At 72.1% G+C, this 347,961-nt stretch carries 329 protein-coding genes, 4 tRNA genes, 3 pseudogenes and 2 riboswitches (1 of these 338 running past the window's edge); of the genes and pseudogenes, 154 read left to right on the top strand and 182 right to left on the bottom strand.

Annotated features, from left to right (window positions below; all coding sequences use genetic code 11):
• Positions 1-100, top strand: a 100-nt coding sequence (locus tag LZG04_RS07085) for an integrase core domain-containing protein (RefSeq protein ID WP_233814429.1), incomplete at its 5' end; no start/stop codon positions are given.
• A 33-nt stretch (positions 101-133) separates the two neighbouring features.
• On the opposite strand, the gene LZG04_RS07080 is transcribed toward LZG04_RS07085, so the two are convergent.
• The 4 genes from LZG04_RS07080 to LZG04_RS07065 form a co-directional block, all read right to left on the bottom strand.
• Positions 134-295 carry a hypothetical protein gene (locus tag LZG04_RS07080; RefSeq protein ID WP_156077169.1) on the bottom strand — a complete coding sequence of 54 codons (162 nt, stop codon included), beginning with the start codon at positions 293-295 and terminating at the stop codon, positions 134-136.
• 98 nt (positions 296-393) lie between these two features.
• Positions 394-1,056, bottom strand: a complete 663-nt coding sequence (locus LZG04_RS07075) for a DUF4276 family protein (RefSeq protein ID WP_233814392.1) — start codon at positions 1,054-1,056, stop codon at positions 394-396.
• Positions 1,053-2,135 (bottom strand): AAA family ATPase, encoded by a 1,083-nt coding sequence (locus LZG04_RS07070; protein WP_233814390.1) that lies wholly within the window; start codon positions 2,133-2,135, stop codon positions 1,053-1,055. The genes LZG04_RS07075 and LZG04_RS07070 overlap by 4 nt, the downstream gene beginning before the upstream one ends.
• A 43-nt stretch (positions 2,136-2,178) precedes the next feature.
• Positions 2,179-3,138: a CoA ester lyase gene (locus tag LZG04_RS07065; RefSeq protein WP_233814388.1), complete on the bottom strand. Its 960-nt coding sequence runs from the start codon at positions 3,136-3,138 to the stop codon at positions 2,179-2,181.
• 115 nt (positions 3,139-3,253) lie between these two features.
• Here LZG04_RS07065 and LZG04_RS07060 point away from each other — a divergent pair, with 115 nt between their 5' ends.
• The 4 genes from LZG04_RS07060 to LZG04_RS07045 all read left to right on the top strand — a co-directional run bounded on the left by LZG04_RS07060 (position 3,254) and on the right by LZG04_RS07045 (position 6,245).
• Positions 3,254-3,589: a hypothetical protein gene (locus LZG04_RS07060; protein WP_233814386.1), complete on the top strand. Its 336-nt coding sequence runs from the start codon at positions 3,254-3,256 to the stop codon at positions 3,587-3,589.
• Positions 3,586-4,443, top strand: a complete 858-nt coding sequence (locus tag LZG04_RS07055; RefSeq protein WP_233814384.1) for an aminoglycoside phosphotransferase family protein — start codon at positions 3,586-3,588, stop codon at positions 4,441-4,443. Before LZG04_RS07060 ends, LZG04_RS07055 begins: the two co-directional genes overlap by 4 nt.
• Positions 4,444-4,507: 64 nt before the next feature.
• Entirely contained in the window at positions 4,508-5,761 is a 1,254-nt protein-coding gene (locus LZG04_RS07050) for a magnesium transporter MgtE N-terminal domain-containing protein (protein WP_233814382.1), read from the top strand.
• A complete protein-coding gene (locus LZG04_RS07045; protein WP_233814380.1) occupies positions 5,754-6,245 on the top strand; it encodes a DUF1003 domain-containing protein in 492 nt (163 codons plus the stop codon). Before LZG04_RS07050 ends, LZG04_RS07045 begins: the two co-directional genes overlap by 8 nt.
• 9 nt (positions 6,246-6,254) lie before the next feature.
• Here LZG04_RS07045 and LZG04_RS07040 read toward each other — a convergent pair whose 3' ends face one another.
• Complete coding sequence (locus LZG04_RS07040) at positions 6,255-6,716, bottom strand: MarR family winged helix-turn-helix transcriptional regulator (RefSeq protein ID WP_233814378.1); 462 nt, start codon at positions 6,714-6,716, stop codon at positions 6,255-6,257.
• A gap of 97 nt (positions 6,717-6,813) precedes the next feature.
• Here LZG04_RS07040 and LZG04_RS07035 point away from each other — a divergent pair, with 97 nt between their 5' ends.
• Positions 6,814-7,983 (top strand): P-loop NTPase, encoded by a 1,170-nt coding sequence (locus tag LZG04_RS07035; protein ID WP_233814376.1) that lies wholly within the window; start codon positions 6,814-6,816, stop codon positions 7,981-7,983.
• A gap of 248 nt (positions 7,984-8,231) precedes the next feature.
• Here LZG04_RS07035 and tatB read toward each other — a convergent pair whose 3' ends face one another.
• The 4 genes from tatB to sigE all read right to left on the bottom strand — a co-directional run bounded on the left by tatB (position 8,232) and on the right by sigE (position 11,462).
• Positions 8,232-8,612, bottom strand: a complete 381-nt coding sequence (tatB, locus tag LZG04_RS07030) for a Sec-independent protein translocase protein TatB (protein ID WP_233814374.1) — start codon at positions 8,610-8,612, stop codon at positions 8,232-8,234.
• Between the two features lie 49 nt (positions 8,613-8,661).
• Positions 8,662-10,188 carry a S1C family serine protease gene (locus LZG04_RS07025; protein ID WP_233814372.1) on the bottom strand — a complete coding sequence of 509 codons (1,527 nt, stop codon included), beginning with the start codon at positions 10,186-10,188 and terminating at the stop codon, positions 8,662-8,664.
• Between the two features lie 81 nt (positions 10,189-10,269).
• Entirely contained in the window at positions 10,270-10,893 is a 624-nt protein-coding gene (locus tag LZG04_RS07020) for a zf-HC2 domain-containing protein (protein ID WP_233814371.1), read from the bottom strand.
• Positions 10,890-11,462: an RNA polymerase sigma factor SigE gene (gene sigE / locus LZG04_RS07015; protein WP_141979082.1), complete on the bottom strand. Its 573-nt coding sequence runs from the start codon at positions 11,460-11,462 to the stop codon at positions 10,890-10,892. The genes LZG04_RS07020 and sigE overlap by 4 nt, the downstream gene beginning before the upstream one ends.
• A gap of 217 nt (positions 11,463-11,679) precedes the next feature.
• On the opposite strand from sigE, the gene LZG04_RS07010 reads away from it, so the two are divergent.
• Positions 11,680-12,306: an O-methyltransferase gene (locus tag LZG04_RS07010; protein WP_233814369.1), complete on the top strand. Its 627-nt coding sequence runs from the start codon at positions 11,680-11,682 to the stop codon at positions 12,304-12,306.
• Between the two features lie 383 nt (positions 12,307-12,689).
• Here LZG04_RS07010 and LZG04_RS07005 read toward each other — a convergent pair whose 3' ends face one another.
• Positions 12,690-13,721 carry a helix-turn-helix domain-containing protein gene (locus tag LZG04_RS07005; protein WP_233814367.1) on the bottom strand — a complete coding sequence of 344 codons (1,032 nt, stop codon included), beginning with the start codon at positions 13,719-13,721 and terminating at the stop codon, positions 12,690-12,692.
• Positions 13,722-13,774: 53 nt separating this feature from the next.
• Here LZG04_RS07005 and LZG04_RS07000 point away from each other — a divergent pair, with 53 nt between their 5' ends.
• Positions 13,775-14,155, top strand: a complete 381-nt coding sequence (locus LZG04_RS07000) for a cupin domain-containing protein (RefSeq protein ID WP_233814365.1) — start codon at positions 13,775-13,777, stop codon at positions 14,153-14,155.
• Here the strand turns inward: LZG04_RS07000 and glgC are convergent.
• Positions 14,142-15,356: a glucose-1-phosphate adenylyltransferase gene (glgC, locus tag LZG04_RS06995; RefSeq protein WP_233814363.1), complete on the bottom strand. Its 1,215-nt coding sequence runs from the start codon at positions 15,354-15,356 to the stop codon at positions 14,142-14,144. The genes LZG04_RS07000 and glgC overlap by 14 nt on opposite strands.
• A gap of 104 nt (positions 15,357-15,460) precedes the next feature.
• On the opposite strand from glgC, the gene glgA reads away from it, so the two are divergent.
• Positions 15,461-16,624, top strand: coding sequence for a glycogen synthase (gene glgA / locus LZG04_RS06990; RefSeq protein ID WP_233814361.1), 1,164 nt, complete (start codon positions 15,461-15,463; stop codon positions 16,622-16,624).
• A 1,305-nt stretch (positions 16,625-17,929) separates the two neighbouring features.
• Here glgA and LZG04_RS06985 read toward each other — a convergent pair.
• Positions 17,930-19,204, bottom strand: a complete 1,275-nt coding sequence (locus tag LZG04_RS06985) for an MFS transporter (RefSeq protein WP_233814359.1) — start codon at positions 19,202-19,204, stop codon at positions 17,930-17,932.
• A 56-nt stretch (positions 19,205-19,260) separates the two neighbouring features.
• On the opposite strand from LZG04_RS06985, the gene LZG04_RS06980 reads away from it, so the two are divergent.
• Entirely contained in the window at positions 19,261-20,127 is an 867-nt protein-coding gene (locus LZG04_RS06980) for a LysR family transcriptional regulator (RefSeq protein WP_233814357.1), read from the top strand.
• Between the two features lie 364 nt (positions 20,128-20,491).
• Here the strand turns inward: LZG04_RS06980 and LZG04_RS06975 are convergent, their stop codons facing one another.
• Complete coding sequence (locus tag LZG04_RS06975) at positions 20,492-21,943, bottom strand: M17 family metallopeptidase (RefSeq protein WP_233814354.1); 1,452 nt, start codon at positions 21,941-21,943, stop codon at positions 20,492-20,494.
• A 154-nt stretch (positions 21,944-22,097) separates the two neighbouring features.
• Entirely contained in the window at positions 22,098-22,265 is a 168-nt protein-coding gene (locus LZG04_RS06970) for a DUF3117 domain-containing protein (RefSeq protein ID WP_012783412.1), read from the bottom strand.
• Between the two features lie 263 nt (positions 22,266-22,528).
• Between LZG04_RS06970 and LZG04_RS06965 the strand changes: the two genes are divergently transcribed.
• A complete protein-coding gene (locus LZG04_RS06965; RefSeq protein ID WP_233814352.1) occupies positions 22,529-23,308 on the top strand; it encodes a PaaX family transcriptional regulator C-terminal domain-containing protein in 780 nt (259 codons plus the stop codon).
• 14 nt (positions 23,309-23,322) lie between these two features.
• Positions 23,323-24,102: an enoyl-CoA hydratase-related protein gene (locus tag LZG04_RS06960; protein WP_233814350.1), complete on the top strand. Its 780-nt coding sequence runs from the start codon at positions 23,323-23,325 to the stop codon at positions 24,100-24,102.
• Here the strand turns inward: LZG04_RS06960 and LZG04_RS06955 are convergent.
• From LZG04_RS06955 to LZG04_RS06940, 4 genes and pseudogenes are all read right to left on the bottom strand, one after another.
• On the bottom strand, positions 24,089-24,652 hold the full coding sequence (locus LZG04_RS06955) for a DNA-3-methyladenine glycosylase I (RefSeq protein WP_233814348.1): 564 nt from the start codon (positions 24,650-24,652) through the stop codon (positions 24,089-24,091). The two genes, LZG04_RS06960 and LZG04_RS06955, sit on opposite strands and share 14 nt — an antisense overlap.
• A gap of 188 nt (positions 24,653-24,840) precedes the next feature.
• Positions 24,841-25,125, bottom strand: a pseudogene (locus LZG04_RS06950) (DivIVA domain-containing protein); the annotation flags it as partial.
• A gap of 28 nt (positions 25,126-25,153) precedes the next feature.
• Positions 25,154-25,831: a permease prefix domain 1-containing protein gene (locus LZG04_RS06945; protein WP_233814346.1), complete on the bottom strand. Its 678-nt coding sequence runs from the start codon at positions 25,829-25,831 to the stop codon at positions 25,154-25,156.
• Positions 25,813-26,151, bottom strand: coding sequence for a PadR family transcriptional regulator (locus LZG04_RS06940; protein WP_233814344.1), 339 nt, complete (start codon positions 26,149-26,151; stop codon positions 25,813-25,815). The genes LZG04_RS06945 and LZG04_RS06940 overlap by 19 nt, the downstream gene beginning before the upstream one ends.
• 89 nt (positions 26,152-26,240) lie before the next feature.
• Here LZG04_RS06940 and LZG04_RS06935 point away from each other — a divergent pair, with 89 nt between their 5' ends.
• The 4 genes and pseudogenes from LZG04_RS06935 to LZG04_RS06920 form a co-directional block, all read left to right on the top strand.
• Positions 26,241-27,407, top strand: a complete 1,167-nt coding sequence (locus LZG04_RS06935; protein ID WP_233814342.1) for a cytochrome ubiquinol oxidase subunit I — start codon at positions 26,241-26,243, stop codon at positions 27,405-27,407.
• Positions 27,408-27,417: 10 nt separating this feature from the next.
• On the top strand, positions 27,418-28,263 hold the full coding sequence (locus LZG04_RS06930) for a cytochrome d ubiquinol oxidase subunit II (protein WP_233814340.1): 846 nt from the start codon (positions 27,418-27,420) through the stop codon (positions 28,261-28,263).
• Positions 28,250-30,034 (top strand): ABC transporter ATP-binding protein/permease, encoded by a 1,785-nt coding sequence (locus tag LZG04_RS06925; RefSeq protein ID WP_233814338.1) that lies wholly within the window; start codon positions 28,250-28,252, stop codon positions 30,032-30,034. Before LZG04_RS06930 ends, LZG04_RS06925 begins: the two co-directional genes overlap by 14 nt.
• Positions 30,031-31,218, top strand: a pseudogene (locus LZG04_RS06920) (ATP-binding cassette domain-containing protein); the annotation flags it as partial. The gene LZG04_RS06925 and the pseudogene LZG04_RS06920, both read left to right, overlap by 4 nt.
• A 197-nt stretch (positions 31,219-31,415) precedes the next feature.
• On the opposite strand, the gene LZG04_RS06915 reads toward LZG04_RS06920, so the two are convergent.
• Together LZG04_RS06915 and folP are read right to left on the bottom strand one after the other, a co-directional pair.
• Positions 31,416-32,318, bottom strand: a complete 903-nt coding sequence (locus LZG04_RS06915; protein ID WP_233814336.1) for a glucosyl-3-phosphoglycerate synthase — start codon at positions 32,316-32,318, stop codon at positions 31,416-31,418.
• On the bottom strand, positions 32,318-33,187 hold the full coding sequence (gene folP, locus LZG04_RS06910) for a dihydropteroate synthase (RefSeq protein ID WP_233814334.1): 870 nt from the start codon (positions 33,185-33,187) through the stop codon (positions 32,318-32,320). The genes LZG04_RS06915 and folP overlap by 1 nt, the downstream gene beginning before the upstream one ends.
• Positions 33,188-33,306: 119 nt before the next feature.
• Between folP and LZG04_RS06905 the strand changes: the two genes are divergently transcribed.
• The 3 genes from LZG04_RS06905 to LZG04_RS06895 are packed head-to-tail and all read left to right on the top strand — an operon-like array spanning position 33,307 to position 36,251.
• Entirely contained in the window at positions 33,307-34,797 is a 1,491-nt protein-coding gene (locus tag LZG04_RS06905) for a CocE/NonD family hydrolase (protein ID WP_233814332.1), read from the top strand.
• Positions 34,798-34,843: 46 nt separating this feature from the next.
• On the top strand, positions 34,844-35,215 hold the full coding sequence (locus LZG04_RS06900; protein WP_233814331.1) for a DUF3224 domain-containing protein: 372 nt from the start codon (positions 34,844-34,846) through the stop codon (positions 35,213-35,215).
• Positions 35,208-36,251, top strand: coding sequence for a DNA glycosylase AlkZ-like family protein (locus LZG04_RS06895; RefSeq protein WP_233814330.1), 1,044 nt, complete (start codon positions 35,208-35,210; stop codon positions 36,249-36,251). Before LZG04_RS06900 ends, LZG04_RS06895 begins: the two co-directional genes overlap by 8 nt.
• On the opposite strand, the gene LZG04_RS06890 is transcribed toward LZG04_RS06895, so the two are convergent.
• From LZG04_RS06890 to dapE, 3 genes are read right to left on the bottom strand one after another with little or no spacing between them, the layout of a single operon-like run.
• Positions 36,244-36,780: a TIGR00730 family Rossman fold protein gene (locus LZG04_RS06890; protein WP_233814329.1), complete on the bottom strand. Its 537-nt coding sequence runs from the start codon at positions 36,778-36,780 to the stop codon at positions 36,244-36,246. The genes LZG04_RS06895 and LZG04_RS06890 overlap by 8 nt on opposite strands.
• A complete protein-coding gene (locus tag LZG04_RS06885; protein ID WP_233814328.1) occupies positions 36,777-37,541 on the bottom strand; it encodes a TIGR00730 family Rossman fold protein in 765 nt (254 codons plus the stop codon). Before LZG04_RS06885 ends, LZG04_RS06890 begins: the two co-directional genes overlap by 4 nt.
• Before the next feature lie 10 nt (positions 37,542-37,551).
• Positions 37,552-38,631 (bottom strand): succinyl-diaminopimelate desuccinylase, encoded by a 1,080-nt coding sequence (dapE, locus tag LZG04_RS06880; RefSeq protein ID WP_233814327.1) that lies wholly within the window; start codon positions 38,629-38,631, stop codon positions 37,552-37,554.
• Between the two features lie 25 nt (positions 38,632-38,656).
• On the opposite strand from dapE, the gene dapD reads away from it, so the two are divergent.
• Positions 38,657-39,628 (top strand): 2,3,4,5-tetrahydropyridine-2,6-dicarboxylate N-succinyltransferase, encoded by a 972-nt coding sequence (dapD, locus tag LZG04_RS06875; protein WP_233814326.1) that lies wholly within the window; start codon positions 38,657-38,659, stop codon positions 39,626-39,628.
• A gap of 145 nt (positions 39,629-39,773) precedes the next feature.
• Here dapD and dapC read toward each other — a convergent pair whose 3' ends face one another.
• Together dapC and fdxA are read right to left on the bottom strand one after the other, a co-directional pair.
• On the bottom strand, positions 39,774-40,862 hold the full coding sequence (gene dapC, locus LZG04_RS06870; RefSeq protein WP_233814325.1) for a succinyldiaminopimelate transaminase: 1,089 nt from the start codon (positions 40,860-40,862) through the stop codon (positions 39,774-39,776).
• A 2-nt stretch (positions 40,863-40,864) separates the two neighbouring features.
• On the bottom strand, positions 40,865-41,191 hold the full coding sequence (gene fdxA, locus LZG04_RS06865) for a ferredoxin (RefSeq protein WP_233814324.1): 327 nt from the start codon (positions 41,189-41,191) through the stop codon (positions 40,865-40,867).
• 146 nt (positions 41,192-41,337) lie between these two features.
• On the opposite strand from fdxA, the gene LZG04_RS06860 reads away from it, so the two are divergent.
• The gene (locus LZG04_RS06860; protein ID WP_233814323.1) at positions 41,338-42,075 is read left to right on the top strand and encodes a GNAT family N-acetyltransferase; all 738 of its coding nucleotides are present in this window, start codon (positions 41,338-41,340) and stop codon (positions 42,073-42,075) included.
• On the opposite strand, the gene LZG04_RS06855 is transcribed toward LZG04_RS06860, so the two are convergent.
• The 10 genes from LZG04_RS06855 to typA all read right to left on the bottom strand — a co-directional run bounded on the left by LZG04_RS06855 (position 42,051) and on the right by typA (position 54,647).
• Positions 42,051-42,779: a hypothetical protein gene (locus tag LZG04_RS06855; protein WP_233814322.1), complete on the bottom strand. Its 729-nt coding sequence runs from the start codon at positions 42,777-42,779 to the stop codon at positions 42,051-42,053. The two genes, LZG04_RS06860 and LZG04_RS06855, sit on opposite strands and share 25 nt — an antisense overlap.
• Positions 42,760-43,152, bottom strand: coding sequence for a hypothetical protein (locus tag LZG04_RS06850; protein WP_233814321.1), 393 nt, complete (start codon positions 43,150-43,152; stop codon positions 42,760-42,762). Before LZG04_RS06850 ends, LZG04_RS06855 begins: the two co-directional genes overlap by 20 nt.
• Positions 43,149-43,988, bottom strand: a complete 840-nt coding sequence (gene mshB / locus LZG04_RS06845; protein ID WP_233814320.1) for an N-acetyl-1-D-myo-inositol-2-amino-2-deoxy-alpha-D-glucopyranoside deacetylase — start codon at positions 43,986-43,988, stop codon at positions 43,149-43,151. The genes LZG04_RS06850 and mshB overlap by 4 nt, the downstream gene beginning before the upstream one ends.
• A gap of 72 nt (positions 43,989-44,060) precedes the next feature.
• Positions 44,061-45,128, bottom strand: coding sequence for an ABC transporter ATP-binding protein (locus LZG04_RS06840; RefSeq protein WP_233814319.1), 1,068 nt, complete (start codon positions 45,126-45,128; stop codon positions 44,061-44,063).
• The gene (locus LZG04_RS06835) at positions 45,125-46,312 is read right to left on the bottom strand and encodes an ABC transporter ATP-binding protein (RefSeq protein WP_233814318.1); all 1,188 of its coding nucleotides are present in this window, start codon (positions 46,310-46,312) and stop codon (positions 45,125-45,127) included. Before LZG04_RS06835 ends, LZG04_RS06840 begins: the two co-directional genes overlap by 4 nt.
• A complete protein-coding gene (locus LZG04_RS06830) occupies positions 46,309-47,268 on the bottom strand; it encodes an ABC transporter permease (RefSeq protein ID WP_233814317.1) in 960 nt (319 codons plus the stop codon). The genes LZG04_RS06835 and LZG04_RS06830 overlap by 4 nt, the downstream gene beginning before the upstream one ends.
• Positions 47,261-48,259, bottom strand: a complete 999-nt coding sequence (locus LZG04_RS06825) for an ABC transporter permease (RefSeq protein WP_233814316.1) — start codon at positions 48,257-48,259, stop codon at positions 47,261-47,263. Before LZG04_RS06825 ends, LZG04_RS06830 begins: the two co-directional genes overlap by 8 nt.
• A gap of 151 nt (positions 48,260-48,410) precedes the next feature.
• A complete protein-coding gene (locus LZG04_RS06820; protein WP_233814314.1) occupies positions 48,411-50,234 on the bottom strand; it encodes an ABC transporter family substrate-binding protein in 1,824 nt (607 codons plus the stop codon).
• Positions 50,235-50,525: 291 nt separating this feature from the next.
• On the bottom strand, positions 50,526-52,196 hold the full coding sequence (locus LZG04_RS06815) for an ABC transporter family substrate-binding protein (RefSeq protein WP_233814312.1): 1,671 nt from the start codon (positions 52,194-52,196) through the stop codon (positions 50,526-50,528).
• 549 nt (positions 52,197-52,745) lie between these two features.
• On the bottom strand, positions 52,746-54,647 hold the full coding sequence (gene typA, locus LZG04_RS06810) for a translational GTPase TypA (RefSeq protein WP_233814310.1): 1,902 nt from the start codon (positions 54,645-54,647) through the stop codon (positions 52,746-52,748).
• A gap of 150 nt (positions 54,648-54,797) precedes the next feature.
• Between typA and LZG04_RS06805 the strand changes: the two genes are divergently transcribed.
• Positions 54,798-54,977: a hypothetical protein gene (locus LZG04_RS06805; RefSeq protein WP_233814308.1), complete on the top strand. Its 180-nt coding sequence runs from the start codon at positions 54,798-54,800 to the stop codon at positions 54,975-54,977.
• A gap of 49 nt (positions 54,978-55,026) precedes the next feature.
• On the opposite strand, the gene LZG04_RS06800 is transcribed toward LZG04_RS06805, so the two are convergent.
• The gene (locus LZG04_RS06800; protein ID WP_233814306.1) at positions 55,027-55,326 is read right to left on the bottom strand and encodes a YciI family protein; all 300 of its coding nucleotides are present in this window, start codon (positions 55,324-55,326) and stop codon (positions 55,027-55,029) included.
• 194 nt (positions 55,327-55,520) lie between these two features.
• On the opposite strand from LZG04_RS06800, the gene trpS reads away from it, so the two are divergent.
• Entirely contained in the window at positions 55,521-56,486 is a 966-nt protein-coding gene (gene trpS, locus LZG04_RS06795) for a tryptophan--tRNA ligase (protein WP_233814304.1), read from the top strand.
• Positions 56,487-56,662: 176 nt separating this feature from the next.
• Here trpS and LZG04_RS06790 read toward each other — a convergent pair whose 3' ends face one another.
• The 3 genes from LZG04_RS06790 to LZG04_RS06780 are packed head-to-tail and all read right to left on the bottom strand — an operon-like array spanning position 56,663 to position 59,530.
• A complete protein-coding gene (locus LZG04_RS06790; RefSeq protein WP_233814302.1) occupies positions 56,663-57,478 on the bottom strand; it encodes an NUDIX domain-containing protein in 816 nt (271 codons plus the stop codon).
• Between the two features lie 25 nt (positions 57,479-57,503).
• The gene (locus LZG04_RS06785; RefSeq protein ID WP_233814299.1) at positions 57,504-58,778 is read right to left on the bottom strand and encodes a cell wall metabolism sensor histidine kinase WalK; all 1,275 of its coding nucleotides are present in this window, start codon (positions 58,776-58,778) and stop codon (positions 57,504-57,506) included.
• Between the two features lie 5 nt (positions 58,779-58,783).
• The gene (locus tag LZG04_RS06780) at positions 58,784-59,530 is read right to left on the bottom strand and encodes a response regulator transcription factor (RefSeq protein WP_233814297.1); all 747 of its coding nucleotides are present in this window, start codon (positions 59,528-59,530) and stop codon (positions 58,784-58,786) included.
• A gap of 138 nt (positions 59,531-59,668) precedes the next feature.
• Here LZG04_RS06780 and LZG04_RS06775 point away from each other — a divergent pair, with 138 nt between their 5' ends.
• The 4 genes from LZG04_RS06775 to LZG04_RS06760 are packed head-to-tail and all read left to right on the top strand — an operon-like array spanning position 59,669 to position 63,154.
• Positions 59,669-60,805 carry a DUF2092 domain-containing protein gene (locus tag LZG04_RS06775; protein ID WP_233814295.1) on the top strand — a complete coding sequence of 379 codons (1,137 nt, stop codon included), beginning with the start codon at positions 59,669-59,671 and terminating at the stop codon, positions 60,803-60,805.
• Positions 60,802-61,815, top strand: coding sequence for an ABC transporter ATP-binding protein (locus LZG04_RS06770; protein ID WP_233814293.1), 1,014 nt, complete (start codon positions 60,802-60,804; stop codon positions 61,813-61,815). Before LZG04_RS06775 ends, LZG04_RS06770 begins: the two co-directional genes overlap by 4 nt.
• A complete protein-coding gene (locus tag LZG04_RS06765; RefSeq protein WP_233814291.1) occupies positions 61,812-62,645 on the top strand; it encodes an ABC transporter permease in 834 nt (277 codons plus the stop codon). The genes LZG04_RS06770 and LZG04_RS06765 overlap by 4 nt, the downstream gene beginning before the upstream one ends.
• A gap of 14 nt (positions 62,646-62,659) precedes the next feature.
• The gene (locus LZG04_RS06760) at positions 62,660-63,154 is read left to right on the top strand and encodes a GNAT family N-acetyltransferase (RefSeq protein WP_233814289.1); all 495 of its coding nucleotides are present in this window, start codon (positions 62,660-62,662) and stop codon (positions 63,152-63,154) included.
• A gap of 10 nt (positions 63,155-63,164) precedes the next feature.
• Here LZG04_RS06760 and LZG04_RS06755 read toward each other — a convergent pair whose 3' ends face one another.
• The 3 genes from LZG04_RS06755 to LZG04_RS06745 form a co-directional block, all read right to left on the bottom strand.
• Complete coding sequence (locus tag LZG04_RS06755; protein ID WP_233814287.1) at positions 63,165-64,136, bottom strand: ABC transporter ATP-binding protein; 972 nt, start codon at positions 64,134-64,136, stop codon at positions 63,165-63,167.
• On the bottom strand, positions 64,136-65,749 hold the full coding sequence (locus LZG04_RS06750) for an iron ABC transporter permease (protein WP_233814285.1): 1,614 nt from the start codon (positions 65,747-65,749) through the stop codon (positions 64,136-64,138). The genes LZG04_RS06755 and LZG04_RS06750 overlap by 1 nt, the downstream gene beginning before the upstream one ends.
• The gene (locus LZG04_RS06745; protein WP_233814282.1) at positions 65,725-66,759 is read right to left on the bottom strand and encodes a thiamine ABC transporter substrate binding subunit; all 1,035 of its coding nucleotides are present in this window, start codon (positions 66,757-66,759) and stop codon (positions 65,725-65,727) included. Before LZG04_RS06745 ends, LZG04_RS06750 begins: the two co-directional genes overlap by 25 nt.
• Positions 66,750-66,859: riboswitch (TPP riboswitch) on the bottom strand. Its footprint overlaps the gene before it by 10 nt.
• Before the next feature lie 33 nt (positions 66,860-66,892).
• Between LZG04_RS06745 and LZG04_RS06740 the strand changes: the two genes are divergently transcribed.
• Positions 66,893-67,186 (top strand): 4a-hydroxytetrahydrobiopterin dehydratase, encoded by a 294-nt coding sequence (locus tag LZG04_RS06740; RefSeq protein WP_233814280.1) that lies wholly within the window; start codon positions 66,893-66,895, stop codon positions 67,184-67,186.
• Here LZG04_RS06740 and LZG04_RS06735 read toward each other — a convergent pair.
• Positions 67,142-68,356 carry a mannosyltransferase gene (locus LZG04_RS06735; protein WP_233814277.1) on the bottom strand — a complete coding sequence of 405 codons (1,215 nt, stop codon included), beginning with the start codon at positions 68,354-68,356 and terminating at the stop codon, positions 67,142-67,144. The two genes, LZG04_RS06740 and LZG04_RS06735, sit on opposite strands and share 45 nt — an antisense overlap.
• Before the next feature lie 345 nt (positions 68,357-68,701).
• Between LZG04_RS06735 and LZG04_RS06730 the strand changes: the two genes are divergently transcribed.
• The gene (locus LZG04_RS06730; protein ID WP_233814275.1) at positions 68,702-69,346 is read left to right on the top strand and encodes a Uma2 family endonuclease; all 645 of its coding nucleotides are present in this window, start codon (positions 68,702-68,704) and stop codon (positions 69,344-69,346) included.
• A gap of 6 nt (positions 69,347-69,352) precedes the next feature.
• Here LZG04_RS06730 and ychF read toward each other — a convergent pair whose 3' ends face one another.
• The gene (gene ychF / locus LZG04_RS06725) at positions 69,353-70,432 is read right to left on the bottom strand and encodes a redox-regulated ATPase YchF (RefSeq protein ID WP_233814273.1); all 1,080 of its coding nucleotides are present in this window, start codon (positions 70,430-70,432) and stop codon (positions 69,353-69,355) included.
• Positions 70,433-70,512: 80 nt separating this feature from the next.
• Between ychF and LZG04_RS06720 the strand changes: the two genes are divergently transcribed.
• Both LZG04_RS06720 and LZG04_RS06715 read left to right on the top strand, forming a co-directional pair.
• Entirely contained in the window at positions 70,513-71,781 is a 1,269-nt protein-coding gene (locus LZG04_RS06720) for an AlkA N-terminal domain-containing protein (RefSeq protein WP_233814271.1), read from the top strand.
• The gene (locus tag LZG04_RS06715; protein ID WP_233814269.1) at positions 71,778-72,278 is read left to right on the top strand and encodes a methylated-DNA--[protein]-cysteine S-methyltransferase; all 501 of its coding nucleotides are present in this window, start codon (positions 71,778-71,780) and stop codon (positions 72,276-72,278) included. Before LZG04_RS06720 ends, LZG04_RS06715 begins: the two co-directional genes overlap by 4 nt.
• A 12-nt stretch (positions 72,279-72,290) precedes the next feature.
• Here the strand turns inward: LZG04_RS06715 and LZG04_RS06710 are convergent, their stop codons facing one another.
• The gene (locus tag LZG04_RS06710) at positions 72,291-73,115 is read right to left on the bottom strand and encodes a DUF6542 domain-containing protein (RefSeq protein ID WP_233814266.1); all 825 of its coding nucleotides are present in this window, start codon (positions 73,113-73,115) and stop codon (positions 72,291-72,293) included.
• A gap of 39 nt (positions 73,116-73,154) precedes the next feature.
• Positions 73,155-74,093, bottom strand: a complete 939-nt coding sequence (locus LZG04_RS06705; protein ID WP_233814264.1) for a DNA recombination protein RmuC — start codon at positions 74,091-74,093, stop codon at positions 73,155-73,157.
• A gap of 97 nt (positions 74,094-74,190) precedes the next feature.
• On the opposite strand from LZG04_RS06705, the gene LZG04_RS06700 reads away from it, so the two are divergent.
• From LZG04_RS06700 to LZG04_RS06690, 3 genes are all read left to right on the top strand, one after another.
• A complete protein-coding gene (locus tag LZG04_RS06700) occupies positions 74,191-75,333 on the top strand; it encodes an exonuclease SbcCD subunit D (protein WP_233814262.1) in 1,143 nt (380 codons plus the stop codon).
• A complete protein-coding gene (locus LZG04_RS06695) occupies positions 75,330-78,209 on the top strand; it encodes an AAA family ATPase (protein WP_233814260.1) in 2,880 nt (959 codons plus the stop codon). The genes LZG04_RS06700 and LZG04_RS06695 overlap by 4 nt, the downstream gene beginning before the upstream one ends.
• A gap of 240 nt (positions 78,210-78,449) precedes the next feature.
• The gene (locus tag LZG04_RS06690; protein WP_233814258.1) at positions 78,450-79,349 is read left to right on the top strand and encodes a carbohydrate-binding protein; all 900 of its coding nucleotides are present in this window, start codon (positions 78,450-78,452) and stop codon (positions 79,347-79,349) included.
• A 75-nt stretch (positions 79,350-79,424) separates the two neighbouring features.
• Here the strand turns inward: LZG04_RS06690 and LZG04_RS06685 are convergent, their stop codons facing one another.
• The 3 genes from LZG04_RS06685 to LZG04_RS06675 all read right to left on the bottom strand — a co-directional run bounded on the left by LZG04_RS06685 (position 79,425) and on the right by LZG04_RS06675 (position 86,166).
• Complete coding sequence (locus tag LZG04_RS06685) at positions 79,425-82,277, bottom strand: BTAD domain-containing putative transcriptional regulator (protein ID WP_233814256.1); 2,853 nt, start codon at positions 82,275-82,277, stop codon at positions 79,425-79,427.
• Between the two features lie 260 nt (positions 82,278-82,537).
• Positions 82,538-84,421 carry an ABC transporter ATP-binding protein gene (locus LZG04_RS06680; protein ID WP_233814254.1) on the bottom strand — a complete coding sequence of 628 codons (1,884 nt, stop codon included), beginning with the start codon at positions 84,419-84,421 and terminating at the stop codon, positions 82,538-82,540.
• A gap of 800 nt (positions 84,422-85,221) precedes the next feature.
• On the bottom strand, positions 85,222-86,166 hold the full coding sequence (locus LZG04_RS06675; protein ID WP_233814252.1) for a 4-hydroxy-3-methylbut-2-enyl diphosphate reductase: 945 nt from the start codon (positions 86,164-86,166) through the stop codon (positions 85,222-85,224).
• Positions 86,167-86,230: 64 nt separating this feature from the next.
• Between LZG04_RS06675 and LZG04_RS06670 the strand changes: the two genes are divergently transcribed.
• From LZG04_RS06670 to LZG04_RS06635, 8 genes are all read left to right on the top strand, one after another.
• Positions 86,231-86,716 carry a lipid droplet-associated protein gene (locus tag LZG04_RS06670; RefSeq protein WP_233814250.1) on the top strand — a complete coding sequence of 162 codons (486 nt, stop codon included), beginning with the start codon at positions 86,231-86,233 and terminating at the stop codon, positions 86,714-86,716.
• Positions 86,713-88,014: an exodeoxyribonuclease VII large subunit gene (gene xseA, locus LZG04_RS06665; protein WP_233814248.1), complete on the top strand. Its 1,302-nt coding sequence runs from the start codon at positions 86,713-86,715 to the stop codon at positions 88,012-88,014. The genes LZG04_RS06670 and xseA overlap by 4 nt, the downstream gene beginning before the upstream one ends.
• Entirely contained in the window at positions 87,995-88,402 is a 408-nt protein-coding gene (locus tag LZG04_RS06660; protein ID WP_233814246.1) for a sugar ABC transporter substrate-binding protein, read from the top strand. The genes xseA and LZG04_RS06660 overlap by 20 nt, the downstream gene beginning before the upstream one ends.
• On the top strand, positions 88,399-88,608 hold the full coding sequence (locus LZG04_RS06655; RefSeq protein WP_106617365.1) for an exodeoxyribonuclease VII small subunit: 210 nt from the start codon (positions 88,399-88,401) through the stop codon (positions 88,606-88,608). Before LZG04_RS06660 ends, LZG04_RS06655 begins: the two co-directional genes overlap by 4 nt.
• Positions 88,609-88,663: 55 nt before the next feature.
• Positions 88,664-89,719 carry a class II fructose-bisphosphatase gene (glpX, locus tag LZG04_RS06650; protein WP_233814244.1) on the top strand — a complete coding sequence of 352 codons (1,056 nt, stop codon included), beginning with the start codon at positions 88,664-88,666 and terminating at the stop codon, positions 89,717-89,719.
• 126 nt (positions 89,720-89,845) lie between these two features.
• Positions 89,846-90,613 (top strand): trypsin-like serine protease, encoded by a 768-nt coding sequence (locus LZG04_RS06645; RefSeq protein ID WP_233814241.1) that lies wholly within the window; start codon positions 89,846-89,848, stop codon positions 90,611-90,613.
• Positions 90,614-91,012: 399 nt separating this feature from the next.
• A complete protein-coding gene (locus LZG04_RS06640; protein WP_233814239.1) occupies positions 91,013-91,378 on the top strand; it encodes a L,D-transpeptidase in 366 nt (121 codons plus the stop codon).
• Positions 91,379-91,434: 56 nt separating this feature from the next.
• Positions 91,435-91,866, top strand: a complete 432-nt coding sequence (locus LZG04_RS06635) for a L,D-transpeptidase (protein WP_233814237.1) — start codon at positions 91,435-91,437, stop codon at positions 91,864-91,866.
• A gap of 55 nt (positions 91,867-91,921) precedes the next feature.
• On the opposite strand, the gene LZG04_RS06630 is transcribed toward LZG04_RS06635, so the two are convergent.
• On the bottom strand, positions 91,922-92,893 hold the full coding sequence (locus tag LZG04_RS06630; RefSeq protein ID WP_233814234.1) for an NAD(P)/FAD-dependent oxidoreductase: 972 nt from the start codon (positions 92,891-92,893) through the stop codon (positions 91,922-91,924).
• 64 nt (positions 92,894-92,957) lie between these two features.
• Between LZG04_RS06630 and LZG04_RS06625 the strand changes: the two genes are divergently transcribed.
• Entirely contained in the window at positions 92,958-94,349 is a 1,392-nt protein-coding gene (locus LZG04_RS06625) for a class II fumarate hydratase (protein ID WP_233814232.1), read from the top strand.
• A 99-nt stretch (positions 94,350-94,448) separates the two neighbouring features.
• Here LZG04_RS06625 and LZG04_RS06620 read toward each other — a convergent pair whose 3' ends face one another.
• Positions 94,449-95,363: a DMT family transporter gene (locus LZG04_RS06620; RefSeq protein ID WP_267935205.1), complete on the bottom strand. Its 915-nt coding sequence runs from the start codon at positions 95,361-95,363 to the stop codon at positions 94,449-94,451.
• Positions 95,364-95,410: 47 nt separating this feature from the next.
• Between LZG04_RS06620 and LZG04_RS06615 the strand changes: the two genes are divergently transcribed.
• The 3 genes from LZG04_RS06615 (at position 95,411) to LZG04_RS06605 (ending at position 100,194) form a co-directional block, all read left to right on the top strand.
• Complete coding sequence (locus LZG04_RS06615) at positions 95,411-96,778, top strand: PLP-dependent aminotransferase family protein (RefSeq protein WP_233814228.1); 1,368 nt, start codon at positions 95,411-95,413, stop codon at positions 96,776-96,778.
• A gap of 37 nt (positions 96,779-96,815) precedes the next feature.
• A complete protein-coding gene (locus LZG04_RS06610) occupies positions 96,816-98,342 on the top strand; it encodes an ATP-dependent DNA ligase (RefSeq protein WP_233814226.1) in 1,527 nt (508 codons plus the stop codon).
• A 412-nt stretch (positions 98,343-98,754) separates the two neighbouring features.
• Complete coding sequence (locus LZG04_RS06605; RefSeq protein WP_233814223.1) at positions 98,755-100,194, top strand: GuaB1 family IMP dehydrogenase-related protein; 1,440 nt, start codon at positions 98,755-98,757, stop codon at positions 100,192-100,194.
• Between the two features lie 80 nt (positions 100,195-100,274).
• Here LZG04_RS06605 and LZG04_RS06600 read toward each other — a convergent pair whose 3' ends face one another.
• Together LZG04_RS06600 and LZG04_RS06595 are read right to left on the bottom strand one after the other, a co-directional pair.
• The gene (locus LZG04_RS06600) at positions 100,275-101,564 is read right to left on the bottom strand and encodes a PhoH family protein (RefSeq protein ID WP_233814221.1); all 1,290 of its coding nucleotides are present in this window, start codon (positions 101,562-101,564) and stop codon (positions 100,275-100,277) included.
• A gap of 462 nt (positions 101,565-102,026) precedes the next feature.
• Positions 102,027-103,265, bottom strand: coding sequence for a DUF885 domain-containing protein (locus LZG04_RS06595; protein ID WP_233814219.1), 1,239 nt, complete (start codon positions 103,263-103,265; stop codon positions 102,027-102,029).
• A 232-nt stretch (positions 103,266-103,497) separates the two neighbouring features.
• On the opposite strand from LZG04_RS06595, the gene LZG04_RS06590 reads away from it, so the two are divergent.
• Together LZG04_RS06590 and LZG04_RS06585 are read left to right on the top strand one after the other, a co-directional pair.
• Complete coding sequence (locus tag LZG04_RS06590) at positions 103,498-103,881, top strand: hypothetical protein (protein WP_233814217.1); 384 nt, start codon at positions 103,498-103,500, stop codon at positions 103,879-103,881.
• A 320-nt stretch (positions 103,882-104,201) separates the two neighbouring features.
• Positions 104,202-104,558, top strand: coding sequence for a hypothetical protein (locus tag LZG04_RS06585; RefSeq protein WP_233814215.1), 357 nt, complete (start codon positions 104,202-104,204; stop codon positions 104,556-104,558).
• 76 nt (positions 104,559-104,634) lie between these two features.
• On the opposite strand, the gene LZG04_RS06580 is transcribed toward LZG04_RS06585, so the two are convergent.
• Positions 104,635-105,381: an isoprenyl transferase gene (locus LZG04_RS06580; RefSeq protein WP_267935425.1), complete on the bottom strand. Its 747-nt coding sequence runs from the start codon at positions 105,379-105,381 to the stop codon at positions 104,635-104,637.
• A gap of 117 nt (positions 105,382-105,498) precedes the next feature.
• Here LZG04_RS06580 and LZG04_RS06575 point away from each other — a divergent pair, with 117 nt between their 5' ends.
• Complete coding sequence (locus tag LZG04_RS06575; protein WP_233814210.1) at positions 105,499-106,170, top strand: hemolysin III family protein; 672 nt, start codon at positions 105,499-105,501, stop codon at positions 106,168-106,170.
• Between the two features lie 39 nt (positions 106,171-106,209).
• Here the strand turns inward: LZG04_RS06575 and xerC are convergent, their stop codons facing one another.
• The 8 genes from xerC to LZG04_RS06535 form a co-directional block, all read right to left on the bottom strand.
• Positions 106,210-107,433 carry a tyrosine recombinase XerC gene (gene xerC / locus LZG04_RS06570; RefSeq protein ID WP_233814208.1) on the bottom strand — a complete coding sequence of 408 codons (1,224 nt, stop codon included), beginning with the start codon at positions 107,431-107,433 and terminating at the stop codon, positions 106,210-106,212.
• Positions 107,434-107,469: 36 nt separating this feature from the next.
• Positions 107,470-107,649 (bottom strand): AlpA family transcriptional regulator, encoded by a 180-nt coding sequence (locus LZG04_RS06565; RefSeq protein ID WP_073895785.1) that lies wholly within the window; start codon positions 107,647-107,649, stop codon positions 107,470-107,472.
• 12 nt (positions 107,650-107,661) lie between these two features.
• Complete coding sequence (locus LZG04_RS06560; protein ID WP_233814207.1) at positions 107,662-109,299, bottom strand: replication initiator; 1,638 nt, start codon at positions 109,297-109,299, stop codon at positions 107,662-107,664.
• Complete coding sequence (locus LZG04_RS06555; protein ID WP_233814205.1) at positions 109,296-110,768, bottom strand: FtsK/SpoIIIE domain-containing protein; 1,473 nt, start codon at positions 110,766-110,768, stop codon at positions 109,296-109,298. The genes LZG04_RS06560 and LZG04_RS06555 overlap by 4 nt, the downstream gene beginning before the upstream one ends.
• 346 nt (positions 110,769-111,114) lie before the next feature.
• A complete protein-coding gene (locus LZG04_RS06550; RefSeq protein ID WP_233814203.1) occupies positions 111,115-111,369 on the bottom strand; it encodes a transcriptional regulator in 255 nt (84 codons plus the stop codon).
• Positions 111,366-111,671, bottom strand: a complete 306-nt coding sequence (locus LZG04_RS06545; RefSeq protein ID WP_233814201.1) for a hypothetical protein — start codon at positions 111,669-111,671, stop codon at positions 111,366-111,368. Before LZG04_RS06545 ends, LZG04_RS06550 begins: the two co-directional genes overlap by 4 nt.
• Before the next feature lie 13 nt (positions 111,672-111,684).
• On the bottom strand, positions 111,685-112,116 hold the full coding sequence (locus LZG04_RS06540; protein WP_141980707.1) for a hypothetical protein: 432 nt from the start codon (positions 112,114-112,116) through the stop codon (positions 111,685-111,687).
• Positions 112,117-112,255: 139 nt separating this feature from the next.
• Positions 112,256-113,005 carry a GntR family transcriptional regulator gene (locus LZG04_RS06535; protein WP_233814199.1) on the bottom strand — a complete coding sequence of 250 codons (750 nt, stop codon included), beginning with the start codon at positions 113,003-113,005 and terminating at the stop codon, positions 112,256-112,258.
• A 102-nt stretch (positions 113,006-113,107) separates the two neighbouring features.
• Here LZG04_RS06535 and LZG04_RS06530 point away from each other — a divergent pair, with 102 nt between their 5' ends.
• Both LZG04_RS06530 and LZG04_RS06525 read left to right on the top strand, forming a co-directional pair.
• Positions 113,108-113,545, top strand: coding sequence for an NUDIX hydrolase (locus tag LZG04_RS06530; RefSeq protein WP_233814197.1), 438 nt, complete (start codon positions 113,108-113,110; stop codon positions 113,543-113,545).
• 62 nt (positions 113,546-113,607) lie between these two features.
• On the top strand, positions 113,608-114,285 hold the full coding sequence (locus LZG04_RS06525) for a hypothetical protein (RefSeq protein WP_233814195.1): 678 nt from the start codon (positions 113,608-113,610) through the stop codon (positions 114,283-114,285).
• Positions 114,286-114,836: 551 nt separating this feature from the next.
• On the opposite strand, the gene LZG04_RS06520 is transcribed toward LZG04_RS06525, so the two are convergent.
• The 5 genes from LZG04_RS06520 to mca form a co-directional block, all read right to left on the bottom strand.
• A complete protein-coding gene (locus LZG04_RS06520) occupies positions 114,837-115,016 on the bottom strand; it encodes a hypothetical protein (RefSeq protein WP_233814193.1) in 180 nt (59 codons plus the stop codon).
• Positions 115,017-115,062: 46 nt separating this feature from the next.
• Complete coding sequence (locus tag LZG04_RS06515) at positions 115,063-115,620, bottom strand: hypothetical protein (RefSeq protein WP_233814191.1); 558 nt, start codon at positions 115,618-115,620, stop codon at positions 115,063-115,065.
• A gap of 75 nt (positions 115,621-115,695) precedes the next feature.
• Positions 115,696-117,663 carry a thioredoxin domain-containing protein gene (locus LZG04_RS06510; RefSeq protein WP_233814188.1) on the bottom strand — a complete coding sequence of 656 codons (1,968 nt, stop codon included), beginning with the start codon at positions 117,661-117,663 and terminating at the stop codon, positions 115,696-115,698.
• A 65-nt stretch (positions 117,664-117,728) separates the two neighbouring features.
• Positions 117,729-118,013: a hypothetical protein gene (locus LZG04_RS06505; protein WP_233814186.1), complete on the bottom strand. Its 285-nt coding sequence runs from the start codon at positions 118,011-118,013 to the stop codon at positions 117,729-117,731.
• A complete protein-coding gene (gene mca, locus LZG04_RS06500; protein ID WP_233814183.1) occupies positions 118,010-118,891 on the bottom strand; it encodes a mycothiol conjugate amidase Mca in 882 nt (293 codons plus the stop codon). The genes LZG04_RS06505 and mca overlap by 4 nt, the downstream gene beginning before the upstream one ends.
• 109 nt (positions 118,892-119,000) lie before the next feature.
• Between mca and LZG04_RS06495 the strand changes: the two genes are divergently transcribed.
• On the top strand, positions 119,001-119,411 hold the full coding sequence (locus tag LZG04_RS06495; RefSeq protein WP_233814181.1) for a DUF4307 domain-containing protein: 411 nt from the start codon (positions 119,001-119,003) through the stop codon (positions 119,409-119,411).
• 185 nt (positions 119,412-119,596) lie between these two features.
• Positions 119,597-120,091: a transcription elongation factor GreA gene (greA, locus tag LZG04_RS06490; protein WP_233814179.1), complete on the top strand. Its 495-nt coding sequence runs from the start codon at positions 119,597-119,599 to the stop codon at positions 120,089-120,091.
• Positions 120,092-120,149: 58 nt separating this feature from the next.
• Here greA and LZG04_RS06485 read toward each other — a convergent pair whose 3' ends face one another.
• Positions 120,150-120,644, bottom strand: coding sequence for an Lrp/AsnC family transcriptional regulator (locus LZG04_RS06485; RefSeq protein ID WP_233814176.1), 495 nt, complete (start codon positions 120,642-120,644; stop codon positions 120,150-120,152).
• 75 nt (positions 120,645-120,719) lie between these two features.
• On the opposite strand from LZG04_RS06485, the gene hppD reads away from it, so the two are divergent.
• The 3 genes from hppD (at position 120,720) to LZG04_RS06470 (ending at position 122,609) form a co-directional block, all read left to right on the top strand.
• Positions 120,720-121,901 (top strand): 4-hydroxyphenylpyruvate dioxygenase, encoded by a 1,182-nt coding sequence (gene hppD / locus LZG04_RS06480; protein WP_233814174.1) that lies wholly within the window; start codon positions 120,720-120,722, stop codon positions 121,899-121,901.
• 173 nt (positions 121,902-122,074) lie between these two features.
• Positions 122,075-122,305: a hypothetical protein gene (locus LZG04_RS06475; protein WP_233814172.1), complete on the top strand. Its 231-nt coding sequence runs from the start codon at positions 122,075-122,077 to the stop codon at positions 122,303-122,305.
• Between the two features lie 31 nt (positions 122,306-122,336).
• Positions 122,337-122,609, top strand: coding sequence for a DUF2277 domain-containing protein (locus LZG04_RS06470; protein ID WP_233814170.1), 273 nt, complete (start codon positions 122,337-122,339; stop codon positions 122,607-122,609).
• A gap of 288 nt (positions 122,610-122,897) precedes the next feature.
• On the opposite strand, the gene LZG04_RS06465 is transcribed toward LZG04_RS06470, so the two are convergent.
• The 3 genes from LZG04_RS06465 to LZG04_RS06455 form a co-directional block, all read right to left on the bottom strand.
• The gene (locus LZG04_RS06465; protein ID WP_233814168.1) at positions 122,898-124,049 is read right to left on the bottom strand and encodes a cystathionine gamma-synthase; all 1,152 of its coding nucleotides are present in this window, start codon (positions 124,047-124,049) and stop codon (positions 122,898-122,900) included.
• Between the two features lie 97 nt (positions 124,050-124,146).
• Complete coding sequence (locus LZG04_RS42375) at positions 124,147-125,211, bottom strand: RDD family protein (protein WP_308198976.1); 1,065 nt, start codon at positions 125,209-125,211, stop codon at positions 124,147-124,149.
• 150 nt (positions 125,212-125,361) lie between these two features.
• Positions 125,362-126,732 carry a cystathionine beta-synthase gene (locus LZG04_RS06455; RefSeq protein WP_233814166.1) on the bottom strand — a complete coding sequence of 457 codons (1,371 nt, stop codon included), beginning with the start codon at positions 126,730-126,732 and terminating at the stop codon, positions 125,362-125,364.
• 97 nt (positions 126,733-126,829) lie between these two features.
• On the opposite strand from LZG04_RS06455, the gene LZG04_RS06450 reads away from it, so the two are divergent.
• The 3 genes from LZG04_RS06450 to LZG04_RS06440 are packed head-to-tail and all read left to right on the top strand — an operon-like array spanning position 126,830 to position 129,156.
• Complete coding sequence (locus LZG04_RS06450; protein WP_233814164.1) at positions 126,830-127,609, top strand: SGNH/GDSL hydrolase family protein; 780 nt, start codon at positions 126,830-126,832, stop codon at positions 127,607-127,609.
• 56 nt (positions 127,610-127,665) lie between these two features.
• Positions 127,666-128,886, top strand: coding sequence for an acetyl-CoA C-acetyltransferase (locus LZG04_RS06445; RefSeq protein ID WP_233814162.1), 1,221 nt, complete (start codon positions 127,666-127,668; stop codon positions 128,884-128,886).
• Positions 128,887-128,946: 60 nt separating this feature from the next.
• A complete protein-coding gene (locus tag LZG04_RS06440; RefSeq protein WP_233814160.1) occupies positions 128,947-129,156 on the top strand; it encodes a hypothetical protein in 210 nt (69 codons plus the stop codon).
• A gap of 192 nt (positions 129,157-129,348) precedes the next feature.
• Here LZG04_RS06440 and LZG04_RS06435 read toward each other — a convergent pair whose 3' ends face one another.
• Positions 129,349-130,167, bottom strand: coding sequence for a Bax inhibitor-1/YccA family protein (locus tag LZG04_RS06435; RefSeq protein ID WP_233814158.1), 819 nt, complete (start codon positions 130,165-130,167; stop codon positions 129,349-129,351).
• Positions 130,168-130,416: 249 nt separating this feature from the next.
• Between LZG04_RS06435 and LZG04_RS06430 the strand changes: the two genes are divergently transcribed.
• From LZG04_RS06430 to LZG04_RS06380, 11 genes are all read left to right on the top strand, one after another.
• Complete coding sequence (locus LZG04_RS06430) at positions 130,417-131,838, top strand: collagen binding domain-containing protein (protein ID WP_233814155.1); 1,422 nt, start codon at positions 130,417-130,419, stop codon at positions 131,836-131,838.
• The gene (locus LZG04_RS06425; protein ID WP_233814153.1) at positions 131,835-132,536 is read left to right on the top strand and encodes a class F sortase; all 702 of its coding nucleotides are present in this window, start codon (positions 131,835-131,837) and stop codon (positions 132,534-132,536) included. Before LZG04_RS06430 ends, LZG04_RS06425 begins: the two co-directional genes overlap by 4 nt.
• A 61-nt stretch (positions 132,537-132,597) precedes the next feature.
• Positions 132,598-133,761 carry a polysaccharide deacetylase gene (locus tag LZG04_RS06420; protein WP_233814151.1) on the top strand — a complete coding sequence of 388 codons (1,164 nt, stop codon included), beginning with the start codon at positions 132,598-132,600 and terminating at the stop codon, positions 133,759-133,761.
• A 76-nt stretch (positions 133,762-133,837) separates the two neighbouring features.
• Positions 133,838-133,933 carry a pyrroloquinoline quinone precursor peptide PqqA gene (gene pqqA / locus LZG04_RS06415; RefSeq protein WP_233814149.1) on the top strand — a complete coding sequence of 32 codons (96 nt, stop codon included), beginning with the start codon at positions 133,838-133,840 and terminating at the stop codon, positions 133,931-133,933.
• Between the two features lie 69 nt (positions 133,934-134,002).
• Entirely contained in the window at positions 134,003-134,776 is a 774-nt protein-coding gene (pqqC, locus tag LZG04_RS06410; RefSeq protein ID WP_233814147.1) for a pyrroloquinoline-quinone synthase PqqC, read from the top strand.
• On the top strand, positions 134,773-135,042 hold the full coding sequence (gene pqqD, locus LZG04_RS06405; protein ID WP_233814144.1) for a pyrroloquinoline quinone biosynthesis peptide chaperone PqqD: 270 nt from the start codon (positions 134,773-134,775) through the stop codon (positions 135,040-135,042). The genes pqqC and pqqD overlap by 4 nt, the downstream gene beginning before the upstream one ends.
• The gene (gene pqqE, locus LZG04_RS06400) at positions 135,035-136,108 is read left to right on the top strand and encodes a pyrroloquinoline quinone biosynthesis protein PqqE (RefSeq protein ID WP_233814142.1); all 1,074 of its coding nucleotides are present in this window, start codon (positions 135,035-135,037) and stop codon (positions 136,106-136,108) included. Before pqqD ends, pqqE begins: the two co-directional genes overlap by 8 nt.
• A complete protein-coding gene (gene pqqB / locus LZG04_RS06395; protein WP_233814140.1) occupies positions 136,105-136,980 on the top strand; it encodes a pyrroloquinoline quinone biosynthesis protein PqqB in 876 nt (291 codons plus the stop codon). The genes pqqE and pqqB overlap by 4 nt, the downstream gene beginning before the upstream one ends.
• 60 nt (positions 136,981-137,040) lie before the next feature.
• Entirely contained in the window at positions 137,041-138,318 is a 1,278-nt protein-coding gene (locus tag LZG04_RS06390; RefSeq protein ID WP_233814137.1) for a sensor histidine kinase, read from the top strand.
• Positions 138,270-138,917 (top strand): response regulator transcription factor, encoded by a 648-nt coding sequence (locus LZG04_RS06385; RefSeq protein ID WP_233814135.1) that lies wholly within the window; start codon positions 138,270-138,272, stop codon positions 138,915-138,917. The genes LZG04_RS06390 and LZG04_RS06385 overlap by 49 nt, the downstream gene beginning before the upstream one ends.
• 54 nt (positions 138,918-138,971) lie before the next feature.
• Entirely contained in the window at positions 138,972-140,600 is a 1,629-nt protein-coding gene (locus LZG04_RS06380) for a DUF885 family protein (protein WP_233814133.1), read from the top strand.
• 119 nt (positions 140,601-140,719) lie between these two features.
• Here the strand turns inward: LZG04_RS06380 and LZG04_RS06375 are convergent.
• The 13 genes from LZG04_RS06375 to LZG04_RS06320 form a co-directional block, all read right to left on the bottom strand.
• Positions 140,720-140,793 (bottom strand) — tRNA-Leu (locus LZG04_RS06375).
• 87 nt (positions 140,794-140,880) lie between these two features.
• Positions 140,881-141,951, bottom strand: coding sequence for a SagB/ThcOx family dehydrogenase (locus tag LZG04_RS06370; RefSeq protein ID WP_233814131.1), 1,071 nt, complete (start codon positions 141,949-141,951; stop codon positions 140,881-140,883).
• Positions 141,932-142,993, bottom strand: a complete 1,062-nt coding sequence (locus tag LZG04_RS06365) for a RimK family alpha-L-glutamate ligase (RefSeq protein WP_233814129.1) — start codon at positions 142,991-142,993, stop codon at positions 141,932-141,934. The genes LZG04_RS06370 and LZG04_RS06365 overlap by 20 nt, the downstream gene beginning before the upstream one ends.
• Positions 142,994-143,053: 60 nt before the next feature.
• Entirely contained in the window at positions 143,054-143,176 is a 123-nt protein-coding gene (locus LZG04_RS41520) for a hypothetical protein (protein WP_267935188.1), read from the bottom strand.
• A 193-nt stretch (positions 143,177-143,369) separates the two neighbouring features.
• A complete protein-coding gene (locus LZG04_RS06360) occupies positions 143,370-144,695 on the bottom strand; it encodes an NAD(P)/FAD-dependent oxidoreductase (protein ID WP_233814126.1) in 1,326 nt (441 codons plus the stop codon).
• 170 nt (positions 144,696-144,865) lie between these two features.
• The gene (locus LZG04_RS06355) at positions 144,866-145,402 is read right to left on the bottom strand and encodes a hypothetical protein (RefSeq protein ID WP_233814124.1); all 537 of its coding nucleotides are present in this window, start codon (positions 145,400-145,402) and stop codon (positions 144,866-144,868) included.
• A gap of 174 nt (positions 145,403-145,576) precedes the next feature.
• Positions 145,577-146,977, bottom strand: a complete 1,401-nt coding sequence (locus LZG04_RS06350; RefSeq protein ID WP_233814122.1) for a DUF58 domain-containing protein — start codon at positions 146,975-146,977, stop codon at positions 145,577-145,579.
• 13 nt (positions 146,978-146,990) lie between these two features.
• Positions 146,991-147,968 (bottom strand): MoxR family ATPase, encoded by a 978-nt coding sequence (locus LZG04_RS06345; protein WP_233814120.1) that lies wholly within the window; start codon positions 147,966-147,968, stop codon positions 146,991-146,993.
• Positions 147,965-148,432, bottom strand: coding sequence for a hypothetical protein (locus LZG04_RS06340; protein ID WP_233814118.1), 468 nt, complete (start codon positions 148,430-148,432; stop codon positions 147,965-147,967). Before LZG04_RS06340 ends, LZG04_RS06345 begins: the two co-directional genes overlap by 4 nt.
• The gene (locus LZG04_RS06335; protein ID WP_233814116.1) at positions 148,429-149,088 is read right to left on the bottom strand and encodes a DUF4129 domain-containing protein; all 660 of its coding nucleotides are present in this window, start codon (positions 149,086-149,088) and stop codon (positions 148,429-148,431) included. Before LZG04_RS06335 ends, LZG04_RS06340 begins: the two co-directional genes overlap by 4 nt.
• Before the next feature lie 84 nt (positions 149,089-149,172).
• Positions 149,173-149,994 carry a GSU2403 family nucleotidyltransferase fold protein gene (locus LZG04_RS06330; protein ID WP_233814114.1) on the bottom strand — a complete coding sequence of 274 codons (822 nt, stop codon included), beginning with the start codon at positions 149,992-149,994 and terminating at the stop codon, positions 149,173-149,175.
• On the bottom strand, positions 149,991-151,085 hold the full coding sequence (locus tag LZG04_RS06325) for a type IV toxin-antitoxin system AbiEi family antitoxin (protein WP_233814112.1): 1,095 nt from the start codon (positions 151,083-151,085) through the stop codon (positions 149,991-149,993). The genes LZG04_RS06330 and LZG04_RS06325 overlap by 4 nt, the downstream gene beginning before the upstream one ends.
• A gap of 86 nt (positions 151,086-151,171) precedes the next feature.
• On the bottom strand, positions 151,172-151,882 hold the full coding sequence (locus LZG04_RS06320) for a uracil-DNA glycosylase (protein WP_233814110.1): 711 nt from the start codon (positions 151,880-151,882) through the stop codon (positions 151,172-151,174).
• 30 nt (positions 151,883-151,912) lie between these two features.
• On the opposite strand from LZG04_RS06320, the gene LZG04_RS06315 reads away from it, so the two are divergent.
• On the top strand, positions 151,913-153,394 hold the full coding sequence (locus LZG04_RS06315; RefSeq protein ID WP_233814107.1) for a S10 family peptidase: 1,482 nt from the start codon (positions 151,913-151,915) through the stop codon (positions 153,392-153,394).
• Positions 153,395-153,532: 138 nt separating this feature from the next.
• On the top strand, positions 153,533-153,772 hold the full coding sequence (locus LZG04_RS06310) for a hypothetical protein (RefSeq protein ID WP_233814104.1): 240 nt from the start codon (positions 153,533-153,535) through the stop codon (positions 153,770-153,772).
• Between the two features lie 69 nt (positions 153,773-153,841).
• On the opposite strand, the gene LZG04_RS06305 is transcribed toward LZG04_RS06310, so the two are convergent.
• From LZG04_RS06305 to eno, 10 genes are all read right to left on the bottom strand, one after another.
• The gene (locus LZG04_RS06305) at positions 153,842-154,834 is read right to left on the bottom strand and encodes an ABC transporter ATP-binding protein (RefSeq protein WP_233814102.1); all 993 of its coding nucleotides are present in this window, start codon (positions 154,832-154,834) and stop codon (positions 153,842-153,844) included.
• On the bottom strand, positions 154,827-155,801 hold the full coding sequence (locus LZG04_RS06300) for an ABC transporter ATP-binding protein (protein ID WP_233814100.1): 975 nt from the start codon (positions 155,799-155,801) through the stop codon (positions 154,827-154,829). Before LZG04_RS06300 ends, LZG04_RS06305 begins: the two co-directional genes overlap by 8 nt.
• Before the next feature lie 10 nt (positions 155,802-155,811).
• Complete coding sequence (locus LZG04_RS06295; protein ID WP_233814097.1) at positions 155,812-156,714, bottom strand: ABC transporter permease; 903 nt, start codon at positions 156,712-156,714, stop codon at positions 155,812-155,814.
• Positions 156,707-157,630 (bottom strand): ABC transporter permease, encoded by a 924-nt coding sequence (locus LZG04_RS06290; RefSeq protein WP_233814095.1) that lies wholly within the window; start codon positions 157,628-157,630, stop codon positions 156,707-156,709. The genes LZG04_RS06295 and LZG04_RS06290 overlap by 8 nt, the downstream gene beginning before the upstream one ends.
• Positions 157,631-157,686: 56 nt before the next feature.
• Positions 157,687-159,321, bottom strand: a complete 1,635-nt coding sequence (locus LZG04_RS06285) for an ABC transporter substrate-binding protein (RefSeq protein WP_233814093.1) — start codon at positions 159,319-159,321, stop codon at positions 157,687-157,689.
• A 168-nt stretch (positions 159,322-159,489) separates the two neighbouring features.
• Complete coding sequence (locus LZG04_RS06280; RefSeq protein ID WP_233814091.1) at positions 159,490-160,440, bottom strand: Ppx/GppA phosphatase family protein; 951 nt, start codon at positions 160,438-160,440, stop codon at positions 159,490-159,492.
• Between the two features lie 184 nt (positions 160,441-160,624).
• Positions 160,625-161,908: a lytic transglycosylase domain-containing protein gene (locus tag LZG04_RS41515; RefSeq protein WP_267935182.1), complete on the bottom strand. Its 1,284-nt coding sequence runs from the start codon at positions 161,906-161,908 to the stop codon at positions 160,625-160,627.
• Positions 161,909-162,074: 166 nt separating this feature from the next.
• The gene (locus tag LZG04_RS06270) at positions 162,075-162,566 is read right to left on the bottom strand and encodes a DUF501 domain-containing protein (RefSeq protein WP_233814425.1); all 492 of its coding nucleotides are present in this window, start codon (positions 162,564-162,566) and stop codon (positions 162,075-162,077) included.
• Positions 162,563-163,120 (bottom strand): septum formation initiator family protein, encoded by a 558-nt coding sequence (locus LZG04_RS06265; protein WP_233814089.1) that lies wholly within the window; start codon positions 163,118-163,120, stop codon positions 162,563-162,565. The genes LZG04_RS06270 and LZG04_RS06265 overlap by 4 nt, the downstream gene beginning before the upstream one ends.
• Positions 163,120-164,406, bottom strand: coding sequence for a phosphopyruvate hydratase (gene eno / locus LZG04_RS06260; RefSeq protein ID WP_141979206.1), 1,287 nt, complete (start codon positions 164,404-164,406; stop codon positions 163,120-163,122). The genes LZG04_RS06265 and eno overlap by 1 nt, the downstream gene beginning before the upstream one ends.
• A gap of 109 nt (positions 164,407-164,515) precedes the next feature.
• Between eno and LZG04_RS06255 the strand changes: the two genes are divergently transcribed.
• The 3 genes from LZG04_RS06255 (at position 164,516) to LZG04_RS06245 (ending at position 166,010) form a co-directional block, all read left to right on the top strand.
• Complete coding sequence (locus LZG04_RS06255) at positions 164,516-165,229, top strand: alpha/beta fold hydrolase (protein ID WP_233814087.1); 714 nt, start codon at positions 164,516-164,518, stop codon at positions 165,227-165,229.
• Between the two features lie 68 nt (positions 165,230-165,297).
• Complete coding sequence (locus LZG04_RS06250) at positions 165,298-165,675, top strand: tetratricopeptide repeat protein (protein ID WP_233814084.1); 378 nt, start codon at positions 165,298-165,300, stop codon at positions 165,673-165,675.
• The gene (locus LZG04_RS06245) at positions 165,672-166,010 is read left to right on the top strand and encodes a hypothetical protein (RefSeq protein ID WP_233814082.1); all 339 of its coding nucleotides are present in this window, start codon (positions 165,672-165,674) and stop codon (positions 166,008-166,010) included. The genes LZG04_RS06250 and LZG04_RS06245 overlap by 4 nt, the downstream gene beginning before the upstream one ends.
• On the opposite strand, the gene LZG04_RS42370 is transcribed toward LZG04_RS06245, so the two are convergent.
• A complete protein-coding gene (locus LZG04_RS42370; RefSeq protein WP_233814080.1) occupies positions 166,007-166,849 on the bottom strand; it encodes a lytic murein transglycosylase in 843 nt (280 codons plus the stop codon). The two genes, LZG04_RS06245 and LZG04_RS42370, sit on opposite strands and share 4 nt — an antisense overlap.
• A 165-nt stretch (positions 166,850-167,014) precedes the next feature.
• On the opposite strand from LZG04_RS42370, the gene efeU reads away from it, so the two are divergent.
• From efeU to efeB, 3 genes are read left to right on the top strand one after another with little or no spacing between them, the layout of a single operon-like run.
• The gene (gene efeU, locus LZG04_RS06235) at positions 167,015-167,830 is read left to right on the top strand and encodes an iron uptake transporter permease EfeU (RefSeq protein ID WP_233814077.1); all 816 of its coding nucleotides are present in this window, start codon (positions 167,015-167,017) and stop codon (positions 167,828-167,830) included.
• Between the two features lie 16 nt (positions 167,831-167,846).
• A complete protein-coding gene (efeO, locus tag LZG04_RS06230) occupies positions 167,847-168,974 on the top strand; it encodes an iron uptake system protein EfeO (protein ID WP_233814074.1) in 1,128 nt (375 codons plus the stop codon).
• Positions 168,971-170,221 (top strand): iron uptake transporter deferrochelatase/peroxidase subunit, encoded by a 1,251-nt coding sequence (gene efeB / locus LZG04_RS06225; RefSeq protein WP_233814072.1) that lies wholly within the window; start codon positions 168,971-168,973, stop codon positions 170,219-170,221. Before efeO ends, efeB begins: the two co-directional genes overlap by 4 nt.
• Before the next feature lie 6 nt (positions 170,222-170,227).
• Here the strand turns inward: efeB and LZG04_RS06220 are convergent, their stop codons facing one another.
• The 5 genes from LZG04_RS06220 to mfd form a co-directional block, all read right to left on the bottom strand.
• Positions 170,228-170,707 (bottom strand): hypothetical protein, encoded by a 480-nt coding sequence (locus LZG04_RS06220; RefSeq protein ID WP_233814070.1) that lies wholly within the window; start codon positions 170,705-170,707, stop codon positions 170,228-170,230.
• A 98-nt stretch (positions 170,708-170,805) separates the two neighbouring features.
• Positions 170,806-173,778, bottom strand: a complete 2,973-nt coding sequence (locus tag LZG04_RS06215; protein ID WP_233814068.1) for a S41 family peptidase — start codon at positions 173,776-173,778, stop codon at positions 170,806-170,808.
• Between the two features lie 456 nt (positions 173,779-174,234).
• Positions 174,235-175,158: a MazG family protein gene (locus tag LZG04_RS06210; protein ID WP_233814065.1), complete on the bottom strand. Its 924-nt coding sequence runs from the start codon at positions 175,156-175,158 to the stop codon at positions 174,235-174,237.
• Positions 175,155-176,102, bottom strand: coding sequence for a SurA N-terminal domain-containing protein (locus LZG04_RS06205; protein WP_233814063.1), 948 nt, complete (start codon positions 176,100-176,102; stop codon positions 175,155-175,157). The genes LZG04_RS06210 and LZG04_RS06205 overlap by 4 nt, the downstream gene beginning before the upstream one ends.
• Positions 176,103-176,115: 13 nt before the next feature.
• Positions 176,116-179,679: a transcription-repair coupling factor gene (gene mfd / locus LZG04_RS06200; protein ID WP_233814061.1), complete on the bottom strand. Its 3,564-nt coding sequence runs from the start codon at positions 179,677-179,679 to the stop codon at positions 176,116-176,118.
• Between the two features lie 153 nt (positions 179,680-179,832).
• Between mfd and LZG04_RS06195 the strand changes: the two genes are divergently transcribed.
• Both LZG04_RS06195 and LZG04_RS06190 read left to right on the top strand, forming a co-directional pair.
• Positions 179,833-180,363: a DUF4291 domain-containing protein gene (locus LZG04_RS06195; RefSeq protein ID WP_233814059.1), complete on the top strand. Its 531-nt coding sequence runs from the start codon at positions 179,833-179,835 to the stop codon at positions 180,361-180,363.
• A 37-nt stretch (positions 180,364-180,400) separates the two neighbouring features.
• Complete coding sequence (locus tag LZG04_RS06190) at positions 180,401-181,519, top strand: sorbosone dehydrogenase family protein (RefSeq protein WP_233814057.1); 1,119 nt, start codon at positions 180,401-180,403, stop codon at positions 181,517-181,519.
• Between the two features lie 150 nt (positions 181,520-181,669).
• Here LZG04_RS06190 and LZG04_RS06185 read toward each other — a convergent pair whose 3' ends face one another.
• Both LZG04_RS06185 and LZG04_RS06180 read right to left on the bottom strand, forming a co-directional pair.
• Complete coding sequence (locus tag LZG04_RS06185) at positions 181,670-182,263, bottom strand: TetR/AcrR family transcriptional regulator (RefSeq protein WP_053719425.1); 594 nt, start codon at positions 182,261-182,263, stop codon at positions 181,670-181,672.
• 111 nt (positions 182,264-182,374) lie between these two features.
• Positions 182,375-183,334 (bottom strand): acyl-CoA desaturase, encoded by a 960-nt coding sequence (locus LZG04_RS06180; RefSeq protein ID WP_233814055.1) that lies wholly within the window; start codon positions 183,332-183,334, stop codon positions 182,375-182,377.
• A gap of 154 nt (positions 183,335-183,488) precedes the next feature.
• Between LZG04_RS06180 and LZG04_RS06175 the strand changes: the two genes are divergently transcribed.
• The 5 genes from LZG04_RS06175 to LZG04_RS06155 all read left to right on the top strand — a co-directional run bounded on the left by LZG04_RS06175 (position 183,489) and on the right by LZG04_RS06155 (position 189,283).
• The gene (locus LZG04_RS06175) at positions 183,489-184,634 is read left to right on the top strand and encodes a S9 family peptidase (RefSeq protein ID WP_233814053.1); all 1,146 of its coding nucleotides are present in this window, start codon (positions 183,489-183,491) and stop codon (positions 184,632-184,634) included.
• Between the two features lie 308 nt (positions 184,635-184,942).
• Positions 184,943-185,013: transfer RNA gene (locus LZG04_RS06170), tRNA-Gln, on the top strand.
• 92 nt (positions 185,014-185,105) lie between these two features.
• Positions 185,106-186,752, top strand: a complete 1,647-nt coding sequence (locus tag LZG04_RS06165; RefSeq protein ID WP_233814051.1) for a GGDEF domain-containing protein — start codon at positions 185,106-185,108, stop codon at positions 186,750-186,752.
• Between the two features lie 67 nt (positions 186,753-186,819).
• On the top strand, positions 186,820-188,298 hold the full coding sequence (gene glmU / locus LZG04_RS06160) for a bifunctional UDP-N-acetylglucosamine diphosphorylase/glucosamine-1-phosphate N-acetyltransferase GlmU (RefSeq protein WP_233814049.1): 1,479 nt from the start codon (positions 186,820-186,822) through the stop codon (positions 188,296-188,298).
• 13 nt (positions 188,299-188,311) lie between these two features.
• On the top strand, positions 188,312-189,283 hold the full coding sequence (locus LZG04_RS06155) for a ribose-phosphate diphosphokinase (RefSeq protein WP_233814423.1): 972 nt from the start codon (positions 188,312-188,314) through the stop codon (positions 189,281-189,283).
• Positions 189,284-189,599: 316 nt separating this feature from the next.
• On the opposite strand, the gene LZG04_RS06150 is transcribed toward LZG04_RS06155, so the two are convergent.
• Positions 189,600-190,115: a hypothetical protein gene (locus LZG04_RS06150; RefSeq protein ID WP_233814047.1), complete on the bottom strand. Its 516-nt coding sequence runs from the start codon at positions 190,113-190,115 to the stop codon at positions 189,600-189,602.
• Between LZG04_RS06150 and LZG04_RS06145 the strand changes: the two genes are divergently transcribed.
• From LZG04_RS06145 to pth, 4 genes are all read left to right on the top strand, one after another.
• The gene (locus LZG04_RS06145; protein WP_233814045.1) at positions 190,086-193,652 is read left to right on the top strand and encodes a hypothetical protein; all 3,567 of its coding nucleotides are present in this window, start codon (positions 190,086-190,088) and stop codon (positions 193,650-193,652) included. The two genes, LZG04_RS06150 and LZG04_RS06145, sit on opposite strands and share 30 nt — an antisense overlap.
• A 229-nt stretch (positions 193,653-193,881) precedes the next feature.
• Positions 193,882-194,487 (top strand): 50S ribosomal protein L25/general stress protein Ctc, encoded by a 606-nt coding sequence (locus LZG04_RS06140; RefSeq protein ID WP_233814043.1) that lies wholly within the window; start codon positions 193,882-193,884, stop codon positions 194,485-194,487.
• On the top strand, positions 194,450-195,058 hold the full coding sequence (locus tag LZG04_RS06135) for a DivIVA domain-containing protein (protein WP_233814041.1): 609 nt from the start codon (positions 194,450-194,452) through the stop codon (positions 195,056-195,058). Before LZG04_RS06140 ends, LZG04_RS06135 begins: the two co-directional genes overlap by 38 nt.
• Positions 195,048-195,617, top strand: a complete 570-nt coding sequence (pth, locus tag LZG04_RS06130) for an aminoacyl-tRNA hydrolase (RefSeq protein ID WP_233814038.1) — start codon at positions 195,048-195,050, stop codon at positions 195,615-195,617. The genes LZG04_RS06135 and pth overlap by 11 nt, the downstream gene beginning before the upstream one ends.
• Positions 195,618-195,658: 41 nt before the next feature.
• On the opposite strand, the gene LZG04_RS06125 is transcribed toward pth, so the two are convergent.
• Positions 195,659-197,308 (bottom strand): fatty acyl-AMP ligase, encoded by a 1,650-nt coding sequence (locus tag LZG04_RS06125; RefSeq protein ID WP_233814036.1) that lies wholly within the window; start codon positions 197,306-197,308, stop codon positions 195,659-195,661.
• A 107-nt stretch (positions 197,309-197,415) separates the two neighbouring features.
• Between LZG04_RS06125 and LZG04_RS42365 the strand changes: the two genes are divergently transcribed.
• Positions 197,416-198,639 carry a DivIVA domain-containing protein gene (locus tag LZG04_RS42365; RefSeq protein WP_308198971.1) on the top strand — a complete coding sequence of 408 codons (1,224 nt, stop codon included), beginning with the start codon at positions 197,416-197,418 and terminating at the stop codon, positions 198,637-198,639.
• 179 nt (positions 198,640-198,818) lie between these two features.
• Here the strand turns inward: LZG04_RS42365 and LZG04_RS06095 are convergent, their stop codons facing one another.
• From LZG04_RS06095 to rsmI, 10 genes are all read right to left on the bottom strand, one after another.
• Positions 198,819-200,588, bottom strand: a complete 1,770-nt coding sequence (locus LZG04_RS06095; RefSeq protein WP_233814033.1) for an ABC-F family ATP-binding cassette domain-containing protein — start codon at positions 200,586-200,588, stop codon at positions 198,819-198,821.
• Between the two features lie 67 nt (positions 200,589-200,655).
• Positions 200,656-201,621, bottom strand: coding sequence for a 4-(cytidine 5'-diphospho)-2-C-methyl-D-erythritol kinase (locus LZG04_RS06090; protein ID WP_233814031.1), 966 nt, complete (start codon positions 201,619-201,621; stop codon positions 200,656-200,658).
• A gap of 220 nt (positions 201,622-201,841) precedes the next feature.
• Entirely contained in the window at positions 201,842-202,651 is an 810-nt protein-coding gene (locus tag LZG04_RS06085; protein ID WP_233814029.1) for a MetQ/NlpA family ABC transporter substrate-binding protein, read from the bottom strand.
• 64 nt (positions 202,652-202,715) lie between these two features.
• On the bottom strand, positions 202,716-203,399 hold the full coding sequence (locus LZG04_RS06080) for a methionine ABC transporter permease (protein WP_233814027.1): 684 nt from the start codon (positions 203,397-203,399) through the stop codon (positions 202,716-202,718).
• The gene (locus tag LZG04_RS06075; protein ID WP_233814025.1) at positions 203,396-204,406 is read right to left on the bottom strand and encodes a methionine ABC transporter ATP-binding protein; all 1,011 of its coding nucleotides are present in this window, start codon (positions 204,404-204,406) and stop codon (positions 203,396-203,398) included. The genes LZG04_RS06080 and LZG04_RS06075 overlap by 4 nt, the downstream gene beginning before the upstream one ends.
• 206 nt (positions 204,407-204,612) lie before the next feature.
• Positions 204,613-204,705: riboswitch (SAM riboswitch) on the bottom strand.
• Between the two features lie 86 nt (positions 204,706-204,791).
• Positions 204,792-205,670 carry a 16S rRNA (adenine(1518)-N(6)/adenine(1519)-N(6))-dimethyltransferase RsmA gene (gene rsmA / locus LZG04_RS06070; RefSeq protein WP_233814023.1) on the bottom strand — a complete coding sequence of 293 codons (879 nt, stop codon included), beginning with the start codon at positions 205,668-205,670 and terminating at the stop codon, positions 204,792-204,794.
• Between the two features lie 10 nt (positions 205,671-205,680).
• Complete coding sequence (locus LZG04_RS06065; RefSeq protein ID WP_233814020.1) at positions 205,681-207,114, bottom strand: resuscitation-promoting factor; 1,434 nt, start codon at positions 207,112-207,114, stop codon at positions 205,681-205,683.
• Positions 207,115-207,394: 280 nt separating this feature from the next.
• Positions 207,395-208,231, bottom strand: a complete 837-nt coding sequence (locus LZG04_RS06060; RefSeq protein ID WP_233814018.1) for a TatD family hydrolase — start codon at positions 208,229-208,231, stop codon at positions 207,395-207,397.
• Complete coding sequence (metG, locus tag LZG04_RS06055; protein WP_233814015.1) at positions 208,228-210,018, bottom strand: methionine--tRNA ligase; 1,791 nt, start codon at positions 210,016-210,018, stop codon at positions 208,228-208,230. The genes LZG04_RS06060 and metG overlap by 4 nt, the downstream gene beginning before the upstream one ends.
• Before the next feature lie 233 nt (positions 210,019-210,251).
• Entirely contained in the window at positions 210,252-211,097 is an 846-nt protein-coding gene (rsmI, locus tag LZG04_RS06050) for a 16S rRNA (cytidine(1402)-2'-O)-methyltransferase (RefSeq protein ID WP_233814013.1), read from the bottom strand.
• Between the two features lie 24 nt (positions 211,098-211,121).
• On the opposite strand from rsmI, the gene LZG04_RS06045 reads away from it, so the two are divergent.
• A complete protein-coding gene (locus LZG04_RS06045) occupies positions 211,122-212,693 on the top strand; it encodes a dolichyl-phosphate-mannose--protein mannosyltransferase (protein WP_374202791.1) in 1,572 nt (523 codons plus the stop codon).
• A gap of 4 nt (positions 212,694-212,697) precedes the next feature.
• Here LZG04_RS06045 and LZG04_RS06040 read toward each other — a convergent pair whose 3' ends face one another.
• Positions 212,698-213,156, bottom strand: a complete 459-nt coding sequence (locus LZG04_RS06040; RefSeq protein WP_233814011.1) for an Lrp/AsnC family transcriptional regulator — start codon at positions 213,154-213,156, stop codon at positions 212,698-212,700.
• Between the two features lie 103 nt (positions 213,157-213,259).
• Here LZG04_RS06040 and LZG04_RS06035 point away from each other — a divergent pair, with 103 nt between their 5' ends.
• Together LZG04_RS06035 and LZG04_RS06030 are read left to right on the top strand one after the other, a co-directional pair.
• Positions 213,260-213,652 (top strand): DUF2000 domain-containing protein, encoded by a 393-nt coding sequence (locus LZG04_RS06035; RefSeq protein WP_233814009.1) that lies wholly within the window; start codon positions 213,260-213,262, stop codon positions 213,650-213,652.
• 69 nt (positions 213,653-213,721) lie between these two features.
• Positions 213,722-213,952 carry a hypothetical protein gene (locus LZG04_RS06030; protein ID WP_233814006.1) on the top strand — a complete coding sequence of 77 codons (231 nt, stop codon included), beginning with the start codon at positions 213,722-213,724 and terminating at the stop codon, positions 213,950-213,952.
• Here the strand turns inward: LZG04_RS06030 and LZG04_RS06025 are convergent.
• From LZG04_RS06025 to LZG04_RS42930, 4 genes and pseudogenes are all read right to left on the bottom strand, one after another.
• Positions 213,903-215,837, bottom strand: coding sequence for a serine/threonine-protein kinase (locus LZG04_RS06025; protein WP_233814004.1), 1,935 nt, complete (start codon positions 215,835-215,837; stop codon positions 213,903-213,905). The genes LZG04_RS06030 and LZG04_RS06025 overlap by 50 nt on opposite strands.
• Positions 215,838-216,079: 242 nt before the next feature.
• A complete protein-coding gene (locus tag LZG04_RS06020; protein ID WP_233814002.1) occupies positions 216,080-217,393 on the bottom strand; it encodes an alpha-lytic protease prodomain-containing protein in 1,314 nt (437 codons plus the stop codon).
• A gap of 968 nt (positions 217,394-218,361) precedes the next feature.
• Entirely contained in the window at positions 218,362-218,694 is a 333-nt protein-coding gene (locus LZG04_RS42935) for a 3'-5' exonuclease (RefSeq protein ID WP_374202792.1), read from the bottom strand.
• Between the two features lie 177 nt (positions 218,695-218,871).
• Positions 218,872-220,716, bottom strand: a pseudogene (locus LZG04_RS42930) (UvrD-helicase domain-containing protein); the annotation flags it as partial.
• Positions 220,717-221,552: 836 nt separating this feature from the next.
• On the opposite strand from LZG04_RS42930, the gene LZG04_RS06010 reads away from it, so the two are divergent.
• From LZG04_RS06010 to LZG04_RS42360, 4 genes are all read left to right on the top strand, one after another.
• Positions 221,553-228,254, top strand: coding sequence for a LamG domain-containing protein (locus LZG04_RS06010; protein WP_233814000.1), 6,702 nt, complete (start codon positions 221,553-221,555; stop codon positions 228,252-228,254).
• A gap of 101 nt (positions 228,255-228,355) precedes the next feature.
• Entirely contained in the window at positions 228,356-234,451 is a 6,096-nt protein-coding gene (locus tag LZG04_RS06005; RefSeq protein ID WP_233813997.1) for an RHS repeat-associated core domain-containing protein, read from the top strand.
• A gap of 5 nt (positions 234,452-234,456) precedes the next feature.
• Positions 234,457-234,882 (top strand): hypothetical protein, encoded by a 426-nt coding sequence (locus LZG04_RS06000; protein WP_233813994.1) that lies wholly within the window; start codon positions 234,457-234,459, stop codon positions 234,880-234,882.
• Between the two features lie 255 nt (positions 234,883-235,137).
• Entirely contained in the window at positions 235,138-236,049 is a 912-nt protein-coding gene (locus LZG04_RS42360) for an excalibur calcium-binding domain-containing protein (RefSeq protein WP_233813992.1), read from the top strand.
• Positions 236,050-236,257: 208 nt separating this feature from the next.
• On the opposite strand, the gene LZG04_RS05990 is transcribed toward LZG04_RS42360, so the two are convergent.
• From LZG04_RS05990 to LZG04_RS05970, 5 genes are all read right to left on the bottom strand, one after another.
• A tRNA-Ala gene (locus LZG04_RS05990) sits at positions 236,258-236,330 on the bottom strand.
• Positions 236,331-236,392: 62 nt separating this feature from the next.
• Positions 236,393-237,076 carry a gephyrin-like molybdotransferase receptor GlpR gene (gene glpR, locus LZG04_RS05985; protein WP_233813990.1) on the bottom strand — a complete coding sequence of 228 codons (684 nt, stop codon included), beginning with the start codon at positions 237,074-237,076 and terminating at the stop codon, positions 236,393-236,395.
• A gap of 161 nt (positions 237,077-237,237) precedes the next feature.
• Complete coding sequence (locus LZG04_RS05980) at positions 237,238-237,894, bottom strand: GNAT family N-acetyltransferase (protein WP_233813988.1); 657 nt, start codon at positions 237,892-237,894, stop codon at positions 237,238-237,240.
• 33 nt (positions 237,895-237,927) lie between these two features.
• Positions 237,928-239,166 carry a gephyrin-like molybdotransferase Glp gene (glp, locus tag LZG04_RS05975; protein ID WP_233813986.1) on the bottom strand — a complete coding sequence of 413 codons (1,239 nt, stop codon included), beginning with the start codon at positions 239,164-239,166 and terminating at the stop codon, positions 237,928-237,930.
• A 15-nt stretch (positions 239,167-239,181) separates the two neighbouring features.
• Entirely contained in the window at positions 239,182-240,063 is an 882-nt protein-coding gene (locus LZG04_RS05970) for a UTP--glucose-1-phosphate uridylyltransferase (RefSeq protein ID WP_233813984.1), read from the bottom strand.
• 38 nt (positions 240,064-240,101) lie between these two features.
• On the opposite strand from LZG04_RS05970, the gene LZG04_RS05965 reads away from it, so the two are divergent.
• From LZG04_RS05965 to mscL, 4 genes are all read left to right on the top strand, one after another.
• A complete protein-coding gene (locus LZG04_RS05965) occupies positions 240,102-240,668 on the top strand; it encodes a 5-formyltetrahydrofolate cyclo-ligase (RefSeq protein ID WP_233813982.1) in 567 nt (188 codons plus the stop codon).
• 99 nt (positions 240,669-240,767) lie between these two features.
• Entirely contained in the window at positions 240,768-241,058 is a 291-nt protein-coding gene (locus tag LZG04_RS05960) for an FmdB family zinc ribbon protein (protein ID WP_233813980.1), read from the top strand.
• Between the two features lie 87 nt (positions 241,059-241,145).
• Positions 241,146-241,655: an SAF domain-containing protein gene (locus tag LZG04_RS05955; protein WP_233813978.1), complete on the top strand. Its 510-nt coding sequence runs from the start codon at positions 241,146-241,148 to the stop codon at positions 241,653-241,655.
• Positions 241,656-242,863: 1,208 nt separating this feature from the next.
• Positions 242,864-243,265 carry a large-conductance mechanosensitive channel protein MscL gene (gene mscL, locus LZG04_RS05950; RefSeq protein WP_233813976.1) on the top strand — a complete coding sequence of 134 codons (402 nt, stop codon included), beginning with the start codon at positions 242,864-242,866 and terminating at the stop codon, positions 243,263-243,265.
• 74 nt (positions 243,266-243,339) lie between these two features.
• Here mscL and LZG04_RS05945 read toward each other — a convergent pair whose 3' ends face one another.
• Entirely contained in the window at positions 243,340-243,528 is a 189-nt protein-coding gene (locus tag LZG04_RS05945; RefSeq protein WP_233813974.1) for a hypothetical protein, read from the bottom strand.
• Positions 243,525-244,025 carry a molybdenum cofactor biosynthesis protein B gene (locus tag LZG04_RS05940; protein ID WP_233813972.1) on the bottom strand — a complete coding sequence of 167 codons (501 nt, stop codon included), beginning with the start codon at positions 244,023-244,025 and terminating at the stop codon, positions 243,525-243,527. Before LZG04_RS05940 ends, LZG04_RS05945 begins: the two co-directional genes overlap by 4 nt.
• 95 nt (positions 244,026-244,120) lie before the next feature.
• On the opposite strand from LZG04_RS05940, the gene LZG04_RS05935 reads away from it, so the two are divergent.
• Entirely contained in the window at positions 244,121-245,140 is a 1,020-nt protein-coding gene (locus LZG04_RS05935) for an NAD(P)-dependent oxidoreductase (protein WP_233813970.1), read from the top strand.
• Here the strand turns inward: LZG04_RS05935 and LZG04_RS05930 are convergent.
• Genes LZG04_RS05930 through LZG04_RS05920 form a run of 3 tightly spaced genes read right to left on the bottom strand, consistent with a single transcriptional unit; the run spans position 245,109 to position 248,104 of the window.
• Positions 245,109-246,128: a sensor histidine kinase KdpD gene (locus tag LZG04_RS05930; RefSeq protein ID WP_233813968.1), complete on the bottom strand. Its 1,020-nt coding sequence runs from the start codon at positions 246,126-246,128 to the stop codon at positions 245,109-245,111. The genes LZG04_RS05935 and LZG04_RS05930 overlap by 32 nt on opposite strands.
• Positions 246,128-246,823 (bottom strand): response regulator transcription factor, encoded by a 696-nt coding sequence (locus LZG04_RS05925; RefSeq protein WP_233813965.1) that lies wholly within the window; start codon positions 246,821-246,823, stop codon positions 246,128-246,130. The genes LZG04_RS05930 and LZG04_RS05925 overlap by 1 nt, the downstream gene beginning before the upstream one ends.
• 9 nt (positions 246,824-246,832) lie before the next feature.
• The gene (locus tag LZG04_RS05920) at positions 246,833-248,104 is read right to left on the bottom strand and encodes a hypothetical protein (RefSeq protein ID WP_233813963.1); all 1,272 of its coding nucleotides are present in this window, start codon (positions 248,102-248,104) and stop codon (positions 246,833-246,835) included.
• A gap of 102 nt (positions 248,105-248,206) precedes the next feature.
• On the opposite strand from LZG04_RS05920, the gene LZG04_RS05915 reads away from it, so the two are divergent.
• From LZG04_RS05915 to LZG04_RS05895, 5 genes are read left to right on the top strand one after another with little or no spacing between them, the layout of a single operon-like run.
• Positions 248,207-248,872, top strand: a complete 666-nt coding sequence (locus tag LZG04_RS05915) for a glycosyltransferase family 2 protein (RefSeq protein WP_233814416.1) — start codon at positions 248,207-248,209, stop codon at positions 248,870-248,872.
• The gene (locus LZG04_RS05910; RefSeq protein ID WP_233813961.1) at positions 248,869-249,525 is read left to right on the top strand and encodes a DUF2064 domain-containing protein; all 657 of its coding nucleotides are present in this window, start codon (positions 248,869-248,871) and stop codon (positions 249,523-249,525) included. The genes LZG04_RS05915 and LZG04_RS05910 overlap by 4 nt, the downstream gene beginning before the upstream one ends.
• Complete coding sequence (locus LZG04_RS05905) at positions 249,522-250,124, top strand: SAM-dependent methyltransferase (protein WP_233813959.1); 603 nt, start codon at positions 249,522-249,524, stop codon at positions 250,122-250,124. The genes LZG04_RS05910 and LZG04_RS05905 overlap by 4 nt, the downstream gene beginning before the upstream one ends.
• The gene (locus LZG04_RS05900; protein WP_233813957.1) at positions 250,121-251,167 is read left to right on the top strand and encodes a molybdopterin-dependent oxidoreductase; all 1,047 of its coding nucleotides are present in this window, start codon (positions 250,121-250,123) and stop codon (positions 251,165-251,167) included. Before LZG04_RS05905 ends, LZG04_RS05900 begins: the two co-directional genes overlap by 4 nt.
• A complete protein-coding gene (locus LZG04_RS05895; protein ID WP_233813954.1) occupies positions 251,164-251,559 on the top strand; it encodes a hypothetical protein in 396 nt (131 codons plus the stop codon). Before LZG04_RS05900 ends, LZG04_RS05895 begins: the two co-directional genes overlap by 4 nt.
• 64 nt (positions 251,560-251,623) lie before the next feature.
• On the opposite strand, the gene LZG04_RS05890 is transcribed toward LZG04_RS05895, so the two are convergent.
• The 4 genes from LZG04_RS05890 to LZG04_RS05875 all read right to left on the bottom strand — a co-directional run bounded on the left by LZG04_RS05890 (position 251,624) and on the right by LZG04_RS05875 (position 257,452).
• Entirely contained in the window at positions 251,624-253,489 is a 1,866-nt protein-coding gene (locus LZG04_RS05890; RefSeq protein ID WP_308198969.1) for a trypsin-like peptidase domain-containing protein, read from the bottom strand.
• Between the two features lie 90 nt (positions 253,490-253,579).
• Positions 253,580-254,659, bottom strand: coding sequence for a galactose-1-phosphate uridylyltransferase (gene galT / locus LZG04_RS05885; protein WP_233813952.1), 1,080 nt, complete (start codon positions 254,657-254,659; stop codon positions 253,580-253,582).
• Positions 254,656-255,453 (bottom strand): DeoR/GlpR family DNA-binding transcription regulator, encoded by a 798-nt coding sequence (locus tag LZG04_RS05880; RefSeq protein ID WP_233813950.1) that lies wholly within the window; start codon positions 255,451-255,453, stop codon positions 254,656-254,658. Before LZG04_RS05880 ends, galT begins: the two co-directional genes overlap by 4 nt.
• A gap of 1 nt (position 255,454) precedes the next feature.
• Positions 255,455-257,452 (bottom strand): beta-galactosidase, encoded by a 1,998-nt coding sequence (locus LZG04_RS05875; RefSeq protein WP_233813948.1) that lies wholly within the window; start codon positions 257,450-257,452, stop codon positions 255,455-255,457.
• A 156-nt stretch (positions 257,453-257,608) separates the two neighbouring features.
• On the opposite strand from LZG04_RS05875, the gene LZG04_RS05870 reads away from it, so the two are divergent.
• The 4 genes from LZG04_RS05870 (at position 257,609) to LZG04_RS05855 (ending at position 261,616) form a co-directional block, all read left to right on the top strand.
• Positions 257,609-258,907 carry an ABC transporter substrate-binding protein gene (locus LZG04_RS05870; protein ID WP_233813946.1) on the top strand — a complete coding sequence of 433 codons (1,299 nt, stop codon included), beginning with the start codon at positions 257,609-257,611 and terminating at the stop codon, positions 258,905-258,907.
• Between the two features lie 4 nt (positions 258,908-258,911).
• Positions 258,912-259,880 carry a carbohydrate ABC transporter permease gene (locus LZG04_RS05865; protein ID WP_233813944.1) on the top strand — a complete coding sequence of 323 codons (969 nt, stop codon included), beginning with the start codon at positions 258,912-258,914 and terminating at the stop codon, positions 259,878-259,880.
• Entirely contained in the window at positions 259,877-260,740 is an 864-nt protein-coding gene (locus tag LZG04_RS05860; protein ID WP_233813942.1) for a carbohydrate ABC transporter permease, read from the top strand. The genes LZG04_RS05865 and LZG04_RS05860 overlap by 4 nt, the downstream gene beginning before the upstream one ends.
• An 84-nt stretch (positions 260,741-260,824) precedes the next feature.
• A complete protein-coding gene (locus tag LZG04_RS05855; protein WP_233813940.1) occupies positions 260,825-261,616 on the top strand; it encodes a hypothetical protein in 792 nt (263 codons plus the stop codon).
• 138 nt (positions 261,617-261,754) lie between these two features.
• On the opposite strand, the gene LZG04_RS05850 is transcribed toward LZG04_RS05855, so the two are convergent.
• Genes LZG04_RS05850 through LZG04_RS05825 form a run of 6 tightly spaced genes read right to left on the bottom strand, consistent with a single transcriptional unit; the run spans position 261,755 to position 266,747 of the window.
• A complete protein-coding gene (locus LZG04_RS05850; protein WP_233813938.1) occupies positions 261,755-263,131 on the bottom strand; it encodes a cell wall metabolism sensor histidine kinase WalK in 1,377 nt (458 codons plus the stop codon).
• Positions 263,128-263,817 (bottom strand): response regulator transcription factor, encoded by a 690-nt coding sequence (locus tag LZG04_RS05845; RefSeq protein ID WP_233813936.1) that lies wholly within the window; start codon positions 263,815-263,817, stop codon positions 263,128-263,130. The genes LZG04_RS05850 and LZG04_RS05845 overlap by 4 nt, the downstream gene beginning before the upstream one ends.
• A gap of 52 nt (positions 263,818-263,869) precedes the next feature.
• Positions 263,870-264,481, bottom strand: a complete 612-nt coding sequence (locus LZG04_RS05840; protein WP_233813934.1) for a trimeric intracellular cation channel family protein — start codon at positions 264,479-264,481, stop codon at positions 263,870-263,872.
• Positions 264,482-264,492: 11 nt separating this feature from the next.
• Positions 264,493-265,587 (bottom strand): enhanced intracellular survival protein Eis, encoded by a 1,095-nt coding sequence (eis, locus tag LZG04_RS05835; protein ID WP_233813932.1) that lies wholly within the window; start codon positions 265,585-265,587, stop codon positions 264,493-264,495.
• A gap of 9 nt (positions 265,588-265,596) precedes the next feature.
• Positions 265,597-266,430, bottom strand: coding sequence for a 3-hydroxyacyl-CoA dehydrogenase family protein (locus LZG04_RS05830; protein ID WP_233813930.1), 834 nt, complete (start codon positions 266,428-266,430; stop codon positions 265,597-265,599).
• Positions 266,427-266,747, bottom strand: coding sequence for an EthD family reductase (locus LZG04_RS05825; RefSeq protein WP_233813928.1), 321 nt, complete (start codon positions 266,745-266,747; stop codon positions 266,427-266,429). Before LZG04_RS05825 ends, LZG04_RS05830 begins: the two co-directional genes overlap by 4 nt.
• 54 nt (positions 266,748-266,801) lie before the next feature.
• Between LZG04_RS05825 and LZG04_RS05820 the strand changes: the two genes are divergently transcribed.
• Positions 266,802-267,455 carry a histidine phosphatase family protein gene (locus LZG04_RS05820; protein ID WP_233813926.1) on the top strand — a complete coding sequence of 218 codons (654 nt, stop codon included), beginning with the start codon at positions 266,802-266,804 and terminating at the stop codon, positions 267,453-267,455.
• Here LZG04_RS05820 and LZG04_RS05815 read toward each other — a convergent pair.
• Complete coding sequence (locus LZG04_RS05815) at positions 267,452-268,504, bottom strand: MerR family transcriptional regulator (protein WP_233813924.1); 1,053 nt, start codon at positions 268,502-268,504, stop codon at positions 267,452-267,454. The two genes, LZG04_RS05820 and LZG04_RS05815, sit on opposite strands and share 4 nt — an antisense overlap.
• Before the next feature lie 68 nt (positions 268,505-268,572).
• Entirely contained in the window at positions 268,573-268,893 is a 321-nt protein-coding gene (locus tag LZG04_RS05810; protein WP_233813922.1) for a hypothetical protein, read from the bottom strand.
• A gap of 85 nt (positions 268,894-268,978) precedes the next feature.
• Here LZG04_RS05810 and bluB point away from each other — a divergent pair, with 85 nt between their 5' ends.
• The 3 genes from bluB to LZG04_RS05795 all read left to right on the top strand — a co-directional run bounded on the left by bluB (position 268,979) and on the right by LZG04_RS05795 (position 272,438).
• Positions 268,979-269,611 carry a 5,6-dimethylbenzimidazole synthase gene (gene bluB, locus LZG04_RS05805; protein WP_233813920.1) on the top strand — a complete coding sequence of 211 codons (633 nt, stop codon included), beginning with the start codon at positions 268,979-268,981 and terminating at the stop codon, positions 269,609-269,611.
• A gap of 137 nt (positions 269,612-269,748) precedes the next feature.
• Positions 269,749-271,200, top strand: a complete 1,452-nt coding sequence (locus tag LZG04_RS05800; RefSeq protein ID WP_267935161.1) for a diguanylate cyclase — start codon at positions 269,749-269,751, stop codon at positions 271,198-271,200.
• An 86-nt stretch (positions 271,201-271,286) separates the two neighbouring features.
• On the top strand, positions 271,287-272,438 hold the full coding sequence (locus tag LZG04_RS05795) for a serine hydrolase (RefSeq protein WP_233813916.1): 1,152 nt from the start codon (positions 271,287-271,289) through the stop codon (positions 272,436-272,438).
• Between the two features lie 40 nt (positions 272,439-272,478).
• Here the strand turns inward: LZG04_RS05795 and LZG04_RS05790 are convergent, their stop codons facing one another.
• Together LZG04_RS05790 and LZG04_RS05785 are read right to left on the bottom strand one after the other, a co-directional pair.
• Complete coding sequence (locus tag LZG04_RS05790; protein WP_233813914.1) at positions 272,479-273,126, bottom strand: response regulator transcription factor; 648 nt, start codon at positions 273,124-273,126, stop codon at positions 272,479-272,481.
• 146 nt (positions 273,127-273,272) lie between these two features.
• Complete coding sequence (locus LZG04_RS05785) at positions 273,273-273,908, bottom strand: peptidoglycan recognition family protein (RefSeq protein WP_233813912.1); 636 nt, start codon at positions 273,906-273,908, stop codon at positions 273,273-273,275.
• Between the two features lie 166 nt (positions 273,909-274,074).
• Between LZG04_RS05785 and LZG04_RS05780 the strand changes: the two genes are divergently transcribed.
• Positions 274,075-277,278, top strand: a complete 3,204-nt coding sequence (locus LZG04_RS05780; protein ID WP_233813909.1) for a penicillin acylase family protein — start codon at positions 274,075-274,077, stop codon at positions 277,276-277,278.
• Between the two features lie 88 nt (positions 277,279-277,366).
• Here the strand turns inward: LZG04_RS05780 and LZG04_RS05775 are convergent, their stop codons facing one another.
• Positions 277,367-278,113: an FkbM family methyltransferase gene (locus tag LZG04_RS05775; RefSeq protein ID WP_233813907.1), complete on the bottom strand. Its 747-nt coding sequence runs from the start codon at positions 278,111-278,113 to the stop codon at positions 277,367-277,369.
• A gap of 18 nt (positions 278,114-278,131) precedes the next feature.
• Positions 278,132-278,986 (bottom strand): hypothetical protein, encoded by an 855-nt coding sequence (locus tag LZG04_RS05770; protein ID WP_233813905.1) that lies wholly within the window; start codon positions 278,984-278,986, stop codon positions 278,132-278,134.
• Positions 278,987-279,184: 198 nt separating this feature from the next.
• On the opposite strand from LZG04_RS05770, the gene LZG04_RS05765 reads away from it, so the two are divergent.
• Positions 279,185-279,257: transfer RNA gene (locus LZG04_RS05765), tRNA-Arg, on the top strand.
• A gap of 179 nt (positions 279,258-279,436) precedes the next feature.
• Here the strand turns inward: LZG04_RS05765 and LZG04_RS05760 are convergent.
• The 6 genes from LZG04_RS05760 to LZG04_RS05735 all read right to left on the bottom strand — a co-directional run bounded on the left by LZG04_RS05760 (position 279,437) and on the right by LZG04_RS05735 (position 283,781).
• A complete protein-coding gene (locus tag LZG04_RS05760) occupies positions 279,437-279,814 on the bottom strand; it encodes a hypothetical protein (RefSeq protein ID WP_233813903.1) in 378 nt (125 codons plus the stop codon).
• Between the two features lie 143 nt (positions 279,815-279,957).
• Complete coding sequence (locus LZG04_RS05755; RefSeq protein ID WP_233813901.1) at positions 279,958-280,224, bottom strand: DUF4258 domain-containing protein; 267 nt, start codon at positions 280,222-280,224, stop codon at positions 279,958-279,960.
• Positions 280,225-280,294: 70 nt separating this feature from the next.
• Positions 280,295-281,689 (bottom strand): tyrosine-type recombinase/integrase, encoded by a 1,395-nt coding sequence (locus LZG04_RS05750; protein ID WP_233813899.1) that lies wholly within the window; start codon positions 281,687-281,689, stop codon positions 280,295-280,297.
• Positions 281,686-281,883: an AlpA family transcriptional regulator gene (locus tag LZG04_RS05745; RefSeq protein ID WP_233813897.1), complete on the bottom strand. Its 198-nt coding sequence runs from the start codon at positions 281,881-281,883 to the stop codon at positions 281,686-281,688. The genes LZG04_RS05750 and LZG04_RS05745 overlap by 4 nt, the downstream gene beginning before the upstream one ends.
• 26 nt (positions 281,884-281,909) lie before the next feature.
• Positions 281,910-283,379 (bottom strand): replication initiator, encoded by a 1,470-nt coding sequence (locus LZG04_RS05740; RefSeq protein ID WP_308198968.1) that lies wholly within the window; start codon positions 283,377-283,379, stop codon positions 281,910-281,912.
• Between the two features lie 69 nt (positions 283,380-283,448).
• Positions 283,449-283,781, bottom strand: coding sequence for a helix-turn-helix transcriptional regulator (locus LZG04_RS05735; RefSeq protein ID WP_233813895.1), 333 nt, complete (start codon positions 283,779-283,781; stop codon positions 283,449-283,451).
• Positions 283,782-283,944: 163 nt separating this feature from the next.
• Here LZG04_RS05735 and LZG04_RS05730 point away from each other — a divergent pair, with 163 nt between their 5' ends.
• Positions 283,945-284,175, top strand: coding sequence for a transcriptional regulator (locus LZG04_RS05730; RefSeq protein ID WP_233813893.1), 231 nt, complete (start codon positions 283,945-283,947; stop codon positions 284,173-284,175).
• A 174-nt stretch (positions 284,176-284,349) separates the two neighbouring features.
• Positions 284,350-285,201, top strand: a complete 852-nt coding sequence (locus tag LZG04_RS42355) for a tetratricopeptide repeat protein (RefSeq protein WP_233813890.1) — start codon at positions 284,350-284,352, stop codon at positions 285,199-285,201.
• A gap of 108 nt (positions 285,202-285,309) precedes the next feature.
• Here LZG04_RS42355 and LZG04_RS05720 read toward each other — a convergent pair whose 3' ends face one another.
• Positions 285,310-286,488 carry a Fic family protein gene (locus LZG04_RS05720; RefSeq protein WP_233813889.1) on the bottom strand — a complete coding sequence of 393 codons (1,179 nt, stop codon included), beginning with the start codon at positions 286,486-286,488 and terminating at the stop codon, positions 285,310-285,312.
• A 432-nt stretch (positions 286,489-286,920) separates the two neighbouring features.
• Between LZG04_RS05720 and LZG04_RS05715 the strand changes: the two genes are divergently transcribed.
• The 4 genes from LZG04_RS05715 (at position 286,921) to LZG04_RS05700 (ending at position 290,056) form a co-directional block, all read left to right on the top strand.
• Positions 286,921-287,409 (top strand): toxin-antitoxin system HicB family antitoxin, encoded by a 489-nt coding sequence (locus tag LZG04_RS05715; protein WP_233813886.1) that lies wholly within the window; start codon positions 286,921-286,923, stop codon positions 287,407-287,409.
• A gap of 40 nt (positions 287,410-287,449) precedes the next feature.
• Complete coding sequence (locus tag LZG04_RS05710) at positions 287,450-288,289, top strand: DUF4097 family beta strand repeat-containing protein (RefSeq protein ID WP_233813884.1); 840 nt, start codon at positions 287,450-287,452, stop codon at positions 288,287-288,289.
• Between the two features lie 70 nt (positions 288,290-288,359).
• Positions 288,360-289,286 carry an ATP-binding cassette domain-containing protein gene (locus LZG04_RS05705; RefSeq protein ID WP_233813882.1) on the top strand — a complete coding sequence of 309 codons (927 nt, stop codon included), beginning with the start codon at positions 288,360-288,362 and terminating at the stop codon, positions 289,284-289,286.
• Complete coding sequence (locus LZG04_RS05700) at positions 289,283-290,056, top strand: ABC transporter permease (protein ID WP_233813880.1); 774 nt, start codon at positions 289,283-289,285, stop codon at positions 290,054-290,056. The genes LZG04_RS05705 and LZG04_RS05700 overlap by 4 nt, the downstream gene beginning before the upstream one ends.
• Before the next feature lie 108 nt (positions 290,057-290,164).
• Here LZG04_RS05700 and LZG04_RS05695 read toward each other — a convergent pair whose 3' ends face one another.
• Positions 290,165-290,707 carry a peroxiredoxin-like family protein gene (locus LZG04_RS05695; protein WP_233813878.1) on the bottom strand — a complete coding sequence of 181 codons (543 nt, stop codon included), beginning with the start codon at positions 290,705-290,707 and terminating at the stop codon, positions 290,165-290,167.
• Positions 290,708-290,785: 78 nt separating this feature from the next.
• Here LZG04_RS05695 and LZG04_RS05690 point away from each other — a divergent pair, with 78 nt between their 5' ends.
• Positions 290,786-291,394 carry a TetR/AcrR family transcriptional regulator gene (locus LZG04_RS05690; protein WP_233813876.1) on the top strand — a complete coding sequence of 203 codons (609 nt, stop codon included), beginning with the start codon at positions 290,786-290,788 and terminating at the stop codon, positions 291,392-291,394.
• 203 nt (positions 291,395-291,597) lie between these two features.
• Here the strand turns inward: LZG04_RS05690 and LZG04_RS05685 are convergent, their stop codons facing one another.
• The 3 genes from LZG04_RS05685 to LZG04_RS05675 form a co-directional block, all read right to left on the bottom strand.
• Positions 291,598-291,906, bottom strand: a complete 309-nt coding sequence (locus LZG04_RS05685; protein WP_233813874.1) for a hypothetical protein — start codon at positions 291,904-291,906, stop codon at positions 291,598-291,600.
• Positions 291,890-292,129, bottom strand: coding sequence for a DUF397 domain-containing protein (locus LZG04_RS05680; RefSeq protein WP_233813872.1), 240 nt, complete (start codon positions 292,127-292,129; stop codon positions 291,890-291,892). Before LZG04_RS05680 ends, LZG04_RS05685 begins: the two co-directional genes overlap by 17 nt.
• 128 nt (positions 292,130-292,257) lie before the next feature.
• On the bottom strand, positions 292,258-293,133 hold the full coding sequence (locus tag LZG04_RS05675; protein WP_233813870.1) for a helix-turn-helix transcriptional regulator: 876 nt from the start codon (positions 293,131-293,133) through the stop codon (positions 292,258-292,260).
• Between the two features lie 213 nt (positions 293,134-293,346).
• Here LZG04_RS05675 and LZG04_RS05670 point away from each other — a divergent pair, with 213 nt between their 5' ends.
• Positions 293,347-294,180: an SAM-dependent methyltransferase gene (locus LZG04_RS05670; RefSeq protein WP_233813868.1), complete on the top strand. Its 834-nt coding sequence runs from the start codon at positions 293,347-293,349 to the stop codon at positions 294,178-294,180.
• A gap of 73 nt (positions 294,181-294,253) precedes the next feature.
• On the opposite strand, the gene LZG04_RS05665 is transcribed toward LZG04_RS05670, so the two are convergent.
• From LZG04_RS05665 to LZG04_RS05650, 4 genes are read right to left on the bottom strand one after another with little or no spacing between them, the layout of a single operon-like run.
• Complete coding sequence (locus tag LZG04_RS05665) at positions 294,254-295,057, bottom strand: alpha/beta fold hydrolase (protein WP_233813866.1); 804 nt, start codon at positions 295,055-295,057, stop codon at positions 294,254-294,256.
• Between the two features lie 14 nt (positions 295,058-295,071).
• Positions 295,072-295,704, bottom strand: a complete 633-nt coding sequence (locus LZG04_RS05660) for a DUF998 domain-containing protein (protein WP_233813864.1) — start codon at positions 295,702-295,704, stop codon at positions 295,072-295,074.
• A complete protein-coding gene (locus LZG04_RS05655; protein ID WP_233813862.1) occupies positions 295,701-296,420 on the bottom strand; it encodes an SRPBCC domain-containing protein in 720 nt (239 codons plus the stop codon). The genes LZG04_RS05660 and LZG04_RS05655 overlap by 4 nt, the downstream gene beginning before the upstream one ends.
• A gap of 2 nt (positions 296,421-296,422) precedes the next feature.
• Positions 296,423-297,007, bottom strand: a complete 585-nt coding sequence (locus LZG04_RS05650; RefSeq protein ID WP_233813860.1) for a helix-turn-helix domain-containing protein — start codon at positions 297,005-297,007, stop codon at positions 296,423-296,425.
• 338 nt (positions 297,008-297,345) lie between these two features.
• On the opposite strand from LZG04_RS05650, the gene LZG04_RS05645 reads away from it, so the two are divergent.
• A complete protein-coding gene (locus tag LZG04_RS05645; RefSeq protein WP_233813858.1) occupies positions 297,346-298,017 on the top strand; it encodes a DUF2306 domain-containing protein in 672 nt (223 codons plus the stop codon).
• Here LZG04_RS05645 and LZG04_RS05640 read toward each other — a convergent pair.
• The 3 genes from LZG04_RS05640 to LZG04_RS05630 all read right to left on the bottom strand — a co-directional run bounded on the left by LZG04_RS05640 (position 297,991) and on the right by LZG04_RS05630 (position 300,275).
• Entirely contained in the window at positions 297,991-298,482 is a 492-nt protein-coding gene (locus LZG04_RS05640; RefSeq protein WP_233813856.1) for a methylated-DNA--[protein]-cysteine S-methyltransferase, read from the bottom strand. The genes LZG04_RS05645 and LZG04_RS05640 overlap by 27 nt on opposite strands.
• Positions 298,483-298,496: 14 nt before the next feature.
• Entirely contained in the window at positions 298,497-299,954 is a 1,458-nt protein-coding gene (locus LZG04_RS05635; protein ID WP_233813854.1) for a DNA-3-methyladenine glycosylase 2, read from the bottom strand.
• 135 nt (positions 299,955-300,089) lie between these two features.
• Positions 300,090-300,275, bottom strand: coding sequence for a hypothetical protein (locus LZG04_RS05630; RefSeq protein WP_233813852.1), 186 nt, complete (start codon positions 300,273-300,275; stop codon positions 300,090-300,092).
• A 297-nt stretch (positions 300,276-300,572) separates the two neighbouring features.
• Between LZG04_RS05630 and LZG04_RS05625 the strand changes: the two genes are divergently transcribed.
• Together LZG04_RS05625 and LZG04_RS05620 are read left to right on the top strand one after the other, a co-directional pair.
• Positions 300,573-304,631 (top strand): AAA family ATPase, encoded by a 4,059-nt coding sequence (locus LZG04_RS05625; RefSeq protein WP_233813850.1) that lies wholly within the window; start codon positions 300,573-300,575, stop codon positions 304,629-304,631.
• A 159-nt stretch (positions 304,632-304,790) separates the two neighbouring features.
• Positions 304,791-305,282 carry a DUF2165 domain-containing protein gene (locus tag LZG04_RS05620; protein ID WP_233813848.1) on the top strand — a complete coding sequence of 164 codons (492 nt, stop codon included), beginning with the start codon at positions 304,791-304,793 and terminating at the stop codon, positions 305,280-305,282.
• A 55-nt stretch (positions 305,283-305,337) separates the two neighbouring features.
• On the opposite strand, the gene LZG04_RS05615 is transcribed toward LZG04_RS05620, so the two are convergent.
• Both LZG04_RS05615 and LZG04_RS05610 read right to left on the bottom strand, forming a co-directional pair.
• A complete protein-coding gene (locus LZG04_RS05615) occupies positions 305,338-306,783 on the bottom strand; it encodes a carboxylesterase/lipase family protein (RefSeq protein ID WP_233813845.1) in 1,446 nt (481 codons plus the stop codon).
• Positions 306,784-306,855: 72 nt separating this feature from the next.
• Positions 306,856-307,431 carry a TetR/AcrR family transcriptional regulator gene (locus LZG04_RS05610; protein ID WP_233813843.1) on the bottom strand — a complete coding sequence of 192 codons (576 nt, stop codon included), beginning with the start codon at positions 307,429-307,431 and terminating at the stop codon, positions 306,856-306,858.
• Positions 307,432-307,523: 92 nt separating this feature from the next.
• On the opposite strand from LZG04_RS05610, the gene LZG04_RS05605 reads away from it, so the two are divergent.
• Both LZG04_RS05605 and LZG04_RS05600 read left to right on the top strand, forming a co-directional pair.
• The gene (locus LZG04_RS05605; RefSeq protein ID WP_233813841.1) at positions 307,524-308,039 is read left to right on the top strand and encodes an RNA polymerase sigma factor; all 516 of its coding nucleotides are present in this window, start codon (positions 307,524-307,526) and stop codon (positions 308,037-308,039) included.
• Entirely contained in the window at positions 308,032-308,898 is an 867-nt protein-coding gene (locus LZG04_RS05600) for a VOC family protein (RefSeq protein WP_233813839.1), read from the top strand. The genes LZG04_RS05605 and LZG04_RS05600 overlap by 8 nt, the downstream gene beginning before the upstream one ends.
• A 58-nt stretch (positions 308,899-308,956) precedes the next feature.
• On the opposite strand, the gene LZG04_RS05595 is transcribed toward LZG04_RS05600, so the two are convergent.
• Both LZG04_RS05595 and LZG04_RS05590 read right to left on the bottom strand, forming a co-directional pair.
• Entirely contained in the window at positions 308,957-311,350 is a 2,394-nt protein-coding gene (locus LZG04_RS05595; protein WP_233813837.1) for a LuxR family transcriptional regulator, read from the bottom strand.
• Positions 311,347-312,639: an Hsp70 family protein gene (locus LZG04_RS05590; RefSeq protein WP_233813835.1), complete on the bottom strand. Its 1,293-nt coding sequence runs from the start codon at positions 312,637-312,639 to the stop codon at positions 311,347-311,349. The genes LZG04_RS05595 and LZG04_RS05590 overlap by 4 nt, the downstream gene beginning before the upstream one ends.
• Before the next feature lie 225 nt (positions 312,640-312,864).
• Between LZG04_RS05590 and LZG04_RS05585 the strand changes: the two genes are divergently transcribed.
• From LZG04_RS05585 to LZG04_RS05575, 3 genes are all read left to right on the top strand, one after another.
• Positions 312,865-313,785, top strand: coding sequence for an IniB N-terminal domain-containing protein (locus LZG04_RS05585; protein ID WP_233813833.1), 921 nt, complete (start codon positions 312,865-312,867; stop codon positions 313,783-313,785).
• A 108-nt stretch (positions 313,786-313,893) separates the two neighbouring features.
• Entirely contained in the window at positions 313,894-315,705 is a 1,812-nt protein-coding gene (locus tag LZG04_RS05580) for a dynamin family protein (protein WP_233813831.1), read from the top strand.
• Positions 315,705-317,105: a hypothetical protein gene (locus LZG04_RS05575; protein ID WP_233813829.1), complete on the top strand. Its 1,401-nt coding sequence runs from the start codon at positions 315,705-315,707 to the stop codon at positions 317,103-317,105. The genes LZG04_RS05580 and LZG04_RS05575 overlap by 1 nt, the downstream gene beginning before the upstream one ends.
• A 27-nt stretch (positions 317,106-317,132) precedes the next feature.
• On the opposite strand, the gene LZG04_RS05570 is transcribed toward LZG04_RS05575, so the two are convergent.
• Complete coding sequence (locus LZG04_RS05570) at positions 317,133-317,948, bottom strand: LysR family transcriptional regulator (RefSeq protein WP_233813827.1); 816 nt, start codon at positions 317,946-317,948, stop codon at positions 317,133-317,135.
• 76 nt (positions 317,949-318,024) lie between these two features.
• Here LZG04_RS05570 and LZG04_RS05565 point away from each other — a divergent pair, with 76 nt between their 5' ends.
• On the top strand, positions 318,025-318,876 hold the full coding sequence (locus LZG04_RS05565; protein ID WP_233813825.1) for a PhzF family phenazine biosynthesis protein: 852 nt from the start codon (positions 318,025-318,027) through the stop codon (positions 318,874-318,876).
• Positions 318,877-318,894: 18 nt separating this feature from the next.
• On the opposite strand, the gene LZG04_RS05560 is transcribed toward LZG04_RS05565, so the two are convergent.
• Positions 318,895-319,326 (bottom strand): nitroreductase family deazaflavin-dependent oxidoreductase, encoded by a 432-nt coding sequence (locus LZG04_RS05560; protein WP_233813822.1) that lies wholly within the window; start codon positions 319,324-319,326, stop codon positions 318,895-318,897.
• A 356-nt stretch (positions 319,327-319,682) separates the two neighbouring features.
• Between LZG04_RS05560 and LZG04_RS05555 the strand changes: the two genes are divergently transcribed.
• The gene (locus tag LZG04_RS05555; protein ID WP_233813820.1) at positions 319,683-320,669 is read left to right on the top strand and encodes a LysR family transcriptional regulator; all 987 of its coding nucleotides are present in this window, start codon (positions 319,683-319,685) and stop codon (positions 320,667-320,669) included.
• 12 nt (positions 320,670-320,681) lie between these two features.
• Here LZG04_RS05555 and LZG04_RS05550 read toward each other — a convergent pair whose 3' ends face one another.
• Complete coding sequence (locus tag LZG04_RS05550; RefSeq protein ID WP_233813817.1) at positions 320,682-321,482, bottom strand: SDR family oxidoreductase; 801 nt, start codon at positions 321,480-321,482, stop codon at positions 320,682-320,684.
• 95 nt (positions 321,483-321,577) lie between these two features.
• Between LZG04_RS05550 and LZG04_RS05545 the strand changes: the two genes are divergently transcribed.
• The gene (locus LZG04_RS05545) at positions 321,578-321,952 is read left to right on the top strand and encodes a helix-turn-helix domain-containing protein (protein ID WP_233813815.1); all 375 of its coding nucleotides are present in this window, start codon (positions 321,578-321,580) and stop codon (positions 321,950-321,952) included.
• A 222-nt stretch (positions 321,953-322,174) separates the two neighbouring features.
• Positions 322,175-323,176 (top strand): gamma-glutamylcyclotransferase, encoded by a 1,002-nt coding sequence (locus tag LZG04_RS42350; RefSeq protein WP_308198966.1) that lies wholly within the window; start codon positions 322,175-322,177, stop codon positions 323,174-323,176.
• Between the two features lie 400 nt (positions 323,177-323,576).
• Here the strand turns inward: LZG04_RS42350 and LZG04_RS42345 are convergent, their stop codons facing one another.
• On the bottom strand, positions 323,577-323,795 hold the full coding sequence (locus LZG04_RS42345) for a hypothetical protein (protein ID WP_233814432.1): 219 nt from the start codon (positions 323,793-323,795) through the stop codon (positions 323,577-323,579).
• Between LZG04_RS42345 and LZG04_RS05520 the strand changes: the two genes are divergently transcribed.
• Both LZG04_RS05520 and LZG04_RS05515 read left to right on the top strand, forming a co-directional pair.
• Positions 323,704-324,102: a DUF4232 domain-containing protein gene (locus LZG04_RS05520; RefSeq protein ID WP_233814412.1), complete on the top strand. Its 399-nt coding sequence runs from the start codon at positions 323,704-323,706 to the stop codon at positions 324,100-324,102. The two genes, LZG04_RS42345 and LZG04_RS05520, sit on opposite strands and share 92 nt — an antisense overlap.
• Positions 324,103-324,885, top strand: coding sequence for an alpha/beta fold hydrolase (locus LZG04_RS05515; protein WP_233813813.1), 783 nt, complete (start codon positions 324,103-324,105; stop codon positions 324,883-324,885). It begins immediately after the preceding gene.
• Positions 324,886-324,938: 53 nt separating this feature from the next.
• On the opposite strand, the gene LZG04_RS05510 is transcribed toward LZG04_RS05515, so the two are convergent.
• Complete coding sequence (locus LZG04_RS05510) at positions 324,939-325,367, bottom strand: hypothetical protein (RefSeq protein WP_233813811.1); 429 nt, start codon at positions 325,365-325,367, stop codon at positions 324,939-324,941.
• Between the two features lie 218 nt (positions 325,368-325,585).
• Between LZG04_RS05510 and LZG04_RS05505 the strand changes: the two genes are divergently transcribed.
• The 5 genes from LZG04_RS05505 to LZG04_RS05485 all read left to right on the top strand — a co-directional run bounded on the left by LZG04_RS05505 (position 325,586) and on the right by LZG04_RS05485 (position 330,240).
• Positions 325,586-326,401 (top strand): hypothetical protein, encoded by an 816-nt coding sequence (locus tag LZG04_RS05505; protein WP_233813809.1) that lies wholly within the window; start codon positions 325,586-325,588, stop codon positions 326,399-326,401.
• 139 nt (positions 326,402-326,540) lie between these two features.
• Positions 326,541-326,801 carry a hypothetical protein gene (locus LZG04_RS05500; protein WP_033441123.1) on the top strand — a complete coding sequence of 87 codons (261 nt, stop codon included), beginning with the start codon at positions 326,541-326,543 and terminating at the stop codon, positions 326,799-326,801.
• A gap of 1 nt (position 326,802) precedes the next feature.
• Positions 326,803-327,054: a hypothetical protein gene (locus tag LZG04_RS05495; RefSeq protein ID WP_233813807.1), complete on the top strand. Its 252-nt coding sequence runs from the start codon at positions 326,803-326,805 to the stop codon at positions 327,052-327,054.
• Between the two features lies 1 nt (position 327,055).
• Positions 327,056-329,824, top strand: coding sequence for an FtsK/SpoIIIE domain-containing protein (locus LZG04_RS42340; protein WP_308198965.1), 2,769 nt, complete (start codon positions 327,056-327,058; stop codon positions 329,822-329,824).
• Positions 329,821-330,240 carry a hypothetical protein gene (locus LZG04_RS05485; RefSeq protein WP_233813805.1) on the top strand — a complete coding sequence of 140 codons (420 nt, stop codon included), beginning with the start codon at positions 329,821-329,823 and terminating at the stop codon, positions 330,238-330,240. The genes LZG04_RS42340 and LZG04_RS05485 overlap by 4 nt, the downstream gene beginning before the upstream one ends.
• Here the strand turns inward: LZG04_RS05485 and LZG04_RS05480 are convergent.
• Positions 330,237-330,644 carry a GNAT family N-acetyltransferase gene (locus LZG04_RS05480; RefSeq protein ID WP_233813803.1) on the bottom strand — a complete coding sequence of 136 codons (408 nt, stop codon included), beginning with the start codon at positions 330,642-330,644 and terminating at the stop codon, positions 330,237-330,239. The genes LZG04_RS05485 and LZG04_RS05480 overlap by 4 nt on opposite strands.
• A 35-nt stretch (positions 330,645-330,679) precedes the next feature.
• On the opposite strand from LZG04_RS05480, the gene LZG04_RS05475 reads away from it, so the two are divergent.
• The 3 genes from LZG04_RS05475 to erm all read left to right on the top strand — a co-directional run bounded on the left by LZG04_RS05475 (position 330,680) and on the right by erm (position 333,386).
• A complete protein-coding gene (locus tag LZG04_RS05475) occupies positions 330,680-331,390 on the top strand; it encodes a GNAT family N-acetyltransferase (RefSeq protein WP_233813800.1) in 711 nt (236 codons plus the stop codon).
• Positions 331,391-331,431: 41 nt separating this feature from the next.
• Complete coding sequence (locus LZG04_RS05470; RefSeq protein WP_233813798.1) at positions 331,432-332,436, top strand: NADP-dependent oxidoreductase; 1,005 nt, start codon at positions 331,432-331,434, stop codon at positions 332,434-332,436.
• Between the two features lie 182 nt (positions 332,437-332,618).
• Positions 332,619-333,386, top strand: coding sequence for a 23S ribosomal RNA methyltransferase Erm (gene erm, locus LZG04_RS05465; RefSeq protein ID WP_233813796.1), 768 nt, complete (start codon positions 332,619-332,621; stop codon positions 333,384-333,386).
• Here erm and LZG04_RS05460 read toward each other — a convergent pair.
• Genes LZG04_RS05460 through LZG04_RS05450 form a run of 3 tightly spaced genes read right to left on the bottom strand, consistent with a single transcriptional unit; the run spans position 333,367 to position 336,754 of the window.
• Positions 333,367-333,888 carry a hypothetical protein gene (locus LZG04_RS05460; RefSeq protein WP_233813794.1) on the bottom strand — a complete coding sequence of 174 codons (522 nt, stop codon included), beginning with the start codon at positions 333,886-333,888 and terminating at the stop codon, positions 333,367-333,369. The two genes, erm and LZG04_RS05460, sit on opposite strands and share 20 nt — an antisense overlap.
• Positions 333,889-333,930: 42 nt before the next feature.
• Positions 333,931-335,127, bottom strand: coding sequence for an amidohydrolase (locus LZG04_RS05455; RefSeq protein ID WP_233813792.1), 1,197 nt, complete (start codon positions 335,125-335,127; stop codon positions 333,931-333,933).
• Positions 335,117-336,754, bottom strand: a complete 1,638-nt coding sequence (locus LZG04_RS05450; protein WP_233813790.1) for an FAD-binding oxidoreductase — start codon at positions 336,752-336,754, stop codon at positions 335,117-335,119. The genes LZG04_RS05455 and LZG04_RS05450 overlap by 11 nt, the downstream gene beginning before the upstream one ends.
• Positions 336,755-336,770: 16 nt before the next feature.
• Here LZG04_RS05450 and LZG04_RS05445 point away from each other — a divergent pair, with 16 nt between their 5' ends.
• Together LZG04_RS05445 and LZG04_RS05440 are read left to right on the top strand one after the other, a co-directional pair.
• On the top strand, positions 336,771-337,337 hold the full coding sequence (locus tag LZG04_RS05445) for a TetR/AcrR family transcriptional regulator (RefSeq protein ID WP_233813788.1): 567 nt from the start codon (positions 336,771-336,773) through the stop codon (positions 337,335-337,337).
• Entirely contained in the window at positions 337,334-338,776 is a 1,443-nt protein-coding gene (locus LZG04_RS05440) for a glycerol-3-phosphate dehydrogenase/oxidase (protein WP_233813786.1), read from the top strand. Before LZG04_RS05445 ends, LZG04_RS05440 begins: the two co-directional genes overlap by 4 nt.
• A gap of 181 nt (positions 338,777-338,957) precedes the next feature.
• On the opposite strand, the gene LZG04_RS05435 is transcribed toward LZG04_RS05440, so the two are convergent.
• The 3 genes from LZG04_RS05435 to LZG04_RS05425 are packed head-to-tail and all read right to left on the bottom strand — an operon-like array spanning position 338,958 to position 341,391.
• Positions 338,958-340,625 carry a WXG100 family type VII secretion target gene (locus LZG04_RS05435; protein ID WP_233813784.1) on the bottom strand — a complete coding sequence of 556 codons (1,668 nt, stop codon included), beginning with the start codon at positions 340,623-340,625 and terminating at the stop codon, positions 338,958-338,960.
• Positions 340,622-340,936: a type VII secretion target gene (locus LZG04_RS05430; RefSeq protein WP_233813782.1), complete on the bottom strand. Its 315-nt coding sequence runs from the start codon at positions 340,934-340,936 to the stop codon at positions 340,622-340,624. Before LZG04_RS05430 ends, LZG04_RS05435 begins: the two co-directional genes overlap by 4 nt.
• A gap of 11 nt (positions 340,937-340,947) precedes the next feature.
• Positions 340,948-341,391: a YbaB/EbfC family nucleoid-associated protein gene (locus LZG04_RS05425; protein WP_233813780.1), complete on the bottom strand. Its 444-nt coding sequence runs from the start codon at positions 341,389-341,391 to the stop codon at positions 340,948-340,950.
• Between the two features lie 196 nt (positions 341,392-341,587).
• Here LZG04_RS05425 and LZG04_RS05420 point away from each other — a divergent pair, with 196 nt between their 5' ends.
• From LZG04_RS05420 to LZG04_RS05410, 3 genes are read left to right on the top strand one after another with little or no spacing between them, the layout of a single operon-like run.
• On the top strand, positions 341,588-341,845 hold the full coding sequence (locus LZG04_RS05420; protein WP_233813778.1) for a helix-turn-helix transcriptional regulator: 258 nt from the start codon (positions 341,588-341,590) through the stop codon (positions 341,843-341,845).
• A 28-nt stretch (positions 341,846-341,873) separates the two neighbouring features.
• Positions 341,874-342,785, top strand: coding sequence for an ABC transporter ATP-binding protein (locus LZG04_RS05415; protein WP_233813776.1), 912 nt, complete (start codon positions 341,874-341,876; stop codon positions 342,783-342,785).
• A complete protein-coding gene (locus LZG04_RS05410) occupies positions 342,782-343,969 on the top strand; it encodes an ABC transporter permease (protein ID WP_233813774.1) in 1,188 nt (395 codons plus the stop codon). The genes LZG04_RS05415 and LZG04_RS05410 overlap by 4 nt, the downstream gene beginning before the upstream one ends.
• A 7-nt stretch (positions 343,970-343,976) precedes the next feature.
• On the opposite strand, the gene LZG04_RS05405 is transcribed toward LZG04_RS05410, so the two are convergent.
• Positions 343,977-345,248, bottom strand: coding sequence for a deoxyribodipyrimidine photo-lyase (locus LZG04_RS05405; protein ID WP_233813772.1), 1,272 nt, complete (start codon positions 345,246-345,248; stop codon positions 343,977-343,979).
• Positions 345,249-345,330: 82 nt separating this feature from the next.
• Between LZG04_RS05405 and LZG04_RS05400 the strand changes: the two genes are divergently transcribed.
• Complete coding sequence (locus LZG04_RS05400) at positions 345,331-345,900, top strand: PadR family transcriptional regulator (protein WP_233813770.1); 570 nt, start codon at positions 345,331-345,333, stop codon at positions 345,898-345,900.
• Positions 345,901-345,905: 5 nt separating this feature from the next.
• On the top strand, positions 345,906-346,844 hold the full coding sequence (locus tag LZG04_RS05395; protein ID WP_233813768.1) for a hypothetical protein: 939 nt from the start codon (positions 345,906-345,908) through the stop codon (positions 346,842-346,844).
• Between the two features lie 61 nt (positions 346,845-346,905).
• Here the strand turns inward: LZG04_RS05395 and LZG04_RS05390 are convergent, their stop codons facing one another.
• On the bottom strand, positions 346,906-347,961 hold the 3' portion of the coding sequence (locus tag LZG04_RS05390; protein ID WP_233813766.1) for a citrate synthase. It continues 258 nt past the right edge of the window; 1,056 of the gene's 1,314 nt are visible here — the last part of the coding sequence; its start codon lies off the right edge, out of view; the stop codon is at positions 346,906-346,908.

Here is a 347,961-nt window from a genome sequence, read left to right as displayed (position 1 = left end):
CCGCCTGGCCGCCCTGCCCTACTGGGTCCAGGACTACAACACCCGACGCGCCCACAGCGCCATCGGCGGCCAGCCCCCCATCACCCGACTGACCGCCTAAGCGTCAACAACGTCACGAATCAGTACAGCTAGCTCAGGAGGCGCGCAGCTCCAGCTCGCCACCGCAGTGCCGGCACACGTCGGCGAACACGTGGACGTCGTGCGAGCAGGCGGGGCAGGGTCGGAAGCTGCGCTCGATCAGGTCGTCGCGGCGGCGCTGGAACAACCGCCTGCGCGGGGTGCGATGTCTGGACACGCCGACCACCATGCACAGGCCGCACCCCGTGATCGCCAATCCAGGCCCCGACCTGTGGCGATGCTCACCGGCCACCTCAGCGGTCGGTGAGCCGCCGGTCACTCTTCGAACGCACGGAGCCAACCGTCGAGGTGCGGGCACGCCGCCCGCAGGCGGACCAGCCCGAGGTCTTGGATGGCGAGCGGCCCGTCGACCGTTTTGACGTAACCCGGGCAGTAGTCGAGCAGCCGCTTCGAGGGCGCGGTGGCGGGTCCGTCGTTGACCAGTTCCGGGCCGCCGGCAGCCCGGACGTCGTCACGGAGCCGGTCGGCGAGTCCGGGACCGAGGAACTGCCCCAGCTCGTCGGCGGCGGCGAACACCCAGGCCTCCAGCTCGTGGACCACCAGGTTGGGCCGGAACCGCCGATCGCCGACCGCGGCGGCCAGGCAGCGCTCGACGTGCCCCACCCGCTCGTAGACGTCACCGGACGGCCGGTCGGCCATGCCGGGGCAGTCCACCGGGAACGCGTAGTAGTCGAACACCGTGGTGAGCACGTCGAGGCTGGTGTCGTTCAGCAGGAGCTTGATGTCCCGCTGCACCTGCGCCCAACCGGTGATGCCGCCCTTGTGCGACGGTCCGGCCGCCGGCCGCTTGGTCTTGACCAGCGACAGGCTGGTGACCCACCCGAGCCCTTCGAGGTGGGGCCGGATGACGGCGTCGGCCACCACTTCCTCCGTCTGCCCCTCGACCAGCAGGTGAACTCGCCGGACGACACGGGTCACGCGTGCCCGCCCGGCCTGCCGCCGATCAGGTTCTTCTCCCACAGCTCACCCAGCGAGTACTCCGAGAGCCATCGACCGAGCCGCTCGCGGTCCGGTCGCGTGAACGTCGAGCCGCCGTCGACGCGCTCGACCACGATCAGGTCGTCGAGCTCGAACTGGTTCACCAGCGTCACCGACTGAGTGGCGATGATCACCTGACCGCGTGTCGACGCCTGCCGCAAGAGCCCTGCCAGCTGGACGACCGCGTAGGGGTGCAACCCGAGCTCCGGCTCGTCCAACACCACCAGCGCCGGCGACTGCGGGTGCAGGAGGAGCGTTGCGAGGCAGACGAAGCGCAAGGTGCCGTCCGACATCTGATCGGCCGAGAACACGGCGTCGGAGTCGACCGGCCGCCACCGCAACCGCAACCGATCGCTCTTCTCCGGCCGGAGCACGAAGTCCCGGAAGAACGGTGCGACCTGGCGGATCACGCCGACGATGCGCCGGTATGCCGATTGATCGGCTTGGTCGTCGCTGTCCGAGAGGGCCAGCAGGACGGCGGCGAGGTTGCCCCCGTCGTTGCGCAGCAACAGGTTGTCCGCCGTGGGCACCGATTGCTTGACCGGCGCGTGCCGGCTGGTGTCGTGGAAGTGGTAGACGCGGCAATCCCGCAGCAGGTCGACCATGCCCGCGGCCACCCGGTTGACCCCAGTTCGGGCGGTTTCGTGCAGCCGCGTTTCCCGGTTGCCCCTGCCCACCTCGACCGGCACGGCCCAGCCGACCGATTCGCGGGCGAAGATCACCTCGTCGTCGCGGGCGGGTTCGAGCACGGCTTCGTACTGCCCTGCCGATGTGACGAGCCCGACCCGCAGGTGACCGGCGGTCGAGTTCACCAGCGCCGACGCGCCGCCGTTCAGGCCGACGAAGTAGCCCAGGTCCGACTCGACCAGCCGTCCCAGCAGCTCGAACACGCGGACGAAGTTGCTCTTGCCCGCGCCGTTCGCGCCGATCAGGACGTTCAACCGGCCGAGGTCCACCCGCGCCGATCGGATCGAGGCGTACCCCTCGACCTCGATCGACTTCAGCTCCCGGTCGGCCACGCGATCACTCTACGACCACGCGCCGACCGGGAACCGGCTGAAGTCAGTCCTCCGGCGGCGACCACACGTTCGTGCGGGACATGCCGGCGGCGCGGCCCTTGGAGGAGATGACCAGGGCCATCTTGCGGGAGGCCTCGTCGATCATCTCGTCGCCGAGCATCACCGCGCCGCGCTTGCCGCCCTTCTCGGAGGTGAAGTAGTCGTACGCGTCGAGGATGTTCTCGGCGTGGTCGTAGTCCTCCTGCTTGGGGCTGAACACCTCGTTGGCCGCGTCGATCTGGCCCGGGTGCAGGACCCACTTGCCGTCGAAGCCCAGCGCCGCCGAGCGGCCGGCCACGCGCTTGAAGCCCTCGACGTCGCGGATCTGCAGGTACGGGCCGTCGATGGCCTGCTTGTCGTGCGCGCGGGCCGCCATGAGGATCTGCATCAGGATGTAGTGGTAGGCGTCGCCGACGTCGTAGCCGGGCGGCTGCTCGCCGACGACCAGGGACTTCATGTTGATCGACGCCATGAAGTCGGCCGGGCCGAAGATGATCGTCTCCACCCGCGGCGAGGCGGTGGCGATCGCGTTGACGTTGATCAGGCCCAGGGCGTTCTCGATCTGCGCCTCGATGCCGATGCGCCCGACCTCGTAGCCCATGGTCTTCTCGATCTGGGTGAGCAGCAGGTCCAGCGCGTGCACCTGCTCGGCGGTCTGCACCTTGGGCAGCATGATGCAGTCGAGGTTCGCGCCCGCGCCCTCGACGACCTCGGTGACGTCGCGGTAGGTCCACTCGGTGGTCCAGTCGTTGACCCGGACCACCCGCGTGCGCGAGCCCCAGCCGCCCTCGTTCAACGACGCCACGATGGTCTTGCGCGCGTCCGGCTTGGCCAGCGGCGCGCACGCGTCCTCCAGGTCGAGGAACACCTGGTCCGCGGGCAGCGTGCGGGCCTTGTCGATCATCTTCTGGCTCGACCCGGGCACGGCCAGGCACGAGCGACGGGGACGCTGCTGGTCGACCACTGGGGGGTACCTCCTCGTACCGGCCGGTAACTCCTGTCGTGCGAAGGGTGGCACGCACGTGTGCCGCCCGCTATTTCGTGAGTCCCGGCTCACAGGCCCGTGGCAGGCTGAACCGGTGGAGATCGCACAGGTGCTGGACAACGCGCTGCGCAAGGCCGCGGCGGTGTGGATCCGGCCGGACGGCCACGAGCCGAGGCTGGTGTGGGCGCTGTGGCGCGACGGGACGCTGCTGGTGGCCGTCGGCGGCACGGAGCAGGAGGTGCCGGGGCTGGTCGACGGCGTCGCGTGCACGGTCACCGTCCGCTCCCCCACCACGCACTCGCACCTGGTCGACGCCCGCGCGACCGCCCGCCGCACCGACCTCGACGACGACGCGCGGGCGGCGTTGACCGCGGCCCGGCTCAACGGCCGCCCGGAGTGGGCCGACGTGTACCGGCTGGAGCTCGCGTGATCACCGTCCCCGACGACTTCGGCGCGATCCTGGGCGAGGAGGCGCGGGAGTGGCGCGCCACCCTGCCCGCGCTGGCCACGAAGTTCTGCGCCCGCTGGCAGCTCACCCCCGACGGCGCCCTGCTCAACGGCAACGTCGCCGTCGTCCTGCCGGTGCGCCGCGCCGACGGCCACCCGGCCGTGCTCAAGCTCACCTGGCTGGACGACGAGACGCGTCAGGAGCCGATCGCCCTGCGCGCGTGGGCCGCGCGCGGCGTGGTGGACCTGCTCGACCACGACGACCAGCACGGCGCGTTGCTCCTGGAACGCCTGGACCACACCAGGTCGCTGCTCGACGCGCCGATCGAGGAGGCGCTGGCCGTCACCGGCGGGTTGCTGCGCGGGCTGCGCGTCCCGGCCGGACCGGAGGTGCGCCGCCACGAGTTCCCCGACCTCGTCGCCGAGAACGCGCAGCTGGGCGACCCGCTGCCGGCCGCGCTGGTCGAGCAGGCCCGCGAGCTGGGCCGCGACCTCGCCGAGACCGCCGGGAACACCCTGGTCAACCAGGACCTGCACTACGAGAACGTGCTGCGCGGCGAGCGCGAGCCGTGGCTGATGATCGACCCGAAGCCGCTGGCGGGCGACCGCGAGTTCGGCGTGGTCCCGTTGCTGTGGAACAGGTTCGGCGAGCTGGACGGCGAGCGCGGCGTGCGCGACCGGTTCGCCGCGCTGTGCGACATCGGCGAGCTGGACGTCGACCGGGCCCGCGCCTGGACGTTCTGCCGCGCCGTGGACACCTGGCTGTGGTGCCTGGACCAGGAGCTGGACCGGATGGCCGGCCCCGTCGAGGCCATCGCGCACGCCCTGCGCCCGTAGCCGCGGCCCCCGCCGTCCACAGTGGAACGCAGCGGCGGCGCACCGGGCGGACTAACCTGATCACGTGGCCGCCGTCAACCGCGTCTTCGCCGCCCAACTCGCCGGGCTGCCCGTGTTCGGGCCGGACGGTGAGTCGATCGGCAAGGTCCGCGACCTGGTCATCGGCCTGCGGGTGGACCGGCAGCCGCCCCGCGTGCTCGGCCTGGTGCTGGAGCTCGCGACCCGGCGGCGCATCTTCGTGCCGATGCTGCGGGTCACCTCGATCGAGCCGAACGCCGTGGCGCTGGCCACCGGGTCGGTCAACCTGCGCCAGTTCCACCAGCGCGCCAACGAGGTGCTGGTCGTCGGCGAGCTGCTCGACGCCCGCGTCACGCTCGGCTCGGGCGCGCAGGCCGTGCTGGTGGACGCGGCGATGGAGCCCAGCCGCACCCGGGACTGGCGGATGACGCGGGTGGCGGTGCGGGAGCGCACCGGCCGGCTGGCCCGCCGCGGCCCGGTGCAGGTGCTGCGGTGGGACGAGCTGACCGGCCTGTCGGTGACCGAGCTGGCGGGCCAGCCGCAGGGCGCGCAGCACCTGGTGGCGATCTTCGAGACGATGCGCGCGGCGGACGTGGCGCTGGCCCTGCACAGCCTGCCGTTCAAGCGGCGCTACGAGGTGGCCGAGGCGCTGGACGACGAACGGCTCGCCGACGTGATCGAGGAGATGGCCGAGGAGGACCAGAAGGACCTGCTGGCGCACTTGGACGACGAACGCGCCGCGGACATCCTGGAGGCCATGAACCCCGACGACGCGGCCGACCTGCTGGCCGAGCTGCCCAAGGGCGAGCAGGACCGGCTGCTGGGGTTGATGGAGCCGGAGGAGTCCGCGCCGGTGAAGCGGCTGCTGGAGTACAGCTTCGACACCGCGGGCGGGCTGATGACACCGGAGCCGGTGGTGCTCGCGCCGGACGCGACCGTGGCCGAGGCGCTGGCGCACGTGCGCAACCCGGACCTCACGCCCGCGCTGGCCAGCATGGTGTTCGTGTGCCGGCCGCCGACGGCCACGCCCACCGGCCGCTACCTGGGCTGCGTGCACATCCAGCGGCTGCTGCGCGAACCGCCGTCCGACCTGGTCGCGGGCGTGCTGGACACCGACCTGGCCACGTTGTCGCCGTCGGCGTCGCTGGGTGACGTGACCCGCTACTTCGCCACCTACAACCTGGTGTGCGGGCCGGTCGTGGACGACAGCGACCACCTGCTCGGCGCGGTCACCGTGGACGACGTGCTGGACCACCTGCTGCCGGACAACTGGCGCGAAACGGGGCTGACCCATGCCTGAGCTGCCGCGTCGACGGCTCGACCAGCCGCGCACGGAGGGCCGGTTCCGGCTGTCGCTGGACCCGGAGGCGTTCGGCCGGTTCTCCGAGCGCCTGGCCCGGTTCCTGGGCACCGGCAAGTTCCTGTTCTGGCAGACCCTGACCGTGATCGTGTGGATCACGCTCAACCTCGCCGCGGTGTCGCTGCGCTGGGACCCGTACCCGTTCATCCTGCTCAACCTGGCGTTCTCCACGCAGGCCGCCTACGCCGCGCCGCTGATCCTGCTCGCGCAGAACCGGCAGGACGACCGCGACCGGGTGTCGCTGGAGGAGGACCGGGCTCGCGCCGCGCAGACCAAGGCCGACACCGAGTACCTGGCGCGGGAGCTGGCGGCGCTGCGACTGGCCGTGGGCGAGGTGGTGACCCGCGACTACCTGCGCAGCGAGCTGGAACGCGTGTTCCGCGAGCGCAAGCGGGCCGTCAAGGACGACGTGGCGTCGCCGTAGGGCCGGGGGTCACGGTTCGTCCGCGCCCAGCCGGTCGCACGTGCGGCCGAACGCCTCCAGCTCGGCGTGGTCGAACGCCTCCGCGAAGTGCCGCGCCACCCCCGTCAGGTGCGTGCTCGACGCCACGCGCAGCCGGTCGAGGCCCTGCGACGTGAGCACCGCCACCACGCCGCGGCCGTCACCGTCGGCGCGCTCGCGCAGCACCAGGCCCGCGCGTTCCAGGCGGTCGACGAGCCGGGTGACGCCGGAGCGCGACAGCAGCACCGCGTCGGCCAGCTCCGTCATCCGCAGTCGGTGGTGCGGCGCCTCGGCGAGCTGGACCAGGACGTCGTAGGCCGCGAGCGACAGGCGTTGCTCGGCGATCAGTTCGGCTTCCAGCACCCGTGTGAGCCTCGCGTGCGCCCGGAGGAAGGATCGCCACACCCCCAGCTCGGCACGGGTGGGCAACCGGGCAGATCCGGTTTCCGGCACGGATACCAATGTTACGGAAAGCACGCGACCGGCTGCGCGCTGCCCCCGGAACCGGGGTGACCAACCGGTAGCTTGGAGGTGCACGGTCCGCCGTAGCATGGCGGTCCCACCACCTCTTGGCGAAGGCGTTCCCGTGACTCTTCCTTCCGTTGACGACGTGCAGAAGGCGTTGGCCGGTGTGCAGGACCCGGAGATCCGGCGTCCGATCACCGACCTGGGCATGGTCAAGGGCGTCGTGGTCGGCGACGACGGGGTCGTGCACGTCGCGGTCTACCTGACCGTCGCCGGCTGCCCGTTGCGCGACAAGATCACCGCCGACGTGACGGCCGCGGTGTCCGCGCTCGACGGCGTGACCGGCGTGCGGGTCGAGCTGGACGTGATGAGCGACACCCAGCGCACCGAGCTGCGCAAGTCGCTGCGCGGCGGCGTCGAGGAGCCGGTGATCCCGTTCGCCCAGCCCGGCTCGTTGACGCGGGTGTACTGCGTGGCGTCGGGCAAGGGCGGCGTCGGCAAGTCGTCGGTGACGGTGAACCTGGCCGTGGCGATGGCCGCGCGCGGGCTGTCGGTCGGCGTGGTGGACGCCGACATCTACGGCCACTCGATCCCGCGGATGCTGGGCACGGAGGCGCGGCCCACCCAGGTCGAGAAGATGATCATGCCGCCGCAGTCGCACGGCGTGAAGCTGATCTCGATCGGCATGTTCACGTCGGGCAACACCCCGGTGGTGTGGCGCGGCCCGATGCTGCACCGGGCGTTGCAGCAGTTCCTGGCCGACGTGTTCTGGGGCGACCTGGACGTGCTGCTGCTCGACCTGCCGCCGGGCACCGGCGACATCGCGATCTCGGTGGCGCAGCTCGTGCCGAACGCCGAGATCCTGGTCGTGACGACGCCGCAGCAGGCGGCGGCCGAGGTGGCCGAGCGGGCCGGGTCGATCGCGTTGCAGACGCGGCAGCGGATCGCGGGCGTGATCGAGAACATGTCGTGGCTGGAGCTGCCGGACGGCACGCGGATGGACGTGTTCGGCGCGGGCGGCGGGCAGGCCGTGGCCGACTCGCTGACCCAGGCCGTGGGCGCCGACGTCCCGCTGCTGGGCCAGGTCCCGCTCGACCCGCGGCTGCGCGAGCAGGGTGACGCGGGCACGCCGATCGTGCTGGCCCACCCGGAGTCGGCCGCGGGCCAGGTGCTGACCACCGTGGCGGGCAAGCTGTCGACCCGGTCACGCGGCCTGGCCGGCCGCCTGCTGAACGTCTCACCCGCCGGCCGCTGATCCGCCCAGCCACCCGAACGCCGCGCAGGGGTCCCCGCCAAGGGGACCCCTGTTCTGATTTTACCGGCGGGGTCCGACATTCTCGGCTGCCCGCGACCGCGGTGGGGACAGGAGGAGCGGTCGCGGTGTCGGCAGCGACCTGCGACAGCGCCACGCCGATCGAGCCCGCTGCCGACGCTTCCAGCCGACCAGGATGGTGACGAGCGGCTCGATCCACCGCCGGACGCGGGTGGTGCGCGGTGGAACGGTCAGGTGGCGTCCGGGTCGAACGGGGGGCGCTCGCCGCGTTCCAGCGGACGGTCGCGGCTCGTCGTGTCACGTGCCGGAGGGACGGCCGGGTGGCCGTTCGGCTTCTCGATCGGGTCGTCGTCCCACAGGTGCTTGGTGATCGCGCGCTTCGGGTCGAAGTTGCGCAGCTCCCGCAAGTCCTCCAAGGGCTTGCGCAGCTGCTCGAACTCCGGCCCCATCTCCTGCTTCAGCTGCTCGCGCGCGCCCGTCGCGTAGTCGCGGACCTTGCGGACCGTCTTGCCGACCCACGCCGCGGCGTCGGGCAGTCGTTCCGGGCCCAGGATGAACAACCCCGCCACGACGATGACGAGGATCTCAAGCCACCCGATGCTGTCGAACACCCGCGTGCCCCACTTTCCGCGCCCCGACCCGTGACCGCCAGCGTAGCCGTCAGTCGGATCGGAGGGTCACCTGCACGGTCAGCTCACGGCCTTGCCTGGCCAGCACGACCGGCACCGTCTCGCCGATTTCATGGTCCCTTACCGCGACGGTCAGCTCCGCGGCGTTGCGCACCATCCGGTCGCCCACGCGCGTGATCACGTCGCCCTCCTCGATGCCGGCCGCGTCGGCCGCACCGCCCTCGGGGACGTTCTGCACCTGCGCGCCCTCCGCCGTCTCCGCCGACGCCGACCGCACGTTGATGTTCATGTCCGCGTGCTTGACCTGGCCGTCGCGGATCAGCGCCTGCGACACCTTGCGCGCGTAGTTGCCGGAGATCGCGAACCCGAGGCCGACCGAACCGCCGGTCTCGGTGCGGATCGACGAGTTGATGCCGACCAGCGCACCGGACGAGTCGACCAGGGCGCCGCCGGAGTTGCCCGGGTTGATGGCCGCGTCGGTCTGGATCGCGTCGTAGGTGACCTGCGGGCCGCCGTTCTCGCCCGCCGCCGTCACCGGGCGGTGCAGGGCGCTGACGATGCCCTCGGTCACGGTGTTCGACAGCGACAGCGGCGAGCCGATGGCCAGCACGGTGTCGCCCACGGCCAGCTCGTCGGAGTCGCCGAACTGCAGCACGGTCGGGTTGTCCACCTCGACCTTGATCACGGCGAGGTCGGTCTTGGAGTCGCGGCCCACGACCTGCGCCACGGCCCGCTTGCCGTCGGTGAAGACCACGGTCAGCTTCGCGGACGTGTCCTGCACGGCCGGGGCGACCACGTGGTCGTTGGTCAGGATGTAGCCGCCGCCGTCGATGACCACGCCGGAGCCGACGCCCGCCACGTTCGCGCCCTTGAACTCGATCGACACGACGCTGGGCGTGACCCGCTTGGCGATGTCGGCGACCGACCCGACGGGCCGCTCCTTGCCCGGCTTGACCTCGGCGAGCGTGACGCCGCCGTCGGTGAGCGGGTTGCCGGCGCGGCCCAGCAGCCAGCCGACCACACCGCCGGCCGCGCCGACCAGCAGCGCGGTCACCATCAGCAGCGCCAGCGCCGTCGGCTTCACGCGCCGCCCGAACAGCAGTTCGGGCACGCTGAGCTGCGGACCGGGCTCGCGTTCGGGCTTGGCACCGGAGTCGGGCTGCTCGGTGACGGCGGGCGGGCCGATGACGGCCGACGCGCCCGGGTCGCGCCACGAGTCGCCCGCCGGCTTGCCCTCCCAGAAGACGGGCTCCACCTCGGGCTCGCCGTCCAGGTCGACGGGCGGGCGCTGCAGGCGGGTGCCCTCCTCGCCGCGCGGGCGGCCGAACGCCGTGGACAGCGCTTCCGGTGGCGGCGGGGCGAGCTGGACGTGGCCGTTGCCGTTGAGGCCCGGCCGGTCGGGCGAGAACGCGCCGGGCACGCCCCGAGGCCGGCCGAACACGGCCTGTTGGCCGGGGTCCACGGGCGGGCGGTGCAGCGGACGGGGTGCGAGCCTGCGGTGCGCCCCGTCGTCCACGCCCGACCTGGGGGTCCCGTTGCCCTGCTCTGGCTCGCTCATCGCTCCCCGCACGTCGTCACACCATGGTTGTCGCGGGGCAATCGTGCCCGGTGACCGGTGAAGTTGCCGTCAGCGGGCTGGTCAGCGGCCCAGCGGGGCGATGGTCGCCGCCGGACGCAGCACGCCGACGGGCTCGCGGTCGTCGATCGACGACGGCGCCACCACGGGCGAGGGAGGAGGGGTGTTGCCCTGGGCGGGTGCGGGCGTGGCGTCCTCGCCGCCCGGTGCGACCAGGGCGAGCGCGCCGAGCATGAGGCCGGACACGACGACGCCCGCGCCTTGGCGGGCGCGCCTACCGCCGAACAGACCTGCTCCGAAGCGGCTGCCGCCGCCGGTTCCGAAAGGGCGGCCGGACCCCAGCACGGGACCGTTGCCGAACGCGACCCGGTCGGGCCGCTGGACCGTGACGAGCTGACCGTCCTCGGTGACCGCGAGGCCGTCCGGGGCGCTGGGCAGCTCCACTTCCTGCGGGATGGCACCCAGCCTGGCGAGCAGGCTCGCGGGGGCGCACGGCGCGTCGGCGGCGCGCACCGCGGAGCGTGCCTGCTGCTGCGCGTACGCCTCGGCCGCGCAGAACGGGCAGCGCTGCAGGTGCGCGGAAGCCCTGCTGTGCGCCGAGGCGGACAGCTCGCCGTCGACGAAGGCGACGACCGCGTCGGGCAGCAGGTGCTGCTCGGGCAGTTGCCAACCTCGCAGGTCGGTCATGCAGAGTCCTCCTGAGCCAGACCCCGGCGGCGTTCCAGTGCGACCCTCAGGGCCTGGCGGCCCCGGTGGATCCTGCTCCTCACGGTACCGAGTTTGACGCCGAGGGTGGCGCCGATCTCCTCGTAGGAGAGTCCTTCCACGTCGCACAGCACGACGGCGGCGCGGAACTCGGGCGGCAACTCGTCCAGGGCGGCCTGCAGCTCCGGGTCGAGGTGCGTGTCGTCGTAGATCTCCTCCGGCGTGGGGTCGTCGCCGGGGATGCGGTCGGTCTCCTCGGGCAGGGCCTCCATCCGCACGCGGGAGCGGCGGCGGGCCATGTCCAGGAAGAGGTTCGTGGTGATGCGGTGCAGCCAGCCCTCGAACGTGCCGGGCTTGTACGACGCCAGCGACCGGAACACCCGGATGAACGTCTCCTGGGTGAGGTCCTCGGCGTCGTGCTGGTTGCCGGTCAGGCGGTAGGCCAACCGGTACACCCGGTCGGCGTGTTCGCGCACGACTTCATCCCACGTGGGCGGGATCCACTCCACGTCGTCGATGGGGGCCGTCAGTGCGGCGGTCTGCTTTGGCATCGGGCGGTTACGCACCTCCACTGGGCTGGCTGCCCTGCTGCACGGGTCAACGCTCGGCTCCCCTGACGTGTTCCCGTTGGTCCTGCTCGTCATGCGTTGGGACCAGCTTGGCGTCCTCCCTTATAACCATCGTGAGAGGCGGCTGAGAGCACGCTGAGAATCCCGGTTGTCGCCGGGAACCACCCGAACCGCCGCCGGCGGCGTTAGCCTTCGTGCTGTGGATGCGCCGACGCGCGAGTACGTGGAGGGCTACCTGCCCGAGGACGCCGTGATCACGGCCGCCAGGGCTCGTGGCGCCGAGTTGGGGTGCGTGCCGATCGGGTCCGGCGGCGGGGCGGCGTTGCGGTTCCTCGCCGCGGCGTTGCAGGCCAAGGCCGTGGTGGAGATCGGCACCGGGGCCGGGGTCGGGGCGTTGTACCTGCTCAGCGGCATGCCGGCGGCCGGGGTGCTGACGTCGATCGACGTGTCGCCGGAGCACCAGCGGGCGGCGCGGGTGGCGTTCGCGGAGGCCGGGATCGCGGTGTCGCGGACCCGGTTGATCATGGGCCGGGCGCTGGACGTGCTGCCGAGGCTGACCGACGGCGCGTACGACCTGGTGTTCGTGGACGCGGCGAAGTCGGAGTACCCGAAGTACCTGGCGGAGGGCGTGCGGCTGCTGCGGCCGGGCGGCGTGATCGCGTTCGACAACGTCCTGTGGCACGGCCGCGTGGTGGACCCGTCCCAGCGCGACCCGGACACGGCGGCGATGCGGGAGGTGGCCCGCGCGGTCCGCGAGGACGACCGCCTGGTGCCCGTGATCCTGCCGCTGGGCGACGGCCTGCTGGTGGCCGCCAAAGCCGGCTGACCCGGCCCGTCGCCCCGACGAACCGCCCCGTTGTCCACACGCGGCCGGCACCAGGCCCACCCGACACGCGCCAAACCCGACCGCACACCACCCGCACGCGCTCGGACGAACCAACCGGCCCCGCAAGGCCGCGAACCGGCGCGGGACCACCACACAGGGCTCGTCTGCCACGGTCACCCGCTGCGGATCGCGACGAGCAGCGGCAACCCACACACCGCCGGCACCACCTTCGACCGCACCCCCGCCCGCCCGCTGCCGCGGACCGGATCGCACGCCACCTGCACGTGCTCGCACGAACCACCCGGTCACGAACCACCCGGTCACCGCGAGGCCCGCGGCGCGGGGATGCTTCGCAGGGGTACCCGCCCAGGGGACCCCTGCTTTTATCCTGCCGGCTCGATTCGACGATCGGCGGTAGTCCGTGGCGGGTTGTGGACAACTGGCGGTGGGGTGGCTGGAGCAGGGCCGAAGCGGGCGCGGTAGGCGCTGGGGGTCAGGCCCGTGCGGCGGTGGAAGTGGGTGCGCAGGGTGGACGGGGAGCCCAGGCCGCTGCGGCGGGCGACGACGTCCAGGCGCGTTTCGCCACGCTCGATGAGGCTTCGGGCGAGGTCCACCCGTTCGGCGGTCAGCCAGGCGAGGGGTGTGGTGCCCAGTTCCGCTTGGAACCGGCGGTGCAGGGTCGCTTGGCTCACGGCCGCGCGAGCCGCCAGCGAAGCCACCGTCACCGGCTCGTCCAGGCGCGCTCGTGCCCAGGTCAGGACGTCGGCCAGCGACTGGTCCGGCACGTCGGGCACGGGGCGGCGCACGAACTGGCGTTGCCCGCCGTCGCGGTGGGCCGCGAACACCAGCCGCCGGGACACCGCGTTGGCCACCTCCGCGCCGTGGTCCTCCCGGATCAGGTGCAGCCCCAGGTCCAGCGCGGCCGCGCTGCCGGCCGCCGTCCAGAACGGGCCGTCCTGCGCGTACAGCACGTCTGGCACCAGCTCCACCTGCGGGAACATCTCCCGGAACAACCCCGCCCACTGCCAGTGCGTGGTCGCCCGACGACCGTCCAGCAGGCCCGCGTGCGCCAGCGTGAACGCCCCGGTGCAGAAGCTGACCAGCCGCGCACCCCGGTCGTGGGCCCGCCGGACGGCCTCCAGCACCGGCTCCGGCGGCCGGATCCAGCTGTCCGGCCGGTTGGACACGATCACGGTGTCCGCGTGCTCCACCTCGCCCAACGAGGGGACACCCGTAAGGGTGAAGAAGCCGTGGTTCATCCGGACTGGCCCGAGCGCGCTCAAGCCGAACGAGTACCAAGGCCGCCCCAGCTCCGGCCGGCGCAGCCCGAACAGCTCCGTCCCCACCCCCAGCTCGAACGGGTTCGAGCCGGAGTCGACGATCATCACCACGCGGTGCGAGGATCCTGGCGGCATGTGCGATTCCTAGCACTCACGCCCGCACGCCCCCGCCGCGCAGCATCGACGCCATGGATCCGATCAACCTGACCGAGGCGCTGGCGAGCTTCGACGCCCTGTGGAGCCCGCGCGTCGTCACCGCGGTCAACGACTACGACATCCGCGTCGCCAAGGTCCGCGGCGAGCACGTCTGGCACGCCCACGACGACACCGACGAGTTCTTCCTCGTCCTCGACGGCGAACTGGACATCGCCCTCGACGACCGCACGGTGCACCTGGAGCCGCACGATGTCTTCGTCGTCCCGAAGGGCACGCGTCACAAGCCGTCGTCCCCCGACGGCGCGCGCATCCTGATGATCGAGCCCAGCGGCACGTCGACCGTCGGGGACCGCCACGAGGAGGTCCCCGAGCACGTCGACGTGACCACCGGCCACCCGCTCAGTGCGCCGTGACGCCCTTGCCCAGCACCGTCACGCCGCCGGACGACACGGTGTAGCGCTGCCGGTCCGTCGCCGGGTCCACGCCGATCAGCGCGCCGTCGGGCACCACGACGTTCTTGTCCAGGATCGCCCGCCGCACCACCGCGCCGCGCCCGATCCGCACGCCCGGCAGCAGCACGCTGCCCTGCACCACCGACCCGGACTCCACGACCACGTCCGAGCTGATCACGGACCCGTGGACGGTGCCGGAGATGATCGACCCCGGCCCCACCATGGAGTCCTCGGCGCTGCCCCCCGCGATGAACTTCGCGGGCGGCAGCGGCGGGGTCGCCGTCCGGATCGGCCACGCCTGGTTGTAGAGGTTGAACACCGGGCGCACCGACACCAGGTCCATGTGCGCCTCGTAGTAGGCGTCGATGGTCCCCACGTCACGCCAGTAGCCGCGGTCGCGGTCGGTCTCCCCCGGCACCTTGTTGTCGGCGAAGTCGTAGACGTGGGCCTGGCCCTGGTCGACGAGCATCGGGATGATGTCGCCGCCCATGTCGTGGTCGGAGTCGGGGTTGGCCGCGTCCGCCCGCAACGCCTCGATCAGCGCCTCCGTGGTGAACACGTAGTTGCCCATCGACGCGAACGTGACCTCGGGGTCGTCCGGCACGTGCGGCGGCTCGGACGGCTTCTCCAGGAACCGCGTGATCAACCCGGACGCGTCGGAGTCGATGCAGCCGAACGCCTTGGCCTCCGCCCGCGGCACCCGGATGCCCGCCACGGTGACGCCCGCACCCGTCTCGACGTGCTGTTCCACCATCTGGCCCGGGTCCATCCGGTAGACGTGGTCCGCGCCGAAGATGATCACGTGCTCGGGCTTCTCGTCGTTGACGAGGTTGAGCGACTGGAAGATCGCGTCCGCGCTGCCGGTGTACCAGCGCGGCCCGAGCCGCTGCTGCGCCGGCACCGGCGTGACGTACTGCCCGAGCACATTGGACAGTCGCCACGTCGTGGAGATGTGCCGGTCCAGGGAATGGGATTTGTACTGGGTGAGCACGCAGAGCTTGACGAACCCCGCGTTCACCAGGTTGGACAGGACGAAGTCCACCAGCCGGTAGTTACCGCCGAAGGGCACCGCCGGTTTTGCCCGGTCGGCGGTCAACGGCCACAACCGTTTGCCTTCGCCACCGGCGAGGACAATTCCTAGAACGTGCGGTTGCCCTTTCACGGCAACGACCCTAACCGGGTGAGCACCGGCCCACCAACGGCGAAGCGGCGCGGACTCCGCTCGTTCACCCGGCTGCCCCCGGCGACCGGGTTACGGTGAGCCCCGTGCGAATTGGACTGCTGACACGGGAGTACCCGCCGGAGGTCTACGGCGGAGCTGGGGTGCACGTCGGTTTCCTGGTGCCGAGGTTGCGCGAACTGGTGGACGTCGACGTGCACGCCTTCGGCGGGCCGCGCGCGGACGCCAGGGCGCACAACCCGGCGCACGGGCTGGAACGGGCGAACGCCGCGCTGGCCACGCTGTCGGTGGACCTGGAGATGGCCGCCGCGCTGGGTGACGTGCAGCTCGCGCACTCCCACACCTGGTACGCCAACATGGCGGGCCACCTGGCCAAGCTGCTGCACGGCATCCCGCACGTGGTGACCGCGCACTCGCTGGAGCCGCGCCGGCCGTGGAAGGCCGAGCAGCTCGGCGGCGGCTACCGGGTGTCGTCCTGGGTCGAGCGGACCGCGTACGAGGCGGCGGACGCGGTGATCGCGGTCAGCGAGGGCATGCGGGCCGACGTGCTGGACTGCTACCCGGCGTTGGACCCGGCGCGGGTGCACGTGGTGCGCAACGGCATCGACACCGCCGCCTACCACCCGGTGTCCGAGACCGACGCGCTGGTCCGGCACGGGATCGACCCGGCACGGCCGATCGTGACGTTCGTCGGGCGGATCACGCGGCAGAAGGGCGTGGGGCACCTGGTCGCCGCCGCGCACCGGATCTCGCCGGACGCGCAGGTCGTGCTGTGCGCGGGCGCGCCGGACACGCCGGAGATCGCCGAGGAGACGCGGCTGGCGGTGGCGGAGCTGGCGGCGTCGCGGCCCGGGGTGTTCTGGATCCAGCAGATGCTCCAGCCGGCCGAGGTGCGGCAGATCCTGAGCCACTCGACGGTGTTCGTGTGCCCGTCGGTGTACGAGCCGCTGGGCATCGTGAACCTGGAGGCCATGGCGTGCGGCACGGCGGTCGTGGCGTCCGACGTCGGCGGCATCCCGGAGGTCGTCGACCACGGGCGGACCGGGCTGCTGGTGCACTACGACGAGAAGGACGTCGAGGCGTACCGGGTGGCGTTGGCCGACGCGGTGAACGAGGTGCTCGGCGACCCGGCGCGGGCGAAGGCGTTCGGTGAGGCCGGCCGGGTGCGGGCGGTCGAGGAGTTCTCGTGGGCGACGGTGGCCGAGCAGACCGTGGCCGTCTACGAAGCGGCGTTGACCAGCGCCAAGTGACCGGATGATGCCCGAGGGTGATGGGGGGTGTGACCTCCATCACCCGAACGGGATGCAACGGTACGGCCCGCCGACCGCCTTCTAACCAGTAGGGGCGACTACTGGGGGCGGTATGCGGTGGCTTGTGCTCCTGCTCGCGCTGGTGGCCGGAGGGTGCGCCACGCCCGCGTTCAGCGCCGAGCAGGTGAGGTTGACCATCCAGGGAGAGGCGGTGCTGGACGCGGCCGGCCTGCAGGCGCGGGGCGAGGCCGAGCTGAGCTACACGTTGTCGTTCGGGTACGTGGCCCGGACCGGCCGTGACGCGGTGAGCTGCTGGTTCGCGCGCACCGGCCAGGCGTTCGAGGTCGACACGCGGCTGTGGTGCGGCCCGGTGCAGGTGCCGGGCACGGCCGCGACCACCGACTGGGTGCCGGTGCCGTTGAAGCAGGTCGAGCGCAGCGCGGCCGGGATCCGGCTGGAGGTGCAGCCGCCGCAGGTGCCGCCGCAGGGCGCGCGCAGCACACCGGTGGGCAAGCTGGTGCGCACCGACGGCCGCGAGACCTCCGCCGACCAGGGCGTCGGCCAGGCGGGGCCGGACTTCCTGGCCGTGCTGCCCGACGACGGCCAGGTGCTGGACGCGGCGTCCGCGATGGTGCGCGACGACCAGCTCGAGGTGCACGTGACGGGGTATGCGTCGCCGGCGGTGTGGCCGACGGCGGAAGGCGACCTGCGGGCCGAGCACGGCGTGGCGCTGCGGGTGCTGCGGGTGCGGGTGACGCGGCACGGCGAGGTCGACTCGGCGTTCGGGCAGACGCCGTGGCGCGGGTGGCTGCCGCAGCCGCCGGAGCTGTCGCTGGACGTGCCCGGCAGGCGGCACCGGCTGCCCGCCGAACGGCTGCCGGACAACGGGTCGGCGCTGATCGTCTACACCGTGCCGGCCGCGGGCGGGCAGGAGTCGCTGGTGCTCGACACCGTGGGGACGAAGTCGTTGCAGCAGCGGGTCGAGGTGCCGTCCGGGCAGGTCGTCGGCGACGCGCCCCGGGCGTTGCGGCGGGCGCCGGGGCCGGAGTCGATCTCGGTGTCGACGCCGGTGGCGGTGGGTGCGGCGGCCGGGTCGCTGGAGGTCGTGCGGGCCCGGTTGGGGCGGCAGCGGCCGGTGTCGTCGGGCGGGCAGTACGAGCTGGTCACGGCCGGTCCCGGGATGGCGCTGGTGGAGCTGCGGCTGATCGGGCACGGGCTGCCGAGCGTGGTCGGCGCGGGGCAGACGTCGGCTCTGCTGACGTTGACCGTGCCCAGCGGGCAGGCGGCGCGGCAGGTCGGCGCGCGTTACGGCGGGGACACGTTCCCGGTGGCGGTGGTGTTCGAGGTGCCGGAGGACGTGCGGGCGGTGACGTTCTCGGTGGCGGCGGGCACGGTGACGTTGCCGCAGGTGGACGCGGTCGCGGTGACCGGCGGGGCGGGGGTCGAGGTGCCGCTGGACTTCTGAGCCGTGACCGCGGCGAGGGCCGCCAGGGCGAGCCAGGCCGCGACCAGGGCGGTCAGGCCCGGCCAGCCGTGCGCCTGGTAGGCGGCACTGCCCGCGGTGCCGCCGGTGCTGCTGCCGACGTAGTACGCGAACAGGTAGACGCCCGACGCCTGGCCCCGCACGTGGGCCGGGGCACGGGCGCCGACCCAGCCGCTCGCGACCGCGTGGGCGGCGAAGAAGCCGCCGGTGAACAGGGTGAGGCCGACGGCGATCACGACGACGTGGTCGGCGAGGGTGAGGGCGGCGCCCGCGGCGGCCAACGCCAGGTCGGCGAGGGTGATGCGGGCGCGGCCGTGGCGGTCGGCCAGGCGGCCCGCGGCGGCGGACGTGGCGCCACCCGCCGCGTAGGTCAGGTAGACCAGCGTGGCGACGGCGGTGGGCAGGCCCAGGTCGGTGGTGAGGCGGAAGCCGATCACGTTGAAGACCGAGATGAACGCCGCCACGGCGAGGATCGCGATCGCGTACTGGCAAAGCAGGACGCGGTCGGTGAGGGCGTCCTTGAGCGCGCTCGGGCGGCGTTCGGCGCGGTGGCCGTTGGGCAGCAAGAGGGCGGCGGTGATCGCGCAGGCCGCGCCGAACGCACCCGCCAGGGCCAGGGCGGTGCGCCACGAGGTGCCGTCGGTGGTGAAGCCGGTGATGAGGCGGCCGACCATGCCGCCCGCGCTGTTGCCCGCGACCAGTGCCCCGATGGCCGCGCCGACGTGGGTCCGGCCGGCTTCCTGGGCGAGGAACGCCATGGCGGTCGCCGGGACGCCCGCGGTGGCGACGCCTTGCAGGGCCCGGGCGGCGAGGAGGGTTTCGTAGGTCGGGGTGAGCGGGAGGAGCAAGCCGAGGGCGGCGGCGGTGAGGACGGACCAGACGATCACGCGGCGTCGGCCGACCCGGTCGGCGAGGGTCGCCAGGGGGATGATCGCGAGGGCGAGCGCGCCGGTGGCGGCGCTGATGGCGAGGGACGCTTCGGCCGGCGTGAGGCGGAAGTCGGCGGCGATGGCGGGCAGGACCGACTGCGGTGCGTAGAGCAGCGCGAACGTGGCCAGGCCGGTGGCGGCGACGGCGGTGGTGAGGCGGCTCGGCACGTCTCCGACGCTAAGCGATACGTCCAATGCGCCGATTTGCCAGAATCCATGCGGTGATGGATGAGTTGGTGGCGCGCCTGACCGTTCTGCGCGCCCTGGGCGCCGACGAGCACGTGACCCACGCCGCCGAGCACGCGGGCGTGCCGCAGCCGACCGTCAGCCGCTGGCTGGCGTCACTGAGCGAGTCGTTGGGCGCACCGGTGATCATTCGATCGGGTCGCCGCGTCCGCCTGACCAGGGCAGGCCGCCTGCTCTGCGAAGCCGCCGACCGAGCCCTGACCACCCTGGAAGCGGGCCACCGCGCCGCCACCGAAGAGGTGTCACCCGAACGTGGCCAAGTGGCGCTCGGCTTCCTCTACCTGCTGGGCCGCTCCGTCGTCCCCGCCCTGGTCGGCACCTTCCGCGAAGATCATCCGTCAGTGCGATTCCGCCTGGTCCAGAACTCGCGCCAGGGCATCCTGGCCGACCTGGGCAACGGCGCGGTCGACCTGGCCTTCGTCTCACCCCCGCCCACCGATCCCGCGTTCACCCACGCGGTGATCTCGGAGGAGGAGCTGGTCCTGGTCGTCCCACCGGGCCACCACCTGGCCGGCCGCGCCGCGGTGGCGGTCGCCGAGCTGGCGGGCGAGGAGTTCGTCGGCCTGGAGCCCGGCTACGGCCTGCGCCAGATCACCGACGACCTCTGCGCCGCGGCCGGGTTCACGCCCACCCTGGCCTTCGAGGGCCAGGAGACCGAAACCGTCCGCGGCCTGGTCGCCGCCGGCCTGGGCGTGGCCCTGCTGCCGCACGCGGACTCGCCGTCCGGCCTGCCGGAAATCCCGCTCACCCCGCGTGCGGCGCGGGAGATCGCGCTGGTCTGGCCCACCGACACCCCGCTCCCGCCCGCCGTCGACGCCTTCCGCGACCACGCGCTCCGCACCTGAGCCCGACCGAGCGCCCCGAGCCAAGCCCTCGAGCCGGACGCCCTCAGCCGAGGCGCAAAGCTGCGGCCCTCGGCCGGAACCCTCAGCTGGGGCCCTCAGCCGGGGATCCTCAGGCCGCAGGTTCTCGGCCGGGGACCCCCAGGCCGTAAGTCCTCAGCTGGGCGGACCGCAGAGGCCGGAGGGGCTGGTGGCCGGCCCACGAGCCCCGAGCCCGGAGGTCAGTGAGCCCGAAGGGCAGGGAGTCGGAGTACGTGGAGGCGGCGGTGCGGGGGGGTTGCTGGGTCGGGGGTCGGGTTGGGGGGTTGCGGTTCCTCGATTCAACCGAGGGGCGGTAACAGTGTTTCCGTACATTTTCCGGCCATGATCACCCGATCGTGTTCGGGCGGGTGTAGGTCGTGGCCAGGGCGATCAGGGTCCTGGCGGCGAAGCCGGTGGCTCCGGGCACGACTTCGTCGTAGACCTTGTCCGCCCGGGCCGGGCCCGCGATGTCCAGGTGAGCCCACGGGACAGTGCCGGTGAACTCCTTGAGGAACAGTGCGGCGGTGATCCCGCCCGGACCCGGTGGGCACTGGCGGACGTCGGCGATGTCGCTGCGGACGTCTTCCGCCAGATCCTCGGGCAGCGGCATCCGCCACCACGACTCCCCCACCCGCGCACCCGAGGCGGCGACGCGGGCGGCCAGGTCGTCGTCGGTGGCGAAGAGGCCGCCCGTGCGCAGGCCGAGGCTCACCTTCATCGCGCCGGTCAGGGTGGCGACGTCCACCAGGCAGTCCGGCGCCAGGTTGCGCACGGCGTAGGCGAGGGCGTCGGCCAAAACCAGGCGGCCTTCCGCGTCCGTGTTCGTCACCTCGGTCGTCGTGCCCCCGTAATGGGTGATGACGTCACCCGGTCGGTAGGCCGAGCCGGACACGTGGTTCTCGGCGGCGGGCACGAGGCCGGTCACCCGGACGGGCAGCCCCTGCCGGGCGATGCCCACCACAGCCGCGATGACGGCCGCGCCGCCGGACATGTCCGTGCGCATCAGGTGCATGCCGTCCGCCGGCTTGATCGAGATGCCGCCGGTGTCGAACGTGATGCCCTTGCCGACCAGGACCAGGTGCGGCTGGTCGTCGCCGGTGCCCGGCCAGGTCAGCTCGATGAACCTCGGCGGACGCACCGAACCGCCGCCCACCGCCAGCACGCCGCCGAAGCCCTCCCGGGCCAACCACCGCTCGTCGCGCACCTCGACCCGCAGCCCCGGCACGCCCCGCGCCGCCTTCACCGCCGCCGCGGCCAACCAGGCCGGGTCCTTCACGTTTGACGGCGTGTTCGCCAGGTCACGCCCCAGCGACGTCGCCGCGGCCAGCACGTTCGCCTCGCGCACCACGTCGGCCATCCCCGGCACGTCCGTGACCAGGCGCAACGACTTCACCCGAGGCGGCGGTTCCTCGGCGGTCACCTTGAACCGGTAGCCGCCGACGGCCGCGCCCAGCGTGAACGCCGACACCGCCTGCGCCGCCACGTCACCGGGCAGCCGCACGTCGAACGTGGTCGCGCCCGACCGCTCGGCGTCGGCGTGCAGCGCCCGCACCAGCGACGCGCCGGCCCGCCGCCAGTCGCCCGCCGTGCCGTCGCCCACGCCGACCACCCACGACCGCCCCTGCCGGGACGTCGCACCGGCCTTGCCGCTCACGTCGGCGGGGTCGACCACGTCCTGCGCACCGGGCCCCACCCGTGCCGGGTCGCCGGGGAACGCGACGAGCACCGCGGGCACACCTCGCCGGAGGGTGTCGGCCACCTCGACGGTGACCAGCGGGGTGGGCAGGGGTGCTCGCACGGGGGGACCTCCGAGGGGGTGAGCAGGCGGGTTCGACGCGACCGGGACTAAAGCCGCAGGTGAACAGGTGCCGCACGGCAGCGCGGCACGACGTGGCGATGCCCCGGTTCCACAGTGGAAACCGGGGCGTCGACGCTGTCTTCGGTCCGGCTGGTCAGCCGGCGGCTGCCTTGAGGGCGTCGCCCAGGGCGTTGGCCTCATCCGCCGACATCTCGACGACGAGGCGCCCACCACCCTCGAGCGGAACGCGCATCACGATGCCGCGCCCCTCCTTGGTCACCTCGAGGGGACCGTCGCCGGTCCGGGGCTTCATGGCCGCCATCGCGTGCTCCCTCCGTCAACATCTTCCCCGTCCGACCAGGGCCGGATACTCCGCCCATTCTCCCCTATGCGGACTCGGCAGCGAAACCGAACCGATCTTTCCGGCCGGTCGGGGACCGGTTGGCGATCTTCACCGAGCCGCAGATCAGGGCCAGGATCGCCGTGCCGCAACGACTTCCGCGCGGGCGGGCGACCGTCACCTGGTCGTGACCGATCGCGGGCGTTGTGGCGTGTCGCGGGGTCGCCCTGACAGACTCGGCACTCGTGCGAGCCCGTTCCGCGCTCTTCGACGTCTACGGCGGCCACCTCCGCGAGCGGGGTGGCGCGGCGACGATCGCCGCGCTCGTCCGGTTGCTGGAGCCGCTGGAGTTCGCCGCGCCCGCCGTGCGCACGGCGGTATCGCGCACGGTGCGGCAGGGCTGGCTGGAGCCGGTCCGCCTGCCGGACGGCCCGGGCTACGCGATGACACCTCGCGCGGAACGGCGGCTGGACGAGGCCGCGGCCCGCATCTACCGCACCCGGCCGTCCACCTGGGACGGTCGGTGGCACGTGGTTGTGCTGGAGGAGTTGCCCGCGCGGGAGGCGCGCGACCGGCTCGCCTCCTCGCTGCAACTGCTCGGTTACGGCGCGCTGGGCCCCGTGACGTGGATCGCCCCGCGCCCGTCGCCGGAGCTGGCGGACGTGCTGAGCTCGGAGAACGTGAGGGGAAGCACGTTTCGCGGCGAGCACGAGGGCGATCCGGCCGAGCTGGCGGGCCGGGCGTGGGACCTGGCCACGCTGGGGCGCGACTACGCGCGGTTCGTGGCCGAGTGGGAGCCGGTGATGTCCGCTGTGGACGGTACGTCGCCGCCGTCGGCGTTCGCCGCGTCGCAGCGGTTCCTGCACGCGTGGCGCAAGTTCCTGTTCCGCGACCCGGGCCTGCCGCGGGAGCTGCTGCCCGCCGGCTGGCCGGGCGCGGAGGCGGCCGAGTTCTTCGACCGGCACACCAACCGCCTCGCGCCCGCGGTGGCCAAGTTCGTCGACGACTGCCTCGCCCACCACTAACCGGAGGTCACCCCGTGTCCGAACTCCTCATCGACGACGCTGACGGCGTTCGCACCTTCACGCTGAACCGGCCCGAGTCGTTCAACTCGTTCACGGTGGCGTTGAAGGAGCGGTTCCTCGACGCCGTGGTCGAGACGGCGGCGGACGACGCCGTGCGGGCGGTCGTCATCACGGGCGCGGGGAAGGCGTTCTGCGCCGGTCAGGACCTCAAGGAGCACGTGGCGCTGCTGGAGGCGGGCGACCCCGCGCCGCTGGAGACGGTGGAGCGGCACTACAACCCGCTGATCAAGGCGATCGTGGGGATGCCGAAGCCGGTGATCGCCGCGGTGAACGGCACGGCGGCGGGCGCGGGGGCGTCGCTGGCGTACGCGTGCGACCTGCGGGTGGCCGGGGCGTCGGCGAAGTTCCTGATGGCGTTCGCGAACGTGGGGTTGACCGCGGACTCGGGCGCGTCGTGGACGTTGCCGCGGCTGATCGGGCACGGCCGGGCGATGGAGATGATGCTGCTCGCGCAGCCGGTGGGCGCGGAGGAGGCGTTGCGGATCGGCATGGTGGGCCAGGTGGTGCCGGACGGCGAGGTGCTGTCGACGGCGCAGGCGCTGGCCCGCCAGCTGGCCGCGGGGCCGACCACCGCCTACGCCAAGATCAAGGAAGCGATGGCGTTCTCCGGCGAGCTGGCGGCCGCGCTGGACGTGGAGGCCCGCACGCAGGCGGAGGCGGGCGCGACGGCCGACCACCGCGAGGCGGTGGCCGCGTTCGTGGCCAAGCGGAAGCCGTCGTTCACCGGGCGGTGACGGCGTCGGCGGCGCGGAAGCAGGCCGCGATGTGGTCGTCGACCATGCCGGTGGCCTGCATCAGCGCGTAGCAGGTGGTGGGGCCGAGGAAGACGAAGCCGCGGCGCTTGAGCTCCTTGGCCATCGCCTTGGACTCGGGCGTGACGGCGGGCACGTCGGCGATCGTGGCGGGACGTTCGTGGTGCTCGGGCGCGAACGACCACAGCAGGTCGTCCAGCGGCACGTCCAGCTCGGCCACCGCGCGGGCGTTGTTGATCGTGGCGGTGATCTTGGCGCGGTTGCGGACGATGCCCGCGTCGGCCATGAGCCGGTCGAAGTCGTCCGGCCCGAACTCGGCGACGACCTCGGGTCGGAAGCCCGCGAACGCGGCGCGGAAGTTCTCGCGCTTGCGCAGGATCGTGATCCACGACAGGCCGGACTGGAACGATTCGAGCGACATCCGCTCGAACATCGCCGCCTCGCCGTGCAGCTCCACGCCCCACTCGGTGTCGTGGTAGTCGACGTAGTCGGGCGTGCTGTCGCCCCACGGGCAGCGGACGAGGTCGGTCATGCGTCGTGCTCCTGAGCTGGGTCGGGCGGTCGAGGCGCTGGTCAGGCCGGGTCGCGCTGGGGCTCCCGGTCGCCCTCCGGCTCCGGCTCGGGCGCGGTCTGCCGTTCGGACGCGGTCCGCGGCTCGGACGTGGCGTCCGGCTCGGTCTCCGGCTCGGGCGCGGTCCCCGGGCGCGCGTCGACGCCCAGCTCGGCCTCCAGCTCGGCGACGCGGTCGCGCAGCCGTTCGACCTCGCCGGCCAGGCGGTCCAGCGCCCAGTCCACCTCGGTCATCTTGTAGCCGCGCAGCACCTGCTGGAACTTCAGGTCGCGCACGTCCTCCGGGGTCACGTCGTCGGACGGCAGGCGGGTCGGCGACGCGCCCGGCGGCAGCGGCGCCAGCTCCTCGCCACGGCCGAACACCAGCGCGGCCAGCAGGAAGACCACGGCCGCCACGAGCGCCATGACGAGGATGTAGAAGAGCGCTGAGGTCACGGGACGATCGTGACACATGCGTGCCGGGTCACACCGAGGAGAACACCACACAGCGCCGGGCGAGGACGGCGAGCCGAAGCGCGACGGCCAGCGAGACCGCGGACGCGGCGGTCACCGGGAGTGACAGGAACAGCCTGGCGGCGTCCAGGTAGGCGGTCGCGGCCAGGATGGCCACGGTGCCGAGCAGGGACACGCCGACCGCGACGACGGCGACGACCCCGGCGAGCCTGGCCAGCGTCACCGTGCTGACCCTGGTGCGGGCCAGTCGCCGCCCGACGAGCAGCGCGAGCACGGCCGCGCCCGCCACGAGCCACGCCGACGCGTCGTTGAAGCGGGCGACGGTGAGGTACCAGTCGGGCGGCGGGGCGTCGAAGTCGTCCCACGCGCCGATCCAGAACGCGCGGTTGAGCTCCCACATCACGTAGGCGAGGGGGAGGACCAGCATCACCGACCGCAGCGTGCGGGTGCCGTAGGCGAGGCCGAGCAGGCCCTGGTACTCGCGGGCGATGGTGGTGACCGGGCCGAACTCGGCGACGGCGCGGCGTTGCGCGTCCTCCTCGGCCAGGCCCCGGTCGCGGTGCGCGGCGGCGGCGTCGTGGAGGCTGTCGCGGGCCTCGGCGAGCAGGTCGTCCTTCACCGGGTCGGGCCCGCGCAGCCGCCGGTCGAGCGCGGTCACGTACTCGTCGATCACGCCTGCGCCGGCCACGGCCCACCTCCCAGCACGCCCTCGATCGCGGCGGTGAACTCGCGCCACGCGGTGCGCTCGGCGTCCAGCGCGCGCTGGCCCGCCTTCGTCAGCCGGTAGGTGCGGCGCTGGCGTCCGCCGACGGTGCTCCACTCGCTGGCCACCAGGCCCGCGGTCTCCAGTCGGCGCAGGGCCGGGTAGACGGTGCCGGTGGGCAGGTCGAGCGCCCCGCCGCTGCGCCGCTGCAACGCCTCGATGATGGCGTAGCCGTGCAGTTGGCCGCCGTCGAGCGTGGCCAGCAGGAGCGCGTCGAGGTGCCCGCGCAACGCGTCGGACTTCATGAGTAGGCACTCTACGGATCGCGGACCGGGGTGGGAATCGGGGACATCCCCGATGTTAAGTAGTTTGCCTACATATAACCTCCCTACTCATGGATGCTCTCGGACTGGCCCGGCTCCAGTTCGCCACCACGACGTCGTTCCACTTCCTGTTCGTGCTGCTGACGCTCGGACTGGTGACGTCGGTGGCGGTGATGCAGACCCGGGCCACGCTGTCCGCCGACCCCGTGCACGCCCGGATGACGCGCTTCTGGGGTCGGCTCTACGTGGTGAACTACGCGCTCGGCATCGCGACCGGCATCGTCATGGAGTTCCAGTTCGGGCTGAACTGGTCGGGCCTGTCGACGGTCGCGGGCGACGTGTTCGGCGCGCCGCTGGCGCTGGAGACGCTGGTCGCGTTCTTCCTGGAGTCGACGTTCCTCGGCCTGTGGATCTTCGGCTGGGACCGGCTGAACAAGTGGGTGCACCTCGCGCTGATCTGGCTGGTCACCCTCACGGCGTTCGCCTCGGCGTTCTGGATCATGATGGCGAACGCCTTCCTCCAGCACCCCGCCGGGCACGAGCTGCGCGACGGCGTGCTGCGGCTGGTCGACTTCTCCGCGCTGGTGGCCAACCCGACGTTCGGCACGGCGTTCCTGCACGTGTGCTTCGCGTCGCTGACCGCGGGCGGGGTGTTCCTGACCGGCGTGAGCGCCTACCACTTCATCCGGCGCACCACCGAGGTCGACTTCTTCCGCCGGTCGCTGCGGCTGGGCGTGGTGCTGACCGCGCTCGCCACGCCGATGCTGATCGGCTTCGGGTTCGGCCAGTTCCCCATCGTGCAGCGCTACCAGCCGGACAAGTTCGACACGGTCGGCGCGGTGGACGGCGCGGGCCTCGGGTTCATGATCCAGATCGGGTTCGTGCTGCTGCTGGTGAGCTGGCTGACCGTGCCGCTGCTGGTGCGCGACTGGGTGGTGCGGCTGCGGTTCCCGCTGTACCTGATGGTCGTCGGCATCCCGCTGCCGTTCGTGGCCGCGATCGGCGGGTGGCTGTTCCGCGAGGTCGGGCGGCAGCCGTGGCTGGTCCAGGGGGTGCTGACCACGCAGGACGCGATGTCGCACGTCAGCCGGGACCAACTGCTCGTGTCGTTCATCGCGTTCACCGGGGTGTTCGCGGTGCTGGCGGTCGCCGACTGGGTGCTGATCGCCCGGCTGGCCCGGCGCGGGCCCGTCTCGTCGGACGCCGCGCCCGTGTCGCCGCTCGTTCCGGCTCTGTGAGGGGTGTGTCGTGGAAGGTGTCTGGGTTGCCCTGCTGGCGTTCCTGACCTGCGGTTACTTCGCGTTGGCCGGGTTCGACTACGGGGTCGGGGTGCTGTTGCGGCTGGTCGGGCGGGACGAGCCCGCGCGGCGGGCCGTGCTGCGGGCGGTGACGCCGTTCTTCCTCGGCAACGAGGTGTGGCTGGTCGCGGCCGTGGGCGTGCTGTTCGGGGCGTTCCCCCGGCTGGAGGGCGAGCTGCTGTCGTCGCAGCACACGGTGTTCGCGGTGCTGCTGGCCGGGCTGGTGTGCTTCACGGTCGCCGTGCAGCTGCGGTCGCCGGGGTGGGACGTGCTGCTGGTCGGTGGCGCGGTGGTGGTCGCGGTGGCGTGGGGTGTGCTGCTGGGACGCGTGCTCGGCGGGCCCCTCGTGCTGTGGGGTGCGGGGATGCCGGTGCTGTTCACCTTGCACGGCGCGGTTTTCCTGGCCTGGCGGCTGTCGGGCGAGTTGCGGGAGCGGGCGCGGCGGATCGCCGGGTACCTCGTGCCGGCCGCGGCGGTGTTCGTGGTGGCGGCGGTCGTGACGGCCGGGTCGGTGTCGGCGCCGGTGTTCGGGGTGACGGCGGTGGCGGCGCTGGGGCTGGTGGGCGCGACTTGGACGGCGTTGCGGGCCGAGCGGTACCGGGCGGCTTTCGGGTGCAGCGCGGTGTTGTGCGCGCTGCCGGTGCTCGGGGTGTTCGGGGCGCGGTCGGTGGTGACGGTGTCGGTGATGGCGGACGTGTCGACGTTGCGAGTGCTGACGTGGGCGGCGGTCGTGGTGGTGCCGTTGGTGCTGGTGTTCCAGTGGGCGACTTGGCGGATGTCCCGTGCGGCACGTTGACCGGCGGTACGCCGTCGTGCTGGCCGTGGCGGCGGTGCTCACGGCGGCGGTGGTGCTCGCGCAGGCCGAGGTGCTGGCGTCCGTGCTGGCCGGCGGGTGGTCGGCGTGGTGGCTGGTGCCGGTCGTCGTGGCGCGTGCGGTGGTGGTGTGGGCCGTGCGATTGGTGACGCAGCGCTGCGCGTCTTCGGTCAAGGCTTCGTTGCGCAAGCGGGTGTTGCGCGACTCGTGCGGGTCGCCCGGCCCGGCGGGGTCGGTGACCACGCTGGTGGTGAAGGGCGTGGACGCGGTGGAGCCGTACTTCGCGGGCTACCTGCCGCAGGTGGCGGTGGCGGCGGTGGTGCCGGTGGCCGTGGTGGCGCGGCTGTCGTTCGCCGACCTGACCTCGGCGGTGGTCGTGCTGGTGACGTTGCCGCTCGTGCCGGTGTTCGCGGCGTTGGTCGGCCTGCACACGCGGGACCGGACGCGGGCGCAGTGGGCGGGGCTCGCCGTCGTGGGCGGCCACTTCCTGGACGTCGTGCGCGGGTTGGGCACGTTGAAGGTGTTCGGCCGGGCGGCGGCGCAGGCGGCGACCGTGCGGGCGATGGCCGGGGCGCACGCGGCGGCCACCATGCGCACGCTGCGGGTGGCGTTCCTGTCAGCGCTGGTGCTGGAGCTGGTGGCGACGCTGTCGGTGGCGCTGGTGGCGGTGCCTGTGGGGCTGCGGCTGCTGCACGGCGGCGTGACGTTGCAGGTGGCGCTGCTGGTGCTGCTGCTCGCGCCCGAGGCCTACCTGCCGCTGCGGGCGGCCGGCTCGCAGTTCCACGCCTCGGCCGAGGGCCTGGCCGTGCTGGAGTCCGTCGCCGCGGTGGCTGCGCAAGCGCCCGCCACCACCGCCACCACACAAGCGCCCGCCACCGTGGCCACGCAGGAATCCGCCACCGCCACCACACAAGCGCCCGCCACCGTGGCCACGCAGGAATCCGCCACCGCCACCACACAAGCGCCCGCCACCGTGGCCGCGCAGGAATCCGCCGCCGTCACCACGCATGAGTCCGCCGCCGTGGCTGCGCAGGCGTCCCCGCCGGGGGGACCCCCGGTTTCGATGCTGCCAGGTGAGGGCGACAAAAAAGCGGCGGAAAGCGCTGCCTGTGGACAACTCGGCGGGAGGGTCGCCGTGGCGGTGCGCGCGCCCGACGCGCGGACGGCGGAGATCGCGTTGGAACGGGTCGTGGTCCGGTATCCCGGGAGGGACGCGGTGGGTCCGGTGTCGTTGCGCGTCGCGGCCGGTGAGCGGGTCGGGTTGGTCGGGCCCAGCGGGGTCGGGAAGAGCACCGTGCTGGCCGCGCTGATGGGGTTCGTGACGCCGGCGGAGGGACGGGTGCTCGTCGGCGGGGTCGACCTGCGGGAGATCGACCGGGAGTCGTGGTTGCGGCAGCTCGCCTGGGTGCCCCAACGCCCCACGCTGTTCCCCGGCACGGTCGGCGAGAACATCGCGCTCGGCTCGTCCGGCGACGTGCGGGCCGCCGCCGCGCAGATGGGGCTGGCGCACCTGGTCGACGCCGAGCACCCGCTGTCCTCCGGCGAGCGGCAGCGGGTGGCGTTGGCGCGGGCGCTGGTCCGGGACGACGCGCGGGTGCTGCTGCTGGACGAGCCGACGTCCCGGCTGGACGGCGGCACGGAGGAGGCGGTGCTGAGGGCCACGCGGCGGCTCGCGTCCGGCCGGACGGCGGTCATCGTGGCGCACCGGCCCGCGGTGCTCGGCGAGGTCGACCGGGTGGTGGCGTTCGGATGAGGCGGCTGGTGCTCGCGGTGGCCGCCGGGGTGGCCGCCGAACTCGCCGGGATCGGGCTCATGACGACCGCCGTGTGGCTCATCGTGCGCGCGGCCGGGCAGCCGCCGCTGTCGGCGTTGACGGTGGCGATCGTGACGGTGCGCACGTTGGCCCTGGCGCGTGGCGGCCTGCGGTACGCGGAGCGGTTGGCCGGGCACTCGGCCGTGCTGCGGCACCTGGCGGAGGTGCGCGGGCGGGTCTACGACGCGTTGCTGCGCCGCCCGCTCGCCCACGGCGACGCGCTCACGCGGCTGGTGTCCGATGTGGACTGCGCGCAGGACGCGCTGCTGCGGTGCGCGTTGCCCGCAGCGGTGGCAGTCGTGGTGGGCGCGGTGGCGGTGGTCGCGACCGGGTTCGCCTGGCCGTTGCTGGTCGGGCTGCTGCTCACCGGGTGCGTCCTGCCGTGGCTCGCCTTCACGTTCGCCGCACGGCACCTGCGCGCGCTCGCGCCGGCACGGGCGGAGCTGGCGCAACGAACCGTCGTGCTGCTGGACGGGGCCGCGGAGCTGACCGCGTTCGGCGCGCTGGACCGCGAGCTGGACGCGACCGGCCGGGTGGTCGACGCCCTGGCCGAACGGGAACGGCGCGGCGGCCACGTCGTGGCGGCGCTGGCGGGGCTGGCGGTGGTCGTGCAGTTCGGCGTGGCGCTGGCGTTGCTGCGGTCCGGCGCGCCGGCGCACGTCGTGCTCGGCTCGATCGCGGTGCTGGAGGTGGTCACGCCGCTGACGTCCGCCGCCCAGCGGTGGGCCGAGGTGCGCGGGTCGGTCGGCCGGGTGCGGGAGGCGTTGCGGGCGGCGGACGTGCCGGTGCCGCACGAGGAGCTGCCGGTGGGTCGGGTCGGGGTGGTCGGCCCCAGCGGGGCGGGCAAGAGCACGTTCCTGCGGGCGTTGGCCGCCGCGCACCCCGGCGTCGCCAAGGGCGTGCTGGACGACGCGCACGTCTTCCACGCCACCGCGGAGGCCAACGTGCGGCTCGCCCGGCCCGGGGCGTCACGGGAGGAGCTGGACCGGGTCGCCGCGCTGGTGGACCTGGACGTGCCGTGGGACACCGTGGTCGGCGAGGACGGCGAGGCGTTGTCCGGCGGTCAGCGGCAACGCCTGCTGCTGGCGCGCGCCCTGCTGGCCGACCCGGACGTGCTGCTGCTGGACGAGCCGGTCGAGGGCCTGGCGGTCGACCACGGCGACGCCGTGCTGCGCCGCGTCCTCGACCACGCCCGCGGCACGGTCGTGCTGGTCACGCACCGGCTCGCGCCCCTGGTCGACTTCGACCGGGTCGTGGTGTTCGAGGACGGCCGCGTCACGCAGGAGGGCACGCACGCGGAGCTGGTGTCGGCGCCTGGCCACTACCGCGACCGCTGGAGCACCGAGCGCATGGCGGGCCGGTCCTCGGCGGGCACGTCCACCGGCGACGGCAGCCACTCGCCGTCGAACGGCACGAACTGCGTCAACGTCGACGAGGCCACCGGCACGCCGCAGCGGCGCAGCGCGGTGACCGCGATCTGAGCCGCCATCGGCCCGAGCTGGCGCAGGTCCCGGTTGCGGTGCTTGCGCACACCCAGGTTGACCTGCGCGATCCCGTCCAGGCCGTACCGGGTGTGCGCGTCGAGCAGCAGGCCGATCTCGACGCCGTAACCGGGCGCGAAGGGCACCGACTCCAGGAACTCGCGCGTGCCCCCGTACTCGCCGCCCAACGGCTGCACGACCCCCGCCAGGTCCGGCCGCAGGGCGTTGAGCAGCGGCCGGGCCGCCAGCTCGGTGACGCGGCCGCCGCCGGTGCTCTCCAGCCGCAGCGGCCGCCGGTAGAAGCCCTTCACCAGGTGCACGCCGGCGCGGGTCAGCAGCGGGCCGAGCAGGGCGGGCACGAAGTCCGGGTCGGGGTCGACCAGGTCGGAGTCGAGGAACACGACCAGGTCGCCGGTGGTGGCGGCGAGCGACCGCCACAGCACCTCGCCCTTGCCTGGCCGGGGTGCCAGCTCGGGCAGCACGTCGGTCCGCTGGACGACCCGCGCGCCGGCCGCCGCGGCACGGGCCGCGGTGTCGTCGGTGGAGCCGGAGTCCATGACGACCAGCTCGTCCACGAGGGTGCCCAGCAGCGGGCGCACGACGGCCACGACGTCGCCCACGGTGGCTTCCTCGTCCAGCGCGGGCAGCACCACGCTGATCGTGCGGTCGCCCTTGTGCGCCACGAGCTCCTCGATGGTCCACTGTGGACTCTGCCAGGTGTTGGCGGCGAACCAGTCGGCCATCAGGCCAACGCCCTCAGCACGCGGGCGGGCGGGCGCGTGCCCGCGATGCTGGCCACCATCTCGACCACCCGCCGGGTCTGCCGCACCTGGTGCGCCCGGAACACCTTCGCGCCGGCCCACGCCGCCACCGACGTCGCGGCCAGCGTGCCGTCGACCCGGTCCTCCAGCTCCGCGCCCAGGGTCTCGCCGACGAAGTCCTTGTTCGACAGCGCCATCAGCACCGGCCACCCCGTGGCCACCAGCTCGTCCAGCCTGCGCAGCAGCTCCAGGCCGTGCCAGGTGTTCTTGCCGAAGTCGTGGGTCGGGTCGATCAGCACGCCCTCGGCGGGCACGCCCAGCGCCACCATCCGCTCGGCCCGCCCGACCAGCTCCGCGGTCACGGACGCGACCACGTCGGCGTAGCGGACGCGGTGCGGGTCGGTGCGCGGCCCGAGGCCGCCGGTGTGCGAGCAGACGATGCCGACGCCGAACTCGGCCGCCACCTCGGCCAGCGCCGGGTCCGCGCCCGCCCACGTGTCGTTGATGAGGTCCGCGCCCGCCTCGCACACCGCGCGGCCCACCTCGTGCCGCCACGTGTCGACGCTGATCACCAGCTCCGGGTGCCGCTCGCGGACCGCCGCGACGAACGGCACGACCCGCCGCGCCTCCTCGGCGGTGTCCACCACCTCGCCCTTGGAGCCCGCCCGGACACCGCCGATGTCGACGATGTCCGCGCCGTCGGCGACCGCCCGGTCCACCGCGGCCATGGCGGCGTCGTCGGAGAACGTCGCGCCGCGGTCGTAGAAGGAGTCGCGCGTCCGGTTGACGATCGCCATCACCAGCGCGCGATCCCCGGCGACCTCACGTGAACCGAACCGCATGAACGGCATCGTGCCACGTCGCCTCGCACGGTGAGCTGCGTCACAGACTCCTGCTACCCGTGAGTAAGGTTCGTGTTTACTCGCCGGTAACACCCTGCGTGATCCCGGTCACGGTCAAGGAGGACCTCGTGCGCCGATCACTTCCCCTGCTGCTCGCCACCGTCCTGGCGGTCCTGCTCGCACCGCCCTCCCAGGCCGCGCCCGGCTTCGCGGTGGCGTACCGGACCATCCCCGGCGAGGGCGGCACGCCGCTGAAGGCCTTCGTCGTCACCCCCACCGGACGGGGCAGCGGGCCGTTCCCGCTGATCGTGCTGCCGTCGAGCTGGGGCGTGAACAACATCGAGTACGTCGGGGCGGCGGCCAAGCTCGCCTACCAGTCCGGCTACTCCGTGATCAGCTACACCTCGCGCGGCTTCCACGACTCGGCGGGCGAGATCGACGTGGCCGGGCCCGACACCGTGGCCGACGTCAGCCGCGTCATCGACTGGGGCCTCGCGCACGCCGGCGGCGACCCGGCCCGCGTCGGCGTCGGCGGCATCTCCTACGGCGCCGGCCAGTCGCTGCTGGCCGCGGCGCGCGACCCGCGGATCAAGGCGGTGACCGCGCTGAGCACGTGGACCGACCTGGCGCGGTCGCTGTACCCGAACGAGACGGTGAGCGCGCAGGCCGTGGAGCTGCTGCTCGCGGCCGGGAAGCTCACCGGGCGGCCGGGGCCCGTGCTGCGCGACGCCGAGGCCGCCTACCGGGAGGGCCGGTTCGCCGACGTGCTGCCGATCTCGCCGCCGCGCTCCCCCGCCACGCACGTGTCGTCGATCAAGGCGGCGGTGATGATCGGCAACGCGTGGAACGACGGGCTGTTCGCGCCCGGCCAGATCACCGACTTCTTCGGCGCGTTGACCGGGCCGAAGCGGCTGATGCTGTCGCCGGGCGACCACGCCACGGCCGAGCTGTTCGGCGCGGCCGGGCTGCCCAACGAGGTCTGGACGTCGGTCGGCCGGTGGTTCGACCACCACCTCAAGGGCGAGGCCAACGGCATCGACCGCGAGCTGCCCGTGCAGGTCAAGCCGAACAACGGCGGCGACTGGCGGGCGTACCCGTCGTGGGCGGCGGCCACCGCGCGGACCCGGACCGTGCCGTTGAGCGCGGACCGCATCGGCGCGGGGTGGCCCACCATCGCCGAGAGCGGCACGGTGCTCGTGTCCGGCGCGTTGCAGGGCTTCCTGAAGCTGCCCGTCGGCGTGTCCACGCCGCTGATCGACCGGGGCGCGGCGGCGGTGTGGCACGGGCCCGTGCAGTGGAGCGCGACGACGGTGAGCGGCACGCCCCGCGCGCACCTGACCGTGACGCCGAGCGCCGCCCGGACCACGCTCTACGCCTACCTGTACGAGGTGAACGCGCTCGGGCTGGGCGCGCTGGTCACGCACAAGCCCGTGACGCTGACCGGGACCGCGACCCGCGCGGTCGACCTCGACCTGGAGCCCGTGGTGTGGCAGGTGGCCGCGGGCAACCGGCTGGTGCTGGTCGTGGACACCGTGGACGCCCGCTACCAGGGCTCCAGCGCGCTCGGCTCGACGGTCGCGTTCGGCGCGGACTCCCGGCTGGACGTGCCCCTGGGCTGAGGGTGCCTGACAGCAGGTGACAGGAACACCTGCGAGTATCGCCCGCATGGAATCGAAGGCGACGTTCAAGATCACCCGATGGGAGCAGACCGTCTACGACGAGGCGGAGCCGCAGCTGGGCCGGGCGCTCGTGGACAAGGCGTACCGCGGGGCCATGGAGGGCACCAGCACCGCCGAGCTGACGATGTGCCAACCGTCGGACGGCTCGGCGGGCTACGTGGGCACGGAGCGGTTCGTCGGCACGCTGGAGGGCCGGTCGGGGACGTTCGTGCTCCAGCACGGCGCGATCATGTCCCCGGCCGGCGAGCAGTTCTGGGGCCACGTCGTGCCCGGCTCCGGCACCGGTGAGCTGGCGGGCATCTCCGGCACCGCCCGGCTGGAGCACGAGCTGATCACCCTGGACGTCGACCTTGGCTGACCGGGAACGGGTGATCGCCTACCGGGTCGCCGCGCACCAGTTCGACCGCACCGTCACCGGGGCGGCCGACCTGCGGGTGTTCGACCTGGGCTTGCAGGACTCGGAGCGGTCGGCGGTGCCCGCGCTCGCCGCGCGGCTGGAGCGGGTGCCCGACCTGGGCGCGTTCACGCTGACGTGGAGCGTGCGGGGCGCACCGCACTGGCACCGGGCCGACGAGGTGCCGTCGCTGGCGGCCCGGCTGTGGCCGTTGAGCGACGCCGACGCGCTCGCCCGGATGAACCGGCCGCCGGTGGCGGACGGCCTGGCGGCGCTGCGCGAGGTCGCGGTGGCGTTGCGGGAGGTGGTGACCCGGCCGATGACGAAGGGCGAGGCGTCGTCCCGGCTCACCGCCAAGGTGCGCCCCGAGCTGACCGCCTGGTGCCGGGGCTGTGAGGCCACGCACGTGCTGGACCCGGTCTTCCGCCTGGCCGTGCTGCCGGCCGGGCTGCGGTTCGACCCCGCGGAGAAGACGGTGACGTTCGTGCCGCTGGAGGGCCGGCGCGACGTGCCGGCACGCAGCGCGGGTTTCGCCGCGCTGATCAGCGACTACCTGCGGCTGCACGGCCCCGCCGGGCCGTCGGAGGTCGCGCACTACTTCGGCGCGCCGGTCCGCGACGTCAAGGACGCGTGGCCGGACGACCTGGTCGCCGTGTCCAAGCGCGCGTGGCTGCCCGCCGACCGGATCGCGGCGTTCGAGGACCCGCCGGAACCCGAGGTGGTGCGGCTGCTGCCGCCGCTGGACCCGTACCTCAACGCCCGCGACCGCGACCTGCTCGTGCCGGACAAGGCGCACCAGAAGCAGGTGTGGCGCATCCTGGGCCGGCGGGGCGCGCTGCTCGTCGACGGCGAGGTCCTCGGCACCTGGCAGGCCAAGGCGGCGGGCTCCCGGCTGGAGGTGAAGGTCTCGCCGTTCGTGCCGCTGGACGTGGACATGTTCGCCGAGGAGGCCGCGCGGCTGGCCGCCGCACGGGGCCTCGACGGCGCACGGGTCAGCTAGCGCAGGCGTCCAGCGCCGTCTCGACGTCGTCGGTCACGACGAGGGAGTCCAGCGCGAACGGGGACACGAACCCGCGTTCGCGCAGCTCCCCCAGCCAGGAGACCAGGCCGCGGTAGTGGCCGTCGACGTCGAGCACGACCACCGGCTTGGCGTGCATCGCCAGCACCCGGGCCGTCCAGACCTCGAACAGCTCCTCGCACGTGCCGATGCCGCCCGGCAGCGCCAGGAACGCGTCGCCGTGCGCCTCCATCAACGCCTTGCGGTCCCGCATGGTCTCCACGACCAGCAGGTCGTCGGAGTCGGTGTCGGCCACCTCGCGGTCCACCAGGCCGCGCGGGATCACGCCGGTGGTGCGGGCGCCGCCCTCGCGGGCCGCCCGCGCCACCGCGCCCATCATCGCCGTGCGGCCGCCGCCCCACACCAGCGACCAGCCGCGGGCCGCGATGCGCCTGCCCACGTCGGCCGCCAGCTCCAGGTAGCTGTCCGGGACCGTCCGCAACGACCCGCAGTACACCGTGACGGCGGTCAATGCGCGTCCGCCCAGGCCTTGTGCGCGTCGTTCACCACGCGCACCGCGTCGTCGATGTCGTCGGTCAGGTGCAGCAGGTCGAGGTCCTTCTCGCCGACCTTGCCGCTGTGCAGCACCGAGTCGCGCACCCAGTCGTACAGGCCCTGCCAGTAGGACTTGCCGAACAGCACCACCGGGAACTTGGTGACCTTCTTCGTCTGCACCAGGGTCAGCGCCTCGAACAGCTCGTCCAGCGTGCCGAACCCGCCCGGCAGGCAGATGAACGCCTGCGAGTACTTGATGAACATGGTCTTGCGCACGAAGAAGTAGCGGAAGTTCACACCCAGGTCGACCCACGGGTTCAGGCCCTGCTCGAACGGCAGCTCGATGCCCAGGCCGACGGAGAACCCGCCCGCCTCCGAGCAGCCCCGGTTGACCGCCTCCATCGCGCCCGGACCGCCGCCGGTGATCACCGCGAACCCGGCCTCGGCCAGCGCGCCGCCCAGCTTGCGGCCGATCTCGTACTCGGGGTGGTCGCGGCCGGTGCGGGCCGAGCCGAACACCGTCACCGCGCTCGGCACCTCGGCCAGCGCGCCGAAGCCCTCCACGAACTCCGCCTGGATGCGCAGCACCCGCCACGGGTCGGTGTGCACCCAGTCGCTGTGGCCGCGCGAGTCCAGCAGCCGCTGGTCGGTGGTGGTCAGCTCGTCGCGGCGGCCGCGGCGCAGGACGACCGGCCCGCGCTGCTTCTCCCTGGGGTGCTCGTCCACGCTGTCCGTCATTGCCGGGAGTCTAGTGGCGGGCCGGGTCGCGGCTGAGGAAGCGGCGCAGGACGTCGACGCACCCGTGGACCTGGTGCACCGGGACGTGCTCCTGCTGCGTGTGCGCCAGCGTCGGGTCGCCCGGCCCGTAGTTCACCGCGGGCATGCCGAGGGCGGCGAAGCGCGCCACGTCGGTCCAGCCGAGCTTGGCCACGGGCGTGCCGCCCGCCGCTTCGACCAGCTCACGGGTGATCGGCGCGGTCAGCCCGGGCGGGGCCGCGGGCGAGCTGTCGGTGACCGTGACGTCGTAGCCCTCGAACACCTCCCGCAGGTGCTGCTCGGCCTGCTCGGGCGTGCGGTCGGGGGCGAAGCGGTGGTTGACCGTGAGCACGGCCTCGTCCGGCACGACGTTGCCCGCCACGCCGCCGTTGATCCGCACCGCCTGGAGGCCCTCGCGGTACAGGCAGCCGTCGATCTCGACCTCGCGCGGCCGGTACGCCTCCAGCCGGCGCAGGACCTCGCCGATGGCGTGGATCGCGTTCACGCCCATCCAACCGCGGGCGGTGTGGGCGCGGACGCCCTTCGTGCGGATGTCGATGCGCATCGTGCCCTGGCAGCCCGCCTCGATCGTGCCGTTGGACGGCTCGCACACGATGGCCAGGTCGCCGTGCAGCCACTCGGGCAGCTCGCGTTCGACGCGGCCCAGGCCGTTGCGGACGGCTTCGACCTCTTCGCAGTCGTAGAAGATGAACGTGAGGTCGTGGCGGGGGTCGGCGACGGTGGCGGCCAGGTGCAGCATCACCGCGTCGCCGCCCTTCATGTCGACGGTGCCGCAGCCGTGCAGGACGCCGTGCTCCAGCCGGGACGGCAGGTTGTCGTTGATCGGCACGGTGTCGAGGTGGCCCGCGAGGACCACGCGGGCCGGGCGCCCCAGGTTCGTGCGGGCCAGCACGGTGTTGCCCGACCGCGTGACCTCCAGCGCGGTCTGCTCCTTCAGGGCCCGTTCGACGAGGTCGGCCAGGTGGGCTTCGTCGCCGGAGACGCTGGGCGTGTCGACCAGCGCGGCGGTCAGCTCGACGGGATCGGCGGCGAGGTGCAAGGTGTCGGCCACCCGGCGCACGTTACCGTTGGCACCCGTGAGCACCGCAAACCCCACCGGCGCGTACGGCGTCGGACTCGCCACCGTCACCCCTACCGGCGCTGTGCTGGACACGTGGTTCCCGTCGCCGTCGCTCGGGACCGCGGAGCCCGGTGTGGCGCTGCTGTCGTCCGCCGAGGTCTCGGCCGAGCTCGGCGAGGCCGCGGCCAAGCAGCTCGGCGCGGACGCCGAGCGTGACGTCGAGGTCGTCGGCGTCCGGGTCGGCATCGGCTCGCTGGCCGACGCGCCCACCTCCACCTACGACGTGTGGCTGCGGCTGCACCTGCTGTCGACGCGGCTCGTGCGGCCGCACGGCGCGAACCTCGACGGCCTGTTCGGGCTGCTCAACAACGTGGTGTGGACGAACTTCGGGCCGTGCGCGGTGGAGGGGTTCGAGCAGACCCGGCTGCGGTTGCGGGCACGGGGGCCGGTGACCGTGTACGGGATCGACAAGTTCCCCCGGATGGTGGACTACGTCGTGCCGACCGGGGTGCGGATCGCCGACGCCGACCGCGTGCGGCTGGGCGCGCACCTGGCGTCCGGCACGACCGTGATGCACGAGGGTTTCGTGAACTTCAACGCGGGCACGCTGGGCACGTCCATGGTGGAGGGCCGCATCTCCGCCGGTGTCGTCGTGGGTGACGGCTCGGACGTCGGCGGCGGCGCGTCGATCATGGGCACGCTGTCGGGCGGCGGCAAGCAGGTCATCTCCATCGGCGAGCGGTGCCTGATCGGCGCGAACGGCGGCGTGGGCATCTCGTTGGGCGACGACTGCGTCGTGGAGGCGGGCCTCTACGTCACCGCGGGCACCAAGGTCACCGCCGCCGACGGCACCGTGGTCAAGGCGGGCCAACTGTCCGGCGTGCCGAACCTGCTGTTCCTGCGCGACTCGACCACCGGCGCGGTCAAGGTCCTCCCCCGCCACGGCCAGACCGTCGCCCTGAACGCCGCCCTCCACACCAACGACTAACCCGAGAGTCCTACGTTCGGAACGCGAGAGTCCTACGTTCAGCACCCCCGAGTTCAACACTCGGCCATACCGGGCGGTCGGTCGAGTGTTGAACTCGGAGGTCGCGAACGTAGGACTCTCGCGGCGTGAACGTAGGACTCTCGGGTCAGGGGGTCAGGCGGGTGGCGGCGGTGGTGATGCGGGAGTCGGTGGCGGTCAGGGCGATGCGCACGTGGCGGTCGCCCGTCGGGCCGTAGAACGTGCCCGGCGCGGCCAGGATGCCCCGGTCGGCCAGCCACGCGATCGTGTCCCACGCGTTCTCGCCGCCCCGCGTCGACCACAGGTAGAGGCCGGCCTCCGAGTGGTCCACGGTGAACCCCGCCGCCGTCAACGCCGGCAGCAGCACCTCGCGCCGCGCCCGGTACCGCTCACGCTGCTCAGCCACGTGCGCGTCGTCGTCCAACGCCGCCGTCATCGCCGCCTGCACGGGCCGCGGCACGATCATCCCGGCGTGCTTGCGCACCTCCAGCAACGACGCCACCAACGCCGGGTCGCCCGTCACGAACCCCGCCCGGTACCCGGCCAGGCTGGACGACTTCGACAACGAGTGCACCGCCAGCACCCCGTCCAACGCACCGCCGTTGACCGACGGCAGCAGCACGGACACCGGCGACGCCGTCCACGACAACGCCAGGTAGCACTCGTCGGACGCGACGACCGCGCCGACCGCCCGCGCGTCCGCCACCGCCCGCGCCACCTGCTCGGCCGACAGCACCCGACCGGTCGGGTTGGACGGCGAGTTCAGCCACACCAGCGACGTCCCGGCGGGCGGCGGCTCACCGTCGGCCAACCGCACCACCGAGGCCCCGGCCAGCCGCGCGCCGACCTCGTAGGTCGGGTACGCCAACGCCGGGATGGCCACCACGTCGCCCGGCCCCAGCCCGAGCAACATCGGCAGCCACGCCACCAGCTCCTTCGACCCGATGGTCGGCAGCACCGCCGCCGGGTCGAGCCCGGTCACGCCGTGCCGCCGCGCCAACGCGCCGACGACCGCCTCCCGCAACGCCGGCGTGCCGTGCGTGGTCGGGTAGCCGGGCTGGTCGGCGACCGTGCCGAGGGCGTGCCGGATCACCTCCGGGACCGGGTCCACCGGGGTGCCGATGGACAGGTCGACCACGCCGTCGGGGTGCGCGCGCGCCTTGGCGGCGTGGTCGGCCAGCGAGTCCCAGGGGAAGTCCGGGAGCCTCCTGCCCAACGTCACTCGTGCGACGCCTGCGGGGGCAGGGCCTTGATGAACGGGGGGTCGGCGCTGACCTTGCCGACCTTCGAGGCGCCGCCGGGGGACCCCAGCTCGTCGAAGAAGTCCACGTTGGCCTTCGTGTACTCCTTCCACTCGTCCGGCACGTCGTCCTCGTAGTAGATGGCCTCGACGGGGCACACCGGCTCGCAAGCGCCGCAGTCCACGCACTCATCGGGGTGGATGTAGAGCATCCGGTCGCCTTCGTAGATGCAGTCGACGGGGCACTCTTCGATGCACGCCTTGTCGAGCACGTCCACGCACGGCTGGGCGATCACATAGGTCACTGCGCTCTCCTGCTCTTGTTCTGGTCCACACCGCGCAAGCCGGAGAGTACGCGGCGGAGTCGATTGTCCAACGCCCAGGCCGGCCTTATCAGCACCGTGCTCCAGCTCACAGACCACCGCCCACGCGCGCGGGGCACGATGCGGGGGTGCAGCGGGTGACCGAGCTGGAGCAGCGGTGCGCCGACGCGTGGCCGGCGCTGGTCGACCGGCCGCTCGGCCAGTGGCGGCTGCGCGCCGCGGGCGGCTTCACCGGACGTGCCAACAGCGCCCTGACCACGGGCGATCCCGGCATCCCGGTCGCGGACGCGCTCCGCGAGGTGATCGACTTCGCCGGCGCCAACGGGATCAAGCCCGCCGCGCACGTGGTGGTCGGCGCGCCCGCGGAGGCCGGCGTCGAGGCAGCCGGCTGGCGGGTCGATGTGGATCACCCGGGCGGCGCGGAGTCGCTCGTGATGACGGGCCTGCTGGATGGGTTCGCCACCCCGAAGGCAGCCGGCGTCGACATTTCGGGCACCCCGGCTCCCGGATGGTGGGAGCTGGCCGCCCAACCCGTTCCCACGCCCGCGCAACGGCACGTGCTGACGTCCGGCGACCGGGTCGGCTTCGGGTCGGTGGTCCGCGACGGCCGGGTGCTCGCCGCCGTGCGCGGGGCCGTCGTCGGCGACCTGCTCCACGTGGCGCGGCTCGCCGTGCGGCCCGAGGCACGCCGGCTCGGCCTGGCACGCCTGCTCATGGGCGGCCTGGCGGCGTGGGGCGTCGAGCGGGGCGCGACGACGTGCGCGTTGCAGGTGGCCGAGCACAACAAGCCCGCGATCACGCTCTACGAGTCGCTGGGCTGCGTCGAGCACCACCGCTACCGCTACTGGGTGTCGAACCACGCGTAGGCGGCCGTGCGGACCCGTTTCAACGCCGAGCGCTCGCCGAAGTAGTCGCCCACCACGCCCACCACGGGCAGCATGCCCAGCGCCTGGTGGTACAGCCTGCCCTGGGGACGCTTGTCCAGCTCGTCCTCCAGCTTCCACAGGACCTTGGCGAGCTTCCAGATGGTCGCGCCGATCGCCCGGAACGTGGACCGCTCCCGCAGCTCCTCGGTCAGCTCGGCGGTCTGCTCGTCCTCCTTCTGCCGGTCCACGGGCAGCCCGTCGACCTCGCGCTGGAACAGCACGTGCGCGAGCAGCCGCACGCGGTCCTCGGTGGAGGTGAACCCGTGCTCGCCCGCGATCGCCGACAGCAGCAGCCCCTGGCCGGCCGCGCCCAGCGCGGACTGGATCGGCAGCCGGTCGGCCAGCACGCCGCCGATGCCGGGCAGCGCCGCCACCAGCGACACCACCCGGCCGACCCGGTTGAGCCAGAACTCGTCGCGCTGGAGCACGTCCATCCGCGCCCACGCGGCCGTGCCGGGCACCTTCACCGCGGCGAGCTGGTCCCACAGCTTGTCCACGAGCGTGCGGTCGGCGTCCCGCTCGACCTCGCGGTCGCGCAGGCCGAGCAGGTTCACGTCGCGCAGGGTGTCCAGCAGCGGACCGGTCGCCCGCACGAACGGGCGCAGCGCCCGCACGACGTCGGAATCAGTGATCGCCTCCGGCACGGGCCGCCCTCCCCATGTGCGCGCCCACCGCGATGGCGCTCGGCAACGCGCCCCCGGCGAACAGCACCAGGGTGCGCCAGTCGTTGAGGAGTACCACGTCGCCGCCCGGTCCGAACAAGCCGAACAGCAGCAACGTGCCCATCCACACCAGCAGCGGCGACACCGCGCCCACCGTGCGGCTCGCGTGCCGCGAGGCGGCCAGCACGAGCAGCGGCGTGGTCACGACCGCGACCACCACCGTGACCGGGAACGGCAGGTCGTCCACCCGCGGCAGCAGCGTGCCGTCCAGCCGCAGCGGCAGGAAGAACAGCTCCAGCACGGCGAGCACGAACGCCGCCGCCGCGATCGCGACGAGCGCCAGGCGATCGCTCAATCCAGCCCCCCGAACAGGTCTGTCTCCGCGCCCTCGGCGGGCCCCTTGGCCAGCACGTAGTACTCGGCCTGCACGACGGGCTGCGCGATGCCGTTGGACAACGCGTAGCAGGCCCGGCCCGCGCCGTCCTGCCACACGCCGACCTGCGTGGAGTGGGCGCGCAACGCCCGCAGCTTGGCGACCAGGTGCTCGGAGATGTCGATCGTGGTGGTGATGTCGGCGTCGTCGGTCACCGGCAGCTCGCCCTCGGCGGGCAGCCGCCACGGCAGGTCGGGGATCTCCGCCAGCGCCGCCGCGCCCGCCTCGGTCGCGGCGCGGGACGTGACGGCGTGGAACACGCGGTCCACGTCCGTCGCCGCCGCCATGGTGATCTGGTGGGCGCGGATGTGGTCGGGGTGGCCGTAGCCGCCGAACGCGTCGTAGGTGACGACGACGTGCGGCTTGACCGACGAGATGATCTCGGCGAGGGCGGCGACCTGCTCGTCGAACGAGCCGTTGACGAACGCGCGCGGGTGGTTGTTCGCCTCGACGCCCGCCATCCCGGAGTCCCGCCAGCGGCCGATGCCGCCGAGGAACCGGTGGTCGGTCACGCCGAGCGCGGCGCACGCCGAGCGCAGCTCCGCGACCCGGTACCCGCCGAGCTGGTCGGCGTTGGCCGCGGTCAGCTCCTGGAGCGCCGGCGGGATGATCTCACCCTCCTCGCCGAGGGTGCAGGTGACCACGGTGACGTGCGCGCCCAACGCCGAGTAGCGGGCGATCGTGCCGCCCGTCCACAGGCTCTCGTCGTCGGGGTGTGCGTGTACCAGGAGCAACCGTGGTGGAGCAGTGAGCGTCACCGGATGAGAGTAATGGGCCGCCGCCGCGCGAAGTGCCACAAGGGTCACGTCACGCGGCGGCGGCCGTTGCGCTCAGCCGACGAGGGAGGGCGCGACCTCGGCGAAGTGGCACGCCGAGAGCGTGCCCGCGCCGTCACCGCGCCGTTCCAGCTTGGGCTCCTCGACCGCGCAGATGTCCTGCGCCTTCCAGCACCGGGTGCGGAAGCGGCAGCCCGACGGCGGGTTCACCGGCGACGGGACGTCACCGGTGAGCACGATCCGCTGGCGCTGCCGTTCGATCTTCGGGTTCGGCACCGGCACCGCGGACAGCAGGGCCTGCGTGTACGGGTGCATCGGCCGGGCGTAGATCTCCTCCCGGTCACCGATCTCGATGATCTTGCCGAGGTACATCACGGCGACCCGGTCGGAGATGTGCCGCACGACCGACAGGTCGTGCGCCACGAACAGGTAGGCCAGGCCCAGGCGCTCCTGCAGCTCCTCGAGCAGGTTCACCACGCCCGCCTGCACCGACACGTCCAGCGCGGACACCGGCTCGTCCAGCACCACGAGCTTCGGGTTGAGCGCGAGCGCGCGGGCGATGCCGATGCGCTGGCGCTGGCCGCCGGAGAACTCGTGCGCGTACCGGTTGCGGTGCTCCGGGTTGAGGCCGACGAGCTCCATCAGCTCGTTGACCCGCGCCTGCACGTCCTTGCCGGAGCCCTCCGGCATGCCGTGGATCTTGAACGGCTCGGAGATCAGCTCGTTGATCTGCCACCGGGGGTTCAGCGACGCGTACGGGTCCTGGAACACGATCTGCATGTCCCGCCGCACGCCCCGCAGGCCCTTGCCGCGCAGCTTGGTCAGCTCGCGGCCCTCGAACTTCACCGAGCCCGACGTGGGCTTGTGCAGCTGGAGGATGGCCCGACCGGTGGTGGACTTGCCGCAGCCGGACTCGCCGACCAGGCCCAGCGTCTCGCCCGGGTAGAGGTCGAAGCTCACCCCGGACACCGCCTGGACCTGCCCCACCGTGCGCGGGATGATGCCGCCGCCGCGCACCGGGAACGACTTGACCAGGTCCTTGACCTCCAGCAACGGCGTCTCGCCCGGACGTCCGCCCGACGCGAGGCCACCGGCCTGGGGGTTGATGTCAGTCGACGTCATGAGGTCGGCTTCTCCTCTTCGTGCAACCGAGCTTCGACCACGTCGAGGTCCTCGCTCACCGGGATGTCCGGGTTCGCCATGGTCAGCGACGCGGGGTTCTCGACCACGCCGATCTCGTCGTGGGCGAACAGCCGCTGCGGGTTCTCGATCGTGGCCAGGTGCGCGGAGCGGTGGCACCGCGCGAAGTGGCCCGGCCGGTCGGTCTCCAGCAGCAGCGGCTCGGTCTGGCGGCACTCGTCGATCGCCAACGGGCAGCGGGGCGAGAAGGAGCAGCCCTGCGGCAGGTTCATCAGCGAGGGAGGGGCGCCCTTGATCGGGGTGAGCCGCTTGCCCAGCATGTTCGGGTTCGGGATCGAGCCGAGCAGGCCCACCGTGTACGGCATGCGCTGCGCCTCGAACACCTCGTCCACGGTGCCCTGCTCGACCACCGTGCCGCCGTACATGACCTGCACGCGGTCCACCATGCCCGCCACCACGCCCAGGTCGTGCGTGATGACCATGATGCCCGCGCTCGTCTCGTCCCGGATGCGCAGCAGCGTGTCCAGGATCTGCGCCTGCACGGTCACGTCCAGCGCCGTGGTCGGCTCGTCCGCGATGATCACGTCCGGGTCGTTGATGATCGCCATGGCGATCATCGCGCGCTGCCGCATGCCGCCGGAGAACTCGTGCGGGTACTGCGACGCGCGCCGGTCCGGCTGCGGGATGCCGACCAGCTCCAGCGCCTCGACGGCCTTGGCCCAGGCGGCCTTCTTCGACACGTCGTGGTGCGCCCGGTGCGCCTCGGCGAGCTGCCAGCCCACCGTGTACACCGGGTTCAGCGACGTCATCGGGTCCTGGAAGATCATCGAGACGCCGTTGCCGCGGATCGGCTGCATCTGCTTGTAGGTCAAGCCGACCAGCTCGCGGTCCTTGAACTTGATCGACCCGCCGACCTTCGCGGTCTTGGGCAGCAGGCCCATGATCGCCATCGACGACACCGACTTGCCGGAACCGGACTCGCCCACGATGCCCAGCACCTCGCCGGGGCCGAGGGTGAACGACACGTCCCGCACCGCGTGCACGGTGCCGTCGTCGGTCGGGAAGTCCACCGACAGGTTCTCCACGCGCAGCAGCTTCTCCGCGCCACCCGTCGTGTTCTGCCAGGCCGAGGACTCGGGAGCACCCATCACGTCCACCTCACTCATGCCTTCACCCTCCTCTGCCGCGGGTCGAAGGCGTCCCGGAGACCGTCGCCGATGAAGTTCACCGCGAGCGAGATCAGCACGATGAACACGAACGGCGTGAAGAACAGCCACGGGTGCAGCGTCAACTCGTTCTTGTTCAGGCTGATCATCAGGCCCAGCGACGTGTCCGGGCTCTGCACGCCGAGGCCGATGAACGACAGCGCGGCCTCCAGCAGCACGGCCTGCGCGATCGCCAGCGTGGCGTTGACGATGATCACGTCCACGGTGTTGGGCAGGATGTGCCGGAACACGATGCGGAACGTGGACGCGCCCAGCGCGCGGGCCGCCTCCACGAACTCCTTCTCGCGCAGCGACAGCACCATGCCGCGGATGACCCGGGCGATCGACAGCCAGCCGATCAGGCCCAGGTAGAGCGCCACGATCAGCCAGTTGCTGCCGCCGCTGCCGCCCGCCACCGACACCACGAAGCTGTTGCGCACCAGCACGGCCGCGATGATCAGGCTGGGGATCACCAGCAGCAGGTCGATGAAGCGGCTGATCAGCGTGTCGACCCAGCCCTTCATGTACCCGGCCACCGCGCCCAGCACCACGCCGATGACGGTGGACAGCACCGCCACCACGATCGCGATCTGCAACGAGAACTGCGTGCCGCGGATGATCAGGGCGACCATGTCGCCACCCAGCCGGTCCGTGCCGAACGGGTGGTCGCCGCTGGGCGGCAGGTACCGCTTGAAGCCCAGGTCGGTGTAGCTGTACTTCCAGAACAGGCCGCCGAAGAAGGCGAACAGCACCAGGACCACGAACAGGACCAGGCCGACCAAAGCCGCCCGGTGCCGGGTGAACCGGCGCAGGATGACCTGCCACTGCTTGCGCGCCGTGGTCGTGTCGAACGTGCTCGCCTCGCCGCCCGACTGGGGCGCGGGCGCCTGCGCCACGGGGGAACCGATCTCAGTCAAGGCGAATCCTCGGGTCCAGGAAGGCGTACAGGATGTCCGCGATCAGGTTGAACACGATGATGAACACGGCCGTGAGCATCATGAAGCCGAGCACCTGGTACGGCTCGATCTTCGTGATGGCCTCGACGATGAACTTGCCCATTCCGGACCAGCTGAAGACCGTTTCGGTGATCACCGCGCCACCGAAACCGGCGCCGATGTTGAGCGAGGAGACCGTGATGATCGGGATGAGCGCGTTGCGGAACGCGTGCCGGAAGATCGACCGCGCTTCCGAGATGCCCTTCGCCTGCGCCGTGCGCACGTAGTCGGCGTTCAACGTCTCCAGCATCGAGGCGCGCTGGAAACGGCTGTAGAGCGCGAACTGGATGACCACCAGCGAAATGGTCGGCAGGATGTACGCGCCGCTGTACTGGAACACCTGCTGGCCGAAGCTGCCGCCGAACCCGTCACCCGGCGGACCCGCCGTGATGATCCAGCGGTCGGCGCCGATGGACTCCAGCCAGTTGTTCAGCTCGATGCCACCGGCCTTGAGCACCAGGGCCACGCAGAACAACGGCATCGAGAACATCGCGAACGATATTCCCGTCGCCGTGTAGTCGAATATCGAGTACTGTCTCACCGCGCCGATGACGCCGACGACGATGCCGAGCAGCAGCGCGATGAGCTCCGCGCCGAGGATGAGCCGCAGCGTCACGCCGAACGCCTTGAGCAGCTCTTCCTTGACCGGTTTGCCCGCGTTGCCGGGGACGACGGACTCGCCCCAGTCGCCGGTCACGAAGTCGCCGGCCCAGTCGACGTAGCGCTCCATGAACGGCTTGTTGTAGCCCGTCCGCTCGTACGCGGCGGCGATCTCCGCCGGTGTCCGGGGCTTCTGGAGCTTCCACTCGCCGAGGGGATCGCCCATGGCGTTGACGAGACCGAAGCAGAGGAATGAAGCGACGATCAACAGCGGAATCGAGATCAACAACCGCCGGATTATGTAACGGAACATGACGAGTCTCTAGTCTCCCTAGGCACCCCCGCGTGCAAGCGTGGGAGCCTACCGGACGCGGACACCGTCCGGGGGGCCGGTGCTTGTGGCACCGACCCCCCGGCGGCTGAGTCGTGCTTTACCTATGCGGACTCACCGAGCCCGGCGGTGACTACTTCTTCTGCCAGGCGTAGAGGTTCCAGGTCACGCCGCCACCGACACCGATGTAGGAGATCGGGCCGATGTCCGCGCTCGACGCCGCGAAGTCGGTGAGCTGGAACAGCGGAACGCTGTGCAGGTCGTCCCGCATGATCTTGTCGGCGTCGTTCATCATGGTGACGCGCTTCTGGTAGTCCAGCTCGCTGTTCGCGGCCGCCCACTTCTCCGTCAACGCGGCGGAGTCGTAGTTGTTGTAGTTGGCCGAACCGCCCTTGTCCTTCTGGGCGTAGTTGCCGTACGCGCCGGCCTTCAGCGGCTGGCCGACCCACGCGAACAGCGCGGCCTCGAACTCGCTGGCCGGGAGGCGCTTGTCGTTGAAGTCCGCCGCCTGGTCGTCGACGATCTCGATGCCGGCCTGCTTGCACTTGTCCTGCAGGATGCGCACGGTGTCCGCACGACGCTGGACGATCTTGTGGCCCAGCTTGAAGGAGGCGCGGAACTCGCCCTTGGCGTAGATGCCGTCGGCGCCCTGCTTCCAGCCGGCGTCCTCGAGCGTCTTCTTGGCCGCCGCGACGTCACCCTTGCCGATGTCGCTGTAGTGGTCCTCGTAGCCGACCTCGTTCGGCATGAACGTCAGGCTGCCCAGCGGCTTGGCGTTGGGGTCCACGTCCGCGACCAGCTTCTCGACCAGCGCGTCGCGGTCGAAGCACTGGGCGATCGCCGTGCGCAGCTCCTTGTTCTGCTTGAACAGGGGCAGCGCCATGTTGAAGTCGACGTGCTCGTAGGTCTGGCCACCGGCCGCGTAGACCTCGAACGCGCTGTCACCGCGCAGCTGCTGCGCCACGGCCGCGTCGGCCTGCGGCGCGATGACCTGGACTTCCTTGTTCTGCAGCTGCTGAGCGGCCGACTGGGCGTCGGTGTTCGTCTTCAGGATGACCTTGGACGGGCCACCGGGGTTGCCCCACCACTTCGGGTTGCGCTCCAGGACCGTCTGGTCCTTGAGGTCCGCCGAGACGATCTGGTACGGGCCGCCGGACAGCGCGACCGCCGGGTCGAAGCCCCGCCAGCCGGTGGTGTAGAACTCGGCGACCTTCTTGACCGTGTCGTCGTTCTGCGAGGGCAGCACCTTGGTGATGTCCGCGACGCCGGTCTTCTGCTCCAGGATGTGCGCCGGCAGCAGGCTGTCGCTGCCCGGCTGCGAGAACAGGGCGCGGTAGTCCGCGAACGCCCGGTCCTTGAAGAACGTGGTGGTGACGGTCTTGCCGTCCTCGGAGCAGTCGAGCTTCTCGATGTCCTTGTAACCCGTGTCGGACGAGTCGAAGATCGACGCTTCCGTGCCGTCGTCACCCTTGACGGTGGCCTTGCTCGTCGCGGCCAGCCACTTCAGGTAGAAGTCGTCGCAGTCGATCGGCTCGCCGTCGGACCAGACGGCCGCCTTCTGGACCTTCCACTCGATGGTCTGCGGGTCGGTCGACGTGACCTTGATGGACTCCATCAGGTCGCCGTCGACCTTGATGATGACCTTGCCGTCGACCAGGTCGGTCACGTACGGCGAGGGCTGCACGTTCGACAGCGCGATGGTGCTCGCGAAGTTGTTCGTGGCGCCGATGTTGTTGTTGTAGTTGCTGAAGCCCTCTTCCACGGCGATCGCGACCTCGCCGATGTCCTCCACCTTCGGACGCTTCAACACCTCGTCCTGGCTACCGATCGCGCCCGGGTCGCTGTCCTGCGGCCCGCCTTGATCGCCACCGCCCGAGCCGCCGCCACCGCACGCGCTCAGCACGAGCGCGGCGCCGGTCAACAGCGCGAGCGCCGAGACAGCCTTTGATCTCCTCATCGACACGTGCCCTCCTAGCACTGGGTTGGAGCGACCGTTTGGGCCGACTTCCACCCATAACCGTGATGTGCCAAACGCGCCCCGAACCGACACACCGTTGCAGCACGATAAGAAGCCGTGCGCGGCACGGTCACTGCCCATCGGCCGATCGTGACCAAAGGGTGACACGTTGGTCGCAGCACGCGACTCCGTCGTTACCGGGCGGGAGCGTTCGTTAACCGGACGACGGGAATACTGTCAATACTGCACCGCGCACGCATCTTGAAGCCAGTGTTTCGTCCGGGTCAACGGTCAACGATCTTGGCGTCGCCACGCGCGGGCGGTGCTCAGCGGACCGGCGAACGGAGCACCGGCGGTCACGTTCTCGGCCTCCGGCAGGACCACCAACAAGTCCGCTACCTGGAACAACGGCAGCGAGACGGCCTGCTGCCACAGCACCGGCTCGATCGTCTTGAGGGCGTCGGCGAGCAGCACCTGGCCGCTGAGGGCCTGTTCGATCACCGGCTGGACCGCCTGGTCGCAGAAACCGGACAGATTCGCCGGAATGGGTGTACCGCCGTCCGCGGGCGTGGGACGGCAGCCGAATGTGGAAGCCAGAACGGCCGCGGAATCGCCGGTGTCCACCTGCGGCACGACGGCAATGTCGACCGGCTCATTGGACGCGGCGGTATCCGACAGATCTTGGCCGAACAACTCATTGGGCTGCGTTGTCAGGATGCGCGCAGCGATTCCGGACAATGACAGTTGACGCTGGACGCGGTTCGCGACGGTCACGTACGGCTCGATCCCGACCGGTGCGGCGATGGTCAACTCCATCGGCTTGTTGTCACGCCCCCACTGCCCACCCTCCGGCCGGGTGTAACCCGCTTCGGTGAGCAGTTGCGCCGGGTCACCGGTCTTGGGGGGCATGGTCGGGGTGTAGCCGGGCTTGCTCGGCGGGATCACCTGGGCGTCCGCGCGGAGGTTCTCGCTGGGGCCGCTGCGGGAGTCGGCGTCGATCAGGTCGTCGCGGTCGAGCAGGTTCATCACGGCGGTGCGGACGCGGACGTCCTGCATCCGCGGCGAGGCGGGGCGGAACAGGAGTTGGACGACTTCCGGGCGCGGGACGACGACGCTGGCCAGCGAGGTGGTCTTGGCCAGCTCGGCGACCTCCTTGGTCGCGATGGCGTCCGCGCGGATGAGCGCGACCTGGTCGTCACCGGTGTTCAACGCCTCGACCGTGTCGTGCTGGCTGGCCCGGCGCAGGACCACGCGGTCCAGGGTGGGCGGCGCTTCCCAGAAGCGGTCGCTGCGCTCGAGGATGATCTCGCCGCGCGGCTGGTCCAGCGTGCGGACCGCGAACGGCCCCGCGGTGGCCGGGAAGCTGTCCGCGAGCGCCGCACCCCACCCGCCGGGCGCGTCTTTGAGCAGGTGGGCGGGCAGGAGGTTGCGGAACAGGCTGCGCCACCCCGGGTAGGGCTTGCCGAACACGACCTCGACCACCTTGCCGCCCTCACGGCTGGTGATGTCGTCGATGAGCCGGTACCCGGCCGGATCGACCACCCCCGGCTCCTCCCGCATCCGCTGCCAGAGGTACACGAAGTCCTCGGCCGCGATCGGGGCCGAGTCCGACCAGCTGGCATCCCGCCGCAACGTGTATGTGACCGTGTACGGCTCCGCCGCGGTCACCTCGGCGCTGACCATGAGGTCCAGGTCGAGCCGCGGGCTGCCGTCCGCGTCGGTCCGGAACGTCGACGGCAGCAACAGCGCCGCGAGCGCCGTCGTGACCGTGCTCTGGCTGGCCAACGTGTGCGGGTTGTAGCCACCCTTGACGTCGTCCACCCCGACCACGACCTCGTTCTGCTTCTCCTTCGGGACGACCGTCATCCCCGGCGTCGAAGGCACCAGGGGCGGCGGTGGCGTAGCCGTGCACCCGGCCAGCGCGAGCGCAGCCACCACCGCAAGAACGTGTCGCGTCCCCATGGGTACGAGCGTGCCAGACGTCGCTGACAGTTGACGCCCAACCCCACTCACCCATCACCCGCTCACCACCAACCCCCACCCGATCCCGATCCCGATCCCGATCCGGCCGTGCACCGAGCCCTGTGACCCACACCACCCGCCGACCCAGGCCCGAGCGCTCCCGGGCCGGCCACCGCCGACGCATGGGGCCCGCGCCGATTCGGCGGCCGGCCGCGGGGCCCGGAGGCGGCGGGTGGCGGTCGGGCGGTCGGGGTGGCGGGCGGTCGGGGTGGCGGGCGGTGGTGGGAGCGGGCGGTGGTGGTGGTGGGGTGGGAGCGGTGGTCGAGGGGTGTGGGTCGGGGTCGGGGGTTGGGGGTGAGGCAGGGGCGGTCGGTCGGTTTCCTCATGTTCCAACCGAGGGGCGGTAACAGTGTTTCCGTACATTTTTGGCCGATGTTCACCCAATCGTGTTTGGCGATGACGGGTGGACGGGGCCGGATACGAGACGGGCACCCCGGTCCGAAGACCGAGGTGCCCGCAGCGGACCCTTATATATAAGGTATGGCGCGCTCAGCCGCGCAGCTTGTTGCGGTTGCGCTCGCGGCCGCGCTGGTTCGCGTCCAGGATCACCTTGCGCACCCGCACGACCTCCGGCGCGACCTCGACGCACTCGTCGGGGGCGCAGAACTCCAGCGCCTCCTCCAACGACAGCTTCCGCGGCCGGGCCAGGGTCTCCATCACGTCGGCGGTCGACGTGCGCATGTTCGTCAGCTTCTTCTCGCGGCACACGTTGACGTCGAGGTCCTCGGCCCGCGGGTTCTCGCCGACGACCATGCCCTCGTAGGCATCGGCACCGGGCTCGACGAAGAACGTGCCCCGGTCGGCCAGCTGGATCATCGCGTACGCGGTGACCTGGCCGGACCGGTCGGCGACGAGCGAGCCGTTGTGCCTGGTCCGGATCTCGCCGGCCCACGGGCCGTAGCCCTCGGACACCGCGTTCGCGATGCCGGTGCCGCGCGTCTCGGTCAGGAACTCGGTGCGGAAGCCGATGAGGCCGCGCGACGGCACGACGTACTCCAGCTTGATCCGCCCGGAGCCGTGGCCGGACATGTTCTCCATCCGGCCCTTGCGGTTGGCCAGCAGCTGGGTGATGGCACCCAGGTGCTCCTCGGGCGCGTCGATCGTCAACCGCTCGAACGGCTCGTGCAGCTTGCCGTCGATGGTCTTGGTGACCACCTGCGGCTTGCCGACGGTCAGCTCGAAGCCCTCCCGCCGCATCTGCTCGACCAGGATGGCCAGCGCCAGCTCACCGCGGCCCTGCACCTCCCAGGTGTCGGGGCGCTCGGTGGGCAGCACGCGCACCGACACGTTGCCGACCAGCTCCGAGTCCAACCGGGCCTTGAGCACGCGAGCAGTCAGCTTGGTGCCGCCGTTGCGGCCGGCCAGCGGCGAGGTGTTGACGCCGATCGTCATCGAGATCGCGGGCTCGTCCACGGTGATGCGCGGCAGCGGCTCGGGGTTGTCCACGTCGGCGAGCGTGTCGCCGATGGTGATCTCCGGGATGCCCGCGATGGCGACGAGGTCACCGGCGCGCGCCTCCTCGGCGGGCACGCGGTCGAGCGCCTCGGTGATCAGCAGCTCGGTGATGCGGACCTTGTGCACGGAGCCGTCCTCGCGGCACCACGCCACCGTCTCGCCCTTGCGGATGCGGCCGGCCTCGATGCGGCACAGCGCGATGCGGCCCAGGAACGACGACGCGTCGAGGTTGGTCACCAGCGCGCGCAGCGGCGCGTCCGCGTCACCCATCGGGGCCGGGATGTGCTTGAACAGGACCTCGAACAGGACGTCGAGGTTCTCCGCGTCGGGCAGGCCGCCGTCCTCGGGCTGGTTGAGCGAGGCCCGGCCGGCGCGCGCCGAGGCGTAGACGACGGGCAGGTCGAGCACCGAGTCGTCGGCCCCGACCTCGGTGGCCAGGTCGAGCAGCAGGTCGTGGGCTTCCTCGACGACCTCGGAGATCCGGGCGTCGGGGCGGTCGACCTTGTTCACCACGAGGATCACCGGCAGGCCGGCGGCCAGCGTCTTGCGCAGCACGAACCGGGTCTGCGGCAGCGGGCCCTCGGAGGCGTCCACCAGCAGCACGACGCCGTCGACCATGGACAGGCCGCGCTCGACCTCGCCGCCGAAGTCGGCGTGGCCGGGGGTGTCGACCACGTTGATCGTGACCGGGCCGTCGGGCGTGTGGCGGCGCACGGCGGTGTTCTTGGCGAGGATCGTGATGCCCTTCTCACGCTCCAGCTCGCCCGAGTCCATGACCCGGTCGACGAGCTCGGCTCGTTCGGAGAAGGCGCCGGACTGCCGCAGCATGGCGTCGACGAGGGTGGTCTTGCCGTGGTCAACGTGCGCGACGATCGCGACGTTGCGCAGGTCGTTGCGGACCAGCGTTTCCTTGATCGACGCGGTGGCCGTGGGCACGCGGAACTCCTACAGATGTCTGTGCGAGGGAAGCCAGGCGCCGGACATGGATCGCGCGCAGCCTGACTACAGCTTACCGGGCGCAGCGCCCTTACCACACAGGGACGGCAGGTGAGGTCAGCCTCACCTACTCTGAGGACACCCGGATGAGTGGAGCACGCGGACGTGGGCAAGGTCAAGGTGAAGAAGAAGTGCTGCCGTTCGACACCGAGGTGCAAGAGCTGTCCGGTGGTCGTGCTGCTCAAGGCCCGGGAGAAAGCCGCGAAGAAGGCGGCGAAGCAGGAGCGCAAGAAGGAGAAGAAGAAAGGCAAGAAGAAGACGGCCGCGTGAGAGCCGCCGCCCGGCCGACGCCGGGTGGGTCGTGGGCCGTGCCCGCCGGCTAGCCCATCACCGCTTCGTTCACCCTGGCGAGCTCCGGCGCGGTCCGGGTGGCCTGGAACTCCACCACCTGGGACTTCGCCAGCTTGTGGATCGCGAACGGGTCGGTGGCCAGCAGCGCGTCCAGCTTCCCGCGCGGCATCGGCCGCGCGATGATCACGCTGCCCACGCGCGGCACCTGGCGGCCCGAGGCCAGGAAGTGCCCGGCCTCGTACTGCTTCTTCAGCCACTCCACGTGGTCCGGGAGGGCGTAGTCGACCTCGTCCAGCGGTGCGGTGTACTCCAGCAGCACGACGTACATAGAAGAAATGTAGACCCGTGACACACCGGCGTAACACGCTAGGATCGCGGCTATGCGCACTCTTTACCCGTTCTGGTGGTCCGCCTTCCGGCGGCCCTGAGAACTGCGCGTCAGACGAACGCAGGCCGCCCGCTGGGGCGGCCTTCGTGCTTTCGGGGGTTCGGGCCGAGCGGGCACACCCCGAAGGGATCACCATGATCAGGCTGTCCGCGATCACCCCGTCCGGCCCGGTCCAGCTGGGCAACTACCTCGGCGCGATCCGGCGGTGGGCCGCCGACGGCACCGAAGAGGACGTCTACTTCATCAGCGACCTGCACGCGATGACGACGTCGCACAACCCGTCACGACTGCGATCGCTGACACGGGAGCAGTTGGCGGTGCTCATCGCCGCCGGCGTCGACCCGCGCTCGGTGGCCGTGCAGTCGGACCTGGTCCGCGAGCTCGGCGCGTTGACGTGGGTGCTGGAGTGCACCTGCACGTACGGCGAAGCGGCGCGGATGATCCAGTTCAAGGAGAAGTCGGCGGGCCGGTCGTCGGTGCGGTTGAGCCTGCTCACGTACCCGGTGCTGATGGCGGCCGACATCCTGTTGCAGGGTGCGCACGAGGTGCCGGTCGGTGACGACCAGCGGCAGCACGTGGAGCTGGCGCGGGTGCTGGCGCGTCGGTTCAACGGCGCTTACGGCGAGGTGTTCGTGGTGCCGCGGTCCGTGGTGCCGCCGACCGCGTCACGGGTGCGCGACCTGGCGGACCCGTCGCGGAAGATGGCCAAGACCGCGAAGGACGCGGCGGGCACGGTGTTCGTGCTGGACCCGCCGGACCTGGTGCGGCGCAAGATCCGGCGTGCGGTGACCGACGACCTGGGCGAGGTGCGTTACGCGCCGGTGGAGCAGCCGGGGGTGGCGAACCTGCTGGAGATCCTGGCCGCGTGCACGCGCAAGGAGCCTGCCGAGCTGGCGTCGTCGTTGTCGGACTACTCGGAGTTGAAGGAGGTCACGGCGGACGCGGTGATCGAGGAGCTGCGTCCCGTGCGCGAGGTCACCCAACGCCTGCTGGACGACCCGGCCGAGCTGGACCGGGCCCGCGCCCACGGCGCGGAGCGCTCCCGTGAGCGCTGCACCCACCGCCTGGACGCCGCCCTCCGCATGTCGGGCCTGTCCTGACCCCCGCGAGAGTCCTACGTTCACGCCGCGAGAGTCCTACGTTCGCGACCCTCGAGTTCAACACTCGGCAGACCGGTCGGTCGGTCTGAGCGTTGAACTCGGGGGTTCTGAACGTAGGACTCTCGTGTTCTGAACGTAGGACTCTCGCGTTCTGAACGTAGGACACGCGCGGGGTTTTAGGGGAGGAGGAGGTGGAGGGTGGGGAGGAGGACGCGGTCGGCGGGGAGCCAGTCGACGGTGTCCAGGGTGGTGGAGGTCAGCCAGCGGGTGGCCTGGTGGTCGGTCGGGGTCGGGGTGCCCGAGGTCAGGGTGGCCGCGTAGGCGCGCAGCAGCAGGTCGGGGCGCAGCGGGATGTCCGGGCCCACCTGGTCGCCCGGGGTGACGGTGATGCCCAGCTCCTCGGCGCACTCGCGGATCACGGCGTCGTGGTCGGTCTCGTCCGGTTCGACGCGGCCGCCCGGGAGCTCCCACTTGCCCGCCGCCTCGGGCGGGTAGCCGCGTTGCTGGGCCAGCAGGCGGCCCTCGTGGATGATCGCGGCGGCTACCACCACGCGCGCGCGAAGCAGCTCGACGCTCCGCGCGGACACGGCGGCGGCACGTGCCTCCAAGACCTTCAAGGCCAGGCCACGGCCCACGAGCACGTCCGCCAGGCGGCCGAACGGCCCGCCGGGGCTGGTCCACTCGACCGAGTCGACCACCATCGTGCCGCCACCGGTGTGCAACAGGTCCGTGACCAGCGTGAACCGCGGCAACGGCCCGCCGACCAGCTCCGCCGACACGCCCGTGGTGTCGGCCCGCGTCACGACCAGCGTCCCGTTCACCGGCCCCACCGACCCGGCCAGCGAAGCGCCCGCGAACAGCACCGGCGCGCCGCCGGTGATCCGCACCCCCAGCCCGCGCACGGCCCGCGCCAGCAGTCGGGCGTCCAGCAACGCGGCGGCGACGGTCCGCAACGGGGCGTCGACCAGGGTGGTGGTCCTCAGCTCGGGCACGGTCGCACATCTTGTCAGCCGCACGTCACCGGTAGAGCGGCCAGCGCACCTCCAGCCGCGCGCCGCCCTCGGGTGACTCACCGGCCCGGATCGTGCCCCGCCGTCGCCGCACGAGGTGCGCCACGAGCGCGAGGCCGAGCCCGAACCCGCCGGTGGCCCGTCCGCGATCGGATTCGACCCGGTAGAAGCGGTCGAACACCTTCTCCCGGTGCTCCTCGGGGATGCCGTGCCCGTCGTCGTCCACCAGCAGCCGCACCTCGCGGGCGGCGGGCAGCACCGAGATCCGGATGAACGTCCGGGCGTACCGGGCCGCGTTGCGCAGCAGGTTGTCCAGCACCAGCTCCACCTCGGTGCGCGCGGCGGAGATCAGGCACGCCGACAGGGGCGCGGCCAACTGCACGAGCAGGTCGGTCTCCCCCATCCGGTCCACCGCGGCCTGCGCTTGCAGCACGAGGTCGACGGGTTCGGCGCGGGGCAGCTCGCCGGTGTCCGCGCGGGCCAGGATCAGCAGCGCGTCGACCAGCGCGGACAGCCGCTCGGACTCCTCGACGACCGATTCCAGCACCTCGATGGAGAAGTCCGGGTCGGGGTGCGCGACCGCCACCTCGGCCTGCGCCCGCACGGACGTCACGGGCGAGCGCAGCTCGTGCGCGGCGTCACCGGTGAACCGGCGCAGCCGTTCGGTGGCCTCGTCACGCCTGGCGAGCAGCGCGTTCAACGCCTCCGCAAGCGCTTGCAGCTCGTCCCGCGCGGCCGGCACGGGCAGGCGTTGCCCGCGCGGCAGCTCCGCCGCGGCCACCCGCATCCGCTCCACGGGCCGCAACGACGACCGCACGGCGAGCCACGTCGCGATCCCCACCAGGCCCGCGACCAGCACCGCGGCCACGGCCAGCCACCGCGTGCCGAGCTGGTTGGCCTCGCGGTAGCCGATCAGGGTGTCGCCGGTGACGTGCAGCTCAGGCGTGCCGTCCGCGGTGAACACGACCCGGCCGATCCACCGGTGCGCGCTGGCCCCGTCGACGCGCAGCACCGGGTCGCCCGCTTTGAGCGCGCGGATCTCCGCCGCGGTCAGGTCGGGTCGCGGCCCGCCGTCCAGCGGGGTGCCCGCGGTGTCGAGCACGCGCACGGTGCCCGCCTTGGTCAGCTCCCGGTCCACCGCGCTGACCTGCACGTACCCGATGAGCTGCGGGGCGAGCAGGGTGAACGCGAGCAGGCACAGCAGCGCCACGCCGGTCGCCACGACGGTGATCCGGAACCGCAGCGTCCGGTGCAGCCACCACCGGCGCGGCCACCACCGCACCAGGTTCACCTGCGCCTGGTCCCCGCCGGGGTTCCCGCCGCACCCAGCGCCGCGTCCAGGTCGGGCGTGGAGGCCAGGTAGCCGTGCCCGCGCACGGTCCGCACGACCTCGCCCGCGCCCATCGCGTCGAGCTTGCGCCGCAGGTAGCCGACGTACACCTCGACCGCGTTGCGGGTGGCGGCCTGCTCGTCGCCCCACACCGTGCGCAGCAGCTCGTCCTTGGTGACCACGGACCCGGCCCGGCTGGCGAGCACGTCGAGCACGGCGTACTCGCGCGGCGACAGCGACACCGGCTCGCCCGCCCAGCTCACCTCGCGCACGGCGCGGTCCACCACCAGCTCGCCCAGCTTGAGCCTGCGCCGCGCGAGGTCCGCGGAGTTGCGCCGCAGCAGGGCCCGCACCTGCGCCACCAGCACCACGAACGAGAACGGCTTCACCAGGTAGCCGTCCGCGCCGAGGTCGAGGCCGTCGGCCTGGTCGACCTCGCCGTCCTTGGCCGACACCATCAGCACGGGCGTGCGCACGCCCTCGGCGCGCATCCGCTGGAGCACCCGGTAGCCGGACAGGCCGGGCAGCATGATGTCCAGCAGCACCACGTCGAACGCGCCGGTCAACGCCACGCGCAGGGCGTTGGGGCCGTCGGCGGCCGTCACCACTTCCATGCCCTCCGCGGACAGGCCGCGTTCCAACGCGCGTCGCACGCCGATCTCGTCGTCGACAACCAGCACCCGTGGTCTCACGTCCCACAGCATGCCCCGTGAGGAGGACAATCGGCGCGGGAGTCTCAGTGCGCTCTCAGCGTGCGGCCCGCTCTCAGCGCGATCTCAGGGCGTGCGGAGGAGCGTCTGTGGCGTCGGGTCGCAAGGGGCTGCCCGGCGGAGGAGGGACACATGAACCGGAGAAGGGTGACCGTCGTGGCGGCGGCGGTGGGGGTGGTCGCCGGCGCGACCGGGCTGGGGCTGCTCGCGATGCCCGCCGGCGCCGGGCCCGCACCGGTGCTGCCGGACGTCAGCGCCGAGGCGCTGGTCGAGTCCGTGCTCAACGCGAAGCCGGCCGCGTTCGGCGGCACCGTGGACGTGGACAACGACCTGGGCATCCCGGCCATCGCGGGTGTGCCGCAGCTGTCCGACGGTGCCAGCAACCTGCGGATCTGGACCGACGGCACGGGCAAGCTGCGGGTGCAGCTGCCCGGCGGCGACTCCGAGCGCACGTTCGTCGACGACGGGCGGACCGCGTGGCTGTGGGACTCCGCGGACCAGACCGTGACCAAGCTGCCGCACGGCTCGTTCGAGCGGGCCGAGCCGGACCTGGGCGGTGAGCCGAAGGCCGCGCCGACCGACCCGGTGACGTTGTCGCGGCAGGTGGTGGCGGCGATCCAGCAGTACAGCGACGTCACCGTCGACGGCACCGCGCGGGTGGCGAACCGGCCGGTGTACGAGCTGGTGCTGACGCCGAAGCCGACCGAGAAGACGGTGCTGCGCGAGGTGCGCGTCGCGGTCGACTCGGAGCTGCGGGTGCCGCTGCGGGTGGCCGTGCTGACCAACGGCACGGACGCGCCCGCCGCGCAGGTCGGGTTCTCCGAGCTGACCGTGGGCCCGCAGGACGCGTCGCTGTTCGCGTTCGCGCCGCCGGCCGGGGCGAAGGTGACCGAGCCGGAGGTCGGCGAGCCGTCGGCGGAGGACAAGGCGGCGGCCGAGAAGGTGTTCACCGAGGCGAACCCGCAGGTCATCGGCGAGGGCTGGGACGTCGTGCTGGCCGCGCGGGTGCCGCGGGACGCCCTGGCCGGGCTCGCGGAGGCGCAGCAGAGGGGTCAGCGCGAGGGCCGCTGGTCCGACCGCGGCCAGGACGCGGACGTCGACGTGCAGGGCCTGGTCAAGCAGCTGGGCAAGCCGGTCAGCGGCGCGTGGGGCTCGGGCACGCTCATCACGACGCGGGTCGGTGGCGTGCTGATCGCCGACGACGGCCGGGTGGCCGCGGGCGCGGTGCCGGAGCAGGTGCTGGTGGACGCGATCGGCCAGGTCAAGTGACCACCTCGACCAGCGCGCGGGTGGAGCCGGCGACCGCCGGCTCCACCCCGGTCCTCGCGGCCCGGACGCGAGGGCTGCGCAAGGTGTACGGGCGCACGGTCGCGGTGGACCGGGTGGACCTCGACGTGCCGCGGGGGGCGGTGCTCGGGATGCTCGGCCCGAACGGGTCGGGCAAGACCACCACGATCCGCATGCTGCTCGGGCTCGTGCGGCCGACCGAGGGGGAGGTCGAGCTGCTGGGGAAGGCGTTGCCCGACGGCGTCGCGCAGGCGTTGCCGCACGTGGGCGCGCTGGTCGAGGGTCCGGGGTTCCACCCGTTCCTGTCGGGTCGGGAGAACCTGCGGCGGGCGGCGGCGTTCGAGCCGCTGCTGGCCACCGGTGACATCAAGCAGGCCGTCGAGGACGCGTTGGAGCGGGTCGGCCTGGCCGCCGCCGCGCACCGGCGCTACCGGGGGTACTCGCTGGGCATGAAGCAGCGGCTGGGGCTGGCCTCGGCGCTGCTGGTGAAGCGGAAGCTGATCGTGCTGGACGAGCCGACCAACGGCCTGGACCCGGCGGGCACGCGCGAGGTGCGCAAGGTGATCGCCGACCTGCACGAGGCGGGCAGCACGGTCGTCGTGTCGTCGCACCTGCTCAGCGAGATCGAGGCGACGTGCACGCACGTGGCCGTGCTGCACCGCGGCACCGTGGTGGCGCAAGGGGAGCTGGCCGAGCTGCTGCACGCCGACAGCAGCTCGCTGCTCGTCGTCACGCCGGACGTGGACGAGGCGCTGAACGCGTTGCGCGCCGGTCGGATCTCGGCGCGGCCGATCGAGGGCGGCGTGCGGGTCGAGCTGATCGGCACGACCGCGCCCGTGGTGGTGCAGGCGCTGGTGAACGCGGGGGTCGCGGTGCACGAGGCGCGTCGCCACCGCACCGGGCTGGAGGACCTGTTCGCGCGGCTCACCGAGGCCGAGGAGTCCGAGCACAACCTGTCCGCGGTGGACACGATCGAGGAGGGTGCGCGATGAGCGCGCTGGTCGCGACGCGCGCTCCGCTGGGCAGGCAACTGCGCTCGGAGCTGCGCTGGATCCTGCGCCGGCCGCGGACGGTGATCGGGCTGGCGTCGCTGTGCCTGGTGCCGGTCCTGGCCGGGATCGGGCTGTGGTTCGCCGTCGACGGCGACGGGCCCGCCGGGCCGGGGCTGGCCGCGATCATCGCGGGCAACGGGCTGGTGCTGCCGGTGTTCACGCTGATGCTGGCCCTGCCGCTGCTGCTGCCGCTGGTGGGTGCGATCTGGGCGGCCGACGGGCTGGCCGGTGAGGCGCAGCACGGCACGCTGCGCGGGTTGATGATCTCGCCGGTGGGGCGGCTGCGGCTGCTGGGCATCAAGGCGTTCGGCGTGGCCACGATGACGTTGTTCGCGGTGACGCTGATCGCGTTCGTGGGCGCGATCACCGGTGTGGTGCTGTTCGGCGGTGAGGGGATGCTGACGCTGTCGGGGTCCACGCTGCCGATCGGCGCGGCGCTGGGGCGGATCGTGCTGACGATCCTGCTGGTCACCGTGCAGGTGTGGGGTGTGGCGGCGATCGCGATGGCGATCTCGGCGTGCACCGAGCACCCGCTGGTGGTGATGGCGGCGACGATGGCCGGCGTGATCGTGTTCGCGGTGCTGGGCATCTTCAGCGCGTTGGACTGGCTGCACCCGTACCTCATCACGTCCGCGTGGGACGGTCTGATCGACGTGATGCGCGACCCGTTGCCGACGGAGGCGTTGTGGCGCGGCACGGCGCTGGCGGGTTGCTACATCCTGATCGGGATGTCGTTGGCGGCAATGCGGTTGGCCACCAAGGACAACTAGCGCAGAATCGGCCCGTGGAGACCGCCCGGCTGCTGCTGCGCCCGCTCGTGGAGTCCGATGTGGACTCGGTCGCCCGGCTGCTGGGCGAGCCGCGGGTCATGCGGTACATCGAGGACGGCAAGCCCGTGTCGCGGGATGACGTGGAGCGGGTCGTGCTGCCCAGGGTGACCGAGGGCGGCTGGTGGGCGGCTCACGTGAAGGAGTCGGGCGCGTTCATCGGCTGGTTCGAGCTGAGCCCGGTGGAACCGGGGGTGGCCGAGCTGGGGTACCGGCTGCACCCGGACCACTGGGGGCGCGGGTACGCGACGGAGGGCGCGGCGGCGCTGGTCGAGCACGCGCGGGCGGTGGGGTTGACGCGGGTCGTGGCGTACGCGATGACGGTGAACACCGGGTCGCGGCGGGTGTTGGCGAAGGTCGGGCTGCGGCGCGTGCGCACGTTCCACGAGCAGTGGCCCGACTACGTCGAGGGCGCGGAGCACGGTGACGTGGAGTACGCCCTCGACCTGTGAGCGAACGCGATCAGCCGATGACCGCGACCCCGTCGTGGTCGACGGTCAGGGTGACGTGGTCGCCGGGTGACGGCGGGTCGGCGACCCCGGCCACGGCCTCGAAGTCCTCGCCGTCCAGCCGCACGAGCAGCCGCACGTGGTCGCGGCGGTGGACGCGGGTCACCACCTCCGCCCGGATCGGCCCGGACGGGTCGACCCGCAGCGCCGTCGCACGCAGGCCGACGCGTTCCCGGACGCCGACCAGGCGCTGCGCCGCTTCGGGGGCCAGGACGCGGCCGCAGCCCAGGAAGCGCGCGGTGTCCACGTCGACCGGGTGCTGCCACACCGCGGACGGCTCGCCGACCTGCACGACCCGGCCCGCCCGCATCACGGCCACCCGGTCGGCCAGCGTGAACGCCTCGTCGTGGTCGTGGGTGACGACGAGGGCCGTCGTGCCCGTCTCGCGCAGCAGCCGTGCCAGGTCGAGCGCCAACTGTTCCCGCAACGCCCGGTCCAGCGCGGACAGCGGCTCGTCCAGCAACAGCAGTTTCGGCCGAGGCGCCAGCGCACGGGCCAGGGCCACCCGCTGCTGCTCGCCGCCCGACAGCTCGGTCACCCGGCGGTCGGCGTACCCGGTGAGGCCGACCAGGTCCAGCAGCTCGGCCACCCGCTCGGCGCGCGCCGCCCGGTCCACCCGGCGCATCCGCAGCCCGAACGCCACGTTGCCCGCCACGTCCCGGTGCGGGAACAACTGGCCGTCCTGGAACACCAGGCCGAACCCGCGCCGGTGCACCGGCGTCCCGGCCAGGTCGACGCCGTCCCACGACACGGTCCCGGCGGTGGGCGGCTCCAGCCCGGCCACGGCGCGCAGCAGCGTCGACTTGCCGCACCCGGACGGCCCGAGCAGCGCCACCACCTCACCGTCCGCGACCGTCAGGTCCACACCGGACACCGCCGCCACGGAGCCGTAGCGGACGTCGAGACCGTCGACCCGCAACGACATCAGAACTCCCCGCCGCTCGGCACGCGCAGCCGCTCGATCACCAGCACGGCCACCGTGGTCACCACCATCAGCACCGCGCACGCCGCGTAGGCCATCTGGCTGTTCAGCTCACCCGGCCGCGACATCAGCCGCGCGATCACCACCGGCAACGTCGGCGCTTCCGGTCGGGCCAGGAAGCTCGTCGCGCCGAACTCGCCCAACGCGACCACGAACCCGAAACCCGCCGCGGCCACCAGCGACCGTGCCGCCAACGGCAGGTCGACCTCGCGCCACACCCGCCACGGGCTCGCGCCCAACGTCGCCGCCGCCTGCCGCAACCGCTCGTCCACCGCGCGCAGCACCGGCAGCACGATCCGCACGATCAACGGCGTCACGACCAGCGCCTGCGCCAACGGCACCAGCAGCGGTGAGGTGCGGAAATCACCGGGCAGGGCGTCCATCGTGACCAGGTAGCCGAAGCCGAGCGTCACCGCCGACACCCCCAGCGGCAGCATCAACGCCGTGTCGAGGGTCTCCGCGAACCACGTCCCGTGCCGCCGCAGCCCCACCAGGACCACCGCCGACGTGACGCCGACCAGCAACGCCACCAGGGTCGCGTCGGTGGCCGCGCGCACCGAGTTCAGCGCCGCGTCCAGCCCGGACACCGCCAGCGTGCCGCGCTCCCCCGTGCCGGCCAGCGCCGCGTAGCCCGCGAAGCTCCAGCCGTCGTCGGTGGCCAGCGACCGCGCGACCAGCCCCACGACCGGCGTGAGCAGCGCCGCCACCACCAGCCACGCCGCCACGACCACGCCCCACTCGCCGCCCGCGGGCCGGCGGGGCGGCTCGACGCGCAGCGGCAGGGACCGCTCGCGCCGCCGCCGCGCCAGACCGCCGAGCACCAGCACCGCGATCACCGCGACGAACTGCAGCAACGACAACGCGGCCGCGCCCGACAGGTCGAACAGCTGCACCGTGCGCAGGTAGATCTCGGTTTCCACGGTGCGGTGACGCGCGCCGCCGAGCACCAGCACCACGCCGAAGCTGGTGGCGCAGAACAGGAACACCACCGACGCGGCCGACCCGATCGCGGGCGCCAGCGACGGCAGCACGACCGAGGTGAACGCGCGCACGCGGGACGCGCCCAGCGCCCGTGCCGCGTCCTCGGCCCGCCGGTCGACGCGCGCCCACAGGCCGCCGACCGTGCGGGCGACCACGGCGACGTTGAAGAACGCGTTCGCCAGCACGATCGGCAGCACGCCGCCGTCGGGCCACAACGCCCGGAACGCCAACCCCACCACCACGGTCGGCAGCACGAACGGCACCATCACCGCCGCCCGCACCAGCCCCGTGCCGCGGACCCGGCAGCGGGCCAGCAGGAACGCCACCGGCATGCCCGTGACCAGCGCCAACACCGTGGCCGCGGCGGCCTGGCCGAGGGTGAACCCGACCAGGTCCCACGTGTCGGCGCGGGCCAGCACCGGCAGCACACCGCCCTCGCCGAGGCCGAGCCCGACGATCGCCAGCACCGGCCACGCGAAGAACACGCCGAGGAACGCCAGCGGCAGCAACGCGGCCAGCGACCAGGCCAGGCGTGGGCTCAGGGTCGGCTTCAGCCCTGCACCGACGTGCGCCACTGCTGCACCCAGCGCTCGCGGTTCGCGTCGACCTCGGCGGCGGGCAGCGACCGGGCGGTGGCGGGCTGGGGTGCGGCCTTCGTCCACGCCTCGGGCAGCGCGACGCCCTCGCGGGACGGGTAGACGTACATCTGGCCGGGCACGTCGGCCTGCACCTGCTCGCCGAGCAGGAAGTCCACGACCTTCTTCGCGTCCTCGGGGTTCTTCGCGCCGTTCAGCACGCCCGCGTACTCGACCTGGCGGTAGCACGTGTCCGGCAGCGCCTTGGTGCGCGGCGTGCCGTCGTCACCGATCTCCGCCGACGGCGACGACGCGTAGGACACCACGACCGGCCGCGGCCCCTTGCCGCTGGAGCCGGAGAAGTCCTGCGTGTAGGCCTCCTCCCAGCCGCTGACGACCTTCACGCCGTTGGCCTTGAGCCGGCCCCAGTAGTCCTGCCAGCCCTGCTCGCCGAACTCGGCGATCGTGCCGAGCAGGAACGCCAGGCCCGGCGAGGACGTGGCCGGATCCTCGACCACGAGCATGTCTCGGTACTTGGGGTCGGTCAGGTCGGCGTACCGCTTGGGCTCGCCGACGTCCTTGAAGGCCGCGACGTCGATGTTGAGGCACACGTCACCGACGTCCACGGCGTGCAGCCGGTTCGGCGGGTCGAGCTGGTAGCGCTGCGCGCCCTGCTGCGCCTCGGGGCTCGCGTACTCGGCGAGCACGCCCTCCTTCAGCGCGCGCGAGGCGAACGTGGAGTCGACGCCGAACACGGCGTCGCCGATCGGGGCGTCCTTGGTCAGCACCAGCTTGTTCGTCAGCTCGCCCGCGCTGCCCGAGGCCAGAGGCTTGATCGTGATGCCGGTGTCGGCCTTGAACTTCTCCAGCAGCTCGGGGCTGATCGCGAACGAGTCGTGCGTCACCAGCGTGACGACCCGCTCCCCCGGCGGCGGCGCGTCGGAGGTGGTGACCGAACAAGCGGTGAGCAGCGCGAACGCGCTCACGACGGGCAGCACTCGACGGAGCATCATCTCTCCCTACACCGGCATGACCCGGATCAGGTTGTACGGTCGAAGGCTCACGCGCCTTCCTCTCAGCCCGGCGCACCGGACTCCCGTGGCGAACGCGCAGCTTACCGCGCGCGGTGGCACGATCGGGGTCATGGCCGAGCTGCTGACCGACGACCAGGTGACCGCCGCCTTGACCTCGCTGCCCTCGTGGCGGGCGCAGGACGCCGCGCTGGTGCGCACGGTGGAGCTGGAGAGCTTCGCCCAGGCGCTCCAGGTGGTGAACCGGGTGGCGGAGATCGCCGAGAACGACAACCACCACCCCGACATCGACATCCGCTGGCGCACGCTGACGTTCCGGTGCAGCACGCACTCCAGCGGCGGGATCACCGCGCTGGACGTGTCACTCGCGGAGGAGATCGACGGGGTGCTCGACGTGTTCGCGTGACGGCGGCGACACCCGCGCCCGCAGCACGACGGCGATCGTGACCAGCGTGAGCACGCCCACCGCCGGGTACACCCAGCCCAGCGCCGAGTAGTACCAGGGGCGCGGGATCACCCAGATCGACGGCTGCGCCTTGAGCAGGAACGAGATCAGGTAGCTGCCGATCGCCAGCAGCCACGCGCCGGCCGTGATCGCCGCCAGCCGGTGCTTCGCCGCGTAGAGCAGCCACATCAGCGCGGGCACCGCCCACACCCAGTGGTGGCTCCACGAGATCGGCGAGACCAGCAGGCCGAGGAACTGCACGGACACGATCATCGCCAACGTGTCCTTGGCCTTGACGCACGCGTGCAGCGCGAAACCGGCCAGCACGGCGGCGACCGCGACGGCGGCCAGGAAGATCGGGCCCGTGCCGATGTCGTAGCCGACCGTGCGGGACAGCGCGCCGCGCAGCGACTGGTTGATCGCCGAGCCGACCGGGCCGACCCGGGACGCGTCGCCCAGCAGGTGGAACCAGTACTCGTCCGACAGGCGGGGCGAGATCGCGTACGCCACCGCGACCGTGCCGAAGAACGCGGCGATCGACCACGCGGCGGCCCGGTAGCGGCGGACGAGCAGGAAGTACAGGCCGGAGATGGCGGGCGTGAGCTTCAACCCGGCCGCGATCCCGACGCCCGCGCCCTGCTTCCAGCTGCGCGCGCTGACCATCGTGCCGAGCAGGAGGGCGGCCAGGACCAGGTTGACCTGCCCGTAGTTCAAGGTGGTGCGGACCGGCTCGACCCAGACGAACAGGCCGGTCCACAGCATCGCGCGGCGCGGGTCGTTGCTGCCGACGAGCTGGAGCGACTTGCGGGTGACGAACCACAGGCAGGCCAGGCAGGCGAGCTGCCAGACCCAGCGGGCCACGCCCCACGGCACCCACGACAGCGGCACGAAGACCAGCGCGGAGAACGGCGGGTAGGTGAACGGCAGCGCGAACTGGTCGGAGAACTCCTTGAGCCGCCAGTCGTAGAGGAAACCGGTGAACAGCTCCGGGGAGGCGTTGCGGTAGACCATCAGGTCGACCATGGTCATCTTCGTCTGGAACGCGACCATCGCCAGGTGCCCGAGCAGGGACGCGCCCAGGATCCACGGCGCGACCGCGAGCAGCCGCCCCTCGAGTGTGCGCAGTCCCACTGCCCTTACCTCCACGATCGTGTGAATTACACGACTGTCGGGCCACGAAACCGGGTACCCGTACGTCTAGACGAGTGGGAGATCAACGCAAGGGGAAAAATCGCATGACCACCGACATCGTCGTGTTCACCGTCTCCGCACTGGGCATGCTGGCCACCGCGGGGGGCGTCTTCGCCCTGGCCCGCCACAGCCGCAACCAGGTGCGCTGACGCCACCGGCACAGTACCTCGGGGCGGTGCGTCCAACGCACCGCCCCGAACTCTGTTCGGGGACCAACGGTCAACGACCACCCGCGGACCAGCCCATCGCGCGACTACCGCGGGCATCCGCTCTCACCTAGCGTTCTTGATCGACGCCACGCCAAGGAGTCGATCACCCGTGATAACCGCTCAACTGACCGAACCGCATTACGGTGAGGACATGGCCGACTTGCCCGACTGGATGCGCCCGCCGCGCGAGGAAGGCTGGTTCGCAGAGGATCTGGACCGACTGCCCGAGGCGCCCCGGCACACCGAACTGATCGACGGAGCGCTCGTTTTCATGATGGCCCCACAGCGGTCCTGGCACATGCGGCTGATCGATGGGCTCACCTCTGCCCTTCGAACCCAGGCACCAGCCAACTTCGAAGTCTCCCGTGAGATGACCGTGCGACTCGACGCACGCAACCGCCCGGAAGCCGACGTGATCGTGTCCTCCACATCTTTCGACCCGGACCGGACCTGGTTCGAGGCGAGCGACGTGCTGCTCGCCGTCGAGGTCGTGTCCCCCGAATCCGCCTTCCGCGACCGCACGGTGAAGCTGCGCAAGTACGCGGCGGCCGGCATCCGGCACCACTGGCTGGTCGAGGACGAGGCCGTGGGCCCGGTCGTGCACGTCTACGAGCTGGACGAGCCGACCAAGGCCTACGTCGCCACCGGCGTCTTCCGCGACTCTCTGCACGTCACCGTGCCGTTCGAGATCGACGTCGACCTGGCCAAGCTCGTGCCGTGACGCCGGTCAGACGTTGAAGCGGAACTCCACCACGTCGCCGTCGGCCATCACGTAGTCCTTGCCCTCCATGCGGACCTTGCCGGCGGCCTTCGCGGCGGCCATGGAGCCCGCTTCCACCAGGTCCGCGAACGAGACCACCTCGGCCTTGATGAAGCCGCGCTCGAAGTCCGTGTGGATGACGCCCGCCGCCTGCGGCGCGGTGGCGCCCTGCGGGATGGTCCACGCCCGCGACTCCTTCGGGCCCGCGGTCAGGTAGGTCTGCAGGCCGAGGGTGTGGAAGCCGGCCCGGGCCAGCGCGTGCAGGCCCGGCTCGTGCTGGCCGATCGACTCCAGCAGCTCGCGGGCGGACTCCTCGTCCAGCTCCAGCAGCTCGGCCTCGACCTTGGCGTCGAGGAACACCGCGTCCGCGGGCGCCACCATGTCGCGCAGCTCCTTGAGCTTCGCCTCGTCGGTGAGCACGCCCTCGTCGGCGTTGAACACGTACAGGAACGGCTTGGCGGTGAGCAGGCTCAGCTCGCGCAGCAGCGCACCGTCCACTTCGGACCGCGCGGCGAACAGGGTGCGGCCGCCGTCGAGGACGTCACGCGCCTTCTGCGCCGCCTCCAGCGCGGGACGGCGGTCCTTCTGCGTCCGGGCTTCCTTCTCCAGCCTCGGGATCGCCTTCTCCAACGTCTGGAGGTCGGCCAGGATCAGCTCGGTGTTGATAGTCTCGATGTCCGCGCCCGGGTCGACGCGGCCGTCGACGTGCACCACGTCGGAGTCGTCGAACACGCGGATGACCTGGCAGATCGCGTTGGCCTCGCGAATGTTGGCGAGGAACTTGTTGCCCAGCCCCGCGCCTTCGGACGCGCCCTTCACGATGCCCGCGATGTCGACGAACGACACCACCGCCGGCACCTCGCGCTCGGAGCCGAAAATCTCCGCCAGCTTGCCGAGGCGGGCGTCCGGCAGCGGCACCACGCCGACGTTCGGCTCGATGGTCGCGAACGGGTAGTTCGCCGCCAGCACGTCGTTGCGCGTGAGGGCGTTGAACAGGGTGGACTTGCCGACGTTGGGCAGGCCGACGATACCGAGGGTCAAACTCACGGTGGGTGAGTCTACGCGCCCCCAACGTCGTGTCCGATTCCCGCGAGACCCCACGTCCCGCCGCTGGCAGAGTGGGGTGCATGCTCCTCGACGACGAACGCGCCTACCGGGCCGTCGCCGCCCGCGACGCCCGCTTCGACGGGTGCTTCATCCTCGCGGTGCGCACGACCCGCATCTACTGCCGGCCGTCCTGCCCCGCGGTGACGCCGAAGCGCCGCAACGCCGAGTTCTACCCGACCGCCGCGGCCGCCCAGTCCGCCGGCTACCGGGCGTGCCGGCGGTGCCTGCCCGACGCGGTGCCCGGCTCTCCGGAGTGGAACCTGCGGGCCGACCTCGCCGCCCGGGCCATGCGCCTGATCTCCGACGGCGTGGTGGAGCGCGAGGGCGTGCCGGGCCTCGCGTCCCGCCTGGGCTACTCCGAGCGGCACCTGACCCGCGTGCTGACCGCCGAGCTGGGCGCGGGGCCGTTGGCGCTGGCCCGCGCGCACCGCGCGCACTCGGCGAGGCTGCTGATCGAGACGACCGACCTGTCGTTCACCGACATCGCGTTCGCGGCCGGTTTCGCCAGCGTGCGCCAGTTCAACGACACGATCCGGGCGGTGTTCGCGAGCACGCCGTCGGCGATGCGCTCCACCCGTGCCGTGACGGGCACGGCGGGCCGCATCACGCTGCGCCTGCCGTACCGGCCGCCGTTCGACGCCGAGGGCCTGCTGGCGCACTTCCGGGCGCACGCCATCCCGGGCGTGGAGCACGTGACGGAGCGCTGCTACGCGCGGTCGCTGCGGCTGCCGCACGGGCAGGCGACCGTGCGGCTGGAGCCGGCGGACGGGCACGTGTCGTGCTCGCTGCGGTTGACCGACCTGCGCGACCTGGGCAGCGCGGTGAGCCGGGTGCGGCGGCTGCTGGACCTCGACGCCGACCCGGTGGCCGTGGACGAGTTCCTGTCCGCCGACCCGGCGTTGCGCCCGTCGGTCCTGGCCCGGCCGGGTGTGCGGCTGCCGGGCAGCGTCGACGGGGCGGAGACCCTGCTCCGGGCGTTGGGCCACGAGGTGCGCGGCGAGCCGTTGGAGCACCCGGACGGGCCGGTGACGCACCTGTACCCCACGCCGTCGGCGATCGACTCGCCGGTGGCGCGCGCCCTGGCCGACGGCACGTTGCGGGTCGACGTCGGCCGTGACGCCGATGAGCTGCACGCCGAGCTGTCGGCGTTCCCCGGCGTCGGCCCGCAGGTCGCCTCGTACGTCGTGATGCGCGTGCTCGGCGCCCCTGACATCCCTTTGACCAGCGACAACATCGCGTGGCGCCCGTGGCGCTCGTACGCCGCGATGCACTTGAGGAGGACCGCGTGAGCACCGGCCACGTGTCGACCGTCGACACCCCGATCAGCCCTTTCACCGCCGTCGTCGCCATGGACGGCGCCGTCCTGGCCAGCGGGTGGACCGCGGACGTGGACGACCTGCTGCCCCAGGTGTCGCCGTCACTGCGGCCGACAGCCCTCGCGCACCGCCGTGACCTGGGCGCGGTGACCAGGGCCGTGCGGGCTTACCACGCCGGTGACCTGGACGCGATCGCCGACGTCCCGGTCCGGCAGCACGGCGGCGAGTTCATGGTGCGGGCGTGGGAGGCGCTGCGCACCGTGCCGGCGGGCAAGCCGGTCAGCTACGCCGACTACGCCCTGCTGGCCGGTCGGCCGTCGGCCGTGCGCGCCGCGGCGACCGCGTGCGCGCGCAACGCGGCCACCTTGTTCGTGCCGTGCCACCGGGTGATCCGCACGGGCGGCGCGCCGGGCAACTTCCGCTGGGGCGCGGACGTCAAGCGGTGGCTGCTGGCCCACGAGGCCGCTTGAGCGGCCCGGCGGTCAGTCCTCGTCGCGCGGCGGGCGGGGGCGGCGCGGGGGGCGGCCGCCCTCGCGAGGTGAGGCGGGGCGGCGGGGGCGGTCCGAGGAGGTCGACGGTGGGCGAGGGCGCTTGGGTCGGTCCTCGTCGGCCGGGCGGTCCGGGCGGCGGCGGTCGGAGGAGGCGTCTGCGCGGTCGGACCGGTCGGACCGGTCGGCGCGGGGGCGCTTCTTCGGGCGGTCGTCCGGCTGCGGCTTGTCGGCGCGGTCGGCGCGGTCCGGGCGGTCGGCGCGGTCCGGGCGGTCGGTGGCGTCGGTGCGGCGGGGCTTGTCCGGCTTCCGCTTGGCCTCGCGGACCTCTTCCCTGGTCAGCCGGTTCGGGTCCTTCTGCGTCGTCACGCGGACGATGCCGATGATCACCGTGCACGCCGTCGTGATCGCCATCGCGGGGAAGCCGTCGATCAGCGGCTTGCCCAGCGTGAGCCCGACCGAGGCCAGGCCACCGCCGCTGGGCATGCCCTGCGTCATCACGACCAGGATCGGCACCACGATCGCCAGCACCAGCGGCGGCTGGACGATCGGGCCGAACATCGAGCGCCGCTCGACGAACACCACCGCGCCCACGCACCCGACGAAGAACGTGATGGCGAACACCCAGCCCACGGTCTGCGCGGCCGAGCTGACGTCGACGAACGTGCCGACGATGGCCACCACGAACGCGATGAGCACCGCCGCCCACCAGGGCAGACCCCGGAAGCTGCCGAACATGGCGCGGTCGTTCCAGCGGACGGCGTCGTACTCGTCGTCCTCCGGCTCGCTGCGCGAGTCGTCACGCGTTGCAGCGGTCACGCACACGCTCCTAGTTCGGCCCAGTTCGGACACACTCTATTACGCCTCCCGGGCGTCCAAGGGTGCACCGAGGCCGGCCTCGTCCGTCCGCCGGACCAGCGGCAGGGGCGTGACGTCGGACGACGCGTTGCTCAACGGCTCCACCGCCGCCCGGAAACCCTCCAACGCGTCCAGCTCCCGCCGCCGCGCCGACAGGAACCGCTGCAGGTGCGTGCTCGACAGGTTCACCGCGTCGATCGCCGAGTCCGCGGCCCGGTGCGCGCGCGACGCGGCCGCCCTGACCTGCTCCACGTCGTCGGCCAGCGCGCGGTCGGTCACCGCGAACATCGCCGCCGACGCGATCACCGCGAACCCGGTCGGCCCGCACAGGAACACCCGCCGGTCCAGCAGCCACCGCAGCAGCTCCGGGTCGGTGTCCAGGGCCGCGACGACCGCGCCGTCGTTCGGCACGAACATGATCGTCCCGTAGATGGCGTCGGCCCACCGCTGGTAGCCCTTGCCCGCCAGCTCCGCGGCCCGCGCCCGGATGTTGCGCACGTGCACCCGCAGCGCGTCCACGCGCTCGGCCGCGTCGTCGGTCTCCACCGCCTCCGCCCACGTCGCCATGCTCATCTTCGCGTCGACCGGTACCCGCCGACCGCCGCCGACGTTGAGCACCAGGTCGGGCCGCACCGAACCGCCGCCCGCCACGTCCACCTGGAGGTCGAAGTGGATGCCCTCGCGCAGGCCCAGCGCCCGCGCCGTCTCCACCAACACCTTCTCGCCGAGCTCGCCGCGACCGCTGACCGAGGAGAACGCCACCTCGTAGCGCTGCAACGCCGCCCACTGCGCGTCGCCGCGTTCCCGTTCGGCCCGCACCGCGGCCAGCGCGGCGTCGGCACGCCGCACGCTGTCCTGGTAGAGCCGCCACAGGAACACCAGCGCGCCCGCGAGCAGGAGCGCCACGACCACCGCCGCCGTGCTGAGGACCGCTGTCATGACCCGATCATCGCGCACACGTGTCCGACCACACGTTCGAGCGACACGCCGAGTCGCTTGAACGATCGGAGCGCGCGCCGGCCCTAGCGTGGCCGACGTGTTGATCCTGCACACGTCCGACTGGCACGTGGGGCGCACCTTCCACGGCCGCGACCTGCTGCAAGAGCAGGAAGCGGTGCTCGGCGGCCTCGCCGACACGGTGTCGGACGAGCGGGTGGACGTGGTCGTCGTGGCGGGTGACCTGTTCGACCGGGCCGTGCCGAACGCGGAGGCCGTCGCGGTGTGCTCGCGGGTGCTCAAGCGGATCCGGGCGGCGGGCGCGCAGATCGTGATCACGCCCGGCAACCACGACTCGGCGGCCCGGTTGGGCTTCCTGGGCGCGTTCGCCGAGGCGGGCGGCCTGCACCTGCGCACGCGGGTGGCCGAGCTGCACGAGCCGGTGCTGTTCGCCGACGCGCACGGACCCGTGGCGGTGTACGGGATCCCGTTCCTGGAGCCGGAGACGGCGCGGCACGCGCTGGGCGTGGAGGCCAAGGGCCACGGCGGCGTGCTGACCGAGGCGATGCGGCGGGTCAAGCTGGACCTGGCCGACCGGCCGGGCACCCGGTCGGTGGTGCTGGCGCACGCGTTCGTGACCGGCGGCGAGCCGTGCGAGTCGGAGCGCACCATCGCGGTGGGCGGGGTGCAGGACGTGTCGGGCGCGGTGTTCGCCGGGGTCGACTACGTGGCGCTGGGCCACCTGCACGGCCAGCAGACGTTGGCCGGGCACCTGCGGTACTCGGGCAGCCCGGTGGCGTACTCGTTCTCCGAGGCGCGGCACCACAAGTCGGTGTGGCTGGTCGAACTGGGCCCGGACGGCCTGACCGGGGTGGAACGGCGGTCGCTGCCGGTGCCGCGCGCGCTGTCGACGGTGACCGGCGCGTTGGACGACCTGCTGCTGGACCCCGACCACGAGCCGGTCGAGGACCACTTCCTGTCCGTCACGCTGACCGACCGGGTGCGCCCGCTGGACGCGTTGCGGCGCTTGCAGAAGCGGTTCCCGCACGCGGTGCACGTGGAGTGGCGGCCGGCGGGCGGGCGGACCGGTGAGCTGCGGTTCGCCGAACGGGTGCGCGGCCGCAGCGACGAGGAGATCGCCTGCTGCTTCATCGAGGACGTGCGCAACGACCGGCCGAACCCGCGGGAGCTGGCCCTGCTGCGCGAGGCGTTCGCGGCCGCGGCCAGGGAAGGGGACTCGTGAAGCTGCACCGGTTGGCGGTCAGCGGGTTCGGCCCGTACGCGGGCCGCGAGGAGGTCGACTTCGACCTGCTCGGCGCGGACGGCCTGTTCCTGCTGCACGGCGACACGGGCGCGGGCAAGACGACGTTGCTGGACGCGGTGGCGTTCGCGTTGTTCGGCAAGGTGCCGGGTGCGCGCGGTGACGTGAAGCGGCTGCGCTGCGACTACGCCGACCGCGACACCCCGACCTACGTGGAGCTGGAGCTGACCGTGCGCGGCCGGCGGTTCCGGATCAAGCGCAGCCCCGAGTACGAGCGGCCCAAGAAGCGCGGCGACGGCGCGACCCGGCAACAGGCGCAGGTGTCGTTGACGTGGGTCAGCGGGTGGGCCGGCGAGGGGCACAGCCGCATCGACGACGTGGCCCGCGAGGTCGAAGGGCTGCTCGGGATGACCGCCGAGCAGTTCTTCCAGGTGGTGCTGCTGCCGCAGGGCGAGTTCGCCCGGTTCCTGCGCGCGGAGACCGCCGAGCGGGAGAAGCTGCTGGAGAAGCTGTTCGGCACGGAGCGGTTCCTGGACGTGGAGAAGTGGTTCCGGGAACGCCGCCAGGAGCGCAGGCGCGAGGTGGCGCGGCTCGGCCAGGCGCACCGCGACCTGGTGCAGCGGGTCGCCGAGGTGGCGCTGGAGGACCCGCCGGAGGACGGCGGCGACCAGGAGTGGCTCAGCTCCCTGCTCAAGCGGCTGGACGAGGTCGAGCGCGAGGCCGACCAGGCGGCGGCGCGGGCGTCCGCCCGGCGGGCCGCGGCCGAGCGGGACTGGCAGGAGGCGCGGGCCCGGCACGAGCGGGTGCGCCGGGTGCGGGAGGCGCGCCGCCACCTCGACCGGTACGCCGAGGTGGAGCCGAGCCTGCGGGCGTGGGTCGCCGAGCGGGACGCGGCCCGGCAGGCGGCGGTGGTGGTGCCCGCGCAGGAACGGGCGGTGAAGCTGGCACGCGAGCTGGACGCGGCCGTGGCGCAGGAGCAGGCGGCGGCGGCCGCCGTGTCCGCCTTCGGCTACCGGGGCACGGACCTGCGCGGTGACGCCGAACGGCTGCGCGAGGAGGCGGGCGGCCTCACGAGCCTGGCCGCCGACGCCGAGCGGCAGCTCGCCGACCAGCGGCGGATCACGCAGCTGGACCGTGACGTCGCGGCCACGTCCCGGCAGTTGGCCACGCTGGTCACGCAGTTGGACGAGGTGCCGCCCCGGCTGGCCGCCGCGAAGGCCGCGGTCGAGGAGTCGGTCGAGGCCGCGGCGCGGCTCGCGCAGGTCGCCGGGCTGGCCGCGGCGGCGGCCGAGCTGCCGCGCGTCGAGCGGGCGTTCCGGGAGGCCGACGACGCGCGCCGGGTCGCCGTGGACGCGCAGCAGAAGGCCCGCGAGAAGCTGCTGCGGCTGCGTCGGGAACGGCTGGACGGGATGGCGGTCGAGCTGGCCGGGCGGCTGCGCGCGGGCCAGGGGTGCCCGGTGTGCGGTTCGGTCGAGCACCCGTCGCCCGCGCAGCCGATGCTGAACGCGGTGACGGCCGTGGACGAGGACCGCGCGGCCGAGGAGGACCAGCGCGCGCTCGACGTGCGTCAACGGGCCGAGCAGGAGGCGCACCGGCTCGAGGAGCGGGTGGCGTTGCTGCGCGAGCAGTTGGGTGACCGGCCGCCGGCCGAGCTGGACCGCGAGCACCGGGCGGTGGCCGCGGCGGCCGAGCGGTTGGAGAGCGGGCAGGCGGCGCTGGCGGAACTGGAAGCCAAGGTGCAACGCGCGCTCGACCAGCGTGGCGTGCTGGAACGGCAACTGGCCGAGGCGGGCGCGCAGCGGGCGCAGTTGGCCGACGCGGTGCGGGAGCGGGGCGCGCGGCTGGAGGAGGCGCGCGGCGACTTCCCGGACGTGGTGGCGCGCCGGGGGCACCTGTCGGACCTGGCCGACGCGCTGGCCGAGCTGGCCGCGCGCCGCGCCGCCGTGGCCGAGCACGGTGAACGCCTGGCCGACCAGCGGCTGGAGGTGTCGCGGCTGGCGTCGCTGGCCGGGTTCGCCGACGTGGCCGACGCCCTGGCCGCGGCCCGCCCGGCCGCGGCCGTGGCCGAGCTGGAGACCCGGATCCGCGAGGTCGAGAAGACCAGGACCGCGGCCGAGAGCACGCTGGCCGAGCTGCCCGACACCGACCCGGACGCCGAGGTCGACGTGGCGGGCGCGGAGGAGCGGTTCCGGGTGGAGAGCGACCGCGCGACCGAGGCCGCCACGGCGTTGACCGACGCCCGCACGCGCGCCGCCCGCGCCGCCGACCTGGCCGAACGGCTGCGGGACGCGTGGCTGCGGCTGGAGCCGGTGGAGGCCGAGTTCGCCGAGCTGGACGCGTTGACCGACGTGATCAACGGCCAGGGGCAGAACGCCAAGAGCATGACCCTGCGCACGTACGTGCTGGCCGCGCGGCTGGAGGAGGTCGCGGTGGCCGCGAGCGCCCGGCTGGAGCGGATGAGCCAGGGCCGCTACCGGTTCGTGCACTCGATCGAGGCCGGTCCGCGCGGCACCAGGGGCGGGCTGGGCCTGGACGTGATGGACGACTACTCGGGGCAGCAGCGGCCGGCGAAGACGCTGTCGGGTGGCGAGTCGTTCCTGGCGTCGCTGGCGCTGGCGCTGGGCCTGGCCGACGTGGTGGCCGCGGGCGCGGTGCTGGACACGCTGTTCATCGACGAGGGCTTCGGCACGCTGGACGCCGAGACGCTGGAGCTGGTGATGACCACCCTGGACGAGCTGCGCGCGGGCGGCCGGGTCGTCGGCCTGGTCTCGCACGTGGAGGAGCTGCGGCAGCGCATCCCCACCCGGTTGCGCGTCCGCAAGGCCCGCGAGGGCTCGTCGCTGGAGCTGACGGCCTAGTCCGCCGCGAGCGGGTCCCTGGCACGCGTTCACCGACCGGACACGACCGAGGGTCGCCCGGCCGTATTACGTGCACTGAAGAATTGACGTCACGTAACCACCCGGGCGAGTGAAGCACAATTTCTGCGGAGATCACGGACCGGAGTGGCGCAACACTTTTTCAACCATTGGGAACACCCGGGTGGGTGCTAGATTCCTTCTTGTTCGCGGTGTGACCATCGGACTTGAAGGGGACTTCCGATGAAGAATTCGCTCACGAAATTGTTGATCGTCGCATTCCTGGCGCTGTTCTCCGCGGGCACGTCCGTGGCCGCCGCCGAACCGGACGAGGCGGAGAACAGACAATGGTCGGGCTGGGGCGACCTCGGCGGTGTGGTGACCGCGGGACCGGCCGTGTCGTCGTGGTCGGAGAACCGGCTCGACGTGTTCGCGCGCGGCACCGACTCGGCCGTGTGGCACCGGTGGTGGGACGGGTCGTCGTGGTCGGGCTGGGAAAGCCTCGGCGGCAACATCATCGACAACCCGGCCGCCGTGTCGTGGGGCCCCAACCGCATCGACCTGTTCGGCCGCGGCACGAACAACCACCTCGTGCACAAGTGGTGGAACGGCTCGTCCTGGTCCGGGTGGGAAGACCTCGGCGGCGTCATCACCGCAGGTCCGGCCGTGTCGTCGTGGTCGGCCGGGCGGCTGGACGTGTTCGCCAGGGGCACCGACGGCGCGTTGTGGCACAAGTGGTGGAACGGCTCGTGGTCGGGCTGGGAGAGCCTCGGCGGCACGTTCATCGACAACCCGGCCGCCGTCTCGTGGGGACCGGGCCGCATCGACGTCTTCGTCGAGGGCCTGAACAACCACCTGTGGCACAAGTGGTGGAACGGCTCGTGGTCCGGGTGGGAGGACCTCGGCGGCGTCATCACCGCGGGACCGGCCGTGTCGTCGTGGTCGGCCGGGCGGCTGGACGTGTTCGCCAAGGGCACCGACAACCAGCTCTGGCACAAGTGGTGGAACGGTTCCTGGTCGGATTGGCGAAACCTCGGCGGGGTGTTCCTGCACAACCCGGCGGCCGTCTCGTGGGGACCGGGCCGGATCGACGTCTTCGTCGAGGGCACCGACAACCACGTCTACCACAAAGCGTGGTTCTGACCTCTGTTAATCAACTCCGATGAACACCGGCTCCCTTTCCCGCGCGTCGGGAAAAGGAGCCGGCGTTCGTCCGATTCACCCGATGGCTTGCCGGCACCCTTCCGTGACGGCCTGGAGCCCCGGAGCCCGGCGCGTCGCCAGCAGCCGGTGCCGGTGGGCGTCCTCCGGCCTGCCCCACGCTTCGTAGGCGCGGGCGAGACCGGTGTGGGCACGCGCCTCCTCGTGCCGGTCACCCGTGCGGCGGGTCAACGCCAACGCCTCGTGGTGGTGGTCGACGGCGCTCCGCGGGTCGCCGCACGCGGTCGCCAGCTCGCCCAAGGTGTCGAGCACCTCGCACTCCAGGTCGCGGTTGCCGGTCGCCCGCGCGCCCGCCAGGGCCTCGCCGAGGTGCTCCTCCGCCACCTCGGGCCGGCCGAGCCTGAGGTGGACCAGCCCCAGGTTCGCCCGGAGGTGGTTCACCAGCGCGTGGTCGTTGTCGACGTCCGGCACCGCCGCCATGGCCCGCTCCATGTGCCGCAAGGCCTCCTCGGGCCGCCCCCACGCCTCGTGCAGCAACGCCAGGCTGCACAGCACGCCCGCCTCACCGCGGCGGTTCCCGATGGCCCTGGCGATGGACAACGACTCCTCGAAGGTCCGCTCCGACTCCTCGAACCGGCCCAGGCGGCGCAGCACGACGCCCAGGTTCTTCAACGCCCGGCCGGTGAAGCTCACGTCACCGGTCTCCCGCCCGACCGCGACGGCCTGCTCGTGGTGGCGCAACGCCTCCTCGTACCGGCCCAGCCGCTCGCAGGCGACGCCGAACCCGGTGAGCGCGACGCCCTCGGCGACCCGGTCCGACCGCCTGCGGCCCGCCACCAGGGCGTGGGTGTGCAAGGCGAGGGACTCGTCGTGGTAGCCGCGCACGTGGAAGTAGCTCCACAGCGTGCCGGACAGCGCCTCGGCGTGGCCCGCGTCGCCGTGCGCGGCCGCGTGCTCGACGACCGCCAGCAGGTTCGCCCGCTCCGCCTCCAGCCACGCCATCGCCTCGTCCCGGGTGGTCCGGCCGGTCGACGGGAGCGCCGGCCGACGCCCGACCGGGTCGAACAGGCCCATCGCGACCTCCGCCTCCCGCACGTAGTGGTCCGCGAGGGCGTGGAGCGCCCGGTCGCGCTCGACGTCACCGTCGACCTCGGCGGCGAGGCCTCGGGCGTAGGTGCGCAGCAGGTCGTGCATCTGGAACCGGCCGTCGGCCGTGCGCTCCACCAGGTGCGACTGGACCAGCACGTCGACGTGCCGCCGGGCCGCGGCCACGTCCGAGCCGGTCAGGGCGGCGATCGCGGCGATGCCCAGGTCACCGCACGGGTGCGCGCCCAACAGCCGGAACACCCGCGCCACCGCGGGACCGAGGTGCCGGTAGGACCACGAGAACGCCGACCGCAGCGCCGCGTGGGGGTCGGCGTCGTCGTCGAGCCGGTCCAGCCGATCCTGCTCCCGCACCAGCTCGCGGCCGAGGTCGGCCAGCGACGCCGAGGGCCTGCCGGTGGCCAGCTCCGCGGCCAGGCGCAGCGCCAGCGGCAGCCGCGCGCACAGCTCCACCAGCGCGTCCACCGCGCCCGGTTCGGCCGCCGCCCGGTCACCGATCAACGCGCGCAGCAGCTCGTGCGCCTCGTCGGCGGGCAGCAGGTCCAGGCCCAGCCGGGTCGCGCCGTCCTTGGCGATCAGCCCGCGCAGCGAGTCGCGGCTGGTCACCAGCGCCAGGCAGCCCGGTGCGCCGGGTAACAGCGGCCGGACCTGGGCGGCCGTGCGGGCGTTGTCCAGCAGCACGAGCACCCGCCTGCCCGCCAGGAGGGACCGGAAGGCCGCGGACCGCTCGTCCACGTCCGGCGGGATGTCGCGCGAGTCGACGCCGAGCGCGCGCAGGAAGCCGGACAACGCGTCACCCGGTCCGACCGGCAGGTCCGGGTCGTAGCCGCGCAGGTTGACGTAGAGCTGCCCGTCCGGGAACCGGTCGCGCACGCGGTGCGCCCAGTACACCGCCAACGCCGTCTTGCCCACACCGCCCGTGCCGGTGATGACGGCGATCGGCGGCGGCTGCCGGTCGTCCGCGCGCGACAGCAGGCGGTCGAGCCGCCCCAGGTGCTCGGCACGCCCGGTGAAGCCGACCACCGCGGCCGGGACCTGCGCCGGGCTCACCCACCCGGACGGCGCCGCGGCCAGGTTCGCGTCCTGGTTGAGGATGTCCAGGTGCAGCCGGCGCAGCTCCTCACCCGGCCGCACGCCCAGCTCCCGGTCCAGCAGCACGCGGCCCTCGTCGTAGACGTCCAGCGCCTCGGCCTGCCGGCCCGCCCGGTACAGCGCGGTCATCAGCGCGCCCCGCGCCCGTTCCCGGAACGGGTGCCGCGCCACCAGCGCCTTCAGCGCGGCCGCCGACTCCTCGTGCGAGCCGAGGGCCGACAGCGCCGCCGCGTGCCCCTCCTGCGCGGTCAGCCGGCGTTCGACCAGGCCGGCCCGCACCGCGTCGACCTCGGGCCCGGTCAGGTCGCCGAACGGGTCGCCGCGCCACAGCTCCAACGCCCCGGCGAACGCCGCCGCGGCCTGCCGGTGCCTGCCCGCGCCCGCGTGCCCGCATCCCTCGCGGACCAGGTCCTCGAACCGGTGCGCGTCCAGCTCGTCGTCGGCCACCCGCACCCGGTAGCCGCCCCGGCCGCCGTCGATCCGGTCGTCGCCGACCAACCGGCGCAGCTTCCACACGTAGGTCTTGGTGTTCTTCTCCGCCGACCGCGGCGCGCCCTCCGGCCACAACGCCTCGACCAGCCGCCGCACGCTCACCCACTCGCCGGCGTGCAACAGCAGCGCGGCCAGCAGCACCCGCGGCTTGCCGGCCTGGACCGTCACCCGCGCACCGTCGGACCGCACGACGTCGACCGCGCCCAGGACCCGGAACAGCACTCGGCACACTCCCCGCGTCGCGGCCGTCCCCACGGCCGAGGCGGCCCCGAACCTAGCGCAGTCGCCGTGCCGCCGGGACCCCTGGAAGTGGACCTCCGGTGTACCGGCGGTGTACCGGCGTGCCCCAGGCTGGTCGTGCGGCGATCGACTGTGGCCTTCATTGGGGGTGGGTCACAGCCGTGACGCCGCCAGGCCCCACGGCCGGGTTCCGGCATGCCGGGCGGCACACTCCACCGGAGCCCGGTCGTGGTCCGTCGCCGCTAGGACGCGAGCAGGCCGCCCCGGTACGCGCCGGCTTGCAGCTCGAACAGCTCGAAGTAGTGCCCCCGCGACGCCATCAGCTGCTCGTGCGTGCCCTGCTCGACGATCCGGCCCTGGTCGAGCACGACGATCCGGTCGGCGTTGCGGATGTTCGCCAGCCGGTGCGTGACCAGGATCGTGGTGCGCCGCGCCGTCGCCTCGCGCAGGCCCTCGAACACGCGCGCCTCGGCCTTGGCGTCCAGCGCGGCCGTCGGCTCGTCGGCCACCAGCACCGCCGCGTCCCGGTACATGCCGCGCGCGATGCCCATCCGCTGCCACTGCCCACCCGACAGGTCCTGCCCGTCGTTGAACTGCCGGGACAGCACGGTGTCCGGCCCTGCGGGCAGGGTGGCCAGCACCTCGTCCGCGCCGGACTTCACCACCGCCTCCTGCCACGCCTCGTCGTCCTCGCGCTCCAGCCGGCCGACCGTCACGTTGTGCCGCGCGGTCATCGGCCACTGCGCCGGGTCCTGCGCGATCACCGCGATCGAGGAGTGCACCGAGTGCGGGTCGGCCTCGGCCAGGTCCACGTCGTCCCACCGGACCGTGCCCGACGAGGCCGGGTACAGGCCCGTCAGCACCTTGCCGAGGGTCGTCTTGCCCGACCCGTTCTCCCCCACCAGCGCCACGACCTCACCCCGCTGCACGGTCAGGCTCACGTCCCGCAGCGCCGGTTTCGCCGCGCCCGGGTAGGTGAAGGTGACGCCGTCCAGCGTGATCCGCTCCGGGTCGGCCGGCGCCTTGACCGGTGAGCTGCGCTGCGCCCGTTCCTCACCCTCGACCAGCAGCTTGCGGTAGAAGTCGATGTAGAACGAGTCCTCGTACAGCGAGTTCACCGCACGGGTGGTCGACGCCAGCGACGAGAAGCCGGTCCGCATGGCGAGCACCGCCGTGCCCGCCAACGCCAGCTCCATGCCGCCGGTGTGCAGCAGGACGCCGAGCACGACGTAGGCGATCGCCGTGCCGACGCCGGCCAACGCGCGCCCGGTCAGCCGGACCACGTTCGTGCGGTGCGCCATCCGGATCTCGTCGGCCATCAGGCTCTCCGCGATGCGCCGGTGCTCGGCCAGCAGTCGTTCCTGCAACGTCAGCGCGTGCCGTTCCAGCGCGAAGTCGCGGTCGGTGGCGACCTCCTCCACCACGCCCTTGCGGGTGTTGCGGGTCACCGAATCGAGGAAGTGCTCGTAGCGCAGCTTCGACGCCCGCGCCGACGCCCACGCGTTCGCGAACGCCGCCAGCAGCAGCGCGGGCCCGAGCCACGGGTTCAGCAGCCCGACCGTGACGACCGCCGCCACCAGCGAGATCCCGCCCGACACCAGGTCGGCCAGGTACCGCAGGCTGCTCTCCAACGAGCGGACACCGCGCCGTCCGCCCTGACGGGCCAGCTCGCGGAAGTCGGCGTCCTCGAACGCGAGCAGCTCGGCCCGCACCAGGACCGCCGTCACCTCGTCGTTCGCCTCCCGCGTGACGCGGGGCCGCAACGAACTCTCCACCGCCGCGACCGCCGTGTCGAGCAGCGCGCGGACCACGAACGATCCCACCACCACGGCCAACGCGGGCAACGCCTCGACCACCCGCTGCGGCGTGGGGCCGTCGCGGAGGAGCGCGGAGAACACGTCCGCCGTGGCGAGCAGCCCGAACGCCGTGACGCAGCCGGCCAACACGTGCACGACGCCGGCCAACAGGGTCAACCGGGGCGAGGTGCGCCAAGCGAGCCGAACCACCATCGCCACCGCCGACGGCAGGCTCTTGATGGCCTTGCCCAAGCTCACCGACGTCTCACCACGACGACGGGCCCACTTGGGGGTGGCGACGTTCTCCACCCCGATCAGCACACTGCTCATCATCCCAGCAAACGCGAACTTCACCTCGCCGGCGACCGCGTTCGCGATCAGCGCAGCTCAGTGCTTCGGGAACCCAGAATTGTCAGACCTCGCCGGCAGAATGAAAGCAGGGGTCCCCTGGGCGAGGACGCCTGCGTAGCTCACCCGGTCGGGGCGGGGTGGGGCGAGAGGCCGGTCGAAGAGAGCAACAGATCACAAGCTGTCCTCGCCGGACGGGCAGATCAGCAGGATGACCCCAACCGCCCCTGGATGCTGCGGTTGGGTGGGTGGTCCGGGTTTCGTGCCATCCCACCGACCTCCACAAGGGCTACCACACGTATCAAGGGGGGCGCGGCCCGCAGTGAAGGCCGTGGGCATCGGTGAACCCGCGCCCCCCTTGACACGTGTGGTAGGGCTGCGCCAGGTCGGCGGGATGACACGAAGCCCTACTTTTGAGGCAAAAGACGTCCAGTGGAGGGGATCGGGGGTCGCCGACGGGCCTGGGGGTCCGGTCCCGTCCGGCGCGGTGAGGCCGCGATGCCCTTCCCTAAATACAGGGAGGGCTTCGTGTCATCCCGCCGACCTGGCTTTGCCCTACCGCACGTGTCAAGGGGGCGTAGTCCACTGCGGGCTACGGCGTTGACCGATGTCGCCCCCTTGACGCGTGTGGTAGCCCGGAGGGAGGTCGGTGGGATGACACGAAACCCGACCCACGACGCAACCGCAGCATCCAGGGGTAGTTGGGGTCATCCTGCTGATCTGCCCGTCCGGCGAGGACGCTTTTGATCTTTGGATCTTTCAGGCCCCAGCCCCGACCCGCCCTACCGGACCATGTCCTTGCGCAGCTCGCGCGGCAACGCGAAGGCGATCTTCTCGTTCGCCGTGGTGATCTCCTCGACGTCGCCGTACCCCTGCGTCGCCAGGTACTCCAGCAGCTCCATCACCAGGATGTCCGGCACCGACGCACCCGACGTCACGCCGACCGTCGTCACGCCCTCCAGCCACGCCGGGTCGACCTCGCGCGCGTAGTCGATCAGGTACGCCGCCTTGGCCCCCGCCTGCAACGCCACCTCGACGAGCCGCACCGAGTTGGACGAGTTCTTCGACCCGACGACCAGCACCAGGTCGCACTCCGGCGCCATCGTCTTCACGGCGGTCTGCCGGTTGGACGTGGCGTAGCAGATGTCGTCCGACGGCGGCTCCTGGAGGTCCGGGAACCGGTCCTGGAGCTGGCGCACCCGCACCATGGTCTCGTCCACCGACAGCGTGGTCTGCGAGAGCCACACCACCTTGGACGGATCGCGCACCACGACCTTGTCCACGTCCTCGGCGGTGTCCACGAGCTGGATGTGCGACGGCGCCTCGCCGTAGGTGCCCTCGACCTCCTCGTGTCCTTCGTGGCCGATGAGCAGGATGTCGTAGTCCTCACGGGCGAACCGCTTGGCCTCGTTGTGGACCTTGGTCACCAAGGGGCAGGTGGCGTCGATCGTGCGCAGGCCCCGGTCGGCCGCCTCCTGGTGCACGGCCGGCGACACGCCGTGCGCCGAGAACACCACGAGCGCCCCCTCGGGCACCTGGTCGGTCTCGTCGACGAAGATCGCGCCGCGCGCGGACAGCGTCTCCACGACGTGCTTGTTGTGGACGATCTCCTTGCGCACGTAGACCGGCGCGCCGTACTGCTCCAGCGCCTTCTCGACGGTCACGACGGCACGGTCCACGCCGGCGCAGTAGCCACGCGGCTTGGCCAGGAGCACTCGCTTGTCCATGGCCTCCAGGGTACGGCGTGCCGGATGTAGGCATCCGACGGCCGACTGCGGCAGGCTGTAGGGCATGAAGCCACTGCCCCTGACCGTCCGCCTGGCCGCGGGACTGGCGGTCACCGCCGTCGAGCAGGCCCGGAAGCTCCCGCGGCAGCTCGCGGGTCTCCCGGTCACCGTGGTCAGTGAGGCGTTGCAGCTGTCCATGCGGGTCCAGCAGCGGGTGACGGAACTCGCAATCAAGGGTGACGACGTGCTGTCCGTGCTGCGCCCCGCGGAGCAGGAGCCCGAGTGGGCGACGTTCGACGAGGACGTGCCCGAGGTGCGCGTGCCCGTCGCGGACGACCCGTGGGCGGAGGAGGAGCAGGCGCTGGCCGCCGAGCCCCCCGCCGTGCTGCCCAACTACGACGAGCTGTCGTTGGCGCAGCTCAGGGCACGTCTGCGCACCCTCACCGCGGAAGACCTGGAAGAGCTGCTGGCGCACGAGCGCACGCACGCGGCCCGGCCCGAGTTCACCGGCATGCTCACCCGCCGCATCGCGAACCTCAAGCAGCAGTGAACGCCGGGGAGACGAGCACCGAGCGGTCCCAGGTCGAACGGTCCAGCCCGGAGAACCCGTGGCCGGTGCGGACGGTCGCGCGCAAGATCTTCGACTGGATCAACCGGCTCGGCGACGTGTGGGTGGAGGGCCAGGTCACCCAGCTCAGCGCGCGTCCGGGCACGGCGACGGCGTTCCTGACGCTGCGCGACCCGTCGGTGGACATGTCGATGCAGCTGACCGCGCCCGTGGGCATGGTGCGCGAGTTGCAGCTGACCGAGGGCAGTCGGGTCGTGGTGCACGGCAAGCCCAACTTCTTCCCCAACCGCGGCACGTTGAGCCTGCGCGTGGACGAGATCCGGCAGGTCGGCATCGGTGAGCTGCTGGCCCGCATCGAACGGCTGCGCAAGCTGCTCAACGCCGAGGGCCTGTTCGACCCGCGGCGCAAGCGCAAGCCGCCGTTCCTGCCGAACAAGATCGGCCTCATCACCGGCCGCGCGTCCGCCGCCGAGCGCGACGTGCTGACCAACGCGCACGCCCGCTGGCCGGGTGCGCGGTTCCGGGTGGTCAACGTGGCGGTGCAGGGGGCGTTGGCGGTGCCGCAGATCCTCACCGCACTGTCGACTCTGGACCGCGACTCCGAAGTGGACGTCATCGTGCTCGCCCGCGGTGGCGGCAGCGTGGAGGACCTGCTGCCGTTCTCCGACGAGGCGCTGTGCCGGGCGGTGGCGCAGTGCCGCACGCCGGTGCTGTCCGCGATCGGGCACGAGCCGGACACCCCGCTGGTCGACCACGTGGCGGACGTGCGCTGCTCCACGCCGACCGACGCGGGCAAGCGGGTCGTGCCGGACGTCGCGGAGGAGGGCGAGCGGATCCGCCAGTTGCGTGACCGCAGCCGCCGCGCGCTGCACGGCTGGGTGGACCGCGAGCGCAAGCTGCTGGCCGCGTTGCGCACCCGACCTGCGCTTTCCGACCCGTACGGCCCGCTGGACCGGCGTGCCGAGGACGTGGACCGGCTGCGGGAACGCGCCCGGCGGGCGGTGCGCAACCGGCTCGATTCGGAGACCGCGGGCCTGACCGCGACCACGGCGCGCTTGACGACCCTCGGGCCTGCCGCCACGCTGGCGCGGGGGTACGCGGTGGTCCAGCTCGTCACCCCCGACGGGGTCGACGGGGTGCTCCGGTCGACGTCCCAAGCTCCCGCGGGCACCCGGTTGAGGGTGCGCGTGGCCGACGGCGCGGTGCACGCTGTCGTCACCGCCGACGGAGACGGCAACGAGCCCCAAGAAGGAGGCGGTGGTGCCGAACCCGGCACGTGAGCCCACGTTCCTGCCCTTGACGGTGTCCGCCGCGGGTGACGCCGACGACGCGGGCGCCGTCGCGGTGCGCGACCGCGCCGAGTCGGCCGACCGCGCCGCCGCGGACTGCTGGCTGTCCCTGGTGGCCGGCTGCACGTCGGGCAGGCAGACGTTGATCAAGCGGTTGCACGACCTGTCCGAGGCGACCTCCAGCTACGCCGGGATGCGGTGGTGGCTGGGCCACGGCTCGGTGCACCGCAGGCGCGTCGCCGACGCCGAGCACCGCATCGACGACGCGGTGCGCGAGGGCGACGGCGCGGAGTTCGCCGAGGCGTTCATCGGCTACGACCAGGCGGTCGCGACCGTCGTGGTGCACGTCCAGAACCGATTGGGGAAGTTGTCCACGTGAGCGAGCCGGGCTACGAGCAGGCCAGGGACGAGTTGGTGGAGGTGGTCCGCAAGCTGGAGGCGGGCGGGCTGTCGCTGGAGGAGTCGCTGGCGCTGTGGGAACGCGGCGAGGCCCTGGCGAAGACCTGCGAGCGGCAGCTCGCGGGCGCCCGGGAGCGGATCGATCAAGCACTCAGTGTGACCGAGGAGGACGTGGCCGAGGCGTGACGACGTGCGAGGATTGGTCTACCGGCCGGTAATCGCAGTCGCGGGAGGAACCCTCATGGTCACAGGCAGCAGCCAGTCCGAGCGTCGGCGAGAGGCGCCCGACCGGAACCTCGCGCTGGAGCTCGTCCGGGTGACCGAGGCGGCCGCCATGGCCGCCGGGCGCTGGGTGGGTCGCGGTGACAAGAACGGCGGCGACGGCGCGGCGGTGGACGCCATGCGCAAGCTGATCGGCACGGTGTCGATGCGCGGCGTGGTGGTGATCGGCGAGGGCGAGAAGGACGAGGCGCCCATGCTGTTCAACGGCGAGGAGGTCGGTGACGGCAACGGCCCCGAGTGCGACGTGGCGGTCGACCCGATCGACGGGACCACGTTGATGGCCAAGGGCATGCCGAACGCGTTGGCGGTGCTCGCGGTGGCCGAGCGGGGCGCGATGTTCGACCCGTCGGCCGTGTTCTACATGGAGAAGCTCGCCACCGGGCCGGAGGCGGCGGACGTCCTGGACATCACCGCGCCGATCGGGGAGAACATCCGCCGGGTGGCCAAGGCCAAGCACAGCGACGTCTCGGACGTGACGGTGTGCATTTTGGACCGGCCGCGGCACGAGTCGCTGGTGCGCGAGGTGCGGTCGGCGGGCGCGCGGATCCACTTCATCTCCGACGGCGACGTGGCGGGCGCGATCTCGGCGGCCCGGCCGAACACCGGCATCGACCTGCTGGCCGGCATCGGCGGCACGCCGGAGGGAATCATCGCGGCGGCGGCGCTGAAGTGCATGGGCGGCTCGATCCAGGCCAAGCTGTGGCCCAAGGACGACGAGGAGCGGCAGAAGGCGCTGGACGCGGGCCACGACCTGGACCGCGTGCTGCTGACCGACGACCTGGTGCGCGGCGACAACGTGTTCTTCTGCGCGACCGGGGTCACCGACGGTGACCTGGTGCGCGGGGTGCACTACCGGGCGGGCGGCTGCACGACCCAGTCGATCGTGATGCGGTCGAAGTCGGGCACGGTGCGGATGATCGACGGCTTCCACCGGCTCACCAAGCTGCGCGAGTACTCGTCGGTCGACTTCGACATCCCGCCGAGCGCCGAGGACGCCCTCCCGCCGCTGCCGTAGCCCTACGGGCCGCTGTCAACTGTGAACCGAGCGTTACCGGCCGATCGGCTGTGGTGATCACGCCAGGTTCATCCCTAGTTTCCGATCCGTCCCCGAGCACCCTGCGCCGGGGACGGAGAGGAAGCGATGAAGGTTCGTACCCTGTTCACCGCCTTCGCGGTGGCGGTCGGCGCGGCTCTCGCCTCGGCGGCCGGGGCGGCGGCGGCCCCGGCGACCGACGGCGGCGTCACCCCGTTCATCGTGGGCGGCGGCAACGCCACGCAGACCTACTCGTTCATGGTGTCCCTGCAGAGCACCACGGGCAGCCACTTCTGCGGCGGCTCGCTGATCAAGGCCAACTGGGTCGTCACGGCCAAGCACTGCGTGCAGGGCCGGTCGGCGTCCTCCATCAGGGCCCGCATCGGCACGACCAACCGCACCAGCGGCGGCACGGTCGCGTCCGGCGCCCAGGTGGTCACCCACCCGTCGTACGACATCGCGCTGGTGCGCCTGGCCACCTCGGTGAGCCAGACGCCGATCGCGGTGGCGTCGACGTCGGGCGCGGTCGGCACGGCCACCCGCATCATCGGCTGGGGCCAGACGTGCGCCCCGCGCGGTGGGTGCGGCGCGCCGACGATCCTGCAGGAGCTGAACACGTCGATCGTGGCCGACAGCAACTGCCTGGGCATCTACGGCGCGTACGAGATCTGCACGAACAACCCGAACGGCAACTCGGGCGCGTGCTACGGCGACTCGGGCGGCCCGCAGATCAAGTCCGTGAACGGTGTGTGGCAGCTGATCGGCGCCACCAGCCGCGCGGGCAACAACAACTCCACCTGCGCCACCGGCCCGTCGATCTACATGGACGTGCCGGCGTTCCGCTCGTGGATCGGGCAGTACGCGGGCGCGGTGTAGTCCCGCTCGTCCGCGCGTTCGAAGGGCCGTCCCTCCTCCGGGTGGGGCGGCCCTTCCCTATTCGTTACCGAAGGGCCTGCAACCAGGGGCTTCGGGCGCACGTCTCCTGGATCAGAGTCAGCACGATCTCTTGGGGGGCGCGCGATGCGCGGAGCAGCACTGGTGGTAATCGCTTTCCTGGCGACGGCGTGCGGGACGTCCGAGGCTTCCGGCCCGGCGACGACCCCGCCGTCGTCCACGGTCTCGTCGGCTTCCTCGTCGGCCGCCGCACCATCGTCTTCCTGGTCGACATCTTCGTCGGCTGCCGCACCATCGTCTTCCTCGTCGGCTTCCTCATCGGCTGCCGCGCCGTCGGCGGACCCCACGCCGGACCCGCAGCCCGCCCCGCCACCTCCGCCGGTGACCGTGCCCGGCACGCCGTGCGACATCACCGAGGGCGCGTGCGTGCGGCTGTCCACCAACCAGTCGTGGCTGATCAGCGGGGGCAGGATCAGCTACGGGCCGGTGCCCACGACGTCCGGCCGGCCCGGCTACGAGACGCCCGTCGGCTACCACGAGGTGCTGTGGAAGGTCGAACTCGACTACAGCCGCGACTTCGGCATGGCCGAGATGCCGTACTCGACCTACTTCGTCGGCAACGGCATCGCGTTCCACGAGGGCAGCCTCTACGACGAGTCGCACGGCTGCATCCACCTGTCCCGCGAAGCGGCGGCGAAGTACTTCCACACCCTCCGGGTGGGCGACCAAGTTCAGGTGACGGCGTAACAGGGTGTGTCGGATCACTCCTCGGTGGGTAATCCTGACACCGAGGAGTGATAGCGATGAGGAAGACGATCGGCACGACGGCGTTAGCCGCGGCGGCTCTGACCTTCGGCCTCGCGACTCCCGCCAACGCTGCGACCGGCACGCCGTGCTCCGTGCAGAACGGCGCGTGCGTGCAGCTGTCCACCAACCAGGCGTGGCTGATCTACAACGGGAACGCCAGCTACGGCCCCGTCCGGGTGTCCCACGGGATGCCCGGCTACGAGACCCCGGTCGGCACCTATCCCGTGCTGCGCAAGGTGAAGGACGACTGGAGCGTGCCCTACAACGGCCCGATGCCGAACGCGGTGTACTTCACCACGGACGGCATCGCGTTCCACCAGGGCGACACGAACACCCGGTCGCACGGCTGCGTCCGCCTGGGCCCGCAGGAGTCGTTGGTGTTCTACGACAACCTGTTCCCGGGCGAACAAGTCCAGGTAGTCCCCTAACCGCGTCGGATTGCCGCTGCTCCGCAGACGGCGGTGAAGTCGGTGGTTCGCGACTTCACCCCGCGTTGCTGGAGTGCCCCGGGAACAGGTGGGCCTCGGGGTTGAGCATCACGGCGATGTTGTTGACCGCGGTGGCGGCCTCGCCGAACCCGGTGGCGATCAGCTTCACCTTGCCGGGGTACTGGGCGACGTCGCCCGCCGCGTAGACGCGATCCCGGGCGGTGCGCATGGTGGTGTCCACCAGCACCGCCCGGTGGTCGAGTTCCAGGCCCCACGACTCGATCGGGCCCAGGTCGGCGGTGAAACCCAGCGCCGCGACCACGGTCTGCGCGGGCAGCACCTTGCGGTCACCGCCCTTGAGCCCCAGTTCCACCTCGGCCAGGCCGTCGTCACCGCGCAGCTCCAGCACCTCCGCGTCGGTGATGATCTCCACGCCCAGCTCGCGGACCTGCCGCACGGTCGGCGGGTGCGCCCGGAACGTCGCCCGCCGGTGCACGACCGTGACGCTGGCCGCGATCGGGTGCAGCGCGAGCGCCCAGTCGAACGCCGAGTCACCGCCGCCGACGACCACCACGTCCTGCCCGGTGTGCACGTTCAGCTTGGGCACGAAGTGCACCACGCCCCGGTCCAGCCACCCGTCGCCCGCGGGCAGCGGGCGCGGCCGGAACTCGCCCATGCCCGCGGTGATCAGCACCGCGCCGGCGCGCACCACGCCGCCGTCGGCCAGCCCGACCTCCAAACGTCCGTCCACATCGGACAACGTGCGGGCCTGGCGGCCGAGCAGGTACGTCGGCTTCCACTGGTCCGCCTGCTGCACGAGCGCGCTCACCAGCTCGCGCCCGCGCACCGCCGGGAACCCGGCCACGTCGAAGATCATCTTCTCGGGGTACATCGCGGTGATCTGGCCGCCCGCTTCGGGCAGCGCGTCGACCAACGCGACCGACAGGTCCCGGAAACCCGCGTAGTACGCCGCGAACAGCCCCGTGGGGCCCGCACCGACGATCAGCAGGTCGACCTCAAGCTCCATCCTTCGACCATAGGTGTTCCAGCCCACCGTGCCCAGTGCCGGCGTGCGGTCCAAACTCGGTGGTATGGCTGAACAGGAGTACCGCGTCGAGCACGACACCATGGGCGAGGTCAGGGTGCCCGCGGACGCGCTGTGGCGTGCGCAGACGCAGCGCGCGGTGGAGAACTTCCCGATCTCCGGGCGTGGTCTGGAGCGCGCCCAGATCCGCGCGCTCGGCCTGCTCAAGGCCGCTGCGGCGCGGGTGAACGAGCGGCTGGGGGTGCTGGATCCCGAAGTCGCCGCGGCCATCGCCTCGGCCGCCGACGCCGTGGCGGCGGGCGAGCACGACGCCCACTTCCCGGTCGACGTGTTCCAGACCGGGTCCGGCACGTCGTCGAACATGAACGCCAACGAGGTCATCGCCACCCTCGCCACCCGCGCGCTGGGCCGCGAGGTGCACCCGAACGACCACGTCAACGCCTCGCAGTCGTCCAACGACACGTTCCCGACCACGCTGCGGGTGGCCGCGACGGAGGCGGTCGCGCGGGACGTCATCCCGGCGCTGGAGCACCTGGCGTCGGTGCTGGACGCCCGTGCCGCCGACTGGACGTCGCTGGTGAAGTCCGGGCGCACGCACCTGATGGACGCCGTGCCGATCACGCTCGGCCAGGAGGCCGGCGCGTGGGCCACCCAGGTCCGGTACGGGATCGAGCGGCTGACCTCGTCGCTGCCCCGCCTGGCGGAGCTGCCCATCGGCGGCACGGCCGTGGGCAGCGGGTTGAACGCGCCGGCGGGCTTCGGGGCCGCGGTGTCGGCCGAGCTGGCCGCCGTGACCGGCCTGCCGCTGACCGAGGCGCGCGACCACTTCGAGGCGCAGGCCACGCAGGACGGCGTGGTGGAGATCTCCGGGCAGCTGCGCGCCACCGCCGTGGGGCTGTACAAGATCGCGAACGACCTGCGCTGGCTCGGCTCCGGTCCCCGCACCGGCCTGGGCGAGCTGGCGCTGCCCGACCTCCAGCCCGGTTCGTCGATCATGCCGGGCAAGGTGAACCCGGTGATCTCCGAGGCCACGATGATGGTGGTCGCGCAGGTCGTCGGCAACGACGCGGCGGTGGCGTTCGCCGGGTCGCAGGGCAACTTCCAGCTCAACGTGATGCTGCCGGTGATCGCCCGCAACGTGCTGGAGTCCGCGCGGCTGCTCGCCGCCGTGGCCCGCCTGCTGGCCGACAAGGTGCTGACCGGCGCGGAGCCGCAGGTGGACCGGATGCGCGAGTACGCCGAGTCGTCGCCGTCCATCGTCACCCCCCTGAACCGCTACCTGGGCTACGAGGAGGCCGCCTCCATCGCCAAGCAGTCCCTGCGCGAGCGCAAGACCATCCGCGAGGTCGTCCTGGAACGCGGCCACGTCCCCTCGAAGCTCTCCGAAGCCGACCTGGACCGCGCCCTGGACGTCCTCCGCATGGCCAACCCCCACTAACCCACGCGAGTCCTACGTTCAGAACGCGAGAGTCCTACGTTCAGAACGCGCGTGTCCTACGTTCGCGTCACGCGTGTCCTACGTTCAGGACCCTCGAGTTCAACGCTCAGAACGCGCGACCTGGACTTGCGGCTCGACCAGGGGCGGGCGGTCGACCTCGGCCGCCCGCCCCCGCAGCCCGACCACGCACCCCACCGCCACCGCCACCGCACCGGCCAACGCCACCGCCGTCAACGCCTGCGCACCCAGCACCACCGACGCCACCAGCCCGGCCACCGGCATCAACCCGATCAGCACCCCCGCCCGGTCCGCGCCCAACCCCGCCACCGCGAAGTACCACAGCCCGAACGCCACCGCCGTCACCACGATCCCCAGCACCACCAGCGCCACCCCCTCACGCGCCGTCGGCACCTGCCACCCGCCGACCACCGTGCCCAGCGCCGCACCGCCCACCGCCGCGATCAGGCAGCACCACGTCGCCACCGCCACCCCGCCCAACCGCCGCACCACACCCACCGCGAACAGCGTGAACGACGCCTCACCGGCCATCGTCAACACCGCCAGCAGCAGCCCCGGCCCGTGCCACGACCCGCCGCCGGACAGCACCACCACCCCGCCGACCACGGCCACCGCGCCCACCACCGCCGCACCAGACGGCCTGCGCCCCGCCAGCAACGGCGCCACCAGCGCCAGCACCAGCGGACTCGCCCCGAGCACCGCCGCCACGAACCCCGGCTCGGCGTACCGCTGCGCGTACAGCACGCACGCGTTGAACCCGAGCATCCCGGTCACCACGAGCCCGACCAGCGCGGGCCAGTCCCGCCTCCCCGGCACGGGCAGCCGCCCGCCCCGCAACCGGATCCACGCGAGCAGCACCAGCCCGCCCAACGCGTACCGCATCGCCTGCCCCGTGAGCAGCGGGTACCCCTGGAGCAAGCCGGTCACCGGCACGGACGCGCCCACGATCATTGACGACATCGCACCCGCTGCGATCGCGGTCCTGGCGTTTCTCATGACGAGCACTCTCCGCGACCGGTGGTCCAGGTTTAAGCTCCACTTCGATGCCCGCCAACTGGACCACTTTCCGCGAGCTCCTCCTCGCCCCGAACGGCAGGCGCGGGGTGGAGTCGGAGTTGCGGCGCGCGGTGCGCGACGGGCGGCTCGCGCCCGGCACCCGGCTGCCGTCCAGCCGCGACCTGGCCGCCCAGCTCGGCGTCGCCCGCGGCACGGTCACCTCGGCGTACGCGCAGCTCATCGGCGAGGGTTACCTGAGCGCGCGCCGCGGCTCGGGCACCACCGTGACGGCCGCCTGCACGTGGCCCGGCGCGGCCGCCGCCGAACCCGAGCCCGCGCCGAGGTTCCGGTACGACCTCAAACCCGGTGTGCCCGCGTTGAGCGCCTTCCCGCGTGACGAGTGGTTGCAGGCGCAGAAGTCGGCGCTCGCGGACCTGTCCAACGACGACCTCGGCTACCCCGACCCGGCCGGGTTCGGCCCGTTGCGCCGGGAGCTCGCCGACTACCTGGGACGGGTGCGCGCCGTGGCCGCGCGACCGTCCGAAGTGGTCGTGACGAACGGCGCGGCGGAGGGGATCTCCCTGCTGGGCCGGGTCTTGCGGGCGGCCGGGCACCGCGGCGTGGCCGTGGAGGAGCCGAGCCACTTCGGCGCGGCGGAGATCCTCACGTCGCACGGGCTGGAGGTCGTGCCGGTCCCGGTCGACCCCGACGGCTTGCGGGTCGACCTGCTGTCCACAACGGACTGCCGTGCGGTGCTCGTGACGGCGGCGCACCAGTTCCCGTTGGGTGTCGTGCTGCACCCGTCTCGTCGGCGCGCGCTGTTGGAGTGGGCGCGCGCGTGCGACGGCTTGGTGGTGGAGGACGACTACGACGCCGAGCACCGCTACGACCGGCCCGCGCTGGGCGCGATGCAGGCGCTCGACCCGACGCGCGTGGCGTACCAGGGCAGCACGAGCAAGGTGCTCGCGCCCGCGTTGCGGCTGGGGTGGCTGGTGCTGCCGCCGGCGTTGCGCGACGTCGTGGTCGAGCGCAAGCGGTTGGACGACCTGGGCACGGGGACGCTGCACCAGGCGGCGTTCGCCCGGCTGCTGAGCACCGGCGGGTACGACCGTCACCTGCGCCGCACGCGCCAGCTGTACCGGGCGCGGCGGGACGCGTTGCTGGAGGCGCTGCGCGAGGTGCTGCCGCGGTGGGAGCCGATCGGGGTGGCGGCCGGGTTGCACGTGGTCGTGCGGCTGCCGGACGGGACGGACGACGTGGCGTTGCAGGAGCGGCTGGCGCGGCGCGGGGTGAACGCGCCGGCGTTGGCCCGGTACGCGCGCACGCCGACGTTCCCGGGGCTGGTGCTCGGCTACGCGGCGTTGACGCCCGACCGGCTCCGGGAGGCGGTGCTGGAGCTGCGCGCGGCCGCCTGACCTGTTTTTGTCGGTGCTCGGGTGCACCATGGTCGGCGTGTTGTTCACCGAAGTCGTCGAGACGTCCGCCGCGGTGGCGGCGACGCGCTCCCGCTTGGCCAAGGTCGCCGCCCTGGCCGAGCTGGTGCGCCGGATGAGCACGCCCGCGGTGGTGTCGTTCCTGGTCGGCGTGCCCAGCCAGGGCCGGATCGGCGCGGGGTGGCGCACCGTGTTCGACCTGGCCGTGCCGCCCGCCGCGGTGCCGTCGCTGACGGTGTCCGATGTGGACGAGGCGCTGGGTCGGTTCGCGTCGATCAGCGGGAAGGGGTCGGCCGCGCGGCGGGTGGAGGCGCTGACCTCGCTGTTCGGCCGGGCGACGGCGGCCGAGCAGGACTTCCTGCGTCGGCTGCTGACGGGCGAACTCCGCCAAGGTGCACTCGAAGGGGTGATGTTGGACGCGATCGCGCGGGCGGCCGACGTGCCCGGCGAGGTGGTGCGGCGGGCGTTCATGCTGTCCGGTTCGCTGCCGGGGACGGCGGTGGCGGCGATGAGCGGCGAGGAGGCGTTGTCGGCGTTCCGGCTGGAGGTGGGTCGGCCGGTGCGGCCGATGCTGGCGTCGCCCGCTGAGTCGCTGGGCGCCGCGCTGGCCGAGTTGGGGTCGTGCGTGGTGGAGCACAAGCTGGACGGCGCGCGGATCCAGGTGCACCGGTCGGGCGAGGAGGTGCGGATCTTCACGCGGACGTTGCGCGAGATCACCGGCACCGTGCCGGAGCTGGTGGAGCTGGTGCGGGCGCTGCCGTGCACGTCGGTGGTGCTCGACGGGGAGACGCTGGCGTTGAACGACGACGGCAAACCCCGGCCGTTCCAGGAGACGATGAGCCGGTTCGGGGCGCGGGACGAGCGGGAGCTGCTGCTGAGCCCGTTCTTCTTCGACTGCCTGCACCTGGACGGCGTGGACCTGCTGGACGAGCCGCTGCGGGCGCGGCTGGAGGCGTTGCGCCGAGTGGCCGGCCCGCACGTCATCCCGGGCGTCGTCGCCGCGTCGGAGGAGCAGGCGGCGCGGGTGCTGGACGAGTCGTTGGGTGCGGGGCACGAGGGCGTGATGGTGAAGTCGCTCGAGTCGGTGTACGCGGCCGGGCGACGGGGGCGGGCGTGGCAGAAGGTGAAGCCGGTGCACACGCTCGACCTGGTGGTGCTCGGGGTGGAGTGGGGCAGCGGCCGGCGGAAGGGGCTGCTGTCGAACCTGCACCTGGGCGCGCGCGACCCCGACGGCGGTCCGCCGATCATGGTCGGCAAGACGTTCAAGGGGCTGACCGACGAGCTGCTGGCCTGGCAGACGCGCGAGCTGATGGCGATCGCCACGGAGAAGACCGACTGGGTCGTCATGGTCAGGCCCGAGCTGGTGATCGAGATCGAACTGGACGGCGTCCAGGTGAGCCCCCGCTACCCGGGCGGCGTCGCCCTGCGCTTCGCCCGAGTCCTCCGCTACCGCCCGGACAAGGACCCCTCCGAAGCCGACACCATCACCGCCGTCCGCGCCCTCCTCCCCCCGCGCGAACCCTCCCCTCCGAACACGATCGGGTGATCATGGCCCTTAAATGTACGGAAACACCGTTACCGCACCTCGGTTAAAACGAGGAGCCCCCCGAACCACCCGCCCCGCCGCAACCACCCACCAACCCGACACCCACCAACCCACCGACCCGACACCCAGCAACCCGACACCCAGCAACCCGACACCCAGCAACCCGACATGCAGCACATGCCCAGCCACCTCGCCCCAGGCCGCAACCCAACAGCCGGCGCCACGAGCGTCGTTCCGTCCGGTCCGTGCGTGCCGGGTGTCGAGCGGGAAGATGGCGTGGGGGTGGCAGGTGGGCGGAGGCCGCAGAGGTGCGGGCTTGGAGGAAGCTACAACCGCAGACCCCGTAGCGACCCCGCTCATGGTGCGCACAACCAGGGCGGATCAGGCTCGGCGCGAGTATCGTTAAGTTCTCGTGCGGTTCATCGAAGGGCATCGGCCCAGCTACGACCTGACCTACGACGACGTCTTCCTCGTGCCCGGCCGATCGGCCGTCGACTCGAGGTTCGGTGTCGACCTGTCGACCTCCGACGGAACGGGGGCGACGATCCCGATCGTGGTCGCGAACATGACCGCGGTGGCGGGACGGCGGATGGCGGAGACCGTGGCGCGGCGCGGCGGGCTGGTGGTGCTGCCGCAGGACGTGGCACCCGAGGCGGTCGCGGAGATCGTGCAGTGGGTCAAGGCGCGGCACGCCGTGTGGGACACCCCGTTGACGCTGCACTCCGGCGACTCGGTGGCGGACGCGGTCAACCTGTTGCACAAGCGGGCGCACGGGGCGGTCGTCGTGATCGACGACGACGGGCGGCCGACCGGGGTCGTGGACGAGGCGGCGTGCGCCGGGGTCGACCGGTTCACCCGGCTGCACGACGTGGCCGACGAGCGCATCATCACCCTTCCGATGGACACCCCGCCGCGTGAGGTGTTCGACCGGCTCCACGGCGGCACGCAGCGGGTCGCGCTCGGGGTCGACGCCGACGGACGCCTCCGCGGCGTGATGACCAGCCTCGGGGCCCTGCGCGCCGACGTCTACCAGCCCGCGCTCGACGACGCGGGCAAGCTCCGCGTCGCCGCCGCCATCGGCGTGAACGGCGACGTCACCGCCAAGGCCGAGCAGCTGCTCCAGGCCGGCGTCGACACCCTCGTCGTCGACACCGCCCACGGCCACCAGGACAAGATGCTCGCCGCCCTCAAGGCCGTCCGCGAGGCCCGCCCGACCGTCCCGGTCGTCGCCGGCAACGTGGTCACCGCCGAAGGCGTCCGCGACCTGGTCGAAGCCGGTGCGGACATCGTGAAGGTCGGCGTCGGGCCGGGCGCGATGTGCACCACCCGCATGATGACCGGCGTCGGCCGCCCGCAGTTCTCCGCGGTCGCCGAGTGCGCCGCCGAGGCGCGCAGGCTGGGCAAGCACGTCTGGGCCGACGGCGGCGTCCGCCACCCGCGCGACGTGGCCCTCGCCCTGGCCGCGGGCGCGTCCAGCGTCATGATCGGCTCCTGGTTCGCCGGCACCTACGAGTCCCCTGGGGATCTCCAGCGCGACGAGCAGGGCCGCCTGTACAAGGAGTCGTTCGGCATGGCGTCCAAGCGCGCCGTGTCCGCGCGCACCCGCACCGACAACGCGTTCGACCGCGCCAGGAAGGGCCTGTTCGAGGAGGGCATCTCGACCTCCCGCATGCGCCTGGACCCGGCCAGCCCCGGCGTCGAGGACCTGCTCGACTCCATCACGGCGGGCGTGCGCAGCGCCTGCACCTACGCGGGCGCGCAGACGCTCGAGGAGTTCCACGCCAGGGCCACCGTCGGCGTGCAGAGCGCGGCCGGGTTCGCCGAAGGACGCCCGCTGCCGTCCGGTTGGTGACTCCCGAGGTGTGACTCACGGCAGAAGCGGGAGGGGCCGGTCCGACACGCGGTCGGACCGGCCCCTCCCAGGTCACGGCGTCAGGAGGCGTAGTCCTCCAGCATCTCCGTCACGAGCGCCGCGATGGGCGAGCGCTCCGACCGCGTCAGCGTGACGTGCGCGAACAGCGGGTGGCCCTTCAGCTTCTCGATCACGGCCGCCACCCCGTCGTGCCGCCCCACGCGCAGGTTGTCGCGCTGCGCCACGTCGTGCGTCAGCACGACCCGCGAGTTGGCGCCCAACCGCGACAGCACGGTCAGCAGCACGTTGCGCTCCAACGACTGCGCCTCGTCCACGATCACGAACGAGTCGTGCAGCGACCGGCCGCGGATGTGGGTCAGCGGCATGACCTCCAGCATGCCGCGGTCCATGACCTCCTCGACCACGTCCTGGCTGACCAGCGCGCCGAGCGTGTCGAACACCGCCTGCGCCCACGGCTGCATCTTCTCGCTCTCGGAACCGGGCAGGTACCCCAGCTCCTGGCCGCCGACCGCGTACAGCGGGCGGAAGACCACGACCTTGCGGTGCTGGCGGCGCTCCATGACCGCCTCCAGGCCCGCGCACAGCGCGAGCGCCGACTTCCCGGTCCCGGCCCGTCCGCCCAGCGAGACGATGCCGACCTCGGTGTCCAGCAGCAGGTCAAGCGCCACGCGCTGCTCGGCCGACCGGCCGTGCAACCCGAACGCCTCGCGGTCGCCGCGCACCAGCCGCAGCTGCTTGTCCGGCGTCACCCGACCCAGCGCGCTCGACGTGCCCGCCAGCAGCCGCAACCCGCTGTGGCACGGCAGCTCGGCCACGTGCGCCAGGTCGAACAGCGCCGGGTCGATCACCGAGTCGCGGTACAGCGCGTCCACGACGGACTGGTCGACGTCCAAGTCGGACATGCCCGAGTAGCCCGACAGCGTCACGTCGTGCGCCCGGTACTCCTCGGCGGCCAGGCCGACCGCGCCCGCCTTGACCCGCAGCGGCATGTCCTTGGTGACCAGCGTGACGTTGTGCCCCTCGGCCGCGAGGTTGAGCGCGCAGGCCAGTATCCGGGCGTCGTTGGAGTCCGTGCGGAAACCCGCGGGCAGCACCTCCGGGTCGGAGTGGTTGAGCTCGACGCGCAGCGTCCCGCCGCTCTCGCCGATCGGGACCGGGTGGTCCAACCGGCCGTGGCGCAGGCGCAGGTCGTCGAGCAGGCGCAGCGCCTCCCGGGCGAACCAACCCAGCTCGGGGTGGTGCCGCTTGCCCTCCAGCTCGCTGATCACCACGAGCGGCAGCACGACCTCGTGCTCGGCGAACCGCGTGGTGGCCAGGGGGTCGGAGAGCAGCACGGACGTGTCCACCACGTACGTGTTGGTCGTCGGCGCGCCACGGCGCCGGGAAGTGCTGCGCGATGAGCCTGAGGAACGGCTCGCGGGTCGTCGTGCGTTCACGGCAACTCCCTCACGAACGCGGCACCCGCGTCCGCTCCTCGCTGGGCCAGGCACCACCCCGATCGACCGGCACGCCGTCTAGCTCAGGCGCACCGACCACGAGGGCCGGGTGCCGGCCCCCTCGCGCACACCGCCACGATCAGGGCCTCCCTGCGCGGTCCGCAGTGGACGCGTCCCGCCAACCGGAAGTTACCTCCGCGAGTCCCTCTTATGCAGGCAGCCACACAGGTGATTCGTCAATTCGTCACCTCGTCGCAAAATCGGCGAAAGATGGTCGCTCCGACTGCTCGCGGATGAAGTCGAGCCGTCACATCGGCGCAACACGACGTCGTCCACGCAGCTCAGGGGCCGTGCGGCCGGGTGTGGCCGGGACCGTCACCCTGGGTCGCGGGGCAGCCAGGGCACCCCTGCCGCGACTTCGGCCGCCAACGTCGCCGGCACCAGCGGTTCGTCGAGGAGCCGCAGGTAGCGGTCACCCAGCGTGTCCGTGGGGGCACGCAAGTCGAGCCACGCGCGGATCAGCCGCACGCCCTCCACGTACGTCGTCGTGTACGCCCGCCACAGAGGGTCACCGAGGAAGCGCAGCATGTGCCGGGCCCGGCGTTCGGGAACCAGCAACCACCGGCACAGGAAAGCGACCACGTCATCCGGATGAGCACGCCGGTCGTGCAACATCAGGGCAGCGTCCTGACGCACGGTGAGCAGCCCGGCGAGCGCGCCCTCGACCCGTTCGGCCAGCTCGCCGTCCATCCGCAGGCCCAGGTCGGCCATGACCTCCTCGGCCCAGCGGCCCCAGCCGGCGCCGACGACGGCGTGCAGCCCGAGCTCGGCCATGCCCTCGGCCATCAGGCACTGCGGCGTGTTGATCAGGAACAACGCCTGCTCGGCGTGCCCGCGCTTGCCGACCAGGCCGATCTCCTTGCGGCAGTGCTCGGTGTGGTGGCCGGGGTAGGACTCGTGCGCGACCAGGTGCGGCAGGTTCGACATCCGGTGACCCAGGTCGGCGTTGACCGCCACGCGCGAGCGGAAGCCGCCCAGGTAGTAGTTGAACCCGCTCCACGGCTTGTCCGTGACGATCTCGTACTCCACGACCTCGTTGGCGGGCAGCTCGAACCGCTGCCTGACGCGGTCGCGCAGCGCGCTGGACAGGGCGTGCACGGCATCCTTGAGCTTGCGCGGCGGGATCTCGTCCAGCGCGCGGTGGTCGGCGAGCCGTTCGGCCAGCGTGCCGGGTCCGCGCAGCAGCTCGTCCAGGTCCGCGTGCGCGCGGCGGTAGGCGTCGGGGTGGCCGGGGCGGATGTCGACCTGGAAGTACGACCGCACCTCCTCGACGAAGCCGACGCGCACGCCGGCGAGCTTGCGCGCGATCGTCTCGGCGGCGGTGAGGTGGGCGTCGAGGAAGCGCTTGCGGTCCGGTTCGAGGTCGCAGCCGGGCAGCTCGCGGCGCAGGAGCCGGGCCTGCTCGGTCAGCGCGACGGGGTGCGGCCTCGGTTCGGCGTCCACGGCGCGGCGCAGCGCCCGGTCGCCGGTGAACGAGTCGACCAGACCGGGTGACAGCCGATCGAGTCTCAACCCGAGCACCAGGTACTCACGCACGATCCGGTCACCGTCCACGGACTGAAGACCATACGAGAAGACCGCCCGGTTTACCACATGGCGAACGCACCGACTAATTATGACGACCAAAGACACCGTAACGAGGGATAGCCACCTTCGGTCGATCACACAATGGGGTTATGGAGATCCACCTGGGGGCGGGGATTCGGTAGTTTGCCGGACAGGCAACCACATCCGGCTTCGGAACAACGCTGGATCGACCGGGGAAACCCGCACAGAGGAGTGTGAAGTGCTGAAGAAGGCAGGTACGCTCGCCGCGGTCGTGGCCGGACTGATGCTGGTGGGCGCTCCCGCGTTCGCCGTCACCGGCGAACCCCACGAAGACGGGCGCGGGCCGAGTTACGACGACGGCCACTACACCGCCATCGGGCAGCTCCACAACCAGCAGTACGTCGAAGACGGTTCGGGCGACACCACGATCGCCGACCAGTTCGGCCTGCTGAACCTCGGGAACGACTCCGACGCCGCGAACCAGTTGAGCATCTGCGAGGTCGAGGTGAACGCCGTCCTCGGCATCCCGGTGCTCTCGAACAACGACGAGAACCTCTGCCTGACGTCGGACAACGACGACAACGACTCTGCCGACGCCGGGGACAACAGCTCCGAGAGCTGATCCACCGGATCCTGCCACCGGGCGCCGGACGTGCCCGGTGGCGGAAGGGGCGTGCGCACCGGTGACGGCGCACCGGGCGCACCCCGCGGAATGGACGGCGGGAATTCAGGACACGACGTCCGGATTCCCGTTCCCGATAACTAAAACCGGAAAAGAACGCTTTCACACGATGGTGTTCATCCGGGTGCGATCCACAACGCCGACCAGTAGGTTACCTGAGCAAGGGCAAACCGCCTGAGCCGCAGACTCCCCGAATGCTCGGATCGAACGAGCAAGGTTATGGGCGTCACATCAATTCCCCACTAGAGGAGTGTGTTTAGATGTTCAAGAAGGCAGGTGCCGTCGCCATCGCTGCGGCCGGTCTGATGCTGCTGGGCTCCCCCGCGTTCGCGACTCCGCACGGGGACTACGACGACGGCCACTACACCGCCATCGGCGAGCTCCACAACCAGCAGTACTTCGAGGACGACGCGGACGAGGAGACGGTCGCCGACCAGTTCGGCCTCATCAACTTCGGCAACGACTCCGACCTGCTGAGCCAGGTCAACCTCTGCGAGCTGGAGGTCAACGTCATCGCGATCCCGATCCTCTCGAACAACGACGAGAGCTACTGCATCGCGACCGACAACGACGACAACGACTCGGACTCCGCCGGGGACAACAGCTCGGAGGACTGAGCCAACGCTGGAGTTCTCGAGGGCGGCACTTCCCGGTCGGGGGGTGCCGCCCTCGGGCGTTGTCCGGGGTCGGCGGTCAGGAACCGAAGCGGCGGTGCCGGACGGCGTAGTCGCGCAGGGCGCGCAGGAAGTCGGTGCGGCGGAACTCGGGCCAGTAGGCCTCGGTGAACCAGAACTCGGAGTGCGCGGACTGCCAGAGCATGAACCCGGACAGCCGCTGCTCGCCGGAGGTGCGGATGAGCAGGTCGGGGTCGGGCTGGCCGGAGGTGTAGAGGTGCTCGGCGATGTGGTCGACGTCGAGGACCTCGGCCAGCTCCTCGATCGTGCCGCCGGACTCGGCGTGCTTCTGCAGCAGCTTGCGGACCGCGTCGGCGATCTCCTGCCGGCCGCCGTAACCGACCGCGACGTTGACCTCCAGGCCGGTGCGGCCCTTGGTGCGCAGCGCCGCGGCGGACAGCCGGGCGGCGGTCTCGGTGGGCAGCATGTCCAGCGCGCCGACGTGCCGGATGCGCCACGGGTTACCGGGCTCGGCGAGCTCGTCGACGATGTCGGCGATGATGTCGAGCAGGGGCTCCAGCTCTTCGGCCGGGCGGTTGAGGTTGTCCGTGGACAGCATCCACAGCGTGACGACCTCGACCTCGGCCTCGCGGCACCAGCTCAGCAGCTCCAGGATCTTGCGCGCGCCGGCGCGGTGGCCGTGCGCGACGTCGGTGAAGCCGGCTTCCTTGGCCCACCGGCGGTTGCCGTCGAGCACCACGCCGACGTGACGTGGTCGTTGCTTGCCGTCGAGCCACCGGTTCAGCCGGTACTCGTAGACCGGCAGGAGGAGCTTGTCCTTGATGCGCTCGCGAAGACCCACGCTGGAAGAGCGTACGCCGGGTGGGCGCGGTCACGCCGTCGTGTGCTGACCGGGTCACCTACGCTCCCGTAACCTCGGTGCGTGACCACGTCGACTCACCAGCCGCAGCCGGCGCTGCGGCCGCGCTTGCGAGGATGGCTGCACCTCTGGTCGTTCGTGGTGTCCGTGGCGACGGGCGCGACGCTGGTCGCCCTGGCCGCGGCCACCGTGTCGGCGAAGGCCGCGCTGGCCACGTCCGTGTACGGGGCGACGGTGCTCGGCCTGTTCGGCGTCAGCGCCCTGTACCACCGGGTGAACTGGGTCAGCGTGCGCGCCCGGACGTGGATGAAGCGCCTCGACCACTCGATGATCTTCGTCTTCATCGCGGGCACCTACACCCCGTTCGCCCTGCTGGCCATGCCACCGGCCACCGGCAACGTCGTGCTGCTCGTGGTGTGGCTGGGCGCGCTGGGCGGCGTGACGCTGAAACTGGCCTGGCCCCACGCGCCGCGCTGGCTCGGCGTGCCGATCTACATCGCGCTGGGCTGGGTGGCCGTCTTCGTCCTGCCCGACCTGCTGGAGCACGTCGGCGTGGCGGCCCTGGTCCTGCTGCTGGTGGGCGGCCTCCTCTACACCGCCGGCGCCGTCTTCTACGCCACCCGCTGGCCGAACCCCTGGCCGGAAGTCTTCGGCTACCACGAGTTCTTCCACGCCGCGACCGTGCTGGCGGCGTTGTGCCACTACATCGCCATCTGGTTCGCGATCTACTCCTGACCAGCGGTTTTATGGTCGGCCGGTAGTCGTTTTCCATGATCAGGCCGTCTCCAGGCCGTCAACGCGCTTCTTGGGCTTGAAGAGGCGGTTGGCGGCCTTGCGGCTCTTGTCGTGGCTGGTCGGCATCAGGTGGGTGTAGGTGCGGAGCGTGAAGCCCGGATCGTGGTGCCCGAGGTGGGCGGACAGGGCCTTGATGGAGACGCCGTTCTCCAGCTGACTGGACGCGTAGAGGTGCCGGAGGCCGTGCATCCCGTCCTCACGCTCCCGGTACTCCAGTCCTGCCGCCTCGAAGGCCGGACGCCAGATGCCCATGTTGAACACCTGGCGTCGGACCGCCCCACCATCCATCGTGAGCACCAAGCGCACGGTCACCGGGTCACCGCCGGGCCGGTCCCACGGCAGGGTGACGTCAACCGGCGGGTGAGCCGCCATGTGGTCATCCAGCGCGTCCAGGACGCCGTCACCGAGCGGCACCGTGCGCGCCTTCTTGCTCTTGGGTAGTGCGTAGACGAGCTGGTTGCCGACGATCCGGACTTGACGGACGACGTGCAGCTCACGGGCGTCCCGGTCAATCTCGTCCACGCCCAGGCCGAAGATCTCACCTTGGCGCAGGCCGGTACCCGCAGCGAGTATCAAGGCGATCTTGTACTCCACCGGCAGGGCGAGTTGGACCGCCCGCATCCGTGCTTCCAGCCACGGCTTGATGCGTCGCTCCGGCGGTGACGGCCGCTGCACGCTCCGGGCCTTGCACGGGTTGCCAGTGATGATCTTCTCCTCCACCGCCGCGTTCAGGATCGAGGACAGCCGGTCGAACAGAAGTTGCTGGTAGCGGAGACTCAGACCGGCCTCACCCATCGAGCCCAACCACTCCCGGACCCTCGGGATGGTGATCGACTTCATGGCCATCCCGCCGAAGAAGGGGACCAGTCGCTTGTCCACCTGGCTGCGCAGGTTCTCCTGCGTGGCGGCGTCCTGGGACTGGCCGCCGAACCAGGTCTCCACGTACTTGGAGAACTTGATCTCTCCGGCTTTCGGGTCGACGTACTTGCCTTCCCGCTTGTCCGACTCGACCTCCAGCAGGAAGTCCTCCGCTCGCTTCTTCTGTCGGTCCGGAAAGCTCTTGCTCTTCTCGACGCCTTGCGGGTCGAGGTAGCGGACCTTGTAGCGCAGGCCCTTGCCGTACGAGGAGGTCTTGACCCGCGTGACCTGCTGCGTCACGGGGTCGCGCTCCTCCTTCCACCAGCGATCTTGGATGTGGCCCACGGCAGACTCCTCCTGTCGTTTGAACTGCTGAAACAGCTAGGCGGCGAGGTCTTCAACCCATCGACGGACTTGTGCGGGCACGTAGCGGAGGTGCTTGCCGACCTTCCGCACCGGCGGCCCGTAGCGACGCCATTTCCACTGGTAGAGCGTCTTCACCGGCACTCCCAGGAACGCCGAGACCTCTTCCACTCCCCACAGCGGTTCGATCTCCCCCACGGCTCCCCTTGATCAAGCTGCGATTGCTGAAAGGTCCGGCGGAGGTGCCAGCGCCGCTTGTGCCTGCTGGTACTCGGCCTGCCAGGCGAGCCGCTGGGCGATCATGTGCATCAGCAGCTCTGCCCGGGACGGGGCGTGTGGATCACCGGGCCGGACTGGTCCCCACTGGAGGCGTGACCGGTCGTCTTCCGGCTTGGCGATGCCAGCGGCTTTGAGCGCCTCGCGGACGAACGTGGCCCGATCCGCCTTGTGCTCGGCCAGCGTCTTGCCCGACCAGCGCCGGGAGACCAGGACACGGCGACCAGGAAGGCCGAGGGTGTCCCGGCGGTGCGCCTTGCCCTTGCAGTGGCCGGGTGTGGCCTTGGACGTGACGCCCTTGGGTTGGACGCCATAGAGCAGCCAGACCGCGCAGCGCTCCGAGCACGGCGTGGCGGCCAGCTCAGCGGCCAGGCGGTCGGCATGGTCGGCGAGTCGGGGCGAGGTGTCCGCGTCGACCACTTCGGTGATGGACTTGGTGAGGTACTTGGTCAGGTAGCCGATGTGCCGCCCGGACTCCTCTGTGCCGCCAAGGATGCCTTTCGAGTGAACCTGGCGGCCGAACTCGACTACGTGGGCCGGTGCGTCGAGGTCTGCCACGGCGTCGGCCCAGGTGGTCAGCGGCTGTTCGGTGTCCGGGTCCACGAAGCCCTTGGTGCGCATGTCCCAGACCGGCAGCCGGTCACCGCCGTAGATCATCCGGTCGTGCTGGGGCCACCAGACCTGCAAGTACGTGGCCGCCGTGACCTGGCGGACGACCTTGTGCGGGATCGACCCGCGCACGGCGAAGTGCGCATGAGGCGTGATCCGACGCTGCGGTTCGACCGTGCCGAAGTACTGGACGTCCCAGCCGACGACCCGACGCAGGTTCTGCCACCATCGGTCGACCAGGGAGGCGAAGTGCACGGCGTCCCGAGCCGCCCGCCGGTAGTCGTAGGTGTCCGGGTCGAGCGGGGCACCCTCCGGTCCGACCTTGCCGTAGCTGTCGAGCGTGAGCGTGATGAACGTCGAGGGCCGGTACTTGCCCGCGAACTCCCGCCCCACGGTGCGCTTGGCGACCTTGCGACGAGGCAGGTTGGGCGCGTCCTGCCTGCGCCGGGTGGAGCGCGTGGGCGCCGGTCGACCAGGACGCTCGACGTTGGGGAGGTTCCCGCGGACTCCCTCCCGCTTGAGGTCGGTGTCCGCTTCCCGGATGCCCTCGCGTAGGTCTTCCACCTGGTCTTCGGCACCCTCAGCCACGGCACGGCGGTACTCGGCGGTCAGGTCCGAGCGGTAGGTGACGAGCTCGACCTGGTCGACCGTGGGCGCGTGACGTTCGGCCACGGGCTCGTGGTCGAGATGCCAGCCCTCACGGCACTGGGCCATGCGGGAGCGGCGGTTGCGTTCGGCGCAGGCCGGGCACTTGGACGCCTGGGTGGAGTTGCAGCGGATGCCGACGATCCGCACCTCTCCGGTGTCCAGGTCCACGACTTCCCGCAGCACGGGCCGGGTGCAGACGCCGTGTTGCTCGGCCGCCGCCTTGACCACGTCGAGGGACAGCGGCAGGCGGGCGCGTTCGGCCGAGGTCATGCCCGCCACGTCGAGCGGCACCGCAGGAACAACAGGGGTGGTCATGCCGCAGCACCTCCGGTCGCGTCGCCATCGGGTCGGTTTGGGAACTCGTGCACGGTCGCGTCGGCCAGGTAGACACCCAGCTCGACCAGGTCGGCGTCGGTGACGTGGAAGGCCCGCACGCGCTCAGGCTCACCGCGTCCATCGGTCTTCACCCAGGCCACGCCGGGTGTCTGCTCGCTGATCTCGTGAGCCGCAGCGCCACGGGCACGGGCACCGTCGCCCAAGACCATGTCCACCTGCGCCGACTCGTCCAGGCGCAGCGCCACGCGGGTACCGAACAGGTGTCGGAAGCCCACGACCTCCTTGCGCGGGTCTTGCACCAGGCCCAGGACGCAGAAGCCCGGAGCGCGACCCTGTGAGGTGATGGTCTGGATAGCGCGAGTGGCCCGCTCACGCAGACCCTTGTCCGGTTGGTAGGCGATCAGGTCCGCCAGCTCATCGACCACCAGCACCGTGAACGGCTCACCGTTCGAGCGAGCCCACAGCCGGCGGACGCCCCGATACCGCGAAGCCCGCTCCTTGACCTCGGCAGCGATCTCTTCCAGCAGCTCGACCGCCTCACGGCCGTTGACGAACACCAGCCGGGCGAACGCGTCCGGGCACTGCCCCAGCTCCATACCGCCCTTGGGGTCGATCCCGACCAGGCGCACGAGACCAGCACGCACCGCTGGCGCAAGGTGCCAGATGATCGACCACAGCACCGACCCCTTGCCCGCACCCTGCACGCCGACGCCGAGGACTTGGTTGCCCTGCAAGCGAATCCGCCACGGCTTACCGGTCTCCGTGCGCCCGATTACCACCCGCTTGAGATCTACCGCGTCCGCATCGTCGGCCAGGGACGGCACCGGCAGCGACCGCGCCAACGGGTCGGAGTGGATGAAGTCGAGTTCGATCACCTTCGGCCGCAGCACCCGGACCCGGCACGACTGCGCCCCGAACGAGTGCGCCAGGCCGTCACGGCGCAGCTCCCACGCCTCTGGTGCCTGCGCCGGGATCATCCGCACCCGGACCCGATCCCGCCAACCCTCGGACCGGATGTGCCGCAACTTGGGCCGGTACTCACGTCCCCGGTTGTCCTTGGCCAGCTCAGCCAGGCGCATGGTGGTGCGCCAACGCGGCACGTAGACCGTCGCCCGCCGGTACTCGGTGACCAGCCGGAACCACACGTGCCGCAGGAACGACCGCCGATCCAGGCCGGCCCAGACCGTGAGCCCCGCCGTCAGGCTCAGCAAGGCCAGGACCAGCGGCGACAGCCCGAACCGCAGCCAGCACCAGGCCGCCGTCAACGGCACCAGCGTGACCACCGGGTACCGGACCACGACGAGCACCAGGCGCACGACACCGACCAGCGCCAGCCACACCACCGCGACCAGCAGGGCCAGCCATTTGAGCTTGCCCGGCACCAACGCCCACCACGGCACCCGAGGCCGAGCACCCTCGAACGGAGCCGGGTCAACCCACCGCGCCATCAGGCCCCGCCCCTTGCCGGGGCGAAGATCAGCGCGAGCCAGCCCAGGCAGGCGCAGCAGGCGAGCTGTCCGGGCGCGAACACACCGAACCGCTTGCACCGCTGGCACTTCGAACCGTTGGACAGCTTCCACCCTGACGGGGCGACGGCCCGACTTGACGCACGTCCCCCGCGACGAGATACCCTTGACATGACTGGAATCCCTTGTGTGTCAACGAAAGTGCATGGCGAAGCCAGTCAGGTGAGTCGCAGGGAGACAGCCGGAGCCCGCCAAGACTTGGACTGTCTCCCCGCGACCACACCGACCAGCCGCGTTCTGTTCAGTTGTCACGCGCCCGCAGGCACGGTCACTCCTCGTTGACGTCGACCTCGAACAGGTCTTCGAACGCCATCGGCGCGAGAGCCTTCAACGCACCGGCGATGAACCCCGATCCCGGCATCAACTCACCGGTCCGCACGCGCTTCACCGTCGACCGGTTGAGCCCCATGGCCTTGGCCAACGCGTACTCCGACCGGAACCCCGCCAACGCCATGGCCCGCCCGAACGAGTTCGCCCGTAAGAACACCGTGTACTTCGACTTGGCACCGGCGGCAGCGGTCATCGCGGTCGACTCCCCGGCCCCGACTCCCCGTAGAACGTGGCGTCCGACAGCACCGTGCCGCCTCCCGGCATCAACAGGTGGTTCGGCGACGGATCGAGCACCCCGGCGAGGAAGTACGCCGCCCTGCCCAGCTCGGTCAGGAAGGTCGCCAACCTCGCCCGCCCGTCCTCATCCTCCGGCAGCCCCAACACGACCTCACCGGGATCCATCACCAGCCGCAGCCCGTACCAGTCCGTACCCGGCTTGGTCACCACCTCCGGCCTGGCGTTCGGACCAGGCGTCAACAACCCTTCGATCTCCACGACCCGTCCCCTCTCAGGCCGCAACCGGCGGAGCGCCCGCCGACGAGTCGGACTTGCCGTTGCCCCGACGCCCCTTGGCCGCGTCCTGCGGCGACAACATCTCCTCGGCCCAGATCGTGTAGTTGACCCAGCCATCCCGGACGTACGGCGACACCTTCAACCCCGTGAAGACCGCAGGACGGAACGGCGTACCGGGCAGCACCTCCGGCGGAACCGGCTGGTACTCCGACGCGATCTTGACCACCGCCCCGGTGTTCTTGCCCCGCGCCGAAGGGTCAGTGCCCTGCACCGTCCACACGGGCAGGCCCGTCACCTTGTCGTTGGCCGGGCGCGGTGCCTTGCCCTCATTGAACTCCTGCGCCCGCTCCACCTTCAGCACGAAGAACCCTTGCGGGAACAGCTCGTCGAAGGTAATCGGGAACCTGTGACCAGCAGGAATAGCCATCGTGCGACCTTTCTCGGTCTTGCTTTGGGCTCCTTGTCCGGAGCCGATCAGCTCACCTAGTCCTCTAGACAAGTCCACCGTACCTAGTCGTCTAGAGGAGCTCAACTACTCCGCCTTTCTCTTCGCTTTTGCAACCAGCTCACTTGGCCGGGACGTCGTACTCCAGCACGAAGGACGTGGCCACCTTGACCGTGTCGCAGACTTCCACTGCACGGCCCTTGGTGTCGAACGCCGTACGGACCAACGTCAACACTGGCGACCCAGACCCGATCTCCAACGTCTTGCGCTCATCCGGCGTAGGCATCCGCGCTGACACCTCTTCGGTGAACCGCGCCAGCTCGTACCCCGCCTCCTCGATCCGCGCGTAGATCCCACCAGGCCCGGTGTTGACCTCCGCGATGGCCGTCCCCTTGGCAATCGACTCCGGGATGTACGACGTGGCCACCTCCACCGGCCGCCCATCAGCCAGGTACCGGCGCGCCCTCACGATCACCCTTTCCCACGGCTTCAACCCCAACCGCTCCGCCACCTCAGCCGACGCAGGCTCGTTCGTGACCCGGATCTGGTCGACCCCCGGCACATGCCCAGCCGCCTCCGCCTCAGCCAGGAAGGCCGACTTCCCCTCCTGCCGATGCCGCCGCGCGAACCGGTCCGACGCCAGCCGACGCACCGGTGGAGCCGACCGCACGAAGACACCCTTGCCGTGCTGCGCCACCACCAGGCCCTCGGTTCGGAGCTCCTTGATGGCCTCACGAACCGTCATCCGCGCCACGCCATAGTGCTCGATCATCACCGCCTCGGACGGCAACTGCTCGCCAGGAGCCAGGCGACCGCGCTCGATGTGCTGACGCAGGATGTCAGCGATCTGCCGATACGGCGGACGATCCACTGTTCTGTCTATAGTCCCTAGATCGAGCATGGTCTCCTACTCCTACAGACGACTAGACGTGTACATGGTCCCACAGGGGCCTCGCGAACGAAAGCCGGAGCAATGGCAGACACGCCGCGCCATTCGGTCAGCGTCGCCGGAATCGTCGTAAACGAGTCGGGCGAAGTCCTCATCATCCGTCGTCGAGACAACGGCCATTGGGAGCCACCCGGCGGAGTACTTGAGCTGACCGAGACGATCGAGGAAGGCGTTCGACGTGAAATCCTTGAGGAAACCGGGATATCCACTCAGGTCGAGCGCCTAACGGGAGTTTACAAGAACATGAAACGGGGCATCGTCGCCTTGGTTTACCGCTGTACTCCATTAAATGAATCCGGCGGACCTACAGTAGAGGCGGCCGAAATTCGCTGGGCCGCCCCAGAGGATGCCATTGACATGATGACACCGGCATACGCCATACGAGTGGCAGATGCACTTGAAACAGGACCATTCACACGCGCCCACGACGGGGTCCATACGATCCCATCCGAGCATGAGTGATTTCGCCTGCCAGCTAATTCCAATAGCGTAGATAATGCACTCGAACAGCGCGTTAGGCAGCCATGGCATACGAATGGATCGGAACCGCCCTAGTCGGCCTGGCGGGCATCTATGGAACTTTTCGAACAGGTGCCCAGCAAAGGAGAACAAGTAAAGAGGTCGCCGTACTTCAAGATCAGAACAAGAGCGACCTCGAACTCGAGAAAGAGAAACGCCAGACTTACAGTCGCCTGCTCGGAAAAATTGAACGCGCAACCGCGTTCGCCACATCAGACCGCCTGGCACGTCGAGCCATCCGCGAAAATGCGACCATAAAGGGAAAGAAGCTAGACGATGTTATCGCGCAGCACATTGCAGATAGCATCCCCAAAGAACTTACAGGCACACCGGCAGAAAATTTCACCAAACAGGTGACGGCCATAGTAAACGCCGAACTGGAAAAAGAGATGAAAGAGTTCACCGAAGCTCGACGACGGGAACTTTTGACCAAGGTCGGCTTCACCAACTTGGATAATGCGACCCATATAGCGCTTGAAGATCTATTCACAGGCGTGGCCGAAGCAGGGTTCCTCAGCGAAGGAAGACTTCACCGTCCCGCGATGGACGTCACGCTAGCTTTGATGCACTACGTAGCCAGCCCGGACGACGACGAAGAAGAGCGTCGGTTCAAGGAACTACAAAGTCGCATAACGGTCTTGCGCCAACGGATGCAGGTCGACCTCAACAGCGTCAGCCTGTAACAGTATTCCGATACATTGCCGAATTGTGCTGTATGGGATCAAGGCGCGCCGCCTGCGGCGGCGCGCGGCAGGGTCCGACGCACGTTCGCACCGACTCCCCGCATCCCGGCACGCCGGGCTCCCGCTCCGCTTCGCCCGTCGGCCGGGCGCGGAGTCGGTGCACGTGGTCGGGTGGCAGCACGCGGCAGGCTGGAGGCGTGGCGTGAAGCAGCTCGGCAGGGACACCGGCCGGGACGATCGCGCGGTCACGCGGCCTGGTCGGGCTGGGCACGGCGATCGGCTGCCGCGACGGCTTCGCCGCCTTGCCATCGAGGAGGTGGTTCGGCTGGAAGCACCAGGCGCAGACACGCGAACGGGCACCACCTGACACGCGTTGTGCCGTGGTGGTGCCCGTCCTTGATCAGGCCGTCTCCAGGCCGTCAGACGTCGGGAGACGGTGAGAAGTGTGGAGAACCGTTGAGTGCCATCGTCGCAGCTAGAAGGCGATTTCAGGCGTCCTTCGCCACGAGGTTTCCAACCAGTGACCAGATCATCGCCATCTGGTTCGCGATCTACTCCTGACCAGCGGCTATGGGGTCGGCTGGGCCCTGTTTTCCATACATCGTGCGGCCGGTGACGTCCGGGGAGTTCGTCGCGTACAGGTGGACCTGGCCGTCGACCGGGTCGACCACCCGGCGGAAACCGCGGTCCGCGGACGGGGGCCGGGCCGGCTCGTGGGACGCGGTCGGCATGACGGGGACACCCCCGGTCCCGAGCCAGCCGGGAACGGGGGTGGCGTCACGCGAGGTCGGGGCCTTGGGCGCGCAGGTCGTCCACCCGGGTCATCGCCTCGCGCAGTTCGGTCAGCCACGCGTCCGCGTGCTCGCCGACCAGCCGCACGGCCCACGCCAGGGCCTCCGAGCGCGACCGCGCCACGCCCGCCGCGACCAGCGTGTCCAGCACCATCCGCTCGGGCTGCCGCAGCCGCGTCATCACGGGCACCGACAGCGTGGTGAACAGCTCCTCCGTGCCACCGAGCCGCGCGCCCCACGCGACCTTGCGCCGGTAGCGGTGCTCGGCTTGGCGGGCGATCTCGATCCGCTCGTCCCTGGTCTGCTCGCGGAACCGGCTGATCCGGCCCGCTTCGGCCGCCGCGCGTTCGGCGTCGTCGGCGAACTCGCCCTCCAGGTCGGGCAGCGTGCCGACGACCAGGATCTCCTCGCGGTCCACGGTCACGTCCGGCGCGCCGGTGAACCAGCCGTCGGGCAGCCTGCCGCTGAACCAGCCCGCCGCGTCGTCCGCCGGTGGCTGCTCGGCCTGCTGCCGGCCGCCCCGGCCTCCCCATCCACGTCGCATCTCGCACCACCTCGATTACATGATTACGACGATGCCGACGCTACGCGCGTTACGACGACCCAGCGCCGTGGTTCGCTACCGGTGGACAGCCAGCGCCGCGGTCAGGTCCTCCACCGTCGTCACGGGCCGGTCGCACACGTACCCGCGGCACACGTAAGCCGCCGCGCCGCCGTCCACCAACGGCCGGTCGGCCAGCAACGGGGCCGAACCCGGCTCCCCCGCGACCACCACGCCACCGCCGTGCACCCCGTGCCACGCGGCGCTGACCAGCTCCGACGCGTCACCGACCACGGCGACCTGCACGGGCCCGAGCGCCAACGCCTCGGCCACGCTCAACCAGTGCCCGGCGAACCGGGGCTCGCGCGCCGCCAGCAGCCCGGCCCGGCCCAGGGCGGCCTCGGCCGCGTCGCGGTAGGTCTGCGGCCCGCCCAGCACGGACGCCGTCACCAGCGCCGAGGCCAGCGACGACGCACCGGACGGGGTCGCGTTGTCCGAGGGGTCCGACGGCCGCTGCACCAACGCCTCCGCGTCGTCGGCCGTGTCGTAGTAGACGCCGGGCTCCTCGCCCGCGAACCGGGCCAGCGCGGTGTCCAGCAGTCCACAGGCGACGGTGAACCACTTGACGTCACCGGTCGCCTGGTGCAGCGCCAGCAGCCCGTCGGCGAAGCAGCCGTAGTCCTCCAGCACGCCCGCCGCCGTGCCCGCGACCCCGTGGCGGGAGGTGCGCAGCAGCCTTCCGTCGACCAGGTGCACGTCCAGGAGCAGTGACGCCGCCCGCACGGCCGCCTCCACCCACCGCGGCTCACCGAACACCGCGCCCGCCTCGGCCAGCGCCGCGATCGCCAGCCCGTTCCACGCCGTCACGACCTTGTCGTCACGCCCCGGCTGCGGCCGGCGGTCACGCGCCCGGAGCAGCTTCGCCGCGATCTCGGGATCGGGCTCGCCGAGCATCCGCAACGTCGACGTGCCGTGCTCGAACGTGCCCTCGTCGGTCACCCCGTACAGCGCCGCCGCCCGCGCCCCGGTCGCCAGCCCGAGCACCTCGACCAGCTGCGCGGGCGTCCACACGTACGTGGCGCCTTCGACGCCCTCGGTGTCGGCGTCCAACGACGCGGCGAACCCGCCTTCGTCCGTGCCGAGGTCGCGGATCAGGAACTCCGCCGTCTCACGGGCCACCTGCCGGTGGCGCGGGTCGTCGTCACGGCGGCTCATGTGCGTGTACGCGCGCAGCAGCAAAGCGTTGTCGTACAACATCTTCTCGAAGTGCGGCACCACCCACGCCGCGTCCACGCTGTAGCGCGCGAACCCGCCCGCCAACTGGTCGTACAGCCCGCCGTTCGCCATGGCGCCGCACGTCGCCCGCGCCATCGACAGCGCCTGCACCGACCCGGTCCGCTCGTGGTGGCGCAGCAGGAACTCCAGCACCATCGACGGCGGGAACTTCGGCGCGCCGCCGAACCCGGCGTTGGCCCGGTCGAAGTGCCCGAGCAGCGACACCACCGCGCCGGCCAGCACTTCGTCATCCACAGTGGACTGCGGCAGCGGCTTGAACGCCAACTGCGCCACGATCCCCGCCGCCGACTCGCGCACCTCGTCGCCCTGCTCGCGCCACGCGTGCGCGATGGCCTCCAGCACCTGCCGGAACGACGGCAGCCCCGGGTGCGGCGACGGCGGGTAGTACGTGCCCGCGTAGAACGGCTCGCCGTCGGGGGTGAGGAAGACCGTCATCGGCCAGCCGCCGTGCCCGCTGAGCGCCTGCGTGACGGCCATGTAGACCGCGTCCACGTCCGGCCGCTCCTCGCGGTCCACCTTCACGTTGACGAAGTGCTCGTTCATGAACGCCGCGGTGGCCTCGTCCTCGAACGACTCGTGCGCCATCACGTGGCACCAGTGGCACGCCGCGTACCCGACCGAGAGCAGCACCGGCACGCCGCGTTCGCGCGCCTGCTCGAACGCCTCCGGCGACCACGGCCACCAGTCCACCGGGTTCTCGGCGTGCTGGAGCAGGTACGGGCTGGTCGAGGACGCGAGCCGGTTCGTCATGGCTCCACAGTAGGTCCACGACCGCGGCCGGACGCGACGGTCGGAGCGGGCGCGGGATCGCGCGGCTAGTCGTCCTTCTTCACGTCGCCGTTGCCGGCCTTCGCCTCCGGCTTGGCCTCGGGCTCGGGCTCGGGCTCGTCGAACGACGCCGGCAGCTTCTTCAGGTGCTTGCTCATCGACTTGACCAGGAAGAACACGGCGATGAAGAACAGCACGAGGATCAGCAGGCCCAGCGGTGAGGACTTGCCGAAGTCCTCCTGCTGACCACCCGGGTCCTTCTCGGTGGACGGCTGCCGGGCCAGCACGACCGCCGTGGTCTGCGACCACGGGACCGGGTCGAACGAGGTCACGCGGTCACCCTCTCCCGGACGCCCGCGAACAGGTCGTCCTCGGGCACGGTGCTGTCGACCAGCGACCGCGCCAACTCGTACTCCTCCGTCGGCCACACCGAGCGCTGCATCTCCAGCGGCACGGCGAACCAGCGGCTCTCGGGGTCGATCTGGGTGGCGTGGGCCTTGAGGGCCTCATCGCGCACCGGGAAGTAGTCGGCGCACTCGACGCGCGTGGTCACCCGCTCGATGACGTCCGGCCTGTCGGCGTCCCAGCCGGCCAGCCACTCGGCGTACGGGGACTCCTGACCGGCCGCGACCAGCGCCTCGTGGAACGCCATCAGCTTCGCGCGGGAGAAGCCGTGCGAGTAGTACAGCTTCAACGGCTGCCACGGCTCGCCCAGCTCGGGGTAGCGCTCCGGGTCGCCCGCCGCGTCGAAGGCGGCGACCGACACCTCGTGGCAGCGGATGTGGTCCGGGTGCGGGTAGCCGCCGTTCTCGTCGTAGGTGACGATCACGTGCGGGCGGAACTCGCGGATCACCTGGACCAGCGGCGGCGTCGACTCCTCCAGCGGCACGAGGGCGAAGCAGCCCTCGGGCAGCGGCGGCAGCGGGTCGCCCTCGGGCAGGCCCGAGTCGACGAAGCCCAGCCAGCGGTGCCGCACGCCCAGGATCTCGGCGGCGCGGGCCATCTCCTGGCGGCGGATCTCGGCGATGTTCTCCAGCACGTCGGGGCGGTCCATGGCGGGGTTGAGGATGCTGCCCGCCTCACCGCCCGTGCACGTCACGACCATGACCTCGTGGCCCTCGGCGACGTAGCGGGCCATCGTGGCGGCGCCCTTGCTGGACTCGTCGTCCGGGTGCGCGTGCACCGCCATCAGGCGCAGCTTCTCAACCATGACGGTGGTGCTCCTCCTCGCCCCTGCCGGACCCGTCCGGCCCGGTCCCTGCGACACTCAACGCGGTGGTCGAGGGACATTGTTCCCCAGGGCAGGAGGGCTTCGGACAGTGGCACTGCCGGAGGGTCGGTACGGCAAGCCCCGCAGGCCCCTGCCCCGGTGGGCCCGGTGGTCACTCCCCGTGATCGCGGTGCTGGTGGGCGGGGTCGTCGCGTGGGTCGGCTACCGCAACCTGGGCACGATGCCCGTCGAGGCCAAGCAGACGGCGTTCGAGGTGCTCGACGACAGCTCGGTGCGGATCACGTTCGAGGTGGTCAGGCAGACACCGGACCAGCCGGTCGTGTGCATCGTGCGCGCGCGTGCCGAGGACGGTGACGAGGCGGGGCGGCGCGAAGTCCTCGTCGAGCCGGGAGCCGGCACCGTGCGCGCGACGAGCGTGCTGCGGACGTCCAAACCACCGGTCACCGGAGAGGTGTTCGGCTGCTCCTACCAGGTTCCGGCGTACCTGTCCACGAGGTAGCGGCCAAGCGGGTGATCTGCGGGTTTAGTGGCGGATCCGGGAACAAAACGCCGTCGCTGAACGTTCTGTGCGTGTTACTCTGGCCATTCAGCACGGCCCCGACGCGGGCCGTGTTTTTCCGTTCCGGGCAGGTGCGCCCGGGAACTGCCAGCCCACGCCGTGGGCCGGAGCAAGACAAGGAGTTGGTGACCGTGAGCGACACTGAGGTGACCTGGCTGACCCAGGAGGCCTACGACCGGCTCAAGGCTGAGCTGGACGAGATGATCGAGAATCGCCCGGTCATTGCTGCGGAGATCAACGCGCGTCGCGAGGAGGGTGACCTCCGGGAGAACGGTGGCTACCACGCGGCACGCGAGGAGCAGGGCAAGCAGGAGGCCCGCATCCGCCAGCTGCAGGAGCTGCTGAGGGTCGCCAAGGTCGGCGAGGCACCCACGGTGACGGGCGTCGCGGCGCCCGGCATGGTGCTCACCGTGCGTTACGACGGGGACGACGAGACGGAGGAGTTCCTGCTCGCCACCCGTGAGGAGGGCGCGCACGGCGCGCTCGAGGTCTACTCCCCCTCGTCGCCGCTGGGCAAGGCGTTGCTCGGCGCGAAGGAGGGCGAGGCCCGTGAGTACGAACTGCCCAACGGCAGCACGATGAAAGTCACGCTGATCAAGGCCGTGCCGTACTCCGGCTGACCCCCAAGACATCGGATGGGCGGCCACCCCGCGGGGTGGCCGCCCTTCTGCTGTCGCGTCACGTGATGCGTTCCAGCAGGGGCCGCACGCGGGGCGGGACGGGGGTGGACAGGGCGATCGAGGTGGACAGCCGCTGCACGCCCGGCACGTCCACGATGGAGTCGATCACCCGTTGCAGGTCGGCGTTGGACCGGGCCACGACCCGTACGAACAGGTCACCGGGCCCGGTCGTCGCGTGCACCTCGCACACCTCGTTGATCGCGGCCAGGCCCTGCGACACCTCGTGCCGCCGCCCCTGGGCGATCTCCAGCACGGCGAACGCGGTCAGCCCGTAGCCCATCGCGGCCAGGTCCAGCGCGGGCGGGAACCCGGTCAGCACACCGCGCGCCACCAGCCGGTCCAGCCGCGCCTGCACCGTGCCGCGGGCCACGCCCAGGCGCCGTGAGCACTCCAGCACGCCCAGCCTGGGCTCGTCGGTGAGCAGCAGCAACAGCCGTGCGTCCAGAGCGTCCACGGCCTGGTCAGAGTGTTCAGTTTGCGAGTCGGAAGCCATGAACCACTGTACAAGATGACCAGCGAATCAAGAGACTGTTGCTCACCCTGACCAGCATTCCACATGCTGTGAGGTATGACGCAGCAGCTTGACGACGTGAGCTACGACCAGCTCCGCCAACTCGTGGGCCTGGTCGACTACGACGGGACGCGCGACCCGTTCCCCGTCCGCTCGATGGACGCCGTGGTGTTCGTGGTCGGCAACGCGACCCAGACCGCTTGGTTCTACCAGGTCGCGTTCGGGATGCAGCTCGTCGCGTACGCCGGACCGGAGACCGGGCAGCCCGACCACAAGTCCTTCGTGCTCAAGTCCGGCTCGGCGCGGTTCGTGATCAACGGCGGCGTGCGGCCGGACAGCCCGCTGCTCGACCACCACCGCAGGCACGGCGACGGCGTGGTCGACCTCGCGCTGGAGGTCGCCGACGTGGACAAGTGCGTCGAGCACGCGCGTGCCCAGGGCGCCACCGTCCTCGAAGAGCCGCACGACCTCACCGACGAGCACGGCACGGTCCGGCTCGCGGCCATCGCGACCTACGGCGAGACCCGCCACACCCTGGTCGACCGGTCCCGCTACCGCGGGCCGTACCTGCCCGGTTACGAGGCGCGGGAGAGCACGGTCGTGCGGCCCGCGGGAGCGCCGAAGCGGTTGTTCCAGGCGGTCGACCACTGCGTGGGCAACGTCGAGCTCGGCCGGATGGACCACTGGGTCGAGTTCTACAACCGGGTGATGGGCTTCGTGAACATGGCGGAGTTCGTCGGCGACGACATCGCCACCGACTACTCGGCGCTGATGAGCAAGGTCGTGTCCAACGGCAACCACCGGGTGAAGTTCCCGCTCAACGAGCCGGCGATCGCGAAGCGCAAGTCGCAGATCGACGAGTACCTGGAGTTCTACGAGGGCGCGGGCGTGCAGCACATCGCGCTGGCGACCAACGACATCGTGGCCACCCTGACCGCGATGCGGGCGGCGGGCGTGGAGTTCCTGGAGACGCCGGACTCCTACTACGACGACCCGGAGCTGCGGGCGCGCATCGGCGAGGTGCGCGTGCCGATCGAGGTGCTCAAGGAGCACCGGATCCTGGTCGACCGGGACGAGGACGGCTACCTGCTCCAGATCTTCACCAAGCCTGTCGGCGACCGGCCGACCGTGTTCTACGAGCTGATCGAGCGGCACGGGTCGCTGGGCTTCGGCAAGGGCAACTTCAAGGCCCTGTTCGAGGCGATCGAGCGCGAGCAGGAGCGTCGGGGCAACCTCTGAGCTCCCGCTGGAACCGCCGGGCCCGGCCCGGCGTTGGGACGGCAACGGGCCGGTCCGGGCACCCCGGGCCGGCCTTTTGCGGTCGGAACGCTGACGATCGCCGTACCGGGCGCGCCGGGAGCGGTACGCTCGGTGCGGGGGCAGCTCACACAGCATTCACCTGGAGGGTGGCGATGGCGCTCGCGGCACGGGTCACCGCGGTGCTCCCGCTCGTCGGAGCGGTGGCCACGGCCGTGGCGTTGACCGGCGCGGCCTTCTTCACCGTGGCGCACGCGGGGTGCGCGGACGGCGGCAGGTTCGTGGAGCGCGACGGCGTGGTGGAGTTCGTCGGCGGGTGCGTGGACGGGCACGAGCTGCCCGCCGTGCCGCGGGTGGAGAACGCCCGGTACGACGTCAAGCCCTGACGCGGTCGTCGGTTTGGGTGATAGTGGAGCCATGTGTCGCAACATCAGGGTGCTCCACAACTTCGAACCGCCCGCCACCGAGGACGAGGTCCGTGCGGCGGCCGTTCAGTACGTGCGCAAGGTGAGCGGGTCGACGCGTCCGTCGGCGGCGAACCAGGAGGCGTTCGACGCGGCCGTGGAAGCGGTGGCCGAGGCGACCCGCGTGCTGCTGGACTCGCTGGTCACGACCGCCGCACCGCGTGACCGCGAGGTCGAGGCCGCCAAGGCCAAGGAACGCTCCGCCGCCCGCTTCGGCCCCCGCTGACCTCGAGAGTCCAACCTCCACGCCGCGTGAGTCCTACGTTCGCGTCGCGCGTGTCCTACGTTCGCGTCGCGCGTGTCCTACGTTCGCGTCGCGCGTGTCCTACGTCCAGAACCCCCGAGTTGAACGTTCAGAACACCGCGAACCCCGCGCCCGAGGTGGCTGGGCGCGGGGTTCGGCGTTCTGAGCGTTGAATTCGGGGGTTCTGAACGTAGGACACGCGCGTTCCGAACGTAGGACACACGCGTTCTGAACGTAGGACACACGCGTTCTCAACGTAGGACTCTCGGGTTAGGAGAGGGCGGTCAGGAGGTCGGTGACCAGGTCGTCGGCCGACTCGATGCCCACGGACAGGCGGATCAGGTCGGACGGCACCTCCAGCAGGGAGCCGGCGGTGCTGGCGTGGGTCATGCGGCCCGGGTGCTCGATCAGGGACTCGACGCCGCCCAGGGACTCGGCCAGGGTGAACAGCTTCGTGCGGGAGCAGACGCGCAGCGCCTCCTCCTCACCACCCGCCACGGTGAACGAGATCATCCCGCCGAACCGGCGCATCTGCTTCGCCGCGACCTCGTGGCCGGGGTGCTCGGGCAGGCCCGGGTAGTACACGCGGGTCACCTTCGGGTGCCGCACCAGCGCCTCGACGACCTTCTCGGCGTTGTCCGAGTGCTTCTCCATGCGCACTTCGAGGGTCTTGATCCCGCGCAACGTCAACCACGCGTCGAACGGCCCCGGCACGGCACCCGCGCCGTTCTGCAGGAACCCGAACTGCGCGTCCAGGTCGTCGTCCGACGTGACCAGCGCCCCACCGACGACGTCGGAGTGCCCGCCCACGTACTTGGTGGTCGAGTGCAGCACCACGTCCGCGCCCAGCTCCAACGGGCTCTGCAGGTACGGCGAGGCGAACGTGTTGTCCACCACGAGCCGCGCGCCCGCCGAGTGCGCGACCTGCGCGAGCAACGCGATGTCGGCGATGTTGAGCAACGGGTTGGTCGGCGTCTCGACCCAGACGACCTTGGTGTTCGGCCGGATCGCCGCGCGCACCGCGTCGACGTCGGACAGCGGCGCGGGCGTGTGCTCGACACCCCAGTGCGACAGCACCTTGTCGATCAGCCGGAACGTGCCGCCGTACGCGTCGTTCGGGATGACGACGTGGTCACCCGGACGGCACATCGCGCGCAGGGCGGTGTCGGTCGCCCCCATGCCGGAGGCGAACGCCCGCGCGTGCCGCCCGCCTTCGAGCGCCGCCAGGCACTCCTCCAGCGCGGCACGGGTCGGGTTGCCGGTGCGGGAGTACTCGAACCCTCCGCGCAGCCCGCCGACGCCGTCCTGGGCGTAGGTCGAGGTGGCGTGGATCGGCACGATGACCGAGCCCGTGGTCGGGTCGGGGTCCTGCCCGGCGTGGATAGCCCTGGTCGCGAAACCGTAGTGGCCGGTGTCCGTCATGCCCCTAGGGTACGGCGACCGAAAAAGCAACCGCCCGTCGACCGGAAGGCCGACGGACGGTTGGGTGAATCGCTGACGGATCGGTGTCCGACCTACCTCACCACTGCTGGGGAGGTTGCTGGCCGTACGGGTTCTGCTGCGGCTGGCCGTACGGGTTGGACGCGGGCGGCTGGCCGTACGGGTTCGGGGCCGGCTGGCCGTAGCCGCCGGAGCCGGGGTAGCCGCCGGGTGCCGCGGTCTCGGGTGCGTTGACCACGATGGTGCCCATGATCTTGTCGGCCCACGTCTGCTTCTTGGCCTCCCACAGCGGGGCGAACCAGCCCGCGTAGCAGGGCAGCGAGTCGACGAAGTGGCACAGGTGCCGCACGAAGGCGTTGCCGAAGCCGATCGGCTGGCCCGTCTCCTCCTTGATGAGCTTGATCTTGGCGATCTTCTTGCCCATCGACTGGCCCGTGGTGCCGGCCAGGTACCAGGAGTTGTAGATCATGAAGCCGAGCCAGCCCAGGTAGCCGATGCCGCTGAGGATCAACGAGATCGTCGGGTCACCGGTGGCCGCGCCGATGCCGGCCAGGATGCCGACGACGACACCGGGCGCGGCGTAGTCGATCAGGAAGCCGACCGCGCGGCTGCCCCACTCCGCGTAACCGCCCGCGGGCGCGCCGTAAGCGGGCTGGGACGGGTAGCCGGGCTGCGCGCCCCACGCCTGCTGCTGCGGCTGGCCGTAGGGGTTGGACGCGGGCTGGCCGTACGGGTTGGACGGCGGCTGCTGGCCGTAGGGGTTCGCGGCGGGCTGGCCGTACGGGTTCGACGGCGGCTGCTGCCCGTACGGCTGCTGGCCGTACTGGGGCGGCTGCTGGCCGTACGCGGGCGGCTGCTGCGCCGGGAACGCGCCGGAGCCGGGCTGCTGCGGCGGCTGGCCGTACGGGTTGGAAGCGGGCTGCTGCGTCGCGGCCGGCGGCACGACCTGCGTGGCGTCCGGGTTCGACTGCGGCTGGCCGGAGGGCACGACCTGGGTCGCCTCCGGCGGCGGGAAAGCAGGGGGCTGACCGCCGCTCGGCACGACCTGCGTCGCGTCGGCGTTCGGGGGCTGGGCACCCTGCCCCTGCTCCTGCTGGTTTTGACCGCCGAACTGCTGGTTCCCTGGCGGCTGCGGAGCGTTCATCGGAGTTTCCAACCCCCTTGGCACGGGCCGTAGGTGTATGAGTCGGTGGCCAACGCTAGCGGATGCCACCGCTCTGGCCACGCGCAACCGGTCAACGTGTCCCGATCCGCGGTGACGATCAGGACACGTTGACGGCGGCGGGGCGGCCGGTCAGCGACCGGCGAGGAAACCCAGGATGTCCTGCCGGGTGACGACGCCGGCGGGCTTGCCGTCGTCCAGCACCAGCGCACCGTCCGCTGAGGACAGTGCCGCCATGGCCGAGCTGATCGACTCGCCCGCGCCGATCGTCGGCAGCTTCAACGACATGTGCCGGTCGAGCCGGTCGGTCAGCTGCGCCTTGCCGGTGAACAGCGCGTCGAGCAGGTCGCGCTCGTTGACCGCGCCCGCGACCTCCGCGGCCATCACGGGCGGCTCGGCGTTGACGACCGGCATCTGCGAGACGCCGTACTCGCGCATGATCGCGACGGCCTCGGCGACCGTCTCGTTGGGATGGCCGTGCACGAGGTCGGGCATCGTGCCGTCCTTGCGCCGCAACACGTCGCCGACCGTCGCACCGGACGTGTCGGGCGACAGGAAGCCGTACTGCGCCATCCACTTGTCGTTGAACACGCTCGACAGGTAGCCGCGCCCGCCGTCGGGCAGCAGCACCACGATCACGTCGTCCGGGCCCGCGTTGTCGGCCACCCGCAACGCCGCGGCGACCGCCATGCCGCACGAGCCGCCGACGAGCAGTCCTTCCTCGCGCGCCAGCCGGCGGGTGATCTCGAACGAGTCCGCGTCGCTCACCGCGACGATCTCGTTGCACACGTCCCGGTCGTACGCGTCCGGCCAGAAGTCCTCGCCGACGCCCTCGACCAGGTACGGCCGGCCGCTGCCGCCGGAGTAGACCGAGCCCTCCGGGTCCGCGCCGATGATCTTCACGCGACCCTCGGAGACCTCCTTGAGGTAACGGCCGGTGCCGGAGATCGTGCCGCCGGTGCCGACGCCCGCGACGAAGTGCGTGATCCGGCCCTCGGTCTGCCGCCACACCTCCGGCCCGGTGCCGTGGTAGTGGCTGGCCGGGTTCTCCGGGTTGGCGTACTGGTTGGGCTTCCACGCGCCGGGGATCTCGGCGACCAGGCGGTCGGAGACGTTGTAGTAGGAGTCGGGGTGCTCCGGCGGGACCGCGGTCGGGCACACCACGACCTCCGCGCCGTAGGCCTTGAGCACGTTGCGCTTGTCCACGCTGACCTTGTCCGGGCAGACGAAGACGCACTTGTAGCCCTTCTGCTGGGCCACGAGCGCCAGGCCGACGCCGGTGTTGCCCGAGGTGGGCTCGACGATCGTGCCGCCGGGCTTGAGCTCGCCGCTGCGCTCGGCCGCCTCGACCATGCGCAGCGCGATGCGGTCCTTCACGCTGCCGCCGGGGTTGAGGTACTCGACCTTGGCCAGGATCAGCGGCCGCCGGCCTTCGGCCACCGCGTTCAGCTTCACCAGCGGCGTGTTGCCGACCAGGTCTACGACGCTCTCGACGTACTCCACGACGGACCTTCCACTTCTTGAGATGACTCGCTGAGCGTATATCGGTGGCGCGACGTTCGGCCCGGTGGACGATGGGGGTGGGGACAGGGAGGTGCCGATGCGGGGGTTCCGGCTCCTCGCGGTGGTCGCGGGGGCGTTGGGCGGGTTGGCGGGGGTGGCGTACGGGCTGGTCACCGAGCAGACCCGGCGGGCGCGGGTGGTGATCGGGGTGCCGGAGGCCCCGCCGTTGCGCGCCGACCGCGTGTACGGGGAGGGTGACGGGCCGCCGGTGCGGTTCGCCGTGCTGGGTGACTCGATGGCGGCCGGGCTGGGCGTGGACGACGCGGCGGAGCTGCCCGGCGTGGTGCTGGCGACCGGGTTGGCCGACGAGGTGGGCGCGCCCGTGCGGCTGGAGACGTACGCGATCTCCGGTTCCACGTCGCGCGACCTGGCCGCGCAGGTGGACCGGGTGGTGGCCGACCCGCCGGACGTGGCGCTGGTGATCATCGGGGCGAACGACGTGACCACGCGGCTGTCGATCCCGGTGTCGGCGGCGTTGCTGGGCGCGCAGGTACGCCGGCTGCGTGCGGCCGGGGTGGGGGTGGTCGTGGGCACGTGCCCCGACCTGGGCACCGTGCGGCCGATCGCGGAGCCGTTGCGGTCGGTGGCGCGTGGCTGGTCGCGGCGGTTGGCGCGGGCGCAGCGGGTGGAGGTGGAGCGGGCGGGCGGCGTGGCGGTGGCGTTGGGCGACCTGCTCGCGGCCGAGTTCCGGGCGCGGCACGCCGACTACTTCAGCCGGGACCGGTTCCACCCGAGCGCGACCGGGTACGAGGCGGCGACGTCGATCCTGCTGGCCCCGTTGTGCGGCGTCCTTCGTCACGAGTGGTGGCCGCGCTGAACGGGCGTTAACTAGGCTGCACGTCACACGTTGCGGCGAAACAAAGGAGTTCCGTAATGCCTGAGGCCGTGATCGTCTCCGCCGCCCGGTCGCCCATCGGGCGTGCCGGCAAGGGCTCCCTGAAGGACATGCGCGCCGACGACCTGACCGTGCAGGTGCTCAAGGCCGCACTGGCGAAGGTTCCGCAGCTCGACCCGAACGACATCGACGACCTCATGCTCGGCTGCGGCCTGCCCGGCGGCGAGCAGGGCTTCAACATGGGCCGCGTGGTGTCCGTGCTGGCCGGGTACGACAACCTGCCCGGCACGACGGTGACCCGTTACTGCGCGTCCAGCGTGCAGACGACCCGGATGGCGCTGCACGCCATCAAGGCCGGCGAGGGCGACGTGTTCATCAGCGCCGGCGTCGAGACGGTGTCGAGCTTCGCGCGCGGGTCGTCGGACTCGTGGCCGGGCACGCACAACCCGGTGTTCGCCGAGGCCGAGGCCCGCACGGCCGCCGTGGCCGGGACCGGGGCGTCGGAGTGGGTCGACCCGCGGCGGAACGGCCAGGTGCCCGACATCTACATCGCCATGGGCCAGACCGCGGAGAACCTCGCGTTGGCCAAGGGCGTGACGCGGCAGGAGATGGACGAGTTCGGCGTGCGGTCGCAGAACCTCGCCGAGAAGGCCATCGCCAACGGGTTCTGGGCGCGCGAGATCACGCCCGTGACGCTGCCGGACGGCACGGTCGTGTCGGCCGACGACGGCCCGCGGCCGGGCGTGACGATCGAGGGCGTGTCGGGGCTCAAGCCGGTGTTCCGGCCGGACGGGCGCGTCACGGCGGGCAACTGCTGCCCGTTGAACGACGGCGCGGCGGCCCTGGTGATCATGAGCGACGTGAAGGCGAAGGAGCTGGGGATCACGCCGCTGGCGCGGATCGTGTCCACCGGCGTGTCGGGGCTGTCGCCGGAGATCATGGGCCTCGGGCCGGTCGAGGCGTCGAAGCGGGCGCTGGCGCTGGCCGGGATGTCGATCTCGGACATCGACCTGGTGGAGATCAACGAGGCGTTCGCGGCGCAGGTCATCCCGTCGTACCGGGACCTGGGCATCGACCTGGACCGGCTCAACGTCAACGGTGGCGCGATCGCGGTGGGTCACCCGTTCGGGATGACCGGGGCGCGGATCACCACGACGTTGATCAACTCGCTGCAGTTCCACGACAAGCAGTTCGGCCTGGAGACCATGTGCGTCGGCGGCGGCCAGGGCATGGCGATGGTCATCGAACGGCTGAGCTGAACCGCGTCACGATTACTGTTACCCGACGTCCTACCCTTGAGTAGGGGGGAGGTCGGGGAGATGCGGCAGTACGTGTGGTGGCACAGCGGGTACGACCGGCTGTGCCACGCCTTTTCCACGCGCCAGGCTTCGGCGGCGTACTTCGAGGCGGCCTGCACCCACTCCGTGCCACCGGAGTACGTGGTGCGCGAGCGGAGCGGCACGTTGTGCGTGCCATGCCTGGTGGAGGTCGGCTCGACGATGGAGGAGGACCACGCGTGGCGCGGCTGACCCGGCGTTCTGAGCGTTGAACTCGGGGGTCCTGAACGTAGGACACACGCGTTCTGAACGTAGGACTCACGCGTTCTGAACGTAGGACTCACGCGTTCTGAACGTAGGACTCACGCGTTCTGGAGGTAGGACACGCGCGGAGAAGGGCGCCCCGGCGGAGCCGGGACGCCCTTCGAGTCCGTGCGGGTGGTGCTAGTCGTTCTGGAAGTAGGACAGCAGGCGCAGGATCTCCAGGTACAGCCAGACCAGCGTGGTCATCAGGCCGAACGCGGCGAGCCAGGCGTACTTGGCGGGCAGCGCGGCGCGGATCATCTCGTTCGCCGCCTCGAAGTCCAGCAGGAAGCTGAACGCCGCGATGCCGATCACGACGAGGCTGAAGATGATCGCCAGCGTGCCGCCGTCGCGCAGGCCCATGTTCACGCCGAACAGGCCCAGCACCAGGTTGGCCAGCATGAGCACGACCGCGCCCACGGTGGCGCCGATGATCCACTTGGTCAGGCGCGGCGTGACGCGGATCGCGCCTGTCTTGTAGACCACGAGCATCGCGGCGAACACGCCGAACGTGCCCAGGATCGCCTGCCAGGCGATACCGGGGAAGATCGCCTCGAACACGCCGGTGATCGCACCCAGGAACACGCCCTCGGCCGCCGAGTAGGCGAGCACCATCGGGCCGCTGGGCTTCTGCTTGAAGATGATGATCAGGGCCAGGACCAGGCCGACGATCATGCCGGGCACGGCGAGCGCGAACGGCGCGACCGCGCCGGAGAGGACCAGCCACGCCGAGACGAAGCCGGTGAGGATGGCCACACCGAGCGTCGTGGCGGTCTTGGTCACCACGTCGTCGATCGTGATCGGGCGCTCACCGGTGGTCGGCGGGGCCGGCTGGTAACCGCCGTACTGCTGCGCGCCGTACTGCTGCTGCCCCTGGTAGGGCTGGCCGAAGCCTGCGTAGTTACCGCCACCGCCGCTGGTCGGCAGGTTGCGGAACGCGGGGTTGCTGGTGGTACGCACCTCGTCCTCCTGTGGCGTGCTGACGCCGTCACGGGGTTCAACGACCACACGAGTCGATCGGTTCCCGTCGGGTAAAAGTGACTTTACTCGGACTGTCGATCTCGAATCCACACCCCGCGCTGCGGAGCGTAGTCGCGGTTCCACCCCGCTGGTGGCTTGTCGACGTGATCTCGGACCCGTAAGGCTCTGTGCCGGCAGCTCTCACCGACCGGCGACGCCCACCGGCTCGCCCGAGGGGTTCAGGACATCATGGTGTGGAGACGACTCGCCGGCGCGGTGCTCGCGACCGGTCTGGCCCTGCTCGCCGCACCCGCCGCGGGAGCCCAACCCCCGCTGGTGGAGAAGGGGCCGGGGCACGAGACCGACGCGCAGGGCTACCGCGGCAAGCCGGCGGGCGGCGACTGGCTCGGCTCCTACAAGTGGCGCGGCCAACAGGTGTGGTGCGTGCAGTACTCGCTGCTCGCCCCCGACAGCAACGTGGAGTACAAGGAGGGCGACGAGCTGCGCTCCAAGGGCGGCGCGCGGCTGCCCGACGACGTGGCGGGCAGCATCTCGTACCTCCTGTTGAGGTACGCGAACACCCAGTCGAATGACGAGGCGGCGGCGCTGGCGCACCTGCTGCACACGTGGACGGCGTACGAGGACCCGGCCAACGGCATCTCCCTCGACCCGAACAGCGACTTCAAGCACATCGCCTACAACGCCGACTTCCACTACCAGCAGCTCGGGCGCTTCGGCCAGGCGCAGCAGGCGGTGAAGCGGCTGGAGGAGGAAGCGGCGGCCAACCGCGGCCCGTGGACGGCGAAGGTGAGCGCTCCGACCAAGGAGCAGGTCATCGGCACGCCCGACACGTGGGTGGTGGACATCACCAAGACCGACGGCGGCCAGGTCGCCGGCGCGCCGGTGAGCGTGGAGCTGACCGACGCGACGCTGGAGAGCGGCGCGCCGGCGGGCGAGCTGGCCACGCCCACCGACGGCAAGGCGCTGGCCGTGCAGGTCGTGCCGACCGGCCCGAACCCGTCGGTGACGGTGAAGCTGGACAGCCCCGCCGACCGGCCCAAGGTCCACGTGCCGGCCAACAACGACATGCAGCGGATCGTCACCACGGGCGGCGAGAAGAAGCTGGCCGCGAACGCGTCGACGACCGCGAAGACCCCGCCGGGCGTGGTGAAGGTCGCCAAGACCGACGCCGAGACCGGCAAGGCGATCTCCGGGGTGGCGCTGAAGGTGACCGCGGCCGACGGCTCGACGCCCGCCCAGCGGCAGGACGACACCGCGCTGACCGGCCCCGAGGGCACGCCGCTGGTGCTGCAGACCTCGGCGGACGGCACCGCGGAGGTGCCGGACCTGCGCACGCCGCAGGAGATCTGCGTGATCGAGGTCGCACCGGCCAAGGGCTACGAGGAGTTCTTCGACCCCACCGCGCCGCCCAAGGCGTGCGGGAAGGTCGAGCCCGGCCAGACGTTGGCGCTCGCGCTGACCAACAAGCCGGACAAGCCGGTCGTCCCGATCACGATCCCGGCCGGCTCCGAGGGCGCGGGCGTGGTCGCGAAGGCCGCCTTCACCACGCAGACGCCGACCGGCGCGCTGGTCGGGTTCGGCGGCGTGGTGCTGATCGGCGCGACGCTGGTCGGCCTGCTGGTGCGGCGACGGGCGACCGCGCGGTCGTGAGAGCACTGTTGACCGGCGCGGCGGTGGCGGCCCTGCTCGCCTCCGCCGCGCTCGTCTCCACCCAGGCCCCGGACGTCGTGCTGGCGGGCAGGCCCGTACCCGGTGACGCCGTCGTGCCGCACCCGTTGGGCGACAGCACGCGGTCCGGGCGCGGCATCGACCTGGCCGGCATGCCGGTCGGCGCGAACCCGCCCGCGTCACCGCCACCGGCGACGAGCACCACCGACCCTCCCCCGCCGCCCGCCGACCCGCCCGCGCAGCGGCCCGGCACGGTGCGGCTGCCCGGCGGCGGCTCGGCCACCCTGGTGCGCGCCGAGGTCACCGCGGACGGCGTGCTGCCGATCCCGGAGGCCCTCGGCGAGGCGACGTGGTGGGGCGTGGACCTCGGCGCGGCCGAGGGCGCCACGGTGCTGGCCGGGCACGTGAACTGGAAGGGCCTGACCGGTCCGTTCGACGCGCTGTGGCGCGCGGCGGTCGGCCAGGACGTGACCGTGGTCGACACCGCGGGCCGCACGTTCCGGTTCCGGGTCGCCCGGGTCGAGGCGGTGCGCAAGGACGACCTGCCGTCCCGGGCGGTCGAGCTGTTCGGGCCGCGGGGCGGGCACCGGCTGGTGCTGGTGACGTGCGGAGGGCGGTGGGTCGGCGGCGACACCGGCTACGAGGAGAACCAGGTCGTGACCGCCACGCCGGTGGCGTGACCCGGTCACGGGCAGTGGTGGCGTCACGCACAGGCAACCTCCGGACACTTCGCGTCGTCTTGTGGTTGTGAAGCGATGGGGCTGGTTGAGCACGGGCGTCGCGCTGGCGCTGACCCTGGTGGTGCTGGCCGTGCTGGGTGCCCGCGAACCCGGACCGGGCAACGACGTGGGCGACCTGGCCGCACCGCTGCCGATGGCGCCGCGCACCTCCGGCAGCACCAGCGCCGCCGCCGCGCCGACCGTGCCCGCCTCGGCCTCGCCGCCGGCGTGGATGCGGCGGATGCTGCCCGGCGAGAAGCCGCCGCAGTTCGTGCTGTTCTCGTTCGACGGCGCGGCGTCCAAGCCGCACTGGGACCGGATCATGCCGATCGCCGAACGGGTGAACGCCCACGTCACCGGCCTGCTGTCGGGCGTGTACCTGGTGCCCGACGACGAGGGCGCGACCTACACCGGCCCCGGCCACCGGTCCGGCTACTCGTCGATCGGGTTCGGCGGCAGCCGCGCGGACGTGGCGCTGCGCATCGGCTACCTCAACGCGGCCATCGACGCGGGCCACGAGATCGGCACGCACTACAACGGGCACTTCTGCGTCGGTGACGAGCCGAACGTCGGCACCTGGAGCACCGAGCAGTGGAACCGGGAGCTCGACCAGTTCTTCGCGATCGTGGAGAAGGCCAGGCGGCAGGGGTTCAAGCTGGACCCGGCGGCCGTGCGCGGCGGTCGGACGCCGTGCCTGGAGGGCGACTGGCCGCAGGCGTTCCCGGCGATGCGCGGGCACGGCCTGGCCTACGACACCAGCCACGTCAGCCTCGGCGTGGTCTGGCCGTACGTGCACGAGGGCCTGTGGGAGTTCCCCATGCCGGAGGTGCGCGTGCCCGCCCTGGGCAAGCAGGTCGTGATGATGGACTTCAACCTCTGGTACGCGCTCAACGGCGCGAAGGAGGAACCGGAGAAGGCCGCCGACTACACCCGGATCGTGCTGGACACGTACCGGTCGGTGCACCAGGCGGCGGTCAACGGCAACCGCGCGCCGATCGTGATCGGCAACCACTTCAACGAGTGGGCGGGCGGCGCGTTCAGCAACGCGGTGGAGAGCTTCCTCGGGGAGGTGTGTGTCAAGCCTGAAACGGTGTGCGCCACCTATACGGAGGTGATCCAGTGGATGCAGTTGCAGGATCCGGTGGTGCTGGAACAGTTGAGGCGCATGCCCGCCGCCCGGAACTAGCGCGGTGCCCGCCGGAAGCTCTACGGTGGGTTACCGCCGCCCCACGGAGAAGCACCACGCGTCCGAGGAGTTGCGCATGACCACCGAGCCCGAGAAGCGCCCCTGGGTGAAGCCCGATTTCCGGGACGTCGACACCCCGATGGAAGTCACCGCTTACGCCGCTCGCCGCTGAGCCCGCCCGCCGCGCCCGACCCGGCCGGGGACGGGCGCGGCACCGCGTACCGAGAGGTGCCCTCCCGTCGTGCCCAACCCCGTGCTGCCCGGGTCGCTGATGCCCGGCTCGCCCGTGTCCGATCCACCCGTGCCCGATCCGCCGGTGCCTCAAGCGTTCGACACCGCGCTGCTGTCCCCCGCCGAGTTCACCGCGCGCCTGCGTGGCCTCGCACCCCGCTACTGGGACCGCCACCCGTTCCACCTCCGGCTGCACGAGGGCCGGTTGAGCGAGCGGGAACTGCGGCTGTGGGCGGCCAACCGGTGGTACTACCAGCGGGCCATCCCGCGCAAGGACGCCGCGATCCTGGCCAACTGCCCGGACGTCGAGGTCCGCCGGGTGTGGCGGGAGCGCATCGTCTGGCACGACGGCAGCGCGCCCGGCGAGGGCGGCGCGGAGGACTGGCTGCGGCTGGCCGAGGCGCTCGGGCTGACCCGCGGTGAAGTGCTCGACGAGCGGCACGTGCTGCCCGGCACGCGGTTCGCCGTGGACGCCTACGTGACGTTCGCCCGCACCCGGCCGTGGGTGGAGGCGGTGGCGTCCGGGCTGACCGAGATGTTCTCCCGCGGCCTGATGGCGCGGCGGCTGGTCGACATGCGGGCGCACTACCCGTGGATCGCCGAGGAGGGCTTCGCCTACTTCACCCGCCGGCTGCGGGTGGTCGCCGACGAAGGGAAGTCCACTGTGGACATCGTGGTGCGCCACTGCCGCACGCGCGAGCAGCAGGAGGCGGCGGTCGCCGCGCTGGCGTTCAAGTGCGACGTGCTGAACGCCCTGCTGGATGCCGTGGACTACCACTCATGACGGCCCCGGACGCGGTGCCGCGCCTGCGCCGCGGGGTGAAGGCGGCGTACGACCCGACGCGGGAGAGCCACGTGGTGCTGTTCCCGGAAGGCGTGCTGGTGCTCAACGAGACCGCGGCGGCGGTGGTCGGCCTGTGCGACGGCCGCACGTCCGTCCAGGGCATCGCGGCCCGGCTGGCCGAGGAGTTCGACGGGGTGCGGGCGGACGACGTGGCCGAGCTCGTCGACCGGCTGGTGGCGCGGCGGGTGGTGGACGTCGATGGGTGAGGCGCCGCAGGCGGACGCGCCGTTCGGGCTGCTCGCCGAGCTGACCCACCGGTGCCCGCTGCGCTGCGGGTACTGCTCCAACCCGGTGGACCTGGTCGGGCGCGGCGACGAGCTGGACACCGCCCGGTGGTGCGCGGTGTTCGACCAGGCCCGCGCGTTGGGCGTGCTCCAGGTGCACCTGTCGGGCGGGGAACCGTTGGCGCGCAAGGACCTGCCGGAGCTGGTCGCGCACGCGGCCGGGCTCGGCTGCTACGTGAACCTCGTGACCAGCGGCCTGGGGCTCACCCCCGAACGGCTGGCCGCGCTGCGCGGCGTCGACCACGTGCAGCTGTCCGTGCAGGACGCGGACGAGGCGGGCGCGAACCTGATCGCCGGGGTGAGGGCGTTCGAGCCCAAGCTCCGCGCGGCCGAGGCCGTGCGCGCCGCCGGGCTGCCGCTGACCGTGAACGTGGTGCTGCACCGGCTCAACGTCGACCACGTCGACGCGCTCGTCGCGCTGGCCGAGCGGATGGGCGCGGACCGGTTGGAGCTGGCCAACACCCAGTACTACGGGTGGGCGCTGCGCAACCGGGCCGCGCTGCTGCCGACGCGCGAGCAGGTGGCGCGGGCGGGTGAGGCGGTGGAGGCGGCGCGGTCGCGGTCGGGCATGGAGATCGTCTACGTCGTCGCCGACCACCACGAGGCGCACCCCAAGCCGTGCATGCACGGGTGGGGCGCGCGGCAGCTCACCGTGACGCCGGACGGCGACGTGCTGCCGTGCCCGGCGGCGGGCGTGATCGACGGGCTGGGCGTGGAGAACGTGCGGGACCGGCCGTTGGCCGAGATCTGGCACTCCTCGCCCGCGTTCACCGCCTACCGGGGCTTCGACTGGATGCGCGAGCCGTGCCGGTCGTGCGCGCGGCGCGAGGTGGACTTCGGCGGGTGCCGCTGCCAGGCGTTCCAGCTCACCGGTGACGCGGCGGCGACCGACCCGGTGTGCACGCTGTCGCCGCATCGGGGCGTGGTGGACCGGATCCTGGCCGGCGCGGCGGACGCGCCCGTCGAGCACCGGGCGGTCGTGCGGTGAGGGCGGTGGTGCTCGGCACGGCCGCCGGTGGTGGCGTGCCGCAGTGGAACTGCGCGTGCGGGCCGTGCGCGGCCGTGCGGGACGGGCGGTTGCCCGCGCGCACGCAGGACTCGGTGGCGGTGAGTGGGGACGGCGCCCGGTGGTGGCTGGTCAACGCCTCGCCGGACCTCGGGGCGCAGCTCGCCGCCACGCCGGCGCTCGCGCCCGGTCCCGGGCCGCGCCAGACGCCGGTGCGCGGGGTGCTGTTCACCGACGCCGAGCTGGACCACACGCTGGGCCTGGCGGTGCTGCGCGGCGCACCCGGGCTGGAGGTCCACGCGCCCGCGACCGTGCTGCACGCGCTGGCGCCCACGCGGGCGGTGCTGGCCGCGTACGGCGAGTGGTCGTGGCGGCAGGTCGAGCCGGGGCGGCCGGTCGTGCTCGCGGGTGGGCTGGAGGTGACCGCGTTCCCGGTGAGCGGCAAGCGGCCCCGTTACGCGGCCGACTCGCCGGTGGCGGGCCACTGGGTGGTGGCCTACCGGTTCCGCGACCCGGCCACCGGCGGCGTGCTGCTGTACGCGCCGTGCCTGGCGTCCTGGCCCGCGGGGTTCGACGCGCTGGTGGCGGAGGCCGATGTGGTGCTGCTGGACGGCACGTTCGCCGCGCCGTCGGAGATGGGCTCGGTCACCGGCGGGCCGAGCGGGCAGGCCGCGATGGGGCACCTGCCGATCGCGCACAGCCTGCCGGAGCTGCGCCGGCACCCGTCGACCCGGCGGATCTACACCCACCTCAACAACACCAACCCGGTGCTGGACCCGGCGTCGCCGGAACGCGCGAAGATCGCCGAGGCGGGCGTGGAGGTCGTCGGCGACGGCACGGTGATCGAGCTCTAGGGCCGCATTGGGGGGTTAAGCCCACCGATTCGGCTGTGGTCAGCCGGAACAATCGACGCCATGACGGACCACGACCTGGTACGGGCCGCGCGCGCCCGGCTCACGCAGGCCGCGCTGGGGTTGGCGAGGGCGGCGCTGTGCGTCGCGGGGCTGGCGCTGATCCCGCTCCAGCTCTACGCCTACCCGTTGATCCTGGTGACCGTGGGCGTGCCGTTGCTGCTGCTGGTCACCGCGCTGGCCCGCCGCTACACCGGGTTCTTCCGCCGGTGGGCGTCACGGGTGCTGGAGGTGGACATCCCCGCGCCGTACCGGCTGCCCGTCAACCGGGGCCCGATGACCAGGGTCCGCACCATCGCCACCGACCCGGCGACGTGGCGCGACCTGGCGTTCCTGCCGGTCAACGCGATCGTCGGCGTCCTCTGCGGCGTGCTGCCGGCCGCGTTGTGGATCAACGGCGTGCTGGGGTTCGTGTACCCGGTGATCTGGCTGGACCACGGGCGCGTCTACTACGTGGCGATCGGCTACGACACGCCGGGCAACTTCGTGCTCGCGCCGCTGCTGGGCATCGGCTTCCTGGTGCTGGCGTGGTGGGCCACCCCGCGCGCCGCCCGGCTGCACGCGACCGTCGCCCGCAAGCTGCTCGCGCCGAGCACCACCGCCGCCCTGACCGACCGGGTGCGGGTGCTGGCCGACTCGCGGGCCGACACCGTGGACGCGCAGGCCGCCGAGCTGCGCCGGATCGAACGGGACCTGCACGACGGCGCGCAGGCCAGGCTGGTCGCGCTGGGCCTGAGCCTGGGCATGGCCGAGGAGCTGCTGTCCCGTGACCCGAAAGCCGCGCAGGAACTGCTGGCGGAGGCGCGCCAGACGTCCACGCAGGCGTTGGCCGAGCTGCGGCACCTGGTGCGCGGCATCCACCCGCCGGTGCTGGCCGACCGCGGGCTGGACGGCGCGCTGCGCGCGTTGGCGCTGGCGCACCCGCTGCCGGTGGAGGTGGACCTGGAGCTGGCCGGGCGGCCGGAGGCGCCGGTCGAGTCGGCGGCCTACTTCGCGGTGGCCGAGACGCTGACGAACGTGGCCAAGCACAGCGGTGCGACGGCCGCGTGGGTGCGGGTCCGGCACGCGGGCGGGCGGCTGTCGTTGATGATCGGCGATGACGGGCGCGGTGGCGCGGAGGCAGCCGAGGGTGGCGGGTTGCGCGGGATCGAGCGCAGGCTGGCCGCGTTCGACGGCACACTCGGCATCGCGAGCCCGGTGGGCGGGCCGACCATCGTGACCATGGAGCTGCCGTGCGAGTTGTCCTCGGTGAAGACCTCGTCCTCCTCCGGGACGGCCTGATCCGGCTCCTCGAGGCCTACGACTTCGACGTGGTGGAGGCGGTCGACTCCGGTCCCGCGCTGCTCAAGGCCCTGGTCGACCACCGCCCGGATGTGGCGGTGGTCGACGTGCGCCTGCCGCCCACGTTCACCGACGAGGGTCTGCGGGCGGCCATCGAGGCGCGCAAGCGGGTGCCCGGCCTGCCGATCCTCGTCCTCTCGCAGTACGTGGAGCAGCTGTACGCGCGGGAGCTGCTGTCCGACCGCGGCGGCGCGGTGGGCTACCTGCTCAAGGACCGGGTGTCGGACGTCCGGCAGTTCGTGGACGCCATTCGCCGGGTCGCCACCGGCGGCACCGCGATGGACCCCGAGGTCATCAACCAACTGCTCGCCCGCGGCGCGCGCGACCAGCCGCTGACCACGTTGACCCCGCGCGAGCGGGAAGTGCTGTCGCTGATGGCGGAGGGCCGTTCCAACGGCGCGATCGCCGCGCGGCTGTTCGTCACCGAGAAAGCGGTCGGCAAACACATCGCCAACATCTTCGGCAAGTTGGACCTGCCGTTGTCCGAGGACGACAACCGGCGGGTGCTCGCCGTGCTCGCCTATTTGGACCGGGTGTAAATCGTTTCTTAGGCTAAGTACCATCTTGGTTTCCACGACGACCAGGGGGTGCGCATGGGCACGACCGCGGAGTTGGCCGACGAACTGCTCGACCTGATGTTCACGTTGTCGCCGCTGGGGGCGACCGTCTACGGCGTGCCGGGCTACGACCACCTGCTGGCCGACCACCGGCTGGAGACCGAGCAGGCCGCGCGGGCACGGGCGGTGGACATCGCCGAGCGGGCGCGCGCCCTGCCCGCGGACGACGACCCCGTGACGCGGGCGGTGGTCGTGCAGCAGGCCGAGACGATCGTGGACCAGATCGACGCGCTGGGCGTCGAGTACACGATCACCGACTCGTTCTTCGCCCCGGCGGGCGAGGTGCTGACGGTCATGCCGACGACCGTGCTGTCCGGGCCGGACTCCGAGCGGGCCTACCTGGACCGGCTCGCCGCGATCCCCGAGTTCCTGCGCCGCGTCGCCGACCGCCACCTGGCGGGCGTGGCGGCCGGCCGCACGCCGGTGCGGCACCTCGTGGACGCCGCCGTGGCGCACCTGGACCGCTACCTGGCCGCCGACCAGGACCCGCTGGCCCGTCCGGCGGGCGGCGAGGCGTTCGACGCCGAGCGGCGGCGGCTGCTGGCCGACGTGGTGCGGCCCGCGTTCGCCGCCTACCGGGAGGTCGTCGCCGGCATCGAGGGCCGCCCGTCCGACCGGGTGGGCCTGGGTCGGCTGCCCGGCGGCGAGGCGATGTACGCGGCGCTCACCCGGGTCCAGACCTCGACCAACCGCACGCCGAAGGAGCTGCACCAGACCGGCCTGGACGTGATGGCGGGCCTGGCGGAGGAGTACGCCGAGCTGGGGCAACGGGTGTTCGGCACCTCCGACGTGGCCGAGGTGCTGGAGCGGATGCGCACCGACCCGGCGCTGCGCTGGAGCACCGAGGACGAGCTGATCACGGCCGCGCGCGAGGCCGTGGCCAGGGCGGAGCAGGCTGCGCCGCGCTGGTTCGGCCGGGTGCCCGAGCAGCGCTGCCGGGTCGAGCCGGTGCCCGCGGCCGACGCGCCCGGCGCGCCGATCGCCTACTACTCGCCGCCCACTCCGGACGGGCTGCGCGCGGGCACGTACTACGCCAACACCTACCGGGTGCAGGAGCGGTTCCGCTACCAGGCCGAGGCCATCGCGTTCCACGAGGCCGTGCCCGGTCACCACTTCCAGATCACGCTGGCGCAGCAGCTCACCGAGCTGCCGATGCTGCGCCGGGTCGCGCACGTGACCGCGTACCTGGAGGGCTGGGGCCTGTACACCGAGCGGCTGGCCGACGAGATGGGCCTGTACTCCGACGACGTGGCGCGGCTCGGGATGCTGGCCATGGACTCGATGCGCGCGGGGCGCCTCGTGGTGGACACCGGGCTGCACGCGCACGGGTGGAGCCGCGAGCAGGCGGTGGAGTACCTGTTGCGGAACACGCCGCTGGCGCTGGTCGAGATCGAGAACGAGGTCGACCGGTACATCGCCGCGCCCGGCCAGGCGCTGGCGTACATGGTGGGCAGGCTGGAGATCCTGCGGATCCGGGCGGCGGCCGAGCGGGAGCTGGGCGAGCGCTTCGACATCCGCGACTTCCACGACGTGCTGCTGGGCGGCGGTCCGCTGCCGCTGGCCGTGCTGGACGAGGTCGTCTCGGAGTGGGTCCGCACGCGCTGATCCCGAACGTGGTCATCCGGTCGGACGAAGGTCCGACCGGATGACTCGCGGAGTGACCGGCACGGCCCAGCGCTGCCTGTTCACCCAGCAGATGGGTGAAGTCAATCTGGCGCCGAACGTGCCCCCGACGGGATTCGAACCCGTACTGTGACTCTTTTAAGGAGCCTGCCTCTACCGGTTGGGCTACGGGGGCAGCGGGGAGCCTAAGCGGTTACCGTGCGTTCGTGGGGCAGGTTCAGAAGAAGTCCCCCGCACGGCTCAATGAGATCCGCTATTGCGCTCATTCGGGTAATGGGCCCAAGGCGCTCAGACCGAGTACAACTTCGTGATAAGCATCACAGTCGAGGGCTTGTTCGACGAGCTCATCCCGCAATGCTGCGGTGAAGCCGATACCAAAACCCATTGCCGTAGCAACCAGATAAGCCGTTTGGGACAGATGCCCTACGTCCATTTGCACAACGCGGTAAGCACGTGACGTGTCGTAACGCCATCTGGTCCGTTCGAGGACACCGGTGTACGCGAGGACCAACGGCGCCTGCCCGACCCACTCCTGGTCGCCCGCCGCCGCGGTCATCTCCGCCGGGCCCCACGCCACCCCGATGGGCTCCAGCGCGTGCGCGAGCCCGTCGTAGTGGTACCAGCCCGGCTCCAGCCCGTGGACGGCGCGCACGTGCGCGTACAGCTCGACCGGGTGCCGCCCGCCGCCGGACGGGCTGGTCTTGAACACCGTGCCGGACCGCCCGATGCGCGACCGCACCGGCGACGGCCCGCCCAGCACGGCCAGCAGCTCCGCGACCTTCGTCAGCGGCAGCGGCCCCGGCCCGAACTCGCGCGTCGTGCGGCGGGACAGCAGTACGTCCAGCAGACCGGCCCGCGCCCACTTCGACGTGCCGTCCAGCCGCGGCAGCAGCACGGAGGTGCGGCCCAGGCTGCGGAACGGCGCGGGCGGCGGCGCGGCGGCCAGCTTGGCGTCCAGCAGCGCGTCGTGCTCCTCCGAGCCCTGGTACGGCGCGTCGGCCAGCGTGCGGCTGGCGAAGTGGAAGTGCCGCGCGGAGGTGCCCCACTCGCCCCACGCGGCGAGCAGCCGCCGTTCCTCCTCGTGCTCGGGCGAGCCCTCGACGATCAGCACACCGGCCTCGACCAGCTCGTCGAACACCTTGCGCAGCGCCGCCCGGTCGTCCTCGGCCAGCGGCGCGAGCATCTCGTCGACGTCGGTGAACTCGGTGAACTTGCGGCACAGCAGCTCGGCGGTCTCACTGATCGCGAACTGCCGGTGGTGCAGGTAGTCGTCCCAGACCACGGCGCCGTCGGCGTAGAACAGCGTCGCGTGCTCAGCGACCTTTGCCCGCACCCAGCAGCTCCTTGAAGCGCGCCGCCACCCACTCGTGCACGGCGTCGGACACCCGCGAGTCCTGCGCCCGGTGCTCGAACCACCGCCAGTCGCAGTTGACGTTGACCTCCAGGAACACGTGGTCGCCGCCCGAGACGAGCAGGTCGAACGCGGCCACCTGCAACCGCCAGTGCCTGGCCAGCGCGAGCAGCCGGTCGGTCAGCGACGTCGGCACGTCGACGGGCGTGACGCGGACGGCCTCGGGGTCGACCCACAGCTGCGCCGGGTCGAGCTTGTCGACCTGGAACGCCAGGCACCGCTCGCCCACCACGAACACGCGCAGCTCGGTGTCGGAGGGCACGTACTCCTGCACGATCACCGGCGCGGACTCGGGCACGTCACCGGACCGGCTGGTCTCCAGCGGGCGCGGGAACAGGCCGTGCTGCATGCCGGGGCGCGGTTCGAGCAGGTGGCGGCCGGAGGTCTTGACGATGCACCGGCCGCCGCCGGGCCGGGTGCGGCCGGGGCGGGTGGTGACCGTGGTGCGCGGCACGCGCAGGCCGAACGCGGAGGCGTCGGCGAGCTGGGTGAGCCGGTTGAGGTGGGAGGTGTTGCGGCTGGGGTTGACGTGCGCCCAGTCGCCTCGGCTGGACAGCCAGTCGGCGACCGCGCCCCACTGGTCCACCGCGTAGGCGCCGGCCAGCGTGCCGGGCTCGTGGGGCAGGGCGGTCAGCTCGAAGTGCCTGCGCCACACCAGCAGCGGGCGCAGCAGCCAGCGGTCGAGCTCCAGCAGCGGCTGGTCGGTGTAGACGGTCAGCGGCAGGTCGGCGGAGCGGTCGGCGTCGACGCGGGCCATCCGGATGCCGCGTTCGGCGAGCGCGATGGAGAGCTCGTTCATCTCCATGTCGGCGGCGCGGGCGAGGACCAGCACGCACGGCACGGGGCTGCCGTCGCCCTCGTCCACCATGCCGAGCCGGTGCACCTGCTCCTGGAAGTCCAGGCACTTGGGTTGCGACCGGAAGAGGTAGTCCTGGCCTTGGAGCAGCAGCGGCGGCTGTTTCACCGGTCTGGCGGCCTCGGGTGGGGGAACGGTCTCGTTCCCCCACCCGGAGACGGACATGGCTCAGTCGTCTTTCTTGCTGCAAAAACGCTTTTCGGCGGTGGCGTACTCCGCGGAGTACTCCGCCAGCGCGCGATCCTCGATCTCACCGCGGCGAAGCTGTGCGGCCAGCTCCTCAAGCGACATCGCGGTCACCTCTCTCCCACTGATGCATCACACATTTAGGCGATACACCAGCTGTATTCTCGGGTTCACGTTACGCAATGTCAAGGCGACTGGCCCTGCGTTAGCCCGTATGGGGGCTCAAGTGAGAGGGCTCCGCCAGACGGCCCCACGCCTGCCGCACCGAACGGGGCAGCGTGCGCGGGGCCGTTCGCGATCAGCTCTTGGTGGCGCGGTCGAACTCGGCCTTCGGCTCGTGGATCTGGCCCAGGGCGACGACCTCGCGACCCGAGAACAGCGCCTGCGTCCAGTCCACGAACACCCGGAACTTGCGGTTGACCGTGGGCATGAACATGACGTGGTAGCTGCGGTGCATGAACCAGGCGACGACGCCCTTGAACCGCAGGCCGAACACGTCGGCCACGCCCTTGTACAGGCCCAGGCCCGCGACCGAGCCCAGGTACTTGTGGAAGTAGTCCTTCGGCTGCTTGCCGCGCAGCGTGGCCACGATGTTCTTGGCCAGCAGCTTGGACTGGCGGATGGCGTGCTGCGCGTTGGGCACGCAGGTCGCCGTCGGGTCCTCCTCGGTGCGCGACAGGTCCGGCACGGCCGAGCAGTCGCCCGCGGCCCAGACGCCCGGCAGGCCCACGACCTGCATCGCCGCCGTGCAGCGGACCCGGCCGCGCTCGTCGAGCGGCAGGTCGGTGTTGCGCAGCATCGGGTTGGCCTTCATGCCCGCGGTCCAGATGATGGTGTCCGAGTCGAACTCGGTGCCGTCGTCCAGGACGACGTGGCCGCCCTCCATGCTCTTCACGCGCGTGTCGAGGTAGCACTTGATGCCGCGCTTCTCGAGCTGCTCGACGGTGTAGACGCCGAGCCGGGCGCTCACCTCGGGCATGATCCGGCCGGTGGCCTCGACCAGCACCCAGTGCATGTCGGACTGCTTGAGGCCCTCGTAGTAGCGCAGCGCGTAGCGGGCCATGTCCTCCAGCTCCGCCAGCGTCTCGATGCCCGCGAACCCGCCGCCGATGACGACGAAGCTCAGCAGCCGCCTGCGCAGCTCCGGGTCGTTGGTGCTGGCGGCCTGGTCGAGCCGCGACAGCACGTGGTTGCGCAGGTAGATGGCCTCGCCGATGGTCTTCATGCCGATGCCGACCTCGGGCAGGCCCGGGATGGGCAGGGTGCGCGAGATGGCACCGAGCGCCGAGACGAGCACGTCGTACTGGAACTCCTCGACGTGACCGTCGGCCAGCTCGACCGTGACGGCCTTGCGCTCGTGCTCGATGCGGGTGGCGCGGCCGGTGACGACGTGGCAGCGCTTGAGCACCTTGCGCAGCGGCACCACCACGTGGCGGGGCTCGATGGAACCGGCCGCGGCCTCGGGGAGGAACGGCTGGTAGGTCATGTGCGGCTGAGGGTCGATCACCGTGACGGACGCCTCGCCGGAACGCAGCTTCTTCTGCAATCCCAGCGCGGTGTACATGCCGACGTACCCACCGCCGACAATCACGATCCGTGTGGGTTGCGACTTCACAGCAGCCATACACACATGGTCGCACCGCACGGGGCTTTCCGGCGCATCGAGCGGGCCCGTTGTGACCACAGTCGCCGGGTGATTGCCGACACCTTCGCCCTGACCAGCACCGGCGGGTGAACGTGCTGAGAGGAACGATCCAGACGGTCAGCTTCCGCTGAGCCGGCGGGCCGGGTTCCTCAGCCTTTCCGGCGCATCAGCAGGACCACTCCGACCACCAGCCCGACGACGCACGCGAGCCCCGCCACCTCGACGGCCTCGTCCGTTCGGCCGCCCGGCAACAGGAGGACCACGCCCGCGAAGGCGAGCACGGAGAGTTGAACGAGGGCGAACCTCTTCGCGGGTACCTTTAGTGCGTCCAGGTGAACGCGTGACCCGATCGGGAGAAGCGCCGCGTAAGCCGACAAAAGGTGCAAAAGGTGGAGCAGAACGACCAGCACGAGCACGCTCGGCCACGACCGCTCGTCCCCGCCGAACACCATCGCCGCCGCCGGGTAGCCGATGATCAGCGCCACGGCGGCGGACGCGGGGATCGCCACCGCCGCGACGACCAGCACCCCGTACAGCACGAGCGCGGGCCACTCGACCCCGTTGACCGCGAGCACCCCGACCACGACCGCCGCCACGACCGCGATCGCCGCCCTCAACACCCACGCCGGCAACCCGGCCCCCAGCTCAACCCGCACCGCCGCCCCCGTCCCGAGCGTGGAACCCACGGACCCCGAGCGTTCGACACGCGGCACCCGAACGCAGGACTCGCGCGAGAGTCCTACGTTCAGACCGCGTGTGTCCTACGTTCAGAACCCCCGAGTTGAACACTCGGAACGCGCGTGTCGAACGCCCGCGCCCCGCGTGTCGCACCCCCAGGCCCCCTGAACTCCACGTTCGCGTCACCGCGACACCCGCCGCGCGGTCTGGGCGGCACGCAGCACGCCCGCGATCGGCGCACCCCACGGCAGCACCGCCACGCCGTGCTGCCGCATCGCCTCCAGCCGCACGTCGTGCTCCAACCGGATCACCTTCAACGCGCTCTCACCCCACGGCGTCTCGCGGTCCGCCCGCAACGGCGACGGCAGCACGTCCACCGCCAGCACCAGGTTGCCCCGCCGCGCCGCGTGCACGGCCAGCTCCACCACGTCGGCGTCCAGGAACGGCGACAGCACCACCACCAGCGCGCCGTGCGGCACCTGCTCCGGCCGCAGCACGGGCCGCTGCGCCCACCCGGCCGACCGCGCGCACACCACGAGCTGGTTGCGCAACCGCAGCAACTGCCGCCGCCCCACGCCCGCCCGCGCGCCCAACTGCGGCCGCCCGAGGTCCACCAGCCCCACCCGGTCGCCCTGCCGCAGGTACCCGGCCGCCAGCGACGCCGCCGCCCGCACCGCCCGGTCGAGGCTCCCACCGGGGCGGACCGTCGTCGCCCTGGACGCCAGCGACCGCTCGCCGAGCGACCGCCCGAGCGCGCGCCCCGACGCCACCCGCCCCGGAGCCGCCCAGTCACCCAGCTCCGCGCCGACGTCGAGCCGGGTGTCCAACGCCAGCACGACGTCCGCGTCGGCCTCCGCGTGGTGCTCGCGGACGTGCAGGTTCGTGCCGTCGGCCGACCCGGCCATGCCGCCGGCCCGCAACGACACCCGCCAGTCGATCCGCCGCAGCCGGTCGCCCGGCTGGAACGCCCGGATGTCGCGCAGCTCCACCGAGTCGCCCGGCCGCCGCGCCCGGTGCGCCCCGACCAGCCCGACCGCCCGCGCCGGCAGCAGCCCGGCGGGCAGCGCCTCGACCGGCGGCAGGATCACCCGGCCCCGCTCGGGAGCCGTCACGGGACCGTGCACGAACAACGCGTCCGGCCCCGCCACCAGGTGGTCCGGCCGCAGGTCGACGCCCTCGCCCCACGCGTCACGCCGCAGCACGACCTCGATCTCCCGCGCCGACGCCGACACCAGGTGCACCGGGCCGATGCCCTCGCCGAGGCCCGGCAGCCGGATCGCCATCACCTCGGCGCCCGCACCCGGGTCCACCTCCACCACCGACTTCGCCGCGCCGATCTCGCCCGTGCGCGGCAGGCCCCGCACCCGGACCCGCGGCGTGCCCGTGACGGGCGTGACCAGCGCCAACAACGTCGAGATCAGCAGCGGCGCGCCGAACAGCACCAGCTCCACCTCGTGCAGCAGCCCGCCGAGCGCCACCATGCCCACGCCCAGCGCGAGGCCGCGCACCATCGCGTCGGTGGGGTGCCAGTGCGCGCCCCGCCCGCCGGTGAACGCCTCGCGCAGCCGCTCCGCCCGGCTCATGACCGTCGCCGGTTCACGAGCGGGTGCTCGCGGGACCGGCCACCCGGCCCAGCAGCTCGGTCACGACCTCGACGCCGGTGAGGCCGGACGTCCACGTCTCCGGGCGCAGCGTGAGCCGGTGAGCGAGGGCGGGCACGGCGCACTCCTTGATGTCCTCGGGCAGCACGAAGTCCCGCCCGTCCAGCACCGCCAGGGCCCGCCCCACCAGCACCAACGACTGCGCGCCGCGCGGTGACGCGCCGACCTCCACCGCGCCGTGCGCCCGGGTCGCCGCCGCCAAGTCCACGCAGTACCGCAGCACGTCGTCGTCCACCGAGACCTGCTCCACGCCGTGCTGCAACCGGCGCAGCCGGGTCGCGTCCAGCACGGGCTCCACCTCGGTCTCCTCGCGCTGCCGGGCGAGCCTGCGGCGCAGCACCTCGACCTCCTCGGCGGGCGGCGGGTAGCCGATGTCCAGTCGCAGCAGGAACCGGTCCAGCTGGGCCTCGGGCAGCGGGTAGGTGCCCTCGTACTCCACCGGGTTCGCGGTCGCCAGCACGTGGAACGGGCGGGGCAGCGCGAACGTGCGGCCCTCGACCGTGACCTGGCGCTCCTGCATGGCCTCCAGCAGCGCCGACTGCGTCTTCGGCGGCGTGCGGTTGATCTCGTCGGCCAGCAGCAGGCCGGTGAACAGCGGGCCCTCGCGGAAGGTGAACTCGCGGTCGCCCGGGTTGTACAGGAACGAGCCGGTGACGTCGGCGGGCAGCAGGTCGGGCGTGCACTGCAGGCGCTTGAAGTCCAGCTTCAACGCCTGCGCCAGCGACCGCGCCATCAGCGTCTTGCCCAGGCCAGGCACGTCCTCCAGCAGCACGTGCCCGCCCGCCAGGATCGCCGCCAGCGCCAGCCGCAACGACCGCTCCCGGCCCACGACGACCGTGCCGACGGCGGACAGCACCGCCTTCGCCTCGGCCGCGATCGTCTCGACGCCCACGCCGTCTTCGGCTTCGGTCACAGCTTCTCCAACAGGTCGGCGAGCCTGGCCGGCTCGGGCAGCGGCGCTTGCGGGTCGGTGAGCAGGCGGTGCAACTCGTCGCCGAGCACCGCGCGTGCCTTCGGGTCGTGCAGGTCGGGCACGCCGTGCACCTGCCGCAGCCGGGCCTCGGCGAGGCGGCGCAGCCGCGGCTGGACCCGCTTGGCGAACCGGTCCTGGTCGACGGCGGCTTCGGCGAGGCGGCTCGCCAGTGTGCTGGCCTGGACGTGCGTGGCGGTGGAGGTGGTCGTGGGCTGCGGGGCCCACTGCACGTCCGTGGCGCGCGGCAGACGTGCGACGAGCAGCGCCAACGCGCCGACGGGCAACCCGATCGCGACCGCCCACAGCCACGGCGCGCCCACGCGGGCCAGCACCAGCGCCGTGCCGACCGCCACGGCGACCCCCAGGGCCACCGCGCGTCCCATGCCGCCGACGAGGGCGTTCACCGCAGGTCCCGCACGATCGTCTCCAACGCCTCGGTGGCGGTGCGGGCGTCCGCCGCGGTCACCTCGGCCGTGCCGAACCGGGCCCGCTGGTAGACGCGGCGCAGCGTGCCGGCCGCGTGCTCGTCCACCCGGTAGCGGCGCAGCAGGTCGCCGGTGAACTCGGTGGCCGTCTGGTGGCCCTGTCGCGGCACGCCGCTGTCCCGCGCGGCCCGTTCGAGGCTGAGCCAGGCGGCGATCACCGCGTCGCCGGGCGGCCCGTCGACGTTGCCGCGCAGCTCGTCGAGGGCCTCGGTGGCGCGCCGCAGGAGGATCGCGGGCGGTTTCGCGTGGTCCTCGGGCAGGTCGGGCGCGTCGACGGTCTCACCGCGGCCACGCCTGCGGCGGTGCTGGAACACGCCGAGGGAGACCAGCAACCAGACCACGGCGACGACCGCCACGGCGATGAAGACGATCAGGACCACCAGCAGCGACCCGGCCGCCGCGGACCCGTCCACGTCGGTCTCCAGGGGCGGGACCGACTCGGGCGTCAACGCGACCACCTCGTCGTCCGCCGGCGGCCGCTCCTGGTACCGCACGGGTGACGTCCCCCGGGCCGCGAGCGCGATGAGGACGAGCGCCGACCCCACCGCGAGCAGGAGCGCGAGCCGGGGCTTCATGCACCCAGGATGCCCGCCGAACCCGCTCGGCGTGCCGGATTCAACCGAACCCGGCCGTCCGAACCGGTCCCTGGTTCGGTCCGCTCAGGCCGATCTCGCGCTGTCCAACTCCCGGAGGAGGTCATCGGCCAGGGCGACCACCGACATCTTGATCTCGTCCGGGTCGCTGAAGCCCGCCTCGGCATCGGCCGCGAGCACGGGGAGCAGGTCGTCCGGGCGCGCCGCCAGCACTCGAAGTTCCGCCACCGCCTGTGTCACTACAGTGCCCGACAAGTCGTCCGCGACCAAAGCCGTCAGCGCCTGCGCCAACCGGGTCGTGTCCACGGCACGGAGCAGCCGGAGCACGTCGAGCCCGTCCTTCGGCTTGAGCCGGTGCGGCTGCCCCCGCCGTTCGGCGATCTTGACCACTTTCGACACGATGAGGGCGGCCGGACCCGCCACCTTGATGCCGAACGACCGGGCGTCGTCGCCATCCAGCGAGCCGATCACGCGAACCTCGTTGTCCACGACCACCGGCTCCAGCCCGGAAGTCCTGCGGGCCGTCGCCTTGGCGTCGTGAGGGGGACGAAGGCGGGCAGACCGCCTGCCTGCCGAGCCGCTGAGCGCTTCAGGCGCCATCAGGTCGACGGCGATGTCACCGCGCCCGAGCCAGGTTCCCGGCTGGCCGCCGGGCACGAACCCGGCGGCGCGCATCGCGTCCGCGATGGAAGGCTCGTCGGCCAGCCGGTCGGGGATCAAGGCCAAGTCCGCGTCGGTCGTGGTCGGCGCGGTGACGAAATCGGCGTCACCGGCGTGGATGTAGACGGCCTGCGCGCCGACGAGCACGACCGCGTCGCGGTGCGGCCCGAGCCCGTCGAGGGCGTCCAGCAACACCGAACGAGCCTTGACGTACTCCTGCGGGATCACGCCGCCCACCCTCGATCACCGGCACCGAGGGCGGTCATCAACTGCTCGGCTTCCTCGCTCGACCGACCCGGCCCGGTCAGCAGGTCTGCCACCACCTGCGCGGGTGGCGCGAAAGCGACTCCGTCGACGACCCTCGACCTCGCGTACACCACTTCGTCGTACGGGCTCATGATCACGACGTTCGCGCCCCGGTCGACCGCTCGCAGGCGCAGTTGCTCGATCATTCCGGCCGGGTCCTCGGCGTACAGGCTCAACGACACCAGCGGCGACACCGGGGTCACGCCGTCCGGGAGGTACGCGCGCACAGCTGCGGAGCCTGTCACGGCGATACGAGTGCTCGCCTGCGACAACGCCTGCAACGCGTGGGTCAGCCCGCGTGGGTCCAACGTGGTCACCACGTCGTTCGAGGTCATGACGTGGTAGTCCTGCACCCAACGCTCGATCAGCGCTCGCTTGCGGACGGCGATCACCGAGCCGTGCTCTTCCCGGTCGATGACGGCTTCCCGGTCGAGCAAGTCGAGGACCCTCGCGCTGGTCGCGACACCGACCTCAGCTCGTTCGGCGAGGTCGCGCACCCCCATGGGGAGCGGCGTCTCGCACAGCTCCAAGAGCACCTTCGCGGCGGCCGGCCCGCGCAGCGATTTGAGCAACCGGTCCGACGGATCGCGCAACCCGCTTCGATCCGCGCCCATGCGGTCGAGGAACACCGCAGGCCGGTCCAGCCTGAGGCGGAAGTTGCCGGTGGTGTCGAACCAGCCCAGGCCGTGCTTGTCCAGTTGGGCTCGGGTCGTCGGAGAGACGAACGGCGCAGCCAGCAACGCCCCGCCGATCCTCCGGTCGTCGGCGGCGGCCACGTTGGCGTACAGGTGCAACCGCTCGGCCACCGAAGCGACGTCACGGGGCACGACGGCCGCCTTGCACTCGATCAGCACACCGACCTTCGTTCCATCGGGTGCGGTGATCGTGACCGCGCCGTCGGGCCGGTCGCCGCGGCGCGCGCCGGCCCGTGGCACATCGTGATCGAGGGCGATCGACCACGTCGGGGGCAACGTGCAGAGCAGCGCTTGCTCGACGAGCGACAGCAGCTGCACGGTTGAGGTTGTTCCACGTTTCACGCTGTTCCGCGACACACGGAACAGGCTACTTTGCGAAACGCCGTGGTACTACCGCCGTAGGGTCACCCGATGGCGGCCAATCCAGCCGCCGTGCCCGCAGCGCGCAGCACGTCCTGGAGCATCGGTTGGGTCAGCTTGCCGGTGAACGTGTTCTGCTGGCTCACGTGGTAGCAGCCGAACAGGTGCAGCGGCTCGCCGCCGTCCTGGGCGGGCAGGGTGACGTGTGCGCCGTGGCCGAACACCGGGCGCGGGCGGGGGATCTGCCAGCACGCGGCCAGCACCGGGAGCAGGGCCTGCCAGCCGAACGCGCCCAGCACGAGCACCGCGCGCAACGTCGGCCGCAGCAGTTCCAGCTCGCGGATCAGCCAGGGGCGGCAGTTGTCGCGTTCCTCCGGGGTCGGCTTGTTCTCCGGCGGCGCGCACTTCACCGGGGCCGTGATGCGGGTGCCGATCAGCTCCAGGCCGTCGCCGACGTGCGTGGCCGTCGGCTGGGTGGCCAGGCCCACCGCGTGCATCGCCGCGTACAGGAAGTCACCGGAGCGGTCGCCGGTGAACATGCGCCCGGTGCGGTTGGCGCCGTGCGCGGCCGGGGCCAGGCCGATGATGGCCAGCGACGCGTCGTCCGGGCCGAAGCCGGGCACCGGGCGCCCCCAGTACTCCTGGTCGCGGAACGCGGCCCGCTTGACCCGCGCCACCTCCTCGCGCCACGCCACCAGCCGCGGGCACGCCCGGCAACTGGTAACCCGTTCGTCAAGAGCGGAAAGCGGGAGCACCGGCGACGACTCCGATCGTAGAGTTCGACCATGACCGACAAGAACGGCGACGAGCAGGCCGCCAAGGACAACGGCGACGAGAAGGACCTCCCCGCCGACGACCTCGTCACCACCCAGCACAGCATCACCGTCAAGCGGCGCAAGCTGAACTACACCACGACCACCGGACGGGTGGTGCTGCGCCAGGAGGTGCTGACCGAGGGCAAGTTCGACGGGCACCTGCCGAAGGCCGAGGTCTTCGTCACCGCGTACACGTTGGACGGGGCGGACCCGGCGAAGCGGCCGGTGACGTTCGCGTTCAACGGCGGGCCGGGCTCGTCCAGCGTGTGGCTGCACCTGGGGCTGCTCGGACCGCGCCGGGTCGTGTCCGGCGACGTCGGCGACCTCGCGCCACCGCCGTACGACCTGGTGGACAACCCCGAGACGCTGCTCGCGCACAGCGACCTGGTGTTCATCGACCCCGTGTCGACGGGGTACTCGCGGGCGGTGAAGGGCGAGAAGCCCGGCCAGTACCACGGGTTCCAGGGCGACCTGGAGTCGGTCGGCGAGGTGATCCGGCTGTGGACCTCGCGCAACGGCCGGTGGATGTCGCCGAAGTTCCTGGCGGGCGAGTCGTACGGGACCACGCGTGCCGCCGGGCTGGCCGACTACCTCCAGTCGCGGTACGGCATGTACCTCAACGGGCTGATGCTGATCTCGTCCGTGCTGGACTTCGCCACGCTCGACTTCAGCGAGGGCAACGACCTGCCGCACACGCTGTTCCTGCCGACGTACGCGGCGATCGCGCACTACCACGGGCTGCACGGCTCGCGGTCGTTGGAGGACGTGCTGGCCGACGCCGAGGACTTCGCCTCGCGCGACTACCCGTGGGCGTTGGCGCGCGGCAACCGCCTGTCCACTGAGGAACGGGCGGCGGCGGTGGCGCGGCTGGCCGGGCTGACCGGGCTCAGCGAGGACTACGTGGACCGGGTGAACCTGCGGATCGAGCACGTCCGGTTCTTCACCGAGCTGCTGCGGTCGCGGCGCCTGGTGGTCGGCCGGTTGGACTCGCGGTTCACCGGCGCGGACGCCGACTACGGGCGGGAGCACTTCAGCGAGGACCCGTCGTACTCGGCGATCCTCGGGCCGTACACGGCGGCGTTGAACCACTACGTGCGGGCGGAGTTGGAGTACGAGAACGACCTGCCGTACGAGATCCTGACGATGAACGTGCGGCCGTGGTCGTACAAGGAGTTCGAGGGGACGCACGTGACGGTGGCGAACAAGCTGTCGTCGGCGATGCGCGCCAACCCGCACTTGAAGGTGCACATCGCTTACGGCTATCTGGACGGCGCGACGCCGTACTACGCGGCCGAGCACGTGGTGGCGCACCTGCAGATCCCGGAGGAACTGCACGCCAACATCGAAGCCGCGTACTACCCGGCGGGGCACATGATGTACGTGCACGAGCCGTCGCGGGTGCAGCAGTCGAAGGACTTGGCCGACTTCGTCCAATCCGCCTCCAACCGCTGAGACCTGGGGTTTCGCTCGTCCGGGTCGCGGTGAGGAGCCCGCGAAGATCACCCGGACGAGCGAACCAGGTGTCGGCGGGGATCGATGTCATCGCGGATTTCGTTGCCGGAAGTATGGAGGCGGCGCACGGCGGGGCCCGTGGGTGGAGCGGCGCGGGGAATCAGGGAGGGGCGGGGTGGGCGTCGTCGGCTGCCCGGGCTGCGACCTGGTGGCGGTCGCCGCGCCCTGCCGGGCGGTGTGGTCGACGAGACGCCGTCGTGGGTGGTGAACCACGTGGTCGGGCCGATGAACGTCAGCACGCTCGTCGTCGGGCGGCGCGGCGGGGCTCGGCTGGGTGGTGCGGCGGGCCGGCGGGCCGGCGGTGCGGCGGTGCGGTGAGCCGCCCGGTGAGGTGGGCGGCGCGGGGGGGTGGGTGGCCCGGTGAGGTGAGGTGGGTGGGGTTGGTGGTCAGATGATGTGGCGTTCCTCGGCGAAGTGGCACGCGCTCGGGTGGGTGCCGATCCGGGTCAGCAGGGCCGGTTCGTCGGTGGCGCACACGTCCTGGGCCTTCCAGCACCTCGTGCGGAAGCGGCAGCCGGTGGGTGGGGTCAGGGGGGAGGGGACGTCGCCCGTCAGGCGGATCACGTCGCGGCGGCCGCGCAGGGTCGGGTCGGCGACCGGGACGGCCGACAGCAGTGCCTGCGTGTACGGGTGCGTGGGGTGCTCGTAGATCTCCTCCTCCGTGCCGATCTCGACGATCTTCCCGAGGTACATCACGGCGACCCGGTCGGACAGGTGGCGCACCACCGACAGGTCGTGCGCGATGAACACGTAGGCCAGGCCGAACTCGCCCTGCAGCTCGGCCAGCAGGTTCATCACCTGCGCCTGGATCGACACGTCCAACGCGGACACCGGCTCGTCGCACACGATCACCTTCGGCCGCAGCGCCAGCGCCCGCGCGATCCCGATCCGCTGCCGCTGCCCGCCGGAGAACTGGTGCGGGTAGCGGTTGATGTGCTCGGGGTTCAGGCCGACGACGTCGAGCAGCTCCCGCACCCGCCCGGCCCGCGACCCGCGCGGCGCGACCTCGGGGTGGATCTCGAACGGCTCGCCGACGATGTCGCCCACGGTCATCCGCGGGTTCAACGACGTGTACGGGTCCTGCAACACGATCTGCATGTCGCGCCGCCACCGCCGCAGCGCCGCGCCACGCAGCGAGAACACCGGTTCGCCCTCGAACAGCGCCGTCCCCGACGTCGGCGGCTCCAGCCGCATCAGCACCTGCGCCAACGTCGACTTGCCGCACCCCGACTCGCCGACCACGCCCAGGGTCTCCCCCGCCCGCAACGAGAACGACACGCCGTCCACCGCCCGCACGCGCCCGACGGTCCGCCGGAACGCCACCCCGCGCGTCACCGGGAAGTGCTTCACCAGGTCGCGCACCTCCAGCAGCTCACCCACCGACGACCTCCTCCGCGAAGTGGCACGCACTGCTCCGCCCGGGCCCCAGCGGCACGTCCGGCGGCACGCGCGCGGCGCACACGTCCTCCGCCCGCGGGCACCGGGGGTGGAACGGGCAGCCCGACGGGATGCGCAGCAGGCTGGGCGGCAGCCCGCGGATCGTCTCCAGGGCCGCGCCCTTGGCGTCCAGCCGCGGCAGCGAGCGCATCAGCGCCGCCGTGTACGGGTGGCCGGGCGCGCGGAACAGCGAGACGGCGTCGGCCTGCTCCACGATCCGCCCCGCGTACATCACCACGATCCGGTCGGCGACCTCGGCGACCACCCCGAGGTCGTGCGTGATCAGGACCAACCCCATCCGCCGCTCGCGCTGGACCTCCGCGAGCAGATCCATGATCTGCGCCTGCACGGTGACGTCCAGCGCCGTCGTCGGCTCGTCCGCGATCAGCACCTCGGGGTCGAGCGCCAGCGCCATCGCGATCATCGCCCGCTGCCGCATCCCGCCGGAGAACTGGTGCGGGTACTCGCGGACCCGTTGCCGCGCCGCCGGTATCCGCACCAGGTCCAGCAGCTCGATGGCCCGCGCCCGCGCGTCGGCCCGGCTCATCCCGCGCCGCAACCGCAGTTGCTCCTCGATCTGGAACCCCACCGTGAACACGGGGTTCAGCGCCGACAGGGCGTCCTGGAAGATCATCGCCACGCCCTCGGCCCGGATAGCGCGCCGACGTTCGGGCGACGCGGTCAGCAGCTCCTCGCCGCGGAACCGCACCGAGCCCCGCGTCACGAACGCGGGCGGCGTGTCGAGGATCCCCATGATCGCCTGCGCGGTCACGCTCTTGCCCGACCCGGACTCGCCGAGCACGGCCACCGTCTCGCCGGCCGACACGTGGTAGCCGACGCCGTTGAGCACGCGCGCCACCCCGTCCCGGGTCCGGAACTCCACGTGCAGGTCCTCGACCTCCAGCAGCATGAACGCCCTCCTACCGCAGCTTCGGGTCGAGGGCTTCGCGCACCGCGTCGCCCAGCATCACGAACGCCAGCACGGTGGCGGTCAGGAACCCCGCCGGGAACAGCAGCGCGTGCGGCGCGACGCGCAGGTAGTCCTTGGCGCTGTTGATCATCACGCCCCACGACACGACCGGCTGCCGCAGGCCGATGCCGAGGTAGGACAGGGTGGCCTCCGCGCCGATGAACGCGCCCAGCGCGATGGTCGAGTAGACGAGCACGGGCGCGACGCAGTTGGGCAGCAGGTGCTTGCCGATGATGCGCCGCGACGACGCGCCCAGCGCCCGTGCCGCCTTGACGTAGTCCTGCTGCTTGGCCGCGATCGCGGTGGACCGCATGATCCGCATCGCCACCGGCCACGACAGCACCGAGATCGACAGCACCACCTGCGCCACGATCCGCGCCGGCCCGGCGTCACCGCCCGCGTTCAACGTGGTCAGGATGACGATCGCGCCGAGCACGAACGGCACGCCCACGAACACGTCCGCGATGCGCGACACCACCGCGTCCAGCCGGCCGCCGTAGAAGCCCGCGAGCATGCCGATGGTGGCACCGACCAGCACCACGCCCAGCGTGGACAGCAGCCCGACCACGATCGACGCCCGCGCGCCGTGCACGACGCGGGCGTAGACGTCGTAGCCCTGGTTGTCGTAGCCGAACCAGGCCCGCGCCGAGGGCGCGCCGCGGGAGCGGGACAGGTCGGCGGCGTTCGGGTCGGCCGAGGAGAAGAGACCCGGGAACGCGGCCATCAGCAGCACGAGGCCGATCAACGACACCGACACCCAGAACAGCGGCCGCCGGCGCAACGCGTGCCAGGCGTCGCCGAACAGGCCGCGCGGTCGTTCGGCCACGAGCGTGGTCGCGAGTTGGTCAGTCATAGCGGATCCTCGGGTCCAAGACCGCGTACAGCAGGTCCACCAGCAACGTCATCAGCAGGTACACCAGCACCAGCACGGTCACCACGCCGGTCACCATCGCGCCGTCCTTGGTCAGGATCGACCGGAACACCAGGCCGCCCACGCCGGGCACGTTGAAGATCCCCTCGGTGACGATCGCGCCGCCCAGGAACGCGCCGAGGTCCGTGCCGAGGAACGTGATCACCGGGATCAGCGAGTTGCGCAGCAGGTGCACGCCGACGATCCGGCGCGTCGGCAGGCCCTTGGCGAGCGCGGTGCGCACGTAGTCGGCCCGCCGGTTCTCCGCGATGCTCGCGCGCGAGAGCCGGGCCACGTAGGCCATGGACAGGCTGGCCAGCACGAACCCGGGGACGATCAGGTTGCCGAACGTCGGCGTGGTCACGGTGGGCGCGATCCAGCCGAGCTGCAACCCGAACACCAGCTGCACGGCGTACCCGGTGACGAACACCGGGATGGAGATCAGGAACAGCGTCGACACCAGCACCAGGCTGTCGAGGAACCCGCGGTCGCGCAGGCCCGACACGACGCCCGCGGTGATGCCGATGACGGCCTCGACCAGCAGCGCCACCAGGGCCAGGCGCAGGGTCACCGGGAAGGTCGCGGCGATGCGGTCGACCACCTGCACGCCGGACGACGTGACGCCGAAGTCGCCTTGGAGCAGGTTGACGAGGTACTTCCAGTACTGGAGCAGCAGCGGGTCGTCGAGGTTGAACCGCTCGCGCATCATCGTGATGTAGGAGGCGGGGCAGTCGCGTTCGCCGCACTTGCCCTCGAACGGGTCGCCCGGGACCGCCCACACCAGCACGTAGATCAGGAACGTGGTACCGACGAAGACCGGCACCATCTGCAACAACCTGCGCAGCACGTAACGCCCCAACGCGCGCTCCCCTCGGCAGAGGGCCGGTCCGGGTCGCCCGGACCGGCCCGAGGTCGTCAGGCCACTTCCACCGAGAAGAGGTCGAGGGTGCGGAACGGGTCGAGGTTGGCCACCTTCAACCGGTCCGAGCGGCCCGCGATGGTGTTCTGCGTCCACAGCGGGATGGACGGCAGGTCCGGGGCCATGATCCGCTCGGCTTCGAGGTACAGCTCGATCGCCTCGTCCTCGCTGGTCGCCTTGTCGGCCTCGGCGAGCTTCGCGTCGAACGCCGGGTTGGAGTACAGCCCGTCGTTGGACGACGCGCCCGTGCGGAACAGCGGCGTCAGCCAGTTCTCGATCGACGGGTAGTCGGCGACCCAGCCCGCCCGGTACATGCCGGTCATCTCGTGGGCGTTCACCTTCTGCCGGAACTCGCCGAAGCTGGTCGACGGCACGAACCTGGCCTGCACGCCGAGGGTGTTCTTGATGCTGTTGACGACGGCTTCGGCCCATTCCTGGTGCCCGCCGTCGGTGTTGGACAGCAGCACGATCTCCCCGGTGTAGCCCGACTTGGCCAACGCCGCCTTGGCCTTGTCCGGGTCGAACGTGCAGTACTCGCCGCACTGGCCGGGCCGGTAGCCCTTCATCAGCGGGTGCACCCAGCCGTCGGCGGGCTTGCGGGTGCCCTCGAAGATCCGCTCGGTGATCTCCTCGCGGTTGATCGCCATGGAGATCGCGCGGCGCAGGTCCACGTTGTCGTAGGGCGGCAGGTAGAACGGGAACGCGATGGTCTGGTTGTTCAGCGTCTCGCGCTGCACCACCCGGTCGCCGAGGTCGGTCTCGTACTGCCTGCCCGCCAGCGCGTTGGGCGGCAGCTCCTCCATGAAGTCGAGGTTGTTGGCGACGAGGTCGGCGTAGGCCGACTCGCGGCTCTGGTAGACCTTGAGGGTGAGGTCCTTGAACTTCGGCTTGTCGTCGCCCTTGTAGTCGTCGTTGCGGGTCAGCTTGATGTCGGTGCCGACCGTGCGCGAGACGAACTTGAACGGGCCGTTGCCGATCGGGTGCCCCTCGAAGGCGGCGCGGTCTTTGAAGAACACCTCGGGGAGCGGGGCGAAGACCTCGTAGCCGATGGTGACGGGGAAGACGGCGAACGGCTCGGACAGCGTGATGGTGAACGTGTGGTCGTCCACGATCGCGAGGCCGGACATCGTCTCGGCGGTGGGCGCGGGCGGTGCTTGGGGCTTGTCCGGGCCGTCGGGGTCCTTCGGGTGGACGGCGTCGTAGCCCTCGATCTGGGAGAAGAAGCTCGCGCCCTGGGTGCCGTTGGGGCCGTAGGCGGTCCAGTTCCAGGCGTCCACGAAGCTCTTGGCGGTGACCGGTGAGCCGTCGTGGAACAGCCAGTCCTTCTTGATCTTGACGGTGAAGGTCTTGGAGTCGGTGGTGTCGATCGACTCGGCCATCGCGTTGACCGGCTGCGCGTCCCGGGCGCGGTACTCGACCAGGCCGGTGAACAGCGGGTCGAGGACGCGGCTGCCGCCGACCTCGGTGGTGTTGCCCGGGACGAGCGGGTTCTCCGGCTCGGTGTTGAAGATCGTGATGCCGGCGTCGGCGTTCGAGCCGGTCGGGGTGTCCGTCGAGCCGCAGGCCGTGGCCGCCAGCGCGACCGCGACGACCGCGGGGACTAATCGCGGGGTTGATCGTGCACGTGCCATGGGTCCTCCCACCTGATCGGGGTAACCGAGCAGAGTCGACCGCTTTCACAGCGTGAGAGAGAACCTAGGCGCACCGTGACCGGGGCCACACGGGTGAGGGCGTCACGACCTGGTCACGATCAATCCCAGTTGACAGCCGGGATCGTGTTCGCGCGGGTGGGGACGGTGTCAGGCCAGGGCGAAGGCGATGCCGTCGAGGATGTCGTGCTCGCTGGCGACGAGCTCGGTCACGCCGTGCGGCTCCAGGTGGTCGGCCAGCGCGCGCACGATCAGCGCGCCGCCGCAGATCACGTCCACCCGACCGGGGTGCATCGGGCCCAGGGCGGAGCGCTCGTCGTGGCTCATGGTGAGCAGCTTGGCGGTGACCTCGCGGATCCGGTCCAGGCCCAGGCGGGCGAGGTGGATCTCCTGCGGGTCGTAGCGCGGCAGTTCCTTCGCCAGGGCGACGAGGGTCGTGACGGTGCCCGCCACGCCGATCCAGGTCTTGGCGCGGGAGGTCGGCACGGCGGCGAACGCCTCGGCCAGGACGTCCCGGGTGACGGCGACGGCCTGCTCGACCTGGGCCTCGGTGGGCGGGTCGGAGTGCAGGCAGCGCTCGGTGAGCCGCACGCAGCCGATGTCGACCGACCGGGCGGCCTCGACCTCGCCGCGCACGCCGTCCCACGTGCCCAGGACCAGCTCGGTCGACCCGCCGCCGATGTCGGAGACGAGGAACGGGCCCTCGTCGGTGTCCAGGTCGGACACCGCGCCGGTGAACGACAGGCGGGCCTCCTCGTCGCCGGTGATGACCTCGGCCTCGACGCCCAGCACCTCGCGGGTCATGTCGAAGAAGGCGTCCTTGTTGGCGGCGTCGCGGGTCGCGGAGGTGGCGACCATGCGCACGTGCTCGGTTCCCTTGCGGCGCAGGGTGTTCGTGTAGTCGACGAGCGCGGCGCGGGTGCGGGCGATGGCGTCGGGGTGCAGCTCGCCGGTGGCGTCGACGCCCTGGCCGAGGCGGACCACGCGCATCTCCCGGTGCACGTCGCGCAGCCACCGCCCGCCACCGTCCGAAGTGGTCACGTCGGCCACCAGCAGGCGGATCGAGTTGGTCCCGCAGTCGATCGCGGCCACGCGTGCCATGCCTGAGGTCCTTCCGACTGCTGCCGTGGTCTCGGTGCAGTGAGCAGGGTAGTCCCCCACCCCCACCCCGTGAGTCCTACGTTCAGAACGCGAGTGTCCTACGTTCAGGACACCCGAGTTGAACGTTCGGAACACGGGTCGGGGCGAGGCTCAGTCACGCGGCGGGGTCGGCGGTGCCGCCGGCTCAGGTGGCCTTCATGGACGACGTGGACGACGTCGGCTGGGACGAACCCGAACCGCTCGACGAGCTGCCGCCGGTCGTGGCGGCCGGGGGCGTCGTGCCGATCGTGCTCTCGGTGGTCGTGGTCGTCGTGGTGGTGGTCGTCGTCGGCGTGGGGCAGCCCGGCGGGAGCGGCGGCGTCGTGGTCGGCGTCGTCGTGGACGTGCTGGTCGTCGGCCCCGTCGTCGGCGTGGGGCACGTCGGCGAGGTGGTCGTGGTCGACCCCGGCGGGAAGGTGACCGAGACGGTCACGCCGGGACGGGTCGTGGTCGTCGTCGTGGTGGTCGTCGGGTGCGACGACGTGCTGGACGACGGCGGGTTCGTGGTGCCGGGCGGCACGGTGCCCGGGTCGTTGCCGCCCGGGGTGGTGCCCGCGCCCGTGTCCTGGCCGAAGTCGTCGTCCGAGCCGATCACGTCCGGCAGCACGGGCACGCCGCTGGCGTAGACGTCCGCCCAGTACAGCACCGTGGCCACGTACTCGTTGGACTGGTTGTAGCGGAACACCGCGCGGGCGCGTTGCTCCGGGTTGCTCACGTCCGCGTTGTGGGCGCACAGGTAGTTGCCCGCGCCGATGGTGGCGTCGTAGATGTTGTTCGGGTTGCGCTCGCCGTCGGCGTTGCCGTCGGCCGCGTACCCGGCCCAGGTGGACGGGATGAACTGCATCGGGCCCACGGCGCGGTCCCACGTGCGGTCGTTGTCGAAGCGGCCGCCGTCGGTGTCGCGGATCGCGGCCACGCCGGGCGCGCCGTTGAGCACCGGGCCCAGGATGGGCTCGACCGTGGTGCCGTTCTCGGTGACGCGGCCGCCGCGGGCGTGGCCGGACTCGATGCGGCCGATGCTGGCCAGCAGCGGCCAGTCCAGGTGGCAGTTGGGCGTGGTCTGCGCCAGCCGGTCGGCCGCGCGCATGTAGGCGTCCAGCATCACGCCGGGGATGCCGTGCTGGCCCTCGCGCAGGAAGCCGCCCTCCAACGGGGGCAGGTCGTCCTCGAACTCCGACGGGTCGTCGGCGTCGGCCAGCAGGCTCGCGCTGACCTCGTCGGTCTCGGGCAGGCGGCCGGTGGCGCCGAGCTTGCCCTGGCGGTCCAGCGCGAGCGTGCCCAGCACGTCACCCGGACCCGGCGGCACGGCTTCGACGTCGGCACGGCCGGAGAGCGTCACCCAGTCGAGTGGCGTCGCCGTGTGCAGCAACGCCGGCACGAGCATGGCGGCCGTCGCGGTCGCGGCGAAACCCCACTGCCGCGGCGTCATAGTGCCCGGATGGACCTTCGTCCGCTTCCGCCCCCGACGCTTCGACTTCGGCACAGCCCCGAACTCCCCATCGACTCGTCACCCGGCCTGCAGACCAGCCTGCCTGATCCGATCAGCGGTGTCACGGGCGTGCCCCGGCTTTGTGCCCGAAGAACTGCCCGGACGGTCAGTTTTTCACCGTTGACGCGCACTCGCCGCTCGGCCACCACTGCGAGAGCAGGTCAAGCGCCTCGTCGCCGAACGGGTTCACCCCCCGGCCGACGGCCAGCGCGTGCGCCACGTGCACGTGCAGGCACTTGACGCGCCCCGGCATGCCACCCGCGGTGACGGTGGTGCCCAGCGGTTCGATCGCGTCCCGCTCGGCCAAGTACAGCTCGTGCGCCCGGCGGTAGCGTTCGGCCAACTGTTCATCCGCGGCCAACCGGTCCGTCATCTCCTTCATCAACCCGGCCCCTTCGAGCCTGCTGACGTAGGAGTTCAACCGGGAGCAGGTCAGGTAGTACAGGGTCGGGAACGGCGTGCCGTCCTCCAGCCGGGGGCTGGTCTGCACGACCGCCGGGTGCCCGCTGGGGCACCGCGCGGCCACCGCCCGCATCCCCCTCGGCTCGCGGCCCAACTGCGCCGCGACCGCCGCCCGGTCCTCGTCGCTCACCGTCATCGTGCCGCCGCCGAATCCCACAACTGCTCGTACCACGCCTTGTCCTCGGCCGGTTTGGTCTCCGGTCGCTGTTGTTCCAGTTCGCGCTCCTCGTCACCGGGGAGCTGCACGATGTAGGGCGTCTCGCCGGGCCGCACGTAGTGCAGCCTGCGCCGCGACTCGGCCTCCACGTGCGCCGGGTCGGCCAGTTCCCGCTTGCGCTGCTCCAGCTGCCCGACCTCGGCCCGCAGCGTCTCCTGCGAGGCGGTGACCTCGCGCAGCTCCTCGCGTTGCGCCAGGTACGTGCGCAGCGGCACGGCGATGCTCAGCGCCAGCGCGCACACCACCATCGCCAGCAGCGCGGCCCGGCGCGTGCCGGTCATGCCGAACGCGCCACCGGTGCCCGCGCCCGCCCTGGTCCGCGCCCGGGACTGCGGCTTGCGCGCCGCGGGCCTCGGGCGCGGTGGCGCGTCGCGGGGCTCGCGCTTGCGGGCCTGCCCGTCGCGTGCCCGGGCAGGGCGGGAACCCCGCGCGGCCTCGCGGCCACGCCGGGGTTCCCGTTCCCGTCGTGCCATCAGCTCTCCGGCGTGTACCGCGGGAAGGCCAGGTCACCGGCGTAGCGCGCGGCGTCGCCCAGGGCCTCCTCGATGCGCAGGAGCTGGTTGTACTTCGCGGTGCGCTCACCGCGGGCGGGCGCACCGGTCTTGATCTGGCCCGCGCCGACGGCCACGGCCAGGTCGGCGATCGTGGTGTCCTCGGTCTCGCCGGACCGGTGCGACATCATCGACTTGTAGCCGTAGGAGGTGGCCAGCGCGACCGCGTCCAGCGTCTCCGACAGCGTGCCGATCTGGTTGACCTTCACCAGCAGCGCGTTGGCCGCCCGGCGGGAGATGCCCTCCTCCAGCCGCTCCGGGTTGGTCACGAACAGGTCGTCGCCGACGATCTGCACGCGCTCGCCCAGCTCGGCGGTCAGCTGCACCCAGCCGTCCCAGTCGTCCTCGGACAGCGGGTCCTCGATCGACACCAGCGGGTAGGCGTTGACCAGCTCGGTGTAGTAGCCGGTCATCTGCTCGGCGCTGCGCTTGGTCTTCTCGAACGTGTAAGCGCCGTCGGAGAAGAACTCCGTGGCGGCCACGTCGAGGGCCAGCGCGATGTCGCGGCCGGGCGTGAAGCCCGCCTTCTCGATCGCGACCAGGATCAGGTCCAGCGCGTCGCGGTTGCTCGACAGGGACGGCGCGAAACCGCCCTCGTCGCCCAGGCCCGTGCCCAGGCCCTTCGACTTCAGCACCGACTTCAGCGCGTGGTAGGTCTCCGCGCCCCAGCGCAGGGCCTCGCGGAAGCTCTCCGCGCCGATCGGCGCGATCATGAACTCCTGGATGTCCACGTCGGTGTCGGCGTGCGCGCCACCGTTGAGGATGTTCAGCATCGGCACCGGCAGCACGTGCGCGTTCGGGCCGCCGACGTACCGGAACAGCTCCAGGCCGCTGGACGCCGCCGCCGCCTTCGCCACCGCGAGCGAGACGCCGAGGATGGCGTTCGCGCCCAGGCGGGACTTGTCCGGCGTGCCGTCGAGGTCGACCAGCTTCTGGTCCACCACCCGCTGCTCGACGGCCTCGATGCCGACCAGCTCGGGGCCGATCTCGTCGAGCACCGCCGTGACCGCGCGCTCGACGCCCTTGCCCAGGTAGCGCTTGGCGTCGCCGTCCCTCAGCTCGACCGCCTCGTGCTCGCCGGTCGACGCGCCGGACGGAACCGCGGCGCGCTCCAGCGTGCCGTCGTCCAACGCCACCTCTACCTCGACGGTCGGGTTGCCTCGCGAGTCCAGGATCTCGCGGGCGCCGACCTGCTCGATGACCGCCACGTGCGCTCCCTCGTCAGACCATCTGTGTATCGATGCCGAGCCTAGTTGGTGCAAGGTGTGGGACGGCCCCGGCTCGCCTGTTGGGGCGCCGGCAGGGAGGGGTTCACGCGTGGTTCACGTGGCGCGGGGTGGGGACGGGCCGCTGCTGGTGCTGCTGCACGGGCTCGGTGCGACGGGCTCGGTGTGGCGCTCAACTGCGCGAACGTGGCCCGGGGCGTGGTTGGCGGTGGACCTGCCGGGCCACGGTCGGTCGGCGCCCGCGGCGCGGTACTCGTTCGGTTCGCTGGCGGCTTCGGTGGCGGCCGTCGTGGGTTCGGGGCCGGTGGCGGTGCTCGGGCACTCGCTGGGCGGTGTGGTGGCGTTGACGCTGGCCAGCGGCTGGTTCGGGGTGGACGTGCGGGCGGTCGGCGCGGTCGGGGTCAAGCTGCGGTGGACCGACGAGGAGCTGGCGCGGGCGGCCTCGCTGGCCGCGAAACCGGCGCGGGTGTTCCCGACCCGCGAGGAGGCCGCGGCGTGGGCGGCGAAGCTGGCCGGCGTGCCGTTGGACGACGGCGTGGTCGAGGTCGACGGCGGGTGGCGGGCGGCGCTGGACCCGGCGGCGTTCGGGGTGGGCGCGCCGGACGTGGCGGGGCTGCTGGCGGTGGCGAAGGCGCCGGTCGTGCTGGCCGCGGGCGAGGCCGACCCGATGTGCCCGCCCGAGCACCTGCTCGCGGCCCAGCCGGGTGGAATCGTGCTGCCCGGGGTGGGTCACAACGCCCACGTGGAGCGGCCGTCGTCGATCGAGCCGGTGCTCGACCGGCTGCACGGCGCTCTCGTGGCGTGACACACCGGTCCCGTCATCCGGTCGGCTGTCGTACGGCGGCCGGATGGCCGGGTAGCGTTGATCGAACCATGACGGACAGCACCTTCGAGGCGTTCCGCCGAGCCGAGGCGCTGCTCGCGGAGCGCCGCCCGCTGGAGGCGCTGCGCGAGCTGCGCGTCGTGCTCGAAGCCGCGCCGGACCAGGTGGGCGTGCAGCTGCTCGCGGGCCGCGCCTACCTGGGGTCGGCGCAGCTCAAGCGCGCGGAGGCGGCGTTCCGCCGGGTGCTGGAACTGGACCCCAGCGACCACTACGCGCGGTTCGCGCTGGGTCGCACGTTGCAGCGGCAGAGCCGGTTGACGGAGGCGGTGACGCAGCTGCGGATCGCGGCGGCGATGAACCCGTCACCGGAGTACCAGGAAGCGCTGGGCGAGGTCAGCGCCCGGCTGGCGGTGGAACGGGACCGATGACGACGCACGAGCTCGGCCCCGTGGTGGCCGAACGGCGGCTGGAGGCCGTCGCCCCGGACGGCACGCGCACGGAGGTCGTGGTCCGCTTCGGCCGGCCGCGCCCGGACCCGCTCAGCCCGAACGACGACTGGTGCTGCCCGCACCAGGTGCTCGGCCTGGGTGACGAGGCGGTCGGCGCGTCGTTCGGCGTCGACTCCCTGCAAGCGCTGCTGCTGTCCGTGCACCGGGTGCGGCTGGAGCTGGCCTCACGCGCGCAGCGGGCGTCGGTCGAGCTGGACTGGCTCGGCCTGCCCGACCTGGGCCTGACCGTCGACCCGAACCCGACCAGGCCCTAGCCGATGCTGGCGCGGGCGTAGGCGTCGGCGCCGCTGTAGACGTTCTGGCCGTACTCGGTCGAGTTGTTGTAGGCCAGCACGGCGGCCCACCAGCCCGCGCCCGTGCCCAGGTCGCGCCCGCCGGAGCAGAGGTAGCGGGCGGCGGCGAGGGCGGCGTCGTCGATGTTCTGCGGGTCGGGGGCCTGGCCGTCGCCGTTGGCGCGCACCGCGTACCGGGCCCAGGTGGTCGGGATGAACTGCATCGGGCCGACCGCCCGGTCCCACCTGGTGTCGCCGTCGAGCACGCCGCCGTCGCTGTCCGCGATCGCCTTCACGCCCGGTGAGCCGTCCAGCGGGATGCCGATGATCGGGCGGGACGGCCGGCCGTCCTCGCCCAGCCGCAGGCCGCCGATCGTGCCGTGGTGGGACTCGATCCGGCCGATGCCCGCGAGCGTCGCCCACGACACCCGGCACGACGGGTTCTCCGTCCGCATGATCAGGTCGGCGATGGCGTACGCGCGCAGCGCGCGGCTCGGGATGTCGGTCTTCTCCGCCAACGTCGCGGCCCACGCGACGAGCGGGTCGGCGGAGGACTCGTCCTGGCCCGCCGGCGGGACGCCACCGCCGGAACCGGGCAGGGCGGGCGCGGCGGCGCCGGGCTCGACCGCCTGGAACGGCACCGGGAACGGCGGGTCGGCGGCCTGCCTGGGCGCCGAGCGGTGGAACGTGGCCAGGGCCCACGCCCCACCCGCCACGACGGCCAGCAGGATCAGCACGAGCGCGAGGCGTCCGACGAGGTTGCCTGCACCGCCGCGCGACGGACGGCGCGGCTCGGTCTTGGACGGCGGCGGGACGACCACCGCCCCAGGCTACGTGCTCTTGGCGGCCGCCCGGCGAGGATCACAGACCAATTCGTCCCCGATGCCGGATATACCACGTGTCCGGCGATTTGTGCCACTAGACGCCCGAGCACAGGCTTGCCTAAGTTCGATGAGCCTTAGTTAACTCCGTGTGAGGACAACGCCGTGCTCGTCAGCAACGGGCTCATCGGGCTGCGGGAAGGGCTGGAAGCGGCCCTGGTCGTGAGCATCCTGGTGGCCTTCCTGGTCAAGACCGACCGCCGGTCGCGCCTGCCCCACGTCTGGTTGGGCGTCGGCGCCGCCGTCGCGCTGTCGGTCCTGGTCGGCGCGGTCATCACGTTCACCACCGCCACCATGACGTTCGAGCAGCAGGAGGCGTTCGGCGGCGCGATGTCGCTGCTTGCCGTCGCGTTCGTCACCGCGATGATCTTCTGGATGCGGTCCACGGCCCGCACGATCGCCGCCGAGCTGCGCGGCAAGCTGGACCGGGCGCTGGAGGTCGGGCCCGCCGCCGTGGTGGTGCTGGCGTTCCTCGCCGTCGGCCGCGAGGGCCTGGAGACCGCGGTGTTCTTCTACTCGAGCGTGCAGAGCGCGGGCAACACCGTGCAGCCCATGATCGGCTTCCTGGTGGGCATCGGCGTCGCGGTCGCGCTGGCGTACCTGCTCTACCGGGGCGCGATCCGGTTCGACCTGGGCAAGTTCTTCACCTGGACGGGCGCGCTGCTGGTGTTCGTGGCGGCGGGCGTGCTCGCCTACGGCCTGCACGACCTCCAGGAGGCCGCGATCCTGCCCGGCCTGGACACCCTGGCGTTCGACCTCAGCGAGACCGTGCCCGAGGACTCCTGGCTCGGGGCGCTGCTCAAGGGCATCTTCAACTACTCGCAGCGCACCACCGTGCTGCAAGCCATCGCGTGGACCGCGTACGTCGCGATCGTCCTGCCGCTGTTCCTGATCCGCCCGCGCGTCGCGGCGAAGAGCTGAAACCGGAGAACCACCAGTGCCCCTCCCCGCCGTGCGCCTCACCGCCCTCCTCGGCTCCGTCCTGCTGCTCGCCGCGTGCGGCGACGAGCCCGCGCCCGCGGGCGCGGGCGGACCGATCGCGGTCGAGGCCACCGACGACGCCTGCAAGGTCGCCCGCACCACCGCGAACACCGGCAACGTGACGTTCGAGGTGACCAACAAGGGCAGCAAGGTCACCGAGTTCTACCTGTTCGCCGAGGGTGACCGGATCCTCGGCGAGGTGGAGAACATCGGCCCCGGCCTGACCAGGCGGCTGATCGTGGAGGTCACCGAGGCGGGCAAGCTCCAGACCGCGTGCAAGCCCGGCATGAAGGGCGACGGCATCCGCGGCGAGTTCACCGTGTCGGGCGAGGGCCGCAAGGCCACCGACGGCGACGCCGGGCTCGCCGAGGCGACCAAGAGCTACCAGCGGTACGTCAACTCGCAGGCCGACAGCCTGCTCGCCAAGACCACCGAGTTCGTCGACGCGGTCAAGGCGGGCAAGGTCGAGGAAGCGAAGGCGCTGTTCCCCGTCACCCGCACCTACTGGGAGCGCATCGAGCCCGTCGCGGAGAGCTTCGGCGACCTCGACCCCAAGATCGACGGCCGCGAGGACGTCATCGAGGAGGGCATGGAGTTCACCGGCTTCCACCGGCTGGAGAAGGACCTGTGGCAGGACGGCCTCCAGGCCGACTCCGCGGGTGTCGCCGACCGGCTGCTCACCGACGTCAAGGACATCGTGGCGAAGGCCAAGGCGGTCGAGCTGACCCCGTTGCAACTGGCCAACGGCGCGAAGGAGCTGCTCGACGAGGTCGCCACCGGCAAGATCACCGGCGAGGAGGACCGCTACTCGCACACCGACCTGTGGGACTTCCGGGCCAACGTCGACGGCTCCCAGGCGGCCGTGGCGGCGCTGCGCCCGGTGATCCAGGGGCGTGACGCGGCGCTGGTCACGTCGGTGGACGAGAAGTTCAAGGCCCTGGACGAGCTGCTGGAGCAGCACCGCGCGGGCGACGGCTTCAAGCTGTACACCGAGCTGTCCGAGGACGAGGTCAAGGCGCTGGCCGCGGCGGTCGACGCGCTCGGCGAGCCGATCAGCCGGGTCGCGGAGGTGGTGTCGCAGTGACGGGTCTGCCGCGGCGCAGGCTGCTCGGGTTCGCCGGCGCGGGTGTCGCGCTGGCCGGGGCCGGTGCGGCGGTCGGCGCGCTGTCCTCGTCGTCGTCCTCCTCGGACCAGGTGCGACTGACGGGCGCGGAGGCCGTGCCGTTCCACGGCGAGCACCAGGCCGGGATCACCACGCCCGCGCAGGACCGGATGCACTTCGTCGCGCTGGACGTCACCACGACCAAGCGCGCCGAGCTGATCTCCCTGCTGAAGGAGTGGACCGAGGCGGCACGCCGGATGACGGCGGGCCAGGAGGCGGTCGAGGGCGGCGCGGTCGGCGGCAACGCCCAGGCGCCGCCCAAGGACACCGGGGAGGCGCTGGACCTGCCGCCGTCCGCGCTGACCCTCACCATCGGCTTCGGGCCGTCGCTGTTCGACGAGCGGTTCGGCCTGTCCGGGCTCAAGCCGCCGAAGCTGATCGACCTGCCCCGGTTCCCCGGCGACGACCTCGACGAGCGGCGCACCGGCGGCGACCTGTGCATCCAGGCGTGCGCCAACGACCCGCAGGTGGCCGTGCACGCGATCCGCAACCTGGTGCGGATCGGCTTCGGCCGGGTCTCGGTGCGGTGGTCGCAGCTCGGGTTCGGCCGCACGTCGTCCACCTCCACGGCCCAGGCCACGCCGCGCAACCTGTTCGGCTTCAAGGACGGCACGAACAACGTCAAGGCCGAGGACGCCGACGCGCTGCGCGAGCACGTGTGGGTCGCGCCCGGCGACGGCCCGGACTGGCTGGTCGGCGGCACCTACCTGGTGGCGCGGCGGATCCGGATGCACATCGAGATCTGGGACCGCACCCCGCTGGCCGAGCAGGAGCAGATCGTCGGCCGCACCAAGGGCGTCGGCGCGCCGCTCGGGCAGGTCGCCGAGTTCGACCCGGTCGACCTGCACGTCAAGGGCAAGGGCGGGCAGCCGGTGATCGGCGAGACCGCGCACGTGCGGCTGGCGTCGGCCGAGCACCTGGGCGGCGTGCGCATCCTGCGCCGCGGCTACAACTTCACCGACGGCTCCGACGGGCTCGGCCACCTCGACGCCGGGTTGTTCTTCCTGTGCTTCAACCGCGACACGGGCAAGCAGTTCGTGCCCATGCAGGCGGCGCTGGCGGCCAAGGACAAGATGATGGAGTACCTGGAGCACAACGGCTCCGGTCACTTCGTCGTGCCGCCCGGCGTCCGCGAGGGCGGCTTCTGGGGCGACACCCTGTTCACCTGACCCCGGTCACGGCGTGGGCGACGGCGGTTCGGCGGTGGGGGTGGTCTCGGTCGTCGGCGGCACGGTCGAGGTGACCACCGGCTCGGTGGTCGTGGGCGCGGTGCCCGTCGTGGGCAGCGCCCGGGTCGTCGGCAGGTCGGCGCGGGCCCGAGGACCGGCCGCCTGCGTCGACGTGGCCGGCGGGACCTCCACCGGGTGCTGGTCGTGGCGCTGCGGCCTCGGCTCCGGCGACCGGGTGACCTCCGGCGCGGACGACGACGTCGCCGTCACGTGGACGACCACCGGCGGCAGCGGGGCGGGCGGTGCGGCGGTCCGGACGCTCACCAACGTCTGGTAGGCGGTCGGTGGCGGTTGGGCCGACGGCGGCGGGTCGGGGTGGCCGAAGGACAGCGCCAACACCGCCACCCCACCCGCCGCCGCCAACGGCAACCCCACGACCGCGGCCAGGCACCCTCGCCCGCCGCGCGGCGACTCACGATGGCTCACGACACCCCGTCCCCCGAACCGATCTTGCGTGTACCCATTGATCGGTTTCGGACCACCGGCCGCAACCACCGTGGCGTCACACGCCCGGGTGGACTCGATCAGGTGAGGGGCGGGAGCTGCGGCGGAACGGCCGCCGGCCGCGCCTCCAACGCCTCCAGCGCCAGCCGCACCGCGGTGTCCAACTGCGGGTCGCGCCCGGCCACCCGGTCCTGCGGCGTGATCACCACCTCCACGTCCGGGTCGACGCCGTGGTTCTCCACGCCCCACCCCGGCCCGGCGAACCACGTCGCGTACCGCGGCTGCGTGACCAGCGTGCCGTCCACCAGGTGGTAGCGCATGTCGATGCCGATCACCCCGCCCCACGTGCGGGTGCCGACGACCGGCCCGATGCCCATCTCCTTGATCGCCACGTTCACGATGTCGCCGTCGGACCCGGCGAACTCGTCCGCGATCGCCACGACCGGCCCGCGCGGCGCGTCACCGGGGTAGCTGTCGGCCGTGGTGTACCCGCGGGCCACGGACCAGCCGATGATCCGCCGCCCCAGCTTCTCCACCACCAGCTCGGAGGTGTGCCCGCCGCCGTTCTCCCGCACGTCGAGCACCACGGCCTCGCGCGCCAGCTCCACCCGCAGGTCGCGGTGCAGCTGCGCCCAGCCCGCGCCCATCATGTCCGGCACGTGCAGGTACCCGACCCGGCCGTCGGACAGCTCGTGCGTGCGCGCCCGCCGGTCGGCCACCCACGCGTGGTAGCGCAGCGGCTCGTCGTCCTCCAGCGGCACGACCACCACGCGGCGCGGCTCGCCACCGCCGCCGGGCCGCACGGTCAGCTCCACCGGCTTGCCCGCCGTGCCGACGAGCAGCGGCGCGGGCCCGGTCACCGGGTCCACCTGCCGCCCGTCGACCGCCACGATCGCGTCACCGGCCCGCACCGCGACCCCGGGCGCGGCCAGCGGCGACCGCGCCGCCGGGTCCGACGTCTCACCGGGGATGACCCGCACGACCCGCCACGCGCCCGCCTCGTCCCGCTCCAGGTCCGCGCCCAGCAACCCCACCGCACGTCCCCGCGACCCGCCCGAGGGGATCACGTAGGCGTGCGAGGTCCCCAGCTCGCCCTGCACCTCCCACAGCAGGTCCACCAGGTCGCTGTAGCTGCCCAGCCGGTCCACCAGCGGCCGGTAGCGCTCCAGCACGCCCGCCCAGTCCACGCCGCCCATGTCGGTGCGCCAGAAGTGGTCCCGCATCAACCGCCCGGCCTCGGCGTACGCCTGCCGCCACTCGGCCGCCCGGTCCACCACCACCCGCACCCGCGACAGGTCCACGTCCACCGAGTCGTGGTCGTCGGAGTCGACCTTCCGGTCCGTCGGCACGACCCGCAGGTCGCCGCCGTCCTGCACGGCCATCCGCTGCCCGTCCCCGGTGACCGCGAACGCGTCCACGCCGTCCACCAGCACTTCGGTGCGCGACTTGGCCAGGTCGAACCGCTCCAGCACGGCCCGGGGCGGCCGGGCCGTCGGGTCGGCCAGGTTGTCGCCCAACACCCCGCGCACCGGCGACCGCAGCCACAGCAGCCCGCCCTTGGCGGCCGTCAGCCCGGAGTAGCGGGCCGCCGCCACCGGCACCGTGACGACCCGGTCGGCCAACCCGTCGAGGTCCACCACCGTGATCGGGTTCTCGCCGTCGGAGTCCTTGTCCTTGTCCGACGAGTCGTCGCCGACCGGACGGCCCAGGCGCAGCGGGTCGAACGGCGACGGCGTGGTCGCGGCCAGCGGCAGCAGGTAGGGCCGGCAACCGGTCGGGAACGACAGGTCGAACACGTGCGCGTCGTAGACCGGGTCGAAGCTGCGCACCGACAGGAACGCCAGGTAGCGGCCGTCCTCGGTGAACGTGGGCGAGAAGTCGGAGAACCGCAGCGGCGTCACGTCCACCACCGACAGGTCCGTCGTGTTCGTCATCCGGATGTGCTGCAACGGCCGCGGCCCGGGGTGCGACCACGCCAACCAGTTGGAGTCGGGCGCGAACGCCAGGTCGCTGACGTGCGGGTTCGCCCCCTTCAACACCTCGCGCACCTCACCGGACTCCACCTCGACCAGCAACAGCCTCCCGTCGTGGGTGGCCACCGCCAACCGCCGCCCGTCCGGCGACACGGCCAGCTCCAACACCCGCCCGAGCTTGCCGACCGCCACCCGGCGCGGCTCGTTGCCCGGCTCGACGCCACCCACCGGCGCGAACTCCAAGCCCTCCTCGCCGTCCGCGTCGGTCACCCACACCACGCTGTCCCCGACCACCCGCGGCAGCCGCGCCCGCACCCCGGGCTGCTCGGCCAACGCCCGCACCGGCCCGTCCCGGTGCGTCACCCAGTGCACGGTCCCGCGCACCTCGACCACGCTCGCGCGCCCGGTCCGGTCCGGGTCGAAGTCGTCGGGCCGCGACGGCACGGGCCGCGGCCTGCGCGCCGTCCGCGGCCCACCCAACCGGATGTCCAACCGCCTCGGCTCGGCACCGTCCAGCCCGTCGAGCACCCACAGCTCACCGGCGTGCTGCCACACCACCCGCCGACCGTCACTCGACGCCACCCTGGCGTAGAACTCCTGCTCGGTGTGCCGCCGCAGGTCCGACCCGTCCGGCGACACCGAGTACAGGCTCCCGACCCCCTCGTGGTCGGACAGGAACGCGATCCGCTCCCCGACCCACATCGGCGACGTCAACGACGACGTCAGCTCACCGAGGATCCGCACGAACTCCCCGTCACCGTTCGCGTCGACCCACAACTTCCCCGCCGCCCCACCCCGGTACCGCTTCCACCAGGCCGGATCACGCCCGTACACGGACGTGACGACCACCTGCCCACCCGGCCCGAAGGACACGTCGTCCACCCAACCGAACGGCAACCGCCTCGCCGGCCCACCGTCCAGGGGCACGGCGTGCGCCCACTGCCGATTCCCGGAAGCCTGCCCGGCGGACGTGACGGCGACGACCTCCCCCTCCGCCGTCCACCCCCGCACCCCGGTCGTGTACTCGCCCCAATAGGTGAGCCGCTTCGCCTCACCACCCTCGACCCCGACCAAGTGCACCTCGGGCGCACCATCGCGCCGACTGCCCCACGCCAACCACGTCCCGGTCGGATCGAACCGGGGAAAGGAAACGGGCGACTGGTCGACGGTCACCCGCCAAGCCCGCCCACCGTCGAGCGGCGCGAGCCACACATCGTCCTCGGCGACAAAGGTCACCAGATCGCCGTGCAAATGCGGAAAACGAAGGTAAGCCTCAGTCACCCCTCGACGTTAGCGCTCCGAACAACAAACGCGCAGCAGCCCACCGAGGCCCGATTTGACATGGGTTCGGGTGCTTTAGGCTGGTCGAAGCCGGCAGGCCCGGCGGGACGCTTTTCCCCGCCGGGCCTGCCGGCTTCGGCCTGCCTGAAGTGCCCGTACGGGCCCCATGTCAAATCGAGCCGGAAGTAAGCACAGCCAACCGCCCCCGAACTCGGCCCGAGCCACCTGCGCTCTCACCCGGGCTGAACGCCCACCTCACCGCGGCCAGTACTCGCGCCAATCCTGCGCCGTCAACCTCTCCACCCCAGCCGCCCGAGCCGCCTTCTCCGCCGCCCGCACATCCGCCTCGAACCGCCGCGCCACCACCCGCAACTCGGTCTCCGGGTCGTCCCCGCCCAACTTCGCCAACGCCGCCACCACGAACAACGTCGCCCCGACGTCGTCCCCGTCGGGCAACAGCTCCACCGGGAACCCGGCCCGCGCCACCCGCTGCGCCAGCTTCCCCGCCAGCGCCACCGCCGGCTGCCCCATCGCGACCCCGTCGACGCTGGACTCGCGCCGCTTCTCCACCTGCTTGAGCTCTTCCCACCGGTGCTGCTGCGACGTCGCGTCCCGCACCGCCGGATCCCCGCCCTCGAACACGTGCGGGTGCCGTCCGACCAGCTTCGCCACCAGGTCCCCGGCGACCTCGTCGATCCCGAACGGCTCCCGCGCGTCCTCCGCCGCGATCCGGGCGTGGAACAGCACCTGGAGCAGCACGTCCCCGAGCTCTTCCCGCAACGCCGCCCGGTCGCCGTCCTCGATGGCGTCCAGCAGCTCGTACGTCTCTTCCACCAGGTACTGCCGCAACGACTTGTGGTCCTGCTCCGCGTCCCACGGGCACCCGCCGGGCGACCTCAACCGGTCCATGACCGCCGCCGCCTCGACCAACGGCACCCCGGGCGTGCGCACCACCGCGGCACCCGCCGCGACCAGCTCCCGCGCCACCGGCTCGTCCGGGTTCGTCGTGATCAGCACGACCTCCCCCACCACCCCGCCGGGCACGTACTCCGACACCGGCACGGCCGACCACTGCGCCGCGTCCACGCCCTCCCCCGCGTACACCGCCGCCGCGCCCCGCAGAGCGGGCAGCGCGGCGGCGGGGAGAACGGGAGCAGCGCCTACGACGACAACCGTCACGACTTCTGCCGCACCCGCGCCGTCGCCTGGTAGCCGCTCAGCTCGCCCTCGCTGGGCGCGAGCGAGATCGCGGTGCCGTCCCACAGCCCGTACCGCGGGTTGACCTGGATCTCCGGCTCGCCGGCCAGCGTGTGCACGAGCCGCAGCCCGATCTGCTCCAGCAGCTGGGGCGTCAACTGCTCGGTGGACGACTCACCGGACGAGCGCACGTCGGTCTTGCGGTCCTTCACGTACGCCACGATCCACTGGGCGCTGCTCGGGTCCGGCGCGAACGCCACCACCGTGCCCGCCGGCACGCCGAACAACGGCGACTGCGCGGCCTGCGGCGACTCGGCCGACCGCACCCGCTGGCCTTCCTTGGACAGGGTCTGGCCCTCGGCGCTGCGCGGCGCGTCGGCCACGAACTCGGCCATCTTCTCCGGGTCCGCCGCGACCTGCTTGGCCTTCTCGACCGCCTCGGCGTTGTCCTTGGCGAAGAAGTAGTCGAACGTGACTTCCATCCGGTCCACGTACTTGCGCGCCAGCTCGACCAGCAGCAACTGGTCGCGGGCCCGCTCGCGGAACGTCGCCGCGTCGTACACCGTGTTCTGGGAGGCCAGTTCCGCGCCGCCGGCCTGCTCGACCGACTCGGTCACGTCCTCCTCGGACACGGACACGCCCTCGCGCCGGGCCGCCTGCTCGATCAGCTCGTGCTGCACTCCCAGGGTCACCAACTGCCGGGCGACCTGGTCGAGTTTGCGCTGGTCGTGCAGCTTCTGGGCCTCGGGCTCCTTCTTGAGCACGACGTCCAGCCGCTGCTGCACCTGCTCCAGCGGCAGCACGGTGTCGCCGACGATCGCGGCCGAGCCGACGTGGCTGGGCCCGGTGCCGCAACCGGCCACCAGCAGTGCCACCGATGCGACGGCCGCGCCGATCAGGGTGAAGCGCCTCTGCACAGTCCTCACGACCAGTACCTTCTCACGTCCTCGTGACGCCGCTCACGGGAGTCCCCGCCAAGGATTCCAGGAAGTGCGCGCACCACTCCAGCAGCTCCTGGTCGCGCAGCTGCGGTGCGCCCATCCGGCCGCCGGCCGCTCCCTCCGTCGGACGAGGCACGCTCACCGTGTGGGCGGCCTGCTTGTAGACCGCCTTCGGGAACAGCCTGCGCAGCCGCACGAGCTGGCTGTCCTTGAGGTCCAGCGGCGCGAAGCGGATCGTCGCGCCCTGGGTGGCGACCTCCGTGACGCCGTGCGCGCGGCACGTCTGCCGGAACCGGGCCACCGCGAGCAGCCGCTCCACCGGCAGCGGCGGCGTGCCGTAGCGGTCCTTGAGCTCGTCCCACACCGCCTGCAACGACTCGGTGTCGGCCGCCGCGGCGATCTTGCGGTAGGCCTCCAGTCGCAGCCGCTCGCCGGGCACGTAGTCGTGCGGGATGTGCGCGTCCACGGGCAGGTCGACGCGGACCTCGGCCAGCTCCTCCTCCACCTCGCCGTCCGCGCCGGCGTGCTTGCGGAACGCCTCCACGGCCTCGCCGACCAGCCGCACGTACAGGTCGAACCCGACGCCCGCGATGTGGCCGGACTGCTCCGCGCCGAGGATGTTGCCCGCGCCGCGGATCTCGAGGTCCTTCATGGCCACCGCCATGCCCGCGCCCAGCTCGGTGTTCTGCGCGATCGTGGCCAGCCGGTCGTGCGCGGTCTCGGTCAGCGGGGCCTCGGGCGGGTAGAGGAAGTAGGCGTAGCCGCGTTCCCGGCCGCGGCCGACGCGCCCGCGCAGCTGGTGCAGCTGGGCCAGGCCGAGCAGGTCGCCGCGCTCCACGATGAGGGTGTTGGCGTTGGAGATGTCCAGGCCGGTCTCGACGATCGTGGTGCAGACGAGCACGTCGTACTCGTTCTCCCAGAACCCCTGGATGATCTTCTCCAGCTTGTCCTCGTTCATCTGGCCGTGCGCGGTGATCACGCGGGCCTCGGGGACCAGCTCGCGGATGTGCCGGGCGGCCTTCTCGATCGACGACACCCGGTTGTGCACGTAGAACACCTGGCCGTCGCGCAGCAGCTCGCGGCGGATGGCCGCGGCGACCTGCTTGTCGTCGTACGCGCCGACGTAGGTCAGGATCGGGTGCCGCTCCTCGGGCGGGGTGAGGATGGTGGACATCTCGCGGATGCCCGCCAGCGACATCTCCAGCGTGCGCGGGATCGGCGTGGCCGACATCGTGAGCACGTCCACGTGCGTGCGCAGCGCCTTGATGTGCTCCTTGTGCTCGACGCCGAACCGCTGCTCCTCGTCCACGATCACCAGGCCGAGGTCCTTGTAGCGCAGGCTCTTCTGGAGCAGCCGGTGCGTGCCGATGACGATGTCCACGTCGCCCTCGGCCAGGCCGGTGACGGTCTGCTCGGCCTCCTGCGGGTCGGTGAACCGCGACAGGCCCTTGATCGTCACCGGGAACGCGCGCATCCGCTCGGTGAACGTGTTCAGGTGCTGCTGCGCCAGCAACGTGGTCGGCACCAGCACCACGACCTGCTTGCCGTCCTGCACGGCCTTGAACGCCGCGCGCACCGCGATCTCGGTCTTGCCGTAGCCGACGTCGCCGCAGATCACCCGGTCCATCGGGACGGTGCGCTGCATGTCGGCCTTGACCTCGTCGATCGCCGCCATCTGGTCGACGGTCTCGGTGAACGGGAACGCGTCCTCCAGCTCGCGCTGCCACGGCGTGTCCGGGCCGAACGCGTGACCGGGCGCGGCCTGGCGGGCGGCGTAGAGCTGCACCAGCTCGGCGGCGATCTGCTTGACCGCCTTCTTCGCCTTGGCCTTGGTGTTCTTCCAGTCGCTGCCGCCGAGCTTGTTCAGCGTGGGCAGCTCGCCGCCGACGTAGCGGGAGATCTCGTCGAGCTGGTCGGTCGGCACGAACAGCCGGTCGCCGGGCTGGCCGCGCTTGCTGGAGCCGTACTCCAGCACCAGGTACTCGCGGGTCGCGCCCGCCACCGTGCGCTGCACCATCTCGACGTACTTGCCGATGCCGTGCTGCTCGTGCACGACGTAGTCACCCGGCCTGAGCGCCAGCGGGTCCACCGCGTTGCGCCGGCGGCTGGGCATGCGGCGCATGTCCTTGGTCGACGTGCCGTGCCGCCCGCCGGTGAGGTCGGTCTCGGTGAGCACGACCAGCGCCAGCTCGGGCAGCGAGAAGCCGTCCTCCAGCGCGCCGCGCACGACGGTGACCGCGCCCTTGCGCGGCGCGGTGTCGAGCGTCTCCCGCAGCACCACGTTCACGTCGGCTTCGCGCAGTTGCTCGGTGGCGCGCTGGGCCGTGCCCGCGCCGGGGACGACGAGCACCGCCGTGCCGCCGGAGACGGTGTGCGCGCGCAGGTCGGCGAACGCCCGGTCGATGTCGCCCTGGTAGGCCTCGACCTGCTTGAGCTCCAGCCGGACGACGTCCTCGCCCTCGGTGGTGAGCTGGCTCAACGTCCACCAGGGGCGACCCTGGGCCCGCGCGGACTGCGCCACGTCGGCGAGGCTGTGGTAGGCGCTGGAGTCCAGGTCGATGGGGCTCTGCCCGCCGCCGGCCGCGGCCATCCAGGACGCTTCCAGGAACTCCTGACCGGTGCGCACCAGGTCGGCGGCCCGCGCCCGGATCTTCTCCGGGTCGTTGAGCACGACGTGCGTGCCCTCGGGGACGACGTCGGTGAGCAGCTGGAGCTCGCCCTCGCACAGCGCCGGGATGAGCGCTTCCATGCCCTCCGACGGGATGCCCTCGGCGATCTTGCTCAGCAGCTCGTGCAGGTGGGCGTCGGCCGTGTGCTCCTCGGCCAGCGCGGCGGCCTTCGCCCTCACCTCGGCCGTCAGCAGCAGCTCCCGGCACGGCGGCGCGACGAACCCGTCCACCTCCTGCGGCAGCGACCGCTGGTCGGCGACGGCGAACGGGCGGATCTCGCTGACCTCGTCGCCCCAGAACTCCACCCGCAGCGGGTGCTCGGCGGTCGGCGGGAAGATGTCGAGGATGCCGCCGCGCACGGCGAACTCGCCGCGCTTCTCGACCATGTCGACCCGGGTGTAGGCGATCTCGGTGAGGTTGACCAGCAGCGCCTCGAAGTCGTGCTCCGAGCCGACGGTCAGGTGCACCGGCCGCAGCTCGCCCAGGCCCGGTGCCATCGGCTGGATCAGGCTGCGGACCGTGGTGATGACGACCTTGAGCGGGTTGTCACCGGGGTGGGCCAGGCGGCGCAGCACCTCCAGGCGCGCGCCGACCGTGTCGGCCCTGGGCGACAGCCGCTCGTGCGGCAGCGTCTCCCAGGACGGGAACAGGGCGACCTGCTCGTGGCCGATGAGGTCGCACAGCACGGCCCTGAGGTCGTCGGCCTCGCGGCCGGTGGCCGTGACCGCGAGGACGGGCGCGCTGGTGGCCAGGGCGGCGGCGACCAGCGGCCGGGCGGCGGGCGGGCCTTCCAGTTCGAGTTCGGGCACGCCGACCGAGTCGGCGAGGGCGCGCAGCGCCTTGTCGGGCAGGACAGCGGTCAGCAGGCCGGACAGCGGGCCGGGCTGGGGCATTGCGGTGGCTCCCCGAGGGTCAAACGCGGACAGACCCCTGCCCGGGACCGAACGTCCACACGTCCACGCGGAGGGGTTCTCGACCGCCAGCCTACGGCCCCGCCGCGCGGGGTGCGCCGTGATTTCGGTTGACCGCGGGGTGACGCTGGGTACGTGGAGCAGAAGGAGATCAGGGCCGACTACGACGATCGGCACATCACCGTGTACCAGGCGTACTCGCCCGCCATCGCGGAGCCCGCGCTGGCGGCGGGCCGGTTCGTGCCGCCGTTCAGGCCGGGCCGGATGACGTGGGTCAAGCCGTCGTTCCTGTGGATGATGTACCGCTCGGGGTGGGGGACGAAGCCGGACCAGGAGCGCGTGCTGGCCGTGCGAATCACCCGATCGGGGTTCGACTGGGCGGTGCGGGCGGCCGTGCCGAGCACCGAGGGCATCGGGCTCAAACCGGACGTGCGCGTGCAGTGGGACCCGGAGCGCGACCTGCGGCTGAACGCCCTGCCGCACCGGTCGTTGCAGCTCGGGCTGGCCGGCGAGGCGTCACAGCGGTACGTCGACGAGTGGGTCGTCGGCCTGACCGACGTCACGCCGCTGGCGCACCGGGTGCACGCGCTGGTGCGCGCCGGCGACCTGGACGGGGCGCGCGCCCTGCTGCCCGTGGAACGGCCCTACCCGATGCCCGGTGCGTGAACGCCGAGCACACACCGCGGTTGCCATGCTGGGCGTCATGCGTCGGTTTGTCGGGTTCGTCGCGGTGCTGGTCGCGTGCGCGGCGTGTTCAGCCGAGGGCTCCGGTGGCAGCGCGCCGTCCACGACCGCGCCCGAGGGGCTGCGGGTCGAGGTGGTGGCGTCCGGGTTGAGCCACCCGTGGGACGTGGGGTTCCTGCCCGACGGGCGGATGCTCGTGCCGCAGCGGCCGGGGCGGATCGCGCTGGTCGCCGACGGTCGGGTGAGCGACGTGGAGGCCGATCTCGGTGACGTGGAGGCGCGGGGCGAGGGCGGGCTGATGAGCCTGGTCGTGCACCCGGACTTCGCCACCAGCCGCCGGTTCACCACGTGCTTCAACACCGCCTCCGACGTGCGGCTGGTGACGTGGGAGCTGGACGGCACGAAGGCGACCCGGGTGAAGGACCCGCTGCTGGCGGGCCTGCCGACGGCGGCGAGCGGGCGTCACTCGGGGTGCCGGATGGCGTTGGACCGCGACGGCAACCTGCTCGTCGGCACCGGTGACACCGCGCGGGGCTCCGTGGCGCAGGACCGGTCCAGCCTGGGCGGCAAGGTGCTGCGGCTGGACCTGGCCACCGGCGAGGGCGCGGCGGGCAACCCGTTCGGCGACCGGATCTACACCTATGGGCACCGCAACGTGCAGGGCGTGGCCGTGCGGCAGGACGGGATGGTGTTCACCGCCGAGCACGGGCCGGACGTGGACGACGAGGTGAACGTGCTGAGTGCCGGCGGGAACTACGGGTGGGACCCGTCCCGGGGTGGCACGGTCGGCGGGTACGACGAGGACGTGCCGATGACGGACCTGGAGCGGTTCCCGGACGCCGTGCCCGCCGTGTGGTCGTCGGGGGATCCGACGGAGGCGATCTGCGACGCCGCGTTCCTGGTGGGCGAGCAGTGGGGCTCGCTCAACGGCGTGCTGGCCGTGACGGCTCTGAAGGGCTCGAAGCTGCTGCTGTTCACCGTGACCCAGGAGGGCGGCGTCCACTCCGTCGCCATCCCCCCGGAGCTGGACGACACCTACGGCCGCCTGCGCGGTGCCGAGCTGTCCCCCGACGGCTCCCTTTACGTCACCACTTCGAACGGCAGCGACGACAAACTCCTCCGCATCACCAACTCCTGACCCCGAGAGTCCTACCTCCAGCCCGCGAGAGTCCTACGTTCACGACCCCCGAATTCAACGTTCAGCGCACCGACCGTTCGTCGTGAGTGTTGAACTCGGGGGTGCTGAACGTAGGACTCTCGCGGCGTGAACGTAGGACTCTCGCGGGGGTCAGCGGGTGCGGAGGCGGGGTTTGTGGTCCATGTGGGACAGGCCCTTCCAGGCCAGGTTGACCAGGTGGGCCGCCACCTCGTCCTTCTTCGGCTTGCGGACCTCCAGCCACCACTGGCCGGTCAGGGCGACCATGCCCACCAGGGCCTGCGAGTAGAGGGCCGCCAGCTTGCGGTCGTAGCCCTGGCGGGAGAAGTGCAGGCCCAGGATCGACTCCACCTGGGACGCGATGTCGTTCAGCAACGACGAGAACGTGCCGGTGGACGACGCCACGGGCGAGTCGCGCACGAGGATCCGGAAGCCGTCCGTCGAGCCCTCGATGTAGTCCAACAACGCGCACGCCGCCTGTTCCAGCAGCTCACGCGGGTGCCCGCCGGACAGGGCGTTGACGATGTGGTCCATCAGGTACTGCATCTCGCGGTCCACCACGACGGCGTAGATGCCTTCCTTGCCGCCGAAGTGCTCGTAGACCACGGGCTTGGACACGCCCGCCCGGTGGGCGATCTCCTCGATGGAGGTGACCTCGAAGCCCTTCTCGGCGAACAACGCGCGGGCCACGTCGAGCAGTTGCTCGCGCCGCTCCTTGCCCGTCATCCGCACGCGCGGCACCGGTGTCTCGTCGCCGCGCCGTCTCCCCGCCACCCAGACCACCCTAAACGCCTGCCCCCCGCGTGGAGCGCGAGGGGCAGGCGACAGCTCGTTCGGTTACTTCTTGGCGCTGATGCGGGCCAAGCGCTGCTGGTTCGGCCAGCGCACGTTCGTCGCCCAGCCGAACTTCTCGAACAGCCAGATCATCCGCGCGGACGTGTCGATCTGACCGCGCTTGACGCCGTGCCGCGCGCACGTCGGGTCGGCGTGGTGCAGGTTGTGCCACGACTCGCCGAAGCTCAGGATCGCCAGCGCCCACACGTTCGCGGAACGGTCGCGCGCGGCGAACGGGCGGTCACCCACCATGTGGCAGATCGAGTTGACCGACCACGTCACGTGGTGCAGGAACGCCACCCGGACCAGACCGGCCCAGAAGAACGCCGACAGCGCGCCCGCCCAGGACATGGTGATCAGGCCGCCGAGCACGGCGGGCGCGAGCAGGCTGATCGCGGTCCACAGCGGGAACAGCTTGTCGATCTTGACCAGGTCCTCGTCGGCCAGCAGGTCGGGCGCGAAGCGCTGCGCGTTGGTCTTGTCGCGGTCGAACAGCCAGCCCATGTGGGCGTGCCAGAAGCCCTTGGCCAGCGCGACCGGGCCGCTGCCGAACAGCCACGGCGAGTGCGGGTCGCCCTCGCGGTCGGAGAACGCGTGGTGGCGGCGGTGGTCGGCGACCCAGACGATCACCGGGCCCTGCAACGCCATCATGCCGGCGATGGCCAGGCCGATCTTGAGCGCGCGGTTGGCCTTGAACGAGCCGTGCGTGAAGTACCGGTGGAACCCGATCGTCACGCCGAGGCCGGCCAGGTAGTAGAACGCGACGAACAGCGCGACATCAACCCAGCCCAACCCCCACCCCCAGGCGAGCGGAACGGCCGCGAGCAGAGCCAGGAACGGCACGATGACGAACACGTACACGCCGAACTGCTCGACGTGCCCGCGCCGCCCTTCGATCATCGGCTTGGGTCCGCGATCCTCAGGACCCTGCGGCGTGGTCCTGCTCTCAAGGGTGCTGGTCATACATGTACCTCATTGCGTATCGGGGCTACCTACGGAACCGTAACTTACGGAAGCGTAAGTTAGGTTGGCCTCGTCCCGCCATAGTCGGAGCCGAACTCATGGCGTGTTCTCAGGAAGTCGGGCGTGTCGATCAACCCCGGTGCATCATTCGGTGATGGGGTCACCGACCGTCCGCCGACACCGCCGCCTGCGCCTCGCGCTCGTCACGTTCGCGGTGGTGTTACTGCTGCTCAGTGGCGGTCTGCTGGGGTTCGGCTGGTACTACAGCGGCCAGTTGCTCGAGCCGGGCAACGCCCGGCCCGGCTACCGCGACACGGTCACCTCGTCGGCCTCCGGGACCGTCTCGCTGGCGGAGTCCAGGGTCACAGTGCTCCCCGGCACGTGGGGTCTCGTGTGGCCGGGCGGCGGGGCGAAGATCGGGCCGGTGACCCACCGGTCGGAGGGCACGGTCGTGCGCGAGTTGCAGGGCACGGCGCCGGCCGACGGCACGATGGTGCGGCTGGAGACGTCGGTCTGGAGCACCGACCCGACCACCGCGCTCGACCTGGAGTACTCGGAAGTGCGAATCCCGACCGAGTTGGGTGACGCGCCGGCGTGGCTGGTCCCCGCGACGTCCTCCACCTGGGTGGTCGCGGTGCACGGACGGGGCGGCTCGAGGACCGAGGCGCTGCGGGTGATGCCTGCGTTGCACACCCTGGGGCTACCCGTTCTGGCCGTGACCTACCGCAATGACGACGGCGCGCCGCGATCCCCGGACGGCCTCTACCACCTGGGCGACACGGAGTGGCGCGACGTGGAGGCGGCCGTGGACTACGCCCGCGGGCACGGTGCGCGCAACGTCGTGCTGTACGGGTGGTCGATGGGCGGCGCGATCGTGGGCCAGTTCCTGGGCCGGTCGGCGCTGGCGGGCGACGTGGCCGCCGTGGTGCTCGACGCGCCCGTGGTGAGCTGGACGAAGACGCTGGAGCTCCAGTCGCGCAACCGGGGCGTGCCCGAGCAGTTGGTGCCGATCGCGGAGCTGGTCTCGGACTGGCGGGTGGACCTGGAGTTCGACCGGTTCGACCTGCTCGACCACCCGCCCGCGCGCAGGCCGCCGACGCTGCTGTTCCACGGCGGCGCGGACGGCACCGTGCCGGTGCAGGCGTCACGGGACCTGGCCGCCGCGGCGGGTCGGCTCGACTGGCCGATGCACTACGTCGAGGTGCCCGCGGCGGAGCACACGGCGGCGTGGAACGTCGACCCGGAGGGCTACGACCGCGCGCTCACCGATTTCCTCGACTCGGTCGACGGCATCCGGTAGCGCGACGCGCCCGCCCGGTCGTGCTCGACCGACTACGCCAAGTAGTTAAGCGGGTGATTGTTTCGCACGAAATCGTGTCGAATAGGGGTCGGAGAAGCCGCGTGCGCGACCGCGACGCGTCGACCAGACGCCGCGACGAGTTCACCCAGCCGTGACGTAGGCCACGTCGAGCGACGTCCTGACCTGGGACAACACGCAGTGTCATGATCGAGTTACGGTGGGATTGCCGCCACTTGAGTGGCGGTGCTGACCTCCGAGGGCCACTCGTGACAACATGTGTTCGCGCGGTCGGGGCGAGCCCCGGCCGTTCCGCCATGGTGTAAAGGCAGCACCTCGGATTTTGGTTCCGATGGTCCAGGTTCGAATCCTGGTGGCGGAGCGAGGAGGCCGGGCCACGAAGGCCCCGGCCGCCCTGCGTCTGCATGGGGGTGTGAGTCGCTGCACGAGGAAGCGGTCGACGAGCAGGGCAACGTGGCGCCGGCGCTCCACGAGATGTCCGACGCGTGGCTGGTCGGCCGCGCGAGTGAGCTCGTGGCCGTGGCCCAGAGCAGCCACCTGTCCGACCAGCTCGACGCGGCGCACGAGGTCGACCTGATCCTGGCCGAGGCGCAGGGGCGCGGCGAGCCCAGGATCGTCGGCCAGTTGCTGCGCGCGGCCGCCGTGGTCCGGATCGTCACGCCCGGCCTGGTCGACCTGTCCGACTCCGTGCTGGACGAGATGCTGGCCCACTGCCGCCGCCACGGCCTGCTGGTGCTGGAGGCCGAGGCGCACGCCCTGCGCGGCCGCCGCTACCTGCTCGGCGGGTTCGAGGACCGGGCGTTGACCGAGGTCGCCAGCGGCCTGGCGATGCTGGAGGAGGACCTCGCCCCCGACCCGATGCTGGACAAGCGCACGTGGGACCGGCTGCTGGCGTCGGCGTTGCAGTCCACCGGGCTCGTGCTCACGCAGCTCGGCGTCTACGAGATGGCCGACGAGGTGCTGGCGCGGGCGCACAACGCGATCCGGGACAGCGCCAACCCGCACCAGATCTACGTGCACCTGGTCAACCGGGCCCGGCTGCTGATCGGCTGGGGCCTGCGGCTGGAGCGGGTGGACAACTTCGAGGAGGCGGGCGAGCGGTTCACCACCGCGTCGGCCATCGCCACCGCGGTCGAGGGCCCGTTCCGCGAGTCGCTGCACCCCGGCCGCCGTGACCGCAGCGCCGCCGAGCAGGTGCCGGTGATCGGCGCGGCGCACGCGCTGGCCAAACCGGGCGCGGAGCACATCGCGCGGCTGTGGACGCTGCGCGAGCTGGCCATGTACGCCCGCGAGCTGATCATCGTGTCGATCGCGCTGGCCCGCTGCCTGGAGATGGAGGAGCTGCCGCAACAGGCGCTCCAGGTGCTGCACGACGCCCGCGACCGGCTGGAGCACGACACCTCCGAACCGACCCTGATGCTGTGCCTGACCCGCGAGTACGCCCGCATGTCCGGCCCGCACGGCGAGCGCACCATCTCGGCGTTGCAGACCTACGCCAACGCGCTGGAGGTGGAGCTGTGGATGATGCAGGAGGCCCGCACCGCGACCCTGCTCACCCGGCGCGACCACGAACGGCTGACCCGCGCGCACGGCGCGATCGCGCAGCAGGCGTTGCAGGACCCGCTGACCGGCCTGCCCAACCGGCGCGCGCTGGACGACCGGCTGGCCGCGTTGATCAACGCGCAGACCCACCCGATGGCGATCGCGCTGGTCGACCTGGACGGGTTCAAGGTGGTCAACGACCGGCACTCGCACGCCGAGGGAGACGACGTGCTGCGCGTGATTGCGAGCACACTGCGCCAGGCGTTGCGGGGTGACGACCTGGTGGCCCGCTACGGCGGCGACGAGTTCGTCGTGCTGCTGCCCGGCGCGCCCCTGCACGCCGCCGAGGCGGCCCTCGCGCGGGCCGTGGATGCGGTCGCCTGCCTGCCTTCCGACCTGTCCAGAGGCGTGACGCTGTCGGTGGGCGTGATCTCCGTGCGGCCGCGCGAGGCGGCCCACGCGGCGCTGGCCCGGGCCGACTCCGCGATGTACGTGGCGAAGCGCCGAGGTGGCTGCCAGGTTGCGGCCGTGGAGGTCGAGCCCTCCTCGGAGGCTTAGTATCGGCACCTGGCGGGAAGCCAGGCCCCTCCCGCTGAAGGCACGCACTCAGCTAGGGAGAGCGCTGATGCTCGAGGGTGTCCCCACCCCAGTCAGCACGATCGTCCTCGCAGCGGGTGAAGGCACCCGCATGCGCTCAGCCACTCCGAAGGTGTTGCACCGCATCGCGGGTCGTTCCCTGGTGGAGCACGCCGTGCGCGCCGCCGCCGGGACCGGACCGGACCACTTGGCCGTCGTGGTCGGCCACGGCCGCGCCGCGGTGGCCGAGCACCTCGACAGCCTGTCCACCGCGCTGGACCGCAAGGTCACCGTGGCGGTGCAGGAGGAGCAGAAGGGCACCGGGCACGCGGTCGGCTGCGGCCTGGCCGAACTGCCCGACGACCTGGGCGGCACGGTCGTCGTCACCTACGGCGACGTGCCGCTGCTGGACGCCGACACCCTGCGCGGGCTGCTGGCCGAGCACGGCGCGCGCGGCAACGCCGTCACCGTGCTGACCGCCGTGGTGGCCGACCCCACGGGGTACGGCCGGATCGTGCGGTCCGCGGACGGCGCGGTCGAGGGCATCGTGGAGCAGAAGGACGCCACGCCCGAGCAGCAGGCCATCACCGAGATCAACTCCGGGGTGTACGCCTTCGACGCGGCCGTGCTGCGCGACGGGCTGTCCCGGCTGTCCACCGACAACGCCCAGGGCGAGCTGTACCTGACCGACGTGCTGACCATCGCCCGCGGCGACGGGCGGCGCGTGGGCGCGCTGGTGACGTCGGACCCGTGGCTGGTCGAGGGCGTGAACGACCGCGTGCAGCTGGCCCGGCTGGGCGCGGAGCTCAACCGCCGGATCGTGGAACGGGCGATGCGCGCGGGCGTCACCGTGGTCGACCCGGCCACCACCTGGCTGGACGCCGACGTGCGGCTGGAGCGGGACGTGCTGATCGAGCCGAACGTGCAGCTGCGGGCGGGCACCACCGTCGGCGAGGGCGCGGTCGTCGGGCCGGACACCACGCTGTCGGCGTGCGTGATCGGTGCGGGCGCGACCGTGGTCCGCACGCACGGCTCGGGCGCGGAGATCGGCGCGGGCGCGTCCGTGGGGCCGTTCGCGTACCTGCGGCCGGGCACCCGGCTCGGCGAGGGCGGCAAGATCGGCACCTTCGTGGAGACGAAGAACTCCGACATCGGCGCGGGCAGCAAGGTGCCGCACCTGAGCTACATCGGCGACGCCACGATCGGCGAGCACTCCAACATCGGCGCGGCCAGCGTCACGGTGAACTACGACGGCGTGAACAAGCACCGGACCACGATCGGGTCCTACTGCCGCACCGGTTCGGACAACATGTTCGTCGCGCCGGTCACGGTCGGTGACGGCGCTTACACCGGTGCGGGGACCGTGGTGCGGCGGAACGTGCCGCCCGGTGCGCTGGCCGTGTCCGGCGGGCCCCAGCGCAACCTGGACGGATGGGTGGTGTCCCGCCGGGCGGGCACGCCTTCGGCCGAAGCGGCGGAGCGCGCCCTGACGCCCGAGAATGCAGGCACAACCGATGAAGGGCGCTGACGTGAACCCCACGATGGCCGGGACACCCAAGAAGAACCTGATGCTCTTCGGCGGGCGGGCCTACCCCGAGCTGACCGAGCAGGTGGCCAAGCACCTGAACGTGTCGGTGACCCCGCAGTCGGCGTACGACTTCGCCAACGGCGAGATCTTCGTGCGGTTCGAGGAGAGCGTGCGCGGCTGCGACGCGTTCGTCATCCAGTCGCACTGCGCGCCCATCAACCAGTGGCTGATGGAGCAGTTGATCATGGTGGACGCGCTCAAGCGCGCGTCGGCCAAGCGCATCACCGTGATCATGCCGTTCTACCCGTACGCGCGGCAGGACAAGAAGCACCGCGGCCGCGAGCCGATCTCCGCGCGCCTGGTGGCCGACCTGTTCAAGACCGCGGGCGCGGACCGGCTGGTGGCCGTCGACCTGCACACCGCGCAGATCCAGGGCTTCTTCGACGGCCCGGTGGACCACCTGTGGGCCATGCCGCTGCTGGCCGAGCACATCAAGGACAAGTACGCGGGCCGCGAGATCACCGTCGTCTCCCCCGACGCCGGCCGCACCAAGCTCGCGGAGAAGTGGGCGGACACCCTCGGCGGCACGCCGATCGCGTTCATCCACAAGACCCGCGACCCGCTGCGGCCGAACGAGGTCGTGGCCAACCGGGTGGTCGGCCAGGTCGAGGGCAGGCTGTGCGTCGTCATCGACGACATGATCGACACCGGCGGCACGATCACCAAGGCGGTCGAGCAACTGCTCGCCGAGGGCGCGTCGGACGTCGTCATCGCCGCCACCCACCCGGTCCTCTCCGGCCCGGCCGTGGAACGGCTGCGCGACTGCGGCGCGCGTGAAGTCGTGTTCACCGACACCCTGCCGATCCCGGCCGAGAAGCGCTTCGACGCCATGACCGTCCTCCCGATCGCCCCCCTGCTGGCCCGCGTGATCCAGGAGGTCTTCGAGGACGGCTCGGTGACCTCCCTGTTCGACGGCAACGCCTGACACCCCCACCGCCGTGCGGGATGATCCCCGGATGGCGCTCGAACATGAACGGCCCGGCGCACCCCTTGCGTCGGGCCGTTCGTCGTCCAACTCCGTGGCCGGCACGGTGCACGGTTCGGTGGCGCAGATCGGCGTCGTGCACGGCGACGTGAACCTGGTGACCGGCGCACCGGTGAAGACCCGGTACCGGGAGCAGGTGCGGCGCATCGCACCGCCGAGGCTGGTCGGTCGGGAGGCCGAGCTGGCCGACCTGGCGGCGTTCTGCACATCCCCCTCGACCGCCGGCGGTTACCGCTGGTGGCGGGCGGCGGCGTGGTCAGGCAAGTCGGCACTGATGTCGACGTTCGTCCTGGACCCTCCCCCGGGTGTCCGGGTGGTCTCGTTCTTCGTCACGGCCCGTCTCGCCGCGCAGAACGACCGGAACGCCTTCATCGAAAACGTGCTGGAACAACTGGTCACCATCCTCGGCCAGGACCTTCCGCCGCTGTTGACCGAGGCGACCCGCGAGGCCCACCTGCTCGGTCTGCTGGACGATGCGGCCAAGGCCTGTCGCGACCGCGGCGAGCACTTCGTGCTCCTGGTGGACGGCCTGGACGAGGACCGGGGCGTGACCACGGGCCCGGACGCGCACAGCATCGCGGCCCTGCTGCCGATCGCCCCACCGGCGGGTATGCGGGTGATCGTCGCCGGCCGCCCCGACCCGCCGATCCCGGCCGACGTCCCCGACCACCACCCGCTGCGGGTGCCGGACATCGCGCGCCCGTTGACCAGGTCCCCGGCGGCCCAGGCCGAGCGCGCCGACATGGAACGCGAGTTGAAACGCCTCCTGCACGGCACGTCGGCCGAGCACGACCTGCTCGGCCTGCTCACCGCCGCAGGCGGCGGCCTCACCGCGGCCGACCTGGCGGAGCTGACGGGCTGGTCGACGTGGGACGTCGACGACCACCTGCGCACCGTGACAGGCCGCAGCTTCCGCAGGCGGGATGCCCATTACGAGCCGGGACGGTCGCCGGACGTCTACCTGCTCGGCCACGAGGAACTGCACCTGAAGGCCATCGATATGCTCGGCGCGTCCCGCATGCGCGACTACCGCGATCGCCTCCACGGCTGGGCCGACACCTACCGTGACCGCCGGTGGCCGACCGACACCCCCGAGTACCTGTTGCGCGGCTACTTCGCGATGCTGACCAGCACCAAAGACCTCGACCGCATGCTCGGGTGCTGCATCGACCCGGCCCGCCACGACCGCATGCTGGAGGTGTCCGGCGGCGACGCGGCGGCGTTGGCCGAGATCGCGGCCACCCAGCAGTTCATGCTGTCCGACGAGACACCGAACCTGACGGCGATGGCGCGGCTGGCTGTGCACCGTGACCACCTCACCGGCCGCAACAAGTGGCTACCACGTGATCTGCCGGCGCTGTGGGCCGGCATCGGCCACGTCGACCGCGCCGAATCGCTGGCGACCTCTGTCACCACGAGCAACGAACGGGACCGGGCACTGCGCGCGGCTGTCGAGGCGGTGATCAGGCTCGGTGACCTGGACCGGGCTGTCGACCTGACCTCGTCCATCGGTGATCTGCCTTACCACAGCGACGCCCTCGAGTCCGTCGTGGCAGCGATCGTGGACCGCGGTGACCTCGACCGGGCACGTGTCCTGATCACCCGTGCCGAGACGACCTTCCAGCTGGTCAAGGACAGCCGCCGGCAGGGTGCGGCGCTCACGTCCGTGGTCCGGTCGCTGATCGAGCTCGGTGAGCACGGCCACGCCGAACACTTGGCCGGGTCGATCGTCCACCAGCGATTCCGGGGGGAGGCGCTCCGTGCCGTGGTGGTCGCTGCGGCCGCGAGGGGGAACCTCGACCGGGCGATCAGGCTGGCCCATGCGATCGAGGACACCCGGAGCCGGGGTCTGGCGTTGCTGGCCGTAGTCGAGGCGGTGGCCGGCGACGACCTCGATCGCGCGGAGGCGCTGGCCTTGGAGATCGCCGACACCGCGGCTCAAGGACGGGCGCTGACCACCGTCGTCCGGCACCTGGTCGAGAGGGGCGATCTGGAGCACGCGTCGATGTCGGCCGAGCGGATCATGGACACCTCGCGGCGGTTCTCCGCCCTGGTCCACGTGCCCTGGGCAAGGCAGGGGAGCGCGGCCTTCGACCGAGCGCTGGTGGCGATGAGGGCCACCACCGACGCCACCGACCCAGGCCAGTCGCTCACCTCGGCGGTGCGCGGGGTGATGGCCTCCGACGATCCGGACCTGGAAGCCGACTTGCTCAGAAGGGCCAGCCTGGGCCGGCTCGTGGCCGGGATGAACCAGGGGCGCGCCCTGCTCACCGCGATCTACGCGGCCATCGCCGCCGATGACTTCGACGGCGCGGACGCGCTGACCGCGGCCATCACCGACGTGCGCCACCGCGGCCGGGCGTTGCAGGTGTTGACGGAGAGCGCGCTCCGCCTTGGCCACCTCGATCGAGTCCCCGGTTTCCTCGATCGCATCGAAGCGCTCGCCGACTTCACCGACGCCTCGGTGCGCCACGGGCAGGCGTTGGCGGCGGCGGTGCGGGCGGCGACCGCGGCCGGGGACGAGGCGCGGGTCGACCGGCTCTTCGCCCGGGCCACGGCGTCCGCTCACGCCATGCCCGATGCCAGGCGCAGGAGCGAGGCGCTCTACGCCGTCGTCCAGGCGGGGGTCGCGGTCGGTGAAGTCAGCCGAGTCCGGCAGGTGGTGGAGTCGATCACCAGCACCACCTATCGGGACCAGGCGATCGTCCTGATAGCTCGAGCCGCGGTCGCCGCCGGTGACCTCGACCGAGCAGAGTCACTCACCCGGTCGATCTCGAGGTCCGCCTACAAGGGGCGGGCCCTGGTCGCTGTCATCAGGGCGGCAACCGCGAGCGGCGATGTGGAACGGGCGACAAGAGCACTTCAGCTCGCTACGGCCTTGGCACGGCACACGGCAGACACCGACTGGCAAGGCAACATGCTGACGCCTGTGATCAGGGAGGTCGTCCGCATCGGCGACCTCGGGCGGGCCGAGGCGTTGGCCGACTCCATCACCGACGCGGCACACCGGAGCAGGGCGTTGAGCAAGCTGTTCGCGTCCGCGCGACAGATCGATCCGGAACGCGCCCAGACGCTGCTCGACAAGGCCAAGGCCACCGCCCGAGGCATCAGTGACACGTACCAGCGGGACCGGGCGATCAACGACCTCGTTCTGGACGTCGGGATGGCGGGAGACGTCACCGAGGCGGAAGCCCTCGCCTACTCGATCAGCGACCCACCCATCCGTGACTCTGCTCTGAGCAGGGTCGACACGGCCGCGTTCGTGTTTCGCCGCACAGCGCGACGGAGTACCACCGGTTCGGCCGAGCCGGAGGAGAAGTCAGTCGCGTCGTCGGTCCACGCGGCGCTCGCGAACGGCGACTTCGACCACGCCGAGGCGCTGGCCCGTTCCATCGCTGACCCCGGCTACCGGAGCCTGATGTTCGAGTCGCTGGTCAAGGCGGCGATCACGACAGGAGACCTGGACCGGGCGACGGCGCTCATCGCTGCCATCCCCGAAGCCGCTCGTCGGAGATTCGCGGTCACCAACATGGTGCGAAGGGTGATCGCCACCGGCAACCACGAACGGGCGGCACAGCTCGTAGCGGACTGGGAAGCCGAGGACCACGACGGGCTGCCGGCCGAGCTGAACGTCGAGATCGCGATCGCGTCCGGTGACCTTGACCGGGCCGAGGCACTGGTCCACCGCACCGTCACGCGCTTCAACCGCGGATCGATGATGGGCTTGGTGGTGGACGCGGCGATCAGAGCGGGTGACCTGGACCGGGCCGAACGACTTGCCTTGTCGTTGATCGAAACCGAGCACTCCGCCCGGCCGTTGAAGAGCGCGATCGACTCGATGACCGACGCAGGCTGTTTCGACCGGGCGGCGCGGCTGCTGGACCGCGCTGAAGCGTTGGCCCGCTCGATCGGCGAGGCATTCCACCGGAGCTCAGCGCTCGTCTCGGTCGCCGAGGCCGTCATCGCCTTCGGCGACCACGACCGGGCCGTGGACCTCGCCCACTCGATCACGACTCCCAAGCACCGCGGTGACGCGCTTTATGCGGTGGCCACGGCGTTCGCGTGGTCGGGCGACCGAACCCGCGCCGCGATGATCGCCGATTCGATCACGGTCGCTGAGATGACGGTCAATGCGACAAGCCTGGTCGAAGACCTCGAACCAGGGACGGGACGACGGCTGCTCGCCCGTGCCATCGCGAACGAAGACTGGACGTACAACATCGACGTCCTGTGCCGAGAGGTACCGGAAGCGCTCCCAGCCATGATCGGGGAACTGGCCGCTATCGCCCGCGCGAGCCGTTCGGCCTAGCCCGGGCCCGCCCGCGGACCCCGATTAGGCCCCGTCCCGCGGTCGGGCCTACACTGGCCAGGTTGCCTCGGCGAGGGCGAGCATCACGCTCGGCGTGATCGACGCGGCGGTTGTGATGCCGCGCGTGTTCACCCTCCGCGCCGCCCGCCGCCGCAGGCCAACCCACGCTTCGCCCCGCCCGACGCACCCGCCGACGTTTACCAGGCCAGACCGTTAGGAGAGCCCCACCGTGTCCGAGGTCCGTCTCGCCGCAGAGCAGCGCACCGAGTTCGGCAAGGGCGCCGCCCGCCGCACCCGCCGCGCCGGCAAGATCCCCGCGGTGCTCTATGGCCACGGTTCCGACCCGAAGCACCTGGCCCTGCCGGCGCTGGAGTTCGCCCGTGTCGTCCGTGAGCACGGTCAGAACGCAGTTCTCACGCTGGACATCGAGTCCTCCACCGAGCTGGCGCTGACCAAGACCGTCACCACGCACCCCATCAAGAACTACATCGAGCACGTCGACCTGCTGCTGGTGCAGCGGGGCGAGAAGGTCACCGTCGAGGTGCCGATCGTCCTCACCGGCGACCCGGCCGCGGCGACCCTGCTCACGCAGGACCTCACCACCATCCAGGTGGAGGCCGACGCGCTGAACATCCCCGAGCAGGTCGAGTACTCCATCGAGGGCCTGGAGGCCGGCACCCAGGTGCACGCCTCCGACCTGTCGCTGCCCGCCGGCACCACCCTGGTGACCGACGGTGAAGCGATGGTCCTCGCGGTGAACGCCGCGCCGACCGCCGCCGAGCTGGACGGCGACACCGGTGAGGCCACCGAGTCCGAGGCCACCGAAGAAGGCTGAGCCCATCACGTCGGGCAACTCCAACGGCACGCCTCCCCCGCCGCACGGCTGGGGTGGCGTGCCGTTGCCGTTCCTCAGCCCGGCGCAGGTGCGCGCCACCCGCTTCCCCCGCAAGCGGGGCAAGGGCTACGACCCGGCGCAGGTGGACGCGTTCGTGCTGCGCATCGCCGACGCGCTCGCCGGGCGGGCGAAGCTGCACCCCGACCAGGTGCGCACGATCGTGTTCACGGAGATCGCGGGCGGCTACGACCAGCGGGCCGTGGACGACTTCCTGACCGCGTGCGAGCACCAGCTGCGGTCCGGGCACGTGCCGCCGACCACGTTGCAGACCGGTGAGGCGTTGCTGGCGGTGAAGCTGCCGCGCTCGCCCAACGGCTACGATCGCGGCGAAGTCGACGCGTTCCTCGGCCGGGCCGCCGCGACGCTGGACGGGCGGGGTCGGATGACCTCGGGCGAGGTGCGCCACACCAGGTTCACCACCACGTCCGGGCTGCGGCGGGGCTACCAGGTGCGCGCGGTGGACGCCCTGTTGGACGAGCTGGAGCAGGAGTTGCGGTTCCGTGGTCGATGACGTCGCCCTGGTCGTCGGGCTGGGCAACTCCGGCCCCAAGTACGAGGGCAACCGGCACAACGTCGGCTTCCTCGTGGTGGACGAGCTGGCCGCGCGGGTGGGCGGCAGGTTCAAGGCCCACAAGGGCGGGGCCGAGGTGGTGGAAGGCCGGTTGGCCGGCCGCCGGGTCGTGCTGGCCAAGCCGCGCGGCTACATGAACACCTCCGGCGGGCCGGTGGCGGGCACGGCGAACTTCTACAAGGTGCCGCCGTCGTCGATCATCGTCGTGCACGACGAGCTGGACCTGCCGTTCGCGACGGTGCGGCTCAAGCTCGGCGGCGGCGAGAACGGGCACAACGGGCTGCGGTCGATCACGAAGTCGTTGGGCACCAAGGACTACCACCGGGTGCGGTTCGGCGTGGACCGGCCGCCGGGTCGCATGGACCCGGCGGACTACGTCCTGCGCGACTTCTCCCTCGTGGAGCGCAAGCAGTTGGCGCTGGAGCTGGACCGGGCGGCGGACGCCGTGGAGGCGCTGCTGGAACTGGGTCTGGAAGCCGCCCAGAACAAGTTCCACTGAGCACAAGTTCCGCTGAGCACAGATTTCGCTGAGCGCGAGCCTCAGCCCACCGGCACCAGGGCGGCCGCGGCGGAACGGCGGAGCTTGCCCGACGGGGTCTTGGGCAGGCTGCCGGGCTTGAGCACGACCACCGAGAACGGTCGCAGCCCCACCGCGTCCACGACCCGCGCGCTGATCTCCTTGCTCAGCGCGCGCACCGCGTCGTCCTCACCGGCCAGCTTCGACTCGACCACCACCGCGAACCGCTCGCGGCGCGTCCCCGCGTCCAGCCGCACGGCCACCGCGTTGCCCGCACGCACCCCCTCCACGGACGTCGCAGCACGCTCGATGTCCGTGGGGTAGATGTTGCGACCACCCATGATGATCACGTCCTTGCGCCGCCCGCAGACGACGACCTGGCCGTCCACCACGTACCCCTCGTCACCGGTGTCCAGCCAGCCCTCGGCGTCCTGGGTGGCCTGCGGGCCGTTCACGGTGAGGTAGCCGGGCGTCACGGCCTCGCCGCGCACCCGCAGCTGCCCGACCTCGCGCTCGCCGAGCACCTTGCCCTCGTCGTCCACGACCTGCACCTCCAGGCCCGGCAACGGCGGCCCGAGCAGCGGGAACGCCCGCGCATTCGGGCTGTCCGGCGGCACGGGCACGGCGCGGTGACCCGCTTCCAGCTCCTCCGGGTCGACCACGTCGACCGAGATGCCGGTGAACACGGGCGCGAACGCGACGCCCAACGTCGTCTCCGCCATGCCGTAGGCGCACAGCACGCACTCGGGGCGCAGCCCGAACCGCGCGCCCGCGTCGGTGAACGTCTTCACCGCGGCCGGGTCGATGGGCTCCGCGCCGTTGAGCGCGATCCGCAGCGTCGACAGGTCGAACGCGCCGTCGTCCACGCCCTGCATGCGCCGGGCGGCGATGGCGTAGGCGAAGTTCGGCGCGGCGGTGATCGTGCCCTGGTAGCGGCTGATCAGGTCCGGCCACAGGGTGGGGCGGCCGAGGAAGTCGACCGGCGTGACCTTGACCAGGTCGATGCCGAACAGCATGGGCACGGTCAGGAAGCCGACCATGCCCATGTCGTGGAACAGCGGCAGCCAGGACACCATCCGGTCGGTCTCCGGGTCGAGCCGGGCCGCGGTCTCCATGGCCTTGGCGTTGGACCACAGGTTGCCGTGCGTGATGCGGACGGCCTTCGGGTCGGCCGTCGAGCCGCTGGTGAGCTGGAGCAGCGCGGGCATGTCCTCGTCGACGTCGACGGGCGCGGCCAGCGGCTCGCCGTCCAGCTCGGCCAGCTCGCGGTAGGCGACGCCGTGCTCGTCCAGCACGCCCGACAGCGCGTCGAACGGCGCGCCCAGCAGCACCAGCTTCGCGCCGATCATGCCCAGCACGCGCAACGTGTCGGCGGCCCACTCGGCGAGGTCGGTGCGGGCCGTCGGCTGGTGCAGCATGGTCGTGCTGCCGCCGGCCAGCCACACCGCCTGCACGGCGGGCGCGATCTCGGCGGGGTCGCCCGCGAGCACCGCGATCGACTCGCCGCGCGCCACCCCTCCGGCGACCAGCGCGCCGGCCATGCGGGTGGCCTGCTGGTGCACCTCCGCCCACGACCTGCGGACGGGAGCGTTCGGCTCCCCCGTGGTCATGCCCCGCGCCCGCCCTCCGGCACCCGTAGCGGTTGCCACCATCGTGTCCACGAACCGGCTCATGCCCGTCAGGGTAGAGCGATCTTCCGACGCATTGAGCCGATAGGGCGAAACATCGGGCGCATCGGGCGGCGATACTCCCCGGTACACCACACGAAGGAGGTAACGGGGTGGTCGGGTTCGACGCTCGTCAGCACCTGCCGGCCCATCCGGCGCCGCTGTTGGGCGCGCAGGATCTGCGGCAGGTCGCCTTCCACCGCCCGCCGCCCGGCCAACCGGGGTACGACGAGGGTCAGGTGGACACCTTCCTGGACCGCATCGAGGCGACCCTGCTGGGCCGTGACGACGTGACCGAGCAGGACGTGCGGCGGGTGCGGTTCAGACCCGCGCGGCCCGGCTACTACGCGGCCGAGGTCGACGCGTTCATGGACCTGGTGGCCGAGACGCTCGGCTCCACGCCCCAGCGACGCCAGGCCACCGCCCCGGCGCAGGGCGCGCACGCCACGTCGACCGGGATGAGACCCGCGGCCCGACTGACGCCGCAGGACGTGCGCGGGGTGCGGTTCCACAAGCCCAGACCGGGCAACCGCGGCTACCACGAGGGCGAGATCGACGCGTTCCTCGACCGGATCGAGAACACCCTGGCGGGTCGTGACGACCTGACCGCCCGCGAGGTGCAGGACTTCGAGTTCAGCTACGCCCCGCCCGGCCAGATCGGGTACGACGAGGACGACGTGGACACGTTCCTCGACCTGGTCGTGGTCACGTTGGAGCGGATGCCCGCGCCACCCTCCTCGTTCGCCCCGACGCCTGCCCCGCCGGCTCCTCCGGTCCGGCCTCGTCCGGGCCCCGGCACGCGCCCGTTGACCGCCCGTGACGTCCGCACCGCCGCGTTCGGCAAACCGCCGCGCGGACGCCGCGGCTACCAGGAGTCGCAGGTGGACAAGTTCCTGGACCGGATCGAGAACACGCTGCTCGGCCAGGACGACCTGACCGCCCGCGAGGTCCGCGAGGTCCGCTTCAGCCGGCCCATGTTCGGCCGGCGCGGGTACGACGAGACCGAGGTGGACGCGTTCCTGGCGCGGGTGGAGAAGCAGTTGGGCGAGGGACCGTTGCGGCCGAGCGCGCTCCCGGCGATCACGTCGTGGAAGCAGTTGCGCCTGATCAAGATCCCGTTGGCGGGGCCGGCGCAGCGCGGGTACCGGACGTCGCAGGTGGACCGGGTGCTGGAGGAGGTCGGCATCGCGCTCGACGGCATGATCGGCGCGTCGTCGGAGGAGGTGGCCAAGACCAAGTTCGCCACGTCCTTGGTCGCGGGCCAGGGCTACGACTGCGCGTTCGTGGACGAGCTGATGCCCCTGCTGGCCACCGAACTCCGCCGCCGCGGCCGCTGACCCACCCCCTCGAGAGTCCTACCTCCAGCCCGTGAGAGTCCTACGTTCAGCGCGCGAGAGTCCTACGTTCACGACCCCCGAGTTCAACGTTCACGACGAACGGTCGGTGCGCTGAGCGTTGAATTCGGGGGTGCTGGACGTAGGACTCTCGCGGCGTGAACGTAGGACTCTCGCGGGGGTCAGGATTCGGCGGATTCGGCGGCGGCGAGCCATTGGGACTCGACGTCCTCAGCCTCGGCCAGGACGGCCTTCAGCTCGGCGTCCAGGGCCAGCAGGCGTTCCGGGTCGGTGGCCGCCTCGGCCAGCGCGGCGTGCAACTGGGCTTCCTTCTTCTGCAACGCCTCCAACCGGCGTTCCAGCCTGGCCAGCTCCTTGCGCGCGGCACGCTGGTCCGCCGCCGACGAGGGCGCGGACGCGGGCTTCGCGCTCGGCACGGCCGCGGTTTCCTTCTGCTTGTCCCGCCGCCGCAGGTACTCGTCGATCCCGCCCGGCAGGTCGGTCAGCCCGCCGTCGCCGAACAGCGCCACGACCTTGTCGCACACCCGTTCCACCAGGTAGCGGTCGTGCGAGATCACCACCAACGTGCCCGCCCACGAGTCCAGCAGGTCTTCCAACTGCTGCAACGTGTCGATGTCGAGGTCGTTGGTCGGCTCGTCGAGCAGCAGCACGTTCGGCTCGGCCATCAGCAGCCGGCACAGCTGCAACCGCCGCCGCTCACCACCGGAGAGGTCACCGACCGGCGTCCACTGCTTCTGCGACGAGAACCCGAACCGCTCGGCCAACTGCGACGCCGACATCTCCTGCTTGCCCAGCACGACCCGCCGCGCCACCTCCTCCACGGCCTCCAGCACGCGCATCGACCCGTCCAGGTCGTGCAGCTCCTGGCTGAGGTGCGCGAGCTTCACCGTCTGGCCCTGGACCCGCTTGCCACCCTCCAGCTCCCGCTCACCGGCCAGCGCCTTGAGCAGCGTCGTCTTGCCCGACCCGTTCACGCCGACGATCCCGATCCGGTCACCCGGCCCGATCCGCCACGTCAGGTCGCGCACCAGCACCCGGTCGGGCACGGTCAGCGTCGCGTCCTCCAGCTCCAGCACCGTGCGCCCGAGCCGGCGCTTGGCGAACGCCAGCAGCTCGACCGAGTCGCGCGGCGGCGGCACGTCGGAGATCAACGCCTCGGCGGCGTCGATGCGGTAGCGGGGCTTGGACGTGCGGGCGGGCGCGCCGCGGCGCAGCCACGCCAGCTCCTTGCGGGCCAGGTTGCGGCGCTTCTCCTCGATCGCGTCGGCCAACCGGGCGCGCTCGGCGCGGGCGAAGATCCAGTCCGCGTAACCGCCCTCGTACTGCTCGACCCGGCCGCCCACGACCTCCCAGGTGCGGCTGCACACCGTGTCGAGGAACCACCGGTCGTGGGTCACGACGACGAGCGCCGTGCGACGGGCCAGCAGGTGCTCGGCCAGCCACCGCACGCCCTCCACGTCGAGGTGGTTGGTCGGCTCGTCCAGCACGACCAGGTCCAGGTCCTGCACGAGCGCCGCCGCCAGCGCGACCCGCCGCCGCTCGCCACCGGACATCGTGCCGACCGGCGAGTCGAGCCCGAACGCCGTGATGCCGAGCCCGTCCAGGATCGACCGCACGCGTGCGTCGGCCGCCCACTCGTGCTCGGCGTCGAACCCCAGCGGGTCGATCACGGCGTTGCGGACCGTCGACCCCTCCGGCAGCTCGGTGCGCTGGGTGACCACCGCCATGCGCAGGCCGCGGTTCTGGCTGACCCGTCCCTCGTCCGGCTCGGCGAGCCCGGCCAGCACCTCCAGCAGCGTCGTCTTGCCGCCGCCGTTGAGGCCGACGACCCCGATGCGGTCGCCCTCGCCGACGCCGAGGGACACGCCGTCGAGCAGCGGACGCACGCCGAACGACTTGGAGACGTTCTCCAAGTTGACCAAGTTGGCCATGTACCAGCACCTTCATCGAGAACGGGAGACAACGCGGTGCGCCAGCCTAGCCACCGCGCCGGGCACGTCAGGCGTGCACTTCGGGCGGGATCGGCCGGGGCGCCTCGTCGGTGCCGACGACGCGCGCCCCGTGCACCGGCCCTTGCGCCACGCGCACCGTCCGGCAGACGCCCGCGCCCGCCAGTTCGGCGGCCACGCGCACCGCCGAGTCACCGTCCGTGCAGAGGAACGCGCAGGTGGGGCCCGATCCGGACACCATGCCGGCCAACGCGCCCGCGTTCACGCCCGCGCGCAGCGTGCGGCGCAGGTTGGGGCGCAGCGACACGGCCGCGGCCTGCAGGTCGTTGCCGAGGAGCAGCGCGAGCTGGCGCGGGTCGCCGGAGGCCAGCCCTTCGAGCACCGCCTCCGCCTCGCCGACGCGGGGCGGGTCGCCGTCCGCGCGCAGCCGGTCCAGCTCGTCGAACACCTCGGGCGTGGACAGGCCGCGCCGGTCGAACGCGAGCACCCAGTGGAACGTGTGGCGGGACAGCACGGGCACGATCCGGTCGCCCCGGTCGGTGCCCAGCGCCGTGCCGCCGTAGATGGCGAAGGGGACGTCCGCGCCGATCTTGCCCGCGAGCCCGGCCAGCTCGTTGCGGCTGATCTCCAGCCGCCACAGCGACGCCAGCCCGACCAGCGTCGCCGCCGCGTCCGCGCTGCCACCCGCCATGCCGCCCGCCACCGGGATCGACTTGCGGATGACGACGCGGACCTTCGGGTCGTCCGGGTCGCGGCCGACGTGCTGGGCCAGCACCCGCACCGCCCGCCAGGCCAGGTTGGACGGCCCGGTGGGCACCGAGTCGGCGCCTTCGCCGTGCACCTCGACACCGGGGTCGTCGGCGATGGCGACGGTCACCTCGTCGGTCAGCGACAGGGCCTGGAAGATCGTCACCAGGTCGTGGTACCCGTCCGCGCGGGCTTCGCCGACGGCCAGGTGCAGGTTGACCTTGGCCGGGACGCGGACGGTGACCGGGGGCGGGACGACAGCGAGCACGCCATGAAGCGTACGGGCGTTTCCCGGTTGTCCGCTCCCACCGGCCGCTGACCTGCGACGAAACCCACTCCGCCGCCCTCCCGTCACCGCCGCGACCACCCACTCCGCCGCCCTGAGCGTTGAACTCAGGGGTTCCGAACGTAGGACACACGCGTTCTGAACGTAGGACACACGCGTTCTGAACGTAGGACTCACGCGTTCTGGAGGTAGGACTCGCGGGTCAGACGGCGAGGACGGAGCCCGCGAAGGTCTGCTTGATGTACTCCTTGACCTCCGGCGACTGGAGCAGGGCCAGCAGGTCCTTGATCCGCTGGTCGTCCTTCAGCTCGGTCCGCGTGACCAGGCCGTTGGCGTTCGGGTTGCCCTCGGCCTTCTCCAGCGCCAGCGCGTCGTTCGCGGGCTTGAGGCCGGCGTCGATGGCGTAGTTGCCGTTGATGACCGACGCGTCCGTGTCGTCCAGCGACCGCGGCAGCTGCGGGGCCTCCAGCGTGACGAACTGCAGCCCGCGCGGGTTGTCCGCGACGTCGCGCACCGAGGCCGTCTTCTCCGAGCCCGGCGTCAGCTTGATCAGGCCGTTGGCCTGGAGCAGCTGCAGGCCGCGCGCCTCGTTCGTCGCGTCGTTGGCCAGCGCCACCCGCGCGCCGGACGGCAGGTCGGCCAGCGACTTGTACTTCTTCGAGTACAGGCCCAGCGGCTCGACGTGCACCGGGCCGATCCACTCCAGCGGCGCGCCGCTCTCGGCCTTGAACGTGTCCAGGTACGGCACGGTCTGGAAGTAGTTCGCGTCCAGCGACCCGTCCACCAGCGCCGTGTTCGGCTGGACGTAGTCGGTGAACTCCACGATCTCGATCTTCAGGCCCTTCGACGCGGCCAGGTTGTCGACCACGTACTGGAGCACCTGGGCGTGCGGGACGGGGCTCACGCCCACCTTCAGCGGCGCGTTCGGGTCGGACGCGGCGCCACCGGTGTCGCCACTACCGCAGCCCACTGCGGTCAGCAGCACGGCGAGCAGGGCAGCACGAATACGCATTTCATTCCTTAGGTGAGGATCACAGGTGAACCGGGGGAACCGGAACTCGATCAGGTGAGCAAGGTCAGACGGAGGCCGTGCGGCGGCGGTCGATGCCGCGGGCCACGCGGTTGGTGGTGAACTGGATCGCGGTCGCGATGATCGCCAGCACGACCACCGTGCTCCACAGGTACCGGTCGTTGAACCGCTGGTAGCCCATGCGCACGGCGAGGTCACCGAGCCCGCCGCCGCCGACCACCCCGGCCATCGCCGAGTAGCCCAGCAGCGCGATCGCGGTCACGCCCACGGCGTTGACCAGCGCGGGCAACGACTCGCGCAGCAGCACGCTGCGCACGATCCGCGACGTGGACGACCCGGTGGTGACCGCGGCCTCCACCACCGAGACGTGCACCTCGGCCAGCACGTTCTGGACCAGCCTGCCGACGAACGGGATCGCGCCCACGGCCAGCGGCACGATGGCCGCCGTGGGTCCGATGGTGCTGCCCAGCAGCAACCTGGTCAGCGAGGTGAGCACCACCAGCAGGACCAGGAAGGGCATGGAACGGCCCAGGTCCACGACGAACCCGAGCACTTTGTGGAGCACCGGCCGGGGCTTCAGCCCACCGGGAGCGGTGAGCTGAAGCCAGATGCCGACCGGCGCGCCGAGCAGAACGGCGATCAGGGTGGAGACGACCACCATGTACAACGTCTCGCCGGTGGCGACCAGCAGGTCGTCGAACACGATGGACCAGGGTGTTGCAGACCTCACGCAGCTACTCCCTGCGGACCGGACAGGGTCCGGCGCACCGAGCCGCCCGCGTCCGAGATCCACTCCAGCGCCGAGTCGGCGCGCTCGCCCTTCAGGCCGACGCGGAAGCGCGCCACCGGGGTCTCGCCGAGCCGGGTCAGGCCGCCGCCGAGCAGGTTGAGCTCGACGCCGAACCGGCTGGTGGCCTCGGGCAGCAGCGCGCCGACGGCCGCGAAGCCGACCAGCACGACGTCCGCGACCCGGTCGAACGAGACCTCCGCCGCCGGGTTCTGGTCCACGGCGGGCAGCAGCGACGCGGCCGTGCGGCTCGCGGCGTCGGAGACCAGGTCGAGCACCTTGCCGTGCTCCACCACCCGGCCGTCCTCCAGCACCGCGACGTCGTCGCAGATCCGGCGGACCACGCCCATGTCGTGGGTGACGACGAGCACGGTCACGCCCAGCTCGGCGCGCGCCCGGTCCAGCACGGTGAGCACCGAGCCGGTCGTGTCGGGGTCGAGCGCGGAGGTCGGCTCGTCGGCCAGCAGCACGGACGGCGACGCGGCGAGCGCCCGTGCGACCGCGATCCGCTGGCGCTGGCCGCCGGAGAGCTGGTCGGGGTACGAGCCCGCCTTGTCGGTCAGGCCGACCAGGTCGAGCAGCTCGGCGACGCGGGTGCGGCGCTGCGGGCCGGCCACGCCCGCGGCCTCCAGCGGCAGCGCGACGTTGCCCGCGGCGGTGCGCTGGCGCAGCAGGGAATCCCCTTGCGGCACAACGCCGATCTGCCGGCGGGCGGCGCGCAGCGCGGTGCCGTCGAGGGAGACGAGGTCGGTGCCGTCGACGCGGATCGCACCGCTGTCGGGTCGCTCCAGGAGCGCGACGCACCGGGCCAGGGTGGACTTGCCCGCCCCGCTGGGGCCGACGACGCCGAGGACGGTGCCCGCGGCGACGTCCAGGTTCACGCCGTCCAGCGCGCGAACCTGCCCGGTACTCCCGGGGAAGGTCTTGGTGAGGTTCTCGACAGTGATCACGTTTCGCTCCACGACAGCATGCGGCAGCGCACGCTCATGGCGTGCGTGACCGACGGCTCAGCTCAGAAAGGTGTCCTGAATGAAGGACGCGAGGATTCGAAGGCGCCTAGGGCTGCTTGCTCAGCAGCTGCGACAGGCTGACGAGGTCCGGCGGCCGTGGTCGACGACCCGCCGGCGGGTGAGCATTCGCATCCTGGGCACGTGATCCTCCATCGATCCTGGCTGAAGCACCTGCCCCCATGGAGGGGTGGTTGCTGCGGCGTCGTAGAGCCAGGTCTCTCGGCCGCTCGGGATGGCACCACGAGTAGACCTGACCGAGCCCGGCTGACGCAAGCCTGAAACAGGATCGTTCGGCAAATCACACGTTCGGCCGAAAGATCATCGACTACCGGGTGGACGCGGCCTCGGCTATCCGGATGAAGTCACTGACGGCCAGTTGTTCGCCGCGCACCGACGGGTCCACGCCCGCGGCCTCCAGCAGCCGCTGCGCCCGCGCCGCCGATCCGGCCCAGCCGGACAGCGCGCCGCGCAGCATCTTGCGCCGCTGCGCGAAAGCGGCGTCCACCAACGAGAACAGCGCCCGCTGATCCACAGTGGACAGCGGCTCGTGCCGCTCGAACGCGACCAGCGCCGAGTCCACGTTCGGCACGGGCCAGAACACCGAGCGCGGCACCGGACCGGCCCGGCGGGCGTCGGCGTACCAGGCGAGCTTCACGCTGGGCACCCCGTAGACCTTGCTGCCGGGACCGGCGGCCATCCGGTCGGCCACCTCGGACTGCACCATCACCAGGCCCGTGCGCAGCGACGGCAGCACGGCCAGCAGGTGCAGCACCACGGGCACGGCCACGTTGTACGGCAGGTTCGCCACCAGGGCGGTCGGCTCGACCGGGAGCTGCCCGGGCGTGACGCGCATCGCGTCCTCGTGCACGACGGTCAGCCGGTCGGCGAGGTCGGGCGCGCGGTCGGCCACGGTGACGGGCAGGCGCTCGGCCAGCACCCCGTCGATCTCCACGGCCACCAGCGCCCGGCAGGACGGCAGCAGCGCCAGCGTCAGCGAGCCCAGCCCCGGTCCGACTTCGAGCACCACGTCGTCCGGGCGCAGGTCGGCCGCCGCCACGATGCGCCGCACCGTGTTCGGGTCGTGCACGAAGTTCTGCCCCAGCTTCTTGGTGGGGCGGATGTCCAGCTCGGCGGCCAGCCGACGGACGTCGGCCGGACCGAGGAGCGCGCTCGCCGACCCGGCCGTCGTCGAATCCTCAGTCACCGCCACATTGTTACGGCAGGCCCAGCTTCTGTTGGCAGTGGGGCCACGCCGAGTAGCCGCCGCGCGCGTCGCGCAGCTTGGTCGCCACGGCGATCTGCTGCTCGCGGGTCGCCTGGTGCGGGTAGGCGGCGTACTGGCTGCCGCCGTAGGCGTCCCAGGTGCCCTTGTTGAACTGCAGGCCGCCGTAGTAGCCGTTGCCGGTGTTGATGGCCCAGTTGCCGGTCGCCTCGCACTGCGCCAGCCGGTCCCAGACCTCGCCGTCGGGCGGGAGCTTGGTGCCGACCTTGACCTTCTTCGGCTTCGGCTCCTTGGTGACCTTCGCGCCGAGCTTCTCGCGGCCGACCTCGGCGCCGTTCTTCACCGTGACGCGGTAGGTGACGATCTGCTCGCCCGCCTCGCCCGGCTCGACGACCTCCTTCTGGCCCTTCACCATCGTGTCGTCTTTGATCTCCTCGACCGGCGGCTGGATGGCCTCGGTCGCGTTGATCACCGACACCCCGGTGCGGGTGATGTGGACCTCGGCGCCGTTGGTGACGCGCAGGTCCATCGCCGTCTCGAGCTTGTCGTCGGGGCCGAGGGAGAGGTTCTCGCTCTTCAGCAGCTCCTCGACGGTCACGGCCGTCGTCCGCAGCTGCCGGGGCGGGTTGCCGCCGTCGTAGAGCGTGATGGTCTTGAGGCTCTTGACCTCGAGCGAGAGGCCGTCGAGGGGGACGTCCATGTTGCGGTCGTGCGAGAGCCACGCGCCCTCGTCGTTCACCTGCAACTGCTCCAGCGCCTCGTCCACGGTGACCGAGCGGACCCAGCCCTCGCGCTGCTCGCCGTCGACCGTCGCCTTCACCAGCCGGCCGCGGTCCAGCGAGATCTTGCCGCCGTCGCTCACCTTGGCCTGGGGGGACGGGCTGAGCGCGTCGTGCTCGCCGATCGTGATGCCCTCGTCGGCCAGGATCTCGCCGACGGTGGACTCGTAGGTGCGGACGGTCTTGGCCTCGCCGTCGACGTCGACGGTGACGGACTTGTCCATCGCGATCGCGGTGGCGCCGCCGCCGGAGATGGTGACCAGCACGGTGGCGACCGCGGCCTTCAGGAAGCGCCGCTTCCACTTCCCCGCGGCTTCGACCAGGGCGGCGGGCGGGGCGCTCGGCTGCTCGGCGGCCAGGCCGGCCGCGACCCGGTCCTGGGAGACCTCGTCGGGGATGATGATCGGGGGCAGGAGCGTGGTCTCGGCGTTGATCAGCCGGATCAGCTCGTCGACGTCGACGTTCGCGCTCTCCAGCAGCGCGTCGGCGTCCGGTCCCAGCACTTCCAGCACGTCGTCCGGGGTGATGGTGAACACCGCGGTGTCCCACTCGGACGGCGGCCCGGGTCTGTCCAGGACGTCGACACCGGTCGTCGGTGTCGGCTGCACGGGCGTAAACCAGTCGGTGTCCTCGTTGAACGAGTTCACGGGGTGCCATACCTCCTGAAGGCGCGAAGTCCGGCGACGCGCACGTTCGATGTCGGTGGTCAGCTAGTGATCTCCGGCAACTCCTGTGCGTGTTCGGCTTGGCGCTTCTGGTGTCAACGTGACCCGCCCCGACTGCGGGTGCGCCCCGAACTCGGAACACGGGGCACGGTCACGGGACCGTAACGGGTGCGCGGTGGTTGTGCCAACACCCCGGCAATCCTTGTGAGTTCAGTCACTCCGTTAGGGGAGCAAGTCTGTCCGCCATTCGTCGTAAGGGGGATTACGACTTCACCGCGTCACGAAGACCGAAGACGCGTTCGGCGTTTCGGGTGATCTTCGTGGCCAGCTCGCCGAGGTCGGTCTCACGCAGCGTCGCCAGGTCGCGGAGCGTGTAGTTGGCGCAATAGGGCTCGTTCGGGCGACCCCGGTACGGGTGGGGCGTGAGGAAGGGGGCGTCCGTCTCGACCAGCACGTGGTCCTCCGGCACCCACCGGGCGGCTTCCCGCAACGCGTGGGCGTTGCGGAACGTCGCCGTGCCCGCGAAGGACAGCACGAACCCCCGCTCCACGCACGCGCGCGCGAAGGAGAGGTCGCCGGAGAAGCAGTGGAACACCACTGTGGACGGCGCTCCTTCGGCGTCGAGCACCGCGAGGATGTCGTCGTGCGCGTCCCGGTCGTGGATCATCAACGGCTTGCCGACCCGCTTGGCCAGGTCGATGTGCCACCGGAACGCCTCGTGCTGGGCGGTTTTCGGCGCGTAGTCCCAGTAGTAGTCCAGGCCGGTCTCGCCGATCGCGACCACCCTGGGCCGCTCGGCGAGCCGCGCCAGCTCCGCCTGCTCGACCTCGCCGAACGTGGACGTGCGGGTCGGGTGCAGGGCGACGGCGGCGAACACCCGGTCGTCCCACGTGGCGGCTTCGGCGGCCCACCGGGCCGCGTCGAGGTCGTCGGCGACCGTGACCACCCGGTCGACGCCCGCCGCGGCGGCCCGGTCGAGCACCTCGCGGACCTGCTCGGGCGTCTTCGCGCCGCACGCGTCCAGGTGCGTGTGGGCGTCGACCACCGGCACCGGCAGGGTCTCCGGGACCGGTGGCCGTTCGCCGTTGCGCTTGGTCACTTGACGATCGGGGCCCACTCGGGCCCGGTCTCACCCAGTTCGGGGTCGAGCTTCGCGAACAGCGGCGCGGGCTTGGCCAGCGGCCTGCCCACCTCGATCGGGGTGGACGCCCACGTCGCCTGCTCGGCCGCGTAGTCGCCGGTGAGGACCGGGTACTCGCGGTCGGGCACGTCGAGGTCGGCGACGTCGGTCAGCCGCGGCTGGGCCGCCCACACGCCCGTGCCGCCCAGCGCCTCGTGCACCTTCTGCGCCGAGTGCGGCAGGAACGGCGTCAGCAGGGCGTTGGCGTCCTGCACGACCTGCAACGCGGTGTGCAGCACGGTGTCGCGGCGCTCCGGGTCGTCCTTGAGCTTCCACGGTTCCTGGTCGGACAGGTACCGGTTGGCCGCGCCGACGACCTTCATCGCCTCGCTGGACGCCTGCTTGAACCGGGAGCGGCGCAGGTGCCCGCCCACCACGTCGAACGCCTTGCGGGACAGCTCCAGCAGCTCGTGGTCGGCCTGGGTGGGGCTGGTCGGCTTCGGCACCGCGCCCACGTTCTTGTGGGCCATGGAGATCGACCGGTTGACCAGGTTGCCCCACTCGTTGGCCAGCTCGAAGTTCGTCCGGCGGACGAACTCCTCCCAGGTGAAGTCGGTGTCCTGGTTCTCCGGGCCGGCCACGGAGATGAAGTAGCGCAGCGCGTCGGGCCCGAACTCCTTGAGGAAGTCGGTGACGTAGATGACCGTGCCGCGGGAGGTGGAGAACTTCGAGCCGCTCATGGTCAGGAACTCGGAGCTGACCACCTCGGTGGGCAGGTTCAGCGTGCCGAACGCGCCCGGCTGCCCGCCCTTCGCGCCCTGGCCGTTCTGGCCGAGCAGCAGGGAGGGCCAGATCAGCGAATGGAAGACGATGTTGTCCTTGCCCATGAAGTAGTAGCCCTGGGCGTCGCCGGTCCAGAACTCCTTCCAGGCGTCGTCGTCCCCGCTGCGGCGGGCCCACTCCACGGACGCGCTGAGGTAGCCGATCACCGCGTCGAACCACACGTAGAAGCGCTTCATCGGCTGCTCGCGCCAGCCGTCGAGCGGGATCGGGATGCCCCAGTCCAGGTCGCGGGTGATGGCCCGCGGGCGCAGGTCGTCGATGAGGTTCTGGCTGAACTTGAGCACGTTCGGCCGCCACTCGGTGCGGGTCTGCAACCAGCCGCCGAGGGCGTCGATGAACTGCGGCAGGTCGAGGAACAGGTGCTCGGTCTCGACGAACTTCGGCGTCTCGCCGTTGATCCGGCTGCGCGGGTTCTTCAGGTCGACGGGGTCGAGCTGGTTGCCGCAGTTGTCGCACTGGTCGCCGCGCGCGCCGTCGTAGCCGCAGATCGGGCACGTGCCCTCGATGTAGCGGTCGGGCAGGGTGCGGCCGGTGGAGGGGCTGATCGCGCCCATCTCGGTCTTGGGGATGACGTAGCCGTTGCGCCAGAGGGCGAGGAACAGCTCCTGCACCACCTTGTAGTGGTTGCCGGTGGTCGTGCGGGTGAACAGGTCGTAGGACAGGCCCAGGCCGTGCAGGTCGTTCGCGATCACGCGGTGGTACTTGTCCACCAGCTCGCGGGTGGACAGCCCCTCCTTCTCCGCCTGCACCGAGATGGGCGTGCCGTGCTCGTCCGAGCCGGAGACCATCAGCACCCGGTTGCCCGACATGCGCATGTAGCGGGAGAACACGTCGGAGGGGACACCGAAACCGGAGACGTGACCGATGTGGCGGGGACCGTTGGCGTAGGGCCACGCCACCGCGGTCAGCACGGAGGCACTCATGGGCTTAGCCTACGGACGTGCACCCAGCGGGTTCCTCCGGGATGGGCTGGTCGAGGGAGCCGAACGGCGGGCATCCCGGAGCGGGTGACCGGCGGGTCTTCCCCGGTCCGAGGTCGACGAGGCGTTCGACGACGTGTTCGAGGCGAACGTCCGCGCCGCCCGCGAGGCGGTGTCCGGCGACCTCGACCGCGACCCCTGGCTGGACTTCACCGCGGAGGTGCCGCCCGACCAGGTCAGCCCTTGCTGATCACGGCGTCATACAGGGCCTTCTTGCTCACCCCCGCCGCCTCGGCGACCTCGGCCGCCGCCGTCTTGGTCCGTTCGCCGGCGGCCACGCGTTGGCGCACCTCGGCGACCAGCGCCTCCATCGGCGGGGCCTCGCGGGCCTCGGCAGGGGCCAGCACGACGGTGATCTCGCCGCGCACGCCCTCGGCGGCCCACTCGGCCAGCTCCCCCAGGCCGCCCCGCCTGACCTCCTCGTAGGTCTTGGTCAGCTCACGGCACACGGCGGCACGCCGGTCCGGGCCCAGGACCTGCGCGGCGTCGGCGAGGGTGTCCGCCAGCCGATGGGGTGATTCGAAGAAGACGCACGTGCGCGGCTCGTCCAGCAGCGCGGCGAACCACCGCAGGCGTTCGCCCTGCTTGCGGGGTGGGAAGCCGTCGAAGCAGAAGCGGTCCGACGGCAGGCCCGACACGGCCAGCGCGGTCGTCACCGCGGACGGGCCCGGCAGGCACGTGACGCGGATGTCCTCGGTCACGCACGCGGCCACGAGGCGGTAGCCCGGGTCGGACACGCTGGGCATGCCGGCGTCGGTCACCAGCAGCACCGTCCGCCCCTCCCGCAGGGCCTCCAGCAGGCCGGGCAGGCGGGCCGCCTCGACCTGGTCGTAGAAGCTGACCACCCGCCCCGAAGGGGTCACGTCCAACGCCGAAGCCAGCGAGCGGAGCCGTCTGGTGTCCTCGGCCGCGATCACGTCGGCCGCGCCCAGCGCCTCCACCAGGCGCGGTGAAGCGTCCCGGACGTCGCCGAGCGGAGTAGCCGCCAGCACCAAACGGCCTGATCCAGATACAGGTCTCACGCCTCTCACCCTACGATCGGGCCCGTGAGCCTGATCGCACCGCAGTCCGCAGACGATGTGGTCGACGCCGGCGAAGTCCCGCCGACGAGCCCGCCACCGGGCAACGACCGCGAACAGCGGGCACGCCTGCTCGAACCCGGCCCGATGAGCGACGCCCTGCGGGGCTGGCTCGTCACGTTGACCGTGGCGCTGATCGGCGGCGTGGTGCGGTTCTGGAACCTCGGGTTCCCGACCGACAAGGGCACCCCGATCTTCGACGAGAAGCACTACGTGCCGCAGGGCGCGCAGGTGCTGCGCAACGGCGGGTACGAGGACAACCCCGGCTACGAGCTGATCGTCCACCCGCCGCTGGGCAAGCAGCTCATCGCGATCGGCGAGTGGCTGTTCGGCTACGACGGCGTGGGCTGGCGGTTCGCCTCGGCGGCCGTGGGCACGTTGACGATCCTGCTGGTGGTGCGGATCGCGCGGCGGATGACCCGGTCGGACCTGATCGGCGCGATCGCGGGCGTGCTGCTGATCGCCGACGGGCTGAGCCACGTGCAGTCGCGGATGGGGATGCTGGACGCGTTCCTGACGTTCTTCGTGGTGGTGGCGTTCGCGTGCCTGGTGGTGGACCGCGACCAGGTGCGGTCGCGGCTGGCCGAGGCGACGCGCGAAGGCTGGGTGACCAACTCGCCGTTCGGCCCGTGGCTGGGTTTCCGCTGGTGGCGGTTCGCGGCCGGGATCGCGATGGGCCTCGCGTGCGGCGTGAAGTGGTCCGGCGTGTGGTACATCGCGTTCTTCGGCGTGCTGTCGGTGGTGTGGAGCGCGCTGGCCCGGCGCGCGGCGGGCGTGGAGCGGCCGTGGCTGGGGTCGTTCGCCAAGGACCTGCTGCCGTCGCTGTTCGCGCTGCTGGTGATCCCGCTGGCGGCGTACCTGGCGACGTGGTGGGCGTGGTTCGCGTCCGAGACGGCCATCGACCGGCACATCGCGGGCACCAAGATCCCCGAGGAGGGCTGGATCCCGGCCCCGCTGCGGGCGCTGTGGTACTACAGCGGCAACGTGCTGGAGTTCCACACCAAGCTGGTGACGTCGGAGACGAACCGGCACCCGTGGGAGTCGAAGCCGTGGACGTGGCCGATGGGCCTGCGGCCGATGCTGTACTACTTCGAGGGCTCGGTGCAGGGCTGCGGCGGGCCGAGCTGCGTGGGCGCGATCATGCTGATCGGCACGCCCGCGATGTGGTGGCTGGCGTTCCCGATGCTGGCCTGGTCGATGTGGCAGGCCATCGCCAAGCTGGACTGGCGGTACGCGGCGGTGCTGGTCGGCTACGGCGCGGGCTTCCTGCCCTGGTTCATCAACGTCGACCGGCAGATGTACTACTTCTACGCGATGCCGATGGCACCGTTCCTGGTGCTGGGCATCGCGCTGGCCCTGGGCGAGGTGCTGGGCAAGCGGACCGACGGCAAGGAGCGCCGGGGCACCGGCCTGCTCGCCGTGGCGCTGTACGTGGGCCTGGTCGTGGCCAACTTCGTGTGGCTGTGGCCGATCCTCAACGGCATACCGATCACCCCGGAGATCTGGGACGCCCAGAAGTGGCTCCCGTCCTGGAACTGACCGGTCAGCGGGGCAGCTCGGTGAGCACGGGGTTGCGGATGCCCTCGTAGATCACCGAGCTGCGGAAGCTGATGACCTCGCGGCGCTCGCTCAGGCGGTCGATCAGGAACGCGTGCAGGTGCTCCAGGTCGGGCACGGCGAGGTGGATGAGGAAGTCGTCGTCGCCCGCCACCACGTACATCGCGGTCACCTCGGGCAGCGCGCCGATCGCCGCCTTGAAGTCGTCGATCACGGCGCGGCTCATCGGGCGCAGGCGCGCGGCGACGAAGGCCTGGACACCGCGGTTGAGCGCGCCCAGGTCCACGTCCGCGTGGTAGCCCTTGATCACGCCGCGCTCGCGCAGGGCGCGCACGCGTTCCAGGCAGGTCGACGGGGCGATGCCCAGCCGCCTGGCCAGCTCCCGGTTGGTCAGCCGCGCATCCGCCTGGAGATTCGCGATGATCGCCGAATCAAGTTCGTCCACGTCCAGATCATGGCAGAGCTCGGCGAACGAAGTTCGGCAGGTCTGGATATCGTCATCCGGTTCGGCGAGTCTGGTGGCAATCCACCGAACGAATGGACCGGACGTGCTGCCCACCAAACTCGCCCTGATCCTGCGTGACGACCTGCCGGCCAACCTCGCCGCGAACGCCGCCGTCGTGCTCGGCCTCAGCCTCGGCGCCCGCTTGCCCGACCTGCTCGGCGAGGACGCCAAGGACGCCGACGGGACCGTCCACCTCGGCCTCAACACCCACCCGGTGCCGGTGCTGACCGCGCCGGCCGAGCACCTCAAGGCCCTGCACCGGGCGGACGGCGTGCTGAAGATCGGGTTCACCGAGGTCGCCCGCCGCTCGCGCGCGTACCCGGAGTACCTCGAAGCGCTCGCGCACGCCGAGGACCCGGAGTTCGTCGCGGTCGCCCTCTACGGCCCGCGGGCCGAGGTCACCCGGCTGACCCGCAAGCTCCCGTTGATGGCTTGAGGCTCACCGCGATGTACGTGGGCGCGGTGCTGTTCCTCGCTGCACCTGCACGTCGAGCTGGACACCCTGATGCGCGTCGCGTCGACCGCGCTGGCGGCGGTGACGGCGGCGGGGCTGGCCGCCGCCGTCAAGCTCCTCCGCGGCCGCACGGCCGCGCTCGCGCTGGTGCTCGCGTTCTCCGGCGTGCTGCCGGCCGTGCCGCCGGTGGTCGGGGACGCGGCCCTGGTCAGCGGCCTGCTCCGGGCACGGGTCAGCGCGCGGGCCGGGTCGGCGGCTCCGGCCGGTCGATCAACCTCGTGACCGGGCCTTCCTTGCTCAACCCGGCCTGCGACAGCCACGTGCTCAGCTCGGTCCGGATCGCGCCCAACGACGGCCGCTTGGCCGGGTCGGCGTCCAGGGCGCTGGTCAGCAGCCGGGTGTGGGCGCTGTGCTGGGGCAGCTTCACGCACGGCTCGCCCTGCGCGGCGGCCATCAACGACGAGATCGGGTTCTCCCGCGAGCCGCGCGGCGGGTGGCCGGTGAGCGCGTAGCTGACCGTCGCGGCCAGCTGCCAGGCGTCCGACGCGGGGCTCGCCGCCTCGCCCCGGGCGGTCTCCGGGGCGAGGAAGTCGGGCGTGCCGACCATCATCCCGGTGGCGGTGAGCGTGCTGTCGCCCTTCGACCGGGCGATGCCGAAGTCGATCAGGTGCGCGGTGCCGTGGCTGTCCACGATGACGTTGGACGGCTTCACGTCCCGGTGCAGCACGCCCTGCTCGTGCGCGGCGGCCAGCGCGTCGGCCATGTTCACCCAGAGCCGGGCGGCGAGGGTGTCGGCGAGCAGGCCGTTGTTGAGCACCACGTCCGACAGCGGCTGGCCGTCGATGTACTCCATGACGATGGCCAGGCCGTCCGGGTCCTGCACGATGTCGAACACGCGCACGCAGTTCGGGTGCCGCACGGCGGCCAGAGCGCGCGCTTCACGCAACATGCGTTGCTCGGTGTCGTTGTCGGGCGCGTGCGCGAGCTTCACCGCGACCGTGCGGGCCAACTGCTCGTCCACGGCCAGCCACACCGTGCCGAACCCGCCGCGGCCGAGCTGGCGGATCCGCCGGAACCGGCCGCCGGCCGGGTTCCACACCTTGCCGGAGTCGGGCGTGGGCGTCGGTGCGCTGCTCGTGCTGCCCGGGCCGAACGGCAGCGGGCCCGGCGTGTCGGCCAGTTGCGCGGGCTGCTCCACCCGCGTCGGCTTCGGCGGCTCCACCGGCACCATGGGCACGTCGGCGACCCGCGTCGGCGGGTAGTGCCGCTGCGGCGGGGTCGGCCGGTAGGGCGGCACCGGCTGGTACGGCGGGATCTTCGCCGGCTGGTAGGGCGGCGGCTTCTCCACCTGGTAGGGCGGAGGTTTCTGCACCGGCTGGCTCGGCACCGGCTGGCTCTGCGGCGGCTGGCTGCGGGCCGGCTGGCCGCGGGGCGGCTGCTGGGGCTGCGGTGGTGGCGTTCTCGACACCGCGGGTTGCGGGCTCGGGTTCCCGCGATCGCGACCGGGGCGGTTCAGCATGGCGGTAGTCAACCCGAAAACCCGCACCACCAGGGAGCCCAACAAGGCGATCGGGAAGAAACCGAGCAGCAGGTGGCCCACCAGCGTCACCGGCAGCGCCGACGTCGACAGCAGCAGGACCAGGAACGGCGGCCAGAACACCCGGCGCGGCCAGCTCGGGCCGAGCCGGAACGCCGAGCCCGCCTGGAGCATCACGAACAGCAGGCACAGCAGCGCGAGCAGCGCCGTGCCGCCGGCCGCGATCACGTCCACCACCGACCCGCCGGTGATCGCGGCCACGAACCCGTCCCGGCCGATCAGGTAGTCGTACTGGCTGAACGCCATGCACGGCGACTCGTCCAGCGTCTCCGTGCCCGCCAGCGCGCGGGTGCGCAGCAGCTTGTAGGTGGCCGAGAACGCCATCCACGGCAGGACCAGCGTGCTGACCACGCCGAGCACGGCGAAGATCCCACCGGTGAACGGGCCGTAGGAGTTGCCGACGACGCGGCGCACGGTGATCGACAGCAGGGCGGCGATCGTCGGCAGCACGCCGATCAGCGCGCCGAACGCGGTCACCGTCCAGGCCCAGTCGCCGGGGCAGAGGGGCACACCGGTCCAGCCGTGCAGCCACGCCAGCAGCGACTCGGCCAGCTCCACGACCCGCACCACCCCTTCTCGTCGCCTCTCAGGGTACGGGTGCGGGCCACACCTCCAGTGCCGTGCGGGCGACCTGACGCGGATCGGCCCGCGTGACGCGGTACGTGGCCGGGCGCGCACCGCCGTCACGGCGTCTCGCTCCGGGTGGTCGTCCCGCCTGGTCGCGCGGGTCGACGGCGGTGGCTCGGCGCGCAGATGGGGCCCGGCTCGCCGCGTGTGCGAGCCGGACCCCGGCGCGTGCGCTTGCCGCTAGCTCACACGCGCTCCCACAGGGCCGGCACCGTCGGCGGATCCCAGCCTGGTTGGGACGTGTGCCCCTGCAAGCACCTGTACCCGACGCCGTCGTACGTCACGAGGGAGCCGATCGCGTACGCGACGCCTGGCTGCCAGGTGGTCTGGCCCGGGTTCGTGGTGGTCGTCGTGGTCGGCGAGGTGGTGCTGGTGGGACCGCCGCCACTGACGATCAACTGGAGGCCGTAGACCTGGAGGATCTCGTTGACCGGCTGGAAGTAGGTCGTCCCGCCGGACGTGCAGTTCCCGGAGCCACCGGAGGTGACGCCCTGCGCCTGGTCACCGGCCAGCCACGAACCACCGGAGTCGCCGGGTTCGGCGCAGGCGTTCGTGCGGGTCAGGCCCGTGATCGTGCCTTCGGGGTAGGTCACGGAGGCGTTCTTCTGCTGGATGGTGCCGCAGCGCCAGCCCGTGGTGGAGCCGGAGCGGCAGATCGAAGCGCCCACGGGAGCCTCGGTGGAACCCGCCACCGGGACCGTGCCGGGGTAGCGGTTGACCAGGGGTCGGCCGGTGTTGCCGGCGGCCGTGCGGACCCAGGCGTAGTCGTTGCCGGGGAAGCTGGAGCCGGCGAACGTGCCGCTGGGCTGGGTCGTGCTCGCGCCGGTGGTGCCGCAGTGCCCGGCGGTGACGAACCCGCCGTTGACCGCGAACCCGACCGAGCACCGCGAGCCGCTGCCGATGTAGTAGGCGTTGCCGCCGATCACGTCGATCAGCGGGCGCGGGTCCTCGGTGGACGTTTCGATCCGGACGTCGGCGTCGGCCAGGCCGCTGGCGTGCGCGAACGCCTTCGCGGCGGTGACGTCGCGGGCCAGGACGACCACCGTGTTGGTGGGCGTGTCGACGTACCAGCCGGGGACGGTCTTCGGCGCGTTGCGGGCGTTGCGGTCGAGCTTGACCTTGAGGGAGTCGAGCTGGGCGAGCGAGCGCTGCACCACCTTCGGCCGCGCGCCCGCCGCTTCGACGGCCTGGATCTGGGAGGCGGCCGTGACGCCGACGACGAGTTCCGAGGCGTCGTTCAGCCAGGCGCCGGCGAAGGCGGGACCGAGGCGGGACTTGAGCGTGCCCTCGGTGCGGGCCGCGACGGTTTCCCGTTGGATGCGGGCGCGGGCCTGGTCGGGGGTCAGGTGGAGGTCGCGCGCCATGGCGGCGACCATGCCGTCGTCGAGGGCCAGTGGTGGCGGTGGTGGACCGGCGGCAGCCGTGGTGGCCAGCGCGGCTGCCAAACCGGCAGCGCTGAGGACCGCCACGGCGACCGCGGCGACGCTACGTCGAGTCATCCGCTTGTCTCCTTGCAGGGGTGGTGACACGGGATGCGGGGCCGTTGAGCCCGACGCTAACCGGCGAAAACGCGCAGCGGATATGCCAGTCCAGTCATAACTCCACGTTATGGTCTAGTCCAATTCGCGCCCGCGCAAACGCTTGCTTCCCGCGTGGTCATAGCCGGGCGCGCGGGCGCGCTGACGTTGCGCGGGGGTGGCGTTACGCGGGCCGATCGGCTGACGGGGCGGGCGCGCGACGACCTGGCCGCGCGGCAGGCGGGAACGCGGCAGGCGAGGGCGCGGCGGACTAGCGATCGGCGGACGATCGGCGTGCGGGCGCGACCGGCTGACCGCGCGCTGGCGTTCGGCGCGACTGGCGTTCGGCGCGGCTGGCAGGCGGTCGAAGGCTCGGCGGGTGCGCGGCAGGCACGTGGGGGCAGGGCGCGGCGGACAGGTCGGCGGCCGGGCAAGTGCGCGGACAGGCGGGGCACGCGCCGGCGCGCGGCAGACAGGCGGCGGGCAGGCGCGGGGCGGGTCGCAGGCAGGTGGTCGGTCGGGCGGGCGAGGGTGCGGCAGGCGGGCAGAGACCCGGCGAGCGGGCAGGCAGCGGTGGGCGGATTGACGGGTGGCGGATGAGCGGGCGGCGGCCGCGGGTCGGAGGGTGGGCAGTCAGCGGCGGGTGGTTGGCGGGCGGTCGGTGGTCGGCGGGCGGTGGTGGGCGGTCGGTGGGTGGTCGGTGGGTGGTCGGTGGTCGGCAGGTCGGCGGGTGGTGGGTCGGCGGGTGGGTGGTCGGCGAGCGGGCAGGCAGCGGGCGGCAGGTCGGCGGGCGGCAGGTCGGCGGGCGGGGTGGCTTGTGGGTGGTGGGTGGGTGGTTCGGGGCGGCCTCGATTTAACCGAGGGGCGGTAACGGTGTTTCCGTACAAAGTTGGGCGATGATCACCCGATCGTGGCAGCCGGAGGGCCGTTAGCTGCGGTTTCGGGTGGGGTCACAGCAGGCTCAGTTGGGTGCCCTTGCGCTTGCGGCGGGGTTGGGGGTCGCCCAGTTGCTCGTAGGACTTCAACGCCGCCAGGAACGGGGATCGGGGGCGGCCGGTCGGATGGCTCAAGTACAGGTGCCGTTGGGCTCTCGTCATCCCGACGAACAGCAGGCGGCGTTCCTCGTCCACCGCCGCCGGGTCGTCGTCACCCGGCCACCGCAGCGGCAGCACGCCGTCCGAGCACCCGACGATGAACACCACCGGGAACTCCAGGCCCTTCGACGCGTGCAGCGTCAGCAGCGAGATCCGGTCGGCCCGTGGATCCCACGTGTCGACCTCCACGCCCACCGCGAGAGCGGTGTGGAAGCGTTCGAAGTCCGAGCCGCACGACGCGGCCAAGGGCTTGAGCAGTTCGTAGGCCGTGTGGTCGTCGCCCGCCACGGCACGCACCCGCTCCAGCACCGTCGCCCCGGCCGCGTACTTGACCTCGTGCGCGATCCGCGCCACCCCGGGACGGTCGGCCAACCGGTCGTGCGAGCGCTTCTGGAACGGCAGCCCGGACTGGGTCAACGCCTCCACCAGCGCCCGCGACTGCCGATCCGTCCGGTACAGCACGGCGAAGTCGGAGAAGCCCAGGCCCTGCGTGCCGTCGCCCACCACCCGACCGCTGTCGAACGCGTGGAACGACGCACCGCCCAGCACCTGCTCGATGGTCCGCGCCACGAACGCCGCCTCGGCCGCCTCCGACGACGCGTGGTGCACGCCGATGGGCGCGTCGCCGTGGTCCGCCATCGGCCGCAGTTCCCGCCCCGGCACGAGGGACGACGGCGCGATCACCTCCAACGCACCCGTCACCACCGCGGCCGACGACCGGTAGTTCCTGGTCAGCCGCACGGTCCGCGCCCCGGGGAAGTCCTCCCGGAACCGCAGGAAGAACCCGACGTCGGCACCGCGGAACCGGTAGATCGCCTGGTCCGGGTCGCCGATCGCGGTCAGGTTGCCGTCCGGCGGCACGAGCAGCCGCAGCAGCCGGTACTGCCGCTCGTCCACGTCCTGGTACTCGTCCACCGACACCCACCGCCACCGCGCGCGGTAGGCGTCGACCAGTGACGGCGACCCCTCCAGCAGCGACAGCGGCAACGTGACCAGGTCGTCGAAGTCCACCAGGTCCTGGTCCCGCAACGCCTTCTTGTACCGGTCGTCCCCGGCCGCGATCAGCGCCCGCGCCTCCTTCTCGTCGGCCACCACGGACGACGCCACGGCCAACTGCCGCTCCGGGTCCGCCACCCCGAACGACGGCGACAACCCGAACGCCCCGCCGTGCTCGCGCAGGATCAGCACCCCGAGCGAGTGGAACGTCGCGACGGTCACCCCGCCGACGGGCGCGAGGGCGGCGAGCCGTTCGGCCAGTTCCTCCGCCGCACGCCGGGTGAACGTGATCGCCAGGCACTGCTACGGCGGCACACCCCGCGCCGTCACCAGGTCCGCGATCCGGTGGGTCAACGTCCGCGTCTTCCCCGTGCCCGGCCCGGCGATGATCAGCAGCGGTCCGCCGTCCACCTCGGCCGCCGCCCGCTGCTCCGGGTCCAAACCGTCCAGCAGACCCGAACCGACGACCACCGGAGCGGGCACCTCGTCAGCCACGACGGGAGCGGGCACGGGCCGCGCACGCGCCATAGTGGACGGAGCCGGACCGGCGTAGTCGAACAACGCCAACGCCGACCGCCGACGCTCCAGCTCACCCGGCTCGAACACGCGGATCACGCCGTACTCGCCGTCGTACCCCGCCTCTCGCACCACTTCACCGCGCCGCAGCCGCGTCACGGCCTCGGCCAGCAACGGCGAGTGCACGGCGATGTCGTCGACCGGGACATCCTGCAGGATCACCAGTTCCGGCCCCAACGCGGCCGTCAGCTTGTCGATCTCCCCCAGCACCTTCTTGCTCTTCGGCCCGGTGCCGACGATCTCGCTCACCACCTCGGGCAGCGGCACCAGGCTGGTGAACCCGGCCGCGCCGGCGGGCCGCGACCCGTGCGGCCGGTCGGCCAGCTCCTCCACCCGGCTGAGCACCCCGACCGTCAACGGCTTGCCGCACTCGGGGCAGATCCCCTTGTGCGCCACCGTTTCCTCGGGCTCCATCCGCACACCGCACTTGCGGTGCCCGTCGACGTGGTACTTGCCCTCCTCCGGGAAGAACTCCAGTGATCCGGCGAAACCGTCGCCGGTCTCCAGCGCCGCCCGCACCGAGTAGTAGTCCAGTTCCGTGTCGAACACGGTCGCCTCACGGCCCAGCGCGGGCGGCGAGTGCGCGTCGGAGTTGCTGACCAGCCGGTACTTGTCCAGCCCCGACACGCGCCAGTTCATCTCCGGGTCCGACGACAGCCCGGTCTCGACCGCGAAGACGTGGTGCGCCAGGTCGGCGTAGCAGTCCTCGATGGCGTCGAACCCGGACTTCGACCCGAGCACCGCGAACCACGGCGTCCACACGTGCGCGGGCACGAGGTAGCCGCCGCACTCCAGCGTGATCTCCAGCAGGTCGCGCGAGTCGAGCCCGAGGATCGGCCGCCCGTCCGAGCCGAGGTTGCCGATCTTGGCCAGTCGGGCGTTGAACCGCGCGGCCGAGGGCAGGTCGGGCATGTAGACGAGGTGGTGGACCTTGCGGGTGCGGTCGCCGCGCTTGTAGATGGTGGAGATCTCCACGGAGAGCATGAACCGCACGGGCGCGGAGGCGAGCGACGGCGGCAGCGTGCGGTCGACGTCGCGGTCGAGGTCGTCGCGCAGCCGGAACAGGCCGGGCGAGGACTCGACCAGGGTCTCGGTCAGGTGGTCGTACCAGGCGGGGTGGGTGAAGTCGCCGGTGCCGACGAGGGAGATCCCCTTGCGCCGGGCCCACCAGGTCAGGTGTTCGAGGTCGCAGTCGCGGCTGCACGCCCGGGAGTACTTGGAGTGGATGTGGAGATCGGCCACGAAGCGCACCCGCCGGATGGTAGTGAGTGATCGACTCCGGTCGGCCGGCGGGCGGGACAGGCCCTTCACGCACGACTTAGCCGGTCAGGAGCCCTACGACAATAAAAACCGAGGGTCGCTCACGTCACTCTCTTGGACCTTCCTGAGATCCACCTGAGCCGTGCATGCTGCACCCGCACATCTGCGGTTCGCACGTCGTCGGGGGGCGAGCGCCGAATCTGAGGGGGCTCGTCGTGTCTACCCGCCGCACCGCGGCGCGGGGCTTCGGCCTGCGCGGAAGATCCACCGTCCTCGTCCTCGCGGCGGCGCTCGGCGCCTCCGTCCTCGTCACGGCCGACCGGCCGCCCACCCCGGCCGGGCCACCGCCCGCCCTGGCCGAGGCGGCGACCTCGGCCCTGGCCATGACCGCCGCCCAGCGCCAGGGGAGGCCGGTCGAGGCGCTCGACCAGCGCACCGAGAAGCGGACCGTGTTCGCCCAGCCGGACGGCACGTTCACCGCCGACCTGCACGTCACCCCGCAGCGGGTGCGCAAGGGTGACCGGTGGGTGGCGCCCGACCCCACGTTGGAGCCCTCGGACGACGGCGTGACGCCCAAGGGCGCCGTGCCGGAGCTGGCCCTGTCCCGCGGCGGGACGGACGCGCCGCTGGTCCGGATGGCGCGTGACGGCCACGAGTACACCCTCACGTGGCCGGGCGCGCTGCCCGAGCCGCGCCTCGACGGGGCCACGGCGACCTACGCCGACGTGCTGCCCGACGTCGACCTGAAGATCACCACCACGGTCACCGGCTACGCGCAGCACATCGTGGTGAAGACGCCGCAGGCGGCCGAGAACCCCGCGCTGCGACGCATCCGGTTCGACCTGCACACGAAGGACCTCCTGCTCAAGGCCCATGACGACGGCAGGCTCACGGCCACCGACCCGGCGGGCGGGACGATCTTCGAGGCCGCGAGCTCGTGGATGTGGGACTCGGCGAAGCGCGAGACCGACAGCCCGTCGGCGGGCCGCTCCCCCGTCGGCGTCGAGATCACCGAGGACTCGCTCACGCTGGTGCCCGACGCGGCCGCGCTGGCGGACCCGGACGCGGTGTTCCCGCTCGTCATCGACCCGTCCTGGCACACGCCGGACAAGCAGAGCTGGACGTCGGTCTACGACGACGGCACGGACGCGATGCGCCGCGGCACGCACTGGAACGGCGCGAACTCCCAGGCGGAGACCGCGTGGTGGCTCAACGGCATCACCACCGCCCGTGCCGGCAAGGCGTACGGCCAGGGCCTGGTGGTGCGCAGCTACTTCCAGTTCGACACCGGCTTCCTGGCCGGCCGGCAGGTGCTGAGCTCGAAGTTCATCACCTCGGCCGTCTACGGCCCGACCGCGTGCGGCACGTCCGAGACGCAGGCCCTGTACGACGCGGGGACGATCTACTCCGACACGAACTGGTACAACCAGCCGGCGGGCGGCCACCTGCAGAACGTCTCGGTGCCGTCGGTCTACAGCACCTGCACCGGCTTCCAGGAGGTCGGGTTCGACAAGGCGCTGGGCGGCACCAACGCCGGTGGGGTGTCGACGTTCTTCCTCACCGCCGCCGACGAGGGCCTCGACAACGCCTGGCGCAAGTACCACCCGGACCACACCAAGCTCCAGGTGAACTACAACCACCAGCCGAACAACGCCTACGAGGTGGGCACCGACCACGACATGACGCCGTGCCACTGGTGCGCGGGCGTCACCTACCTGTCCGGCCCGGAGGTCAAGCTGAGCGCACGGCTCAGCGACCCCGACGACAGCACGCTCTTCCCGATGTGGGAGGTCACGCGCGACGGCACGACGTCGCCGTACAGCGGCGCGGCCAACAACTCCGGCGCGCCGTTCACCTCGACGCTCGACCTGACCGGCAAGCACGGCCAGACCGTGACCTGGAAGGTCAAGGCCAACGACGGCAACTGGCAGTCGCCCGACTGGGTCAGCGGCCCGTCGTTCAAGGTCGACACCGTCCGACCGGCGAACCAGCCGGAGGTGGTCAGCCCGCTCTACCCGGAGGACAACCGCTGGCACGGCGGCGAGACCGTGGCCGGCACGTTCACCTTCACCGCGAAGGACGACGACGTCGACCACTTCGCCTACGGCTGGGACGACGCCACCCCGCTGACGGCCTACCCGGACCGGCTGGGCGTGGGCGGCAAGGCGTCGCTGCCCCTGACCCCGCCCGGCGACGGCCCGCAGACGCTGCACGTGCGCAGCGTGGACCGCGCGGGCAACGCCGGCCCGGCCAAGCAGTACCACTTCTACGTGCGCGGCGGCTCCGGGCCGCTGGCGCAGTACACGTTCGACGGCGACACCAAGGACTCGGCGTTCCTCGGCTGGCGTGACGGCACCGCGCAGGGCGGGCCGACCTACGTGCCGGGCGCGCTGGGCTCGGCGCTGGGCTTCGACGGCGTCGACGACACCGTGACCGCGCCCAACGCGGTGCGCACGGACGCGAGCTTCTCGGTGTCGGCCTGGGTGCGCCTGGACAACGGCCAGGCGACCCAGACCGCGATCAGCCAGGACGGCGCGGTGATCTGCGGTTTCTGCCTGCAGTACGAGCCGGGCAGCAAGCGCTGGGTGTTCGTGATGCCGACCGGTGACGCCTCACCGCCCGCGGGGTACACGTTCGTCCGCTCCACCGAGGACGCCGCGGTGGGTGTGTGGACCCACCTCACCGGCGTGTACGACGCCGCCGCCGGGAAGGTGAAGCTGCACGTCAACGGCGAGTTGGCGGGTTCGGCGACCCGGAGCACCGCGTGGCACGCGAACGGGCCGCTGCGGGTCGGGCGCGGCATGGCGTCCGGCGTGATCGGCAACTCGTGGCGCGGCGCGGTGGACGAGGTCGAGGTCCACGACCGCGCGTTGAGCGACGCCGAGGTCAAGGCCGGCGTCCGCGCGGACAACGTGCAGCTGGGCCACTGGCGGTTCGACGAGCGGGACCCCTCGGCGAACGAGGTGTCCGGCGGCGCGGAGGTCGTGCCGTCGCCCGGCGCGTCCACCACCACCGTCGACACGGCGTTGAGGACCGGCGACAAGCCCGCCGCGCTCCAGTTCAAGGGAGCGGGCGAGGCCCGCAGCGACGGCCCGGTGCTGCGCACCGACCGCGACTTCACCGTGGCCGGCTGGGTCAAGGTGCCCGCGGCCCCGGCCGCCGGCACGACCTACACCGTGGTGTCCCAGGACGGCACGGCCTCCAGCGGGTTCGAGGTGTTCCTGCGGGACGGCAAGTGGCACTTCGGCGTCCGCCCGTCGGACGGTTCGACGGCGTGGAACGCGCTCGCCACCTCCGGCCGCGCCGCCGGCGCGAACTGGACGCACCTGACCGCCGCGTTCGACGCCTCGACGCGCACGGCCCAGCTGTTCGTCGACGGGGTCGGGGACGGCAACGCGGTCGGTGTCGGGGCGCCGTGGGACGCCACCGGCGACCTGGTGTTCGGCCGGTCGTACGGCGGGAACCACCTCACCGGCTTCGTGGACGACTGGCGCGCCTACAGCCGGGTGCTCGCGCCGGAGGAGATCCAGGGCATCGTCGCCCAGGACGGCGTCACGGCGGGCACCTGGAAGCTCGACGCCAACGCCGACGACGCGTCCCTGCCCGCCCGCAACGGCGCGCTGAACGGCGACGTGACGTGGACGCCGGGCCAGAGCAGCCTGCCCGACCCGACCGACCAGGCGGTCCGGCTCTCCGGCGCCGGTCACGTCAGCGCGCCGCAGACGATCGACACCGCGCGCAGCTTCTCCGTCACCGCGTGGGCGAAGGTGGACCGGGTCGGCAGCGCCATGTCGGTGGTGTCGCTGGAAGGCCGGGCCACCGGGGCGTTCGACCTGCGCACCACCGACGACGGCCGGTGGGCGTTCACCATGGCGGGCCGCGACGACGCCGCCGCGGCACGTGACCACGCGTACGGCGGGCCGGTGCAGGTCGGCGTGTGGACGCACCTGGCGGCGGGCTACGACCAGTCGACCGGCCGGATGTCGCTGTACGTCAACGGCGTGGCCGCCGGGTCCGCGCAGCACACCGGCGCGTGGAGCCCGGACGCGGCGGTGGGCGGCCTGCGGATCGGGCGCACCCGTGCGGGCACGGCCGGGATCCAGCACTTCAGCGGCGCGATCGACGACGTGTCGGTCTACAGCCGGCCCTTGTTCGTGGACGAGGTCCGCCAGCTCGCGGGCCGTGACCTGGCGCTGGTGCACGAGTGGCAGCTGGACGAGCCGAGCGGCACGTCGGCGGCGGACTCGGTCGGGGTCCGGTCGGCGGCGCTGACCGGCGGCGCGACGCACGCGCCCGGCCGGCTGGGCAACGCGCTCGCGTTCGACGGCGCGGGCGCGGCCGCCACCCAGGGCGTCGACCTGCGCACCGACGAGAGCTTCACCGTGTCGGCGTGGGTCTACCTGCCGCCGGGGCGGACGTGCGAGTTCACCGAGGACGTCCAGTCCTGCGAGTGGGTCGCGCTCAGCGTGGACGGGCAGAACACCAGCAAGTTCCGCCTCGGTCACCTGATCAACGACGACCAGCACCGCGCGGGCAAGTGGTTCTTCGAGATGCCGGAGAGCGACGCGGTCGACGCCGTCGTCACCAAGGCGGCCGTCACCACCGACGCCAGCGAGATCGACACCTGGGTGCACCTGACCGGCGTGTACGACGCCAAGCACAAGAAGATCTGGATCTACGTCAACGGCATCCGCATCGGTGACGGCACGCTGAACACGCCGTGGCCCGCCACGGGCCCGCTCGTCATCGGCCGCGGCAAGGCCGGCGGCACCCCCGCCCAGCACTGGGTGGGCAGCGTGGACGAGGTGCGCCTCTACACGGGCCCGCTGACCGACGACCGCGTGTCGACGCTGCACAAGTCCTACCCGCAGGAAAACCCGACCCCGACCCTGCCCACCCCGACCGGGCACTGGAAGTTCAACGAGAACACCGGCACCACGGCCGCCGACAGCGTCGGCGGGCGGACCGCCACCCTGAAGAACGGCGCGGGCTGGATCGGCGGCCGCGACGGCCCCGGCGCCTGGTTCGACGGCACGACCGGTTACGCGGAGACCAGCGGCAAGGTGCTGACCACCACGGACAGCTTCACCGTCAGCGCGTGGGTGTACCTGACCGCGGGCAACAACGGTGATCGGGTCGTCGTCGGCCAGGACGCGAACCGGGTCGGCGCCTTCTCCCTGATGTACGAAGCCGCGAGCGACCGCTGGGCGGCCATGCTGCCGAAGACCGACTCCGACGACTCCGCCGCGCATGTCGTGCGGTCCACGGAGAAGGCCGCCTGGCACGCCTGGACGCACCTGTCGATGACCTACGACAAGCAACTGGGTCGGCTCAGGTTGCACGTCAACGGCGTGCCGTCGGGAACCGTGACGGGCGTCACCGTGCTGCCGAGCGAGGGTGTGCTGTCCATCGGCCGGGGCAAGGTGAACGGCGGCAAGGCGAGGTTCTTCCCACGGGGTGTGGACGACCTGCGGGTGTTCGACAAGGCCCTGAGCGACGGCGAGGTGCGGCTCGTGCAGGGGCTGCCGGGCACCACCCTGTCCGGGCAGTGGCGCTTCGACGACAGCACGGTGCGCGACTACTCGTGGCGGGCGAACCAGACCACGGCCATCGGCACCACGTCGTTCGTCGACGGCCCCAACGGCAAGGCGCTGCGGCTGGATGGCCGCAGCCACGCCCAGACCGCGCTGCACGGCATCGACATGCGCAACAGCTTCACCGTGTCGACGTGGGTGCGGTTGCGCGGCAAGGGCAAGGTGGGCACCGCGCTCGCGCAGAGCGGGGACCGGATGAGCGCCTTCGCCCTGCAGTACCGACCGGAGTCCGACCGGTGGGCGTTCGGCGCGCCGACCCAGGACGACGACCAGGCCCCTCCCGTGTGGGCGCTGTCGGCGGAGCCGGTCAAGTTCGACCAGTGGCAGCTCCTCACCGGCGTCTACGACCGCCCGGCGGGCGTGCTGAAGCTGTACGTGGACGGCAAGCTCGCGGGTGTCCGCGAGCACGTGCTGCTGTGGGGTTCGCTCGGCAGCCTCACCATCGGTGGCGGCAAGGTCGCGGACAGTCCTGCGGACTTCTTCCCCGGAGACCTCGACGAGGTGCGGGTCGAGAACGGCATCGGCACCGACGCCTCCATCGCCCGGCGGGCGAGCCACGCCACTCCCGCTCCGGGCCAGCTCGCCCGACTGCTCGACGGCGCGGGCGACCACGCCACGGGCAGCACCACCGGACCCCTGCCCGCCGGGTACCACGTGGAGGGCGCCCTCGGGATGGTGGTCGACCCCTCGCACCCGAACACCCGGACGTTGTACGCGTGCCGCTACGGCACCAACTCGTTCACGTCCGTGATGTCCGACTGCGAGGCCCAGGCCAAGCTCGGTGTGGCGGGAGTCGTCTACAGCAAGCAGCCGACGAACCTGCCGACCATCCCGGTCTACCGGTGCTTCACCGGGGTGGACCACTTCGAGTCCCGCCGCTCGGACTGCGAGGGCATGACCGCCGAAGGGCTGCTCGGCTACACGCTGGCCTACGCCCCGCTGGTGCGCAGCCTGAACGACGACACCGGTGACCACATGGCCACGGTGGAGGGAACTCCGCCCGGCTACCGCACGGAGGGCGTCCACGGGTTCCTGTCACTGGTCGCCAAGCCCGGCAACCAGCCGTTGATGAGCTGCTACGACGGCTCCGACCAGTTCGTGTCGACCGACCCGAACTGCGAGGGCAAGCGCGTGGTCAGCAGCCTCGGCCGGATCTGGACCGCGGCGCCCGCCGACGGTTCGGGCAAGGCGCTGTACCGGTGCCGGATCAACGGGGAGTCCTTCGTATCGGCGCAGGCCGACTGCGAGGGCCTGACGGTGGACGGCCTGCTCGGCTACACCGACAAGTCCGTGCCGACCACGGCCCCGCAGTTCGCCGCGTGACGTCCCTGCTCCCGCTCACCTTTGGAGAGGTAATGCGGTCCGACAGACGTACCTTCCGCACGCTCGCGAGAGCGCTCGCGGTCGCCCTGGGGTTGTCCCTGGTGACCGCGGTCGCCCCGACACCGGCCCAAGCGCAGGCGGGGCCCTCGGTCCCCCTGCCCGACATCCCGTCCGTGCCCGTGACCAGCCCGTCCTGGGGCTCGACGCCCGTCGGGGAGAGCACGTCCCGAGCGCTGCGCGGCAACCAGTCGGCTTCCACCGCGGCGCCCGACGGCGGCGGTTCGTTCAAGGCGACGCCGCTGTCTCCGTCGGCCACCTGGGACGTGGCCCGGCAGACCGGCGACTTCACCTGGTCCTACCCGCTGCGCGTGCCGCCGTCGCCGGGCGGGTTCCAGCCGTCGCTCGGGCTGTCGTACCGGTCGTCCGCGGTGGACGGCCGGACCAGCGCGACGAACAACCAGTCGTCGTGGGTCGGTGAGGGCTGGGAGCTCGGCGCCGGGTACGTCGAGCGCACCTACGGCGGGTGCACCGACGACACCGAGGGCACGGCCGCGCCCACCAACACCGGCGACCTGTGCTGGCGCAGCGACAACGCCACCGCCACCTACCCCGGCGGCGGCGGGATGCTGGTGCGCAACGAGGCCGACGGCGCGTGGCGGCAGAAGTCGGACAACGGCGCCCGGATCAGCCTGGGCACCGGTGTCGACAACGGCGACGACAACGGCGAGCACTGGACGATCACGACCGTCGACGGCACCACCCACTACTTCGGCTCCCGCAAGGAGTCGAACTCGACGTGGACCGTGCCGGTGTTCGGCGACGACGAGCACGAGCAGTGCAACGGCACGACGTTCGCCACGTCGTGGTGCGTGCAGGCGTGGCGCTGGAACCTCGACAAGTCGGTCGACGCCCGCGGCAACGTCATCCTGTACGACTACGAGACCGAGACGAACTCCTACGGGCTCAACGCCGAGGACGCCGCCGTGTCGTACGTGCGCGCCGGCACGTTGAAGTCCGTCACGTACGGCCTGCGCGACGAGGTGGCGGTGCAGGCGTCCGCCCGGGTGGACTTCGAGCTCGCGGACCGGTGCGTGCCGGGCAGCGACTGCGTGCTGGAGAAGCCGGAGAACTGGCCGGACACGTCGTTGGCCGACCGGTGCGCCGCCTCGACGTGCCCCGACCTGCACTCGCCCACGTTCTGGTCGACCAAGAGGCTGAACCGGATCGTCACCAAGGTGTGGCGGGGCACGGCGTTCGACGACGTCGACTCGTGGACGCTCGGGCACGAGTTCCCCGACCCCGGTAGCGGTGAGAAGGCCACGTTGTGGCTCAAGAGCATCACGCACACCGGGCACGTCGGCGCGACCGACGTCGCGTTGCCCGCGGTGACGTTCGAGGGCACCCGCAAGGCCAACCGGGTGGAGCAGCCGAACGACGCCGGTCCGCTGCTGCGGTTCCGGCTGACCGCGATCGTCTCCGAGGCGGGCGGCATCACGTCGATCGCCTACGCGGACCCGGACTGCGCCGCGGGGTCGATGCCGGCGAGTGCCGAGTCCAACACGAAGCGGTGCTTCCCGGTGACGTGGACGAAGAAGGACTTCGCCGAGCGCACGGACTACTTCCACAAGTACGTGGTGGCGTCGGTGACCACGTCGGACCGGTTCGGCGCGAACGCCGTGCAGAAGGTGTCCTACGACTACCTGGACGGCGCGGCCTGGCACTTCAGCCAGTCCGAGTTCACCCCGGCGGACCGCAAGACCTGGGACGAGTACCGCGGCTACGCGCGGGTCGAGGTGCGCACGGGGTTGCCGACCGACACCAGCGGCCCGATCACGTTGGCCGAGGAGCGGTTCTACCGGGGCATGGGCGGCACGTTCACCGACTCGGCGGGCGGCACGCACACCGACCACGACTGGCTGCAAGGCGTCCGGTACGAGTCGACGACCTACCTCGGCGACACCGACGAGGTGGTCAGCCGGACCATCGACACCCCGTCGTGGCAGGGCCCCACCGCGACCCGCGGCGAGTACAAGGCGTACTTCGTCCACAACGGATCGTCGGAGTCCTACACGGCGTTGAAGGCCGGTGGGTGGCGGACGACGAGGACCGAGTCGACCTACGACGAGCTCGGCCTCGTGCTCACCGTGAACGACCTCGGTGACACGACGACCGCCGCGGACGACAAGTGCGTCACCACCACCTACGCCCGCAACACGGCGAAGTGGCTGGTGAACTTCCCGTCCCGGCAGGAGGCCGTGGCGGTCGCCTGCGGTACGCCGCCGACGTTCCCGGCGCACGCATTGGCCGACGAGGTGTTCGCCTACGACGGCCAGGACTTCGGCGTGGCGCCCACGAAGGGCGACCTGACGTCCAAGAAGTCGTTGCGCGACCGCCCCCAGTCCGCCCCCGGCTACGGCGTCGACGGCTCGGCGACCTACGACAAGTTCGGCCGCCCGCTGACCATCACCGACGCGGCGGGCAACGAGTCGAAGCTCGCCTACACCCCGGCCGACGACGGCCCGCTCACGAAGACCGTCACCACCGACGCGCTCGGCCACACGACGACCCTGACGGTCGAGCCGGCGTGGGGCACGCCGACCCGGACGGTGGACGCCAACCTGCGCGTCACCGAGGTCGCGTTCGACGCACTGGGCCGCAACACCGAGGTGTGGCTGCCCAACCGGCGCAAGACCACCAACCCGTCCGGCAGCGCCAAGTACGCCTACCTGGTCCGCAACGACGCGCCCTCCGCGGTCAGCGAGACCAAGGTCGGCCCGAACGGCAACTACACCACCGCCACCACCCTCTACGACGGCCTCTACCGGGTCCGCCAGGTCCAGACCCCGACCCACGGCGGCCGGCTGCTCGCCGAGACGCGGTACGACTCGCACGGCCGCCAGTACCGGACCACCCAGCCGTACTACAACGCCGCGCCCGTGGACACCACGCTGTGGACGGCCGCGGACAACGCGGTGCCGAGCGTGACGTGGACCCGGTTCGACGGCGCGAGCCGCCCGGTGAAGCAGGTGTTCTACGCCGGCGAGCAGAAGAAGTGGGAGGCGACCACCGCGTACGACGGCGACCGGGTGCACGTCACCCCGCCGGCCGGGGGCACCGCCACCACGACCGTCTCCGACGCCCGCGGCCACACCACCCAGTTGCTCCAGTACCACGGCCCCACGCCCGCCGGGACGTTCGACACGACGACCTACGCGTACTGGCCGACCGGCAGCCTCGCGTCCGCCACGGACCCGGCGGGCAACACCTGGCGGTGGACCTATGACGTGCGCGGTCACCTGACCAGGTCCGAGGACGTCGACCGCGGCGTCACCACCACGGTCTACAACGCGCGCGGACTCCTGGAGACGACGACCGACGCGCGCGGCCGGACCACGTGGAACGGCTACGACAAGGTCGGCAGGCGCACCGAGGTCCGCGAAGGCGGCCCGACGGGCACCCTGCTGCACAAGTACTCCTACGACACCGCCGGTGGCGGCAAGGGCAGGCTCGCGTCCGCCACCCGTTACGTCAACGGCGCGGCCTACACGCAGCGGATCGACGGCTACGACTCGCGGTACCGGCCGACCAGCACGTCGGTGGTCATCCCGGAGGCCGAGGGCCTGCTGCGCAACACGTACACCTCGCACTACACCTACAACCAGGACGGCACGATCGCGGGCGAGACGTTCCCCGCGGCAGGCGTCGTGCCCGCCGAGACCGTGCTGCACGTGTACGACGACCTCGGGCGGCCCACGACCACCAACGGCGGCATCGACGGGTCGACCACCCGGATCGCCACGCAGACGTCGTTCACCCGGCTCGGCGAACTGGAGCGGATCCACCTCGGCGACGGCGGCAAGCGCACCTGGCTGTCGTACTACTACGAGGCCGACACCCGGCGCCTCAACCGCTACATCGTGGACGCCGAGACGCCCGCGCCGATGCAGGCGGACGTCACCTACGGGTTCGACGACGCGGGCAACGTCCGGTCGGTCCAGGACGCCACCCGTGACCAGCCGGTCGACCTGCAGTGCTTCACCTACGACCACCTGCGGCGGCTGTCCGACGCGTGGACGCCGGCGGGCGGTGTCGGCTGCGGCCCGCGGCCCACGGCCACCGGCCTGTCCGGGCCCGCGCCGTACTGGCAGTCGTTCGACTACGACAAGGCGGGCAACCGCCTCACGGAGGTCGACCACAAGGCGAGCGGCAACACCACCCGCACCTACAAGTACCCGTTGCCCGGCACGCCGCAGGCGCACACCGTGCGTTCGGTGACCCAGGAGGGTCCGGCCGGGAAGCGGATCGAGGAGTTCGGCTACGACCCGACCGGCAACACGACCACGCGGACCACGCCGGAGGGCGTGCAGGAGTTGGGCTGGGACGCCGAGGGCAAGCTGGTCGAGGCGTCCGGGGGCGTGACGTTCATCTACGGCGTCGACGGCACCCGGCTGCTGCGCAAGGACGCCGTGTCCACCACGCTCTACCTCGGCAACCAGGAGGTGGAACTGGCGGTCGGCGCACCCACGCCCGCCGTGACCAGGTACTACACCCACGCGGGCCGCACCGTCGCGATGCGCGAGGGCAAGACCAAGCTGACCTGGCTCGGCTCCGACCACCAGGGCACCTCGCAGGTGTCGGTCGACGTGGGCACGATGACGGCCACCAAGCGCCGCCAGTTGCCGTTCGGCGGCGCCCGCGGCCCGGCCGTGCTGTTCCCGGGCGAGCGCGGTTTCGTCGGCGGCACGAACGACGAGGCGACCGGCCTGGTCCACATCGGAGCCCGCCAGTACGACACCGACCTGGGCCGGTTCCTGTCCGTCGACCCGATCATGGACGTCGGCAACCCGCAGCAGTGGAACGGTTACGCCTACGCCGACCATACGCCGGTGACGTTGAGCGACCCGACCGGCCTGGCCACCTGGATGTGCCCGGACGGTGACTGCGGCGGCGGCAAGAAGCCCGCCAACGGCAGGGGCTACAGCCGCGACCCGGTCCCGAACGGCGGCGGCGACGTCCCGGCCGGCGCGTACTACCCGCCGATCACGGACTACGGCGACGGCTGGTACGGCGGCTACGACTCCGAGACGGGCGGAACGACGCTGAACGGCGTCCCGACCCCGTGGACCGCGGCGGAGGCCGCGGCGATCCTGCCGAAGGTCGCGGCGCACTACGGCGGTCCCAACATCCACCCGCTCGGCACCGAGGAGAACGTCGAGAACACCTACGGCGCGCTGCTGTCGTACTGCGTGGACAGTGACGACTGCTCGATCGACGACTACCAGGAGATGCAGTGGCCGTGGATCGTCTTCCTCGGTGAGACCGGTGGTCTGGACGCGGGTGGCAGGGGCAGCACCGGCAAGCTGGCGCGGTCGATCCAGAAATTCGTGAAGATGGCGAGTTGCCGCAACAGCTTCAGCGGTGACACGCACGTCCTGATGGCCGACGGCACCACCAAGGCCATCGAGGACGTCAGGGTGGGCGACGTCGTCCTCAACGCCAACCCGGAGACCGGCGAGACCGAGGCGCACAAGGTCACCGCGGTCCACGTGACCGACGCGGACAAGCAGTACGTCGACCTGACCGTCGCCACGCCGAACGGCCCGCGGACCATCACGGCCACGGCCCACCACTCGTTCTACGAGGCGTCGCTGCACCGGTGGACCGAGGCGGACGACCTGCGTGCGCGTGACGTCCTCGACGCCGGTCCGGACAACCGAGCCACCGTCCTGTCCGCGCGTCCGTACGTCACGACGATGCGCACTCACAACCTCTCCGTCGAGGGCGTGCACACGTTCTTCGTCCTGGCCGGCGAGACCCCGGTGCTGGTACACAACAACGGGCCTGAATGCGGGCTGATCCGACTCGATCCGGGGTCCGACTCGGCAGACGCCCTGAAGGGCTTCGAACCTTCCGCACCCGAGATCGAGTACGTGTTCGAGCCGGGGACCGGGAGGTTCGTCACCGGTGACTCCTCGGATCTCCGCCTTCCCGGCAGCCCGCACGAGAAGTTGGCGCGGTCCATCGCGGCGGATGAGGGCTCGGTGCTGGGCGGCACGATCTTCAGGGATGGTGGTCGACTGGTCTTCACGGAGAACAGCGGCCACTACGGCCATCGCTGGAACGACGCCCACCGGCGACAGTTCCAGCAGTTCCTGGATGATTTCGGCGTGGAATACGACTACCGGCCCTGGGGGTGATGGCGGTGCAGTGGAGTCCTGTGGTCTACCGGAGTGACGGCGCCTGGATCGGCGTGCTGCCGAGCGGTGAACTCGGCGTGGGCGTCGAGCAGGAAGGACGCGCCTCGTTGCGAGGCTCGGGCTTCGTGCCCATGTGGCCCTTCCTCGAGCAGGGCCTGGCCGAGTGCTTGGAGAAGTTCACCGAGGCGTGGGAGTCACTCGGCGGCACCGACATCTCCACGCCGGCCGAGCTCCTCGAACTCACCGCGGGTTCGGCCTGGAAGTCCAGCCGCGCTTACTGGAAGAACCTCGCGGCCAAGTGGATAGCCGAGATGGCCGGCAGGCCGGAGTTCGCCGGCGGGTCGGTCAAGTCGATAGGAGCGGAAGTGGTCGGGTCGGGAGTTCTCGACCGCGACGTCGAAGAGCGGCTGAAGAGCGCTCTCGGCGAGTAGTCGGACACCCGTACCGTGGCTCGCGGGAGGCGGCGGAGTCGAGCGACTCCCCCGCCTCCCGCGGTGTTGCCCAGGCGCTCGTCCTTGAACTCGCCCACCACTGGTCGACTACGAGCGATCCTCGAATTCACCGTGTCGCGTTAGTGCGATCGAGCTAAACACAGGCCGCATCGGCGCCGATGCGTAACGACTGACGCCCGTTGCCGAAAGTCCCACCGCACAACCGAGTTCTTGGTGGACGGAAGGCGAGTCTTGGTGAAGAACAGGATCACCCGGGTGGCGGCGGCGCTGGTCGGTGCGGCGGTCGGGATGGGGTTGGCCGTCGCGGTGGCGTTACCGGCGGGGGCCGCGGTGGCCGATGGGTACTACAAGCAGCCCTTCGACCCGGCGGTGTGGCGCGTGGACGGCGGCAACGCCCGCGCCATCAGCTACGACGAGTGGGCGGCCGCCGGTTTCCCGCAGCCGGCGGCCTCGCCGACGGACTACGTGAAGTACGCGTGGTCGCCCACCATCTACGCCGTCACGTTCTGGGGTGACCCGACGTCGACCTGGGACTGGGACCGGCTCACCGAGGCCCAGTGGCAGGCGGCCGGCAGCCCCGCCCCGCGCAACGCGGGCTGGATCGCGGGCAGCTACTACTACCAGTGGGCCACGGCCAACGAGCTCTTCGTCGAGGGCCCGGACGGGGTGCGGCACAAGCTCACCTACGAGGAGTGGGCCGCCTCGAACTTCCAGTCCTTCGAGCGACGTGCCAACGAGGGCTTCCAGAAGCTGTCCTGGGCCCCGAACATCATCCGGATGACCAACCTGGCGGGCGGCCAGGGCTACTCGATCGGCTACGGCGAGTGGAGCGCCCAGGCGTTCCCGACGCCGCAGGTCGTGCGGCGCGTCACGAACGACCGCTTCTACAAGTTCGGCACCGCGCCGACCATCTACTACGAAGGCCCCGCGTTCCACCGGGCCGTCACCTATCAGGAATGGGTCGCCGCGGGCAGCCCGGCACCCGAGGTGCGGGCACCGTCCAACCCGGGCAACAGCGTGGACTGCTCGGACTTCGCCACCCAGCGCGAGGCGCAGGCGTGGTTCGACCTCTACTACCCGTACTACGGGGACGTGGCCCAGCTCGACAGCGACAACGACCGGATCGCCTGCGAGTCCCTGCCGTAACAGGACATCCCCGCACGAACGGCCCTCACCCACCCGGCTGGGGGCCGTTCGCCTGCTCACGACAACGCCACCGCCCAAACGCGACCCGCGGCCACCGGGGGTCCGGGGGCGAAGCCCTCCGGGCGGGGCCCGGGGGTTGCACCCCCGGAAAATGCGACGAGGCGAGGCGGTCGACGCTTTCCGTCGACACACCTCGCCTCTCGACGAGTGGAGCTGAGGGGAATCGAACCCCTGACCTACTCGATGCGAACGAGTCGCGCTACCAACTGCGCTACAGCCCCGTGTTCTGTTGTCGTGCGGGGGAAGCATATCAGTAGTCGGGGGGTGGTTTTGCCACCCCCCTCTACTCGCCCGACGCCCGCCGGTACGGGAGGGCTTCGGGGCCGTCCAGCTCGACGAACAGCGGGTCCTCGTCGTCCGGGTCCACGACGACCGTGCCGGGGCGCGGCTGGTGCTGGAACCGGGGTTGCGGGGGCAGGCCCGGCTGGTCACGGGGCTGCTCGGCGTCCGCCGAGGGCTCGGGCGCGTGCGCGCGGGTGTCCGGCCGCGCGGAGGGGCGGCGGCGGGACTGGGCGAGCCTGGCGTGGCGGCGCGCGCGGATCTCCTCCTCGATCCGCACCTGCCGGCGCAGGTAGCCGAGGTAGGAGACGAGCGCCACGTCCACGGCCGCGTGGCCCCACCAGACCACCGGGTAGAGCACGCCCGCGACCACGCCCGTGACGAGGGCCAGGAGCAGCAGCGTGCCGACGACGCGGCGGCGGAAGGCGTACTTCGCCTGGGCCACGATCGCGGCGGTCTCCGGGTCGTAGCCGCCCCGGCCCGGGCGGAACGGCCGGTGCTCGACGTAGTCCAGCTCCGGCTCGTCGTAGTCGTCGTACTCCTCGAAGTCCGCGTCGATGTCGGGCATGGCGTCGTACTCCTCCTCCATGCTGCCGCGCGACGCGTCGGCGCGCTTGCGCGCGACCATCGGCACGAGGACGACCAACCAGGCCACGACCAGACCCACGACGATCAGCGAGCTCGGCATCCCCGTCACCTCCCCCTACCCCGCGGCGCGCTCGGTGGTGCGCTTGCCACGCTAGTCACAACAGTCACACCTGTGTCGGAGGCACGCCGACTGGCGTACGTACTAAAGTGTGGTGTATCACCCACTTTCGGGTGATCCGATTAAGCCAGTCGGCCCGTGAGTCAGGCGGTTCGGGCGTATCCCTGTGCGACCAATCGGCGCACCAGGCCCTCCGGCGAGGTCTCTTCGGCGGTCATCGCGAAGCACAGGTGGTCGCGCCACTGCCCGGCCACGTCGAGGTACCGCAGGAACAGGCCCTCCTCGCGGAACCCGGCCTTGGCGAGCACCCGCAGGCTGGCCCGGTTCTCCGGCCGCACGGTCGCCTCCAGCCGGTGCAGGCCGCCCGCGCCGAAGCAGTGGTCGACCACGAGCGCCAGCGCCGCCGTGGCCACGCCGCCGCGCGCCCGGTCGGCCGCCACCCAGTAGCCGACCCACGCCGAGCGCAACGACCCGCGCACGATGTTGCCCACGGTGATCTGCCCGGCCAGCTCGCCGTCCACGGTGATCACGAACGGCAGTGCCTGGCCGCGCCGGGCCAGCGACTTCAGCGACGACCACTGCGGCGGCCACGCCAAGGGTGCGTTGCGCTCGCGCCAGCCCTCGGTGGCGGTGGGTTCCCAGTCCTCCAGGTAAGCCCGGTCGCGCAGCCGGGCCCGCGACCACGCCGAGGCGTCGAACAGCTTCGGCGGGCGCAGCGCGACCAGGCCGGCCGGCACCCTCAGCGGTCCGAGCCGCGCGGGCCAGCCGGGGTGCCGACCACCGTCACCCGCGAAACTCATCCGTACCCACCGCGCTCGTTCCCCCGCCTGCGCTCATCCTCGTTGGGCCAGGAAGCTGACCGTCACCTCTTCGCCGACCGCCACGTCCGTCACGTCCTCGTCGACCATGATCAGGCAGTTCGCCTCGGCCAACGACGCCAGCAGGTGCGACCCGGAGGTACCCAGCGGCTGCACCAGGTACTCGCCGTTGTCCGCGTCGCGCAGCAGCTGGCCGCGCAGGTAGCCGCGCCGGCCCTTGGTCGAGGTCAGCGGCGACAGCAGCCGCGCGCTGACCGCCCGCCGGTACGGGTTGCGCTTGCCCAGCGCGGCCCGGATCAGCGGTCGCACCAGCACCTCGAAGACGACCAGGGCGCTCATCGGGTTCGCGGGCAGCAGGAACGTCGGCACCGCGTCCGGCCCGAGCCGGCCGAAGCCCTGCACCGAGCCGGGGTGCATGGCCACCCGGGTCACGTCCAGGTCGCCGAGGTCGGCCAGGGCCGCGCGCACCTCGTCGCCGACGACGCCACCGACGCCGCCCGCCACGACCACGATCTCCGACAGCAGCAACCGGCCCTCGACGACCTCGCGCAGCCGGCGCGGGTCCGGCGACTGGATGCCGACCCGGCTGACCTCCGCGCCCGCGTCCCGCGCGGCGGCGGCCAGCGCGTAGGAGTTGACGTCGTAGACCTGCCCCTGGCCGGGGGTGCGGTCGACGTCGACCAGCTCCTCGCCGATCGAGATCACCGACACCCGCGGCCGGGGGTGGACCAGCACCTTGTTGCGGCCGACGGCGGCGAGCAGGCCGACCTGGGCGGCGCCGATGGACGCGCCGCGGCGCACCGCGACGTCACCGGTCTGCACGTCCTCGCCGGTGCGCCGCACGAACGCCGCGGACGGCACCGAGCGGTGCACGGTCACCTTCGCCGCGTGCCCGTCGTCGTCACCGCGGTCGGTGTAGGCGCTGGGCACGACCGCGTCGGCCAGGGTCGGCAGCGGCGCGCCGGTCGCGACCCGGACCGCCTGGCCGGGTTGCAGCCGTCTGGGTTGGCGCGACCCCGCCGGGATCTCGCCGACCACCGGGAGCGTCACCGGATCCTCGTTGGCGGCCTGCACGTCGACGCTGCGCACCGCGTAGCCGTCGACGGCCGCCTGGTCGAAACCCGGCAACGCGCGCTCGGCGACGACCTCCTCCGCGCAGAGCAGGCCCTGCGATTCGGAGATCGCCACCCGCACTGGGGCGGGCCGCACGGCGGCGGCCACCACCCTGGCGAGCTGCTCGTCCACTGACCTCATGAGTTGACCTTCGTTTCAGGAGCCGGCGAGGCGTGCCCGCAACCACTCCCCCAGCTCGGGCCCGTAGTCGGGGTGCTCGAGTGCGAAGTCAACCGCAGCTTTGAGGAATCCTCCCGGATTGCCCAGGTCGTGTCGCCCACCCCGGTGGACGACGACGTGCACCGGGTGGCCCTCGTTGATCAGCAGCGCGATGGCGTCGGTGAGCTGGAGCTCGCCGCCCGCGCCCGGCGTGATGCGCTTGAGGGCGTCGAAGATCGACCGGTCGAGCAGGTAGCGGCCGGCCGCGGCGAACGTGGACGGCGCGTCCTCGGGCTTGGGCTTCTCGACCATGCCGACGACCTGCTTGACGTCGTCGTCGCCGGTGTCCTTGACGTCGAAGACGCCGTAGGCGGAGATCTGCTCCTTGGGGATGTCGAACGCGCACAGCACGCTGCCGCCGAGCTTCTCGCGGACCGCGGCCATCTTCGACAGCACGCCCGTGGGCAGCACGAGGTCGTCGGGCAGCAGGACGGCGACGGCGTCGTCCGCGCCGGTCAGGTTGCCCTCGGCGCAGGCGACCGCGTGGCCCAGGCCCAGCGCCTTGTCCTGGATGGCGGTCTCGACGGTGAGCAGGTTCGGCGCGCGGCGGACCTTGGCCAGCAGGTCGGCCTTGCCGCGCTCCTCGAGCGTCGCCTCCAGCTCGGGCTGGGGGCGGAAGTACTCCGCGACCGCGTCCTTGCCGGGCGAGGTCACGATCACGAGCTTCGTCGCGCCCGCCTCGGCGGCCTCGGTGGCGACGAGTTCGATGCCAGGGGTGTCGACGACCGGCAGCAACTCCTTGGGCACCGCTTTGGTGGTGGGGAGGAAGCGCGTGCCCAGGCCTGCCGCCGGCACGATTGCTGTCTGGAAGGCGCTCATGGGCTGCGAGCGTAACGGCGCGCTTAGGGTGACCTGCCATGACGTCGGGTGAACGTGATCGGAAGGCGACGCTGCGCACACGGCTGCGGGCCGGGCGGCGCAACGCGGTGATGCCCCCGATGGCGGCCGAAGTGCTGTCCGCCGTTGCTGCTTTCGACGTTTCACCTGGTGAGGCGGTGTGCGCTTACGTGGCTTCGGCGGTGGAGCCGGGGTCGTTGACGATGGTGGAGGCGCTGCGGTCGCACGGGCTGCGGGTGTTGCTGCCGGTGGTGGTCGGGGACGGGCTGGACTGGGCCCGGTACGACGGGCGGTTGCGCGCGGGCGCGTTCGGGCTGCGGGAGCCGGTGGGGCCGCTGCTGGGTGCGGAGGCGGTGGGGTCGGCCGCGTTGGTGCTGGTGCCGGCGTTGGCGGTGGACCACTCCGGGGTGCGGTTGGGCAAGGGCGGCGGGTACTACGACCGGGCGTTGAGGTTGTCCACAGGTCCGGTGGTGGCTCTTGTGCGGGACGAGGAGTTCGTGCCGTCGTTGCCGTCGGAACCGCACGACGTGCGGGTGGACGCGGTGCTGACGCCCGGTCGGGGCTTGGTGCGACTGCCGTTGTTGTGACGTTGACCTGTGATGTTTGCGCCACCCGTGGGGGTTGACGCATCATCGGTGTTGGCACTCGTGACGGAGGAGTGCCAACCAGGACTCGTGGAGGGCCCAGTGCCGACCTACCAGTACGCCTGCACCGAGTGCGACCACCGGTTCGAAGCGGTGCAGTCCTTCTCGGACTCCGCGTTGACCGAGTGCCCGCAGTGCTCCGGCAAGCTGCGCAAGCTGTACGGCGCGGTCGGTGTCGTGTTCAAGGGCAGCGGGTTCTACCGGACCGACAGCCGCTCGTCGTCGTCCTCTTCGACCGCTTCTTCTTCGACTGCTCCGGCGTCTTCGACGTCCAAGTCGGAGTCGAGCACGTCGTCCTCGACCTCCAGCGCACCGGCCGCCGCCGCGTCCTGATCGGAAGTTGTCCACAGGCCCCCGAGTTGTCCACAGCTCGGGGGTTCCCGCTGGCCCGACGCGACCGCCGTCCCTAGCGTCGGACCCGTGCTCCTCCACCTCAGAAGGATCCTCGCGGGCCTGTTGGCGCTGGTCGCCGTGGGTGTGGCCGTGCTGCCGGCCGACCCGACGGTCGACCTCGTGGTGGCCGCGCACGACCTGGCCCCCGGCGTGCCACTGGGTGCGGCCGACGTCCGCGTCGTGCCCGTGCCGCCGTCGTTGTCCCCAGCCGGGGCGGTGTCGCAGCGTGACGCGTTAGGCCGGGTGTTGGTGAGCGCGGCCCGTTCCGGCGAACCGCTGACCGACGCCCGCCTGGGGCCGGTGGACCCGGCTGTCGCCTCGGTGGCCGTGCGCCTGTCGGACGCCGGCGTGGTCGGGCTGCTGCGACCGGGCAGCCGGGTGGACGTCGTGGGCGCGGAGTCGACCGTGCTGGCCGCGGACGCCTCGGTGACGGCCGTGCGTGCCAGCGAGGTGGTCGTCCTCTCCACCGACCGTGCCGCCGCCCACCGCCTGGCCGCCGAAACCCTGGCCGGCCCGGTGGCCGTGATCCTGCGCTGACCCTCACCCCCCGGCCGCCTGCCGCCCTGCACCCCGCGCACCCCCACCGGACACCCGACCCACAACCGCCGTTCAGCAGCCAACCGACCTCGACCCGTCAACCCCGCGACCCGCCCGCCCGGCAGTCCGGCAACCGCCCACCCGGCAACCCGGCGGTGCGGCAGTCCGGCAATGCGGCAGTCCGGTAGTCCGGCGGTCCGGCAATGCGGCAGCCCGGCGGTCCGGCGATCCGGCAATGCGGCGACCCGGCAGTCCGGCGATCCGGCAGTCCGGCAATGCGGCAATGCGGCAATGCGGCAGCCCGGCAGCCCGGCAGCCCGGCGGTCCGGCAATGCGGCGACCCGGCAGTCCGGCGACCCGGCGACCCGGCAATGCGGCAATGCGGCAACCCGGCGGTCCGGTAGTCCGGCGGTCCGGCAGCCCGGCAATGCGGCAATGCGGCAGCCCGGCGGCCCGGCAATGCGGCAGCGCGGCAATGCGACGGTCCGACAGTTCGGCGGTCCGGCGGTCCGGCGGTCCGGCAATGCGGCGGTCCGGCAGTCCGGCGGTCCGGCGGTGCGGCAGTCCGGCGGTCCGGCGGTCCGGCGGTCCGGCGGTCCGGCGGTCCGGCAGTCCGGCAGTCCGGCAGTCCGGCAGTCCGGCAGTGCGGCGGTGCGGCGGTGCGGCGGTGCGGCGGTGCGGCGGTCCGGCGGTCCGGCGGTCCGGCGGTCCGGCGGTCCGGCGGTCCGGCGGTCCGGCGGTCCGGCGGTCCGGCGGTCCGGCGGTGCGGCGGTGCGGCGGTCCGGCGGTGTGGAGCCTGCCGCTCTGCGGCCCCACCGGCGATCCAGCAACCTCCAGCCCTCGCACCCGCGGCCCTGCCGGTCCGCAAGCCCTGCGGTCAGCTCGTCGCAGGTCCAGGGCCCCGGCAGCCGCCAACCGCAAGCGGCAACCCGCAGAGGCCGGCCTTGGACCCCGGATGGGGAGCCGCTGCGAGCCGGACCCCGCACAGCCGATGCGGCCCTGCCAGGTCATCACAGACCGCACAGCACCAGCGGGCGGATGAGGGCCCGCTGCCAGGTGGCAGGGATTTGCGGGTTTTCGGGGGCCGGCGGAGGGGTTGGGCTGGGTGGTGGGCGCGACACACGTACCCGGAGCGTCACCGGGTGGGCGCGGAGCGGTTACCCTCCGCTCCGCCCCCACCTAAATACCCCCGAACGGAGGAGCCGGACGTGATCAAGGGCTTCAAGGACTTCCTCATGCGCGGCAACGTGATCGATCTCGCGGTGGCGGTCGTGATCGGTGCGGCGTTCACGGCCATCGTCACCGCGTTCACCACGAACCTGATCAACCCGATCATCGCGTTGTTCGGCGGCAACAACGTCAACGGCCTGGCCGTGCAGCTCGGCAGCAGCGACAAGACCGTCGTGGACTTCGGCGCGATCATCACGGCGGTGATCAACTTCCTGATCGTGGCCGCGATCGTCTACTTCATCTTCGTGCTGCCGATGAACAAGCTGAAGGAGCGCCGCAAGCGCGGCCAGGAGCCCGGTCCCGCCGAGCCCACCGACGTCGAGCTGCTCAAGGAGATCCGCGACCTGCTCGCCGCACAGCAGCGCCAGCGCCAGGACTGACCCGCGGCCAACGGACGGCGGAGGTGGCCGGGCCTGGTCGGCAGAGCCCGGTCACCCGGGCACGACGCCCGCGGTCAGCCGCCGTGGTGCGGTGGGCGGTTCTCCTCGTACCACCGGTCGTCGCGGCCGGTCGGGCGCGGGTCGTCCGACGAGGACTCCGGCAGCACGTCGCCGAACACCTCCGCCAGCCGACGACGCCGCGCCGCCTCCTCCGCGGCCGAGGCGGAGGCGGGAGCGGCGGCGTCGTCAGCCGGTTCGGTCATGCCTCGTCCAGTCCCGAGAGCTGCTCGATCACGTACGGGACCAGTGCCGACAACGTCGCCATGCCGTCGCGCACCGCCGACCGCGACCCGGCCAGGTTCACCACGAGGGTGCTGCCGGACACCCCGACCAACCCCCGCGAGATGCCCGCGTCGACCGCACCGGCCGCCAGCCCCGAAGCCCGGAGCGCCTCGGCGATGCCGCTGATCGGCCGGTCGAGGACGCCTTGGGTCGCGTCCGGTGTGACGTCGCGCGGCGACACGCCGGTGCCGCCCACGGTGACGACCAGGTCGACACCACCGATCACCGCGGTGTTCAGAGCGGCGCGGATGCCCACGACCTCGCCCTCCACCGCGACCGTGCCGTCGACGATGAACCCTGCTTCCTCCAGCAACTCGGTGACCAGCGGTCCTGTGCTGTCGTCGTGCTCACCGTGCGCCACCCGGTCGTCCACGATCACGACAAGGGCACGTCCCAGTCGCTGCGCGTTGCGTTCCATGAGCGTCACCGTAGCCAATCGGAGGATCTGACGGTTCCGTGACGTCACGCTGTCGCCCCGCCCGATCCCGCCGACCCGCCCCTAACGTCGGTGACGTGCGCGTTCTCCTCACCGGCGGTGCCGGGTTCATCGGCTCACACGTCGCCGACCAACTGACCGACCAAGGCCACGACGTCGTGGTGCTCGACGCCTACCTCCCCCAGGCCCACCGCGACCGCCCACCGGGCGCGACCGACGTCACGGACCTCGACACGGTGAAGAAGCTCCTCGAAGGAGTGGAAGTCGTCTGCCACCAGGCCGCCGTGGTCGGCCACGGCCTCGACCCGTCCGACGCGCCCCTCTACGCCCGCACCAACGACCTCGGCACCGCCGTGCTGCTCGCCGCCATGCACGAGCGGGGCGTCAAGCACCTGGTCATGGCGTCCTCGATGGTGGTCTACGGCGAGGGCCGCTACGAGTGCGCCGAGCACGGCGTCGTCCGGGCCGAGCCACGCCGCCGGGCCGACCTCGACCAGGGCCGCTACGAACCGCTGTGCCCGCACTGCGGCAGCCCCCTGGAACCGCGCCCGGTCCCCGAGGACGCCCCGCTGGACCCCCGCAGCACCTACGCCGCGAGCAAGCTCGCCCAGGAGCACTACGCGGCCGCCTGGGCCCGCCAGACGGGCGGCGCGGTGTGGGCGCTGCGCTACCACAACGTGTACGGCCCGAGGATGCCGAAGAACACCCCGTACGCGGGCGTGGCGAGCCTGTTCCGCAGCGCGCTCGAACGCGGCGAAGCGCCCACCGTCCTCGAAGACGGCCACCAGCGCCGCGACTTCGTGCACGTCACGGACGTCGCGCGGGCCAACGTGCTGGCCCTGGCACGACCGGCCGCGCCCGGCACGTTCACCGCGCTCAACATCTGCTCGGGCGAGCCGCACACCGTCGGCGAGCTGGCCACCCACCTGGCGCGGGCGTGCGGCGGCCCCCAGCCCCGGGTCGTCGGCGGCGCGCGGCCGGCGGACGTCCGGCACGTCGTCGCCGACCCCGCCCTGGCCCGCGACCTGCTCGGCTTCCGCGCCGCGACGCCCTTCGCGACCGGGGTCAAGCAGTTCGCAACGGACCCGCTGCGCTGAGCGGCAGCCGCACCTCGAACCGGCAGCCGCGCCCGTGGTTGCGGGCGTCGATCGTGCCCTGGTGCGCCTCCACCAGGCCGCGCGCGATCGCCAGGCCCAGCCCGCCGCCGACGGGTTGGCGGTGCGGCGCGCCGCGGAACGCCACGTCGAACACCCTGGGCAGGTCGGCTTCCGGGATGCCGCCGCACCCGTCGTCCACGCGCAGCAACGCCGACGAGCCGTCCACGTCCACCCGCACGGCGACCGTGCCGTCCGGCGGGGTGTGGCGGATCGCGTTGGACAGCAGGTTGCGCACCACCCGGGCCAGCTCCGGGTCGCTGCCCAGCACCACCGGCCACGTCGCCGCGTCCGCCCGCAGCCGCACGCCCTTGCGCGAGGCCACCGGGCTCTCCGCCGCCACCACCTCGCTGACCACGTCCGCCAGCGGCACCTCCGACAACGTCAGCCGCAGCGCGCCCGCCGTGATGCGGGACAGCTCGAACAGGTCGTCCACCATCCCCGACAGCGCCTCCGCCTCGGTGGAGATCCGCCCCGCGTACTCGGCGACCTCGTCGCGCCGCGACACCACGCCGTCCGCCAGCGCCTCGGCCATCGCCCGGATCCCGGCCAGCGGCGTGCGCAGGTCGTGGCTGATCCACGCCACCAGCTCGCGCCGGGACGCCTCGGCGGCCCGTTCGCGGGCCCGCGCCTCGCTCTCCCACACGCTGCGCCGCGCCAGCGCCCGCCCCAGCAGCACCGCCGTCGGCACCGTCACCAGCGCCACCAGCAGGCACACCAGCACGGTCGTGGTGAGGATCGGGGTGAACATGAACCCGCTCACCGCGAGCACGCCGCCGATGGTCGCCACCACCGGCACGATCGCCAGCACGGTCAGCGCCCTGGCCAGCGACCCGGAGGACAGCCGCCGCAGCACCACCGCCCCGAGCAGCGCCAGCGGCAGCGAGAACAGCACCGCGTAGGGCAGGATGTGGTAGATCTCGACCAGCATCACGCACCGCCGTCGTACCGGTAGCCGACACCCCACACGGTGGCGATCCGCACCGGCCGCGCCGGGTCGGGCTCCACCTTCTCCCGCAACCGTCGCACGTGGACGGTCACGGTGGACTGGTCGCCGAACTCCCAGCCCCACACCCGCGACAGCAGCTCGGTGCGGCTGAACGCGGTGCCCGGGTTGGTCAGGAAGAACACCAGCAGGTCGAACTCGCGCGTGGTCAGCGACAGCTCCCGCCCGTCCAGCCACGCCGACCGCGCCCCCACGTCCACCCGCAGCCCGCCGTCGGTCAGCACCGACGACGACCGCGCCGCCGCCACCCGCGACCGGCGCAGCACCGACGTCACCCGCAACGCCAGCTCACGCGGGCTGAACGGCTTGGTGACGTAGTCGTCCGCGCCGAGCTGGAGCCCGGCGATCCGGTCCTCCTCCTCGCCCAACGCGGTCAGCATCACCACCGGCACGGCGCTGCGCACCCGCAGCCGCCGGCACACCTCCAGCCCGTCCACGCCCGGCAGCATCAGGTCCAGCACCACCAGGTCGGGTTCGTGCTCGGCGAACCGCCGCAACGCGCTCTCGCCGTCGCCCACGAGGTCCACCTCGTACCCGGCCAGTTCCAGGTACCGGCGCACCACGTCGCGCACGGTCACGTCGTCGTCCACGACGAGGACCCGCCCGGTCGTCTCACCCATGTCCGCGCCTCACCAGTTGGTCAACAGGAGGTGGTTGACCGCGAGCGCGGTCACCGCTTGCGCCGCCAGCCACGTCCGCCGCCGGTCCGGCACGAGCACGACCAGCCACACGGTGAACGGCAGCCAGATCCGTTCCACCTCGGCCTTGCTCAACCCGGACAGGTCGGCGGCCAGGATCGCCACCGCCGCCGCTGCCGCCAGTGTGACCGCACCCCCGCGCCACCGGGCCGCGAACGGCGCGAGACCGCAGGCGAACACGGCGGCGGCCAGGTCGGCCCACACCCAGTAACCGTAGGCGCGGGGCGTGGCGATGCCCTGGTAGTACCGCTCGACGACCAGGTGGTAGCCGTCCAACCACCAGAAGCCCAGCACCGCGAACACCGCCACCACGGCCGACGCGCCCAGCACGGCCACACCGATCCGCCGCCAGTCGCGCCCCGAAGGGTGGAACAACAGCACGACCAAGGCGAGCACTCCGATCAGCACCAGCCCGTACGACAGGAACACGGCGAAGCCGAGCACCACGCCGCCCGCGAGCCCATGTCGAGTGGCCAGCAGCGCGATCCCGCAGGCCGCCACGCCCGCGAACAGCCCGTCGCCCGACACGCCCATCCACACCGCGCCGGGGAACAGCGCCACGAACGGCAGCACGGCCCGCGCGTGCTCCTCGGACACGTGCGCGCGCACCGTCACCGGCACCGCGACCGCGGTCAACGCGCCGACCAGCACCACGAACGCCGAGGCCCACGCGCCGCCGGCCAGGCCGACCCGGTCCAGCCCGATGAACACCAGGAACGCGCCCGGCGGGTGCGCGGAGACGTGCGTGGTCCACGAGTCGGGCTGGTAGTCGAGGATGCGGGAGGAGAACCCGCGCAGCATCGCGCCGACGTCCGTCACGCCCGGCACTTCGTGCAGGTACTCGTGCTCGGTGGTCAGCCGGCCCGCGAAACCGCGTTCCCAGCCGTCCACCAGGGCCAGCGAGAAGGTCCACGCCACGGCGGTCGCGTAACCCGCGCCCAGCGCCACCCGCCAGGACAGCCGCCCGGCCAGGCCCGGACCCCACACGACCGCCGACAACGCCACCAGGACCGCCATCGGCGTGCCGATGCCGACGTGCGGCAGCCAGTGCGCGAACAACGGCGGGGCGGGGGCGTGGACCCGGTCGTCGGGCAGCAGCGCGCCGACCACGACGGCCGCGGCGACCAGGGCCACGGCGGCCAGGACACGGAGCACACGCCCACCGTAGGGCCGGCGGGGCCCGTCACGCGGTCGCGGCGGCATCCGTCAGCGGTCCGTAAGAACCGGCGCACCCGTCATGATTCGGTAAGCGGCACAAGGCTTTCCGTCCGTCCACCTCGAATCATGCTGAGGGACGTGGACGACATAGACGTGGTGCTCCCCTGCCTGGACGAGGCGGCGGCGTTGCCGGGCGTGCTGCGGGCCATGCCCGCCGGCTACCGGCCGCTGGTGGTGGACAACGGATCGCGTGACGGCTCGCCGGACATCGCCCGCTCGTTCGGTGCGGAAGTGGTGCACGAGCCCAGGCCCGGTTACGGGGCGGCCGTGCACACGGGCATCGAGCGCGCGCGCTCCGAGGTGGTGTGCGTGCTCGACGCGGACGGTTCGCTGGACCCGCGCGAGCTGCCGGACCTGGTCGCGCTGCTGTCGGGCGCGGAGCTGGCCGTGGGGCGGCGGGTGCCGGAGGCGGGCAGTTGGCCGTGGCACGCGCGGGCCGGGAACGCGGTGCTGGCGTCGTTGTTGCGGCGCAAGGGGCTGCCGGTGCGGGACATCGCGCCGGTGCGGGCGTTCCGGCGGCAGGACCTGCTGGACCTGGACGTGCGGGACCGGGCGTTCGGCTACCCGTTGGAACTGCTGCTGCGCGCGGCGGCGGCCGGGTGGCGGGTGGTCGAGCGGGACGTGCGGTACGGGCCGCGGGCGGCGGGCACGAAGTCGAAGGTGTCCGGTTCGGTGCGCGGGACCGCGCGGGCGGTGCGGGACATGGCGGCGGTCGCCCAGCGGGGTGTGGCACAGCCGGGCGTGCGCCGATGATCGCGAGCCTGCTGGTGGTGGCCAAGGCACCGGTGCCGGGCCTGGCGAAGACCCGCCTGTGCCCACCCGCGACGCCGGAGGAGGCGGCCGAGGTCGCCGCCGCCGCGCTGCTGGACACGCTCGACGCGGTGCTCGGCACGCCCCGCGCCCGGCCGGTGGTGGCGTTGACCGGGTCGCTCGGCGACGCGCGCCGGTCGGCCGCGATCCGCGCGGCGCTGCGGCACTGCACCGTGCTGGCGCAGCGGGGCGGGTCGTTCGCCGACCGGCTGGCCAACGCGCACGCCGACACCCACCGCGCGCACGGCCTGCCGGTGTTCCAGATCGGCATGGACACGCCCCAGCTCACGCCCGCGCTGCTGGCCGAGTCCGTCGACCGGCTCGCCGCGCACGACGCGGTGCTGGGCCCGGCGGCCGACGGCGGGTGGTGGGCGCTCGGGCTCAACGACCCCGGTGCGGCGGCGAACCTGCGCGCGGTGCCGATGTCCCGGTCCGACACGGGCGCGTCGACGCTGCTGGCGTTGGGCGACCGCGACACCGGCCTGCTGCCCGTGCTGTCCGATGTGGACGACATGGCCACGGCCCGCGAGGTGGCCGCCTCCGCGCCGGGCACGCGGTTCGCCGCCGCCCTCGCGCACCTCGGGGCGCTGCGGTGACCGCGTTCGACGTCGGCCTCGGTGGCGCGCAGTGCCGGCTGGAGCTGACCGGCGGCGAGCACGTGCCGCTGCCGGTCGAGCGGTGGCACGCCGACGCCGACGCCGCCGACCGCGTCCTGCTCGACGCCTGCCACGGGCCGACCGTCGACCTCGGCTGCGGGCCGGGGCGGCTGGTCGCGGCCCTGGTCCGGCGCGGGGTGGTGGCGCTGGGCGTGGACCACTCGCCGCTGGCCGTCGCCCTCACCCGGACCAGGGGCGGGCCCGCCCTGCACCGCGACGTGCTCGGCCGGCTGCCGGGAGCCGGCCGGTGGGCGCACGTGCTGCTCGCCGACGGCAACATCGGCATCGGCGGCGACCCGGTCGCGTTGTTGCGCCGGGCCCGCGCCCTGCTGCGCCGGCGCGGCAGCGTGCTGGTCGAGGTCGAGCCGCCCGGCTGCGGGGTCCGCCGGGAACGCGCCCGGGTCGCCGGTGGCGCGTGGTTCGACTGGGCCCGGGTCGACGCGCGGGCCGTGACGCCGACCGCCGCGCGGGCCGGGCTGGTCCCGCGGTGGGTGGTCGAGCGCGACGGGCGCTGGTTCGCCGAGCTGGTGCGGTCGTGAAGCGCGCGTCCAGCCCGCACACCGCGACCCGCATCGGGCTGTGGTCGGGCGTGGCGTTCGGCCTGTGCTTCGTCACCGGGCTGCTCAGCCACCTCCTCCAGCACCCGCCCGGCTGGTTCGCCTGGCCCACCCGCCCGGTCGGCCTCTACCGCGTCACGCAGGGCGTGCACGTCACGGCGGGCGTCGCCGCGATCCCGCTGCTGCTGGCGAAGCTGTGGACGGTCCACCCGAAGCTGTTCGAACGGCCGGTGGTGAGGTCGCTGCCGCACGCGCTGGAACGCGGCTCGATCTTCGTGCTGCTCGGCGCGTCGTTCTTCGAGCTGGTCACCGGCCTGTTCAACGCCGCGCAGAACTACCCGTGGCGGTTCTTCTTCCCGCCCGCGCACCACGCCGTGGCGTGGATCGCGGTCGGCTCGCTGCTCGTGCACATCGCGGTGAAGCTGCCGCTCATGCGCACGCCCGCCGAACAGGTCCGCCGGGGCACGCTCAGCCGACGTGGCTTCCTGCTCACCACGGGCGGTGCGGCGGCGGTCGCCGTGCTGGCCACGGCGGGCGGCACGGTGCCGTGGCTGCGGGCGGTGTCGGTGCTCGGCGCGCGGTCGGTCGAACTCCCGGTCAACCGCACGGCCGCGTCGGCGCGGGTGTCCGCGGTGGACGACGACTGGCGGCTGACCGTCGGCGCACGCCGGTTCTCCCGCCGGGAGCTCGAAGCGCTGCCCCAGACCACGGCCGAGCTGCCGATCGCGTGCGTCGAGGGCTGGAGCGCGTCGGCGCGGTGGACCGGCGTGCCCGTGCGCGACCTGCTCGCGCTGGCCGGCGTCGAACCCGGTGACGTCCGGGTCGAGTCGCTGGAACGCGACGGGCTCTACCGGGCGAGCACGCTGCCCGCCGCGCACGCCCGCGACCCGTCGACCCTGCTGGCGCTGCGCGTGAACGGTGAGACCCTGCCGCTGGACCACGGCTACCCGTGCCGGCTGATCGCACCGAGCCGACCGGGCGTGACGCAGACCAAGTGGGTCACCCGGCTGGAGGTCGTCCGGTGAGGTGGGTGATCGGCGCGGTGGGTGTGGTGATGGGTCTGTGGGGCGCGGTCCTCGTGCTGCCGCTGGTGGACGTGGACCTGGCGTTGTGGTTCGTGGCGGGCCCGGTCGTGCACGACGTGCTGCTCGCACCCCTGTTCGCCGGGGTGGGCCTGCTGGTCGCCCGGTGGGTGCCGCCGCGGTGGCGGGCGGCGGTGCTGGTCGGGGGCACGTTCACCGGCGTGCTCGTGCTGTTGGCCGTGCCGCTGCTGTGGCGGCCGTTCGCGGGCTCGCGCAACCCGGGCCTGCTCGACCGCGACTACCCGGTCGGCTTGCTCGTGGCGGTCGGCGTGGTCTGGGCGGCGGTCCTGGTGACCACCGCGGTCGTGCGCGAGAGGCCGCGGGCCGACAGGTGAGGGGATCCCTGTCGGCCCGCGGCCTGGTCACCGGCTCGGGGCACGAGAGCCGGGGTTCGTGGGGCTAGCGGACCTCGACGGGCTGGCTGCCGAGCGTCACCTCGACCGTGCGGTCCTCGCCGATGGTGAGCCGCACCTTGTCGCCCGGCGCGCGGGAGCGGACGGCGGCCACCAGGGCGTCGGAGGTGTCGATGGGCCGGTCGCCGAACTTGGTGATCACGTCGCCGACCTTGACGCCCGCGGCCTCGGCCGCGCCGCCGCCGGTGACGTTGCGGATCAGCGCGCCGCCCTGGGGCGCGTTGGTGACCTGGACGCCCAGCACGGTCTGGTTCGCCTTGCCGGTCTCCGACAGCTCCTTGGCCGTGCGGCGGGCCTGGTCGATCGGGATGGCGAAGCCGATGCCGACCGAGCCGCCCTGGGATGCCTGGCCGGAGTTCGGGCTGTAGATGGCCGAGTTGATGCCGACGACCTGGCCGCGCATGTTGACCAGCGGGCCGCCCGAGTTGCCGGGGTTGATCGCGGCGTCGGTCTGGATGGCGTTGAGCACGGTGTCCTCGCCGCCCTGCTGGCCGCCGGCGCGCACCGGGCGGTTGAGGGAGCTGACGATGCCGGACGTGACCGTGCCGTTGAGGTCGAACGGCGAGCCGACGGCCACGACCTGCTGGCCGATCCGCAGGTCGCCGGAGTTGCCCAGCTCGGCGACGGGCAGGCCGGAGACGTCCTCCATCTTCAGCACGGCCAGGTCGGACGTGGGGTCGCGGCCGACGATCTTCGCGTCGAACGAGCGGCCGTCCTGGAGCTGGACCTGGATGGGCCCGCCGGCGGCGGCGCTCTCGACCACGTGGTTGTTGGTCAGCACCAGGCCGTCGGAGCTGAGCGTGAAGCCGGACCCGGCCCCGCCGCTGACCTGCACCTGGACCACGGTCGGCAGCACCTTCTGGGCCACCTGCTCGATCGAGCCCGCCGGCGCGTCGGCGCTCTGCTGGGCGGGCGGGGCCTGGTCGAGGGCGTTGGTGACCGGCCGCGCCTCCTCGGCGGCCTGGAAGCCGACGTACCCGCCGACACCGCCCGCGACGCCACCGACGGCGAGCACGAGCGCGGCCACGCCCGCGACGACCTTGCCCCGGCCCTTGGGCGGGCGGGGCGGCGCGGCGACCGAGCCGGGCGGGGCGTAGTAGGGGACGCCGGGCTGCGCCGACCCCGAAGGGGAGTGGGTCGGCGAGCCGGCGTGGTCCGCGGCGGCGGTCTGCGCGGCGCCGTACGGACCGGTGTGCTCCGGGCGGTGGAAGCCTCCCTGCCAGGCCCCCGGCCCGGACCCGGGGGTTCCGACGCCGCCCTGCACGACGCCGGAACCACCGGTCCCGGTCTGGCCGGCGCCGCCCTGCACAGCACCGGCCACACCTGCTCCGATCGGGCCGGCGCCGCCCTGCACGGCACCGGCCTGACCGGTTCCCGACTGACCGGCGGCACCCTGCGAGGCGGCCGGCGAGCCGAAGTCGTCCGGGTGGCCGGAGCGCCCCTGCGCGTCCGACGACCCGGGCACGGACCCGGCGGCGGCCTGAGGGGCCGACGCGGAGCCGAAGTCATCCGGGCGACCGGAGCGCCCCAGCGCTTCCGGCGACCCGGGCACAGAGCCGGCGGCGGCCGGCGGGACGAGGTTCGAGCCGGCAGCGGTGGTCGTCACGCTGTCCGGGTAGAGGTCGGCCGGGTGGCCGGTGTTCCCCCGCGGAACACCCGCCGACCCCGCCCCCGACGCACCGGCGTCGCCCTGCACGCCGCCGGTGTCGTCGGCGCCCGACCGGCCGGCACCCTGCTGCCGGTGGCCGACGTCGTCATGACCCAGCCCGGCGGCGCTCCCACGCGCCCACGGGCTCTGCGGCTGAGGCGGCTGCGACTGCGGAGGCTGCTTCGGCTGCTCGTCTTCGGTCATGTCCACCACTGTGCGGTGCCCGCCTGAGAGCAGCCTTAAACGAATCTGGGCATCACTTGTGAGTCCGCCCGAAGTGTCGGCCCCGGCCCCTCAGGCCCGCAGCCGCTCGGCGATCTGCTCCGGCGTCGCGTCGTTCACCCAGACGCCCATGCCCGACTCCGACCCGGCCAGGTACTTGAGCTTGTCCGCGGTCCGCAGCACGGAGAACACCTCCAGGTGCAGCCACGCCAGGTCACGGCCGGTGCGCACGGGCGCCTGGTGCCACGCCGCGATGTAGGGCAGGGGCCGGTCGTAGAGGGCGTCCAGGCGGTGCAGCACGGTCAGGTAGAGGGCCGCGAAGTCGTCGCGCTCGGCGTCGGTCAGGGCGGGCAGGTCGGGCACCTGCCGGTGCGGGACCAGGTGCACCTCGACCGGCCAGCGGGCCGCGGCGGGCACGAACGCCGTCCAGTGCTCGCCCTCCGCGATGACTCGGGTGCCGGCCGCACGTTCGGCCGCCAGGATGTCACCCATCAGTGGACGACCGTGTGACGCCTGGTAGTCCGCCGCGACGGCGAGCATCCGTTCCGTCTTCGGGGTCACGAAGGGGTAGCCGTAGATCTGGCCGTGCGGGTGCGACAGCGTCACGCCGATCTCTTCGCCCCGGTTCTCGAACGGGAACACCTGCTCCACGCCCGGCGTCGCGTTCAACGCCGCGGTGCGGTCGGCCCACGCGTCCACCACCGTGCGCACCCGCGACACCGGCAGCGACCCGAACGACGTGTCGTGGTCGGAGGTGAAGCACATGACCTCGCACCGGCCCAGCCCGGCCGCGCGCGGCACCATCGGCATCCCGTCCACAGTGGACGGCAACGGCGGCACGCCCTGCGCGAACGACGGGAACCGGTTCTCGAACACCACCACGTCGTAGCTCGACTCGGGGACCTCGGTCGGCTTGCCGGGCGTGGACGGGCACAGCGGGCACAGGTCGGCCGGCGGCTTGTAGGTGCGGGTCTGCCGGTGCGCTGCCATCGCCACCCACTCGCCGGTCAGCGGGTCGCGCCGCACCTCCGACAGCGGCTGCGTGCGCGGCAGGTCGCGGGTGTCGACCGCGTCGCGCGGCGGCGCGCCCGGTGTGTCGTCGAAGTAGATGATCTCCCGACCATCGGCAAGTTTCCCCGCCGTGCGCCTCACGCCAGTTCCTCTCCGCGTCCCGGCACGTGCGCCAGGACCAGTTCGCCCACCTGCTCGCCGAGCACCGCCCGGGCGGGCTCGGCCAGTCCCTCGTCGGTCACCACCACGTCCGCCTCGTCCAGCGCGGCGATGGTGGAGATGCCGACCGTGCCCCACTTGGTGTGGTCGGCGACCACGACCACCCGGCCGGCCGCGTCGACCAGCGCCCGGTCGGTCTCGCTCTCGTTCAGGTTGGGCGTGGTGAAGCCGGAGCGCTCGGCCATGCCGTGCACGCCCAGGAACACCACGTCCAGGTGCAGCGACCGCAGCGCCTGCACGGCCACCGGCCCGACCAGCGCGTCCGACGGGGTGCGCACGCCGCCGGTGAGCACCACCGTGCGGTCGGTGCGCCCGCTCTGCTGGAGCACGTCGGCGACCCGGATCGAGTTGGTCACCACGGTCAGGTCCGGGATGTCGTCCAGGAACCGGGCCAACGTCCACGTGGTGGTGCCCGCGGACAGGCCGATGGCCGTGCCGGGGCGCACCAGGCCCGCGGCGAACGCGGCGATGGCCTCCTTCTCCGGCAGCTGGCGCACCGACTTGGCCTCGAAACCCGGCTCGTCGGTGCTGCGGCCGACCACGGACGTGGCGCCGCCGTAGACCTTCTCCACCAGGCCGCGGGCGGCCAGCACGTCCAGGTCGCGGCGCACCGTCATGTCCGAGACGCCCAGCCGGACGACCAGGTCGCTCACCCGCACCGCCCCGGTGCGCCGGACCTCTTCCAGGATCACCGCTTGTCGCTGGCGTGCCAGCACGTCACACCTCTTCTTCCCGGATCACGACCACGCCGCCGGCGGGCACGACCACGCCGCCGGGCACGCGTGCGCCGGACAGCAGCTCGACCCCCGTGACGGGCAGCTTCGCGTCGCGGCTGCCGTGGTTGACCGCGACCAGCCAGGATACGGCCGAACCCGCCACCTCACCGCGCCGACGCACCACCTCGACGTCACCGCCCGGCCCCAGGGGCACGCCGGCCTGCTCCACCGCCGTGCGCAGCAGCCGGGCCAGCCCGTCGCCGACCAGGCCGCACGCCACGTACCAGGCGACGCCGTCACCGCGCTCGTTGCGCGTCACGGCGGGCACCCCGGGCAGCGGGCCGTCGGTGTAGGAGGCGAGCACCTTCGCGCCGTCGGCGTGCAGGTGCTCGGTCCACACGGCGGCCGTCGAGCCGTCGTCCAGCGCCACGACCTGGTCCGCCCGCAACGGGTGGAACTCCTCGGTGCGCACGCCCAGCAGCTCGCGGAACGCGCCGGGGTAGCCGCCCAGGTGCACGTGGCCGCGCGTGTCCGTGACGCCGGACAGGTACGTGACCAGCAGGTGGCCGCCACCCGCGACGTACTCCTCGTACGGCGTGGCGTCGTCCACCGCGTACAGCGCGGGCACGACGACCAGCCGGTAGCGGGACAGGTCCGCGCCCGGCGGCACGAAGTCGACCGTCACGCCCGCCCGCCACAGCGCCCGGTAGTGCGCGAAGACGTGCGCGGGGTAGGCGAAGTCGCCGGTCGGGTGGTTGGGCTGGGACAGCGCCCACCACGACTCCCAGTCGAAGACGACGGCGACCTCGGCGGCCACGGTGGAGCCGACGAGCTCGGCGAGCCGCCCGTACTCGGCCCCGACCTGCTCCACCTCGCGGTAGACCTTCGTGTCGGGGCCCGCGTGCGGGACCATCGCCGAGTGGTAGCGCTCCGAGCCCGCCCGCGACTGCCGCCACTGGAAGAACAGCGTGCCGTCCGCGCCGCGGGCCAGGTGCGCGTAGGAGTTGCGGCGCAGCTCGCCGGGCAGCTTGGCGATGTTGCGCGGCTGCCAGTTCACCGCCGACGTGGAGTGCTCCATCAGCAGCCACGGCCGCCCGCCGGCGAGGCCGCGCACCAGGTCGGCGGAGTAGGCCAGGTCGATGTGCCGCTCGTCGTCCTCGCCGCGGGTGTAATGGTCGTTGGAGACGAAGTCGACCTCGGCGGCCCACTTCCAGTAGTCCAGCCCGGAGAACCCGGCGGCCATGAAGTTCGTGGTCACCGGCACGTCCGGGGTGAGCTCCCGCAGCACGTCCCGCTCGGCCTTGAACAGCTCGAGCAGGGCGTCGGAGGAGAACCGGTCGAAGTCGAGCAACTGGCCCGGGTTGTGCGAGGTGGGCGTGGCCCGCGGCGGCAGGATCTGCTCCCACGAGGTGTAGTGCTGGCTCCAGAACGCCGTGCCCCAAGCGTCGTTCAGCGCGTCCAGCGTGCCGTGGCGGGCGCGCAGCCAGGCCCGGAACGCCACCGCGCACCGGTCGCAGTAGCAGCGGGAGACGTGGCAGCCGTACTCGTTGTTGACGTGCCAGGCGGCCAGCGCCGGGTGCTCGCGGTACCGCTCGGCCAGCGCGCGGGCCAGCGCCACGGCCTTGGCGCGGTAGACCGGCGAGCTCGGGCAGTACGACTGGCGCGAGCCGTGCGAGAGCCTGACCCCGTCGGCGGTCTCGGGCAGCACCTCGGGGTAGGCGGTGGTGAGCCACGGCGGCGGTGCGGCGGTCGCGGTGGCGAGGTCGACCCAGATGCCGCCCTCGTGCAAACGGTCGAGCACGCGGTCCAACCAGCCGAACTCGTAGCGACCCTCTTCCACTTCCAGCAGCGCCCAGGAGAAGATCGCGACGCTCACCAGGTTGACCCCGGCCCGGCGCATCAGCTCGACGTCCTCGCTCCAGACGTCCTCCGGCCACTGCTCGGGGTTGTAATCCGCGCCCCAGGCGAGGCCGCGCACACGGGTGGGCCAAGTCGTCATGACACAAGAGTGGTCGACTTGCTCCGAAAACGTCAACACAGTCCAACAACAACCGTCGGATAGCTTGACAATCGGTGTGCTCCACACCACATTGTGAGTCCTTCTGTTGACTCTTTGTTCACTTGGCTTCGCCGAGTGTCACCCGTAGGAGCGACGATGACGAGGTTCTCCGCCGGCACCCACCCCCTGCTGGGCCGTCGCGCCCTGCTGAAGGCCATCGTCGCGGGCGCGGGCGTCGCCGCCGTGCCGGGCCTGGCCGCGTGCGGCTCGGACGGCGGAGGAGCCGCCACCGACGCGGTGTCGTTCGGCAACAACCAGTCCGACCAGGTGCCGAAGGACGCGATCACCGCGGTGCTCAAGGCGTTCGAGGGCGAGTCGGGCCTCAAGGTCGCGATCAACACCAAGCAGCACGAGCAGTACCAGGAGCAGATCAACAACTACCTCCAGGGCAAGCCGGACGACGTGCTGTCGTGGTTCGCGGGCTACCGGATGCGGTTCTTCGCCGAGAAGGGCCTGACCGGTGACCTGAGCGAGGTGTGGTCGAAGGTCTCCGGCGGCTACGAGCCCGCGCTGAAGGAGGCGTCCACCGCCTCGGACGGCAAGCAGTACCTGATCCCGTTCGTGCAGTACCCGTGGGGCGTGTTCTACCGCAAGAGCGTGTGGCAGCAACGCGGCTACGAGCAGCCGAAGACGCTGGACGAGCTCGTCGCGCTGGCCACCAAGATGCGGGCCGACGGCCTCGTGCCGATCGCGTTCGCGCAGAAGCAGGGCTGGCCCGGCATGGGCACGTTCGACCAGCTCAACTTCCGCCTCAACGGCTACCAGTTCCACGTCGACCTCATGGCCGGCAAGGAGGACTGGCAGGGGCCGAAGGTGCGGGAGGTGTTCGACACCTGGAAGCGGCTGCTGCCGTTGCACCAGGAGAACGCGCTGGGCCGCGACTGGCAGGAGGCCGCGCAGGCGTTGCAGCAGGGCAAGGCGGGCATGTACCTGCTCGGCTCGTTCGTCGCGCAGCAGTTCAAGGGCCCCGACCTGGACGACCTCGACTTCTTCCCGTACCCGGAGATCAACCCCGAGCACGGCCAGGACACCGTGGAAGCGCCGATCGACGGGTTCATGATGTCCCGCAAGCCCGCCAACCCCGAAGGCGCGCGCAAGCTGCTGGAGTACCTGTCCACGCCCGCCGCGCAACTGGCCTACCTCAAGGCCGACCCGAGCCAGATCCCCACCTCGAACAAGGCCGACACGTCCGGCTACACCCCGTTGCAGAAGAAGTCGGCGCAGGTCATCAAGGACGCGGCGCACATCACCCAGTTCCTCGACCGCGACACCGACCCCCGCTTCGCCAGCGACGCGGCGACCAACGGGCTCAACGCGTTCATCCAGAACCCCGACGACCTCGACTCGATCCTCAAGGGCATGGCCGACCAGGCGAAGACGATCTTCTCGGAGTGACGGCGTGACCGCCTTGGACTCTCCCGCGAAGCCCGCCGGGGCGTCGGCCCCCTCCCCGACGTCCCGGCGCGGCAGGCGTCGCCGCGCCACCGCGCTGGCCCCGCGCGACAAGCTCGTGCTCGGCCTCATGCTCGGCGTCCCGTCGCTGCTGCACCTCGCGCTGGTGTGGGTGCCCGCGCTCGGCTCGGTCGGGCTGTCGTTCAGCTCGTGGGACGGCATCGGCGGCTTCGCCGACATCGACTGGGTCGGCTTCCAGAACTACGTCGACATCTTCACCCGCTACCCGCGGTTCTGGCCCGCCGTCCAGCACAACCTGATCTGGCTGCTGTTCCTGCTCGTGGTCCCGACCGTCGCCGGGCTGCTGCTCGCCGTGCTGCTGGACCGCCAACTGCGGTTCGGGCGGATCTACCAGAGCGCGCTGTACCTGCCGATGGTGGTGTCGCTGGCGTTGGTGGGGTTCATCTGGCAGTTGATCTACCAGCCCGAGCAGGGGCTGCTGAACAACGTGCTCGGCACCGCGTCGACGGACCCGGTGAACTGGCTGGGCGATCCGGACATCAACCTGTACGCGGTGCTGGTCGCGGCCGGGTGGCGACACACCGGGTACGTGATGCTGCTGTACCTGGCCGGGCTGAAGTCGGTGGACCCGGCGTTGAAGGAGGCCGCCGCGCTGGACGGGGCCAACGCCTGGCAGACGTTCTTCCGCGTCACGTTCCCCGTGCTCAAGCCGGTCAACGTGGTGGTGCTCGTGGTCACCGTGATCGAGGGCCTGCGGGCGTTCGACATCGTGTACGTGATCAACAAGGGGCGCAACGGGCTGGAGCTGCTGTCCGTGCTCGTGACCGACAACATCATCGGCGAGTCGAGCCGGATCGGGTGGGGCTCGGCGCTGGCCGTGGTCCTGCTGCTGATCTCGCTCGGGTTCATCATCACCTACCTGTTCCAGGTGTTCCGCGAGGAGGAACGGACGTGACGCTCGCGTTCCGACCGGCGCGCGTCGCCCTGCACGCGTTCCTGGTCCTGACGTGCCTGGCGACCCTCGCGCCGCTGCTGTGGGCGTTGTACGCGTCGCTGCGCACGTACGACGACACCGCGCGCAACGGGTACTTCTCGGTGGCCGAGAGCCTGACGCTGGACAACTTCACCACCGCGTGGACCCAGGCGGACCTGCCGCACTACTACCTGAACACGTTGATCGTGACGGTGCCCGCGCTGGTGCTGGTGCTGCTGCTCAGCTCGATGGTGGCCTACGGGGTGTCCCGGTTCGGCTTCCGGTTCAACGTGGCGCTGCTCATGCTGTTCACGGCGGGCAACCTGCTGCCGCAGCAGGTGATCGTGACGCCGTTGTGGCGGCTGTACCTGCTCACGCCGCTGCCGTCGTGGTTGAGCGACAGCGGGATGCTGCTGGACTCGCAGCTCGGGCTGGTGCTGATCCACGTGGCGTTCCAGTCCGGGTTCTGCGTGTTCGTGCTGAGCAACTACATGAAGACGATCCCGCGCGAGCTCGGCGAGGCCGCCCGGGTGGACGGCGCGGGCGTGTTCCGCCAGTACTGGCAGGTCATCCTGCCGCTGTGCCGTCCCGCCCTGGCCGCGTTGGCGACCCTGGAGTTCACCTGGATCTACAACGACTTCCTGTGGGCCCTGGTGCTGATCCAGACGGGCGAGAAGATGCCGATCACGTCGGCCCTGCAGAACCTCAAGGGCACCTTCTTCGTGGACAACAACCTCGTCGCCGCCGGCTCGCTGCTCGTCGCCCTGCCCACCCTGGTCGTGTTCTTCGTCCTGCAACGCCAGTTCATCGGCGGCCTGACCCTGGGGTCCACGAAAGGTTAGGCGTGACGCCGGTCATACGGCGGTGCTGTATCAGCGGCGCGCGATGGTGATCCGTATGGGCAGAAGTCGTCGAGAGGACACCTGATGCCCATCCGTCGCGCCCTGGTCGCCTGCTCCGCCGCGGTGGTCGCCGCCCTCGCGGTCGCACCGCCCGCGCAGGCGAGTTCGGCCACCCTCTACGCCGAGGTGGCCGAGCTCGCCGACGAGCTGAACTCCCTGGCCTGGCCCGGGCAGGCCACCTACAACTACTACTCGGACGGGGCTTCGACCGCCGTGTGGGGCACGCCGGGCAGCCCCACCACGTACGAGAGCAAGTCCAAGTGCGCGCCGCTGGTCACCCTGTCCCTCAGGCACACGTTCGCGTGGGCCACCGACAGCTACCTGACCGCCGAGTTCGGCAGCACCAGCCCCACCTCGGCGCAGTACTACGACGGGTTGTCGGCGGGCGCGGACCACTTCACCACCAAGACCGCGGTGCCCGCCCTGGTGCAGGGCGACGTCATCGCGATGAAGTACACCGACTCCGCGGGCGGCACCGGTGACGCGACCGGGCACATGATGGTCGTCGCGGGCACGCCGCAGCTGTACGACCGCGACGGCAACACCGCGACCCGCGAGTACGCCGTGCCGGTGATCGACAGCACCAAGGAGCCGCACGGCGTGCCCAGCTCGTGGTCCGGGTCACCGGTCCACCTGTTCCCGGACACGCGCCGGGTGGGCAGCACCGAGTACACCGGCCTCGGCCGGGGCTGGATCTTCATCAGCACCGGGTCCGACGACGTGCCCACCGGCCACTGGTGGGGCCCGAACGAGAACGTGACCACCCAGTACAAGCCGGCCTCGACCCGCCCGATGGTCTTCGCCACCCTCTCCTGACCCGAGAGTCCTACGTTCAGAACGCGAGAGTCCTACGTTCGGAACCCTCGAGTTCAACGCTCAGGCCGTACGCCGTTAGTCGTGAGTGTTGAACTCAGGGGTCGTGAACGTAGGACTCTCGCGCGCTGGACGTAGGACTCACGGGCGGCCGGGGAGGCGCAGGGCGAACAGCGCGCCGCCCTCGGGTGCCCGGCCCACGTAGGCCATGCCGCCGTGGCGCTCGGCCACCTGCTTGACGATCGCCAGGCCCAGGCCCGAGCCGGGCAGCGTGCGCGCTTCGGAGGAGCGGTAGAAGCGTTCGAAGACGTGCGGCAGGTCGGCGTCGGCGATGCCGGGGCCCGAGTCGGCCACCTCGACGACCGCGCTGCCGTCGCCCAGCTGCTTCACCGAGAGCCGCACCACGCCACCCGCCGGGCTGAACTTGACCGCGTTGTCCAGCAGGTTGAGCACGGCCCGTTCCAGCGCGCTGGAGTCGCCCAGGAGCGACCACGGTTGCAGCTCGACCCGGAACTCGACGTCGGACGCCCGCCGCTTCGCCCGGTCCAGGGCGCGTTCGACCACCTCGACCAGGTCCACCGGCTCGTGCACGACCTGCGGCGCGTCCTCGCGGGCCAACTCCACCAGGTCGCCGATCAACGTGGTCAGCTCGTCCAGCTGGGCCCGCACGTCGGCGTGGATCTCCGCCTTGTCCTCGTCGGACAGCGTCGGCGCGTCCGGCCGCTCCGAGGCCAGCAGCAGCTCCAGGTTCGTCCGCATCGACGTCAACGGCGTGCGCAGCTCGTGCCCGGCGTCGGCGACCAGCCGCCGCTGCCGCTCCTGCGACTCCGCGACCGCGCCCAGCATCGCGTTGAACCGCTGCGACAACAACGCCAGCTCGTCGTCACCGGACACCGGGATCGGCCGCAGGTCGCCGGTCAGCGCGACCCGTTCGGTGGCCTCGGTCAACCGCTGCACGGGCCGCAGCCCGGTCCGCGCCACGGCCGTGCCCGCCGCCGCCGCGACCAGCACGCCCATGCCGCTGATCACGAACAGCACCACGGACAGCTTGCCCAGCGTGACGTTGAGCGGCTTGGTGGACTGCGCGATCACCATGGCCTGGCCGTCGCCGTACGGCACCGCGATCACCCGGAAGTCGGTGCGCAGGTCGGTCCAGATGTTCTCCAGCCGGGTGCCGCGCGCCACGTCGAGGTCGGCGGGCTGCGTCGGCGGCGCGACCGTGCCCTTCGGGTACAGGATCCGGCCGCTGACGTCCAGCACGCCGATCCGGATGTCGCCCGCCGCGAGGAACGCGCCGGGGATCTCGGTGACGTCGTTGTTGACCTTGGGCGCGTTCACCGCGGCCTCGGCGCGCTGCCTCAGGTTGGCGTCCATCTGGTCGTGCAGGTTCTGGCTCACCGTCATGTACGCGCCCAGCGACACGACGGCGACGGCCCCGGCCACGCAGAACGCGGCCAGCAGGGTCACCCTGGCCCGCAGCGACACCCGCTGGAGCCGCCCGTTGGCGGCACCGATCACGGAGGGGTCTCCCGCAGCACGTAGCCGACGCCGCGCACGGTGTGCAGCAGCCGGGGTTCGCCCTCGGCCTCGGTCTTGCGCCGCAGGTAGCCGACGTAGACCTCCAGCGCGTTGCCCGAGGTGGGGAAGTCGTAGCCCCAGACGTCCTCCAGGATCCGGCCGCGGGTCAGCACCTGCTTCGGGTGCGCCAGGAACAGCTCCAGCAGGGCGAACTCGGTCCGGGTGAGGCTGATCGGCCGGTCGCCGCGCCGCACGTCCCGGGTGCCCGGGTCGAGCTCCAGGTCGGCGAAGCGCAGCACCGCGCCGGCGGGCTCCTCGGCGTCGGACGCGGCCCGCCGCAGCAGCGCGCGCAGCCGGGCCAGCAGCTCCTCCAGCGCGAACGGCTTGGGCAGGTAGTCGTCGGCGCCCGCGTCCAGCCCGGACACCCGGTCGGACACCGCGTCACGGGCGGTGAGCACGAGGATCGGCAGGTCGTCGCCGGTGCTGCGCAGCCGGCGGCACACCTCCAGCCCGTCGAGCCGGGGCATCATCACGTCCAGCACCATGGCGTCGGGGCGCTGGGCGAGGACGGATTCAAGGGCCTGCTGGCCGTCGCCGGCTAGGTCGACCTGGTAGCCGTTGAACTGCAGTGAGCGGCGAAGCGACTCACGCACGGCCCGGTCGTCGTCGACAACGAGGATGCGCATGTGGGTCAGTCTTGTCCCTGGTCCTGAGAGCCGCCTGAGAAGCCGGTGTGAGCTACCCGTCAAGTTTGCGGGCCACCGGGGCGTTCCAGCGCCGCCACAGCGCCAGCAGCCGCAGGCCGACGATGACCACCGACCCGGCCAGCGTCACGGGCACCGCGGGCAGGCCCAGGTAGTCGCCGAACGCCACCACGACCGCGCCGCACAGGGCCGCCACCGCGTAGATCTCCCGGCGCAAGACCAGCGGGATCTCCCGCAGCAGCACGTCGCGCAGCGCGCCGCCGCCGATGCCCGTGGTCATCCCGACCAGGCACGCCGCGTAGGGCGGTGCGCCCAGCGCGAGCGCCGTCGTGGTGCCCGCGGTGACGAACAGGCCGAGGCCGATCGCGTCGAGCAGCAGGACGGCCCGCCACAGCTTCGCCACGGTCGGGTGAAACCAGAAGACCACCAGTCCGGTGACACCGGCGACGGCCAGGTAGGGCCAGCTCACCAGCGCCACGGGCGGGTGCACGCCGAGCAGCACGTCCCGGATGGTCCCGCCGCCGAGCGCGGTGGTCAGCGCCAGCACGATGACCCCGAACACGTCCAGCCGCGCGCGCACCGCCGCGACCGCCCCGGAGGCGGCGAACGCGGCGATGCCGACCAGTTCCAGCGCGTCGAGCAGCACGGCTGGTCAGGTTAGAAGCAGTCGGCCAGACGCGGGACGCCAGGTGCGCCGACCAGCCGATCGAGCAGCGCGCCGGCACCGTCGAGCAGCCCGGCGCGGCGCAGCGCGTGGGTGTCGTGCAGCCCGCTGAACCACGGCCCCAGCGCCCTCGCGTGCAACCGCACCTCCCCGCTGCCACCGGCTTCCACGCGCACCTCACCGTCCTCGACCACGAGCCGCTGCCGCCCCGCGTGCCACGGGGCGTGTTCGTCGACGACCTCCAGGTCCACCGCCGCGGGCTTCAGCCACCGCGCCGCGGGCCACCCCCGTGCCGCCACGGCCGCCGGCAGGTCCACCACCCGCAACAGCCACGTGGTCGCGGTGTGCTCGACCGCCTGGTCGGTCAGCAGCCCGGTCACGGCCGGGTCGGTCACCCGCACGCGAGCCCGCCCGCCGGCCCGGTCGCGCAACTGCCGCAGCAGCCCGAGCTGGGTCGCCCGGTCCCGCCCGACCAGGTCGAACACCCGCCACCCCGCGGGGTCGCGCGAGGCCGTGAGGTACCCGCGCAGCTCGCCGTCGTGGCCGGGCACCACCGACACCACGTCCAGTTCCAGCACGTCCGCCACGTCGACGGCGGGTGCGCTGCGGTCGATCAGCCCGTTCACCGTGGACGCCAGGTCCGCGTAGCAGGCGTGCAGCGCCGGGAGGTCGCCTTGCTCCGCGGGCCGCGAGGGGATCGGGTCACCGGCGGGCAGGCCGTCCAGCGGGAGCTCCAGGTGTTCGAGCACGCCTCCCGCGGCCCACCCGCGCGACCGGTGGACCGCCGGCGCGGTCGGGAACAGCGCCGACACCGCCTGCCCGCGTTCGCGCAGGTCCCGCAGCGCCGCGTCCAGCAGGGCACCGCGCACCCCGGGTTCGACGGCCGGCCCGCCGATCCCGCCCATGGGCACGGTCGACCCGCCCCAGAACTGGTGGAAGTCGGTGATCGTCAGCACGCCCGCCGCACGCCCGCCCACCTCGGCCAGCAGCCCGCGCCGCCCGGGCCGCGCCGGCGGCACGCCGAACCCGGCCCGGCGCAGCCGGTCGACCTCCTCGACGTCGTCCCCGGGCAGCTCGCGAACGCGCACGAGTCCTGCTTACCAGGTGAAGAACCCCTGGCCCGTCTTCCGCCCGAGGTGTCCGGCCGCGACCTTCTCCCGCAGCAACGACGGCGGCTCGAAGCGCGGCCCCAGCTCGGCGGCCAGGTGCTCGGCGATGGCCAACCGCACGTCCAACCCAACGAGGTCGGTCAACCGCAGCGGGCCCATCGGCCACCCGTAGCCCAGGCGCATCCCGGTGTCGATGTCCTCGGCGCTCGCGACGCCCTCTTCCAGCATCCGGATCGCCTCCATGCCGACCGCGACCCCGAGCCGCGAGGTGGCGAACCCCGGCGCGTCCCGCACCTCGATCACGGTCTTGCCCAGCTCCTCGGCCCAGCCGCGGACCCGGGCCACCACGTCGGCGGCCACCCCGTCGTGGTGCACGAGCTCGACCAACCGCTGCACGGGCACGGGGTTGAAGAAGTGCATCCCCAGCACCCGCTCGCCCGGCAGGCCGCGCGCCAGCGCCGAGATCGACAACGACGACGTGTTCGACGCCAGCACCGCCTTCGGGCACGCCGACGCGGCCTCGCCGAGCACCCGCCGCTTCAGCTCCAGGTCTTCCGGCACCGCCTCCACGACCAGCTCGGCGCCCTGCCCGACCCGCGCGTCCAGCCGTTCGACGACGGTCAGGCGCTCGAGCAGCTCGTGCGGCACGGCGTCGAGCCTGCCGCGCTCGGCTGCCTTGGCCAGCGACGCCTCCACCGCCCGCCGCGCGGCCGACGCCCGGTCCGCGCCCGCTTCCACCAGCACCACCTCGTGCCCGCCGGCGAGGAGCAGGTGGGCGACACCGGCGCCCATCGTGCCGCCGCCGATCACCACCGAGATCATCGGGCGACGACCTCCGCGGCGAACATCGCCACCAGCTCGACGCCGCCGATCTCGGCCAGGTTGGCGCCCGCGGCCTGCCACTGCGGCGATTGGAAGGCGTCCTTCATGGCGTCGGCGGACTCGAAGTACATCTCGGCCACGATGTGCGGTTCGTGCTCGCCGAGGAAACCGGGCGCGAAGACGCGGGAGACCTTCGCCACCTCGGCCCGCACCAGGCCCGGCGTCCGCTCGACCAGCGGCAGGTGGGACGCGAAGTAGGCCTCGTCGAACGCCTCGACGTCGGCGGGCTTCCGGTACAGGGCGACGTACTTGATCATGTGACACCTTCCGTCCGGTTTCGCCTGCGAATGTAACACCGGCACGATGGACAGGTGCGGATCATCCTGCTGCGTCACGGACAGAGCCTGGGCAACGTCGACGAGCTGGCGTACTGCCGGATCCCCGACCACGCCCTCCCCTTGACCGAGCTGGGCGAGCGGCAGGCCCGCGAGGCCGGGCCGCGCGTCAAGCGGCTGCTCGACGGCGACCCGGCGGCGGTCTACGTCAGCCCGTACGTGCGCACCAGGGCCACGCTGCGCAACCTCGAACTCGGCGACCAGGTCGAGCGCACGGTCGCCGAGCCGAGGTTGCGCGAGCAGGACTGGGGCAACCTCCAGGACCCCGTCCAGCAGGAGGTGCTCAAGCACCAGCGGCACGCGTTCGGGCACTTCTTCTTCCGGCTGCCCAACGGCGAGTCGGGCGCGGACGTGGACGACCGCCTGGCCGCGTTCCTGACCGACCTGGAGACCCGGATGCAGGACCCGGCGCACCCCTCGACCGCGCTGGTCGTCTCGCACGGCCTGACCATCCGCCTGCTGTGCCGCCGCCTGTTCGGCTGGAGCATCGAGCTGTTCGAGTCCCTGTCGAACCTGGAGACCTGCGAGGACCGCGTGCTCACCCACGACGGCACGACGTGGCGGCTGGACCGGCCGTTCGACCAGTGGCGGCCGTCACCGGACGGCGAGACCCAGGGGCCGTTGGCCTAGGCGGGCACCACGTCGGCGACCACGCAGACCACGTTGTCCGGACCGCCGCCCGCGTTGGCCAGCTCGACCAACCGCCGCGTCGCCTCCTCCGGCTCGTCCTCCGACACCAGCACCTCCCGCACCCGCTCCTCCGGCACCACGGTGTGCAGGCCGTCGGTGCACAGCAGGTACCGGTCGCCCGGCAGGGCGTCGTGCAGCGCCAGGTCCGGCTCCACCGCCTTGCCGTGCAGCGCGCGGACCAACAGCGACCGCTGCGGGTGGCTGACCGCCTCCTCCTCGGTCAGCCGGCCCTCCGCGATCAACGACTGCACGGCCGTGTGGTCGTGCGTGATGCGGAACAGCCGGCCACCCCGCGCCAGGTAGACCCGGGCGTCGCCGACGTGCACGAGCCCGAGCCGCGACCCGGACAGCACCATCGCGGTCAGCGTGGTGCCGCTGCACTCGTCGGCGGGGTTGGCCGTGAGGTACTCCCGCACCGCCGTCCCCGCCTGCCGCACGGCGTCCGCCAGGGTGTTGAGCAGCTCGCCCGCCGGGATCGCGGTGTCCAGCCCGGCGAGCGCGTCGATGGCCATCGCGCTGAGCGGCTCGCCCCGCGCGCCGAACCCGTCGGCCACGGCCAGCAACCGCTCGCCCGCGTACCCGACGTCCTGGTTCGACTCGCGGACGAGCCCTTGATCGGTCCTCACCGCGTACTTCAGCGTCACGGTCATGGTGTTGTCCTCCCCGGAGAGCTGTTCCACGAGGAAGGAGGCGAGGCTCCGGCGTGCCGCGGTGTCGGCCTCGACCTGCGCCCAGTAGGCGCGCACCTCGGCCGCGGCGTCCGCCGGGTCCAGCTCGCACACCCCTCGGATGCGGGCCAGCGGCATCCCGAGCCGGCGCAGCCACGCCACCAGCCGGGCCCGCTCCACCTGGTCCGGCGAGTACAGCCGGTACCCCGACAGCGGGTCGACCCGGGCGGGCGTCAGCAACCCCAGCTCGTCGTAGAGCCGCAACGCCTTCGGCGACAGCCGGACGGCCCGGGCGAACGCCCCGATGGTCAGCAGCTCCACGCCCCCACCCCTCCCTCGGCCGGACGACCCGGCCGGGATCCACCGTGCGGCTTCACCCAGGGTGAAGGTCAACCCGCGGCGGAATCCACAATGGAGGAGGACCGGTCGCGCGCGAAAGCGCTGAGCGACACGGTGGCCGCGACCGCCAGCACCGCCAGCGCGGGCCAGTCCGCCACCAGCTGCCCCTCGTGGCCGATCACGAAGCTGCCGTACAGGCCCCAGCACTGCACCGCCGTGAGCACCGCGCCGGGCACGGTCGTCCACCACGAGACGACCACCACCACGACGACCAGCAGGAGCAGGGCGAACACCGGCCAACCGCCCGCCAGCGCGGTCACCACCACCCCGCCCGCGAACCCCAGCGCGGACCCGTGCACCGTTCCGACCATGACCGGCCATTCAACGCCCGGTTGAGACGGACGCCACCCCCCACCGGGACAGGTTCACCGGATCGCGTGAGGCACGATCGTCCGAATGAGCTTCTACGACGTCCTGCACCGCCGGCGGGACACCAGGGGCGAGTTCACCGGCGCTCCGATCCCGCCGGACGTGCTGCGCCGGGTGCTCTCCGCCGCGCACGCCGCGCCCAGCGTGGGCCTGTCCCAGCCGTGGGACTTCATCGTCGTGCGCGACGAGCACACCCGCCGCGCGTTCCGCGACCACGTCCACGCCGAGCGCAGCGTGTTCGCCTCCGAGCTGGACGCCCGCCAGGCCGAGCTGTTCGCCCGGATCAAGGTCGAGGGCATCCTGGAGTCGACCTTGGGCATCGTCGTCACCTACGACCCCGACCGCGGCTCGCCGGCCGTCCTGGGCAGGCACGCGATCGCCGACGCCGGCCTGTACTCCGTCTGCCTGGCCATCCAGAACCTGTGGCTGGCCGCGACCGCGGAGGGCCTGGGCGTCGGCTGGGTCAGCTTCTACCGCGAGGACGTGCTGCGCCGGCTGCTGGACGTGCCGCCGCCCCTGCGCCCGGTGGCCTGGCTGTGCGTCGGGCCCGTCGAGTGCCTGCCGGACACCCCGGACCTGGAGCGGCACGGCTGGCGCCACCGGCTGCCCCTGGAGGAAGTCCTGCACGAGGAGCGGTACACCCGGCGTTCGGGCCGGTAGCCTGGGGTAGCCGTGCCGGCGGCGAGCGGTCCCGCGTACCCGTCTCGCCGAGTCGGAATGGAGTGTCAGCACGAGTGGAGCAGCGAGATCGGCCGGTAGCGGATCAGGCACCGCAACTCGACCTCGAGGTCAAGGCGTTGCTGAACGCTGGCCGCCTGGCGGAGGCCAACACCCTGTTCGACCAGGTGGTGAACCGCGTCCCACCCGGCGCCGACCGCTGGCAGCGCTCCGCGGTCCTGGTCAACCGGGCGAAGCTGGCCTGGCGGCTGGGCCGCATCCCGCTGGCGCTGGAGCTGGCCGCCGAGGGCTGGACCGACCTCGACGGCGAGCACAGCGACACCCCTGCCGCCGCCCAGGCCATGCACGCCCTGGCCTACCTGCTGGAGGGCATCGGCAACCGCCGTGCCGCGGTGGACATGCTCCGCCTGTCCGTCCAGGTCGCCCGCCGCGCGGCGGAGACCTCGCCGTCGGCCCGGGAGGTCCTCGGCCACTGCCTGCAGGGGCTGGGCGGCACGCTGAACTTCCGCGCGATCTCCTCCGACCCCGACCACGCACCGGCGATCTTCGAGGAAGCGCGCGCCTGCCTCAAGGAGGGCCTGTCGCTGGCCCGGGACGAGCAGATGCGCCGGGCCCTGCTCGCCGCCTACAGCCGTTCGCTGGCCGGCGTCGGCGAGCTCGACCAGGCCGAGGAGAACGCCCGGGAGGCGCTGCGCCAAGCCCGGGAGGCGGGCGACAAGTGGGCCTCCGCCGTCGCGTGCTGGGTGCTCGCCGTGGTCCGCCGGGAACAGGGCGACCTGGTCCGGGCCCGCACCCTGGCCAGCCGCGCGGTCGCCGCCTCGGAATCGATCAACGACCCGTCCCTGCTCCTGCGCTTCTCCCTCGACCTGGCCGACATCTGCGCCGAGATGGGTGACCACGTGGGCGAGGCGACCGCGTTGCGCTGCTCGGTGGCCGCGGGCCGCACCGCCACCGAGACCCTCCAGGAAGGACTGGGCCAGGCCCTCGAACAACGCCGGGTGGCCGTCCAAGCCCAACGCCTGGCCGTGGCCGCCCAGGAAGCCGCCGCCCGCGACCCGCTCACGGGCCTGGCCAACCGCCTGGGCCTGGAGCGCGCCGCCGCCGGCCTGCTGGAGGCCACCGCCGCCCGCGGCCGCGTCCCCTGGCTGGTGCTGGTCGACGTGGACCGCTTCAAGGGGGTGAACGACGACGCCGGTCACGCGGCGGGCGACGCGACCCTGCGCGAGATCGCCCAACTCCTGCGCCGCGAGTGCCGCGCCGCCGACCTGGTCGCCCGCTGGGCGGGCGACGAGTTCGTGGTGCTGCTGGGCGACCAGGGCGGCAACGCCCAGGAGGTCGGCCCGACCGTCGCCGAACGCATCCGGGCCGCCGTGGACGGCCACGACTGGACCGTCGTGCTGGGCACCACCCGCCGCCCGACCGTGAGCATCGGCGTGGCCGCCGGTCCGGCCAAACTGGACCAGCTGTTCGCCGCCGCCGACATGGCCCTGTACCGGGCGAAGCGCCACGGCCGCAACCGCGTCGAGGTCGAACCGCACCCGGTCGTCCCGGAAGCCGTCTCCGGCAACTAGCGGCCGCCCGTGGTGGGCTCAAGCCCACCACCGACCCTGATGCCCGCACCATTGGCGCGCACCGGGCCGGGAACCAGGCTTGGTCCATGCACACCAAGCCCAGGGCACTGCGCCACTTCGTGGTGGCGATCACAGCCGGAGCGTCGGTCCTGGTGCCGGCCGCGCCGGCCGCCGCCGAGCGCGGTCCGATCACCGATGTCGAGGCGGTCAGGGCCGGTCTCGACGGGATCGTCGGCGCCGACCGCGTTCCCGGGGCGCTGGCCGAGGTCCGCGACCGGCGCGGCAGGTCGGTCACGGTCACGTCCGGCACGGCCGAGGCGGGCACGGACCTGCCGATGGTCGACGGCGACGGGCGGTTCCGGATCGCCAGCGTCACCAAGACGTTCGTCGCGGTCGCCGTGCTGCGGCTGGTCGCCCGCGACCAGGTCCGGCTCGACGCGCCGATCGAGGCGTACCTGCCCGGCGTGGTGCGCGGCACCGGCGCCGGCAGCGCGATCGACGGCCGTGACATCACGGTGCGCCAACTGCTGCAGAACACCAGCGGGCTGCCGGACTACGTGGAGCACCTGGACCTGACCGGCCCCGTCGAGGCGGCGGACCTGCTCCGCCTGGCCCTGTCCCACGAGCCGGACTTCGCGCCGGGTCAGGGGTGGCGGTACTCCAACACGGGCTTCATCGTCGCCGGCATGCTGGTGGAGCGGTTGACGCACCAGGACATCGGCACGGCCGTCACTGAGTTGGCGATCCGCCCCGCGCACCTGACCGACACCTACTGGCCGCCGGCCGGCGAGCGGGCCATCCGCGGCCCGCACGCCCGCAACTACGCCGTCGACGAGGCAGACCCGGCCGGGCCGCTGGTCGACGTCACGGAGTTCGAGCCGTCGTGGGCGGGCGCGTCCGGCGCGATGGTGTCCACCCCGTCGGACCTCAACCGGTTCTGGCAGGAGCTGCTCGGCGGCCGGCTGCTGCCCCGCCGGGCGCTGGCCGAGATGCAGGCGCTCGTCCCGGCGCCGGAGCTGGGCCCCGGTGCGGCCTACGGGCTCGGCGTGGTCCGGTTGCCGCTCCCGTGCGGCGGCCACGCCTGGGCGCACGGCGGCGACCTGGGCGGCGGCGGTGTCGCGACCGTCAGCGGCCGGGACGACTCCGGCCGGGCCGCCACGGTCTACATCACCGCGCTGACCGGCGGCACGGGCGTGGACCGCATGCTCGGCACCTTCCACGCCGCCCTGTGCGCCTAGAACCCTCAGGGCCGGACCGGTGGCGGTCCGGCCCCCGGGCTCAAGCGATCAACCCACCCCGGAACGCGACCAGCGCCGCCTGCACCCGGTTCACCGCCCCGATCTTGCCGAGCACCGACGACACGTACCCCTTCACCGTCGCCTCGGACAGGTGCAACGTGCCGCCGATCTCGGCGTTCGACATGCCCTGTCCGATGAGGACGAGCACCTCGCGCTCCCGTTCGGACAGCGAGGCCAGCAACCGCCGGGCCGGCTCGGCCGCGCGTTCACCGTCGGCGACCGCCGCCAACACCCGCGCGGCCACACCGGGGTCGAGCACCGCGCCACCCGCCGCGAGGTCGCGCACGGCCCGCACCAGTTGTTCCGGTTCGGTGTCCTTGAGCAGGAAGCCCGAAGCGCCCAACCGCAGCGCCTCCGACACGTACTCGTCCACGTCGAACGTGGTCAGCATGGCGATCTTCGGCGGGTCCGGGATGGCCCGCAGCCTGCGCAGCGCCATCAACCCGTCGGACGACCGCATCCGGATGTCCAGCAGCACGACGTGCGGGCGGTGCCGGCGGGCCAGGTCGGCCACCAGGTGCCCGTCGTCGCATTCGGCCACGACTTCCATGTCGCCTGCGCTGCCGAGGATCATGCGAAGGCCGGACCGGACGAGGTCTTCGTCATCGGCCAGCATCACCTTGATCACGACGCCTCCCCGCGTTGGCGTTTCGTGTTCGTACCCGTCCAGCCTCGCGCACGAACACGCAAGCTGACGTTAATTCACCGTTATCTCACCACGGGAGGACTCGGGTTCAGCCTGTTCACAGTTGCCAGGACACGACCTGGACCGGCTCAGACCACACCCAGCACCCGCGCGACTTCCTGGCGCAGCCGGGGCAGCAGGGCGTAGAGCTTGTCGCCCGGGCAGAGGGTGTCGCGGTAGTCCCGGTGGCCCTGGATCGCCGTCGGCGGGATGCCGTACTGCTCGCACGTGTACACGCAGAACGACACCAACGAGTCCCACTGCAACTTCGGCGGCTCCACGTCCATGTAGAGGCCTTCGTTCTCGATCCCGATGGCGGCCGTGTTCTGGCCGGGGCAGTGCGCGCCGACGACCACCCGGTCACCCGCTCGCAGCGCGGCCAGGCTGCCGTGCCTGCCCTCCATCAGGAACCCGCCGCGGCTGTTGGTGAAGTGCTGGCCGGAGTCGATCCAGCCGTTGGTGTCCATGTGCAGGTCCTGGATCCACCGCGCGTTGGCGTACGCCGCCGCTTGCGAGTAGTCGGTGACGTTGGCCGACGCGGTGTGGTGGATCAGGATCCGCACGGGCCGTTCGTTCACAACGGTGGTCGGCTGCGCCGGCGGCCGCGCGCCCCAGTCGGCGCAACCGCGGATCGGCAGGATGGGCGAGGCCTGGGCCCGGGAAGCGCCCAACCCCGCGAGCACGCCGGCACCGACGGCTCCCACCAGCAACGATCGACGTCGCATCATGTAAAGGATTCACCCAACATCAGCAGTAATCGTCAAGGTGTAACCCCCGGACGGCTGAACCGACCTCGCGCGACCACTCACCCAAACGCGAAGGTCTTTCGCGAATCTGCGACCAGCCAGTAACGTGCGTCACACGATCCCTGCCTGGAAGGAGCTTCGCGTCATGCGGAGAGCCGCCCGATCGCTAGCCGTGGTCGCACTCCTCACCGCCGCGGCCACCACCGTCCCCGCCGGCACCCCGGCCGCACCCACCGCACGAGCGGAGGTGAGGACCACCGCGTTCACCCCGGACGACCACTGCCTCGGCCAGTGCCACGACGTGCTGCCACCCGGCCAGAACGGCAACGCCACCCTCACCGAGATCCTGGCCCACCGCGCGCTGGGCACCCGCCCGGCGCACTCGGCCGACCAGCTGGGCCGCTACGACTCGCTCGTCTCCGGCTACGGCGGCCTGACCAACGAGCAACTGGGCGCGTTCTTCAACGACGCCTCGTTCGGCGTCCCGGCCGACCAGGTCGAGAGCACCATCAAGCCCCGCGCCGACGTCACGATCGTGCGCGACAAGGCCATCGGCATGCCGCACATCTACGGGACCACCCGTTCCGGCACCGAGTTCGGCGCGGGCTACGCCGCCGCCCAGGACCGGCTGTGGCTGATGGACCTGTTCCGCCACCTGGGCCGCGGCCAGTTGTCCGGCTTCGCCGGCGGTGCCGAGGGCAACCGGGCGCTGGAGCAGAGCTTCTACAACCAGATCCCCTACACCGAGGCCGACCTCCAGGCGCAGATCGACCAGGTCGCCACCCAGGGCCCGCGCGGCGCGCAGGCGTTGCAGGACGTCAAGGACTACATCGCGGGCATCAACGCCTACCTCACCGCCTCGGTGAACAACCGCACGTTCCCCGGCGAGTACGTGCTGACCGGGCACGCCGACGCGATCACCAACTGGAACGACATCAAGCCGTTCCAGCCGACCGACCTGGTCGCGATCGCCGCCGTCGTGGGCGGGCTGTTCGGCGCGGGCGGTGGCGGCGAGGTGCAGAACGCCCTGGTCAAGCTCGCCGCCCAGAACAAGTACGGCGCGGCCGCGGGCGAGCAGGTCTGGCGGTCGTTCCGCGAGCAGAACGACCCCGAGGCCGTGCTCACCCTCCACAACGGACAGCGCTTCCCCTACGCCACCACACCCGCCTCACCGCAAGGCGTGGCGCTGCCCGACAACGGCGTCGTGACGCCCGAACCGATGGTGCTCGGCCAAGCGGCGGCCACTTCGCCGTCCACAGTGGACACGCCCGCGCAGCTCGCACCGCTCGCCGGCCTGTTCGCCGACGGCGTCCTCCCCCGCGACCTGCTCACCAAGAAGCACGGCATGTCCAACGCGCTGGTCGTCTCCGGCGCGCACACCGACACCGGCAACCCGATCGCCGTCTGGGGACCGCAGACCGGCTACTTCGCCCCGCAACTGCTCATGCTGCAAGAGCTGAACGGACCGGGCCTGCGCGCCCGCGGCGTGTCGTTCGCCGGCGTGTCGATGTACGTGCAGCTCGGCCGCGGCGTCGACTACTCGTGGAGCGCGACCTCGGCCGGGCAGGACATCACCGACACCTACGCCGTGGAACTGTGCGAGCCGACCGGGGCCGCGCCCACCGCGGGCTCGCTGCACTACCGCTACCACGGCCAGTGCCTGCCGATGGAACGCCTGGAGCGCAAGAACTCCTGGAAGCCGACGGTGGCCGACCCCACGCCCGCCGGCTCGTACACGCTCGTCATGCACCGCACCAAGTACGGCCTGGTGCAGAGCCGGGCCAGGGTGGACGGCAAGTTCGTCGCCTACACCTCGCTACGCTCGACCTACCTGCACGAGGTCGACTCGATCCTCGGGTTCCAGGAGTTCAACGACCCCGACGCGATCAAATCCGCCGCCGACTTCCAGCGGGCCGCCGAGCACATCGGGTACGCGTTCAACTGGTTCTACGTGGACTCGCGCGACACCGCGTACTTCAACTCCGGCGCGAACCCCGTGCGCAAGGCGACCGTCGACCCCCACCTGCCCGTGAAGGCCGAGCCCGCCTACGAGTGGGAGGGCTGGAACGCCGACCGCAACACCGCGACGTACACGCCGTTCGCGCAGCACCCGAACTCCGTCAACCAGGACTACTACATCAGCTGGAACAACAAGCAGGCGCTGGACTACTCCGCGTCCGGCTACGGCATGGGCTCGGTGCACCGCGGCGACCTGCTGGACGACCGCGTGAGCCGGCTGATCGCCAACGGCAAGGTCACCCGGTCGTCGCTCACGAAGGCCATGGCCGAGGCGGGCGTGGCGGACCTGCGTGCCGAACAGGTGCTCCCCGACCTGCTCCGGGTCATCGACACCGCCGCGGTCACCGACCCGACCCTGGCCTCCGCCGTGACCAAGCTCCGCGACTGGCAGCGCGCCGGCTCGCTGCGCAAGGAGACCGCGCGCGGCAGCAAGACCTACGCCCACGCCGACGCGATCCGCCTGCTCGACGCGTGGTGGCCGCGCCTGGTGGAGGCGCAGTTCAAGCCCGGCCTCGGTGACGCGCTCTACGGGCAGCTGACCCGTGCCGTGCAGGTCGACGAACCGCCGTCGGACACCCACGGCTCCGCGCCGCACAAGGGCTCGTCGTTCCAGAACGGCTGGTGGAGCTACGTCGACAAGGACCTGCGCGCGGTCCTCGGCGACCGCGTGGACGGCCCGCTCGCCACGCGCTACTGCGGCAACGGCGACGTCGCCGCCTGCCGCCAGGCCCTGCTGGACAGCCTCAGCGCCGCGGCGGCCACGCCCGCCACCACCGTCTACCCCGGCGACGACTCCTGCGCCGCGGGCGACCAGTGGTGCGCGGACACCATCATCCACCGCGCCATGGGTGGCATCACCCACGACAAGGTGAACTGGCAGAACCGGCCCACCTACCAGCAGGTCGTGCAGTTCCCGTCCCGCCGCGGGACGGCCGTGGCCAACCTCGCCGCCGGCGCCACGGCCACGGCCAGCAGCTACGAACGCGGCTGGTACAGCTCACCGCCGTCGCACGTCGTGGACGGCGAACCGGACACCCGGTGGGCCAGCGACTGGTCGGACCGGCAATGGGTGCAGGTCGACCTGGGCGTGACGCGCACCGTGGGCCGGGTCGTGCTGTCGTGGGAAGCCGCTTATGCCAAGGCATATCGCATAGAACTGTCCACCGACGGTCAAACGTGGAAGACCGCCTACGAGACCGCCGCGGGTGATGGCGGCCGGGATCTTGCGTCGTTCCCACCGGATGCGGCACGATTCGTACGAATGACGGGTATCCAACGGGCCACCGGATACGGATACTCGATTTACGAACTTGAGGTCTACGTCTCGTAGACCGGCCCACAGGAAGACCCCGGTCCACCCCCAGGGACCGGGGTCTTCCGCTACTCCTCCGGCCTCGACCAGCCGTTACCCGGCTCGTTCACCTCGCCACGAACAGGTAGTTGCGCACGCGCTCGTCGATCCGGTCGACCGGCCGCCACGTGTTGCGGTGCCAGGCGTGCATCCGGTAGCCGCGCTCGGCCAACCACTCCTGCACGTCGCGGGCCCGGTAGCCGAAGCGCAGCACGTGCCGTTCCTCGATCTCCAGGAGAAGTTTCGGTCGAAACCTCTCCACCGTCTCGGCACCGCCTTGCAGCACGCGCAGTTCCGCGCCTTCCACGTCGGCCTTGACGAAGTCGAGCCGGTCGACGGCGTTGGCCGCGCAGAAGCGGTCCAGCGTGTCCGTGCGGACCAGGACCTCCATGTGGTCGGTGAACTCGGCGTTCGAGCCGAGCCCGTCCGCGCCCGAGGTGAGGAACGAACGGCCGGTGACCGGTGCGCCGTGGCGGACCGGCACGCTCATCACCTCGCGGCCCTCGCTGACGCCCAGCGCGACGGAGTGCCGCACGACGTTGCGGCCCTCGCGCGGGCGCAGCAGGAACGACAGCGCGGGGTGCGCGAACACGAGCGGCTCGATGCTGTGCACCGTCCCTTGTGGACCGACGAGGCGGGACAGGGAGACGGTGTAGAGGCCGAGCGCCGCGCCGATGTCGACGCACACGTCACCGGGCCGCACCACTTCGCGCAGGCCGATCAGCTCGGGTTCGACGAACGGCGTGAGCCGGGCGAGGACGCGCAGCGCGCCGGCCACGGCCGCGCCACGCGCCTCGGTCAGGTTGTGGGTCACGGTGACCAGGTTAGGCAATCACGTCAGCGGCTTCGCGCCGTTCTGGTGCGGCGGCAGCTGCGGCGGCAGCCCGACCTGCTCGGCGAACTCGGCGGCCACCGTGGAGCCCCCGTAGATGCCGAGCGCCTTGGCCAGGTGGAGGCGCACGTCGGCGCGGTGGCCGTCGTCCAGGCGGGGCAGGGCGCTCTCGAAGGAGGTGACGAGGGTGTCCGCCCAGTGCCGGTCGCGGCGCTGCGAGGCGATGGAGACGAGCTCGGCCAGGTGCCTGCTCAACTTGACCGCCTGCTCCACCTCGTAGCCGTTGCGGATGAGCCACCAGATCGTGGCGCTGGACAGGTCGGTCAGCACCTCGTCGCGCAGGTACTTGATCTCGGCGCGCTCGGCGTCCCGTTCGGCCTGGCGCATCGTGGTGGTCTGGAGCAGCTCGATGTGCTTGCGCGCCATCGCGAGGTCGTGCTCGTCCACGGTCAACTCCACCGCGTCGGCCCGCGCCCAGACGTGCGTGCCCTCCACCTGCCGTTCGGCGGCGAGCTCCGCGCCGAGCTGGTGCTGCAACGGGGCGTGGTGGACGAGCATCGCCCGTTCGGTGAGGGCTTTGGCCCGGTGGACGATGTCGTTGACCGCCGCGCTGCGCGGGGCGTTGTGCCGCACGCCCGTGGTCAGGTCCACGCGCCAGTGGATGGTCATCTTGGCGTGGAAGTCGAGCCCGTAGACGGCGCTGGGCAGCGGCGACTCGAACGGGTGCTCGTGCGACGTCGAGGCGGGCACGAACGTGTACTGCTCGGCGTTGGGGCGGGCCCGGAGCCGCCGCCACCAGGCGCCGAGGGAGCCCAGCGGGCCGGGACGGAAGTCAGGCCAAGGTCGGCTGCTCATGGGATGGCTTTCGTCGGAGGGGATGTGCCCCTTCTGTACCTGACCGGACCGGTGCGGAACAGATGAGGTCGCCCACTTCCCCCGGACAGCCGACCCCCGACCCCCCACCCCCTGACCCAAGGTGCACAACCCTAGGCCCACCGAGTGACAACCCCACCACCACTGCCCACCCCCACCACCCGGTAGGCTCACCCCCGCGCCCTCGTAGCTCAGGGGATAGAGCATCGGTTTCCTAAACCGTGTGTCGCAGGTTCGAATCCTGCCGGGGGCACTCACCTTTCGCCGGGTGAATCAGGCCCTGGCCAGCGGAAACGCGGCCGGGGCTTGATCTTTTCCGTCAGTCGCCGTCAGCCGGAATCTGCCCACGTCTGCCGCCCTCCGCGAAACCACCGTGAAACCACGTCGGCCCCTTGGAGTCGCTCCAAGGGGCCGACGCGTCGTCGTCAGGGCTCATCGATGCGACTTGGCACCCTTAGGCTGGACCTTCCCTTTGGCGAACTTGCCAGTCAACGTGCGACCACCAGCCAACTTGCGCACCATGCCACTTGGTTGCCGCAGGGCAGCTGCGGCAACCTTGCGAGTCTGATCACGCCTGGAGGCGGTCACACGCCTCTCCGCCACCACCGTCTCCGCGACTACCTTTTCGATCTTCGCGAGACGTCTATCGATGCTACGTACAACTTCTTGACCAGCGGTTACGTGGGCGCCGGAGATGGCTTGCTCGATGATCTCCCTCACCAAGGCGGTATACCGCTGCCCTTGGGCTTGAGCGAGCGACTTGAGCGCGTCTACGACATCGGTTGGCAGACGTAGCGAAGTCGTCTTCATCGGCCGAGGATCAACCCACTCACCGTCCTCCATCTCGGCAGACGTGTCATGGGTGCCGTAGTACTCCGCTAGAGCTTCAAGCTCTTCGGCCGGTCTCGGAAGGGACCTATCCCTCGTCGTCCTCGTCGTCCTAACCATCATCGTCACCGTGCCTTCCGCTGGAAGGTCTTCTTCTCATCGGACGTCATGTCACGGGCTGTCACGACGAAGGCTTCACCCTCGTCATCAACAGCCACAACGAACAAGTAGCGCCCTGAGTAGGTACGACCGTAGATCAAGAACTTGCCGTCCCCACCCTTCACTCGGTAGTAGGGACGCTCAAGGATGGCCTCCCGCACCTCGTCGAGCGTCACGTTGTGGCGTGCGATGTGCTCTACCGACCATGGGTGGTCCTTGACGTCCCGGAACACCATCCAAGTGTAATGCGATCGCATTGCGTTGTCATCCGCACTGCATGCAACGGATTGTAACGTTCTGTAGTTACAGATGCTCCAACAGCGCTTCGATCTTCTTGTTGATGACATCTCGTTGCCCGTCGATGCACTTCGCGTACACCTTGAGCAGCACGTCCACCGAGTGCCCCGCCCGCTCCGCCACCTCAGTGGCCGGAACACCGCCGTTGAGCATGAGCGAGACTGCGGCGTGCCGAAGGTCGTACGGCCGCCCAGCCAGCGGAGAGGCCGCCTGAGCAGGCGTCAGGGCGTACCGGCGAGCCTCCTCCCACACTCGGTAGTAGGTGGACGAGGAGACGACCCCTCCACCGGGTGAGCGGAACAGCCGCCCGTCCGGCCCGGTCCCGAACCGGGCGATGTGGTCCCGCAGGATGCGGACGAGCACCGGCGGAATCGGCACCGGTCGCACGTCCTTCACCCCACGGTGCTTCAGGCCGCGCCGGTCGTGGACCTCTCCGGAGTCCGTCCACCGCTTCCCGGCTGCCGGGCGCGACTCACCGAGCATGAGCAGGCCCCAGCCCTCCTCGGGCAGGGTGCAGTCGTCCTCCCGGAGCCCCAGGCCCTCAGCAGGCCGAGCAGCCGCGTAGTAGCCGGTCGCGAAGAACGCCGCCAGGTGCGCGCCCCGGTCCTGGTTCCGCCGACCGACGTAGGTCACCGCGGTCAACAGCCGCTCCACCTGGCCGGGGTTGGCGACGACACGCGGGTCGACCTGCTCCACCACCTTCGCGACCTTGCGCTTCACCCTGGTCAGCGGGTTGTCCGGGATAAGCCCCAGCTCCACCGCGTAGGACAGCAGGTTGAACAGCACCGCCCGTTTCCGCTGATAGACCGTCGCAGCCGCCGCCTTGCCGTCGAGCTTCACGGCCAACGCGTGCAGCACCTCACGAACCGCCACAGCGTCCGTCAGCTCGAACAGCGGACGCGAGTTCCGGACCAGCCAGTCAACGACCTCCTGGGCCTCACGCGACAGCCCGTCGTCTCGGGTAGTCGGAGGCAGCAGGTTGCGCATGAGCACGCCCCGCAGCTCCTTTACCTCCGGCCGTCCAGCTCCATCCCGGACGAACGCCGCCCCAGCCGTGGCCAGCGCCTCCACCGTGCTGCCCCGAGTGGTTGCCGCAGCATCCGTCCACTTCATGTCCATGTAGGACTGCGCGAACTCCACGAAGGACAGCGAGTTGCGCCGCTTCAGCTCCGAGACCGGGTAACCCGTCTCAACGTCGAACTCCTCACCCCTTCGAGCAGCCTGCATCAGCTCCGACCGGCGACTGTTGGCCAGGGCCTTAGTCCCGAACCACTCCGAGTGGGACTTGGTATCGGTCACCCACCGCACACCGTAGGGCCGGGTCTTCTTCTTGCCACCCTTGCCCTTCTTCTTGGACCAGTCCGCGATTTCCCAGAACCGGACCTTGAACGTGGTCGTCATGCCGCCGCCCGGTACAGGTCATCGAGCCAAGCGAGGAAGTCGACCCGCTTGCACCGCAGCTCGCCGTTGGGCAGCGAGAAGCACCGAGGCCCCTTCCCCGTCTGCCGCCACTTGTAGAACGTGTCCCGCGAGACCTCCCCGCCCAGGGCCTCCAGCATCTCCGGAACAGACATCAACTGAGCCAGCTCACGCACCTTGCCACTCATCCCCGAACCCCCGTTTACGCAGCTTGAGACGTTGCCGAACGATCTGGCGGACTGGCCGAGGCGAGCAGCGCCGCCGTGTACTCGGCCTTCCATCGACGCCGCTCCGCGACCGCCCGCAGTAGCAGGTGTGGTCTTGGGGGCACGTTCGGGTCACCGGGTCGCACGTTGTTCCAGACGACCCGTTTGGGCTGGTCGTCCCCAGTGATCCCCACATCGGCAAGCAATTGCCGAACGAATTCCTTGCGATCGTGCTTGTGGTCGGCGAGCGACTTCCCGGACCACTTCCGCGACACCAGCACCCGCCGACCGGCTACGCCGAGCGTTGAGCGCTTGTGTGCCTTGCCCTTGCACCGGCCAGGTTCCATCGACAGGCGAGCGCCCTTGGGTTGGATGCCGTAGAGCAGCCACACCGGGCACTGCGGAGAGCACGGCGTCACGGCCAGCTCAGCGCACAGCCGTTCGGCGTGGTCCTCCTGGCGGGTGGTCCGGGCGTCGAAGCACTCACCGATGCTCTTGGTCAGGTATTTCGTCAGGTAGCCGATGTGCCGACCGGCCTCTTCGGTGCCGCCGAGGATGCTCTTGGAGTGCACCTGCACCCCGAACCGCGCCACGTGCGCCGGACGCTCCACCTGGTCCAGCGCTTCATCCCACGTCGGCAGCGGTTCACGGGTGGTCGGGTCAACGAACCCCTTCGCCCGCGCGTCCCACACCGGCCGGTTGTCGCCGCTGTACTTGATCTCATCGTGGTTGGGCCACCACACCTGGTGATACGTGGCCTCAGCCACCGCTCGCAGCTCCGCCCGCGAGATCGAACCCCTGATAGCGGCGTGCCAGTGTGGCGCCAGTCGTCGCTGAGGCTCAACGGTCGAGAAGTACTGCACATCCCACCCGACGCACCGCCGCAGGTTCTGCACGAACCGATCCAGCAGTGCTGCGAAGTGCACCGCGTCCCGAGCCGCCCGCCGGTAGTCGTAGCTGTCCGGGTCGACCGGCGTGCCATCCGCGCGCACCTTGCCGTAGCTGTGATGAAGCCGGTCGTGGTCAAGTCCGCGCCCAAGGCCGCGTGCGGAGTATCCCGCCCGCTCTGCCACCGCGGTGGCCGGAACACCACCGTTGAGCGTCACCGAGACTGCGGTGTGCCGAACGCCGAGTGGCCCCGCTCCGTGGGGAGAGGTCGGTCCATAGGCTTGCGGCATGGTCACGGGCAGTGGCGACCGGGCGAAGGGCAAGGCGACCGGCGGAGTGGGCGAGCGTGTACGAGTGGCTCGACGATGTTCGGGGTCGGCCGGGTATGTGGGTCCGGGTGGCGCTACAGGTCCACGGTGTCTCGGAGCCGTTTCCGATCGGCTCCGGCCGCGCTTTCGGTGACTGGCTGCACGAGCGCTTCGGCTGGGGAACGGCACTTGGTTGGGCGCACGCCATCCAAGAGCACGCCGGCGTGCGGGGTCCCTCGGACTTTCTCTTCCAGCTCGTCGACGGACCATCACCCCGCGCCGTGAGCACGTAAGGGGTTGGGACCGGCTCGAAGGGTCGAGCCGGTCGTGGCGGCTACGTCAGGACGTGCGCTTGAGGCGGCGGGCCAGTTCGGACAGCAGTTGTTGATCCGTCAGGGCGCTCGGGTCCGGGGTGGTGACGCCGCGCAGGCCCGCTTCCTCGGCGGTGAGGAGTTTGGCGGCCACCATCACTTCCAGGGGGCTCAGGTCGAACGCCTTGGCGACGACGCGGGCGGTGTCGAGGGTTGGGCGTTCGCCCTTTCGCCAGGCGGTCAGGCGGCTTCGGTCGAAGCCCGTCTTCTCGGTCAGCTCTCCGGTGGTCATCCCGCGGTCGTCCATGTGCTTCTGGACGAAGTCCGACCAGGACGAGTCCGCACTCTCGGCTTTGGTCACCACGCCATGGTACGTGCGCGCACGCAACGCTGGTTGGGCACACCCCCCAGGTAGGGCTGACCTGCACGTTGTCCATACACAACGATAGTTGCGCGAACAAAACAAACTGCCTAGCGTTGTGAGCACACAACCTGCGTTGGGTGCGCACAACACAAGGCTGGCCATGCCGTACACGATCAAGCTCCGCACCGATGCCTTCGCCAAATCCGTCCGCCTCGCCGGGTTCCGGTCGGACTACGCGCTGGCCAAGGCGATGGAGGTCAACCGCTCCACGGTCGCGCGCGTCCTCAGCGGTGACCTCCAGCCCGGTGCGGCGTTCATCGGCGGCGCGTTGACCGCGCTCGCGCCGATGCAGTTCGACGACCTCTTCGAGATCGTCCCCACCCAGCGGTGATGACGGTCCGTGGCGTCACGGTCCCGCGCACGTGTGATCGGTTCCGCCGAGAGTCCGCCACTTCAGCGGTGTGCGCGCTCACCCGTTTGGTTGACACTCGTGATCAAGTGACGCCGCAGGGCGATGAGACCAGTGGTCCACCACCGAGACGGGGACGCGGAAGGATGGCACGAGGTGAGCGACGAGCCACGGCACGCGGCCGCGCGGTTGCGCCAGGAGCTGCGGACCAGCGGGCACGACTGGTTCGACGCGCACCGGGACGAGCTGCTGCCCGCCCTCCGCGACGCGCTGGCCGAACCGGAGGCCGCGGTCGCGTTGTTCGCCGACGTGTGGCCGGTGGTCCCGGCGAACGTGGACGAGGGGTGGTCGCGCGAGCTGCTGGACGTGGGAGCGCAACTGGCCGCGGTGCTGCCCACGTCCTTGTTGCTGGCCACGGGTTTCCGCCGCGCCGCGCAGTCGTTACGCGCCCGGGGTGCGCTCCGCCTCGCCGCCGTCGCCGGCATGCGTGAGCTGGCCATCCACCGCCTGCGCGACGACGACCCGGACGCGGCGGCCGCCGCGTTGCACGACCTGGCCACGACCTACCGCGCCCAGGGCCGGTTGCACAAGGTCGTCGGGTGCGCCGACGAGACCCTGGAGCTGTACCTCCTGCACGACGACCGGCCGGGCGCGGCACGGGCGCTGGCGCACCTGGGCGCGTTGATGATCGAGGTGGGCAGGCACGACTCCGCGATCAAGTACCTGACCCGCGCGGACAGGCTGTTCGAGGACCTGGCCGATCCCGCCGCACGCGCGCGGTGCCTGCCCGAGCTGGGCCGGGCGCTGTGGTTGTCCGGCAACCGCGCCGAAGCCCACCGGCGGTTCAACCGCGCGCTCGCGCTGCTCATCGGCACCGACGACGCGGCGGCACAGCGGGTGCGCGACCTGGTCGCGGAGCTGGAGTCAGTCCCGGAACCAGTGCAGCAGGGCCACGCCGACCTGGATCAGCAGTCCGAGGACGGGCCGGACCCGGGGCCGGGCCGCTGAGCGGTGCCGACCGCGGCAGTCCCGCCGGCGGCAGCCGGCGCGCGAGCATCGCGGGGACGGGTCGGGGGATGGTGTGCTCATCGGTGTTCTCGCGTTCTTCCCTGGTCGTCAAGCGGTGGTGTCGGGGTGGTCGGCGAGCAGGCGCAGCACGTCCCGGCAAAGGAACACGCGGCGGTAGCCGGAGTGCTCCCACGGGACGAGGACGCCCAGCTCCACCAGGCGGGCGGTGAGGTCGGTGGCGGCCTTGGCGGTGATGCCGTAACGCTCCCGCAGCGATCGGTGGTCCACGACGGGGAAGCCGATCAGCTCGGCGGCCACCTGCGGCAGCTTCCCCTTGCGCGGCAGGCGGACGGCGTAGTCGGCGGCGAGTCGCTCCAGGTGGCCGATCAGCCGCAGTTGCGCCAGCGCCAGGTCGCGCACGGCGGTGGCGAAGAAGTCGACCCAGCGGTCCACGCGCCCGGTGTCGACGACGTCGCGGATCTGCCGCTGGTACTCGGCCAACGCGGTGTCCAGCCACACCGACAGCGGCAGCACCTGGTCGCGCACCAGCCCGCACCGCACCATCTCCAGCGTCGAGAACGTGCGCGCCACGTGCCCGTTGGCCGTCGGGAACGGTTGCAGCACCTCGAGCTGGTAGTGCGCGAGCGCGACCTTGGCGATCCTCGGCTGCTCGTCCTCCTCGCGCACCCAGGTCGACCACTGCTCCAGCAGGGCCACGAGGTGCGCGCCGGTCGCGGTCAGCAGGTAGGCCCGCCCGTCGCTGACGCCCAACCGGCCGGGCGCGTCGCGCAGCACGTCCTGCAGGCGACGGCCGGGCGTGCCGCCGGTCATGATCGCGGCGACCTCGCCGACCAGCTCGGCGTCGACCGGCGCACCGTCGCGGACCCGCGCCAGGCCGTGGTCGCACGCCCGCAGGAACGGGGCCACCAGCTGCGACGGCGCGGCGCTGTCGGTGGGGAGCGGGCCGTCCTGCGACGCCAGCAGGTCCGCCGCGAACGTCTCGCGCAGACCCACCACGACCCCGGACAGCCCGGCTGAGCTGTTCGCGTCACGGACCTGGGTCGCCCGCACGAGCGCGGCTCTCACGTGCAACCGCTCGGCCGCCTCGTCCAGGCGTCCGAGCGCGTGCTCGGCCTCGGCGCACCGCCGGTAGGTCGACACCGGCAGCGCCAGGTCCGAGGGCAGCGGGGGTGGCAGGTAGGCGCCTTCGCGCCGGAGTTCTTCGGGGATGCCGGGCAGTTCGGGCACCGGCGACCACTGCCCGTCGGGCAGGGGGCGGTAATTCATGGGCGAACCCTGGCACGACGGCCGAGTCTTTGGCAAGGCATTCCCACATCGATGTGAAGCTATGCCACCCTTCCCTACACATCGACTTGAATACGTCCATTAGGCCATTCGAGTCACAACTTTGGTGCATCCCGCAAAATTACGGCCAACCGCTCGGTCAGCCCGTCATAAGTCCAGGTCAGCGTGCATGAAGACCTCGGCGAGCGGCTAGCACCGCCGTTTCCGGCAGCACCGGCCGCGAGCTGCGGTATTCCATACCACTCGACATCGACGAAAGTGATCACGCGGTCCGGTCACGTTCCGAAATGGACCACTGGTCCATCGAGGACACGATTCCACCCGAAAGAGTGTCACGACCGAACCGCCCGCCACTCACCTCGGTGGCGCCACGGGCTACTTGCGATGGTGCCACAGTGGTGCCATAGTGGTGCCATGGATTTGACGCCGTACGTCGACAACCTGCGCCAGGAGCTCGCCACCGCCGCCGAGGCAGGCGGGGAGGAGGCGCGGGCGCTGGCCGAACGACTCGTCGCCCCGCTGGAGTCGGCGGTGCGGTTGACGCTGCTCGAAGCCCTGTCCGCGGCCGTGGACGAGATCACGCGGGATCTCGCGCCGGGCTCGGTCGACGTGCGGTTGCGTGGGCGTGATCCTGAGTTCGTCGTCACGGTGCCGGATGGTGCCACGGCGAGCCAGGGTGATGCCACGGAGCTGCCACCGCTGGTGGTCGAGGAGGGCGCGGTCGCGCGGATCAACCTGCGGCTGCCCGAGCACCTCAAGCAGCGGGTCGAGGAGGCCGCGAGCCGGGAGGGCGTCTCCGTCAACGCCTGGCTGGTGCGCGCCGCCGCGGCCGGGCTCGGGCACGGCGGTCGGCCGGCCACCCGCGCCCCCGGCCGCCAGAGCTTCACCGGCTGGGTCCGCTAGCCGCGAGAACACCGATCAGACCATCTCACAGGGGACAGCCATGCCTTCTTTCGCCACGCCCGAACCCATCACGCTGGACGTCGACGTCGTCGCCGGCAGCGTCCTGATCACCGCCACCGACCGCGACGACACCGAGGTCGAGCTCCACCCCGCCGACCCGGACAACGGCAAGGACCGCGCCGCCGTCGACGGCACCTCGGTCGACTTCGCCGCCGGCCGCCTGACCGTCCGCACGCCCCGGTCGCGCGGCATCTTCGGCAAGACCGGCACGGTCGACGTGGTGGTGCGGCTGCCCGCCGGCTCGCAGGTCGTCGCGCAGGGCTCGCTCACCGAGTTCCGCGCCGAGGGCGCGTTGGGCGAGTGCCGCTTCAAGACCTCCGCCGGTCACATCCGGTTGCAGGACACGGCCGCGCTCAAGGCCTCCACCTCGCACGGTGACGTGGCGGTCGAGCGGGTCACCGGCCGCGCCGAGCTGTCGACCGGCTCCGGTGAGCTGCGCGTCGACCGGCTGGACGGCTCCGGCGCGGTGAAGAACTCCAACGGCGCGACCCGGGTCGGCGAGGTCACCGGCGAGCTGCGGGCCGGCGCGGCCAACGGCGACATCTTCGTCGGCCACGCCGCGGGCGACGTGCACGCCAAGACCGCCAACGGTCGCATCCGCGTCGACGAGGTCGTGCGCGGCTCGGTCGTCGTGGAGACCTCCGCGGGCGAGGTGGAGGTCGGCATCCGCGAGGGCACGGCCGCCTGGCTGGACGTGCGCTCGGTCGCGGGCCGCGTGCGCAACGAGCTGAGCAACGCCGACGCGCCGGGTGACGGGGAGGAGCGGGTCGAGGTGCACGCCCGCACGTCCTTGGGCGACATCGTCATCCGCCGCGCGTAGCACACAACACCACTGCGGGACGCCGACGTGCGGTCCCTGCCGCCGGCCATCACCAAGAAGGAGACCACCCATGGCGATCACCGCCACCGGGCTGCGCAAGTCCTACGGCGACCACGTCGTGCTCGACGGCCTCGACCTGCGGGTGGAGCGCGGCACGGTGTTCGCGCTGCTCGGCCCCAACGGCGCGGGCAAGACGACGACCGTGCAGATCCTGTCCACCCTCATCACCGCGGACGGCGGCCAGGCGCGGGTCGCGGGCCACGACTTGGACCGCGACCCGGCCGGCGTCCGCGCGGCCATCGGCGTCACCGGGCAGTTCTCCGCCGTGGACAACCTGCTCACCGGCGAGGAGAACCTGCGGCTGATGGCGGACCTCGCCCACCTCGACCGCCGGGAGGGCCGCCGCACCACCGCCCGCCTGCTGGAGCGGTTCGACCTGGTGGAGGCGGCGAAGAAGCCCGCCTCGACGTACTCGGGGGGCATGCGCCGACGGCTGGACCTGGCGATGACGCTGGTCGGCGGGCCGCGGCTGATCTTCCTGGACGAGCCGACCACCGGCCTGGACCCGCGCAGCAGGCACACCATGTGGGAGATCATCCGCGGCCTGGTCGCGGGCGGCGTCACGATCTTCCTCACCACCCAGTACCTGGAGGAGGCCGACCAGCTCGCGGACCGGATCGCCGTGCTCAACGGCGGCAGGCTGGTCGCCGAGGGCACCGCGGACGAGCTGAAGCGGCTGATCCCGGGCGGGCACGTCCGGTTGCGGTTCGCCGACGCGCACGCGCTCGACCTGGCCGCCAAGGCGCTCGGCGGCGCCACCCGCGACGACGCGAGCCTGACCCTGGACGTGCCCGGTGACGGTGGCGTGCACCAGTTGCGGTCCCTGCTCGACCGGCTGGACGACGCCTCGGTCGACGTGCAGGACCTGTCCGTGCACACGCCCGACCTCGACGACGTCTTCTTCGCCCTCACCACCGAGAGGACCGCGCAGCGATGAGCACCCTGGCCATCCGCGACACGACCACCATGCTGCGCCGCAACCTGCGGCACATGCAGCGCTTCCCGATGATGTCGATCGGCACGATCGGCATGCCGGTGATGATGATGTTGTTGTTCGTGCACGTCTTCGGCGGCTCGCTGGGCGCCGCCACGCCGGGCGGCGCGTCCTATGTGGACTACCTGGTGCCGGGCATCCTGGTGATGGCCGTCGGCTCGGGCGCCGCGTGGACCTCGATCAACATCAACACCGACATGGGCGAGGGCGTCATCGCCCGGTTCCGCACCATGGCGATCTCCCGCTACTCCGTGCTGACGGGGCAGGCGCTGAGCAGCCTGCTCAACACGGTGGTCAGCCTGACCGTCGTGATCGGACTGGCCCTGCTGACCGGGTTCCGGCCGGCGGCCGACCTCCGCGGCTGGTTGGCGGCGGCCGGGTTGCTGGTCCTGCTCGCGCTCGCGTTCACCTGGCTGGGCATCGCGCTCGGCATGGGCGCGAAGACGGTCGCCGGCGCGAACACCTCCACGCTGCCGTTGCAGTTCCTGCCGTTCATCAGCAGCGCGTTCGTGCCGACCGACTCGATGTCGAGCGGGCTGGCGTGGGTCGCCGAGAACCAGCCGTTCACGCCGATCACCGACACCCTGCGCGGGCTGCTCGTCGGCACGCCGATCGGGAACAGCGGGTACTGGGCGGTCGGCTGGTGCCTGGTGATCACCGCCGTCGGGTGCGCCAGGGCGCGGGTGCTCTACAACCGCGACCCGGCACGCTGACCCAGCGGCCCCAAGACCCCGCCTCCACCAGGGCGGGGCCTTGTCGCGTCACCGGGGGTCGAACGCCTGTTCGATCCGTCCACAGCTGGGGACAACCCTGTGGACAAATCAGTCCTTGCTGGTCAGCGCCTGTGCGTGGGCGAGCAGTTCGTCCACCGACCACTGGTCGTAGGCGTGTTGTCCACGCCTCTGCGCGACCACCGTGCCGTCCGGCGCGATGAGGAAGTCCGCGGGCAGGCCGAGCCGACCGCCTTCCGGCTTGGGCAGCGGACGACGGCCGCGCAGCACCGGGCCGAGGTCGCGGACCACGCCGCGCACGATCGCGCCCCACGCGCGCGGGTCGAGCACCGAGCGCGCGGCGGACTCCACGCCGAACTCCACGTAGAGCCGCTTGTCCGGGTCGCCGACCACGGCGAACGGCAGGTCGGCGACGTGCGGGCGCAGTTCGGCGTCCGACGAGTGGAACACGACCACCTCGGTGATGCCGTGCGCGGTGATCTCGTCGTGCCGCTGGACGATGGACCTCAGGTGCAGGTTGCAGACCGGGCAGCCGGCGAACCGCCGGAACTGCAGGTGCACCAGCCCGCCAGGGTCGGGCACCCGCACCGTGCCACCGAGCACGGTCCCCCAGTCTCGTTCGGCGACCTTCACGCGTTCCCCCAACCCTCCCGTAGGCGTGCGCTGTACGCTTACCCAAGTTATGCGCGTAACTTGTACGCTGTCAAGGACATGCCACGCCCCAAGTCGCTCACCACCTCCGCGCTCGCGGCCGCCACGCTCACCGTCCTCGACCGGGACGGCCTGGCGGCGTTGTCGATGCGCGTGGTCGCGAAGGAGCTCGGCATGGGCACGATGTCGCTGTACCGCTACGTCGCCGACCGGGACGAGCTGGAAGCCCTCGCGGTCGAGCACGTCGTGGCCGCGGTGGACACCGCGCCGCCGAGGGCGTTGTGGGACAAGCAGATCGCGGTCCTGGTCGAACGGGTCCGCGCGGCCGTCGCCGCGCACCCCAACGCCGTGCCGCTCATGATGACGCACCGGCACCGCAGCCCGAGCCTGCTGCGCTGGGCCGAGGCCGTGCTGGGCGTGCTGACCGGCGCCGGGTTCACCGGGGAGCAGCGGGTGATCGCTTTGCGCGCGCTGCTGAGCTACCTCATCGGCGCGATCGAGACCGAGCACCTCAGCCCGCTGTCGGGCCTGGGCACCGACACCATGGCCCGGATGAGCGAGGTCTACCCGCTGCTGGCCGAGACGGCCGCCACCGCGCGGACGATCACGCCGGACCTCGAGTTCCGCCGCGGCCTGGACGTGGTGCTCGGCGGCCTGCGCCGCCCGTGACCCCGAGCGGCGTGACCGACGCGGAGGCCGAAGCCGACCTCGGCCTCCGCGCCTGAACGCGACGAACACGGAGTTGCGCTCCGAGCGTGGCGTCGACGGTTCCGGCGCGGAGTCGACTCCCGCTGCGTCTCCAGGTCAGGTTCGCCGATGAGAGGGCTCTCCCCTCTCGTCCCGTCCGCCACCGCGGATCGGACGGGAAGTCCTCACGGAGCCTGCTCGTCGTCCCGCAGGTCGAGCAGCTCCTCGAGCACGTGCGCGGCCGGGCCGCGGCTGCGCCACGAGAAACGGCTGGGCGCCAGCACGTTCACCTCGTCGGCGGGCATCCGCATCGCCACCGCGTCGTCCTCGGTGTGCAGGCGCACGACGTCGATCACCGCGTCGTGCGCACGCACCCCGACCACCGCCGCCAGTTCGCCCTTGGCGTCGCGCGGGTGCAGGAACTGGAACCCCCGCGCGATCAGCTCGCGGAGCTGGAACGTCGTGCGCGAGGCGTAATCAGTCGACGAAGTCATCGAACTCCCCGTCCCTGGCCCCCGCCACGAACGCGGCCATCTCCGCCCGGGTGTAGACCAGCGCCGGGCCCTCGGGGAACCGGGAGTTGCGCATCGCGATCTCGCCGCCGTCGAGCACGGCGAACTCCACGCAGTTGCCGATCGCGTCGCTGTAGGAGCTCTTGGTCCACGTGACGCCGTTCAGGTCGGCCGCGGACATGCCGTTGTGAACCTTGGTGGCCATCGACTCACCCTCCGAGCAGAGATGCATCTGCACGTGCATCCGGTTGTGCACGGACGGTAGCACTGGGTGGTGCACGGGTAAATGCACGTGCAGATGCGGAGCGTGAATCCCACCCGGTCGGACGACAGCTAGAGCTCGGCCCGCCGCTTGGCGAGCATCTGGCGGCTCCGGTCGGGCGTCTCGGCGTCCACCGTCAGGCGGTCGAAGACCCGGCTGTAGATTTCCAGCTCTTCGAGTTTGTCCAGGTAGAGGGCACCGGCGAGGTGTTCGAGGTAGACGATGTCGGGCAGGTCGGGCTCACCGAAGCGCAGCATCGCGAACGGTCCCTTCGCCGCGTAGCCGGCCCACGGGAACGGCACGATCTGGAGGGTGATGGGCCCGTCCTTGGTCACGCTGAGCAAGTGGTCGAGCTGCTCGAGCAGGACTTCACGGCCGCCGATCGCCCGGTAGAGCACCGATTCGTCGATCACGGCCCACACCCTCGGGGCACCGGGCCTGGCCAGGATCCTCTGCCGCTGCATCCGCAACGACACCCGCCGCCGCACGTCGGGCGTCACCAGCTCCGGCCGGCCGTGGCTCGCGATCGCGGTCGCGTACCGCTCGGTCTGCAGCAGGCCGGGCACGAACTGCGTCTCGTAGATCAGGATCCGCGACGCCGCCTCCTCCAGCCCCACGTAGTCCTGGAACCAGTCGGGCATCAGGTCGGTGTAGCGGTTCCACCAGCCCGGCTCGTTGGACCGGCGCACCATGTCGAGGAACTTCGCCCGCTCGTCCGGGTCGTCGACGCCGTACATGGTGAGCAGGTCGGTCACGTCGCGGACCTTCAGGCCGACGCGGCCCAGCTCCATCCGGCTGATCTTGGACTCCGAGCCGCGGATGGCGTAGCCCGCGTCCGCACGGCTGATCTCGGCGGCCTCGCGCAGCCTGCGCAACTGCGCGCCGAGCACGATCCGCAACGCGGTCGGGCCGCTGTCCCGCTCCGGCGTCGACTCGTCCGTCGCCATCGGCGTTCCTCCCGACCGTCGTGCCCGTCCCACCCGAACAGCGGTTGCGCCCGAGGAGGGCTGAATCGCATCGTCACTGAACGTACACCCATGATCTTGCCCGGTCAGACGCACGACGCTCACTCACGCGTTGAGCCCATACCCTTACGCTGAGCGGACTGTGACGCGGTGCACACAACATCACTCCCATCCCCGTAATGCGAGGTCACCACAATGCCGGGTACGTCCTCGGACGCCGCCGCCCCCGTCTACATCGACACCACGAAGGCCAGCATCGCCAGGGTCTACGACGCCTTCCTCAACGGCAAGGACAACTACGAGATCGACCGGGAAGTGCTGCGACGCGTGCAGCAGGTCGCGCCCGAGGCGACCACGCTCGCCGTCGACAACCGGGGCTTCCTGATCCGCGCCACCCGGTTCGTCGCGAGCCAGACGGGGATCAACCAGTTCCTCGACTGCGGCTCCGGGTTGCCCACCGCCGAGAACACGCACCAGGTGGCCCAGCGGATTAACCCGGATGCCCGAGTCGTCTACGTCGACAACGACCCAGTGGTACTGGCGCACGGCCGCGCGCTGCTGGAGGAGAACGACCGGACGCACTTCTCGGCGGCCGACATCTTCAAGCCGCGGGAGATCCTCAACGACCCGGTGGTCCGCAAGCACATCGACTTCACCGAGCCGATCGCGTTCTTCCAGATGGGCACGCTGCACCACTACAACGGCGAGTCGCCCACCTCGGCCGAGATCATGGCCGAGTACATCGACGCGCTGCCGTCCGGCTCGTACGTGGCGATCTCGCACTTCCTCGACCCCGAGACCGAGGAGCACTCGTCGATCGCGCGCCGGATGGAGCACACGTTCCTGCACTCGCCCATGGGCAGCGGGCGGTTCATCACCAGGGGGGCGATGCTCGAGCTGTTCCACGGCCTGGAGCTGGTCGAGCCGGGCCTGGTGATCTGCGCGGACTGGTGGCCCGACGGGCCGCGGCTCAAGGAGCTGGACGCGGTGAGCTACTGCATCGCGGGCGCGGTGGGCCGCAAGCCCTGACACCGGCGCACGCGGCGGTGGTGGACGAGGGGGGAGTCCTCAGTCCTCGCCCACCACCGGTCGACGCGCGCGTTCAGCCCTTCCGGAGGAAGAAGTCGACCAGCACCGGCACCGTCGCCCGGGGCTTGACCATGTGGGTCTGGCCGGGCAGGACGGTCAGCTCGCCGTGCGGCAGCGCCGACGCCAGGTGCCGCTGCGCGTTGCGCATGTACTCCGGGCTCTTGCCGCCGGCGATCACCAGGGCGGGCACCTCCGCGCCGGCCCACCGGTCGGCGGGCGGCGGCGTGCCGCGCTGCAACTCGCCGGTCAGCGCGAAGTCGTGGGGCAACGTGTGCGCGACGGCCTTGAGCTTCTTCCACATCGGCAGCAGCGGCATGACCGCGACGAAGAAGCCGGGCGTGCCGACGTACCGCATGAACAGCTTGATCGCCTCACCCCGGCGACCCTCCGCGACCGCGCGCTCGACCCGTGCCGGCAGCTCGGGGTCCATCGGCGCCCGCGTGCCGTCGATGATCATCGGCGACTCGTAGATCGCGATCCGCTCGGCGTCGACGCCCCGGTGCGCCGCCTCGGCGACCAGCGTGCCGCCCGAGGACATGCCGAACAGGTGCGCCGACCCGCCCGCCTCCTCGACCAGCGCGGCGATGTCCTCGACCTCGCGGTCCACGTCGTGCGGCGCGGTGCCGCCGCCGCTCCCGCCCCGGCCGCGCCGGTCGTAGGTGTAGACGGTGAAGTGCTCCGACAGCGGCTCGGCCAGTGCCGTCGCCGGGCCGAACGCCCGGTGGCACATCGCGCCGTCCACGATGATCAACGCCGGTCCGGACCCGATGCGCGTGAAGGCGATCGCGGTGCCGTCCTTGGAAACGACCTGTCCCATGTCCGTTCCGTCCTTCAGCTCTCGGAGCGCAGCTTGGCCGCGACGGCGGAGGCCCAGAGCCAGGCCACGACAGCCGCGCCGTACAGCAGGGTGGTTCCGGTCTCGGTGCCCATGAAGGGCAAGGGCGTCAGCGACAGCACACCCGCCGCGACGCTCGCCCGCGCCCACGGGCCGCTCCACTTCCGCGCCAGCACGAAGAAGGACGCGACCAGGGCGGGGAAGGCGACGAAGAACGCCACGCCGTGCAGCACGCCGTGCCACGACAGCTCGGGGGCCTGGCCTTCGGGCGCGCCCGCGGGGAAGCCGAACGCCGGGTCGGCCACGAACACCCCGCCGCCGATCATGCCGATCGCGAAGGCCGCGGTCAGGACCGGGACCACGCGGCCGACTGACCCGGTGCGGCGCATGCCGACCGCCATCGCCAGGAACAGCAGTCCACTGAGGACGAAGTTCGCGATCTGGAGCCAGCCGCCGTCACCCAGGGAGAGGAAGCTGAACGGGTGGCGGGACAGGTCGAAGCCCTCGCGGGTGAACGCCTGGGCGAAGCCGGTGACGAGGTAGAGCGGGCCGGCCACGACGCCGCAGCCCAGCAGCAGCCTGGTGGTGCCGGCCCGGGTGTCCGCGCCGTCGTGCCGCAGCGTGGTCATGCCAGGTCCCCCATCCAGGTCGACCAGGTCCGCTCGTCACGGCCGTCGTCGGCGAAGACGTGGTGCATGGCGATCAGCGCACCGGGGAGCCCTTGGAAGAAGCGGTAGAGCGCGCGGTCCGTGCGGATGCCGACGGTCTGGGCGTTGGCGAAGTAGACGACGCCCTGCTCGCCGTCGAGCGTGACGCGGTCGCCGGTGCGGGCGGCGCGGTCCAGGCCGAGCTTGCGGCCGAGCTTCGGCCACACCGCCGGCCAGTCCGCGACGGCCGGGCCGACCACGGTGACCGGGCGCGCGGTGCGGCCGGTGAAGTGGCGCAGGTAGGTGACCAGGGTCTGCCAGAACATCTCGCCGCCCGCGGTCATGGCCTCGAACTCGTCCTCCCAGTCGTCGCCGGGCAGGAAGCCGCTCGCGACCATGCGCAGGACCGTGCTGCCCCGGTCACGGCCCTCGATGAGGAACTCGTAGGCGATGAACCGGCCGTCGGGCGCTTTGTCGCCGCCGTAGGCGAGCTGCTTGCCGGGCTCCCACGCGGTGATCGTGTGGGTGGGCTCGTAGCCGCCGAAGCAGACCTGCCGGACCGCCTCGCCGGGTCGGACGTCGTTGGCTCCCATGAACCAGGAGTCGAGGCCGGGGCCGGTGGCGATGGCCTCCCAGACCTCCTCGGGCGTGACGCCGTCGAGCTCGACCTCGTTGGTGCCTTCGAACGCGTGACCCATCGTCACTCCTTCGGGATGCTGGGGTGGACGGCGACGACGACGCGGTGCGCACGTCCGCCGGCCGCGGTTTCGTCGTGGTACTTGGCGACCAGGGTGGTGACGGCGGTGGCCAGCTCCTCGGCGAACGCCGCGCGGTCGGCGGCGGTGGCGAAGCGGACCTCGCCGTCCAGGGCGAAGGTGGCGACCCTCTTGTCGGCCTTCGTCGCGCCGGTGATGAGGTTGCCGACGTCGCGGACCAGGCGTGCGGCGACGGCCAGGAGCCAGCGGGCCGACAGGCGGTCGGGCGCGCGTTCCGGGTCGGGCTGGACGGCGGCCAGCGCGGTGGGCGAGATGACGTAGGACGCGGCGGTGGCGCGCATGACCCGTTCGGTCATGTTGCCCTTGCGGCGTTCCTCGGCCAGCTCGACCAGGCCGTGCTGCTCCAGCGTGCGCAGGTGGTAGTTGACCTTCTGCCGCGGCAGCCCCACCTTGGCCGCCAGCATGGTCGCCGAGCTCGGCTGCGCCAGTTCGGCCAACAACCTCGCCCGCACGGGGTCCAACGACACCTCGGCCACCGCCGGGTCCTCGATCACCGCCACGTCCAACATGCGACAACCCTCCCACCGACAACTTCCCCTGTCAAGACAACTCGTCTTGTCGGCCGCGCGAGTCCTACGTTCGCGTCGCGAGAGTCCTACGTTCAGAACCCCCGAGTTGAACGCTCACGACGAGCGGTAGGCGCGTGCCGCTCGTCGTGAGCGTTCAACTCGGGGGTCGCGAACGTAGGACACGCGCGTTCTGGAGGTAGGACTCACGCGGGCTGGAGGTAGGACTCTCGGGGTGGTGCGTGGTTGGTGCGGGGTTCGTCAGCGGAGGGGGTGAGGGTGGGTGCATGGGGATGAAAGAGCAGACGAACGAGGGCGTTCAGTGGTACAGGCGGGTTTGGGTGGGGCCGTTGGGGTTCCTGGTGCTGGTGTTCGTGGCGTTCTCGTTGCCGCCCTACCTGACGTTGGACCCGGCGTTGTCACGGGTGCCGCGGGCCGAGGGGTACCCGTGGCACTACCCGGTGCTGGTGGCGCACGTCGTGTTCGGGGCGGTGGCGATCCTGACCTGCGTGGTGCAGGTGTGGCCGTGGTTGCGGCAGCGGTACCCGGCGGTGCACCGGGTCGTCGGCCGGGTCTACGTGCTCGGCGGGGTGCTGCCGGCCGGCGTCACGGCGATCGCCGTCGGTGCCGTGTCGCCGTTCGGACCGCTCAACCAGGCCGGCAACGTGCTGATGGGCGCGCTGTGGCTGGCGTTCACCGTCACGGGGTTCCGGATGGCGCGGCAACGCCGGTTCGTCGACCACCGCAGGTGGATGATCCGCAGCTTCGCGCTCACCGCGTCGATCATGAGCAACCGGATCTGGGCGGTCGTCGGCGCGCTCACGCTCTCGCCGCGGCTCGACACGACGTTCGGCGGCAGCGAGGTCGCCCTGGTGCAGGCGGTCTCCGGCCTGGCCGCGTGGCTGGGCTGGGTGGTGCCGCTGCTGATCGCCGAGTGGTGGCTGGAACGCGGTGACGCCCGCAAGCGCCGACGGCGGGTGGAGCGCTCAGAGCGGCAGCCGGTAGTCGTCTGAACCGCGCTCGAAGTCGAGCAGGTGCCGCTTGCGCGCCAAGCCGCCGCCGTACCCGGTGAGGTCGCCGTTCGCGCCGACCACCCGGTGGCACGGCACGATGATCCCGATCGGGTTGCGCCCGTTGGCCAGGCCGACCGCCCGCGCGGCCGACGGGCGGCCCAGTCGCTGCGCCAGCTCGCCGTACGTCACCGTCTCGCCGTACGGGATCTCGCCCAACGCCCGCCACACGGTGCGCTGGAACGGCGTCCCGACCGGGTCCAGCGGCAGGTCGAACTCCGTCCGCGCGCCGCCGAAGTACTCGGCTAGCTGCGTGATCACGTCCCCGAAGGGCGAAGGGTCTTCGGGGCCGAACGCCTCGTCGGCCGGCCGGTGCCGCTGCTCGGTCATGTACAGCCCGGACAGCACGCCGTCGCGCGCGACCAGCGTGAGCGGGCCGACGGGGCTGTCGACGGTGGTGTGGCTCATCGGTGCACGTCCTTTCAGGCGGGCAGCCGGTTGACCGCGTGGTCGCCGGTGGCCCAGAGGTACTGGACGGCGTAGGCCCGCCACGGGCGCCACGCCTGGGCCCGCCGCACCAGGGCGGCGGGCGTGTCGGGCAGGCCGAGGGCGCGCGCGGCGATGCGGATGCCGAGGTCGGTGGGGATGAACGCGTCCGGGTCGCCCAGCGCCCGCATCGCGATCACCTCCACCGTCCACGGCCCGAAGCCGGGCAGCGCCAGCAGGTCGGCCCGCGCCTTGTCCCAGTCCGCGCCGACGCCGAGGTCGAGCGAGCCGTCGGCCAGCACCTCCACCAGCGCCCGGAACGCCGTCTTGCGCGCCCGCGGCATGGCCAGCACGGCGGGGTCCAGCGACGCCAGCGCCTCGGGCGTGGGGAACAGGTGCGTCAACCCGTGGTCGGTGATCGGCTCGCCGACCGCGCGCACCAGGCGACCGGCGTGGGTGCGGGCGGCGGCCGTGGACACCTGCTGCCCCAGCACGGCCCGCACCGCGAACTCGGCGGCGTCGACCGTGCCCGGCACCCGCCGCCCGGGACCGGCGTCGACCACGGGCGCGAGCAGCGGGTCCGAGCGCAGCTGCTCGTCCACCGCGACGGGGTCGGCGTCGAGGTCGAGCATCCGGCGGCACCGGGCGATCGCGATCGACAGGTCCCGCAGGTCGCTCAACGCGAGCTTGCACGCCACGTGGTCGTCCTGCGGGGTCAACGACACGACGCCGTGCCCGTGCGGCAGCCGCAGCGTCCGCCGGTACGCGCCGTCACGCCACTCCTCCACCCCCGGCACGCCGGTCGCGGCGAGGTGGCCGAACAGGTTGTCCCGGCGCAGCGGCGCGCGGAACGGCAGCCGCAGCGACAGCACGCCGGGCGTGTCGGGCGCGGGGCGCCGGCGGGTGCGCAGGTCGGTCGGCGACAGCGCGAACACCTCGCGCACGGTCTCGTTGAACGCGCGGACGCTGGCGAACCCGGCCGCCGTCGCGACCTCCGCCATCGGCAACGCGGTCGTCTCGATCAGCAGCCGGGCGGTCTGCGCGCGCTGCGCCCTGGCCAGCGCCAGCGGTCCCGCGCCCAGCTCGGCCAGCAGCAGCCGTTCGACCTGCCGCACGCTGTAGCCGAGGCGGACGGCGAGCCCCGGCACGCCCTCGCGGTCCACCACGCCGTCGGCGATCAACCGCATCGCCTTGGCCACCGAGTCGGCGCGGTGGTTCCACAGCGGAGAACCCGGCGACGCGTCGGGCCGACACCTCTTGCAGGCCCGGAATCCCGCTTGTTGCGCGGCCGCCGCACTCGGGTAGAACCGCATGTTCTCGACCTTCGGCGGCGCCACCGGACAACTCGGCCGACAATAGATCCGGGTGGTCAGGACCGCGGTGAAGAACCACCCGTCGAACCGGGCGTCTTTCGACCGCACGGCCCGGACACAACGTTCCGCGTCTTCGTGCACCGCACCAGCATCGGGCAAAGCCGGCCTCCGTGGCCGGCGGAAATACGACATGGACGGAAACGGCCGGTCCGGGCGCGCCGCACCGCGTTGTGCGGCGCTCCGGCAGGGCCTGGCCGCCCCGGGTTCGGGCGCCGGCTAGCCGTGCGCCGGGGCGGCGAGCCTGGCCAGCAGGTCCAGCCTCACCTCGGCCCGGTCGCGGCGGTTGGCGTCCAGCACCGTCCGCAGGATCGGGCAGACCCGTGCTTCACCGGGGACACCCCGGTCCTCACGGGCCGTGACCGGCGGACGAGTGGTCCGCTCCGGGTCAACTCCGCTCGGCATGGCAGGTCGCCGCACCGTTCCACCGACCGGGCCGGTTCGGCGCGCGCCGCTGAGAAGACCCCCAGGACCCCTCAGCGTGCCGTGAGCTGCCACTCGCGGTAGTTGCCTGCGAAACCACTTTGACCGGTCCCTTCGCACAACCTGTCGACGCCACTCGCAACGTCCGGACCAGCTTGTCAGCGCAAGTCGTTAGGGTGGACCGAGAAGGGCCGCACCGGTCGGCAAACGACCTGTTCACGCGCGCTCTCCCGGTTTTCCGGTCCGGAACTGCACCGATCTGTAGGAGGCACGCCGCGGATGGCTGGTTCCGGTCAGGGCTCGGGTCCCCGCGCCGTGTTCGCGGAGCGCTTCGCGCTGCTCTACGCCGAGGCGGGTGATCCGCCGCTGAAGAAGGTGACCGAGTCGGTCAGCCGCGCGCGGCTGACCGACGAGCGTGGCAGGCCGGTCCGGGCCACCGCGCAGCGGGTCAGCGACTGGCGGCGCGGGCGCAACGTGCCGGCCCGGTTCTCGGCACTCTCGGTAGTGCTTGAAATTTTGATCGGTGAGGCCAGGAAGTCGCGCCCGCAGCCGCCGGCGGCCGGGTTGTACGACCTCGACGCGTGGCGCGCGCTGTGGGAGGAGGCGCTGGCGAGCCCGGCGTCCTCGCCCGAGGACGAGGACCCGCCGAGCTCGGACGAGATCGGCGTGTGCCCCTACCGGGGATTGGCCGCGTTCCAGCCGGAGGATTCCAGTTGGTTCTTCGGCCGGGAGCGCAGCACGGCCGCGTTGGTGTCCCGATTGGGCAGTGCCGCGGAAACCGGCGGAATCGTGATGCTGGTCGGTGCGTCGGGCGCGGGTAAATCGTCGTTGGTGCGCGCCGGCGTCATTCCGTCCATTCGCGACGGCGCGTTGGGGCTGCCCGGCTCGACGAATTGGCCGGCGGTCGTCATCACGCCGGGCGCGGACCCGGTGAAGGAATTGGTCCGGCAGGTCCCGGAATTGGCCGACATCCTGGACATGGCGCTGGCCCTGGACGGGATGGACCAGGACCTGGTGGCCTCCGGGCACGGCCCGGACACGTTCCTCGGGCAGACGCTGCTGGGCGTGCTGCGGTTCGCCGCGCAGATCCGGGCGGCCTTCGCCGCGTACGCGCGGCGGCACGGCGGTGACCGCGTGGTGGTCGTGGTCGACCAGTTCGAGGAGGCGTTCACGCTGTGCTCGGACGAGAGCCGGGTGCAGGTGTTCGTGCAGGCGCTGCACGTGGCGTGCACGCCCGCGGTGCCCGGCGGCACGGCGCCCGCGGTGGTGCTGGTGGGCGTGCGGGCCGACTTCTACGGCCGCTGCCTGGCGTTCCCGGAGCTGGCCGACGCGTTGCAGGACCGGCAGATGGTGCTGGGCCCGATGACGTCGGCGGAGCTGCGGGAGGCGGTGTCGCGGCCCGCGAAGGCGGCGGGCCTGCAACTGGAGCCGGGGCTGATCGAGCTGATGCTGCGCGACCTGGGCGTGCGCAGCGGGCGGGCGCAGGCCCGGGCCGGTCAGGGCGCGTACGACGCGGGCGCGTTGCCGCTGCTCTCGCACGCCCTGCTGGCCACCTGGCAGCGCAGGCAGGCGGGCAAGCTGACCATCGCGGGCTACCGCTCGGCGGGCGGCATCCAGGGCGCGGTCGCGGCCACCGCGGAACGGGCGTGGGCCGACCTCGCGCCGGAGGCACAGCAGGCCGCGCGGCCGTTGCTGCTGCGGCTGGTGCGCGTCGGGGAGGACACCCAGGACACCCGGCGCCGCTCGACCAGGCACGAGCTGGTCGACCAGGCCGCGGACCGGGCCGCGGGCGAGGAGGCGCTGGAGGTGCTGGCGCGGGCCCGCCTGGTCACGCTCGACGCGGGCTCGGTGGAGATCACCCACGAGGCGTTGTTGCAGGCGTGGCCCCGGCTGCGCAGCTGGATCGACCAGGACCGGGAGGGCCAGCTGCTGCGGCAGCGGCTGGAGGAGGACGCGGCCACGTGGGCCGCGCAGGACCGGGACGCGTCGCTGCTCTACCGGGGCGCGCGGCTGGAGACCGCGCGGCACTGGGCGGACGCGGCCGGCCCGGAGGGGCTGACCGGCACCGCCCAGGACTTCCTCGCGGTGTCGATGCAGTACCGCAGGCGGGCCGCGTGGGGCAGGCGCGCGGCCGTGGCGTGCGTGGTGGTCCTCGCGCTCATCGCCGCCACCGCCGCCGTGCTGGCCGTGCGGCAGCGTGACGACGCGGTGTTCCGGCAGGTGGTCGCGGAGGCGGACCGGGTGCAGGAGTCCGACCCGTCGCTGGCGGCGGAGCTGGCGCTGGTCGCGCACCGGATGCGGCCCGACGACCGGGACGTGCAGACCAGGTTGCTGTCCACGCAGACCACGCCGCTGGCGATCCCGATGGTCGGCCACACCGGCCCGGTCTACCTGACGTCCTACTCGCCGGACGGCCGGTTCCTGGCCACCGCGAGCTTCGACCAGACCGTGCGGCTGTGGGACCTGCGCGAGCCGGACAACCCCAAGCCGCTCGGCTCGCCGCTGCCCGGCCACCGCAGCTGGGTCACCTCGGCCGTGTTCAGCCCGGACGGCGAGACCCTGGCCACGGCGGGCGACGACGCGACCGTGCGGTTGTGGGACGTCAGCGACCCGGAACGCCCGCGCTCCCTCGGCGAACCGTTGCGCGGGGACAACGGCACGGTCTACCTGGTGGCGTTCACCCCGGACTCGCGGACGCTGGTCACCGCCAACGGCGACCACACGGCACGGCTGTGGGACGTGAGCGACCCGGCCGCGCCGCGACGGCTGGGCGAGCCGCTCGGGCGGCACACCGGGCAGGTGCGGGCGGTCGCGTTCAGCCCGGACGGCGCGCTGCTGGCCACCGGCGGCGACGACCGGACCGTGGTGGTGTTCGACGTGCGCGACCCGCGCGACCCCAAGCCGCTCGGCGAGCCGATCACCGGGTTCGACCACACCGTGCACTCGTTGGCGTTCAGCCCGGACAGCCGCCTGCTCGCGGGCGGCAGCGAGGACCACAGCGTGCGGCTGTGGGACGTGACCGACCCGGCGTCGCCGCGACCCGTCGGCCGCCCGCTGACCGACCACACCGAGGGCGTGTGGTCGGTGGCGTTCAGCCCGAACGGCCGGCTGCTCGCCGCCGCCGGCGCGGACGGCACCACGCGGCTGTGGAACATCACCGAGCCGGCGCACGCCGTGCCGCTGGGCCGGCCGCTGACCGGGCGCAACGGCATCGTGTACGCGGTGTCGTTCAGCCCGGACGGCCGCAGCCTGGCCACCGGCAGCCACGACTCGGTGGTGCGGCTGTGGTCGCTGCCGGGCAACGTGCTGGTCGGGCACTCGGCGCGCACCATCGGCCCCCGCTTCACCCCCGACGGCCACCACCTGGTCTCCGCCAGCGAGGACGACACGGTCCGGGTGTGGGACACCTCCGACCCGGCCGCCCCGGAGTCGACCGCCGTCGTCTCGCACGGCGCGGGCGTGTGGGACCTCGCGCTGAGCGCGGACGGCCGGACGCTGGCCAGCGTGAGCGACAAGTTCGTGCGGCTGTGGGACCTCACCGACCCGCACGCGCCCCGGCGGCTGGGCGAGCCGATCGAGGTGGGCACCCGCTACACCTCGCCGGTGGCGTTCCGGCCTGACGGCGACGTCCTGGTCACCGGCGCAGACGACAACTCCGTGCAGCTGTGGGACATCAGCGACCGGGAGCGGCCCAAGGCGCTCGGGACCGGGCTCGTCGGCCACGACCGGTACGTGCACTACGCCGGGTTCACCCCGGACGGCAAGACGCTGGTCACCGCGAGCGCGGACCAGACCGTGCGGCTGTGGGACGTCACCGACCCGGCCATCGCGCGGCCGATCGGGCACCCGCTGACCGGGCACACCGGCGCGGTGCGCGCGGGCGACATCAGCCCGGACGGCCGCACCCTCGCCACCGCCGGTGACGACGGCACGATCCGGCTGTGGGACCTGACCGTGCCCAACCGGGTCCAGCCGATCGGCTCGGCGCTGACCGGGCACGTGGAGGCGGCGGTGACGGTGGCGTTCAGCCCCGACGGCCGCACGCTGGCCAGCGGCGGCGAGGACCGCACCATCCGGCAGTGGGACGTGCACGACCTGCGGCGGCCCACCGCGATCGGCCAGGTGCTGACCGGGCACGAGGGCGGGCTGCGCGACCTCGCGTTCAGCCCGGACGGGCGCACGCTCGCCTCGACCAGCTCCGACAGCACGGTCCGGATGTGGGACCTCGACCTGGACCACGTGATCGACCGGATCTGCGCCAAGACCAAGGGCGTGCTGCCGGAGGAGCGGTGGCGCGAGCACTTGCCGCAGCTGGACTACGAGCCGCCCTGCCCGTGACCCCGAACCTCCCGGTGGCCGGGGACCGCACCGCGGCGCGGTCGATCACCCTGGGGTGGAGCACCACCGCCGACCTGCGGTTCGGCCCCCGTCGCGGTGCCGGCCGAGGGGAAAACCGCTCATGGACTTCCGGTGGATCGCGACTACGTTCTACAGGTCATGCGCTTACTTGCCTGGGTGGGGAGCCTGCGGGCGGCGGTCACCGCGCTGACCGGGATCACCGCGCTCTACATGGGTCTCGTGGTGTTGGGCAACGTCACCGACTACGACACCAACCACGCGTTCGTCCAACACGTGCTCGCGATGGACACGACGTTCGGCTCGCCGAACACGTCGTGGCGCGCGATCACCAGCCCGGCCGCGGTGACCGCGGTCTACGTGCTGATCATCCTGTGGGAGGCGGTCACCGCGCTGGTGCTGGTGGCCGGGCTGGTGGCCTGGCTGCGGCGGCGCGAGGAGGTGGCGCGCCGGTTGTCGTCCACGGGCTGGGTGATGCAGGTGCTGCTGTTCGGCGGCGGGTTCATCGCGATCGGGGGCGAGTGGTTCCTGATGTGGCAGTCGAAGGAGTGGAACGGGTTGTCGGCCGCGTTCCAGAACTTCGTCGTCGCCGCGCTCGGCCTGGTGCTGCTGCACGCGGGCAGGCGCGACTGACACCGCGCGACGGCGGGCCGGGGGCCGGCGGCTCGGGCCGGCCCCCGGCCCGGTGTCACCGGTCGGCCCAGAAGTCGAGCCGGTGCTCGGCCCGGTAGTCCACGCCGGTGATCGCACCCGGTGCGAGCGACTGCACGTGCCCGTCCTCGCCGAACGCGGGCCAGCGCGGCAGGCCCTCGGCGTTCGGGTCGCCGGTGCGGGCGAACGCGGTCCAGTACCGGATCATCGCGTCCGACAGCTCCCGCTGCGCACCGGTCGGCTCCCGGTCGGGGAACAGGTAGCCGACGTCCGTGCCGTGGCTCGGCCCGTGCTCGGAGGCCGCCGGGTCGGCGAACTCGAACGCGAACGTCGGCGTGCGCGCGGACAGCAGCTCGTGCTGCCGGTGCGTCGCCCGCGCCCACACCCGGTCGGTCAGCACCGCGGCCCACGCCCGGTTCGGGCTCTCGAACGCGCTCAACGGGTACTCCCGCTCCACCTCGGCCGCGCGCTCGCCGAACGCCGCCGCGAGCAGGCGCGGGTAGTCCTCGGCCGCGACCGGCCCGCGGAAGAGCTCCACGATGCCCCGGTGCTCGTGCCGCGCGTTGCCCGCCAGCACGGGCACGTCGGCGATCTCGCCGGCCGCGAACGTGTCGGCGGGCAGCCGGGGCAGGTCGGCGTTGCCGTACCCGACGGGCTGGAAGATGTTCATGACCTGCTGGTGTTCGAGGATCTTCTCGACCGGCAGGGCGCGCAGGCAGTCGAGGTCCGCGCAGCCCAGCTCGCCGGCGACCCCTTGGCCGATCTGCTCGATCTCGGCGGTGTCCCGCCAGGCCAGCCACGGCAGCGCGCCCAGCCCCGGGTACCACGCCTCCGCGGGCAGGTCGACCAGCGCGAACCCGCTGTGCATGATCACCTTGTGGAACAGGCCGCGTGACGCGGGCGAGACCAGGTGCGCGGCCGTGGCCGAAGCGCCGTAGGAGACGCCGAACAGCGTGACGTTGCCGGGGTCGCCGCCGAAGCCCGCGATGTTGCGCCGGACCCACTCCAGCGCCTCGCGCTGGTCCTGGAGGCCGAACGTGCCGGAGCCCTCGAGACCGGGCAGGCCGAAGCCGCCGAACACGCCCAGCCGGTAGTTCATCGTCACGACCACGACGTCGCCCTGGGTGGCCAACGCGCCGGCGTCGAAGTGGTGGCCCGCGCCGATCGCGCCGTCGCCGTGCACCCAGACCATGACCGGCCTGCGGCCCTCGGTGGACGGCGTGGTGACGTTGAGGACCAGGCAGTCCTCGTCGGTCGCCCTGGTCTGCGAGTAGGACGAGCCGACCTGCGGGCACGGGTTGCCCGGCCTGGTCGCGTCGCGCACGCCCTCCCAGTCCTCGGGCCGGTGCGGCGCGCGCCAGCGCAGCTCGCCCTTCGGCGCCATCGCGTACGGGATGCCTTGGAAGACGACGTGGTCGGCGTGCACGGCGCCACGCACCTCGCCGTTGTCCACCCGTGTCGTGTCCTGCGCCCGTTCTCCCACGTCAGTCCCCCCGCATGCGGTGGCGACCAGTGCGGTCGCCGTGATCAGTGCCCACGTCCCCCGACGCATGAGTCACTCCTTCGTCGTGGCGAGCTCCACCGCGGTGACGAGCTCGCGTTCGCAGAGGTCGAGGTCGACCTCCGGGTGATCGGCCGCCCGGGCCAGCACGCCGTTGCGCAGGGCCAGGACGAGGATCGCCATGGTGTCCGCGTCGAACGCGCGGAACTCGCCCGCCCGCTGCCCCTCCCGCAGCAGGTCGGCCATCTCGCGGTGGTCGTCGTCGGCCGGGTCGGCGGCCGACACGTGCGGCCGGACCTGCGCCAACGCCACCATGTGCGCCCGGTGGGCCCGCAGGAACCGCAGGTTGGCGCGCAGGAACGCGCGCAGCTCCGCCGCCGGCCCCTCGCCGCGGTCCAGGCGCTCCAGCACGAACTCGGCGAACTTGCGCCTGACCTCGGCGTAGACGGAGTCCACCAGCTCCTGCTTGCCCTTGAAGTGGTACGAGATCAAGCCGGTGCTGCTCAGGCCGGCACGGGCGGCGATCTGCTTGAACGAGGTCGCCCCGTAGCCGACCTCGGCCAGCACCTCGATCGCGGCGGCGACGATCTGCGCCCGTCGTGCCTGCTCGGTCACCGACTTTGCTCGCATGAGCAAAATGTAGCACGGGTGAGCAGTAAGTTGCTCGAACGAGCAAGAATTCCACCCGTCGGAGAACACCGCCGCCGGACGACGATGGGGGTGTGAGCCAACCGAAGGCCCGACCCGACCCGGCACTGGCGTTGCTGGAGGTCTACGACGCGGCGCTGCCGCAGGTGTACGGGTACCTGCTGGCCCGGTGCGGCGACCGGGCGGTGGCCGAGGAGCTGACGTCGGAGACGTTCCTGGCCGCCGTGCGGTCGGCGCGCGAGTCCGCCGCGCCGGTCGGGCCGGCGTGGCTGATCGGGATCGCCCGGCACAAGCTCGTCGACCACTGGCGGCGGCGGGAGCGGGAGGAACGCGGCCTGCGGCTGGCGCACGACGACGAGCCGGGCGTGCAGGACCCGTGGGACGTCGAGATCGACGCCATGCAGGCGCGCCAGGTGCTCGCGTCGCTGGCCGCGCACCACCGGTGCGCGTTGACCCTGCGCTACCTCGACGGCCTGCCGGTGCCCGAGGTCGCCCGGCTGCTCGGGCGCACCGTGCACGCGACCGAGGCCCTGCTGGTGCGAGCCCGCGCCGCGTTCCGCCGCGCGTGGACGGGAGGCGGCGATGAGTGACGCGTTCGAGGCGCTGCGGCTGCCGGTCCGGGCGGTGGACCCGGATCCGGGGTTCGCCGCCCGGTTGCGCGCGCGGCTGGAACGGGAAGTGCTGATGGAAGGAGAGGACGTGACCGCTGTGCGGGAGCAGTACCAGACCGTCGTGCCGTACCTGGCCGTGCGGGACGCGCGGGCCGCCGTCGACTTCTACGTCGAGGTGTTCGGCGCGCGACGGCGGGGTGAGCCCGTCGTCATGGAGGACGGCTCGGTCGGGCACGTGGAGATCGCCGTCGGGGACAGCGTGCTGATGCTCGCCGACTCCTCGCCCGAGCACGACCACCTCGCGCCCGACGAGGGCCGGGTGCACCCGATGCACCGGATCGAGGTGCCCGATGTGGACGGTGCGGTGCGCGCGGCGGTGGCCCGCGGCGCGACCGTGCTGCGGCCCGCCGCCGACACCGGGCACGGGTACGGCGCGACCGTGCTCGACCCGTTCGGCTACCGGTGGATGGTCGCCGCGCGGACCGCCCCGCCCGCGCGACCCGGACCCGGCGAGGTCGGTTACCACACGCTCCTCGTGCCCGACGACGAGGCGGCCAAGCGGTTCTACGGCGAGGTGCTCGGCTGGCGGTTCACGCCCGGCCGGGTCGAGCGCGGCTGGGTCGTCGAGGGCACCGGGCTGCCCATGGCCGGGCTGGGTGGCGGGTCGCGCCGGGCGGGCTGGAAGCTGATGTACGCCGTCGACGACCTGCGCGCGGCCATCGTGCGGGTGCGGGAGCAGGGCGGCACGGCGAACGAGCCGGAGCAGCAGCCCTACGGCCTGTCCAGCGAGTGCGTGGACAACCAGGGCATCGAGTTCTGGCTGTGGGAGGTGCGGTGACCCCCGACCGCTGGCGGGGTGCCGCCGACGTGCCCCCGCGGGCACGTGCGCCGGGCGTCTAGCCGACGATCTGGCGGAGCTGGTCGAGCAGTTCCGCCCGGCTGGTGCAGCCCAGCCGCTGTCGGATGCGGGCCATGTGGTGCTCGACCGTCTTGGCCGAGATGAACAGGCGGTCGCCCACCTGCTTGTAGGTCAGCCCGCCCACGACCAGCTCGGCGACCTCGCGTTCCCGGTCGCTGAGCCGGCCCGCGTCGGCCTCGGCCACCGGCTCGGGCTGCTTGCGGGCGGTCGCGGCGGTGCGGCCCTGGAGCAGCCGCGCGCAGTCCAGCAACCGCACCATCGCCTGCCGGTCGGACGTGCGGATCGCGGCCTGGCCGGCGAGCCGTGCCGCGTCCCACCACTGGCCGACGGCCTGCAACCCGCGCGCGGACTCCTCGACCTGGTCGGCGTCCACCTTGCCCGCCACCACGTCGAGCCAGCTCTCCGCGGCGGCCGACACGATCCCGGCGTACCGGCTCCGGTCGCGGCACGCGGCCAGCGACGCGGCGTGCTCCTCGGCCACGGACGTCTCCTCGGCGATGATCGCCGCGTGCAGCGCGCTCCAGTGCAGCGGCACGGCCCACAGGCACGGATCACCCAAGTCCCGCAGCAGGTTCCGCGCGGCCGTCAGGTGCGGCGCGAGCCGGTGCTGGTCGCGCAGCCGTGCCGCGGCGGTGGCGAACTCGCCCAGCGGCAGGAACGCGAACAGGTCGACGGGGTGGCGCAGCACCGCCTCGCACGCCTGCTCCCAGGTCCGCTTCAACGTCGCCAGGTCGCTGTTGCGCCGCGCCACGCCGATCTCCAGCGCCACCGCGAACAGCCAGTCCCGCGGTTCCAGCGGGCGGCCGGTCTTGCGCAGCGCCACCAGCGCTTCCCGCGCCTGCGCGAGGTTGCCGCGCTGCATCGCGATCCACGCCCGCAGCAACCGGTGCCGCACCGCCATCAGCGCACCGCCGGACGACGTCGCCATCGCCCGGTCCAGCACCGACTCGGCGATGCCCGGCTCGCCGCTGTGCAACGCCACCAGCGCGGCCAGCGCGGCGGGCGTGTCGGGCAGCAGCACGGCCCGGCCGGCCGGTTCGAGCAACCCCGCCGCGCGCACCAAAGTGGACAGTGCCGTGGTCGCCGACGACGTCACCGACTCCACCACCCCCTGCGCCATCAGCGAAGCGCCGCCGTCGAGCATGGTCGGCGGCGCGACGGGCAGCGGCGCGCTCGGCAGCCGTCCCGTGCCGACCTGGCCGATCACCGCGAACGCCGACGAGGTCGAGCTGGGCGACCACCGGTGCAGCTCGGTGCCGCGGGCGAGCTGGCCGCGGTGCGCCAACGCGATCGCGGCCACCTCCGCCGCCGCGCCCCGGTGCTCGGTGTCGCCGCTGGAGATCACCTGGTCGGCCAGCCGCATCGCCGCGTCGAGGTCGCCCGCCATCGCCGAGGCCACCGCCCGCCGCACGGCCACGTCGGGACCGGCCGTGCCGATGGCGGCCAGCAGCCGGGCGGCCAGCGCGGGGTCGGTGGCCAGCGCCTCGTCGGCGGCCGCGCGGAACGCCTGCGCCATCCCCGGCCCGGCCACCCCGGTCTCGTGGCCCGCGCCGCCGACGTCGATCAGCGGCCGCACCAGGTCGAGCACCGGACCGCCGGAGCGCAGCTGGAGCTCGGCCAGCCGCTGCCGCACCGCGATCCGCCGGTCGGTCCGGCTCAGCGCCGCCACCGCCAGCCGTGCCACGGGCAGCAGCGTGCCGTCGGCCGCGACCAGGCCGGTGGCCCGGCCCGCCTCGATCACGTCGCCCACCGCGTCGGCGTCGACGCCGAGCAGCCCGCCGAGCAGGTCCAGCCGCAGCCCCGCGCCCGCCTCGGCGGCCAGGAGGTACTTCTGCACGTCGGCGTCCAGCCAGTCCAGGTCGGCCCGGAACGACGCCACCACCTCGGGCGGCACCTCGGCCGCGGTGAGCCCGGCGAGCCTGCGCACGAACCGCGGCACACCACCGGTCTGCTGGTGCACGTAGTCCACCAGGCCCCGCGCGGACGCCGGCAGCACGGCCCGCACCTGCTCCCGGGCGAACGGCTCCAGCGCCAACGCGGGCCGGGCCCGGCCCAACGACTCGGCCAACGCCGCCAGCGCACGCGACCGCGGCCACGGGCGGTAGGCCACCACGACGTTCTCGTCCCCGCGTTCGACGCGGGAGCGCAGCGCCAGCAGCTCGGTGTCGGGCAGCAGGTGCGCGTCGTCCACGACGGCGGCCGGCGCGCCCGCCTGCTCGAACGCCCGCGCGACCTCCCGCAGCACGGTGGTCTTGCCGTACCCGCCGGGCGCGAGCACCCCGAGTCGCACGACGGCACCGGCCGCGATGGCGTCCAGGACCTGCGTGACCTGCTGGGACAACAGCGGGCGCGCGGTGGTGGTCGGGCTCAACGGCCATCCTCGTCGTCACGGGCGCGGCGCCCACCGGTCGGCACGAGCCCGCGCACGACGCGCTTCACCGTGCGCCGTTCCGGCAGGTCGAGCGGGGTGATGTCGACGGGCGGCCGGGGCGGCGGCGCGGTGAACTCCGCGTCCGGCGACGCCTCCAGGCCACCCACGGGGAACCTCAGCAGCGGGTCGTCGTCCCCCACCATGACCGACGTCTCGATCGGGTCGGGTTCGGCGTCGGGCCCGACCACGAGCTTGCGGGCGGCCAGCGCCGCGCCCTTCACCACCGAGGTCTCGGGCGCGGCCTCCAGCACCACCCGGCCGGGCACGGACGCGGCGACCAGGGGGATGCGGGCGCTGCCGCCGACCAGCACGGTCATCTCCACCCCGGCGGACGCGACCCGTTCGAACACCGACACGGCCTGCTCGACGTGCGGCCGGATCAGGTCCTCGAACCGGGCGCGGGTGATCGGCACCTCGACGGGCCCGGACGGCAGGTGCACCGGGATCGACGTCTCCACCGCGCCGGACAGCATCCGCTTGGCCGCCTCGCAGTCGCGGCGCAGCCGGGCGAGCAGGCCGCGGGTGCGGGGGTCGTCGGGGTCCAGGTCGGCCAGCTCCCGGCCGAGCGCGGTGCGCACGTGGTCGAACACCGCGTCGTCGAAGTCGACCCCCGCGGCCTGGTCGACCCCCTCGACGGCGTGCACCAGCTCGAACCCGCGGCCCACGACGGAGGCGCTGAACGCGTGGCTGCCCAGGCTGAACACGCCGAGCGACCCGGCGAACGACCGGGTGAACGCGTGGTTCTCGGCCGCCGCGACCGGCTCGGGCACCAGCGACGCCTCGACGCCGACCGAGCGCAACGCCCGGTGCGCCAAGCCCTTCGCGTGCGGGCCCCAGCCAGGGGGGTGCGCGAGCACGACGTGCTGGGGGCGTTCGCCTTCCCGGGCCGCGACCTGGTCGGCGACCCACATGACCATGAGCGCGGTCAGCTCCTCGGCCGCGCACCGCTCGCCGCCGGAGTCGGGGCCGAGCACGAACGGCACGGTGTCGCCGACCCGGCGGCCGAAGCCGGTGGCCGTCCAGCGCGGGTCGCCGGGCTCGCCGACGGCGAACGCGCCGTCCGGGGTGAGCTGCAGCGTCGACGCGACCCCGCCGCCCGGTCCGCCGAGGCCGACCACCTCGGGTTCGCCGCGCCCCGCGCCACCCAGCCTGCACACGGCCGCGGCGGTGCGCGTGGTGCCCACGTCGACCCCGAGGACGTACGGCAACTCGGAGCCTCCCTCACTCACCTGAACGAACTACAGCCAGTACCTACACGGGTCACGAGAGGGTCACAAGGTGATCCCCTAATCCCCTAGGGAGTGAACGAGTACCACCCCATAGTGGTTGCGGCATCTACTGGGAGTAATCCCCGATGGCGGGTCGTCCCCCCGCTCCTACCTTGATCACCAGGCCGGACCCCACCCCTGCCGGGCCGGCTGCCCGCGTTCTGACTCGACCAGGAGATAGCCATCATGGGCTCCAGCCCCAACACGCTGCACGACTTCGTTCTCGACCTGCTCAGCGACCCGACCGCGCTGGCCGACTTCCAGGCCGACGCCGAGGGCACCCTGGCGAGGGCGGGCCTGAGCGACATCAGCGCCCTGGACGTGCAGGAAGTCATCCCGCTGGTGCTCGACTACGTGCCGACCGGGAGCCTGCCCGCTCTCGACGGCTCGCTGGTCGAGGACCTGCCGCTCGACCTGGTCGACGCGGGTCAGGCCGGTGCGATCTTCCGGCTCAAGGCCGTGACCGACCAGCTCGCCGTGTCGGGTGCCACCGGCGCCGGCGACGTCAAGGCCGCCGTGGCGGGCACGCTCAGCGCGGACGCCAGCGGCCTGTCCCTGTTCGGGGGCGTGTCGAGCTGGGACCTGCTCGACGGCGCCGCTTCGGCGGAGCTGACGGTCGAGGGCGACTTCTCCGCGGTGGGCGACGTGACCGACACCCTGGACGGCACGCTGCACACCGCCACCGGTCAGGTCGCGGGCCTGACCGCCACGGCGACCGGCACGCTGGACGGTGCCGACGCCACCGCGGGTGGGGTCACCGGCGCGCTGCCGGACGCGGACGGCCTGACCAGCACCGCGTTCGGCACGCTCGACACGCTCGACAGCGTGGTGGGCAACGTGACCGGTGGCCTCACCAGCTCGCTGCCCGTCGGCGACCTGGGCAACGTGGCCGGCCTGGGCGACGCGCTCGGCGTGTCCGGCTCGGCGCACGGCTCGGCCGACTTCGACACCCACGGCGTCGCTCCCCTGTCCGACGTCACCGGTGCCGTCGCGGGCGTGGCCGACACCGCGGGCGTCGGCGGTGTCGTGAGCAACGTCACCAGCGCGGTCGACGGTCTGGACCTCCCGGTCGTCGACTCGCTCGGCGTGGACGACCTGCTCTTCTGAGACTGATCCACCCTCCGGGGGGCCGGTCCTGTCCGCTGGACGGGACCGGCCCTCACCGCTGTCCGGACTTTCACCCGGACGGGTTTTACCGGCACACTCTGCCGGGTGATGTCCGCGCCCTGGCTCGACGTGCTCGACGACACGATCCGGGCTTGCGCTGCGCACAACCGGCCCGACCTGGCCGAACGGTTGCGCGACAAGCGCGCCCGCCAGCTGGACCCCAAGCTCCGCGTGCTCGTGATCGGCGAGCCGAAGCAGGGCAAGAGCCAGCTCGTGAACGCGATGGTGAACGCCCCGGTGTGCGCGGTGGGTGACGACGTCACGACCACCGTGCCCACCTTCGTGCAGCACGCGGAAACCCCGTCGGCCGCGCTCGTGCGCGGCGCGTCCGTCGCGAACACACCCACCGAGCGCATCCCGGTGCCGATCGACCAGCTCGCCGACCAGGTCAGCGCCACCCGGTTCCACGGCGGCGACCTCGTGCGCGCCGAGGTCGGCATCCCCCGCGCCCTGCTGGACTCCGGCCTGGTGCTGATCGACACGCCCGGCGTGGGCGACCTGCGGCCCGCGCACACCGCGAGCACGTTCGCCGCGCTGCTCCAGGCCGACGCCGTGCTCATGGTCTCCGACGCCACGGCCGAGCTGACCGGGTCGGAACTGGAGCTGCTCAAGCAGGTCATGACGTCGTGCCCGAACGTGATCCTGGTGGTCACCAAGATCGACATCGCGGCGCAGTGGCGGCGGGTGGTCGAGCGCAACCGCGCGCACCTGGCCCGCGCGGGCGTGGCCGTGAAGCTGATCCCGGTGTCCGCGGCGCTGCGGCTGCGCGCGGCCAAGACCGGCGACAAGGCCCTCAACGCCGAGTCCGGCTTCCCCGAGCTGCTGACCTGCGTGCAGCGCGACATCGTGGCCGCCGCCGACGAGCTGGCCCGCCGCACGGTCGCGGTCGCCGCCGCGTCGGCGATCAAGCAGCTCGTCGCGCCGGTGCGCGAGGAGCTGTCGGCCCGCGCCGCGCAGGGCCCGGAGCGCACGATCGCCGCGCTGAACGAGGCGCAGCGCCGCGTGGACGAGCTGCGCCGCCGGTCCGCGCGCTGGCAGACCGTGCTGGCCGACGAGATGGCCGACCTGGTCTCCGACATCGAGTACGACCTGCGCGACCGCACCCGCAAGATCCTGCGCGAGGTGGACAGGACGTTCGAGACCGCCGACCCCGCGCTGGGCTGGGACCGGTTCGAGGCGTGGCTGGAGGACAACCTCACCGAGGCCGCCACGACGAACTTCGCCTGGCTGCTGGACCGCTCGGAGTGGGTCGCGGAGAAGGTGGCCAAGAGCTTCCCGGTGGCCCGCGACGACCTGCTGCCCGAGTCGATCTTCCCGGACGACGTGCTGGACCGGGTCGCGCCGATGGACAAGCCGGTGATCGAGCGGTTCAGCCTGGTGCAGAAGGCGTTCACCGGGTTGAAGGGCTCCTACGGCGGCGTGCTGATGTTCGGCCTGGCCACCAGCCTCGCCGGGATGCCGCTGATCAACGCGATCTCGCTGGGCGCGGGCGCGTTGTTCGGCGGCAAGTCGATCCTCGACGAGAGCGACCAGCGGCTGCGGCGCAGGCAGGCCGCCGCCAAGGCCGCCGCCGCCCGGCACGTGGACGACTTCTTCCTCAAGTTCGGCAAGGACTGCCGCGACGCGGCCCGGCACATCCAGCGCAGCCTGCGCAACCACTTCTCCACGCTGGCCGAGGAGTTGCAGGAGACGCTGCTGGAGTCGGCCCGCAGCGCGCGCCGCGCCGTGCAGGACGACAACACCGAGCGGGAGCGCCGCAACCGGGACGCCAAGCGCGAGCTGGACGACCTCGTGGCCCTCTACCAGCGCGTGCAGGCGCTGGCGGGTGGCCAGGCCCCGCCGTTGGGGATCAGCGCGTGATGCCTTCGGGCGAGGTGGTGCCGGGAGTGGCGGTGCAGGACGAGGTCTGGGCGCTGCTGGAGGACGCCCTGTCGGTCTACCGGGACAGCCCGCGCGCGGTCGCGTGGCTGCGCTCCCACCAGGCCAGGTTCGGCGAACCGGTGCGGGTGGCGGTGGCGGGCGCGCCGCGGTCGGGCAAGTCCACCGTGGTCAGCGCGCTGATCGGCGAGGAGTTCGCGCCGACCGGGGCCACCACGTGGTACCAGGACGGGCCGCGGCCGAAGGCGCACGTCGGCCAGTACGAGGTGCCGGTGCTGCGCCGTGACGGCAAGGCGTTCGTGGACGCGCCGGACGCCGAGCGGGTGACCGTGCAGTGGCCGTCCCGGTCGTTGCGCGACCTCACCCTGATCGACACGCCGGCGGGCGCGCCGGTCGAGCAGGTGTACGGCGAGGCCGACGCGGTGCTGTACCTGACCAGGCACATGCACACCACGGACGTGAGGTTCCTGCAGACCGCGCACGACCACCCGGTGGCACGGGTCGCGCCGGTGAACACGGTGCTGGTGCTGTCGCGGGCCGACGAGATCGGCGGCGGCCGGATCGACGCGCTGTCCTCGGCCAAGCAGATCGCCCGCCGCTACCGGCGCGAGGCCACCGTGACCCCGTTGTGCCAGAACGTGGTCGCGGTGGCCGGGCTGCTCGCGGTGGCGGCGCGGACCGTGCGGCCGGACGAGTTCGCCGCGCTGGCCGCGCTGGCGTCGTTGGCGCGCACCGAGTTGGACGAGCACCTGCTGTCCGCGGACCGGTTCGTGGGCGAGGACTTCCCGGTGCGGCTGGACCCGGCGGTGCGGCGCGGGCTGGTCGACCGGTTCGGGATCTTCGGCGTGCGGCTGACCACCACGTTGATCCGGCAGGGCTTCGACACGCAGGTGAAGCTGACCGGGCAGTTGGTGCAGCGCAGCGGGTTGGGCGAGCTGCGCGACTCGATCGGCGTCTACTTCACCGAGCGGCGCGAGGTGCTCAAGGCGCGGGCCGCGTTGCTGGGCCTGGACGTGGTGCTGCGCGCCGAGCCGCGGCCCGGTTCGGTCGGCTTGGCGGCGTCGGTGGAGCGGATTCTGGCCTCGGCGCACGACTTCCGGGAGCTGCGGCTGCTGGCCGCGTTGCAGGGCGGGCGCACCCGGTTGCCGGGTGAGCTGGACGCGGAGGCGGCGCGGCTGGTCGGTGGGCTGGGCACGAACCCGGTGGTGCGGTTGGGGATGGACCACGAGCCGACCGAGGGCGAGTTGCGGCACGCCGTGCTGGACACCCTGGGGCGGTGGCGGGAGCACGCCGTGGACCCCTTGCTGGACCACGGGCAGCGGCGGGCGGCGGCGGTGGTCGTGCGCAGTTGCGAGGGGATGTTGGCGCAACTGGTCGGGTGATGGCCGGGTGTGGGCGGTGGGTTCGCGTCAGTCGAGGGCGGCGGCGACGGCGCGGACGGCGGCCGAGGGTGTGCGGCGGGGGTCCGTGACCAGGAACAGGGTGCTGTCGGGCAGTTCGCGGACCCGTTGCAGGGTGCCCGCGTCCAACTGCTCGGCGACCGCGACGCGCGGCAGGACGGCCCAGCCCAGGCCCGCCACCACGCAGGAGCGCACGGCCTCGATGCTGCCGAACCGGGTGATGCTCGGCGTCGCGGGCAGCTCGCGCACGAACCGGTCGCAGTAGGAGCAGCCCTCCTCCAGCAGGAAGTACCGCTCGTCCAGCACCACACCGGGCGCGGAGACCAGCTCGATCGGCTCCACGCCGACGGCGGTCACCTTCAGGCCCGGCGCGACCAGCGAGTCCTCCAGCACCAGGGCGAGGTCCAGGGTGCCGTTGCGGACGCCCGCCAGGGCTTGGCGGGTGCCCGCCGGCGAGAGGTGCACGGAGATGCCGGGCCAGCGCATGGCCACGTCGGCGATCCGCTGCGGCAGCCGGTAGGCGCACACCGACTCGGGGGCGGCTATCCGCACGTCACCCTCCACCGCCGTGCTGCCGCGCACCGCGTCGCGCAGGCGTTGCTCGGCGGTCAGCACCTCGCGGGCGTGCTCGACGGCCTGCCTGCCCGCCTCGGTCAGCCGCGCGCCGCTGGGCAGCCGGTCGAACAGACGCGCGCCCAGGTGCCGTTCCAGGGCTTTCACCTGGCTGGTCACCGTGGATTGCACGAGGTGCAGCTCGGCCGCGGTGGCGGTGAAGCTGCCCGTGCGGGCGAGCACCAGGAGGGTGCGCAGGAGGCGGGTGTCCACCCCATCGACAATAGCGATCGGTCACATCGGAGGGAATCGTTGGACCCGATGGTGGGTGGTGGGAGAGGCTGGGCACATGAACGACCTGGCTGAACCGACCGTGCTCCGCTACTCCGCTTTCACCACCGACCCCGCGGGCGGCAACCCGGCCGGCGTCGTGCTCGACGCTACCGGCTTGGACGAGGCGTCGATGCTGGAGATCGCCGCCGCGGTCGGGTACTCCGAGACCGCGTTCCTCGTGCCGCGCGACGGCGCCTCGGAGTTCGACGTCCGGTACTTCAGCCCGCTGGTGGAGGTTCCGTTCTGCGGTCACGCGACCGTGGCGTCCGCGGTCGCGCTGGAGCGGACGGGCACGCTGCGGTTCCACACGCCGGCGGGGCTGGTGGAGATCGCCGCGACGCCGGGCCGGGCGAGCCTGACCAGCGTGCCGACCTCGTCCACGCCCGCGTCGGAGTCCGACGTGGCGGCGGCGTTGCGCGCCCTGGGGTGGTCGGCCGAGGACCTCGACCCGCGCTACCCCGTGCACTGGGCGTTCGGCGGGTCGCGGCACCTCGTGCTGGCCGTGCGCACGCGGGAGCGGTTGGCGGCGCTGGACTACGACTTCGACGCGCTGGCCGACCTGCTGCGCGCCAACGACGCCGTGACGGCGCAGCTCGTGCACCAGCGGGACGAGGACGTGTTCGACGCGCGTGACCCGTTCCCGGTGGGCGGTGTGGTGGAGGACCCGGCGACCGGGTCCGCGGCGGCGGCGTTCGGCGGGTACCTGCGGGCGGTCGGGCTGGTCGAGGGGCCGAGGTCGATCACCATCCACCAGGGGGTCGACATGGGCCGGCCCAGCCTGTTGGAGATCGCGGTCTCGCCCGAGGACCCGAGGGTCACCGTCACGGGCGCGGCGGTGCGGATCCCCGACGGCGGCGGTCGGAGCTGACCCGGCCCCTCCTCGACGTCAGTCCCGAACGCGTTCCAGGACGACGACCGGGATCTCGCGGTCGGTCTTCTTGGTGTACTCGTCGTAGGCGGGCCACACCTCGGTCATCAGCTTCCAGAGCTTCGCCCGCTCCTCGCCGGTCGCGGTGCGTGCCGTCGCCCGGAACACGTCCGACTTGACCTGCACCTCGGCCTCGTTGCGGGCCTCGAGGTTGCGGTACCAGGCGGGGTGCTCCGGCGCGCCGCCGTAGGACGCGACGACCACGTAGGCGTCGCCGTAGGGCTGGTAGATCAACGCGGTCCGGCGCGGCTTGCCGGACTTGCGGCCGATCGTGGTCAGCAGGAGCGTGAACACCCCGGGCTGCCACTCGTGCCCTTCCGCGCCGCCGGACTCGACGTACTTGCGGATGTGCTCGTTGACCCAGTCGACCGGGCTGTTCACAACAGACATGGGCCGACGCTACCCAGAACGCGGCGGGACCGCCGGTCGTGCACTCCGCAATGACGACCGGCGGCCCCGAACGGGGTGGGGACGTCCGCCTCGCACCCCCTCCGCCCGTCACCCGTCCCGGCGTTCTCCCGGCGCTCCGCCCGCGTAAACGGTGCGCCGCGATCGCTCGACCACGTCATTGGGGACGTGGTGCGGGGACGGGGACGGTCAACGCCCGACTGGCGGGCGACACCCGGCTAGTAGATCTGGCTCGCGCGGCGCATCTGCATCTCCATCTCCTCGGCTCGACGGGACTTCGCCAACTATGACCGGGCGCAGGGCTGGCGGCTCATACGAAAGGGGGATAGAAGAGCGTTATGCCCGAGCTTGAGCTACGCCACCTGCGCGCGGTGTGCGCGATAGCCGAAGAAGGCAGCCTCACCAAGGCCGCCTCGCGCCTGGGCCTCACGCAACCCGCGATGAGCGCCCAGCTCCGGACCGTCGAGCGGATCGTCGGCGGCCGCCTGTTCGACCGCACCCCCGGCGGTTCCCAGCCCACCGAGCTGGGCAAACAAGTCGTCGGCACGGCCCGGCTGGTGCTCGACGAGGTCGGGCAGCTCGTCTCGCTGGCCCGGGAGCGGACGCGGGCGGGCAGGCCCGGGCCGTTGCTCGTGGGAGGCGTGCCGACGTTGTTCTTCGGGCACTTCGTGGAGGAGCTGCGCCGGGTCATCCCCTGTTCGGAGGTCCGCACCGAGATCATGCGCGGGGCCTCGGACCTGCTGGAGCTGCTGGTGTCGGGGCAGGTGCAGTTGGGCGTGCTGGACCGGTTCGAAGGGCTGGAACGGCGCGAGCTGCGCGGGCTGGAGCTGCGCCGGCTGGTGAGCGAGCCGCAGTTCGTGGCGCTGCCGGAGACCGACCCGCTGGGCGCGCAGGAGGAGGTGGACCTCGCCCGACTGGCCGACCGCGACTGGGTCACGCCGCCGGACGAGTTCGTCGGCAACCGGTTGCAGATCTTCTCGGTGTGCGCGGCGGCGGGCTTCACGCCCCGGTTCACCCACCACGTGAACGAGGCGAGCACCGCGCGCAGCCTGGTCGCCAACGGGGCGGTGTCGTTCGCGCTGCCCCAGTCGCGCGGCGGGGACGGGATCGTGATCCGGCCGCTGCGCGGCGCGCCGCTGATGGTGGACCTGATGCTGGCCACCCGCCGGGAGGGGCCCGCCGCCGGGCGGGCCCACGACGTGTTCGCCGCGGCGGCTCGGGCGTACCGCGCGGTGCTCCCCCGCAACCCCGGCTACGCCAAGTGGTGGGAGGAGCACCCCGAGGCGCACCGGGAGATCGACGCGGCGTTGTCGGCCGAGGGGTGAGCCGGTCGGGGGTCAGGCCCCGACGGCGTCCTCGATGGTGGTCGGCGCGCGGCCGATCAGCTTCTCCAGGTCGGGTCGGACCTCGGCGAGCGCGCCACGGCCGATGTTGACCTCGATGTCGGCGAGCAGCTCGGCGAGGAAGTCCGGCAGGCCGAAGCCCTTCAGGCCGGCGACGCGGTCGGCCTGGGTGACCTTCTCGTGGGTCGTGCCGGCGAGTGCGGCCAGCTCGTCGAAGCTCCACGCGCGCGGGCCGGTCAGCTCGTAGACGGCGTTCTCGTGGCCGGGGGTGCTCAGCACGACGGCGGCGGCGAGGGCCAGGTCGTCGCGCGACGCGCTGGCGATGCGGCCGTCACCGGTGGCGCTGACGATCGGGCCGGGGCCGTGCGGGAGGTAGTTCTCGTGGTACATCCCGTTGCGGAGGAAGGTGAACGGGATGCCGGTGGCCCGGATCGCCTCCTCGGTCGCCTTGTGGACGCGGGCGAGCGAGAGCGGCGAGGTGTCCGCGTCGGTGACCGACGTGTAGACGATGTGCCGCACGCCCGCGTCGGCGGCGGCGCGGATGGCGTTGAGGTGCCGTTGGACGCGGATCTCGTCCGGGCCGTCGACCGAGACGAGCAGCAGCGTCCCGACGCCGGCGAACGTGTCGGCGAGGGGGCCGTCGAAGTCGCCTCGGCGGACCTCGACGCCCAGCCCCGCGGCCTTCTCCGGGTCGCGGACGGAGACGGCGAGCCGGTCGGCGGGGACGCGGGTGAGGGTGTGCTTGAGGATCGCGGAGCCGAGGTGCCCGGTCGCGCCGGTGATCAAGGTCGTCATGCGGGCAACGGTAGGCAAGTCGCTAACTATTCGTAAGTACCTACCTGTTCGTCAGGTACTTACGGGATGGAAAGCGTGCAGGTACGGTGGCCGCCATGGTGCAGCGAGGTGATGTGTACGACCGGAACTGCCCGACGCGGGTGATCGCGAACCACGCCACCGGGCAGTGGGGCAGCCTGGTGCTGGGCAAGCTCCTGGACGGCACGAAGAGGTTCAGCGAGCTGCGGCGGGCGGTGAGCGGGGTGAGCGAGAAGATGCTCGCCCAGACGTTGCAGTCGCTGGAGCGGGACGGGTTGGTGCGGCGCGAGGTGCACCCCGTGATCCCGCCGCGGGTGGACTACTCCCTCACGCCGCTGGGCACCCGTGCGGCGGAGCAGATCAGCCAGTTGTTCGGCTGGATCGAGGAGAACCTGCCGAACTTCCTGGCAGCACAGGAGGAGTACGACGCTCGACGCGTCGAGAACGTGTGACAGGTCACGTTTATTCCTCCGATGTGTACACGGTTTGCGAGGCGACGAGGGAGGTTGGGCGGGTGATGAGGGTGGAGTGCTCGGAGGTTTTCGTGCCAAGAGAAACCAACAAGCGGTGAATTTTGGGGGTGATTTGCCAGAATGGGAGCCATGACGCAGCCCTTCACGGACGATAGTCACCCGGCCGAGCCCTATCCGGGAGCTCGGCCGGGACACTGCTTCGTGCACCTGGACGGGGCCGGCTGGCCGGTCACGCCCGATCCCGGTGCCGATTCCGGATGGCGGGTCGCCCCCGACGGGCAGGACCTCGACGACTGGCTCGCCCAGCACGGCGAACCGCCGTTGGCGGGCCGGATGCCGGTGCTGGCCTACGGGTCGAACGCGAACCCCGCCAAGGTCACGTGGTTGCGGGAAGAACTGGGGTTGACCGGCCCGGCGGTCGTGCTGCGGGCCAGGTGCGAGGGGTTGTCGGCGGTCTGGGCCGCCGGGTTGCGCAAGACCGACGGGCAGCGGCCGGCGACCCTCGCCGCCGCGCCGGGCGTCGAGGAGGAGCACGCGGTGTGGTTCGCCACCGCGGAGCAGCTGCGGGTGCTCGACCGGTGCGAGGGTCGGGGGCTGCGGTACCGGTTGGTGCGGGTGCACACCGGCCGGGTGACGTTGTTCAACGGTGGCGTGGTGGACTCGGTGCTCGCCTACACCGGTGCCGGGACCCGGCGGATGCCGTTGCTGGTCAACGGGCGGCCCGTGCGGTGCGCCGAGGTGGAGCAGCGGCACGCCCGACGGCTCGGGGGCAGGCCGGCGGACGGGGACGGGTTGGACGTGACGCCGGTGCACGGCGACCCCTCGCCGGACGACTGGCCCGATCGGGTGTTCGTGTACGGGACGTTGCAGCCGGGGATGCGGGCTTGGCGCGTCGTGGAGCCGTTCGTGGTCGGCGAACCCGTGCGGGCGTCGTTGAGCGGGACGTTGCACGACACCGGGCGGGGGTATCCGGGGTTGCGGCCCGGGGGTGGCGCTGCGGTGCCCGGGTACGTGTTGCGGGTGGAGAGGCCGGAGGAGGCGTTGCCCGCGTTGGACGAGTACGAGGGTGACGAGTACCGGCGGGTGCGGGTGACGTTGGACGACGGGCAGGTTTGTTGGACGTACCTGTGGAAGGCGGCGGTGGCGGGGTTGCCGGTGGTGGCCGGTGGTTGGGTGGAAGAGGTCGACGGCTCGGCGGTCTAGTCCGGGCGGCTCGGGGGCGAGCCCGGGCGGCTCTGTCGTTGAGGCCGGCTCGATTTGACATGGGGCCCGTACGGGCACTCCAGGCAGGCCAAAGCCGGCAGGCCCGGCGGGGAAGAGCGTCCCGCCGGGCCTGCCGGCTTCGACCTGCCTAAAGCACCCGAACCCATGTCAAATCGGGCCTCGGTGGGCTGGTTCCGGGTCCGTTGTGGGTGGGTCGGTTTCGGGGGTGCGCCCGATCCGGTGAATTCCTCGCCGATCCACCCAACCCTTCGGCGGTTGGGTACGTCCTCACTGATAGGAGGCGGTTTCCCAGCCAGGAGGTGGACATGAGGCGACTCGTGGCGTTCGGCGCTCTCGCGGTCGCGGTTGTGGCATGTGGGAGTCCCCAGCAGGCGGCCGATCAGTCGACCATCGTGGTCGGGACGTCGTCCGAGTCCGCGTCGGTACCGCCGTCGTCGGTGCCCGTGACGTCCGGGGCGGCGGTCGGGAGCGGTGACGCGCCGGTGGCGCACCGGTGCACGGCGGCCGTGTTGGCGGGGGCCGTGGAGTCGACCGAGGCCGGGGCGGGGAACCGGTACGGGAAGTTGGTCGTGACGAACAACGGGGCCGGGCCGTGCACGCTCAACGGGTACAGCGGGCTCCAACTGCTGGACGCGGCGGGCAACCCGTTGCCGACCGATCTCCAGCGCACGCCCGATCCGGGGCCCGCGCCCCTGGTCCTCGCGCCCGGGACGGCGGCGGCGGCGAACCTGCACTGGACGGTGGTGCCCACCGGGGACGAGCCGGTGGACCGGCCCTGCCAGGCGGAGGCGGCGCGGGCGGCGGCCATTCCGCCCGACGAGACCGAGCCCATGAACCTGCAGTGGGGGCTGGGGCCCGTGTGCGGCGGCGGGAAGATCGAGATCAGCGCGTTCTACGCTGCTTAGGTGATCGAGTCCAACGTCCCCGGCCACGCCGGTGAACTCGCGGTCCGCACCTGGCCCAACCTCGATGCCCGGTGGCTCGCCGTGATCGTGCACGGCTACGGCGAGCACAGCGGCAGATACGGGCACGTCGCGGAGGCGTTGGTGGAGGCGGGCGCGTTGGTGGTGGCCGCGGACCACGTCGGGCACGGGCGGTCCGAAGGGGAACGCGCGGTGATCGCCGACTTCGGCGGCGTGGTGCGGGACGTGGCCGCGGCGGTCAGCTCGGCGGCGTCCGACCTGCCCACGGTCCTCGTCGGGCACGGCGAGGGCGGCTTGGTCGCGGCCTGGTACGCGCAGTCGCATCCGCTGGCGGCGTTGGTGTTGTCCGCGCCGGTGCTCGGCACGTGGGAAGGGCTGGACCGGCTCGGGTCGCAGGACGCCGGTGAGCCGCTGGACCCCGCGTTGCTCTCGCGCGACCCGGAGGTGGGCAAGCAGTACGCGGCGGATCCGTTGGTGTGGCACGGCCCGTACAAGAGGGAAACCTTGGAGGCGCTGGAGCGCGCGCTGGACGAGGTGAACTACGGGCCGGCGTTGGAGCACCTGCCGACGCTGTGGCTGCACGGCGGCGCGGACGAGTTGGTGCCCTTGGCCGACACGCGCACCGGCACGGACCGGTTGCGCGGCTTGCTGTTCGAGGAACGCGTCTACCCCGGTGCGCGGCACGAGGTGTTCAACGAGACCAACTCGGCCGAAGTGCTCGCGGACGTGGTGGGCTTCGTGCGGCGGGTGCTCGAACTCGGGTGAGCTTGCCGGACGGGTGGGGCGGACGACGCGGTGCCGCCCCACCCCGTCAGGCATCAGTCGTCGTAGGCGTCGTCGTAGTCGTCGCCGTGGTCGTCGTAGTCGTCGTCGTAGTCGTCGCCGTAATCGTCGTCGTCCTCGTAGTAGTCGGGCGCTTCGGCCTCGGCGGCGGTGTAGCCGGTGTAAGCACCTTCCTGACCGGACCAGGCGTACCCGTCGAAGTAAGCGGCGTTGCCGTCCCACGTGAACGCCGCCTGCCCGAACACACCCGCGCCGTACGGCCCGGCCACCTCGTAGACCTCGTAGAAGTACGTGTTGCCGTAGTCGTCCGCGCCCGCCGCTTGCTCGTGGACGGTGGCACCGTCCGCGGTGGCGGACACGTTGCCCTGGTCGAACTCGACGTCGGCGGACGCGATGCCCGCCGCGCCGATGATCAGGGGCAGCGAGAGCGCACCCGCGGCGACCAGTCGGATGATGCTGCGCATGGTGGAACCTCCTTGGCGTAGATGGCCATGCGCTCACATCGTTACCTCGCACGACGCGCCGAAGGACCTCGCCGACCGCATCGTGTGAACGGGGGTTGAAGTGGTGAAAACGGCCTGATCAGCGGACATCACGAGGGGTGGGCGCAAGTCCCTGCTTATGGGTGACATCAGTGGCACCCTCACGTGCCACACCGGTGTCGTGGACAATTCGCGTCGAGATGGTGGGAGAAGACCTGGAGCTGCTGATCACCGCGGTGGTCGCGGCCGACGACGAGCAGCAGGCGCGTGCCGCCTGCGCCGCACTGGTGCGCCAGGTCGGCGGGCGGGTGGTACGGGCCATCGACTGCTCCGACGAGGAACCGGGCTGCTGGTCGGTGACGATCAGCCGGGTCAGCGGGGAGCGCGCCACGCAGAACGTGGCCGGCGCGCTGGCCCGCGCGGTGCGCACGTTCGTCCGGCAGCTGGGCGACGAGTTCCCCACACCCAGGGTGGCCTGCGAGCCGCCGACGGCGTGGACGGTGCTGGAGGACCCGGCGCTGCTGGACGGCCTGCTGCCCGGCGCGGAGCGGTTGCTGGTGGAGGCGTGGGCCGGTGGCGACCCGCAACAGAACCGCCCCGAGCCCGAGGCGCCGGGGGCGGGCGGTGCCCGTTCGGCGCAACCACCGGAGGCCGAACGGGTGAGCACGCGGTTGTCGTTGCGGGTCGACGTGGCCACCGACCGGTCGGCGGGTGCCGAATGGCAGGCGCGGGCGGTAGCGAGCCGGGTCGCGAGGAGTGGCAAGATCACCCGAGTGGCTCCTCACGGGCACCTACTGAGCGTGCACCTCGACCTCGGCGCGAGCGTTAATTCGCCCACGGTCGCGCTACGCGACGCCGTGACGTCGCTGGGCCGTTCGGGGTGGTCGGAGGTGGAGTGGTCCGGCGGTTCCGGGACGACCCGCTGGTCAGCCGCGCCGGTGCCGGAAACGGGGATCGCCGCGCTGGAACTGACAGCGACACCGGCCTCGGCATTCGTGTGGACGGTGCCCGACTGAGATCGACATCGCTGACCCGATCGAGTGGATTTGCACTGCCACCCGGTCAGCCGATCTTGCTTGTGAATCGTGAAACTTTAGGTACTACTTTCAACTATAGGAACTCAAGCCGTTTCGCCAGGAGGGGTCGGGATCCGACATGGCCAGCATCGAAGAGGTCCGCGCCGCGATCGCACAGGCCGTCGAGAAGGCGGGCCAGAGCGTGAACGCCCTGCAACAGGCCGCCGACCTGGCCGAGGACGCGCAAGCCCTGCTGAGCACGGCCACCCAGGGCAGCGTCCAGGCCGACGTGGAGCAGGCGAACGCGCGCTTCGCCGAGGTGGTCAGCGGCGTCAGCGACCTGCAACAGCACCTCGGGGCCGGGATCTCCCAGGCCGAGAGCATCAACTCCAGGTTGTGACGTGACGTCGGTGGGCGAGGTCAAGCTCGCGCTCGAGCAGAGCTGCGAGTTCCTCCGGGACGCCTACCGCAGCGTCCGGGAGGCCCAGACCGCGTTGGACGAGGCCGTCGACATCCTGCTCGACGCGAGCGCCGACCACCACGAGTCCCTGGTGCCCGCCGGGTTCCTGGCGGCCGCGGAGCGGTTCGCCGCCGAGTTGGAGCTGATCGTGGGCAGCCTGGAACTGGTCCAACGCCTAGCCGTGGAGCTGTGACGTGAGCAGGCGTGACGAGCGCCGCAGGAGGATCGAGGGCTCCTTCGGGGAGTTCCGCAAGGCGGTCGCCGCCGCGCTGGGCAACGCCGCGCGCGAGCACCGCCTCCTCGCCGACGAACGCGCGCGCGACATGTTCGAGGTGATCCTGCGCGGCGACGGGGTGGACCGGGCTCTGGCCGACCCGCTGCTGGCCGGCGCGCTGGCGAACCCGTTGTTCGAGCAGCAGCTCAAGCGGGCGCTGATCGACCGGATCGAGGCGTTCCGGCCGTGGTCGGAGCACGGCCCGGACCAGTTGGCCGCCCTGGTCGACGCCGCGGCCGCGGGACCGGCGTCGTGGCCGCCCGAGGCGTGGCTCGGCACACCGGGCACGGCCGACGGCAGCGACGGCGTGCCCGAGCTGTGGCGCATCGGCACGGGCGTGGTGCGCAGCGCGCCGGAGCCGCAGCGGTTCCCGGTGGCGGTGCCGCTGCTGGACCACTCGCACCTGCACGTCAGCTCCACCTACGAGAGCCGCGCCACGGCCGAGTCGCTGGTCGAGACGTTGTTGTTGCGGGTGCTGAGCCACTTCCAGCCGGGCCTGGTGCACGTGCACGTGTGGGACGTCGGCCAGCTCACCGGCGCGCTGCCCGGCCTGTACCCGTTGACCCGCGCGGGCCTGCTGACCGTGCACGACCCGGCCCGGCTGCACGAGCTGCTGGACGAGCTGTCCGACCACATCCGCCGCGTGCACACCGGTGTGCTGACCGAGGGCCACCAGTCGGTGCGGGCGGCGGGCGGGCGGCGCACCGAGCCGTGGCGGGTGGCGGTGCTGTTCGGCAACCGGCAGCCGTTGCGGGAGGAGCACCAGCAGCAGTTGCAGCGGGTCGCGCGCAACGGGCTGGCGGCCGGGATCCAGCTGTTCATCGTCGACATCCCGGTCACGGTCAACTCGCCGATCGAGACCGTCACCATCGCCGCCGACCACAGCGCGACCTGCACGATGACCGGCAAGCACGTGGCGGTGGCGCTGGACCCGCCGCTGCCGCGCGCCCAGGTGCCCAGGGCGTGCGCGGTGATCGCGGACAAGCGCGAGGAGCGCCGCCACCGGCTCAGCCGGTTCGCCGACCTGCTGCCGGAGCGGTTCTGGCGGGAGAACTCGTCGGCGGGCGTCCTCGCGCCGGTCGGGTTCCTGGAGGGCGAGCCGGTGCACGTGGGGCTGGGCGACACGTCGCCGCACGCGTTGATCGGCGGGCCCAGCGGCTCGGGCAAGACGAACTTCCTCTACGCGATGCTCGGCAGCCTGGCCGCCCGGTACGCGCCGGACGAGCTGGAGCTGTACCTGCTGGACTTCAAGGAGGGCGTGTCGTTCGCGCAGTTCGCGCCGGGCCGCAAGGACCCCACGTGGCTGCCGCACGCCCGGCTGGTCGGGGTGAACGTCAACACCGACCGCGAGTTCGGCGTGGCGCTGCTGGCGTTCCTGGCCGACGAGATGCGCAGGCGGGCGGACGCGGCCAAGCGGCACGAGGTCACCAAGCTGGAGCAGTTGCGCGAGGAGGACCCGCACGGCCACTGGCCGCGGATCGTGGCGGTGATCGACGAGTTCCAGTACCTGTTCGGCGAGCGCGACCACGTCACCGCGCAGGCCACCCAGCTGCTGGAGGACGTGGCCCGGCGCGGCCGGTCGCAGGGCATCCACCTGGTGCTGTCCAGCCAGGACGTGTCGGGCATCGAGGGCTTCTGGGGCAAGTCGGCGATCTTCGAGCAGTTCACCGTGCGGATCGCGCTGCCCAAGGCGCGGCGGGTGCTGGCCGAGCCGCAGAACGACGCCGCGGTGGAGCTGCCGCGCTGGCACGCCGTGGTCAACCACGAGTCGGGCGTGCGGCCGGGCAACGAGGTCGCGCGCATCCCCGACGCCACGGCCAGGGGCACGTTCGACGCGTTGCAGGCCGAGCTGCACCGGCTGCGCCCGCCGGATCTGGCCGAGCCGATCCTGTTCGACGGCAGCAAGGTGCCCGCGTTGCAGGCGCTGCCGGACTTCCGGGCGCTGCGGCCGGGCGAGGGCAACAGCCCCACCGTGCTGCTGGGCCAGGTGATCGACGTGGCGGGCAGCGCGGCCGGGGTGCGGTTCGCCCGCACGCCGGGGCGCAACATCGCCGTGCTCGGCTCGCTGGCCGACGACGCGGCCCGGGTGCTGGGCGGCGCGGCGCTGTCGCTGGCCCGCCAGCACGAGCCGGGTGAGGCCCGGTTCACCCTGGCGTGCCTGGCCGAGGACGCCTGGCCGCACGCCGAACGGCTGCACAAGCAGCTCGGTGACGCGGGTCACGAGGTGCACCTGTTGGGCCTGGAGAGCGTGCGCGAGTTGGTCGACGACACGGCGGCGCGGATCACCAAGAGCATGACCGGCGAGACGGGCGCGCCGCTGCCACCCCACTACCTGGTGGTTTACGCGGTGGACGCGGCGCACACCCTGTTGGAGGCGAAGGACCCGACGACGCGGGCCTCCGGGGTCGACAGCCTGCGGACCGTGCTCAAGCACGGGCCGGAGAACCGCACCCACGTGCTGGGCTGGTGGCGTGGCGCGCAGCGGCTGAAGAACAGCCTGCCGCCGGGCGTCTACGACGACATCGGCGCGTGGATCGCGTTCGACGTCCAGGGCAAGGAACTGCTGTCGTTCGGACCGGAGCAGGTCATGGCGTGGTCACCGCGACCGCGCCGGGGCCTGTTCTTCGACCGGTTCGAGCACTCCAGGCCGCAGGTCGTCATCCCGTTCGACACCGGGGAGGAACCATGATCAGCCACGCCTCAGTCGTACCCGCGCAGCGCACGAGCGGGCACGGCGCGCCGGAGGCCGAGGCGGTCTCGGCGATCGAGCGGTACCGGGAGGTCGTCGCGCTGGCCGGCGAGTCGGTGGAGCGGATGCGCGCCGCCGACCGGGCCCGCGTGCGGCAGCTGCTGGAGCGGCTGGCCGAGTCCCAGGACCGGATGGCCGCGATCATCGACCAGGAGAAGCTGGTCAAGCAGGTCGTCGCGGAGCACTGGGAAGCCGTGGTGAAGCTGCTGTGGGACGAGCGCTGGTTCACCATGACGACCGTGCCCGCGCCGGACGAGTCGGTGCCGCCGCGCGACCAGGGCGAGTACAACACCGCGCTGGAGCTGGCGTACCGGGCGTTGGAGGAGTCGGCGCAGAAACGCGCGCTGTTCCGCTAGAAGCCCCAGGAGACGGCGACCGTGTCGAAGTCGAGCTCGGCCTCGGCACGGCGGTAGGTGGCCAGGGCGGCGGCGTTGTCCTTCTCCGTGCCGGTCCACACGCCGGTGCAGCCGCGGTCCCCGGCCAGCTCGATCAGGCGGGCCACCAGGGCGCTGCCGATGCCGCGCCGCTGGAAGCCCTCGTCCACGCCCAGTTCGTACAGGAACATCTCCACGCCCTTGTCGGGGTGGATGGTCTCGACGCCGGAGACGAACCCGGCGGGCGTGCCGTCGACGTAGGCGATGAGCAGGTGGTGCCGGTCGTCGGCGAGGAACGCGCGGGTGGCGTCCTCGCGCGGCGGGCCGTCGAACAGGTGCCCGGCGGCCACCACCGCGTCGAACGACGTGACCTGCCGGATGTCCATGCGGGCGAGGGTAGCTCTTGGGTGATGATGCGGTCATGCGCGTTCTGCCCACCCCCGCCGACGTCTCCGCCGCCACCGCCGACCCGATCGCGCGGTGGGCCGCCCAGGCCCTGCTGCCCGGCCGCGGCGGCACGGCCTGGGCGCACGGCGAGGGCGTCGCCGTGCTCGCCCCGGGGTTGTTCCGCTTCGACCGCCTGGTCCTCGTCGGCCCCACCGACGACGTGGCGGCGCTGCTGCGCGCCCACGTGCGCCCCGGCGTGAGGCCCCTGGTCACGGCCGCCGTCGCGGACGAGCTCGACTGGCCGGTGCGCGGCACGTTCGGCTGGATGCAGCGCACCGGCGTGCTCGACCCCGCACCCGGCCCACGCTGGTTGGCCGAGGACGAGTGGGACGACGTCGAGGCGTTGCTGCGCAAGGCCAACCCCGACACGTGGGCGTGGCCGCGCGAGCCCGGACCGTCCCGCTGGGCGGGCGCGCACGTCGACGGCGTGCTGGTCTCGGTGGCCGCGGACGCCTGGCCCGCGCCCGAGGTCGGGTTCGTGGCGGGCGTGGCCACCCACCCCGACCACCGCGGCCGGTCGCTGTCCACGGCCGTCTGCCGGTTCGTCGCGAGCGCCCTGCTGGCCGAGCGCGGCACGTGCGGGCTGATGGTCGACGCGGCGAACGCGGCCGCTGTCGCGGTCTACCGGCGGCTCGGCTTCACCTACCGCGCGGTGACCGCGCTCAGGGACTCACCTCACACCTGAACGGCGGAACAGCCCGCCCGAACGGCGGTGTTGCACCTGGTATGACGTTGCCGAGCACCGCGCGCGAGATCCGTCTCGCCTCCCGCCCCGAAGGCTTCCCCACCCCGGACGACTTCGACCTGGTCGAAGTGCCGCTGCCGGACCTCGCCGACGGCCAGGTCCTGGTCCGCAACCAGGTGATGAGCGTCGACCCGTACATGCGGGGCCGGATGAACGCGGGCAAGTCGTACGTGGAGCCGTTCGAGCTGGGCGCGGCGCTCGACGGCGGCGCGGTGGGCGAGGTCGTGGCGTCGAAGGCGGCGGGCTTCGAGGTCGGCGACACCGTGCTGCACGGCCTGGGCTGGCGCGAGTACGCCGCGGTGGACGCGGCCAACGCCACGACGGTCGACCCGCAGGCCGCCCCGCTCGGCGCGTACCTGGGCGTGCTCGGGATGCCGGGCATGACGGCCTACGCGGGCCTGCTGGACGTCGCCGCGTTCAAGGAGGGCGACGTGGTGTTCGTCTCCGGCGCGGCGGGCGCGGTCGGGCAGGTCGCGGGCCAGGTGGCCCGGCTGCGCGGCGCGCGGCGCGTGATCGGCAGCGCGGGCAGCGAGGCCAAGGTGCGGTACCTGGTCGACGAGCTGGGCTTCGACGCGGCGTTCAACTACAAGGACGGCCCGGTCGCCGAGCAGCTCGCGAAGGCCGCCCCGGACGGCATCGACGTGTACTTCGACAACGTCGGCGGCGAGCACCTGGAGGCGGCGATCGCCTCGTTCAACACGTTCGGCCGCGCCGCGCTGTGCGGCTCGATCTCCGGCTACAACACCGCGCCGACCGGCCCGCGCAACCTCGGCCTGGCCGTCGGCAAGCGCCTGACCCTGCGCGGCTTCCTGGTCTACGACCACCAGCACCTGCGCGAGGAGTTCGTCCGCGAGGTCGGCGGCTGGGTCGCCGCGGGCGAGCTGCGCTACCAGGAGACCGTGACCGAGGGCCTGGACCGCGCCCCGGAGGCGTTCATCGGGATGCTGCGCGGCGAGAACCTCGGCAAGGCCCTGGTGACCCTGTAGGAAAAACGGTTGTCGAACACGGCCGGCGATGCGCTAGCGTCGCTGGCATGTGCGCCTGTGCAGTGACCCGGTTGCGCCGCGTCTAGCGGCGGCACCCCGGTTCCGCCGCTCCAGCGAGTCCTCGCCGGGCGGCCCACACTTCCGCTGCCCGGTTCGCTTCCAGCAGCCGCGGAGCCCCACCAGTGCGCACGCACCACGACGGCCGGCACGAGCACGGCCAGAACTTCCTCGTCGACCGCGCGGTCATCACGGCCGTGGTCGACCTCGTCGCCCGGACCAGCGGGCCGATCCTGGAGATCGGCTGCGGTTCCGGCGCGTTGACCCTGCCCCTGCAAGCCCTGGGCCGCCCGCTCACCGGCGTGGAGGTCGACCCGGCCCGGGTCCGCGAGCTGCGCCGCCGCGTGGCGGCGACCACGACCCTGGTCGAGGCGGACTTCCTGCGCCACCGCCTGCCGCGCGAGCCGCACGTCCTGGTCGGCAACCTGCCGTTCCACCTGACCACGGCGATGCTGCGCCGGATCGTCCACAACGGAGGGTGGACGGACGCCGTGCTGCTGGTCCAGTGGGAGGTCGCCCGCCGTCGGGCGGGCGTCGGCGGCGCCACGATGATGACCGCCCAGTGGTGGCCCTGGTACTCGTTCACGCTGGTCCGGCGCGTGCCGGCCGCCGCGTTCCGGCCCCGTCCCGGGGTGGACGGCGGCCTGCTCACGGTGACCCGCCGCCGAACGCCGCTGGTGGACCCGCGCGACCGCCGCCGCTACCAGGCGTTCGTGCACCGCGTGTTCACCGGCCGGGGTCGGGGCGTGCCGTCGATCGTGCGCGCGGCCCACCCCCGGGCCCGACTCGCCGCGTGGGCCCGCCGCCACGGCGTCACCGACCGCACGCTACCGCGCGACCTGACCGCCGAGCAGTGGGCCGAGCTGTTCGCCCTCACCCCTGCGGGGCGGTGAGGTCGTGCCCGAACCGGTACGCCTCCAGGCAGTACTCGAAGCCGGACTCGACCATCGGGTCCAGGCCCTCGCGCTCGCAGTGCGCCAGGAAGCCCTCGGCCGCCTGCCACCGCTCGCCGTCGAACCAGAACACGCCACCGGCGTAGTGGATCGTGTTCCCGGTCGTCTCGTCGGTGAGGTTGAGCGACTCGTAGTTCTCCGGCCGGTTGCGCACCAGCCGGACGAGGTCCTCCGGCACGCCCCGGTAGAGCGACTCCTGCACCGCGTAGTCACCCTCCGCGTACAGGTTGAGGTCGGTCTCGTGGTCGAACGTCAGCAGCAACGCACGATCCTCGGGCGTGAAGTACCAGACGGTCGACTGGCCGCCCCGGTCGTTCCACGCGAACCGCTCCGCGCCGTCCACGGTCATCGGCGCCACGTCGGCGCGCTCACCGATGATCGCCGCACGTCGCCGCACCTCGACCAACGGGGTCGCCTGGAGGGCCTCCCACGTCTCACTCATGCCGCGCAGGCTACTGACCGGCGCCGCACCGCGGGCGACCATTCACACGACCTGACCATCGGCGGCCACCACACGCCCCTCGTGTACCACCAAGGTGCGCGGAGCGCGATCCATCACCGCGGCCGTCACCGTGTCGCCGGGCACCACCACCAGGTCGGCGGGCGACCCCTCGGTCAGCCCCAGCGCCCGTCCCAGGACCGACGCGCCGCCCCGGGTGGCGATGTCGACGCACATCTCCACCAGCTCGTCGCGCCGGAACCCGTTGCGGTAGGCGAGCTGCCACGCGCGGTCGAGCATGTCGCCGTTGCCGTAGGGCGACCAGTAGTCCCGGATGCCGTCCTGCCCGAGGCCGAGCCTCACCCCGGCCCACCGCAGCAGTTGCAACGGCAACGGGTCTCGCACGCCCGGCGCGACCGTCGTCACCGCGACGTCCAGCTCCGCGAGCCGCTCCACCAGCTCGCGCTGCCGTTCGACGTCCACTGTGGACAGCGCGAACGCGTGGCTGATCGTCACCTGCCCCTGCATGCCCAGGGCCCGCACGCGCTCGCAGATCAGCTCCACCTGGAACGCGCCCAGCGTGCCGGCGTCGTGCAGGTGCACGTCCACCCCGCGCTGGTGCTTCTCGGCCAACCCGAACACCACGTCCAGGTGCCGCACCGGGTCGCGGTCGTAGCCCGCCGGGTCCAGCCCGCCGACCAGGTCCGCGCCCGCCCGCAGCGCCGCGTCGAGCAGCTCCGCGGTGCCCTTCTCGCGCAGGATGCCGCACTGCGGGAACGCCACCACCTCGACGTGCGCCCGGCCCGCGTGCTCCTCGCGCGCGGCCAGCACGCCCTCCAGCTTTTCCAGCCCCGAGTCGACGTCCACCTGCGCGTGGCTGCGCACGTGCGTCGCGCCGAACGCGATCGTGCGCCCGAGCGTGTGGGTGGCGCGCTGCGCGACCGACGCCTCGGCGGCCCGCCAGTTGCGCCGGTCGTTGTCGATCAGCTCGGCCAGCCCGTCGCCCGCGCTGTGCGGGCGGAACGGCAGGCCGAGCCGGGTGGAGTCGAGGTGGGCGTGCGCGTCGGTGAACGCGGGCAGCAGCACGCCGCCCCGCCCGTCCACCACCGCCGTCCCGGGTGGCGGGTCGAGGTCCGCGCCGAACGCCGCTGTGCGCCCGTCCCGGCACAGCACGTCGACCAGGGGTGCGCCCGGGGCGTTCGGCCACGGCCGCACGGAGCGGATCAGCAGGTCACCGGTCACCAGGCGACGCTAGCTCCGCGGGGGTCAAGTCGCCAGCGAGGAGCTTGCCGGGGTTGAGCACGCCGGTCGGGTCGAGCGTGCGCTTCACCGCCGCCAGCACGTCCACGCCCAGCCCGCCGATCTCGGCCTCCAGGTACGGCGCGTGGTCCACGCCCACGGCGTGGTGGTGGCTGATCGTGCCGAGCCCGGTGATGGCCTCGCTCGCGGCGGCCTTCGCGACCTGCCACTGCCCGATCGGGTCGGCCGCGTCCCGGGCCGCCAGCACCGTGAAGTACAGCGACGCGCCGGTCTCGTAGGCGTGCGAGATGTGGCACATGACCACGCAGTCGCCCAGCGCGTCGACCAGCGCCTCGCGCACCGCGGCACGCAGCTCCGACACCGTCGACCAGTGCGTGGCGGTCTCCAACGTCTCCACGCACACGCCGACCTCGATCAACGCGTCCCGCTGCCGGGGACCGTTGAACCGGCCGTGCCGCCACGCCTCGCCGAGCGCCTTGCCCAGGCCCACCAGCTCCACCCCGCGCAACGTCTCGGCGCGTCGCCGCTTCACCTCGCGCGGTGACGCGCCGTGCCACCCGAGCACGAGCAGGCACGGTTCGCGCACGCCCCTGGCCCGCAGGTACGCCTTGAGCGCGGTGGTCTTCCAGCCGCCCGCCAGCGCCAGCGACACCGCCGTCTCGTCCACGTCGGACAGTCGCGTCACGTCGGCGAGCACCCGCCGTTGCGCCAACCGCCGCACGACGGCCGACCCGCGTTCCCACCCGTCCACGACGAAGCCCTCGTACCGCTCGACCACCGGCCGCGGCCGCACCCGCAGCGAGACCTCCGTGATGACGCCGAGCGCGCCCTCGCTGCCCACCACCAACTGCTTGAGGTCCGGCCCGGCGGCCGACGCGGGGGCGCCGCCCAACCGCCACTCCCCCACCGGCGTGGCCAGCCGCACGCCCTCCACCAGGTCCTCGAACCGCCCGTACCCGGACGACGCCTGGCCGGCCGAGCGGGTCGCGGCGAACCCGCCGATGGTGGCCCGCTCGTAGGACTGCGGCACGTGCCCGATCGTGAGGCCGTGCGCGGCCAGCAGCCGTTCCGCCCGCGGCGCCGGCACGCCCGCCTGGAGCACGGCCAGCCGGGACACCGGGTCCACCGAGACGAGCCGGTCGAGCCGGTGCAGGTCGAGCGCGATCACCGCGGCCTTGTCGCCGCGCAGGGCGTTCACCCCGCCGACCACGGACGTCCCGCCGCCGAACGGCACCACCGCCACGTCGTGCTCGACGCACGTCGTCAGCACCTCGACCACCTGCTCGGGTGACGCGGGCAGCACCACCGCGACCGGCGCGGCGAGCGCGCCGTCACCGCGCTGCCGCAGGAGGTCCACATAGGACAGACCGCCGGCGCGGCCCAGCCGCGAGTCGCGGTCGACCCGCACGTGCCCGGGCCCGACGACCTCGCCCAGCGCGGCCCGTGCCGCGTCGGTCAGCAGCGACTCCGGCACTTGGGGCGCCCGCGCCGGCGTGCGGGCGTCACCCAGCCCGATCCGGTCCCGCAACCACTTCAGCGCGTGAGGCGGGAGGGAGCCGGCGGTGGGTGTCCAACTGCCCCGGAGGGTGTGGTCGATGTGCTCGGTCACCGCTACAGTGTGACACATGACGTCTCAACGTCACAGTGATGACGCGCTCCTCGACGCGGCCCGCGACTGCGTGGTCGAGGTCGGGGTCCGCCGCACCACGCTGACGGACATCGCCAAGCGCGCCGGCGTGAGCCGGATGACCCTCTACCGCCGGTTCCCGGACGTGGGCACGCTGGTCAGGGCCTTGATGACCAGGGAGTTCACCGCCCTGCTCCAGCGCATCGAGGTGACCGGCGACAACGCCAGGCAGCGGCTCGTGGCGCAGGCCATCGCGGGCATCCGGCTGCTGGCCGCCGACCCGTTGATGCGGCGCGTGCTCGACCTGGACGCCGAGCTGATGCTGCCCTACCTCGTGCGCCGGCTGGGCAGCACGCAGAAGCTGGTCGAGGCGTTCCTGGTGGCGCAGGTCCACGAGGGCCACGCGGACGGCTCGATCCGTCCCGGCTCCGCCGCCGCCCAGGCCCGCCTGGTGCTGCTGACCACCCAGTCCCTCGTGCTGTCGATCCGGCCGGCCACCACCGACCTGGACTTCGAGGAGCTGCTGGCCGAACTGGCCGCCTACCTGGACGCGGCGCTGTCGTGACCACCTCGCTCAACGCCGCGCGCCGCCGCGCCGACCTCGACCACCTGGCGTCCGCCCGGGTCGACCTGCTCGTCGTCGGCGGTGGCGTCACGGGCGCGGGCGTGGCCCTCGACGCCGCCTCGCGCGGCCTGTCGGTGTGCCTGGTGGAGGCGCACGACCTGGCGTTCGGCACGTCCCGCTGGTCGAGCAAGCTGGTCCACGGCGGGCTGCGCTACCTCGCCCAGGGCGAGGTCGGCCTGGCCTACGAGAGCGCGGTGGAGCGGGGCATCCTGATGACCCGCACCGCGCCACACCTGGTGCGGCCGCTGCCGCAGCTCGTGCCGCTGCACGGCCGGTCGCACGACCCGGTCGTGCTGGCGGGCCTGCGCGCGGGTGACGCGTTGCGCCGGCTGGCCCGCACGCCGTCCCGCGTGCTGCCGGGCCCGCGGCGGGTGCCGGCCGTCGAGGCGCTGGCGCTGGCGCCGGGGCTGCGCCGGGCCGACCTGCGCGGCGGGCTGCTGAGCTTCGACGGCCAGTTGGTCGACGACGCCCGCTTGGTCGTGGCCCTCGCCCGCACCGCCGCCGGGTTCGGCGCGCGCGTGATCACCCGAGCGCGGGCCACCGCGTTGACCGGTCACGGCGCGGACGTGGTGGACACGCTCACCGGGGCGTCGCTGCGCGTCGAGGCGCGTGCGGTGGTGAACGCGGCCGGCGTGTGGGCGGGCGACCTGGTGCCCGAGGTGAGGCTCCGCCCGTCCCGCGGCTCGCACCTGGTGCTCTCGGCGTCCACCGTGGGGTTGTCGAACACCGCTCTGACGGTGCCGATCCCGGGTGCGCGCAACCGTTACGCGTTGGTCCTGCCGCAGCGTGACGGCCGGGTGTACGTGGGGCTGACCGACGAGCCGGTGGACGGGCCGATCCCGGACGTGCCGACCGTGCCGGAGTCCGATGTGGACTTCCTGCTGACCGTCGCCTCCTCGGTGCTCGAACGCCCGCTCACGCGCGCCGACGTGCTGGGGGCGTTCGCCGGGCTGCGGCCCCTGCTGGACACCGGCGCGGGACCGAGCGCCGACCTGTCGCGCCGGCACGCCGTGCTGACCGCCGACGGCGTGACCACGGTCGTGGGCGGCAAGCTGACCACGTACCGCCGGATGGCCGCCGACGCGGTGGACGCCACCGGCCTCACCACCACCCGGTCCCGCACCGCGGGCCTGCCGTTGGTCGGCGCGGGCCGCCCCGCGGGCCCACCGCACCTGGCCGCCCGTTACGGCGCGGAGGGCGGCCGCGTGGCCGAGGTCGGCGAGGTCGCCTGGGCCGTCCGCCACGAGGGCGCGCTGACGGTGGACGACGTGCTGGACCGCCGCACCCGGATCGGTCTGGTTTCGACCGACCGCGCCGCCGCCGAACCGGCCGTCGCCGCCGAGGTCGCCGCCGAGCTGGCCGCCCAGTCCCCGTCCTGAACGCTCAACTCACCCGTTCCGAACGTAGGACACACGCGACCTGAACGTAGGACTCTCGCGCGAGTCCTACGTTCAGAACGCGAGAGTCCTACGTTCGCGACCCCCGAGTTCAACGTTCGCGACCTCGGCGGGCACGACGAAGGGGGACCTCCGCGGTGGAAGTCCCCCTTGACGTCGCAGGTCACTCGCCGATGATCGGCTTCGCCGCCTTCGGCGGCTCCTCGATCAGGGCCTCGCCCTCCAGCCGCACCTTGCGCTGGTGGTCCTTGCCGTCGCCGCCCTGGCCGGGCGCGCCCATCATCGGCGCGCCGCCCATCATGCCCATGCCGCCGGCGGCACCGGGACGTCCACCGGCCGCACCGGGCACGCCGCCGCCCGCCGCGCCGCCACCGGGACCACCGGCCGGGCCGAGCACGCCGGACGAGCCACCGGCCTGGAGCGTGGCCCCACCCGCGCCACCGCCACCGGAGCCGCCCGCGAAGCCACCGCCACCGCCGGCGAAGCCACCACCACCGCCACCACCGAAGCCGCCGCCACCGCCACCGACCCCACCGCCGACCCCACCACCGGTGGGCACGTGGGGCAGGTCGGCCGACACCGGCCGAACGGGGGGCACGGTCGGCACGGAAGGCGACGTCGTGCCCGTCGCGTACGTCGTGTCGCCCAACGAAGGCGGCGCGGGCACCCGGCCCGTGGACGAGCCGCTGCCGCCCGGCACCCACCGACCGGGCTCCCAGTGACCGCCGCCGGACCCGCCCGAACCGCCGGACCCACCGGACCCGGAACCACCGGAACCGCCGCCGACCGTCGGGGGACGGCTCACCACCGGACCGCTCGGCCCGCCCGGGTAGGCGCGGCCGGGCTCCGGCACACCGATGCCCGGCCCGTACCCGACGCCCACCGACGGCGGGCGGCTCACCACGGGGCCGATCGGGCTGGGACCGCCGGACGGGATCGTCGCCCCACCGGGGTCGTTGGTGTAACGCCGGTTCGCGTCCCGGTCCATGTCGTTGAGCCGCCGCTCGTCGAGCCCGAGACCGCCCTGCGACAACCGCGGCCCCGCGCCGCCACCGCCGCCCGAGCCCTTGTTCGACGACGTCATCGCCGTGATCGCCTGGAGGATCTGCTTGGCGGTCTGGGCGATCTGCGCCACCGACTTGATCAGGTCGATCAGCTTCTTGAGCGAGTTGCCGAGCTTCTGCAGGAAGTCGGCGAGCTTCTTGGCGTAGTTGCACGCCATCTGCACGATGTCCGCGATCGCCGCGCCGATGGCCGCGCCGAAGGTCAGGAACGACGCCGCCAGCCACTGGATGATCTTCATGACCATCTCGGACACGGCCTGGCTGATCAGGTCCATGATGGTCTTGCGCACGGTCGCGACCAGCTCGCCCGCGCCCTTGGCCGCGCGCGAGATGCCCTGCGTGGCCTTGGCCAGCGTCTCCAGCCCGGCCGCGTGCTTCTTGCTCGCCGCCCGGTACCCGTCGGCGGAACGGCCGCGCCAGGTCCGGGTCTCCTCCACCGACGTGCGGCGGTAGTCGGCGACGATGCCCTCGATCTGCTTGGCCGCGGACGCCCAGCTGTCGGACATCCGCTGGATCGCCTGCGGGTTGCCCAGCAGCGCGTCGAATGGCTCGCGCAGGAAGTCGACGTGCTGGATGGCCCAGCTGAACCCGGCGGACAGGAAGCCCGACAGCGGGTTGGAGGCCAGCCCGACGATGCCCATGGCGGTGTTGGCCATGCCGAGGCCCGCCTGGACCCAGTCGCCGCGCTCGACCGCCGCGACGGTGCCCTGCACGTCGCCGATCAGGTGCGACGGGTCGCGGCCCTGGGTGGTGGCTTGCCCGCTCATCCCCGTGCCCTTCCGTTGAAGCCGAACGCGTTGTCGAGGTCGACGTTCTCGTAGAGCTCGGCGACCTCCTTCAGGCCCTGGCACATGTCGGCGACGGTCTCCGTGGCCTGGCCGAGGATGTCCTGGCCCGAGCCCGCGGTCTTGAGCAGGAACTGGGCGAGGAACGAACCGAACACGCCGAAGGCGTCGGTCGACAGCGACGGGTCAGCGGTCTGGGTGGCCGAGAGCATCCGCTGCGTCAGCTGGTCGACCGTTCCCGCGTGCGCCCGGATCTCCTCCGGGTTCACGTTGAACGAGACGAACATGGTCATCTACCCCCTGCTCAGGCCATGACATCGGGTGGGTTGGTGAAGTAGTCGTCGTCGGGCCTGGTGTCTCGACGCTGGATCTCCGGCTCCGGTTCCACGGCGTCCGTGCCGTCACCCGAATAGCCGTTGGGCATCTTCGACTTCACGAACTCCAGCGCCGGGCTGTCGCCGACGAACTCCGTCATGATCTCGACGACCCGGCCCGCGGCGGCGCGCTGCGCCTGGGCGACGGCGGTCATGATGGCACCGGAGATCCGCTCGGGGTCCTCACCGCGCAGCTGCGGGCGCAGGATCAGGTCGGTCAACGCGCCCGAGGCGTTGACGGTGACCGTGATCAGGCCGTCGGGGGACGTGGCGCTGCCGCCGACGCTGCCCAGCTGCGTCTCGGCCTGCGCGGCGTTCCGCTTGGCCTGCTCGATCTTCTCTCCGTACTGCGCGAGCCACTGGTCCGGCTCCATGTTCACCCCTCACGGCAACGGGGCTTGCGGCCCTACTGCGCAATTCGACCCGTCGACACTCGATTCGGTTCCCGGCGACGTATCGTTTCACCGAAACGTGATTTCTCGGGCATGCCTGCGGGCGGATACCGCCGTTCGGCCTATTCTGTGAATTGTTTACTTGCCGTTCTGTTGGGTTTTCGCAACACTTCGTAGCATGAGTCCGGTGCGCCGGGGGCCCGGGCAGCCCATCCACAACCGGATCGGGGTGCTGCGGGTCGAGCGGGGTATGACGAGGGCGGGGTTGGCCGAGGCGGTGGAGGTCAACCCCCAGACGATCGGCGCGTTGGAGCGGGGCGACCACTACCCGAGCCTCGACCTGGCGCTGCGGATCTGCGACGTGTTCGGCCTGCCGGTCGAGGCGGTGTTCAGCCGCACGCCGTTCAAGCCGTTGTCCACCCAGGTCTACGGCTAGGCACGACCGGACTACAGGAGGAGAGCACGTGGCACAGGGCGTGCTGGAGGTCGACCGGGTCTCCAAGCGCTACGGGGAGGTCGTCGCGCTCGACGGGATGACCTTCGACGTGCGGGCGGGCGAGCTGTTCGGCTTCGTCGGCAGCAACGGCGCGGGCAAGACCACGACGATGCGCATCGCGCTGGGCGTGCTGGCCGCCGACTCGGGCGAGGTCCGGTGGAACGGCGAGCCGATCACCTTCCAGACCCGCCGCCGGATCGGCTACATGCCCGAGGAACGCGGCCTCTACCCCAAGATGAAGGTGCTCGACCAGCTCGTCTACCTGGCCGAGCTGCACGGCCTGTCGACCAACGCCGCGCACCGCTCGGCGGAGACCTGGATCGCCCGCCTCGGCCTGCGCGACCGCCGCGGCGACGAGGTGCAGCGGCTCAGCCTCGGCAACCAGCAACGCGTGCAGTTGGCCGCGGCGCTGGTGCACGAGCCGGACGTGCTGGTGCTGGACGAGCCGTTCTCCGGCCTGGACCCGGTCGCGGTGGACGTGATGAGCGCCGTGCTGCGGGAGAAGGCGGCCGGCGGCGTGCCGGTGGTGTTCTCCAGCCACCAGCTCGACCTGGTGGAGCGGTTGTGCGACCGGGTCGGCATCGTGCGCGGCGGCACGCTGGTGGCGTCCGGCTCGGTGGACGAGCTGCGCGCCGGCGGCGAGTCCAAGCTCGTCGTGGACGCCCCGCGGGCCGCTCCGGGCTGGGCGGACCACCTGCCGGGCGTGCGGTCGGCGCACACCTCGTCCGGCCGCACGGTCCTGGAGGTCGCGTCGGACGTGGACGACCAGGCCGTGCTGCGCGCCGCCCTGGCCACGGGCCCGGTGCACGAGTTCTCCCGGCAGCGGCCGTCGCTGACCGAGTTGTTCCGCAGCGTGGTGACCGAGGAGTCCGCCGCATGAGCAGCCTCACCCCCGGTCGGGCGGTGTTCCTGGTCTCGCGCCGGGAGTTCCTGGGCAAGGTGCGCACGAAGTCGTTCCTGTGGGGCACGGTCGTGATCGTCGCCGTGATGGCGGGGTACCTGCTGCTGCAGTCGGTGCTCTTCCAGGACGCCGGTCGCGACCGGGTCGCGTTGAGCGGGCAGGCGACCGTGCTCGCGGAGCCGTTGAAGCAGACCGCCCGGTCGTTCGGCCGCGAGGTGGAGACGGTCGACGTGGCCGACCCGGCGGCGGGCGAGGAGCAGGTCCGCTCCGGCGAGGTGGACGCGCTGATCACCGGCGCGTCGGACGACCTGCGCGTGGTGGTGAAGGAGTCGTTGGGCAGCGCGCTGCGCAACTCGATCGACCTGCTGGTCAAGCAGCAGGTGCTGGACGCGCACTTCGCCGAGGCGGGCGTGGACCCGGCCGAGGTGGCGCGCAACCTCGAACGCGCGAGCGTGGACGTGGTGGCGCTGGAGCCGCGGGACGAGCGGCAGGGGCAGCGGCTGGTGATCGGGCTGGTGATCGCCGCGCTGCTGTACTACTCGCTGCTGGTCTACGGGACGATGGTCGCGCAGGGCGTGGTGGAGGAGAAGTCAAGCCGCGTGGTGGAGATCCTGCTGGCGACGCTGCGGCCCTGGCAGTTGCTGCTGGGCAAGGTCGTCGGGCTGGGCGCGGTGGGGTTGCTGCAACTGGTGGTGATCGGCGGTATCGGGTTGGTGCTGTCGACGGCGTCCGGGGTGGTGGACGTCGCGGGCGTGGCCGGTGGCGCGCTGGCCACCGGGCTGCTGTGGTACCTGCTCGGGTTCTTCCTGTACGCCACGGTGTTCGCCGCCGCCGCGTCGCTGGTGTCGCGCCAGGAGGAGCTGCAGTCGGTGCTGACGCCGATCAGCATGTCGATCGTGATCGCGTTCGTGCTGGGCATCAACCTGATGATCAGCGACCCGACCGGGTCGGCGGTGGCGGTGCTGTCCGTGCTGCCGCCGTTCGCGCCGATCCTGATGCCGGGCCGGATGGCGATGGGCGTGGCGCCGACCTGGCAGGTGCTGCTGGCGATCGTGCTGGCGCTGCTCGCGGTCGCGGCGATCACGTGGCTGGGCGGCAAGGTGTACGCCAACGCCGTCCTGCGCACGGGTGCCCGCGTTCGGCTGCGCGAGGTGCTGCGCTGACCCAGCGCTAACCCTTCACCGCGGCGTAGCGGGCGAGCGCTTCGCGGCGCTCGTGCGCGTGGTCCACGATCGGGTCGCGCGGCTGGTGCACGGCCTTGCCCGGTACGTCCCGCAGCTCGGGCACGTGCCGGCGCACGTAGTCGCCGTGCGGGTCGAACTTCTCGCCTTGCGTGACGGGGTTGAACACGCGGAAGAACGGGGCCGCGTCCGTGCCGGTGCCCGCCGCCCACTGCCAGCCGTGCTGGTTGGACGCCAGGTCGCCGTCGACCAGGTGGCGCATGAAGTGCCGCGCGCCCCACCACCACGGCAGGTGCAGGTCCTTGACGAGGAAGCTCGCCACGACCATGCGGACCCGGTTGTGCATCCAGCCCTCGGCGAGCAGTTGGCGCATCCCGGCGTCGACGAACGGGTAGCCGGTCCGGCCCGCGCACCACGCCTCGAAGCGCTCGCGGTCGTCGTCCAGCGGCATCCGGTCGAACGCGCGGTTGTAGTTGCGGCGCGCGGAGTCGGGCTGGTGCCACAGCACGTCGGCGTAGAAGTCGCGCCAGGCGAGCTCGGTGCGGAACGCGGCCGCGCCGGCGCCGCGGCCGAGGTCGGCGAGCAGCGTCCTGGGGTGCACCACGCCCCACTTCAGGTACGGGGAGAACCGGCTGGTGGCGTCGAGGTCGGGCCGGTCGCGGCGGGTGGCGTAGTCGGGCAGCTTCTCGTCCCGGAACGCCTCCCACCGCGCCTGGACGTCCGGCAGCGCCTCTCCTGGCGGCAGCGAGCGCCCGAGGTCCGACCGGATCCAGTCCACGGTCGAGGCGTCGGTCTCGGCGGGCGGACGCCACCCGTGGTCCAGCCAGGCTTTGAAGTACGGCGTGAACACCCGGTACGGCGTGCCGTCGGCCTTGGTGACCCGCCCCGGCGTGACGGCGTAGGGCGATCCGACGCGCACCAGCTCGACCTGCCGCGCCACGGCCGCGTCCCGGGCCCGGCCGTACGGCCCGGCGTCCGCGGAGACGTGCACGGACGACGCCCCGACCTCGGCGGCCACCCGCGGCACGACCTCCGCCGGGTCGCCCTCGACCACGACGAGCCGCCCGTCCAGCCGCGCGTCCAACGACCGCAGGCACCGGTGCAGGAACTCGACCCGCGGCCGGCCGGACGCCTTCAGCAGCACGGGGTCCAGCACGAACAACGCCAGCGCGCGTGACGCCCGCTCGGCCGCCGCGAGGAGTACGGGGTGGTCGGCGGTGCGCAGGTCGCGCCGGAACCACACGACGGTCGAGGAGTCCACGGACCGACCCTAGGAGCGTGGCCGGCACCCCGCACGACGACCGGGGTCGTCAATAGTCGTTTTCGACTGATAGATTTCGACCATGCCTCGACGCGCGCTCGACAACCCCCTCGTGCTCGCCGTGCTGGGCCTCCTGCTGGAGCACCCGACGCACCCGTACCAGATGCTCACCGACCTGCGGGCCCGCGGCGGCGCCGCGATCAACCGGGGCACGCTGTACGACGTCGTGGAGGCCCTGGTCGCGGCCGGCTGGGTCGCGCCGCAGGGCACGGAGCGCACCGGCAACCGCCCGGAACGGACCGTCTACGCGCTCACCGACGACGGCCACGACGAGCTGGTGCGCCGGCTGGACAGCCAGATCCGCACCCCCCGCCGCGAGTTCACGCAGTTCCTCGGCGCGGTCGCCTACCTCGGCGCGCTCGGCCCGGACGGCGCGGTGGACGCCCTGACCGAACGCGCCCGACGGCTGGCCGACCGCATCGCGGCCGACGCCGACCACCTGGCCGCCGTGCTGGCGAGCGGCGTGCCCCGGCTGCACGTCATCGAGGCCGAGTACGCGCTGGCCCAGGCCCGCGCCGAACTGGCGTGGATCGGCTCGGTCACCGAGGAGATCCGCGCCGGCTCCCTCACCTTCCCCACGCGAGAGGACTGACGCCCGTGCTCTTCGGCATCTACCCCGGCGGCGCGACCGGTGACGACACCGGCGGCCTGGCCACCGGCCCACCCGACTCGCCCGACCGGATCTCCGCCCTGCTCGACGAGCTGCAGGGTTCCACCGGCCCGTTCCTCGTGCGCGCGTACACGGCGTTCAAGGACACCGGCGGCACACCGACCACGCCCGCCGACGCGGCCCGGTACGCGGTGCGCGGCCGGCGGCTCGACCTGGTGGCGCAGTACCAGTCCGCGTCCGGTGACGTCGCCGGCTACTGCGCCTTCCTGCGCTCGCTGGTGGAGCGGTACGGCCCGGTCACCGCGACGCTCCAGGTGACCGAGGAACCGAACGTGACCGACAACCCGGTGCTCGACGGCTGCTACCCCCGCGTCCGCGAGGCGATCACCGCCGGGGTCGTCGCGGCCAAGGCCCACGCCCGCGCCCTGGGCCACGACCTGGCGGTCGGCGTCAACACCACCCCGCTGTTCGGCCCGGCGACGTCGTTCCTCGCCGACCTGACCGACGGCGACCCGGCGTTCGCGGACGCGCTGGACTACGTGGGCCTCGACTTCTTCCCCGACGTGTTCCGCCCGCTCGACGGCGACCTGGCCGACGGCGTGGCGGGGCTGCTCGCGCACCACCGCGAGAACGTCATGGCGCCGGCCGGCCTCGCGCACCTGCCGCTGCACGTCACCGAGCACGGTTGGCCGACCGGCCCGGACCGGTCGCCACGACGGCAGGCGGAGGTGGTGGACACCGTGGTCCGCGTCCTCGCCGAGAACGCGGAACGCTTGCGCCTCACCGGCTACACCCACTTCGCGCTGCGCGACGCCGACAGCGCGAACCCCGGCCTGTTCCACAACTTCGGCCTCACCACCGACGACTACACCCCGAAACCGGCGTTCCACGCCTACCGCGCGCTCGTCGCCGAACTCGGCGGATGATGTTGCCGCACAACGAGAAGGCCCGCACCGGATGCCGGTGCGGGCCTTGGCGTGACAGCGGTCAGCGCTGGTCGATCGAGACGAACGAGCGCTCCGGCGAGCCGACGTAGACCTGCCGCGGGCGGCCGATCTTGGTGGCCGGGTCGTTGATCATCTCGCGCCAGTGCGCGATCCAGCCGGGCAGCCGGCCCAGGGCGAACAGCACGGTGAAGAACTTCGTCGGGAAGCCCATCGCGCGGTAGATCAGGCCGGTGTAGAAGTCGACGTTGGGGTAGAGCTTGCGCTCGACGAAGTAGTCGTCGGCGAGCGCGGTCTCCTCCAGCGCCTTGGCGATGTCGAGCAGCTCGTCGGACGCGCCGAGCTTGCCGAGGATCTCGTCGGCCGTCTTCTTGATGATCGCGGCACGCGGGTCGTAGTTCTTGTAGACCCGGTGGCCGAAGCCCATCAGGCGGACGCCGTCCTCCTTGTTCTTGACCTTCTTCACGAACGCGGAGACGTCACCGCCCTCGCGCCGGATCTTCTCCAGCATCTCCAGCACGGCGGAGTTCGCGCCACCGTGCAGCGGGCCGAACAGCGCGTTGATGCCGGCCGAGATGGACGCGAACAGGTTCGCCTCCGACGAGCCGACCAGCCGCACGGTCGAGGTGGAGCAGTTCTGCTCGTGGTCGGCGTGCAGCACGAACAGCAGGTCGAGCGCCCGCACCAGGTCGGGGTCGACGTCGTAGGGCTCGGCCGGGAAGCCGAACGTCATGCGCAGGAAGTTGTCCACCAGGCCCAGGGAGTTGTCCGGGTACAGGAACGGCTGGCCCACGGACTTCTTGTAGGCGTACGCCGCGATGGTGGGCACCTTGGCCAGCAGGCGGATCGTGGAGATCTCGACCTGGTTGGCGTCGAAAGGGCTGAGGCTGTCCTGGTAGAACGTCGACAGCGCGGACACCGCCGAGGACAGCACGGGCATGGGGTGGGCGTCACGCGGGAAGCCGTCGAAGAACCGTTTCAGGTCCTCGTGCAGCAGCGTGTGCCGGTTGATCTTGGAGGAGAACTCCTCCAGCTGGGCCTGGGTCGGCAGCTCGCCGTAGATCAGCAGGTAGCTGACCTCGATGAAGTTGGACTTCTC

The sequence above is a fragment of the Saccharothrix sp. S26 genome (genome assembly GCF_021390395.1).
GTDB lineage: Bacteria > Actinomycetota > Actinomycetes > Mycobacteriales > Pseudonocardiaceae > Actinosynnema.
The sequence above is the reverse complement of the archived record's forward strand: the minus strand, read 5'-3'. Positions and strand labels throughout refer to the sequence as shown.

What these genes read in the sequence shown, in the direction of transcription:
- LZG04_RS07045 (WP_233814380.1), top strand. Translation starts at nt 5,754, where the DNA reads ATGCCTGAGCTGCCGCGTCGACGGCTCGACCAGCCGCGCACGGAGGGC.
- LZG04_RS07035 (WP_233814376.1), top strand. Translation starts at nt 6,814, where the DNA reads ATGGCGGTCCCACCACCTCTTGGCGAAGGCGTTCCCGTGACTCTTCCT.
- LZG04_RS07025 (WP_233814372.1), bottom strand. Translation starts at nt 10,188, where the DNA reads ATGAGCGAGCCAGAGCAGGGCAACGGGACCCCCAGGTCGGGCGTGGAC.
- LZG04_RS07020 (WP_233814371.1), bottom strand. Translation starts at nt 10,893, where the DNA reads ATGACCGACCTGCGAGGTTGGCAACTGCCCGAGCAGCACCTGCTGCCC.
- sigE (WP_141979082.1), bottom strand. Translation starts at nt 11,462, where the DNA reads ATGCCAAAGCAGACCGCCGCACTGACGGCCCCCATCGACGACGTGGAG.
- LZG04_RS07005 (WP_233814367.1), bottom strand. Translation starts at nt 13,721, where the DNA reads ATGCCGCCAGGATCCTCGCACCGCGTGGTGATGATCGTCGACTCCGGC.
- LZG04_RS07000 (WP_233814365.1), top strand. Translation starts at nt 13,775, where the DNA reads ATGGATCCGATCAACCTGACCGAGGCGCTGGCGAGCTTCGACGCCCTG.
- LZG04_RS06980 (WP_233814357.1), top strand. Translation starts at nt 19,261, where the DNA reads ATGGATGAGTTGGTGGCGCGCCTGACCGTTCTGCGCGCCCTGGGCGCC.
- LZG04_RS06970 (WP_012783412.1), bottom strand. Translation starts at nt 22,265, where the DNA reads ATGGCGGCCATGAAGCCCCGGACCGGCGACGGTCCCCTCGAGGTGACC.
- LZG04_RS06955 (WP_233814348.1), bottom strand. Translation starts at nt 24,652, where the DNA reads ATGACCGACCTCGTCCGCTGCCCGTGGGGCGACAGCACGCCCGACTAC.
- LZG04_RS06940 (WP_233814344.1), bottom strand. Translation starts at nt 26,151, where the DNA reads ATGAAGTCCGACGCGTTGCGCGGGCACCTCGACGCGCTCCTGCTGGCC.
- LZG04_RS06935 (WP_233814342.1), top strand. Translation starts at nt 26,241, where the DNA reads ATGGATGCTCTCGGACTGGCCCGGCTCCAGTTCGCCACCACGACGTCG.
- LZG04_RS06915 (WP_233814336.1), bottom strand. Translation starts at nt 32,318, where the DNA reads ATGGCCGACTGGTTCGCCGCCAACACCTGGCAGAGTCCACAGTGGACC.
- folP (WP_233814334.1), bottom strand. Translation starts at nt 33,187, where the DNA reads ATGCCGTTCATGCGGTTCGGTTCACGTGAGGTCGCCGGGGATCGCGCG.
- LZG04_RS06900 (WP_233814331.1), top strand. Translation starts at nt 34,844, where the DNA reads ATGGAATCGAAGGCGACGTTCAAGATCACCCGATGGGAGCAGACCGTC.
- LZG04_RS06885 (WP_233814328.1), bottom strand. Translation starts at nt 37,541, where the DNA reads ATGACGGACAGCGTGGACGAGCACCCCAGGGAGAAGCAGCGCGGGCCG.
- LZG04_RS06840 (WP_233814319.1), bottom strand. Translation starts at nt 45,128, where the DNA reads ATGACGTCGACTGACATCAACCCCCAGGCCGGTGGCCTCGCGTCGGGC.
- LZG04_RS06835 (WP_233814318.1), bottom strand. Translation starts at nt 46,312, where the DNA reads ATGAGTGAGGTGGACGTGATGGGTGCTCCCGAGTCCTCGGCCTGGCAG.
- LZG04_RS06825 (WP_233814316.1), bottom strand. Translation starts at nt 48,259, where the DNA reads ATGTTCCGTTACATAATCCGGCGGTTGTTGATCTCGATTCCGCTGTTG.
- LZG04_RS06820 (WP_233814314.1), bottom strand. Translation starts at nt 50,234, where the DNA reads ATGAGGAGATCAAAGGCTGTCTCGGCGCTCGCGCTGTTGACCGGCGCC.
- LZG04_RS06815 (WP_233814312.1), bottom strand. Translation starts at nt 52,196, where the DNA reads ATGGGGACGCGACACGTTCTTGCGGTGGTGGCTGCGCTCGCGCTGGCC.
- LZG04_RS06800 (WP_233814306.1), bottom strand. Translation starts at nt 55,326, where the DNA reads ATGTACGTCGTGCTGCTGGAGTACACCGCACCGCTGGACGAGGTCGAC.
- trpS (WP_233814304.1), top strand. Translation starts at nt 55,521, where the DNA reads ATGATCAGGCTGTCCGCGATCACCCCGTCCGGCCCGGTCCAGCTGGGC.
- LZG04_RS06780 (WP_233814297.1), bottom strand. Translation starts at nt 59,530, where the DNA reads ATGCTGTGGGACGTGAGACCACGGGTGCTGGTTGTCGACGACGAGATC.
- LZG04_RS06775 (WP_233814295.1), top strand. Translation starts at nt 59,669, where the DNA reads ATGAACCGGAGAAGGGTGACCGTCGTGGCGGCGGCGGTGGGGGTGGTC.
- LZG04_RS06765 (WP_233814291.1), top strand. Translation starts at nt 61,812, where the DNA reads ATGAGCGCGCTGGTCGCGACGCGCGCTCCGCTGGGCAGGCAACTGCGC.
- LZG04_RS06755 (WP_233814287.1), bottom strand. Translation starts at nt 64,136, where the DNA reads ATGTCGTTGCGGGTCGACGGTCTCGACGTCCGCTACGGCTCCGTGGCG.
- LZG04_RS06745 (WP_233814282.1), bottom strand. Translation starts at nt 66,759, where the DNA reads ATGCTCCGTCGAGTGCTGCCCGTCGTGAGCGCGTTCGCGCTGCTCACC.
- LZG04_RS06740 (WP_233814280.1), top strand. Translation starts at nt 66,893, where the DNA reads ATGGCCGAGCTGCTGACCGACGACCAGGTGACCGCCGCCTTGACCTCG.
- LZG04_RS06720 (WP_233814271.1), top strand. Translation starts at nt 70,513, where the DNA reads ATGCTCCTCGACGACGAACGCGCCTACCGGGCCGTCGCCGCCCGCGAC.
- LZG04_RS06705 (WP_233814264.1), bottom strand. Translation starts at nt 74,093, where the DNA reads ATGACAGCGGTCCTCAGCACGGCGGCGGTGGTCGTGGCGCTCCTGCTC.
- LZG04_RS06690 (WP_233814258.1), top strand. Translation starts at nt 78,450, where the DNA reads ATGAAGAATTCGCTCACGAAATTGTTGATCGTCGCATTCCTGGCGCTG.
- LZG04_RS06680 (WP_233814254.1), bottom strand. Translation starts at nt 84,421, where the DNA reads ATGAGCAGTGTGCTGATCGGGGTGGAGAACGTCGCCACCCCCAAGTGG.
- LZG04_RS06675 (WP_233814252.1), bottom strand. Translation starts at nt 86,166, where the DNA reads ATGGACAAGCGAGTGCTCCTGGCCAAGCCGCGTGGCTACTGCGCCGGC.
- LZG04_RS06670 (WP_233814250.1), top strand. Translation starts at nt 86,231, where the DNA reads ATGAAGCCACTGCCCCTGACCGTCCGCCTGGCCGCGGGACTGGCGGTC.
- glpX (WP_233814244.1), top strand. Translation starts at nt 88,664, where the DNA reads ATGGTCACAGGCAGCAGCCAGTCCGAGCGTCGGCGAGAGGCGCCCGAC.
- LZG04_RS06645 (WP_233814241.1), top strand. Translation starts at nt 89,846, where the DNA reads ATGAAGGTTCGTACCCTGTTCACCGCCTTCGCGGTGGCGGTCGGCGCG.
- LZG04_RS06635 (WP_233814237.1), top strand. Translation starts at nt 91,435, where the DNA reads ATGAGGAAGACGATCGGCACGACGGCGTTAGCCGCGGCGGCTCTGACC.
- LZG04_RS06630 (WP_233814234.1), bottom strand. Translation starts at nt 92,893, where the DNA reads ATGGAGCTTGAGGTCGACCTGCTGATCGTCGGTGCGGGCCCCACGGGG.
- LZG04_RS06625 (WP_233814232.1), top strand. Translation starts at nt 92,958, where the DNA reads ATGGCTGAACAGGAGTACCGCGTCGAGCACGACACCATGGGCGAGGTC.
- LZG04_RS06620 (WP_267935205.1), bottom strand. Translation starts at nt 95,363, where the DNA reads ATGAGAAACGCCAGGACCGCGATCGCAGCGGGTGCGATGTCGTCAATG.
- LZG04_RS06615 (WP_233814228.1), top strand. Translation starts at nt 95,411, where the DNA reads ATGCCCGCCAACTGGACCACTTTCCGCGAGCTCCTCCTCGCCCCGAAC.
- LZG04_RS06585 (WP_233814215.1), top strand. Translation starts at nt 104,202, where the DNA reads ATGTTCAAGAAGGCAGGTGCCGTCGCCATCGCTGCGGCCGGTCTGATG.
- LZG04_RS06560 (WP_233814207.1), bottom strand. Translation starts at nt 109,299, where the DNA reads ATGACCACCCCTGTTGTTCCTGCGGTGCCGCTCGACGTGGCGGGCATG.
- LZG04_RS06555 (WP_233814205.1), bottom strand. Translation starts at nt 110,768, where the DNA reads ATGGCGCGGTGGGTTGACCCGGCTCCGTTCGAGGGTGCTCGGCCTCGG.
- LZG04_RS06550 (WP_233814203.1), bottom strand. Translation starts at nt 111,369, where the DNA reads ATGACCGCTGCCGCCGGTGCCAAGTCGAAGTACACGGTGTTCTTACGG.
- LZG04_RS06540 (WP_141980707.1), bottom strand. Translation starts at nt 112,116, where the DNA reads ATGGCTATTCCTGCTGGTCACAGGTTCCCGATTACCTTCGACGAGCTG.
- LZG04_RS06530 (WP_233814197.1), top strand. Translation starts at nt 113,108, where the DNA reads ATGGCAGACACGCCGCGCCATTCGGTCAGCGTCGCCGGAATCGTCGTA.
- LZG04_RS06525 (WP_233814195.1), top strand. Translation starts at nt 113,608, where the DNA reads ATGGCATACGAATGGATCGGAACCGCCCTAGTCGGCCTGGCGGGCATC.
- LZG04_RS06520 (WP_233814193.1), bottom strand. Translation starts at nt 115,016, where the DNA reads ATGCCGACCGCGTCCCACGAGCCGGCCCGGCCCCCGTCCGCGGACCGC.
- LZG04_RS06515 (WP_233814191.1), bottom strand. Translation starts at nt 115,620, where the DNA reads ATGCGACGTGGATGGGGAGGCCGGGGCGGCCGGCAGCAGGCCGAGCAG.
- LZG04_RS06510 (WP_233814188.1), bottom strand. Translation starts at nt 117,663, where the DNA reads ATGACGAACCGGCTCGCGTCCTCGACCAGCCCGTACCTGCTCCAGCAC.
- mca (WP_233814183.1), bottom strand. Translation starts at nt 118,891, where the DNA reads ATGGTTGAGAAGCTGCGCCTGATGGCGGTGCACGCGCACCCGGACGAC.
- LZG04_RS06485 (WP_233814176.1), bottom strand. Translation starts at nt 120,644, where the DNA reads ATGGCTTCCGACTCGCAAACTGAACACTCTGACCAGGCCGTGGACGCT.
- hppD (WP_233814174.1), top strand. Translation starts at nt 120,720, where the DNA reads ATGACGCAGCAGCTTGACGACGTGAGCTACGACCAGCTCCGCCAACTC.
- LZG04_RS06475 (WP_233814172.1), top strand. Translation starts at nt 122,075, where the DNA reads ATGGCGCTCGCGGCACGGGTCACCGCGGTGCTCCCGCTCGTCGGAGCG.
- LZG04_RS06470 (WP_233814170.1), top strand. Translation starts at nt 122,337, where the DNA reads ATGTGTCGCAACATCAGGGTGCTCCACAACTTCGAACCGCCCGCCACC.
- LZG04_RS06465 (WP_233814168.1), bottom strand. Translation starts at nt 124,049, where the DNA reads ATGACGGACACCGGCCACTACGGTTTCGCGACCAGGGCTATCCACGCC.
- LZG04_RS42375 (WP_308198976.1), bottom strand. Translation starts at nt 125,211, where the DNA reads ATGAACGCTCCGCAGCCGCCAGGGAACCAGCAGTTCGGCGGTCAAAAC.
- LZG04_RS06450 (WP_233814164.1), top strand. Translation starts at nt 126,830, where the DNA reads ATGCGGGGGTTCCGGCTCCTCGCGGTGGTCGCGGGGGCGTTGGGCGGG.
- LZG04_RS06445 (WP_233814162.1), top strand. Translation starts at nt 127,666, where the DNA reads ATGCCTGAGGCCGTGATCGTCTCCGCCGCCCGGTCGCCCATCGGGCGT.
- LZG04_RS06440 (WP_233814160.1), top strand. Translation starts at nt 128,947, where the DNA reads ATGCGGCAGTACGTGTGGTGGCACAGCGGGTACGACCGGCTGTGCCAC.
- LZG04_RS06430 (WP_233814155.1), top strand. Translation starts at nt 130,417, where the DNA reads ATGGTGTGGAGACGACTCGCCGGCGCGGTGCTCGCGACCGGTCTGGCC.
- pqqA (WP_233814149.1), top strand. Translation starts at nt 133,838, where the DNA reads ATGACCACCGAGCCCGAGAAGCGCCCCTGGGTGAAGCCCGATTTCCGG.
- pqqD (WP_233814144.1), top strand. Translation starts at nt 134,773, where the DNA reads ATGACGGCCCCGGACGCGGTGCCGCGCCTGCGCCGCGGGGTGAAGGCG.
- pqqE (WP_233814142.1), top strand. Translation starts at nt 135,035, where the DNA reads ATGGGTGAGGCGCCGCAGGCGGACGCGCCGTTCGGGCTGCTCGCCGAG.
- LZG04_RS06390 (WP_233814137.1), top strand. Translation starts at nt 137,041, where the DNA reads ATGACGGACCACGACCTGGTACGGGCCGCGCGCGCCCGGCTCACGCAG.
- LZG04_RS06380 (WP_233814133.1), top strand. Translation starts at nt 138,972, where the DNA reads ATGGGCACGACCGCGGAGTTGGCCGACGAACTGCTCGACCTGATGTTC.
- LZG04_RS41520 (WP_267935188.1), bottom strand. Translation starts at nt 143,176, where the DNA reads ATGTCGCTTGAGGAGCTGGCCGCACAGCTTCGCCGCGGTGAGATCGAG.
- LZG04_RS06360 (WP_233814126.1), bottom strand. Translation starts at nt 144,695, where the DNA reads ATGGCTGCTGTGAAGTCGCAACCCACACGGATCGTGATTGTCGGCGGT.
- LZG04_RS06350 (WP_233814122.1), bottom strand. Translation starts at nt 146,977, where the DNA reads ATGAGCCGGGCGGAGCGGCTGCGCGAGGCGTTCACCGGCGGGCGGGGC.
- LZG04_RS06335 (WP_233814116.1), bottom strand. Translation starts at nt 149,088, where the DNA reads ATGAAGCCCCGGCTCGCGCTCCTGCTCGCGGTGGGGTCGGCGCTCGTC.
- LZG04_RS06315 (WP_233814107.1), top strand. Translation starts at nt 151,913, where the DNA reads ATGACCGACAAGAACGGCGACGAGCAGGCCGCCAAGGACAACGGCGAC.
- LZG04_RS06300 (WP_233814100.1), bottom strand. Translation starts at nt 155,801, where the DNA reads ATGCTGCTGGAGGTCGAGGACCTGCACGTGGAGTTCCGGACCCGGGAC.
- LZG04_RS06295 (WP_233814097.1), bottom strand. Translation starts at nt 156,714, where the DNA reads ATGACTGACCAACTCGCGACCACGCTCGTGGCCGAACGACCGCGCGGC.
- LZG04_RS06285 (WP_233814093.1), bottom strand. Translation starts at nt 159,321, where the DNA reads ATGGCACGTGCACGATCAACCCCGCGATTAGTCCCCGCGGTCGTCGCG.
- LZG04_RS06280 (WP_233814091.1), bottom strand. Translation starts at nt 160,440, where the DNA reads ATGGCACGCGTGGCCGCGATCGACTGCGGGACCAACTCGATCCGCCTG.
- LZG04_RS41515 (WP_267935182.1), bottom strand. Translation starts at nt 161,908, where the DNA reads ATGACGCCGCGGCAGTGGGGTTTCGCCGCGACCGCGACGGCCGCCATG.
- LZG04_RS06270 (WP_233814425.1), bottom strand. Translation starts at nt 162,566, where the DNA reads ATGACGGTGAGCGACGAGGACCGGGCGGCGGTCGCGGCGCAGTTGGGC.
- LZG04_RS06265 (WP_233814089.1), bottom strand. Translation starts at nt 163,120, where the DNA reads ATGGCACGACGGGAACGGGAACCCCGGCGTGGCCGCGAGGCCGCGCGG.
- LZG04_RS06250 (WP_233814084.1), top strand. Translation starts at nt 165,298, where the DNA reads ATGACGGACAGCACCTTCGAGGCGTTCCGCCGAGCCGAGGCGCTGCTC.
- LZG04_RS06245 (WP_233814082.1), top strand. Translation starts at nt 165,672, where the DNA reads ATGACGACGCACGAGCTCGGCCCCGTGGTGGCCGAACGGCGGCTGGAG.
- mfd (WP_233814061.1), bottom strand. Translation starts at nt 179,679, where the DNA reads ATGCCCCAGCCCGGCCCGCTGTCCGGCCTGCTGACCGCTGTCCTGCCC.
- LZG04_RS06190 (WP_233814057.1), top strand. Translation starts at nt 180,401, where the DNA reads ATGCGTCGGTTTGTCGGGTTCGTCGCGGTGCTGGTCGCGTGCGCGGCG.
- LZG04_RS06185 (WP_053719425.1), bottom strand. Translation starts at nt 182,263, where the DNA reads ATGACGGGCAAGGAGCGGCGCGAGCAACTGCTCGACGTGGCCCGCGCG.
- LZG04_RS06180 (WP_233814055.1), bottom strand. Translation starts at nt 183,334, where the DNA reads ATGACCAGCACCCTTGAGAGCAGGACCACGCCGCAGGGTCCTGAGGAT.
- LZG04_RS06175 (WP_233814053.1), top strand. Translation starts at nt 183,489, where the DNA reads ATGGGGTCACCGACCGTCCGCCGACACCGCCGCCTGCGCCTCGCGCTC.
- glmU (WP_233814049.1), top strand. Translation starts at nt 186,820, where the DNA reads ATGCTCGAGGGTGTCCCCACCCCAGTCAGCACGATCGTCCTCGCAGCG.
- LZG04_RS06155 (WP_233814423.1), top strand. Translation starts at nt 188,312, where the DNA reads ATGGCCGGGACACCCAAGAAGAACCTGATGCTCTTCGGCGGGCGGGCC.
- LZG04_RS06145 (WP_233814045.1), top strand. Translation starts at nt 190,086, where the DNA reads ATGGAACGCGAGTTGAAACGCCTCCTGCACGGCACGTCGGCCGAGCAC.
- LZG04_RS06125 (WP_233814036.1), bottom strand. Translation starts at nt 197,308, where the DNA reads ATGAGCCGGTTCGTGGACACGATGGTGGCAACCGCTACGGGTGCCGGA.
- LZG04_RS06095 (WP_233814033.1), bottom strand. Translation starts at nt 200,588, where the DNA reads ATGGCCAACTTGGTCAACTTGGAGAACGTCTCCAAGTCGTTCGGCGTG.
- LZG04_RS06085 (WP_233814029.1), bottom strand. Translation starts at nt 202,651, where the DNA reads ATGCGTATTCGTGCTGCCCTGCTCGCCGTGCTGCTGACCGCAGTGGGC.
- metG (WP_233814015.1), bottom strand. Translation starts at nt 210,018, where the DNA reads ATGAGTGCCTCCGTGCTGACCGCGGTGGCGTGGCCCTACGCCAACGGT.
- LZG04_RS06030 (WP_233814006.1), top strand. Translation starts at nt 213,722, where the DNA reads ATGCGCGTCGCGTCGACCGCGCTGGCGGCGGTGACGGCGGCGGGGCTG.
- LZG04_RS06020 (WP_233814002.1), bottom strand. Translation starts at nt 217,393, where the DNA reads ATGACTCGACGTAGCGTCGCCGCGGTCGCCGTGGCGGTCCTCAGCGCT.
- glpR (WP_233813990.1), bottom strand. Translation starts at nt 237,076, where the DNA reads ATGCCGAGCTCGCTGATCGTCGTGGGTCTGGTCGTGGCCTGGTTGGTC.
- LZG04_RS05980 (WP_233813988.1), bottom strand. Translation starts at nt 237,894, where the DNA reads ATGAGTTTCGCGGGTGACGGTGGTCGGCACCCCGGCTGGCCCGCGCGG.
- glp (WP_233813986.1), bottom strand. Translation starts at nt 239,166, where the DNA reads ATGAGGTCAGTGGACGAGCAGCTCGCCAGGGTGGTGGCCGCCGCCGTG.
- LZG04_RS05970 (WP_233813984.1), bottom strand. Translation starts at nt 240,063, where the DNA reads ATGAGCGCCTTCCAGACAGCAATCGTGCCGGCGGCAGGCCTGGGCACG.
- LZG04_RS05965 (WP_233813982.1), top strand. Translation starts at nt 240,102, where the DNA reads ATGACGTCGGGTGAACGTGATCGGAAGGCGACGCTGCGCACACGGCTG.
- LZG04_RS05945 (WP_233813974.1), bottom strand. Translation starts at nt 243,528, where the DNA reads ATGACCGAACCGGCTGACGACGCCGCCGCTCCCGCCTCCGCCTCGGCC.
- LZG04_RS05940 (WP_233813972.1), bottom strand. Translation starts at nt 244,025, where the DNA reads ATGGAACGCAACGCGCAGCGACTGGGACGTGCCCTTGTCGTGATCGTG.
- LZG04_RS05930 (WP_233813968.1), bottom strand. Translation starts at nt 246,128, where the DNA reads ATGCTGGTCGAGATCTACCACATCCTGCCCTACGCGGTGCTGTTCTCG.
- LZG04_RS05925 (WP_233813965.1), bottom strand. Translation starts at nt 246,823, where the DNA reads ATGGGTGAGACGACCGGGCGGGTCCTCGTCGTGGACGACGACGTGACC.
- LZG04_RS05920 (WP_233813963.1), bottom strand. Translation starts at nt 248,104, where the DNA reads ATGCCGCCGCGACCGCGTGACGGGCCCCGCCGGCCCTACGGTGGGCGT.
- LZG04_RS05910 (WP_233813961.1), top strand. Translation starts at nt 248,869, where the DNA reads ATGATCGCGAGCCTGCTGGTGGTGGCCAAGGCACCGGTGCCGGGCCTG.
- LZG04_RS05890 (WP_308198969.1), bottom strand. Translation starts at nt 253,489, where the DNA reads ATGACCGAAGACGAGCAGCCGAAGCAGCCTCCGCAGTCGCAGCCGCCT.
- LZG04_RS05875 (WP_233813948.1), bottom strand. Translation starts at nt 257,452, where the DNA reads ATGACGACTTGGCCCACCCGTGTGCGCGGCCTCGCCTGGGGCGCGGAT.
- LZG04_RS05870 (WP_233813946.1), top strand. Translation starts at nt 257,609, where the DNA reads ATGACGAGGTTCTCCGCCGGCACCCACCCCCTGCTGGGCCGTCGCGCC.
- LZG04_RS05855 (WP_233813940.1), top strand. Translation starts at nt 260,825, where the DNA reads ATGCCCATCCGTCGCGCCCTGGTCGCCTGCTCCGCCGCGGTGGTCGCC.
- LZG04_RS05845 (WP_233813936.1), bottom strand. Translation starts at nt 263,817, where the DNA reads ATGCGCATCCTCGTTGTCGACGACGACCGGGCCGTGCGTGAGTCGCTT.
- LZG04_RS05830 (WP_233813930.1), bottom strand. Translation starts at nt 266,430, where the DNA reads ATGATCTCGGTGGTGATCGGCGGCGGCACGATGGGCGCCGGTGTCGCC.
- LZG04_RS05825 (WP_233813928.1), bottom strand. Translation starts at nt 266,747, where the DNA reads ATGATCAAGTACGTCGCCCTGTACCGGAAGCCCGCCGACGTCGAGGCG.
- LZG04_RS05810 (WP_233813922.1), bottom strand. Translation starts at nt 268,893, where the DNA reads ATGGTCGGAACGGTGCACGGGTCCGCGCTGGGGTTCGCGGGCGGGGTG.
- bluB (WP_233813920.1), top strand. Translation starts at nt 268,979, where the DNA reads ATGAGCTTCTACGACGTCCTGCACCGCCGGCGGGACACCAGGGGCGAG.
- LZG04_RS05795 (WP_233813916.1), top strand. Translation starts at nt 271,287, where the DNA reads ATGCACACCAAGCCCAGGGCACTGCGCCACTTCGTGGTGGCGATCACA.
- LZG04_RS05785 (WP_233813912.1), bottom strand. Translation starts at nt 273,908, where the DNA reads ATGCGACGTCGATCGTTGCTGGTGGGAGCCGTCGGTGCCGGCGTGCTC.
- LZG04_RS05780 (WP_233813909.1), top strand. Translation starts at nt 274,075, where the DNA reads ATGCGGAGAGCCGCCCGATCGCTAGCCGTGGTCGCACTCCTCACCGCC.
- LZG04_RS05770 (WP_233813905.1), bottom strand. Translation starts at nt 278,986, where the DNA reads ATGAGCAGCCGACCTTGGCCTGACTTCCGTCCCGGCCCGCTGGGCTCC.
- LZG04_RS05760 (WP_233813903.1), bottom strand. Translation starts at nt 279,814, where the DNA reads ATGAAGACGACTTCGCTACGTCTGCCAACCGATGTCGTAGACGCGCTC.
- LZG04_RS05750 (WP_233813899.1), bottom strand. Translation starts at nt 281,689, where the DNA reads ATGACGACCACGTTCAAGGTCCGGTTCTGGGAAATCGCGGACTGGTCC.
- LZG04_RS05740 (WP_308198968.1), bottom strand. Translation starts at nt 283,379, where the DNA reads ATGGTCCGTCGACGAGCTGGAAGAGAAAGTCCGAGGGACCCCGCACGC.
- LZG04_RS05730 (WP_233813893.1), top strand. Translation starts at nt 283,945, where the DNA reads ATGCCGTACACGATCAAGCTCCGCACCGATGCCTTCGCCAAATCCGTC.
- LZG04_RS05720 (WP_233813889.1), bottom strand. Translation starts at nt 286,488, where the DNA reads ATGAATTACCGCCCCCTGCCCGACGGGCAGTGGTCGCCGGTGCCCGAA.
- LZG04_RS05715 (WP_233813886.1), top strand. Translation starts at nt 286,921, where the DNA reads ATGGATTTGACGCCGTACGTCGACAACCTGCGCCAGGAGCTCGCCACC.
- LZG04_RS05710 (WP_233813884.1), top strand. Translation starts at nt 287,450, where the DNA reads ATGCCTTCTTTCGCCACGCCCGAACCCATCACGCTGGACGTCGACGTC.
- LZG04_RS05705 (WP_233813882.1), top strand. Translation starts at nt 288,360, where the DNA reads ATGGCGATCACCGCCACCGGGCTGCGCAAGTCCTACGGCGACCACGTC.
- LZG04_RS05700 (WP_233813880.1), top strand. Translation starts at nt 289,283, where the DNA reads ATGAGCACCCTGGCCATCCGCGACACGACCACCATGCTGCGCCGCAAC.
- LZG04_RS05690 (WP_233813876.1), top strand. Translation starts at nt 290,786, where the DNA reads ATGCCACGCCCCAAGTCGCTCACCACCTCCGCGCTCGCGGCCGCCACG.
- LZG04_RS05685 (WP_233813874.1), bottom strand. Translation starts at nt 291,906, where the DNA reads ATGACTTCGTCGACTGATTACGCCTCGCGCACGACGTTCCAGCTCCGC.
- LZG04_RS05680 (WP_233813872.1), bottom strand. Translation starts at nt 292,129, where the DNA reads ATGGCCACCAAGGTTCACAACGGCATGTCCGCGGCCGACCTGAACGGC.
- LZG04_RS05675 (WP_233813870.1), bottom strand. Translation starts at nt 293,133, where the DNA reads ATGGCGACGGACGAGTCGACGCCGGAGCGGGACAGCGGCCCGACCGCG.
- LZG04_RS05670 (WP_233813868.1), top strand. Translation starts at nt 293,347, where the DNA reads ATGCCGGGTACGTCCTCGGACGCCGCCGCCCCCGTCTACATCGACACC.
- LZG04_RS05665 (WP_233813866.1), bottom strand. Translation starts at nt 295,057, where the DNA reads ATGGGACAGGTCGTTTCCAAGGACGGCACCGCGATCGCCTTCACGCGC.
- LZG04_RS05660 (WP_233813864.1), bottom strand. Translation starts at nt 295,704, where the DNA reads ATGACCACGCTGCGGCACGACGGCGCGGACACCCGGGCCGGCACCACC.
- LZG04_RS05655 (WP_233813862.1), bottom strand. Translation starts at nt 296,420, where the DNA reads ATGGGTCACGCGTTCGAAGGCACCAACGAGGTCGAGCTCGACGGCGTC.
- LZG04_RS05650 (WP_233813860.1), bottom strand. Translation starts at nt 297,007, where the DNA reads ATGTTGGACGTGGCGGTGATCGAGGACCCGGCGGTGGCCGAGGTGTCG.
- LZG04_RS05640 (WP_233813856.1), bottom strand. Translation starts at nt 298,482, where the DNA reads ATGAGCCACACCACCGTCGACAGCCCCGTCGGCCCGCTCACGCTGGTC.
- LZG04_RS05630 (WP_233813852.1), bottom strand. Translation starts at nt 300,275, where the DNA reads ATGCCGAGCGGAGTTGACCCGGAGCGGACCACTCGTCCGCCGGTCACG.
- LZG04_RS05625 (WP_233813850.1), top strand. Translation starts at nt 300,573, where the DNA reads ATGGCTGGTTCCGGTCAGGGCTCGGGTCCCCGCGCCGTGTTCGCGGAG.
- LZG04_RS05620 (WP_233813848.1), top strand. Translation starts at nt 304,791, where the DNA reads ATGCGCTTACTTGCCTGGGTGGGGAGCCTGCGGGCGGCGGTCACCGCG.
- LZG04_RS05610 (WP_233813843.1), bottom strand. Translation starts at nt 307,431, where the DNA reads ATGCGAGCAAAGTCGGTGACCGAGCAGGCACGACGGGCGCAGATCGTC.
- LZG04_RS05600 (WP_233813839.1), top strand. Translation starts at nt 308,032, where the DNA reads ATGAGTGACGCGTTCGAGGCGCTGCGGCTGCCGGTCCGGGCGGTGGAC.
- LZG04_RS05585 (WP_233813833.1), top strand. Translation starts at nt 312,865, where the DNA reads ATGGGCTCCAGCCCCAACACGCTGCACGACTTCGTTCTCGACCTGCTC.
- LZG04_RS05580 (WP_233813831.1), top strand. Translation starts at nt 313,894, where the DNA reads ATGTCCGCGCCCTGGCTCGACGTGCTCGACGACACGATCCGGGCTTGC.
- LZG04_RS05575 (WP_233813829.1), top strand. Translation starts at nt 315,705, where the DNA reads ATGCCTTCGGGCGAGGTGGTGCCGGGAGTGGCGGTGCAGGACGAGGTC.
- LZG04_RS05565 (WP_233813825.1), top strand. Translation starts at nt 318,025, where the DNA reads ATGAACGACCTGGCTGAACCGACCGTGCTCCGCTACTCCGCTTTCACC.
- LZG04_RS05560 (WP_233813822.1), bottom strand. Translation starts at nt 319,326, where the DNA reads ATGTCTGTTGTGAACAGCCCGGTCGACTGGGTCAACGAGCACATCCGC.
- LZG04_RS05555 (WP_233813820.1), top strand. Translation starts at nt 319,683, where the DNA reads ATGCCCGAGCTTGAGCTACGCCACCTGCGCGCGGTGTGCGCGATAGCC.
- LZG04_RS05550 (WP_233813817.1), bottom strand. Translation starts at nt 321,482, where the DNA reads ATGACGACCTTGATCACCGGCGCGACCGGGCACCTCGGCTCCGCGATC.
- LZG04_RS05545 (WP_233813815.1), top strand. Translation starts at nt 321,578, where the DNA reads ATGGTGCAGCGAGGTGATGTGTACGACCGGAACTGCCCGACGCGGGTG.
- LZG04_RS05510 (WP_233813811.1), bottom strand. Translation starts at nt 325,367, where the DNA reads ATGCGCAGCATCATCCGACTGGTCGCCGCGGGTGCGCTCTCGCTGCCC.
- LZG04_RS05505 (WP_233813809.1), top strand. Translation starts at nt 325,586, where the DNA reads ATGGTGGGAGAAGACCTGGAGCTGCTGATCACCGCGGTGGTCGCGGCC.
- LZG04_RS05500 (WP_033441123.1), top strand. Translation starts at nt 326,541, where the DNA reads ATGGCCAGCATCGAAGAGGTCCGCGCCGCGATCGCACAGGCCGTCGAG.
- LZG04_RS05485 (WP_233813805.1), top strand. Translation starts at nt 329,821, where the DNA reads ATGATCAGCCACGCCTCAGTCGTACCCGCGCAGCGCACGAGCGGGCAC.
- LZG04_RS05480 (WP_233813803.1), bottom strand. Translation starts at nt 330,644, where the DNA reads ATGGACATCCGGCAGGTCACGTCGTTCGACGCGGTGGTGGCCGCCGGG.
- LZG04_RS05475 (WP_233813800.1), top strand. Translation starts at nt 330,680, where the DNA reads ATGCGCGTTCTGCCCACCCCCGCCGACGTCTCCGCCGCCACCGCCGAC.
- LZG04_RS05470 (WP_233813798.1), top strand. Translation starts at nt 331,432, where the DNA reads ATGACGTTGCCGAGCACCGCGCGCGAGATCCGTCTCGCCTCCCGCCCC.
- LZG04_RS05460 (WP_233813794.1), bottom strand. Translation starts at nt 333,888, where the DNA reads ATGAGTGAGACGTGGGAGGCCCTCCAGGCGACCCCGTTGGTCGAGGTG.
- LZG04_RS05445 (WP_233813788.1), top strand. Translation starts at nt 336,771, where the DNA reads ATGACGTCTCAACGTCACAGTGATGACGCGCTCCTCGACGCGGCCCGC.
- LZG04_RS05435 (WP_233813784.1), bottom strand. Translation starts at nt 340,625, where the DNA reads ATGAGCGGGCAAGCCACCACCCAGGGCCGCGACCCGTCGCACCTGATC.
- LZG04_RS05430 (WP_233813782.1), bottom strand. Translation starts at nt 340,936, where the DNA reads ATGACCATGTTCGTCTCGTTCAACGTGAACCCGGAGGAGATCCGGGCG.
- LZG04_RS05425 (WP_233813780.1), bottom strand. Translation starts at nt 341,391, where the DNA reads ATGGAGCCGGACCAGTGGCTCGCGCAGTACGGAGAGAAGATCGAGCAG.
- LZG04_RS05420 (WP_233813778.1), top strand. Translation starts at nt 341,588, where the DNA reads ATGAGTCCGGTGCGCCGGGGGCCCGGGCAGCCCATCCACAACCGGATC.
- LZG04_RS05410 (WP_233813774.1), top strand. Translation starts at nt 342,782, where the DNA reads ATGAGCAGCCTCACCCCCGGTCGGGCGGTGTTCCTGGTCTCGCGCCGG.
- LZG04_RS05400 (WP_233813770.1), top strand. Translation starts at nt 345,331, where the DNA reads ATGCCTCGACGCGCGCTCGACAACCCCCTCGTGCTCGCCGTGCTGGGC.